Here is a 461373-nt window from a genome sequence, read left to right as displayed (position 1 = left end):
ATAGAAGGCGAAACTCCCTTAATTAAGGTAGTAGAAAAAGGACATCTTGAAGTATTAAAATTTTTAATCGAAAAAGGGGTTAATCTTAATGATCAAACTGCCGATCAAGAAACACCTTTAATGATAGCTTCAGCCGAAGGAAATGAGGAAATAGTTAAATGTTTATTAGAAGCAGGAGTGGAAATTAATTTAACAAATAATATTGAAGAAAGTGCCTTATTTTTGGCTACAGTAGAAGGTTATACAGAGATTGTTAAATTATTATTAGAAAATGGTGCTGATCCCAATCTGATTAACGAATCTGGAGATAGTTGTTTAATCATTGCTTGTTTACAAGGGTATCAAGAAATCGTCAAATTATTGTTAGAATATGGAGCAAATATTAATTATCAAAATGAAGAAGATACAGCCTTAAGTTTAGCTATTATCCACAATTTTGCAGAAATTACTCAAATCTTATTAGATGGGGGAGCGGATCCTAACACCCGTTTTAATGATGGCAAAACAGTATTAATGAAAGCGGCGGATCTAGGTAATTTAATTATTGTGGAAAAATTAATTCAAGCTCAAGCAGATCTTAATCTCAAAGATAATGCGGGGGCGACTGCTTTAATGTGGGCTTCCCATCGAGGTTATTTACAAGTAACACAGGCTTTATTAAATACTAATCAAGTTAACTTAAATGACAAAAATAATGCAGGTTATACCGCCTTAATGTTAGCCCAATATAATCATTATCCTGAAATGGTTGACTTATTAAAAAATGCAGGAGCAGAATAATAATTGATAATCAATAATTGATAGTTTATAAATGATTAATGACCAATTTAGCAATGCTATCATTATTACTTATTATTGATTACTTAACAATCGAGGGAACAAAATTAAATCATAAAACGTCAATTCCTATCAAAATACAACGGTACTTTTTGAAATTGTTAGATAAATTTAAACTTTAATTGAAAATGATTAAATCTATTCTTTTTAATAAAATAAATCTTAGTTTTTGGTCAAAACGGAAATTTTATTTTCTCTTGACGATCATGGCGGTTTTAACCCCCTCGATCGCCCTTGCCCAAAATGCACAAGCTATCTTTGGCAGACAAACTTTAAATCAAAACTTTGCTCCTAATCCTCTGATTTTAGAAGGAGTGAGCGGAGGAAATTCACCAGTTAATTCAATTACCAATATTGAATCAACCCCCACAGGCTCATGTAAAGGTTATATGCAACGTCAACCAGACTATCAAGTAATTCTAAATGCCCCCTTTAGCTCTTTAACCATGCAAGTGACAAGCGAAGTAGACACAACCTTAGTCATTACCGGAGTGGGAGGCACATGGTGTAATGACGACTATAACGGCCAACCTAATCCTCAGATTAACGGCTCATGGGCGCAGGGTGATTATCAAGTTTGGGTTGGCTCATATCAACAAAACAGTTACCACCCCTATCAATTGAGAATTTCTCGTTAATTATTACCCTGATTATTTAACCTCAAGATTCATTTTTTCTCTGGCTAAAGAAGCACAGGGAAAAACTTTTTGAATGGCAAATTCTAATTTTTCTAAGCGCTGATCATCATGATCAGGATGATGAGTTGATAAGACAATTTGTTTAACTTGGGCAAGGTTAACCGCTTCTAAATAAGTTAACCAAAAATCACTTTCTTCTTCTAAAGATTCAAATTCTTGATTATCAGGAGTATCTATAATTAATAAATCAGCACTTTTAACTAAATCAATTAAACTTTTTGTTAAAAGTTCAGGATTCTTTTTTGTATCTGTAGCATAAACTACTGAGAGATGCTCATAATTAACTCGATAACCTATCGAGCGATGCTCATAATTTAAAAATTGTGTATCAATGGTAATATTATCTAAAATTTCCCGTTGGCCGATCATTAAATCATGAAAATCTAATTCTGACTGCATAACTTGGATTGGCACAGGAAAATTAGGACCCAACATTTGATGACAAAGACGTTGCTCAAAACTAGCCCCATTAGACGCTTGCGCCCCATAAATATGAAATTTATTTCCCGGAATAAAAGCCGGAACAAAAAAAGGAAAACCTTGAATGCGATCCCAATGACAGTGGGTAAAGAAAATATAAGCTTCCACTGGCATTTGAGATAATAAATGATTTCCCAACTCACGGATGCCAGTGCCACCGTCAAAAATCAGATGTTTTCCTCCCACCTTCATTTCTAAACAAGAGGTATTACCTCCGTAACGGACAGTTTCCTTCCCCGGAGTTGCGATCTGACCTCTAACTCCCCAAAATTGAATGGAAAAATCAGAGTTGGTTTGGTTGGTTACTTGATTCACTGTTGGTGACAAATTGACTTTTGCTTTAACCTTAGACTATAACAGACTATTTTAGATTATAACAATTTATCAGTTGACAGTTGACAGGTGACAATTGACAATTGATTATTTAATGACTATCTAAAAATTAGTTCTTTATTTTATTTTATTTTATTCTTTTTTTGGATCAGTGGGATTATTTTCTTTTCAATGTCAAAAAGCTTGTTGTCACACTCAGGCTAGGGTGGGGATTTTTCATACTCCCCATGGAGTGATCGAAACGCCTCGTTTTATGCCTGTGGGAACTTTAGCCACCGTCAAGGGTTTAACTCCTGATCAACTGCGATCGGCTCAGGCTCAAATGATTTTAGCTAATACCTATCACCTCCATCTTCAACCAGGTGAACAGATCATTGCTAAGGCGGGAGGCTTACATCATTTTATGGGCTGGAATCAACCGATTTTAACCGATTCGGGGGGGTTTCAGGTTTTTAGTCTTAGTGATCTTAATAAAATTAGTGAGGAGGGGGTTATTTTTCGATCGCCCCGTGATGGTCGTTTAATTAAGATTACACCGGAAAAATCGATCGAGATTCAAAATAATTTAGGGGCAGATGTGATCATGGCTTTTGATGAATGCCCTCCGGCCAACGCCGGAAAGGAAGCCATTGAAGCGGCCACCGATCGCACCTATCGCTGGTTAAAGCGTTGTATAAATGCCCATGCAAGGGAAGATCAGGCTTTATTTGGCATCGTGCAGGGGGGTATTTATCAAGATTTAAGGGAAAAGGCGGCTAAAAGTTTAATTGATTTAGATCTGCCCGGCTATGCGATCGGGGGTGTGAGTGTGGGGGAAAAACCGGAATTAATCCATGAAATAGTTAGGTTTACCACTCCTTTACTTCCTGAAACTAAACCCCGTTATTTAATGGGGGTGGGAACATATCAAGAAATGGCCATTGCGATCGCATCGGGGATAGATTTATTTGACTGTGTGATCCCGACTCGATTGGGCAGACATGGAGCGGCCTTAATCAGAGGCAATAGAATTAACTTAAAAAATGCCCAATATAAAGAGGATTTTACCCCCCTTGATCCCACTTGTCAGTGTATCTGTTGTACCCAATTTACGAAAGCCTATCTTAATCATTTAATTCGCTCACGGGAAATGTTAGGATATATTTTAATTTCTCTACATAATGTAACGGAATTAATTAGATTTACAAGGGAAATTAGGGAGGCAATTTTACAAGATCAATTTCTGGAAAAATATGGGCATTTTTTAACTTAATTGATTCAACAAATTTTCAACTCTCAATTGATATAATACTGATTAGATCGTAATCGTGATTCCTTGAGATTGCGAAAAGAGCATTAAGACTGCTCTTTAAAATTAAACTTAAAAAGTTGTACAGTATAAATAAAGATCATTAAATTTAATGAGGAAAAAATTATGGCTGATCAAACTCAACGTATGCCTGCGCCACCACCGCCTCCAAGAAGAACGGCCGCTCCACCACCACCACCGAGAACTGGCACGGATAAAACTGTGCAAATGCCCTCAAACCAGAAAGCTTCCCCTTCTGTGCCGAATATTATGGCCGCTAGTAGTCATCAAAGACCCCAACGTAGCCCCGGCCAACCGACTTTAAATGAAATTGTTTTAAAAGCCCATGAACAGGGGTGTTCTGATATTCACCTTGGGGTAGGAGAAAAACCCCGTTTGCGCGATCGGGGTGAAATCATTATGACTGAGTATCCTGTGACGGATACGGATACTTTTTTTAGTTGGCTATATGAAGTGTTAAAAGAGGAAGAAATACAACGCTTTAAAGATACTCTGGATCTTGATAGTGCAACTCAATATGATTTTGCGAGGATCCGGATCAATGTTTTCGACTCTTTATTAGGCCCGGCCTTAGTTTTACGGATTATTCCTTTAAAAATTCTCACGATGGAACAACTGCGTCTACCTCCCGTGTTTAGGGATATTTCCGATTCCCATAAGGGTTTAGTCTTAGTAACAGGCCCAACGGGTTCTGGAAAATCAACTACGATGGCGGCTATGGTTGATTATATTAACAAAGAACACGCTAAACATATTATTACGATTGAAGACCCGATCGAGTTTGTGCATCAAAGTCGTAAGTCTTTGATTAAACACAGGGAAGTAGGGCAACATACTTTAAAATTTGATAATGCGCTTAAGGCCGCTTTACGGGAAGATCCTGACCTCATTCTAGTGGGGGAAATGCGGGATAAGGAAACGGTTAACACCGCCCTCAAAGCCGCCCAAACTGGTCACTTAGTCATGGGAACATTACACACCAATAGTGCGATTAAAACCATTGAGCGGGTTTTAAATTTATATACGGCTGAAGAACAAACGGCGATGCGCATCGCTTTGGCTGAGTCGTTAGTGGCTATCATTGCTCAGGGTTTATGTCGTACTACGGACGGTAAACGGGCGGCTTACCATGATATTCTGGTGAATACGGAAACCATGAAAGAATATATTAAAGATGGTAAGTATGAGGATATGGCTCAACTGATGGATCAGGGTGAGTTTGATGGCATGATTAGCATGAATAAGGCTTTATTTAATCTTTATCAGGAAGGGCGCATTACTGAAGAAGTGGCTTTAGGCCAGTCTCCCACCCCTAACGAAATGGCCATGATGTTGCGTGGCAGGGTGTAATTTTTTGATTGAAGCCTAAGCCTTGTGCTATAAAAACAAAGTCTGCTTATGCAGACTTCAATCAAGCCTGCGCAGGCAGGCTTTGTCTATCTAGCCCTACCCTTCAGGGTTTGGGTAATCATTAACTGATTATTATTTACTGTTAATAGGTAATTGATCACTAATCACTGAAACTACATCGGGTAAAGGTTTTTTGACTCGATAAAGCCAAAATAAGCCAAAAATTCCCAGTGCGATCGCTGTTAAACTAACAATTTGGGCAATTTTTAAACCCCCTAACATTAAACTATCCATTCTTAAGCCTTCAATCCAAACTCTACCGCTACTATATAAAATTAAATAAAGTAGGGAAATAGTGCCTATTTTTAATTGATTTTGATGTTTTAAACCCCAAAAAAAGATGGATAATAAGATGATAAAAACCCCTAGATTCCAGATTGATTCATATAAAAATGTGGGATGAAAATAGTCGAAATTTTGATAGTTAACTGGACGATTATAAAAAGGAATATATAATTTCCAAGGTAGATCTGTTGGTTTACCAAAAGCTTCAGAATTAAAGAAGTTCCCCCACCGCCCGATCGCCTGTCCTAAAATAAGAGAGGGGGTGATTAAATCAATTAATAACCAAACCGAAATTTTATTAATTTTTGCAAAAATTGTCGTGGCTAAAATGCCTCCTAAAATTGCTCCATGAATGGCAATTCCTCCTTTCCAAACTGCAATAATATCTTGCGGATTTTGGATATAATCTTGTAGATTAAATAAGACGTAATAAGCTCTTGCACAAGGAATACCAGCTAAGACAATCCAAATTATAACGTCACCAATTACTTCGGGATTAACTTGCCTACGGGGGGCTAAATATTGAGATAAGGTAACACCAATTAAGACGGCAGATGCAATTAATAAACCATACCATCTAATCTGAAAAAAACCTAAATCAAATAAAATCGGGCCAGGTGATTGAAATTGAAAAGCTAACAACATAAAATAAATTTAAGTTTTATTTAATAAGGATTAAATATTAATTTTTCTAACCATTTTAAAGCATTTTCTACATTAAAAACTCGATCGCAGGGGGGTAAAAGTGGACGTTTGATCATCACCACCGGAATATTTAATTCTCTGGCGGCCATAATTTTTTGATAGGTAGCCTCACCCCCACTATTTTTACTCACTATTACCTCAATTTGATATTGTTTTAATAGGGCTTTTTCCTGATCTAAACTAAAAGGCCCCCTTGCTAAAATTATTTCTCCTGTGGGAAGGGGGGGCGAAGGGGGATCGATCATACGCATTAAAAACCATAGTTGTTTGAGGTGGGAATATTGGGCTAATTCTTGACGGCCGATGGTTAAAAAAATTCTTTGACCTAATTGGGGTAAAATCTCACTAGCACTTTTATGACTGTCAACCTCTAACCATTGATCTTGAGGGTGTTTTTCCCAAGGCGATCGCACCAATTGTAAATGGGGTATTTTAACTGCTACACTAGCATGATAGCCATTCCATGACATTTGATTGGCGAAGGGGTGGGTGGCATCAATAATTAAATCAATTTTTTGCTGTTGTAAATAGTCAATTAAACCGCAAACACCCCCAAACCCACCAATACGGGTACTTTTGCTCACTGGTTGATTTGTTCTACCTGCTAGGGATGTGATCATCTCGATCACACTGATCTTTTCTATTAAAGATTGTAATTTTACTGCCTCTGTTGTGCCTCCTAAAAGTAATAATTTTCTTTTTTTCATAGTTTATTTTTTTGAATTAATTAAAGATCTTCTTATTCCCAAACCCTAAAGGGTTGGGTTAGACAAACAAAGCCTACCTGTGCAGACAGGCTTCGTTTTTGTAGCATAAGGGTTTAGCCTTAATGAAATCATCAATTATCTATTATTAATTATTATCAATTATCAACTGATAAATAACTTGAGTTTCTAACTGATGAAAAATTTGAGCAAATTGAGCTTTTTGATCTAAATTTTTTCTAATTAAATTAACTTGTAAACTTGACATTGGATCATCACCTTCCCCAATTAAAAATTTAATCTTTTTAATTTTTGGGAAAGTAATTAGTTGATCTAATATTTGGGTGATCGCCTGTGAATAGGGATGATTTTGATTTTGATACCATTGGGAAAAAGCTAATTTTGGCTGATCAAAACCTAAATGAAAAACTAACAAAGGTTGACCAAATACCGCAATACTAACCGGTCTAGCTTCTTCTTGTAATAACAAATCATTAGCTTTTGCCAAACTTCTAATCTGCTCAATTTTCTCATAACGAGTAACAGAATCTACATTTTCTGAAAAATCAATAGCGATCGTAATTAAATAAGTTTGTAATAATAAATGACCTAATTTTTGAGCCTTTGTTGTTAAATAAGTGGTATTATAATCATTAGCTTCTATTAATAAAGGTACTCGATCAACTATTTCTAAACCATAGCCTTTTAAACCTGCAATTTTACGGGGATTATTGGTAATTAAACAGATTTTTTTCACCCCTAAATCATTTAACATTTGCGCCCCCATCCCATAATCGCGCAAATCGGCGGGAAATCCGAGCCTCTCATTAGCCTCTACAGTATCAAAACCTAAATCCTGTAAAGAATAAGCCTTTAATTTATTGACCAAGCCAATCCCACGCCCCTCTTGACGCAGGTAAACTACTACCCCACGCCCCGCATTTTCAATCATCTTCAAGGCCGCTTGTAACTGCATTTGACAGTCACAACGCAACGAGCCAAGGGCATCCCCCGTTAAACATTCTGAGTGCATCCGTACCATCACAGGCTCATCCCCAAAAGTGGCTGGATCACCTTTGACGATCGCAACGTGTTCCGTATTATCCAGACTATTTTTATATCCATAAATCTGAAAATTTCCGAATTGACTCGGTAAATTAGCAATAGTTTCTCGATAAACAAAACGGTTATTTTTTAAGCAATAGCTAATTAAATCAGCTATAGTAATAATTTTTAAATTAAATTTTTGGGCATATTTGATTAATTCAGGTAATCGAGCCATTGAGCCGTCAGAATTTTGGATCTCACAGATCACCGCCGAAGGATCAAGCCCTGCTAGTTTAGCCAGATCCACACCAGCTTCCGTATGGCCAGCCCTTTTTAAAACCCCTCCCTTTCTAGCTCTAATGGGGAAAATATGCCCCGGCCGATTGAGATCTTCGGGCTTAGTTTGGGGATCGATGGCCACTTGAATGGTTTTAGCCCGATCCTCAGCACTAATGCCCGTTGTTACGCCTAAATGTCGCCCCGCATCTATACTAATGGTAAAGGCGGTTTGATTGGTGTCAGTATTTTTACTCACCATCAAAGGTAAATCTAATTGATCCAAGCGATCGCCTGTCAGAGCAAGACAGATCAAGCCCCTAGCTTCCACCGCCATAAAATTAATTAGATCGGGAGTAATAGACTCAGCCGCACCGATCAGATCACCTTCATTTTCTCGGTTTTCGTCATCTACCACCACGACAAGTTTACCCGCTTTAATATCGGTAAGGGCTTCTTCAATGGAGTTAAAATTAAAATCTTTGTTATCTATATTGGTCACGTTTGAGGTTTTATGATTCAACAATGTAAATGTTTTTTGACTACTTCTATAAATCATTGTAGCTTGTTTTGATCACATTGATCGAATAGACTTGTGACCCAAGTTAGATAATAGGGAATAATCAGAATAATTAATGTAAAATGTTAAACAATTGATGTTGTTGGTCAATTATTATTAGTTTTTAAGTCTTGAACAATTATTGTTATAAATAAAAAATAACGATTCAATAATTGACAATTGACAGGGTTGAGTTGACCATAAGCTCTACTAAAAAGTAGAACATTGAAAATTGTCAATTGTCAACTGTCAATTGATAATAGATGATTGAGCGTTCAAAATTGACCAATTTCTTGTTACAATTAACCTAATATATCTAAAAAAAATTTATTATAAAAAAACTGTTACAATTATGGATCGTCTTGGGGTATTATTACTCAATTTAGGGGGGCCGGATAAAATAGAGGATGTTCGTCCCTTTTTGTTTAATTTATTTGCTGATCCCGAAATCATCCGTTTACCCTTTCCTTGGCTACAAAAGCCCTTAGCATGGTTGATTTCTACTTTAAGAGCTAAAAAATCTCAAGATAATTATTTAGAGATCGGCGGTGGCTCTCCTTTACGGCGGATCACGGAAGAACAAGGTACTGCCCTACAAGCCCAATTAGAACAAATGGGTAAAAACGCTAAAATTTATATTGGAATGCGTTATTGGTATCCTTTTACCGAAGAAGCGATCGCCCAGATCAAACAGGATCAAATTAGAAAATTAGTAATTTTACCTCTTTATCCTCATTTTTCCATTAGTACCAGTGGCTCTAGTTTTCGAGTCTTAGAAGAAATGTGGAAAACCGATCCGGCCTTAAGGTTAATAGATTATACCCTCATCCCTTCATGGTTTGATTATCCGGGTTATATTAAAGCTATGGTTAAATTAATTAATCAAGAATTAAAAAAATGTGAGCATCCTGATGAGGTTCAAATCTTTTTTAGCGCTCATGGTGTGCCTAAAAGTTATGTTGAAGAAGCCGGAGACCCCTATCAAGAGGAAATAGAGGCTTGTACCCGTGCCATTATGCAGGAATTAGATCGTCCCAATCCTCACATTTTAGCCTATCAAAGTAGAGTCGGGCCGGTGGAATGGTTACAACCCTATACAGAAGATGCTTTAAATGAATTGGGAGCCAAGGGAGTTAAGGAAATTTTAGTAGTGCCAATTAGCTTTGTTTCTGAGCATATTGAGACATTACAAGAAATTGATATTGAATATAAAGAGATTGCCGAACAAGCTGGAATTGAAAAATTTTATCGAGTTGCGGCCTTAAATACTGAGCCAATGTTTATTGAGGCTTTAGCTAACTTAGTGGTTGACTCTTTAGATCAAACTCCCTGTAGTTTTGGGGAAGTAACCCACCCGAAGAAAAACATGAAGATGTACCCCCAAGAGCGTTGGCAGTGGGGGTTGACTACGGCGGCGGAAGTTTGGAATGGCCGTTTGGCTATGTTAGGGTTTTTGGCTTTATTATTGGAGTTAGTCAGCGGCCATGGGCCTTTACATTTTGTGGGTTTATTGTAAGAAAGGGCAAAGGGTTTTAACCCTTTGCTAGATCAATAAAACCCACCTTAATTTACCAAAAACCGCCCCGTTTCCCATCAGGTTTAATCGTAGCCCAATTAGTTTTAGTCAGGGCTAATTGTTCGGGAGTAATTTTAGCATTGGCTAGATTAGCCCCACAAAAGTTAACCCCTTTTAAATTAGCCTTACTAAAATAGGCAAAACTTAAATCCGCACCCCGAAAATCAGCCCCTTCTAAGTTACTGGCACTAAAATAAGCCCTTCCTAAATTGGCATTTTGCAGATTGGCTTGAACTAAACTAGCCCGGCCAAAATCCGCACTGGATAAGTTAGCCCCCTGAAAATTGGTTTTATTTAACTTAGATTGATGAAAAATCGCCCCCGATAAGTCCACATCGGGTAATTTTAAATAACTTAAATTTTGATCGGTAAAATCTCGCCGGCCATTACGATAAGCGGTGACAATTTCCTGTTCGGTTAAGCGTTGGGGAACTTTTTTCTGCCCTTGAGGAGTGGCTTTTGGCGCACCCCCAGCCCTTTGATATGTCCCAGCCGTACTTTTGGGGGGGTTAGAGGGGGGTCTACTGCCTAAATTACTGTCAAAAGAACGATTGCGGTTGACCGGACTAAAAGCCCCCCCTTCCAAACTAGGACGACGGGCGCGGCGGTTACGGATGGCATCGGCTAACTGGGAATGGCCGATGGTGTGGGACTCACCGGATGAAATGTTGGTTTGACCAGTGTTAAAGGATTTAATAATGCCAGTTTTGGGGTCATCTGAGGAGCTTTGAGTTGGTTTGGCAACTAAACCTTGGGCTAAACTATCCATATAAGGCTCCATTTCCAAGGCATCTAGGACTTCTTGAGCGCTTTGATAACGATGTCTGACGGAGACTTCTAACATTTTTTGTAAAACTTTAGCGAGGTGATCGCTAATATTGACATATTTTTGCCAATCCATTTCACCTGTGGCGGGATTATAACCCATTTCTTTAGGGGATTTTCCGGTGAGTAAATAAAGACAAGTTGCTCCTAAAGCATAAACATCACTGGCATAAACGGGACGCATGGCCATTTGTTCGGGGGGGGCAAAGCCCGGAGTTCCTACGGCAAAAGAGGTTAAGGCGGTTTGTTCTGAGCTATTTTCGGCTAATTCTACATTAACTTGATTTTTAACTGCTCCAAAATCAATTAAAACTAATTTACGATCCTGTTCTCTGCGAATTAAATTAGCAGGTTTTATATCACGGTGAATGACTTGATGGGAGTGGATATATTGAAGCATGGGTAAAATTTCGCTTAAAAATTGTTTTAATCCTGCTTCACTAAAAACGCCATTTTTCTTGACTTCTTCCTGCAAATTTTTCCCTTTAACATATTCTTGAATCAGGTAAAATTGTTGATTATGTTCAAAATAATCTAACAGTCGGGGGACTTGGGGATGATTACCGATGCGGCCTAAGGTTTGGGCTTCACGTTCAAATAATTCCCTTGCCATTTGGAAAACTTGGGGAACATTGCTCGAAGGGCGTAACTGTTTAATCACACAAGGGGGTGTTCCGGGCAGGGAAATATCAGCCGCCAAGAAGGTTGCACCAAACCCTCCCTGACCTAAACTTCTAACGACTAGATAGCGATCTTTGAGGATTAAACTAGAACCACAAGCTTGACAGATTCTGGTTTTGGGGGGGTTTTTGGGATTAGGACATTGAGGATTTATGCAATAGCTCATTGGTGCATTACCGTTATAATCTTATTTCACACAGGATAAAGGAATATTAGACTTTTGGGATTTGTGATCTATGATAACCTGAACCTATACAATTTGACTGTGATTGATCTGTATTTTCAGGGAAATTTTTATAATTTTTCTTGGGCAGTGGTGGATCTGTTGTCATTTTTGTTTCATGTTTTATTTTGATTATACCCTTTTGTCAGTTGACAGTGGACAATTGATAATTAACAATTGTTAAATAAATTTTGTCTGATGAAAATACAAGTGAAGGTTAAACCTAATTCTAAAGAGCAAAAAATTGAACGTGAAAGTGATGGTAGTTTGACGATCAAATTAAAATCACCTCCGGTAGATGGTAAGGCCAATCGAGAGTTAATTGAAATTTTAGCCAAAAATTTTCAAGTTTCTAAATCTCAAATTACGATTAAATCTGGTTTATCTTCTCGAACTAAATTAGTTATTATTGAATAGTTATTGGTTTTTCGTTATTAATTATCAATTATCAACTATCAATTATTAAGATGGATTTATTAAGATCATTACCGATCGGATTATATTTAGAAAAACCTGTAACATGGTTACATAAATTGGATGCCAGAGTTAAATTAGCATGGTTAATGAGTTTTTTAATTACTCCTTTATTAGCTAATCCTTTTTGGCGCATTAGTTTAGTAATTGTCTTAATAATTTTAACGATTTGTGCTTCAATTCCTTGGCGAGTTTGGAAACAACAAATGGGTTGGTTAATGTTTTTATGTGTTTTAATTTTTCTGATTACAATTGTAGCACCTGATGGATTAGGTGTTAGTTATCAACCTCGATTACCTGATGGTGAAATTATCTCAAAAACTACTGATTATCAATATATTTTATTTGAACAAGGTAGTATTTTAATTACTCGTAGATCTTTGGATATAGCGGTGAGAATTAGTAGCCTTTTATTTACTCTTGTTTATAGTAGTAATTTGTATTTATTAACTACTGCTCCTGAAGAAATAACTGCTGGTTTAGAAAGATTAATTCAACCTTTAGAAAAATTTAAAATACCTGTTACGGAAATTTTATTAACTTTAACTCTTTCTTTACGTTTTATTCCTTTAGTGTTAGAAGAAATCCAAAATTTAACCCGTTCAGTGCGCACTAGGGCAATTAATTGGCAAAAATTAGGTATTAAAAGAAGTTTAAATTTATGGTTATTGGTGGCGGAAAAATTATTAGATAATTTATTACGCCGTGCGGAGCAAATTGCTTTAGCTATGCAAGTTAGAGGCTTTACCAGTCCTAATGAACATCGGGTAAAATGGCATCAATTTAATTTAGGTTGGGGTGATGGTTTGGCCATCGGAATTTTAATTTTTTTCTGGTATTTTAGAATTATGTTTGGTGGTTTTATTTCAGAAATTTAATTAAAATTGACTGGGGAATATTAACTATTTTTTATTCTCAAAAGGGTAAAATTTTACAAGCAAAGTAATATTTTATCATCTGAAAATAAGTCTATTCTTGGATAATTGAAGGGGAACTGCTTTCCCTACTTGGTGTTGGTGCGGGTGCAGGGGCGATCGATTGATCAATCTCCTTCAATTTTAAACTATTAATAACTGCTCTAACGGGAGTTCCATCAGGTAAAAACATCGTTAAATCATAACTAACTTCATCAATAAAACAGCGAATATACTCTTGACTTCCCCAAGTAAAAAGAAAAGTCGGCGGACGTTTAAGGGATCCCACAAAGTCAAGTGCTTTTTCAAAAGGTTGAATATAACTTAAAACATTGCCCCCCGTTTCATAAGTATCAAATAAAATATTACTAATAGTTATTTCTTTCGGATTAGGATGGGCAAAAGTCATTTTTGGTAGCCCCTTAGCCGTTCTCGCACCTTTATCTTCATTGAGAGTAATTGATTTTTTAATCGTCAATTTATCGGGGTTAAACATAAAATTAATTGTACCCCCTCCGTCTTGTGATTCTAACTTGGCTTTCACTAATGTTGAACTCATTAATTTTCCTCCTTAATCAATATTTAAAAATAATTATATAACATTTTTATTAATTATAATTACCAAGATAAACGATCAGAAGTATAACTTCCTTTGCGTTCCCTTTCAATCATTAAACGATTGCGCAATAAAATATAAATTTCCCTTGCTAAAAGTTCAAAATTTTCTTGTTGATGATCTGATGAAGAACTTTGATCAGCCTTAGAAATATTAGTAGTTTCAGCAGATGTATTACCTAAAATTTTATCATCTAATTTTTGAATAATATCACCATAATTTTCCGTAACAGATAAATTTTCAGTTTCCCTCGAATTAGAATTATAGGCTCTTTGAATCACATTTTCTACCGTATTTTGAGTAGAATTATGATAACTTGAACGACTAGAACTTTCCCCTATTAAATCACTAATATTAGCCCAATAATTAACAGAAGTTTGAGGAATATTAGAGCTATTTCTTTGAACTATCGGTGAAGAATTGCCTAAACTTGACGGTGTATTAGGTGTTATAATCGGTTCTACTGTACTTGATAAATCCTCATTTTGGGGAAAGAACTGATTGAGAGCATTAAGAGGATTGTCTTCTGGTTGATTAGAAGCTCGTTGAATCAATGTTGATGGTGAATTGCTTTGACTAGAGGAATTTTGGGAAATTAAAGAATTATCATTACTTAATCTTTGCAAAGTATTTAAAGGTTGTAAATCATAAATAGGCTCGATCGAACTAGGTAAAGCAGGAATTTCTGTATTATTTGAAGACAAATTTTGACTATTAACTTGTGAGTTATTGTCTAAATAAGCATTATTAGAATCAATATTTTGAGCATAATTATCAAAACTTCTTTGAATAGGGCGATCGGAGGAGAAAGAAGGATTAATATTTTGATTTTCGACTCTACCTAAAGGCTGATTATTATTAAGAGAAGAAATAGAAGAAATAGAATTTAAACTAATAGGAATTTGAGGAATATTATTAATAGTAGAAAAAGGAATTTCGCCCCGTCTTTGAATTGACTGAATGGGATTATTTTCTAATACTTGATCCGCTAAATTAAGATTAGGTAAATTTGTATTTATTTGTCTTTGAAGGGGTGTAACAGGGCTAGTTTCTACTGCCTCAATGTTAGTAGTGGGGGTGTCTAGTTGTCTTTGAAGTTGTGTAACAGAGCTAGTTTCTGTTGACTCAATGTTAGTGGGAGTGGGTATAACAGGGCTAGTTTCTGTTGACTCAATGTTAGTAGTGGGGGTGTCTAGTTGTCTTTGAAGTTGTGTAACAGAGCTAGTTTGTGTTGACTCAATATTAGTGGGTATGGGTGTAACAGGGCTAGTTTCCACTGACTCAATGTTAGTGGGAGTGGGTATAACAGGGCTAGTTTCCACTGACTCAATATTAGTGGCTGTGGGTATAACAGGGCTAGTTTCCACTGACTCAATGTTAGTGGGAGTGGGTGTAACAGGGCTAGTTTCTGTTGACTCAATGTTAGTAGTGGGGGTGTGTAGTTGTCTTTGAAGTTGTGTAACAGAGCTAGTTTGTGTTGACTCAATATTAGTGGGTATGGGTGTAACAGGGCTAGTTTCTATTAACTCAATGTTAGTGGGAGTGGGTGTAACAGAGCTAGTTTCTGTTAACTCAATGTTAGTGGGAGTGGGTGTAACAGAGCTAGTTTCTGTTAACTCAATGTTAGTGGGAGTGGGTATAACAGGGCTAGTTTCTACTGCCTCAATGTTAGTGGGAGTGGGTGTAACAGGGCTAGTTTCTATTGACTCAATGTTAGTGGGAGTGGGTATAACAGGGCTAGTTTCTACTGACTCAATGTTAGTGGGAGTGGGTGTAACAGGGCTAGTTTCTGTTGACTCAATGTTAGTAGTGGGGGTGTGTAGTTGTCTTTGAAGTTGTGTAACAGAGCTAGTTTGTGTTGACTCAATATTAGTGGGTATGGGTGTAACAGGGCTAGTTTCCACTGACTCAATATTAGTGGGAGTGGGTATAACAGGGCTAGTTTCTATTAACTCAATGTTAGTGGGAGTGGGTGTAACAGAGCTAGTTTCTGTTAACTCAATGTTAGTGGGAGTGGGTATAACAGGGCTAGTTTCTACTGCCTCAATGTTAGTGGGAGTGGGTGTAACAGGGCTAGTTTCTATTGACTCAATATTAGTGGGAGTGGGTATAACAGGGCTATTTTCTATTGACTCAATGTTAGTGGGTATGGGTGTAACAGGGCTAGTTTGTGTTGACTCAATGTTAGTAGTGCTTGTGTCTAGTTGTCTTTGAAGGGGTGTCAAAGAGCTAGTTTCTGTTAACTCAATATTAGTGGTAGTGGGTGTAACAGAGCTAGTTTCTGTTGCCTCAATATTAGTGGGAGTGGGTATAACAGGGCTAGTTTCTATTGACTCAATGTTAGTAGTGCTTGTGTCTAGTTGTCTTTGAAGGGGTGTCACAGAGCTAGTTTCTGTTGACTCAATATTAGTGGGTATGGGTATAACAGGGCTAGTTTCCACTGACTCAATATTAGTAGTGCTTGTGTCTAGTTGTCTTTGAAGTTGTGTAACAGAGCTAGTTTCTCTTGACTCAATGTTAGTAGTGGGGGTGTCTAGTTGTCTTTGAAGTTGTGTAACAGAGCTAGTTTGTGTTGACTCAATATTAGTGGGTATGGGTGTAACAGGGCTAGTTTCCACTGACTCAATGTTAGTGGGAGTGGGTATAACAGGGCTAGTTTCCACTGCCTCAATGTTAGTGGGAGTGGGTGTAACAGGGCTAGTTTCTATTGACTCAATATTAGTGGGAGTGGGTATAACAGGGCTATTTTCTATTGACTCAATGTTAGTGGGTATGGGTGTAACAGGGCTAGTTTGTGTTGACTCAATGTTAGTAGTGCTTGTGTCTAGTTGTCTTTGAAGGGGTGTCAAAGAGCTAGTTTCTGTTAACTCAATATTAGTGGTAGTGGGTGTAACAGAGCTAGTTTCTGTTGCCTCAATATTAGTGGGAGTGGGTATAACAGGGCTAGTTTCTGTTAACTCAATGTTAGTGGGAGTGGGTATAACAGGGCTAGTTTCTACTGCCTCAATGTTAGTGGGAGTGGGTGTAACAGGGCTAGTTTCTATTGACTCAATGTTAGTGGGAGTGGGTATAACAGGGCTAGTTTCTACTGACTCAATGTTAGTGGGAGTGGGTGTAACAGGGCTAGTTTCTGTTGACTCAATGTTAGTAGTGGGGGTGTGTAGTTGTCTTTGAAGTTGTGTAACAGAGCTAGTTTGTGTTGACTCAATATTAGTGGGTATGGGTGTAACAGGGCTAGTTTCCACTGACTCAATATTAGTGGGAGTGGGTATAACAGGGCTAGTTTCTATTAACTCAATGTTAGTGGGAGTGGGTGTAACAGAGCTAGTTTCTGTTAACTCAATGTTAGTGGGAGTGGGTATAACAGGGCTAGTTTCTACTGCCTCAATGTTAGTGGGAGTGGGTGTAACAGGGCTAGTTTCTATTGACTCAATATTAGTGGGAGTGGGTATAACAGGGCTATTTTCTATTGACTCAATGTTAGTGGGTATGGGTGTAACAGGGCTAGTTTGTGTTGACTCAATGTTAGTAGTGCTTGTGTCTAGTTGTCTTTGAAGGGGTGTCAAAGAGCTAGTTTCTGTTAACTCAATATTAGTGGTAGTGGGTGTAACAGAGCTAGTTTCTGTTGCCTCAATATTAGTGGGAGTGGGTATAACAGGGCTAGTTTCTATTGACTCAATGTTAGTAGTGCTTGTGTCTAGTTGTCTTTGAAGGGGTGTCACAGAGCTAGTTTCTGTTGACTCAATATTAGTGGGTATGGGTATAACAGGGCTAGTTTCCACTGACTCAATATTAGTAGTGCTTGTGTCTAGTTGTCTTTGAAGTTGTGTAACAGAGCTAGTTTCTCTTGACTCAATGTTAGTAGTGGGGGTGTCTAGTTGTCTTTGAAGTTGTGTAACAGAGCTAGTTTGTGTTGACTCAATATTAGTGGGTATGGGTGTAACAGGGCTAGTTTCCACTGACTCAATGTTAGTGGGAGTGGGTATAACAGGGCTAGTTTCCACTGCCTCAATGTTAGTGGGAGTGGGTGTAACAGGGCTAGTTTCTATTGACTCAATATTAGTGGGAGTGGGTATAACAGGGCTATTTTCTATTGACTCAATGTTAGTGGGTATGGGTGTAACAGGGCTAGTTTGTGTTGACTCAATGTTAGTAGTGCTTGTGTCTAGTTGTCTTTGAAGGGGTGTCAAAGAGCTAGTTTCTGTTAACTCAATATTAGTGGTAGTGGGTGTAACAGAGCTAGTTTCTGTTGCCTCAATATTAGTGGGAGTGGGTATAACAGGGCTAGTTTCTATTGACTCAATGTTAGTAGTGCTTGTGTCTAGTTGTCTTTGAAGTTGTGTAACAGAGCTAGTTTCTCTTGACTCAATGTTAGTAGTGGGGGTGTCTAGTTGTCTTTGAAGTTGTGTAACAGAGCTAGTTTGTGTTGACTCAATATTAGTGGGTATGGGTGTAACAGGGCTAGTTTCCACTGACTCAATGTTAGTGGGAGTGGGTATAACAGGGCTAGTTTCCACTGACTCAATATTAGTGGCTGTGGGTATAACAGGGCTAGTTTCCACTGACTCAATATTAGTGGCTGTGGGTATAACAGGGCTAGTTTCTGTTGACTCAATGTTAGTGGGAGTGGGTATAACAGGGCTAGTTTCTATTGACTCAATGTTAGTAGTGCTTGTGTCTAGTTGTCTTTGAAGGGGTGTCACAGAGCTAGTTTCTGTTGACTCAATATTAGTGGGTATGGGTATAACAGGGCTAGTTTCCACTGACTCAATATTAGTAGTGCTTGTGTCTAGTTGTCTTTGAAGTTGTGTAACAGAGCTAGTTTCTCTTGACTCAATGTTAGTAGTGGGGGTGTGTAGTTGTCTTTGAAGTTGTGTAACAGAGCTAGTTTGTGTTGACTCAATATTAGTGGGTATGGGTGTAACAGGGCTAGTTTGTGTTGACTCAATATTAGTGGGTATGGGTGTAACAGGGCTAGTTTCCACTGACTCAATATTAGTGGGAGTGGGTATAACAGGGCTAGTTTCTATTAACTCAATGTTAGTGGGAGTGGGTGTAACAGAGCTAGTTTCTGTTAACTCAATGTTAGTGGGAGTGGGTATAACAGGGCTAGTTTCTACTGCCTCAATGTTAGTGGGAGTGGGTGTAACAGGGCTAGTTTCTATTGACTCAATATTAGTGGGAGTGGGTATAACAGGGCTAGTTTGTGTTGACTCAATGTTAGTAGTGCTTGTGTCTAGTTGTCTTTGAAGGGGTGTCAAAGAGCTAGTTTCTGTTAACTCAATATTAGTGGTAGTGGGTGTAACAGAGCTAGTTTCTGTTGCCTCAATATTAGTGGGAGTGGGTATAACAGGGCTAGTTTCTATTGACTCAATGTTAGTAGTGCTTGTGTCTAGTTGTCTTTGAAGGGGTGTCACAGAGCTAGTTTCTCTTGACTCAATGTTAGTAGTGGGGGTGTCTAGTTGTCTTTGAAGTTGTGTAACAGAGCTAGTTTGTGTTGACTCAATATTAGTGGGTATGGGTGTAACAGGGCTAGTTTCCACTGACTCAATGTTAGTGGGAGTGGGTATAACAGGGCTAGTTTCCACTGCCTCAATGTTAGTGGGAGTGGGTGTAACAGGGCTAGTTTCTCTTGACTCAATATTAGTGGGAGTGGGTATAACAGAGCTAGTTTGTGTTGACTCAATGTTAGTGGGTGTGGGTGTAACAGGGCTAGTTTCTACTGCCTCAATGTTAGTGGGAGTGGGTGTAACAGGGCTAGTTTCTCTTGACTCAATGTTAGTAGTGGGGGTGTCTAGTTGTCTTTGAAGTTGCGTAACAGAGCTAGTTTCTGTTGACTCAATGTTAGTGGCTATGGGTATAACAGGGCTAGTTTCCACAGCCTCAATGTTAGTTGGTGTGTCTAGTTGTCTTTGAAGTTGCGTAACAGAGCTAGTTTCCACTGACTCAATGTTAGTTGGTGTGTCTAGTTGTCTTTGAAGGGGTGTAACAGAGCTAGTTTGTGTTGACTCAATATTAGTGGGTATGGGTGTAACAGGGCTAGTTTCTGTTGCCTCAATATTAGTGGGTATGGGTGTAACAGGGCTAGTTTCTACTGACTCAATATTAGTGGGTATGGGTGTAACAGGGCTAGTTTCTGTTGCCTCAATATTAGTGGGTATGGGTGTAACAGGGCTAGTTTCTGTTGCCTCAATATTAGTGGGTATGGGTGTAACAGGGCTAGTTTCTGTTGCCTCAATGTTAGTGGGAGTGGGTGTAACAGGGCTAGTTTCTGTTGCCTCAATGTTAGTGGGAGTGGGTATAACAGGGCTAGTTTCTATTGACTCAATGTTAGTGGGAGTGGGTGTAACAGGGCTAGTTTCCACTGACTCAATATTAGTGGGAGTGGGTATAACAGGGCTAGTTTCTATTAACTCAATATTAGTGGGTATGGGTGTAACAGGGCTAGTTTCTGTTGACTCAATGTTAGTGGGAGTGGGTGTAACAGAGCTAGTTTCTATTGACTCAATATTAGTGGGAGTGGGTATAACAGGGCTAGTTTCTATTGACTCAATATTAGTGGGAGTGGGTATAACAGGGCTAGTTTCTATTGACTCAATGTTAGTAGTGCTTGTGTCTAGTTGTCTTTGAAGGGGTGTCACAGAGCTAGTTTCTGTTGACTCAATATTAGTGGGTATGGGTATAACAGGGCTAGTTTCCACTGACTCAATATTAGTAGTGCTTGTGTCTAGTTGTCTTTGAAGTTGTGTAACAGAGCTAGTTTCTCTTGACTCAATGTTAGTAGTGGGGGTGTCTAGTTGTCTTTGAAGGGGTGTAACAGAGCTAGTTTCCACTGACTCAATGTTAGTGGGAGTGGGTGTAACAGAGCTAGTTTGTGTTGACTCAATATTAGTGGGAGTGGGTATAACAGAGCTAGTTTGTGTTGACTCAATGTTAGTGGGTGTGGGTGTAACAGGGCTAGTTTCTACTGCCTCAATGTTAGTGGGAGTGGGTGTAACAGGGCTAGTTTCTCTTGACTCAATGTTAGTAGTGGGGGTGTCTAGTTGTCTTTGAAGTTGCGTAACAGAGCTAGTTTCTGTTGACTCAATGTTAGTGGCTATGGGTATAACAGGGCTAGTTTCCACAGCCTCAATGTTAGTTGGTGTGTCTAGTTGTCTTTGAAGTTGCGTAACAGAGCTAGTTTCCACTGACTCAATGTTAGTTGGTGTGTCTAGTTGTCTTTGAAGGGGTGTAACAGAGCTAGTTTGTGTTGACTCAATATTAGTGGGTATGGGTGTAACAGGGCTAGTTTCTGTTGCCTCAATATTAGTGGGTATGGGTGTAACAGGGCTAGTTTCTGTTGCCTCAATATTAGTGGGTATGGGTGTAACAGGGCTAGTTTCTACTGACTCAATATTAGTGGGTATGGGTGTAACAGGGCTAGTTTCTGTTGCCTCAATATTAGTGGGTATGGGTGTAACAGGGCTAGTTTCTGTTGCCTCAATGTTAGTGGGAGTGGGTGTAACAGGGCTAGTTTCTACTGCCTCAATATTAGTGGGTATGGGTGTAACAGGGCTAGTTTCTATTGACTCAATGTTAGTGGGAGTGGGTGTAACAGGGCTAGTTTCTATTGACTCAATATTAGTGGGTATGGGTATAACAGGGCTATTTTCTATTGACTCAATGTTAGTGGGTATGGGTGTAACAGGGCTAGTTTCTATTGACTCAATGTTAGTGGGTATGGGTATAACAGGGCTATTTTCTATTGACTCAATGTTAGTGGGTATGGGTGTAACAGGGCTAGTTTGTGTTGACTCAATGTTAGTAGTGCTTGTGTCTAGTTGTCTTTGAAGGGGTGTCAAAGAGCTAGTTTCTGTTAACTCAATATTAGTGGTAGTGGGTGTAACAGAGCTAGTTTCTGTTGCCTCAATATTAGTGGGAGTGGGTATAACAGGGCTAGTTTCTATTGACTCAATGTTAGTAGTGCTTGTGTCTAGTTGTCTTTGAAGGGGTGTCACAGAGCTAGTTTCTGTTGACTCAATATTAGTGGGTATGGGTATAACAGGGCTAGTTTCCACTGACTCAATATTAGTAGTGCTTGTGTCTAGTTGTCTTTGAAGTTGTGTAACAGAGCTAGTTTCTCTTGACTCAATGTTAGTAGTGGGGGTGTCTAGTTGTCTTTGAAGGGGTGTAACAGAGCTAGTTTCCACTGACTCAATGTTAGTGGGAGTGGGTGTAACAGAGCTAGTTTGTGTTGACTCAATATTAGTGGGAGTGGGTATAACAGGGCTAGTTTCTACTGCCTCAATGTTAGTGGGAGTGGGTGTAACAGGGCTAGTTTCTATTGACTCAATATTAGTGGGAGTGGGTATAACAGGGCTATTTTCTATTGACTCAATGTTAGTGGGTATGGGTGTAACAGGGCTAGTTTGTGTTGACTCAATGTTAGTAGTGCTTGTGTCTAGTTGTCTTTGAAGGGGTGTCAAAGAGCTAGTTTCTGTTAACTCAATGTTAGTGGGAGTGGGTGTAACAGGGCTAGTTTCTCTTGACTCAATGTTAGTAGTGGGGGTGTCTAGTTGTCTTTGAAGGGGTGTAACAGAGCTAGTTTCCACTGACTCAATATTAGTGGGTATGGGTATAACAGGGCTAGTTTCCACTGACTCAATATTAGTAGTGCTTGTGTCTAGTTGTCTTTGAAGTTGTGTAACAGAGCTAGTTTGTGTTGCCTCAATATTAGTGGGAGTGGGTATAACAGGGCTAGTTTCTGTTGACTCAATGTTAGTAGTGCTTGTGTCTAGTTGTCTTTGAAGTTGTGTAACAGAGCTAGTTTGTGTTGCCTCAATATTAGTGGGAGTGGGTATAACAGGGCTAGTTTCTGTTGACTCAATGTTAGTAGTGCTTGTGTCTAGTTGTCTTTGAAGTTGTGTAACAGAGCTAGTTTGTGTTGCCTCAATATTAGTGGGAGTGGGTATAACAGGGCTAGTTTCTGTTGACTCAATGTTAGTAGTGCTTGTGTCTAGTTGTCTTTGAAGAGGTGTCAAAGAGCTAGTTTGTGTTGCCTCAATGTTAGTGGCTGTGGGTATAACAGGGCTAGTTTCTATTGACTCAATATTAGTGGGAGTGGGTGTAACAGGGCTAGTTTCTAAGGTACGATTAAAGTTAAAGCTAAAGTTTTCGCTAATGTTGGCCGTTGATGGTAAACTTGTATTACTTTGTCTCTGAATTGATTGAACCGGAGAAACAGTAGTATCCTCTGAATCCGACCAATCCTCTGTTATTTCCAGTGGCTCTATATTATTACCAAAGTCCTCTGTATCAATTAAATTTGAGTGAACAAAGGGAAATTCTGAGATCGAACTGATTGATTTTCGTGCGATCGCAGTTGAAAATTTAGGCGAGATATGATTGTTTGCGAGTTTTTTGATAACTAATATAGATTTATTATTCCCTAAATTATCATTGAAAGACTCTTTATTTTGATTATTACTCATAATTTAATTTTGATTTGACTAACTGGGTGATGGAAAATAACCTAAACTGCCTCGTCCTTGTCCACGAATAGTTTTCGCCGCCGCTTTTCCTTTTATAATTAAACCTTCGTAAGCTAAAGTTAATTCCTCCACCGCCACGCTACTTCCCTTTGCGTCAAGGGATGCACCCTTCCACGCCACAGGTACAGCCCCTACTAATGTCCATGTCTGCATGGTTTCTCCCGACTGGTTAAAAAGCAAGATGTCAATATATTTACGCTGTTTGACTACCCCATTTAAAACCTGATTGATCCATGTCCAAAAGGCGTAGTCATCAGTGATCCCCCGTTTTAAGGTGACTTCACTAAAAGTAGATTTTCCTAGAAAAAATCTTTGTTGGTTGTTGACTCCCCCCTCTTGAAAAGATTGATGCTCGATCGTTACCCCAATACCGGAACATTCACTAAACGAAGCCTTAATTGTACTCCCTATTTGCACATAAAAACGATTGGCCGTAACATAATTAACCTGATAAGGATCTGTACTTTGTGCCATTAAATTCTTCCTCCATAACTTCTTGCTCTTTCTTTATAATAGGTTAAATCTTCACTCATTAAATCATAAATCCTCTGACTTAATAAAATTTGTAAGAGGGGTTCTCTTAAAATTTGTCCAGCTAACTGATTTAATTCTCTTAATTTATCTTTATTTTGATTTTCAAGTTCTAATTTTAAGGGAATTGAATATCCTGCTGTCGGATTATTATTCTGAATTGGTGCTACAGTTGGACTTAATTCAACGGTTCTTTGATATTGATGAAAGTTTGATTTCATAATCTTAAGCAATCTTTATTAATCAGTTAACTGAACTATTTTTCAGTTTAATCTATCTTTTGATTTTTAGTCTAATTTTAAGACAAATTTAATTGATTTTGTTACAATTCTTATAATTTTGATGGAGGATACCAAATTGTTTCAATTCTTTCAATTATTTCCTCTGTATTATTAATCGTTTTTTCGTTTAATAATACTGTAACATGACCTAATTTTCGGCCTTGGCGTGATTCTTTTTTATCATACCAATGAACGTAAGCTTGATCTATTTCTTCTAGTTGTTTTCTTTGATCAATATAATCACTATGGGATGTTTCATAGCCTAACAAATTAACCATTAATGCTCCTTGTGTGATTAAATTACTATCACCTAGTGGTAAATTTGTTACGGTTTGTAACTGCATTTTAAATTGGGAAGTAGCACAAGCATCAAGGGTATAATGCCCAGAATTATGGGTTCTTGGTGCAATTTCATTAACTAAAATTTGCCCTGTTTCTGTTAAAAAAAATTCAATTCCTAACACCCCAATATATTCTAATTCTGTTAATAATTTAACTGTGATTTGATTGACTTTTTCTATAATTTCTTGTCCGATTTTAGCAGGGGCGATCACCCTACGGCAAACTTGATTTATTTGCTGAGTTTCTACCACTGGATAAAGTTTAATTTCTCCTTGAATATTGCGCGCCCCAATAATAGCTAATTCTTTTATAAAAGGCACAAATTCTTCTAAAATCATTGAGTCTAATGGATATTTTTGACAAGTTTGATCTAAGCTTTCTTGATTCTTTATAATAAAAGTGCCTTGCCCATCATAACCGTGTCTTTTGGCTTTCAAAACCACAGGAAAACCATAATCAGATTGATTATTTCTTAATAGTTCAACGGAAATAAATTGAGGTACGGGTAAACCTATTTTTTTTAAATATTGACGTTGTTCATATTTATCTAATAAGGGTTTTAAATTATTAATTGTTGGATAAAAATTTGCTTTTTCTGTTAAGGTTAATTGTTCTAAAAAAATCAAATCAACAAATTCATTTTCAAAGGTAACAAAATCACATTCTTGGGCTAGTTTAGCGGTGGTGATGCCATCGTCAATTTTTGCTAAGAAAACATCGGAAGCTAAACTGACGGCGGGATCGTTTTTTGATGGTGTTTGAATAATTAGATCAATCCCTAAATGATGGGCTTCTTTTGCCATCATCCAAGCTAGTTGACCTCCGCCGATAACACCTACTTTAATTTTTGACATTTTGATTAGTTATTTGTGATTAGTTATTCGTTATTTGTCAATTATTACTTATTACTTATTATTCATTTGTTAGCATCCTAAAGAGTCTCTAGTGTCTGCGCCTGTTTTAGAATTAATACCAGAAGCGCTTTGACAAAGTAATTTTATTTGTTCTTTATCTAAGACGGCAAAAGTAAAATCTGCACCTGTAATATTGGCATTTTTAAAAGTAGATAAAGATAAAATGGCATCGGTAAAAATAGCATCGGTTAGATCGGCATCGTCAAAATTACTTAAATAGGCTAATCCTTGGCCAAAATTAACTCCATGCCAGTTAGTTTTAGTTAAGTTAGAATTATTAAAAACTGCCCCTCTTAAGTCAGCATTGGTAAAATTAGTAGAGGCTAAATTAACTTTTGTAAATTCTAAAGTTTTAAGGTTTTCTCCTGTGAAATCACGCCCCGATAAATCGGCATTATTATAGAGAGAATTTGAGCCTGTTACGGCTGATGAACTACCTGCTAAAGCGGGAAAAGGAGAGATTAAAAAAACAATAAAAATTAGAGAAATGGCAATTTTGAAAATAGATTTTAAAGACATAATTTTCTTAATTTGATGACAATAATGATTGATAATTGATAATTTTTAAAGATTGTTAATCCTGAGTTTTCATAAAACTCCTTTTGAACTCGGAATTTCTGAGGCTCTACGGGGATCAACTTCTAAAGCCATTCTTAAGGCTCTGGCGAAGGCTTTAAAGGTAGCCTCAATAATATGATGGGAGTTTATTCCGTCTAATTGTCGAATATGTAAGGTAATTTGGCCATGATTAACAATAGCTACAAAAAATTCCCTCACTAACTGGGTATCATATTTTCCGACTTTTTCAGTGGGAATATTTAAACCGTAACTTAAATGGGGACGACCGGAAAAATCAAGGGCTACTTGGATCAGGGCTTCATCTAAGGGGGCGATGAAATGTCCAAACCTCACAATTCCTTTGCGATCGCCGATGGCCTTGGCCAAGGCTTGGCCAAGGGTGATCCCCACATCCTCATTGGTGTGATGGTCGTCAATATGGGTGTCTCCAGTGGCTTGAATATTCAAGTCAACCAAGCCATGAGAGGAAATTTGATGGATCATGTGATCCAAAAATGGTACACCAGTATTAACTTGACATTGACCCGTGCCATCTAAATTAATCGAAACTTGAACATCGGTTTCTTTGGTAGTACGTTTAATGGTGGCGGTGCGTGGGGGAAATTGATTTTCCATGTTCAAAAATAATCGCAATAGAATAACATTATATCATTATATAATAAGAGGGCAATTTAATTAAATATTTTGTTTAAATTTTATCAATAAAAGCTTTTTAATTTGTTTACTTTATAAGTTTTTTCTATCTCCTTCACATTATAAATTTAACTTTTGAAAATGTCAATTAATTAATAAAGTGGATCGATTTTAATTATAAATAAATTGTTACAAAATATCAATAACTACTGACAAATAACCAATCACAAAATATAATTTTAATTAAATTAAAAGATGAGGAAGGTTTTATGGATCTACAACGTATTCTCCCCACTCAGCCTCCTGCCCCCATTTCTGAGGCGATCGAAGTTCATTTATTGACCCGTGAATTTTATCAGGAGGTTAAACATAGAGATGAATTTGAGGCTTATTGTCAATGGTATCAAGAAACAGCCCAAAAACATCAAAGAGAATTAAGAAAAATGCAAAATGATTTTAATATTTTTGGGTGGTTTTTGGGCAAAAGATAATTTAAAACTTTACGATTATTTAATTATTAATTAAGATTATTAATTAACCAATTATTTAACTGTTCTTGATCAGAAAAATCTAACAATTCTTCTGTTAATAATTCTAGTTTTTCAAGGGATAATTGATTAATTTTATGATCAATTTCTTTTGCTATTTCTCCAAATCTTTTTTTGATTAAACGCTCAAGAATTTGTTTTGTTTTTTGATAGCTTCCCCGTTCAATGCCCTGTTCAATGCCCTGTTCAATACCCTGTTGAATACCTTGTTGAAGCCCCTGTTCAATGCCCTGTTGAAGGCCTTTTTGCATACCTTGATCTATGGCATACATGGTGATAGTTTCTTGATCTGTTAACCACATTTGTCTTCTTTGAATTTCCTCTAATTCATCCAAATTTAATGCCGCTAAATTAGATATTTCTAAAGCATGATTTAACACATTAATTGAGGTTAAAGAAGACGGTTTTTTTGTTAAAGTTGATGCGTTTCTCAAGAAAAATAACCACTTTTCACAAAGGGTATTTAATTCTTCTAAAGCTTTATTAAATTTCGGTAATTCAATAAATACTAATTTAATTTCATTGTTATAAGGAATATTTAATTTTTCCTCTTTAAAAATAAAACTATTAATAACTTGTGGACTATCTTTAAATAAGATAAAATCCATAATTGTTAAAGCAATTACGGGCTGTAATAATAAATATCTTTCCCCCGCATCAAGTTGATTGGCGTAGGTTTTGGCCGCATTATACATCACCCTTTTATCAAAAGCAAAACGATTTAATAATTGCATTTCAATTAAAACAGTGGTATTATTATCTAACTTAGCTTTAACATCTAAATAAGTATCTTTTAAATCATAAGTTGCACCCAAAACATGAGGATTAATTATTACTAAATCTTTAATAATTTCTTGTTCTTCATATAAAACGGCATTGAGAAAACTAATTAAAATATCTTTACTTTCCTCAGAGCCAAATATTCTTTTAAAAGCATAATCATTTTTGGGATCAAGAAATCTCATAATTATTACTTCCTTTAACTACTAAATTTAACTTTGCTTTTACTTATTTTTATTATACCATAGATTTTATTATTTTCAATCTAATCTTTATATGAATTTAGTCACCCAATTTTTAATTAATTCTGATGTAGAAAATTTAAAAAAAGCTGATCAATTATGGTCTGCTTTACGTCACAATAATCAAACATTTAATCAAGTTATTGAAACTACTCAAGAAAGTTTAAATAATGTGGATTTTGATGTGGTTATTTGTGGAGGTACTTTAGGCTTATTTTTAGCTATTTCTTTACAAAAATTAGGCTTTAAAGTTGCCATTATTGAAAGGGGAATTTTAAGAGGAAGAACTCAAGAATGGAACATTTCAAGAACAGAATTAGAAACTTTTTTAGATTTAGAATTATTAACAGAAATTGAGTTAGAAACAAGCATTGTTACTGAATATAATCCGGCTAGAGTTGGTTTTCATCAAGGTTATGAATTATGGGTTAAAGATGTTTTAAATATAGGTGTTGATCCGGTTTATTTATTAGAAGTTTTAAAACAAAAATTTTTAAATTATGGGGGAGTTTTACTAGAAAATACTGCTTTTCAAAAAGCGATTATTGTTGATGATGGTATCATCATTCAAACTAATCAACAACAGTTAAAAAGTAAATTATTAATTGATGCAATGGGTCATTTTTCACCTATTACCAAACAAGTTAGACAAAATCAACAGCCTGATGGTGTTTGTTTAGTAGTAGGAAGTTGTGCTAAAAATTACGAAAAAAATGATACTGGAGATTTAATTTATACCTTTACTCCTATTAAAAATCAATGTCAATATTTTTGGGAAGCTTTCCCAGCTAAAGATGGCCGCACTACTTATTTATTCACCTATTTAGATGCCGATCCTCAGCGTTTTAGTTTAGAATTTTTGATGAATGAATATTTAAAATTATTACCAGAATATCAACAGATTGAATTAGAAAAATTAGATTTTCAAAGGTTTTTATTTGGCTTTTTTCCGGCTTATCAAGATAGCCCTTTAAAGTTAAAATATCATCGCATTATGTCTATTGGTGATAGTAGTGGAAGTCAATCTCCCGTTAGTTTTGGCGGTTTTGGTTCAATGATTAGACATTTAAAAAGATTAACTTTTGGTATTAAAGAAGCTTTAGAAAATGATTGTTTAAATTATCAAGATTTAACTTTATTACAACCTTATCAACCGAATATTTCTGTAACTTGGTTATTTCAAAAAACCATGAGTGTAGCTATTAATCAAAAAGTCAATCCTCAACAAATTAATAATTTAATGAGTGGAGTTTTTGAAGTTATGGATCGTTTGGGAGATGATGTTTTAAAACCTTTTTTACAAGATGTAATTCAATTTAATGGATTAACTAAAACTTTACCTTTAGTTAATCCAAAATTAGTGATTCCTTTATTCCCAAAAATTGGCATTTTATCTTTATTAGATTGGAGTTTTCATTATGTTAATTTGGGTTTATATACGGGTTTATCTCAAGTAGAAAAAGTTAATTTTTTAACTAATATTTTAACTCAAAATTTAAGCAAGAAACAGTTATATTATTATCATCGTTTAATTGATCAATGGAAATATGGCGCTGGGAAAGAATAGTTAGTTATTGGTTATTGGTTATTTGTTAGTAGTTAACAGGCAAGATGCCTGTACTACTATTAATGATTAATTATCCATTATCAATTAAAATTATAATCTTCTTTCCTTTTGTAACATTAATTGATAAGAAAACCATCCTCCGATAAGCATTATAATCGCAAAAATTACTAAAAATATGAGATGATTTTGAATAGAAATTAAACTTTTTCCCCTTGTCCAAACCCCAATTAAAGCTTCATTCATGTGATAAATAGGGTTAAATTGTGCTATTTTTAATAAGGCTTTAGGGAATAGAAAAGAAGGCAAAAAAGAACCTCCTAAAATTAATAAAGGTACACCAAAAGTAGCCACTAAAGTATTAACATCTTCCGTTCTTCTGGCTAACTGTGTTCCTAAGATAAAACCTAAACCCACATAACCCATTATACTCAATAAAATAATGCTAATTCCTAACACTATTGATCCGCTTATTTTGGCACCATAAAAAACACTAATTGTATAAACTATTAAAGTTTGCCCGATCGCAATTAAACTATAGGCTAAAAAGATACCTAAAAAATAAGAAATACCATTTAAAGGAGATAAAAATAATCTTTTTAAAGTTTTATTTTCCCTCTCGGAAACAATAGTGGCTACCGTACCCCCTAAACAACTAAAAAATATCGCTACTCCCACTAAAGTTGAAGGTGCAACAAACTCGATCGCTTTGGTGAGGGAAAATTTCGCTCTTTCTGCTACAATATAAGCATTTAATAATAAAACAAAAATCGGAAAAATTACCCAAAAAATTAAATTTCTTTTCCGATACCATAACTCTTTTAATATTCTTTGGGCAATGGCAATTGTTTCAAACCAATATTTCAACATTTGTAATAATATTTGTTGTTAATAATAAAAAAAATTGTTTCAAAAATCTAATTTTTATTATATAATAGTTAACACTAATCAAGAAAATTATTATCATTAAAGGAGTTTTAATAATTATTATGAGAATGTTACACACCATGATCCGAGTGGGAAATTTAGAAGAATCCCTCAAATTTTATTGTGATATTTTAGGGATGAAATTATTACGACAAAAAGATTATCCCGACGGAAAATTTACCCTTGCTTTTGTAGGTTATGGAGAAGAATCTGAGCATACTGTGATTGAATTAACCTATAATTGGGGTGTGGACAGCTACGATCTAGGCTCAGGTTATGGTCATATCGCTTTAGGTGTGGATGATATTTATAAAACTTGTGAGGAAATTAAAGCTAAAGGTGGTAAAGTGGTGAGAGAACCCGGCCCCATGAAACACGGTACAACCGTTATTGCTTTTGTGGAAGACCCCACAGGTTATAAAATTGAGTTAATTCAATTTAAAAATAAAGTTGATTAATATATTCTTATCGTAAATATTTAGTTAAATAATTTGTCTAATACTGCTTATTTATTGGTAACTCATGGAAGCCGTGACCCTCGCCCCCAAAAGGCTTTAATTGAGTTAGCTTCTTTGATCCGTCAAGTGATGGCTGATCAAAATGATACTTATTGTCTGTTAGATGTTGCTAGTTTAGAATTTGCTGAGGTTTCTCTGTCTGACAAAATTGTTAATTTTGCTCAAACTGCCCACCATCAAGGCTATCAAGAACTAGCAATTATTCCTTTATTTTTAAGTGCTGGTGTTCATTTAACTGAGGATATTCCTCAAGCTATAGCTCAAGCAAAACATAATATTAACTTTGAAATTGATATAAGATTAAAGTTATATTTAGGAAGTTATAATGAGCTAATTTTACTTTTAAAAGATAAATTTGAAAGTTTTAAGACTGATGGCAGAATTTTATTAGCTCATGGTAGTAAAAAAATTGGCGGTAATAAGACTATAGAAGATCTAGCTAAAAATCTAAATGCTCTTAATGCTTATTGGTCAATTAACCCCAGTTTGGAAGAACAAGTAAACAATTTATACTCACAAAATATCACTAATATTACGATTGTTCCTTATTTTCTGTTTGTGGGTGGGATCACAGATCGCATCGGTGAACAGGTAAAACAACTAGAACAAAAGTATCCAGAGTTAAAACTCTTGTTAGATCAGCCTTTGGGGGCTACTCCCGCCTTAGCCCAACTTATTGTAAAATCTCTTAAATCTGATTAAATCATGACTCAAAACGCTCAAAATCAAGGGAAAGTATATTTAGTTGGTGCAGGGCCGGGGGATCCGGGGCTAATGACTCTCAAGGGTAAGGAAATCTTAGAAAAGGCGCAAGTGGTGATCTATGATGCTCTAGTTAGCCCTGCCATCATCGCCATGATCAACCCCCAAGCCGAACAGATCAACGGGGGAAAACGGCGAGGCAACCATTCTAAACTACAGGAAGAAACCACCGCCTTATTAATTGAAAAAGCCCAACAAAATCAGATCGTGGTGCGTTTAAAAGGGGGTGATCCCTTTGTTTTTGGGCGTGGGGGTGAAGAAATGGAAGATTTAATCGAAGCGGGTATTCCCGTTGAAGTGATACCAGGGATCACCTCTGGTATTGCGGCACCTGCTTACGCCGGAATACCCATTACCCACCGTGATTATAGCTCATCGGTTACTTTTGTGACGGGTCATGAAATGGCGGGTAAATATCGCCCTCAAGTTAACTGGACAGCGATCGCCCAAGGCTCAGAAACCCTCATAATTTATATGGGAGTCCATAACTTAAGTAAAATTATTCCCCAATTATTGGCCGGAGGTTTAACTCAGAATACTCCTATTGCTCTGATTCGTTGGGGAACAAGAGATGAACAGGAAGAATTGATCGGTATTTTAGGCAATATCATAGAACAAATTGAGAAAACCAATTTTTGCGCCCCGGCCATCGCTGTGATTGGCAATGTAGTTAATTTGTATTATAAATTAACTAATTATTCTACAGTGACAGATTTAGCCAGATTACGGGGTTGATCCACGTCTAAACCACGCCGAGCGGCGATATAATAAGCTAATAATTGCAAAGGAATAACCGTTAAAATTGGTGATAATAATTCATCCACTTCCGGCACGATTAAAACATCATTAAACATCGTTTTAGCTTCTTCTTCATTCATTGATGTAACGCCGATCATCCTTGCATCTCTGGCTTTGGCTTCTTGGGCATTAGAAAGCGCTTTTTCATAGACATTGCCGGGCATGGCAATGGTGACAACGGGAACTTTGGCATCTAACAGGGCGATCGGCCCGTGTTTCATTTCTCCGGCCGGATAGCCCTCAGCATGAATATAACTGATTTCCTTTAATTTTAAAGCACCTTCTAGCGCGATCGGAAAATTAATCCCCCTCCCTAAAAAGATAAAATCTTTGGTTTCCCCAAAATCATGCGCCAACTGTTCGATTTTTTTCTCTTGTTGTTGGATTAAAGTCTCGATCGCCGAGGGTAGTTGATATAATTGCTCTATAATTGCCTGTAATCTCTCTAAAGAAATACTTTTACGGTGATAAGCCAAATCTAAAGTTAAACAATAAAAAGCCATCACTTGTGCCAAAAAAGTCTTAGTGGCCGCCACGCCGATCTCAATATCCGCATGGAGATTGATCACATGATCCACCACCTGAACAATACTACTTTCAGGACGGTTAGTAATTCCTAATAATCTCGGTTTAAACTCTTTTTCTAAATGATTTCGGCGATCCTTTTCCATCTCGATGGCCGCTAAAGTGTCCGCCGTTTCCCCCGACTGGGTAACACCAATGGTTAAAGTATGGGGAGTAATGGGAGCGGGGGCATAACGATATTCAGAGGCATAATGCACATTAGTGGGAATGCCCGTAATTTGTTCTAGTAAATATTTACCAATTAAACCTGCGTGCCAACTTGTGCCACAGGCTAAAATATCAATTTTTTGTAAATTTTCGTAAAAATGAGGAGGAATATTAAGAGTAATGGGACTAAAATCAGAGTGTCTTTCCCCATTCCAAGAATGGTTAACATAAGCCTCTAAACAGGTGCGCACCACATTAGGCTGTTCATGGATTTCCTTAAGCATATAATGGCGAAAACCCTGTTTTTCCACTAACATGGGACTCCAGTTTAACGTGCGGGGTTGTTTTTTGAGGCGATCGCCCTGAAAATTATAAATTTCTAGGCCTAAAGGGGTTAAACGTGCCATTTCCCCATTATCTAAACTAACTACCGCATGGGTATGGGGGATCAAGGCGGTAATATCAGAAGCACAGAAAAATTCACCCTGCCCTAAACCCAAAATTAAAGGGGCTTGTTGACGTGCTACGATTAACTCATCAGGATAATCAGCCCCGATCACGGCGATGGCAAAAGCCCCCTTTAAATGGGGAATAGCCTTTTGTACTGCTTCTAATAAAGAAGAAGAATCATTCAGATATTCGGAGATTAAATGGGGTATAACTTCCGTATCCGTATCAGAAACAAATTGATAACCTTTAGTAATTAATTCTTCTTTTAATTCCCGATAATTTTCAATAATTCCATTTTGTACAACGGCCAGTTTACCGGACATATCTAAATGGGGGTGGGCGTTGCGTTCTTCCGGTTTGCCATGAGTTGCCCAACGGGTATGGCCGATCCCGATTTGAGAGGGATTAACTTGATGCTCTAATTTTTCTCGTAAATTAAATAATTTGCCCTTGGCGCGGGTACAATTGAGTTGACCTTCTAAAACTGTAGCAATGCCGGCCGAATCATAGCCACGATATTCCAAGCGTTCTAAGCCTGAGATTAAAATATCAGTCGCCATTTTTGTCCCAATATAGCCAACGATTCCACACATAAATTTAATTTACTCCTGAAAAATAACGTAAAAGATGGTTAATCAAGAAAAATCCCTCCCTCTAGGATGGCTTTTGTTTTAATTTAACACAACTATAGCAAAAGTCAGACTTAAGAAATTACTCGCTGTGATCTTTTTTTAATGACCTCTTGCGAAAGTGGGATCATGAAAGTACAATAAAGAAAAAATTGGAGAACAGAATATGAATTATGAAGAAGTCAAAAAATTAAACTCAACTGAGTTTAAACGCTATTGTGGAGTTCAGCTCGAAACATTTAATGATATGGTAAAAATTGTCAGAGCCGAAAAAATACTCCAAAAAAACAGGGAAGGAAAAGCAAATTATCTATAGAAGATCAAATATTAATGACTCTTGCCTATTTAAGAGAATATCGTTCTTTTTTTCATTTAGCAATTGATTGGGGAATTCATGAGTCAAATGTTTGTCGAATTGTGAATAAAATTGAGAAAATTTTAATTAGTTCAGGAGAAAACGTTTTGGATTAAGATTTAATTTAATTGCAGGTATTTATAATTATGAGCTTTCTTTGAAGACAAAATTGGCGATCTCCTGATACTTTCGCAAGAGATACTCAATTAACTAATCTTTCACCAAAAATAATTGTACCTATTCTGATCATGGTGCTTCCCCCTTTGATCGCTAATAAATAATCACTTGACATTCCCATAGATAATTCTTTTAAATTAAAATTATAGTCTGAATTTTGATTAATTTCTGTGGCTAATTGGGCTAAATTTTGAAAAGTATTTAATTGTTCTGTTTCGTTTAATCCTAATGGTAAAATCGTCATTAATCCCTTAATTTTTAAAAATTGACATTGATTTAATAAGGGTAAATCTTCTTTCAATTCGCCAATTTCCCAGCCAAACTTATTGGGATCGGGTAATAATTTAACCTGTAAACAAGCATTAAGATTCTTATTATTTTCTTGGGCAATTCTTTCTAATTTTTGGGCAAGTTTAAGGCTATCTACAGAGTGGATCCAATGGAAATTTTCAACTAATTTATGGGCTTTATTTGATTGTAAATGACCGATAAAATGCCAACAAAGATCAGGTAAATCTTTTAACTGTTCAATTTTAGTTAAAGCCTCTTGTAAATGATTTTCCCCAAAATCTCTGATCCCTGCCTCATAAGCTTCTTTTATTTTTTCAATAGACATCTTTTTCGTCACTGCAATTAGACGAACATGAGGAGGTATTTTTGAACGAATAAAATCGAGATTTTCCCTAATTAAATTACTCATTAAAAACTTTTTTTATACATTGTAAAAATTTCTTGATATTCTTTAGTTAAACCTTCCCGTCTCAAGGTGCGTAAACGGTTATCTATTGCCATTCTAGCTTGAGCGCGGGTAATGGTTTCAAAATCAATCTGTTCGGGCGTGGTTGTCACCAGAAAAAACAAGCGTTGGGCATAAAGAGTAGTAAAAATTTCTTGGTTGCCATCAAGGGGACATAAACGATAAAGCAAACCAAATGTAGGATGATTAAGATAACTTTCTGTATTCATTAAGATTATTAGTATAATAAAAGCTAATCATGAGCTTTGTTAATTAGTTAATCTATTTTACTCTAAGTTGGTAATTATCAATTATCAATTATTTGTTGTCTGCTGTTCACTAATCAATAGCATTTTTTTGAGCAAACTATTATAATTATTAAAGTATTTTAATAATTCTTAATATTTATGACAGCTATCTTAACACAAACTACTTTGGAAGGACAATATTGCACTTGGAATAATCATAAAGTCTACTATGTGAAGGCTGGGGAAAAACAACCTAACAAGCCTCCTTTGCTCTTAATACACGGTTTTGGGGCTTCAACTGATCACTGGCGCAAAAATATTGCTCAACTACAACAATATTATGAGGTTTGGGCGGTTGATCTTTTAGGTTTTGGCCGATCTGCTAAACCAAAATTACAATATACAGGGAATTTATGGCGGGATCAATTAAATTATTTTATTCAAGAAATCATCGGTGAACCTGTCATTTTAGCGGGTAATTCTTTAGGAGGCTATGCTTCTTTATGTTTAGCCGCTCAACGTCCTAATTCAGCCAAAGGAGTCATTTTAATTAATAGTGCTGGCCCTTTTTCAGAAAGTCAACCTCAAGCAGAAATTAATCCTACTCAAAAAATTATTAGTAATCTAACTAGAAAACTATTTTTTAATAATATTACTACTTTTTTCCTATTTCAATATTTAAGACAAAAATCCGTTATTCGTAAAACCTTAAAAAAGGTTTATTTAGATCATAATGCCGTCACTGATCAATTAGTAGAAGATATTTACCGCCCCTCTTGTGATCAGGGAGCTTTAGAGGTTTTTCAATCAGTTTTTAGCTCTCCCCAAGGGGAAAAAGTTGATATTTTACTTCAACAATTACCCCATCCTTTATTAATGTTATGGGGAGAAGGCGATCCTTGGATGAATGCCAAAGTTAGGGGTGAAAAATATCGCAAATATTTTCCTAATTTAACTGAATATTATCTGAATGCAGGTCATTGTCCTCATGATGAAATACCCGAACAAGTTAATCAAATTATTGATCAATGGGTGCAAGAAAAAGTGATTTAACTTCAAGCTTAAACCCTCTCCCCACTAAGGAGAGGGCTATTTTTTTCTAATTTTGATCCTTCAAGATCACTAATAACAAATTGTTTAAAAAGATTTAATTTTTTCTAATAAATTTTTAATTGCGATCGCAGCTTTAATATTAGACTCATTGAAAAAGTAATAAAAAAACAAAATACAATCAATTATTTAATAGTTTTGATCTTCCCTCTACAGGTTAAGATAATTAAAATGGATGATTAAATCAAATTTTTAGTTTACTTAAATTTTTATGGACTTTTCGGCTCAAATAGCTTCTCAGTTAAACACGGGAACGATTTTACCTGAAGGAATTGTCATTGTTACTTTAATGATACTTCTAGTCGCTGATCTGATCACGGGTAGAAAAGCCTCCCAATGGTTGCCCTATTTGGCGATCGCAGGGTTATTGGCCGCTATCTATGCTTTAGCAATGCAATGGAATAGTAGCACCCCAGAAGGCTTTTTAGGTTCTTTTACGGCGGATAATTTAAGTATAGTTTTTCGAGGAATTATCGCTTTATCCACCATTAGCACTATTTTAATGTCGATCACCTACGTTGAGCAGTCGGGAACGGCTTTAGCGGAATTTATTGGCATTCTATTGACCGCCACCTTGGGGGGGATGTTTCTCTCCGGCGCCAATGAGTTGGTAATGATCTTCATTTCCTTAGAAATGCTCAGTATTTCCTCTTATTTGATGACGGGATATATGAAACGGGATCCCCGTTCCAATGAAGCGGCCTTAAAATATCTGTTGATCGGTGCGGCCAGTTCGGCCATCTTCCTTTACGGTGTTTCTCTCCTCTACGGTTTATCAGGTGGCGAAACCCAGTTAGATGCCATCGCCAAAGCTTTAGAAACCGGAAGTTCCGAACCCTCTTTAGGTTTAGCTATTGCCCTTGTCTTTATCATTGCAGGGATCGCCTTTAAAATTTCGGCCGTACCCTTTCACCAATGGACACCTGACGTTTATGAGGGTTCACCCACTCCCGTAGTCGCCTTTTTATCAGTAGGATCAAAAGCGGCCGGTTTTGCCCTAGCGATCCGTTTATTAGTGACGGTTTTCGGTTCTATTACCCCCGAATGGCACTTAATTTTTACCGCCCTCGCTATTTTAAGTATGATCCTCGGCAACGTGGTGGCTTTGGCTCAAAGTAGCATGAAACGGATGTTAGCTTACTCCTCGATCGCCCAAGCAGGTTTTGTCATGATCGGCTTTATTGCAGGTACAGATGCGGGTTATTCTAGCATGATCTTTTATCTGTTAGTATATCTGTTCATGAACTTAGGAGCGTTTACCTGTGTGATTCTCTTTTCCCTCAGAACCGGAACAGATCAAATCAGCGAATATTCAGGATTATATCAAAAAGACCCTCTGTTAACACTCTGTTTAAGTATATGTTTATTATCCCTTGGCGGGATTCCCCCCCTAGCTGGATTTTTTGGCAAAATTTACTTATTTTGGGCAGGTTGGCAAAGTGGTTTATACGGCTTAGTTTTATTAGGTTTAGTTACTAGCGTTATTTCCATTTATTATTACATTCGAGTAGTAAAAATGATGGTAGTAAAAGAACCCCATGAAATGTCTGAAGTTGTTAAAAATTATCCAAAAATTCGTTGGGATATTACCGGAATGCAACCCTTAAAAGTGGGTTTAATTTTAGCAGTTTTGGCCACATCTTTAGCAGGAATTTTATCAAATCCCTTATTTAATTTAGCCAATGATTCTATTGTTAATACTTCTATTTTTCAAAAACCAGTATTAACAGAAAACATAGATCAATCTTCTTTTCAAGTATCACAAATTCCTAGCATAATTGAAAAATAAAAAATCAATTTATTTTTTATTTTAAAAAGGTAGAGATTAATTTCTTTACCTTTTTTTGTCAGCCTAAATTTACTAAATTTTTCCCTAATAATGAAAGTTATATTAATTCCCATAGCGATTACTATTGGAGCAGTACCAGGGGCTTTAACCCGTTTTTATCTAACAGAATGGACAAAAAAAGCTTTTGGAACTAAATTTCCCTACGGAACATTTTTAATTAATATTACAGGATGTTTATTAATGGGTTTTTTTTCTACTTTATCTAATGCCATCGAAGGTTATCCTCAAGAATTAGATCTACTAATTAGAACAGGTTTTATGGGTTCTTATACCACATTTTCTACCTATAGTTGGGACAGTCTAGGATTATGGCGCAATCAAGATAAAATAGCAACGGCATTTTATTGGTTATTTACGGCTATTTTTGGCGTAGTAGCTATTAATCTTGGTGTTTTTTTAGCTCAATTATTTGTCGAATAAAAAAAGCTTATGTTTAATCAAATTTGTCCAACAATTGCCGTAGCTTTAGGCTCGATCGTAGGTGCATTAACTCGTTATTATATAACAGAATTAGTAACAAATATTTGGGGTAAAAATTTTGGTTTTTACGGTACATTTATTATTAATATAACAGGCTGTATTCTTATCGCTTATGTCTTAACTTTAACAACTGAAAAAATTAAGAATTTTTCTGATGAATTAAAATTACTTTTAACTACGGGTTTTTGCGGTTCTTATACCACTTTTTCTACCTTTAGTTTAGAAACTAACCTATTTTTAAATAAACCAGATTTAAGATTAGCTTTTAACTATGGTTTTGGGAGTATGGCCTTAGGAATGTTAGGAATCTATATAGGAATTAAACTCGCTAGATTATCATTAAAAAATTGACATTAAAATTTAAGATTGTTGTAAAATTATAATCAGGGCTATATGTGAGCAAAAAATATCAATTCCAAATAAAAACTTTTACATCTACTAATAAAGAAATTTCAAAATTAAATATAAATAAATTAAATTCAATGATAGTTCTCTAAAATAAAATTCTGTAAAAAAATAATAAGTTTTGTTACAATATCTGTATCTTTTTTGCTTAAAATAACGTCTTTGATTATAACAACTATATTAAAAAACACATAAAAATATGTCAAGAATCACAGAAACTCTTAAAATTGTCGGTTTATTTGGCTTATGTTTTGCCATAAGCAATTATCTTCCTCAATCTTTGTCTGTATCTTCTCAATTTAAAGAAGCAAAAAATAATGAAATAAAATCATCACCTTCTGTCATTTCCACGAAAGATCGTTTTAAACAACAAGCTAACACAAAACTGATAGAAATAGCTAATTCCTTTAATTTAGGTAGTAATAAATTAACTCAAGAAGCTCATGTAGAAAGCCTTTGGAATAATGAGAAAGATAAATTTACTTTGAATTTAGAAAGTGGAAAAAGTTATGCTATTTTAGGAATTTGTGATCAAGATTGTCAAGATATTGATCTAACAATTTATGATCAAAACCTGAAAATTATTGATTATGATACCGCCGATGATCATACTCCTTTAGTTAATATTAAACCCGATCATTCTTCTTCTTATCAAGTAGAAATAGAAATGTCCCAATGTTCGGTGTCACCTTGTGCTTATGGAGTTGGTATTTTTGAGAGAGAAAATTAAGATTTTTGTTAAGATTAAATCTTTCTTTTTAACCATTTGAATATATTAATTAAAAAGTCTTCTAATAACAGCATTAGATGATCTAACCAGCCTAAAAGATGCTCTAAAAAATGTTTTTCATAACCCAAATTAGTTGCTTTTGTTTCTACATAAAATTCTTTTATTTCGTCTTTATTTTCACTTTGAATAATAGCATAGTTAGAGTTAGAATTAGTTACTGTTTCTACTTTTAAAATTGTTTGATTAGACATCAAATTTTGATTAATAACTGTTAAATTATTAGTAGTTTGATTATCAATTTGAGGCGGAATTAATGCTTGAGATTTTAAGCTTTTTTGTTCAAAATTTAATAATTGTTTAATTTTTTCTAAAGCGGAAATTTTTGGTTTTTCTGGTATTACATGAAAGCCAGTTAATTGATAAATTGTAGATTGATCATTTTGCTGATTATTCCCTTCATAATTAGGGGCAATTGTTGGTTGCAAAAAATCAGCAGAGCTTAACCAATGATCATCAATTTTTTGCTTAAAATAATTTTGATCTTGCTGATAATTAAGGGCTTTTTGTTCATCATTGTGATTAATTTTTATACCCCAAAATTGATTTTGATCTAAAATATTAGGATTGGATAAATCTTGAGAGTCTAATTTAATTTTTGTTAAATGATTTCCCTGTCCAAAAAAGTAATTAAGAGCGGCTATAATGATAGCTCTAATGGTAAAAGGATCATCAGAATTATTAATTAAATTTAATTTAAACAATCTTTGTTTAATCGTTTGAGTTAATTTTTCAGTTAATTGTTCAGTCGAATTAATAATAGTTGTAATTTTTTGATTATTTTCTATAACAGCAATTTGTTGATCAATTGTAGTTAATAAGTTAATTTGTTGTTGATTGTGTGGAGATTCCGCTTGAATAATTTGTAATTCACCAAATAAATTAAGGCTAATTGCTAAAGGACTTTTTTCTACCCATGCCATCATTTTCCAAAATAAATTGATTGGAAACATTACCTGAGAATTATTAATTTTAATTGGTGTTAAATAAGGGGATTTTTGTTGATGTTTAACTAATGATTTTTGTTGATAATAATAATTAGCCAATTCCCATTTAATCCATTTTTCTAATTGTTGTTCTTGAATTTTATTTTTTAAATACAAAATTTGATTATTATTGGTAATTAAGACTATTTTTTTATCATCTAATTCCGTTGCGATCGCTTTAATTTCTGTTGTTAATTGGGGTTGAATTTGACTTAAAATATATTCAATCGGTTCTTCAATTTGGGGAGGAAGGGCTGAATTTTGATGAGTAGAATTAAGCAGTTTATCAATGGCAACTCTTGCAGTTTGAATGCCTAAATAAATTGGATAAAGTAAGATTTGAAGCCCCCATGTTGCAAAAATTTTTACTTTATTTAAGTTAATTTTACTTTGATCATTTAATGTTAAAAATGTACGATTAATCGCATTAAAAATTCTACTTTTATAAGGGCTAGATGGGGGTAAAGACATAATTATTTATTAGTAAATATCTATTGATCAAAATTAGTTAAAATATATTTATGATCCATTATAGCAAAGATTTGTTAATAATTGATAATTAATTTTTTCAGGTAGGCATGGTTTAATTATTTGATAAAATGTTTGATAAATATTTAACTTATTGATGCTTTGCCCACCTTAGAATTAATTAACTTTTTCTGATGGAAAAGTAACATTTAAACCTAATTTTTGTTCGATGATATTTGCTAATTTTTTAATAATCTCAAAATCTACACATTTTAAAAGGGTAATTGGGTAGTCTCTTTGTGTTGATTTAGAGTGATTTCCTCTGCCTTCTAATTGTCTTTTTAATGGTTTGGGGCGCGTGGGTAAATTTAACTGAATTTCTAATGTTTTGGAGGGGGGACGAAATTTACTTATTTTTTCTAAAACTGTTAAATATTTACTTAAAGTTTGCTCATCCCACTGGCTTAAAATCATGGTTTGAATTGACATTTTACCCTGATATTCTTGAGCAAATTTTTCTATTCCTTGTTCAATCTTTTCTACATTAAGATGAGCAATAGGGCGATTAATTCTTCTGAGTTGATCTTGACTTAAACCATCAAGTTTAACTGATACTTGATCGGCATGATTTAAGTCTAATCTAACTTGATAATCTGTCAATAATGTACCATTAGTTAAAACAAGTGTTGGTAGGTGGGTAATCGTTTTTATTTCTTGTAAAATTTCCCCTAAATTTAAGGATAAAGTTGGCTCTCCACTGCCACTTAAAGTAATAATATCAACCGCCCAAGGAGCAAAAGTTTTTAAATCTTTAATGATGGTTTTTGTGGGTATAAAAATCTGACGATCGCTGGTAACTATTTCAATTTCACCTAATTGACAATAGACACAATTAAAAGAACAAACTGAGGTTTTTCCAATGGGATCAATCCCTAGAGAATTACCATAACGCCATGATTTTAAAGGCCCATAAACACTTTTAAATTCTGTGGTTGTGTTCATAAATTTTACGGTTTTTCTTAGTATCAAACTTGCGGATAAAATTGATAGTAAAAAATTAATAATTAACAATACAAAAAGCAATTGTCAATTATTAATTAGCCACTATTAACTGTTAATTGATCATCGCAATACATTCAATTTCAACTAACACATCTCTGGGCAAACGTGCCACTTCTACACAAGCTCTAGCGGGGGCAGTTGCTTCATTAAAATATTGAGCATAAACTTGATTCATTGGCACAAAATTAGTTAAATCACTTAAAAAAACACTGGTTTTAACTATATTTTCCCAACTAGCTCCAGCTTCTGTTAAAATAGCCTCAATGTTCTTCATTACTTGAGTTGTTTGTTGAGTAATATCTCCCACTCCAACTATTTCTCCTGTTTGGGGATCAAGAGGTATTTGGCCGGCCACAAATAACATTTCCCCTTTGGCGGCGATCGCCTGACTATAAGGGCCTAAAGGAGCAGGAGCATTAGATGAACAAATAACACGTTTCATAGTTAATATTTTGATTAAAAACTTACTAATTTTTGTTATATTTGATCATATCATTTAATGATTAATAATTCAATCTTTTTTAACTTTTTTTCATTGTGAAAAAATCATCACATTTTAACTCAAATTACTAGGACTTAATTATTATGAATAAATTGTTATTAATTATCATTACTTTATTTTTCACTCAAATTAATTTAAAAATTGCTGTTTCTTTGCCACAACCTGATGATATTCCAGAGGAAATATTAAGAACACAAATAATTTTGGAAGGGCGATCTAGCCTTAATGGAGATCCTTTAACCCCCCAAGAATATGCAGAATTAGAAAGAGAATTAGCCCAAGCTAAATACCCCCCAGAAATAGCCGCCAAATTAAAACATTTAATCTTTTTAGTAAGAATTAGACAAATGATGATGCTCCTTGCTCCCTTTTAAAGTTTTGCTTTTCTAATATTAGTTAATATTTAATCTAAAAAGCTCATCCTCAAGGGCGAGGGCGATTATTTTGTAATTTTTAATATATTAATCTCAAAAATGTTGAAAGCCTTTGTCTAAACTTAAAATTTGCTCTGTAAATTTACCAGTATTATCTATTAATTTAACTTCTTTCGCCTCTGTAATCTTTCCAATTATTTTAGCATTTTTCCCTAGATTATTAACTAAAAGTTTTGCATTAGTAGCAGGTAAACATAAAACTAATTCATAATCTTCTCCCCCATATAAAGCATATTCTAAAGCTTTATTTTCCCCTACTAATTTTTTTAAACTAGCAGAAATGGGAATTAAATTCGCATCAATTTGCGCACCTACTTTACTACATCTACAAATCTGAATTACTGCATCAGCTAAACCATCACTACTATCCATTCCTGACACTGTTATCTTATTATTATTTTCCCATAACAAAGGAATAACATCTAAGCGAGGTTGTGGTTGTTGATGAGCTTTAATCAACTCCTGTTTTTCCTCCAAGTTTAACCCTTGACTTAAACAATTATTTAATAATAATTCTAAACCTCCTTTTGAGCTACCATGATTACCTGTTACAACAATTAAATCATCTCTTTGAGCGGTAAAACGACTAATAATGTTATCAGGAATAACCTGCCCTAAAGCCGTAATACAAACAGTAATAATAGATGATTTACATAAATCTCCACCGATAATAGGACAATTATATTTTTGACAACAATCTGCTAAACCTTGATATAATTTTTCCACAAAACTAATATTAGTATCTGGAGGTAAAGATAGAGCCACCATTAAACCTAAAGGCTTTGCACCCATAGCCGCTAAATCTGATAAATTAACCGCCGCCGAGCGCCATCCAATATCATAGTTAGAAGTAGTTAAATCACTAAAATGAACATTTTGAACTAACATATCAGAAGTAGTTACTAATCTTTGCTTTGGATCAGTCGCTATTACTGCCCCATCATCACCTATAATATTACTAGGACAAAATTTTTGGACAAATTTTAATAGTCCTTGTTCCCCAATTACTTTGATTGTTTGATCTTGTGATTTCATTATATTTTTTCCTTTTTAATTAATTATTGCGTTATCCTCATAGATTAATCTAAAAATGTTCAATCTTAGAAAAAAAAGATAACAAAAGTTAAATAGTATGATAGAATTATCAAAAACTTTTTTGATTAAAATTTAATTTAATTGTACTTAAACACTCCATTAATATCTTGTATTATTTTTAATTAAAATTATTATGATTGTGATAGGTTTAATTAGTGGGACTTCCGTAGACGGAATTGATGCGGCCTTAATGGAAATTACCGGAGAAAATATGAATTTAAAGGTTAATTTATTGGCCGGCCAAACCTATCCTTATTCTGAAGAACTCCGAAGGGAAATTTTAGCGGTTTGTGCCGGAAAACCCCTCACGATGATGGAATTAACCCAACTTGATGATGCGATCGCCTCTGAATTTGCCCAGGCCGCTTTAAAAATTCAAGAAAATCAACCCCCAGCCGAATTAATCGGCTCTCATGGACAAACGGTTTTTCATCGCCCCCCCCAAGGCCATCACCTTGGCTATAGCTTACAATTAGGAAGGGGTGATTTAATTGCCCATTTAACCAAAATTACAACCGTTAGTAATTTTCGACAAGCCGACATCGCTGTGGGGGGACAAGGTGCGCCCCTTGTGCCTAAAATAGACGCTTGTTTATTGGCTCATCCCCACTTAACTAGATGTATTCAAAATTTAGGCGGCATCGGCAATGTCACCTATTTACCCCCCCGTCACCTTGAACATTGGGAAGATCAGGTTATGGGTTGGGATACAGGGCCGGGGAATGTGTTAATAGACTTGGCTGTATCTCAATTAACTCAAGGACAACAAACTTTTGATCAAGATGGCAAATGGGCTTCTCTGGGAACACCTTGTCAAGATATAATAGGACAGTGGCTAAAATTAGATTTTTTCCGACAACCCCCCCCAAAATCAACCGGACGAGAATTATTTAGTCCGTCCTATTTAGCACAATGTTGGGAAAGTGTCAAGGCTTATCAACTCAGTGAGGCCGATTGGTTGGCTACTTTAACGGAGTTTACCGTTAGATCTATGATAGACAGTTATCAGCGTTTTTTACCCCAGATGCCCGATCAAATTTTACTGTGTGGAGGGGGAAGTCGAAATAGTTATTTAAAAAGCCGTCTTCAAGTTTATTTACCGGATACGGTGCTTTTAACTACGGATCAAGTGGGTGTAAGTGCGGATGATAAAGAAGCGATCGCTTTTGGGATCCTCGCCTATTGGCGTTATGTTTGTCAGTTTGGGGGAAATTTACCCTCAGTTACCGGAGCGTCAAAAAATCAGCTTTTAGGATATCTATATTTAATTTAGTTGACAATGATCAGTTAATAGTTGATATTTACAAATTAGTAATTAATTAATAACTAAAATGACGAAATGATCTAGCTAGTAAGGAGTAAAATTGTGACACATCGTTTTTTAATGGAGGCAGGAAAATGGAATCTTGAAGGAACTTGGATTGAGAAAGATGAATCTCCAATCTTTGTTAAAGGTCGAACTTTGATTGCTTGGAGTGCAGATAATTGGTTTACAATGGTAACAAAGTTGGTTTTTCCTGATCATGATAAAGTTGATATAACCTTTCAATATAAAGGCAAATTAGAGGCAGGTGAACGCCGTTATACCTATTTTCTTAATCAAACTTTACTCGGACAAGTGGAAGGGGAGGGCTGGATCGGCAATAATTCCATTATTCAAAGATATTGGGTACTGTCTGATCGTCAACGGCGTAACGGTTTTGAGACTTTTTATCGTCTCAATGATCAAACTTATTTTTATTCAGGTGGTATTCAAACTGGTCTAGCATTGAGTAGTATGATGGAAGCTGTTTTAACTCAACAATCTTAATTAAATATTACTTAAATTTTTTATTTTATTTGTCATTATTTAAAAGGAATTAATTGATCCTACCATCTATTATGACTAAAGACTCTAAACCCGGACGTTTATTAGGCAATCGTTACCGACTAATTGAATTAGTGGGTAAGGGTGCGATGGGGAGAGTTTATAAGGCCGAAGATATTTTGTTAGGTGGGGTGATCGTGGCGGTTAAATTCCTGTCTCAAACTCTGCTTAATAATAATATGAAAGAGCGTTTTGAGAGGGAAGCTACGATCTGTGCTTTACTTGGGGAAAAATGTATTCATATTGTGCGAGTGCGTGACTATGGCGTAGATGTGGAGGAAATTCCCTATTATGTGATGGAGTTTTTAGAGGGGGAAAGTTTAAGTGATCGCATCAAATATCAACCTTTAACGGTGGCGGAATTTTTGCCCATTATCCGGCAAATTTGCATTGCGATGGAGGCCGCCCATAAGGGGATTATTTTTAAGGGTGAGTTATGTTCCATTGTCCACAGGGATATTAAACCCAGTAATATTGTAATTTTAAATGATCCCAGTTTAGGGGAATTAATTAAGGTTTTAGATTTTGGGATCGCTAAATTAGTTCAAGCTAGTCAAGCCCAAACTCAAACTTTTATGGGGACTTTAGCCTATTGTTCCCCCGAACAAATGGAAGGGAAAGAATTAGATAATCGTTCAGATATTTATAGTTTAGGGGTGATGATGTATGAAATGCTCACCTCTCAAATGCCTCTGTTTCCTGACAATCCCAATTTTGGCGGTTGGTATAAAGCTCATCATTTTACTGAGCCTGAGGCTTTCCCCCCTCAAATTAAGATTCCTGACAAATTAAAACAGATTGTGATGGGTTGTATGGCCAAAAAACCCAGCGATCGCCCTCAAAATATTTCTGAGCTTTTATTAGAATTAAATGAATTAGATTCAACTCATCAGATTTTTTATCCCCATCCCCTCACCCCTAAACCCCATTCCGTTCAAGTTCTCCCCCAGCCCTTGAGAGAGGAAGATGAGGAACAAGACGATCAAGATACCATTATCGTTGATCCCAAACTGATCACGAAAACCAGTGAACAGATCAAAGTTACGTCACCGCCGGAACTTTCCATTAATGAGTTATTAATGAGTTCTACTTGGCCTCAAGATAAACCTCAGAAAAAGATTGTTTTTCCTCGTTTAGTGCAGATCCATGATCAAACCTTGGCCACCCTTTGGGTGATGTTAGAACAAACCGATATTATTAAAAGGGTTTCTAGTACCCGTTATAATCAATTTTTATTTTTGAGTAATCCTCACCCCATGATTTTGTGGATTACGGTGTTATATAATCGCAATGAAGGCCCAAGATGGTTGCCCTGTTATTTGGATCTCAAAACTCCGGCCGGACAAAAAGTAACTCAATATTTAGGTCAATCGGGATTATATCGCATTTTATTTTTTGCGTTAAAATACCCCCAAACTTGTCAAAATATTATGAGTTCAACGATCGCACCAAATCAATGTCAAATGTTAAAAGATTGGTTACAGTCTAGTCAAGCTTTAAAAAGTGGAGATCCTCAAATGAGTAAACTGATTTTACAACAGGAATTTCAAAAATTAAAGCCGAAAATTTTATTAAAATTAGAAAATCTTTATACTACCGATGCCCCCACCGATATTTCTGGATAAGTAATAATTAATAATTGATAATTGATAATGGATAGTTGACAAATGACCAATGATAAATGATAAATAATCAATAACTAATCACAAATTAATTAATGTTTAATAATTTTACCATTCCAATCCCTCCTGACAATTTTAAATCCGGTTTTGTGGCGATCGTAGGCCGTCCTAATGTGGGAAAATCCACTTTAATGAATCAATTAATCGGTCAAAAAGTTGCCATTACTTCCCCCGTTGCCCAAACAACTAGAAATAAATTAAAAGGCATTTTAACCACCGATCAAGCCCAGATAATTTTTGTTGATACTCCTGGGATCCATAAACCCCATCATGAGTTAGGAAAAGTGTTAGTTAATAATGCTAAAACTTCAATTAATAGTGTAGATTTAGTCGTTTTGTTAGTAGATTGTTCCGTTAAATTTGGTAAAGGAGATCAATTTATTGTAGACTTATTAACTAATAATAAAACTCCTGTTATCTTAGGTTTAAATAAAGCAGATCAACAATCAGAAAATTATCAAGAAATAGATCAAACTTATCTCAATATTGCTCAAACTAATGGCTGGAATTATGTTAAATTTTCCGCTTTAAATCAAAACGGTTTAGATCAATTACAATCTATTTTAATTGATCAATTACCATCAGGCCCTTATTATTATCCGCCCGATCTCGTCACAGATCAACCGGAAAGATTTATTATTAGTGAATTAATCAGAGAACAAATTTTATTATTAACAAAAGAGGAAATTCCTCACTCCGTAGCCATTGCGATCGAGAAATTTGAAGAAAGTAAAAATATTACTCGTATTTATGCGGCCATTAATGTGGAAAGAGACTCTCAAAAAGGAATTTTAATCGGCAAAAAAGGCAGTATGTTAAAAAATATTGGCACACAAGCCCGTCAACAAATTCAAAAATTAATAGATGGGCAAGTGTATTTAGAATTATTTGTCAAAGTTACCCCAAAATGGAGACAATCTCGTTTACAATTAGCTGAATTTGGTTATAAAAATGAAGAATAAATAAATAATTGACAATTGACAATTGATAATTGATAATTAATAATTAATAAGCTGTTTAATAGATTGGCTATTGTCTTATTAATTATTTATTACTTAAGTAGATGTGTGTAATTAATTACCCAATTGTGGCACAGGCTTCTAGCCTGTGACGGGCAGGATGCCCATTCCACATTATATAATTAAATTTGCTTAGGTACTTATTAATTATTACTTTTAGAGCCTTTCTCTTTGAAAAGGTTGCCATTTTTGAGCATAATAATTTAAAATATTATTTAAACATTGTAGATCATAACTGTTTAAATTATCAGGATAGGATAATTCAAAACCGCTATATTGACTATATTTATAATCAAAATTAGGGGCAGTTTGATCAATAAAATTAATTTCTACTCCTTCAATTTGTCTTAAATGAGCGGCAATTTCTCGATAAATTGCTAAAGGAATATAATTAGCGGTAATCTTTTCTTTTTGATAGTTAATATTGTTCATAAATTAATTAATTAAAGGCTAAAAAATAGGGAATAGAAAATAATTTGTAGAGACATAATATAGGTAGAGAATTAATATATTACGTCTCTACAGATATTATTTATTTTTAATTCTCCATGCAATATCACGGCGGAAATACATATCTTCAAAATTAACACAGTTAACCGCCTGATATACATTACTTAAAGCCTGATCAAAGTTATCTCCGATCGCCGTGATACCTAAGACCCGGCCACCATTAGTTATAATATCATTATTGCTCAAACTTGTACCCGCATGAAAGACGATCGCCCCTGACTCCTGAGCCTTGTCTAAACCTGATATTACCTTTCCTTTGGCATAACTTCCGGGATAACCTCCGGCCGCTACCACCACACACACCGAGCCTCCTTTTTTCCATTCTAAAGCCGGAAAATCACTTAATCTCTGTTGCGCACAGGCTAACAATAACTGATCTAAAGGCGTTTCCAATAAAGGCAATATCGCTTGAGTTTCAGGATCACCAAAACGACAATTATATTCTAAAATTTTTGGCTCACCTTCAGGCGAGATCATTAAACCCGCATATAATACGCCCCGATAGTCAATACCACGCTTTCTTAAAGTGGCCACCGTTGGCTCTAAAATTTGGGTTTTAATTTTTTCTAAAATCTCTGGAGTGGCTACGGGAGCAGGGCAATAAGCCCCCATACCCCCCGTATTATTACCCGTATCACCTTCACCGATGCGTTTATGATCCTGTGCAGGTAACAATAATCTAAGATCAATACCATCAGTTAAAGCCAATACGGAGACTTCCTCCCCTAATAAAAATTCCTCGATCACTAACTTGGTATAACCTTCGCCGAAAAGCTCATCAATACCTGCTTTTGCTTCTTCTAAAGTTTGAGCAACGATCACCCCTTTTCCGGCCGCTAAACCATCGGCTTTAATAACGATGGGCGCTCCCTTTTCATCTACATATTTTTTAGCAGAAATAATATCGGTAAACGTCTCACCATAAGCCGTTGGCACACCGGCCTCGATCATTAATTCTTTTGCCCAAGATTTACTAGATTCAATTTTTGCCCCTTCTTGAGTAGGCCCAAAAACCGTAATATTTTTTGTTACTAAATAATCTTTAATCCCTTTACTTAAAGGTAATTCAGGGCCTACTACCACAAAATTAATCTCATTTTTAGTGATAATATCTGCTATTTTCTCAAAATCTTCTACTCCAACGGCGATATTTTCACAGTTTTTCATTACGGCCGTGCCACCATTTCCGGGGGTACAAAAAACCTTTTCAACAGTAGGTGACTGTAAGAGTTTCCATGCAAGGGCGTGTTCTCTACCACCGTTACCAACTACTAAAATTTTCATTAATTATTTCTCCTATAGTTTGATACAAATTATTGATTTTAGCATTTTTTGTAAAGATAAATTAATAATTAATAATTAATAAATTTAAAAATATTATTATCATCTAACGAATAACAAATAACTAATAACAAATAACAAATAACAAATAAATTTTAATCTTGTATTAATAAAACAACAGAATAAACAGCGATCGCTTTTTCTTGCCCGATCGCATCTAATTCTTCATTAGTAGTTGCTTTAATACTAATCTGATCGGGATCAATTTGTAAAACTTGATTTAAACGCTCATTCATCGCTTTTAAATGGGGTTTTAATTTCGGTTTTTGAGCGATGATCACCGAGTCAAAATTACCAATTTTCCAGCCTTTTTCTAAGATTAATTGATTAACTTTTTCTAATAATAATAAACTATCAGCACCTTTCCACTGAGGATCGCTAGGGGGAAAATAATGACCAATATCACCTAAATTTAAAGCCCCTAACATAGCATCCATCATCGCATGGGTTAGGACATCAGCATCACTATGCCCTAATAATCCTAACTCATGGGGAATATTAACACCACCTAAAATTAAAGGTCTACCTTTTACCAGTTGATGAATGTCGTAACCATTACCAATCCGAATTTTCATAGATTTTTAATAATAAAAAATAATATTTAATAATTAACAGTTAATAATTATCACAATTCTAAATTTGTCGCAAATCAATGATTAGAAAAAAAATGATTAAAGTCTTGTTAAGAATGACAAATAATAAAAAAATTAATCTTTTTTGCTATGATCAATTTGGGACTGTTATATTAATTGTCAATTGTCCCTTGTCAATTGTCAATTATTTAGACTTGCAATTTGCACAAAAACTGGTATAATAAATATAAATGTATTACTACAGCGTTGGTGACTGCCAATAAAGTTTTTTGATCTTGACTTTAATGATAAGGGAATTTGTTAGATCCCGTGACAGTAAACTGAGCTTGTACTCAGAAACTTTAATCGGTTGAGCGACAGATGCCCACCTGGTTTAACCAGGTCATAAACTGCGGTAAAACGGCGTTGCGGTAAACAGCAAGTTTGAATCCCCCTTGTTTGAAGAAACAAGGGGGATTCCCATTTTTAACGGTTTAATTAAGTCAGATTAGGACAAATTTTTAAAAACCATAAGTCCATCTGGCACGATAGCCTCTGGCATCAATATGGGTAAAACAGGAAGCACTGGCAATACCGCCTCGGTTGCCCCACCAAGGTTCAATTTTTTTATGTACTTCTGAAGGGTGCATCCCTGCCGCCGTAAAATCGATCGCATCCCCTACCATGTGACGAGATTGACTAGCTCCACCAACTTTGCGATTAGTAACGGGATCCCGATACCAAGAGTTAACGGTGATCGCTCGGCCGCCTAAATATTCCCGCACTTCTTCCATACATTTAGCAATTTTGATGATATTTTCCACTATATCTTTGCTAACGGGGATGCGTGTACCGTTGTGGGTTGCTTCAGCCCAACTAAAATGTCCCCCTTCAATAATCGGATCCGAGAGATAAAAAGTAGAACTGTGGCCGGGTAACTTAATCGGGCCGCTTTTGAGGGTGGAAATCTTGGTTGTTTGAGCTTCGGGTTGATCTTGAGGTTGATTTTCTTCCTCTGTACCTTCAATCTCCACATGATCACTGAAAATATACCAAATATTTAGACTTTGTGGGCTTAACTTCGCAGTGGTTAGGGTAACTTTAACGTGACCATTTTCCGCTGGTTCTTCCGAATCTACTTCATATTCAGTGCCTTTGGGAATCAAGATCTTTTCATTATCACTCAAACTTGATGATTGGGCTGTACTTAACTTGAAATAAGTATCTTGTAAGACTTTTAAGGTAACACTCATAAGTTAAAACTTTGATAGATATTATTTTCAACCATATCAATTAGTTTTCACTTGTGGCTTTATTTTTAAATATCTTTAACATTTCAACAATTATCAATTATTAACTATTGACTCACAGCCAAGGGATTTGAAGCAGATTTCTTAGAAAATTGATAAAAGTTTATTAAGTTATGTTAAGGTAAAAATAGGGCTTAAAACAAAAATATTGTTTCTTTAAGCTCCCACTCTATCAAGAATCTAAGGAAAATCTTAAAAAAAAATTAATTTTTGACTTGATTCTGACTACTGTTTTAGGGTAAAATAGAAAATTTGACTTTTTTGGCAAATTTTGGTTATACTTAACAAAAGTACAAACACCTAAAGCCAGAGTTCAAACTGCAATTATAAAAATCATTTTTCTTACATTTTTTGATTGATTCATTGATTTTGATTCTTTATCTAAATAAATTCTCGTCATGAAAACTGCTAAACTGTCTACCGATTTAGTTCGGACTTATCTTAAGGAAATTGGTAAAGTACCTCTTTTAACCCATGAGGAGGAAATTCTCTATGCAAAAGAAATTCAACAATGTGTCGCCTTAGAAGAAATTAAGGAAAATTTGCAACAACATTCAAACAAAGAAGTAACTGATGCTCAATGGGCAAAAGCGGCTGGTTTAACAGTTCATGAGTTACATCGTCAAATGATGAGCGGTAAGGCTTCTAAACGCAAAATGATTGAGGCTAATTTGCGTTTAGTGGTGTCTGTTGCTAAAAAATATATTAAGCGTGATCTTGATCTTTTAGACTTGATTCAAGAGGGGACGATCGGGATGCAAAGGGGGGTAGAAAAGTTTGATCCCACTAAAGGTTATCGTTTCTCTACTTATGCTTATTGGTGGATCCGTCAGGCTATTACCCGCGCGATCGCTGAGAAAAGTCGGGCGATCCGTCTGCCTATCCATATTACGGAAAAACTCAATAAAATTAAAAGATTGCAAAGGGATTTAGCCCAAAGATATGGTAGACCTGCTACTGTGGCGGAATTAGCCCAAGAATTAGAATTAACTCCCCAACAAGTCAGGGAATATTTAGAAAGATCTCGTCAACCTTTATCCCTTGATTTAAAAGTAGGAGATAATCAAGATACGGAGTTAGGTGATTTATTAGAAGATACGGGTCAATCTCCTGAAGATTATGCCACTCATTCTTCTTTAAAATTAGATTTAGAAAGATTAATGACTAATTTAACACCTCAACAAAAAGAAGTTATTTCTTTACGTTTTGGCTTAAAAGATGGAAGACCTTTAACTCTTTCTAAAATTGGGGATCAATTAAAAATTAGTCGGGAAAGAGTCCGTCAAATTGAACGAGAAGCCTTAACAAAATTACGCAAACAAAAAGATTCTATTGAGGAATATCTCGCTAGTTAATTTAATTCAAAAAACCAAGTTTTTGACTGAAAAACTTGGTTTTTTAAAACTGTAATATTCCTTGATCCCCATCTAAGAAGACGGGTTGCCCCACTGGTAAACAGGCGTTGACTCCATCATGGCCAAAGGGTAAATTAGATACAATGGGAATACCTAAGTCTGATAGGCGATCGCTTAAAACTTCTTCCACTGTCCAGCTATCACTATCCCCTTCACAACGACTAAAACGCCCTAGAGCAATGCCTTTAACCTGATCTAACAAGCCACTTAAGCGCCACTGGGTTAACATTCGATCGATCCGATAGGGGCTTTCTGTCACATCTTCTAAGGCTAAGATCACTCCTTCTAAATTTGGTAGTAAATTTGTTCTTAATAAATGGGTAGCAACGGTTAAGTTAGCGGGGAAAAGTAAGCCCTCTACTTGACCTGATCCCCAACCTTTGCCCGTTAAGGGTGGTAAGGGGTTTCCCTCTAAATAATTAAATAAACGCTCGATCGCCCATGTTGGCTCTTGATCAAGGGTAGTTAAGACGGGGGCATGAAGTCCTGAAATACCTGTTTTTGCTAAATTCCATAATAAGGCCGTCACATCGGAAAAGCCGATCAGCCATTTTGGAGTATTATGAGGGTGTTCGGGATGATGCCAAAGCCAATTTTCTAGTAATCTCATACTACCATAACCGCCCCTTGTGGAAATGATGGCTTTACATTGGGGGTTAAACCAAGCTTCAGCAAGGGCGGCTCGTCTTTGTTCATCACTTCCGGCTAGATAACCTAAACTACTTTGATAATCTGAATTTAACTCAATTTTATAACCTTGATTTCTCCAAATTTCTAAACTTTTTTCTATTTTTTCAATATTTTTTAAAGCCCCACTAGGGGAGATCACTTTAACGAGATCCCCTTGTTTAAGAAATGGAGGAAGTTGTAGGGGTGTAAGATGATTAAACATGATCAAAAATAGTTAATTATTGGTCATTGGTTATTGGTCATTAGTTATTTGCTAACAGTCAAGACTTGTAGTGAGCATATCCGAAGTATGCCTGTACTACAATTGTCAATTGTCCATTGTCAATTGTGAATTATTATTGTATTTCTTCAAACTCAATATGATTTAATAGAGTTGTGACGAAAGCAAATAACAAGAAAGGCAAAGAGAGAACTAAAACGATCCCAACGGTAGCAAAAGCATATATTTGGCCGGTACTACTCCATAAGGCTAAAGTGGAGGCTAAAGTAAGAAAAATAACAATTAACCAAATAATAATTTGACCGTAAATATCTCCAAAAGAGAGAGTACAGATCATGCGGTATCTTTGAAGTTCGTTATTCATTGTAATTTAATTAAGATCAATCTAAATTTTATAATTTAAGTCTTCTCTTTCTGTTTTAGATCAGATCTTAATCTTTGGAAAAAATTTGCAACATCACTTTACATTTCTTGATTTTTTAATCTGAATTTCCCCCTAAGAAAAATAATAAAACTCTTGATATAAGGTAGTTTCAGTGCTTTTTAACTACCTATTACTGTGTCCATTTTGGGAGAGGGCTTGTAGTGACTGGTTGAAGCGATTACCCTCTCAATCATTATATCCTAATCAACACTCAATTAATGTTAAGAAATCGTTACAATTACATGGACACAGAAAATTGGGGTTCTGATACTCAAAAATTCTGTTACACAAGAGTTATAACTATTTTCAGTACAAATGAATGGGGGGGAGTTCAGATATAATAGATTAAATTTTTTTAATAATTGATTAATTAATTATGTCTAATTTAACTTTATCTGATCAAGAAAATTTAGCTTTTTGCGCACTCGCTAACCAAGATTATATTAATGCTATTAACCTTTATACAGAATTAATAGAAACTGATCCAGAAAATAAAACTTATTATTGGTATTTAGGCTTGAGCTTATTATTAAAAGGTGATGAAGTAGAAGCTCAAACTACTTGGATGTTACCTTTTTTTGAAGCAACTGAAACTGAAATTATTGAGGGGACAAAAGAATTAATTGAGGTTTTGCAAATAGAGGCTATAAAACAAGCACAGAGCCAAAATTATTTATTAGCTTGGACTATTCGCCAACATCTTAAAGAATTTAATCCTGATGATCTCAATAATTTTTTAATTTTAATAGATTTAAGTTTAAAATTAGAAAAAAATATTGAGGAAGAATTAACTAATTTAGATTTAATTGAGTTATTAAATAATTCAGATTATCAAGTCAATGAAGAATTATTATTAACTGTTTTAAATAATATTTGTATTGAAAATCCACTAATTTCTAATTTAGATGATTTAATTTTAGCTAGTGTAAAATATATCACTAAAACAGATCAATTTTATTTAATTATTGTTCCCACAGCTATTAAAATTAATTATAGTTATAGAAGAAATAAGTTAGCAATAGAACTATTAAAAATATGTTTAAAATTAAACCCAAAAAACGTACAAATTTTAAGACATTTAACTTCTTTTTATGAAGATGGAAAAAATTATCAAAAAGCAATAGAAACTGCTAAATATTGTTATGAAGTATCTGTTAAATTAGCTGATAGAATTATTGCTAGTCATATTTTAATTAGGGCGTTATTACGCACGGGGGGTTATTGGAATGAAGCGTTAGAAGTGGTAACAAGACATCAACAATTATTACAAGAAATTTTAATAACAGAAGATGCTGGTTTTGATTTAGATAATTTGATTTGTTTATTTACAACTACTTTTTATTTACCTTATTTTCAAGATAATCCTAAATTCAATCATTTTTTGCAAAATCAAATTTTAAAATTAGCTAGTAGTCAATTAAAATTATATAATAAAAAACAGATTGAAAAATATCAAAATTGTCAAGAAAGAGCCTTCCAAAAAGATAAAAATAAGCCTTTAAGAATTGGTTATATTTGTCATTGTTTTACTCGTCATTCTGTAGGTTGGTTAGCTAGAGGTTTATTAGGGCATCATAACCGAGAACAATTTGAAATTTATGGTTATTTTATTAATGGTAAAAATTTTTATGATCCCATTCAAGAATGGTATAAACAACAAATGAAAAAATATTATCAATGTGAATTTAATGGGTTTGAAATTGCGGAACAAATTTATCAAGATGAAATAGATATTTTAGTAGATTTAGATAGTTTAACTTTAGATATTACGACTCAAGTTATGGCGTTAAAACCTGCACCAATTCAAGTGACATGGTTAGGCTGGGATGCCTCTGGATTGCCTGAAATTGATTATTATATAGCTGATAATTACGTTTTACCACTTCAAGCTCAAGATTATTATACTGAAAAAATTTGGCGTTTACCTAATAGTTATATTGCTGTAGATGGTTTTGAAGTGCATTTACCTTCTTTAAGACGAGATAGTTTAAATATTCCTAATAATGGGATTATTTATTATTCTGGTCAAAGTGGTTTTAAACGTCATCCTGATACCTTAAATTTACAGTTAAAAATTATTAGTGAAGTACCTAATAGTTACTTTTTAATTAAGGGGGTATATCAAGATGATTCTATTCAAGAATATTTTATTAATTTAGCTAAACAATATGGTATAGAAAAAGAGCGTTTACGTTTTTTACCTAATGCTTTAACTGAGGAAATTCATCGGGCTGATTTAGCAATTGCTGATATAATTTTAGATACTTACCCTTATAATGGTGCAACCACAACTTTAGAAACTTTATGGATGGAAATACCATTAGTAACAAAAGTTGGGGAACAATTTGCTGCTAGAAATAGTTATACTATGATGATAAATGCGGGAATTAATGAGGGAATTGCTTTTAATGATCAAGAATATATTAATTGGGGTGTTAGTTTTGGCAAAAATGAAAAATTACGTCAAGAAGTTAAATGGAAATTACATCAAGCTAAACAAAGATCACCTTTATGGAATGCCAAACAATTTACTCAAGAAATGGAAAAAGCTTATCAACAAATGTGGCAAAATTTATTACTAATTAATAAAGATTAAGTAATAAATTGATAGATACATCATAATAATTAATTATTAGTTTGATATTCTTAATATTTATATAGATTGACAATTAATAATTAATATTTAATAATAAAATTTGTAGAGACTTAACATGATACTTTTCTACAAAATGACAGTTATCACATAATTTACAATCAAAAGAGGTTTTGACAAATGAAAATGATGTTAACTTTAAAAAATAAATTGTCTTTTAATTTTACTTTTAATATTTTAATTATTTTAGCCAGTGCGATCACCCTAATTTATTTACAAAATGATTATCTCAAAAAAATTAAACATCTTGATCAAGAATTATCAAAAACAGAAGTAGAAAAAGCGGTTAAACTAGAAGAAACCAAATTAAAAATCTTAAATAATTTCCCTACTTTTGGTTTTAATAATTTATATGCTGATTGGATTTTTCTAAATTTTGCTCAATATTTTGGGGATGATCCTGCTAGAAAATTAAGTAATTATGATCTAGCACCGGAATATTTTGAAATTATTTTAGATCGAGATCCAAAATTTTTAGAAGCCTATTTTTATCTATCAGCTAGTAGCTCAATTTATGCAGGAAAGCCTGAAAGATCTGTGGCTATTATGAATGATAAATTAAAATTATTAAATCCAAAAGTTCCTCTGGGTGCTTATTATATTTGGCGTTATAAAGCAGTGGATGAATTATTATTTTTAGGTGATAGTAAAAATGGGAAAGAATCTTTTAAAAAAGCATCTGAATGGGCAGGTTTATATACAGATCAAGAAAGTCAATCTTTATCGAAAATTTTTGCTAAAACTGCTGAATTTTTAGAGAACAATCCTGATAGTAAAATGGCTCAATTTAGTGCTTGGCTCATGGTTTTAAATGGAGCTTATGATGAGCAAACTCGTCAAAAAGCGATTACTGCGATCGAAAATATTGGTGGAAAAGTTATGCTAACCCCTGAAGGGGAGATCGAAAGTATTATTCCTCCTGAAAAAGATTAAAATTTAGGTGAAAAATAATTCAATTTGATCCCCAATTTTTAAGTTTAAAATTTTTTGTGCATTACCTTGGTTAACTGCTATTTCTAAGAAATTATGACTACCTATTAAGGAAATAATTTGATTAATTTCTCCATCATTATAAGTATTATAGTTCATAATTTCTTGATTATTGATCACTATTTTCCAAGATTTATATTTAAGTAAATTAGCCGGAATATTAGTAATTAAATTGCCAAAATGATCTATATATTGAAGATAACCAATGATACCTTGATCCGTTAATTGATAAGGGAAAAATTGATCTTTGATTAAACTAGCACGATCGATTTTTTCCCCAAAATAATCTAAGGGTATTCCTTTAGCTAAATAGGCCGCCACAGGTGCAAAAATGTCTCGCCCATGAAAGGTAAAACTAGGATCTGATCTTAACCAATATTGGCAATTTTTAATTTCTATAATTTCGATTATTTCTTCTTCTTCAAAAATCCCATTAATTAAACCATTATCAGGTACAATAATATAACCTTTTTGATATTTAATAATTATGCCCCTTCTGTTACTTCCTACCCCCGGATCTATCACAACTAAATGAATAGTTTGATCGGGAAAATATGCCAGACTATTAATTAAACAAAATCTTCCCGCAATAATATTTTGAGGTGGAATATCATGACTAATATCTATTAATGAAACATCAGAATTAATTTTTTTAATCACCCCTTTCATTACTCCTACATAATAATCTGCTAACCCAAAATCAGTTAATAAGGTAATAATAGACATATTTATTATTTTTTATTGGTTATTTATGATTCTTCAGAATATTTTAGCACGATTTTATGTTAGGATCTTGGTAGCCATATTAACAACCACAATCCTCCCCATTTGTTAAATTATTTTTAATCCACTTTTGCTAAATTTTGATGCTTAAAATTTATGAATAGTTCAACTCTTAATTATCACACGAGCGATTCTAATCAAGACAAAAAACGCCAAAAAACTTCTACTTTAAAGTTAGTTGTTTTTCCCATTGGCCAATTAAATGTGGCTTTTTCTATTAATTTTGTGCAAAAAGTTATTAAATATACCCATATTTATAGTAGTGGTTTAACTGAAATGGGTATTACCCATTTAGATAATCAAGAAATAACAGTTATTGATCTTTATCAACGTCTCTATAAAAAGCCTTTTATTTCTCAAGATGATCAAGAAGGTTATTTAGTAATAGCTAAAAATTCCGCAGGAGAAACTTTTGCAATTGTTTCCCTTGAAACTCCTACTTTAATTGATGTTTTAGTTTCTGAAATTAGACTTTTACCTGAGTCTTATCGTAAAGTTGATACATTAGAAATTGCTTCTCATGTAACGGTTATTTCCAATGAAAATCAATCTTTAACCGTGTTTTTATTAGATGTTGATCGCCTAGTTGCACCTCATCAATAATTTTGTAATTGGTAATTTTAAAATAGTTACTTATTACTTATTACTGATTATTTATTACACTTCTAAAAGTCTTCTATTTCTAATTTAGCGCTGGTAATCGCATCAAAAGCAAACCCTAAAACTAGAGGCATGGGAGAATGAATCAAAATACTCAAAATAACACTAATAATTGTGACAATTACTGCTAGTAATAACCATATTTTTTCATCAGGAGAAAGGCCATTTTCAGCCTTAATCATGCGTAAAGTTTTAGGGGGTATGGGTTCTGGCATGACCGCCCCCGGAGGAAAAGCCCAATAATTATTACATCTTTCCAGAAAAAGGTCTGTCCAACCGTTTTCTTGACACCATTTTTCAATCCATTGTTCACAAAAATGTTCGATTTTGAATTTGATCATTTTTTTACCTTCAAAACAAGACTAATTCAATGTCAATTATTAATTGATAAAAAGTTATTATTTCAAAAAACTATAATTCTTTTTTGCATTATAATTGATTTATACTTTTTTATCTAAAAAGTAAAAAAACTTAAAATTTACCCATTGGTTAACTATCAACTTTTTACCTTGTATTTTTTACTTATTACTTATTCTTGATTATTTATTACTTTTAAAAAACCTGATTCTGTAGAAACTCCCTGTAATTTTTGATCCCAAGGATCCCTTGGTAATTGAGGTAAATAGGCATAATCAAATATAATTCCAATTTTCGGGATCGATCGCCATTGATCTTGACAAAATAAACGATCATAATAGCCCCCGCCATAACCCAAACGATAACCACAATAATCACAAGCGATCGCCGGAACTAAAATTAAGTCAATTTCTTCAACTTTAATTAGGGGGGCGGTTTTTAAGGGTTGTTGAATGCCATATTGACCAACTTCTAAGCTTTCTCCCCACTGCCATGAGTGCCATTGTAATTGATTGGCGACACAATAGGGAAAACCCCAGTTTTTATTAAGAAAAAATAAAGAATTGAGGTCTGGCTCTTGATTAATGGAAAAATAGGCCAAAATAGTTTTGGCGTTGTGGAAAATTTCTGTCGACCTCAAGTGTTGACACAGGAGATCGCTTTTTTCTCTCCAAACATCAATAGTTAGAGATTTTCTTTTCTTTAGGTATTTTTTCCTTAACTCTAGTTTATTCAAGGCTTTTCCTTCCTCTGTATCTAAGTGGTTAATAAAGATTTAATCAAATTTCCGTGCAAATACGGATGCAAAACACAAAAATTTTAAGTAAGTGAATTTTGATCAATGTATAGAAGTTTTGCTTAAATTTGGGTAATAATACGGATGTAAAAGATAATAATTTGTATTAAATTAATTAATTAACAAAAGTTAACAAATTAAGATCATCAATCTTTACTTTTGATTAATTTATGTTAAAACTAGAAGTTGAGTTAACTTAACTCATCCCTTCTACGGGTGCAAAGATTGTTACAAAATTTAACATTATTATTATGTCAAATTTTGTTAAACAATCTATCTATATTTCGGGTTTGTCTTTTGCATACCCCAATCATCAAAAAACATCTACTTAACATCTGCTATTATGAATAAAAAATCATTTGGACTGTGCTTAACAGCCTCACTTTTTAGCGTATTCAATTCTTGTCCAGTTGATGCGTCTGAAAGGGCATCTGTGACTAATGATTTTAATAAAAATCAGATTTCCCAAGTTTCACAAGTTGATTTATTGGCTCAATCTACATCGGCCTTCATCTTAAAAGATAATTTAATCCCTCAAACAAAGGCCAGAGTCACCAGCAATAACAGTTTTTCCTCTAATTCCCCCAATATTTCTAATCCTAGCAATACGGTTACGGGCATGGCTTCTTGGTATGGGCCGGGTTTTGAAGGGCGTCTTTGTGCAAATGGGGAGATTTTTGATCCTAATGCTTTGACGGCGGCTCATCCTTCTTTACCGTTTAATACCAGAGTGCGGGTGACAAATTTGACTAACGGGCTTTCAGTGATCGTACGCATTAATGATCGAGGCCCCTACGTCAACAACCGCCTGATTGACTTATCGGCTCAGGCCGCAAGGGAAATCGGAATGTTTAATCACGGAGTGGCACAAGTTCGTTTAGACATTTTATAATTTGGCCTTGAGCTTACCCCCAGCCCCTTCACGGGGTTTTTAAAATCGGGGGTAAAAAATAATTCTTAGTTCAATTGATTGAACTATTTATATTAGTAAAAAAAATTATGATCCTGTTAGCTAATTCTTTAAACTTTGATCATTTGTTAATTAGCCAATGGGATCATATTTTTTTTGTTAATCTTGAAAATTTTTTAATTTTTAATGATCACTTTTCAAATATTAACTGATTTAAAAACCTTGATTTTATCTATGGTTAATTATTAAGAAAATGAGCCAAAATTAGACCAATCACAATTCCTAAACCGAGAAAACGAACAATTAACCAAAAAGGTTCAGCTAGTTGATTCCATTGAAAAAGACGACTTTCTAAAGTTAATTCTATTTGATCTATTTGTTGTTGAATTTGATGTAATTGTGTTTTTAAAGGATGTTCTTTTGGATTTTTTTCCTGTGTTAATTTAACTTGAAGTTGTTGTAATTCTTCCTTTGTTTCTAAAGCTTCTTTAACTTGAAAATACCGCTCTTTAAGGGCATTTAAAGACTGTTGTGTTTCTTCTAAAGTTTCTTCAAATTCAACAAAATTAATTAAAGATTCAGTTTCAGACATTGTTAATAATTCAAAAATAAGATTAAATAATTGTTAATTGTCAATTGTCAATTGTCGACTGATAATCAAATTTTACCATTTGACGAAGGCAGATCAATGGTAAAACTGAAAATAATTGACCTTGTGGGGTGATCGCAGTGCGATCACCCCCTATTTTGATCAATTTGTGTTCAATGACCAAAAATCTGATTATAATTTGATTGTAAAGAGCAAAATTAGACATCTTGCCAAAAAAGTATAAAAAAAAACAAAATTAAATCAATTCTTTAATAGTTTTGATCAATTGTTATCACTTTTTATTGACTTGTGCAAGAAGTTGATTAATTCAGTTATCAAATTTTTCCGTTGGCCGAATAATTAAAAGTTCATTATGCTTAAATTTTTTAAAATAATTGCTCTGATTATTTTTTTTATAATTATTATTTGTTTCGATTTTTTAATTATTAAAAATAATAATAATAATTATAATTATAATCAAGACAATCAACTAACTAATTTAAGAGAAATTACCACCAATGTTCCTCGGTATTTTCCAGCAAAATATAGTGTTTTTCCTTCAATTGATCACGTCAATTTTCAGGAAAACCCCATTGGTTTTGTAGTGGAGAGAATGAACAAAATTGTTCAGCGATCGGGCTTAAACGAAAATTATCAAATTAAAAATAATTGGACACAAAGATATATTATATACTTAATATTAATCATAATTTTGTTAACAATTATTATGTTTAGATCGTATTTTAATCATCTTAAGTCTATCAATTTTTTAAAAACATTACAGACTAAATTAAAAAAAAGTGAAAGTCTCTATGATGCAATAGTTGAAGATCAAACTGAATTAATTTGTCGCTTTTTACCCGATGGCAAATTAACTTTTGTTAATGAAGCCTATTGTCGTTATTTTAATAAAACTAAACAAGAATTAATTGGTTATAATTTCTTCCCATTAATACCCCAAGAAGATCATATTATAATACATCAAAATATAGCTATTCTTAATAAAAAAAAACCTGTTGTTACCCATGAACATCGTGTAATTAATGCCCTTGGCCATCTCCGTTGGCATCAATGGACAAATAGGGCTTTTTTTAATGAAAAAGGGGAAATTATTGAGTTTCAAGCTGTAGGGAGAGACATTACTTTATTAAAACAAATTGAAACGGAATTAATCAAATTAAACAATGAATTAGAAGATCGAGTTGACCAAAGAACACAACAATTAGAAATAGAAATTGAAGAAAGAAAACTAATGGAAAAAGCCCTCAGAAATAGCAAGGATCAATATCAAAAATTAGTGGAAGGTTTACCCGCTATTATTTATAGTTTTTCAAGCAAAAGGGGAGGAATTTATTATTCACCATTTGTGACATTTATTTTAGGATATTCCCCTGAAAAATTATATGAAGATCCTTTTTTGTGGCAAAATTCAATTCATCCTGAAGATTTACCAATTGTGTTTCAAGTGATAGAAAAATTTAAAGAAAATAGTCATTTTGAAATAGAATATCGCATTAAAGATGCCCAAGGAAATTGGCATTGGTTTTATGATCGATCTATTAGTAAAAAATTAGATAATGATGAAATTATTATTGAGGGGTTAGCCATAGATATTACGGAAAGAAAAAGATTAGAACAGGAAGTAATTGAGAGTAAAGATCGTTTTCAAAAAGCAATTATTAATGCTCCTTTTCCGATTATTATTTATGCTGAAGATGGGGAAGTTATCCAAATTAATGAAGTTTGGACGCAAATAACAGGTTATACTCAACAAGATATTCCGATGATTAATGATTGGGTAGAAAAAGCCTATCAAGAACATAAAGAAGAAGTAAAATTTATTATTAATAAACTGTATGATTTAACAGATAAAATTGATAATGGGGAATATAATATTTATACTAAAACGGGAGAAATTAGAATTTGGAATTTTTATTCAGCCCCTTTGGGAAAATTACCTGATCAAAGAAAGTTAGTAATATCAACTGCAATGGATATTACGGAAAGAAAACAAGCAGAAGAACAGTTACTTTATGATGCTTTTCATGATAGTTTAACTGGACTTTATAACCGTAATTTATTTAAAGAAAGGGTGGAACAATGTCTTAAATTAAGCAAAAGAGATCCCGATTATTTATTTGCGGTTTTATTTATTGATATTGATCGATTTAAAATTATTAATGATAGTTTAGGCCATGAAATAGGCGATTATTTATTAATAGAAATTGGCCAAAGATTAGAAAAGTCTGTGCGTTCTTCTGATACCTTAGCACGGTTGGGAGGAGATGAATTTACCATTCTATTAGACCCGATTAATAATATCACAGAAGCCACCGTAATTGCCGAAAGAATTAATTATGAATTAAGCTTACCATTCTATTTAGAACAACAAAAAATAACTACCAGTGCGAGTATTGGCATTGCCTTTAGTTCTACGGGTTATGAGCAATGGTCAGACTTATTAAGGGATGCGGATCTGGCCATGTATGGAGCAAAAGAAAAGGGTAAAGATCGTTATGAAATTTTCGATCCTTTAATGCACATTCAAATTAGTCATTTTTTAGAATTAGAGACTGATTTAAGATTAGGATTAGAACGCAAAGAATTTGTTTTATACTATCAACCAATTATTAATTTAAGCACTCAAAAATTAGCAGGTTTTGAGGCGTTAATTCGTTGGCAACATCCGAAAAAGGGATTACTTCCTCCCTACGAATTTATCCAAATTGCCGAAGAAAATGGCTTAATTGTGCCATTAGGTGAATGGATTATTTTAGAAGCTTGTTTACAAATGAAATCATGGCAATTACAATTTCCTAAAACTGAACATTTAAAAGTTAGTGTTAATCTTTCCGGCAAACAATTACAACAAACAAATTTAGTGGAAACTATTGATCAAATTTTAACAAAAACTCAATTATCTTCCCATAATTTAAAAGTAGAAATTACGGAAAGTATTTTAATCGAAAATCAAGGTAAAGCTAACCATATTTTAAAAGAAATTAAACAAAGAAATATCGCCATTAGTTTAGATGATTTTGGCACAGGTTATTCATCTTTAAGTTATTTACATCGTTTTCCCATTGATACTTTAAAAGTTGATAAATCTTTTGTTAATCGTATTAGTGAAACCGGCCAAAATTTAGCAATTGTTGAAGCAATTATTAATCTAGCCCATACTTTAGAAATGGATGTAATTGCTGAGGGAATCGAAACTAATTTTCACTTAGAAAAATTAAAATTAATTAACTGTGAATACGGCCAAGGATATTTATTTTCCCCACCATTACCACCTTCAGAAATTGAAAAATTTTTTAATTCTGATTTATAATTTAATATAAATAAAAAAATCAATTTTAATAACAATTAAAAACTTCATGCAACGTCGCCACTTTTTAAAATATACCAGTTTAAGCACTGCCAGTTTACTCTTTTCTGGCTGTCAAGGCTTTAACTTTAGCCGATCTTCCTCCGAAAATACACCCCCTAAAGATCCCTTTCCTGATGGGGCGGTCAATTTTGGTCAATTAGAAAAAACTAATTTAATCATAGGATATTATCCTGTAATGGGAGCAATGCCTCTGATTATAGCAAAAGAAAAAGGTTTTTTTCAGAAATATGGCTTAAATGTTACCCTAAAAAAAATCATTAATTGGTCAGAAATAGAAACAGGTTTAAAAAAATATCGTTTAGATGTGGCTCAAACTCCTTACGCTGTACCCATTAGCGCCCAATTTTCCCAAAATTATACCCCCATGAGTATTTTAATGGTCTTACACCGTCATGGCAGTTCAATTGTACTCGATCGCCAAACATGGGATCGCTCAATTCGTCCCGTGAGAGACTATTTCAACTTTTTAGAATTTGCTAAAGATTTTCGTCAAGATCTGCGTCAAAGAGAGCAAACTTTAACTTATGGCATAGATAGCCTCAATTCTAATAATTATTATTTATTCCGCTATTGGCTCTCAACTATTGGCATCCGCACCAAACAGGAAATTAACTGGCTAGAAATTAACAACTCACAAATCCTGCAAAACCTCATAAATAAATCAATTAATGGTTATTGTGGCGAAGCGCCTTGGGATCGAGAAACAATCACCAATCAACAGGCTTTTTGTGCCTCCGTGAGTAAAAATATTTGGAAAGGCCACCCCGGAAGCGTTTTAGCCACGATGATCCCTTGGCTTGATCAATATCCAGCCACGGCGAGGGCTTTAGTTGCATCGGTGTTAGAAGCCTGTCAATACTGTGATCAAAGCCAAACAAAAACTTATTTAGGAGAAATTTTAGCTAATCAAAATTATTTAAACTTAGATGTTAATTTAATTCAAAAATCATTATCAGAAAACTATCTATATGGAGGTTTTGATGAGCAAATTCGCCAAGATTTAATGACGGATTTTTATGTATTTCATCATCAAAATACGGATTATTTTCAAGACAAAGATCACGCTAATTTTCCTTGGTTATCTCATGGAATTTGGTTTTTAACTCAATTAATTCGTTGGCAAAATATTAACCTTTCAGAATATCCAAAAAATGCAGATTATAAATTAAAAAAAGTTTACGCTTGGAAAATATATGAAGAAGTCGCCCAAGCTTTAAAAATAAAAATCCCCACTGAAAGGATCAAAATTGAACCTTCGGAATTTTTCGTTGATCAAAGAACATTTGATCCTAGTGATCCAGTTAAATATTTAAAACAATTCCCCAGAGAATTATAATTTATTTAACTTTTCTTTATTTTCAAGTAAATATTGAGTGATCACATTCATTAATTCCTCACATTCATTAAAAAGCAGATTTAATTGTTCCGATAAAATGGTTTTTCTGGGTTTAACTTGACACATAACTTTAATACTCATCTTCGTTACCTCAGTCAAAAAAATAAATAAATAACTAAAATAAATTTAACAGAAAATTACAAGTTAAAATCATTCATAAGGAGAAATTATAGTTGGGTCTTAAATTTTTATTGCTATATTTACTTATATTATTTCTTTGTGCATTTTTTGCGCAGATCAAAAATTTTCTTAATTTTTGTTTACATAATTATTACCCCTGATCTCTGCTTTCCTAATCTTAAATAATTTGAAATAATTTACTTTTAAATAATCCCATCTTGCCTTTGTGATAAGCCTTGAGGGAGTCAGGGTAAAATAAACAAATTAAAATAGTGTATAATTTTTAGATTTTAAATTTTATTATTAATAAAAAAAATGCGTACTATTGCCGAAATTAATGACAAAATTAACACAGGTAAAATAACAGTTTGGACTGTGGCACAGTTGAAAGAAAAATTAAAAGAAATCACCGTTAAAGAAGCATTTAAACAGGTGGATGTGATTTGTACCGGAACATTTGAACCGATGGAATCTTCCGGTTTAATGATTAATTTAGGCCATACAGATCCACCGATCAAAATACGTCAATGTTGGTTAGATGGCGTTCCGGCTTATGCTGGTTTTGGGGCGGTTGATCTCTATTTGGGAGCAACAATGATGGTAGATAGTGGGGATGTTCCAGAAATAGAAAATCGTCAAAATTTTAGTTATTTAGAAAGGGGGGGAGGTCATGTGATTGAGGATTTAATAAGGGGCAAAAATCTTCAATTAAAAGCGTTAGGACAAGTAACAGATTGTTACCCCCGTTCATCATTTGAAACCACCATTAATAAAGAAACAATTAATCAATGTTATCTCTATAATCCCCGTAATTTATATCAGAATTTTATCGTAGGTGTTAATGGTGGCGATCGCCTTTTATATACCTATTTAGGCCCTTTACAACCCCGTTTAGGTAATGCAGTTTATTCTAATACGGGGGCAATTTCGCCTTTATTTAATGACCCTGATCTTGACTTAATTGGCATTGGAACTAAAATATTTTTAGGGGGTACAATTGGTTATATTGCGTTTGAAGGTACACAACATTTTCCCTTACAAAAAAGATTACCTAACCGCACTCCCATCGGCCCTGCGGCCACTTTAGCTTTAATTGGGGATGCGAAAAAAATGGATCCCTATTGGGTGAGGGGTTGTTATTTTAAAAATTATGGATCCTCTTTAATGTTAGGGGTAGGAATACCTTTACCAGTGATCAATCAAGAAGTAATTATTAAATGTTCAATTCAAGATAAAGATATTGTCGCTCCAGTGATGGATTTTTCCATTCCCAGACGTATTCGGCCGACTTTTGGTTTAGTTAGCTATGCCCAATTAAAAACAGGTAAAATGACCCTTGAGGGAAAAACAGTTAGAGTTGCACCTTTAGCTAGTTTTAAAAGGTCGTTAGAAGTGGCGGAATTATTAAAACAATGGATTGAAAATAAACAGTTTACTTTAAGTGAATATGTGGCCAAAATTCCCAACGATCGTTCTTTTTTGCCCCAAGATAGTTGGGGCGCTCAAATTAATTTATAGTTATTGGTTATTTGTTATAAATTAATTATCAATTATTTCCTATTTTTTTAAAGAGGAATTAGCCACAGCTTCCACTAAAGCAAACAAAATAAATTGACTCAATAAAGAAGAACCACCATAACTTAATAAAGGTAAAGTAATCCCCGTTACGGGTACAATCCCGATGGTCATACCAATATTAATAAAAACCTGAAAAGCAAAACCCGCCAAAACTCCCACCGCTAATAATGAACCAAAATTTTCTTTCGCATTATTAGCAATCATCATTAAACGCAGACAAATCACCCAATAAACACAGATTAAAATGATACTGCCCACAAAACCCCATTCTTCACCAACGGAAGAAAAGATAAAATCCGTATGTTGTTCAGGGATAAAATTAAGTTGAGTTTGCATACCCTTATTTAAACCTTGTCCCCAAACTTCTCCACCACCGATCGCAATTAAAGATTGAATTAAATGATAACCCCCCCCTAAAGGATCTTGATAGGGATCTAAAAAGATTGTTACCCGTTGTTTTTGATAATCATGTAAAAGATTCCACAGATAATGGGCTAATTCACCAGATAAAACATTAATTAATAAAGCAATAGCGGCCGCTATTTTACGCCAAGGGAAGGTAAACCACGCAATAACCGTCATGGCTACGGCCCAAAGAATCCAAACATGAAAGACTAAACTAAATAAAATCGCCGAAAAAATAGGGGAAATCATTAAAATAATCCAACCAAGGTTAGCCCCGCCCCAATATAACATGGCCAGATTAATCACCCCAAAAACTAAAGCCGTATCTAAATCGGGCTGTAAAAAGATTAAAGCCCAAGGTACGGCCGTAATTGCTAAAGTTTTAAAAATAGAAGATAAACTCGAGGCCGGGCGATTATGGAGTAAGGCCGCTAGGGTAATAATTACGCCGATTTTAGCAAATTCTGAAGGTTGAAACGTAAAACCGCCAATATTAATCCAACGCTGCGCCCCTTTAGCGGAAGTTCCCGCTAACATTACAATTATTAAAGAAAAATTAGTAATTCCATAAATAATCCAATGCCATTGGATCAAACCTTCATATCGAATGCGAGACAGAAAAAGGATAATGATTAAACCGATCACCCCGATGATCCAATGTTGTCGCCACACATTTAAACCGAGATTTAATTCCGTACTGTGAATCATAATTCCAGCAAAAATGGTAACACCGATCACTAAAAGTAATAATGTCCAATCAAGATTTTTCCAGCCTTCAAAAAAAGATAACCACTGGTATTTTTTTCTAGTTTGATAATACATTTAATTTTGTGATTCGTGATTCGTGATTTGTTATTTTTTATTTATTATTTAATATTTGTTATTTATAATTGTCAACTGTCCATTGTCAATTGTCAATTGTTTTCATCACAACGGCTTGATAGGGAATAACACCATCTTTGATCGAATCTATACACCATGCTACCCCTAAAGATAAATCTAAAGTGCGAGGGGGAATATAAGGGCCTCGATCGTTAATTCTTAAAATCATGGATTTTTCATTGTTTAAATTAGTAATTTTAATATATGTTCCTAATTTTAAAGAAGGATGGGCGGCCGTCCAATCATATTGATTGTAAATTTCCCCATTAGCAGTTAAACGCCCATGAAAATCAGGCCCATACCATGAAGCAGTACCTTCAAAATCTTGATCAGTTTCCTCTAAATTATACATTTCTAACTGTGCCGAAAGTAAATCTAAAGGTTGAGTATTTAAAGCTAAACGCAAATTATTAACCCATTGTAAAGCCAATAAATGTTTATTAATTACATCATCATGGGCTACTTTATCATCTATTAAAAATAAGATGCGATCTCCAATTTTAGCCCCTGCTTTATTATTAATTAAAATAGGATAAATTTTATTAGGATCAAGATCAGATTTGGAAAGAAAATAATCTAAGCGTTGAGAAATAACTTTAGCAACTTCCGGCTGTTCAATTTGCAGAATTTGTTTTTTATTAACCAAAATTTGATAATCTTGTAGAGGGGAATTGATGTTAGGGGGATCAAATTTTGGATCGCCTTGATGATAGGATAAGTAGGCAAGAGGTTCAATTTTTGCAGTTAATTGATTGTGATCTCTTTGGGAAATAGCAGAGGGTTTAATCGAACTCACAATTAAATCAACTTCAGGTGGAGATTGTTTAGCAATAGAAACGGCATATAGTTCAGTCTTAAATAAATTTTGAAAAATTAATAACCAATTAAAATTATGGCTGTAAAAATAATTTTGAACAAGGGTTGAATCATCATTTTTTTGATCATTTGACCTAGACGAAGACTGACTAAAGATAGGTTTTAAACCAGAATTATGATATTGAGAAGTTAATTGACAAAAAGGGTTTTGTTGATTATTTTTTTGTTGATGAAATAAATCATCAATTGAAGATGCCGCTTTGACTAAATCTTGGGGGATCACCAGTATCAAACTGAACCAAGAAAAAAGCCAAGCTATTTTGAAAAAAGACATATTTTTAAATTATACGATTTGCTCGAAACATTAAAAAACAGCTTAAACTAATTGATCCCCATTATATACCCATCGGGGATCAATGAACAATAAATTTATTAAATAACTCAAATAATCAGTAATAATTAATAAGTATCGCTCTTTTCTTACTCTTGATTTGTTTAGAGGTGAGTTATTATGATATTATTGATCAATAGTTAATAATAATTAAAATAATTAATTAAATTATGAAAATTGGTATTTTAGGTACGGGCTTAATGGGCGCTCCCCTTGCCCTGAGACTCTTGACAAATAATTATTCTGTGATTGCTTATAATCGTACTTTTGAAAAATTATTACCTCTAAAAGAAGCGGGAATAGAGGTATTTTCATCCCCTGAAATTGTTATTAATCAAGGGAATATTTTAATTTTAATGTTAACTGATGAATCAGCCATTAATGAAGTTTTAGCATTAGATAAAAACGAGCAAAATTTAATAGAAAAAACAGTTATCCAAATGGGAACAATTGCCCCAGATCAAAGTAGAAATATTGCTCAAAAAGTAATAAAAAAAGGTGGAGAATATTTAGAAGCACCAGTTTTAGGAAGTATTCCTGAAGCTAAAAATGGGACTTTATTATTAATGGTAGGAGCAACAGAAATCCAGTTTAAAAAACATTTAAACTTATTCAAAAGTTTTTCTCAAGAACCAGAATTAATAGGTGAAGTTGGTCAAGCTTCTGCTTTAAAATTAGCTCTTAATCAATTAATTTCTGGCCTTACTTCTGCCTTTGGTTTAAGTTTAGCTTTAATTGAAAAAGAAGGGGTTAAAGTTGAACAATTTATGAATATTTTAAGACAGAGTGCTTTATATGCCCCTACTTTTGATAAAAAATTAAATCGAATGTTAGAAGGTAATTTTAGTAATCCTAATTTTCCAACTAAACATTTATTAAAAGATACGGAACTTTTCTTAAATCAAGCTCAATCTTTGGGGTTAAATATTGATAGTTTAACAGGAATCAAAAGTTTAATTATTAAGGCAATGGCCTTAGGTTTACAAGATGATGATTATTGCTCTATTTATAAAGCGATTAAGAATTAATTATCTGTTTTAAGCTCACCCGTTGCATTGTAGGAGATCATTTTTTTTGATTATTAAATAAAAAATTCTAAAAAATAGATCAGTTCAATTTATTGAACAATTTATGTTAGCAATTCAACAATTGTCCATTGTCAACCCCCAATTGATAATGTAATTAATTGTAACAATTTAAAATTAACGATCGCTTTGCTTATAAGATCAGACAATGTAAAATATATTAAACATCCCCAATGTTAACGATCGAAAAACTCAACAATTCCGCCGTTTATCAAGATTTACACCCCATGATCCGCCAATTAGCCGATCTGATTATTTCAGCTTGGCAAGAATATTTAGACTTAGCCCCCTACCATCTACCCGAAGGTTTAGGATATGTGGAAGGCAAGTTAGAAGGAGAAAGATTGAAAATTGAAAACCGTTGTTATCAAAGTCAAAATTTCCGCAAAATGCACCTAGAATTGGCAAAAGTGGGGCAAAGTTTAGATATTTTACATTGTGTGATGTTTCCTCACCCTCAATACGGTTTACCCATGTTTGGCTGTGATATTGTGGCCGGTAAGGCCGGTGTCAGCGCGGCGATCGTTGATCTTTCCCCCACTAATGCTCAAAAAATTTTAGCCCACAATTATCAAAATGCCCTCGCTTCTCTAACTAAAACAGAATTTTCCCAAATTCGAGAGCTACCCGAATGGGCTGATATTTTCTCCCCTTTTTGTCTATTTATTCGCCCCGCCAATGACACCGAAGAAACTCAATTTTTAAAATATGTGGAAACAATCTTAAAAGTTCATTGTCAAGAAGCAGTCAAAAGCCCGGCCTTATCAGAAGATCAAACATTAGAATATATAGCCGGACAACGCTATTATTGTACCCAACAACAACAAAATGATAAAACTCGCCGTGTTTTAGAAAAAGCTTTTGGCACACAATGGACAGAAATTTATATGAATAAAGTCTTATTCGATTTGCCCCCAGAATTAGAAAATCAATAAAAACAACAGCAAAGGTCAATAAAATTAAATTAATCGCTAAAATGAAATTAATCTTTTCTCGATTAAGCCCCCTCTTATGGTAAATTAACCTCAGTAGGGCAAAATTATAGAATTGATTAACTTAATCTTTTATTATTTCCCAACCCTCAAGCTTAAGAGGAGTCGTTATTGTGATCCAAACCGATAGCCAAAAATTACAAACTTTGCAAATGGAAACTTCTCGTTTGCGTGAGGAGTTACAATTGCGCGATCAACTGGTACAACAGTTATCCCAAGAGTTATTTCGACTGGTCAAAGGCAATGCTAATTTTATGCCCATGCCTGAAGTTTCCCAACGTAATCAAGAAGAAACTCGTTTACTACGGGAACAATTACAGCAAGTGGAACAACAGGTAAAATTCTATCAGGAACAAATTTCCCAACGGGATACTGATATTTACCAATTACGTCAATCAGTACAAGAATTAACCGATCGCAGCCGGATGTTAGAACAGGTAGTACAAGAATTACCCAGTATTTATCGCCGGAAATTTGCCGAAAGAATGGCACCAGTCAAAGAGAAGGTGGAACAATTACAACGTGAAAACCGCCAACTCCATGCGGAATTACAAAGTGTAAGTTATCGTCTGGCGGTGAAAAATCGTCGTAGTAATTCAAAAATTGAATTACCTAGTTTTGCCCATCTACCCACCCCTATTCCGACATTCGGAAATGCCTAAAGTCCTTTTAATTGTTAATGCCAAAATTAATGAATATGGTGAGATCATCCCTGCTTCGGTTGCTACAGCAAGGATGATCGACTCATTACGCAAAGCCATCGCCCTTCATTCTGTCCAAGATTTAGAATTGGAGGTAGTTTCTAATGCAGTATTATGGTCAAATCACGGTAAATTGCCTCTTAAACTTCGCAAAAGTGAGTTGATTTATTGTCCTTTAACGATCGATTTACCGGAAAAATTTGAATTTCCCGCTAAAAGTATTTTTCAAACCTGTCAAAATGTGGACAATCTTCGACAATGGGTTGAAGAAAATTTAGGTTTATGGATTAGTAGTCGAAAAACAAAATCAGGCGATCTATGGCTACCGATTATTTTAACGAAAAAAGGGCCTATTTATGGTGAGGTGATAGGGGAAGATGTGATGCCCAATAGTTATACTCAGCCTGTTGATTTATCCGACAAAAAACGCCAATCTTTATATCAATTAGGGTTTCAATTATTGGATCATTTTAATGCTCCCCCATCGGTCTATTTATTACAATTTGCTTTTTTCAAAGATCAAATCGTTTTCGATCGCCTGTGGCCTTTCCCTGCCGCCCCTGCGATCGCCAGTTTAGGAGTACAAAAACCCGATTTATTTATCTGTCATTGGCATTGTTTAACCGATCAACCGATCTTAGATCTGATTATTGAAGATTTAAAATAAACCGCAATCATTGTTTGGGTTATTCAACAATTATCAACTGATAAGGGTAATTTTCTATAATTTTAATAAGTTAATCTTATTATATATAAACCAAAAATAAGAAATAATCATTGAAAATTCGCAAAAGTAATTTGCTTAACAAAACTTCATTAAGTTGAGAGTCTGGAAAGCCTTATGTAATGGCAAAAAATGTTAAGCAATTTTTCAACCCCCTTGACGAAATTACGCCTTTTCAGGTACAATTAGGCCAATTATCCAAAGGCTGTCTACCGTTTAAAATCAAAAAATTTACATAAGTTAATCAATTACTTTACAAAAGTTTACACAGTCTCACTGAATTAAATTGTTGTTATAATCGGAACGTATTTCAGCGACTTAAAGTTAAACAATTTATTCGGTTATTTTGATTTTATTAAAATTTATTAAAAGTTAATTTAAAGAAATAATTATAATTAACAATCATAAACCTATACTTACAATAAATATATAATTATAAAATTATTAAATATTTAACCAAAATATATGATAAAAAGATTGTTAACGGCTTTTACTCTGGGTTTAGCCTTAGCCGTTGCCCCCATTTCCGTAGGGTTTACCCAAACCAATCAACCAGTTTTAGAAAAAATTGATTTTAGTGAGGCTCTTAATCTGGGTTTGGATGAACAAATTTGGGGGTTAAATGGGTTTAACTCAGATCGACAGGCTTTATTAAACGCAATTAATCATAGTTTAACTTACCTTAATAGTAATAAAGCTCAACAAGATTACCAAAATTATCCCATTGAAGGCATAACTTTAGATAGAGTTAAACGGTCTTTACTCAGATTTCAAGAATTATTACTCAATAATAATAATCCTCAAACTTTTCAAGAAACTGTGACAAGGGAATTTGAACTATATCAATCCGTTGGCCGTGATCAACAAGGGACAGTGGCATTTACAGGTTATTTTGAGCCTGAATATCATGGTAGTTTAGTGAGAACAGACGAATTTCGTTATCCTCTCTATCGCCGCCCTTGGGCTTTAGATCGGTGGCCTAATCATCCCACAAGGGCGGAAATTGAAGGGGAAGACGGTTTATTGGGAGCTTTAAGTCCATTAAGAGGCTATGAATTAATTTGGTTAAATGACCGTCTGTCAGCTTATTTAGTTCAAGTACAGGGATCAGCTAGAATTATCTTACCAGATGGGCGCATCATGACGGTGGGTTTTGCCGGAAATACTGATTATCCCTATACCAGTTTAGGTAAAGAATTAATTAATGATGGTATAATTCCGGCTGATGAAATGTCTTTACCTCGTTTAATTCAATATTTTCAAGAAAATCCAGACGCTTTAAATACTTATATCCCTCGGAATAATCGTTTTATCTTTTTTGAGGAAACTTTTGGTAGTCCTGCCAGAGGTAGTTTAGGAGTACCAGTTACCCCAGAAAGAAGTATCGCTACGGATAAATCAATCATGCCCCCCGGCGCGATCGCCGTGATCCATACCCAAATACCCTACCAAACTGTAACGGGAGAATTAGAAAATCGGTTAGTCAGTCGTTACGTTTTAGATCAAGATACAGGCAGTGCGATCACAGGTGCGGGAAGGGTGGATATTTTCTTAGGAAGTGGAGACTTAGCCGGAGAAAGGGCTGGTTTGATTGATTGGACTGGCCAGTTGTATTATTTATTATTAAAAGAATAGGCACTCCCCAACTTGGGAATACCTATTTTTTTCAAAAAGATTCAAAATAAATTTTTATATTTAATTTTTAGTTTGTTCTCTTATGATTAAAAGGGATTTCATAAAAGTAAAAGAAAACTCTAGCTTAAGGAAGCATGACTACGATCGTATGAGTCGGCCGCATTCGCATAAGGTTTTCCTTGAATATTGCCCCAATATTCAGCGTCAACTTCCAAACCAATAGATTTAGCCGTACGGCCTAACATTGATTGTTGACGATTTTTGATCAACTGATGATGACGCATCATTAAGGCGCGGGCTTGTTGTTGAGTATTCATAATTTTGTCCCTCCGAATTGCTTATTTTCAATTTATTTTTTCCGTTTGCTTATTTATATATATAACAAATTTTTGTATCAATTGCTACAATTATCTAAAATTGTTACAAAACTTCATATCTCCCTAAGTAAAAGATGTACAATCAGAAAAATCAAAGTTAATTATATCTATTTCCCTTATCTATGAATCTTCTAGCGATCGCATCTTTTACCATTAGTGTTATCTTAGGATTATTAACCTTATTATTTATTTTTCGCATTGTTTTAACTTGGTATCCTCAAATCGAATTAACTCGTTTTCCTTGGAATGTGGTTTATCTTCCCACTGAGCCGTTTTTAGTACCTACTCGTAAAATTATTACGCCCCTTGGTGGTGTGGATATTACTCCCATTGTGTGGGTAGGGCTTGTAACTTTAATCAGAGAAATTCTGTTAGGGCAACAAGGTTTATTAACAATGGCAATGTATAAGTAATAAATAATAAGTAATAAATAATAAGTAGTAAGTAGAATTAGTCCTCCTCTCGTCAACTATTTATAATATGAAAGATCAAAATCCTTTTCCTTTTTCTTCAGCAACGATCGCCACTACCATCATTGCTTTAGTAGTGGTAGGAGGATTATTTTCCCTAAATCGAGTTTCCGTCAAAAATCAAAAATTAATTGAAGAAAAACAAACAGAAATTAGTAAAATAGAAAGTTCTAATCAAACTCAACCCCCCCAAATTCAACCCTTGAATAATCAAGATCTGGTTGATATGAAACCGCAAAGAACTGATAATAATTCTAATAATATAGCACCCACTACTGAGCCTTTACCCTATTATCCAGATCAAGTTAATCAATCTAATCCAAAAACACAGTCAAAACCTCCGGCCATCAACCCTTCTGCTAATTATATAGATATTGGCTGGTCAACTGCTCAAAATTGGGTAGCCAAAATGCCTGAAAATTCCATCGCTTTAACCTTTGATGATGGGCCTAATCCCGAATATACGCCTCAAATTTTAGATATTTTAAAGAAACATCAGATCAAAGCCACTTTTTTTCTAGTGGGAAAAAGAGTACAAGCCCGTTGCGATCTGGTACGGAGAATTGTGGCAGAAGGTCATGAAATCGCTAATCATAGCTATACCCATCCCTTTTTAACCAAACTTTCCCCGGCCGCCCAAAAAGAAGAAATGGAAAAAACTCAACAAGTGATTAATAATTGTGTTGGTTTTCGCCCCCTGTGGCTACGCACACCCTACGGCGATCAAAGTGAGGCCATCCTTAAAATTGCCCATGAAGTAGGCTTAAATACCGTTCTTTGGAGTATTGATACGCAAGATTGGAATAAAGAAAGTAGTGCCGAAAAAATTACCAATAGTGCGTTACAATCTAATGGTCAAGATATAATTTTAATGCACGATTCAACGGAAAGTACAGTGGACTATAGCCATCAATTTCAACATTCTCAAGCCGCTAAAACTCGTGAGGCAACCATTAAAGCCCTTGACCCGATGATTGAAGAAATGGAAAGAAGAAATTTAAAATTTGTGACGATTAGTGAGGCTTTTTTGTCTTCTAACTAATTAAAATCTGATATAAAATAGTAAAAAAATAAGGAGTAAAATTAATACTCCTTACTTTTTCATTTTATGACTAATCAGATTTTTAAAACCTATGTGGGTTCGGTTATTGAAGTATCTCACAAGTGAGAGGACAAGCCGCATATACTGAGGTATAAAGAGGACTAGCAGAGCCATTTAACCATCTTAACCAACTGACATCTTGAGGATTGATTCCTTTAATGGTTAAAATAGCCGCACCTACAAAGATTGACAATAAACTACCACCAATGAGCATTCCTGCCACAATTAACACTCCACTCATGGATAACACCGATTGCAAAACTAAGGCCGATAAACAACCAATGGTTGTTAAAATTACCACAATCGGAAATCCTACGACTAAAAAGCAAACTGTTAAGGTAAAACTCCAAATTAAAAAACTTTTAAATGTCCCAAAATTATACCCTTGTTCCCAAACGGGTTGTTGAGCTACTTGCATATACGTTTCCTCCAAAAATTTTTGTTAAAGACAACAACAATTAAAGAAAATTAATCTTTCTTTTTGACTTAATTTTTAACAATCTTTTGTTTAGTATTAACAGGATATTTGTACATAAGTTTAAATACCTAAACTAATTCATAATTTTATTAAAAATGAGTCAAGGAAAGATTGATTAAACAACAATTAAAGATGAAATAGCAAGTGATTTATTAAGCCCAGAAAAAGCTGATTTGATTAAATCTGACCCAATCTCTAATTGTCTGATTGGAAGCATCAGATCTATTTTTTCAGATTTGCTTCTTCTGAATTAACTACACCTGAATTAACTACACATTTATTAAAGTAATGTAATTTTTGTTTAAGGCTGAATCAAATTTTTGCCTTTTGCTATTGAACTCAATTATAAATAAAAAAGTTGTTAAATGATCGTTGCTTAATAAAATGTTACATTCTCCCTAAAAAACTTGTGTTATTTTCGTCACAAAATCATTGATTTTGACTCGGTTTTTAAGGTTTTTGTCTGAAAACTGACCTTGAAAACCCTTATTTGATAAGCAATTGTGATCTAGATCATCGTCAAGATTAATTTGTTAAGTTTTCTTGATTAATCATATTTACATTTCTTTACAAAAAATTAGTTTTTTCTCATTTATCTCATTTAAGACAGGATGAGGTTAAGCAAAATAGAGAACCATCAGGCAAAATTTGTAATTGATCCCTGACTAAGTTATAATCTGGGTTGATTAAGCCTATTTTATGTATTGCGTTGATGGCGGCAACATTCTGAACAATTGATGGAAAAAGATGGAAAAAACCTTAACCCCTAATCCCCAAATAGACCTAGATCTCAAACATCTAGCTAGAGGTACGATTTTTGCTCTATTTTTGCAAATTTGTGGAGTTCTTCTGACTTATTTAGTTCAAGTATGTTTAGCCCGTTGGATGGGAAAAGTAGAATATGGCATTTATACTTATGTAGTTGCTTGGTGTTTAGTTTTTGCCATTCCTGTAGGTTTAGGATTACCTCGTGCTGTGTTACGTTTTATTACGGAATACCGAGTCAAACAAGAATGGGGAAAGATGCGCGGTTTATTAGTGAGTAGTTGGCAACTCACTCTAGGGATGGGGCTATTCGTGGCGATCGCAGGGACTATCATCATCTCACTATTTGACTATTATTATGAGTTTACCTACGCCCAAGCCTTAATCTTCGGGATCTGGACAATTCCTTTACAATCATTACTACAACTCCAAGAAGACATGGGAAGGGGAGCAAAAAGCCTTTTGATCGCCTATGGACCTTCAAAAGTGCTTTGGCCTATTCTCTTATTGGGAGGGGGTTTTTGTCTGTTTCAATGGCAAGACAAAACTTTAACCAGTATTCCCATGATTGATATGACGATCGCCACCTTAGTAGCAGTTGTCTTATTACAATTAACCTTTATTTGGCACAGTTTTGCCCAAGAAGTTGCATCAGCCTCTACCATTTATGCCCGTCGTCAATGGTTAGGAGTTGCATTACCTTTGTTATTTCATCTCGCCTTTCGAGAGATACTGCGACAAATTGATGTGATCATGGTAGGGTCTATGATTGGGGTAGCTACAGCCGGAATTTACAATGCGGCCGCTAATACGGCTTTGTGGGTAATTTTTATCTTACAAAGCGTTAATTTAGTGGTTGCACCGACATTTACTCACCTTTATACCCAAAAAGATCAGACTGGATTACAAAAAGTGGTTTCAGCGGCTTCTAACTGGATTTTTTGGCCGTCTTTAATCATTGCGGGAGTTTTAATCATTTTCGCCCAACCTATTTTAGCCTTATTTGGAGAGGAATTTGTTAGCGCCCATTGGAGTTTAAAAATTCTGGTGATTGGACAATTAACTAATGCTTTATGTGGTTCGGTGGGTAACTTAATGGTGATGACAGGATATCAAAATCAAGTGTTAATTGTTTCAGGTAGTTGTGCTTTAATTAATGTGGTCTTAAATGCCATCGCTATTCCGATTTTAGGCATGGATGGGGCGGCATTAGCCACTGCTTTCACGCTCATTGTCTATAATATCTGGTGTAGTTTTTTAGTGGTCAAAAATATTAAGATCTATCCTTCCATTGTGGCTAGTTTTTTTCATCGGGAGAGAATAATACTAGATCAATGAGTAAAACAGCCAAAATATGAAAAAATATTTACATCAAATCATCTAACATATAAATAATTTCAAAAAAGAGGAGACAAAACTAATCAATGGTAGTACACAACTATAGCATTTTTGAGGATTCATATAGTACACCAGAAATGCGTGAAATTTGGACAGAAAAAAATATGGTTCAGAAATGGTTAGATTGTGAAAAAGCCATTGTTTTAGAAATGGCTAATCTTAATCTTTTATCTCCAGAGATAGCTAATGAAATTGCCAGTAAATCTTCTACAGAATACTTAACTCCGGCCATGATTGCTGAAGTTTTACAAGAAACAAAACATCTTGGCGTTTCTTTCGTTAAAGCATTTGCCAAAATGTGTGGGGATGCGGGGGAATATTATCATTTAGGGTTAACAACTCAAGACATTTTATTAACAGGTTTAACCCTACAAATGCGAGAAGCTTATGACTTGATTCTGAAACAAGCTTTAGACTTAGAAGAAGTATTAATTAACCAAGCTTATGACCATCGAAATACCATCATGATGGGACGTACCCATGCCCAACACGCTGTCCCCTTAACTTTTGGTTTTACCCTTGCAAGTTGGGCTTATGAAATTCGAGATCATATTGATCGGCTTCAAGAATTAGCCAAAAGACTTTTCAGGGCGAAATTTACGGCGGCTGTTGGCACACGCAATACTTGGGTTTATCTATTTGGGTTAGAAACGACACAAAAACTGATTGCTCAAGCCAGTGAGCATCTTGGTTTAGACAATCCTCCGATCGACATTCAAACTAGAACGGATCGACTGGCTGAAATTGGTTTTGTTCTTGCTAATTTAACCACATCTTTAGCTAAAATTGGCCTTAATATTCGTTATCTCAATGCGGAAGAAATTAGGGAACTAGAAGAACCTTGGGATTATCAAAATCAATATTCTTCTAGCACCATGCCTAATAAACGTAATCCAGAAACTAGCGAATGGTTAGATGGTTTGGCTAAAATTGCCCAAGGAAATGCTACGGCACTTATTAGTATAACTATTCTGGGTGAGCGTGATGCCACTAGAATGGGACCGACTTTTAAATGTATTAGTGATAATTTTTTACTCACATCGGCGGCTCTATCTAAAGCTACTTATATCCTCAAAGATTTGCGTGTTAATAAGGATAAAATGATTGAAAATCTTTATTTAACTAATGGTTTGGCAATGGCGGAAAATGTGATGTTAAAATTGTGGCAAAAAACAGGACACAAAGTTACCGCTCATACTTTAATTAGGGAGCTTTCTGTTAAAGCGATAGAAGAAGGAATCCCTTTTAAGCAAGTGCTTTTAAAAAGTCCTCAAATTATGGAATATTTGAGTGAACAAGAAATAGAAGAAGTTATGAATCCAGAAAATTACTGTGGTGATTCTGTAGAACAAGTACAAACTGCTATTGCATATATTCAAAAACGTAGACAGATCGCCAATGGTTTCTATCAAGAATTGACAATGGACAATTGACAATGGACAATTAATTAATTTTCAAATTTAGATTAAAAAAAACAAATTTTATGGGTGAATCAAAAAGACGCAAAGAAGTTTTAGGGGAAAAATATGGACAAGAAAAACAAATAGTTTCTTGGCTACCTCTGACTAAATCACAAGCTGATCAATTTTATCAAATTACCACTAAAGGTGCATGGATTGGGATTGGTTTAATGGTAGCCATTTGGTTAACTATTCGTTTTATTGGGCCTGCTTTTGGTTGGTGGCAAGTCAATTAATTTAGTGTAACCTCACCCCAAAACCGTCTCCCTAGTAGAAAGACGGTTTTTTTCTTCGGTCAATTATTCACTATCAATTAATTTTCAACTGATAAATAATTTTGTAAAGCTTCAGCCATTATTTCGGTCATGGTTTTACCACTTTGATCGGCTTGAGTTTTTAAACGCTCATAAAGTTCGTCATGAATGCCGATCCGATGGCGGATCTTACGTCCTTGACCACTTTGTGCGGGTTGATAACTGCCCAACTCATAATTTTCAGTAAATTCTCGAATTGCCTCAAATCCCACACGAGAACAGTATTCTCCGAGGCTTTCTCGTTTTTGACGATTTTGTTTAAAAAAGACTAAAATCGGCTCTAAAAATGCCTCTAACTGGTTAATGGGTAAACTTTCAAGGTAGGGTTGTGCTAATTTGGTTTGATTAGGTGTACCTCCTAACCACATTTGATAAGCTTCGGGGGAAATGCCCACAAAGCCTAATTCTGCCATATAGGGGCGGGCGCAACCGTTAGGGCATCCGGTCATTCTGATGACAAAATGTTCATTTTTTAAGCCTAATTGATTTAATAATGAGCGTATTCTGTCATTAATATCAGGTAAAGCCCTTTCAGACTCGGTAACGGCTAAACCACAAGTGGGTAAAGCAGGACAAGCCATGGAATAACGGGTTAATTTTTCGATCGCATTTGGGTTAGTAATAACGCCATTTGTTTGGAAAATTTCTTCAATTTTAGCTTGATCTTCTGGGTTAATTTCATACAGAATTACATTTTGATTTCCTGTTACCCGCATAGGTAAATTAAAGGTTTTAACCACTTCTTTTAAAGCAGTTTTTAAGCGGAAATCACCTTCATCTTTGACCCGTCCGTTAACAATATTTAAGCCGAAAAATAACTTTCCGTCCCCTTGTTCATGCCATCCTAAAAAGTCTTGATATTTCCATTTAGGTAATTTTTTAAAGGGGGCAATTTTTTTACCAAAATATTCTTCTACTTTAGCTTTAAATTTTGCCACTCCCCAGTCATTAATTAAATATTTCATTCTGGCATGGGGGCGTTTAACTCGATCGCCGTAGTCTCTTTGGGTAGCCACGATCGCCTTAACCAGATCATAAACATCATCTTTAGCCACATAGCCGATCTCGTCTGCCACACGGGGAAAAGTCTCCTCTTTGCGGTGGGTGCGCCCCATGCCCCCTCCAGCCAACACATTAAAACCCTGTAACTCGCCCTCTTTATTGGTGATCACCACTAAACTTAAGTCATGGGTATAAACATCGATCGAGTTATCACCGGGTACGGTGACGCTACATTTAAACTTACGGGGCATATAATGATCACCGTAGATCGGTTCGACAGGATGATCTAAATTTACCCCATTTTGATTACGTTGACGGGCTTCCTTCACTGAGGGATCTTCCTCACCACTGATCACCTTTTCGCCGTCTAACCAGATCTCATAATATGCGCCTGTTTGGGGGGCTAACAGATCGGCGATATTATCCGCATATTGCCAAGCATACTGGTATTCAGGGCGGTTTTTAAAGGGAGCAGGAGAGGCCATCACATTCCGGTTAAGATCACCACAAGCGCCTAAAGTGCTTCCCATACTTCTGACAATAGCGGCGATCGTAGTTTTAAGATTTTTCTTTAAAATACCGTGTAACTGGAAAGCTTGACGGGTGGTAGCGCGTAAAGTTTGATTGCCATATTGATCGCAAAGTTGATCTAAAGTTAAATATAATTCAGGAGGGATAAAACCACCGGGGCTACGACTACGCAACATCATGGAATAGTCTTTTTCTTGCCCTTTAACACGGTTATCTCGGTTATCCTGTTGATAAGAACCATGAAACTTTAAAATTTGGATCCCTTCTTCGCTAAAATAGTTGAGATCGTTGAGAAGTTCTGTAGCGACAGGTTCTCTTAAGTTATTACTTCTGTCTTTAATCCCTTCTAATTTAGATTTTTTCTCAGTTTGAGTAATAGCTGTTGTTACCATATTTGTTCCTATAGTTGAATAATCCGTTTAACAATGGATAATCAAAAGTTGTTAATTGTCCATTATCAAAACTAATATTTCATTTTAGTATATTTAGGAGCGATCGCACAATTGAATTTAATTTTTAGTATTTGATCATACAAAAAATTAAATTTAATGACAAATGATCGAAAAATAAGACTTGTAACCAAATCATGACCTATTTCGCAACAAGTCTAATTATTAATAATAATATTTTTATATTATTTTGCTCATTGCCAACCTTACATTTAATTACAACTACGGATTTATGATATAATTGTAGGTTAATTGATTGAATAATTTTGTCATTGGTTATTGGTTAAATAAAATTTAAGTCTATCAATATCTTCAACAATTATCAATTAATAACTAACTATTAAATTTATTCTGATATTTTATTATGTTTAATTGGTTTCGTCGTAATTTCGGAAATGAACAAACTCAAGATAATCAACAACAAACTCCTCCCCCCCAAGAGGAACAAGTTGTAGAAACAAAAATTGAGGAAACTACTACAGAAGAAAAAACCGAAGATAATTATCTTCAATGGGCAAAAACCGCTTATCAAAATATTCAACAACGTAAAACTCAAGACATTGACTCTGATGTTGAAATTTTAGAGCAAGATGTTACTAAAAAATCCGAAAGTATCGAGAATCAAGAAATAGTAGAAACTACCGAAGAAGTAACAGAAATTACTAAAATAATTGAAGATCAAGAAATAGCAATAACTTCTGAAGTTATAACAGAAAAAGAAGATATTATTGCTGAAAAAGAAGAAAAAGAAAAACCTGAACCCCTTGAAACGAAAACCGAAAATACTAATATTCCTGCTTGGTTAAAAAAATCAGACACCCTAGAAAAATTAAAAGAAACCGCCGTAGAATTAGCCCCCGAAGAAGCCAGACAAGCAGAAATAGAAGCGGCAAAATTAGCCTTTGACGAAGACTTTTTATGGTCAGCCAAAGTCTTAGCCGATCAAGGTAGAACACCCGATCAAATTTCCGAAGAAGAAATTAATTGGCTCAAAAAATTACGTCAAGGTTTAGGTAAAACTCGCCGTAGTTTAATTAATCAATTAAAAGCGATCGTGGGGCAAGGCCCCCTCAATGATGATGCGGTGATGTCCATTGAAGCCCTATTATTACAAGCCGATGTGGGAGTAGAAGCAACAGATCATATTATCGAGTCTTTACAGAATAAATTAAGAGAAGAATCTCTCCCCCCCGATGAAGCTATTGCTTATTTAAAGAATATTTTAAGAGATATTTTAGATGAACCTTTAGGCGAAATTGAAAATCATGAGTTTTTCCCAGAAAAAGATCAGTTAAATATTTGGTTAATGACCGGAGTTAATGGTGCGGGTAAAACAACCACTATTGGTAAATTAGCTCACATGGCTAATAATTCCGGTTATCGCTGTTTAATAGCGGCCGCCGATACATTTAGAGCGGCGGCGGTGCAACAGGTTCAAGTTTGGGGTGAGCGCACCAATACCACCGTGATCGCTAACCCCGGCCAAAATACGGATCCGGCGGCCGTGGTTTATGATGGGATCGAGGCGGCCAAAGCCCGTAATACCGAGTTATTGTTAGTTGATACAGCAGGAAGACTGCAAAATAAAAAGAATTTAATGGATGAATTAGCGAAAATACGCCGAATAATTGATAAAAAAGCTCCCCAAGCCAGAGTTCAATCATTATTAGTCTTAGATGCCACTTTAGGGCAAAATGGCTTACGTCAGGCACAAGTATTTTCAGAGGCGGCCAAGTTAAGCGGTGTTGTCTTAACCAAGTTAGATGGCACAGCTAAAGGAGGGGTGGCCTTAGCCGTATCCCAACAGTTAAAACTCCCAATCCGGTTTATCGGTGCAGGGGAAGGAATAGAGGATCTACGACCTTTTTCCAGTTATGAGTTTGTTGAGGCTCTTTTAAGCGGAGAATAAATATAATATCAAATCGGTATGACATTTTTTAAGTTAATAGCATCTTGCGAAAATCATTAGTGAGAACTTAAGAAAAAAAGAAAAAGTCAAGAGAACGAAAATTGATTATTGCTCCTTTTCCAGAATAACAAAAACATGAACCTCATTTTTTTTTGAAAACTCTTTAATATCTTGCATTTTTTCTTAAGTTCTCACTAAAACTTATTAGAACAAGTGTAGAATATGACAGCCAAAAAATCTGAAAATATATCTCAAAAATGCTTTAATGAGGGTTAGATTCTGGATTTAATAGATTTTGTTGATCGCTTTGTGGCTTAAGTATTTTGTAAAAAAAAGGATTATTTATTTGATGAAGATGAGAGAACTTTTCCCTAGTTATTATTCTTTAACCAAAGATGATTTTAATAAACTTTGGTTAAATTGTATTTTTATTTTTGATACTAATATTCTTCTGAATTTTTATCGCTATAGTGAAGAAACTTGTAAGGATATATTTAATAATATTCTAGTAAAAATACAAGATCGCTTATGGATACCCCATCAAGTTGCCCTTGAATTTCAAGAAAATCGAAATAAACTAATTGAAGATCAAAAAAATCAAATTGATGAAATTAAAAATCAATGGAGTAATCGAATTAATGATTTTAAAGGAGCTATTCGTAATTTTTATGGCATTAATCCAGAGGATCTTATTAAAGAGTTAGATCAATGTTTATTAGATTACTTAGAAAAACACAATCAATTAATCAAAAAGAAAACGAATAATTTAGAAGAAAATGATTATGTTAGAGATATAATAGAAAAATTATTCGATGGAAAAATTGGAAATGCTCCCAACCAAGATCAGCTTAATCAAATATATAAAGAAGGAGAAGACAGGTACAAAATAAAATATCCACCAGGTTATAAAGACAAAGATAAAAAAAAGGGAAAAACCTATTTATGGAATCATTTGTCATTTGATAGAATTTATGGGGATTTGATTTTGTGGAAAGAAATTATTGAAAAAGTGACATTGGAAATAGAACAAAATAATAATCAATGGAAATATATTATTTTTGTGACGGATGATAATAAAGAAGATTGGTGGTTACAAGAATCAGGAAAAACAATAAGTCCTCGTAGAGAACTTATTGACGAAATATATCAAGCGGGGGCAGAATTATTTTGGATGTATAATTCAGAAAATTTTGTTGAAGATGCTAAAGAATATTTACAGGCAAAAATTTTAGAAGAATCTGAAAGGGATGTAAATAATATTGCAGAATTAATAAGTGAAAAAAATAGTTCAATGGTTAGTGAAAGGGAAATTTTACAAGCATTTTTTAACTGGCTATCATCTCAATATCCTAATGATAAAATTTTCTTAGAATATAAAATTCAAGATAAAGATATTTTACCAAACAGAACATATTGGATTGATTGTATAAGATTAACACAAAAAAATAATTTAAAAATTGGATATGAAGTTAAATCTATAACAAAAGGAATGAGTGTTTCTTCTGGCATTAATCAAATATGCTTTTATAACAAAAAATTTAATTTAGATAAATGGTATTTACTATGTGCCTCTCATGATAAATATGATTTAGAGGAAACAAAAACTGTTTTTAATAATTTAATAAAATCAGAAAAAAAATTTAAACACATTGGCTTAATTCTTGGTTTTTTAGAAAATAAAGATGACGAATATCATTTTATATTATTTGATGTTGTTGAACCTGATAGATGAGGAGATTTATCATGACTCAACATATACAAAAGGGCTTTTTTCTCTAACTTTTGATTTAAGCAAAGCCTGAAAAGCTTAATTTATTTAATGGACGTAACTTGACTCGAACAAGCGACCCCACCCATGTCAAGGGTGTACTCTAACCAACTGAGCTATACGTCCTTAATTTTTTACAGTGTTGTTAATTATAATCTAAAAAAGGAATTTTGTCAACTAAAGATTGGGTCTTTATTGAAAAATTTTTGATCATAAAAATTAACTTAACACAAAAACCAAAAAAGCTCAAAATAAACTTTTAGGATGATCTAGTTTTTGTTATAATGGTAAGGGTCATTCAGACAAAATAAAGATTAAGAATATTTGAGCCAAGTAATAGATACCAATAAACTTGATACATTGGCGCAAGAATTGGCCGCTATTCAGCAAACCAGTTCTAAACGGATCGCTCTGTTAGGATCGCGCCATGTTCCCCTAACTCATCAACATTTAATCGAAATGATGAGTTATGCCCTTGTATTGTCAGGAAATAAAATTGTAACGTCAGGTGCCACAGGTACAAATTCTGCGGCTATCAAAGGTGCAATGAGGGCTGATCCGGCTTTATTGACGGTAATTTTACCCCAAAGTCTTTCCCGACAACCTAGAGAGTCTCAAGAGCAGTTACAACAAGTTATTAATTTGGTGGAAAATCATGAAAATGATCATCTCTCCCTCGGAGAGGCTAGTATGATGTGCAATCGGGAAATAATTTCCCGTTGTCAGCAGTTAGTTTGTTTTGCTTTTCATGATAGTCACACTCTTTTGCAAACTTGCTCTGAGGCTGAAGAACAAAGAAAATTAGTAACTTTGTTTTATTTTGATTAATACACATCTCCAACTATGCCCGTAGAGACGTAAAATATTACGTCTCTATCTTGATTGGAGCTTTAGCTTTGGATTTGATTTAACCATAATTCTGTTTGTTGTAGGGCATTGTGCCAAGCGTTATAACCTTGAAGACTTAAATGTAATCCATCGGTGGTATATTCGGGATTTAACTGGCCGGTTGTGTCGGTAAATAAGTTAGATAGATCGAGATAATGAGCGCCTTGTTGTTGGGCGATGTTTTGTAGATGATAATTTAATTGATTAATGCGATTAGGGGAAATATTTAATAATCGAGTGGGTAAAATTGATTGAACTATTACTTCGGTTTGGGGATGATTTTGTCTTAATTTTTTGACGATTTGACGCAGATTAGATAGGATTTCATAGTCACTTTTGCCATTACGCAGATCATTAATTCCGGCCATTAGATAAATGCGATCGGGTCTAGTTTTTGCAAAAGCATCTATTCGATGTAAAATATGGCTTGTCTGTTCGCCAGAAATTCCTTGATTGAGCCAAAATTTATCTTTAGTGAGGGCTTGTGTGGGAAACCATAAAGTTAAGGAGTCTCCTACCATAATATTAAGATGATTTCGCCCTTGACTTTGGGACATGACTTTTGCTTCTTGTGCTAGTAATGTTTGCCATTGTTGATGGGAGGGTTGCACAGAAGCATTGAGCCATTGGGATTGAAAACTGCTAGAATCTAAACGGGTAAATAGTTTTCCGGCTCTAAGTGCGGCCTGACGTTGTTGATAAAGTTGCGCACCGGATTGGGGTTTGATTTGCAGTTGGTATGAATTAAGGTCAAAATGGGGTTGAGTTTGTGGGATGATAGTTGGTTGTGGAACTGCGGGTAAATATAGATCGGGGTTTAATTGAGTTAAGGATGAGACAGCAATACTAAATTCAGGGGTTAAATTTTCAGCCCTTGAAACAATGGGGGCTGGTTTAAGAATTAGATCTAATTGATTATTTTCAAAATTTTCGATTCCTGCACTATCTAAGCCAAAACTATCTTTCAAAGCGGTTTGTGAAGTTGCTGTCTGAGCGGAGCTACTTCCGGCGGCAAGGGGAATCAGTGTTAATAATCCTGCTACTAAACGACTTTGATCACTCATGTTGTTACTTTAATAAAGATTTCTTTTCTTTTTCCCAGTTGTGAATGATTATTTTCAGGATATTTTTTAGATTAGACTTATGATTAGTTTTATCAATTGACAATTGACCATTAACAATTAACAATTGACAATTAATTAATTTGATTTAAAATCTGTCTTTTAACAATGGACAGTATAAAATCAAGATTGATTTCTCAATTAACCTTTATTGGTAAGTTTTTACTGTTTACTGCTCACTGTTAAAATATGACTCATTTGCACAATCCAGATGCGATCGCAGATCTAAATCAATTTACCTTAAGAAAACTGGCTAGAACCTTAGTTTCAACACAAGGTCAGTTTTCATGGTTATGGTTACAATGTAATAATATTTCTTTAAGGGAACAAATTATTCAAGAATTAAAGCAATTATGTCCGGTTAAATGGCGAGATTTAAAATTAATTTCTTCTGTTACTAATTTATCTCAAACTATTAATAATTTAATCGGTCATCAAACTCCATCAGCTTTAATGATTACGGGGGTAGAATTATTACAAGATCCTGATACTTTTTTTAGTAATCTTCATTTTACCCAAAAAGAATTTGCTCAAAATTTTCCTTTTCCGATCTTGATTTGGCTGACTGATGAAATGAATTCTTTTTTAAAACATTATGCTCCCGATCTACGTCATAATAACACTGATCCTTTTCGTTTTGAGGGGATTCCCACTCCTACGAAAGTAGAAATTAATCAGCAAAATTCCGGTTATGCAAACGGTTCTAAAATTAAATTACCTAATCCTCATTTTGAGGAGAAAATACAACGCTTGAGTCATCCAAAAAAATTCCAAGATAATCAAATTAATTCTAATTATTTTACTGAAAATCAACAGTCAAACTCTCCACAAAAAACTACTTCTGGGGTGTCGCCTCATCTTTCCCATAGCCCCACTTTACCCAAGGTAATTGATCTGCAATCTCCAAAAATTAATAATCCTAATTCCTCATCTTTTAGTAATTTTAATAATCTTGGAGTTAGTAATAAGATGAGTCGGGGAAATTTACCAGTCAATTCATTAAATCAAATTAGTAAAATTATAATTCTTGAACCTGATAATTATGATGATATAGCTAATATTATTGATTTTTTAAGAGCGGATTTTTCTGTGTTAATTAATTTTGTTAATCTATCTCCACAAAGGAATCAACGCTGTTTAGATTTTATTTCTGGTGGCACTTTTGCCCTTGATGGTGAGCAAATTAGAATTGGAGAAAGTTTATTTTTATTTACTCCGGCTTCCGTTAAATTAAGCGTTGGTTTTTAATTGTTAGGTAGTTAATTGATTAAATATTAACATTTTTAGTTAAGAAGTTTGTACAGGTAAAACGCAGGATAAAGATGGTTGTGAGTATTGGGAGTTTAATGAGGAATGTTCTTGAAGATTACTTAATAATTCAATAAAATCATTAAAACCTTGAAATTTACCATAAACAGAAGCAAAGCGGATATAAGCGACTTCATTTTCTTGGCGTAAATAGTCTAACACATATTCGCCAATTTCATAACTGGTAACTTGACGTTGGGGACGTTGTTGCAGTTGGGTTTCTAATTCCTCAACAAAAATTTCCAAACTTTCTTGAGAAATACTGGTTTTTTCACAAGCACGAATAATTCCCCGTAGTAGTTTAGATGGATCAAAGCATTCTTTTGTGCCGTCTTGTTTGACGACAATGATTGGTAAAGATTCTATTCTTTCATAAGTTGTAAAACGATGTTGACAATCTAAACATTGTCTTCTTCTACGAATGGTTTTTCCACCTTCTGTTGAGCGAGATTCTAAGACTCGACTTTCAGGATGATCACAATAAGGACATTGCATATTTAATTTTGATTTTGCTCTTACTAAAGGATTTACTAAAAATTATAAAGTTCTTATTTAATAATTAATCAAAAATTGATAATTTTGTCTATGATTTTTGATCTGATCAAATTTTCTTTAATAATTAATCATTATAGGACAGCAATGTGGCTAACTTATTTATGATCTTCCCATAGATTTAATTGACTAAATTTAACACATTATCAAATAAAAATGGCAAAAGATTGAAGGTTAATAATATTTATGAAACTAAATAAGGTAAATTTTTAATAAGATCTCAGTTTTTAGATGAAAATCGCTAAATATGAACATTTCGATGGTTTGATCTCCTTTAAACTGGACTAAATTTACTTTATTAATCCTAAAAATCTAAATCTCTATGAAAAACGAAAGCGAATATTTCCTCAAAGAAGAAGCAACTCGTGTCAGAATTTTGAGTGAGGCTTTACCTTATATTCAAAAGTTTGCTAACCGTACTGTTGTGATTAAATATGGTGGGGCGGCGATGAAAAATAGTGATCTCAAGGATAAAGTAATTCGAGATATTATTTTTCTGTCCTGTGTGGGTATGCGTCCGGTGGTGGTACATGGTGGCGGGCCTGAAATTAATACATGGCTAGGAAAATTAAATATTGAACCTCAGTTTAAAGATGGTTTGCGTGTGACTGATGCCCCTACTATGGATGTGGTGGAAATGGTGTTAGTTGGGCGTGTTAATAAGGAGTTAGTGGCGTTAATCAATCAATCTGGGGGATCGGCCGTTGGTTTATGTGGTAAAGATGGTAATTTAATTACGGCTCGTCCGATGGACAATTGTGATGTGGGTTTTGTAGGGGAAGTAGCTAATGTTAATATTAATGTGGTGGAATCCCTTGTTAACAGTGGTTATGTTCCGGTGATCTCCAGTGTGGCGGCCGATGACAATGGACAGGCTTATAATATCAATGCCGATACGGTGGCCGGGGAAATAGCGGCCGCCCTTGGTGCAGAAAAATTAATTTTATTAACGGATACCCCCGGAATTTTAAAAGATTATCATGATCCTTCTACTCTTTATAATCGTTTAACCATTCAAAATGCCAGACAATTAATTGAGGAAGGGATCGTCAGTGGTGGTATGATTCCCAAAGTTAGTTGTTGTGTTCGTTCTTTGGCGCAAGGTGTTCAAGCGGCGCATATTATTGATGGTCGTATTCCCCATTCGATTTTATTAGAAATTTTTACAGATGAAGGGATCGGTTCAATGATTGTTGCTTCTGAACATAATATTTAATCATTATCAAAAATCCTGTGGAGACTTACTCTGATAAGTCTCTACAAAAATATCAACAAGATAAAATAATAGGATCAATTGATAATTGATCATGGATAATTGTCAATTGTTGAAAAGTACAATTAATGTTATAAGATCAGAACAAACTTAATTTTTGATTTTAATTAATATGACTTCTGAACAACAAAATTTAACTTCTAATTCCCAATCTTTTTCCTTTTGGCAATCAATTAAAGAAAATAGTAAAGTAATGGCGATCGCCTTAATTTTGGCTTTTTTAATTAGAATTTTTATCGCTGAACCCCGTTATATTCCTTCTGATTCAATGTATCCCACTTTAACACAGGGCGATCGTCTGGTTATCGAGAAAGTATCTTATTATTTTAAAACTCCCCAAAAAGGCGATATAATTGTATTTGAGCCACCTTTACAATTACAAATGTTAGGTTACAATAAGGATCAAGCTTTTATTAAAAGGGTGATTGGTACATCAGGTCAAAAAGTAGAAATTAAAGAGGGCAAAGTCTATATTAATGATCAACCTTTAAGGGAAAATTATATTGCAGAAAAACCAAATTATGAGCTTGAACCTATTATTATTCCTGAACATTTTTTATTTGTGATGGGAGATAATCGTAATAATAGTAATGATTCCCATATTTGGGGATTTTTACCTGAAAAAAATGTGATTGGTAAAGCGACTATTCGCTTTTTTCCCTTTAATCGTTTAGGTAAATTTTAAAGTAATTAATCTTAATTAAAATAGGTCTAAACGCCCATCATCTCTTAAATAAATGGCATGATGATCGTCATAAAAACCATCCCCTAAATACACTTCAATTCTTAACTTTTTTGGCTGGGGTTGAGATAGTTTAAACTTTAAAGATAAACCTTGAATATCCCAAATAATCACGGAAAAATTTGGCGTGATCGTTCCCCCCCTAAAAAAAGATACGGTTTTGCCCGGATCCAAGGTAAAAGCATCAGTTCCTTGGATCTGTTCGATCGCAATTAAACTAGAACTACGATTGATTACCTCTACGGTGATAACTTCTCCTGGGATAAACTGGATCGGCTGAGGAGGGCAACTACTATCAGCGACACAACTTTGAGCGATCGCTATTTGAGGATAGAACCATAATTCTCCTCCCCCTACTAATAAAAAGACTGGTAAAATTAAAGATAACGGTTGATTTTTCTTCATTTTTTCTTTACCTTATAACCTTAAAGATTTAATTAATATTAATAATTATTTTCCCATCTCAAAATTATAAAAAATTGATATTTTTGAAAATAAGATGTCTCATTCTTTTGAAACAAATCATCATAATTCAGATTCTAACCAGCAAAGGGAAAATTGTCATTTCCATCCCCATTCCCATGTTCATAGTCAAGAATCTTTGCGTAAAATAGTTAATCGTTTATCTCGCATTGAAGGGCATATTAGGGGTGTTAAAACTATGGTAACAGAAAGTCGCCCCTGTCCTGAAGTTTTAGTGCAGATCGCCGCCGTTAGAGCGGCCTTAGATCGGGTGGCAAGAATTATTTTAGATCAACATTTAAGCGAATGTATTGCAAGGGCGGCTCAAGAGGGTAATATTGAATCAGAAATTGAAGAATTAAGGGAAGCTTTAGATCGGTTTTTATTATAAAAAAACAGGCTTGATTGAGGTAAGAAATGACATTAGACTTCTGGCAAAATCACAGAAGTCTAATGAAAAACCTATGTTTTTTGACGATACCAACGAATAAATAATTTTTCTAATTCTACCCAAATAAACATTAAACTACTAACACCTAAACAGATTAATAATTGTTGTGGGGTTAAATAATTTGTATTAAAAAAGTTTTGTAATGGTGGAATATAAATTAAGGACAATTGTAAAATAGTAGTAATAATTACCGCACCTAATAAATAGGGATTAGAAAAAGGATTAATTTCAAAGCTTAAACGATAATCGGATCTACAGGCGATCGCATGACCCATTTGAGAGATACATAAAGAGGTAAAAACCATCGTTTTCCAACTATCCGCATCTCCATTGGTAGCCTGATGAGACCAAACCATTAAAATAATCGTAATAATAGCGAATATAATCCCTATTCTAATAATATATGAGCCTAAACCCCTCGCAAAAATATTTTCCCTTGGGCTAAAGGGCGGAAAGCTCATCACATTTGGCTCGGCCGGCTCTAAGGCTAAGGCTAAGGCGGGTATCCCATCGGTAACTAAATTCATCCAGAGAATTTGTAAGGGTATCAACGGCACATCATAACCTAAAAGGGGAGCGGCGGCGATCGTTAAGACTTCACCCACATTACTACCTAAAATATATTTAATAAAGCGTCTTATATTCATATAAACTACCCTTCCCTCCTCTGTAGCCGCTACAATAGTCGCAAAATTATCATCTAATAACACCATATCACTCGCTTCTTTACTCACATCTGTGCCTGTAATGCCCATGGCAATACCTATATCAGCTTGTTTTAAGGCCGGGGCATCATTAACTCCATCTCCCGTCATGGCTACAAAATTACCTTGTTTTTGTAGGGCTTTGACAATTCTTAATTTATGTTCAGGAGCAACTCTAGCATAAATACTCACTTTATCTACTTCTTGTTCTAATTCTTCTTGGGAGATTTTCTCTAAATCTTGTCCAGTTAAAATCAGTTCATTTTCTGTTGCAATTCCTAATTTTAAGGCGATAGTTCGGGCGGTTAATTGATGATCTCCCGTGATCATAATTGGTCTTATACCCGCTTCTCGACATCGTTTGACGGCTTTTTTAACTTCGGGACGGGGGGCATCTAACATTCCCACTAAGCCTAGCCAAATTAAGTTATTTTCTTCAAGTTCGTCTTGGGGGGGGATCTGCTCGATCGGTTTATAGGCAAATCCTAAAACTCTTAAACCGGAGACGGCCATTTCATTATTTTGGGCAATAATTTGACGGCGTTGTTCATTGGTCAAAAAAGAGGTTTCTGAGCCTTCTAAAACCGATTCACAAAGTTCTAAAATTAATTCTGGTGAGCCTTTAGTAAACATTAATAATTGTTCATTTTCACCTTCCCAAATTCCTTTGCAAATAACGCTCATTCTTTTTCTTTCTGAAGAAAAAGGGATTTCTCCTACTCTTTTATATTGATTTTGACAATTTTCCTGATTAAATCCTCCTTTTCCTCCTAATGATAATAATGCTCCTTCGGTTGGATCCCCTAAAATACTCCAATCATTTTCCATCATTAAAATGCCATCATTACATAAAACTCCATTCATCAGCAGTAAATTTAATTCTTGATGGGTAGCGGGTTCAATTTTTTCCTGATCTCGGTTGAAAAATTCTCCTTCGGGGGCGTATCCTTCCCCTGTTACCTGAAAATGATGGTGTAAGGTGTATATTTCCTGTACTACCATTTTATTCTGAGTTAATGTACCTGTTTTATCGGAACAAATTGTATTAACTGAGCCTAAAGTCTCAACGGCCGGAAGCTTACGGATCAGCGCTTTTCGCTTAACCATTCTTTGCGTTCCGATCGCCAGAGTCACGGTGATCACGGCGGGAAGTCCTTCTGGCACAACCGCTACAGCCATACTAAGGGAGACTTCTATTAAATCTTTGAGTTTACTCCAATTACCTTCTTTTAAACTCCCAAAAATTACTACTACTGCTACTAAAATTAAAGAACCTGTGACTAAGGTATTACCTAACTGAGTCATTCTTTGCTGGAGGGGAGTGGGTTCAGTTTCTACTTCCTGTAACATTTGAGCAATTTTACCTAATTCCGTATCCATCCCTGTGGCGGTAACAACGACTTTTCCCCGCCCTTGTATTACTTCTGTACCAGTAAAAACCATATTAGTGCGATCGCCGAGGGAAGTATCTTGCGCTAAACCATTAAGAGAGACTTTTTTATTAATACTGTTAGCTTCTCCAGTTAAAGCAGACTCCCTGATCTGTAAACCATTGGCTTCAAGAATTTGTCCATCGGCGCAAAGTTGTGTGCCAGATTCGATTAAAATAATATCACCAGGTACTAAATTAATGGCATCAACTTCAAAGGTTTTTCCTTCTCGGATCACCCGCACTTTGGGAGAAGACATTTGCTTTAAAGAAGAAAGTGCTTTTTCCGCCCGACTTTCTTGTAAAAAACCCAATATTCCGTTTAAAATAACGATCGCTAGGATCGCAATACTATCTTTAAAAGGAATAGCCCCTTCTTCTATTTTCCCCCCTAATAGATCAGTTAAATCAATAATACCGGAAATGATTGCTACAATAATGAGCATCACTAACATAGTATTTTTAAACTGATCTAAAAGAATTTGCCAATTATTACGGCCTTTAATTTCCGTAATTTCATTGTTACCATAGTAAATTAGACGTTGTTTGACAACTTCCTCAGTTAAGCCAGTCTCCCCATTACTTGCTAAAAGATGGAGAGTTTTGTCTATCGGTTGAGTATACCAAGGTTGTCTAATATTTGGAAAAAAGTCACAAGAGTGTGGTTGAGATACGGCCATTTTGTTATTCGTTATTGGTGATTCGTTATTTGTTATAATAGTTTACCACTTTGCTTAACAATATTTGCTCTGTTTCAACTATAACATTTAAAAACTCTCTTTTTGTCTAAAGAGCCATAAATGTTATTAGCTAAGAATGACCAAAAATTAATATTTTGTTCTAATTGAATAGTTGTCATATCATATTTTACGGGTAATAATGTGCATTTTTTTTATTAATTAATATTTCTTAAAATCTCCTAAAATTCAAGGATCATTAAATTGATTAAATTTAAGTTATTAATAGCTAAACTATAATTAAGATTAATCAATATTGCTTGATTAAATGCTTCTTTAGCTTCTTTTAATCTTCCTAATTTTTCTAAAGTAACACCTCTATTATTCCATGCTTGGTAAAATGTTGGCTGAAAAGTTATAGCTTGAGAAAAACAAAACATTGCTTTTCGATCTTCACCTAACTTTTCGAGGATACATCCTTGATTGTACCATGCTTGATAAAATTGAGGATATAATTTAATTGCTTGATCATAGGCTTCTATTGCTTTTTGAACAAGATTTAATCGTCTAAAAGTTAAAGCTTTATTGTACCAAACTTCGGGAAAATTGGGTTTAATTTTAATTGCCTGATCGTAGGCTTTTATTGCTTCATCATATTGACAATGATCAAATAAATTGATTCCTTTTTTAAACCAAAAATCAGCATTTTTTTCTATTTCATTTTTTGCTTGATTTTGAGTTAAGTTAGATTGAAAATTATGTAAAAGACATCTCCAATAAATGATAAAGCTTATATGGTAACAGTTTCATCTTTAATCAGCACTCAGCAATCAATCCCTGTAAAGTTAATTTCACGTCAAAATTTCGTCTAAATCTAATTTCGTCCCAAAAGTATGACTAATTAAAACATCAATTACTTCATTTGATGACGATGATTTTACTATTTCTAAAACTAAACTCTTAATTCTTAATCTCACTAACCCACAAACTGTTAAAAATACTGACTGATATTTGTCTTTTCTTAATCTAAATCTTTCTCTTGCTACTCGCCATATTTTTATGATTCTAATTAAATGTTCTATAAATATTCTGACCGATGAAATCTTTTTATTTTCTTCTTTTTCTTCCTGAGTTAATACTCCTTTTTTCGGTTTTTTCTTCGGGGTAATAATTTGTGGCTCTCCCACATAAGCTTTATCCCCTTTAAACCTTTGATCTATCCCAAACTTCTTGAGATTTTGACGACAAATGTTAATATCACTTGAAGCGCCCTGGTTTTCCCGCCACTACATCCACAATATCTCGGCCTTTTGGAAGACTAATTAATTGATTTTTAAAAGTATGTTCACATTTTTTTCCACTATAATATTTTTTCTGTTCTTGATAGTCTAAAGGTCTTTCTCTTGGCTGTTCTTCACTATCTACTAATAATTCATTTTCCTTCAATTTTTCCAACATTTCTTCTATTTTTTCTGGGGACTTTTTTACTTGTTCTAGTAAAGAGCATGGCAAAGCTTCTCTCATAATTTTTTGCCAATAATCAAACAAATTATTCGCCGTTGATTCACTTACTTGAAAGATGATACCTAATAGTTGAAAACTCAGGTGATGTCTTAAATAAATTAAAGTCAAAATAATCTGGTTTTCTTTTGAAAGCTTACTCTCTCTACCACCACCGGAATTGATAATTCTAGTTTTTTGTTTTTCGGATTCTTCTTTTGCTTGTTTCTCCAAGATCAAAAGATGTGCGATTAGCTGTTGTAATTGTTCATAATTAATTCCTAATAATCTTTTAGTTGCTTGTTTGTGATCTTGAATATATTGCCAAGTATAATTACTCATTTTTGTTATTTCTCCTTAAAATCTTTGTTGATGATAGCTTAATTTTTTTATTTCTATTATATTATAGAGATGTCTAAAGTAGAATTTTGATTAGATGTGCTAACATTTTCTTGTATAGAGTTAGTTTTGTTACCTTGATTTTGAGTTAAGTTAGATTGAGAATTATGTAAAGTAGAATTGTGATTAGATGGGATAACATTTTCTTCTATAGGGTTAGTTTTGTTACCTTGATTTTGAGTTAAGTTAGATTGAGGATTATGTAAAGTAGAATTGTGATTAGATGGGATAACATTTTCTTGTATAGAGTTAGTTTTGTTACCTTGATTTTGAGTTAAGTTAGATTGAGGATTATGTAAAGTATAATTTTGATTAGATGGGATAATATTCCCTTGTATAGGGTTATTTTTGTTACCTTGATTTTGAGTTAAGTTAGATTGAGAATTATGTAAAGTATAATTTTGATTAGATGTGCTAACATTTTCTTGTATAGGGTTAGTTTTGTTACCTTGATTTTGAGTTAAGTTAGATTGAGAATTATGTAAAGTATAATTTTGATTAGATGTGCTAACATTTTCTTGTATAGAGTCAGTTTTGCTACCTTGATTTTGAGTTAAGTTAGATTGAGGATTATTTAAAGTATAATTTTGATTAGATGGGATAATATTCCCTTGTATAGAGTTAGTTTTGTTACCTTTATTTTGAGGTAAGTTAGATTGAGGATTATTTAAAGTATAATTTTGATTAGATGGGATAATATTCCCTTGTATAGAGTCAGTTTTGTTACCTTGATTTTGAGTTAAGTTAGATTGAGGATTATTTAAAGTATAATTTTGATTAGATGGGATAATATTCCCTTGTATAGAGTTAGTTTTGTTACCTTTATTTTGAGGTAAGTTAGATTGAGGATTATTTAAAGTAGAATTTTGATTAGATGGGATAATATTCCCTTGTATCGAGTCAGTTTTGTTACCTTGATTTTGAGTTAAGTTAGATTGAGGATTATGTAAAGTATAATTTTGATTAAATGAGCTAATATTTTCTTGTATAGAGTCAGTTTTGTTACCTTGATTTTGAGGTAAGTTAGATTGATTCTGACTTTTCAATAACTGTTTTTTCAAAATAAAAAATACACCTAAGCCTAATATCAAAATACCACTAATCGCCAAAATAATCACACTCAATAACTGTTCATTATTAAGCTTATTATTAACATTTATCTGATCAGAATTAGGATTAATTTCTGTGATAGAATTAACTTGATTTTTTGTGATTAAATCAAAACTGATTTTCTTCATATACCTTACCAATAATCATCTAAAAAAATTCTAACATAAATCATCAACAATTAATAATTATTAAACTTTTTCCCCATACTTTTCATTCTGTTTCTTTGCTTCTTTGTCTCTTTACATGATATTATGATCAAAATATAGCAATATTAAAATTATAGATAATCCTCCATTATGAAAGAAATTCTTTATCTGGAAATACCTACACCTGATACCAACGCAGTTAAAACCTATTTACAACAAGAGTGGCGATCGCCGAAAGGAGTAAAATTAACTACTTGTGATGGTCTTCGTATTCAGTTTTTTACTAAGGAAAAATCAGAGCTTAAACAACCAGATTATGAATTATCTATTTTTGTTTGGTCTTTACAACGCACTACTTACCTTAAAGTTTTTCAATGGCAAGAAAAAATTACTACCTATTGGTCAGAAATTAAACAAAATTTAATTCAATCTCTTAATCATAAATTCCCCCAACAATATCCTTCTCCTCCTCAAATTGATTTATCTAAACAAACTATTTTTGAGGCTTTAGATCCTTATTATCCTAAAACAGTTCAATATTTTCAGAAATTTCCCCAAGGTGAATATGATCTAACTAGGGCTTACTGGTGGGAACAAAAATGGCGTGATAGTGTCAATAATCCCCAAACCCCCAAACAGGTTATCTTCCAACAAAATCAAGATCTAACCTCAGAAAAGCCTACTTATGATCTAATTTATATCGGTGGGGCTTTAGGCGTAATTCATGCCGCCGTAATGGCTCAAAAAGGTTATAAAGTTTTATTGATCGAAAGGCTACCTTTTGCTAGAATGAATCGAGAATGGAATATTTCTCGTCAAGAATTTCAGAGCTTAATTGAGCTAGGATTATTTAATTCTCAGGAATTTGAGGATTTAATCGCTAAAGAATATGTAGACGGCTTTAATAAGTTTTTTGATAGCAATAATCCTCCTAATCTGAAAGCTCAGATTTTACATACTCCCACCGTGTTAAATATCGCCCTTGACTCTGAAAAACTGTTAAAAGTTTGTGGGGAAAAACTCTTAAAAGCGGGTGGTGAAATTTGGGATGAAACTGAGTTTATCAGAGGTGATATTACCCCTAGTCAAGCCATTATTGACACGGTTAATTTAAAAACAAAGGAGAGCAAAAAAGCCACCGCTAGAATGATTATAGATGCGATGGGTACGGCTTCACCCATCGCATGGCAATTAAACGGAGGCCGCACTTTTAATAGTGTTTGCCCTACGGTGGGGGCGGTAATCGAAAAAAGTTGTTTCCCTACGCAAGTCTGGGATCCCCAGTATGGAGATGTTTTAAACTCTCATGGCGATATTTCCAGAGGACGACAATTAATTTGGGAGTTATTTCCGGGGGAAAATGATGATTTAACCTTTTATTTATTCCATTATCATGAGGTACACCCTGATAATCCGGGTTCTTTATTGGAAATGTATGAAGATTTTTTCACCATTATTCCTGAATATCGCCGTTGTAATATGGATGATTTAATCTGGAAAAAAGCTACTTTTGGTTATATTCCCGGACATTTTAGCGTTAATAGTAGCGATCGCCGTGTAGGGTTCGATCGCATCCTAGCGATCGGAGATGCGGCCTCATTGCAGTCACCCCTAGTGTTTACGGGCTTTGGCTCATTAGTGAGAAATTTAGCCCGATTAACCGATCTATTAGATACGGCCTTAAAATATGATTTATTAAAAGGAGAAAATCTCAATCAAATCAGAGCTTATCAGAGTAATATCTCTGTTACTTGGTTATTTTCTAAAGGAATGATGGTTAAAACAGGAGCAAAATTACCCCCTGAAAGGATTAATTCAATGTTAAATACCTTTTTTGGCCTGTTGGCACAAGAACCGCCGGAAGTTGCCAATACATTTATCAAAGATCGCACTAATTGGTTATTATTTAATCAGTTAGCCTTAAAAGCGGCCTTTCAAAATCCCATGATGTTAATTTGGATTGTGGAAATGGCGGGATTAAAAGACATTTTCCGATGGTTAATTTCCTATTTAGCCTTTACTTTTGATGCCTTTTTAAGATTTATTTTAATGGGCTGGTTTCCTGATTTATTAACTAAAATTAAGCCTTGGTTGCGACAAAATAATCCGGCTTTGTGGCTACAATATTTAAGTTTTTATTATCGGATGAAAGCCTTAGATCAAATTAAAAATTAAAGCTTTTTGTTATTAGTTATTGGTTATTGGTTATTTGTTGTTTGTTGTTAAACAAGCAAGTATAATTGAAAGTAAAATAGTAATTACTAAAAACAAAGAAATCTTAATCAAATTAGTCTAGTTACATTTTATAATTAGTTAGACTTAAACAAATAATTAATAACTAATAACGAATAACGAATAACTTATGGGAAGAATCTTTATTTCAGCCGGCCATGGTGGCATTGAACAAGGTAGACCCGATACCGGGATCATCGCCGGAGGCACAACTGAAGCACAACAAATGATGTTATTACGGGATCAAATAGTCTCCGAGTTGCGATCGCTTGGTCAAGAAGTCCTCTCCGTACCCGATGATCTTAGCGAAATAGGAACGATCCAATGGATCAACAGTCGAACCAAACAGGGTGATATTGCGCTAGAAATACATAGTGATTCAGCCACAAATCCCAGTGTGAGAGGGGTTACAGTCTTTTATATACTCAATAATGATGAGCGCAAAAAACACGCCGATATTTTACTATTAAGATTATTAAGACGAGTTCCCCAACTGCCCAACCGAGGCACAAAAGCCGATACAGCCACAGGTTTAGGTCAACTGCGTTTTTGTCGTCAAGTGATACCAGCCTCTTTGTTAATGACCGTTGGTTTCCTTACCAGTCCAGACGATCGGGCTTTATTGACCAATAAACGCCGTGATATTGCCCAAGGTATTGCGGAAGGTTTAGCCGAATGGAGTCGAGAAATATCAGGTATTACACCCCCTACACCCCCTTCAAATGAAGCCACAGAAACCACAACAAGTTATCCGGCCATCAATATTACGATTAATAATCAAACCTACCATGAACAGGGCATTTTGATTAATGGAAATGCCTTTATTCCGATGGATCTAGTCGATCGCTTAGGAGTTGATTTAACTAGATCTCCCAATACTCGTTTAGTTCAATATAAAGGGGTGGTCTATGTCAAAGCGATCGAATTAAGGGATTATAATATTACGGTTAAATGGGAAAGCTCTACTCGCACCATTGTTTTAACTTCTATTTTAAAAATTTGCCCAGGTTTAATGGATAAAATTATGGGACATGGTAATACCTCAGAAGTGCAAATGATTATGTTCCTCAAAAATAACAATGACAAGGCTTTAGAGAATTTTCCCGACTTAGCGAAAATCTATCGAGAAGAAGCAGGTATTGAAGGCATTAGTTATGATATTGCCTTTAGTCAAATGTGCGTAGAAACCTCATTTTTGCGTTTTGGGGGAGAGTTAAAAGCCTCTCAAAATAATTTTGGAGCTTTAGGTTCAGTGGGGGGAGCTTCCCAACTGGCCACTTTTCCCAGTGCGAGGATCGGCGTGAGGGCGCATATTCAACATTTAAAAGCATACGCCAGTCTTGAGCCGATCGTCCAAGAAATTGTAGCACCACGTTTTCGCTTTGTCACTAGAGGGATCGCTCCCCTTGTACCTCAACTATCTGGACGTTGGAAAGCGGATCTCAGTTATGGAGATAAAATTATGGCCATGTTACGCCGACTTTATGAAGCTTCAAATTTATTATAGGCAGTCTGTTTTGCCCTTAAAGCCATCTCCCCAAGGGCAAAAAGGCTGTCTTGAAAAATATTTAGTATAACTTATTACTTATTCTTGAACTTGTGCCAGAAGTTGACTTTTTATGTTATATTTGTAAACAATTGTAAATTTTTGTTAATCATTATCAAAATTTAGGAGATCTCTGAATTATGACAGGATGCTTAAGAGTTGGACAACAAGCTCCCGACTTTACTGCCACAGCCGTTGTCGATCAAGAATTTAAAACCATCAAACTTTCTGATTACAAAGGGAAATATGTTGTTCTCTTTTTCTATCCCTTAGACTTTACTTTCGTTTGTCCTACTGAAATCATTGCTTTCAGTGATCGCTATAGTGAGTTTAGTGCTATTAATACAGAAATCTTAGGAGTTTCTGTGGACAGCGAATTTTCTCATTTAGCTTGGATTCAGACCGATCGCAAAAATGGAGGTCTTGGAGATATTACCTATCCTTTAGTAGCGGATCTCAAAAAAGAAATTAGTACGGCTTATAATGTACTTGATCCCGATGCAGGAATCGCCTTAAGAGGCTTATTTATCATTGATCAAGATGGAGTTATTCAACATTCAACTATCAATAATCTTTCTTTCGGCCGTAGTGTTGACGAAACTTTAAGAACATTAAAAGCCATTCAATATGTTCAAACTCACCCCGATGAAGTTTGTCCAGCAGGATGGAAAGAAGGCGATAAAACCATGATCCCTGATCCTGTTAAATCTAAAGTTTATTTCTCTGCTGTGTAAATCAATTTTTTCACTGATTTAAAAAAGTCTAGGATTGAACAAATCCTCGACTTTTTTAATTTAAAATTATTATTTTAAAACTGAAGGAATTTGTTTTAAAATATGAGCAGTAATTTCTTCAGGTGTTTGATGAGCTTCTATTTTAATCATTAAATCAGCCTGTTGATATAAATTAATTCTTTGCTCTAAAATATGGGTTAATTTTGTTGTTAAATCCGTTTCTTTTAATAAAGGTCTAGTTTCATCTTCAGCTAATCTTGTTACTAAAATATTAACATCAACATCTAACCAAATAGTTAAACCATAACGTAAATAACTCCAATTTTTTTGCTTAAGAATAATACCCCCCCCCGTTGAAATTACACTTCTGGTATAGGATGAAAGTTGCTCTAAAATTTCCGTTTCTAAAGTGCGAAAATACGTCTCTCCTTCCTTTTCAAAAATTTGATTAATACTTTGATTGGCTACTTTTTCAATGACAAGATCCGTATCAAAAAAACGATAATCTAACTCATGTGCTAATAAATGGCCAACCGTACTTTTCCCCGATCCCATCATTCCAATTAAATATATATTTAAGCCTTTTAATAAATTATTCATAACTTTTGAAATTGAAAAAAATGTAATTTTAAAAACTATTGTTTTAGATTATCCAGTATCATGATTAATTCAATTATCTAATATGTTAAAGAAAAGTTAAACTAGATTTTATTGAAAATACACAATAATCAATTTGGTTATTATATAATAAGAAAATTAAAACATCAAATTTAACAAACTATTAATCATTGTGATATGGAAAAATTTATTGAAGTTGTACCCGATCAATCCAGTTTAATCGAGCGATCGCTTAAAATTGTTTTAGAAAAAATTTTAAATACGATTGAACAAAAAGGAAAATGTACATTAGTTTTATCCGGTGGTAGTACGCCCAAACCCTTATATCAAGCTCTTTCCCGTCAAAATATTTCTTGGGAAAAACTCTATATTTTCTGGGGAGATGAGCGTTATGTACCTTCTAGCCATCCCGACAGTAATCAAAATATGGCGCGTCAAGCGTGGTTAAATCAAGGCAAAATTCCCCCTGAAAATATTTTTGCAATGCCAACTTCAGCAGAAAATCCTGACTATGACGCTCAATTTTATCAGATTCAATTAGAAAACTTTTTTGAGTTAAATCAAGGGGAATTACCTAGTTTTGATATTATTTTATTAGGAATGGGTGATGATGGTCATACAGCCTCTTTATTTCCTCACACCAATGCTCTTAAAGTGAGCGATCACCTTGTCACAGTGGGCAATAAAAATGGTGAACCCCGTTTAACCTTAACCATTCCAGTGATCAATAATGCTCAGAATGTAATTTTTATTGTCTCAGGGCAAAATAAACAAATGGCCTTAGAACAAATTTTTTCATCTGAGCCTGATTATGAGGCTTATCCCTCTAGTTTGATCAAACCTCAAGGCGAACTTTGGTGGTTATTGGATCAAGCGGCCGGAGCGCATTTAAAATCAGCCGTTTAATGAGCCTGTGCAGACAGGCTTTGTCTATGTAGCCAAAACCCTTTCAGGGTTTTGGGTAATAATTTGCCGACTAAAATACAGCCTGTGCAGACAGGCTTTGTCCATGTAGCCAAAACTCTTTCAGGGTTTGGGGTAATAATTTATCATAGTTTTACCGATCACTGATCACACTCACTTCTAAACCTTCCCTTGCCACAAAAGCATTTTCACATTGGGCTTTAACTTCCTCCGTAATACGATCCATCATCTCATCACTATGGTTAGGCTCATGGTGAAAAACCGCCAAACGCTTGACTCCGGCCGCCCTAGCCACCTTTAAGCCTTCTTGCCATGTGGAATGACCCCAACCCACTTTCGGCGATTTGGGATTATGATATTCTTCATCGGTGTACATCGCATCATAAATCATAATATCCGCATTTTGAGCGATCTTGATAATATTTTCATCAAGGTGATCGGGAAAATGCTCAGTATCAGTACAATAGGCGATCGCATGGCCATTCCATGCCACCCGATAACCCATCGCCCCATTAGGATGATTTAATTCAATTGTATCAATTTCAATATCATCCAAATAAAAAGTTTCCCCACAGATGAGATCATGAAACTTCAGATCCGCCTTAATCGCCTTAACTGGTACAGGTGAATTAGTATGTAAAACTCGTTGATAAAAATGCTCCTCAAGGTTCATTTTTTCGCCCTCATCTGGGACTTGCCCATGAATATAAATGCGGTTTCCTTCCGTAAACAGAGGACTAAAAAAAGGGATACCTTGAATATGATCCCAATGGTAATGGGTAAAAAACATATAAGTTTCAAGGGGCATTTCGTCTTCTAAACTTTTAGACATTTGCCGTAGACCTGTACCCCCATCAAAAATAAGATGTTTGCCACCGATACGCATTTCAATACAGGAGGTATTTCCACCATAACGCACAGTGGAAGGGCCTGGACAAGGAACACTACCCCGAACTCCCCAAAATTTTACTACAAATTCACTCTTAGAAAGATTTTTCATAAGGCCCCTTTAAGGCTTGAATACAGAACATTGACCATGATGGCGTAAAAGATGATCACATAAAACTAATGCTACCATTGATTCTACCATTGGCACGGCTCTGGGTAAAACACAAGGATCATGTCTTCCTTTAGCGGCTAAGGTGGTAGCTTCCCCTGTTTTAGTGACGGTGCGTTGCTCTTTTCCAATGGTAGCAGTGGGTTTAAAAACGGTGCGTAAAATGATATTTTCACCGTTGCTGATGCCCCCTTGGATGCCCCCTGAATAGTTGGTATAGGTACGCAGTTTGCCAGTTTCATCATAATAAAATTCATCATTATGTTCACTACCCGTTAACATTACTCCGGCAAAACCTGAGCCTATTTCAAAACCTTTAGAGGCTGGGAGAGACATCACGGCCTTAGCCAGATCCGCTTCTAGTTTATCAAAAACTGGTGATCCCAACCCTAACGGAACATTCCGAGCCACACATTCTACAATACCGCCGATCGAGTCTTTATTCCGTCTAATTTGATCAATATGATCAATCATTTTGAGGGCGGTTTCCTGATCGGGACAGCGTACAATATTACTTTCTACTTGTTCAAGGGTAACGGTATTGGGGTCAACCTCGGCCATAATATTTTGAATTTGTTTAACATAGGCTATTATTTCAACTCCGGCCACGGTTTTTAAAATTTTCTTGGCGATCGCTCCGGCCGCTACCCTTCCAATGGTTTCACGAGCCGAAGATCTACCGCCACCTTGCCAGCTACGAATGCCATATTTAAGATCGTAGGTAGCATCGGCGTGGGAAGGACGGTATTTAATGGCCATTTCATCATAATCTTGGGATCTAGCGTCCTTATTACGCACTAAGATGCAAATAGGAGTACCTGTAGTTTTACCATCAGCAACACCTGAGATAATTTCACAAAGATCACTTTCTCGGCGTGGCGTAGTAATTTTACTTTGTCCGGGTTTGCGCCGATCTAACTCAAATTGTATTTCAGTTTCAGTAATTTCTAAGAGGGGAGGACAACCATCAATAACCACTCCTACCCCACCGCCGTGAGACTCGCCAAAAGTTGTAATGCGAAAAAGATGACCAAATGTGTTACCCATTTTTCATAATCAGTGAACAACTATCAATTAACAGTAAACATTCTTGAGTCAATAGTCAAGACTAAAAACGAATCTACTTTATATATTAATATTATTAATTGACATAAAACTTACTTTTTGATGTTTCCTTTTTTAATAGCGGTATATAATGAACAGTTGATCATTACTTTTATCTATAACAGATGTCAGCAACTTCTACATTAATCAAAAATGAAACTGTCACCTTTGATGTACAAGGGATGAAATGTGCCGGATGTGTGAGTGCGGTAGAAAGACAACTAAAACAACATCAGGGCGTGATCTCCGCCTGTGTTAACCTTATTACCGAGGTGGCGGTGGTAGAATATGACAAAAATCTGATTAATCCCGATCAATTAGCAGAAAAATTAACTAAAACGGGTTTTCCTTCTCAAGCTAGAATTAATTTAAAATCTAATTTTAAAGATATATTAACTCCTTTTGAACGCAGAAAAAAAGAAGAAAAAATACAAATTAATCGTTTAATAACAGCTATTATTTTATTAATATTTTCCGGTTTAGGTCATTTACAACATTTTGGAATTAACCCTGTTGCCATCGTTAGCAATATCTGGTTTCATTGGGGTTTAGCCACTTTAGCCCTACTTATTCCGGGTTTTCCCATTTTAAAAGAAGGTTGGCAAGGTTTAATTCATGGAATGCCAAATATGAATACTTTAGTGGGTTTAGGCACTATTAGCGCCTATTTAGCGAGTTTTATTGCTTTATTATTCCCCCAACTAGGATGGGAATGTTTTTTTGATGAGCCTGTGATGTTATTAGGATTTATTTTACTAGGTAGGATTTTAGAGGGAAAAGCGAGGGCGAAAGCTTCTTTAGCCTTAGAAAAATTATTTTCCCTACAGCCTTTGGTGGCTTGTTTAGTGGGTAAAGATGTGACTCAAACGGGTATTAATATTCCCGTTGAACAGATCAGGGTGGGGGAATGGGTGAAAATTTTACCTGGGGAAAAAATCCCCGTAGATGGTTTAATTATTAAAGGGGAATCTACGGTTAATGAGGCGATGTTAACGGGAGAGCCTACCCCTATTTATAAAAAAGTGAGTGATCCGGTGAAAACGGGTACAATTAATTTATCTGGTTTATTGATCGTTGAAACTACCCACACCACCGAAGAAACGGTTTTAGCTCAAATTATTAAATTAGTGGAGGCCGCTCAAACTCGCAAAGCTCCGATTCAAAAATTAGTGGATACGGTGGCAGGTTATTTTGGTTATGGTGTGATGGCGATCGCACTGTTAACCTTTTTATTTTGGGACTTATTTGGCACAAAAATCTGGCCTGAAGTGTTGATGGTGAGGGCTTCCTATGGCGATCACCTTGATCACATTCTGACCACTTCCCCCCTATTATTGAGTTTAAAATTAGCCATCGCTGTGTTAGTGGTGGCTTGTCCCTGTGCGTTAGGCTTGGCCACACCTACCGCCATTTTAGTGGGAACGGGGATCGGGGCTGAAAAAGGAATTTTGATCAAAGGTGGAGACATTTTAGAGCAAGTTCACCGCTTAGATACCATTGTTTTTGATAAAACTGGCACGATCACCCAAGGACAGCCCACCGTGGCGGCCATTCTCCCTTTAGGGCAACTTTCACCCCAAACTATTTTACAATATGCGGCCACGGCCGAAAGTGGCACTAATCACCCTTTAGGCCTAGCATTATTAGAGGCCTTAAATCAAGCAAAATTAGCACTTTTACCCGTTCAAAATGTTCAAACCTCGGCCGGATTGGGCATTAGTGCTACCATTGAGGGAAAATCGGTTATTTTAGGTAATCAACAATGGATCATTGACAATTTATGCTTGAACCTTGAAACACAACAATTAACACAAGCAAAATCAGTCAGTCAAGACCAAACCCTCGTTTATTTGGGCATTAATGGCACATTAGAAGGGATTATTGCCTTTGAAGATCAAATTAGACCTGATGCGGTTCAAACCGTCCAAAAACTGCAAGAAATGGGGTTAAATGTCATCTTAATGACGGGCGATCGCCCCGAAGTAGCCACAGCGATCGCGCAAAAATTAGGCATCAAAGAAGTATTCGCGCAGATGTTACCCTCAGCCAAAGCCACCAAAATTAAAAACTTACAACAAGATTTAAAAAATCAAAGTAAAATAGTAGCAATGATAGGAGATGGAATCAATGATGCTCCTGCCCTTGCCCAAGCAGATCTAGGAATAACCCTCAAAAGCGGTACAGAAATAGCAATGGAAACTGCTCAAATTGTTTTAATGAAAAATAATCTTTGGGAGGTGGTTGAGTCAATAAAATTAAGTTTGGCAACCTTTGACAAAATAAGACAAAATCTCTTTTGGGCTTTAGGTTATAATACCTTTGCTATCCCTGTAGCGGCGGGTTTTCTGTTACCAAAATTTGGACTTTTTCTATCTCCCGTCTTAGCGGCGGCTTTAATGGCAATTTCATCTGTGATCGTTGTTACCAATTCTTTATTATTGCGTCGCTTAATCAGTAATAGTTAGCTATTAGTTAAAAACGATTTAAAATCTAATATTTATCAATTAATTAATTACTGAAATTATGACTGTAATACCCCAAAAAGAACATATTTTAATGATTGATGATAATAAAGGAACACAAGAATTTACACTAGAGGAAGAATTTTATACTCTAGGGCGTGATCGCTCTTGTGAATTAAGGATCCGTTCTCAATTTGTTTCTCGTCATCATGCGGTTTTAAGACGTTATTTTGATGGAAATAAACAATCTTATTATGAAATTGAAGACGGTGATGGAAAAGGCAATAAAAGTTCTAATGGGTTATTAATTAATGATGTAAAAAAACCAAAACATTATTTACAAGATGGGGATAAAATTGTGTTTGGGCCTCAAGTTTTTGCGATTTATCGTTATCGTCAAAAAGATCAATTTGGCACTGAAAATTATGATGATCCCTATGATATTACTTTGATTGATCCCTCTATGGCTGAAGATGGAGAAACACCGGAATAATTGGTTATTTGTTATTTGGAACAGATTACTTATTACTTATTACTTATTACCGATTATTCGGTGATAACATTGATAAATTTCCAAGCGTTATTTTCAGAAACGGCATTTTTTACCTTTTGGGATAATTGATGACAATGATTATCAAGTTGTAAAGGAAGTTCATCATTTTTAACCACAAAATTAACTTTAATTCCTTTATCTGAATTCATGGTTGTATCAATTAAAATTTCCGCAGTAACTAACTTACTAAAAGGAACATTGCCGGGTGTTTCTCTTGCCATTAAATAATCATTAGTGCTGTAAATCATATCAAAATGACAAGTAGGCATCACTTGATTAACAAAGGAGTGAATTTCGTTAACGGTTGATTTGACAAAAAAGGAGTATGTATAACGAGCCATATCAATAAAATAAAATTCAAAATTTAAAATAAAAAATTGTCAATGGTTAATTGTCAATTTTGATGTTGTGATCTTCTTTAGGTTAGAATAACATTGTTTATTATCTTATCTTATCTTTGACAAATGAAAGGTCAATTAATTGTTTTTGAAGGTGGGGAAGGTGCGGGGAAAACTACTCAGATTCAAAAAATTATCCCTTGGTTGCAATCTAATTTTAAAGAGGAATTTCCCATTTTTGTCACCAGAGAGCCGGGTGGAACTCTTTTAGGGAATAGGATCCGAGATTTATTATTAAATTGTGAAGATCTTGATCTTCACAATTTAACGGAATTATTACTTTATGCGGCCGATCGCGCTCAACACGTTGAAGAATTTTTAAAACCCCATTTAGCTCAAGGTAGTATTATTCTATGCGATCGCTATTGTGATTCTACCATTGCCTATCAAGGTTATGGCCGTGGCCTTAACCTTAATTTAATTCAAAAATTAAATCAGATCGCTACAAGTGGTTTACAAAGTGATTTAACTTTATGGTTAGATGTGGATGTGGAAATAGGTTTAAAAAGGGTTCAAACAAGGGGTGAATGCGATCGGCTTGAACAGGAGGAAATCGCTTTTCATCAGAGGATAAGAGAGGGTTTTGCTACTTTAGCTAAAAATAATCCTGAGCGAATTATCAGAATAAATGGCAATCAATCAGAAGATCAAGTGCATGAAGAAATTAAATCTATTTTAGATCAAAGATTAAGTTTATAAAATTGATGATTGACAATTGATTAATTAGGTTTAAAAATACCAAAATGAGCAAAAAATAAAAAATTTTTCTGCCCTTTTTTTCCTCTATTATTAAATAGAATTACTTGTCAATTTTTGAAAGACAATTAGAAAATTTTACCTTTATTTATAATTATAATTTATGTTAGAATCAGTTAAAACAATTGATTTTTATAAAAAACATAGTTATCCTTTAGCTTTACTTCTAATTTGGTTATTTAGTTTATTGATTAGATTTTGGAAAATAGATCAATTTAATCAATTAGTTTTTGATGAAGTATATTATGCTAAATTTGCTAATAATTATTTGATTGGAAAACCTGTTTTTGATGCCCACCCCCCCCTAAGTCAATATATTATTGCTTTTGGCATTTGGTTTAGTCAATTATTACCTATTTCCCATGATGTAACAAATGATTTAACAGGCTCAATTTTATCGCCCTTTAGCTATCGTTGGATCAATGGTTTATTCGGCTCATTTATTCCAATTTTATTAGGAGGAATAGCCTATCAAATTACTCGCCGTCAATCCTATAGTATCATGGTAGCTGGATTAATGGCCTTAGATGGATTTTTCTTAGTAGAATCTCGTTATGCGTTAAAAAATATTTATTTAGTATTCTTTGGTTTATTAGGTCATTTCTTTTTTTTATGGGCGTTATCACCAAGGAAAAAATATTTTAAAAATCCAATTTTTAATAAATTTCCTTTTTGGTTAAATCCCTTAGATAAATTAGCTTTAGCAGGGTTCTTTTTAGGCTCATGTATTTCGATTAAATGGAATGGTTTATGCTTATTATTCAGTCTTTATTTAATCATTATTTCCGTTTATATTTATGATAGAATTAAACGAAAATATAACTTAGATATGGAAGGGCAAAAACCTTCATTTTTTTATGAAAATTTAATCAAAATAAAACCCTTATATTTAATCATCTTTTTAGTTATTATTCCCATCATAACCTATATACTTTGGTGGATTCCCCATTTAATTTTAAATCCCGAATATGGCTTAATCGAAGTCCATCAACAAATTTTTAATTTTCATAAAAATTTGGGTAATAAAACTAATATTCATCCCTACTGTTCCCAATGGAATACATGGTTTTGGATGGAACGACCCATCGCTTATTATTATAAAGAAATCTTTGAAAATGGCAAAAAATTTATTTATGACGTTCATGCCATCGGAAACCCTATTTTATGGTGGTTATCTTCCCTTTCCATAATACCAGTTTTTGGCTTTTTTATTTATAATACAATTCAATTTTGTCAGAATAAATTAAAAATAAATCATCATTTTTGGTTTTTCTTTTATCTGATTATTAATTATGCCATTAATTATTTACCTTGGGCAATGATTAAACGGTGTTTATTTTTATATCATTATATGGTGGCTTTTGTCTTTTCAATTATGGCCTTAGCTTGGATTTTAGAACGTAGTTTAAACAGTAAATTTAAACTTGTAAAAAACACAGCCAAAGCCTTGATTATTTTAATCATTATTGCCTTTCTGTTTTGGTTGCCTCTTTATCTCGGTTTACCTCTGCTTCCCCTTGAATATAAAATTAGAATTTGGTCAACTAATTGGATTTAATCATTAACAATTTAAACAAAAAAAGCAACCATTTCGAGGATTTTTCAAAATTAAATTAACTGATTAATTGTCAAATCTTGTAAACTATCAGCTAATTTATCCCCTATTCCTTCAATCCACTTTTCATCTTGTTTAGTATAACTACGGGGGGTATTAGCCCCTAAGATCATAACACCTTGAGCGCCCAAAGGTTGACAAATAATTCCTTGAGTATTTTGCGGTAAATAATCAAATTCGATCCGCCCAGGATATAATTTTAAATCAACTAAATAAATCGCTTTATTTTGTTCTAAAACTTTTTTGATAATATTACCTTGATTAACTTGATTATTTTTACCTAAAATACCCCTTCTTAATAACACTTGATCTTGATAATAAATCACCATAGATCTTGTGACCGTATTAGTTAAAATTAAATGACTAGCCCATGCTAATTCTTTTTTAATTTGATCGGGTAAAACTGGCAATAATTCAAAACCTTGTTCCCCAATTAATTCTACCGAATCGGGGGCAACAGGTTGAATATTTTGCCAAATTAAACCAATTAAAATTAAAAAACCGCATAAAATTACCCCCACCACATCCGATCGAGCTTGAGAGTCTAATAAAACAGGAGTAGTAAAACGATTAATTAATAAGAAAAAACCGCCTATTGTTCCCACAATAAAAGGTAATAGACGTACATAATTTTGCTCTTTAACTTTACTCATTTTTCGATTAGTTATTAGTTATTAGTTATTGGTTATTAGTTGTTTAAGATAGTGTTTTTATGTGAAATTTAATAATTTGTGGTACAGCCATCTTGCTTGTTATGCTATAAGCATTTGGCCGGTGACGGGCTAGAAGCCCATCCCACATTTTAGATCTCATTTTTAAATGCTATAATCATAAATTGAGGGCATAATTTAATGATAATTAATTAATCACGAACAACAAATAACGAATAACAAATAACAAATTAATTTAATCATCTATTAAGTCCAATATTCTTTGAAATAAATAACCCGTACCCCTAGCGGTTAAAATTAATTCAGGATTAGATGGATCTTCTTCTAATTTCGCCCTTAAGCGGGAAATATGAACATCTACGACCCTAGTGTCCACATGACGTTCGGGGGTGTAGCCCCACACTTCCTGTAAAATTTCAGAACGGGAAAAAGCCTCTCCAGAGCGACTTACTAACAACTCAAGTAAACTAAACTCCATCCCCGTTAAACGGATCCGCTCATCACCTTTATAAACTTGACGTTTATTTGTATCTATCTTAATGGAAGCCACATGGATCACCCCTGAACTGGGGATCCCGGGCGCTCCTTCCTTATCCACTCGTCTTAAAACCGAGCGGATCCTAGCTTCTAACTCCTTGGGGGAAAAAGGTTTAACCACATAGTCATCAGCCCCTAACTCAAGCCCCGTAATGCGATCAGCCACATCCCCTAAAGCCGTTAACATAATGATGGGAACATCAGACTCTTTGCGCAATTCTTGACAAACACCATAACCATCAAGTTTAGGCATCATCACATCTAAGACTACCAGATCAGGTTCAGCCATGCGAAAAGTATCAAGAGCTTCTTCTCCATCGGCCGCCGTGACTACATCATAACCGATCATAGATAAACGGGTTTCTAAGATGCGTCTAATACTTGCTTCATCATCTACGACGAGGATTTTTTCTTTACGAATTTCCAAGGGACTTAACACTCCTTTTTTAAGTTAAATTACTAATCATTAAGTTTGATTATAAGTTGTTTGCTTCAAAAATCTTATTTTAAAAGTATTTGTTAATCTAAAACTATTTAGTGATTTTGGTTTTAGCATAATTTGATCACTACTTAATCATGATCTTTGATTAAGATTGTACAATAGATTTTTAAAGTGTCGTAACACAAGTTTAAGAAATATTACTAAATTTCAACATTTTTTTGGTTTTTTGAGCAAAATGGCAAAATCTCGCATTGTTTATATTTGTAGTGAATGTGGCACTGAATCGGTACAATGGTACGGAAAATGCCCTAATTGTCTCGTTTTTGGTACTTTAGAGGAGCAGATACAGGAGACAAATAATAATGGTAATGGTAGTTTTAGCCGAGGGGGATGGCAGTCTCAACTGCGATCGGGGGGGCAGTCAACGGGAGAAGGTAAACCTAGAGCCTCTTTAAAATTTAGTGAGATCACCACCGATGTGCAAGAGCGTTTTCCCTCTGGCTATGGGGAGTTAGATCGGGTGCTAGGGGGGGGAGTTGTCCCCGGCTCACTGGTTTTGATCGGTGGGGATCCCGGCATTGGAAAATCTACTTTATTATTACAGACGGCTAACCAACTTTCCCAAAATTTACCCCGTATTCTTTATGTTTCGGCGGAGGAGTCTGGCCAACAAATTAAACTAAGGGCTAGTCGTTTAGGGGCTACCCGTAAGGAAGTGGAAAATATTACCCAAATTAATCACAATGGTCACAAAAAGAAAAAGCAGGTTTCTGAGGGTAGTGATAATTTAACAGATGTAACGAACGACTGGAATATTTATGTGATGCCAGAAACAGATTTAGAGGAAATTATTAGGGAATTAGAATCTTTAAAGCCTCAAGTAGCGGTAATTGATAGTATTCAAACCCTTTATTTTGCTTCTTTAAATTCAGCCCCCGGCTCGGTGGCACAGGTGCGGGAATGTACTTCCGCTTTGATGCAGGTGGCCAAGCGGGAAAATATAACCCTTTTAATTGTCGGCCATGTCACCAAAGAAGGTGCGATCGCCGGACCAAGGGTGTTAGAACATTTAGTGGATACGGTGTTATATTTTGAGGGAGATCGCTATGCTTCCCATCGCCTCTTACGTTCAGTCAAAAACCGTTTTGGGGCAACCCATGAAATCGGTATTTTTGAAATGGTTGAACATGGTTTAGCAGAGGTTTCTAACCCTTCTGAGTTATTTTTAGGCAATCGGGAAGACCCCTCCCCTGGGACGGCTACGGTGGTATCTTGTGAGGGTACACGCTCCATCGTGGTAGAGTTACAGGCTTTAGTCAGCCCCACCAGTTACACTTCGCCCCGCCGTTCCACTACGGGAGTAGATTATAACCGTTTACAGCAAATTTTAGCAGTTTTAGAGAAAAGAGTAGGGATTCCCCTCTCAAAATTAGATGCTTATGTAGCCTCGGCCGGTGGCTTAAATGTGGCCGAACCTGCGGCCGACTTAGGCATGGCAATCGCCATTGTAGCCAGTTTTCGGGATCGGGTGGTAGACTCTCGTACCGTTTTAATCGGGGAGGTAGGCTTGGGAGGTCAAGTAAGATTAGTTTCCCAAATGGAATTAAGATTAAAAGAAGCGGCTAAATTAGGATTTAAAAGAGCAATTGTCCCGAAAGGACAAGCCTATCCCGATGATTTAGGATTAGAAATAATCTGTGTTAGTAAGGTAATTGATGCGATTATTTCCGCTATTCCCCCCCAATCTCGTTTTGCTGGAACTGAAGAAAAAGAGGAAGACCCTCTTAATGTAGAATAAATTTAGTTTAATTTTTCAGATTATTACTAGCAATAAAAGCAGTTGTCCATGCACTTTGAAAATTAAATCCTCCGGTAATTCCATCAATATCTAAAATTTCCCCTGCAAAATATAAACCTTGACATTTTTTACTTTCCATTGTTTGAAAATTAACCTCTTTTAAACTAAGACCTCCACAGGTAACAAATTCATCTTTAAAAATGCCTTTCCCCCTTATTTTATAAACTCCCTGAGTTAATTCTAAAACTAATTTAGTTAATTCCTTTTTAGAAATTTCCGCCCAAATTTTGCCCTCTTTAATCTCACTAAATTTAACGAAACTTTGCCATAATCTTTTAGGAATAGTGGCAAAAGGTGAGAAAGTTTCGATTTTTTGGCGTGAATTTTTGGCTTTAATTTCTAATAAAAATTGAGTTAAACTTTCTTGATTAAATTCAGATAGCCAATTAATTTGTAAATCAATTTGATAATGATGATCATGTAAAATTCTTGCCCCCCATGCCGATAATTTTAACACACCCGGCCCACTTAAACCCCAATGGGTAATTAAAATAATTCCCTTTTGTTCGATTTTAATTTTACCCGTATTTAATAACTTTAAATGACAATTTTCTACGGCTATTCCTGCTAAATTTTCTAAGCGTTGATCCCTAATATTAAAAGTAAATAAAGAAGGTACAGGGGTTTCAATTTTATGGCCTAATTTTTTGGCTAATTCATAACCAGAAATATTCCCTCCTGTAGCCATTAGAATGCGATCAGCCTCTAAAATTTCACCGTTTTTTAAAACAATTTTAAAATTATTTTCATGTTTAAAAATATCTTTAACAATCGTTTTAATTCTTAACTGAATATGATACTTTTTAAGCTCATATAAAAAACAATCAATAATCGTTTCAGAATGATCAGTAATAGGAAACATTCTACCATCTTCTTCTGTTTTTAATTGTACTCCCCTTTGCTGTAACCATGCAATCATATTTTGGGGCTGAAAGCGGGTAAATGCCCCTCTGAGAGCTTTTCCACCTCTAGGATAATGATTAATTAATTCAGCCGGATCGAAACAATGATGAGTTACATTACATCTACCACCCCCAGAAATTTGAACTTTTGCTAAAGGTTTTATTCCGGCTTCTAAGATGATAATTTCACAATTTGGGTTATTAATTTTACAATTAATTGCACCAAAAACACCGGCCGCACCGCCACCAATCACAACAATTTTTAATTGATTTTTCATGTTAATTATTATTAATAGAAAATAAATAATAACCTAAGCCCATTAAAGCAAAAGCAATGATTAATTGTAACAAATTAGCAAAAGCAATAATCTGACTGGTTAATAACATCATTATTAAACTAATTCCGATTAATAAAAAGCCCCATTGTTTATTAATTTTATTTTGAAAAATTAAATAACCTCCGGCGATCCATAACAGGATAATATAGGCATTAAAAACTACTCCTATTCGAGTAGAAGCGGCCAAATAAATAAATCCTGCCACCATTAAAATTATACCTAAAAAACGACTCGTTTTTTTATTAAAATGTTTGAATTTTTCTATATTAATAAATTGTATTTTTGGTTTGTTTGTTTGATGTTTTTGTAGTTGAATATGGGTAGGTGGAATAATTTGAGGAATAAGCGCTTTTTCTGTTGTTTCGATTAATTCTGCTTCTATTTCTGCAATATTTAAAGGTATATTTTGACTAAAATTATCATCATCATTATTAAAAATAAAGGTCATTTTTCCATCTTTTCCTAAGTTTAAACAATCTTTATTTTTTAAAGTAATTTTTTGAAAAGGAATTAACTGATTTCCGTTTAAAAATGTGCCATTAGAACTATTATTATCTTCAATGATACAATTATTATTATTAAGATAAATATATAAATGTAATCTTGAAATAATATCAGCATTAGGAAAATCAATTACATTAATTTGATCTCCTTGAAAATCTGTAAATTTACCAATTTTTAAAACTGAATATTGATAATTTAATTGAATTTTTTGATTAGTTTGAACATGAAATAAATACATGATTTTTGATTGTTTATTGAATCGGTGGTAAAATTCCTAATTTATTCAAATTTTCATTAATATTATTTAATAATTGCAAATCTTCCTCTGGGAAAAATTCTTTTTCAAAGAAGGTAAAAGCTAATCTAAATTGATAGGAATTAGCCTTAATTGGTGCGGAAAAATGACAGGGAATAATCTGTTCAAAATTCCATTTTGCTACTTCATAAACCCAGTTTAAAGTTTCCGTTGAATTACGATTTAAGATTAATTTTTGTAAAATTGGTGCTACTAATAAATCCCCATTTTTTCTTAATTTATAAAAAGATTCTCGCCAATTTTCTTCCCATTGAAAAGGATATAGGCCAAAAAAGGCTTTTTTACTGCGATCGGGCGCATTTAAAGCCTCTAAAAAGACTTTACCCCAATCAGGAATTTTTAATACTTTGGGCTGAAAATAAAGACTAAATAAGACAATTCTTTGCCATCCTTTTCTACGATTTTCCCATGTATCTTCTACTTGATCAAAAGTGTTTTCTTTAGCATGAAATAACAAAGCAAAACGATCTAATTCAATAATTTTAGGGGGATCTTCAGGAATAGAAATAATTGAATCTGTAACTAATAAAGTGCGTGATTTTTTATGAAAAAAAGCCACTTCTGAAAATTTACCTAAATTCAAATTAATTGCCCCTAAAATTTGATAATCAAATTCATCTTTAAAGGGTGTTTCTTGACTATTTTTAGGTAAAATAAATGTTCTTTTCTTAGGAAAACCAACCCAACTTAAAGGCAAATTAAAAGGAAAACTCCATTGATCAGGCGCTACAAATACCTGAGCTTTAGGAAATTTTCGGGCAAAAGGAGCGACAAAAACTTTATGCTCTAAGCCCGATGAAGTGGGCAAAATAATATATTTTATTTCTCCGTATTTATCTATTAATTCTGATATTAATTTTAAACATTCATTGGTAGGTGCAACGGGAGCATAAACCAATAAACCGCCATTTTCCAAGCGTATTACCGTCATCCGAATGGGTACAATCACATAAAAAATGCCCTGTAATTGATCAAAAGTCCAAATTGTATCCTCTAAAACCTCTGTTCGGACGGTGCGGCGTTGACTATAGGGATAGATCGGCACAAGTTGCCAAAATTTCCATTGCCAATCTTTTGATTTTTGCTTGTGATTAGTTGTTGCTTGATTCATTGATAAAACCTCACCCCAAACCCCTCTCCTTTGTGGGCAGAGGGGCTTTTTTTGTAATACTTAAGTTCTTAATTCTTAATTGTACATTGTCCATTGTTCTTTGTTCAATCAATTGACTTAAAACTGATCAAAATAATTAATTTTATTACTTATTACTTATTCCCTATTTTTAACGCAAAGCCCCCGCCATGGCCGGATTTTTCTGGGTAATCATATCTTTAATTGCTGTCAAAAATTCCTGTTCAACGTAGGGCTTACTAAAATAAGCACTTGCGCCTAGTTGCATCGCTAAACGGCGATGTTTGTCGTTACTGCGAGAGGTTAGCATGGCCACAGGAATATCTTTGATCGAGGCTTCCCGTCTTCGTTGCCCTAAAAACTCAAAACCGTTCATATTAGGCATTTCCACGTCACAGATCACCAGATCAACCATTGTTCCCTGTTGCAATTGTTGTAAGGCTTCTTTGCCGTCTTTCGCTTGAAATACACGGTATCCAGCCTTTTGCAAACTAAAGGCTAAGGTGCGCCGTAAGGCGGCCGAGTCGTCCACTACCAAAATACGAGGGATCGTAATTTGTGCAGTAGATACTGAGGGTTCTTCCGGTTTGCTGACTTCTATTTGTGAGGATTCTTCCGTTTCGGTAGTCAGATTTAAAACTACGCTAGAACTGAGATTGGAATTGCGTACTGATGTACTACCACCCTCTAAAGTCATTTCAATTAAGCTATTACCCTCGATCACTGGGACTAAACTACCATCCCCTAAAATGGTACAACCATAAATATACGGAGGGGGCTTAATGGCTGTACCAAAGGGTTTGACCACTAATTCCTGTTCAGTTACAAGGCGATCGACTTCTAAAGCCCAATATTGATTTTCTTGACGGATGATCAAGAGGGGTAAAGCCCAGTCAGAGGGGGTGTTAACCGCCCCTAAAGCCTTACTAGGCAATAGATCGGGCAAGGGGCAACCATATTCTAATAAGTCTTTTAAATTGTAAGTGGGAACGGCCTGTTCACGCCAATATAAAAAGCGTTGTGTGCCTGATTTATGGATTTGATTGGCTTTGGGTACGATAATTTCTTCAATACTATCGGAGGGGAAAGCGATCGCGCTTGATCCCACAATACAAACTAATAATTTAGCAATAGTCAGAGTTAAAGGTAAAGAAAGGATGAAAGAAGTACCCTTTCCGGGTTTAGAATTAACACTAACATTGCCCTTTAAAGATCGTAATTGTGAGCGTACAACATCAAGACCAACCCCACGACCTGACAATTCACTCACTTTTTCAGCCGTAGAAAATCCGGGTTCAAAGATAAAATCAAGCAATTGATTCGGTTCAATTACCTCTAATTGTGCCATCGAAAGTAAGCCTCTCTCCACCGCCCGTTTAGCAATTTTATCCAGTTGTAAGCCTTCCCCATCATCACTCATTTCGATAATCGTTTGACTACCTTGATGGTAAGCCCGAACAGTAATTATACCTTCTTCCGGTTTGCCTCGTTTTCTTCTTTCTTCAGGATTTTCAATCCCATGATCAAAGGCATTTCTTAATAGATGAAGTAGGGGATCATAGAGTTTTTCTAACACAGCTTTATCCACTAAAACACCCGTGCCTGTTAACTTCAAATTAACTGGTTTTTTATGCTTATTAGAAAGGTCTCTTAACACACGGGGAAAACGTCTTAAAACTTCCCCTAAAGGTAACATTCTCGCCCACATTAATTCATCTCTTAGACGAGTTAACATTTGTCTTTGTTCTTCAATAGTTTGATTAGATTGGCGCGCATATAAAACAATATCATCAACCGCTTCTTCAAGGATCATTATTTCTTCTAAAAATGATTGAATCATCGAATGTAAAACGCTATAACGATCCATTTCTAAGGAGTCAAATTCTTCAGTTGAAGTGATCAAATCTTGCATTTCACTTAAAGAATTAGGACGGGTACTTTTCAATTCATAAATGGGTTGTTTTTCCGGTGAAATTAACATTTTATCTGATAATTTTTGTAATTCCTGTGTTAAATTTTGGAATTTAGAAAAACGGTTAAATAATTCTTGAACTTGTCCTTGTAATTGTTCATTTTGGAGAGATAAACCATTACGATTAATTGCTAATTCTCCCACTAGATCATTCATTCTTTCTAAACGATTTAAGTCAACTCTAACTGATAAATTGGAAGTTTGAGTTGCTTGAGTATTTTCTTTTTCTGTTTGTGGTTTTTTGTGACTTTGAATTTGTTTTAATTTTTGTTCAGCTTGTTCAACTAATTGATCAATATTTTGAGCAGAAGGTAAATTAACAAATGCTTGTTCAACTGAATTAATTAATGATTCAATACTATATTTTTCTTCAATTTTTTCAGGTAATTTTTCAACAATAGGCTTAATTTCTGCCACTGGTTTTTCTTCAATAATTGGTTTTTCAATAACTGATTCATTAATTAATTCTTCCCCTGCAAATTTACCAAAAACATCATCTAAACTTGGGGTTTTTTCTGTAATAACTTCTTTAAATACCTCATCTAAATTTGGTATTTCTTCTAAGAAAACATCATTAAAAGCTTCATCTAAACTGATTGATTTTTCGCTTATAATTTCTATTTTTTGAGGAATTTCTGTAACAGTTTCATCTAAAATTACATCATCAAAAATGCTTTCAACAGGTAAGATTTCCCCTTGATTTTCTATAACAGTTTCATCTAAAATTACATCATCAAAAATAGTTTCAACAGGTAAGATTTCCCCTTGATTTTCTATAACAGTTTCATCTAAAATTACATCATCAAAAATGCTTTCAACAGGTAAGATTTCCCCTTGATTTTCTATAACAGTTTCATCTAAAATTACATCATCAAAAATAGTTTCAACAGGTAAGATTTCCCCTTGATTTTCAATAATAGTTTCATCTAAAATCACATCATCAAAAATAGTTTCAACAGGGAAGATTTCCCCTTGATTTTCTATAACAGTTTCATCTAAAATTACATCATCAAAAATAGTTTCAACAGGTAAGATTTCCCCTTGATTTTCAATAACAGTTTCATCTAAAATCACATCATCAAAAACGCTTTCAACAGGTAAGATTTCAGGTGTTGTTTCTGTTATAGATTCATCCTCAATAATATCATCAAAAATTGAATTTATATTCAATAATTCTTCACTAATTTCTATTGAATTTTCTTCCAATACCACTTCTTCAAAAACATTATCTTCTAATTGTAATATTTGGGGATCAATTTCAATCAAAGAATCATCTAAAATTACATCTTCAAAAACATCAGAAAATTCAGTTTCATAGTGATCAGATATTGTCAATAACAGATGATCGTCAAAATTTTGCTCTATTAAATTATTCAAGTCAAAATCACTTTCTTCTAATATTAATTCATCTGTGACGGGCTGATCAGCCTCTAATGCCTCCCCTCCCGCTAAACTGATTAACTCATCACAGGCTGATCCCCCCCGATCTCGATCACCGTTGCTTACGTCTTGATGCGCTTTTTGGTAATCTTGTAAAGCTAATTTAGCAATTCTTAACAATTCATCGGGATGGCGATCTAAAGCTGTGATGGCCGTTTGGCCGATCTGGGCAAAGCCGGGCAGATTCAATAATTCGGCAAAACCATCAAAAATTTCAATCTGCGATCGCAAATCAGTTTCAATCGTCTGAAGTTCGCCCGTAGCAATGCTTTGGCCTAATTTTTCAATCCCTTCACTCACATCCACCTCAAAGAGGGACGATACCACATCAATACCCAAATCCGCCGAACTTGGGATATAATCCTCTGCTTCTTGCAGTGCATCCCCTAACTGAGCCTCGATTTCTTCCATGATGGGTAAAGCCTCTGCTAAAGCTCTTTCTGGCTCATATTTACCTGTCTTAATCTGCACAACTAAAGGATTACGCAAACAATCATAGCCTTTTAAGAGTAAATTTTCTAAATATTCATCAATTATCACAGATTCACTATATAAAGCTTTGAAAATATCTTCTAAACGATGTGCAATAGTTTTGATCCCATCTAAGCCCACACTAGCCGAGCCACCTTTCAAAGAATGTGCCGCCCTCATAATTTCGTGAACAAGGGCAGGAGTCTTCTGCTGTCTAAGTTTCAATACTCCATCTTCTATTAATTGTAATAATTCAGGGGCTTCCTCAATGAAAAATTGATAGGCGTGATCGTGTAATTCATCTTTTGGCGGAGTCGGGGGTTGAGCTAATTTTAACAAGGCGGGTGAGGGTTTTCCCCCTTCTTTGCGATCGCCCTGTAATACCTGCTCTCTAGCCTGTGTAAAATCGGCTAAAGCCAGTTGGGTAATTTCTAAAGCGCGATCGTGATGATATTCCAAAGCCTGTTCGGCCACCGTTGCAATTTGCCCAAACCCCGGTAAACTCAATAACTCAGCAAAACCAGCAAAAACTTCCCCTGTCGCTCGTAACTCTCCTGCCACTTCATAATTGTGAGGATTATTCACGACCTGTGTTAAACGCTCTAACTCCTGAGCCACATCCACTTCAAAGATTGACGATACCACATCAATTCCCAGATCAGTAGAACTAGGAATATAATCATCCGCTTGTGTTAAAGCTTCTCCTAATTCACTCTCAATTTTCTGAAAAATCGGTTCAGCCTGTTCTAAAGCCTTTTGCTCATCATAACTGCCCGTCTCAATTTGCTCCATTAAAGAGTCTTTTAAACAATCATAGCCCTGTAGGAGCAAATTTTCCAAATAGGCATCAATCACCACCTCATCGCTATATAAAGCCTTGAAAATGTCCTCTAAACGGTGAGCAATATGTTTGATCCCCTCTAACTCCACACTGGCCGCCCCGCCCTTGATGGAATGAGCCGCCCTCATGATCCCGTGTACCTTTGCTTTATCCTTTTCTTGACGAATCGTTAATAATCCTTCTTCAATTGATTGTAATAACTCTGGGGCTTCCTCAATAAAAAATTGATAGGCGTGATCCCGAATATCAGAATTGATCATGAGTCCTCTTAATAAACATTCAAAATCTACGATCAGCTAATAGCTATAAGACTAATTAATTTTAACACAAGTATTTTAATTTGTCCGGTAGATTTTGATTCTTTTTTGATAGATTAATCCCTGATAGTTAATTGATAACTTGCAATTGTTAAAACTCAAAAGATAAAGGAGATCATCCATGTTCAAAATAAATAACTTTTATTTTTATTAAGAGATTTTTTCCTAATTTTCAATAACTACCGCCGTTGTATCAAAAGTATTTAATGTACCATGATCTTTAGGTAATACTTCGGTTTTAAATTCAGGAATTTCATTGACTTTTTCCTCAATTTTTGGCTCAATTTTTGATTCAATTTGTATCTCTTGACCTTGGGAAAAATCCACATCATTTTTATTTTTAAATACCAATTGATTATTAAGACAATCAATATAAATTGTATCCCCTTCCACAAATTGTAATTCTAAAATTTTGGTAGCAATGGGATTTTCTAATTCCCTTTGAATTGCTCTTTTTAAAGGTCTAGCACCATAAACGGGATCATAGCCCACATTAACGATATATTGCAGGGCTTTGGCTGTTAATTCTAACTTTAATTTCTGATCTTCTAGTAATTTTTCAATACGTTTCATTTGTAAAGTAACGATTTTACTTAACTGATCTTTCTTCAAACTATGGAAAATAATTAATTCATCCACACGGTTTAAAAATTCTGGACGAAAATGTTTTCTTAAAGCCTCTGTTACTCTCTCATTCATTTCTCCATAATTTTCATCATTTCCTGCCAAATTCAGAATGTACTCACTTCCAATATTGCTAGTCATCACAATAATTGTATTGCGAAAATCTACTGTTCTCCCTTGAGAATCGGTAATTCTTCCATCATCTAACACTTGTAATAAAATATTAAACACATCACGGTGTGCTTTTTCCACTTCATCCAATAACACCACCGAATAGGGACGGCGGCGCACAGCCTCCGATAGTTGCCCCCCCTCCTCATAGCCCACATACCCTGGGGGCGCACCGATCAACCGTGAAACGGCGTGTTTTTCCATATATTCAGACATATCAAGGCGCACCATCGCCTCCTCACTATCAAAGAGGAATTTGGCTAAAGCCTTGGCTAACTCGGTTTTACCCACACCTGTAGGCCCCATAAACAAAAATGACCCGATCGGGCGGTTGGGATCCTTCATCCCTGCCCTTGCCCTACGAATAGCGGCCGCAACCGCCGCCACGCCTTCATCTTGGCCGATCACTTTTTCGTGAAGATGTCCCTCTAATTGTAATAATTTCTGGCGCTCAGATTCGAGCAAATTATTGACGGGAACGCCTGTCCAACGTGCTACGATCTCGGCAATATCGGCTTCTGTCACCTGTTCGCGCAATAAAGCGTTATCCTGTGATTGTAATTCGATTAACTGAGCTTCTTTTGTTTCTAATTCTCTTTGTATTACCTCTAGCCTTCCATATTTTAACTGAGCGGCTTTGTTTAAATCATAAGCTCTTTCGGCTTGTTCTACCTGTAACCTCAATTCCTGTTCTTCTTCTTTGAGAGCTTTTAAATCGTCTAATAGTTCTTTTTCTCCTAACCATTGGGCAGATAATTGTTGTTGTTTTGTTTCTAATTCTTTAATTTCTGTTTCAATTTTCTCTAATCTTTCCTGTGATAAACGGTAAGAGGGAGAATTAACTCCTAATTGTTCCTCACTTTGTAAGGATAATTTTTCCATTTGTAACTGCATTAAACGGCGATCAATGGCCTCTAATTCCACAGGTTTAGAGGTAATTTCCATTTTTAATTTAGCGGCCGCCTCATCTACCAGATCGATGGCCTTGTCAGGTAAAAAGCGATCGGTAATATAGCGTTGGGATAAAGTAGCGGCCGCCACTAAAGCCGAATCAGTAATTTTAACACCATGATGAGCCTCATAACGCTCTTTTAAACCTCTTAAAATTGAGATAGTATCCTCCACATTAGGCTGTTTAACGTAGACCTGTTGGAAACGTCTTTCAAGGGCGGGATCCTTCTCGATATATTTGCGGTATTCGTCAAGGGTAGAAGCCCCAATACAGCGTAATTCACCCCTTGCCAACATGGGTTTGAGGAGATTTCCCGCATCCATTGAGCCTTCCCTACCACCAGCCCCCACCACCGTGTGAACTTCATCAATAAATAAGATAATTCCACCCTCAGAATTAGTCACTTCTTTCAATACTGAGCGTAATCTTTCCTCAAATTCCCCTCTGTATTTTGCCCCTGCGATTAAACTGCCCATGTCAAGGGATATTAACTGACGATTTTTGAGGGATTCGGGTACATCACCGTTAACTATTCTCTGTGCCAAGCCTTCAGCGATCGCCGTTTTACCTACCCCCGGCTCACCAATTAAAACGGGATTATTTTTGGATCTACGGGATAATACTTGGATAATACGTCTGATTTCTTCATCCCGGCCGATCACGGGGTCTAATTTGCCGGCCTTAGCCTGTTCGGTCAAGTCTCGGCCGTATTTTTCTAAAGATTGATATTTTTCCTCTTGATCAGGCTCAGTAACTTTTTGTGAGCCTCTAACCTCTTTGATAACCCGTTCTAAGTCTTGGGGATCGAGGTTAAAACTGCGTAATAGTCGGCGGCCGAAGCGTTCATCTTCAGCAAAAGCGATTAAAATATGTTCAACAGAGATAAATTTATCCTGCCAACTTTCCCGACAAACTTCACAGCGATCTAGTAAAAGATCTAACCCTCGACCTAAATATAATTGATCAATTGGAATAGATTGGGGTTGACGTTTAGCAAAAAGCTCTAATTGTTGCTCAAATTTAAGAATATCAATGTTAACTTTTAGTAAAATAGTCTGAGTTAACCCTTTAGCGGCCACTAAAGCTAAAATTAAATGTTCAACTTCCAAATATTGATTTTTAAAACGACGGGCTACTTCTTGAGACTTCACGATCGCATCCCAAGCTTGTTCGGTGAATTTAGTTGCGTCTGTTGGTTGCATTGGAGAGAAAAAATAGGCTATAAGGTTAATCTTTTGATAGTATATCCGATTAGGTGCTAAAAATCATAATTGTTTTATTATTCGTTATTATTTCTTGGTTATTAGTTATTTGTAACAAGATTTCTAAGTTTGTTAAAACGACTTAATTTTTAAATTTTAATTTAATTTACCAGTAAAAAATAACCCATAACAAATAGTCAATAACTAATCAGAAATAACAAAATGTTTAATCTTTTAATCGGACAAAATCAAGCAATTGAATTATTACAACAAGCCATTGCCAAAGATCGCATTGCTCCAGCTTATTTATTTGTGGGGGCATCTGGAATTGGTAAAAGTTTTGCGGCCAAAAGTTTTGCCCAATTATTAATGTGTCATCACATTAATTCAGAAAAACATTCTTTAATTAGAAAGAAATTAACAATGGGAAATCATCCTGATTTATTATGGGTTGAACCTACCTATCTTCATCAAGGTAAAATGTTAACATCAAAAGAAGCGGAAGAAATAGGAATTAAAAGAAAAACCTCCCCCCAAATTCGCATCGAACAAGTGAGAGATTTAACTAAATTTTTAGCACGTCCCCCCCTAGAAGCATCAAGATCAATTGTCATTATTGAAGACGCTCACACTATGGCAGAAGGGGCGGCCAATGCTTTATTAAAAACCTTAGAAGAACCGGGAAAAGCTACTTTAATTTTATTAGCCCCTAGCCCCGATTCATTATTAACAACTTTAGTATCACGGTGTCAAAAAATACCTTTTTATCGCTTAGGAGAAGAAGATTTAAAAGAAGTTTTAAAGACTAATGCCTATGGTGAAATTGCTAATTTTCCGGCCTTATTATCCATCGCCCAAGGTAGTGCGGGAGATGCTATTTCTGCTTTTAAACAATTGCAAGAATTACCCCAAAATTTACTTAATAAATTAATGTCACCCCCTCAAATTCCCATAGAATGTTTATTATTAGCAAAAGAACTTAGTCAGAATTATAGTGTTAATACCCAATTATGGTTAATTGAATATTTAACTTATTCCTATTGGGAAAAATGGCATAATTCTCACTTATTAAAAAGTTTAGAAAAAACTCGCAAATTATTATTAAGATATGTTCAGCCCCGTTTAGTTTGGGAATGTTTCTTTTTAGAAATAAGAGAATTTAATCAATTAAAAATTGATAATTAATTTAATTAAATTAAGTTTAAAACTTCAAAAAAGGCAAAAAATCAAAAATTGATGACAATTAAAAGATTTTTCTGATAATTATAATACATATAACCAAAAAAAAGAATGCTAGAATCAAAATTAATCTGCCAAATTCAAAAACTTTTATCCTTTGTTTAATCTGAATAAGTTAATTATGAGTGAGATCGCCTTTAATAATCAATTAACAGATCATGAAATTCTAAAGATTAATTATCAACGTAGTCAATTAGAAAATGAAGAACTTAAACAAAAATTATTGACAAAAAATGAAGAACTTGAAGAAATTAAATTTCAATATCTTAATTTAGTTAATAGTTTACAAGAAGTAATTTTTAAGAGGGATATTGAGGGTAATTGGATTTTTGTGAATAGCACTTGGACAGATTTAACTGGCTTTACCATTGAAGAAACAATTGGCCGTCATTTTAGTGAGTTTATTCACCCTGAAGATCGTTCAACTTGTTTAGATTGTATCCATCCTATCTTAGAAAATCAGGCTTGTCGTCAAACACAGGTGCGTTATCTGACAAAACAGGGTAATTATCGTTGGATGGACGAACAAAAACAAATTATTTTTAATAAATTTGGTGAAATTATTGGTTTATCAGGTACTTTAAGGGATATTAATAAAGAAAAAGAAGCTCAAGAAGCTCTTAAACAAGAACAAAATAAACTTTATTATTTAATCAATAATGCGCCTGTTGCCATTGCCATGTTTGATCAAAATATGAATTATTTAGCCTATAGTCAACAATGGTTAAAAGAATTTCAGTTAGAAGAAAATAATTTAATAAATAAATCCCATTATGAGATTTTCCCCTATCTTCCTGCTGAAAAAATTGAACTATATCAAAGAGTTTTGGCAGGTGAATATTTAGCAAGTGAAGAAGATTGTTTAACCTTTAATAATCAAAGTCCAATATATTATAAATGGGCGATGAATCCTTGTTTTTCAGGGGATAACCAAATTAGTGGCATGATTATGGTAGTACAAAATATTAATGATTTAGTTGAGGCCAGAAACTCGGCGATCGAAAATGCAAAAATTAAATCTAATTTTTTAGCAACCATGAGTCATGAGATCCGAACTCCCATGAATGGAGTGTTAGGAATGTCAGAATTATTATTAAATACTAATTTAGATCCACTACAAAAAGATTTTGTCAAAACCCTTTATCAAAGTGGCAAAAATTTATTAACAATTATTAATGAAATTTTAGATTTTTCTAAATTAGAAGCAGGAGAAATGCACCTAGAAAAAGTTGATTTTAATATTGATACCTGTTTAGATGAAGTAGTGGATTTATTCGCCCTTAAAACCGAAGAAAAACAACTAGAATTATTAACATTTATTGACGATCAAATTGACAATTTTAATGTACAAGGTGATCCCACCCGTCTTAGACAAATTTTAGTTAATTTAGTCGCTAATGCTCTGAAATTTACAGAACAAGGCTCTATTATAATTCAACTATCATTAGAAGAAAAACAGGAAAACTCACTTAAAATTCGCTTTGAAGTGAAGGATACAGGGATCGGAATTGCCCCAGAATATCAAGAAAAAATCTTTGAATCTTTTTGTCAAATGGATGCTTCAACTACCCGTAAGTATGGAGGCACAGGCTTAGGCCTATCCATTTGTCAGCAAATTGTCACCATGATGGGCGGAAAAATCGGAGTTGAAAGTGAGGTAAATAGAGGATCGACCTTTTGGTTTACCGTCACTTTAGCTCAACAAACTTCTCCCTTAATCGTGACAATTCCCACAAAACAATATTTAAAAGGTTTAAAATTATTAATTATAACTCATCATTTAGCCACCAAAAAAATATTAGAAAATTATGCTTTAGCATGGCAAATGGAAGTAAAAACAGCAACCACAATTCAAGAAGGTGTCAGCCATTTTTATGAAGCAAAATTAACATCTCAACCTTTTAATTTAGCAATTATTGAGATGCAATATCCCGATTTAGATCAGGCAATTTTGAGCCATTTAAGCAGTTTTCATCCTGAATTGGCTACCTTACAATGTCTATGGTTAATCAGTTTAGATCAACAAAATCAAATTAAAAATAATCACCCCTATTATCATTATTTAGTTAAACCAATTAAACCTTCAAAATTAGCAGATTCATTAATTAATTTAGCTCAAGGTTTAAGTGGAACAATTAACTCTAATTGGAAGGAAAATCAATTAATAGAAAAATCAGCCAATCTATTAGAAAATCAATTATTAGAAAGTTGTAATAGGCAAACTTTAAAACTTTTAGTAGTAGAAGATACCCCCATCAATCAAAAAGTTATCCTCAATCAATTAACAATTTTAGGTTATACGGCCGATGCAGTTAATAATGGACAAGAAGCTTTAAATTTATTAAATCAACAAAACTATGATTTAATTTTAATGGATTGTTTAATGCCCGAATTAGATGGTTATGAAACGACTAAATTATTACGTTTAAAAGAAGATGATCAACATCATTCAATTATTATTGCAATGACGGCCAATGCGATGAAAGGAGAAAGGGAAAAATGTATCAAAGCGGGGATGGATGACTATATTAGTAAACCCGTAGAATTAGATCATTTAAAAATAATTTTACAAAAATGGCAGGAATATTTATCAGAATCAAAAATTTCTAGTCTTGAGGCTTCACCTAATATTTATGATCGACATCAAGTGCCAATTAATTTTGCTAAAATTAACGAATTTGTTAAAAATGATTGGCAATTTAGACAAGAATTATTTATCACTTTTTTAGAAGATGCCGCTGTTTATCTTAAAAAAATTAAACAAGCAATTCTTCAACAAAATTTTGATCAAATTATTTATCATGCCCATCAATTAAAAGGTATTTCTAGTATGATTGCCCTTTATGATTTGCCAGAATTAGCACACCTACTTGAAACACAAGCCCAAGCAAATCAATTAGAAAATGAAACAGAATTAATCTTAAAAATGGAAAAAATTTTAGAAAAATTTAGGGATTTTGTGAGCCAAGAATCAAGCAATTCAATTAATAATTAAAGAAAATAAAAACTTAAAAAAGTGAACAAAAATGTTACAAAAATTAACAAAAAAAAACTTGACAAGTGGCCAGATAAAAACAATAATAGTGCTGAATTAAGGGGATCAACACTTAGGAAAAAAACCTAAACATTAACTAATTATAACTAGAAGTAATTGTTAATTAAAAAGCAAACATTAACCTTCTCTCCTTCGATTGATCCCTATCCTTAAACAATTATTAAATTAATAAGTGTAGAAATATGACAATAATTGAAGTTAAATCCCTTATGTTATTAGGAGAAATTAGTAATTTTCTTACAGATTATCCTTATGTTTTTGCCTTATTAGGGTTAGGCTTAATCGTTGTGTTAGTCAATATTTTCAATAAAAATGAAGTAAAATCTGTACAGGATTTATCACAAAAAGCCCTCCAAATTAAGGGACAAGTTTTTGATGAAATGCAAGAACAAACCACTAATTTAACCACAATAGCAAAGGAAAAAATTAATCAAGTCATTGAAGAATATAAGCGATTTCTTCCCTATGCAGAACAACTAGGATTGAAAGTACAAAGTTTTAATATTGAGGCAGGAGTTTTGCCAAAAATTGAAATGAGTTTACGAGGAAGTATTGATAGTATTGAAGTAGAAGCTATTGAAAAAATTAAATCAGAAAATCAAAATAATCAACTTATCTGTGCCGTTTTCAATGGAATTTTACTCGCTAAACAATGGAATGATTTGCTCTCATCTGTTTATATTGATATATTTAAAGATATTATCGTTGATATTAAGCTTGGTATTCCTCCTACGGTTGGGATTAGATTTCAATAAAATTTTGAAAGTGATTTGAAGGAATTATCAATCCTTTGAGGGTTAACTTTGAATAATTAATTCACTTTAAAATTGAGGTCAAAGTTAACAGTAAATCTTCAATCAATTGAACTAAAAATTGCATTTTTACCCCCATATAAAAAACAATCTGCCCTCCCTACGAAAATAGGGGCATTTTTTTTGTAAATTTTGATTAAATCATCAAAAAAAGGAAAACCGTATTCAAGGTACGGAAATTTACACTATGTAAGATTGATTAACATACTTCAAGATAGAGTTAAGTTAAATTAAGACAAACATTTTAACTAACAATCTTAACTTTAAATTTATTAATCTTATTTATATTTAGGAGATTCTTTTATGGGTAAAGTTGTGGGAATAGACTTAGGAACTACTAACTCCTGTGTCGCTGTGATGGAAGGGGGAAAACCCGTTGTTATTGCTAATGCCGAAGGTTTTAGAACTACTCCCTCCGTTGTAGCTTATGCGAAAAATGGAGATCGCCTTGTGGGTCAGATCGCCAAACGTCAAGCAGTAATGAACCCCGGTAACACTTTCTATTCAGTTAAACGCTTTATCGGACGTAAACATACAGAAATAACCAACGAAGCGACCGAAGTTTCCTATCAAGTGTTACAGGATGGTAACGGCAATGTAAAATTAGATTGCCCTTCAATGGAGAAAAAATTTGCACCTGAAGAAATTTCTGCTCAAGTTTTACGCAAATTAGTTGATGATGCGAGTAAATATTTAGGTGAACCTGTTACCGAGGCAGTTATTACCGTTCCGGCTTATTTCAACGACTCCCAACGCCAAGCTACTAAAGACGCTGGTAAAATTGCAGGTATTGAAGTAAAACGTATTATTAATGAACCTACGGCCGCTTCTTTAGCTTATGGTTTAGATAAGAAAAGTAATGAAACGATTTTAGTATTTGACCTTGGTGGTGGTACTTTTGACGTATCTATTTTAGAAGTGGGTGACGGTGTATTTGAAGTATTAGCCACTTCTGGAGATACTCACCTCGGTGGTGATGACTTTGATAAAAAAATTGTGGACTTTTTAGCCGATACCTTTAAGCAAACTGAAGGGATCGAGTTACGTCAAGATAAACAGGCTTTACAACGCTTAACTGAAGCGGCCGAAAAAGCGAAAATTGAACTTTCTAGCGTTACCCAAGCGGAAATTAATTTACCCTTTATTACCGCAACTCAAGACGGGCCGAAACATCTTGATACTACCTTAACCCGTGCTAAATTTGAAGAACTTTGCTCAGACTTGATTGATCGCTGTCGGATCCCCGTGGAAAATGCGATCCGTGATGCCAAAATTGATAAGTCTGCCATTGATGAAGTAGTCTTAGTGGGCGGATCAACCCGTATTCCTTCCGTAGTTGATGTAGTTGAAAAAATCTTAGGGAAAAAACCGAACCAAACCGTTAACCCTGATGAAGTGGTAGCTGTGGGCGCGGCCATTCAAGGTGGTGTGTTAGCAGGGGAAGTTAAAGATATTCTCTTACTTGACGTTACACCTTTATCCCTTGGTGTGGAAACCCTTGGCGGTGTCATGACCAAAATTATTCCCCGTAATACCACCATTCCTACCAAAAAATCAGAAACTTTTTCTACTGCGGTAGATGGTCAAACTAACGTAGAGATCCACGTTTTACAAGGTGAGCGGGAATTTTCTAAAGATAATAAGAGTTTAGGAACATTCCGTTTAGACGGTATTCCCCCTGCTCCTCGTGGTGTACCTCAGATCGAAGTTACCTTTGATATTGATGCTAACGGTATTTTACAAGTTACTGCTAAGGATAAAGGAACTGGTAAAGAGCAGTCCATCAGTATTACAGGTGCTTCTACTTTACCGGATCTGGAAGTCGATCGCATGGTGAAAGAAGCCGAAGCCAATGCGGCCGCCGATAAAGAGCGCCGTGAGAAAATCGATCGCAAAAACCAAGCTGATTCTTTAGTATATCAAGCAGAAAAACAACTGAAAGAATTAGGAGATAAAGTACCTAGTGCAGATAAAACTAAGGCTGAAAGTTTGATCAGTGACTTAAAAGACGCTGTCGCTAAAGAAGACGATGCCAAAATTCAAACTGTAATGCCTGAGTTACAACAAACTTTATACACGATCGGTAGCAATCTCTATCAACAAGCCGGAGGCGCTGAAGGTGGTTTTGATCCCAATGCGGCCGCAGGTGGTACAACTGGCGGTTCTTCCGATGGTGGCGATGATGTAATTGATGCTGAGTTTTCTGAGACTAAGTAGGCTCGATAAACTCTTTTATTTAACCCTCAAACCCTCTCTTTAATGAAAGAGAGGGCTTTTTTTTGATCATTGATCCCATTTTTTTTAGGTTAATACCATTTACAAAAAGTAAGTTCAGGGTTAGTATAGGAATAAATTAACAGGAGCAATAGTATGTCAGGAATATCAAAAATAGAAGTAATTGAATCAGCAGATACACTAAAAAATCTCATGAAACAACAAAAAACAGCTTTGAATTTTGCCAAAGTTCAAGCTTTATATCTTTGGAAAATTCAAGTGGCTGAAACGATCAGATACTTAGCGGTAATGATGGGGCGTAGTGAGAGAACAATTTACGAATGGTTTCACTTATATAAGACGGAAGGATTAGACGCATTATTACAAGAACATAATAAAACAGGAAGACCAAAAAAACTAGAGCTAGAAACAGTTGCTCTGGTCAAAAAAGAATTAAGTGAGCCTCAAGGATTTAACAGTTACCAAGAAATAAAAATATGGTTATTTACTTGTCAAGATATTGAGATAAGTTATACCACAATACATCAATTAGTGAGATACGAATTAGGGGCAAAATTAAAAGTACCACGTCCTTATCATGAGTATCAAAATGAAGGGGTAATATCCGTATTTAAAGAGTATTTACCCATAAGATTAAAAGGCATAATAGCTCAAATAAAAGAGAAATGGGGTGATACTAAAAATATTTGTTACTGGTGTCAAGATGAAACTAGATTAGGTTTTAGAACAGAATTAGGAAGGAAAATAACTTTAAAAGGAGTCAAACCAGAACAAGAATTACAATGGCATTATGACTATTATTATCTTTATGGATTAATCGAAGTAGAAAATGGCAAAAGTTTTTTCTATGAACTATCTCATTTTAATAGTGAATGCTTTGGTAAATATTTAACAGAATTTAGTAAAGAATATCCCGATGAGGTTCATATAATACAGTTAGATAATGCACCCTGTCATACTGCCAAAAAGTTAGAAGTACCTGAGAATATAATTTTGTTATTTCAACCACCTTATTGTCCAGAAGTAAATCCGATTGAAAGACTGTGGTTATATATCAAACAACAGTTAAAAAATATCTGGTTTAAGAACTTAGATGATGTCAAAAATAAAGTAGCTAATATCTTAAATAATTTACAAGAAGATTTTATCCTGTCTTTAGCAGGTTGGGATTATATTGTTAATGCTTTATCTGTGTAGCTACTTTTTGTAAATGGTATCAGTCTGAATTTACTTTATGTAAATGGTATAAGATAAAATAATAATGCCCATCTTATTAGTTGACAGTTAACAGTGGATAATTGACAATTGTTGACAAATCAACTAATTAAAAATTAAAAAATAAATGGATATTAAATCATTAATTAGAGATATTCCAGACTTTCCTAAAGCGGGGATTATTTTTCGTGATATTACCCCCTTATTAAGTCATGCCCAAGGCTTACGTTATACCATTGATCACCTAGCACATCAATGTAAAATTAATAATTTAAACCCCGATCTTATTGTAGGAATGGAGTCAAGAGGATTTATTTTTGCTCCTGCCTTAGCCTATCATTTAGATGCGGGTTTTGTACCTGTTAGAAAACCCGGAAAATTACCGGCCGCCGTGCATACGGTAGAATATGAATTAGAATATGGTACGGATCAATTAGAAATTCATCAAGATGCGGTAGAAACTGAAAAAAAAGTGTTAATTGTTGATGACTTAATTGCCACTGGAGGCACGGCTAAAGCCACGGCCGAATTATTACAAAAATTAGGTTGTGAAGTGTTAGGTTTTGCTTTTATTATTGAATTAAAAGATTTAAAAGGTAGGGAAAAATTACCTGATTTACCTATCATTTCTTTAGTCCAATATTAACTTTAATCTTAGTGTTATTAGTTATTAGTTATTTATCAACTATCCATTATCAATTATCAATTAATAATTATGGCCAATCCATTTTTAAATTCAATAAAAAAAAAGCCAATCAATTTATCAATTTTAACTAATGATACCACTCTTTATATAATTAAAAGATTATTAGAAGCAATTTTAACCCTATTATTAGCTTCAGCTTTATGTTTTTTTATCGTACAATTAGCCCCCGGAGATGTGCTATCTCAACTTAAACTTGATCCCAAAATTTCTGAAGCAACTTTAAACGCCTATCGTCAAGATTTTGGCTTAGATCAACCTTTAATTACCCAATATTTTCTCTGGTTAAAAAAAGTTATTTTTGAGTTTGATTTTGGTCAAAGTTTTGCTAATTCCCGTTCCGTTTCTGATCTAATTCAAGAACGGGTTTTAAATACCCTTTTATTAGCAATTTCTTCTATTATTGTCACATGGGCGATCGCCATTCCATTAGGTATTATTAGTGCGGTTAAACAAAATACTTTAATTGATAAAAGTTTGAGGGTAATTAGTTATATTGGTCAAGGTTTTCCTAGTTTTATTACCGCCTTAATTTTATTGTTTTTTGCCCAAGTCACTAGCCCTTTATTTCCCGTTGGAAATATGACCAGTATTAACTTTGATAATTTCTCATTGTTAGGGAAAATTTTAGATTTAATTTGGCATAGTATTTTACCAATTATTGCTTTAAGTATTACCAGTTTTGCCGGATTACAAAGATTAACGAGAGGTCAATTATTAGACGTATTAAGACAAGACTATATTCAAACAGCAAGAGCCAAAGGATTACCTGAAAATAAAGTAATTTATGTTCATGCTTTACGCAATGCAATTAATCCTTTAATTACCCTTTTAGGCTTTGAATTTGCTAGTTTATTAAGTGGTTCTTTTATTGCTGAATATTTCTTTAATTTTCCGGGTTTAGGACGTTTAATTTTACAATCAGTACAGGCACAAGATTTATATTTAGTGATGGCTAGTTTAATGATGGGGGCGGCCATGTTAATTTTAGGTAATTTATTAGCTGATTTACTCTTAAAAATCGTAGACCCACGCATCAAACTGGAAAATTTAGACTAAAATAAATTAAGTAATAACTAATAAGTAGTAAGTAATAATTCATTAGAAAAAAAACTTGATTAGAATTAAATATGTTAAAATTTATTTAATTTAATGATCATTAAACAGGTTAAATGATTTGATGTAAAATAGTAATATCAAAAAAGAAAAAACATTATTGATAAGGAACTAAAAAAATGATTAGTTGTCCTAATTGTCAACATCAAAATCCCGATGGTGCTACTCAGTGTGAAGCCTGTTATACCCCTTTACCTGTTGGGAATGTACAATCAAATCTAGGTAGTAATTGCCCTAATTGTGGGGCAGAGATCGAAACTAATGCTACTTTTTGCGGTCAATGTGGATTTAATTTAATTCCCACGGCCGTTAGTGAAATTGAACAGGAAAGTTCAATTCCCGCCACTGTGAGTCTTTCTTCTGCGGCGCAAGCTGAGTTAGAAGCCCAACATCAACCTCCTACCCCTGTCACATCTTCATCTATTCCGGATCCCGATCCCATCACTTTAGTAGAAAATCCAGTCAGTCAAACTCCTGTAGCTACGGGTAGTGCCACTCGATTACAGATCCAAACTGCCAGTTTATTTCATGTGCAAACAAGCACAAAAATTGAAATTCAACAAAATTTATCTGTAATTCATATTGGTAAGCCCAATGAACAAATCCCCCCTGACATAGACGTTTCCGGTTTTCCTAACTCGGAAATTGTCTCTCGGATCCATGCGGATATTAGAGTAGAAGGAGATTCTTTCTATATTGAAGATGTGGGCAGTTCTAATGGCACATATATCAATCATACGCCTTTATTAGCCGGAAATCGTCATCGTTTACGGCCAGGCGATCGCATCGGATTAGGCAAAGGTGATAAAATGACTTTTATTTTTCAAATGTCCTAAAGCCCTCACCCCCTTCTCCCAAGGGAGAGGGGGAATAATTGGTAATAAATTAATTGAAAAAAAGTAAAATAAAAAAATAATTTTTATTAATTAACAATTATGCGCAAAAATTGGCAAATTGGTTCATTATTTGGGATTCCTTTTTTTGTTGACTCTAGTTGGTTTATTATTTTAGCTCTTGTTACTATTGTCAATGCAAATGATATTAATACCAGTAGTTTAAATCTGTCTGGATTTTTTGGATGGCTAACAGGTTTAGTCATGGCTTTATTATTATTTATTTCCGTTTTATTACATGAATTAGGTCATAGTTTAGTTGCCCAATCCCAAGGAATTAAAGTTAATTCAATTACTTTATTTTTATTTGGTGGAGTGGCCTCTTTAGAAAAGGAATCTAATACCCCAAAACAAGCTATTCAAGTGGCCATCGCCGGCCCGATTGTTAGTTTTATTTTATTCGGAATTTTTTGGATTTGTACCCAATTTTTATCCCTTAATAATGTTTTTGGTAATATTACTTTAGAAGTAGCAAGAATTAATTTAGTTTTGGGAATATTTAATTTAATTCCGGGCTTACCTTTAGATGGTGGCCAAGTTTTAAAAGCTATGATCTGGAAAGTTACAGGCGATCGTTTTAAGGGGATGGAATATGCAGGAGTTAGTGGTAAAATATTAGGCTGGATAGGGGTATCACTAGGCTTTATTATTATCTTTTTAAGTAGTGATTTAAGTGGTATTTGGTTAACATTAATTGGTTGGTTTATTTTACGCAATGCAACAGTTTATGAACAAGTGGCAATTTTACAAAAAATGATTGTAAATTTAACGGCTCAAGATGTAATGATGCGTAAATTTAAAGTATTAAATGGCCAGTTAACTATTAGAAATTTTACGGAAGAATATATCTTAAATAATTTAGGTTATCCCGCACCCTACTTCGTAGCTTCTCAAGGGCGTTATCGTGGTTTATTAAAAATAAATGATTTACAAAATATTGAAAGGAGTCAATGGGAAAGTTTAACTTTAAATGAAATTATCCACCCTTTAAATACTATTCCTTCAGTAACAGAAAATACCCCTTTATATCAAGTTATTTTAAAGTTAGAAGACATTAAAACAAAAGATTTTTATCTTACCGTTTTATCACCGGCCGGGGCTGTTTCAGGTGTGATCGATCGCTGTGATATTGTCAAAGCAATTGCCCAAAAAAGGGATTTATTAATACCTGAATTTGAGATGGAAAAAGTTAAACAAGATCATGTTTATCCCCTTGGTTTACAATTAGATTTAATTGCAAAAACCCTTAAATCAATTAATAATTGATAATTAATATTTAATAATAAATAACCAATAACAAATAACAATGACATTACAAAGAGAAACTATTGTAGCGATCGCATCAGCCGTTGTGCCTCAACAGGGTAGTATCGGGATTGTGAGATTATCAGGGGAAAAAGCCCTTGCGATCGCACAAACATTATTTCACCCCTGTGGCTCACAAAAGTGGGAATCCCATCGGATTTTATACGGCCATATCAAAGACTCTAAAACCTCTCAAATTGTAGATGAAGCCCTCTTATTAATAATGAAAGCCCCTCGATCGTTCACCCGTGAAGATGTGATCGAGTTTCATTGTCATGGGGGGATCATCCCTGTGCAACAAGTATTACAGTTATGTTTGGAAAATGGGGCAAGATTGGCACAGGCAGGAGAATTTACTTTAAGAGCTTTCCTCAATGGTAGGATTGATCTAACTCAGGCCGAAAGCGTGGCCGAACTTGTCAACGCCCAATCACCCCAATCTGCTCAAATCGCTTTAGCCGGATTACAAGGGCGATTAGCCCAACCTATCCGCACCTTGAGAAACACTTGTTTAGATATTTTAGCCGAAGTTGAGGCCAGAATTGATTTTGAAGAAGATTTACCTCCTTTAAATGAAAATAAAATAAAACAGAGCTTAAACTCAGTATTAGATGAAGTTAATCAGATTTTAGCTACGGCTGATCGGGGGGAATTGTTACGATCAGGCTTAAAAGTGGCGATTTTAGGTCGTCCCAACGTGGGAAAATCCAGTTTATTAAATGCTTGGAGTCAGAGCGATCGAGCGATCGTCACTGATTTGCCCGGCACGACAAGGGATGTGGTAGAATCTCAATTAGTGGTTAAAGGCATACCCATTCAAGTGTTAGATACGGCAGGGATTAGAGCCACTAGCGACACCGTAGAAAAAATAGGGGTTGAGCGATCGCTCAATCTGGTGCAAAAAGCAGATTTAATTTTATTTACTATTAATTATGAAGAAGGTTGGACAAAAGAAGATACAGAAATTTACGAAAAAATAAAAGATCGGCCTTTAATTTTGGTGATTAATAAATGTGATTTACAGCCATCTAAATTATTAGAAAATATCCCAAAAATTAAGCATCAAGTTAATACAGCAGTGGCCTTAAATCAGGGAATAGAAGAATTAGAAAATGCAATTTTAAAGGCAATAAAAGCTCAAGAAATTACGGCTTTAGACGTAGATTTTGCCATTAATCAAAGACAGAAAGGGGCTTTAATTAGAGCAAAAACGGCTTTAATGCAAGTACAAGAAACAATCAATAATCAATTACCTTTAGATTTTTGGACAATTGATCTAAGAAGTGCTATTTCAATTTTTGGGGAAATAACTGGAGAAGAAATCACAGAATCAGTTTTAGATCGAATTTTTAGCCATTTTTGCATTGGGAAATAAGGCTTTATATTTAAAGTAATGATTAACATTTTTGGTAATCATTAAAACCTCAAAAATAGCTTAAAAATTTTTTAATAAGTGAATACTAAGTAAAGAGAAATAGAATTAATTTCTATCATTATTTCCTTTGAAAAAATACTCTTTTAATGATAAATTAAGATTGTCACATTCAAAAAATACTGATGTCTTTTACCGAAAAAACAATTAAAGTTAATCAAGATCAATGGTTTTACCGAGAAAGTGAGTCAACGGAAGTCACCTCAAACATTGTCTTTTTGCATGGTATTCCTGCCCATAGTTATTGTTGGGGTGAAATGTTAACCGCCGTTGGTGAGCAAGGTTTTCGCGCGATCGCTCCAGACTGGCTTGGAGCAGGTTGTTCTACTCATCCTGACAAACGAGATTTTAAATATACCCCAGATGCTTATATAGATAAACTTTCAGACTTTTTAAATCAATTAGAAATCAAAGAATGTTTTTTAGTGGTACAAGGATTTTTAGGCTCAGTAGGTATTCAGTATGCCCTGCGAAATCCTCAGCAAATTAAAGGTTTAATTATTTTAAATACCCCCCTTTCAACCGAGGCAAAATTGCCTTGGATGATGAAACAGTGGACAATTCCCCTTGCTGGAGATATGTTAACTCAGGATCCTCTGTTAGTAGATCGTACCCTTGAAGGTGGAAGCGGTTTTATTATTTCCGATGAGCATTTAGACCTTTATCGTAAACCGTTTTTAAAAAGTTCTAGTGCGGGGCGATCACTATTAGCAATTAGTAAAAATTTACAACTATCTCAATCAATGTTAGAAATTGAAAAAGGCTTATCAAATTGGGAAAAACCCACTTTAATAATTTGGGGAAAAGATGATCCTTGGTTATCAATTGAACCCGTAGAAAAATTAGCTAAAAAAGATAATTTTCAATTAATAATTTTACCCGAAGCGAAACATTATCCCCAAGAACATTGGGCGAAAGAAATTAATGAAGAATTAGTCAAATTTTTATTAAGAAAAAAATAATTAATTAATTGGTCATTGGTCATTTATTAAATTAATATAATAGTAGATCAAGCTTCTATAGCTTGATTATTTTAATATTTTTATTAATATAATTAAACCAAAAAATATGAAGAAAATTTTAAATTTTACCCTAAGTACCACTTTCATGATAGCATCAGGTATGATGGGGCGAATTATGACCGTAAACGCTCAAATTAGCCAAAAATTAAACCTATCCTATCCCCCTCAAAACCATCAAACTACCGCCAATCACATCTTTTTCATTGGCACAGCCTCCCCCGAAGGTGACGTTTTAATTAATAATCAAAAAATACCCCGTAGTAATGCCGGCCATTTTGCGCCTAGTTTTCCCTTACAACTAGGAGAAAATCATTTTACCATTCGCCATCAAAATGAAGAAATAAATATTACAATTACCCGTTTAAATAATCAAATTGAAGTGCCACAGGGGGTAACATTTGCTAATAATAGTTTAATGCCTAATCTTGACATTAGTAAACTGCCCAATGAGTTAATTTGTTTTAGTGCCGTAGCCCCTCAAAACGGAGAAGTTTTTGTTAATTTAGCCAATCAGAAAATACCCCTATTTCCTCAACAACAAAATATCCAACTTCCTGAAAATTCAGCAGTTTTAACAGGTAATAATCAACCAATTTCATCTAATATTGAAACCTATCAAGGTTGTACAACTTTTTATCAAATTGGGGAATTAGGTTATCCTATTTTTAATCTTAACTTAAATGGACAAGAAAATCAACAACAAGGTACAGGAAAAATTAGTATAATTTCTCCCTATCATACCGTGATTGAAGTAATAGCTGAAAATGCCATTACTCGCACAGGTTCAAATAGTAATTATTCCCGTTTAACTCCCTTACCACAAGGCACAAGAGCATCTGTTATAGGCTCAGAAGGTGACTGGTTAAGATTAGATTATGGTGGATGGATTAAAAAAGAAGATACCAGAATTATTCCTAATGCCATTCCACCACAAACCATAATTAGAAGTATTAAAGCAGAAGAAAAAGAAGGACAAACTGATATAATTTTCCCTTTACAAACACCCGTACCAATTAATATTAATCAGGGTAGTAACACTTTAACTTTAACCCTTTATAATACCATTGCCCAAACTGATACAATTTATATAGATGATGATCCCTTAATTGAAAGATTAGACTGGCAACAAATTACCCCTAATTCTGTACAATATACCTTTCATTTTAAAACAGATCAACAATGGGGTTATAATGTCAAATATGATCAAACAAGTTTAGTGCTTTCTTTGCGTCATCAGCCCCAAATTAATAGTCAATCTTTATCTGATGTTACTATCTTATTAGATCCTGGCCATGGTGGCTCAGAAAGTGGAGCGATTAGCCCAACAGGTTACGCCGAAAAAGATGCAAATTTAGTTATTTCTCAATTATTAAAACAGGAATTAATTAAGAGAGGAATTAAAGTTATAATGACAAGAGAAAGTGATCAAACTTTATCATTAAATGAGAGAATTAATATTATTAATCAAACTCAACCAACTATTGCTATTTCTTTACATTATAATGCTTTACCCGATCAGGGAGATGCGTTAAATACAAGGGGAATAAGTACATTTTGGTATCATCCCCAAGCCCATTCTTTAGCGGTTTTTTTAGAGAATTATTTAGTGGAAAATTTACAGCGTAATTCCTATGGAGTATATTGGAATAATTTAGCTTTAACTCGTCCCACAATTGCGCCCTCGGTGCTGTTAGAATTAGGTTTTATTATTAATCCTGAAGAATTTGAATGGATTTCTAATCCTAATAAACAACAAAAGTTAGCTGAAGTTTTAGCTGATGGGATCGTTCAATGGCTTGTCAATCAAGGTTAAAATACAATTATTAGTTTAATTTAGATTGGAAAGGGTAGGGGCTTTTAAAGTTTTTAAAAATATTTATATATTATGTTAAATTTATTAGAAAAATTAGTTAATCAAAATCATCTTAATTTAGCAGAATTAGAGTTATTATTATCTGATGAATTGACCATTAAAAATAATCCCTTTAATCTTAATCAAAATAATGCTTTAGAACAAATTAAAATTAGGGCTAATTTATTAATTAATTTATATCCTGAAATAGTTAATCTTTGTGATCAATTTAATTTGAAAAATCAAGAGTTAATTCTTAAATTATTATGGAATTTATGGCTACCTTTAGCTTTACAAATTGCCCAGAAAAAAGCAAAATCAAATCAAGTTTTGATTCAAGGAATTTTAGGCAGTCAAGGTACAGGAAAAACAACTTTAACTAAAATTTTAATCTTAATTCTTGAATTTTTAGGTTATCAAACTATTAGTATTTCCCTTGATGATTTTTATAAAACCTATCAAGAAAGACAAGAATTATTAACATTTGATCCCCGTTTAATTTATCGAGGCGCTCCTTTAACCCATGATCTTAAATTAGCTTTAAATTTATTTAATAGTTTAGAAGACAAAAATATCACTCAAATTTTAATCCCTCGCTTTGATAAATCGGCTTATCATGGCATAGGAGAAAGAAGTCATTTTGAAAGTATTAATAAACCTGATATTATTTTATTTGAAGGTTGGTTTGTTGGTGTAAGATCAATAGATGAAAGTAATTTTGATCAGCCCCTTGATCCTATTTTAACAGCAGAAGATCGCCAATTTGCTAAAGATAATAATGAGCGTTTAGGGGAATATTTGCCCCTCTGGGAAAAATTAGCTAGTTTAATTATTTTATGGCCTCAAAATTACCGTTTTAGTTTACAATGGCGTAAGGATGCTGAACAAAAAATGATCGCTGAGGGTAAAACGGGAATGGGCGATCGAGAAATAGAAAATTTTGTTAATTATTTCTGGCGATCGCTCCATCCTGAATTATTGATTAAACCTTTAACTAAAAATCCTAATTTAGTTGATTTAGTCATTGAAATTAATCAAGATCATTTACCTGAAAAAATTTATCAACCGTAGAGACTTAACATGGTATGTCTCGATAATAAATATTTAAAATTATTGATCAAAAATTATTATTAATGTTTACAGGTTTAATTCAAAGTTTAGGTAAAATTGAAGCTTCTAATGAAGATCAATTTATTATTAAAATTGACAAAGATCAACCCCAAATTATACTTAAAGATTTAGAAATAGGTGATAGTGTGGCGGTTGATGGGGTTTGTTTAACAGTAGAATCAATTTTAAACAATGGTTTTATTGCCACTGTTTCTCCTGAAACTTTAAAACGTACTACTTTAGGTCAAAAAAATCAAGTTTCACCTGTTGTTAATTTAGAAACTTCTTTAAGAATGGGAAGTAAATTAGGGGGGCATTTTGTAACAGGCCATGTGGATGGAATAGGCTGTTTAAAATCATCAATTAAAACCGATCAAGCATGGGAATTAATTTTTACCTTTCCCCCTCTTTTACAACAACAATGGCAAGATTTTATAGCCCCCTATCTTGTTATTAAAGGCAGTATTTCTGTTAATGGTATTAGTTTAACTATAGCCGACTGTGATCCGTTAGGAAATTGGTTTAAAGTGGCGGTAATTCCTCACACTTATCATCACACAAATTTGGCTTATTTAAAAGTAGGAAATCTGGTTAATTTGGAGGGTGATATATTAGGTAAATATGTGGAAAAATTGTTAAAACATCATCAAATTACTAAACAACAAACTGAAAATATCTCATTAGAATTTTTAACAGAAAATGGCTACATCTAACCCCTATTCATGGCTAGAAAAATCCCTTGATACTATCAAAAAAGCTAACTGGTATCGTCAAGTTAAAACTATTGATAGTTTACCCGCTTCAACTATTACAATTAATGGCAAAAATTTGATTAATTTTGCTAGTAATGACTATTTGGGCTTGGCTGGTGATCCCAGACTGCAACAGGCGGCGATCGCAGCTATTGAAAAATATGGCACGGGTAGCACGGGATCACGTCTTTTAACGGGCGATCGCCCCTTACATCAAGAGTTAGAAAGCTCGATCGCCGCCTTCAAACAGACGGAAGATGCGATCGTTTTTAGTTCCGGTTATTTGGCGAACATCGGTACTATTACCGCCTTAGTGGGGGCAAAAGATTTAATTTTAGGGGATGAATATAATCACTCTAGCCTGAAAAATGGAGCAAAATTGAGCAAAGCCACGATAATTGACTATTTACACTGTAATATGGCTGATTTACGTCAAAAATTAGAGGAAAATCGCTCAAAATACCGCCGTTGTTTGCTTACCACCGACACGGTTTTTAGCATGGATGGTGATATTTGTCCTCTTTCTGAGCTTTTTGAGTTATCACAATCCTATGATTGTATGTTATTAGTGGATGAGGCTCATGGTACTGGTGTAATGGGAGCAACAGGGGCAGGAGTGGTAGAACAGTTTAATTGTACGGGGAAACCTCTGATTCAAATGGGAACATTAAGTAAAGCTTTAGGAAGTTTAGGAGGTTATGTAGCCGGAAGTAAAATTTTAATTGATTATTTGCGAAACCGTGCGGCCACATGGATTTATACTACAGGGTTATCCCCCGCCGACACCGCCTCGGCCTTAGAAGCTATTAAAATTATCGAAAAAGAACCGCAAAGACGGGCTAAATTATGGAAAAATGTAAACTCTTTAAAAGAAATATTTAAAGATATAAAATTATTACCCTCCCAATCTCCTATTATTTGTTTACCCTTAAAAACACCTGAAGAAGCCTTAAACATAGCAGAAATTTTAAAAAATAAAGGTATATTAGCTCCGGCTATTCGCCCTCCCACCGTACCCACAAGCCGGATCCGCTTTTCAGTGATGGCCACCCACAATCAAGAACAAATAAAAATGTTAGAAATATTAAAAAATAGACTTATTTTTTAACTTTAAATTTAACTTTAAAAAAGCCAGATTGAAAAAATTAAGCTTTTTTAATTAATCAACTACTCAATTTTTAAAAACCGCTAAATTTTCAACTTTTCTTAAGATTAATTACCTTAATTAATCTTATAATTAATAATCATAATTGTATTAAAATATTCAGCCAAAAATGACAGAATTAACCAATAATCAACAGGCGATCGCTCAACTATTAAACGAATTATTAAACAAAGAAGATCAAATTTTTGTACAAAAAACAATCATGGGCAAAACAGAAGCTTATTTAGGCTCAGTTACATTAGAATGGTTAGCAAATAAAGTGAAATTTGCCACGGAATTGCCTCTTTTTCAACAGAAATTTAATCAATTAAATAATAATATTATTCGAGATGCTCAAACCGTTGAAGAATTACAGCAACGCCCCTTAGACTGGTCACGTCAAGCGGATCTGGCTCAATATTTAATCGCTAGAAAAAATCATAAATTTCCCGCCATTTTAGTTGTGATGACTAGCCCTTGGGTTGATGATCCCCATAGCCCCCACTGGGATCAACAAGGTAGGGCGAAAACCTCTGTTACCTCTTTTCAAGCCTTAGACTCTCAAGGTGATCTGGGTTTATTAGATACCTCACAATCCTACTCTATTTTTGCCCTTGATGGTCAACATCGTTTAATGGGGATTCAAGGTTTAATTCAATTAATTAGTACAGAACAACTACCAAAATACAATAAAGAGAAAAAACCTACGGGTTTAATTATTAAATTAGAGGATATAATCAAAATTTATCAAATTAAGAAAGAAGATATTAAAAAATTAGTGAAAGAAAAAATCGGAATTGAGTTAATTCCGGCGGTAATTAAGGGAGAAACTAGAGAAGAAGCCAGAAGAAGGATTCGCTCCATTTTTGTTCACGTTAACTTAATGGCGGTGAATCTGAGTAAAGGGCAGTTAGCCTTATTAAATGAGGATGATGGCTTTGCGATCGCCGCTCGAAAAATAGCGGTTGCTCATCCTCTTTTACGAGATCAACAGGAGCGAAAACCCCGTGTTAACTGGGATAGTGCAACGGTAGCCAGTAAATCTACGGTTTTAACCACACTTCAGGCTTTACAGGAAATGGCAACTAAATATTTAAGTTATCCCTTTCCCCACTGGAAACCCTCAGCAATCGGCTTAATTCCTCTGCGTCCAGAATCAGAGGAATTAGAGGCAGGGTATCAACTATTAAATCAACTTTTTGATCATTTAGCCAAACTGCCCAGTTATCAAAGGTTAGAAGATAGTGATACCCCTGAGTTAAGGCGTTTTAGTCAGGAAAAAGGAGGAGGAGAGGGGAATATTTTATTTCGCCCCGTTGGTCAAATTGCGGTTGTTCAGGCGATCGCTATGTTAAAATTTGTACATCAATTAAGTTTAGAAATAATTTTTAAAAAACTATCACAATATGATCGAAATGGAGGCTTTAGTGGGATGGAATATCCCCAATCTTTATGGTATGGAGTCTTATATAATGGCAATAAAAGGAGGATTCAAGTATCAGGAAAAGATTTAGCCAGTAAATTATTAGTTTATTTAATAAATGGCTCAGAAGACCAATTAGAAAAGGCAAAATTGAGACAAAATTTAGCATTCGGTAGAAGTATTAATGACCATCAATCTATTGATTTTAATGGCAAAATTATTAATTCAAAAAATATTCAATTACCCGATTGTTTATAATATTTTGTTCTAATATAGCAGTTCTAAATTAGTCGTGACAAAATTTGGAGCAGAGTCTTTTCAAAGTCGGGGTAAAAAACAATTATTAGTTCAATAAATTGAACGATTTATGTTAGCAATAAAATTAATTTCATTGCGAGTTAATTCTTAAAAGTTGACCCTGAAAGTATTAATCTCCCCTTGAAATCAATTTCAAGGCTAATAGTGATCGTTCAATAAATTGAACTCATTTATAAAAATGGCATAAGGTAACAAATCAAATTTTATTTTTGACTAATACTTAATTGATAAGTTTTAGGTTGATTTTCCATTAACATAACTTCAATAATATAATCACCTTTTTCTAAAACAATCTCTTTTAATTCACCATTAGTAGAATTAGATAAACTTTTTTGATTACTTTTATTAATAATTGAAAGTGAAATTTCCCGATCTTTAGTAACAGGATTTAATTTAAAATTAAAAATAGTCTTTTCATTAACTTGAGCCTGATATTTTTTAGTTTTAATCTCAGGAGATAAAGCAATATTTTGATCTATAACTTTTGAAGAACCAGCCTTAATTATTATTACTTGATTATCCGGTAAACCTGTTACAATCATAGGAGGTTTAATAACTTCTTGAGGTGTTTTAGTGGGTGTTGGTGTCGTAGTGGGTGCGGGAGTTATCGTAACTTGATTTGTAACTTGATCAGAAGATTTTAAAAATTGATTAGTTAAAATTTCTAATTGATTTGTAATCGTTTCACTATTTAAACCTAAAGCCGAAGCAACTAAAGCAATTAAGCCATATTTATAACGATTAAATTGACCAATAAAATGTTGTTTAAGTAAAGATTTTTCTTCAGAAATAATAGTTTCAACCTTAACTTTTTTCTTTTGAGAATTAACAGGTAAAAATTCATTGCGATGACGGTTACAAAATTGACATTGATCCTGATAATTAATTACTTCAGGATGAAAACCCCCATATTCCAAGCCCCCCGTACATTTCCAAGGGCTATTATTTATTTCATTTGTCTCCTCAACCATAATTTTAATGTCTCCTTTGCTCCTACTTTTAAATAGTTTATCATCATTAGTTTAACTTAATTTAACAAATTTAATAAAAAAATAAGATATTTTTGCACAAAAATCTGTTAACCTCAAAAGTAGAATTAATTAAAAAAAACATAGATTATTAATTACAATGATGGAAAAATTATACGAAGGTAAAGCCAAAATTATTTATCCTACGGAAAATCCTCATATTTTCTTAAGTTATTTTAAGGATGATGCAACCGCTTTTAATGCCCTCAAAAAAGGTCAAATTAAAGGTAAAGGTGTAGTTAACTGTGTCGTATCTTCCGCTTTATTTCAATGGTTAGAATCCCAAGGTATTTTAACACATTTTATTGAACAAATTAGTGACAATGAAATGAAAGTTCATGCCGTTAAAATTATTCCTTTAGAAGTAGTAATTAGAAATATTGCCGCCGGAAGTTTATGTAAACAAACGGGTTTATCCCAAGGTAAAATATTACCGTTTCCTTTAGTTGAATTTTATTTAAAAGATGACGCTTTAGGAGATCCTTTATTAACTAAAGACCGGATTTTAATATTAGAAATAGTTACGGAGGAACAATTAGAAAACTTAAAACAAACAGCATTAAAAATTAATCAATATTTACAACAATTTTTCAATTCCTGTCAGATTACCCTAGTAGATTTTAAATTAGAATTTGGTTTAGATCAACAAGGAAATTTACGATTAGCCGATGAAATAAGCCCCGATACTTGTCGTTTATGGGATCAAACTCAAAGCGATCCTACAGGTAAAATAATGGATAAAGATCGTTTTCGCCAAGATTTAGGAGACGTGGAATCAGCTTATCAAAGAGTACAAGAAAGGGTATTAAATCAGCTTTCAACTATTAATAATTAATTATTGATTATTGGTACAGGCACAATACCTGTACCACTTCTGACTTTTTCTTGACATCGTGTAAAAATAACACTATAATAAAAGTGTAAAAAATACACAATCAAGAGGTAATGGCTATGTCTGAGTCAATCAATATTAACAGTCTGTTTCAGTCGGCACATCAAGACGGTTTGCTCTCCACCGCCTCTTTACAAGCATTAGATGTGAATGATATTGGGCTACAAATACAGGCAGGGCTAGGCATCAGCGTAGATGATGTGATGTCTTCGGAGGTGGTACTTGTTACCATTATGCCCGATGACTCCGGCTCGATCGTCTACAGTAAAAATACTCAAGCCGTGCGTGGAGGTCATAATGCGGTTTTAGATTCTTTAAGTCAATCAAAACAGAAAGATAACATTTTAATTCACAATCGTTATCTCAATGGCTTTGTTTTATATCCCTATTGTCCCATTGATCAGGCCATTCGGATGGATACGAAAAATTATAACCCTAACGAGGGTACGCCCCTTTATGATCAAACTTTAGTCTTACTGGGTACAGTTTTAGCGAAAACTCAGGAATTTTCTGATAACGGTGTACCAGTGCGATCGGTAACATTAATTATTACTGATGGGGCGGATGCCCATTCCGTTAAAGCTACGGCTAAAACTGTAGCATCAGTAATCTCTGATATGCTACGCTCAGAAAATCATATTATTGCCGCAATGGGTATTGATGACGGTTACACCGATTTTCGTCAAGTCTTTAAAGACATGGGCATTAGAGAAGAATGGATCCTAACCCCTGCCAATAGTGAAAGTGAGATTCGTAAAGCCTTTCAAATCTTCTCTCAGTCAGCCGTAAGGGTATCCCAAGCGGCCGGCAATCTTAATTCTTTAGGAGGTTTTGGGAGTTGAAACAATTTCTAAATAGCTTAAAAGCCAATTAACAGCAGTAGCACGGCGAGTATGTCTAGGAGTAAAAGTACCAATTTTATATCCTTTAAACCCTAATTTTTCCTTTAATAATTGTTTATTAGGTTTAGGAATGGAACGAGTTAATTTAACCGTTGGGGGACGATTAGCGATAAAATCAGGAGGCAGTGGATATTCTTCAAACCAACTAGGATCACAGCCAATAAAATCATATTTTTGCGTATGATCATTAAAGCGATAACCTAAGTAATACCACAATAATTGATTAACGGTTTGATCGTCTATTTCTTCATTCAAAATAGCCCAGAATGTTTGATCATTTAAAGGAGGTAAATTTGACATTGTTTATTATCGGTTAGAATTAACTATTAATGATTTATTATTAATGATTAATTGTCAATTGTAAAGTCGTGATAAACTTGTTATAATACTCACATAGCAGACCTAAAAAGAGTTAACTTGATTGGCCAAGATTAATTTAGAACTGCTATATTTCAATTTTTAAGCTATTAATTTAACTGATCTAAACCGTGTTCAAAAAAAGTTTTTCTCCTCTCACCTTATCTCTAGCCAGTAGTTTACTACTCACTGGTTTTGTTTTTCCCTCTTTAAGTTATGCTCAAACTAATCAACCTTTATTAATTGCCCAACGTAATAATAACACTCAACAATTAAGAGAACTCCTTAGACAAGCAAAAGAATATGTGGACGCAGGAAGATATAATGAAGCCATCTCATTATATCAACAGGCTTCCGTTTTAGACCCTCAAGACCCGAAAATTTTTTCAGGGATCGGTTATTTACAAGCCCAACTAGGTAATTTTCGAGAAGCGGCCAATGCCTATCAAGAAGCGGTTAATTTAGACCCTAATAATGCTAATTTTTATTATGCACTCGGTTATAGTTTGGCTAATGGTGGCGATAATAATGGGGCAATAAACGCTTATAATCGATCCTCTCAACTTGCTCCTAATAATTTACAAAATTATATCGCTTTAGGTGCAATATATTTAAGCCAAAGTAATTATAATGGAGCAATTAATGCTTATCAAAGAGTGATTGATTTAGAACCTAATAACATAGACGCTCATGTATTAATCGCAAAAGCTCTGATTCAAGAACAGGATTATTCAGAAGCAGTTAATTTTATTCAAGACGCAATTCGTCAATTTTCTAATAATAGTGATCTTTATTTACAATTAGGAATTGCTTATATTAAGCAAGGGAATATAGATCAAGGGATGAATGCCTTAGATCAAGCTACCCGTCTTAATCCTAACAATGCACAAGTATTATTAACGATCGCTCAGATGTTAAAAGCTCAGAATAATTATGAGGATGCTTTAGAGGCTTATCAGAGGGCTTTTCGCCTAAATCCTCAATCTATTGATGCACAAGCAGGAATCGGTGAAATTTATTTAGCACAGCAAAATTATATTTATGCCATTGTCAGTTATTTAACTTTAGCCGATTTAGCCCCTAATGATCCGGGAGTTTATTATAATTTAGCTTTAGCTTTAAGGGGGCGTAACCGCAATCAAGAGGCGATCGAGGCCTTATCTAAATCCTTACAATTATATCAAAATGAAGGCAATACTCAAGGAGCAAGACGCGCCCAAGAATTATTAAATCAGTTAAGAAATTAATTATTATTGATCACTCACTGGTCACTGTGTTAGCCCGTGTTTGAGAGCAAAACGCACCAACTCGGTGCGACTATTAGTATTAGTTTTGCTGAATAAACGGCTAACATATTTTTCCACATTGCGCACACTGGTATTTAATTCCTTTGCAATTTCTTTATTCATTAAACCCTGTGCCACTAAGTCTAAAACACTTTGTTCCCTTGGAGTTAATTCCACAGCGATCGGACTAGGAGTAGTAGTTAAAACCGACTGAGAGCCTAATAATCTTTTAATATCCTTAACTTCCTGAAATAACTGCCCTAACTGATCCTGATTAACATTTGACTCCGTTTGAATTTTGCGCCGTTGTAAAATATTTTTAACCATAGCCACCAACTCATCAGGATCAAAAGGTTTTGGTAAATAACCATCACATCCCGCCTCATAACCTTGAATGCGATCGCTGGTCATGCCCCTTGCCGTCAGAAAAATAACCGGAAGATTTTTAAAATAAGGATCATCGCGTAACTGTTGCAGAAACTCATAACCATCCACTTGAGGCATCATAATATCAGAAATAATTAAATCAGGACTTTCCATTTGTAAACATTGCCAAGCCTCTTGAGCATTACTAGCTAAAGTTACCTCAAATTCTTCATCTTCTTCTAAATAAGCCTTAACAGAAGTACGCACCCCCGGCTCATCATCTACTAATAAAATTTTATCTTTGTCTGTTTCTGAATCAAGATTGGACATAAAAGTTAAAAATTAATTACTAAAATTGCCAACTTTTATTATATCATTTTAATTGTAAAATTAGTCAACTCAAAGAATTTTCTACATTAAAGAATTTTCTCAAAGCTAAAATTATTTTTAATAAAAGAAACCCATGAATCAAAATAAATTACCCCTTAATCAAGAAATTTGGCAAAACACATTAAATTGGTTTCCCAATCAAGAACAACAACAAAAATTAGAGCAATTATATCAACAAATTATTCAAGGAAATCAACAACTTAACTTAACTAGAATTACCGATGATCAAGAATTTTGGGAAAAACATTTATGGGATTCTTTAGCCGGAGTAATTAATCAAGATCAACTAATTAAGATTAACCATAATTTAAACGTAATTGATATTGGGACAGGAGGAGGTTTCCCCGGATTGCCCTTAGCCATTATTTTCCCCCATTGGCAACTAAAATTATTAGATTCTACCCAAAAGAAAATCATCTTTATTGAGTCAATTTTACCAATTTTAAAATTAACAAATGTACAAACATTAATCGCTAGAGTAGAAGAAATAGGCCAAAATAAACAACATCGTCAACAATATGATTTAGCTTGTATTCGAGCCGTAGCAGATGTTAATGTTTGTGCAGAATATGTTTTACCCTTATTAAAAATTGGTGGGAAAGGAATTTTATATCGAGGCCAATTAACAGAAATTGAGCGGGAAAAATTAACTAAAGCTTGTCAAATTTTAGGGGGTAAAATCACCAAAATTAATAATTTTAAAACGCCGTTAAGTCAAGGGATCAGACATTGTATTTATTTAGAAAAAATTAGTAATACTAAACCCCAATATCCCAGAAAAATAGGTATTCCCAAACAACAACCCTTAGCATAATTCAGTCATTGATTAAAAGCCTTAATTGTTAAAATTAACTTGTTATTGTATCATGACAATAAAGAATTATTAGCAAAAATTCAAGCCCAATTAAATCGGGTTGATCCCATTAATCAACAAAGATCAATCAACAATCAACAGTAGTAAATAGGCTATAATCAATCAGAAAAATAGGTTTTAATTTTCAATGAGTCAAATTTATCATTTACATCAACTTAAAAATTTAATTGATCTTTTTCCCGAACAATGGCGGCCATTAGTATTAACTAATGGGTGTTTTGATTTAATTCATGTAGGCCATTTACGTTATTTAAAAGAAGCCAAAAATTTTGGTAAAACTTTAATCATCGGTTTAAACAGCGATCGCTCCGTTAAAAGTATTAAACCTTATGATAATATGGGGGTAGCCCGTCCCATCATTCCAGAAGAACAAAGGGCAGAAATTTTAACCCAACTTAAGCCCGTAGACGGTGTAGTTTTATTTGAAGAAAATACTGCTTCTAATTTAATCGAAATTTTACAGCCAGATATTTATGTTAAAGGGGGAGACTATACCCTCGAAACTTTACCCGAAACTCCCTTTGTACAGGCCTACGGAGGCGAAATTAAATTAATTGACATTGAAATAGGCACTTCCACCAGTAAAATTATCCAAAAAATTTTAAATCAACAACCCCCTAACCCTGAAGGGTAGGGCTATCGAAACAAACCCTGCCTACACAGGCTTCAGCCTTAATGAAATCAGTATTACAGACTTTTTTCATCACTCATCTTTCATCACTCATCGTTTCTTCTAAATAATTTACAATAGATCACAAAATAAGATAAAATACAGGATCTGTTTAGGACAAAAAAAGTCTATATCAGATAAATTATAAAATCCGTGAGACTATGTGATCATAGTCGCACCTAAAACTGTCTAAAAATCAACTCTATAGTGAACCATGATTGGTTCTCCAAGTAAAACTAGATTAAAGTATGAAAAAAGATCTCACTAAATACCGTAATATAGGCATCTTCGCCCACGTTGATGCTGGTAAAACCACGACAACTGAACGTATTTTAAAACTCACTGGTAAAATTCACAAAATTGGTGAAGTGCATGAAGGTGCGGCCACTACCGACTTTATGGAACAAGAACAAGAGCGTGGAATTACAATTCAATCTGCGGCCACTACTTGTTTTTGGAAAGATCACCAATTTAATATCATTGATACCCCCGGCCACGTTGATTTCACCATTGAAGTTTATCGTTCTTTAAAAGTTCTCGATGGCGGTATTGGTGTTTTCTGTGGCTCTGGTGGCGTTGAGCCTCAGTCCGAAACTAACTGGCGTTATGCTAATGATTCTAAAGTAGCTCGGTTGATCTATGTCAATAAATTAGACCGTACCGGAGCGGATTTTTATCGAGTAGTTAAGCAGGTTAAAGAGGTTTTAGCCGCTAAACCTTTAGTGATGGTATTACCCATCGGTATTGAAACTGATTTTAAAGGTGTGGTAGATCTTTTAACTCGTAAAGCATGGCTTTGGGATGAATCTGGAGACCCCAATGCCTATACTATTCAAGATGTTCCGGCTGATATGGTGGATGATGTGGAAGCCTACCGTGAAGAATTAATCGAAACCGCCGTTGAGCAAGATGATGATTTAATGGAAAAATATCTTGAGGGTGAGGAAATTTCCATCGAAGATATTAAGAAATGTATCCGTAAAGGTACTCGTGATATGTCTTTCTTCCCTACCTATTGCGGTTCTTCCTTTAAAAATAAAGGGGTTCAATTAGTTTTAGATGGTGTAGTTGATTATTTACCTAATCCCACCGAAGTTAACCCCCAACCGGAAACTGATATTGATGGTAATGAAACCGGAAATTATGCGATCGTTACTCCTGATAGACCTTTAAGAGCTTTAGCTTTCAAAATTATGGACGATCGCTATGGTGCTTTAACCTTTACCCGTATTTATTCTGGTATTTTGAAAAAAGGCGACACTATTCTCAATACTGCCACAGGAAAAACTGATCGTGTGGGCAGATTGGTGGAAATGCACGCTGACTCCAGAGAGGAAATCGAATCGGCTCAAGCGGGTGATATTGTGGCGATCGTGGGGATGAAAAACGTCCAAACTGGTCATACCCTTTGTGATCCTAAGGATCCCGCCACCCTAGAGCCAATGGTATTCCCTGATCCGGTGATCTCCATCGCCGTTAAAACCAAGCAAAAAGGTGATTCTGAGAAATTAGGTTTAGCTTTAGGTAAAATGGTACAGGAAGATCCCTCTTTCTATGTGGAAACGGATCAAGAAAGCGGTGAAACCATTATTAAAGGGATGGGTGAGTTACACCTTGATATTAAAGTAGATATTCTCAAGCGTACCTACGGCGTAGAAGTGGAAGTAGGTAAACCCCAAGTAGCTTATCGTGAGTCCATCACCAAGGTTATTAACGATAGTTACACCCATAAGAAACAGTCCGGCGGTTCTGGTCAATTCGGTAAAATTGATTATACCATTGCACCGGGCGAAGCTGGAACGGGCTTTGTCTTTGAATCTAAAGTAACTGGTGGGAATGTTCCCCGTGAATATTGGCCAGCGGTGCAAAAAGGTTTTGAAAAGAGCATTGTTAAAGGTGTGTTAGCTGGTTATCCCTGTGTGGACTTAAAAGTTACCTTAACCGATGGTGGTTATCACCCCGTTGACTCTAGCGCGATCGCCTTTGAAATTGCGGCTCAATCCGCTTACCGTCAATCTATTCCCAAGGCTTCACCTCAGTTATTAGAGCCGATCATGAATGTGGATGTATTCACTCCCGATGATCATATTGGGGATGTAATCGGTGATCTTAACCGTCGTCGTGGTATGATTCAATCCCAAAGTAGTAATCCCATGGGAACAAGAATTAAAGCCCAAGCACCTTTAAGTGAAATGTTCGGTTATATTGGCGATTTAAGAACCATGACTTCGGGACGTGGACAGTTTTCCATGGAATTTTCCCACTATGCACCCTGTCCCAAAAATATTGCCGATGAGGTGATTAAAGAAGTTAAAGAAAGAGAGTTAGCGGCGGCTAAATAAGAAGTCTATTTTTCTTTCAAAATTAAATTAGTTTCACCCTACTCTAAACCCCCCTCCCCTGCAAGGAGAGGGGTTTTACATTAAGAAAAGGCGAATTATAAAATAAATTAGATGATTTTCTCTTTTTTTCAACAATCAGATTTATAATCAAACAGGGAATTATACTCATTTTAATTTTTCTGAATTTCTTTAAAATGGGGGTGCAATACCCATGTTTGAGTTTATTGTCAATATTTTTAAAACACAACCATCAACTAATCCCCAAGCACCCGTTGACTTAAATTATCGGCACTTAGATCAAAAAGCCACTGTCACAACCAAAATCGCACCCAATCAACCCGGCCGGGTTTATTATCATGCTACCTATTGGTTTGCGATTTGTGAACAGGATGTTATCCTCGAAAAAGATACTCCAGTTTTTGTTAAGCAACGCAAAGCTAATCTTTTAATTGTTGAACCTTTTGCCTGTGAAATAATAAGAAAAACCAATGATTAAATCAGGTTATGATTGTTTTTTTAAATATAATTAACTAATCAAAAGTTCTCCGTATTTTTACGGAGAGTATATAATGGGATCAGGTGCGAAACCATTGATCTATATTGATCTTTCAAATGCCAACTATGAACAACCTAATTTCCTTAACTACTCTTTCGGTTTGCTTGATAACAGGACAATTATTTTGCCCTCAATTCGCTCAAGCAACCACTAAAATTGATCCGCAAAATCCCATTCCTCTCAATGAAGTTGTTGTTTCTACTTCTGAGCAAATGTCTCACAATGGGAAAAGAGTTTTATCACAAAATAAAGATGAGGATCTTCCCGATTGCACAGAAGACTGTTCTAATGCAGGGGTAGAAGGTGGCGGTGGCGGTTAATTTAACTTAACCTTACCTCTCCCTAAAAGACGATTAACTCATCAAAATTTAACGAAACATTTATAATTTGTACTTAGAATTTAACAGTTAATTGATTCAAGTTTAGATGGTGAACGATCAATCCGGTCATCAGATATGAGGGTGTGACATTGCCAAGACTGTTTACTTTGGGGATAATCTGAACGATAATGACCGCCACGACTTTCACAACGAAAATCAGCACTTTTGAGAATTAAGAAAGCAATATCTAATAAATTTAAAGTTTCGGTATAAAGTTTTAAGTTTTCAGTTGTAATATTTTCTAAAATAATTAGACGATCACCACAAGGACTAGACTGTTTTAAAGATTGAACTAAAGGATATTTTTCTAACTCCAAATACCATGATTTTATAATAGCAATCGCACTATTTAAACCTTGATGTTCTCTACAAATTCCAGCATTTTCCCACATCAAAATAGGCAATTGTTGACGAATTTTTTTAATTAATTTTAAATCTTGATCTATGTTAATTTTAAGCTTAGTTTCCGTAATCGGAGTAACATGATCAGTTTGATTATCCAATTGTAAATTAGCCAATTCTGAGGCATATACTAAACATTCTAACAGGGAATTACTAGCTAAACGGTTGGCACCGTGAACCCCTGTACTAGCGGTTTCTCCAATGGCATATAACCCTTTGATGGAAGTCTGGGTAGATAGATCCGTCACTATTCCCCCCATCCAATAATGGGCGGCCGGAGTGACTGGGATGGGTTGGCAAAAGGGATCTATGCCGAAATTTTGACAAACTTTGATAATGTTGGGGAAACGATAGGCGATTTTTTCTTTGGGGATCGGTTGTAAATCAAGATAAACGATCGCCTTACTCGGATCAACGGCGGTTTGATGTAAATGGGAAAAGATCGCACGACTGACCACGTCACGGGGAGCTAACTCTCCGGCCGGATGGTAATGAAAGGCGAAACGCTCTCCCTTCTCGTCTATTAAATGCGCTCCTTCCCCTCTAACCGCTTCACTGATTAAAAAATGGGGGGCATTAGGCACGGTTAAAGCGGTGGGATGAAATTGAAAAAACTCTAGATCCCTTAAAACTGCCCCTGCTCTCCATGCGATCGCCACGCCATCACCCGTACTGACGGGGGGGTTCGTGGTTTGAGCAAAAACTTGACCTCCGCCTCCTGTGGCTAAAATCACCGCCGAGGCTGACAACCAATGAATTTTACCTTGATAAAATAAACTTAAACCTTGACAATGACCCGATTGGGGGTTAATCCATAATTGTAAGACTAAACCTTGCTCAAAAACTCTAATATTTTTTCTGGTTAGGACTTTTTCCGTTAAAGTGCTGACAATGGCTTTCCCTGTGGTATCGGCTGCATGGAGGACACGGGGGAAAGAGTGTGCGGCCTCTAATGTCATGGCCAGATCACCATTGTGGCGATCGAAACCCACACCTAAATTAACTAAAGACTCGATCGCTTGGGGGGCGTGATCAACCAAAAATTGAACCGCCAAGGGATCACAAAGCCCTGCACCCGCCTTAAGGGTATCCTCAAAATGAAGTTGGGTGGAGTCATTAGGAGCGATCGCCGCCGCAATACCACCTTGCGCCCAGTCAGAAGCGCCAATTTTTAAAGAATCTTTGGTAATTAAACCGACTTGATAGCTTTGGGGAAGACACAAAGCACCATATAAACCGGCCGCACCCGCCCCGACTACTAATACGTCAAAGTGGGAGGGAAAGTCAAAAGATGATAATGACAATTTAGATTAATGTCCTAACGCTATTTGCTTAATTGTAATATACTTGATGCGATTGATCTTCAATGTCTAGTTCAAAATTTAATTCTATTAAATTTGATTGTATTGAAGTCTCAAAAAATCTGATGTTTAAAAAATTTGTTGGGAAAAGATTTTGATTGATTAGTATTAATTACTTTACATAATTTAAGTTGAGTGCCATCTTGATTCCATAAAACTTGATCAAAAATCTGAGATAAAATACATAATCCTCTACCATTTTCTGACTCGTCTGGAGGTAATTCTTCTGTAGGTGGTAAGGTGTGACAATTACAATGTTTTGGTTTAAAACCAGAGCCTTGATCGGTGATCACCCAAGAATATAAATTTTCTGTTACTGAAAATTGAACCATTACTTGTTTACTAGGATCAAGTTTATTACCATGTTTAGCGGCATTGACAAGGGCTTCTTGTAAGCCTAATCTGACTTCTAATTGATGTGATGGAGGCACATGGGCTAATAACAAGTCAAGTATGGGGCATAGATACAGGGTAGAAGCAAAGCTCATGGTACTCCAATGTTTATGACTTACGGGGATGGAAAGTGCTATCACAGGCTATACCTCTATTTTTTTTATTTTTAAAGGGTTTAACTCGAAACTTAACATTAGAAAATTCCTTAATTTAGCTAGTTTTTAGTTGTTTTTTAGAATTATCAAAAAACTGTTTTTAACTATTAATAATTTAACGATAAAACTTGAGGATAAATTATCAATTGATAGTTAACAGTTGATTAATAATATGTCTAAATAAAGTCTCTAAATGCCTAGACTGTATTTAATACTTAGACTATTTTAATTATGATCATTAAGAAGTTAATTGATCTTAATCTTGTTTTGTATTTTTATTATAATCTATTCTTTTTATTTTCGGCAAGGGGGGCTTAATATTTTTTTAAATAAACTCATCTATCCTTTTTAGATTAAGCTTTTTCGCCCTATTTTCTTTTCAATAAAAAGTAAAAAAATAATGATTTGATTAAACAACTTTTTTGTTGTTTAACTAGGTTTTAAAAGTTGAAGGAAAGCAACAGTTTCAACATGGGGTGTTTGGGGAAACATATCGGCGGTTTGAATGTAATCTATTTTATATTCTTGATTTTCACATAGATATTTAAGATCACGGGCTAAGGTGGCGGGGTTACAGCTAATATAGACGATGCGAGGGGGTTTAATTTGTAAGAGGGTTTCTATTACTTGGCGATCGCAACCTTTGCGTGGGGGATCTAATAAAATAATATCGGGAGTAAGATTTAATTGGGGTAAAATTGTTTCTACTTTGCCTATTTCAAAAGTAATATTATCAAGATCATTGAGTTTAGCGTTAATATTTGCCATCTCAATGGAAGGGGCATAAACTTCAATTCCGATGGCTTGTTGTACATTTTTAGCAAGGGGTAAGGTAAAAGTTCCAATACCACAATAGGCATCTAATAAAATTTCCCTTCCGGTTAAATTTAATCTTTGAATAATGATGTTTAATAATGCTTCTGCTACTTCCGTATTAACTTGAAAAAATGTATCCGATTTAAGTTGAAAATCCAAGTCACTAAATACTTCTACTAAATAATTCTTCCCTTTAATACAGATCGTTTCTTCCCCAAATATTACATTATTAGGTTGAGGTTGATAATTAACACAAACTCCCACTAAATTAGGATAACGATCGAGCCATTTTTGGGCTTGATCTTCAATGCCTTTTAAGTTATGATCAGAACTAATTAAAGTTAATAACATTTCCTGAGTACGGCGGCCAATTCTTAAAGATAAATGTCTTAAACTACCTTGACGTTTTTTTTCATTATAAATTGTCCATTGCTGTTGGGAAATATCCGCTTTTATTTCCTTTAAAATAGCATTAAAATATTGATCCTGTACGGGACACTGATTCAAATTTACTAATTGATGACTATTTTTGCGATAATATCCCGCCTGGATCTGCCCTGTTTTTGAAATACCGAAGGGATAACTAACTTTATTACGATAGCCTAAAGGGGTGCGCGAGGGGATAATTTTACCCATGTCAAAATTCTCAAAACCGCCAATTCTTTTTAAAGTCTGTGCAACATGGGCTTGTTTAGCTTCAAGTTGAAATTGGGGGTTAATATGTAGCCATTGACAACCGCCACACTTATCCGCCACAATACACTGAGGGCGAATGCGATCGCCAGAGGGTGTCATAATTTCTTCCAGTTTACCTTGGGCATATTTGGCTTTAAGATGGACGATGCGCGCTGTAATTATATCACCCGTAACCGTGTCAGGGATAAAAATTACTTGACCGTCATAACGTCCGATCCCATCTCCATTATTATTTAAACCAGTAATTTCTAATTTGATTAAGTCGCCTTGTTTTAATGCCATTTTTGTTTTTTAGGGAAAGAAAAAATTAATTTCAATTTAAAATAAAAAGTAAATAATTGTCAATTAATTAATTTTATTCTTAAAAATATCTAATAAAGTAATAAAATTGTGATTTAATTCTACTTAATTATAAAGTAGTACATCAAGTATATTTGTATTACTTTAAAAAAATTAATCAAAACACTTGACATTTCCAAAAATTCTGCTACTATATATAAATGTGTTAAACAAAAGTTTAAACACAAATGGGTCGATGCCCGAGTGGTTAATGGGGGCGGACTGTAAATCCGCTGGCTATGCCTACGCTGGTTCAAATCCAGCTCGGCCCACCTTTTTTATAATTCGCCCGTGTGGCTCAGTGGTAGAGCACACCCTTGGTAAGGGTGAGGTCACGAGTTCAATCCTCGTCACGGGCTTTTTCTTGTCTTACGAAATAAAGCCTTGTTAGTATCTATTTTCTGCGGATCTACTTTTGCGGATCTACAAGGTTAAAGAGTTTTAAAATTAGCGATTATGAGCTTCTCAGAGTTCCAAAATAGAAATAGAAATCACCGAATTTTTTGTACAAGTAGTTTATAATTAAAGAGTTTCTGTTATTAAAAGAAAAACGAATTATCAAGTTAATTTTTCTCAAGATTGTGTTTACAGTTTAGCATAATTATTAAATGTAAATTATTGATAATAGGGTTAAAAAACCATGTCTATTAATCGCATTAGAGTGGCAAAAGATAAGGCTGAATTTGTGCAAAGTTTAGTGGAAGGTGGAGATTATACTGCACCTTTTCAAACTTTTGCGGATGTGTTAGCTTTTGCCGCTAGTTTGGGATCAAAATATCAAAAAAAAGTGCCTTTAAAAGAAATTGCACAAAAAGATCCAGCCCCGATCGCCCTAGAAATTTTTATTTCCAGAGGGTATGATTCTTTAATCAAATTAATAGCGATCGCTACTACAAAAAACCCGAATATTTTATCTCCTTATGATTTGACAGTGCAGGAAGAAAGAATTAAAATTTTTGAAGAATATGCGAATGGAGGTTTAGAAATTTTACAAGATGAATTGAGGGGGGCGGTAGACTACACAGAAAGATTATTATTAGTCTTAAGTAATGAGCGTTTTGTTGAAGATAAATCAAAAGAAGAATTTGATTTAAGTCGTTTTTTATAATGATAGATTACAGTAAAGATGTCTATATTAAAAATAACAAATAACTAAAATGAAAAACTTTACTAATTTTTTAATGTCTTTAATTTTTGCTAGTTGGATCGGTGTAATTGCTATTATTTCAATGCAAAATATTGAGCCAATAACTTTAAAATTTTTATGGTTTCAATCAATCGAATTAACTACAGGTTTATTATTAGCTTTTAGTTTAGGAATCGGTTTGTTATTGGGTTCAATTTTTTTTAGTTCTAATAGTAATAATAGAAAAAATTTTAATCAAAAAAAAGCTAAATTTAACCGTCCCCGCCGAGAAGATTTTGAGAGAAAAAATAAACGCAATGATAAAGAAGATTGGAGTCAAAAACCTTCTCAAGATTGGTAATAATTTAAAAAAAATAATCTTAATTTAAAACATAAATAGGGTAGAAAATTAATCTTAATTTGAGTTTTAATTATTAAATTAATGATTATTACTACCCTATCCTATCAGAAGTAAATTTTAACTTCCTCTTAATTTATCTAAAACGCCCCGATCCTCTAAGGTTGAGGTATCTCCGGCGATTTCTTGTCCTGATGCAAGATTGCGTAATAAACGGCGCATGATTTTCCCTGAGCGGGTTTTAGGCATGGCATCGGTAAAACGAATTTCACTAGGCCGAGCGATCGCGCCGATTTCTTTGACCACATGGGCTTTTAACTCTTTCATTAATTCCTCTGTAGGCTCATAATCTCCTTCTAAAGTGACAAAGGCACAAATATCTTCCCCTTTGACTTCATCGGGACGACCCACTACGGCCGCCTCAGCTACGGACGGATGGGAAACTAAGGCCGATTCTACTTCCATTGTACCAAGGCGATGACCGGAAATATTGATTACATCGTCCACACGCCCCATCACCCAAAAATAACCGTTTTCGTCCCGTCTGGCCCCATCTCCTGCAAAATAAAGATATTTGCCGTCTTGGGGGGGTAAATGTTCCCAGTAGGTACGGCGGAAGCGATCGGGATCCTTGTAAACGGTGCGCATCATGCCAGGCCAAGGATGTTTGACCACTAAATAACCCCCCTCGTTATCGCCTACGGGCTGACCATCTAAGTCTGCAATATCCGCAATAATCCCCGGAAAGGGAAAAGTGGCGGAGCCGGGCTTGGTAGTAGTAGCACCCGGAAGGGGAGTGATCAGAATACCTCCTGTTTCCGTTTGCCACCATGTATCTACGATCGGGCATTTACCCCCACCGATTACTTCATGATACCAGATCCAAGCTTTAGGATTAATGGGTTCTCCCACCGTACCCAATAGTCTTAAGGAGCTTAAATCGTGGGCTTTAGGCAGTTCTTCACCCATTTTAATGAAAGCCCTGATCGCTGTGGGGGCGGTATAAAATATGGTCACTTTATATTTTGCGATTACTTCCCAAAAACAGTCAGGCTTAGAGGCACGGGGCGCACCCTCATAAATTAAAATGGTTGCACCATTGGAAAGAGGCCCATAAACAATATAACTATGGCCGGTGATCCAACCTACATCGGCACTACACCAATAAATATCATCATCTTTAAGGTCAAAAATCCATTTTGTGGTTACATGGGTATAAAGGTTATAACCCCCTGTGGTATGGACTACACCCTTGGGTTTACCCGTTGTACCACTGGTATAGAGGATAAATAGTAAATCCTCACTATCCATCGCCTCGGCGGGGCATTCGTCTGAAACTTTCCCTTGAAGTTCGTGCCACCAATGATCTCGCCCTGCTTCCATGTGGATGTTTTGTTGTGTACGTTGTATGACTAACACATTTTTAACAGAGGGGACATTATCACCGGCCAAGGCTTGATCTACTTCGTCTTTAAGATGGACAATTTTATCTTTACGGTAGCTACCATCGGCTGTAATAACTAATTTTGCTTCTGCATCTATTAAACGGGTTTTTAAGGCTTCCGCACTAAAACCGCCAAAAACCACGCTATGGGGTGCGCCTATTCTGGCACAGGCTAACATGGCGATCACGGCTTCAGGGATCATGGGCATATAGATGCCCACTAGATCACCTTTGTTAATACCTAACTGTTTTAAAGCGTTGGCCATTTGACAAACTTCTCGATGAAGTTCGGTATAAGTTAAAGTTCGACTATCACCATTTTCCCCCTCCCAGATCAAGGCGACTTTATCTTTTTTATCGGTGGTGAGATGGCGATCTAAACAGTTATAGGAAATATTAATTTTGCCATTAACAAACCATTTGGCAAAGGGGGGTTGCCAGTCTAAGACTTGATCCCATTTTTCAAACCAATGTAATTCACTCTCGGCCAGTTGCCCCCAAAAAGCTTCAGGATCGGCTTTGGCTTGAGCGTAGAGTGTCTGATATTGCTCAAAACTTTTTATCTGGGCATTTTGAGCAAAATCAGGTGCGGGGGGAAATAAGCGATCTTCTTGTAAAACCGATTCGATATTCGATGACATAGTAAATTGAGAGATAATTAAATTTGTTTACTTTTATTATTTTATAGTTATTGGTTGTTTCGGAGATTTTCCTTAAAAAACACACCGCCGGATCCATCTTCACTCCCTCAAAGGCCGATAACTTTCCAAGTGGGGGTTTTAAACCGTGAGGTTTTGAGAATTGTGACAAGCCCGAAATGATTAACTTAACGTCAAATTTGTACAAAAAAGTTAAAATTAAATTTTCTTAATATTTTCTTTATAATTGCTCGAAACTTTTACATAGTAAGCTTTTAACTAATCAAAGTGATTGAGATCACCAAAATATTTTTGTCAAGTCACTGTTACAAATCTTAAAATTATGTTACATTACTTAACATAGATAAATAAACAGGAATCATAAATTATGCAAACATTAATCAAACCCGAACAAAAATTTAATAACAAAGGTTTCTATATTGATGAAACTGGTCAAGGTAATAACTTTGCGATCGAGCCTAAAGTTTATGTAGATAACTCAGTTTCCGCAGGATGGACTGAATATGCAGAAAAACTAAATGGTCGTTTAGCAATGGTTGGTTTTATTGCTTTATTAGCTACAGAAATTTTAAGCGGACATACCTTAGTAGGCTTATTTACCAGTCTTTAATCATCTTTTTAATAATTTTTACTTGCCAAACAATATGACAAAAAACTAGATTAATTGTTCACAAAAATTCTCTCTCTAAAAAATGAGCTTATTAAACTTTGATCGTTAAAGATCAAAGTTTTTTTTATAAGATTTTAAGGTTAATTATTAATCAGTATTAAATTTAATTAATTCTGTAATTACTTCTTTTTCTTTCGTTTCAATTGATGAACTAATTTTACGACTATCGGTAATTAACCAGTCTAAAGCCGCCGCTTGAAGATCGATCGTTGCTCCGGTTTTATCCACACAATAACGGCCAAAAACCAGTTTATCCACAAGGCGAATACCCGGCCCTAAACGGGAATATTCAAAAATGACACTATTATCAACGGTGGCATCTTTACAGATCCAACAGTTAGGCCCGATCATGGCTGGCCCGATAATGGTTGCACCGTCTTCAATCTGAGTCATTCCGCCAATATAAACAGGGCCTGTAATATTAACTTGATCCCAGTTAACGGCCACATTTAGGCCTGTATAAATGCCCGGAAATACCTCTGTCCCTGGGATCTGAACATTTTTAATCGTTCCTGTCAATACTCCCCTAATTGCATCCCAATAATCAGGAACTTTACCTATATCCACCCATTCAAATTCCATTGGCACGGAGTAAAAAGGCGCTCCTTTTTCGACTAATAAGGGGAATAATTGACTACCAATATCAAATTCCTGATGGGGAGGAATATAGTCAATAATTTCGGGTTCAAAGATATAAATTCCGGTATTAATCTGATTACTTAGGGCTTCTTCTACCGATGGTTTTTCCTGAAAACTCAGAATCCTATTATTTTTATCGGTAACTACTACCCCATAACTCGAAACTAATTCTTTTGGAATGGTTTTAGTAATAACAGTTGCGATCGCACCTTTTTGGCGATGTAATTCAACGGCTTTAGTCAGATCAAGATCAATCAAAGCATCCCCACATAAAACGACAAAAGTATCATCAAAAAAGGGATTGAAGTCTTGAATTTTGCGAAGACCTCCGGCGGAGCCGAGGGCTTCACCGATCAAAACCCCATCCTCGATCCTACCTTCAAAAGAATAGGCAATATTAACGCCGAAACGCTGACCATCTCGAAAATAACTTTCGATTTCTTCAGCTAAATGGCTGACATTGACCATAATTTGGTCAAAACCGTGTTTTCGTAAGAGTTCGAGTAAAAATTCCATTACTGGTTTTTGTAAAATCGGAATCAGAGGCTTAGGGATCGTATGGGTAATAGGCCGCACACGAGTTCCTTTTCCCGCCGCCAAAATCATGGCTTTCATTTGTGTTTTTTCCTCAACCTTGCACACCACATAATTATTTTAATTTAACTTAATTTGTGTCTAATTTCACCCAAATGGAAAATTTTTAATAATTAAGTTATGATCAATTTTAGATAATTAATAACTTTATTTCAAGGGAAAATTATGGTAGTTAAAACTAATTTAAAACAACTTTATGAAATTGACGATCATCAATGGTTATTAGAAACTATTGATCTGTTAAAAAATAAAAAATTAGATGAATTAGATTTAGAAAATTTAATTGAGGAATTGGAAGCAATGGGTAGAAGTGATAAAATTACAGTAGCTAGTTTTTTAGAACAGATTATTAGACATTTGTTATTATTACAATATTGGACAGTTGAATATGATCGAAATTCTGGACATTGGGAAGCAGAAATTTTTAGTTTTAGGAAACAATTAAATCGAAAATTAACCACTAATTTAAAAAATTATCTATTAGATCAATTAGATTCAATTTATCAAGATGCTTTAGAATATGTAATTAAGAAGACTAAAAATCAAGTTGATTTTCCTGAAGAATGTATTTATACTTTAGATCAGTTATTAGATCAGGATTATTTTTAATAATTAGGAATTTTAAACATGACTAATCAACAAAGCAATAAATCTAAATTTAATCGCATTATTGATACTTTAACCTATTTTGATATTATTCCTTTTCTTGGCTGTTTAAAACGCATTTTAAGCGGCGAAAAATCTCAATTCAATCAAACTAATTTAAGCAATAAAATGAAAACAATTTTAGTCGTTGGTGCTACGGGTGGTGTGGGTAAAAGAGTAGTAAAAGAACTCTTAACTAATCACTATCAAGTTAAACTTTTAGTACAAAATAAAGCTAAAACTCAGGAATTATTTGGTAATAATTTACCAATTTATGAGGGAGATATTACCGATCCTACCACTTTAAAACCGGAAATGATGGAAAATGTGGCGGCGGTGATCTGTTGTACAGGGGTTAAAGTTCAGCCCGTTGAAGGTGATACACCCGATCGAGCTAAATATTATCAGGGGGTTAAATTCTATATGCCTCAAGTGGTGGGCAGTCCAGAAAAAGTCGAATATGAGGGAATTAAAAATTTAGTCAATTTAGCCTCTCCTTATTTAAGAAAATTACCATCAGAAAGAATCATTTTTGATTTTAAAAACCCCACTCCTGAAACTGCCCAAATGTGGGGGGCTTTAGATGATATTGTCATGGGTGGGGTGAGTGAAAGTCGGATCGCCCTTGCCCCTCAAAAAGCCATTTTTACAGGCAATGTATCAACGGAAAATTCCGGCGGTTTTGCTTCAGTTAGAACTCGTAATTTTACCCCACCTTTAAATTTAGAAGATTATGAGGGTATTGAGTTAAGAATACAGGGAGACGGAAAAAGATATAAATTTATTATGCGTTGTGAGGGAAAATGGGACGGCTTGGCCTATTGTTATTCTTTTGATACCCTTTCTAATTGTTGGCAAACTATTAGAATACCCTTTAAAGATTTAATTCCAGTTTTTCGTGCTAAAACCGTTCCAAGTGAAGGAAAATTTGATCCAAGTTGTGCATATTCGATTCAATTAATGTTAAGTAAATTTGAATATGATGGTCAATTAAATCCTCGTTTCAGTCCGGGTATTTTTGCGTTAGAAATTGAGAGTATTAAAGCCTATGGAGGCTCACCAAAACCGCAATTTATTATGATTAGTTCAGCGGGTGTTACTCGCCCCGGACGACCTAATTTAGACTTAGAAAAAGAGCCTCCGGCGGTGAGAATGAATGATCAGTTGGGGGGAATTTTAACATGGAAATTAAAAGGAGAAAATGCCCTTAAAGATAGTGGTTTAAATTATACCATTATTCGTCCCTGTGCCTTAACGGAAAATCCCGCAGATAAGCCTTTAATTTTAGAGCAAGGTGATAATATTAAAGGTCAAGTTAGTCGTGATAGTATTGCCCAACTTTGTGTTAAAATTTTGGACAATTCTCAAGCTACCAATAAAATTTTTGAAGTTAAAGAAGGGGAAAATAAAGGTCAAACTAATTGGCAAAATTTATTTAATAATCTTAATTAAAATTAAGGTTTTTTGTTGTATTTTATGTTAATAAAAATTAACCACTCCCCTCTGGTTTTCAAAGTCGGTGATAAAATACAATTTTTAGTTCAATTTATTGAACGATTTATGTTAGCAATGAAATAAATTTCATTGTGAGTTAATTCTTAAAAGTTGACAGTGAAACTATTAATCTCGCCTTGAAATTAATTTCAAGGCTAGTAGTGATCGTTCAATAAATTGAACTTAATTTATCTTATAGTTATCAATTATTAATTAATATTTTTTGCTGACACAATTTACACTTTTTTTGAGTGATATTTTGGTGATATTTTAGTTATAATTTACGTTGGTTTTCATGACTTAACATTGGCAAAGGTTGAGAAGACGAACTAGGCGGTAAATAACGTCTAGGGGGTTTTTCTGTTAATGTTTGATCGGGCGTTTGTAAATGCCACCAACGAACACCAATACCTATTAATAAAATAACGGCACTTAAGGAAAATAAACCCCATTTTCCGCCCATACTACCAATGATCGCATCTACCAAACCAACAGTTAAAAGAAAGCTAGAAAGAGGCTCTTTGCGATAAAGACGAGTTAAAAAACGAGGCATAATATTATACATAAGATTTCAAGCGGTTTTGTTGTAAAATTTAAAATAAGTTCTTTCTAATTATAGTTTATCTTAGAAATTAATCAATTAGGGTAATTTCGCCAAACCACAAAAAAATTATTATCAAATGATTAAAATATTTTTAAAATAACCAATTATGAATAATTTAAAACGATTACATTTAAAAATTACTGGTGTGGTGCAAGGGGTTGGTTTTCGGCCTTTTATCTATCGTTTAGCTACGGAATTAAATTTAAAAGGTTGGGTTAATAATACCTCACAAGGTGTTTTTATCGAAATAGAAGGAACAGAAAATCAATTAACAGTATTTCAAGAAAAGTTACTCACTGAAAAGCCAAATTTATCTCAAATTTTCACGATTGAAAAAATAGAATTAAGGCCAATTAATGATAACGAATTTAAAATTATTCATAGTATAAATGGAGAAAAAACAACTTTAATTTTACCGGAAATTGCCACTTGTAAAGACTGTTTAGAAGAAATTTTTAACCCTTTAAATCGCCGTTTTCGCTATCCTTTTACTAATTGTACCAATTGCGGGCCTCGTTATACCATTATTGAGAGTTTACCCTACGATCGAGAAAATACCACAATGAGAGGTTTTATCCTGTGTCCACAATGTCAAAGTGAGTATAATAACCCTCTTAATCGGCGCTTTCATGCTCAACCGAATGCTTGTTCAGTTTGTGGCCCACATTTAGAGCTATGGGATAGACAGGGCAATGTTTTAAGTACCCATGATCAAGCTTTATTAGACACAGCCGCCGCCATTAAAGAGGGTAAAATTTTAGCAATCAAAGGATTAGGAGGCTATCATTTAGTGGTAGATGCTAGAAATCGGGAAGCGGTAAAATTATTACGGGAAAGGAAAAAACGACCTGATAAACCTTTAGCTTTAATGTATCCTAACCTCGATTTAATTAAAAATAATTGTGATGTTTCTGAATTAGAAGAAAAATTATTAACCTCTGTAGAAGCACCAATTGTTTTATTAAAAAAGAAAAATAATCTTAATCTTGCTGATAATATAGCGCTTAATAATAATTATTTAGGAATAATGTTACCCTATACACCTCTACATCATTTATTAATGAAAGAATTAAATTTTCCGATTATTGCCACAAGCGGTAATCTTTCAGATGAGCCTATTTGTAAGGATGAACAGGAAGCTTTAGACAGATTACAAAATATTGCTGATTTATTTTTAACTCATAATCGTCCGATTGTTCGCCCGATTGATGACTCGATCGCAAGGGAGATTAACGGTAGAAAAATGATTTTACGCCGAGCTAGGGGTTATGCTCCCTTACCAATTAGAATTAATTTAGATACAAATAACATAAATAAACATAAACATTTAGCATTAGGCGGTCATTTAAAAAATACAATTGCCCTGTCAATTCAAGATAAAATTTTTATTAGTCAACATTTAGGGGATCTATCTAATCCAGAAACATTTAATTATTTTCAACAAACTATCACATCTTTAACTAATCTTTATGATTTAAAACCTGATAAAATTAGCTGTGACTTACATCCTAATTATATTTCTAATCAATATGCTAAAGAATTAAATCAAAATATTTCTCAAATTCAACACCATTATGCTCATATTTTAGCTTGTTTAGCAGATAATAATATTTTAAATCAAGAAGTGTTAGGAGTAGCTTGGGATGGCACAGGGTACGGTTTAGATGGCACGATCTGGGGAGGAGAATTTTTACAACTTACCCCATCAGAATCATCACAATTTACTAGAATAGCTTATTATGAGCTTTTTCCCCTAGTGGGAGGAGATCAAGCAGTAAAAGAGCCAAGAAGAAGTGCTTTAGGTTTATTATATAAGCTATTTGGTAATAATATTTTTCAGGAAAATCACCCTTATTTTTATTTATTAAAAAATTTATTTAGTCAACAGGAATTATTAATTTTTTCTCAAATGTTAACTAAAAAATTAAATACTCCTTTAACTTCAAGTGTGGGGAGATTATTTGACGGAGTTTCAGCTTTATTAAATCTCTACCCAAAAGTAACTTTTGAAGGTCAAGGTGCGATGGCTTTAGAATATAAAATTAATCCAAAGATTCAAGATTTTTATGATTTTGAGATTGTTAATTTAGCAAATACAACTAATTTTAATCAATTTGTGATCAAATGGCAAAAAATTATTAAAGAAATATTAGAAGATTTAAGTAAAAATCAATCTTTAAGCATAATTTCCAGTAAATTTCATAACACTTTAACGGAAATTATTGTTAAAATTGCTCAAGAAATTAAGATTAAAAATATTGTTTTAACGGGAGGTTGTTTTCAAAATAAATATTTATTAGAACAGGCAATAATTAAATTAGAAAAAGCTAATTTTATTCCCTATTGGCATCACAAAATACCCCCTAATGATGGGGGTATTTCTGTTGGGCAAATTATCTCTCAATTAATAATTAATAACTAAATTAATGTTACAAATTATTAATTTTTTATTATTTTGCTTAATCTATAGATTATATTAATAATATCAATTATTGATTATCAATTATTATTATGTGTTTAGCAGTACCCGGACAAATTATAAGTATTACAGGAGAAGATTTAAACCGCATGGGAAAAGTCTCTTTTGGGGGGGTGATCAAACAAGTTAATTTAGCTTATGTACCCCAAGCAAAAGTGGATGATTATGTGATCGTTCATGTCGGTTTTGCTTTAAGTATTTTAGATCAAGAAGAAGCAAATAAAACCTTAAATTATTTACAAGAAATGGAAATAATTTAAGATTATTTGAACTAATATTATTGATATTTTATCATCTAAATTAAGCCAATGTTTAATTATTTATTAAAAATCTTAAAAAGATTGGGGAAAGTATTAATTAGCCCCTTTATTTATCTTTGGCGAAAAATAGTCAAACTTTACGAAAAAATTTATCCTGTTTTAGAAAAAATTTATGGAATTAGTAAATATGTTTATCTAAAAGTCAATAAATTTTATCGTGAACATTTTTGGACTTCTCAACAATGGTGTAGAGAGGGAAATTATCGGTTAAAAATTAAACAATTAGAAATAGCAATAAATTGTTATGACAAAGCTATTAAAAAGCAAAATGATAATTATTTAGCATGGAGAAATAAAGCCTATATTTTATATATTTTACACGATTTAACAGGGGCTTTAGAATGTTATAATATAGCTTTAGGTTTTAAAAATGATGATCCTCAAGTTTGGTTAGAAAAAGCTATTATTTTAGAAAATCAATTCAATCTAATTTCTAAAAATAAATCGGAAAAATACGAAGAAATGATGTTAACTTATCGTCAAGTTTTAACACTTGATGAAAATAATTTAACTGCTTTAATTAATCATGGTAACTTTTTATGGCAAAAAGAAGATTATGATCAAGTTAAAATTGATTATCAAAAAGTTTTACAACAACAACCAGATCATGAAGAAATTAAAGAAAGATTGAATTATATTTTAGAACAGGAAAGACTAGAAAAATTATTATTTAAAATTTTTCCACCTGAAAAAAGTGAACTTTATCGCAATATCGTTAATCGGTATAAACAAGCTCTTAAAACAGGGGAAAATCTTAAAGAAATTTTGATTGAAAAAGGTCAAATTTTAGCAGATTTAGTTAATTATAATGAATTAGTTGCCCAGATAGAAAATCAGTTAAAAAGTCCAGATATTAAACAAAAAAATAAACAAGATTTAAGAGCCGTAACTAAAATTTTAGCTAAGGATTTATTAAATACTGGGGTATCAATTTATGAGTTGATTTTAGCTAATATTAAAGTTTATGATAATCCCAATATTATCATTGCTAAAAAAATCATTGATGATAGTTTAATTTTTCAACCAAAATCACCTAAAGCATGGTGGTATAAAGGCAGAATTTTAAAATATAATCTGAAATTATCTCATTTAGAAATGTGTAAAAAAAGATTATTTTGTTATTTTAAAGCATTACATTTTATTAACAAGGGAGACATTGATTATAATCAAATTTATAATGAACATTTAATTTTAAGAAATCATATTGTTGCTGATTTAAAAGAATTGGCACAAGCACATATTGAACATCACGAATTTAAGGCGGCGATCCACGATTTTCAAGAGTCTATTAATTTATTAAAACAAACTGATAATTCTGAAGAAGAATTAATTAATACTTATCGAATGCGTGGGCATTTATATCAACAATTAAAACTTTATGAAAGGGCTTTAAATGATTATACTGAAGCATTAAATATTCCTTGGGAAAATAAGCATATTATTTATGTAGAAAGGGGCTTTATTTATCATTGTTTAAAAAATTTTGAAAAAGCAATTGAAGATTTTAGTTTAGCGATCGAAATTAAACCTAGTTTTGATGCTTATGATCATCGAGGAATGGTATACTTAAGTGAAGCAAATTATCAACAAGCAATTGATGATTTTAATTTAGCTTTAGAATTATCTCCCTGTGATGGTAATTGTGTTTATAGAAGGGGTTTTGCACAGGTACATTTAGGTAATATTCAAGAGGCAATTGATGATTTTTTAGAAGCAACAGAATTATTCCGTTATGATGGCAAAATAGAATGTTATCGCATTGCATTTCAAGCAATGTCTTCCCTTAAAAAATCCCATCCTGAAGATATTATTTCCCCCGATCAATTACCTGAAGAAATAACCGTTAGACCTGAATCTCATTATCAAGAAACTGAAGAAAATCCAGAAGAAAATTTAACAAAAAATGAGCAAGAAATTCCCTTAGAACATGAGTCAAATTAATTTTTGATTACTATAAATATCCATAAAAAAATAAAATTAATGATGATTGAAGCCCTATTAACTGTTTCCTTTTAATAACAAATATTCTCAATTTTCCAATTAATTTTGGTAAATAAATTAAACAAAGACTGTTCAAATTGCTCATTTTATGTAAACTTAATTGATTAGTCATTATTTATTGGATTTTTCGTAAAATGCCTCAAACATATACAGTCGAAATTTTACATCAAGGGCAAACTTACACTATTGAAGTGCCTGAAGATAAAACCATTTTAAAAGCCGCTTCTGATCAGGGTTTAGAGTTGCCTTCCTCTTGTAATGCGGGTGTTTGTACCACCTGTGCGGCCAAACTTTCTGTTGGGACGGTGGAACAAAGTGACGGCATGGGCATTTCCCATGAGTTACAGGCGGAAGGCTATGCTTTATTATGTGTGTCCTATCCCCGTTCTGATATTAAGTTAGAAACGGGTCAAGAGGATGCGGTGTATGATCGTCAGTTTGGTCTGCCTCAATAATTGACATAAAATATCTTTAGGGGGGGAACAATTGTTCACCCCTACCTAATATTTTCCGATTAGCAAATTTTTAATCTTTTCGCTTATAGTATGGATAAAAAAAGATCAATTAGTCTCAATCCCTCATCTTTTGAAATTTCTGCTGAAGTTTTTAATTATAATTATAAACTTTATTTTTTCTTGAAAAAACTTAATAGTGGCAATGGCGTTACAGATTCAATTTCTCAAGAAATGCAGAGAATAATTATTAAATATTTAATCAATGATTCAGTGTTAAATGATTCATTAATACCAGACAAAATTAAAATGATAAAATCTCTGCTCAATTCAACCTATGAGAATATTAAAAGTTATACAAGAAAAAATACTCTTAATGAAGTTTTGCGTCAAATTGATAATTATGATGATTTAATAATTTTTTATTTTTCTTTGCAGTTAATCTTTGTTAAAGATTTATTTTTAATAGAATCTAAAATTGTTGAATTTGATAAATTCATTAGAAATGATATTCATCCCTTATCTATTAAATATGATGATCTAGGGATTGAAAGACCTTATAAAAGAAGAACAAAATCTGCTTTACTTTGTTATTTATTTTTTGAAAAGTTACATAACAAAAATAATAATTTTTTACTGAATGACAGTCAAAATTATGTTTTAAATCTCATTAATAGTTATCACTATATCAACTCTTTAGGTGTAAGTATTAATCAAATATTTATGCTGATGTTTTCAGAATCTGTTAATCAAGCTATAACCTCTAATTCCGGTTCTGATTATGAATCTCGTGTACTTGAAGTTCTCATCTCCCAAGGTATTGAGAAAGATGCTATTTCTGAACAAGTCCATGATGATCAACACTTATCTACAGAGTATGATTTTATCTTTTCTCTTAATAATAAAAAGTATGGTATTAGTGCTAAAAAAACCTTAAGAGAAAGATATAAACAATTTTTAGATACTCTAAATACTAATATTGATGTGATGATACAAGTCACATTAGGATTTGATTTAACTGAAAGTATTGCTAACAATATTATTAATCATAATGTTTATCTTTTTGTTTCTGAAGAAATATATTCAGAACGTCTATATTGTCAAACATCAGATAAAATATTTTCTGCTAAAGATTTAACCAAAGAGACTCTTTTAAGTTTAGTTTAATTGTAAATTTTTTATGTTTAATTTTGATTTTATTGATTTATTTTGTGGTATCGGGGGAATGCGTATCCCATTTGAAGAATTAGGTGGTAAATGCGTTTTTAGTTCAGAAATAAATAAATTTTCAATTCAAACTTATCAAGCTAATTTTGGGGATACACCTTTAGGAGATATAACTAAAATACCGCTCGAATCAATTCCAAAACATGATTTACTATTGGCAGGATTTCCTTGTCAGCCTTTTTCTCAGGCCGGTAAAAAACAGGGTTTTAATGATCAAAGAGGTCAAATGTTTTTTTATATTGCTCAAATTCTTAATTATCATAGACCTCAAGCTTTTCTATTAGAAAATGTTAAGGGTTTTAGGAATCACGATCAAGGTAGAACTTTAAAAATGGTATTATATATCTTAAATAAACTTGGTTATTTTGTTTATCATAATATTTTATCAGCAAAAGATTTTAACTTGCCTCAAAATAGACAAAGAATTTATCTAGTTGGTTTTCAAAAACAAGATAAGCATTTTTGTTTTCCAAAACCAATTGGACTTGATCAAAAAGTTGGTGATATTCTTGAACAAAATGTTGATCAAAAATATACTGTTTCCGATAAAATGTGGGAAGGTCATCAGAAAAGAAAACAAAAACATCTCAATAAAGGCAATGGTTTTGGATATTCTTTAGTCAATGCGGATACCTTATATACTAATACAATTTCTGCTAGATATTGGAAAGATGGCTCTGAAATATTGTTAGAACAAAAAGATAAAAATCCTCGTGTTTTAACGCCTAGAGAATGTGCAAGACTTCAAGGTTTTCCTGAAGATTTTAAAATAGTTGTTAGTGATCGTCAAGCTTGGCAACAATTTGGTAATAGTGTTCCCGTTTCAGTGATCAGAGCTATTGCTGGTGAAATGATTGATCATCTTAATATCAATAATAGAATCTCAAATTATAAAATTATTAATTTAGAATCTTTAATTGCAGAAAAAATAAAAATTCTTTATCCAGAAACGATTGAGGATCAATTATGTATATCTGGAATAATTTAGATATTGAATCAATATTGATCCTCTTTATAAAATTAATATGTCATAATGACAGAACTTGAGGTTTATTACTTATTACTTAATAATGATCCCCAGACTTGCGATGATGTATAGCAGTTACGCCTTGATCCTGCAAGATTTTTCCCTTATTAGTGACGGCATAAATAAGCCAATGATCCCCACATTCCATGCGATCTCCCACTTCACATTCTAAATAAGCTAAAGCATCGGTTAAAATAGGACAACCATTATCCGCACTTTCCCAGTTAACCCCCATAAAGCGATCTTCCCCAGGGGCAAAGGGTTTTAAAAAGTGTTTCATTAAGCCTAAATGATTCCCTTCTTGTAAAATATTTAGTACAAATTTATTACCTTTATATAATAAAGATTCGATCGCTCGATCCTTGGCTACGGCTACGGTAAAGCCGGGGGGGTTAAAAGTGGCTTGTGATACCCATGAGGCTAACATTGCCCCTTTTAAGTCTTCCTGTAAGGTCGTCACAACGCATAATGATCCCACGATCCGCCCTAAAGCTTGACTTAATCGATCGGATTGGGAGCTTTTCACCGTTTCTTTTGGTTTACGAATTTTATGAGCTTTCTTCACTTTCTGAGCAAAATCTGTCCCCGCTTCCTCACACATTTTTAAAATAGGGTCTGTGGGTTTAAATTTAACTCGGATCGGCTCAAAACCAAAGGTATAACCCCCATCTTTAAATTTACTTTCTAACAGATCGATCGCCTCTCCACTCCAACCAAAAGAGCCGAAAACCCCCGCCAATTTAGTTTTATCCCCATTAGCGAGGGTAATACCCAAAGCGGTTTGGATGGGGGTGGGCGCATGACCGCCCAAAGTAGGAGAACCGAAAATAAAACCATTACATTTTAAAATTGCCTCTTTAATTTCCTCTGGATCAGCAATTTCCGCATTAATTGACTCCACCCCAACCCCTGTTTTAATTATTCCTCTGGCGATCGCCTGTGCTAAGACAGTGGTATTACCGTAAGCCGAGGCATAGATCAAAGCAATAGATAATTCTTTTTCCGTTTGTTGACTTAACCATTCTTGATAAGAAACAGTCAACTCTTTTAAACTATATTTAACTAAAGCACCATGACCAGTAGCATAAATTAAAGCAGATTTAGTAGATAATTTTTCTAAAGCATTGGTAATTTGTTTACTATAAGGAGCAAAAATACAATCAAAATAATAACGGCGATCCTCATTATAAATTGTCCAGCCCTCATCAAAAACTTGATCAGTGCAGACATGACACCCAAAAAGCTTATCCGTATAAAGCACTTGAGTTTTTGTGTCGTAGGTGCAAAGTTGGCCGGGGAAACGGGGGTTAGGGGTAGGAATAAACTCTAATAGGTGGCCATTGCCCAGATCCAGAGTTTCTTCTCCTTTAATAATTTTCAAATTAACAGGCTGATCCCCTAAAATATTTTGTAGTGCGATCGCCGCCGGATTAGAACAAACAATAGTAAGATGGGGGGCAAGATCCAATAATTTTTTTAAAGTAAAACCCCGATTAGCATTAATATGTCCTAAAATAATATAATTAATCTGATGAAGATTAATTCTTTCTGTTAAAGACTTTAAAAAAGTTTCGTGAAAAGACTCACCTGGAGGATCAATTAAAGCAATTTTATCCCCTTCGATTAAATAAGTATTGGCCGTTGTACCTCGTTGTAAAGCATATTCGATCTCAAATTTTAAACGAGTCCAAGTGCGAGAGCGAAAAACTCTAGTGTGATCGGCAATGGGAAACACTTGTACATCTTTAGCTTTAGGCATTAATTTTGCTCCTGCGATGATTAAATTGAGATTTATTTTTTTATTTTGACATAGACAATCAACTTTAGTTTATTATACTTGTTATTTATTACTTATTACTTAATTAAGCCCCCATTCCAGAATATTTTTTTAGTCCTTTTTTCCATAACCAACGATTAAAAATCAAGAAAATAATTAACCAAACTAACATCATTAAAATTCCCTGAGTTACATTAACAGGTAAACCAATTAAAATCGCCGTTGGAAAATATAAAAGATAGGGAAAAGGTGTCCAAAATAATATGTTTTGTAACTGGCTAGGAAATAAATCTAAAGGGGCTATTACTCCACCAAAAAAAAGATAGATTAAAAACCATAATTCTTCAATGGCCGCTACCCTTTCTGTCCAAAAAGAAAAGATTGCAAAAGTATATTGAATGGTGAAACGTAAACAAAAAGCTAATATTATTACGATTAAAAATAACAAAAATGTTGTTATTTTTGGTAGCCAAAAAGCTTCAGGATAAAGAAAGAAAAATAAAGAGACTAAGCCTATCGTAAAAGGGATTCTGGCTATTCTTTCTGATAGGTGCATCCCTATATAATGCCAGACTGGATCGATCGGTTGTAAAAGACGAAAAGATAAAATTCCCTCTAAAACATCCTTTTCAAATTCCCAAATCATCCAAACAATTGTAAATTCTTTAACTAGAAAAACCGTTAAAAAATATTGGGCAAATTGGATCGAATTTAAACTAAAATTACCCTGTTTTGAAGCCTCGATCCAAATACCCATTAAAATTAATGGTAATAAACCAGATAAAGCCCATAAAAATATTTCTGCCCGATATTCAACCATATAGGCATAATAAACGGAAAAGAAAGCTAAGACTTTTTTAAAAAACCATTTCATTCTGGAAACATTAAAATTTAAAAGCAAAATTTAAAAAGAAAATTTAAAATTAATCATGGTATTTATTTAACAACTATATCTTGAATAAACCATTGATTATCTTGACGCATTAAATCATATTGAACCTCTAATTGATCCGTACTTGTTCCCTTTTGATTTCCTGATTCATAAATTTGAGAAATTTCGCTAATTTTAGCAGTAACAATTACTTTTAAAGGATCTTGCTCATCTTCTTTAATCGAGGTTATTTCAATTTGATGTTCATATTCATAATAGGTGTTACTTTGTTGATTAGAAGCAACTCGATTTTTTTGTTTTGTCAATAACGGTTCAATTAAAATTTCCTCTAATTTTTCAACTTGATAATCTTTTCCAAAGGCTAATTTTTTGGCTTCTAACCATTTTTCAATGACTTTTTGAGCTTTAGCATTATCTAATTTACTATCATCCTCTACAGGTGGGGCATTAGGATCAGGAATGGGAATAACTGACTGATTTAATGTTACCATTAAAGGCTCTTTGTAATAAGCAGGAAAAGCAATTGATTGAATAATTTTATAAACTAATCCTAATAAAATAAAAGCTAATAAAGCCCCTATTCCTAACTTAATTAGATTAGTTGGTTTCTTTTTTTTGCCAGAAATAATACGAGAATGTAAAGGCGCAATTTTGCCTTTTTTCTTGCGAGGTGGATGACTGGCACTAGGAGTTGATAGTTGGGCAGATTGACTAGCCGTGTCTTGTCCCGACATTGACCCTTGATCAATAGCCATCGGAGGAGGCTCAATGGTGGAGGATTTAGATTTAATTAGCGAATCGGTCACATTTTCAGGTCGTATCACCACCGGAGTTAGGGTTTTTTCCCTAATTTTTGCCCGTTGTTTCTCAATCATATTTTGAGATTGAGTTGTTAAATTAAATTTTTGCTCCTCAGCCATATCCTTGAGTTCCCATTCATTTTCCGCCATAGACTCAGAAGCAATATTTTCTAAATATTTTTGTACCTGTTGATCGGCAAAATATTCCGTTAAAGATAATTTTAACCCAGCCAAATCCCGAAAATGGGAAAAAACCTCCGTTTGTAACCATCTTTCCCCATACAAACACAGACCGGGCAACAGATCCGGAGCATCATCAGAATGTTCTTTAATAAAAGCAATGGTTTCTTCCTCCTCGGAACGTGCCAAGGCTTTTGAGGCTTCATCAGTTAAACCCAAAAGTAAATAACAAACTGCCTGTTCTAAATGAACATCTTGACGCTGAAGTAAGCGTTTTAAGAAATCTTTGGCACGATTAATTAAAGCAGGTTGTTTTTTCGCAAAACCACCCGCTAACAGGGCATAAACCGCCAAATAGGTAGCAACGGCCGAAGGTCTACGGGCTTCAGCCTCAAATAACTCCTGTTGTTCAGCCGAGGTTAAATAATTGCGTAATTGTTGAATAAAACGCAGAAAATCATCAATACTCAAACCGGAATGATCATCCCCCATCCCGTCAATGCCATTGCGTTCTTGCAACATTTCTTTAAGTAATTGCATTCCCTTTTGGCGTTGAGCAATTTGATTTTCATTTAAAGATAATAATTCTAAAATGCGATAGGGACGTAATTTATAAAGATCCGCTTGTAATTCTCCCCCCACACTAGGGAAAAGCCCTTCTTTTAATAATAATTCTTTCCCTTGGTGACCCGAACTTGCGGCCAGTTCATATTGGCCTTGTTGCCATTGTTCGCGCCCTAATTCTAAATAGCACACAGCGATCGTCAAGACAATATCAGCCCTAACCATTTGGGGATCCCCAAAACGCCCTTTATCCACATTAATAATGCTACGGTTATCTAAATAGGGCTGTGCCAATTTGATCACCTGTTCATATTCTCCCAACTCTTGGAGAATCAGTAAAGAACCCACAAATTCTTCCGGTTCAATTTCGATCCAAGGGGTATGGGCATCAAGATTAAATTCATCTGAGACTCCTCCTTGTTGTAGAGGTAGATCTAACCTTGGTTTTTTACCCTGATCATAACTTTTTGCCAAAAATTCCTCATCATAAGCATTTCGTTCCTTCTGATTAGAAAGAATCTGATAAGCTTGATCGAGTAATTTTTTCCGTGCGGTGATGGCCACATTACTATATTCACGGCGGGGCAGTTGTAAGGCCCGATCGTGATAAGCCTGAGATAATTGGCTCTCAGTGGCTTGAATTGGTACACCTAAGATTCGATAATAGTCAAGTGGTATGCGCACTATCTTGTCCCTACCTACAGTTCCACTAATCATTATAATTTACAGTTAATCAAATATTAGAATAGCTGATTGACAATTGACAACAGTGGACATTTGACAATTACTTTTTCTTAACTATTGATTGTCAACTGATAAGAAATGTATCTAATTTTCGGGAATTGAAACTAAAAGTTTGGTAGATATGTAATAGTGGTTGTATTAACAAATGTTTGATTTTTTGTCAAATTTGGGAAAAATTAATTTTAATAATCCACTTTAAGCCCTCACCTTGATATTGGAGTGATAATTATGTCAGTTTCCCCTATCTTACCCTCGACTGAACCTATGGAAAATGATTCTTTTGTGTTTGATCCCCAAACAGAAAATATGGAGTTTGAGGATACTTCCCTTTTTGATGACGATGAAAATTCTTTAGCTAGTCCCCCTAAAAGTCATCGTTTATCTACGGATCTGGTTAGAGTTTATCTGCAAGAAATTGGGAGAGTTCCTTTACTCCAAAAAGATGAAGAAGTAGCAGTGGCTCAAAAAGTTCAAGCTTATATGCAGCTTTTGGAAAAACGTAGTCAAGCGGCTCAACAAGGGGATCCAATTTTGGCTCATTATCTCAATTTAATTGAAATTCACGATCGCTTGGTTTCTCAGTTAAGTCATCGTCCATCTTTAGAAAAATGGGCGGCTAAGGTGAATTTAAGCGTCACAGAATTAAAACAGGCTTTAAGAAATGGCAAAAAACGCTGGGCGCAGGTGGCCCAAATTGAGGTTAAGGAGTTAGAAAAAATCCAGAAAGTGGGCATTCGTGCCAAAGAACAGATGATCAAGGCTAATTTACGGTTAGTCGTTTCTGTGGCCAAAAAATATCAAAATCGAGGTTTAGAGTTATTAGACCTCATTCAAGAGGGAACTTTGGGGTTAGAAAGGGCTGTTGATAAGTTTGATCCCACTAAGGGTTATCGTTTTAGCACTTATGCTTATTGGTGGATCCGTCAAGGCATGACCCGCGCGATCGCTACCCAAAGTCGCACTATTCGCATTCCGGTGCATATTACCGAAAAATTAAATAAAATTAAAAAGGCTCAACGTCAATTATCTCAAGCTAATGGCCAGACTCCTAGTTTAGATCAAATTGCTAAAGAGTTAGACATTACCACCGATCAGATCAGGGAAGTTTTAGCGAAAGTGCCTCGTTCTGTGTCTTTAGATATTAAAGTAGGGAAGGAAAAAGATACAGAATTAGGTGATCTGTTAGAAACCGATAGCGCCTCCCCTGAAGAATTGTTAATTAGGGAAGGTTTACAACAGGAATTGGATGATCTGTTGGCTTATTTAACCGATCGAGAACAGGAAGTAATTGAGTTACGTTTTGGCTTAAAAACGGGTAAACCTTGCTCTTTGGCGGAAATTGGACGCATTTTAGACCTTTCACGGGAAAGGGTACGTCAAATTGAAACTAAAGCTATGCAAAAATTACGTCAACCAAAAAATCGTAATCGAGTCAGAGATTATCTTGATTCTCTTGATTAATGATGAAATATTTTTAATTTTACCCTATCTTTTTAATTAAAGTTAGGGTTTTTTTATTAAAAATTTAGTTTAAATTTAATTTATGATAAATCAATATCAAGGTGAATTTATTACTATTAAAATTAATCCAGATCAGCTGATTATTCAAGCAAATCAACGGAAAAATTATTATATGTTCATCATAGTAAGTATAATTCTTTCTTTTAGTAATGCTTGGAAAAGTGCTTCTCAATTTGAGATAATTAATTTCTTAAAAACTTTTTTACTTTCATTGTTACTTTATAATTTGGTTTTTTATTTAATGATAGCATGGGTATGGTTAAGTCATAGTGAAATTATGATAGATGCAGAAACATTTATTTTTACCCGTCAATTAGGATGGTTAAAACGTCAAATTAAATATTTTAGAGTAGAAATTATCTCGGCCGAAGTTTGTCATTGTAAAGATTTAGCTATAAAATATTTACAAATTAATACCAATCAAAAACCCTTTAAAATATTTTATCAATATCCAGAATCAGATTTAAAAATGATAGCTAAAAGTATCAATGAATTAATGGGAGCAGTTAACAATTGACAGTTGACAATTGACAATTAACCCTGAATAATTAACAATTAATAAAGCAATAACAAACAAGATCAATTATAATACTTTTGCTGTGATCAAAATTTATTCTAATTATGAGTCAATCTATTATTTCCCCCAAAATTAATTTAGCCCCTGATTCTTTTGAGAATCAAAATATTACCGAAAATGACAACTTTTTAGGTGATTTTATCCAAGAAACATTAGCTTTAACTAAGCGTTTATTTATTCAATTACAACGTAGACCTTCAACTATTATTGCCGGAATTATTCAACCCTTAATGTGGTTAATTTTATTTGGGGCTTTATTTTATAATGCCCCCACAAATTTATTTGGAGAAAATCTTAATTATGGTAAATTTTTAGCCCCCGGAATTATCGTTTTTACCGCTTTTTCTGGGGCTTTAAATGCGGGTTTACCTGTGATGTTTGATCGGGAATTTGGCTTTTTAAATCGTTTATTAGTTGCACCTTTAGCCTCTCGTTTTTCCATTGTTTCTGCCTCAACAATTTATATAATTACCATGAGTTTTTTACAAACAGCAGTAATTATCATAGCCGCTAGTTTATTAGGGGCAGGTTTTCCTAGTTTACTAGGTTTAAGTGCTATTGCTTTAATTGTTTTTTTAATTGTATTGGGAGTCACTGCTTTAAGTTTAGGGTTAGCATTTGCCCTCCCCGGCCATATTGAATTAATCGCCGTAATTTTTGTTACTAATTTACCCCTTTTATTTGCGAGTACAGCCCTTGCTCCTTTATCATTTATGGCAGGATGGTTACAAATTGTGGCTAGTTTAAACCCTTTAACCTATGCGATCGATCCGATCCGTTATTTATATTTAACTGGTAATTTTGGCTTAAATACTGTTGTCATGGAAACCCCTTGGGGCGGCCTTAATTTTTTAACAATTACTGGTATTTTATTAACATTTGATCTCTTAATTTTCTTAACAATTAAACCTTTATTAAGTCGGCGTTTTTCTTAATAATTTATGCCAAGGCATAACATTAACAAATTAAGTTAAAATTGTTATGCCTTTAACTAACTTTTTAATGAGATTATCCTAGTTTTTGGCATAAAGATCAGTCTTTTCTTGAGGTAATGGAATAATTTTATGAGCCAGTTCATACTAAAAATAAATTTTTATAATGGGGAGTGACTGATTTTAAAATTATTACTTGACAATAAACGGCTAACAATAGACAATAAAAAATAATTGTTAACTGCCTAAAGTAGTAATAAATCTACTTTTAACAAAAAACAAATAGGTTAAAATTAACCAAAAATTTAATAATTTGTTGATGAAGATTATTTCATGGTGATTAAAATTAATTCTCGCTATTCTCACAAAATAAAACAACGACCATTAAGCAACAAAAGAAACATTAGAAACACTAGCAACAATGGAAAAAAGACTAATAAAAGCAAACCTTACTTCAAATTTATGTTAGTAATTGGCCTTTTTTTATTAACAATTACTTCATGGTTTATTTATCAAATTATCAGAGGTTATTTACTTCAACCTCAAGCTATTTTAGTATTAGGAGGTCATGAAGAAAGGGAAATTTTTGCGGCCAAATTTGCTCAAAATTATCCTAATTTGCCGATTTGGGTTTCTGGTGGTAGCCCTTCGGCTTATGCCCATAAAATTTTCGCTAAACAGGGTATTAACGGCGATCGCCTCAAACTCGATTACCACGCAGTGGACACCCTCACTAATTTTACGACTTTGATCGATCAACTCAAGGCCGCAGGAATCAAAAATGTTTTTTTAATTACCTCCGCCAATCATTTGTATCGAGCCGAAATCATCGGTTTAATTGTGTTTGGCACTCAAGGGATCACAATTCATCCGATCGCCGTTCCCTCCCAAGGAGAACCTGAATCTTTGAACAAATGTTTAAGAGACGCTTTAAGGGCTGTAATTTGGGTATTTACAGGGGAAACAGGAGCAAATTTAAAATTAGAAGAAGTTAATCATCAATCAATTAACTGATGACAGATCTTGAAGTAATAACTAATAATGATAAAAATTGATGGCAAATTATAAAAAACTATTGATATTTTTTGAGGGTTTGTTGATAATCAACAATAACATAAATGGCAAAAATAGGGGAGCCGATCGCCGAGGCAATTAAAAAAGTTTCTAAAGAATTAAAGATAGTAACTAGGGGAAATAAATATAAAATATCTTCAGCTTCTAGCCCTGCAAAATTAGGTTGTCTGGCCGCTTCTTTCCCTAATTTTAACTCTAAATCATTCATTAAATAAAAGATACCTGAAACGGCAATACTAGCGATTAAACTAAGGGGTAAAGCCCACATTCCTAAATTAGTTTTTAAGGTGGCAATACCAATACTTAAAAATAAAAAAATTAAAACAATTGCATCACTAATTAAATCATAATTATGACCAAATTTACTAAATTTTCCGGTTAAACGTGCCAACTCTCCATCCGTATGATCAAAAAAGGCAGAAAAGACAAAGAAAAATGCTCCCAAATTACTTAAGAAAAAGCTATTTTGACTATAGGCACTATAGGCAATTAAGACAGTGGCAAAAACCCCTGTAATTAAGCGAATAGTTGTTAAATGATTGGGGGTAATAGGGGTATTTTTTAAAGGTAAAATTAAATAATAAGCTAATTTTGCATCCCAAGGTTTAGACATTTTTTTATTAATTATTATTGTTTTATTTATTGTAAGTAAAATATTATAATATCTATTCACTGATTAGTCAATACATTAAATAGTTAAGAGTTAATTTTACCAATCAAAAATAACTCTTAAAAAATAAAGAATAACTAATTAAAATAATTGCCATTCATGGGAAACTAAAAATTTTAATTTTTGCAATCTTTGGGTAAAATAATGATGATCTAAACGACTATAATCATAAGTTTTAGTTGTTTCAACATGGATCGCCCATGACCAAATATGGGCAACTTTAACAAAAAATTGTAAATTATTTAACTCAATTTCTGTTAATTGATTTAAGCTTTGATAACCCTCTAAAAATGCTTCTCTGGTTTTACGAGTCATGCCTGTGCGAATACAAACTTGCCAAAATTTTGCAATTTCAAAAATTCGATAACCATAGCCACATTGATCAAAATCAAATAAAGTTACCTTATTTTCAGGGGTAAAATGGACGTTTCCACTATGGGGATCACCCCAACAAACTGTCCAAAAAGGAGCATTTTTAGGAAAATTAGCTAACTTTAAATAAATATTATCAATGGTTTTCATTAAATAATTAAAATCTTCTAAACGATTTTTTAAAAATGGTTCAATAATTTTAACAGAATCATCTAATAAATATTCTAAAGTTAAAGTTTTTCTCTCAAGTTGAGAAGAAAAATTAAGAGCTAATTGATGAATATTAGCAACAGTTAAACCCAATTCATAACTTTGTTTGGGGTTTAAATCTCCTAAAGGAATTTCCCCTTGAGCGTAGGGAAATAAACTAGCATATCTTTGCCCTTCAGGGGCGTTAATTTCGATTAATAATTGATCATTTTTCGTGCGGATCCCATAGGCAACTGATACATTATTTTGAGCCAAAAAATCTAAAAATTCTAATTCAAATTCTATTTCTGATTTTGTGCGCCAATGATGATGGGAAATTCTTAAAATATAAGGGTTGCCTTCAGTTTCAATTAAATAAATATCACTTAACCCTCGATGCCAAAATTGACAAGATTTTATTTTTTCTATGTCATATTCTGGTACAATCTTAGTGATAATTCCCTCAATATTTAAACTAGAATAAATAATTGGAAACATAAATTAACAGGGAAGAATAATGAATAAAAAACGAATAAGCAAGAACCAATAATTAATTATTAATAACAGATTTTGAATTGTGCCATAGTCGAATACAATACAAATTGAAAGTTTTTTTTGAGAAATAATAAAATTTATGTCTATTAATCAATTAAATTTATGTCAACAGATACCCCTTGATGCTATTCGTTATAATGAACAAGGTTTAATTCCGGCGATCGCACAGGATTATTTAGATGGTACAGTGTTAATGATGGCATGGATGAATCGTGAATCGTTACAAAAAACCTTAGAAACGGGTGAAGTTTGGTATTGGAGTCGCTCACGTCAAGAGTTATGGCATAAAGGGGCTACTTCGGGTCATTTGCAAAAGGTTAAGGCGATGCGTTATGATTGCGATAGTGATGCTCTTTTGATTACGATTGAACAGATTGGTGATATTGCTTGTCATACGGGGGAAAGAAGTTGTTTTCATCAAGTAAATAATCAAAAAATAGCCCCTTCTAAAGATACCCTTTCTAGTTTATTTGATATTATTTGCGATCGCCGAGATCACCCCAACGAAAAGTCTTATACTTGTAAATTATTGGCGGGGGGAGATAATAAAATTCTCAAAAAAATAGGGGAAGAAAGTGCAGAAGTAGTGATGGCTTTTAAGGATGATCAAAAAGAAGAAATAGCGGGAGAAGTGGCGGATCTTTTTTATCATACCCTTGTAGCTTTAGCCCATCATAATGTTAGTTTAAGGGATGTTTATAAAAAGTTAGAAGAAAGGAAAAAATAATTAATAATTAATTATTGATAATTAATTATTAACAAATTGATAATGGATAATTGATAATTTACAATTGTCCATTGTCAAGTTAATTAATATTAGGTAGAATTTTTTTAACTAAAAAAGGTGGTGTTAAAAAATCAATATAAATTCTTTCCACTGGGTAGGGTAAAATTTGATTAAAATTAGCTTGAGAGATTAAGAAAATTCTCAAAATTATCATAACTATCTGTGCAAAAAAGATAGTTATGCCTAAGAAAAAAGAAGCTAAAATGATCGCAAAAATTCTATTTTGAGGAAAATTACTTGTTAGAAAAGAAGCAACAGGAGCAAAATAATATAAAATAAAAAGCACTATTAAAGATAGTAAACAAGTAATAATTTGAATAATTTTTTGACTTTTATCTTTAATTAAAGAGAGAATTTTTCTTTGTTTTTCTTCTAATAAGTTGGGATAAATTCCTAATAATAAAAAACTAAAAATATTCAAAGGTTTTTTCAATTGTAAAAAGAAAATAGGCATAATTCCTAATATCGCCACAATCAAAAAATCAAGCCACCAAAGCCCGAAAGGAGAACTAATAGACAGGCTTAACCATAAACCTATTAAACTAAAAGGTATTACGGCCAAACCTGCAAAATGTAACCATAAATAGGGTTCTAATTTAAAATTAGTCATTATTAGTTATTAGTTATTTGTTACTGACTGGTCACTGGTCACTGGTTACTGGTCACTGGTTACTGCGCAAGAGTACGACGTTTCATGATCATTTGATAAACCTCAATAATGTCACCCTCTTGCCATAAATTAAACTTAGATGAACCCATCCCACATTCATAACCTGCCGCCACTTCCTTGGCATCTTCATTAAAGCGTTTGAGCGACTCTAAAGTACCTTGATAAATAACCTCATTTTTGCGCATAACTCGCATCTGTCGGTTACGGATCACCTTGCCAGAAAGGATATAACAACCTGCTACCGCACCCTTACCAACGGAGAAGACAGCCCGAACTTCCGCGCGGCCTAAATGTTCTTCCACTTCTTCAGGATCAAGTAAGCCTTCCATCGCCCCTTGAATATCATCTAATAACTTGTAAATGATATTATATTCACGAATGTCAACCCCTTCCACATCGGCGGCCGCCCTTGCTCCACTAGCCAAAGTGGTATTAAAACCAATCACCACCGCACCACTAGCGGCCGCAAGATCTACGTCCGTTTCCGTGATCTCTCCGGGAGCGGCCAATAAGACTCGGATCTGGACTTCCTCTTGGGGTAACTGTTTTAATGAGCCAAGGATCGCTTCCACAGAGCCTTGAACATCGGCTTTGAGAATTAAATTAAGTTGTTTGAGTTCCCCTTCTTGAGCTTTAGCAGATAAACTGCTTAAAGTGACACGGGGAGCGGCCATAGATTGTTGTAACTGGGAAATGCGCTTATTGTCTTGACGGGTTTCCACCACTGCTCGGGCTTCTTTTTCATTGAGGAAGACTTCAAACTCCTCTCCCGCTTCAGGTACACTACTTAAACCTAATACTTCCACCGCAAAAGAAGGGGTAGCATCATCAACTTTATTGCCTCGATCGTCAATCATAGCCCTGATTTTACCTAAAACAGACCCTACTACGATAATATCCCCTACCCTTAATGTTCCATTTTGGACTAAGAGGGTAGCCACAGGCCCACGAGTACGGTCTAAATGGGCTTCGATTACCGTTCCCCTTGCCTCTCGATCGGGGTTAGCGCTAAGTTCTTCCACTTCCGCCACTAACAGGATCATTTCTAATAAAGTATCGAGATTTTCCCCTTTTAAGGCACTTACAGGCACCATAATGGTATCACCACCCCATTCTTCCGCAATTAAACCAAGTTCGGTTAATTCTTGTTTGATGCGATCGGGTTCAGAGTCGGGTTTATCAACTTTGTTAATCGCTACTAATAAAGGCACATCCGCCGCCTTAGCATGGCTGATCGCCTCTCTGGTTTGAGGTTGTACCCCATCATCGGCCGCCACCACTAAGATGGCAATATCCGTTACCCTTGCCCCCCTTGCCCTCATCGCTGTGAAAGCTTCGTGACCGGGAGTATCTAAAAAGACGATCTGCTCCATCTTGTCATTGTGTTCAATATCCACATGATAAGCCCCGATATGTTGGGTAATACCTCCGGCCTCACCCTGTGCCACCTTGGTTTTACGGATCGAATCAAGTAAAGTAGTTTTACCGTGATCAACGTGACCCATGATCGTAACTACGGGCGGACGGCGTTGGAGATTTTCTAAATCTTCCACATCTAACATCTCCGTCACTTTAGTAGCGGCGGCCACTTCTTCACCCGTTACCACTTTAACACCCATTTCTTCGGCCACCATTTTACAGGTATCATAATCCAAAGTCTGGGTAATATTAACGGCCATCCCTTTGAAAAAGAGATTTTTAATAATTTCCGTTTCCGCAATACAAAGGAGTTGAGCCAGATCTCGAATAGTTGAAGTATCAGGTAAAACAACGGTTTCGGGGGTTTTTTGTGCAGTTGATTGTTCTCGGCGCTTCTCACCCCGGCCAGTGCCTTCTGATTTACCAGAGGGCTTTTTAATCTTACTGGTTGGTTGTGTCGTTGGGGGTTTAGCTTGAGTTGATTTTGGTTTAGGAGGTCTGGCCGTGGAAATACTAAAGGCCGTATTACTCACAATGGAATCATTTAAGTCCTCAAAATCTTCATCCTCATCCAATAAAGGTTTAGGCCGGCGTTTACCCTTGGCCACAGCTTTAGATTTATTTTTGAGAACATCCTCCTCCTCCTCATCCCAATCTTTCTTTTTCTGAGGAGCATTAGGACGTTTTAATTTTAATTGAGGGCGTTTAGGAGGCTCTAATAAAGTTTCCTCAATAATAACTTCTTCATCTAAATCATCTGCAATGATTAAATCTTCATCTACTTCTAAATCTTCAATCGGTAAAAGTTCCTCTTTAGAAGGTTTAATTTTTTTCGGTTCAGGGGGGTGTTTTAGTTCGGTGGTTTTACCTTCTAAAACTGGACGTTTAATTTTCAACTGAGGTTTAACCGCCCCATTGTCACTAGATTTTTGTCCCGTCCCAGCTTTAGGAACTGGTTTAACCAAGGGTTTTTCAGAAATATTACTACTGCTGTCTTGAGGTTTTTTGGGCGAACCTTTTTTCTCCGGTAATTTTTTCTCAGCTTGAATGGGAGCTTTTTGACTAGGTTTTTTCTTTAAAGCTTTAGCGTTAGAAGACTTAACTTCTGCAGGTTTAGGGGTTTGACGGGGAGGCGGAGTTAAAAGTTGAGGGGCATTACTTTCCAGTTGATCCGCTTGTTTTGGTGACAAAGATGGCAAAGTCGAGGCCTCTGGTTTTTGAGCGGCTTCATCTTTTGCATGAACAGTGGGCTGTTGAGGACGGTTGAGGGAGGGAGTTGCACTTGTGGTTTGATTGGACATTTTCGCTGGACGGGGTGGGGGTACAAGAGTTTGAGTTTGAGTTTGAGTTTGATCTTGGATTTGATCTGGGGTTTCGGTTTGAGGTTGTTTATGATGAATAGCTAAAATTTCTTGTTTTTTTGAATCTTGAGGTTTTTTAAAAAAATTGTCTGTACTGCGGTCTTTTCCAGTTGGGGTATATTTTTTGGCCGCCGCTCGGATCCTTTCCGCCTCAGACTCTGAGATAGTGCTACTATGACTTTTCACTGAAATATTCAATCTATCACAGATATCTAAAATATCTTTATTTTCTAAATGTAAATCTTTTGATAAGTCGTAAATTCGTACTTTTCCGTTGTTCATGCAGTTTCTAGTTAATTGGTTGATATGAATATAAAAGGGGATTAATGGATTGTTTGATTGTTTGGCCTGGTTCTCAATTGACAATTGACAGTGGACAATTGATTGATTAGGTTAAATTTTTCCAAACAATTAACTGATCTTGATGATCAATTTTGGCAATCAATTCCCATCCCGATTAAATTTTAGTTTGATAAAATAAATGATCAATGAAGATACTCACCTCAAACGAATAATAGTATTAACAGTAATAATTTAACTTAAATTAAATATTTTATTTTTTTTGATCTAATAATTTTATTGTAAAGGATCATAGCAGATGTGATCATCAATTATGATTCTTTTCAATTTGTAAACGCTCCCATAATTGTTGATAAATGTCAGGTTTTACTTCTGTTTTGAGCGATCGCCCGATCCGATTTTTTTTCTGAGCGATTTGTAAACAGTTAGAATTAGGGCAGATATAAGCAGATCTACCCATCCCTTGATCTAATTGAATTAAATTTGAGGGAAAAACCCTAACAATACGCCAAAAATCTTTTTTTGGTGCAACTTTACGGCAACTAAGACAAGTTCTAAAGTTTTTGGTCATTGGTTATTGTTGACTGTTGAGTATTTTATTCTTCTTCAGAAGAAAATTCATCAGTAAAATTAAGGGAGTCTGTTTTAGGGGTAAAAGACTCTAAAGTTAAATCTTGATCTTCATCTTGATCATCCTCTAAAGCTGATTGTTTAGCCTTTTCTTCCTGTTCTTTTTTATAGGCATTAGTTTCTTTAATATCAATTTTCCAACCCGTTAAACGAGCGGCTAAACGCACATTTTGGCCATCTTTTCCAATGGCTAAACTTAATTGATTTTCCCCCACTAAAACTAAGGCTTGACGATCTTCGGCATTGGTTAAAATGACTTGATCAGCTTTGGCCGGACTTAAAGAATTTGCAATATAAGTAGATGGATCGGGCGACCAACGGATCACGTCTATTTTTTCGCCCCTTAACTCATTAACCACTGCTTGGATCCTGGCACCACGCGCCCCAATACAAGCTCCAACGGGATCCACATCTTTTTCAAAAGTATCCACCGCAATTTTAGTACGAGGGCCGACATGGCGCACTGGCGGATTGGCTTCTCTGGAAATAGCCACTATTCTGACCACTTCTTCTTCAATTTCTGGGACTTCATTGGCGAATAAATAAACCACTAGGCCGGCTGAGGCACGGGAAACGATTAATTGGGGGCCACGGTTAAAGCCTTCTTTCACTTTTTTGAGATAAACTTTAAATGTGGCATTTGCCCGATAATTGTCATTGGGTAATTGTTCTTTGAGGGGTAATTCGGCCTCAACTTCCGGTTCTCCAAAGCCACTACTAACGGCCATGACAATGGATTTTCTTTCAAAGCGCAAAACTTTGGCTTGTAAAACTGTTCCTTCTAATTCTTGAAATTCCTCTTGAATTAATTTTCTTTGTTGATCTCGTAATTTTTGCAGTAAAACTTGTTTAGTTTGGATAGCGGCCATGCGGCCGAAATCTCTTTGACTAGGGGTAACATCTAAAACAACTTCATCCCCTAATTGGGCTTCTCCTGCTACTTCTTGAACTTCTTGTAAGGAAATATCATGATCGGTATTGGTGACATTTTCCACAATTTTTTTAGTAGAAAGAATGCGGAAACCTTCTTCTTCAAGGTCTAATTCTACTTCAAAATTTTGGAAATATTCATCACTAAAGGGGGGTTGATTAATAGTTTGACTACGGCGAAAACGCTCATATCCTTTTAATAATGCTTCTCTTAAAGCATCTTTAACTGCGGAATGGGGTAAGTTATGATTAACAGAAATTTCTTCAATTAAATCGGGTAATCCGGGTAAAGGTACTAATGACATTTAATAATATTCTCCTTTTAATTTTAAATAATAATAATTAACGATCTTTAACTAATAACCAATAACCAATAATTAAATTAATTGAACTTTCTCTACTAAACTACGGGGAATAGCCAGAGAACGCCCTTTTTGATTAAGATAAATAGCCTGTGTATCTCTCCCGACTAATTTGCCCTGCCATTCTTGGTGATCTTGATAAGGTGTGGAGGTTTTGACTAAAACATCAAAACCTTTAAAAGTTACAAACTCACGATCGCTGTCTAATTGTCGAGAGATACCCGGGCTAGAAATTTCTAAAATATAAGTTCCGGGGATAACTTCCTGTGTATCTAAAATAGTTTCTAAAGAGCGACTCATCTTTTCACAGTCACTTAAACTGGTATGATCATCTCGGTTGCGTACATCTAAACGCAAAACTGGAGGACGTTTATTAGTTTGAAAGACAGCCCCTACCAGATCTAAACCTAATTCTTCGGCGATCGGTGTGGCTAATTCTATAATTTTTGGGATCAAGGGATGGGTCATTTGAGAGAACAGTTATCAATAAACAGTTATTAATTAAGGAAATTAATTAATCTAAGCAATAAAAAAAGCGGGGCTAACCCACTTTCAACAAACACCTGATTGATTTCTCTTAAGTCTGATTTGTTTATGTCTCAGGGATCTGACTTTCTTTGTTAGGTGTTAACGTCTTTGACTTGCTTTATCATCTTAACATAATTTTGTGATCTTGATCAATCTTTCCCAAAAATACCATCATCGGGCTAAAGAGGTTTTAATCTTAGAATAAGGTAATTATTACTGATTAATTAGGTTATTTCATGTCCTTTTATAAAACCAATTAATAAATTTTTACCAAATAATTTAGTTTTACGTCCATATAATCTAATTGTAATTAATTTTGAATCTTTACCTATTCCTTGAAATTTAACGGAAAGTTGAGGATTTTTCCCCTTAAAACAATGGTAAATTCTCTCTTTTAATAAGTCTCGATTTTCGTTAATGACAAGGGAAAAAAAGGAGTCTAAACTTACTAATTCACTCAAAGTATAACCAAAAATATCCCCAAATCGTGGATCCGCATAGACAAAAATTCCGTCTTGAGTCATTATATAAACCCCTAACTCTAATAATCTATCTGTTTGGGGGATTGGCTCACTGGGCAAGGTTGGCAAAGGTGGAGGGGGTGAATATTCCCCAGAATTTGATCCTGTGGTTTGTAATAGTTTTTTATCTAAATAAAAGCGCATTTGATCAAAAACTAAGGCCATCTGAGTGGCTGTAATTTCCATTAATTCGGTAATTTCTGGGGTAAAATGAGCGGCCTGTGAATGGCTTAAAGTTATAATTCCCAACAGTAAACGCCCTCTGATTAAGGGGACACACAAAGCGGATAAAGTGGTGTAAGGTTGTCCGGGTAAATTGATCCACCTTGAATCAATCCTTGTATCAACGATTACGCCCATTTTTCGATGTTGATAAACCCATCCTGCTAAACCTTCTTTTAAAACTTGACCGATTAAATTATTTTTTTCGTCCCTCATGACGATCCCCCTTGCCAATAAACTTTCTTGTACCACTCCATCGGGGGATAATAAAAATATACTACTTTCTTCGGCTTGGGTGAGATCAATGGCGATCTGTAAAGTTTGTTGTAACATGGCTCTAGTGAGAAGTCGTCCCGAAGCACTTTGAATCATGGTAATAAAATTACTCATTAATTCTCGATTAGCGTCTAAAGCTTTTTTATATAGCTGAAGTTCGGCAACTTGTTGACGTAAGGTGTTTAATTCTTTTCCTACGTCCATTAGAGGATTGTTTGGGTTGGGCATGGGGTCTATTTATCTACTCTAACTATTTAATTTTTAATGATATTGTATGACAATTTGTTGAATTTGTATATTATAAAAGAATTGATTGAATTTTGTTTTTTTAATACTTTTCCAAGGGGTCTATTTGTCATTAGTCATTGGAAAAAAAGTTAACTTTTATTGATTTTAATTGATCATTTTTGAATTAAAATTGTGCCGTCATTATCTATTTTTTCTTGACAACTAAATTGTTGAAAATAACTGCGCACATGATAGGGAAAATGGGGAAAATCAAAATTTTGATCTCCTTGGGCAATATCTGACCAAAAATAACGCAAATGGGGGGCTAATTTTTCTGCTTCTAAATGGGGTAAATTTAAGGGAAAACTGGTTAATAAATTGATCATAAAGGGATAGGATCGATCTCCCATCCATTGTTTAGAAAATTGTCCTAAATTTTCCCAACCATTGATAGAATCAACTTGATAAGATTTAAAGTTTAATTCTTGATTTCCCTGTTGATCAATTTTCATTTCTAAAATGCGATAGGGATGGGGATAACTTACTAAAGAGCCAGTGGTAATTTCATAAATTCCATCTTCTTTGGCTACGTCTTGAACGTGCAAATGTCCTGTAAAAATGTATTTTACTCCGTATTTTTTAAATAAATTAATTAAACTTTTGGCATTACCAACCATATATTTTTTACCCATTTCATGGTCGGCTTGGGAGGGAAAATGCTCAATTATATTATGATGAATCATAATTAAAACTATTTTATCTTTAATCAATTCTAACGTCTGTTCTAACCACAATAATTGATCACTATCTACATAACCGATTTGTTTACCTTCTTGATCAAAATAATTAGAATTAAGACCAATTAAATAAATTTCTGGTAAAATTTCTTGACAGTAATATAATCTTTCTGGATTAAGATAACCAAATTTTCGATAATAATAAGGAAAGGCTTTAACTCCGATGGAAGTTTGATTGGGGAAAAGGGTGGGAATATCATGATTACCAGGAATAACGTAGGTAGGAATCTGTAAATCATTAAGTTTTTTTTGTAGCCAACGGTGATTATCTGGTTCTCCATGCTGAGTTAAATCTCCCGGTATTAAGAGGAAATCTAAAGCACATTGTTCTAAATGACTCAGGGCTTTTTCTAGTACAGGAATACTAACTTCCCCTAAATGAAAGCGATTAGGGTGATTCCAGAGGGTATGGGGGAGGGTGATATGGGGATCACTGATGATAGCAAAGCGAAAATTTACGGTCATATCATCTGGTTAAACGTCTTTGATTTTGGCCTATTATACCAAATCCGGTTTCCATTTTCATTTTCAAAACGGCCTTGATCCTTTGCCCCTTTTGTGATTAGACTTTTTGCACAAGTCAATTAATAAGTAATAAGTGGGAGAATGGAGGAAAAACTTATTAAAATCAATGATTATTTCAACTTTTCTAAGTATTTGATCAAGGGGCAGGGGGTGAGTTTAATCATTTTGGCCTAAAATTTGACAATTTACAATGAGTAATTAATAATTGATAAGCAGTCATTAATTATTATTAATTTAAAAATTATGGAAAGAGGTTTATTGTGGCTACCGTTATTATTGTTCTTTTTTTGGTTAACTTCATTGGGAACAAAAGAATATCAAAAACTTCAAATTTATCAACAATGGGCGCAACAATTTGATCTGGCTAAATATGATATTTATGCAGTGTTAGGGATCAAGGAAAATTTAATTAGTTGGGGTCAAGCTTCCCCCAAACAAATTATTAATTTAGAAACTTTTTGTTTAGATCAAATTAAACAAATTTATTTGGTGGTGGATGACAAAGTTATCACTGAAAAACAACTCCCAAAAAAGGGAAAACCCTTTATTTATTTTCAATTAAAAAACACAGAAAATATGATCAAAATTCCTTTTACTGAAATTAATTTGGCCGCTCAATGGACACAATATTTAATTGAAAAATTATTAAATATAAAATCTTAATAATTTTATCATATATTCTCAAATTACAAATTCAAAATATTATTCTATAATAAATAGAAAAAATTTAATATTTTAATCTTTGCTCATCTCAATGAAATTGCCTTTTTCCTTGGTGCTGAAACGATTAAGTTTCACTTTTGCTTTAGCATTAGTCTACTATCAAACGGCAGAAATTTGTAGAAATTTAGCCTCTACACCTCAAAATGTTACTCCCGTTTGGGCCCCTGATGGTTTTGCTTCGGCGGCAGTTTTAACTTTTGGTTATTGGACATTACCCGGAATTTTAATTGGCTCATTTTTAGCTAATATTTGGGCATTTATTAATAGTAGTAATAATTGGACTTTATTTGTTTCTATTTTACAGGTGGTAGCTATTGCTATTGGTAATAGTTTAGCTCCCTTTTGTGGGGTTTATTTATTAAGAAAAAAAATTAACAAGCGTTATCCTTTTAAAAGGGTTAAAGATACCTGTAATTTTTTAGTTTATACGGGATTAATTGCGCCTCTTGTTAGTGCTACTATTGGGGTTACGGCTTTAACTTTAGGGGGCAAAGTTCCCCTTTTTGAATATGGCAAAACTTGGTTAACTTGGTGGATTTCTAATATCTCAGGAATTTTTATTTTTACACCTGCTTTAGTTAGTTGGTATCAATTTTTAAGTAAGTTTAATAAACCCATTAAATTCAAGAAAAATTTAGGTCTTCAAACTCATATTTTTGTTGAAAAAACTAAACAAATTGACTATAATAAAATCATTGAATTACTTTTTTTAATTACTTTAATTTTATTAATTTGTCTTTTTTCTTTCTGGGGTCAATATGAATTAGAATATATTTTAATCCCTTGTTTAATTTGGGCTAATTGTCGTTTTGGAGAGTTAGAAATTACTAATTTAATCGTTTTAATTGCAATTTTAGCAGTTACGGGAACAGTCAGAGGTTTGGGAGTTTTTTCTAAAGAAACATTAATTGAATCTTTGATTTTTTTACAGACTTTTATCGGTGTAATTGTCTTTTCTATGTTAATTTTTAATGCAGTTTTTATCGAAAAGGAACAAGCTTTAATTAAGACTCAAATCTCTCAAAATGAATTATATAATAGGGCGTTAAAAATAAGACAATATGCTCATTATTTAAGTCAACAAAATATTAAATTAGAAGAAGCAAAAAAAGAAGCAATTTTGGCCAATCAAGCTAAAAGTGAATTTTTAACTAATATTAGTCATGAGTTAAGAACCCCTTTAAATGGTATTTTAGGGATGGCACAATTATTTCAAAATCAAGATAGTTTAAGTAACAAGCAAAAAGAAGAAATTAATATTATTTATGAATCGGGTAATCATCTTTTAATGTTAATTAATGATTTGTTAGATTTTGGCAAAATTGAAGCGGGTAAAATGGATGTTGAATTAAGTAAATTTAATTTAATTAATTTTCTTAAATTAATTTGTGATCTCATTGAAAAATCAGCACAAAATAAAAATATTTATTTCGATTATTTAATTGATCAAAAGTTACCTTTTATCGTAGAAACTGATGAGAAAAAGTTAAGACAAATTTTATTAAATTTATTAGGAAATGCCGTTAAGTTTACCCAAACAGGGGGAGTAAAATTTACCGTGACATCAATGAATAAACTTAGCAAAAATGAGGTTATTTTTTGTGAAATAGAATTTAAAATTGAGGATACGGGGATCGGTATTCCTACCGATAAATTAGATAAAATATTTTTAGCTTTTGAACAGGTAGGGCATAATAATTTTAAGGCTCAAGGCACGGGTTTAGGCCTAGCTATTAGTCAAAAAATGGCTCATTTAATTGGGGGTAATATTGGGGTTGCTAGTGAATTAAATCAAGGTAGTATTTTTACTTTAAATTTAACTGTACCTTGCGATTTTAACTTAAATTCTAGTTATCTAAATTTAGGGGAGCAAAATAACAAATTTGATCCCGAACTGGGGAAAAAACTACCTTTTAAAATATTGATAGCAGAAGATAATATTGTCAATCAAAAAATTGCCATTCAAATGTTTCAAAGATTAGGATATAAAGTTGATCTTGCGGTTAATGGCCTTGAAGTTTTAAGGGCTTTAGAAAAGAATTTTTATGATTTAATTTTTATGGATGTTTCAATGCCAGAGTTAGATGGGATCGAGGCTACTCGTTTAATTATTAAGCGTTATTCTCAAGATATTTGCCCTTATATTATTGCGATGACGGCTAATGTAATTGATGGGGATAAGGAAAAATGTTTAGAGGCGGGAATGAAAGATTATATTAGTAAACCAATTAAAATTAATGCTATTATTGAGGCTTTATATCGTGTTAAAATAAAAAATAACCAATAACTAAAAAACAATAATTATATGTTAACTAATGTTCGTTTAACTATCAAAGCTTGTGAACAATTAAATTTAAAATATGAGATTTTACACCATCATCAAAATATTTTAAGAGTAAAAATTAAGGATCAATATCATTTTTTTGTTAATTATACTACTCCTTTACTATCTCAAGCTACTTCCCAAATTTTAAGAGATAAAGATTTTACCTATCACATCTTAAAAAATGTGATCAATATGCCTAGACATCAGGATTTTTTATCTCCTTTTTGTGATCAAAAATATCAACAGTATTTAAAATATCAAAGTATTGAAGAAATCAAAGATAAAATATTAGAATTGTTTACCTTTCCTCTCATTATTAAAAGAAATCGGGGATCGGGGGGTAATAATGTTTTTTTATGTCAAGATCAAGAGCAAATTAATTTAGCTTTAGGGCAAATTTTTAATATTAATCATAAAAATTATGATTATGTTGCTCTGGCTCAAGATTATATTAAGATTAAAAAAGAATATCGAGTAGTTTGTTTAAATAGAAATGTAATTTTAGCTTATGAAAAAAGTAAGGAAAATGCACAATTTACGGGAAATTTAAGTCCTCTCCATTGGGAAGGCTCTCAAGCAATTTTAATTACAGATCAAAATTTATTAAAGAAAATTAGTGATTTTATTGCCCCTGTTTTTGATGAATTAAGTTTAAAATATGGCGGTTTTGATGTGGTAATAGATGAGGGGGATCAATGGTGGTTAATTGAGATTAATTCCCATCCTAATTTTGATATTTTTATCAGAGATAATGATGAAAATATTATTGTTGATCTGTTTAAAAAATTGCTTTTATCTTTATAATTTCACTTTGGCCATAGCAAAGGGGAAAAAACCCTTGCTATATCTATATAATTATAATGTCAATTTTTGTTTAGATTTTTTTAACATTTCTACTAAAAAAATATCAAGAAATATTAAAAAATAGTTCTTAATCTTCATAAATTGAGTAAGCTAGAAATAAACTTGTTGTAAGACAAGACGATTTATCACAATCCTAAATTAGTGGGGAGAAATAAAGTTAACGCTTTTGTTATTCTTAACAAGACTTTAACAGTCTTTTTTCTAATAATTAATCTGCTACAAGCTATTTAGGATTGCTCTAGTTAATTTTCAGTTGATAATCAAACTCAAAATTATGAACAATGAATCAAGAGAAAATGTTACAAAAGTAGAAGAATTTGCTACTTTAAATCAATCTACAATTATTGCTCAATCTAATAGTTCAAATTCTTCTAATGTCATAGGTGGAGTAGGTTTTTCCATTGCTTTATTAATCTTTTTTTCGGCTTTGGCCATCTGGTTTCTTAACACTTTTATGTGTATTTGTAAACCCAATGAAGTGTTAGTTTTATCAGGTACAAAACATAAAACAAAAGCAGGGCGAGAATTAGGTTATCGTATTATTTTTGGTGGCCGGGCGATTCGCAATCCTTTATTAGAAACTGTTAAAAGTATGGACTTAACAGTAATGCCCGTACCTGTAGAGGTCAAAAATGCTTATTCTAAGGGGGGGATTCCCTTGGATATTCAGGCGATCGCCAATGTTAAAATATCAGGAAATTCGTCAATTATTGGCAATGCAATTGAGCGTTTTTTAGATAGAAATCGCTCGGAAATTGCAAGGGTGGCAAAGGAAACTTTAGAGGGGAATTTAAGGGGCGTGGTGGCTACTTTAACCCCTGAAGAATTGAACGAAGATCGCTTAAGATTTGCCGAACAAATTGCCGAAGATGTGTCAAGGGATTTAACTCGGTTAGGGTTACAATTAGATACCTTGAAAATTCAGAGTGTTTCCGATGAAGTTGATTATTTAAACTCAATTGGCCGCCGTCAAATTGCGTTAATTATCAGAGATGCAGAAATTGCTGAGTCTGATGCTTTGGGGGAAGCCGAAAGAATTGAGGCCGATTGTCAAAGGGCGGCGGAAGTGGCTAAAACTCAAGCTAGAACAGTTATTCAGGAAAAAGAAAACCAATTACGCAAAATTAAAGCCCAATTAGAACAAACGGCGCGATCGGAAGAAGAACGCACGGAGGCCGCCGCTAAGGAAGCAAGGGCTAAGGCGGAGCAAATTTTACAGAAAGTGCGGGCAGAGTTAGAAAGATTACGCTTAGAGGCTGATGAAGTTTTACCTGCTCAGGCTCAGAAAGAGGCGAAAGAGTTGGCCGCAAGGGGTGAAGCGGCGGCTTTAGCGGAAAATGCGAGGGCTTCGGCTTTAGTGAGTAATATGCTTTCTGAGGTTTGGCAGTCTATGGGTGCGGATGCCTCTGATTTATTCTTAATTCAACAGATTGAAACTTTGTTACAGGAGGCCACCAAAGTTCCCAGCCGTTTGCATTTGGAGAATATTAATGTGATTGATAACGGTGATGGCAAGGCGATCGCCAGTTTAATCAATGCTTATCCTGAAATTGTGCGTCAATTCTTGACACAGGTGGATCAAACTTTAGGAATTGACGTGGCGGGAACATTAAACCAAAGCAAAAAGTAATTTTTACCATTCAAAATTGATTATTTATTAATACTAAAAAGGGCAATTATGGATCCAATTTCAGTCATTATAACTGTTTTATTTATGTTAGGATTAGGTACAAGTGCGGGGGTCATGGTATTACGCAACCTCTATTATATTTGTCAGCCTAGTGAAATCCTAATTTTTGCAGGAAGTAGTAGCACTACTGGAGATAAAAAAAGAATTGGTTATCGCTTAATTAAAGGGGGTAGTGCTATCCGTACTCCCTTATTAGAAAAAGCCTTCAAAATGGATCTTACTAATATGATCATTGAATTGAAGGTAACAAATGCTTATTCAAAAGGCGGTATTCCTTTAAGAGTGGAAGGTGTAGCCAATATTAAAATAGCAGGAGAAGAACCAACAATTCACAACGCAATTGAGCGTTTATTGGGGAAAAATCGCAAAGAAATTGAGCGATTTGCTAAAGAAACATTAGAGGGAAATTTGCGCGGAGTTTTAGCAAGTTTAACCCCTGAACAAGTTAATGAAGATAAAATTGCTTTCGCCAAAAGTTTATTAGAAGAAGCGGAAGATGACCTTGAAAAATTAGGTTTAGTGTTGGATAATTTGCAAATTCAAAACATTTCTGATGAGGTATCTTATTTAGATTCAATTGGCCGAAAACAACAAGCAGATTTAATGAGAGATGCGCGAATTGCTGAAGCTCAAGCCCATGCTGAGTCAGTGATCAAAGCGGCCGAAAATGAAAAAATTACGGCCTTAAGACGGATCGATCGAGATATTGAAATAGCCAAAGCTCAAGCAGAATTAAGGTTAAAAAATGCTTTAACCAAAAGAGAAGCAATTGTGGCAGAAGTAGAAGCAGAAATTGCGGCCGAAGTTGTTAAAAGACAGGCTGAAGTATCAGTTCAAACTGAAAGAATTAAACAGGTTGAACAACAATTACAAGCCGATGTTGTAGCACCTGCTGAAGCAAATTGTAAAAAGGCAATTGCCCAAGCTCAAGGGGATGCGTCCACTATTATTGAAGCAGGAAAAGCTCAAGTTGAAGGGATTAAAAGTTTAGCTGAATCTTGGAAAAATGCAGGATCATCAGCCAGAGAAATTTTCCTATTTCAAAAGTTAGATATTCTCTTAAAAACTTTAGTTCAATCCGTGCCGGAAGTTGATGTTCAAAATGTCACAGTTATTAATAGTAAAGATGGAAATACTGTTACTAAAATGGCCTCTTTTCTGGAACAATTACGTCAAGCCACCGGAATGGATCTAGTTAAAATTGTTAATCAGATGGGTTCTTTACCCTCTCAAAACTCTGAACATAGTGAAAAACCAGTTCATCATTTAAACTCAGAATCTAGTCAGAAAAAAACACCTGTGATCAATCAACCTGTGATTAATCAATCTCCACCTTCTGTAGTAAAACAAAATGTGAATAATGAGGCAAAAAAAGAGCCGAAATCACATACTGAAATTAAGGCAGAAAAGAAAGAACAATTATCATTTTCTTCAGTGGATCAAACATTAAAAGCAGAGGTGAAACAACAATTAGATAAATTAGCATTTAATAACGCTAATCAGGAAATTATAGAGCGCTATATTTATCAAATGGTTAAAAATTCTCCCCAATTAAAATACCGTTTACAAAAAGCTTTAGAAAACGGTGGAAAACAAGCTTTAGAGGAGATTTTTGACCATCCTTTGATTCAGGTTTCTGTTAATTTGTTGGAAAATTGGTTAGAAGTTAATTCTGCTCAAAATCCATTGCTTTAAGGTCTTTGCCCTTTCTAGCAAGGGGAAAGGGCAAAATTTGAACTTAATTTCTATTAAAATTAAAGCTTAATTTATATTTATGGTTTCCGAAAAATTCCGATTTCAATTAATGAAAGAAGCTCAAAAATGGCAAGAAGAAAATATTATTAATTCAACCATTTTTGACCAACTTTCCGCACGTTATCAATTTGATCAATTAGCAACAGCAACCAGAAACCGTTTTATTATTATTTTACTTTCTATTGGTAGTTTTTTATTGGGATTAGCTGTTATTACCTTTGTAGCGGCTAATTGGCAAGAATGGACAAGAGAAATTAAAGTGATAATATTAGTAGGATTTTTCTTAATAGCTAATATTGGTGCTTTTTATCTGTGGAAAAATTCTGTTTCAGGGTGGCAACATCGTTTAGGCTTAGGTTTATTTTTGTTAGGGGCTTTAATTTTCGGAGCAAATTTAGGCTTAATGTCTCAACTTTTCCATCAAAGCGGCGCAATTTATCAATTATATTTAATTTGGGGAATCGGGGTAATTGCGATGGCTTTTGGCTTAAGAATTACCTCTTTATCTATTTTTGGAATTATTCTTTTAACTATTAGTTATTTATGGGGTTATTCTGATATTTTTTATAGCATTAATCAGCCCCTAATTTTTCAAATTTTAATCAAACATTTTCCCTTAATTATTGGCACAAGTTTAATCTGTTTAGCCTATTGGTGTCAATCACCTTGGACGTTTGGTTTAACGGTGTTTTTAATTAATTATACTTTTGTGGCTAATTTAATCACAAATGCTAGTCAAATTGTTGAATTTTCACCATTTTTAAGCAGTTTAATTGCCGTTAGTGCTTCTTGTTTAATACCTGCTTTCTTCTATGCTTATCAAGAAAATTTATGGACAATTAAGCCCCTTAAATCTCAAAGTTTTGCCACAATTTCTCGTTATTTAGCACTGTTTTTTTTAGGGGGATTATTTTATATTTTTTCCTTTAAAATATTATGGGAAAATAGTTTTTCTCCTAATGAAATAGATTTTAATTGGTATCAATTATTGAGTTTAATAGATCCCCTTATTTTATTCGGTTTAACTTTACTGGCATGGTGGAGATTAGGCTTAAATAATGAACAAAAAATCTGGAAAATAGACATTAATTCCACAGCGATCGCCGCCCTATTATTCCTAACATCAATTTGTTTAATTATTCATATTACTTTTACACCGATTGGTTGGCTTGGAATTTTTATTTTTAATGTATTTTTAGGCTTATTTGCCATTGGTTTAATTAGGGAATCATTAAGTAATGGAAAAAGGGGCGGTTTTTGGTATGGAATTATTTTATTAGTCTTACAAATTTTCAGCCGTACCGTAGAATATGATACCAGTTTATTATTAAAAGCTTTTGTCTTTTTCCTCTGTGGAATTGGAATTATTATAGCCGGATTATGGTTTGAAAAATATGTTAAAAATCTCAATCAATCTTAGGAGTAATTATCAAAAATGACTACAGATCAACCCAAACAAAAAAAGATTAAACTTTGGCAATTTTTGTTCCCTTTATTATTACAATTAGCCTTAATTCTCTCCGTTCCTGCCCATAGTTTTTACACCTATACAACAGGAAAAACCGTGATTTTACAAACCCAACCTGTGGATCCTTATGAATTATTAAGGGGCTATTCTCAAACTTTAAGTTATACCATTTCCCAAACTAATAATTTAAAAGAATTAAAAGGTTGGCAAGAGGTTTATAATCAAGTTAATCAACCGCAATATTATTATGATTTACCTGATAATACTACCATTTATTTAACATTAGAAGAACCTAAAAAATTAAACCAAAAACCCCCTTTACCTTGGCAACCTATTGCTATTAGTTTAACCTATCCTAAAGAGATTAAATCTAATCAAATTATCTTAAAAGGAGTTACCCAATATAACATGATACAATATGGTTTAGAAAGATATTATTTTCCCGAAAGTCGAAGGGAAGAAATTAATAATAAAATTAATGAAATTCAACTTCAAAATAATCAAAAATTTGTAGTAGAAATTAAAGTAGATACCCAAGGAAATGCCATCCCCATTAGTTTATGGGTAGGGGATCAAAATTATCATTTTTAATAAAAAAAATAACCAAAAATGACAAAAATTATTATTATTGGTGCGGGAATAATTGGGGCGACTATTGCTTATGAATTAAGTTTAAACCCTCAATATGAAATCACTTTATTAGAACAAGAAACTGCTCCAGCTTTACATTCTAGCGGTGCGGCCTTAGGTGTTTTAATGGGATTTATTAGCCATAAAATTAAAGGAAGGGGCTGGAAATTACGTCAACAAAGTTTAGAAAGATATAATAGTTTAATTCCTGAATTGGAAAAATTAACCGAACAAACTATTAATTTTAATCAACAAGGAATCCTTAAATTATTATTTCCAGAAGACTCTTTAGAACAATGGCAAAAGTTAATTTCACTTAGAAAAAATCAAGGTTATCATTTAGAAATTTGGGACAAAAATCAAGTTTTTAAAAACTGTCCTCACGTTGAAATTAATGATATTATTGGAGCTATTTATTCCCCCCAAGATCGTCAAGTTAACCCCACAGAATTAACTCAAACACTGATCAAAGGAGCGAAAATTAACGGGGTTGAATGTAAATTTGGGGTCAAAGTTCAAAAACTTTTAAATACAAGCTTTCTCAAAGAAAATAACATTAATTGTGAGGAAGTTTTAACCTCAGAGGGTAATTTTAAAGCTGATTTTATCATTATTACCGCCGGATTAGGCACAAAAGAATTGACTCAAAATTTTCCTCAACCGCTCGATCTTCGCCCTGTTTTAGGTCAAGCTTTACAAGTGAAAATTAATCAAATTAATCCCCAATTTAACCCTGATTTTCAACCAGTTATTACAGGTAATGATGTGCATATTGTTCCCTTAAAAAATAATGAATTTTGGATCGGTGCAACCGTTGAATTTCCCAACGAACAAGGAGAAATTATTATGAATCAAAACTTATTAGAAGAAGTGAAAAAAGCCGCTTTTTCCTATTGTCCATTTTTAGAAAATCATACTATTATAAAACAATGGTTTGGTCAACGGCCACGCCCTGAAAATAGACCTGCTCCTATTATTGAAAAATTAACCGGAACTAATAATATTTTCTTAGCAACTGGTCATTATCGTAATGGGATTTTATTAGCACCTGCCACCGCTATTTTAATTAAAAATTATTTAGAAAATCAATTAAATTGATCAACAAAGCTGTTAAAATTATCAATTGACAATTATTAAACTCAAGACAAAAAACAATTTTACTTTGAGATCATAAAAAACAATGGCATATTTTTGGTTTAAAGCTTTTCATATTATTGGTGTGGTGGTTTGGTTTGCAGGTTTATTTTATTTAGTGCGTCTGTTTGTTTATCATGCAGAAGCAAATCAAGAATCTGAACCCGCTCAAACTATTCTTAAAAATCAATATATAATTATGGAGAAACGTCTCTATAATATTATTACTACTCCTGGGATGATTTTAACCGTAGCAATGGCGATTGGGCTTTTAACAACTGAGCCTGATGTGTTAAAAGATTGGTGGCTTCACCTTAAATTGGGGATGGTTTTATTGCTACTAATTTATCATTTTTTCTGTGCTAGAATTATGAAAAAATTAGAACAAAATCAATGCAATTTAACGGGTCAACAATTTCGCGCCTTGAATGAAGCTCCCACTATTCTATTAGTAGTAATTGTGTTATTAGCTATTTTTAAAAATCAATTACCTTTAGATGCAACTACATGGTTAATAGCGGCCTTAATTTTATTAATGGCTGTCACTATTCAACTATATGCGAAAAAACGCAGAAAGGACAAAGAAAAACAACTTTTAGAGGAACAATTAATTGCTAAATAAACAATAACTTCTACTTAAAAGTAGAGGATTAAAAATATAATACCATTTACAGAACGTAACTTCAGACGTAGTTTAATGGAATAGTTTATTTACAAAAATTTCAGGTATTTTACAATGTAGCTACTGTTTGTAAATGGTATAAGGTGGGTTCTCCCCACCTTTATATAATACTAACTTATGTTAAAGTTCATATGATTACCCACATAACATAAGAAAATATAATGCTAAAAATTAAGAGATAAGATAAAGGTATTGCTTTCTTAATATTTTGCTCTATTTGAGTTTCAATTAAAGCTTAACTTAAAGCTTTAATTAACTGATCTTTGGCAGTTTCTAAAGCTTCTTTTAACTTATTAGGATCACGACCTCCCGCTTGGGCTAAGTTGGGGCGACCTCCGCCACCTCCGCCACAAATTTTGGCAATTTCACCGATAAATTTACCCGCTTGTAAGCCTTTTTCTTTAATCACTTTTTGACTAAAAGCCGCTACTAAAGACACTTTTTCACTATCAGGAATTGATGCTAAAATTACGGCCGATTCTCCTAATTTTTGTTGTAATCTTTCTCCAGCTGTTTGTAATGCTTTAGGATCAATTTCTCCTAAATTGGCCACTAAAAGTTTAAACTCTCCAATACTTTCAGCTTGGTTAATTAAACCTTCAGATTTTACTAAAGCTAGTTCATTTTTTACCGCTTCTAATTCTTTTTGAGTTAACTTTAATTCTGCTTGTAAATTGTTCACTCGATCGGTAATTTCTTCAGGTTGAACTTTAAATTTACTACCCAATTCTTTTACTACTTGATCCCTGATATTTAAGTATTCTAAAACAGAAGCCCCAGCGACTGCTTCAATACGTCTTACCCCTGAAGAAATACCCGTTTCAGATATTATTTTAAATAGTCCGATCTCGGCGGTATTTTTAACATGAGTACCTCCACATAATTCCATTGATACCCCCGGAATGTCCACTACACGCACCTCTGAGCCGTATTTCTCCCCAAACATGGCGATCGCGCCTTTAGCTTTAGCTTCTACTATGGGCATCACATTAATATCAGTATCATGAGCCTCAGCAATCCACTGATTAATTAAGCTCTCAATTTGCTCTAATTCCTCTGATTTTAAGGCACGGGGGCAATTAAAGTCAAAACGAAGGTGATCGAAGTCAACAAGGGATCCCGCTTGTGAAATAGAAGGATCAACGATTTTCTTTAAAGCTGACTGTAAGAGGTGGGTGGCCGTGTGGTTAGCTTGGGCGCGACGACGACAACCCCGATCAATGGTTGCGTTGACGGTATCCTTAACCTTAATTGTACCTCTTTCAACTTTCCCATAATGAACAAAAAAGCCAGATTCTTTCTGAACATCTGTGATATTAATTAGTAAATTATCTCCTGTTAAATAACCTTTATCTCCAATTTGACCGCCAGACTCAGCATAAAAGGGAGTTTCATTTAAAATTAATTGAATTTTATCACCTGCTTGAGCAATATCTACAGTTTTACCTTCTAATAATACGGCTTCAACTATGGCTTGATATTGTAAATTATCATAACCAAAAAATTGAGTAGGGTGGATCTGTTCTGCTAATTTATCAATACTACCTTGTACAGTTAAATCAATAGTTTCATGGGCGGCCTTTGAGCGTTCCTGTTGAATTTTCATCTCTTGATTAAACCCTTCCACATCAACTTTTAAACTACTTTCTTCTGCTATTTCTTGGGTTAATTCTAAGGGGAAACCGTAGGTATCATAGAGGGTAAAAGCATCAACTCCTGAAATAAATTGCGGTTGTTTAGATATTACTTCAGCTAATAGTTTTTCACCCCTTTCTAAGGTTTTTAAGAAATTATCTTCTTCCCTTAATAATTCCTGTTTAATAAAACTTTCTCTTTCTCTGGTATTAGGATAAACTTTTTGTGATAAACTAATAGCAGTTTCCGCAACTTTATTAATAAAATTACCTTCAATCCCAATTAAACGCCCATGACGCACAACTCTACGAATTAAACGCCGTAAAACATAACCTCGATCAGTATTAGAAGCCGTCACCCCATCAGCAATTAAATGCACAACGGCGCGCACATGATCACCAATAACTTTAAGGGAAACTTTCGTTTTTTCATCACTATTTTTGTAATCAATTCCTGCTAGTTTAGCCGCCGTTTCTATAATGGGAAAAATTAAATCTGTTTCATAATTATTGGGTACTTTTTGTAAAATTTGAGCCATTCTTTCCAAGCCTAAACCTGTATCAATATTCTTGTTTTGTAAAGGAGTTAAATTACCCTCTGCATCCCGATTATATTGCATAAATACCAGATTATAAAACTCAATAAAACGGCTATCATCTTCTAAATCAATGTGAGCATCACCTAATTCTGGTTTAAAATCATAATATAACTCAGAACAAGGGCCACAAGGACCAGTATTACCCGACTTCCAGAAATTATCATCTTCTCCCATCCTCTTAATCCGATGTTCAGGAATACCGATTTGATCTCGCCAAATCGCAAAAGCCTCATCATCATCTTCAAAGACACTCACAATAATATGTTGAGGATCAAGCTGATAAACTTGAGTTGACAACTCCCAAGCCATTGCGATCGCCTTTTCCTTGAAATAATCCCCAAAACTGAAGTTTCCGAGCATCTCAAAAAAAGTATGATGTCTGGCGGTGCGCCCCACATTTTCAATATCATTAGTACGGATGCACTTTTGAGAGGTGGTAGCGCGGGGCTGATCGGGCTTTTGTTGCCCTAAAAAGATCGGTTTAAAGGGCAACATTCCCGCTATAGTCAGCAATACGGTGGGATCTTCCGGCACAAGGGAAGCACTGGGTAAAATGGGATGTTGTTGAGAGTTAAAGTAGTTGAGAAATTTATCTCTAATTTCGTTTCCTGTTAATTTTGGAGGTTGTTTTGTCATAGTTTTTAATGATAGATTTACTTTTACTATTGTTACATTTTTTGTGTATTTAATTGTATTAAAGTTATAATAGATTAAACTATATTTTTGGCTAAAAAATTTTTTCTATGAGTAGTCAATCAGCCGATAAACTAAAGCAAAAGCCTTAATTGATCCTCGCAAGGAATTTAATAAATAGCTTAGATCATCAGAAAGAAAATCTAATATAGTTGAAGTTGATTTTTTAGCAACTACCTAAAAATTAATTAATCTCTTTATTATTTAAGTGTATTATGATTGAAATAATACACTTTTTTATTGAAACAAAAAATAGCTTTAATTTAAAACTTTTTCTTTTTTCTCTAAAGTCCAAATATTAAAAATTCCTAGAAAATTTATCATCTAATTAACATAATTATCAAGATCAATAAAGATTAATGTAAACAAATATTAATATTTTGCTCAAATTTATCCGAAATCAAAAAGTCTTGTTAGAATAATAAAAATTTAACTTACCTATAATTGTATCATTATTAATTAAAGTTAACTAATTTATTTTGAAAGTTAATAGAAATCGTCAACTCGTTAATTATTTAATCAAGGAGAAATTATGACTTTTATTACTGAATATAAAGAAGCTGAACATAACACTATTCAATCTGCACATCTACCAACTTCTACTGGAATTTATATTACAATTCATGGTCATTTCTATCAACCGCCTCGTGAAAATCCTTACTTAAATATTATTGAAAAACAACCTAGTGCCGCTCCTTTTCATAACTGGAATGAACGTATTTATTATGAATGTTATCGCCCCAATGCCTTTGCTAGAATTGTTAATGATCAACAACAAATTGTCGGTATTATTAATAATTATGAATATATGAGTTTTAATATCGGCCCTACTTTAATGTCATGGTTAGAAAACTATGATTTAGAAGTTTATCAAAAAATATTAGAGGCTGATCGCCTCAGTGCTAGAAGATTAAACGGCCACGGCAATGCGATCGCCCAAGCTTACAACCATATTATCCTACCATTAGCTAATAAACAAGATAAATATACTCAGATTCGTTGGGGAAAAGAGGATTTTCATCATCGTTTTCAGCGTGATCCCGAAGGAATGTGGTTAGCAGAAACCGCCGTTGATTATGAAACTTTAGAAGGATTAATTGAGGAAAATATTAAATTTATCATCCTTGCACCCTCACAAGCCCAAAGATGTAAACCTTTTCCAACAGAGGAAAATTCTGAGCCTGAATGGTTAGAAGTGGGAGGCTCACAAATTGATCCCACTCGCCCCTACCGTTGTTATTTGTCACAAAACTCAGAAAAATATCTTGATATTTTTTTCTATGATGGGCCGATCTCCCGTGACATGGGTTTTAACGATGTTTTACAAAGTGCCTCTATCTTTGCTAGTCGTTTAGGGCAGGCCGTCAGAGGAGATCACCGCCCCAGTCAACTCATCAGTGTAGCCACCGATGGAGAAACTTTCGGCCATCATAAGTATGGCACGGAAAAATGTATCGCCTACGCCGTAACGCAGGTATTTCCCCAAAGGGGTTGGATTGTGAGTAATTATGCTCATTATCTGAGTCTTCATCCCCCCACATGGGAAGTCGAGTTAAAACCTGTTACCGCTTGGAGTTGTTCTCATGGAGTCGATCGATGGCAAGATGACTGTGGCTGTGGGGGGGGCGGTGAATGGCATCAAAAATGGCGTAAACCTTTACGCAATGCCTTAGACTGGCTACGGGATCAATTAATAGAAATTTATGACCAATTAGCTCCTAAATTTTTCCTTGATCCTTGGGGGGCAAGGGATAAATATATTGATATTATTTTAGATCGAAATGCCGAAAATATAGAGCGTTTTTTTATTTATCATCAGGATCATTTACTTAGTAAAGAAGAAAAAATAGATGCTTTACGTTTATTAGAGATGCAACGTCATGCCCTTTTAATGTATACCAGTTGTGGTTGGTTTTTTGAGGAAATTTCTCGCCCCGAAGGGGTGCAAATTTTACGCTATGCTTCAAGAGCCTTAGAAATAGCGGGAGAATTAACGGAAATTCAATTAGAAAGACAATTTTTAGAGTTTTTAGCTTTAGCTCCTAGTAATTTGGCAAAATATCAAGACGGGGCTAATATTTATCAAAAAATGGTAATTCCCTCTCAAATCGGTTTTAAACAGGTGGCCGCCCATTATGCTATTAGCTCTTTATTTACTAATTATACTGAGTATGAACAAATTTATTGTTATAATGCCCATCAATTAGACTATCAAAAAAGACAAATCGGTTCGTTAAAATTAGCGGTAGGGCAATTACAATTAACCTCACAAATGACACAGGAGAATGCTCATTATATTTTTGCAGTTTTACATTTAGGGGGATGGGAATTTCACTGTTGTATTCAGCCATTTGTGGGGCGTGGCGAGTACGGAAAATTAAAAGAAAAGTTATTTGACACTTTAAATAAAGGAAGTATTGTTGAAATAATTTTAGCTATGAATGAGTTATTTGGTGATGAATTTTTTAATTTAGAAAATTTATTTACTGAGGAACGCCATATTATTATGGAAAAATTAGCTCAGAATACTAAAAAGCGTTTAGATCAGCTTTATACGCAGGTTTACCGTGATAATTTTAGTATGATTATGGCTTTTAATCGCAATGAGTTGCCTGTGCCACAGGAATTACAGGTAGCGGCTGAGGTGGCTTTATCTCATCGTTGGCTCAATTCTCTTACTGCTTTAATCGAGTCTCAAGATTTAGAGGCTCATAAAACTCACCTTGGTAATTTAATGGTGATCGCCTCGGAAGTGAATAGTTTACAATGTAAATTAACAATTGCGGACGGGAAAAAAACATTAGAAAAATTCATTTTAGACAAATTAAATAATATTTTGAATCAAGAAAAAAACGATCATTTAGAAATAAAAATTGAGCAATTATTACAAGTAATTAATATTGGCAATAAACTCAAACTTAATCTTAGTTTGGAACAGGCACAGGAAACTTATTTTTATTATTTACATCAACGGATAATTCCTCACTGTTTAGAAAAAAATTATAATGGTTCTTGTCCCTGGCCAACTGTAAAATTAAAAAGTATTTTCCAATTAGGAAAAATACTAGGGGTGTATAGTTTATATTGATATATTTAATATATATGTAGAGACTTGCCATCGCACGTCTCTACTATTGCTGAAGATATTTGTTAAAATTAAAATTGGTTATTTTTAACATTAAATTGTTAATTTTGGTTGATTAATGGGATCAGTTTCAATTAAAGAAATATAATGACTCCAATGATAATAGTCTGTTAATAATTGGGTTAATAATTTTTGTTTTATTTTCAATAAAACACTTTTTAAAAGACTATTTCCAGCCATTTCTAATAAAGATTTTGGGGTGATCCATAAAGCCGGAGGAAGTTGAAATTTCACCTCTAGATCCGCTTTTCCTTTTAGATAAGTTTTTTTATTAATTAAACAGGGTGCTAATTGTCCTTTTAATTTTAAATAAAAACAATGTTTGTGAGCATCTAATCCTTTAATATCATACTCTTGTGAGTCTAAATGAATAATTCCGTGATCAGCCGACCAAACTTTTAAGACAACGGTAGGTTGAAACTCATAAAGATCCATAAAATTTAAAGGGCGCATTTTCAATAAATAACGATCGCCCGATAAATGTTCCATTGGGGTATTTTCGGCGATCGCCTTGACAACGCGCTCAGGTTGACTTAAATAATGTTGAATGGGTACAATTCTTTCTTCCACAAGAATTTTCACAGTTTCAGAAGCTTTAAATTCTGTATTCATAAAAAATTAAATTTAAAAAGGCAGATGAATCAAAAAATAAATATTATTATATTTTACAATTTTTTTAGACAAAATTGTAAAGATACCCGATAATTTTAAAAATTTCCGTTGTCAATTGTCAGTTGATTGATACAATAAAGTAAAATCAAAAAATCCTTATCTGAAAGAAAAATTAAGAATGAAAGCAATTATTTTAGCGGCCGGAGTAGGCAAAAGACTGGGCAAAGAAGCAGAAAACTTACCCAAATCATTACTAAAATTTGGGGGAATTTCTTTATTAGAACGTCATTTTCAACTATTAAGATGTTTAGCCATTCAAGAAATAATTTTAGTGGTGGGTTATCAATCAGAAATGATTAAAAATGAGATTGATCGTTTAAATCTTAATGATTGGGTAAAAACGATTGATAATCCTAATTTTACCCAAGGAAGTGTGATTAGTTTATGGTGTACAAAAGAGATTTTAGAACAGGGAGAAGACTTGTTATTAATGGATGCGGATGTGTTATATCATCCTCATATTTTAGAGAGATTAGTTAATACAAATATTAGTAATTGTTTCCTCTTAGATCGTAATTTTGAACAGGGAGTAGAGCCTGTTAAATTATGTGTTAAAGATGGGTTATTGGTGGAATTTAGAAAACAAATTGATCCCGAATTAAATTTTGATTTTTGGGGGGAATCTGTGGGTTTTTTCCGATTTTCTGGGAGTGGAGCGCAAAAATTAGCACAAAGAGCGGATTTTTATGCTAAAAATAATCTGGAAAATGAACCCTATGAAGATGTAATTAGGGATTTATTGTTAGAAAATCCTCAAGATTTTGGCTTTGAAGATATTACGGGTTATTCATGGATTGAAATTGATTTTCCAGAAGATATTATTAAAGCAAAAGAGCAAATTTTACCTAATATTTAGATTAGTTATTTATTAGCTATCAGCTATCAGTTAATTATCCATTATCTATTATTATTTATTAATTATCAATTATCCCTTATTACTTATTACTTATGAAAAATTTACCTGAGCAAAGATGGGAAATTAATAATCCCGATCTCGAAATTATTAATCAGTTAATTCAAACATTGGGAGTATCTTCTATTATCGCTCAAATTTTATGTAATCGTAATTTAAGAACTACTGAAGATGCCCGTAGTTATATTGATCCTGAATGGGAAAAATTGCCCCCACCATTAAAGGAATTTCCCGACTTAGAAATGAGTATTGAACTGTTAAAAGAAGCGATTGAAAATCAAGAAAAAATTGCAATTTGCGGAGACTATGATGCTGATGGAATGACAAGTACAGCCCTTTTATTAAGAGCATTAAAACATTTAGGGGTTGATGTAACTTATGCTATTCCAAGTCGCCAGAAAGACGGCTATGGAATTAATCAAAGAATTGTTAATGAATTGGCCGAGGAAAATATTGGTTTAATTTTAACAGTTGATAATGGTATTTCTGCCTTTGAAGCAATAGAAATGGCTAGGGATTTAGGGCTAGATGTTATTATTACCGATCATCATGATTTACCAGATAATTTACCTCCAGCTAATGCTATTTTAAACCCCAAATTATTACCTGAAAATTCACCTTATCGCAGTTTGGCAGGGGTGGGAGTTGCCTATATTTTAGCCATAACTTTAGCCCAAGAATTAGACTCATTAAAAGGTTTGACTGCTCAACTTTTAGAATTATTTACATTAGGAACTATTGCGGATCTTGCTTCTTTAAATGGTGTCAATCGCCGTTGGTTAAAAAGAGGTTTAAAATTAATTCCTAAATCACAAATTAAAGGGGTACAAGCCTTAATGCAAATGTCAGGAATTAAGGAAGAACAAAAACAATTAAAACCCGATGATATTGGTTTTAAATTAGGCCCTAGAATTAATGCAGTTGGAAGAATTGCTGATCCACAAATAGCAATTGAACTATTAACAACTGAGGATGAAGGTATTGCTTTAGAAAAGGCAATGCAATGTGAACAAATTAATAATGAACGTCAAAAATTATGTGAAGAAATTGCCAAGGAAGCAATAGAATTAATTGAAACTCAATTGATTAATTGGCAAGAAAAAAGAGTAATTATAGTTATTAAAATGGGATGGCATCATGGGGTGATCGGCATTGTGGCTTCTCGCCTAAAAGATCGCTATGGTGCGCCCGTTTTTATTGGAACTTATGAGGAAGAAAATCCTGAAATGATCAGAGGATCAGCAAGGGGAATTGATGAATTTAATGTTTTTTCGGCCTTGAATTACTGTCAAGATCTATTGGGAAAATATGGAGGACATAAAGCGGCCGGAGGGTTTTCTTTTCCGGCTGAAAATTTAGCAAAATTTGAAGAAAGATTAAGTGAATTTGCACATCAATCGGTTGAACCCCATCATTTAAAACCTTTAGTTAAAATTGATACTCAACTTAATTTTAATCAGATTAATAGGGAACTTTATCAACAATTAGATCAACTTCAACCTTGGGGAATTAATAATAATGAACCGATTTTTTGGACACCCCAAGTTAGAATTATTGAGCAGGAAAATCGTAATGGTCATTTAAAATCTATTGTAGCTCAAAATATACAGGGAAATACTTGTCAAATAAAGGCTATGGGCTGGGGACTTGGTGATTTTGTGCCGTTACCTTCAGTGGTAGATCTTGCCTATAAAATTAAAGAAAATCTTTGGCAAAATGAAGTAACTATTCAAATTGAAATTGTGGGAATTCGGCCGGCTACTGAGAATATAGATCAGAATAATTATCAAAATTTTGCTAATATTAAAAAAGCCAGATTTGAATATAAAGGTAAAAAATATGATTGTAGTTTATGGGAGTCTTTAAATGAGTTAAGAATCCGCAATGAACAGGGTAAAGTTTTAGCGGTTAAAAAGGGACAAAAAACAGGTTTATTAGGCACAAATCGAGAAAATGCACAAGTCGTTGATGTAACTCAATTACATTTTTTTGCCTTAATAAAAACCGCTTTAGCTCATTTGGAAAAATAGGTAACTAAATTTAGCTTAAATTTATATTAAATTAGTATTAAGAAAAAGCTTTTATTTTCTTAATTGTGAGAAGAAAAAAAGTAAATTAAAGACTTTTGTCATTGATTATTTATCGCAAATAATTAATGACAAACAAAAAAATTTACTGTATATTATTTAAGTCTAGTTATTAATACTTGATGAGGTAATAAAACAATCGGGGAAAATGAGCAAATATCAATATCAAATCGGTGGCAGTTTACCCTTTGATGCACCTACCTATATCACTCGCAAAGCAGATGAAGAATTATATCAAAGCTTAAAAAATAATGAGTTTTGTTATATTTTTAATGCTCGTCACACCGGAAAATCATCCCTCTTAATCCGTACAATGTATCGTTTACAGGTGCAAGGTGTGAGATGTGTGGCCATTGATCTTCAGGAGATCGGCACTTCCGATATTACTGCTGAAGAATGGTATGCAGGGATTATTGATCAAATTGTTAATAGTTTAAATTTAGATGATTATTTTAATTTTCAAAATTGGTGGTTAGAATTTCAACAACTATCTAATATTCACCGTTTTACTAAATTTATAGATGATATTTTATTACATTTAATTAAGGAAAATATTGTTATTTTTATTGATGAAATTGAAACTATTTTCAACTTAGATTTTAAAGTTGAAGATTTTTTTATTCTTATCAAAGAATGTTTTAGTAAACGTAATTATAATGTTAATTATCAACGCTTAACCTTTGTCATAGGAGGATTAGCGTCTTCCTCTGATTTAATTAAAAATAAAAAAAAGACTCCCTTTCCTTTAGGAAAATCTATCAAATTAACGGGTTTTACCTTTGAGGAATCATCCCCTTTATTAGAAGGCTTAAAATATCAAGTGATTCAACCGGAAAAAGTCTTAAAAACCATTCTTTTTTGGACAAATGGCCAACCGTTTTTAACTCAAAAATTATGTGATTTAGTCGCAAAATCTCCCCTCAATTTTACCGTAGAAAATACCAATAATATTTTAGAAAAAATTGTTAGATTAGAAATTATTAATCATTGGCAAACTCAAGATCACCCCGAACATTTAAAAATTATTTGTGATCGCTTATTATTTAGCGAAAAAACATTAGGAAAATTATTAGAATTATATCAAGAAATTTTAGAAAAAGGCTCGATCAAATCAGATCATAGTTTTGAACAAAATGAGTTAATTTTATCCGGTTTAGTTAGGGCAGAAAACCAAGAATTAATCGTAGATAATCCCATTTATTTAGCGGTGTTTAATCCCCAATGGGTTAAACAGGAATTAGAACATTTACGCCCCTATTCTCAAGCTATTATTGCTTGGTTAGGATCTAATCGCATTGATACCTCAAGATTATTGCGTGGCCAAGCTTTACAAGATGCTTTACAATGGTCAAAAGATAAAAATTTAAGCTATCAAGATTATCAATTTTTAAGTGCATCTCAAGAATATGATTTAGAAGAAGTAAGACAAATTTTAGAATTAAAACAACAAGCATTTTTAGCCGAACAATTAAAAATTGAAACACAACAAAATCAAAGAAATATAGCTTTATTAGAAAAAGAAACCAGCCTTTTAAAACAACAACAAAACCGCTCACAAAATAAACTAAAATTAACAAACATTGCCCTAGCTATTTCCGTAATTACTGCCATCCCAATGGGGGGATTTTTAATTAATAATAAACAAGAAAAATTCCTCTTGAAAATAGATCAAAATGTCAATCAAGCTTATCACAAATTTGAGTTTGCCCAAATCAATGCTTTAATTGATGCAATGAGTGTAGGCCAAGACTTTCGAGCAAAATATCACAACAATCTCACATTTGGGAAAAATCCCATTCATACCCCCATGTATGTCTTGCGCCCCATTTTAGACAATATTCAAGAAAAAAATCAGTTAAACTCTCATCAGAAAAGCATTACAGCCATTAATTTTAGCCCCAATGGACGATATTTAGTCAGTGGATCACAGGATCATCTGGTTAAACTTTGGGATTTACAAAATAGTCAATATCTTAATTTAAGCGATCATCAAGATCAAGTCACGGCGGTAGAATTCAGCCCCAACGGCCAATATATTGCCTCCGCTTCCCTCGATAAAACCGTTAAAATTTGGAATATTCAAGGCAACTTAGTCAAAAATATCACCCAGTATCAGGCCGCAGTGATCGCTTTAAACTATAGTCAGGATGGGCAATACCTTGCCACCGCTTCAGCCGATAATCTCATTAAAATTTGGGATAGCCAAGGGAATCTTTATCAATCTTTTCCTGCCCGTGAAGGGGGCATCAATGCCCTTACTTTTAGCCCCAATAGCCAACTTTTGGCCACAACCTCTAATGATGCCACTGTCAGAATGTGGGATCTGCAAGGAAATTTAAAACAAACATTCAAACAGGATCAGCCAATTTTATCCCTTAAATTTAGTCCTGATGGGAGTAAAATAATCACTTCTAATCAGGATCATTATATTTATATTTTTGATCTCAAAGGACAAATAATCAGTAAATTTAACGCCCATGATAATTTAATTAGAAATATTACGATTAGTCCAAATGGTCAAGAATTAGCTACTGTTTCCGATGATTTAACTATTAAAATTTGGGATTTACAAGGTAATTTACTACATAATTTAAAAGGCCATCAAGAAACAATTTTAACCGTTGCTTTTAGCCCCAATGGAGAAACTTTAGCCACCGGATCAAAAGATCAAACGATTCGACTTTGGCTTTTAAAAAAGCCAGATCAATCTTTAATTTTTAAAGGCCATGAAAATAATTTAACTAGGGTTGCTTTTAGCCCTGACAATCAGATAATCGCCTCTACAGCCTCTGATAATACTCTGAGATTATGGGATTTAAAAGGTCAACAAATGCAAAAAATAACCCATCCTAAGACTGTTACCAGTGTGATTTTTAGTCCAGATGGTCAATACTTTTTATCAGGTTGTGAGGATAAAATTATTAGATTATGGAATAAAGAAGGACAACTTTTAAAGGAATTAAAGGGACATAATGGGGGAATATTAGATATTAATATTAGTCCCGATGGTCAAAAATTCTTGTCAACTTCTAAAGATCAAACGGCCATTTTATGGAATAATCAAGGTACAGTTTTACAGATTTTAACGGGTCATCAAGGAGCAGTTAATCAGGGGGTTTTTAGTCCAGATGGGAAATATATTGTCACCGTCTCCGATGATGGTACAACTAGATTATGGGATCAAAATGGCAAGTTTTTAAAAATCCTAACTCAAGATCATACCGCTATTAAAACCCTTCAATATAGCCCTGATCAAAAGTTTATTATCATCGGCGGAGCTGATGGAATGATTCGTTTAATCAACTTAAAGGGTAAAATTTTAAAAAAAATACAAGCTCACTATACTCCGATTAATCATATTAGCCTTAGTCCCGATGGTCAAATCTTCGCCAGTGCTTCTTTTGATGGTTTAGTTAGACTCTGGAATTTAAACGGCGATATTTTAGGAGAATTAAGAGGCCATCAAGGGGAGGTTTTAGATGTGGCTTTCAGTCCTCTTTATTCAGCCCAAAATCCTTATCTATTGACGGCCAGTGCAGATCAAACGGCGAGACTGTGGCGAGTTGAAAATTTAACTGAATTATTAAATCGGGGGTGTAACTGGCTAAAAGGCTATTTTGTTAATCATCCCGAAAGTTTAGAAAAATTAAAAGCCTGTCATAACATTGAACAGTAAACAGTGTAAACCCCTCTCCCAAAGGGCGAGGGGCAAGGCTTGAGGACAAAAGCCTGTATTTGAGATCAAAAAAATCAATTAATGATCGAGTCTGTTATGAAGACCAAATACGACTAGCAACATCAACTAAGGGTGCTAAATAAGGTGTTCCACAGAGGAAATAAGCGAAAAATGCGCCACCAGTGCCACCTAATAAAAATGCACTAGCAAATTCACTCCAACCTTCTTTTGTTCCTAAATCTTCAGGAGGATTAGGATTGGTTAAAGTTGCAGTGGCAGTGCTAACACCAGCAGTGCCATAAATGGATAAACCAATTGTTAAAATGGAAATTAAACCGATAGTAGCTAATAAACCAGCAGTAGCGGCTAAATCAGAATCCCGTAAGGGACCTAATAAAGCAAAAGGCCCGTATAACCAATAGCCATGAGCCATGCCAATTTCTAAACCACGACGATTCGCAGAAAGACCTTGACGATAAGCGGGTAAGCTATTTAAAAAAGCCTTAACAAAGGGTGAAGAATTAACGGGTGTTGCTAAATTCCCAACTAAGGGATCGCCACCGTGGGAAACTACATCTAAACTCATGTAAATTGATCTCCTCTTAAAGTAAAACAACTCATGGTTGAGTCGTTAGTGTATATGAACTAGGAATGTTAAACCTATTTATCCGTTATTTTAAGATAACATTGCACTTTGAGTATTTTTGTTAAGAATCTTTATAAATTTAACAATAAGTAATAAAATTTCGTTGTAATATCGGTACTTAGTAAACTTTGTACTTTTTTCAATTTATAGCAAAGGACAGTTAAAAACATGATGGCTTCTTATACAGCTTCTTTTTTACCTTTAATTTTCGTTCCCTTGACTGGTTTAGTTATGCCCGCAGTAGTTTTAGGATTACTGTTTAACTATATCGAAGGTGAAGCGTAATTCGTTGATTTCAGTTTAGTTAGGATTTTAGACAAGTTTTAAGTTTTAATCTTATTTTGGGTCAGACTTGTCCTAAAATTAATAACATAACCTCAATTTAAGAAACAAGTGATCTGATCTAACTTTCAGATCACTTGTTTCTTTTGTTAAGTCTAGTGCTATATAATTGACTAAAATTAATTTAGATTTTAAGGATTTTTGATTATGACCACTCATTTTATTACGGCCGAAGTTGATCTTCAATCAACTCCCATTAAACTTAAAAAGGAAATTGAAAAACAGTTACAAAAAGAGGGTGAACCTTTACGTTGGGCTATTACCAATGTTGATACTCAAACCCAAAAAGCTCAAGTTGAAGCAATCGTTACTAATTGATATTCTTGAGCCTAATTTATCATCACCCTCACCCCTAAACCCTCTCCCTAGTTAGGAGAGGGTCATTTTTAATAATATTTAAACCCCCATCAATAATTAAATTAATTTAAAACCGTACCGCCGATCATCCTTTGATAACGTATTTCTAATTCCTGTTTTAAAGAAGGCAAATTATTTAAACTTTGATCAGCTAAAATGATTTTTTCCGCCGCATCTCTTGCCAACATTAAAACATCTTGATCCTCCACTAAACTAGCTAAAGCAAAATCAGCTAAACCTGATTGTTTTCTGCCTAAAACTTCTCCCGGCCCCCTCAATCTTAAATCCATTTCTGAGATAAAAAACCCATCTTGAGATTGTTCTAAAACCGCCAATCTTTGTTTAGAATCAGGTGTATTACTCCCACTCATTAATAAACAATAAGACTGATGATTTCCTCTCCCTACTCTACCCCTTAATTGATGCAATTGTGAAAGGCCAAAACGCTCCGCATTTTCAATTAACATCACAGTGGCATTTGGCACATCTACCCCAACTTCGATTACAGTTGTTGATACAATAATCTGATATTTATTATCACGAAATCCCGTTAAAACTTCGTCTTTTTCTTCTGATTTCATGCGCCCATGTAATAGCCCAATTTCAAACTCTGGAAAAACCTTTTCTTTGAGTCTTTCATGTTCTTTTGTGGCCGCTTTAACATCAAGTTTTTCTGATTCTTCAATCAGGGGAAATATGATATAAGCTTGTCTTCCCTGAGCCACTTCTCGGCGGATTAAATCAAATACTTGAGTGCGTTGATGTCCCGTTACTGCCGTTGTTTGGATCGGCTGTCGGCCGGGGGGTAATTCGTCAATTTGACTCACATCTAAATCCCCATGTAATGTTAATGCTAAAGTGCGAGGAATGGGGGTAGCAGTCATCGTTAAAACATGGGGAGCTTCCCCTTTTGAAAGGAGTCTAGCCCTTTGCTGTACACCGAAGCGATGTTGTTCATCTATTACCACTAAACCTAGTTTTTGAAAGTTAACCGGATCCTGTATTAATGAGTGAGTTCCTACTAATAAAGGTAGCTCTCCTGACTCCAATTGACGATGAATTTCTCTGCGTTTTTTTGTCTTAGTTGATCCCGTTAATAATTCTACTGGTAAATGTAATAAATTAAACCATGTTACCAACTTTCGATAATGTTGTTCAGCTAATACTTCAGTGGGCGCCATTAAGGCCGCTTGATACCCCGATTGAATAGCCGCTAAAATGGCAAAAACCGCCACCACAGTTTTACCCGCTCCCACGTCACCTTGTACTAATCTATTCATGGGAGTGGGTAAACTTAAATCAGCTAAAATCTCATTAATTACCCGTTGTTGGGCATTAGTTAAACTGAAAGGCAAAAGTTTATTAAATCGAGTAATTAATTCCCCTTCAGGATGAAAAATTGCACTCTTTTCTGTGCTTTTTTCCTGTTTTCTTCTTTGTAAAAATCCTAATTGTAAATAGAAAAATTCATCGAAAATTAAACGTCTTCTCGCATGAATTAAACCTTCAGAATTTTCAGGAAAATGAATATTTTTAACTGCTTCTTTTAAATTAATAAAAGCATATTGATTTTTAATCACTGAAGGTAAGGGATCCCTTAATTTTTCCGTATAGGGTAAAACTGCTAACATGGCATTTCTTACTAAATCCGCATTAACACCCTCAGTTAAGGGATAAACAGGCAGAACCCTCCCAATTTTTAATGATTCAATGGTAGCACTGTGAGACTCTAAAACCTCTAATTCTGGATTGTCTAAAGTCACACCATATTTATTCTTTTTAACGAGGCCAGAAGCCGCTAAAGTAGCTCCGGTGCAGTAATCTCGCTTTAATTTTTCTTGCCATCCTCGGTTATTAAATCTTGATCCCGCAAAAAAGCGATTGATCTTTAATTGGCCTGTATAATCCCTAATTACGATTTCTAAAATAGTTAATTGTTTATTTTTTGGACTGGTAAAACAATTACAACGGCTAATTGTTCCCACAATTGTGACGGTTTCTCCCTCGGTTAAGTTAGCAATAGTTACTTGACGAGCATAATCAATATGTTCTCTAGGATAATAAAAGAGTAAATCCCTCACAGTTTGTAACCCTAACCTCTTTAAATAGGGACTTTTTCCTCTACCAATTTGAGGCACATCCCCTAATAAAGTTTCAAGGGTAATAGGCGCAGAATAGGGGGTTTGAGGGGGTTTCTCGATTAAAGGTTTAGTTTGAGGTATTTTAGGTTTTGGAGGGTGATCAATGGCTTTTAAGCTTTGTTGAATCTCATTTAAAAACTGTCTGGTAAAAGTGGCTAAACTTTGACGTTCAGCAATTGATAGGTTAGGATATTGATCATATTTTGCAACTAAATTTGACCATTTATCTAAAGTAATTGAATCATTGAGGGGGCAAGGTTGTTGAAAGTTTAAACATAAAAATTCATGAAAAAGATATTGATTTCCTTGTAAATTAATACAACCTTTTTCTATTTCTACGGATAGGGCTTTTTGTAATCTAATTAAATCAACTGTTAAACTCATTTTGATTAAGAATATTTCACAATTAAACGAATTACTGTCATTTATTATTTAATCATAAATAGAGCGATTTTAGGTAATTACTTAACTCACGATGATCATTATATCATAAAATAATTTTAAACCCATAACTATACAAAAAATAAATCAATTTTTAAGATTTATAATGGTAGCCATTACCTTAATTTGATCTTATTCAAACTAATAAATCAGTAACAAAACTTTTTTTATCTCTGACAACAATCTTATTATTAATCAAAAACATAGGTTATAATAGGATAGATAATTAATTCTTATTAATTCATGGTGTCACTACTTAATTTCACTTTAAACTAAATTTTAAAAACTTTTTTATTATGTTTAATTCAGATAATAAAAACCAATATAACCTTAATTTAGCAGAGTTAAAATCATTAACAAACTCTCTCCAAACTAAATTAAATCAAAAATTACAACGAAATAAAGAACTTAAATCAGAGTTAAATGAACAAAATCAGGAGCAAGATGGCAAAATTGATGCTACTTTGATTCAAAATTCATCTGGTACTATTCAAGAATTTCATAGTTTAATCGAGGAATATCAAGAAGAAAATCAGAGATTAAAAGAGCAATTACAGACAATTAAAGAAAGTGAACAAAGATTTCGTCAAATTGCCGAAAATGTGAGGGAAGTCTTTTTTTTAATGGACTCCGATAGCGATACAATGCTCTATATTAGCCCTGCTTACGAGAAAGTCTGGGGCAGAACAATTCAAAGTGCTTATGAGGATCCCCAATCTTGGTTGATGGCCATTCATCCAGAAGATTCTTGTCGGGCAATGGCCACGTTAGAAACTCAGTTTCGCACGGGAGATGAATTTGAAGAAGAATATCGAATTATTCGCCCAGATCAAACGATTCGCTGGGTGTGGGTGAGGGCTTTCCCCGTCAGGAATGATCATGGCAAAGTCGTGCGTTTTGTGGGCATAGCTGAAGATATTACTGAGCGTAAAGAAGCTGAGGAATTAATCCTTAAAAGTGAGGAAAAATTTAGATTAACTTTTGAAAAAGCTCCTATTGGCATGGCTATTACTGATTTGAAAGGAAATTTTTTGAAGGTTAATCAATCTCTTTGTGATGCTTTAGGCTATTCTCAAGAGGAGTTATTAAATTTAACTTTTGCCCATATTACCCATCCCGATGATCTGCCGATCCATCAAGCAAAAGAGCAGGAATTATTAAAGGGAAATATGAGTGATTTTCAAATGGAAAATCGTTATTTTGCTAAAGATGGGAGAATTGTAGATATAATTTTAAAAGTTGTTATTGTCAGAGATTCTGAAGAAATACCTTTACATTTTAATAATCAAATTATTGATATTACCGAAAGAAAGCAGATGGAAAAACAATTATTACAAGATGCTTTCTATGATTCTCTGACTAAATTACCCAACAGAGCTTTATTTATTGATCGTTTAGGTCAGGCAATTAAGAGAAGAAAAAGAGAACCTAATTATTTATTTGCGGTTTTATTTTTAGATATTGACCGTTTTAAAGTAGTTAATGATAGTATGGGGCATTTATTAGGGGATAAATTATTAATTGCGATCGCTCGGCGTTTGGAAACTTGTCTGCGGCCGATTGATACGGTGGCAAGGTTGGGGGGAGATGAATTTACTTTGTTAGTGGAAAATATTAATCATGTGGAGGATGCAACGGATATTGCAGAGCGGATTTATATGGCTTTGCAGACTTCTTTTAAAATTGATGGCCATGAAATTTTTACTACGGCTAGTATTGGCATCGCTTTATCCTCTGATAATTATCAGAATGCGGAAGAAGTATTAAGAGATGCGGATATTAGTATGTATCAGGCCAAAGAGCAGGGGAAAGCTCAGTATCAGGTGTTTGATCATTCGATGTATACTCAAGCCCTCAAACGCTTACAGTTAGAGAATGATCTAAGACGGGGTATAGAAAGAGAGGAATTTGAGCTTTTCTACCAACCAATTATTAATCTAAAAAATGGAGAATTGGCAGGATTTGAGGCTCTGATTCGTTGGAATCACCCTGAGCAAAAATATATTTCCCCCGCCGAGTTTATCCCGATCGCCGAAGAAACGGGTTTAATTGTTCCCCTTGGTACATGGATACTAAAACAAGCCTGTAGTCAGTTGAGAAAATGGAAGGATCAATTTCATCAAGATTATGCTTTTGTGATGATGAGTATTAATTTATCGGGGAAACAATTTTCAGATCCTCATTTAATTGAAAGTATTGACTCAGTTTTAAATCAGTATCAATTGCCCGGACATCATATAAAACTTGAAATAACTGAAAGTATTTTGATGGATAATACTGAAGCTGCTACCTATACCCTCAAAAAAATTCGTGATCTAAATATTCAATTGAGTATTGATGATTTTGGCACAGGCTATTCTTCTTTAAGCTATCTGCACCGTTTTCCGGTTAATACGGTTAAGATTGATCGCTCTTTTATCAGTCGGATTAATCCCCATGATGAAAATGGGGAAATTGTCAAAGCGATTATTTCTCTAGCTCATATTTTGAAAATGGATGTAATCGCTGAAGGGATTGAAAATACTATTCAATTAGCTCATTTACGCTCATTAAACTGTGAATACGGTCAAGGCTACTTTTTCGCAAAGCCTCTTAATGTCCATGATGCGGAAGCTTTAATGATGCGATCGCCACAATGGAAGTAATAATAAGGAATAAATAATAAATAATAAGTAATAAATAATAAATAATAAGTAATAAGTAATAAGCAAGAAATAATCAATAATAAATAACAAATAACCAAGAAAAGTTACCCTATGAAAGAATTAAAAGAAACCTTAAAAAAAATTTGGGGTTATGATGATTTTCGCTCTCCTCAAGCAGAAATTATTAATTGTTTATTAGAAGGCAAAGATAGTTTAATTATCTTACCTACAGGGATCGGAAAATCTCTTTGTTTTCAACTTCCTGCTATCTTAAAAGAAGGCTTAACTTTAGTGGTTTCTCCCCTAGTTGCTTTGATGGAAAATCAAGTACAAGAATTACAACAAAAACAGTTACCAGCTAACTTATTACATAGTCAATTATCACCCATTGAAAGACGAAAAATTTTAAAACAAATTGAAGATCAAACTTTAAGATTACTCTATTTATCTCCTGAAACTTTATTCAGTATTCCTGTGTGGGAAAAATTAATTAATCCTTCCCTTAAAATCAATGGATTAATTATAGATGAAGCCCATTGTTTAGTTCAATGGGGTGACACTTTTCGCCCTGAATATAGACGCTTAGGAATGGTGAGAGAATCTCTTTTAAAACATAAATCCCAAGGCTCAAAAATGGCGATCGCCGCCTTTACTGCTACCGCTAATTTACAAGCCCAATCTAATATTAAATCTACCTTAAAATTAACTCAAATTCAAGAATTTTTAGCCAGTCCCTATCGTCCTAATTTAAGCTTAAAAGTTAAAACAATTTGGACACCAAAAGGCAGAAAAAATGAAACTTTAAAATTTTTAGAAAAACATCAAAATAGTAGCGGTTTAATTTATGTGAGAACCCGTCAAGATAGCGAAATAATCAGTCAATTTTTACAGGAAAAAGGTTATCATAACTTACCCTATCATGCAGGGTTAAGTCCTGAAATAAAAAGAAAAGTTGAACAGGAATGGTTAACGGGAAAAATTAAATTTGTAGTTTGTACTAATGCTTTTGGTATGGGAATTAATAAAGATAATTTACGTTGGATTTTGCACTATCAACCCCCACAATTATTATCAGAATATATCCAAGAAATAGGCCGAGGGGGCAGAGATGGAAAACCAACACAAACTTTAATTTTAATGAGTGAACCAACGGGTTTATTAAATGGAGAAGATCAAAAAATTAATCAATTTTTTTTAGATCAACTAATTAAACAATATTATAGTGCTGAAAAAATTGCTCAACAATTACCAAAACAGGGTAAAATTGAAGATATAAATAAAGAATTTAAACAGGGTAAAATTGCTTTATCATTATTACATTATGCCGGAATAATTCAATGGTTATCGCCCTTTGAATATCAAAAAGTTTCTCAAGCTAAACTTGATGTTAAAAATTTAATTAATAATCATCAAAAAACTTATCAAGAAATGACAAAATATTTAACACTTAAAACTTGTCGTTGGCAATATTTATTAAATCAATTTGGCTTTAAAAAAGAAGCTTTTAATTTTAAATGTGGCCATTGTGATAATTGTCTAAATAATGGATAATTGATAATAAATAATTGATAATTTTTTTCCTTACTTTTTACTTTTTATGATGATTAATCTTGACGGAAGTACGGGGGAAGGTGGCGGACAAATTTTGCGCAGTAGTCTAACCCTCTCAGCCCTTACAGGACAAGCTTTTTGCCTTTATAATATTCGTGCCAACCGCCCTAAGCCCGGCCTTAGCGCCCAACATTTAACCGCCGTCAATGCGATCGCCCAGATCTGTAATGCGCACGTTATGGGAAATCAAATTAAATCTATGACTTTGGAGTTTAGCCCCCAAAGCCCACCACAGGGCGGAAAATACCTCTTTGATGTAGCCCAGACTCAGCAGGGGGGATCGGCAGGAGCGATCAGTTTAGTTTTACAAACAATTTTATTACCCTTAGCTTGTGCCGATCAAGACTCAGAAATTATCTTAAAAGGTGGCACTCATGTTCCTTTTTCTCCCTCTATTTATTATTTAGAAAATATTTATTTACCCACCCTTAACTTAATAGGAATTGAGGCAAAAATAGACTTAAAAAGTTGTGGGTGGTATCCCAAAGGAGGAGGAGAAATTAAGTTAAAAATTACAGGCAAAGGTCAAAATTTATTAGATAATTTAGGCAATTTAAACTTAATTAATCGAGGTTCATTAAAACAAATTAAAGGAGTTGCTATTGCCACAAATTTACCCGATCATATTCCTGAAAGAATGGCTTTAACTGCTACAAAATTATTAAGAGGTTATCATCCTTTAGTTAAGATTAAAACTCAAATTTTAGAAGGAATAGGAGAGGGGACGGGTATATTTTTCACAGCAGAATATCAAAAGATTAAAGCAGGTTTTTCAGCTTTAGGAAAAAGGGGTTTATCATCAGAAAAAGTAGCCGAAATAGCCGTCAAAGATTTTATTAAATTTCATCAAACTAAAAAACCAATTGATCAACATTTAGCCGATCAATTATTATTACCTTTAGTTTTTAGTCAAGAAAATAGTTATTATCAAGTTGAAGCAATCACTCAACATTTAATTACAAATGCTTGGGTAATTGAACAATTTGGCCTAGCAAAAATTGACATTGATCACCAATTCAATCAGATTGAAATTAAAATTTAATCTTCACAAATTAACTAGAATATTCTATACTGTTAAATTAATCAACATTTTTTAAATTATCATTATTAAATTAAATATTAATTAATAATATGAAATCTCTATCGGAATATTCTGAATATTTACAAGAATTAATAACAAAAGTTGGGATTACTAATTTAACAGAATTAAGTAATTTATCGGGAATATCTGAATGGCAATTATGGCGATTAGAAGCTGGATTATTGCCGAAAATTGAAGTAGAAAATTTATTAAAATTAGCTCAAATTTTAGAAGTTTCTTTATTAGAAATAATCGAAAAATTTTATCCTCAATCTTCTGAAAAAGAAGCAATTTTTAAAGAAGATCTTAATTCGATGACAAGTGATCATCAAAATTTAGCAATTGAACAAGAATATTTAAGAATTAAACAAGAATTAGCTAATCAAAAAGACATTTTAGAACAGGAATTTCAACAACAAACATTGGCAATTTTAGAATCATATTTAATTCAATTTCCCACTGTCATAGCAACAATTGAAAATAATCCAGAATTGTCCGCACAAAAAGTAATTCCCTTTATCAAATTTATCGAAAAATTGTTAGAAAAATGGAATATTCAAGCCATCGGGAAAGTCGGAGAAATAACTAATTATAATCCCCAATTTCATCAATTAATGGAGGGAAATACTGAAATAAATGAACAAGTAAAAATTAGATATGTGGGCTATCTTCAAGGAGAAAAAATACTTTATCGTGCTAAAGTTAGCCCAGTTACTACTTAATCAATTTATCAACTTTTATGATTAATAATTAATCTTATATATGTCAATTAATATGTCAAAAACAAAAGATATTTTAATATTATCAAATGGGCCAGGAGAAATTACCACTTGGGTGCATCCCGTTGTCAAGGCTTTAAGAGAACAATTAAAAAATAACAATGAAAATGTTAGAATTTCGGTTATTTTATCACCTTGCCCCCATCGTATGGGTACGGAAAAAGCAATTTTAGAAAGTTTTAAAGAGATCGATCGAGTACAAAATTCTGATCACTTTTTTGATTTTTTATTATGGGGAAAAACTCAAGAAAATTGGGATTGGGCTGAACAAGGTGTGGTGGTTTTCTTAGGAGGTGATCAATTTTTTCCTTTGATTATTGGTCAAAGATTAGGCTATCAAACGGTTATTTATGGCGAATGGGACGCTAGATGGTATCAATGGATTAATTTTTTTGGGGTGATGAAACCGGAAATTATTAATAAGATTCCCGAAAAATATCACCATAAATTTAAAGTTGTGGGTGATCTAATGGCGGATATTTCTATTAATAATTATGAGCAAAATTTAGGAGATCAAGAAAGAGAAATTATTGGTATTTTACCCGGCTCAAAACCTGCTAAATTAGCCCAAGGTGTACCTTTAATGTTAAGTATTGCCCAAAAAATCAAAGAAAGCCGTCCTCAAACTGATTTTATTTTACCAGTTGCCCCCACTTTAAACTTAGAAGAATTGGCACAATGGGCTGATCCAAACTATAATAAACTTACGAAAATATTTGATCAAATTTCGGCCAAATTAATCAAGATTGACCAGAAATATTATTTAGAAACTAACAATCATTTAAAAATAGAATTAATCAGGGAATTTCCCGCTTATCATTATTTAAAAAAATGTCAAATTTGTATAACCACAGTAGGAGCAAATACCGCCCAATTAGGGGCTTTAGCTATTCCGATGATCGTTGTACTTCCCACTCAACAATTAGAGGCGATGAGAGCTTGGGACGGGCTTCCGGGACTTTTAGTTAATTTACCTTTAGTGGGGACAATTTTTGCTAAAATTATTAATTGGATTGTGGTACAATATATTATTAAAAATAAACGCCTTTATGCTTGGCCTAATATCTGGGCTAAACGGGAAATTGTACCAGAATTAATTGGTAAATTACAAGCTTCTGAGGTGGCTCAACAAGTTTTAAATTATTTAGAAAATCCTGAAAACTTAATAGAAATTAGGGTAAATTTAAGTAAGGTAAGAGGAGAAAAAGGAGCGGCGACAAAATTTGCTCAATTAATTATTCAAGCCTTAACTATTTAATCCCATAAATTAATTAAAAATTAATTTCCCAATCTTCAAAGTTAATGTTAAGATAGATTTAATATTTTAAAATTTATGATGATCTAACTTATTTTAATTATGTTTAAAAGTTGCCTAATTTGTACCGATTTAACTGATGGTTTAACCAGACTTAAAGATTTTATTTCCGATTTAAGTCAAAGTGGCTTTAAACAAATAGTTTTTGTTCACAACGTGCCTTTATGGGAGGAGGGAACTATTCCTAGAATTGATCATGATAAAATTAAACAAGCACAGGATTTTTTTGCTCCTATTTTGTTAGAAAATCATGGAGAAATAGAGGTAAAAATTGAGGTTGTTTCTGGCCATGCCGTTGATAATATTCGCAACTTAATTAAACAATATCAATCAGAAGTTGTTTTAATGGGAACACCTCAAAGAAGTTTACTACAGGAAAAATTATTTGGTAGTATTAGTATGGCGGTAGAAAAAGCGGCCAAAATACCTTTAATGGTGTTACGCCGTCAATTCATTTCTGCTTTGACAGGGGAAGAATTAGCCTTACGTTGTCAACATCTTTGGCGATATTTATTAATTCCTTATAACGGGCAACAAAGCGCTAATCATTTATTAGAAAGTATCGAAAAAATAGTCAAAAATAATCATAATAATACCTTACAAAAATGTTTATTATGTTGGGTAATTGATGAAGGTGGAAGCAAAGAAATATCAAATTTTCATCAACAGGAAGCTACGGAAAAATTAGCACAAGTTAAACAAGAATTAGAAAGTTATGGCTTAGAAGTTTTAACTTTAATTAGAAAGGGAAATGCTAATTATGAAATTTTACAAGTGGCAATGGAATATGATATTAGTGCGATCGCAATTTCGTTAAATTATAAAAGAAATTTATTACAATTAACTGTATCTAATTTGGCAAAAGATCTACTTCTTAATAGTTGGTTTCCTATCTTATGTTTTCCTTTAGAAAAATAAAATTTTAGCCCTCACTTTGGGGGTGAGGGGATAAATTTTAAACTAAAGACTGTAAAGTTGAAACAAAATTAGGGTAGGAAATAGAGGCCGCTTCTGCACCGTGAATAGTGGTTTTTCCTTTGGCTTTTAAGGCGGCGATCGCTAAACTCATGGTGATCCGATGATCGGTATAACTTTCAACCTCTCCACCTATTAACTCACTATTTCCGGTGATTTCTAAACCATCGGAAAACTCAGTAATTTTTGCCCCCATTTTCGTTAATTCTGAAGCCATCACCGCCAAGCGATCGCTTTCTTTAACTCTCAATTCGGCCGCATCTTTAATTAGGGTTGTACCTTGGGCGAACACCCCCGCTACCGCTAAAATAGGAATTTCGTCAATTAAACGAGGAATAATCTCTCCTTCAATCGTACATCCTCTTAATTGACTCCCTTTAACTCTAATATCTGCAACGGGTTCTCCTGCAACTTCTCGTTGATTTTCGAGGGTAATATCTGCATTCATCATCTGTAATGCTTCTAATATACCAATACGAGTAGGATTAATTCCCACATTTTCTACTAATAAGTTAGAATTAGGCACAATTGCCCCTGCAACTAGCCAGAAAGCGGCCGAGCTTATATCCCCCGGCACAACTACTTTTTGACCAATTAGGGTAGGATAGCCCGTAACGGTGACGCTATTGGTATCAGGATCAATATCTAAGTTAGCTCCGAAAGCTCTTAACATCCTTTCACTGTGATCCCGTGATAGGGCGGGTTCAGTCACGGTGGTTTTACCCTCAGTCATTAAACCAGCCAGTAAAATGCACGACTTGACTTGTGCTGAGGCGATGGGAGAATGATAATGGATCGGCTTTAAATTTTGTCCTTGAATGGCTAATGGTGCTAATGTATTATTTTTTCTGCCCCAAATTTGCGCACCCATTTGGGTTAAAGGCTTGATCACCCTTGACATAGGGCGACTTCTGAGGGAATGATCCCCCGTGACGCTGAAAAAGCGATCGGGCTGAGAAGCTAATAAACCGAGCATTAAGCGGATCGTAGTGCCTGAATTACCTGCATTGAGTACATCTTGAGGTTCTTGTAATTTTCCTAAACCTATGCCTTTTACTATGACTTTTTCTTCATTTAACTCAGAAATTTCAGCCCCCATTTGTCTAAAACATTCGGCTGTACTCCGTGGATCCTCTCCTAATAATAATCCTTCAATGATCGTTTCACCCTCAGCGATCGCCCCTAACATCAGCGATCGATGGGAAATAGACTTATCCCCCGGAATTTTAACTTGACCTTGTAAACAAAGATCATGGCCAGGGGTGGTAATAATTAAATCTTGATGTTCTAAATTTTGTTGTAGAATAATTTGAGAGGATGACATAATTTAAAAAATAACAATAATAATTAACTAAACAATTATATCAAACAATGGATAATTAATAATGGATAATCAATAATTGATAATGGATAATTGACAATTGACAATAAATAATTAATAATAGTTAATTGATAAATACCAAAATAACTATTATTAAATAACTATTAACCAATAAAAAAATGAATCTTGATCAACAATTAAAAATATTAATAAAAAATGCTCCTCAAGATGGTGTTACTCCCCTTGTCATTGAAAAAGCGGTAGCCCCTGTCTTAAAAAGTTTTGCACAACAATTAGAACATTTAGAATATTATATATTACAAAATTTTCAAAAAAATTGGGTAGTTACAACTTTACAAAATCGAGCCACTCCCCAACTAGAAAAAAAGGTAATTTATGCCTTTACAACTTTACAGGATGGAAACAATTTTCAAGGTAAAAATGATCCTAATATTATTGCCACCCCTTTCCCTGTTACCCATATTATTTTTCAATTATTTGCCATGAAAGAAGTAGATAGTTTAGTCTTTTTTGAACAAGTGGGAAACTTAACAACAGGTACAGAAATTCATCAAAAAGATTTGCAAAATCATATTCAAACACAATTACAAAAATTTAGTCAAGAACAAAGAACTAAATCCAATTATATTCCTCCTAATTATGCTTAATTTGAAGGAGGGCATTTTAATTTTAATCATCATTTAACATTGTGTTTATATGTCTAAAATGAGCTTTAATCAGCTTTTTTTTAGCATACAAGAAGATCACATTTTGCTTTTCTTCTTCAGTTCCCCCCAATGCACGGGAATACAGTAGTATCTTTAGTCTTTTGTCAATTGTTCAAAAAATTGTACCCCGATCACTTATAATTAAACTTTCATTGCATTGAACAAAACAAAACTATAGTTAAATCTTATTGTCTCCGGTTAATATGAATCCCCGAAAATCACAACGTCGAACTAAAATTGTTGCTACTGTTGGGCCAGCTACCTTAAAACCTGATGTTTTACGTCGTTTGATTGAAGCAGGTGCTACCACTTTACGTCTTAATTTTTCTCATGGTACTCATGAAGATCATCGCAAAGCGATTTCTCTGATCCGTCAAACTGCTTTTGAATTAAATCAACCTGTCGGTATTTTACAAGATTTACAAGGGCCAAAAATTCGTTTAGGTAAATTTGAAAATGGTGATATTTATTTAAACAATGGTGATCCTTTTATTTTAACTAGCCGGAAAGTGGCTTGTACTCAAAAAATTAGCTATGTTAGTTATGATAAATTAGCCCAAGAAGTCCCCGAAGGTGCAACCATTTTACTTGATGATGGTAAGGTGGAAATGATAGTAGAAAAAATTGATCTCGCCCAACAAAATCTTCATTGTCGAGTCATTGTGGGAGGAGTTTTATCTAATAATAAAGGGGTTAATTTTCCGGGGGTTTATTTATCAATTAAAGCTTTAACGGAAAAAGATCGAGAAGATTTAATGTTTGGTTTAGATCAAGGTGTAGACTGGATCGCCTTAAGTTTTGTCAGAAACCCTCAAGATGTTTTAGAAATTAAAGAATTAATTAGAAATGCCGGAAAATCTGTCCCCGTGATTGTGAAAATTGAAAAACATGAAGCGATCGAACAAATGGAGGAAATTCTTGGTTTATCTGATGGTGTCATGGTGGCAAGGGGCGATCTTGGGGTAGAATTACCTGCCCAAGATGTACCTTTATTACAAAAACGGTTAATTGCAACGGCCAACGAGTTAGGTATCCCTATCATTACCGCCACCCAAATGTTAGACAGTATGGCCAATAATCCCCGCCCTACTCGCGCGGAAGTTTCGGACGTGGCCAATGCCATTTTAGACGGTACAGATGCGGTGATGTTATCCAATGAGACAGCCGTAGGTAAATACCCCGTTGAGGCGGTTCAAACAATGGCTAAAATTGCGGAAAGAATAGAAGGAGAAGAAGAGGATTTCCGCCCTATTTTTAAAATAACTAAGTTTAAAAATACTCCTTTAGGCATTTCTAGCAATAAACAATCCTTTAAATCTTCTATTCCCAATGCCATCTCAGAAGCGGTGAGTCAAATCGCTGAACAACTGGGTGCGGGTGCCATTATGACTTTAACCAAAACCGGAGCAACGGCCAGAAATGTGTCTAAATATCGTCCGAAAACTCCGATTTTAGCCATTACCCCCCATGTGGATGTGGCTAGACAATTACAGTTAGTTTGGGGGGCAAAACCTTTATTAGTGTTAGAATTAGCCTCAGCCAGTCAAACTTTCCAAGCCGCCATCACCATGGCACAGGAGCAGGAATTATTAAAAGATAGTGATCTGGTGGTAATGACGGCGGGAACTTTGCAAGGTGTTCCGGGATCAACTGATTTGATTAAGGTTGAGTTGGTAACGGCGATTTTAGGCAAAGGTGTTGGCATTGGCCAAGAATCCGTTAGTGGTCGGGCAAGGGTAGCTCATAATCCTCTACAATTGGGAGATTTCGCCCAAGGTGATATTTTAGTCACTTCGGGAACGAATGCCAGTTTTGTTGACATCATCCGTCAAGCTGGAGGTATTATCACGGAAGAATCTAGTTTAACCAGTCATGCGGCTACTTTAGGTTTAAGATTAGGAATACCCGTAATTGTGGGCTTTAAAAATGCGACTCAAAGCATTAGAGAGGGAACGATCTTAACCTTAGATGCGAGTCGTGGAATGGTTTTTTCCGGTACGAAGACTAATTAAATTCGTTATGCCCTAACCCACCTTGAACTTACACTGCTTTCAAGGCGGGGTATTGTCTAACTGCTAACTACAGTATTGCACAAACAGCAGTTAGTATGGTTTTTTGAATACGTAGGGTTATTAACTCAAGCCAAAAATTTGGACAATCTTGGACATTAGCGACCTAAATATTAAGAATATTTAAGATCTATTATAGTCAATAAGTGTTTGTGGGTATAATCACAGACAAACCTTGAACCAAGGTTCAAACATTTTATATCTAAAACTAGGGAAAAAATAGAATGCCTAAGATTGTATTAACCAGACTAAAATGTATACAAACATCGTCAGACGGTGCCGATGATGTATATGCAAAATTCTTTGTAGATGGCCAGCAAACCCAAAGATGGCCAATGCGTGGTGATATTGATATGGGCAGGGGGGATGAACAATTCATCAACCAGACATTTAGTTTTCAAAAAGATTTGAAGATCGAGTTGTGGGAATACGATTCGACTTCATCTGATGACTACATGGGCGCTTATATATTTTCTGCCACGGGTTCAGGTTCAGGAAAGATACTGATATCCGATCCCAAAGAAGGGAATATCTATGAATTGCGTTATGAATACCAGCTGGGGTAAAGGTCGCCAGACTTCATTCTGCCAAGTGTGTAGCGATGTCAGAGAGTGTCAATTCCGATCTCGTTAACAAGGCTTTCAATTTGTCAGGTGACGTTGCAGACGCCGCAGGTAAAGTCTTGGGTAAAACTTCCAACCCTAAAGCTCAATTGGTTGGAGAAGCTCTGGAGGCAGGTGCAACAGTGTTGAAACAAATTCCCGGCTTGGTAGATGCAATTGCTAAGGCAGGAAATTACCCAGATCAACTGTACATGACTTTTAGTAATCAACCGGGAATTGACAAGCGGTTTTGGCCAATGCCTGGTAAATACTATGAAATTTTAGCAGGTCAAATTGTACGGTTTGATGAATTGCGTTATCCTCTCATTCAGCCACTAGATATCACCCTTTGGGAATACGATTATGGTTCTGGAGACGATCACCTCGGAAGTTTTTCAATTGAAACGCATACAGACCCAGGAACTTATGTAAAAACAGTCACAAGTGCTAGTGAAGCGTCTATCTATTTAGTCGCATACACTGTGGCCGAAGAAGATTCGTAACTACATAGGACTTATGTAAGTGTCACATTGAGGAATGAAGAAATAGCCATAAAATCTTATGAATAAAGATTGTGGCTATTTTGTGCTGTTAATAAATATAAAAAATATTTATTTTGAATAAATTTAAAGAAGGTAATACTAATTAACCATAATTTGAGATTAAATTTTTTAATTGTTTTCAAAAAATAGCGATCTAAAAAAAATCTGAGTTCAATTTATTGAACGATCACTCTTAGCAATAAAATTGATTTCATTGCGAGTGAATTACTCACCGTGATCTCTTAAAGTGTTGATACTGCCTTGAAATGAATTTCAAGGCTAATATAAATCGTTCAATGAATTGAACTTAATTTATATTAGAAAGTATCACTTTTTTAATAATTTTTGATTTAATATTAGGAAATAGGGCAATTTCTAACAATAATTCAATCAACAATTATGACTGATGATTTAATTAATTATTTTAATCAAAGAAGTAAGACTTATGATCAAAGTGAATTTCATCAAAAATTTGCTCAAATTTTTGTTGAATATTCTCAAATTAAATTAGGTCAAAAAGTATTAGATCTTGCTACTGGTACGGGTTTAGTAGCCTTAAAAGTTGCTCAAATAATTGGCCAAAATGGGGAAGTTATGGGCGTTGATCTTTCTAAGGGAATGTTAGATCAGGCTCAAATAAAAATTAATCAATTAGGTTTACAAAATATCCAATTAATTTTAAGTAATGCTGAAAATATTGACCTACCTCAAAATTATTTCGATCGAGTTTTATGTTGTTCTTCTTTACATTATTTTTCCCATCTTGATCGAGCTTTAAAAAATTGGTATCAATTCTTAAAAAAAGATGGTTTAATCGTTGTGTCTGGATTTTCAACAAAGGCTTTTAATTTAGGGATTATCATTCGCAATATTTTAGCAGAATATGGTATCTATTTAGCGGATTTTAATGAGATGACAGCTAATGGAGAAAAATGTTATCAACTTTTAAAAAATGCAGGTTTTAATGATGTTACAATCAAAACAGAGCAGTTAGGGAGTTATTTAAGTTTAACCGAAGGGGAGAAAATGTGGGATAATATGGTAAAAAATCCTTTGTTTTCAGGTATAGAAAAGTTAACTTTCAAGCAACAAGAAAACGCCCGACAAAAATATCATCAACTAATCAAAAAATTGTTAACTCCCCAAGGTATTTGGAATGATACAACCACTTTTTTTATCCTTGGTAAAAAATAAAAGTAGAGTTCTATAATGATAAATTTCCACAAATCAAATAATATCTTTTTTCATTGATTTGAACTTTTTTTCCCTTTTTTACGTCTTAATATAAACAAGAACTAATTAAAGATCTATTTTTAACTATTTTTTAAGATTCTGTCAGATTAGGAGTAACAATGACAAAAACTAATACTAAAATTAATAAAACCGAGAAAAAACCGACTTTTTCTGTTGATCTAGTGCGTACCTATCTTAAAGAAATAGGTCGTGTCCCTCTCTTAACTCAGGAACAAGAAATAATTTATGGCAAACAAGTTTATAAAATGATGCAATTTATCGCTAAAAAAGAAGAATTAACGATGAGTTTAAAACGTGAACCTAGTTTAAGGGAATGGTCTCAATCCCTCAATTTAGAGGAAACTGAGTTACAAAAAACTCTTAATCAGGGTGATTATGCTAAACGTAAAATGATTGAAGCAAATCTGCGTCTAGTGGTAGCGATCGCCAAAAAATATCAGAAAAGAAATATGGATTTTCTGGATCTAATTCAAGAAGGGAGTTTGGGGCTGGAAAGGGGTGTAGAAAAATTTGATCCCACTAAAGGCTTTAAATTTTCAACCTATGCTTATTGGTGGATTCGTCAGGCGATCACAAGGGCGATCGCTCAACAATCTAGGGCGATTCGTTTACCCATTCATATTACGGAAAAACTCAATAAAATTAAACATATTCAAATGGAATTATCTCAGAAATTAGGGAGAAATCCCAATCATGCTGAAATTGCCCAATCTTTAGGCATCGAACCTTCCCAAATTCGGGAATACTTGTCGGCCGCTCGTCGTCCCATGTCTTTAGATTTAAAAGTAGGAGATAATCAGGATACAGAGTTAATTGAGTTATTAGAGGATAGCAATGAATCGCCGGAAAAATATATTACTCAAGAGTTAATGCGTCAAGATTTACAAATTTTAATGTCAGAATTAACTCCTCAACAAAGGGAAATTTTACATTTAAGATTCGGTTTAGGAGATGGAAAAGAGCTATCTTTAGCAAAAATCGGTCAAAGAATGAATTTAAGTAGGGAAAGGGTACGGCAGTTAGAAAGTCAGGCCTTGAAACAACTGCGCAAACGACACACTATTATTCAAGGTTATCTTGAAGCCAGTTAATAATGGACTTATAGGCGTTGCTCAATCAAGGTATGATAGGGGGGAGAGGCGATCGTTTATTAAAGCAAAATGTCCTAAATTGTCTGCCACAGTTAACACAGGTATGGTTTTGTTTGCCCGTTTGATGAGGAGTTTTTGTAAATTTCACTTCTATAATCACATCATACCTTTATTCAGCACCTCCCAATTAGTTTAAAAAAATCTATTGTAATTAATAATTTAATAATTAAAATGTTAATCTTTGTTGATTCATTTGTAACAAATATTTACAACATTTATCAATTTTTTAAAGTGGGGAAAGCAAAAAAATTAGACAATAGATCAATTTTTGATTAAAATAGAAGAATAGATTTTTTAATATTATTAATAATTTATTATTTATTATGATTAATAATCCAATTGACGATCTTTTAACGGAAATTAAGGCTGAATTTCAATCTAATCAATCACAACAAAATCAAGTTAATCCTTTAACTTCTGGCCATAATTCTTTATCAGAAAACTCTCAAATTTGCGATCATTCTAACTCAAAATTATCAGGAATTGATCAATTATTATCAGAAGTTAAAACAGAATTAAATCAAACTAATACATCTGAATTTAATTATGTTTCTGTTTCAAATACTGTCAAAAGTTCTCCCCTCAATCATCATTTATTAGATGATTTAAAAAGTGAATTGATAACAGAACAACAACAAAAATTAGAAGCTGAAAAAAGAGAAGAACAATTAAAATTAGAGGAGCAAAAACAACAAGCAGAATTAAGAGAAAAAAGAAGAAAAGAAGCCTTAACTCAAAAAGCTAAACAATGGTTAAAAAATTTAGATCCAAAATCGGAGGAAGGTATCTGGTTTGAGGATTTTTCCTATAATTATGAAAATAAATTACAAGCGGCTATTGATTATTTAGAAGCATTAAAAGAGGTTAATTTTCAGTGATCAAATAATTAAAGTGGCCACATCATTGCTTTAGTTTGACGTTTAGGAATTTTAATAATAAATTCCGTTCCCTTGCCTATTTCTGATAAACATTTTATACTGCCTTTATGATGTTCTACTATTATTTGATAACTAATAGATAACCCTAAACCCGTTCCTTTGCCAATAGGTTTAGTCGTAAAAAAAGGATTAAAAAGATGTTTTTGTGATTCTTCTGTCATGCCCTGACCATTATCAATAATTTTAATTAAAACATAGTTAGGATCCTGTGCTTGTTCTGTTTTAATTAAAATCATGGGAAAATTAAAAGTTTGTGCTTCAATGGTTAAAGGAGAAATTTTATTTTGAATAAATGACTCTTGTAAACTATCTATGGCATTAGAAATAATATTCATAAAAACTTGATTTAATTGCCCCGGATAACATTCAATTTCAGGAAGATTAGTATATTCTTTCATTACTTGAATACCTTGATGAGTGCCTTTTAACATTAGTTGATTTTGTAAGATTAGTAAAGTATTATCTAAGCCTTCATGAATATTAACTATTTTCATTTGAGATTCATTTAAACGGGAAAAATTACGCAAAGAAATTACTAAATCTCTAATTCTTTCTGCCCCTATTTTCATAGATTTAAGAATTTTATCTAAGTCTTCTTTCAAAAAATCTAGTTCAATTTCTTCCAATTTATTTTCAATATCTAAACTAGGTTTAGGATAATCTTGATGATATAATTCTAATAATTCTAATATTTGCGTAACATATTCTTGGACATAAGTAATATTGCCATAAATAAAGTTAACAGGATTATTAATTTCATGGGCTATTCCTGCTACTAATTGCCCCACACTTGACATTTTTTCTGTTTGAATTAATTTAAGTTGAGTATTTTGCAAAGTATTAAGGGTTTCTTGCATTTTTTCCGCTTGTTTTTTCAGATATTGTTCTGATTTTCTTAGGGCTATTTCTGCTTTTTCTCTCTCAGCAATATCCGCCTGTAATTTTTGATTAAGAGCCATTAATTCTTGAGTTCTTTGATTAACTTCTTCCTGTAATTTTTTATGATTCATTAATAACTGACTTTCCGATCTTTTGCGTTGAGAAAGTTCTTCAAGGAGACTTTGATTAGCTTTTTCTAATTTATCTGTTTTAGCTTCAATCATGCTTTCTAATATCTCAATTACACCATACATATCCGTAGGATTTAATATTTTTAATAAGTTAGATTGGGTAACAATTCCTTTTAATTCTCCGTGATGATCGGTAATAGCTAAACGTCTAATTTTTCGCTCATTCATCATTTGATTAGCTTCCCATAATGAGGCATTAGGCAATAAACAACAAAGGGGAGAACTCATAAATTCACAAGCTTTACTCTGTGCTAAATTCAATTTTAAAGCATGAAACTTAACAATATCTTTTTCTGAAATAATACCAATAGGAACTTTTTTGTGATCTTTTTCTTCAACAATAATAACCGAACTAATTTTATGAAAACTCATTAATTCCACAATAGTTAAAAGTGAATCATTAGCCTTTGCACAAATTACATTTTTTTCCATCACATCAGTAACAGAATGAACCCTAGTTAAAAGATTAACAGGTTTTAGTGATTTTCTAATAGTTTCATAAGTAATCATGCCAATGGGTTTACGATCAAAATTAACAATGGGTAAATGGCGGATTTTATGTTGATATAAAATAGAAAGAGCATTAAAAATATTTAAGCCCTCACTATATTGAAGACTGATCGGTTGTTTAGTAATAACATCTTTCATTATTAGATTATCTAACTCAATCTGATTGGCAGTTAAATTAACAAGATCTCTTTCCGTAAAAATGCCAATTAAAATATGATCTTGCGTTACTAAAACACAACTATTTAAAGCTTTCTCTCTCAAAAATAAAGGTGGTAATCTCCTATTTTTATCCCCTTCAAAACTCTCAGTTTGATTTATTTTTTGTTTATTTTCCGATAGATCATAACTAGACAAATGACTCATTATGGTTAAAACTTCCCGCACAGAAGTATTAACTTCCACTGTTAAAAAATTAGTATCAATGGCCGGATTCAACGATAATGATTGAGATAATAACCCATTTACAGACATATTAAAAATTCAATATTTAAAAACAAAGATTCAAAATTTAATTAGTCATTAGTTGTTTTTTGTCATTGTTAATGTTAAATTTATGATAAATTTAACAAATAATAAATTGCTGGTTATTACGAATAACGAATAACTAATGACTTTTTTCTATTGTAAACTGTTAATCTACATCAAGGATCAAAAAATCAAGCTAAAAAAGGTGTCTCCTGCTTTTGGACTTTGGACAAAAAGAAATTGGTAGAGGTTAAAATAGAAGATAAAAAAATAGACAAAGTAAAACTAACCTAAAATAATTTTAGGGGAAAAAAGATTAATTAACAGTCGTTTCTAACAGCAATTTAGCTATTTTGTTGACATTTTTGATTCTTTTTTATAACCTGATAACGTGGTCTTTTCACTTGTATTTCACCTTTTTTCCGTCCAGAAGAATAACCACGGGGTTTGGGAAAATTAGAATTGATCTCAATGGTGCTAATAATTCTATAAAAGTCTCTCTGAACAGCACTGGGGGTAATCTTACTCTCACGAAAATTAGGCAAATATTTCTCCCAAGGGCGGGGTAAGCAAACAGCTAAATTCCTTGCATTCCACAATTGAATATAAGCAATTAAAATTAGGTTCATCCAGTTTTCTTCATAACTTGTATGAGAGGTTAAATAGTCGTTCATTAATAATCTTTGTTTGCCAAATCGAAAAAAGTGTTCCAAGTCAAAACGTTGACGATAAGATTGATAAATTTCAAGCAAAGTTAATTCGTTACGGCGTTTACCAATGGCAATTAACCACATTGGTTTCCAAATAGAATTACCTTCTTGATCAGTAACAGTAATTTCCAATAATGTAAAGGGATAATCATGCAATTTATGTTCCTTTGTTCCCTTCATTAACATATTATTCCAACCCTTAATTTTGACATTTAATAATTTACCACGTTTCGTAGTAAAATTAGTTTGAATTAAATCATCAGGGGGATGCCAAGAAGTTGAATCTTTTAAATCAAATTTATCACCATACCAACGTGGATGTCCACTTTTTAACTCAGAAGAATCTTTGACAAAAGGACGAAAAAAAACACGATTACTTTTAACTCTGGTGACAACAAGTCGATCTTGATTAAGAACTTGTTTGCCAATAAAATCTTTTTGACTATAAAGACAATCTACGACAATAACTGATAGAATTATCTTAAATAATAATGAATCTGTCAAAACTTTATTAATCTGTTTATGAGCAACAGAAACATCTTTTTCATCGCTTTTTACTCGTTGAACTGATAAAGGAATTGTCCAAGAAGCATCACAATTAGATATTTTTTCAGGTAAGTAAAAAAGCCAAGAATAAGCATGACCAATATTGATGGGTTTATTGCCTTTAATACTGTTAGGTTGATGAATAAACGTTTTATCAGATACAGTAGGAGAAAACTGGCGTGAATTAGGGGTTACATCAATGCCAAATAGATGAAACTTTCGCTGATTATTTTGAGGAATACTCTCTAAAATAATCTTAGATATTTCGGCTTTATTTGTGATTTGTGATTTCTTTTTTCCCGCTTTATTAAAATCAGCAATTGCTCGATAAATACTTTGGTATTTATGTTTAAATAGAGGATTTAAACTTAATTCCACGACTGTTTTAGCATCTTGATTACTACTAAGAGCATCGAGTAAATTCATCAAGGCATCTTTTCTTAAACCAAGACTTTGATATAATCGTTGACGACCTTGAATAAATTGTTCAACTTCTTGGTAATTTTTATTTTTGATTTTCATATTATTTTGAATAATAAACTATCTATTTATTCTAATCTATAGAACAAACTTGTTGAGAAAGAAAGTTTATTATTTGACATTATGCTATTAGACAATATTCAATTTCTCTTAATATAAATATCTTATTTTAATTTTTTCGGTCTGATGTGAGCTTCATTAAATCTAATTTTTTGTCCAAAGTCCAACTGCTTGTTAACATGAGATTATTGTAAATTTATTTATTATTTATCGCAAAATTTGCTTTATGGTTTTTAAAATCGGTTTATTAGGTTTAGGTACAGTTGGCACAGGTGTAGCCAATATTTTATTAGCACCTCAAGGTAGACATCCCCTTGTCAATGACATTAAAATTCACAAAGTGGGAGTGCGATCACTTGATAAGCCTCGAAAGGTTAACTTATCTGCTGAAATGATCACAACGGATCTAGAGGCCATTGTTACGGATCCCCAAATAGATATTGTAGTAGAATTGATGGGCGGTTTAGAACCCGCTAGAAGTTTAATGCTTAAGGCGATCGAACATGGTAAACATATCGTCACCGCCAATAAAGCCGTTATCGCTAGATATGGGGATGAAATTTTTAGCGCCTCCCATCAAAAAGGGGTTTATGTGTTATTTGAGGCCGCTGTCGGTGGTGGCATTCCCGTGATCAAACCCCTAAAACAATCTTTAGGAGTCAATCGCATTCGTAATGTGATGGGCATTGTTAACGGTACAACCAATTACATTTTAACCCAGATGAGTTCTCACGGTGCGGATTTTAATGAGGTTTTAGCCCAAGCTCAACAGTTAGGTTATGCCGAGGCAGATCCCACAGCCGATGTGGATGGTTTAGATGCGGCCGATAAAATCGCCATTTTAAGCTCGATCGCCTACAATGGCCGAGTCAAACGGGAAGAAATTTATTGTGAGGGAATCCGTAATCTTAGCGCCGTTGATCTGACCTATGCCAATAATTTAGGTTTTGTGATTAAATTATTGGCCATCGCCCAAAAAATCAACCCTGATACCGATGAATTGCAAGTAAGGGTACATCCCACCCTCTTACCAAAAGAACATCCTTTAGCCAGTATTAACGGGGTTTATAACGCTGTTTTAGTGGAAGGGGATCCCCTTGGCCAAGTTATGTTTTTTGGGCCGGGTGCGGGGGAAGGAGCGACTGCGAGCGCGGTAGTTTCGGATCTAACTAATATAGCCGGAATTTTAATTAGCAGTGGAAACAGTAAAATTTTAGATCCACTTTTAAGCAGTGATCATCAACATTATTGTAATGTAATCCCCATTGAAAAATTAGAAACCCGTTTTTATGCGCGCTTTTTATGCAATGATATACCAGGAGTAATTGGACATTTAGGCACAAGTTTTGGTAAACATCATGTTAGTTTAGAATCAGTAGTTCAAATCGGAATGAGAGATCATTTAGCAGAAATTGTCGTAGTTACCCATGATGTTAATGAAGGGGATTTTCGTCAAGCTTTAGAAGAAATTAAAAACTTAGAAGCAGTTAATAGTATTCCCAGTATTTTAAGGGTTTTACACAGTGAACAGTAAGTTAAATTAACCAAAAAAATTGTAGGGGTTAACAAGTGTTAACCCCTACAATTATTGTGTTAATTAATTAACTAATTAAAGCTAAATTCTAACAAAAGAAAACTATTTAACAGTAACTTTTGCACCTGCTTCTTCAAGTTTTTTCTTGATAGTCTCAGCATCATCTTTACTAGCACCTTCTTTAACGGTTTTAGGAGTAGCATCAACCACATCTTTAGCTTCTTTTAAGCCTAAGCCAGTTACTTCACGAACTACTTTTAAAATTGCAATTTTCTTGTCTTTAGGAGCATCTTCTAAAATAACATCAAAAGCAGTTTTTTCTTCTTTTTCTTCAGCCGCCGCCGCAGGAGCCGCCGCCACAGCCACGCCCACAGGAGCGGCCGCACTTACACCAAAAGTTTCTTCGATTTGTTTAACTAACTCAGCCGCTTCTAATAAAGTAAGGGTTTTAAGTTGTTCTAAAATTGCATCAGTTGTAGCAGACATTAAACTAAGCCTCCTCAGTTAATAAAATTAAATTGATAAGTTTGTAACCTGATTTTTGGTAATTTCTAACAGAAATTAAGCCGCATCTTCTTGATTTCCTTGTTCGGAAACCGCTTTGATACTTCTGGCCAAAGAGTTGGGAACTTCTTTGACACCGATCGCAATCTTGGCCGTAATGGCATTGAGCGCACCTGCGATCTGAGCGTAAAGTTGTTCTTTGGAAGGTAGATCACCTAAAGCTTCTACTTGATCTTTAGTTAAAGCCTTACCCTCTAAAACACCACCTCTAAGTTCACTTTTTTTGCTATCTTTACGGAATGCTTTATAAGCCTTAACTGCACCGCTAATATCTTCTTTAACTAATAAAAAAGCGCTGTTATGGCTTAAAAATTCTTCCATCGGTTGCCATTGTTCATAATCTTTAATGGCAATGCCCATCAAAGTGTTCTTTGTAACCTTACAAGTCCCACCCACAGGGCGAAGTCGGTTGCGTAAATCGGTAATCTCCGCAACAGATAAACCTGCGTAATCAATCACAAAAGCGAACTGAGTTTCACTCAATAAACCTTTTAGATCGTTGATTACCTCTTGTTTGTTTTCTCGGGTTCTCCCCACTGTGAGATCACCTCCTAAAAATTAAGGTTTAATTTAGCTATTCGTCAAAAAAACTCTTAGCTTTAAAATAAATTTGAGGTTAATAATAATAACTTTTAATATTAATTAAAAGACATAACAAAACCCCTAACATCTTTGCCGGGGTTCATCTGAACTAACTAAATTTTTGACTCTTTTTTTGACTCTTTTTTAGTTGTTCAATTGATTTAATCATCTGTTATGACGTTAAAACATTCTAATCATTAGACTGTTTAAATAATCATTTTTTAAATAATCATTTTTTTAATAATCGTTTAAATAGTCTCAAAATTAATTAATGATTCTGTCATCAGGGATTAACCTCGGCAGGTAATTAAGCTTAAAGCTCCTGCTGTCTTTGGTAGTTGCCTATTTTAATTACGGTCTATAATGCTATCACAAGATCTATTTTATGTCAAGGGCTTAATTTTATTTATTAAGTTATGTAACTAATAAACTCCTTGGCTAAATAGATCAACAGATCAACCTCAGATTTTGAGCCTCAAAAGTGATCCCTAAGAACCTTGACTAGAGGCTCTTTCCTTTACTTTAACTAGTCATTTGACAACAAGTCTATTGTTAATTGTCAGTGGATCTTAACACAATTGGAAAAATTGAGTGATCAAAGTCATTGACAAAACTTCACAATATATATAAATTGTTGATTAAGTAAAAATTAATTAATAATTGTTTTTACTTAAGTAACAATTTTTTTAAAAACGTATCTACCTTTCACAAGTTGACAACCTTTCACAAGTTGACAACCTTTCACAAGTTGACAACCTTTCACAAGTTGACAATTGACAAAGGAAAAATATTTATATTTTTGCCATCTAAAAGGCTTAATTAGTTGGTGAGCAAAGTCTAACCATTAAGCTAATTAATCTATTGTCAAATGTCAACTCATACAAACGTATCTACCGATTCAACTTAATTAACATGAATAAAAAACTTCTTTCCATCCTAATTGGCTGTGTATCTGTTTCCACCTTCGCTAACTCTGCCTTAGCAGTAGAAGAAGGGACAAGTTTCATTGGCAATGTACCCTCGGCCTGTGCAATTAGTAATGCCTTTGAATCCTCTCTTATCCCTTATAACCCTACCTCAACAACATCTATAACAGGAGAGGAGCGGGTTACAAGTCTGATCATTTATGCGGATGTTAGTTTTGATTGTAATACCGCGGCAGTTACCGTTGGCGTTAGTGGCACTGTCACTGCTCCCACATTTACTGGCGGCGGGTCAGATTTTACCTTAGGAGAGGGAATTGATAATACCCTAACAATTAACAATTCTGACAGCGGTGATTTAATTCTTTCAACAAGTGGAAATAGTGGTGCGCTAAGTGGCACTGCGACACCATACACCGATAGGGACGGTGATATTGCGATGGACGTAATATCAGAATTTAACTTAGTTGACGGAGTGGCTGAAGAGTTAGGGGCAGGTGACTACACAACAGCCATCACCTTGACTGTAAGTCCTAACTAATGGATCTATGGGTAAGATAGTTAGGGGATTAATGTTCCTGATGGCTGTCGGTGGTGGGGTTATGTTGCCAGAGGTAGCCTCGGCTAGTAACTGTACTATCTATAACTCCGAGGGGACTCCCCTATCCTATTCCTCAACTTCAGCTTTAGGCGGTGCCGGAGGGATTCAAAATTTCGGCACCTATCACAGTAGAATTATTAAACTAGAGAGAACATATCGAGTTATCTTTCAATGTTTAGATAATAATTCCGTTGATTTATCCCTCCGTTTAAATTCTCTGAATGCGCCTAATTTTCCCTCCAATAGTGCGGATAATCTTGATTTAATTGGCACTGACTCCGTTGGCGTTACCCATCAAGTCACGGTGGTTAATGTGACTAATAATAATACCCCCTTAGTGACATCAATCAACGCCAATTCAAATCAATTAATAATTAATCCCCTAACCAATGGGATTAATTTGGCTCTTGATGAGAATGATCGCCTTACCCTTGAGATCACTTCCGCCTTTATCTTAACCGGAGGTGCTGAAGAATTGGCCGCAGGTGACTATAACACGGAATTTGTATTACAAGTAACTCCCGATCTCAATAGTGGAATTAGTAATTCTACTGATATTAATGGATCAGTTAGTCAACAATGCAGTGTTCAAACCCCTTCCCTGTACTATCAAAGGGGTAATATTCCCGTTGCTTATCAACCACAAACAAGGCTAATTGCAGGAGAACAAAGAGTCTATCAAATGTCAGCTAGTGACGCTGTGCTTTTTGATTGTAATAGTGGTGCTTTTCAATATTCCATTAATTTAGATCAATTAAGCGTCCCCAGCGATTTTCGTACCAATCAAAATCTTGATTTAATCACTAATTCTACCGATATAGGGATAGATCATCAAGTGCAAGTTAACTTGATTTTTCCCTCGGGAAATGTGAGTAATACTTCTGCTAATTATTCTCAAGTAACTACTGGCAATGTGGTGATCAATAGCTCCCCCAATATTGATCTCAATGGGGATATAAAAATCGAGCTTAGTTCTACCTTTGTGACTGTTCAGGGAGCAGAGGAGTTAGGGGCGGGGGAGTACACTACCCGTTTCACGATCACGGTAACAGCACAATAAAATTCCCTTAAAAAAGGGGAATTGCTAGGTTAATATCCATATCAAAACTTTAGAAAAATAATATTAATTATGTTTTTAAAAACTCGTCAACTGATTGTTTCATTATTTAGTGGAATTGCTTTATCTAGCTTTATTTTAGCCCCTCAGTTAGTCAAAGCACAGGTGCAAGTTTCTCCGATGGTCATAACCTTAGAAACGGAACAGGGTCAAGCTTCAGGAGTCATTACCCTCACTAATAGCAGTAATCAAGAAGCGAGTTTGACATTACATACAGAGCCTTTTATTTATGGGGAAAATGGCTTTCAAACGGTGGAGACTTCGGAAAATGACTTATCACCCTACTTAATGTTTTCCCCCACCGAGGTAGTGTTACAACCCGGCCAAGTACGCCGAGTGCGTCTTTTAGTGAGACTGTTACCCAGTAGCGCCCAACAGGAATACCGAGCGGCCATGTTTGCCGAACCTCCCGAAAATGTACCGGCCGAGGGCGGTTTTTCCATTCGCACAAGGGTTGCTATTGCCATTTATGTGCGTCATGGGGAGGTCAGTTTTGGATTAGAACCGCAGAATGTTAGTTATGATCAAGAGAATAAAGTGATTAATTTAAGAGTTAATAATAGTGGGACAGCTACGATCCGCCCTCAGATTAGATGGAGTTTAACTCACAATGGACAGGAAATAAGTTCGGGAGATATTCAGGAATTTACGATTATGGCGCAAAGCGATCGCCTTGTTGAGATTGAACTTCAATCGGATCAAGAACTTGCCTCTGGAGAATATGTTTTAAAGGGAGAAATTATCTCAGCAGAGCCTGATTTTAGTCAAACTATTCCTTTTAATTTTAATGTTAATATTCCTTAAGTTACAGCAAAATTGATCAAGAATTTATTTTAATTTAATGACTAAAAATGATTGATCCAAGTGTTTATTTTGCTTTAATGTTATCAGGAAATAATTTGGATAATCAGAATTTTAATCTTTATGAAAATGCCCCTATTCAAGTTAATTTTAAGGATGTTTCCATTGCCCAGAATATAGAAAATATTACTCCTGAAACTGAAGCAAAACCCGAATTAATGATAATGCCCATCGGGATTAATTTAGGCGATCGTAATGTTAATCCTAGTTCATCGGTTAAGGGTTTAGAAGATGGAGAAAAGGCCATTAATTTTGAACAATGGTTGATTCCTTTTGATGATGTAATGTCAGCTTTAGGCTATAATGTTAATACCTTAGATGATGGAGTATTAGAGTTAAAATCTTTTGCTTCTGTTATTAGAATTAATCAAGATCAATTATTAACTGATCCAGATTTAGGCTTAGTTTTTACCGTTGAACAAATCCGCACATTATTAAATGTTCCGGTGGAATTTAATCTTGATGAATATGCAGTTATTTTTACCCCATCTTGGTTAAATAATAACCTAGATCAAAAGTCTTATTTAGAGGAATCAAAACCTATTAATTTAGAAGGTTTACCTATTATTAATGCACCTCAATTTTCATTAACTGCCATTAGTCAAAATGCAGTTGTTTCCGGTTCATTTAATAGTAATATTAACTATCAAGGAGAATTGATTGCTGTAGGCAATTTATTTAATGGTAGTTGGTTTGCACAAATTGATCAAAATGAATTAGATGATTTTACCACTTGGCAATTAAAAGAATTACAATATTTAAAACAAACATCTGACTCCGATTGGGTATTAGGAAATCATAATCCATTTTGGGGGAGTAACTTTTTCGGAGTTTCTAATGTGCAAAGATTTGGTTTTTCGGCCTCTAATTCTTCCAATAGTTTAGGTGATGGTTTTAATGTCTCTCAACGTCTGCGAAGCGATCGCCTTCAACGGGATCTAATCGGCCAGGCCGAACCCGGAACATTGGCACAGTTAGTAACCAATAGCGGTAATTTGATTGTAGCTGAAGTATTAGTAGATTCATCTGGCCTTTATCGTTTTGAAAATGTGATCACAGCCGATAGATCTTCCTCCGGCTCAGGAAACGGGAATTATCGAATCTTTTTATATCCTAATGGCGACTTGACGGCCACGCCTGAAATTATAAAGATTGATTATTCTAATAGTCCGGCGCAACTTTCCCTTGGCACTTGTGCTTTAGTATTATCCGCAGGAGTTACTCAACTTTATGGGAATAATCAGTTTTTTCCTCAATTTGGTGACTTTACAGGGGGAATTTTATATCGTCTAGGGCTAACAAATACCCTAACCTTGGGGATGGGTTTGGCTTATCATGACGGGTTGAAAGTGATCGGTGATTTTGTTTGGCAACCAGACGCTTTACCTTTAAAGATGAAGGGTTTAACTTTTTTAGATCTGGAAAAATCCGAACTTAAATATAAAGGGGATCTAGCCTTTAATCCTTTTGCTGATTTTAGCTTAAATTTCAATAGTGACGAATCATCTCAACGCATTAACTCTAGTTTGAAAATTTTACCCGGAGTAAATTTAACTTCAAGTTGGAACTCCCAAGATCAGGCGATCGCATCGGGTCTGACAGTGGGGGGGAGTTTGTTTGATTTGCGTTATAGTAGCAGTATTAGTCTGGATAGTAAAAACTTGCGTTGGGATATTCGCTCTAGTTGGCAGAATTTAGAATTAACTTATCGCAACAATGATTCAAAAACTAATACCACTTTAACTTATAAATTTTCCGATGATCCCAAATCAAGTTCCAGTGGAAATACTTTAAGATTAAATTACGATACCAACGAAAAAGAGGGTAATTTTACCTCAATTACTTGGCAATATCGCTCACCTAATAATAATGATGATAATCTAGCCGGATTAAGTTTTGAATTAGGCTATGGTTTTAATGATCAAAGTAGTGGTTTTTTTGCTTCTGCTTCTACCAGTTTCCTCTCAGGATTAAATTTAACCGCCAGTTATCAAGGTATTTCCAGTAATTCTAATGATTCTAGTTTTACTCTTTTATTCTCCACAGATGTATTTGTACAACCTAGCTTAAGTTTTGGCAGTAGTAGATCGGAAAATTTGCGTACTGAAGGAGGCTTATTTTTGCAATCTTTTTATGATCAAAATAATAATAACACTTTAGATGCAGGAGAAAAAATTTACGAAGAATCAAATTTATTATTTTTAATTAATAATAAAGCAGTTAATACGTTTGGAAATACTAATTTAACCAGTTCTAATAAAGGGTTATTTTTACGTTTAGCACCCGGTTATTATCGTTTAGATATAGATACCGGAGGTGCGCCCCTTGGTTGGCAAACTTCACAATTATCTTCAGTCGTGGAAGTCAATCCGGGGGGTTTTACCTCAATTTTAGTTCCCCTCAGCCCTTCTTATAGTGCGGCCGGTCAAGTTTTTGATCAACAAGGAAATCCATTAGGGGGAGTCAAAGTTGAACTAATTCCTGTTAATGAAGGAGGCAAAAGAGCTTTATCTGTTACTAATAGGATGGGTATTTATTATTTAGAAGGTTTGCAACTTGGACAATTTAATTTATTAGTTGATGGTCAATCTCCCCAACCTAATTTAATTGAAATTAAACCCGATCAAAATTCTGAAGATGTAATCGAATTAAATTTAATAATTGATAATTGACAAGTCTCTATTGTACATTGTCAATTGTTGAAATTTATAAATTGAATTTAATTAATGTATAATTAAATCTAAGGTTGGCCATGGCAAACTGACAATTATTTTAAATTTTTTCTAACTGCTGTATAATAATCTATTAATATTTAAAAAGTATCATCATGATTACTCAAGACATAGAAAACCTTATTAATTCTGAACTAAATACTAAAGTTCAAGATACTATCTTTAGTGTTAATAATATCAGTTGGTCGCAATATGAAACATTATTAAATCAATTAAATAATAGTTCCGCTTTTAGAATTAAATATTTAGATGGAGTTTTAACCATAATGTCACCCAGTCGTAACCATGAAATGATCAAAAAAAGAATTGCTAATTTATTAGAAATTTATTTTATTGAACATGATATTAATTATTATCCTACAGGTTCAACCACTTTTCGGAAACAAGAAAAACGAGGCGGTTTAGAACCCGATGAAAGTTATTGTCTTGATACTTTAAAAGATTACCCTGATCTGGCGATCGAGATTATATTTACCAGTGGCAATATTGATTCTTTAAAAATTTATCAAAGATTAGGGGTTAAAGAAGTTTGGTTTTGGGAAAATGAACAGTTATCTATATATTATTTAGCCCAAGAAAATCAACAAGAATTTAATCAAACATTTGGTTATCAATTAATTAAATCTAGTCAATTATTACCGCAATTAAATATAGAAATTTTCACAGAATATGTGAAACATTCCCATCCTTTAACTGCCATTAAACAATTTCGTCAATCTTTAAAATTGTAAGATTTAGTTGTGTAATTCTCAAGTATAATTAAATTATTATAAATTTTAAATTAGTTTGAGGTTTAAGAAAATTGCGTTTATTAAAAAAACTTTTATTAGGAGATGAAACTCCCGTAAAAAAACAAAATATTAACCAAAATAAAACAGATAAACAAGAAAAATACGCCGCCCCCCGTGCGAAAAAAGGTATTACGATCAAAACACCTCAAGAAATTGAAATAATGAGGGTTTCAGGTAAAATTGTGGCTACGGTTTTAAAGGAGGTGGCTGATTTTATTGAACCCGGCATGACTACGGCCGATGTGGATGCTTATGTGGAAAAACGGATTTTAGAAATGGGTGCAAAGCCTAGTTTTAAAGGTTATCACGGTTTTCCGGCTTCCATCTGCATTTGCGTTAATAATGAGGTGGTGCATGGTATCCCCCACCGTAAAAAGGTGATCAGGGCGGGTGATATTGTGAAAGTGGATACGGGGGCTTATCAAAACGGTTTTCACGGTGATTCTTGTATTACCCTTGGGGTGGGTCTAATTGCTCAGAAAGCTCAGAATTTAATCAGGGTGGCTGAAGAAGCTTTATATAAGGGCATTGAACAGGTTAAACCCGGAAATTATTTAACGGATATTGCAGGGGCGATCGAGGATTATGTTAAGCCGTACAAATATACTATAGTAGAAAATTATACGGGTCATGGTGTGGGGAGAAATTTACATGAAGAACCTCCAGTTTTTAATTATCGAACTAAAGAAATACCTAATATAAAGTTAAAACAGGGCATGACTTTAGCGATTGAACCTATCATTAATATGGGGTCAAAACATACGAAAGTTCTGCGTGATCGCTGGACGGTAGTAACAATGGATAAATCTTTATCCGCACAGTTTGAACATACGGTATTAGTAACAAAAACTGGCTATGAAATATTAACGGATCGCCATCAAATTTAAGTAATAAGTTATATTCAACAATTGACAAGATTAATTAATTATCAATTATCAACTGATAAAATATGGATTTTGTAGGGGGTAACGGGCTTTTACCCCAGGGTGTTTTCAAAGTCAATTTTTATGATCTTTGTAATCTTTTTATGTTAGGCTTTTTCGCTTATTTTTAAGATTAATAAATCAAAAATTATTAAAAAAGTGATAATTTCTAATATAAATTAAGTTCAATTCATTGAACGATTTATATTAGCCTTGAAATTCATTTCAAGGCGGTATCAATACTTTAAGAGATCACTGGGAGTAATTCACTCGCAATGAAATCAATTTCATTGCTAAGAGTGATCGTTCAATAAATTGAACTCAGAATTGCATTTTTACCTTGACTTTGAAAATACCCCCAGTTTATAGAATGCTCTAATCAATCATTTCTAAAGATAATTGTTGATTCATATTGATTAATTCATCTCGATGAGCAGTCACCGTTATAATAGTAGAAAGTTCTGGATTATTACTATTAGTTTCAAACTTTAATTTTACTGTTTCAATTTTACCCGCTTTTGACCAATAAAAAACTCCCGCTAAAGGTGATAAAATAGCTAATAAATAGGGAAAATAATTAAGATTAGGATAAACATAGGTAATAACTAAACCTAAACAAAATAAACCTAAAAATGATAAAAAACTTAAGAAAATAGCCATAAATAAACTTGGTTTAATTTGACCTTCAAATATTACTTGATTTTCTTGAGCATCTAAAGCTTTAACTCGATAGGCTCTACTATCAAAATATTCCTGTAATTTTGGTAATAAGGCAGATTCAGGTAAATTAATTTGATATTTTACCTGTTGTGTGCGATCTTTAACCGATGCTTTAATAAAGAAAAATAAACCGATCATCATTAAGATGCTTAAAATTAAAGGGGAAGAAATTGCACTAGATTGATTCATAATTTTGTTTTTTTTGAGTTACAATTAATTAATCTGATCAGCTATTGATCATTTAAAATATTTTAATAATCAAAATTGCTAGTTAATAAACTTAAGACTTTTTGATCCCCCTAAATCCCCCTTAAAAAGGGGGACTTTTGAACCATTTTTGCACCCCTAAATTCATCTAAAAAAGGGGAACTTTTGAACAGTTTTTGCACCCCTAAATTCATCTAAAAAAGGGGAACTTTTGAGCCGTTTTCCCCCCTTATTAAGCAGGGCTAGGGGGGATCAAAACCTAGAATATTTATAACTAGCAACTTAAGTTAATAGCTTAATTATATATTTTTAATGATAATCAAACCTTAAAATGTTTTGAGTTTTTACTAGATTTAGCATCAGAAATATCAATTTTAAGAGAAGATTTTTTAATAACAATGTTTGATGATTCTCATTTTATTTTAACGGCTACTGGTTTGCTTAAAGAAACAAGTTTAGTGGTTTAATGCTCCCAAAATAACAAAATTATCCAATTAATTTAAGAAAAAATTTTATTTTGTTCACATTTCATTTTAAGATTACTATAGTTTAAATTTTATTGATTAATTTTATTTTTAACAATTATGCTAAAAGCAGGTATCGTGGGCTTACCCAATGTCGGAAAATCAACTTTATTTAATGCCCTTGTGGAAAATGCCAAAGCCGATGCGGCCAATTTTCCTTTCTGCACGATCGAGCCTAATGTGGGCGTGGTAGCCGTGCCGGATGAGCGTTTGAATGTTTTATCGAAAATTTCCGGCTCTAAACAAATTGTACCCACTCAGATCGAATTTGTGGACATTGCAGGTTTAATTAAGGGCGCTTCTCAGGGTGAGGGCTTAGGCAATAAATTTTTATCCCATATTCGTCAAGTTGATGCGATCGTGCAGGTGGTAAGATGTTTTGAAAATGACGATATTATCCATGTTTCCGGCTCAGTTGATCCCGCGCGTGATATTGAGGTAATTAACTTAGAGTTGGCTTTAGCGGATCTAGCTCAAGTGGAAAAACGCATAGAAAGAGTTAGAAAACAAGCTAAAAATAATAAAGAAGCGGCCGAAGAATTGGTAGTTTTAGAGAAAATAAGTCTAGCTTTAAACGAAAATAAATTAATTAGACAGTTAGATTTAACAGAGGATGAATTAAAATTAATTGCTAATTTAGAATTATTAACCCAAAAACCCGTTATTTATGCCACTAACGTCTCAGAAGAAGATTTAGCAACGGGTAATCAATGGGTAGAAACCGTTAGAACAATTGCCGAAGCCGAAAATTCTCAAGTTGTGGTAGTTTCCGCTCAAGTAGAATCAGAGTTAATCGAGCTTTCAGAGGAAGAAAGAAAAGACTTTTTAGAATCGTTAGGAGTGGAAGAAGGAGGCTTAAAATCCTTGATTAAAGCCACTTATAAGCTTTTAGGTTTGCGTACCTATTTAACCACAGGGGAACAGGAAACCCGTGCCTGGACAATTCATGAGGGGATGAAAGCACCCCAAGCGGCCGGCGTAATTCATACGGATTTTGAGCGTGGCTTTATCAGAGCGGAAACAGTGGCTTATGAGGATTTAGTAACTTGTGGTAGTATGACTGCGGCCAAAGAAAAAGGTTTAGTCAGAAGTGAAGGTAAAGAATATATAGTACAAGAGGGCGATGTGATGTTATTTAGATTTAATGTGTAAATAAATTAGTCATTGGTCATTAGTCATTAGTCATTAACAAGTAGGTAACTATAATAAAATGAATAAATTACAATTAAATTGTAATTTGTGATGAAACTTTGATTTTTCTGGTTAGATTTTTTTCTGAAAAAATAATTGAAAATTTTTGTTAAAAATGTTGTATGATCTGCTACAATTTTTCATTGAGAGGTCTGACAGGTTTGCCAAGACATTGGAACGCCACAATCAGATTACCTTCAAAGATTAACAACAACAACAATTAAAGATTTTTTCCCCAGCGACTGCGATCGCTGGTTTTTATTTAATAGTTATTCCTTACTGATTTTATCAAAGATCTATTTAAGTTTGATTAAATTTTAGAAAAATTAATTTTAGAAAAAAACTACCCTGCTCCCAAAACGGGCTAACAGGGCAGTTAGATTAAACTTTAAATATCATTAATAATTAAAGCTTGATCCCCTAAAATTTGATTTTCTTGGGTTAATTTTTCCCGTGAAGACATGACACAAATAGCGTAATTATTTTGCGCATTTTCTAACACTTCTAAGAACGATTCTTTAACATTTTTGACTGTACCTGTAAGCATTTTAGCGTAATATTCCTCCCTTAAAACAGTGGTTTTTCCTGTTAAATAGCGATCTAAGGCTAAATTGGTAGCTTTAGCAGGGCGTAAAACGGGTGATTCTTTCTGAGTAGTGGTAATAATTGCCCTCTCAATATCCTCTTGTAACCAGTTTACATTTTTGACATAATTACTCACATTATTAAAAACTTCTAATGTGCGGCTAATGTGAGGGTCACGGTAAGAATAGAAAGTTAAAGTTTGACCTAAGCCATCATAACGACAACCTCCGCCGTAAGCATTGCCCTTAAAGCGAATTTCATCAAACATATAACCTAAACCGATTAAATGGGCGGCTAGGCTTAAATAGGGGGCGTTAGGGTGGCTATAATGGGGGGCAGGATAGCTTTTCACACAATAGGCCACCTGTACCGCTCCGGCCAATCCTTCCCGTAAATTAAAGTTAGGATTAAAGTCTAATTGTAAAGGATTTGACTCTTTAACTTCTCTTTTCTTAGACCAATTATTAAGAGTATTAATTACTTTATTGTAACTATCATCTGAACCTGTAAAGCTAATGGTTAAGGGTTGATTGATGATAAAATCTCTTAATTGATTGATATTACTGGTTAATTGATCCACATAATCGCTAAAATTATGGGATAATTTCTGAGTTAAAGCTAATTGGGGTAAACCGTGTAATATTTCCGCCAGATGGCCTTGGGGTGTTAAAGCCGACTCAGCCTTGAGCCATGCGGTATTCATGCCGTTATAAATTAAGTCGGAATGTAAATGGGCATGGGTTTGGATCATCACATCTTTCAGGCGATCGCTGTCGGATGGATCAAGGGCAAAAAGTAAGTCTTCTAAGACTTTTAAGGCTTGATCCAGTTGATGATCTAGGGTTTTTAAACTAATTTGTAAATTGGTGATGGTTTGCTGAGGATTGTGAGCCGAGGTGCTGAATTTAGTTTCAAGGTGCAGGCCGCCCGTATTTCCGGCGATGCGATGGGCTATTTCTTCATAATTCATTCCGGCCGCGCCTAATTTTTCCATTCCTTCCATATAGGCAGGTAAATATTCCCATAAATGGAAGGGTAAATTTTGAATATTAAAGTTAAATATTAAATAATTAACCCCATTACTAAAAATTTGATTCTTAAGAATAGTAGTATTATTATTTAATTCCTCTATTTCAGTCTTAATAGATTCTGGTTTTTGGGGTAAATCTACAAGTTTTAACTGAGGTAATAAGGCTACTGCTTCGGGAGAATTAACCTTTCCTGCTTCTTCCTCTAGTTGGATCGCCGTTTGAGCAATTTTGATTACTTCTTCATCAGTTAATTGGGAACAAATGCCCTTAATTTTATCATTTAAAGCCTTTTCTGTACGGTTATTCCAATCATAATCAGGCTTTAAAATTAAGGTTAAACGGTGATTATTGTTGAGTAATTTTTCCTCAATTAACTGATTAAATAACAGGGGATTTTTTTGATATTCTTGATAGCAATTTTTCAGGCGATCGCTCATGGTTAAATAAGCTAAAGGATCACCATTATAGATCCAAGTTTGTAACGATCTCATCATCAAATGTAAAGGATACATTGAGGCTATTTCTTGATAATAATAGGTTACTTGGGCAAAGGCGGCTTCAACTAAATTAGGATCAATTTTAGTCTTAGCTAAATCGCCTAAAGTTGTTAAAACTAAATTAGAAAATTCCTCAACTTTTTGAGCCTCACTTCCTTTAATTCCCACCTCAAAAGTTGATTCCCAACCTACTTCATTAACCCCAGATTGATCTAAAATATCTTGACCTAATTGGGAGTCAATTAAGGCTTTTTTCAAGGGTGCGGCCTCATTGCCTAATAAAATTTTACTTAAAACAACCAGACTAATATATTCATCCGCATCGGTGCTATCACCTACTAACCAATTCATCACTAAAAAGGTTTTTTCACTGTTAGAATCATTCCCCCCAATAGGATAGGTTTCCTCTTTAATTTGGGGCTGATTCCAACGGGGTTGACGTACTAAATTAATCTTAACTTCTTGTTTTTGAAAACGAGTTAATTTAGGTGCTAAAAACTTTAAATATTCTTCAGTTTCAATATTACCATAAAAGACAAAATAAGCATTACTTGGATGGTAATAAGTTTGATGAAAATTCTTAAATTGTTGATAGGTTAAATCGGGTATGAATTGAGGATCACCGCCCGATTCTTTACCATAAATAGTATCAGGTAATAATGATTGGGTAGCGGTACGACTTAAGACGGCTTCAGGATCGGAAAAAGCGCCTTTCATCTCATTATAAACAATACCCGTTACTTTTAAACCTTTAGCCGGATTTTCTGGCTCAATTGGCGCTAAATGATGCCCCTCTCTTTTGAAAGTATTTTCTTCTAATAAAGGATGAAAAACCGCATCAAAATAGACTTCAGCGAGGTTAAATAAATCTTGTTTAACCTTACTACAAACGGGATAATAAGTACAATCTGAGCCTGTCATTGCATTAATAAAACTAGCAGGACTCATTTTTAACATTTCAAAAAAGGGGTCTCTAACGGGGTATTTTTCTGAGCCACTTAACACACAATGCTCTAAAATGTGGGGAATACCCGTGTCATCGGGGGGATGAGTGGGAAAACTTACGGAAAAGAGATTTTCCACGTCATCGTTATGGAGGTGTAAAATTTTCGCTCCCGTTGGGGTATGCTCAAGCTGATAAGCATTAACTTGTAAGCCTTTCAGGGGGGTGACGGCTTTAACTTCAAAGTCGTTTAAGATTTTTTGCCCTATTGTGAGGATGTTTGTTGTCGCTATGACCATAAATTTTATTAATTCTAAATTATGAATAATTATTAATCTTATTGTAAAGAAATTTGCTCAAATTGCACACCGTAATATCAACACTTGTCATTTTAATTCATCATGTATAATCAAATTTTTCTAAGATTAAATAATCTAAAAAAAAGATTTTAAGGTATTTAAACTAATATATTGATCGGCAATTTTTTCCCCTCCTAAAACAGTTAAAGGTTGCTTTTCTTCTCCTAAATGATTTAAGACTGTAAAAGCTTTCTTAAAGTCTTGATTTTTGGTATAATTATTAACAGTAATAACGGTTTTAATTCCCGCTTGAGTTGAGGCAATTAAACCTTGATGGGAGTCTTCAAATACTAGACATTCTTGGGGGGATAAATTCATTTTTTCTAACACATATAAATAAATATCGGGGGCTGGTTTTTTCTTGGCTACAATGTCTCCGGCCGCTATCACTTCAAACCATGAAATAGCATCGGGATCAATCGAATTTTTTAACAGGGCGATCGCATTGGGATAGGCTGCCGTAGTGGCGATCGCTAATCTAATTTTGTGACTTCTAGCCTGATCAATTAATCTTTTAATTCCGGGGCGTAAAGTCATGGGTTGATCGGTTAAAAGTTGGGTATAAAATTTAGTTTTTGTTTGATGAAGATAGACAATAAATTGATCTAAAGTTTGATAATTTTCCGGTTGAATAAAATTAGGTTGATAATGGTTAAGATAATATTTAATTCTTTCTTTTCCTCCAGCAATTTCTAATAATTCACCGTATAAATTAACATCCCAAAACCAACTTAAACCTGCCTGAGAAAAAGCCTGATTAAAAGCAATTCTATGGCCGTCTCTTTCGGTTTCTGCTAATGTACCATCTACATCAAAAATTAAAGCTTTTAACATATTATTAGTTATTTGTTATTTGTTATTAGAAAACGCTCAAACCCTAAAGGGTTAGGCTAGATCAACAAAGTCTGCCTTCGCCGACAGGGTGTTTTCAAAGTCGGGGTAAAATTACATTTGTTTAGTTAACTTTAGTTAACGTTCGCTGTTAGCTTTGAAATTTATTTCAAAGTGGGTTAAATGCTAAAAGCCTTAACTCGCATTGAACTTAAGTTCAATGCTAACAAAAATCGTTCAATAAATTGAACTAATTTTTGTTAGAAATTATCTCTTTTTTAAAAATTTTTGATTTATTAAGATCAAAAACAAGCTAAAAACTTGATCAGAAAAAGATTACAGAGATCATAAAATTTGACTTTAAAAAGATCCTGCTTCGCAGACAGGCTTTGTTTTTGTAGCATAAGGCTTTAACCTTAATGAAATCATTTAATGATTAATTAAACATTCTAAACTAAATTGTAAATCTTTTGTCAAATTTTCCACTGCTTGACGGCGACTTTTTTGATAATCTTCCCATCTTTGGGAAACTGACAAAGGCTCACCAATCGTCATTTTTACCTGTTTTTTCCCTAAATTTAATTGATCATTTTTAGTTATTCCTTTAATTAAATCAATTAAACGAGCAACTAATAAAACCGTTTCTGCAAAGCGATCGAAACTAGGATTTTCCCTGATATATTTACCCGTTACTGCTGAGAATTTTTCCACAATTCTCATGTGTTGCATATATAAACTAGCTTCTGATGCTAACCAATTTCCTAAACCCGTTTCAACGGGAGATAAATTATCATAATCCTCTCGATAAATCCGATTCCATCCTGCCTGTTCTAAACGTCTGCATCTATCAATTAATGAGCCTTTAGACTGTACTTTAAAATGTTTTTCTGATACCAGTAAAGCCAATTCTAATAAAGCATTCATCCTGAAAGAAATTTTCTCATTTGGATCAGTAATTGCCCCTATTTCTGGTAAAGCTTGATTATAAAATTCTGTATAAAATTTCTCCATTAAAGTTAATAACCTTTCACCAATTCTTAATAATTTAAAATATAAATCTTGATGTTTAACTAATTGATCAGGTAAATTATTAATATTTAAACCTTGAATTTCTTGATCTTTAATACCTAAATCCTGTTCTAATTGGCTTAAAATTAAAGCTAAATTTTCCCATGATTCTTCTACATATTGATATTGTATTCCCACCGGAACAATTAACACTTGTTCAGAGCGATTTTCTTTGTTTAAATCTTCCACTGCCCAGAAACAAATTTGAGCTAATCCCGGCTCAAGAGGGCTAATAATTTGACTATGGCCATTTGTACCTCCTTCGGGTGAAGCGGCTAAAGGAAATTGACCATTAATCATTAAATTACGGGCAGATTTTAAGCCTTCTCGATCTAATTTTCCCCTTTGAATTGAGGTAGCTCCTAACTTTGGAAATAGCCATTGTGTCAAACTTCCTGCCCAAATTGGAATCCCTCGATCATAGATACAGTGAGCATGGGGCGTATTTTTAAGATTTATTTTTTGTTGTTTAATTTCTTTAGGTAAAAGATGCCAAATTAGATAAAATAAACATAAAGGATCGCTAGTCGAAGGATGACGAAATGCTAACAAAAAACGAGTTTTTCCTGTATTAAATTCTTGATAAAGTTGGGCTAATTTTGCAATATTTTCCGTTTCAATTTTACTAATAGCTTCATTTTGTTTTATATACCAAGGTAAAATTAATTTAGAGGCATTAAAAACCGTTGGATTAAAAGCGGGAGGAATAAATTTTAAGGCAGGTTGGATCTGTTCGATTAATGTTACCATTGTTTGATAAATTTAAAATTAGATCTTTTGTTAATATTAATTTTAGGGTAACTTAATTTATTAACTTTTGTCAATCCCAAAAACTCTGTAGAGACGTAAGATCTTACGTCTCTACAAAAAGGATTATTTACTTTAATTTTAATTAAAATCTTCATTCAAAAATGATCAATTATTGAAGTTTTAACGGAAAATATTAGGATTAAGTTGTCTCCCACCACCTGAAGAATTATGATTGAGATAAGCACCTGTACCGCCATCATTGGCATCTAAGAAAGGTTTTAAATAAATACCTTGCCCTGAATAGGAAGTATTTCCGCCTAAAGTTTGATTTAAAATAGATAAATTTCCGTTTAAAACTCCGCCAAGGGCGTCATTAAGAGGATTATTACCCTCAGTAAACGTATAAACCCCGCCAGTTTCCTGACCTTGATCAGCCACCGTTAAACTCTCAAAAATATCATCTCTGGTGATTTCCGGATCTTGACCCACTGGCACGGTTAACACAATACGACAAGAGGGATTAGCCTCCGTGGTCACGCATAGAATATCATAACCATTAAGTTGACCTGTGGAAAGCTCAACTAAACCATCAGGGCGATATAATTCTAAACGACTGCTAATGACGTTACAACGTCTTTCGGGACTCCAACCATCGCCCATTTGAGAGGGAATCGCCCAAGGATAAGCTTCTGTGGGTTGACTTTCGGGGTGATACATCACCGTATATTTTCCATCATGGATCTCACAGGTGAAACGGGGATCACTTTCATTACCAACGATCACATCACCATTATCATCACTTTCTTGACCTTGATCTCCTGACTCGATAATCACTTCCGGCTCTTGAGAGGTGGTCTCTTGGTCATTTCCATTGAGATCGGGAAGTTGATTATTTAAGAGGTCTACAATGTCGTCAAAACCGTTGACGTTGGGAACTTGAGCCAAAGCGATCCCCCCTTGAGTTAACATTAGTAAAATCCCTAAAGGTAAACTAATTTTTGTGAGGAAAGAAGTAATTTTTTGAGTTTTATTGGCAAATTTATGGGAAGACATAAGTATTTCATTAATTAAGATGTGGATTAAAAGATTAATTTTTAATGATAAAAGATTTTTTTGATTAATCAATAATATTTAGATTGATTTAACTTTTATCTCCGTAATTTTACGGATGTTTTGACTTTAGTTTGCTTTAATTTAATTCTACGGCCTATAGACGAATCAGGGAGTTTTTATGTTTCCAAAATTTTAAAATTAATTTGTTTTTTCTTAATAGGCCTATGCACGAAAATAATATGTCATAATGACAACATTTTTTGGTAATCTTACAATTAGACTTATGCTGAAATTATTAAATTTAAACATATAACTTATGACCTCTATTAAAGAATTACATCAACAATTAAAAAATAAAGAGCGTAGTGCGGTTGAAATTACGACACAAGCCTTAGAGCATATCAAAAAAATTGAACCAAAAGTTCGTAGTTTTCTCTTGGTGACACAAGAAGAAGCTTTAGCCCAAGCCCAAAAAGTAGATCAAAAAATTGCTAGGGGTGAAGACATTGGGTTACTAGAAGGGATCCCCATCGGTATTAAAGATAATATGTGTACAAAGGGGATCCGCACCACTTGCGCTTCCCGTATTTTGGAAAATTTTGTGCCTACCTATGAGTCTACCGTTACCCAAAAATTAAAAGAGGCCGGCGCCATCATGGTGGGTAAAACCAATATGGATGAGTTTGCAATGGGTAGTTCTACGGAAAATTCCGGTTATCATTTAACTAACAACCCTTGGGATCTCACGAGAGTGCCAGGAGGATCTTCGGGGGGATCGGCGGCCGCTGTGGCTTCGGGTGAATGTGTGGTGGCTTTAGGCTCTGATACGGGAGGATCCATCCGTCAACCGGCCTCTTTATGTGGGGTAGTGGGCTTAAAACCTACCTATGGTTTGGTTTCCCGTTTTGGTTTGGTGGCCTATGCTTCTTCTTTGGATCAAATAGGGCCTTTTGGGCGTACGGTGGAAGATGCGGCCATTTTATTACAGGAGATCGCAGGTTATGATCCCAAGGATTCTACCAGTTTAAATATTAAAATTCCTAATTATTTGCAATCTTTACAACCTAATTTTAATTCTCAACTAAAAATTGGAATTATTCAAGAGACTTTTGGTGAGGGTTTAGCCCCTGAAGTTAAGGAGGCCGTAGAAAAAGCGATCGAGATTTTAGAAAATTTAGGCGCACAAGTACAAGTTATTTCCTGCCCTCGTTTTGGCTATGGTTTACCCGTTTATTACATTATCGCTCCCTCAGAAGCCTCTGCTAATTTAGCCCGTTATGATGGGGTAAAATACGGTATTCGCAATGAATCCGCCGATAACCTCTTAAATATGTACACTAAAACCCGCGCTCAGGGTTTTGGCACAGAGGTTAAACGTAGAATTATGTTAGGAACTTATGCTTTAAGTGCAGGATATTATGATGCTTATTATTTAAAAGCTCAGAAAGTAAGAACCTTAATTAAACAAGATTTTGAATCAGCCTTTGAAAAAGTTGATTTATTAATATGTCCAACTTCTCCCACCACCGCTTTTAAAGCGGGGGAAAAAACCGCCGATCCCTTGAGTATGTATTTATCAGACTTAACCACTATTCCCGTTAATTTAGCGGGTTTACCTGCCATCAGTGTGCCTTGTGGCTTTGATAGTCAAGGTTTACCCATTGGAATGCAATTAATTGGAAATGTGTTAAAAGAAGATTTACTTTTAAACGTAGCTTATGCCTATGAACAGGCTACGCAGTGGCATTCTCGGCGGCCGACTTTATCAATTGAAAATTAGTTAATTAGGTTTAAAATCTCCTCTTTTAAATCGTTAACTTTATTTGCACGACTTATTTAAGACTGCTATAGATATAATTAAATCAATTAAAATTGAGAATTTTCGAGGAGTGACCATGAATCAATTAAAATTGTCCAGTTTATCTATTCTCTTAAGCTTAAGTGCCTTGGGCGGCCTTTCCTTTTCAGCCACCGCCCAAGAAATACCCGTAGAATTAGAAGTTAATCTTAATCAGGAGATTAACACACAAACCTTAGAAATTAATACTATTCAACAACAAGCTACCGGACAACCCACCCCCGGCACAACTTCAACCACTGCGAACTCTTTGATCTCACCGCAAAATCAAGTTGTGGCGCAATCAATGGTAAACTCTTTACCTACACAAATTGCTCAAAATACCACCGATCCAGAAATTATTTTCCGCCACGATTATAGTTATATCGGTTTAGGGGGTAACGTGGGAGTTAAATTAGAGCAAACATCCTTAGGAGAAGCGGCCTTCGTCATTAACAGCAAAATTGCCCTAGCTCAAGAATTATCCCTACGCCCAGCCGTACTTTTCGGCGAAAATGATACGATTTTCGTTGTGCCTATTACCTACGATATTACCCTCAAAGATAAAGACCCTTTTAAAGAAGTTCCCTATGTGCCTTTTATTGGCGGCGGAGCGGTTTTTACCACCAATGACAATGATAATGCAGGTTTTCTGATTACAGGAGGTTTAGATTATCGTTTATCCCGTGATTTTGTGGCTAATATTAGTCTCCATACAGGTTTTATTGAAGATTCTACCGACATGGGGCTAGTCATCGGTGTGGGTTATATTATCCCTCAAAAAGATAGATAATTTTGATCCTCAAGATTAGCTTTTTTTAGAAATGACAAATGACCCGTTATGATCTATAATGGAAAATTGTCAATTTTGGATAGCTCTAGCCATGAATGCAGAAGCAATTATTCGTTCTATTGAACAAGAATACCTGAAAAATGATTTACCTACAATTCATGTAGGAGATACCGTTAAAATCGGCGTCAAAATCAAAGAGGGTGATAAAGAAAGAGTACAGCCCTACGAAGGCACGGTTATCGCTATGCGTAACGGTGGCATCGGTGAAACTATTACCGTGCGTAAAGTTTTCCAAGGGGTAGGTGTGGAAAGAGTTTTCCTTCTTCACTCTCCCCTCGTTGCTAGTATTACCATTGTTCGCCGTGGTAAAGTTCGCCGTGCTAAACTTTATTATCTGCGCGATCGAGTCGGTAAAGCAACACGGATTAAACAGCGTTTTGATCGTTCTTTAAAATAATTATTTGTGCTTGAACATCCGGCGTTGTAAACCCTTTCTTGTCTGAGTTTTAAGTGTGATTCACCTACACCCGACTAAAAAAAAATTAAAAAAGTCTACCCAATTGAAAAAAACTGTGCTATAATGGCAAATGTGTTAAAAAACAGACACAAGCGCTCTTAGTTCAGTTGGTAGAACGTCGGTCTCCAAAACCGGATGTCGGGGGTTCAAGTCCTCCAGGGCGTGTTGGAAAAGTTCTAATTAAATGCCTAAGTCTCAATTCTTATGTTTTAATTTCTTATGTTTTAAGAGTTAAATTTTAAGTTTAAAATTTTAAGTTTAAAATAATAATAATTAAAATAATAATAATTGGCAAAAAGTCTAAATTAGACTCAATCAAGCCCTAAGATGGAACTGGGGATTATTCCCAAAAACCATTGATTTAATCTTAATTAATTACTATTCAATCAGGAGGCAAACTCACTGTGGCAAAAAATACAGTTACCCCCAATCAAAATGTCAAAGAAGATAGCCAAAATGTCAAGGCTATGAACTTTGTTAATGAAACTAAAGAAGAATTAGGTAAGGTAGTTTGGCCTACTAGACAACAGTTGTTTAGTGAGTCGGCGGCCGTTATTTTAATGGTAATTTTAGTTGCTACTATTATTTCTTTAGTGGACAAATTATTTATTTGGGGAGCAGGAAAGGTGTTTTAAACAAAGCGTTTTAATTTATTTATTTTTGAGTAAAAAAATTGGATATTTAAGACGTATTTGAATTTAAACATTAAGGATGTTTAACTAACCATGAGTGATTATTCAGACGATTATAACCAAAGTGAAACTAATGAAACTGGCGAACAAAAAGCTGGTTGGTATGCTGTACAGGTGGCTTCCGGTTGTGAAAAACGGGTTAAAACTAATTTAGAACAGCGGATCCATACCCTTGATGTTGCCGATCGCATCCTTCAAGTCCAAATTCCTCAAATGCCAACTTTAAAAATTCGTAAAGATGGCTCCCATTTAAAAGGCTCGGAAAAAGTCTTTCCGGGATATGTTTTGGTACAGATGCTCATGGATGATGAAGCATGGCAGGTGGTGAAAAATACCCCCCATGTGATTAATTTTGTGGGTGCGGAACAAAAACGTAGCTATGGCAGAGGGAGAGGTCATGTTAAACCTGTGCCTTTGTCCCCTGGAGAAGTAGACCGGATCTTTAGAAAAGCTCAAGAACAGGAGCCGATCGTTAAAATTGATATGGCGGTTGGTGATCAAATTTTAGTGTTAGCTGGGCCTTTTAAAGATTTTGAAGGGGAAGTGATCGAAGTTAGTCCTGAAAGAAGTAAACTTAAGGCTTTACTTTCTATTTTTGGGCGTGATACTCCAGTGGAATTGGAATTTAACCAAGTGGAAAAACAAAATTAAAGGATGAAGTTAGAACGATTAATTAATTGTTTTGGTTCAAAATTTAATTAAAAATCAAAGCTAGAAATAGCACATTAGATTTAGTGTAAATAACAATGAAAAAAGTCGCAGCATTAATTAAATTAGCTCTCCCTGCGGGGAAAGCAAACCCCGCTCCTCCGGTTGGGCCTGCTTTGGGTCAACATGGGGTTAACATTATGCAGTTTTGTAAAGAATATAACGCCAAAACTGCCGATCAAGCTGGAATGATTATTCCGGTGGAAATTTCCGTTTATGAAGACCGTAGTTTTACCTTTATTCTCAAAACTCCTCCGGCTTCTGTTTTAATTCGTAAGGCCGCAGGTATTGAAAGAGGCTCGAATGAACCTAACCGTAAAAATGTTGGTTCGATCTCTGTTAAACAGTTAAGAGAAATTGCTGAAATTAAAATGCCCGATCTCAATGCTAATGATATTGAGGCGGCGATGTTAATTATTGCGGGTACGGCTAAAAATATGGGCGTTGCAATTAATAATTAATTATTAATTATTAATATTAATAAATTAATTTGTTAATTTATCAATGTTCAAATTTTTTTAAGTTTAGCTAATAGCTAAAATTTAATCAATTAATCATAATTATTAGGGGAGAAGTTAAAACTTCGTTAAATACCCAAGGAGATACAAACAAAAATGGCTAAAAAAGTTTCGCGCCGGATGACACAAGCTCTGGCAAAGGTAGAAGAAAGGGCTTATCAGCCTTTAGAAGCTCTTACATTAATGAAAGAAACAGCGACTGCTAAATTTGATGAATCAGCAGAAGCTCATATTCGTTTAGGGATTGATCCTAAGTATACGGATCAACAATTGCGTACCACTGTATCCTTACCTAAAGGCACTGGTTTAACCGTTAGAGTGGCGGTTATTGCCAAAGGGGAGAAAGTCCAAGAAGCTAATAATGCGGGGGCGGATCTAGTTGGCTCTGAAGAAATGATTGATGATATTCAAAAGGGCATGATGGATTTTGATGTGTTGATTGCAACTCCTGATATGATGCCTAAAGTGGCTAAACTGGGGCGTGTTTTAGGGCCTAAAGGTTTAATGCCTTCTCCGAAAGGTGGCACTGTTACCGATGATTTAGTAGGAGCGATCGCCGCCTTTAAAGCAGGTAAACAGGAATTTAGAGCCGATCGTACGGGGATCGTTCACGTTATGTTTGGTAAATGTTCCTTTAGTGCGCAAGACTTATTAGAAAACTTAAAAGCTTTACAGGATACCGTTGAAAGAAATCGTCCGAGTGGAGCTAAAGGGCGTTATTGGCGTTCGATTTTCATTTCTTCTTCGATGGGGCCTTCCATTGAGGTTGATATTAATGCTTTAAGAGATTTGAAAATTAATGAAGGCTAAAACTATTGACAGTTGATAGTTTTCAATGTCAATTTTTGCCCTCATCTTTTGCCCTTCTCCTATCAGAGAAGGGAACATTTTTTCTTAATAACTATTTTTCATAACCTTGTAACATTTCAGGCTTAAATCTTTGTAAAATATAAGTGGCCTGATTTCTGGTGTTAATATCGGAAGTTTTTACTGCAACTAAATATTTTCCTTGATTTAAACTATTTCGGTAAGGTAAAGCTCCCTCACTGCCCACCGATAGGCCGACTCCGCCACCGACAAAAACACTGCCCATTGCACCGCCGATCGCACCACATAAACCGCCAATAATATGATTGCCCGGATCTCCTGCCCAAATAAAAGTATCTAAGCCTGTAATTAAATCAAAAACATAGCCACCGATAAAACCAAAGGGTATTAACCAAATAGCCATGCGGGTCGCCCCTTTTTTCGCTTGTTGAGAGGGATCTAAAAAACCAAATTCATCGGCAGTTTGAAAACCTTTACCAATAATACTTAGTTGAGAGGTAGAAATTCCTGATTTTTCTAGGGCTGTGTAAGCTTCTTCGGCTTCAATTCGATCTTTGACAACGGCAATTAAATAATTCATAAATAATCTTTTTTTGTTTAATCTTGATTAAGTGTTAGTTGTACTATATCAGAAGATTAGCTTGATCGAAAAAGATTTTAGCTATTAGCTATCAGGAATTATTGGTTATTAATTAGTAGAAATAACCTGATCTAATTCGGCGGATCTTAATAATTGTTCCCATGCTTGTTCTACTTCTTGATTATGAGGTTCTAAGCGGCGTAATGTAAGTAAAGAATTTAAGGTATCACTCCATAAGGGATAGGGATCGGCGTTAGCATAAATCACAATTTGTTCTTCTAAATTAGCAGTTTGTAAACGATTTTCTAAGCTAAAAGATAGGGGGACTCTTTCAATGATACTTTCTGCTTTAACGTCATCTAAACGATAAATTTGATCGCAAATTAAAGAAATTTCCCAAGGATATTCTTGATTAATTGTTAAGGGTGCAAGGGCGATCCCTTCGGGTAAAGAAAGACTCATAATTTGCCCTTGTTGAGACTGTTGTTCTGATTGTTGTAAACTAGATTCAACGGTATAAAGTTCTCGATAATTTTGATCATAAAGAGTAAATTTAATGCGAGAAGCTTTGTTAGGAGGAACATACCAAGCAAATGAAGGATAGGCATTAGTTGTATAATTAATATTATTAGGAGGAACTAATAAGATTAAAGGTTGATCAGAAGTTAAACAACTGGAAGTTCCTCTTGTGCCTCCGGCTTCCGTGTTATCAGGTGTCCCGATCCCCTCTGGGGCGCGAAAATTCCAATTTGAAGGTAATTGTTCAGCTAAAGATTGATTCTGAATTTGATTGTCTGAATTATTAGTTTCTTGTGCTAAAGTAAGATTAGCAAAATTTAAACTGATTAAATTAAAACCACAAGTTAAGAAACTAATTAAAGCCAAAGATTTGAAATTTAATTTAGAAGATTGAATTAACATAAAATTAATTAGTTATCAATAAATGAGTTAATAAATTATAAAAATTAAAGGTCAACAGGGAAACAAATTTTTGATTCCCTAGTCTTAAGATCAAATCCGTTTAACAATAGTTCCTCTGATTAATGATCTTCTAAAAATTCAACGGAAATTTTAATTTTTCCTGTTTTCCAGCCCTGTTGACTAAATTGTAAAACTTCGCAACTAATACCTTCTAAAATTTCCTGTGACTTTTCGGGTTCTTCACAAGTTTTCTGGGCGATCGCATTTTTTACATCTTTAACTAAACAGGTAGGAGGTAAAGAAAGATATTTTCTGATCCCATCGTTATTAAAAGTAATAACTTCATTATCTTGTAAGATTTCAAAATTGGCAGTCATAATTTAAGATTTTCTCCTATTAAATAATTAGTATTTGTTATTAGTTATTGGTTATTGGTTATGGTATTTTCAGTTAAAATTTGACGATCTGTGACACAGCTATCTTGCCTGTGAAAAGTCGAATAACCAACAACCAATAACAATTAATATTTTCTTTCTTTAGGTTCAAAACGATTAATGACAACGGGCATATATTCAATTTTAATCCCATCTTCATTATAATAAGCTAAGGTATGATTTAAAAATTTTTGATCATCCCTTTGGGGATAGTCTTCCCTTGAATGTGCGCCCCTGCTTTCTTTTCTGTTTAAAGCAGAAGTTAGGATCATTTCTCCCACCATGATTAAACTTTCTAATTCCAGAGCCTCTATAAGCTCAGTATTAAAACAGCTATCTTTATCATCTACATAAATATTCTGAGCCTGTTGTTTTAACTGTTCTATTTTCTCTAAACCTTCTAACATTATATTTTCAAGCCTAAATACCCCACAATGTTCGCTCATACAGTCTTGAAAATCTTGTCTAACTGGATTAATTCTTAAATTGCCTTCTTTTTTTAATAAATTATTAATTCTAGTTTGTGCTTTATTTTGATAATATTCTGGATTAAACTGGGGAAATGGACGACCTAACACATAATCAGCGATCGCCTTACCCGTCACCCTTCCATATACCACACATTCTAGTAAAGAATTACTACCCAGACGATTCGCCCCATGTACGGAGACACAGGCACATTCACCAGCCGCAAAAAACCCTTCCACTACTTCTTGAGCATTTTTGCGGACTTGCCCCTTAGTTGTAACGGGTATCCCCCCCATGGAATAATGGGCTGTCGGGCGTACAGGCATGGGCTGAGTTACCGCATCAACACCCACTAAACGATGTGCCTCCTCCCAACAAAACGGCACACGGCTCATAATTTTTTCCTTGCCCATGTGGGTTAAGTCAAGATGGACATAAACCCCACCGGCCGAGCCGTCTAGGTTAATACCACGGCCAGCCCTTATTTCTAAGGTGATGGCACGGGAAGTAATATCACGGGGGGCTAACTCCATCTGGTTGGGGGCATATCTAGCCATAAAGCGTTCCCCCTCACTATTACGCAAATAAGCCCCTTCACCCCGCACTGCCTCAGAGATCAACACGCCAACGGGATATAAGCCCGTGGGATGAAACTGCACAAACTCCATATCTTCAAGGGGTAAACCTGCCCTTGCACACATGGCCAAACCGTCACCAGTGGAAGCATAGTCGTTAGAAGTGGTGTTAAAAACCCGTCCATAACCGCCCGTAGCGAACATTACAGCCTTAGCCTGTACCACTGTTAAACTTAAATCTCGAATATTGTACATAACAACGCCTTTAGCCTCATTATTTTCGAGAATTAAATCCATTACATACCATTCATCATAAATTTTAACTCCGTTTCGGCGTAAATTATTAACTAATTCATGTAAAATTGCATGGCCAGTTTTATCGGCGGCGTAACAAGTGCGTTTGTGGGAATGACCACCAAAAGCCCTTTGAGCGATTCTTCCATCTTCTAACCGTGAAAATAACACTCCTAAATGCTCTAATTCGATAATCACGTCTGGGGCTTCTTTTGTGAGGATTTCCACCGCATCCTGATCCGCTAAATAATCTGAGCCTTTCACCGTATCAAAGGCGTGTGCTTCCCAACTATCGTCTGGATCAACATTATTTAAACTAGCGGCGATGCCACCTTGGGCGGCCACGGAGTGCGATCGAATGGGGTGAGTTTTGGCCACTAGCCCCACATCAATATAGGGATTTTTCTTTTTAATGGCTAGGGCGGCCTGACATCCGGCTAAACCTCCGCCCACAATGATGACATCATGTTGTAGCATTTTGGTTATTGGTTATTAAACTTTATTAATTAAATATAAAATAATTGCCCCAAACCCTAAAGGGTAGGGCTATATAAACAAAGCCTGTCTGCACAGGCTGAAATGAAGTCTGCGCCGGCAGACTTTGTTTTTGTAGCATAAGGCTTTAGCCTTAATGATACCTTTTTTAAAAGATATAAATAAAATAATCAAAAAATCTTAACTTAAAATTGCTAAAAGTTTTTCTTCATTAGCACGAAAACCTGTTAAAACTGCCTGACCATTTTTAACAAATAAAGGCCGTTTTAATAGCATAGCATCTTTAGTAAAAGCTGTAATCCAATCTTGATCAGTCCAATTATTTTTGATTTCTCCTAACTCTCGATAGGATTTTCCTGAAGTATTCCGCAACGGCTTATTACCTAAATTTTCTACCCATTTACTAATCATTTCAACGCTAGGTTGATCTATTTTTGTATTAATAAATTCATATTTAATTTGATGATCTTCTAACCATTGTAAAGCTTTTTTACAAGTGCTACAATTAGGGATTCCATATACTTGAATCGTCATAAATTTAATTTAATTGATTAATAGTTTTTTCAGTTTTAAATTATAACTTAATTTTCCCCCCACAGAAACAACAAAACCCTATCTTCTCACAGCGATCGCGCCATTTTGTCCCCCAAAGCCAAAACTCAAACATAAAGCCTGTTTTACCTTTTTTGATTCTGGTTTGAACGCAAAATTAAGAGGATAATCAGGATTAGTCAATCCCACACAAGGAGGTACAATTTGAGTATTTAGAGTTTTCAGTGTTAGGGCTAATCCTAAAGCACCTGAAGCCCCTAAAGTGTGACCTGTTGCACCTTTTGTTGAGCTAATTGTCACCCCATCAGGAAATAAAGATTGAATTAAATTGGCTTCCATTTGATCGTTAAGCAGGGTACTTGTGCCATGAGGATGAATAAATTGAATTTGATTCTTTGATAATTTACTCATGTTTAAGCAATTTAAAATTGCTTTTTTAGCACTATTTCCAGAAATTGAAGGAGAGCTAATATGAGTTGCATCACAAGATAAACCGAAACCGAGGATTTCACCGTATATTTTGACTCCCCTTTTCTGAGCTAATTGTTTTGTTTCTAATAAAAAAACCGCTCCTCCTTCCCCTAACACTAAGCCTTCTCGCTTTTGATCAAAGGGATAACAACCCGTTTGAGCCAATGCTCCTATCTTTTTAAAGGCCGCCACTGTTAAGGGTGTGATGGGGCTTTCTACCGCACCAACTAACACTTGTTCACATTCTCCCATTTTAATCAATTCAAAGCCCCGCGCGATCGCAACTATTCCCGTAGCACAGGCGGCCATGGGAGCTAAAACTATGTTTTGAGAGCCTACAATTTGATTCGCAATAATAGCACATTGATTAGGTAAATTGTTGAGATAAGGGGTAGAAATTTGGCTGGTAAAATTGGTAATTTGATGGGTAATTAAATCTTCTAAAATATATTGAAACCCACGACTAGAGCCAATTATAACCCCACAATTAACTAAAGGGGGAGTCAGTTGGGCATCTTTTAAAGTAGATTTCACTATTTTTATAATTAATTGTTCTAAATTAGTAGGAATTAAATCAAGATTAGCTACGGGAAAAGGGTCTAATTCTGGAAAAGGTTGTTTAATTTTAATAGCTGTTTTTCCCTTTAATATACTTTCCCATGTTTCATTTAAGTTACCTAAAGCAGAAATTAAACTAATTCCTGTTACTACTACCTCTGTATTAACTGACATTAATTTTGAAAATTTAAGTTTGATGTAATTAAGTATTTTTCCTGTGTCATTCACATTTGTTCTGTGTCAAAAATTTATTTTTTAACAATTGAAATGGGATATTAGCTATTATTATTTGTTGCATTTTCTAATCTTTTTTGACGTAAAAAATTGATCATTTTTCTATCATCACCTTTGATATGTTCGATCAACCAATTAGTTAGAAATCGAGATAATTTGATGGTTAGTTGAGTAGGATTTGTATTATCTCTTTGTTCGCTAAATTCAGCAACTTTTTTCCTTAACATTTGATGTTTTTCGTGATGTTCTAAATATGCAGGATAATTATATTTTAACATATATTGTTCTTCAGTTTCAAAGTGAATAGTTGTATAATTACCCAAAATTCTAAGGGTTTTTTCTAATAAATCAGCCCCTTTTCCTGTTAACATCGCACTATTGAGAGCATTAATGGCATAAAATAAAGTTTTGTGTTGATCATCAACTAAAGTAAAACCCGTTTCATATTCAGGTTGCCAATGGGCAATTTTAATACCTTTATTTTTAACTTTTGAAGTAGAATGATTTGGGGAACTGGGGCTTATAACTTGATTATGGCAACAATAATCAATCATTTTCTTATCTTCATTTTTAATATGATTAATTAACCAATCCATTAAAAAGTGAGACAATTTAATTGTTTTTTGGGATAGTTCCATGCCATCATTATCATAATCAAAATTCCAAACTTTTTCTCTTAAAATTTCATGTTTTTTGTGATGTTCTTCCCAATGGGGATAATTATGATTAATCATAAATTCTTCTTCAGTTTGGAAATGAATATCAGTATAATCCTTGAGAGTTTCGAGCGTTTTTTCTAATAAACTTTCCCCTTGACCTTCTAACATCACACCATAGAGAGAATTAATAATACTAAATAAACTTTTATGTTGTTCATCTATTAATACATCTCCAGTTTCATATTCTTTCCTCCATTGAGCAATCATAATATTCATATCAAAATACACTCCTAATTTTATTATTTTATCTCTATGATAACTTATATCGTTTACAAAAAGTTTACAATAAAGTTGACACGCCATCGGTTTTTGTTATGGTCAAAGGGGAAAGTTCAGCTAGATAAAAAAACGCCCCTCCCTTAATAGGGAGAGGGTTGAGGGGTCAGATTAAAGTAAATTACCCCTAAAATTAATTAAACTTCATAAGGGGCTTTACCAGAAAATTTAAGTTTTGCTGGTTCAGGGTTCTGTCCAATACGTCTGTCAACTTTACCGTTAAAAGCACGGCCTTCATTAACTTTTTCAGGGAACACACCATCAGCAGGATGAAGATATTGAATTTCTCCATTGGGGAAAACCCGATAGATCTTGTAATCTTGAATTTTGGGTTTGAAAACAGTGCGTAACTGAGTTCCTAACGCCAAACATTGCTCTTTACGAGCGAAATAAAGGAGGTTTTCTCCTTCGTTCATGATCGCCGCGCCACCTGTAGGCATTTCAAAAACTTGCTCTTTAGAGCTAGTCCAAGTGATGGCATATTTTTCTTCCCGTTCAGCCGCAGATAGTAAACCACCTGTGCTACCGCCGAATTTAGGGGTTTTTCCAGTAAGCTCCGTCATAAATTTTAAGTCACTAAAAATTTTTCAAAAGGTATTTAACGAATGTTATCACTTTGTTTCGATGGATCTACATATTTTGTCAAGAAATGTAACATTTTGTTATTGGTCACTTCCCACTGTTTCAAGTGCTTTTTTGAGAACATCGGAATTAGCCCCGATCTGATGGGCATTTTCACTAATATATCTTTTCCATGCTTTCGTTCCGGGTTGCCCTGCAAATATTTGTAACAAATGACGACTGATGGAATGTAATTTAACTCCTTTACTCACCCATTGATCAATATAGGGGTACATTTGTTGGATAATTTCTCTACGGCTTAAGGGTTCAACATCTTGGCGATAAATGTCTCGATCGACCGTAGCAAATAAATAGGGGTTATCGTAGGCCGCCCGGCCGATCATTACCCCATCCACATGGGTTAAATGCTCTTTAATTTGTTCTAATTTAGTAATTCCTCCATTTATTTCAATGAATAAGTGAGGGAAATCCTGTTTTAATTTATAAACATCTTCATAACGTAAAGGGGGAATTTCTCGATTTTCCTTCGGGCTTAAGCCTTTTAACCATGCCTTTCGAGCATGAACGGTAAAACGCTCACATCCTGACTCTGAAATTATTTTAACAAAATTTACTAAATCCTCATAACTATCTAAATCATCAATGCCGATGCGATGTTTCACGGAGACGGGGATCTTAACGGCTTTGATCATGGCTTCAACGCCTTGGGCGACTTTGTGGGGGGTAGCCATTAAACAAGCCCCAAAATTGCCGTTTTGCACTTGATCGCTGGGGCATCCCACATTTAGATTAATTTCATCATAACCCCAATCTTCGGCGATTTTGGCACAAAAAGCTAAATCTTGAGGGTTATCTCCCCCCAGTTGTAAAGAAAGGGGTTTTTCTTCTATCGAAAAATCCAATAGTTTATGGCGATCGCCGTGAATAATGGCCGGCGTGGTAATCATTTCCGTATAAAGTAGAGTATATTTAGTAATTTTACGAATAAAATAACGAAAATGGCGATCTGTGTGATCCATCATCGGGGCGACACTTAAAGGATTAAAAATCATCGGCTCAAAACAAAAATTCAGCTAAAAAATAGGGCTAATTATCAATTGATAATTGCTTAATTAGGTTTAAAATCGCCAAAAATGGCAAAAATAGAAACTTAAAAAAAGTTTAGATTGATCTTAATAAAAATTAAACCAAAATATAAGAAGGTTTATTTATTAAGATTTCCTGAAGTTTTGGTGAAATTAAACTTGACGGTAACAAAATATTATATGATATAATCAGGATAACGGAAAGGCGAAAAAATCAACTATTAAGTTAAAATATTAAGTTAAAAATTTAACTTGATTAGTTGATGATTAGTCAGATCAGTTTTTCAAGTTAAACAACTTTAAAGTTTTTGAAGTAAAATTCTAAAATTTGATTAAACAATTACTAGCTATCAGGAATTAACTTTATTACTTAATGTAAATTCATAAACTTATTGAGAGGTAAAAAACTATGACAACTCAATTATTGGATGCCAAGATTTTTGACGAATATCAAAAACAATTAAATGAGTGGCAATCTCAATTTACCCAATGGCAAAAACGCTTTTTTGATACATGGTTAGAATCTTTATCTGTTGATGCTAAAGATCAAAAATTTGCTGAAACTTTCAAACAAACGGTAGATCTTCAACAAGAATTTATTAGTAATTATATTGAAGCTCAACAAAAAGCTTCCCAATTTGCGTTAGAATCTCAACAAAAATTCTGGAATAATTATTTTGATTTAGTGCGTAAAACTCCTACTCCTGAAGCTTCTTAAGCTTTGAAATTTTATCTTTTAATTTTTGATGCAAGTTTAAGTTTAACCTTCTAAGCTTAACCCCCACCCCTCTCCCAACTAGGCTGAGGGGGTTTTATTGTGATTTTTGATTAACCCCATTAAAATTTTAATTTGGATGGGATTTTTGTTGAAATTTTCTATATTATATGATTAAAATAGAGAAGATTAAGTATCAACCATCAACTAACTATGAATAATTTAGTAACAATTAATCAGGGAGAAATTGTTAACACTAATCCATTAATTGAGTTAAAAGGTGTTTCTAAAGCCTTTGGAAATTCAGTAATTTTAGATCAAATTGATCTTAAGATTTATCGTGGTGAAGCTTTAGTTATTATCGGGCCTTCTGGCACAGGAAAATCTACAATTTTAAGAATTATTGCTGGTTTATTAGCACCAGATGAAGGGGAAGTTTATATTGATGGAAAAAAAAGAAATGGTTTAGTTGAAGATGGGGAAGATCCGATTGGTATTAGTATGGTTTTTCAACAATCGGCTTTATTTGACTCTTTAAATGTGCAAGAAAATGTTGGTTTTTTGTTATATCAACATTCTAATTTATCGGAAGAAGAAATTAAAAATTTAGTTGAAGAAAGTTTGGAAAAAGTAGGTTTAAAAGGTATCGGCGATCGCTTTCCAGCGGAGTTATCAGGAGGGATGAGAAAAAGAGTTAGTTTTGCAAGGGCGATCATGGCGCACCCCTATAATATACACTTAAATCCAGAAGTAATATTATATGATGAACCCACCGCAGGATTAGATCCAATTGCTTCTACGGTGATTGAAAATTTAGTCTGTCAATTAAAAAATTCCGAGGGGGTTTGTAGCACTTATGTGATGGTGACACATCAAGAAAGTACAATTAAAAATACAGCCCAAAGAATTATTTTTCTTTATGGTGGTAAAATTTTATGGGAGGGAAAAGTTGATGATTTAACTAATATTAATTTAATTAAGAATGAATATGTTAAACAATTTTTTCAAGCAAAAATTGAAGGGCCTATTCGTGTTATTGATTAATTATTAATTATCTAAAAATAGGAGGTATTAATTCCCCAAAAATAATCATAATTTTGATCAAGAATATTTAATTTAGAAGATTAATAATAATTAAGCTAATATTAGAGATCTAAATAAAGGTATAGCCAGAGCATTATTTTGGGATACTGAACAATTTTTACAAAAAATCGCTTTAATTTTTAATTTGCCAATTTTTCATTATGAATATTTCAAAAGAAACTTTATTTGCTATTTCTTTATTTCCCTATTTGGGGTTTTTATATTTTATGACTCGCTCAAAAGTAACACCCCGTCTAGCTTTAATTGGTTTTTATTTCTTATTAATTTTTGTAGGTGTGACAATTCCGGCAGGAATTTATGCTAAAGTACATTATCATCAGGATTTAGCTAATGTAGATTGGTTACATGGTGGGGCTGAATTTTTCTTAACTTTATCTAATATTTTCGTAGTATTAGGTTTTCGTCAAGCTATTATTGATCTTAAAAAAATTGATAATTAATAATTGATAATTAATTTATGACAAATGACAAATGAGCAATAATAAATAATCAATAACCAATAACAAATAATCAAATGAAACAATTTCCTTTATTAACAGTTGGGGCTTTAGTTGAAAGCCATCAAAAAAATATTTTAATCGTACAAACTACCAAATGGAATGGCACTTGGGGAGTGCCGGGGGGGAAGGTAGAATGGGGGGAAACGATGGAAAAAGCAGTCATCAGGGAATTTCAAGAAGAAGTGGGTTTATTATTAATAAATATTCGCTTTGCCCTATTACAAGAAGCAGTTTTAGATCACCAATTTTATCAACCTGCTCATTTTGCTTTAGTTAACTTTTTTGCTAATACTAATAGTGAAGAAATTACCCCCAATGAAGAAATAGTAAAATGGGCATGGGTGACACCTCAAAAAGCTTTTGATTATCCTTTAAATACCTATACTAAAATATTAGTTGAAGAATTTATTAAACACAGATAAATTATGTTAAAATGGGGTTAACTGATCCAATAGGATTTAATGTTGAAACTTTCTTTAATTAAATACGTCAATGCTATAATAGAACAATCCTAAATAAATTGTCGTAAATTTTAGAGTAAGAAACCCCTGCTCGTACTATTTTTTATTAATTAATAGTTAAGATGTCAAAAAAGATTTAGGATTGTTATAAACAACAATTTATCTCATTTTTAATAGTGATTAAATCTAATTCTGCTATGAAATTAAATTATGTTTCCGTGATGATTTTAGCGGGTAGTTTTTTATTAACTAATCTACCAATTATTCACGCTCAATCTAATCAAAATAATCCGGCAAATCCCCCTGTGAGTGCGGTTATTCGCCCTGATTTAAACATCGGAAGTCAAGGGGAATTTGTCAGAGAATTACAAGCGGCCTTAAAATTATTAGGTTATTATAATTCAGAGATAGATGGAATGTATGGGCAAAATACAGCCCGTGCCGTCTCTCTTTTTCAAGAAAATGCGCAGTTAAATGCAACAGGTGTTGTCAATCAACAAACATGGAATCGTTTATTTCCTCTGACTTCTCCTAATACAAATAATCCCACTGTTACCGTTGCAACTAACCCTACGTCAACTAATTCACCGAATACAACTAATAATAATCAATCAACTACAACTAATAATAATCGTTCAACTACAACTAATAATAATTCATCAACTACAACTAACACCAATCCCCCCTCATCAAATAATAGAAGACGAGCCGAAGATCTCCCTATTTTAAAAGAAGGAATGGAAGGTGATGAAGTCAAATTATTACAGGAAAGATTGAAAAGTTTGGGTTTTTATAACGGTGTAATAGATGGGGTTTTTGGCCCTAATACCCTACAAGCAGTGATGGCGGCTCAAACTTATTTTCGCTTAGAAGGGGATGGAATTGTTGGTCTACAAACTTGGAAAAAATTACTGGGGCAATAACCACAATTCGAGATCGAAAATAAGCTATTTAGTAATACAGCAAATTGTATGACGTTATGATACAATAGTTGAGGTTATAGCCATAATTGCTACTTCAAACAGCGATCGCAAATTCAAACATTAATCAATCATTGCACCAAATGAAACCTTATTCTTTAGATTTACGCCAAAAAATAGTCAGTGCATACGAGGAAATATGTCCATTCGTCAGAATTAGTACCAAAATTATGGGCAGAGGCAGTGGTGGTAATGGATAATCTCAAAGCACATAAAGTAGCGCGAGTCAAAGAAATGATCGAGGCAGTAGGAGCAAGGGTGGTGTATCTATCGCCCTATTCGTCAGAATTTAATCCCATCGAACATTTATGGTGGCAACTCAAAGCATTTATCCGTAAATTTGCACCAAAAAACAAGGAAGCAGTGACTAAACTGCTCGACTGAGGAGTAAAGCTATGTTCAGATGAACAACTGGCTCATTATTTTACCCACTGTTGTTACTGTACTTAATCGTTATGCAAAATGCTGTATTCAACATTAAGATGAGCAATCTTAAAATTAAGATCGCTCATCCCAACATTAATTAAACAGAAGTTAAGGCTTTTTCTTCTGATTTAATTTCGTCTGTAACTTCAGGTGAATTTGCTTCAGATGGAGGTACAACTTGCCAGAATTTAGGTAAATATTCACTCCAATTTTCTAAGATTAATTTACCTTTTTTACTGCCTGTTTTTTCTACATGGGCAGTTATTAATTCTTTTAATTGTTGTTCCCCAATTTTACTGCTAATTCGTTGAATTTTCACGATTTCAGGGTTGACTTTTTCGGCAAAGTTCCCTTCTTCATCTAAGAAGTAGCCTAAGCCTCCTGTCATACCTGCACCCACGTTACGCCCTACTTTCCCAAGCACGACTATAACTCCCCCTGTCATATATTCACAGCAGTGATCCCCTGTGCCTTCTACTACGGCTTGGGCGTTGGAGTTACGCACGGCGAAACGCTCTCCCGCACGTCCATTCACAAATAATTTACCGCCTGTCGCACCGTATAAGCAGGTATTACCAACGATCGAGCTTTCTGAGTGTTCGTAGGGTACGGCGGGAGGTGGTACAATCACAATTTCTCCTCCGTTCATTCCTTTGCCTACATAATCATTTGACTCCCCTTCAAGGTATAAATTAACTCCTGAAATGTTAAAGACTCCGAAACTTTGTCCGGCTGATCCTTTAAATTTCAGATTTAATTGTCCGGTAAAGCCATGATTGCCATATTTTTTGGCAATTTCGCCGGAAATTCGTCCCCCAACGGAGCGATCGGTGTTAATAATTTTGATCTCTTTGGTGAGGGTGATTTGATTTTCAATGGTATCTAGTACGGCCATATCAGTTAAGATGGTATCATCTAAGACTTGACCATTACTGTGGGCAGTGGCCTCATGATGTAGCCATGTACGATCGCTCTTAACGTCAGGAAGGTTAATTAAACAGTCAAGGTTTAAGCCCTTGGTTTTGCTCAATTCTACGTCTGTACGGGGTTTTAAGAGGTCAGAACGTCCGATCAGTTCATTTAAGCTACGGTAGCCTAAACGTGCCAAGATCGTGCGGGTTTCTTCCGCTACGAAATAACAGAAGTTGACCACGTTGGCAGGTACGCCTTTAAAACGCTCTCTGAGCCGTTCCTGTTGGGTTGCAACCCCCACAGGGCAGTTATTGGTATGGCATACCCGCGCCATGATACAGCCTTCCGCTACCATGGCGATGGAGCCGAAACCGTATTCTTCAGCACCCATGAGCGCCGCCATCACAATATCCCAACCTGTTTTTAAGCCTCCGTCTGCGCGTAATATCACTCGATCGCGCAGTTTATTGTCCATCAAAGTGCGGTGAACTTCGGTTAAACCTAATTCCCAAGGGCATCCGGCGTGTTTGATCGAGCTTAGGGGTGATGCTCCTGTACCACCGTCATGTCCTGATATTTGGATAATATCGGCGTTAGCTTTGGCAACTCCGGCGGCGATCGTACCGATACCAATTTCTGCAACTAATTTGACGGAAACCTTGGCCACGGGGTTAATTTGATGGAGATCAAAGATTAATTGTGCCAAGTCTTCGATCGAGTAAATATCGTGGTGAGGGGGTGGTGATATTAAGGTAACTCCGGGTTTAGAAAGACGCAAAGAGGCGATATAGGGGCTAACTTTTTTGCCCGGAAGTTGACCCCCTTCACCGGGCTTCGCTCCTTGTGCTAACTTAATTTCAAGCTGTTTGGCATTCATTAAATATTCGGGGGTAACACCAAAGCGCCCCGAAGCGATCTGTTTAATGGCTGAGTTGGCGGTATCACCATTACGCAACCCTTTTAAATGGGGAAAGGTAGGCGAATTGCCGTTTTCGTCCACATCGGCAAGGGTAATAAAGCGAGTGGGATCTTCCCCTCCTTCCCCTGAGTTAGACTTTGCACCCATCCGGTTCATGGCAATGGCTAAAGTCTCATGTGCCTCTCGTGACAATGCTCCTAGAGACATCCCCCCTGTACAGAAGCGTTTAACAATATCTTCCACTGGCTCAACTTCATCAAGTGAGATGGAAGCGCGATCGCTGTGAAATTCTAATAAATCTCGTAATGCTGTGGGAGGGCGATCGTGTAAGCTCTGTTTATAAACCTCATAAAAGTCATAATTTTTATCAGCTACGGCTTTATGGAGATTTTTGGCTAGTTCGGGGCTAGTCATGTGATATTCACCCCCCGGTTTATAGTTAACAAAACCGTAATTTTCTAATTTTTTCTGAGTTAATTTAGGAAAAGCACGATAATGTACCGCTATTAATTCCCGTGCCACATCTTCTAAACTCATACCACCTACACGGCTGACAGTGCCTTTAAAAGCGGTATTGATCACGTCTGCACCAAGCCCGATCGCCTCGAAAATTTGCGCTCCGTGATAGGAGGTTAATAAGGAAATACCCATTTTTGAGAGGATTTTGAGTAATCCTGCTTCAACGGCATTAACGTAGTTTTTCAGAGCCTGATCTAAGGTTATATTTTCAATTTTACCATTTTTGATTAAGTTCTGAGTTTTTTCTGACTTAAGCCAACTTTTCACCGTCTCTAAGGTTAAGTAGGGGCAAATGGCAGAAGCTCCATAACCTACCAAACAGGCATAATGATGGGTACTCCAACATTGGGCGGTATCAACTATTAAGGAAGTTTCTAAACGTAAGCCTTTTTTAATTAAATGATGATGCACTGCACCCACTGCTAACAGAGGGGGAATATAACTACTTTCTGCTTCAATTTTGGCACTGGCACGATCACTTAAAATTAAAATTTCTTGCCCTTCTTCTACTGCTTTTTCTGCTTGTAAACAAAGGTTATTAATGGCTTTTTCTAAGCCTTTTGTGCCTTCTTTAATGGGAAAGAGTGTACATAATTGTGCTACCTTAAAACCAGAATTTTTAATCTGATCTAATTCGGTGTCATTAATAACAGGAGTTTCTAATTTTATTTGACGGGCATATTCAGGTTTAATGTCTAAAATATTACCCCGTTTTCCTAAGTACATTCTTAACGACATGACTAAACTTTCCCGTAACGGATCGATCGCAGGGTTGGTTACTTGGGCGAAACGCTGTTTAAAGTAGTCATAGAGTAAACGAGGCTTATTCGATAACACCGCTAAGGGAATATCATCACCCATGCAAAAAGTAGGCTCTTTTCCTTCCTGTGCCATCGTTTGAATGATCATGTCTACATCTTCGGCTGTATAACCGAAAGCAGTTTGTAACTGTAATAAATGCTCATTATTAATCTGATTCTCTTGATTAAATTCCTCAGATTCTAATGTAATTTGATGTTGTTTTATCCAATCACCGTAGGGATTTTTTTGTGCAATTCTGGCTTTAATATCCCAATTTTTTAAGACTTCTTTGGTAGTAAAATCTACGGCGATCATCTGGCCAGGGCCTAAACGTCCTTTTTCGATGATATTTTCGTCTGGAATATTGACTACACCTGCCTCAGAAGCCACGATAATATAACCATCTTTGGTAATACTATAACGGGCAGGGCGTAAACCATTACGATCTAAACAAGCCCCAACGGTTTTACCATCACTGAAAACTAAGAGGGCAGGGCCATCCCATGCCTCCTGTAAGCCTCGGTGAAACTCATAAAAATCTACAATTTCCGAGTGATCTTTTAATTCGGGTTGGAATAAATAGGCTTCTGGCACAAGGATCATGGCCGCTTCTAGGGGGCTTCTGCCTGTGCGCACCAATAATTCCATTACACTGTCTAAATTGTAGGAATCACTGTTATTATTGTTAACAATAGGGGTTAAACTCTCTAATTCATCGTTTGTCCAGCCGTTAACACTCAGATGTAATTCTCTTGTACTCATCCAATTATTGTTACCGATCAGAGTATTAATTTCTCCATTATGCCCTAATAAACGCATGGGTTGAGCAAAAGCCCATTTAGGCATAGTATTTGTACTAAAACGGCGGTGATAAACGGCGAAATTACTCTCAAAATCAGGATTTTTTAAATCTTCATAAAATTCTCCCAAAATGATCGATCGCACCATACCCTTATACACAATAGTGCGACAAGAGAAAGAGCAAATATAAAAATGATCGCTCAACTTTTTCCCTACCTGCGATCGAGCGATATATAAACGGCGATCTAATTCATCTCCAGAAATAGGGCTTTGTGATGTTACAATAATTTGAGCAATATGGGGTTGATTTTCTCTGGCCTGAATACCTAAAACCTGCGGTTTAACTGGCACTTCACGCCATCCAACTACTTTTAAATTAACTTCATTAACTGCATCTTCAATATCTTTTTTTCCTAATTCTGCTTCCTCATCATTTTGGGGTAAAAATACCATTCCCACCCCATAATTTTCAGGTTTAAGGGGAGTAATATTATGATCAGTAAACCATTTTGTCAAAATTTTATGGGGTAAAGCTGTCATAATTCCCGCACCATCACCAGAATCATTATCAGCACTACACCCTCCACGATGCTCCATACAACCCAAAGCATCTAAAGCTTGTAAAACCAACTGATGAGAGGGATGTCCGTCTTGATAAGCAATAAAACCAACGCCACAAGCATCCCTTTCTTCTGTTAGCCAATATTGCCCTTGACTGGCATTTTCAGAATTAGAAGAAACAGAAATATTACTATTAGATGATTGGTTCAAATTGAGAGATTTTTCCATAATAAAAATTAGAGATTAAATAATATAAAATAAATTGCGTAGGGTAGCCATGCCACCTTCCATTTTAAGCTTGAAAATTACAGGATCATACATTATAACTTATTTTTGGTATCCATTCTCAACAATCACCATTTTAAAAATCAGATTTAATGGCGTAAGATCATTACTTTGTTAGGTTGAGATTGAATTTAATTTTAATTTTCTGGCCATTTAATTTGAAAAGTAATTTGTCATAGTATAAGCTTCTAGGCCTTCACTGACAAGATTTTTGTGCTAAAGTATATTGGAGAATAAATCAAGTTCAATGATGTTAATTAAAAATGTTAAAAATTAATAATTTACAAAAACTTTATCAACAAAATCTCGTTTTAGATAGATTAAATTTAACGATTGAAAAAGGTCAAATTTATGGTTTATTAGGTGCTAATGGTACGGGGAAAACTACTACCATTAATTGTATTTGTGGTTTATTGGATTGGGATCGGGGTGAAATTATTTTTAATGATCAACCTTTAACAAAAAAAAATCAACTTTTAATTGGTATTTGTCCTCAAGAAAATTTACTTTATCAATCTTTAACTTGTCAAGATAATTTAGCTTTTTTTGCTAGATTATATGGTATTAATAAACAACATTTACAAAGTAGAATTGATTGGTGTTTAAAGGCTGTAAATTTATTAGATCAACGTAATATGATCGTGGAAAAATTAAGCGGAGGTATGCAAAGAAGATTAAATATTGCTGTTAGTTTGATCCATCAACCTCAACTATTAATTTTAGATGAACCCACCACTGGTTTAGATATTGAATCTCGTTTTCAAATGTGGCAATTAATTGAATTTTTAAAAACTGAAGGTATGACGATTTTATTAACATCCCATTTATTAGATGAAGTGGAAAAACTTTGTCAAAAAATTGGTATTTTAAAGAGCGGTAAAATAATGATTGAAGATAGTTTAGAAAATTTAAAAAAATTAATTCCGGCTCAAGAAATTATTACCATTAAAACTCCTCAAGAAAATGAGGCGATCGCACGGGGAAAAGAGTTAGATTTTCAATATAGATATTATGGGAAAAATTTGGCTTTTTGGTTGCCAAAAATGATAGAATTAAAAGAAGTTTTAGAATTATTTGAAAATATAAAAATTGATTCTATTACCAAAGAACCGATAAAATTAGAACATATTTATTTAGAAGTTACCAAATAAACTAAATTATGACTATGTATTTAACGAGAATTTTACTTCCTCTTTGTCTTTTAGTGATCGGTTGGATCACACAAAATCAAATTAATAATGCTAATTCAACAGAGAATATTCAGAATAATCAAGTTACTAATCAGAATATCACACAGCAAAATAAACAACCCACGATCACCGAAAATGATCTGGTGATAGCGGCGGCGGGTGATATAGCCTGTGATCCAGCCAATGGCAATTTTAATAATGGTAATGGCACGGAGCAAAGTTGTCGTCAAAAAGCCACTTCTGATCTATTAATTAATGCCAATTTAACCGCCGTGCTTCCTTTAGGGGATAATCAATATGAATATGGCATTTTATCAACTTTTGAGCAGTCTTATGATCCTAGTTGGGGGCGAGTTAAGGATATTTCCTATCCCGTTGCAGGTAATCATGAATATTACAGGGATAATGCAAAAGGTTATTATGATTATTTTGGAGAAAGGGCCGGTGATCGGGCAAAAGGTTATTATAGTTATAATTTAGGTAATTGGCATCTGATCGCCCTCAATTCTAACTGCTCCAATATTGGGGGTTGTGATGAAAATTCTCCTCAAATGCAGTGGTTAAAAGAGGATTTAGAGGCTCACAAAAATCAATGTACCCTCGCTTATTTTCATCATCCTCGTTTTTCTTCGGGCAAACATGGCAATCATGCTCAGTTAGATCAAATCTGGAAAACACTTAATCAGGCGGGGGTAGAGGTAGTCTTAAGCGGCCATGATCATCATTATGAGAGGTTTGCGCCTCAAGATAGTGAGGGTAATTTAGATTATGGTCAAGGAATGCGTCAATTTGTGTTAGGTATGGGGGGCAGAAGTCATTATCCCGTTGTCAAAATTCAGCCTAATAGTGAGGTACAAAATAGTAATACTTATGGGGTTTTAAAATTAACTTTACATTCCGAGAGTTACAGTTGGGAATTTGTACCAGAAATTGGCGAAACTTTCAGCGATCGAGGTAGTGATCTTTGTCATTAAAAATGATATTAATTAGTTAAAACTTGACAATTGACAATTGATAAATTAGAGGTAATTTTTAACAATCAATTGTCAATTTTTGAAACTTTAAATTTCAAGCCAAGCATTAACTTTTTCAGAAAAATTAAACATTTGATTAAAATTTTCACTGGGGCTAATTCTAATTCCATCTTGACTAATATAAGCGATTTCCGGTTCATAATGTTCTAAAATTGTTTCGGGAGGCCGAGCGATGGCCTCAGCTATTCTTAACTGAGTAGGTTGCATTTTTAAAGCCATAATACGGCATTTACGATTTCCTTTAGCCCCAGCATGGGCAAGGCCTCTTAAACGCCCCCAAATTAAAATATCTCCTTCTGCGGTAATAATACCACCCGGATTCACGTCCCCCATAATAATAATTGTCCCCGGATGACGTACTTCCACCCCCGATCGCACCGTATTTTGATAATATAAAGGTTCAATGACATTATTAATCGAAATATCCTCAGTTTCGGGAGTTAAAAGATCGGGAAGTTCCTGCTCAACGGAATATCCCGCCATCACAGAAGCTACGGCGGTTTGACGGCGACTGGTGATCACTTTTTTTAACTGCAGATCAACCTGTGTTAAAGTTTCCTCGATCATTTGTAATTGGCGGGTATCCAGTAATCGATCTTTAACTATTAAATGAACGTCCGTGCGATCGCTCCATGACTTTTCCTGACTATTGATCCGACTTTGTAAAGATTCCCAAATTTCAGACCAATTAGTTACAGTATTGTTAGACTCGGCCGGAGGTAAAATAATTAAAACTTTGTCACCTTCACTTTTGAGACGTACTTGCAGATCGCAGTCAACTAAAGAGACAACAGGAGTAGAATTGGAATTAGTGAGATCGTCAGTCATGGAATTAACTTAAAAATACAAATTAATCATAACTTAAAATAGATCACAGGTAAATATTTATCAATTAGTCAATATATTTTTTAATGTCAATAATTCTTGTTCTAAACTAAATTCTGTTACAATTGTTTCCCTAGCTGATTGAGTAATTTTGAGTTTAGTTGTGTGATCTAATTCGATTAATTCTAATACTGCTTGTGCTAAAAAATTAAGTTTTTGACGTGGTAAAATAAAACCATTAACACCGTGTTTAATTACTTCGGGAATACCTCCGGCATCACTGGCCAAACAACAACATTGACAAGCCATTGCTTCTAATAAACTATTAGGTAAACCTTCCCAAATTGAAGGTAATAAAAATAGATCACAAAGTTGTAAATATTGGGCAATTTTATTAGTGTCTTCGATATGACCTGTGATCATAATTTGTTGATAGTCTTCGGGAAATTCAACGCTATAATTTTGTAAAATTGCTTCTTGAGTATTCCTTACTTCTCCAATAATTAACAGATAAATATTCTGATATTTTTCTCTTATTTCTCTTAACATTTGTAATAAATATTTTTGTCCTTTTTTCTCTCTTAATTCCCCTGAAAATCCTAAAATCAAACTATCTTTTTCAATCCCTAATTCTGCTTTTAAAGTTAATTTTTCTTGAGGTGATAAAGTTGCTTTAAATAGATCGGTATTAACTGAATTTTTAATTACAATTGTATCCGTTCTTTGACTAACTAAATTAATTTTTTTAGCTAAGTTTTGACTAACGGCTGTAATAAAATCAGCTTGTTGTAAAGTCCATTGTAAACGAGCAAAATCTCCGGGGGGAAAAACGCCACGATCAACATCATTTCCTCTGGCACTAATTAGGGTTTTAATATTATTTAATTTACCAAACCAAACTGATAAAAAACCGGAGGGAAATAAATAATGTCCCCAAATAAAATTATAATGATTTTGTTGATGTAAAATATCTAATAAATTTAAGGTATTAATCATGGTTAAATCCCAATTTTTATACAGTCCTACTCGATAAATATTAAGATTTTGGGGACAATTTTGGGCTAGATCTTTGATAATTTCTCCGGCGGGAAGAAAGCGACTCCAAACGACAACATCAACTTGAATATTTAATTTTAAAAAACTATGGGTTAGACGGGTAGCACTACGGGAAACTCCTCCTAAATCTGGGAAAAATCTTTCAGCAATTAATAATAATTTCATTATTTGTTATTGGTAACAAGGCTTGATCTTTTAAAAGGTAATTAATTTCTGACAAACTATTTAAGATTGCAATAACTAATAACTAATAACTAATAGTTTTTAATTAAATTTTAACAAAAATTGATCCATTTTGGTTGATAGCTGAATAGATTTTTAAATCAGAAGTGGCTGGTTTTTTTAAAACTTTGCCGTCAATGGCAAATTGTGCTTCATGACAAGGACATTCAAAGATTTTTTGATCGGGTTTCCAGTTAACTAAACAACCTTTATGATCACATTTTGCACTCAAGGCAATTAATTGATCATTGTCGGGATTTTTGATTACAATAATTTCTTGATCTTTATTTAATAATTGTCCTTCTTGTTCTAATTTACTAATTAATCCAAGATTGATCAAATTATTGTTATTGTTATTATTATCGGGGTTAGAATTAGTTTGATTGTTTTTATTTTTGGATGAACAAGCGGCGATCGCAACGGGTAAAGAACTTGCGATCAAACCAAGACCCACAAAACTTAAAAATTGACGACGATCCATATTTTTTGCCTAAGATTTAAGCTAATAGTTATTGTTAAAAAAGTAATAGTTAAACCTAATTAATTATTATCAATTATTTATGGTCAATTGTCAACTGATAAAGGTTCTCCTAATAATTTTAAATTAAGTGCGTGACCACCTGTAACTAAATAAACAGGATCGGCGATCGCCCCGATCAAACGAATTAAATGACTGAGACGATCCCGAAAAATTCGGCCACTTTCATAAGGGGGAATAACGCCCCAGCCAGTTTCTTCTCCTACTAAAATAATGGGATTAACACACTGTTTTAAACTATCAAGTAATTGGGTTTGATTTTGTTGCCAAATTTGCTCATTTTCCCCCAAACAATTAGCCACATAAGTACCCAAAGAATCTATTAATAAACAATAATTATTATTTAATTCTATAATTTTTTGGGCTAAATTGTGGGAAATTTCTAGGGTTTGCCATGTTGACGGCCGCCTTTGCCGATGTTTTTGAATGCGATCTTGCCACTGTTGATCATCAGGATCGATCGTGGCCGTAGCCACATAGATCACAGGTAAATTAGTTTGAGTGGCTAACTTTTCAGCCCATTCACTTTTACCTGATCGAGTCGCTCCCGTTACCAAAATTAAAGAATGATGAGAAAATGATGTCATCTTAATTGAATTTTTGATGTCCATGATTAAAATTGTTAATTATCAATGGTAAATTGTCAAATATCTATTAAAATTATCTAAACTGATCAAATTAAAATCAAGATTATGAGTTCTCAATTAAAAAAAATCGAAGCAACTTTAAAAAGATTAAATCAAAAATATCAAAATAACAATGATCAGAAAACTAAACTAACTTTTGAATCACAAAAAGTAGAAAAAGTAAATGATCATTGTCATACTAAAGATATTAATTTAGAAACAGAATTATCTCCAACAGTTAAAAATCAAACTGCTTTATCCTTACCTAACTTTCAAATTAAAAATCAATCTAATTCTTCCCATCTTTATATTAGTAATTCTGCTTTACCCATGAATTTATTAGCAGATTTACAAAAAAAAGTGATTCAATGGCAAAATTCACTAATAGATATTCATCAAAAAATACAAGCAATTTATCAAGAAGGGCCTTTATTAGATTGTTGGTTAGAATCTCATCAAAATATCTCTTTTTGTGTTAGTAATCAAACCCGCAAAGCTAATCAAGATCATCTTATGGGTTATATTGAAGAATTAACAGAAAATAATATTAGTTATCAATCTCCCCGTTTTGGTTATCATCTTTGTGGTAGGGATAAAACAGGAAAAATTTGGTCACAGTCTTGCCCTGCGGATCAAGTAGGGGAAGTTACTATAGCGATCGCCCGTTATCAAAAATTACAACAACTTTTAGCAGAAAAAAAGAAAATTGAAACCCGTTTAACCCAATTAGCAGAAAGTTTAGTCATTTTACATAGTAGCATTTGTGATCATTAAAAATTATGACTTTGTGATTTTTATGATCACAAATTACTAAGAAAAATGCCAGTGCAATCAAATTTTTCTTCTCAAATTGCTTGAAAGTTTTAAAACGGCTTTATTTAAGATCTTTAAGTGATAAACTAACCCTTTTTAATTGTTGATTGATTTCTAAAACCTTAACTTTAACAACTTGTCCCACTTTAACAATTTGATTGGGATCGCTCACAAATTGATCGGATAATTGGGATATGTGTATTAAACCATCTTGATGCACTCCAATATCAATAAAAGCACCAAAATTAACCACATTAGTTATAATTCCTTCTAGGATCATACCCTCTTTTAAATCACTAATTTCGGTAATATTTTCTTGAAAGGTTGCATACTTAAATTCAGCCCTTGGATCCCGGCCGGGTTTTTCTAATTCTGCTATTACATCTTGCAAAGTTGGTAAACCAATGCTATCAGTCACAAAACTTTTTAAATTTAAGGTTTTTAATCGGGTGCTGACTTTATTGATTTCCTGTAAATTGACATTTAAACTATTAGCAATTTTTTCTACTACCGTATAACTTTCTGGATGTACGGCTGTATTATCTAAAGGATTATCACCTCCACGAATGCGCAAAAATCCTGCTGATAATTCAAAGGCTTTTTCTCCTAATTTAGAGACTTTCAGGAGTTGTTGACGATTTTTAAATGCCCCATTTTGGTTGCGATAAGTAATAATATTATTGGCAATAGTTGAGTTAATTCCTGATACAAAAGTTAATAATTCTTTTGAGGCGGTGTTTAAATCTACCCCCACATAATTAACACAACTTTCAACAGTTTCATCTAATTTTTTCTTAAGCAATTTTTGATCAACATCGTGTTGATATTGCCCAACTCCGATTGATTTGGGATCAATTTTAACTAATTCTGCTAAGGGATCTTGTAAACGTCTGCCGATACTAATTGCACCCCTGACAGTAAGATCTAAATCGGGAAATTCAGATCGGGCAACTTCACTGGCTGAATAAATAGATGCCCCCGACTCATTAACGATAACTTTAATCGGTTTAGGATCAATATTTTTGATAGTTTCTGTGATAAATTGTTCCGTTTCTCTTGAGGCTGTACCGTTACCAATTCCTATTAGTTGAATTTGATATTTGTTGATTAAACTTTGCACAATTTGAGTGGCTTCTTTTCGTTTATAATCTCCATTATGGGGGAAAATGGCTTGATATTCTAAAAATTGTCCGGTTTGTGAAAGAATCGCTATTTTACAACCCGTGCGAAAACCCGGATCTATTGCCATCGTGGGCTTCATGCCGGCCGGAGGTGATAATAATAATTGTCTTAAATTAGCTTCAAAGGTTTGTATTGACTCTAAATCCGCCCATTCTTTGCGATCACTCCTAATTTCTCTGATTAAAGAGGGTTTAATTAACCGATTAAAACTATCTTTTAACATTTTTTCATAAAATACTCTGACCAAGGGATTTTTACTGCGAATTTCCGTAGAATTAAGGTAATTAATAACGATATTTTCATCAAATTCTAAGTCTAAAGTTAAGATTTTTTCTGCTTCTCCCCTAAATAAAGCTAATAAATTATGAGAATTAATATTTTTAACACTCGCTTTATAATCTCTGTACATTTCAAATTTAGTTGTACCTTCAGGAAAATCTTTTTTAATTTTAGAAGTGAAAAACCCATTATTAAATAAATAATTTCTCAAATAAGCTCTTAATTCTGCTTGATCGGCGATTTCTTCTGCTAATATATGACTTGCCCCATTTAAAGCATCTTCAACGGATAAAACCTCTTTTTCTTGATTGACATATTTCTGAGCTTCAGCCTCTAAAGACTCGGTTTTGGATAGTGGTAGATTAAGAGTTTTAATCCAGTTAGCCAAAGGTTCTAAACCTTTTTCTTTGGCCATGGTTGCCCTTGTCCGTCTTTTCGGTTTATAGGGTAAATATAAATCTTCTAACTCATTTTTATCCAAACAATTTTCAATTTTTAGTTTTAATTGTTCAGTTAATTTATCTTGTTCTTCAATACTTTTAATAATTGTTTCTTTTCTTTTTTCTAATTCTGTTAAATAATTAAAACGATCGCAGATATTATGTAATTGAACTTCATCTAATGAGCCTGTTTTTTCTTTACGATAACGAGCAATAAAAGGAATAGTTGCACCTTCATTTAATAACTCTAAAGCATTATTAATATTGTTAAGATTAAGGGCAAGTTGGTTAGCAATAATTTGGGAAATATTAATCATTATTTAACGGTCAGATAATTTAATAACTGCCTTTGATTATAACATAAAATTGAGTTGATTTCAATAATTTTTAAATAATTAATTTTTTAGTATTAATGTGTTATTAGTTATCGGTTATTTGTTATTCAGAACAACTGTAATTAATTATAAAATTGATAATATATTATGACCGAAATGTTTGAACAAGAACAAATAAACCTATATATCATTTCTTAATAAAAGAGTAATTAAAATTCCGGGGCGATTAACATTTTGAAAACGATATAACCAACCACCAAAAGGAAAATGACCTAAAGGGGCTTGATCTGTGAAATTTAATTCACTATAATTAAGCCATTTCCCATCAGTAAACCAGCCTACTTTTTCCGTGAATAAATGCCAAATTTTTTCGTCATAATTAGCCGTTCCCCTTAAAATTTGATATATTTTCTTTTGGGTAGTAAAGCAAAATCTTTTTTGACTATACTCGCACCAAAGTTGATTAATTGTTTGTAGATCTATCGAAGATAATGTAATAACATCATTAGGTCGTAACCAGCCTTCTGCTTGTCTCCCACTAATTTTTAATAATAATTTATAGGTTTGAATATCCGCTTCTTTCCAATGTTTTTGAGCGAGAATTTTTGCTAAGTTTTGATAGTCTATTCCTAAAGAACTTTTTAGGGGAAAAGATGGATTAATTAATGATGGTAATTCTGTTGTTTTTTGGACATTGCTAGGGGGAGAACTGACTATGGGTTGAGGTTTAGGAGTGTCAGGAGTAACTGTGGGGGGAATTTCTACGGGTTCGGGGGCTGAATGGGGATGTAATTTTTCTTTGACTAAATTAACTGTTTTTTGCCAATAATCGCCGATCATTTCACCTAAATTAGATGATATTTTTTGCTCTATTTTAACAGTTTGAGGTAAAATTATTTTATTTTCAATTTGATTTAATCGATCTAAAATTTCTTGGGCTGTTTGAAAGCGATCGCTGATTTTTTCTTGTAACATTTGATCTAAAATTAAGGCTAATTCTGAACTAATTTTGATTTGATTTTGCTTAAGCCATTCTTGCCATTGCCATTTCATTTCTTGCATATTAAAAAGGGGATCTCTCATTAAACCATCTTCTTCAATGGGTAAACATCCCGTTAATAAACGAATGGCTGTAATAGCTAAACTGTAAAGATCACTGGAGGGATGAACTAGCCCCCTCAACTGTTCTGGAGCGCTATAACCATGAGTTCCTGTAATTGTTCCCATTTGATTACTTACCCCATTAATTAAATATTTTGATACTCCAAAATCTATTAAAAATAAATTATTTTTAGTTTTATTTTCCCCACTATTTAATTCTTGATTAACTAAATTTTTTCTAATAATATTTTCTGGTTTTATATCTCGATGAATAACATTTTTTTGATGAATAAATTGTAAAACTGGTAATAGTTGTAATAAAAAATCTTTCACTTTTTCTTCACTAAAATGCCCCTCTTTTTGTAATTCTTTCAGTAAATCTTCTCCCTCAATTAATTCTTGTACTAAATATAATCTACCTTCTTGCTCAAAAAAGGCCAATAAATCAGGAATCTGAGGATGTTTCCCTAATTCACATAATTGAATCGCCTCTTGCTCAAATAATTCTTGTGATTTTTTCAGAGCTTTTGTGCCTTGATGGAGAGGTAAAAATTGTTTAATTACACAGGGAGTTTGTAAACGGTATTGATCCACCGCTTGAAAGGTGCGCCCAAAGCCACCTTGCCCTAAAAACTTAATCGCCCGATAGCGATCGGCAAGGAGCAGGGATGAGCCACATTGACTGCAAAATTTTTGCTCAAGAGAATTTAATTTTTCACAGGCGGGATTGAGACATTGACTCATGGCTTAAATCTGAATAAGATAGATTAAATATTTTTATCTAAATTTTCTAACATTTATTTTAGACAAAAATACATTCTTATAATATTATATAAAATAAAATAACTTAATTTCATTTGTTACAAATTAATTAACGATAATTTATGTCTTTAGCAGAAAATACTTTGATTCGTAGTCCTTTACCTGAAAAATTAGAGCGCATTGTTCAAAAATTTAAACGCAGAGAAGATCCTAAACAAAAATATCAACAATTGCTCTGGTATGCTCAAAAATTACCTGCTATGTCTGAGGCGGATAAACTACCAGAAAATAAGGTTTCTGGATGTGTTTCTCAAGTATATATTACCGCCACTCTTAAGGATGGAAATGTGTTTTATCAGGGTGATGCTGATGCCCAATTAGTTAAAGGTTTGGTAGCATTTTTATTTGAAGGTTTAAATGGTTTAACTGCCGATGAAATTTTAAAAATTACTCCTAATTTTATTGAAGATACTGGTTTACAAGTCAGTTTAACTCCTTCCCGTGCTAATGGTTTTTTAAATATTTTTAAATTAATGCAAACTAAAGCTAAAGCTTTAATTTAAAGTATTTATTTTAAATTTTTCCCTCACCTAATACCATTTACAAAAAGTAGCTACACAGATAAAGCATTAACAATATAATCCCAACCTGCTAAAGACAGGATAAAATCTTCTTGTAAATTATTTAAGATATTAGCTACTTTATTTTTGACATCATCTAAGTTCTTAAACCAGATATTTTTTAACTGTTGTTTGATATATAACCACAGTCTTTCAATCGGATTTACTTCTGGACAATAAGGTGGTTGAAATAACAAAATTATATTCTCAGGTACTTCTAACTTTTTGGCAGTATGACAGGGTGCATTATCTAACTGTATTATATGAACCTCATCGGGATATTCTTTACTAAATTCTGTTAAATATTTACCAAAGCATTCACTATTAAAATGAGATAGTTCATAGAAAAAACTTTTGCCATTTTCTACTTCGATTAATCCATAAAGATAATAATAGTCATAATGCCATTGTAATTCTTGTTCTGGTTTGACTCCTTTTAAAGTTATTTTCCTTCCTAATTCTGTTCTAAAACCTAATCTAGTTTCATCTTGACACCAGTAACAAATATTTTTAGTATCACCCCATTTCTCTTTTATTTGAGCTATTATGCCTTTTAATCTTATGGGTAAATACTCTTTAAATACGGATATTACCCCTTCATTTTGATACTCATGATAAGGACGTGGTACTTTTAATTTTGCCCCTAATTCGTATCTCACTAATTGATGTATTGTGGTATAACTTATCTCAATATCTTGACAAGTAAATAACCATATTTTTATTTCTTGGTAACTGTTAAATCCTTGAGGCTCACTTAATTCTTTTTTGACCAGAGCCACTGTTTCTAGCTCTAGTTTTTTTGGTCTTCCTGTTTTATTATGTTCTTGTAATAATGCGTCTAATCCTTCCGTCTTATATAAGTGAAACCATTCGTAAATTGTTCTCTCACTACGTCCCATCATTACCGCTAAGTATCTGATAGTTTCAGCCACTTGAATTTTCCAAAGATATAAAGCTTGAACTTTGGCAAAATTCAAAGCTGTTTTTTGTTGTTTCATGAGATTTTTGAGGCTATGTGCTGATTCAATTACTTCTATTTTTGATATTCCTGACATACTATTGCTCCTGTTAATCTATTCCTATACTAACCCTGAACTTACTTTTTGTAAATGGTATTAGTACCAAAATTATGGGCAGGGGCAGTGGTGGTAATGGATAATCTCAAAGCACATAAAGTAGCGCGAGTCAAAGAAATGATCGAGGCAGTAGGAGCAAGGGTGGTGTATCTATCGCCCTATTCGCCAGAATTTAATCCCATCGAACATTATTTTACCCACTGTTGTTACTGTACTTAATCGTTATGCAAAGTGCTGTAATAATAAAACATCTCCTAAAAAATAAAACATCTCCTAAAAAAATTGAATTTATGTTTAACCTTATTAATGGGAATTTGTACAGCGATCACTTTTAATTTTTATTCTAAAACATAAGTCCTAAAATATTATTATCCTTTAATCCCACTTCCAGTATCGGTGGGAATAATATATCTTTGTACAAAGAGAAAAAAGATTAACACTGGTATCATTGAAATAACAGATCCTGCGGCAATATAACGCCAATTTAAAGTAAATGTTCCCGCTAAACTTGCAACTCCAATGGGTAATGTATAATAGTTTGGATCATTTAAAATAATCAACGGCCACAGAAAATCACTCCAAGATCCGATGAAAACAAAAATTGCTAATGTTACTAAAGAAGGGCGTATTGCAGGTAACATGATAAACCACCATAAACCCAGTTCTGAACAGCCATCTATGCGGCCAGATTCTTCTAATTCTTTGGGGACTCCTTGAAATGCTTGTCTTAATAAATAAATGCCAAAGGCTGATGCTATGCTAGGAAAAATTATTCCTAAAAAACTATTTACCAGTTGTAGTTTTACTGCTAATATATACAGAGGAATCATTACTATTTGAAAAGGGATCATGATGGTGGCAATAATTAAGGAAAAAAGTAGGTTTCTTCCTTTAAAATTTAGTCGGGCTAAGGGATAGGCCGCTAATGAACAAAATGTTAAGTTTAAGATAACTGTTAATAGGGAAACGATGGTACTATTTAATAAGTATTTGCCAAAGGGATAGCTTTGCCAAACTGTTGTAAAATTTTCTAAAGTAGGTTTTTCTGGTAATAGTTTGATTGGAAAACTAAATATGTTTTCTGTTGCTGATTTTAAGGCGGTACTAATTAACCAAAATAGGGGAAATAACATGGCGATGGCTATTAAGATTAATAGTAAATAAGTTAGGGTTTTTTTGATAGTTTGATTGAGCATATTAATAATTCCTATTTTAAATTTTAAAGGGCTATTTCTTCTATTTGATCTAACATATTTTGCCAATTATTGTTAAGGGTTGATTGTTTTGTCAAAATTGTTTGAAAATTACGGTAATATTCACATTTTGTTTCGCAATTTTTAATATGAGGAAAGTCTATCTTATTTTCTAAATAATCTGTTAATTTTTGAGTTAATTTATCTAAAATTAGCTTTAAATCTTTTTTAGTAGCCTCATGTAATTCTTGATTATAATTAATAATATATTTTTTTGGCTCTGTTGGTAATTTAACAAACCAATAGGTCATACTCAATTGCTCTGGTAAATAATCTGATGTTTCTGCTAAAATATATAAATATAAACGAGTTTGCCAATTTTTTCTGACTTGATCGGGGTTAGCAGGTTGTAAATAGGTTTTCCAGTCGAAAATCTGAGCTTGATCTTTGTGAGTTATAATCAAGTCATAAACCGCCGTTAATAAGTAGTTATCTATTTGTAAAGTTCTTTTATGTTCGGCTTCTCGCCAAGTATCTTTTTTTGGATTAATTATTTGAGGTTCTGCTTTGATTAAGGCTTCTATTGATTTAAGTAACTGTTCATCCTCAGTAATAAAGTTATTTAAAGATAAATTAAGCTCTTTTTGTTGCATTAATTGGTGAAAACGACTCCCCCAGTCACTGCGATCGGCTTGATCGGGATCAATGGGGGGGCGCAGTTCATCTAAAAATAATTGTTGAAAAAGGGGAGGACAAGTTTCTAAAAGATTAAGTTGTGTTTGGGATAAATGGACTAACATAGTTTAAGATTAAATATTGAAAAATCTGTCAAAGATTAGCTTTCAAGAGGTAATAACCAATAATTAATAACTTGGTTAATAACAAATCACAATAATAAATGACCAAAAAGCTTTAAACTTATAAATTGCTGTTAATTTTTAAAGAAAAGATCAATTATGCCAAAAACTATTATTGCTGGTAACTGGAAAATGAACAAAACTCAGGCTGAGTCTAAGGAGTTTTTGAAAAGTTTTTTAGGGGCGATCGCTGATCGTGATCCCGCCACCGAAGTGGTATTATGTGTGCCTTTTACCTCTTTAGAAACCGTTGCTATCAATCTGGAAGGCACAGATGTGGCTTTAGGGGCGCAAAATATTCACTGGGCTGATACTGGTGCTTATACGGGTGAAATTGCTGGTTCTATGTTAACAGAAATTGGCGTTAAATATGTGATTATTGGTCACAGTGAACGCCGTCAATATTTCGGGGAGACGGATGAAACGGTTAATTTACGTTTAAAAGCGGCTCAAAAACACGGTTTAACCCCGATTTTATGTGTAGGGGAAACTAAAGCCCAACGGGATGCAGGAGAAACGGAAAATGTGATTTTTCAGCAATTAAAAGAGGATTTAGTAGGCATTGATCAAAATAATTTAGTGATTGCTTATGAGCCGATCTGGGCGATCGGTACCGGAGATACCTGCGAATCCTCAGAAGCGAATCGGGTGATTGGACTAATCAGAGGGCAATTAGAAAATAAAGAGGTGACAATCCAATATGGAGGGTCAGTAAATGCTAATAACATTGATGAAATTATGGCACAACCGGAAATTAACGGAGGTTTAGTAGGCGGTGCTAGTTTAGAGGCGCAAAGTTTTGCCAGAATTGTTCAATTTCAATAAATAGTTAGCTTATCATTTTTCTTCCTAATTACATCTTATTTGAAATTAAAAAAAACTACCCTCTCCCAAAGGAGAGGGCAATCTTCAAAATTAGAAAATCAAAAAATTAACGTACAGTTCCCGTTAAATTTTCTACTGAAATAGGGGGAATAAAATACATTTTTAATAATTCTACACCATTAGAAATGTATAAAGGTAATTTTTGCAGTAATTTTACAAATTTAGGAGCTTTAGACTCATTAATTTTTTGAATCTTCTCGTTATTATTCACACAATTTTCTAAACAGTTATAGAAATCAGGGTGATTAATATCAAGAATTAAAGGAAATACTCTACCCGCATTATCATTAGTTTTTTCGATTACTTCCTTATCATAAGTACGAGCATCTAACCCGATCGTTGCGTAAAAATCCGCACGTTGGGTATCATTTAAGTACATTGTCGCAAACACAGATAATAAGAAGAAACGACACCATAAACGGGCTTTCCAGTCATTTAAAATACTGGGGGTAGCCTTCATAATCGCATCAAAGAAATCACCATGACGGTTTTCATCTTGACACCAGTTTTCAAAGAATTTGAAAATAGGATAAATGCGATCTTCAGGATGCTTCTCTAAATGACGGAAAATAGTAATATAACGCCAATAACCGATTTTTTCAGAAAGATAGGTAGCGTAAAAAATAAATTTAGGTTGGAAAAAAGTATATTTTTTGCTTTTAGTTAAGAAACCTAAATCTAAAGATAAATTAAAATCAGATAAAGCTTTATTTAAAAAACCAGCGTGACGTGCCTCATCTCTGGACATTAAAGTGAAACATTCCGCTAACACAGGGCTTTTATCTTTTAAACGGCGACCTAACTCCTTATAAAGAAGAAAACCGGAAAATTCCGCCGTACAAGAGCGCTCCAAAAATTCAACAAACAAACGGCGTTTGTCTCCATCAATCTGATCCCAAGATTGATTAAATTCCTCATCTCTGACAAAATGATTACGGTTATAGTCGACACGAAATTCCTCTAAAATAGCCTTTAATTCATCCTCATTAGGAGAAATATCCATTTTAGCCATCGCATCAAAATCGGTGGTATAAAAACGAGGAGTTAAAATTGTATCTTGTGCCGGAACTTTAATGCCCGGGCGTAGTTCATCAAATTGAGGTTTTTCTAAGGTATTTACCATATTTTTTTGTTTGCTTGTTTTATCTTCGTTTTTCTTTTATTTTTGGTTTGAACTTGAGAAATATTTATAACTATATAGTTATAAATAAGAAAGTTTCTCAATAACCAATTATTAAATAAGTTTAGCTTAGATCTAAGCTAGTAAGAAAGGTAAATTATGTAAAGATTTGTAACAAAAGTTTATTGCTCACGGTTAAGTCGGAACGGGTTCGCCCGGCCGAAGCCTGATCCATTTACCAGTTTCTTCAACAAAACTATCACAGCCCACAACGTCCCATTCCATCTCAATAAAATCAGGCTTACTGCGAATATTAACATTAATAGTCGGATTAATTGGCTCAAAATTCGGAGATTGCGTTAAATGGGGCTGTTGATGTTGAGTTTCCACCGCATAATAAGTATTACATTGATCAACATAAGTACAATTAATACAAATACACATAATTTTTACCTCAATCTTTTATGATTTAGTTGTAAGAACATAATATTATTATGTCCGTACTTATATTATATTGCAATAATATTAAAAATTCGGGAATTTTAGAATAGATCATAATTAATTCTTTACTTAAAATTTATTGAAATCAAAGGGCTTTTTTCGAGTATTTTCTATTGTTTAGGGTTAAAAATTAAGCACCTTAATTATCATAATTTCAATTGATAATTATTAAGAATTTTCGTTAATATTAAAATAGGCTCTATTCCAGACATAGTAAGAAGTTTAGTTGACTAAAAATAGAAAATAAATGTCTATTTATCAAGATTTTTAATCAATGATTTATTGGTAAAGTTTCATCACCTCAGTTAAATTAAAACGAGACTGCACTCCTAAAGTTAAGGGTGATCTATGACCACGTTCAAAATGTTCCGCCGCCGCACAGCCGATCATAGCCGCATTATCGGTACAAAATTTAAAGGGAGGAAAATAAACTTTCAAATTTTCTTCCTCTCCCTTTTGCTTTAAATATGCCCTTAAACCTTGGTTGGCCGCTACTCCTCCCCCCACAATAATGGTTTTTAAATTATGATCGATCGCGCATTTAATGGTTCTTTTGGTGAGGGCTTTAACCACCGTATGTTGAAAACTGGCACAAAGATCCTCGATCGGTAAACCCTCTTTTTCCTCTGTTAATTTTTGGGTTAAACGTAAAACGGCGGTTTTTAAGCCACTAAAACTAAAGTCATAGGGGTGAAAACCCCCTTGGGGTAAGGAAATTCGCCCCTCGGGTAAGGGAAAAGCCTTGGGATTTCCTTTTTTCGCCAATTGATCAATAATCGGGCCTCCGGGGTATCCGAGTTTTAAGAGTCTGGCCACTTTATCATAGGCCTCCCCCACCGCATCATCACGGGTACTGCCTAACATTTCATATTCTGTGCAGTCTTTGACATGGATCAGGTTAGTATGACCCCCTGAGACTAAAAGACATAAAAAAGGCGGTTTTAACTCCGGTTGTGCCAAATAACTGGCATAGATATGTCCTTCAAGGTGATGGACTCCAAGGAAGGGTTTATGGTGTAACATGGCTAAGGTTTTGGCCGTACTTACCCCCACTAATAACGCCCCCACAAGGCCAGGGCAAACCGTAGCGGCGATCGCATTTATGTCTGACCAACTGAGGTCTGCTTGACTCAGGGCTTGATCCAGACAAGGGTTAATCATGTCTAAATGTTGACGGGAAGCCACTTCCGGCACAACCCCACCATAAAGACGATGGGTGTCAATTTGAGAGGCCACAATATTACTACAAACTTGACGATCTTTGACGATCGCCACGGCCGTCTCATCACAACTGGTTTCAATGGATAAAATGATTGCCATAAGGGGGGAATGAATAATCAACAATAATTTTTTTAATTTAACATTAATCAGTAGGGGGAAGTTCAGATCAATCTGCTACCAAAATAAAGCCAAACCCTTAAGGGTTTGGGGCGATAATTTCAGATAAAATAAATTAATTAAATGGCGTTGTTACTCGTTGCGATTATTTTGCTTCTTGAGCCACAATTTCAATTTCATCATTAGCTAATTTTTGTAAAGCTTCTTTAATTTCTGGGGTGTCAAAATGCTTCAAAGCCTGTGCTAAACGATGTCTAATCTGCCAATCTTCATGGCTGACAAAAGATAATAAAATAGGAATAGCCCTGTGATCGGCTAATTCCCCTAAAGAGGCGATCGCCGTAGCTTGAAGTAAAAGATTATCAGATTGAACAGCCTCTTGTAATAAATCAAAAGCTTTAGGTTCACCCAATTCCCCTAAAATAGCCACAATACTAAATTTGAGCAACCATTGATCACTATTTTGATAAACCTGTTTTAAATCATTAAAAGCAACGGTTAATTTTAAAGCCCCGATCGCATCGGCGGCGGCCGCTTGAACATCAATTTCCGAGTCATTAAATAAACGATCCCGTAATAATTCTAACGACAAATCTAAATTTTGTTGCCCTAAACTGCTCAGTTGACTAACGGCCGCATAACGAATACGGGAATTGGGATCATTAATTAAAGGTTGAATGATCTTAAAGGCATCAGGGGCGGGAATTTGACGCAAAGCGTTTAGCGCCTTGAGGCGATCGGCAAAATCAGTAGAATTAATTAAATTTTGGACAATTTCAAGATTCATTTTAAAAATTGATAGTTAATAATTGATTTTGACAAATGACCAATAACAAATGACCAAAAATTAAGATTTATTCCATCGCCATAGTCCGAATAATATCCCCTCTAGTGATAATTCCAATCACCTTGTGATCATCAACCACAGGAAGACGACGGATATTTTTATCGTGCATTAAATGAGCCGCATCTTTTAAAGACTTATCAGGAGTAATACTAATAGGTTGATCCGTCATCACATCCTGCACCGTTTCCCCTAAAGCCTTATGAATCTCCTTATTATGACGAGTGGGATTTTGTAAATAAATAACGCTATCGAGAAACATAATATAAGGCGGTGGATCAACCCCCGTTTCCTTCCACATTAAATCAGTTTCAGAAATCACACCAATGAGGTGATCTTGATCATCAACTACGGGTAAACCACTAATTCGCTTTTGTGCCATTAATTTAATCGCATCTTGCAAAGATGTTGTTTTTCTCACCGTAATTGGTTCTGGAGTCATTACATCAGCAACAGTTTTGATCATAATTTTATTTTATTTTTGCTGTGGTGATTATATTTTCACCTTATCATATTCTTTGATCAGTTAGATTATGATTAATTATTATTAAGCTTGAACTACAATGAACTTATATTTAATTCGTCATGGAATCGCCGTAGAAAGGGGTATTTATACCAATGATTATGAGCGCCCCCTAACGGAAAAAGGCAAACAAAAAACCACTCAAGTGGCTCAAAAATTGGCTCAAATGGGTTTAAAATTTGACCTGATTTTGACTAGCCCCCTGATCCGTGCCTTACAAACAGCCCAAATTTTACAAAAAGCCGGATTGAGTGATCTACTTGAAACTGATATGTCATTAACTCCTGATGGAAATTTAGAAACATGGCTCAATTGGTGGCAACAATCAAAGTATAATCAGGGAGTGAGTCAAATCGCTCTAGTAGGTCATCAACCAAATTTAGGATTATGGACACAAAAATTAGTTTTTGGAGAGAGCAAAGAACAAATCATCGTCAAAAAAGCAGGAATTATTGGCCTAAAAATACCCACAAAAATTAACCCAATTGGTCATAGTGAATTATTTTTATTGACTTGTCCTAAATGGTTAATTCCGTAAATTACACTAGGTCATAATATATTAAATTTATTCTTATTTAAGTTGTTTAAGTTTTAAGGCAAAATTATATGACAGTATCAGGTTGTGAATTTAAACCAGGCTTAGAAGGCATTCCAGCCGCTCAGTCAGCTATTAGCTATGTTGATGGGAAAAAAGGCCTTTTAGAATATCGTGGCATTAGAATTGAAGAATTAGCTCTTAAAGGTAGTTTTCTCGAAACTGCTTATTTATTAATTTGGGGAAAATTACCCAGTCAAGACGAGCTAGAAGATTTTGAAACGGATATTCTCTATCATCGCCGTATTAAATATCATATTCGAGATATGATGAAATGTTTCCCCGAAACGGGTCATCCGATGGACGCTTTACAAACTTCAGCGGCGGCTTTAGGTTTATTTTATGCCCGTAGAGCTTTAGATGATCCTGAATATATCCATCAGGCCGTTGTTCGATTATTGGCAAAAATTCCCACCATGGTGGCGGCTTTTAATCAAATCCGCAAAGGTAATGATCCGGTTCAACCTAATGATAAATTAGATTATGCGGCCAATTTTCTCTATATGATGACGGAGCGTGAGCCTGATCCCCTTTCCGCTCACATTTTTGATATTTGTTTAACTCTCCATGCTGAACATACCATCAATGCTTCTACTTTTTCGGCCATGGTAACGGCTTCAACTTTAACGGATCCCTATGCGGTGGTAGCTTCGGCCGTTGGAACTTTAGCCGGGCCTTTACATGGTGGGGCGAATGAGGAAGTTTTAACCATGTTAGAGGGGATCGGCTCGGTGGAAAATGTGCGCCCCTTTGTGGAAAAAGCCGTAGCTAATAAGGAAAAAATTATGGGCTTTGGCCATCGAGTTTATAAAGTTAAGGATCCCCGTGCCACTATTTTACAAAATTTAGCTGAACAATTATTTGAAAAAACTGGTCACGATCACTATTATGATGTGGCTTTAGAATTGGAAAAAGTGGTTGAGGAAAATTTAGGTCATAAGGGCATCTATCCCAATGTTGATTTTTATTCTGGTTTAGTCTATCGCAAATTGGGCATTCCTGATGATTTATTTACCCCGATTTTTGCCATCGCAAGGGTAGCGGGATGGTTAGCACATTGGAAAGAACAGTTAGCCGTTAACCGTATTTTCCGCCCCACTCAGGTTTATACTGGCCTTCATGAAGCCCCCTATATTCCCCTTAAAGATAGACAGTAATCAGTAATTGATTATAGATAATGAATAACAAATGACAAATGACAAACAACTACTAAAAAGGAATATTAATTAAACCTTGACTAACTAAAACACAATTACCCCCTACTTTCATCTCAATAATTTGATGATCTTTTTTAATGGTTTCTAACTGTAAAATACTAGGTCTACCCATTTCAAAACCTTGTTCAATCATCCAATTAAATCGGCCTGATCCTAACTCAATACGAGAGGCTAAATAAGCCCCAAAAGCGGAAGCCGCCGAGCCCGTAGCCGGATCTTCTTCGATTCCCAAAGCGGGAGCAAACATTCTCGCTCTCCATAAATGAGTTTTTTGTGAAGATAAAATATCTTCGGTTAATTGGGGTGAATGGGTAAAAAGATAAATATTTTTAGCGCAAAAATCCTTTAATAATTCCTGCCAAATCTTGAGATCTAATCGTGCTTTTTGTAAGGCATTAACACAAGTTAAAGGAATAAAAAGAAAGGGTAAACCACAAGAAACACTTTGACAATTTTTTCCCGTTACCAGATCAGACTTTTTTAAAGATAACATTTGTGCTAAATCTTCAGTAGCAACAAAAGCTTGATCAAGGGTGGGAGGTTGAGTTACCTTCATTTCACAATAATTAGATTGGCCTAATTGGGATTTTACTGTAACACAAATTGTTCCCACTCCTTCTTCAAAATTGAGATTAGTTATGTCTTGATCTAAAGAAATATCATCAATTGTTGTTAATAAATAAGCCGTGCCAAGGGTAGGATGGCCAGCAAAAGGAATTTCAGTTTTCGGAGTAAAAATTCTTAGTTGACGATCATTTTTGCTCTCAGTTGGAGGAAAAACAAAAACCGTTTCAGAAATATTAAATTCTCTGGCGATCTGTTGCATTTGTTTACTACTTAAGCCTTCAGCATTAGGAAAAACAACTAAAGGATTACCACCAAAAATCTTTTCTGTAAACACATCAACGGTATAAAAAGAATATCGTCTAATTTGCATAATTAAATAATGGGAAAATAACTAATTATTATATTATAATACAAACTATAGTATCAATCATACTGATAATTTGTAATTGTCCATTGTCAATTCTGATATGACTAACTTTCAAGATTGCTCCCTCAGAGCTAAAATTAATTTTTATTTAGATGATATTGAAACTAATTTAGGTAAAACGATTAATTTAAGTTTATTAGGATTAATTTTGTTATCATCTTTAATTTTTGTGATAGAAACCTATCCAATTAATTCTCATTTTAAAACAATTTTAACCATTATTGATCATTTAATTTTAATTATTTTTACCCTTGAATATTTATTGAGAATTACTTGCAATCAAAAGCCACTTAAATTTTTATTTAGTATTTTCTCTTTGATTGATTTATTTGCAATTTTACCTATTATTTTAATTGGAATTGATGTTCGTTTTTTGAGGTTATTTCGTTGGTTGAGAATTTTAAGAATAATTCGTTTTCTTGATTTAGAAATTTCTATTTTTAAGATTACAACAGAAGACGGGCGAATTATTACGAGAATTTTATTAATTATTTTTACAATTATTTTTATTTATTCAGGATTAATTTATCAGATAGAACACAATGTTAACCCGAATAATTTTGTCACTTTTCTCGATGCTTTATATTTTTGTGTTGTCACCATGACAACAGTTGGTTTTGGGGATGTTACGCCTTTATCTCAAACTGGGCGTTTTATTACCCTATTAATGATTTTAACGGGAATAGTGGTTTTACCTTGGCAAATAGGGGAATTATTAAAACAAATTCTCAAAACGGTTAATCAACGAAACATTACCTGTTCTCAATGTCAATTGTCAAGCCATGATCAAGATGCCAAATATTGTAAAATGTGCGGTACACCCTTAATGGAAAAATCTTCTTGAGATCTATAGCCAAAATTAATTTTTTATGGTATATTAGTGAACGTGAATTTTTGGATGCGTAGCTCAGTTGGATAGAGCAACCGCCTTCTAAGCGGTCGGTCACAGGTTCGAGTCCTGTCGCATCCGTTACAAATTTTAAGTTACAAATTTTAAGTTAAAAATTTTGAGCTAGGGATTTTGTAAAATACTTTTTTTTGCAAAAATAAACCTAAATATGGGATATTTTATTGTTAATTATTGATAATTTTTTGATTATTGTGTAAATACCAATGTCTCCATTCTGTTGAACTGCGAATGGCAATCCATAATAATAACATTGCAATTAAACCCCCTTCTTCTGGTGCATTGAAGGCAAAAAATACTAAAAATACGCACAGGGCATCTTCTAAACAGACGATCAAGATTGGAATGCCTCTCAATCTGAAAAACCAACCTATTTGTACTAATTTAATGACTAAGGCCAACCCTGCGCCTATTAAGCCGATCATCCATAAATATTGAAATTCAAAGTCTAATAATTTTGCCATTGTAATTGCTAAAATACTTCCGGCGATCGGGCAAAAAAGTAGTTGAAACTGTTGTAAAATCCTTTGCCCTAATAAATTTTTTGAGCCAAAAATCTCAAATAATGACCAACTGGTTAAAATTGCAATTAAAACTTGAGGATGAAAATGAGATAAGATCGGAGTTTGTGACCATAAATGATCTATATTTAATAACCCAATCACCAATAAAGGTAAGCCAATTCTCATTCCGGCGGAGGCAGAAACTGAAAGAATGGCTAATAGTTGGACGATTAGAGTTAAACTTATTTCCAATGGATACATTTCAGAAGGATACATAATAAAAATAAGGGGGGTAATCGGTTGAATAATAAGTCTACTTTATTTTAAAGTGTGTATTTTTTTGTGAAAAGTGATCATGGTAGATCTACTTAGTTTAAATTTTGTTTTGTTTTACCAAAAATAACCTTTTTTAATAGTGGTTTGTCTTTTTTCTTGATTATATTCTAACAAATATTCTAAAGCAATTGCCTCATTATTTCTGAGTATTTCTATCTGTTTTTGATCAATTTCTGTATCAGTGGATAATAAAATAACTTGATGGGAAGCATTGGGAAAATAACGCTCAACTAAATTATGACGGTGGGATGAGTCTAAACGCCCTAAAGGGGTGTCAATTGCTACGGGTAAATGTCGCCCTGAGACTCTGGCTAATCCCCATAGTAAAGAGATAGCTAATAGTTGTTTTTCTCCGGCGGATAAACGATGTTTAGGAAGTAATTTTCCTTGATGATCATAAAGAGCTAAAGTAAAATTATGATTATCAATTGTTACTCGATAAACTAAACTTGATTTGTGTAATAAATAACGAAAACAATCTGTTACTTCTTTTTCTAATTTATTTAATTTATTTAAAGTTAATCTTTCCCTAAATATTTTCAAAGTTTCTTTAACTTTATTAATTGATTGCAAAATATGTTCATCATTTTGAGTTTTTAAAACTTCCTCGGTACAGCTACTTAATTTTTTAGTTAAATCTTTAATTTTTTGAGTTAATTCCTGTTGATCTTGATGCACTCTTTCATAATCAAGTTTAATTTTTGTATGGTGTTCTTTGGCATCAATTAAAGCTTGATGTAATTCGTTATAAATTTCCGGTGCGGCCGCCCTTGCCAATTGTTTTTCATTAGCGGTAATTTCCCTTTCTAATTCTTCGATTTTTTGTTGATGAATTTGGGCTTGATTAATTTGTAAAGGTAATTGATGATCTAAAATAGTTTCTAACTGTTTAATTTCAGTTAAACTAATATTTAACCAAGGTTGAGATACTTCTTCAATATCATGATTTAAGGCCTCATTTTCTTGATCTAAAAATTGTTGAATTTTCGTAAAATCTTGGGTATTTAAAGCTAATTGATTAAGATAACATAATAATCTTTGATCTCGATCTTGTAACACTTGTTGAGCTAATTTGGCTTGGGCTGATTTAATTTCTTTTTCACCTTGAATTTTCGCTTCTTTTAATAAAGGGGTAATTAAAACTAAAGGTAAAGATCTAGAAGCTAATTTAACCAATTCATCCCTTTGTTGTTCCACCGCCTGTTCCAAGCGTTGATTATGTATTTCTAAACTACTTTTTTCTCCCGCAATTTTACCCCCTTCTAATTGAAATTTTTGCCACATTTGTTCCTCTTTTAATTGAGCATTTTCTAGGGCTTTTTTTAAGATTTCAAATTTTTGATCAACTTCAGTTTTTTCTAAAGTTAATTTCCTTAATTTTTCTTCAATTTCTTGTAAATATTTTAAGCCTTTGGCCTTACCTAAATCCTTCCGTTTACGACTAGCTAATACATCAATATCTTCATCTAATCTTTCCGCTAATTCTAAGCCTAATAAAGATTTAATTGCATTAACAACCTCCACATTTGGAACATCTTGATCGGCCAATTCTTTAACCTGTTCACCATCAAATAAAAATAAATTAGAAATCCCCAAAGGTAAGATCGTTTCAATATATTCATCCCATGTATTAACTAAATTTTTATCAGGCCAATCTTGATTTAAAACCCCTAAATTATCCTTACCTTCTTTAGTTTGATGATCCCAAAAACGAACAATTCTAAAAATATGTAATTCTTCATTAACAATTTGCTCAAATTCTAACTCAATTCTGGTTTTTTCACCTAAAGGAGTTTGATGATTAATACATTGTAATAAAAATTCATTATAACTTAAATTTCCCCTTGTAGAACATTGCGCCCTTTGTCCATATAAAGTTAAACGAATGGCATCCATTAAAGTTGTTTTGCCACCGCCATTCATCCCCCCAAATAAAATAATTGGTGGGGGATTATCCCTTGTATCTGGTGCTAATTTAATCACATTTTTGCCAAAATAAGGCCCAAAATTTTGTAAGATTAATTCACGAAAAATCATTATAAATAAGTAATAAATAAGATAATAAATAAAATGATAATAATTTTAATTTGATTTTGATTTTAACTTTTTAATTGTATTTGTTAAAATTTTGCTAAATTCCGTTATTTTTTCAATAAGTCAAGTCATAATTCTCACTCATTACTTAATACTTATCCATTAGTCAACTGTATAAAGAACAATTCGATCGCGCCCATTTTGTTTAGCTAAATAAAGAGCTTGATCAGCGAATTTAATTAAATTGTGAGGGCTATCCTCAGAAGAAGGAATGACAGAAGCCACCCCTAAACTAAGAGTTACATATTGATTGATCGGCGAAGCACAATGTTCAATCTCAAAACTTTTTATCCTTTCCCTAATTTGTTGTGCCACAAAAAAAGCCCCTTCCCCATTAGTATCAGGTAAAATAATGGCCATTTCTTCCCCCCCATAACGGGCGACTAGATCCGTAACCCTTTTCACTTCATCCTTTAAAGCCTTGGCCACCAACTTTAAACAGGTATCCCCATCCTGATGGCCGTAAGTATCATTATAAAGCTTAAAAAAATCTATATCACAAAGAATTAATGCTAAGGATAATTGTTTATTGCCCATCTGTGACCATTGTTGATCAAGGTATTCATCAAAATAACGCCGATTTGCCAGTTGAGTTAAAGCATCTAAAATAGCCATTGTTTTTAATTCTGCATTTGCGATTTCTAGTTGTTGATAAAGGTTAGATTGTTGGATTAAGCGGCGTACCCTTTGACGCAAAACAGCCCAATGAATTGGTTTACGAATAAAATCCGTAGCCCCCATTTCAAAAGCATAATCCACCGATTCCGTATCATCTAAGCCTGTGACCATTAAAATGGGAGTGCGCTCAATCGAGGCTAAAATTTGATCGGTTTGACTTAAAAGACTATGATTTTGAAAATTTTGAACTAAATCGGATTTACGGCGACTATGTTCGCTACGAATCATTTTACTGAGAATTTGACAACAAGTAAAACCATCCATGACTGGCATCATGGCATCTAATAAAATCAAATCGGGTGATTCCATTTGATAAGCTTCGATACATTCTTTCCCATTCGTAGCTTCGATCACACGATATCCTTCTTGTTTCATGCGATGAGAGATGGTCTTTCTCATGATTGGATCATCATCAGCAACAAGAATTAAAGGACGTTTTGGTTCGATAAAATTTGATTTCATTGTGAATATTGTTGTTGTTTTTTTCTGAGGATTTGATCCACGATTTGATACTCGCTTTGTAATTGTAATAATAAATCAGTAATCCCTTCTAAAATATTTTTTCTGGCTTTAGCTTCAATGGAAGCGCATAATTCAGATAATTTTAACGCTCCAAGGATAGCACTGCTAGATTTTAAAGTGTGGGCAGCATGGTATATTTTTTGTGAATCTTGATATTCTAATCCCTCTAAGAGTCCCTGAATTAAAATTACTGCATCTTCTAAATAACTATTAATAATATCAACTAATAAGTCATAGGAATCATCTCCAATCATTTCTATTAATTTTAAAAAGGCTTTTTCATCAATGCCTTTATTATAATTGATCGGGGGATCTTTAAGGCGATCATTTTTGTTATCAATTTTGGGTGGATTTTTGATTAAAGGACAATTTTTTAACACTTCAATTAATTGAGTTTCTTTAACGGGTTTACTTAAATAATCATTCATTCCAGATTCTAAACATTTTTGGCGATCGCTTGAGGTAGCGTTGGCCGTCATGGCTACAATCCAAGGATGATTAGGGTTTTTCCATTGTGATCTAATCATTAAAGTGGTGGTAATTCCGTCCATTTCTGGCATGGAAAGATCCATTAAAATTAAATCATAATTTTGACGATGTAAAGAAGCGATCGCTTCAACTCCATTACTAGCTATATCAGCTAAATAACCTAGTTTTTCTAACATTAATAAAGCGACTTTTTGATTAGTCGTATTATCTTCTACCACTAAAATTTTTAAAGGATAATTATTACTTATTGTTTGAGGAGTAGAGGGTATTAATAATGGATTATTTGGGTAATTTTGATCGGGTGCTTGAGTTTTTTGAGGATTAAATACATAATCCAACAGTTGAAAAAGGACAGTTTTTTTCAACGGTTTATGGATAAAAGCGGAAATAAATAAAGATTTTGGTTGTTCACAGATTTTATTAAAATAAATTTCGAGATCTTTTTGTTTTCGGTTTTGGGGTATTATTAAAAATAAGGGGATTGGTTGATTTAAAAATAAAGAATTTAACCGTTGAAAAAGATCTACTAATTCTGGTTCTAATTTTTCTAAATCAATCATTAATAAATCTATGTTTAAAGATGATTGATTTGCTAAGGATAAAATAAGCTCCTCTCTGGAAATAGTTTGGGTTTGAAAACCCCACTCATGAAGATTTTGAGTTAAAATTTCACGGGTGATAGAATTGTTAATTAATAAATAAATTTTTCTATTTGTAATGTTAGCAAAAAAATGATTAGTTTGTTCAAAAGAATTTTGATTTGTAACTATTTTACTAATCATGGTAAAGTAAAATTTAGTTACAATTTGATCTTGATGAAATAGTTGAGGTAGTTGTAATTGATATTCTTGCCAGTTTGGTGGGGCTTCTCCTGCTAAACAACCGTTACTTTCTACCCACATTTGCCCATCCATCACTTGGGTTAAACGCTCACAAATGGCTAATCCTAGCCCCGTGCCTCCGTATTGTCTCGTGGTGGAGGAGTCTACTTGAGAAAAGGCTTTAAATAAACGATTCATTTTGTGGGGGGGGATGCCGATCCCTGTATCACTGACACAAAAATGAATTTGAGCGATCGAGGGGGAAAGTAAAGTGTGAGTTACCCCGATTATTACTTTCCCCACGTCCGTGAATTTAACCGCATTACTCAATAAATTTAATAAAATTTGTCTTAATCTAGTTTCATCACCCAGTAAATAATTCGGAGTTTTGGGATTAATATAATAAGCTAATTCAAGATGTTTTTCGGCGGCGGGTAAGGCGACTAAATCTAAAGTGCTTTCAATGGCATGATTTAAGTCTAAAGGGTGTTTTTCTAATTCTAATTTTCCTGATTCAATTTTAGAAAAATCTAAAATATCATTAATAATATGAAGTAGGGTGTCGCCGCTATCCCGAATGGTGTTAGCGAGTTGTTCTTGTTCGGAAGATAGGGCGGTATCAAGTAATAAGCCCGTCATGCCAATAATAGCGTTCATGGGGGTGCGGATCTCATGGCTCATCGTGGCGAGAAAATCGCTTTTGGCTTGATTGGCACTATCGGCTGACTCTCGCGCCTCATTTAATTCTTGATTTTTTTGTTTTAAAGTTTGGGCTAAAAGAGTTTGTTTTTCTAAGAGTTCGGCTTGTTCGATGGCAATACCAACTTGATCGGCAATATCTTCTAATAAATTAATTTCATCTTCACTCCAATAATGGTATTTTTGACAATGATGTAAACAAATTAAACCTGTACTTTTACCTTGGGCTGAAGTACGAATCATAATCAAAGATTTAATATTATATTCTTCACAAATGGGCATTAAATCATTTACTAAACAATCATGATTAATATTATTAATAACAATGGGTTGATCTTGAATTAAAACGGTTTTAATGAGCAATTCATCACTTAAACAAAGTTCAAAATTTTTGATGGATTTTTCCCCTTCAATTAAATATTCAGCGACACAGGGTAAGGAGCAAACTTGATTATTTTGATCATAACGATAGATTAAACAACGACTAACATTAAAAACTAAACCTATTTGATCGGTAGTGGTTTTAAAAATTTCTTCAGGAACTAAAGTTGAACGAATTTTTTGAGTAATATTTTTGACTAATTTTGCCCTTATTAACTGTTTTTCTAAGGCATTTTGAGTTTCTTGACGTTCAATTTCTGAGCCAATCCACTGTGCCATTAATTTTAATAATTCTTTATCAACTGTCTTAAATTTTCGAGGGCGAGGCCGAAAACTAGAGAAGTTTAATGTGCCATAAATTTGACCATTAACTATTACTTTGATCCCTAAATAAGACTGTAATTTTAACTTTTCATAGTTAATATGTTTATGGTATTGACTATCACTAACTGATTCAAAACAAACCACATCAAAGGACTTAATTGTTTCTTGACAATAGGTATCTTTAAGATTAAAAAAATCCCCCGCTTTAACTTCAAAATTATTAATAGTTAAATAACTATTTTGAACGGTATATAAACTGTCTTTAATTTTGCTCAAAATGCCAATTTCTAATTGAAATCTTTTACAGCCCATTCTTAACATTTGATTAACTCTTTGTTCAAAACTCAAATTAGAGGAAGCTATCACTTTATATAAAGCCCGAATGGCCGCTTCATTATTGCGTAATTCCTGTTCAAATTTAATTCTTTCTGTAATATCAATTGCCACTCCTAATAAAGCATTTTCTTCAGAATTAATCGGTTTAAAAGGAATTTTTGTTGTTTGTAAAATACGAGTATTTCCATTAAGATCAGTGATACTTTCTCTATCAATTTTTTTAATTTTACCCTGCTCAATGACTTCGGGATCTACTTGATCAAATTTATAATTAGCTATCAAAGTTTTAATTTTTTCGGTTTGTTGATTAGTTAAAAGTTCTTCAACTTGAGTTTGATAAAATTGCGCTACGGCCTGATTAACTAAGATAAAATTACCCTCTTTATCTTTGGCAAAAATTAAATGGGGAACTAGATCAATTACTTGACGTAAGACTCTTTCTCTTTCTAAAATATCTAATTGAGATTTTTTTTGTTGACCAATATCTTGTACTACCATAATACCGCCACAAATTAATCCTTGATGATCGGTTAATGGTAAAGTGTGACTTAAATAAATATGGGATTTATAAATTAATTCACCAATGGTATTTTCCCCTTGCAAAGTACGCAAATATAAAGGTTGAATTTGTTGACAAACTGAGGGCGGAAAAATCAAATTAATAGATTTTCCTTCCATATCTTTTTTTAATAAACCAATTTTTTCTAAGGCACTTCCATCGGCTAAAATAATTTTTAATTGGGGATCGAAAACTAAAATTGCTCCATTGGGAAAGTTTTTAATTAAGCCTTGATAAAGTTGTTCTCGATTATAAAGTTGTTGATTAATTTGAGCTAAAGCTTGTTTTTTTCTGCTTAAAGAATCTTTTAAATTATTAATAACTTCTGTAATTTCTACGGGATCAAATACTTTTAAAAGATTACTTTGGGTTAAAATTCCTGCTAAACTTTGATCGGGATTTACTACTACTAATTTTCTAATACCTAAAGTTTCCATTTTGAGTTGAGCATTCCATAAATTTTCATCAGGATTGATCGTTTGTAGGGGAAAACTCATCACTTCTTGAGCTTGAATTTTAGCTAAATCTAATTCTAAATTATGAAATTGAACAATATCTCTTTCTGTAATAATACCTAAAGGTTGATAACAGGATTTTAAGGAACAATTATCATTACAAATAATTAAAGAACTAACTTTATGTTTAACCATTTCTTGCCCAATTTTTAACAGTGATTCTGTGGGTAAGGCGGTTAAAACATTACTAATCATTACTTCATTTACTTGTCTTAATTTTAATAAATTAACAGGTTTTAAACATTGACGGATACTTTCTCCTGTTAAAACTCCTAAAAGATTACCTTGTAGATCCACCGTTGGTAGATGACGAATTGAATTTTGTTGTAAAATTTTTAAAGCTGTTAATAAACCCGTATCTTCTGTTATACTCAGGGTAATCATTGATGTGGTCATCACATCTTTAATCAATAAATCATCTATTTTCTGTTTTTTGATCGCTAATTTTACCCTATCTCTTTCTGTAAAAATACCCTGAATAAATTTGCTTTTTTGATCGCGCACTAAGACATAACTTTTCGGTTTTTCTTGTCTCATTTGTAAAATCACATCTTTTAAAAGACAATCAGGACTTACGATCAAAGGTTCTTTGTCCAGTGCATTAAAGATTTTAGGATAAATTAGAGTATGGGTAATGTGATCTTCAACATACATAATTTTAATCTCAACAAAAAACAGAGTTAATGATTATTTTTATTCTATCATTGAAAATTAATAATGAACAATCAACAATTGATTAAAGCAACAAAATATCAAAACTTTATGTTATTTTTAATCTTTGATTGTGAACTAAAAAAATTTTTCCCTAATCTATTATCTATTGTTATTTATTAAAAGATTTTGTCTTATTTGTTGAATTAAATTATTAGATTGATTCGCCCATTGACTATTACCTTGTTGTGTATATAATTTTTTTGCTTCTTCTAACACAGATAAAGCCGCTTCTAAACGCCCTATTTTGATAAAAATTATACCTGCACCATAATAGGCATTGGCATAATTTGGGTTAGCATCTACGGCGGCACGAAAGGCATTTAAAGCATCATCAAATCTATTTTCTTGTAATAAAATTAAACCGTAACTATATTGAGCTTCTGGATAACGTGGGCTGATGGTGATAGCATTTAAAAAAGCTTCTTTGGCTTGATTAATTAACTCTTGTTCTAAATAAATTAAACCTAAATGATAGGATGATTCTGGGGCATTTGGACTTAATTGCCTTGCTAGTTGTAAATGGGTAATTGCTTGATCTAAAAGTTCTTGATCTTCATAAACTAAACCTAAATTATAATGGGCTAATCCTGATTGGGGGTCTAAACGGAGGGCATACTCTAAATACTCCATAGCCTGAGTAAAGTTAGAACCCTCATATAAAACAGCCCCTAAATTGGCATAGGCAAGGGCAAATTGGGGATCTATTTGAATGGCTTGATAAAAAGCATCGGCGGCCGGTTGCAGTTGGCCTTGTTGTCTGAGGGCTAAACCTAAATTATATTGGGCTTCCATCAGTCTGGGGTTAAGCTCGATCGCCCTTCTAAAACGTGCGATCGCCTCGGTCAAATTACCCTGCTCAATCAAATTTAAACCTTGATTAACTTGATCAAGGGCTTCATTGACGGTGGGGCGGATCACGGGTAAAGATTGAGTTATGATCAAATTAGTTTTAATTTCTCGATTTTCGGAGGATAAAATTTGATAATTGAAAGCGAGGGCTTTATTTATCTCTAATTTATGATTATAATTAGTAAATAACCAAGAAAAAATTAAAAATAAAGAAAAATTAATAAAATTAAACTTAAATAATAGTTTTTGAGGGAAAAAAGAAGGCATAAAGTTAAATTTAAAAGCAAATATTTATTAATAATTATTTTAAAAACTTTCTGACCATACCTAAAATTTCATCAGCTTTAGGAGGTTTATTTAAAAAATCATTAGCCCCCACTGTCATGGCCATTTCTCGATCTTTAGGGGTATCTCTGGCTGATAAAATGACAATTGGTGTTTGTTTAAAAACTGCCATTTTTCTTAAAGATTGACAAATATTATAACCATTCGCATTGGGCATTACCACATCTAAAAAAATAAAATCTGGTTTATCTTTTAAAAGTTGAGTCATTCCTTTTAAAGGATCTAAAATATTAATTACGTTATAACCTTGAGGTTTTAAAATTCTTTCCATCGTATTACCTACGGCTGGGCTATCATCAATACAAGCAATTTTATAGGTTTTTTGTGCTATTTGTAAAATAGTTTGTTCCCCCGTTACTGGTTGAATTTTAGCTTGGGGTAAAGTAATAGATATATCGGGTAATTTTTTAAATTGTAAGAGTTTTTTTTGCACTAAAGGAATTAAACTTTTAGTTAAAACTACAACGGATTTTTGAGTTTTTAAACTTAGATCCCATAATGTAAATTGGCCATTTAAAAATTGACCTAAACCACCCATGGCCGTGGGGGGAATTTGTTGTTGCACAAAAGGAGCTAAATTGGGGTTAAGTTTGGCTAAACCAGCCATTTGCCACTGTTGATATAATTGTAATCCTTTGACTAAACTTGGCTTGATTTCTTCAGAAGAAAGAGCCATTTGTAAAGTAATTTTAGAAGTGGGGGGATCTCCGGCTTTCCACTGCATTTTTAAATCAGAATATTGAGCTAGATCAAAGAAAAATTCTTGAGCTATATTAAAAAGAGTTAACTTTGCTTCTTTGAGGGTAATTTCTTTTTTAATTAAACCTTGTACTAATAATTGAGTTGGCCAAAGATGATCACTTTTGAAAATAGAAGTATCTTTATTTAATTTTGGACAAAATTGTTTAAAAGCTCTTTCCCAACGTCTATTTTGATGTTCGCCTCCCGTGACGTAGAGCAGTCTTCCGCCGATTATATGAATTTGTGCAATTTCCGTACTATTATTACTTAAAACCAATGTACCTGTCATTTGTTTTTGGCTTAAGGCGTTAAGTTGTTGTGCTAACTTGGTCAGAAAATTAGATGAGGGGGCGGTCATAATGGTTTTCTTTAATTAATAATCATCTATCTGTTTTTTATTTTACTCTCAATTGTCAATTTTGTGATAAGAGATTATTTTATTTTTATTTTTTGGGTTGAACATACCAAGTTAATTTAATTTCTGTCATAGTATAATTAAATTTTTAATATTTTTTGTGATTAAACCAATGGATTCTACAACTTTCTTTATTATCGGTATTTCTGTAGTTGTGATTGCTTTTACTGGCTATGCTATTTATATCGCTTTTGGGCCTCCCTCCGCTGAGTTAGAAGACCCCTTTGAGGAACACGAAGACTAAAACAGTGACCAGTTATCAGTCAACAGTAAGTATAAAGTTAAAAGTTAACCAGTGACCAATAACAAATGAACAAAAAGCAGAAATTTTACAAAATTATTCTGATCGTTTAACTAAAATTTAAAAAAAAAGCATTAATGTAGGAGAATTTTAAATGAATAAAATACAAGTTATTGGAGGCGGTTTAGCCGGAACTGAAGCCGCTTGGCAGATCGCCCAAGCAGGTATTCCCGTTGTTTTACACGAAATGCGGCCGGTGAAAACTAGCCCCGCCCATCATAGTGAGTATTTAGCCGAATTAGTTTGTAGTAATTCTTTCGGAGCAATGGCTACTGATCGAGCTTCGGGCTTACTCCATGAAGAACTAAGACGACTTGACTCAATTATTATCAAAACCGCCGATCAATATGCCGTTCCAGCCGGAGGAGCATTAGCGGTCGATCGGGGAATATTCAGTCAAAAATTAACAGAAATATTAGAAAATCATCCCTTAATTGAATTAAAAAGAAATGAAATTAAATCTATTCCAACTGAGGGAATCGTAGTTTTAACCACTGGCCCCCTCACCAGTGAAGCCCTAACCCAAGATTTACAAAGGTTTACAGGCTTAGAATATATGAGCTTTTTTGATGCGGCCAGCCCCATTATTGTGGGCGACTCCATTAATAAAGAGATCGCTTTCCTTGCTTCCCGTTATGACAAGGGGGAGGCCGCTTATTTGAATTGCCCCATGAATAAGGAGCAATATCTACATTTTTGGCAAGAACTGTGTCAGGCTCAACAGGCTGAATTGAAGGATTTTGATCGGGAAACGGCCAAATTTTTTGAGGGTTGTTTACCCATTGAAGAATTAGCCCAAAGGGGTGAAGATACCATGCGTTACGGGCCTTTAAAGCCTGTGGGCTTATTTGATAGCCGTTTAGGGGATTTTCGTGAGCCTGAAAATAAAGCTAAACGCCCCTATGCCGTAGTACAGTTAAGACAAGAGGATAAGGCCGGTCAACTCTGGAATATGGTGGGTTTTCAAACTAATTTGCGTTGGGGTGAACAAAAAAGAGTTTTCCGACTAATCCTAGGGTTAGAAAACGCTGAATTTGTCAGAATGGGGGTAATGCACCGCAATACTTTTATTAATTCACCTGAGCTTTTAGAGCCTACCTTACAGTTTAAAAACAGAGGAAGTTTACTGGCGGCCGGGCAGTTGATCGGTACGGAAGGTTATACAGCGGCCACGGCAGGGGGTTGGTTAGCGGGAACAAATGCGGCCAGAGTGGCTTTAGGATTAAAACCTTTAATCTTACCAGAAACTACCATGATGGGCGCTTTATTTAACTTTATTAGTTCGGCCGATGCTAAACATTTTCAACCTATGCCTCCTAATTTTGGCATAATTCCTCAGTTAGAAAAGAAAATTAGAAATAAACAAGAGCGTTATGGTATTTATCGAGATCGCTCTTTTGCTGATTTAGAAAAATTAGTAATTAAGTAATTATGATTTTTACCTAATTACTAATCATTAAAATTAGTCTTTTTTCTTTTGTTTTTTTTGCTCTTTTTTTGCCTTGTCAGCCTCTTTCTTTTTGCGCTCTTTTTCGGCTTTTTTCTTATTTTTTTCAGCCTCTAAAACTTGCTGTTTTTCCTTCTGTTGTTCTTCGGCAATTTTAGCTAAATAATAATGATAATCACCTTGATATTCAATTAATTCTCCATCTCTAATTTCCACTATTTTATTGGCAACTTGAGAAATAAAATAACGATCATGACCTACTAAAATGACACTGCCTTCATATTCTTGTAAAGCATTTTCTAACATTTCTTTAGCCGGAATATCTAAATGATTAGTCGGTTCATCTAATATTAAAACATTAGCAGGAGTTAATAACATTTTTGCTAAAGCCAGTCTAGCTTTTTCCCCACCACTTAAAGACTCTACCTGTTTAAAAACCGTTTCACCACTGAATAAAAATTTACCTAATAACGCTCTAATTTCCTCATTTTTCCATTCTGGAACTTGCTCTTGGATAGTCTCAAAGACTGTTTTAGTTAAGTCTAAAGCCTCGGCCTGATTTTGTTCAAAATAACCCGGAACAATGTTATGTTGCCCTAAATTAACAATTCCTTCCTCCGGTTTTTCTGCCCCCATAATCATTTTTAATAAAGTAGATTTTCCTGCCCCATTATGACCTAAAATTGCAATCTTTTCGCCCCTTTCAATTACTAAATTAGCATCTAAAAATAAAATTTTATCTTCATAAGTATGGGATAAATTCTTAATAACTACTACCTCACGCCCACTACGAGGAGCAGGAGGAAAATGAAATTTTAAAGTTCTCACATCAGAGATCGGAGCGTCAATTTTTTCAATTTTTTCGATCATTTTTTCCCTACTTTTCGCTTGAGTGCTACGGGTAGCACTGGCACGGAAACGATCGATAAATTGTTGTTGTTTTTCTAATTCTTTTTGTTGCCTTTCAAAAGCACTCAATTGAGAAAGTTTATTTTCTTCTTTTTGTTCAAGATAACTAGAATAATTGCCTAAATAAGTAGTAGAAATTCCCCTTTCCGTTTCTACAATTTTAGTACATAAACGGTCTAAAAATTCCCGATCATGGGAAATAATTACCATCGGAGTTGTTAAAGATTTTAAATAATTTTCTAACCATTCGATCGTATCTAAATCTAAATGATTGGTAGGCTCATCTAATAATAGTAAATCGGGAGTTTGTAATAAAATTTTACCCAAACTCATGCGCATTTGCCAACCACCACTAAAACTACTTACCAGTTGATCTCCATTCTCAGAAGAAAACCCCATTTCTGGCAAAATTTTCTCAATTTGTGTTTCTAAATTATAGCCATCTAAAGCTTCAAATTGTCGTTGTAATTTATCTAATTTATGAATTAATTTATCTAATTCTTCAGGATGACTTGCATATTTTTCCATTAAATGATGGACTTTTTCTGTTTTTAAATGAATCTCATTTGCTTCTTCAAAAACAGTCCAAAATTCCTCTCTAACGGTACGATTAGGATCAACTTCAAATTCTTGAGTTAAATAGGCAATTTTTAAACTAGAAGGGCGTATAACTGAGCCACTGGTGGGTTCTACCTCTCCCATAATTATTTTTAATTGGGTAGATTTTCCCGCACCATTTACCCCAACCAAACCAACTCTTTCCCCTGCTTTTACTTCCCATGTAACATCTTTTAAAACTTCATCAGTATTATAGATTTTACAAATATTTTCTAAACGTAGCATTTGTTTAATTAATCCTCAATTTTTAACATAATTATTATATCATTAACTGGTTACTTTTCCTCTCAATGATCAACTGTCAATTATTAACTGTCAATTGATAAAGCTTCTTTAATTTTTAATTCTAAGCGTTGAGCTAAATTAATAATATCATCTAAACGAGCGATTTGTTTAATCCATTTTTGAGGGATATTTTCTTGCCCATAATAAATTCCTGCTAAACCCCCTGTTAGCGCCCCAACTGTATCAGTATCTTCTCCTAAATTAACAGCACTTAACACGGTTTTTTCATAATTATTATGCTTTAAAAAGCACCATAAAGAAGCTTCTAATGTATTAATAACATAGCCACTAGATTTAATTGAATCTATTGATAATTGATCAATATTTCCTGACATAATTCTATCAAATTTATTAAGATAACTAATAAATGGATCAGCCTGATAAATTTTACTTATTTTTTCAATTCCTTGATGATAGGCCTTTAAAGGATTATTTCCCTCTAATAAACTAATAGCTATACTAATATAAATTCCGCAGGACATTTGAGAAATAATATGACCATGAGTGACGGAAGAAACATCATGAGTAATAGCAATTAATTCATTAAAATCTGTTAATTGATAACAAAAAGCAAGGGGTAAAATTCGCATTAAAGATCCATTGCCATTATCTCTTTCCCCATGACCTCCCGCCTCTAATGGTGAGACTTTATTAATTAAATTACGAATAGCTTTACCCGTAGCATAACCAATATCAAAAACCCTGTTATGGGGTGTCCAGAAATTAAATTGATACCACTGACAAAAATAATCAGCTAAAGTTTGAAAAAGGGATTCACTTAATAATTTTTCACTTAAAGCTTGGGCTAAACAAAATGTTAAAGAACTATCATCAGACCATGTGCCGGCCGGTTGATTATGACTGCCATAACCTCTCATTGTTTTGACTGGATTTAATTGTAATTCATTACGGGTGAAAAATTCAACAGGAACACCTAAAGCATCCCCTACTGCTACCCCAAGCAACCCTGATAAAATAGGCGAATTATTATTAATTAAAATCATACTTACTCAACAGAAAATAGTTCTTGTAATCAAAAAAAATAATCTTAAATTTAATTTTAATCTATTTTTTGACTTGTAAATTGTTAATGATTTCAACTAATACGCCGATACTAACGACCCTTAGCCCTTGAAGAAAAAGGGTTTAGGGGGTGAGGACAAAATTTTAACCCATCAGGATTATAAATAAATTATCATTAGTTTAGCTAATACTTATCAGAATATACCTGACAATTCGACCAATACCTGTTAATGTAAAGAAATATAAAGTTATGTTTTATTTTATTAATTAAAGGGTAACGCAGAAACCATGACAAGCTCAATCGTGTTTCCTTGTAATGTTTTTAATGATCAAGACCAACCTCATAATGTTAATACCTTAGAGAAAGTGATTATTTATTGTGATTTTGACGGGCCTATTGTAGATGTATCTGATCGTTATTATGACACCTATCGTCATGCCCTCAGCCAAACCCAAACTTTTTATCAAAGTCATGGTCAGGCCTTATATATTACCCCTTTATCAAAAAATCAATTTTGGCAGTTGAAAAAAGATCGAGTATCTGATATTGAAATTGCTATGAGATCGGGCTTAGAAGAAGAAGAAATTACCTTCTTTTTAGATTTTGTGCGTAACATTGTTAACCATCCTTTACTATTAAAAAAAGATAAGCTTCAGCCTTGTGTTAACTGGGCTTTAGCCTTACTTCATTCTAAAGGTGCTAAATTAGTTTTAGTAACTTTAAGATGTAATGATCAAGTAGAAGAAATCCTCAATAATTACGGTTTAAAACGCCTTTTTAGTGGCATTTATGGCAGTAAAGATCATAATGCGGCCTATCAAAATAATTCTACGATTAAATCTCAATTATTAAAAGAGGCCATCGCTAATTTTGGCCGAGACAATGCCTATATGATCGGAGATACAGAAGCCGATATTTTAGCCGCTCAAGATCGGGGTATTCCAGTCATAGCTTTAACTTGTGGCATTCGCAGTCAAGGTTATTTACAACAATTTAAACCCGATCAAATTCATCCCGATTTATTATACACAGCACGTCATTTATCGGTTAAAATTTAGACAGTTTATGCTATCTAAAAAATAACCGATTATTCATAATTAGGTCGTAAAATTATGTTTGACAAAATTCTGGCTAGTGTGGGCATTGGTTCGGCTAAAGTAGATACTCGTTTACGTCATCATTCTTTCTATCATGGACAAATTATCGAGGGAGAAATTCACATTCAGGGCGGAAAAATTCAACAACAAATTGAAGATATTTATTTATCTTTAATTACTACTTATAAACAAGAAAGTAATGATTCTACTCTTACCCTAGAATGTGAATTAATCAAACAACATTTATCCGATTGTTTTTCCCTACAACCTCATCAACAAAAAGTCCTTCCTTTTAGTTTAAAAATACCAGATCAAACCCCTTTAACAATTAATCGTCAACCCGTTTATTTAAGAACAGGTTTAGGTATTAGTTTCGCCATTGATCCCACTGATAAAGATTACTTAGAAATTAAACCCCATCCCCTAATGCAATTATTTTTTAATGGGTTAGATCAATTGGGTTTTAAATTAAAATCTTGCGAATGTGAATATAATCGTTATAATTATCAAAAACGTCAATTTATTCAAGAATTTGAATTTTATCCATTAGGTAAATATCGAAGTCATTTAGACGAATTAGAAGTTATTTTTGATTTAACAGGAAATAATTTGAATGTATTATTAGAAATCGATCGTAAAGCTAAAGGTTTTAAAAGTTTAATGGCCGAAGCCTTTGATTTAGATGAATCTCATGTTAAATTTTCCATGACAAGTTATGATTTAGAAATGCCTTTTGAATCCTTTAAACATAAGTTAGAAAATTTTATAGATCAATATATATAATTATCAAAAAAAGACAGGTTTAAAACCTGTCTTTAGATCATTTTAAAAATCAATTTTGATCTTAAAATTCGCCACCTGCGGCCTGTACTTTTTCTACTTGTTTTTTCTTCAAGACAAGTAAAAGTTGAGTTAACATAATACCGCCCACAAAAGCCATTAAGCCTTTAATGCGATCGGGGTTTTGTAAAACTACTTCAACGTCTTTTTGACCAAAACCACCCACATTGGGATTATTGGTTAAAGCGTCTCCCGCAGTTACTTCTTGACCTTCTGAGACGATTAACTCAGGGCCGGCCGCAATGGTGTCGGTAACTGTGCCATTCTCAGTATTTAAAGTTACGGTATAACCGCCACCATCAACAGGAGCGATCGCTGTGATCGTGCCACTAGCAGAAGCTTTAAACACATTATTATTACTTAAATCACCAGTGGGATAAACTTGACCACGGCCACGGTTAGCGCCTAAATGGACAGAATATTTACCATAGTGAATATTTTTATCCGTAGCCGGATCGGGAGCTAACACAGGGAAAACGATCTCTTGATGTTCATCCCCAGGGAGCGGCCCAATAATGACTACATTTTCTTGATCTTCACGATAGGATTGGAAATAAAGACCCTCTGTTTTTTCCTTCATTTCTTCAGGAATACGGTCAGCCGGAGCGATTTTAAAACCTTCAGGTAACATTAAAACTGCACCCACGTTTAAACCGCCTTTTGAACCATCGGCTAACACCTGTTGACTATCTAAGTCATAGGGGATTTTGACCACTGCTTCAAAAACGCTATTGGGTAAAACTGACTGAGGTATTTCCACTTCAGCAGGTTTTTGGGCAAGGTGACAGTTAGCACAAACGATTCTACCAGTGGCTTCTCTGGGGGTTTCGGGAGCGGTTGCTTGCGCCCAAAAAGGATAAGCACTAGCAGACTGGGGAAGGGTTAGATCTGTCAGGAAAAAAAGGGTAAAAGTAGCAACGGTTAAGAGTAAAACTTGAGTTGTCCAACGCTTTACTGCTTGGCCGATCGTACTTAAAGTGTTTGTTCTCATCTCTAAGTTAAAAAATTACAATTCAAAATTCAAATTAATGACCAATTTTTAAATGACCACTGGTAACTGATCACTGGTCACTGTTTAAGCCCACCAAGGGTCTTCATTAGTACGGAAATCGGTTTCAGTCCAAGGGGTGAAGACAACTTTATCATCTTCAGTTGTATCAGCATGAACTAGGGCTAAAGAAAGGGGCGCAGGGCCTCTAACTACTTTACCTGTGTCATCGTACTGAGAACCGTGACAAGGACACATAAATTTGTTTTCACTGGCGTTCCAAGGTACAACACAACCAAGGTGAGTACAAACGGCATTGATGCCATAGTTAGCAATGGTTTGATCTCCCTGTACTACAAGGTAGGTGGGATCACCTTTTAAACCTTGAGCTAAGGTGCGATCGCCCGCTTTATGAGAAGCAAGAAACTCACTAACAATCACATCATTACCAAGGGCATCTTTAGCGGTTAAACCGCCACCTGCACCACCACTAGAGGGGGGAATAAAATATTTAACTACAGGGTATAAAGCCCCTAAAGCTACACCACTAGCAGCGCCAAAGGTCAATAAATTTAAAAATTGACGACGACCGAGATCGGGAACATCGGCAGATCCAGAAAATTGAGTCATAATGAGATATTTAATTACGATTCTTTTTTTAAACTGTTCAGGGAACAAGTTTATTTAGGTTACTAAGAAAATAAGTATAAAGTAAAAGCAAGTACCTTTGATCACGACTTTTTTCTGAAGTGGCTTAAACCCGACCAAAATCAACAAGTTTGCTGATTTTCTGATTAACTTACGCTTTCACCATCATTCTTCTAGTTAATCATCTGTCACAATTAAAGATAATCCTTCTTTCGCAATAATTCCATTCGGAAAGGCTTGGGCTACCTCAACGGCAACATGATCAAGAAAATCATCATTATGTAAGGGATCGTGATGAAAAATTACCAATTTTTTAACGTCTGCTTTTTGTGCAATTTTGACTGCTTCTTGCCAAGTGGAATGCCCCCAGCCTACTTTACTAGAGGTTTTTGAGTAATATTCTTCATCCGTATAGGTGGCATCAATGATCATCACATCGGCCTGATGTGCTAATTTTAAAACATTTTGATCAAAGCGATCGGCAAAATGTTCCGTATCCGTCACATAAGCCACTGATAAGTTTTGCCAATCAATTTTATAGCCTACTGCTTCTCCGGGATGATTTAAAAGATAATTTTGAATAGTAATGTCCCCAATTTTAACGGTTTCTTCAATTTTTAAATTACGGAAATTAAGTTGAGATTGCATAATTTGTAGCGGTACGGGAAAATTAGGGTGTAACATTTGATCATGTAAACGCTGTTCAATGGTTGCACCGTCTGGGCTAGGAACTCCATAAATATGAAAGGTATTTCCCTGAATAAAGGCAGGGACGAAAAAAGGAAAACCCTGAATATGATCCCAATGGGAATGGGTAAAAAATAGATGCGCCGTCACGGGTAACTGGGATAATAATGATTGTCCTAAAACTCTAATGCCTGTTCCTCCATCAAATATTAAACGCTCATTGCCTACTTTCATCTCTACACAGGGCGTATTACCGCCATAACGCACGGTTTCTGAACCCGGACAGGGGATGCTTCCCCGTACTCCCCAAAAAGTAATTTGCAGTTGGTTAGACATATTTATTTTAATTATTAATTATTATTTATTAATTATTATTTATTAATTATTATTCGTTATTCTTAACAAGGCTTTGAGTCTCTTTTAACAACTAATTAATCTGTTTTAGAATTCTTATATTTATCAATTATAAAACTTATTTCACCAAGCAGATGTGATTTTCGTCACAACTAAATCAAAAAAATGGTCACTGGTTACTGGTTACTGGTTAGTGATCACCGTTTAAGGTGCTTTATAGGTTATTTCTTGAATTTGTCCGGGTTGGCCTAATTTTTGAGCTTGTTGATCATTTAAGGCGACTAACACCCCCCCTGCATTACCTGTGCGTAAGGTTAATTCTTGTTTGGCGCTCCAAGTGCGGTTAGTGCCTTTAGGTAATTCTCCTTTAAATGTAGTTTTGCCATCTACTACGACTTCTAACCATGATTGATCTTCAAGTTCAATTTTAACACTCAAATTTTCTGGATGATTGGCAATATTTTGAGCTAAAGATTGATTATGATCGTTAGAAGCAATGGAAATACCTTTATTTTCAATTAATGATCTTTCTAAGGCGGTGGATAAACCTTTAACGGAAAGGGCTACCACTAGGATATAAAATACATATAAATGAATAGTTTTAAGTTGAAAAACTGGTAATTGCCATTTATTTTGAGTGTCTAAAATGGTGCTACTAGACTCCATCGGAAACCTTTGTGATAGTTCGATCGCATCTAAGTCTAATATTTCCGCAAAACGCCGAATAAAACCTTGGGTATAAATGCCAGGGGGTAAACTGTCTAAATGTCCTTTTTCGATGGCTTTTAAAAGGCGTTGTGAGATGCAAGTTTGTTCAGCAATGACACTGAGGGAGAGTTTTTTTTCGGTACGAGTTTGCTGGAGAATTAAACCAATTTCTCGCAGTGCCGTTTGTTGTTGTTGTTTAAAACTAGGTTTTTTGTTTTTTTGGGTTTTAAATAGGTTAAGCATAATCTTTTGAGTAGTTTTCAATAGTAAAAAATCAAAGTTTTAAAAGTAATAATCAACAATAAAAGTTAAATTTAAAAAAAAAATAATAATAAATATAATTAAGATGTCTTGACTTTAAGTTGCTGTAATTCACGAAATGTTAACTTACGATATTTTCCTTTGGGAAGGGATGAACCATTTTCTAATTTTAATTTTATATCTCCAATTGCTTGGCGATGGAGTTGTAAAACTTCAAAGCCAAATTGTTCTGCTATTCTTCTAATTTGACGGTTTTTTCCTTCCGTGAGGATAATTTCTAAGTCTGTTTGAGTTTGAGAGCGTTTTATTAGACTGATCTGGGCGGGTAAAGTTTTTTCTCCATCTAAGATCACCCCTTCACTCCATTGTTTGATCATGGCATTGGGAAAATGCCCCTTTAAACGTACATCATAGACTTTTGGTAGATGATAACGGGGATGGGTTAAACTTAGGGTTAACTCCCCATCATTAGTTAAGATTAATGCACCTGTTGATTTGGCATCAAGTCGGCCAATGGGGTGTATTCCCGTACCTTTTTTAAGGTGGGGGGGTAATAAGTCAAGCACAGTGGTACGATCTTGGGGATCATAACAAGTGGATAAAACTCCTTTTGGTTTATTCAATAGCAAATAGAGATGATCAGGGCGATCTTTTGGTTGAATGACTTGGCCATCTACTTCTAAACGATCGAGTCTAATGTCTACGGTTTGACCTAATTTTACTAAATTACCATTGAGTCGCACCCGTCCGTCCAGAATCATTTTTTCTGCTTGACGACGAGAGGCGATCCCCCATTGTGATAGAATTTTCTGAACCCTTTGTGCCATAAGGCTTTATTTGAGATTTGAGTTTAGATAAGGTTAAGGTTGATTGGAATTGATTACATAAATTGTGATCAACTATGTACAAATATTACAAGAAGTAACGAACAAATGGTAAATTTTCTTATAAGAATAAGTAATATGATAAGTAATCTTACCTAGCTATTTTTGATTATAACATTCCTCTGAATTATCGGTAATATGACGAAAACTAAAGTTCAAAGTAAAATTATTGCTTCGGTGTTGTCTCCGGCCATTAAATTATATTTGCGATCGCAAGTTGACCAAGTGGAAGGCTTAGAAATTAAAATTAAGGGGGGAGATAGCCAAATATTAAGGGGGCATATTCCCGAAGTTTCTTTAATGGCACAGCGTGCTATTTATCAGGGTTTATTTTTATCCCAAGTTCAAGTAACGGGGGAAAATATTAAAATTAATTTAGGTCAAGTCTTAAAGGGTAAGGCTTTGAGACTATTAGAACCGATTTTTATTGCGGGGAAAATCACTTTAGAAAAAAATGATTTACAAGCATCTTTAGCTTCTTCTTTGTTAAGTAGTGGTTTAAAAGACCTTCTTACTTTATTATTAAAACAAAAAGAAATTGATAATCCAGAGGAAATATTAAGAAATTATGACATTACATGGGAAGAAGTAAATTTTCAATCAGATCTAGTTAGTTTAAAAGGAATTTTAAAAGATGATCAACAGGAAATTTTCCCGATCCATTTATCCACAGGTTTGAGTTTAATAGATAAACAAATTTTATCATTAAATAGTTTAAAAGTTGAGGCTCAACCTGAACATTTTAGGGTTAATTTAAGTGATTTTCAAGTTGATTTAGGAGAGGAAGTAGAGATTAATCATTTAAAATTAGATCACAGTCAACTTTCTTGTCATGGTAAATTAACTGTTAAACCTGATTAAGTTATTTGTTATTTATTAATTATCCATTATTTATTATTCATTAATTAAACATGAGTGCAGAAATTATTTGTGTGGGAACGGAATTATTATTAGGTGATATTCTTAATAGTAATCTTCAATATTTAGGTCAACAATTGGCAATTTTAGGTATTCCCCATTATTATCAAACCGTAGTAGGTGATAATCTTGAAAGGGTCAAAAATGCCATTGACATAGCCCTTGGCCGTTCTTCGATTTTGATTTTTACCGGAGGGCTAGGCCCTACCCCAGACGATCTCACCACTGAGGCGATCGCCGCCTATTTTGAGAGTCCTTTAATTGAAAAAAGCGAAATTATAGAGGATATGAAGGCTAAATTTGCGAAAAGAGGCAGAGAATTAGCCTCAAATAATTATAAACAAGCCTTAATTCCTGAAGGTGCAACCATTTTACCCAATCCCACTGGAACAGCCCCTGGGATCATTTGGCAACCGAGGGAAAATGTGAGTATTCTAACTTTTCCAGGTGTTCCGAGTGAAATGTATCGAATGTGGCAAGAAACGGCCATCCCCTACCTGAAAAGTCAAGGCTGGGGTCAAGAAATGATTTACTCTCAAATGTTGAGATTTTGGGGCATTGGTGAATCTAATTTAGCTCTGAAAGTTAATCATTTATTTAACTTAAATAATCCGATGGTTGCACCTTATGCCTCTAAAGGTGAAGTGCGTTTAAGAGTTTCTAGTAAAGCAAAATCAGAGGATGAAGCCTTTAATTTAATAAATCCCGTAGTCAAAGAAATTAAAGATATAGCCGGAGAAGATTATTTCGGTTGTGATAATGATACTTTAGCCTCAGTAGTTGGGGGATTATTAAAAGCAAAAAATCAAACTTTAAGTGTGGCGGAATCCTGTACAGGGGGCGGCTTAGGCTCGATGATTACCTCTGTTTCCGGCAGTTCAGCTTATTTTAAAGGGGGGATAATTGCCTACGATAATCAGGTTAAAATGTCAGTTTTAGGAGTCTCTGAAAACTCATTAAATCAATTTGGGGCGGTGAGTCATCAAGTGGCACAGGAAATGGCTCAAGGGGTGCAAAAATGCTTAAATACGGATTGGAGTATTAGTATTACAGGGATAGCTGGGCCGGAAGGTGGAACGCCGGAAAAGCCCATTGGCCTAGTTTATATTGCCATCGCCCATCGGGATCATCCTGTTTCGAGTGTGGAATACCGTCTGGGAGATGAAAGGGGAAGGGATTTAATTCGCCATTTTAGCACTTGTTACGGGTTAGATCAATTAAGACGAAAATTGTTAAACATTTGATGTAACTGTAAGCTGTAACCCTCTCAGATAGGGAGAGGGTCTTTTTTTTTCTAATATTAAATTAAGGCTTCAAATTCGTTTCTTAAACATTCCACATTCGCAATTCTAGCAACAATAATATTTTCACTGCTATTTTCCATTGATTCTAATTGATGTTTGACCTCTTGAATATTACTCGAATGTTTTAACCAAAAATTAATCATAGTATTCACCACATCATCCCAATTCCAGTTAGGCTTATGGGGGATTAATTCTGTTGATTGAATAAACCCATCTAAAGTACAATAATAACTTCCTAAATAAGCTTTACTGCGATTAGGATTTTGCTCAAACATTTGTTGATAATTAAAAAAAGTTAAAATAGGAGCAATTCCTAATATTTCAAAATTATAGGACATAGTAACATCTCTCCAATAATTAATCACACAACAATTAAAGTATTGATATAAATATAACAATATTTTTGACAAAAGATGTAAAATTTTACACAATTTGTTAGATCTTTTTTTAGCACTCAATCTTGAGGAGTGCTAATTTTAACTATGATAAAAAACGCTCAGTTATTTGGGATAATTGTTCAATTGCTTCAGCTGAATTATCGGCTAATTGTGCAAATTCAATGAAACGATTTAACTCTTTTTTTAATAAGTTTTTTTCTACTTCCCACGTTAAGCGATCTAAGTCGGGGGGCATGACAATCATATCAAATAATTTGGCTTTTTCTTTATCAGGATGAGGTCTTAAAATGCGGCCTCTACGTTGAATAAATTGACGTGGATTACCCGTACTTGCTAAAATAACTGCATTTTTAATAATGGGAATATCTACCCCTTCATCTAAACATTTAATCGCTACTAAACCCTGTAATTCTCCTTTTTCAAATTGTTGTCTTAATTTTTCCCTTTGCTCTAGGGGGGTTTCGGCGGTATAAGTATTAACTCGATAGCCTAATTCTGCTCCTAAAATACGGGTTACAGCCTCAACTTGTTTTGAATAGTCTTGATTATAATTATCTACATTTCCATCACCACAGTAGAATAAAGTATGACTTTTTAATTGATATTTTAGCATTAATTCTTTCAGGGCGATCAGTTTATTTTTAGCTACACTAATTAAACGACTTCTTCTCATTAATAAGGCCGTTAAACTTTCATTATTATTAAGATTATTATTTTGAGCTAATGCCCATCCAATTCTTTTAGTCAGTTTAGCATATAAAAATGATTCATCTTCTGTTAAATTAACAAAAATGGGATAGTATAAATATTGGGCTAATGCTCCTTTTTCAATGGCATCTTTTAAGGTAAATTCAGGTTGTAAAACTTGGCCAAAATAGTTAAAAATTAAATCCGTTCCTTCTTCATCAAAATAGCGATCAGGGGTGGCAGAAAGGGCTAATCTTAATCCGATTTGACGGGGAAGACAACTTTCTAAACGGGGAGAGCCTAAATGATGAACTTCATCGCCAACTATTAAAGATTTTTCAGGAAAAAATTTAAGTTGAGATTGAAAACCATCCGTAATAAATGTTGAATTAGTGGTTATAATAGTAATAAATGCTTGATTTTTGGCTCGAATATTATATAATTGATTAGAAAGAATATTTTGCCAACTTTGCACATTCTCAAAGGCTAAAATTGGCATTAAATTAAACTTTTGACATTCTTTTTCCCATTGAGTAACTAAATGACGATAGGGACAAATTACTAATAATAATTCTAAACCTATTTGTTGATAAAGTTCGGTCATAATAGCTAAAGCGGTGATAGTTTTACCGCTACCCGTAGCCATTTTTAATGTGCCTCTGCCTTTATTTTTAAACCAATTTAAAACCGCCTGATGTTGATAGTCTCTTAGTTTAAGATTATTAGGTAAATTAGGAATATTTGAGGAGAAAATAGCATAAGAATTACTTATTTCTTTAACGGAAAAATGTAATTTTTTCTCTGGGAATAAATAGTTATGTTTTTGACAATAAACATCAATAATTTTTGACCAATTAAGATTATTTAGATTTAAGATTTGTGGCTGGTTATTCATCTTATTGTTAAAAATTTTCTTAAAATAATACAGAGCAGGTTTTGACCTTAATTAATCAATTATCAATTGTCCATTGTCCGTTGTCAATTGATAAAAATAATTATCTTAACTGAAAATTACCGCTTTTATGTACTAAAGTTACCAAAACTGTTATAATGACTAAATAATCAGATAAAATCTACTGCTACAATCATTAATCTTAATATAGAGTTTTTTATCTATTGATTACAAAAATATTCAATTATATTTATTGTTAAATCTAAATTAATTATGAACTGGAATCCTTCTCTTATTGAAAATAAAATCGGTCTTCAATTTAAAAATAATAAACTTTTAAGACTAGCTTTAATTCATCCTTCATACGCTATCCAAATTAATGAACCTGAAGAAGACAATGAGCGTTTAGCTTTTTTAGGAAAAGCAGTTTTAAATTTAACAACTGTCAATTATTTATATCAAAATTGTCCCTATTTAAGTATTACAAAATGGTCTCAATTACAAGAAAAAATTGCTGATGAAGAAAGGTTAACTAAAATCTGGTTTAATTTAGGTTTAGGGGAAAGTTATCCCTTTTTAGGATTAAAAGAAGATCGTTATACTTTAAAACAAAAAAAGAAAATTATTTTTACTGATGCCTTGTTTGCTTTAATCGGTTCAATTTATATAGATCGGGGTTTTAATCAAGTTCAAACATGGGTTAATAAAAAGTTAATTGAACCTTTATTACAAGCTCATTTGAAAAAAGATCAGGAAAGAATTACCCCAGATAAACAGTTAGAATATTTGGGTTCAATGTTATTAAAAGCGATTTGTGCCGAGGTTGTGTATAGGAATTTGCCTTATGTTAGTGTTAAATATTTAACTAATTTAACCAAAAATATTCAATCTAAATCTCAACAGGATTATTATTTTCAAGAATTAAATGAAAAAGATTGGAATTTAGTTAATCCTGATTTAAAAGATACGATCAAAAAATCTTTTAAAAGTTTTTTAGGGGCGATTTATTTACATTTTAATGTTAAGAGTAATTATAAAAAATATAATGTGAAAAAAGAACAACAAATTAAATATACCGTCACGGAAACAAAAGAATGGTTTGAGGAAAAATTTATCGATCGAGAAGAACTTTTAAAAGAAGGAATTACTTTACTTTTAAAAGATGAAAAACCGCAAAAATGGATTATTCGTTATGTGATGGGTTATGAAAGTAATAAATATCAAGAGGGTAGAGAAAAATTCCACGAATTGATCAATCAAAATTAATATTTGATGTTAATTTTCTCTTGTCAATTGTCAATTGTCAACTGATTAATGGTATCTTAAACTAATAAAGATAAAATAATTTTAAAAGGAGCTATTCAATAAATATGGCACAGGATAACAAAAATACTGTGATTATTACAGGCACGACTTCAGGTGTGGGTTTATATGCGGCCAAAGCCTTTGCCAATCGGGGCAACTGGCACATTATTATGGCTTGTCGAGATGTGGAAAAAATGAAAAAAACCGCTAAAGAAGTCGGTATTCCCGAAGATACTTACACTATTATTCACCTTGATTTAGGAAGTTTACTGAGTGTGAGAACTTTTGTGGCTGATTTTCGCGCCACAGGCAGAACCTTAGAGGCTGTAGTCTGTAACGCCGCCATTTATATGCCTTTATTGAAAGAACCTTTATTCAGTCCAGAGGGTTATGAGTTAAGTATGGCTACTAATCACCTTGGTCATTTTTTACTCTGTAACCTCTTATTACCTGATCTGCAAAGATCTACCTACAGCGATCGCCGCATGGTAATTTTAGGAACGGTAACTCACAATCCGAAGGAATTAGGCGGTAAAATACCTCCCCGTCCCGATCTGGGTAATTTACAAGGTTTTGAAGAAGGTTTCAGAGAACCAATTACGATGGTAGACGGTAAAAAATTCGAGCCTGTCAAAGCTTATAAAGATAGTAAAGTGTGTAATGTGTTAACCATGAAAGAATTACACAAACGCTATCATGAGTCCACTGGTATTACTTTCACCTCACTTTATCCGGGTTGTGTAGCGGATACTCCTTTATTCCGTAATCATTATCCCTTATTCCAAAAAATCTTTCCCCTTTTCCAACGCTATATTACCGGAGGTTATGTGACTCAGGAATTAGCAGGAGAGCGGGTAGCTCAAGTGGTAATCGATCCTGAATTTAAACGGTCTGGGGCTTATTGGAGTTGGGGGAATCGTCAGAAAAAAGGCCGACAATCCTTTGTTCAAGAAGTCTCAAAAGATGCCAGTGACAGCGATAAAGGCGAAAAAATGTGGGATTTAAGCTTAAAATTAGTGGGTTTAGCTTAAAATTATTGCCCCTCACCAAATTATTGCCCCTCACCCCCCTTGGACTTCCCTCAGTGACCAGTGAGGGGGGAACTATTTAATAATTTTTGATTTAATATTAGCAAAAATTCACCCCTCTCCCACAGGGAGAAGGGCTGGGGGTGACGGCTTTTCTGAAAAATCACCGAATTTTTGTCTTAACATTTGAAACTTAACATTTGGAACAAAGCTCAATCCTGAGCGTCTGATCGGCCATCAGAATTTATGAAAAAGAGGATTATTCAGATGTTTAACCAACAAAATCAACTAAAAAAATCAGCCCTGATCGCTTTGATGATTAGTGCTACGGGCTTAAGTTCAGCTTTACCAATTACCGCCGCTCAAGCCCAACTATTTAGGGGAAGTAGAATTCCCAGACAGACTTATTCCCTCAATCAAACTCGTCAAGTTAATATTCCTAAAAATACGGTTTTACCAGTACAATATGAGGGTGAAGAAACAAAAATTTTATTAAAAGAAGATGAATCTTTAGATATAACTCTGAGTATTTCTGCTAATATTCAAGATAGTAGTCGTAGATTATTAATTCCGTTAGGAACTAAAGTAGAGGGAACTCTCCAACCAGCAGAAAAAGATGGAAAAAAAGGCTCACAATTTTTGGCGAAAAATTTAGTATTTGCCGATGGCAGAACTCAACCGATTAATGGACTTTCTCAAGTGGTAACACGCACGGAAACGGTGCAAGAAGGTGCTACAGGGGGAGAAATTTTAGACGGTGCTTTGATCGGTGCGGCCGCCGCCACTGTCTTAAGTATTTTCACGGGAGATAATGCGATCGCAACGGAAGAAGTATTAGGAGGAGGAGCTTTAGGAGCTTTAGGAGCTTTAATCTTTGGGGCTGGATCCGTTGATTTAATCTCCATAGACCCCGATCGAGATCTAAATATTACCCTCCAACAAGATTTAATTATTGCCCTTAATAATTAATAATTAGGAATAATTAGTAATTTTTATTTTATAATTTTTAAGGTTTTATTCAGAGTAAATAAAACCTAACTAGATTAATTAATCAGTTTTTTGGTGATCGCTTTTTGAGTTTCTGTTAGAAAGTTAAGAAGCGATCGCTTTGTGTTGCAATAGTTTTAAACTTCAGAAATAATCATGATTGGCTGATAGTGGGAAAAGGGAGCTATTATCTTGTATAATTGTGATTAAACTTAAGAACGATCAACTAATAATTAAAAATATATTTAACAATTAATATTAAATCAATTTATCTTAATTTAAAAACCGTTAATATTTTATGACAATTAACTTAGAAATTCAACAAAAAGTTGCTCAATTAAAAGAACAATTACAGAAGGCTTCTTATGCTTATTATGTATTAGATGATCCTATCATGGAAGATAGTGTTTATGATCAATTATATCGTCAATTACAGGAATTAGAAATAGAGTTTCCTAAGTTAATTACTCCCGATAGTCCGACCCAAAGAGTAGGAGATACCCCCGCCTCAAAATTTATTAATGTTAAACATAATATTCCCCTTTATAGTTTAGAAAATGCTTTTAATCTTGGAGAATTACATAAATGGGATCAGCGTTGGAAAAGACTAACAAATAATAATAATAATCAAAATTATGTGTGTGAATTAAAAATAGATGGATGTTCTTTAGCATTAACTTATGAAAAGGGAATTTTAACAAGGGGAGTAACAAGAGGAGATGGGATCACGGGCGAAGAAATTACCCAAAATGTTAAAACAATTCGCTCAATTCCCCTTAAATTAAATTTAGAAAATCCACCTGATCTAATAGAAGTAAGAGGTGAAGTTTTTTTACCAATAAAAACATTTGATCAGATTAATTTAAAAAGGCAAAAAAATGGGGAATCCTTATTTGCAAATCCCCGTAATGCGACTGCTGGAACTTTAAGACAATTAGACTCTAAAAAAGTAGCCGATCGCCGCTTAGATTTCTTTGCTTATACTTTACATTTACCCGAAGATTTTAAGAGTAATATTAATACCCAATGGGATTCATTAGAATTTTTACAAAAATTAGGTTTTCGAGTTAATCCATATCGTAAACTTTGTTTGACAATAGAAGCAGTAGATCAATATTTTCAAGAATGGGATGAAAAACGCAAAACCTTGGCATATATGACTGATGGAGTGGTCGTTAAATTAAATTTGATCTCATTACAACAGGAATTAGGCTTTACTCAAAAATTCCCCCGTTGGGCGATCGCTTTAAAATATCCTGCGGAAGAAGTACCAACTAAAGTAATAGAAATTAGCCTAAATATAGGGCGTACAGGTGCAGTTACACCGATGGCAATTATGCAACCTGTGGAAGTAGCAGGAACAACTGTACAAAAGGCAACATTACACAATGAAGATCGAATTAAAGAGTTAGATATTAGGGTAGGAGATACGGTAGTAATTCGTAAAGCAGGTGAGATAATTCCTGAAGTTGTGAGAGTCTTAAAAGAGTTACGCCCCGATCATACTATACCCTACGAAATGCCAGAAAACTGTCCCGAATGTGGCTCAAAATTAGTACGCCCTAAAGGAGAGGCTGTTACCCGTTGTGTTAATAATTCATGCCCCGCTATTTTAAGGGGAAGTTTAATCCATTGGGGAAGTCGTGATGCGTTAGACATTAGGGGTTTAGGGGAAAAAAATGTGATTTTATTAATTGAAAATAACTTAGTAAAATCGATCGCCGATCTTTATAATTTAACAGCAGAAATGATTGAAAATTTAGATCGCATGGGTAAAAAATCTGCTCAAAATTTAATTAATGCAATTAACAATTCTAAAAATCAATCATACTCAAGGGTTTTATATGGTTTAGGGATTCGTTTTGTGGGGAAAGTTAATGCAGAAATCTTAACAGAAAATTTCCCTAAAATTGATTTATTAGCACAGGCAAAAATTACCGATTTAGAATCAGTTTATGGCATAGGTTTAGAAATAGCTCAATCTGTGTTTGAATGGTTTAAAATAGAAGAAAACTTACGGTTAATTCAACAGTTAAAATCAGCAGGTTTAAGTTTTGAAAAACAAGTTTCAACCGTTAGTAATTCTTTAAATAACTTATTATTAAAAGATAAAACTTTTGTTTTAACAGGAACATTACCAACTTTAAAACGCAAAGAAGCAGAGGATATTATTAAAAAATTAGGGGGTAAAATTTCCAGTTCAATTAGTAAGAAAACCGATTATTTATTATTAGGAGAAGATGCGGGATCAAAATTAGAAAAAGCTCGTAGTTTAGGGATAAAAGAAATGAGTGAGCAGGAATTATTAACTATTTTAAAAAACTCATGAAGTAATTTATAATTTGTTTAACTTAATAATTAGACATTAAGCTACACAATAATCACAGATAATTTCATCTAAGGATTTATTTAAAGTTGCGTACATTTTCGCTCTTTTTAAAGCAAGGCATTTTAAAGCAAAATAGTACACTTGCATTAACTATAAATTGTAAAAAAAGAGCAGTTTTTAAGTTGAAGTGTTAAGATCAACAAAAATGCTTCAAAAAACCTAATTTCAAAATTTTTTCGTTAAAATTTTAATATTAAAACCATTAACCTTTAATAAAAATTACAAAATACTATGACCAAAGCATTACTAATTTATCCCATTTTTCCTAAAACTTTCTGGTCTTATGACAAAATTTTAGAATTAGTTAATCGTAAAGTCTTATTACCACCTTTAGGTTTAATTACTGTGGCGGGAATTTTACCCCAAGAATGGCAATTTAAGCTTGTAGATCGCAATATTCGCCCCGTTACAGAAGATGAATGGGCATGGGCTGATCTGGTGATCATTTCTGGTATGATTGTCCAAAAATATGACATGATTGATCAAATTCAAGAGGCAAAAAAACGTCATAAATTAGTAGCTGTGGGGGGGCCTTATGTTTCATCTGTTCCCCATGAAGTAGAAAATGCTGGGGCAGATTTTTTAATTTTAGATGAGGGTGAAATTACTTTACCCATGTTTGTGGAAGCCCTTGCAAATGGCGAAAAAAGCGGTGTTTTTCGTGCTAGTCAAAAGCCTGATGTTACCACTACCCCCATCCCTCGTTATGATTTATTGGAGTTAGATGCTTATGATTCCATGTCGGTGCAGTTTTCGAGGGGTTGTCCTTTTCAATGTGAATTTTGTGATATTATTGTCCTTTATGGCAGGAAACCTCGCACTAAAACTCCTGAACAATTATTGAAAGAATTAGATTTTCTTTATGATTTGGGTTGGCGAAGGGGTGTGTTTATGGTTGATGATAATTTTATTGGCAATAAACGCAATGTTAAACTGTTATTAAATGAGTTAAAAGTATGGCAAGAAAAACATCAATTTCCCTTTAAATTTAACACGGAAGCTTCTATTGATTTAGCCGCCGATCAAGAGTTAATGGATTTGATGGTAGAATGTAATTTTGATGCGGTATTTTTAGGGATTGAAACTCCTGATGAAGATAGTTTACAATTGACTAAAAAATTCCAAAATACTCGCACTTCTTTGGCGGATTCAATTGATATAATTATTAAAGCAGGTTTACGCCCCATGGCGGGTTTTATTATCGGTTTTGATGGTGAGAAAAAAGGGGCTGGCGATCGCATTATCCGTTTTGCCGAGTTAACCGCCATACCCACAACGACTTTCGCCATGTTACAAGCTTTACCAAATACGGCACTTTGGCATCGTTTGCAAAAAGAAGGGCGTTTGCGAGAAAATAAAGACGGGAATATTAATCAAACTACTTTAATGAATTTTATTCCCACTCGTCCTTTAGAAGATATTGCACACGAATATGTAGAAGCATTTTGGGCATTATATGAGCCTAAACAGTATTTAGATCGGGTTTATCGGTGTTTTTTAAAATTAGGTGAACCTAAGTGCAAACCTCCTGCTAAATTACCAAGTTTTATTGATTTAAAAGCATTAGCAATTGTAATTTGGCGACAAGGAATTAAACGTAATACCCGTTGGAAATTTTGGCATCATTTATTTAGTATTATTAAAAATAATCCGGGGGTTTGGGAACATTATTTAACAGTTTGTGCGCATAACGAACACTTTTTAGAATATCGTCAAATTGTTAAACAACAAATTGAAGATCAATTGGCAGAATATTTAAAACAAGAAGCTTTAATTAAAGAAATTAAACCTTCCGAAAATATTAATCCAGAAATTGAAGTGATCGCTAGTTAATTTGTGATCTAAAATGTGGAAAAGGCGGAAAATTTTTAATATTTACCCCTTTTTTGCATTTTTTAAGCAAATTGATTGCCAATTTTTCAATTATCAACTAATAATATATTAATTTAAAATTTATTGAATTAACAATGATTAAACTCTATCACGTTCCCCTATCTTTCAATTCTCGTCGAGTGTGGATCGCCTTATTAGAAAAAGGCTTAAATTTTGAACTAATTGAAATGAAGCTTGATGGGGATCAATTTACACCAGAATTTCTTAAACTTAATCCCTTTCATCATATTCCGATGTTAGTTGATGGGGATTTTCGAGTAATTGAATCTTTTGCAATTTTAGACTATTTAGAGGCTAAATATCCCGATCCGCCTTTATTACCAAGCAATCCTGAATCTTTAGCTATTATTAAAATGGTACAAATGGTAATAGTAAACGAGTTTGTTGGCTTAGGAATGCAACCGTTAATGCGTAAGTCTATGCAGTTAGGAGAAATTAGTGATGAACAGTTAGCAAAAGCCAATAAACAAACGCAAACCGTTTTAACTTTCTTAGAAGAATTATTAGGGGAAAATCCCTTTTTTGGCGGTGATAGTTTAACCTTAGCTGATATTGTGGCAGGTACTACTATTCCTTGGTTAAATATGTTAGGTTTTGATTTAAGTTCCTATCACAAAATTAATGATTGGATCCCTCGATTAAATCAGCGTGAAAGTTGGCAAAAAACTCAACCTACTCAATCACAAATTGATGATTTTGTCGGGAGAATGAAAGCCAGAATGGCCAAATAATAGGTAATAAATATTAGATAAAAAAACTCCCTGATCTAATCTTAGGAAACAGGGAGTTAAAACCTAACAAAAATTAACCAAGCCCTGCTACCACAGGATGGAAGAAAAAGGCTAAACCCAAAACACCATAAGTAGCTAATAATAAACTGCCTTCTAACCAATTTGATTTACCATCAGCATTGATTGAATTAACAATTAAAACCGCTACCACTACCGCCACTAATTCAAAAGGGTTAAAATCTAGATCCATGGGCTGGCCGATCAGCCATCCGGCGATCACTAAGACGGGGGCTACAAATAAGGCGATCTGCATACTTGATCCCACGGCCACCGATAGGGATAGATCCATTTTATTTTTCATGGCTACAGTTACGGCCGTGGCGTGTTCGGCCGCATTGCCAATAATGGGTAATAAAATAACCCCCGTAAAGAGGGCGGTTAAACCTAGTTCAGAAGTGGCTTCTTCTAAGGATTCTACCAATAATTCAGATTCTACGGCCACGGCTAAAGTTACGGCCAAAAGCACACCAATCCATAATTTTAAATTAACTTGATGTGGTTGTTTGTCGTCTTCTTCTTCTAAGTCCACTACTCCCACATCATAGAGATAGGAGTGAGTTTTCATGGAAAATAATAAAGTTAAACCATAAACAATCACTAAAATTACTGCTACTGCTACACTTAAATTCTGTAAAGTTGACTTTTCAATTCCTGTAGAAGTATATTGCACCGCAGTGGGTACAAGTAAGGCGATCACCGCCAAATTCATTAAACTAGCATTAGTGGAGGCCACCGTTGTTTGAAATTCTTGCTCTTTATATCTTAAACCCCCTAATAACATGGCAAAACCCATAACTAAGAGCAAATTACTAATAATTGAGCCTGTGATCGTGGCTTTGACTACCTCCACTAAACCAGATTTTAAGGCAATAAAAGCTAAAATTAATTCTGTGGCATTGCCAAAAGTGGCATTAAGTAAACCGCCTAAGTTGGGGCCTACCACTACCGCTATTTCCTCTGTTGCTTCACCCATAAAGGCCGCTAACGGCACGATCGCCAAACAAGCCGTTACAAAGACGATAACCGGAGACCAATCTAAAAAATGTGCGGTGATCGAAAATGGTACAAATAACAAAAGAATCAAAAAAAATGTTTTTTGGTTAAATTTCATAAGGCAATTTTTACTTACTAAGATGTTGTCGTTTCAATTGTAAACTCAATTTTACTTAATCAATTTATTTTTAAGTATAACTATAGATTGTAGGAAATTAATTATAAAAAAAAAGCTTAAAGCCTTGTTAAGAATAACAAATAATGAATAACAAAACCATTAACTTTTATTGCCAAGCTTCAATTAGGTACTTAATATATTGCAAAAATTAAAGTTATAAAAAGAAAAGTAAACAAAAATTCTGATTTTAACCTAGATATGCTGAAATAGAAATTAGATTAAGGTAAGATCATGGCTCAAACCTTAATAAAAAATTAACAATTATTGATTTTTCACAACATTAAAATATCATAATTATTCAATTAAAACTATTCAATGGCAAGGAAATAACCTAATATGAGAAAGATTTTAGTTGTAGACGACTCGGCCACTATGCGCAAAATGGTGATGGCCACCTTAAGAAATATACCCGATGTAACTTTTGGTGAGGCAGGTAACGGTTTAGAAGCGATCGAACAAATGAAACTCGCTCCATTTGATCTGATGGTATTAGACTTAAATATGCCCGATATGCACGGTTTAGACGTTTTGAGATTCGTTTTATCCCATCCTGATTATCATACCACCCCCATAGTCATTTTAACCACCAAAGGGGATGATCAAAGTCGTCATGAAGCTTTTGAGGCGGGAGCGGCCTGTTATTTAACTAAGCCTTTTCAGCCCCAATCATTTGCGGGACAGATCAGAGATTTTTTAAATGCTAATGGCAAAAAGTAACTGAATTATTGCTAATAAATCACAGCTAATTTTATTTTTCAATTATTAATTTTAAATTATTAAAATTGTGTCTAATGTGTCAGAAGAAAACAATATTTTTACCGAATTTTTAGAAGATTACTTCGCCGAAAGTGAAGAACATTTGACTAATGTTCAGAAACAATTGTTAGCTTTAGAAAATTATATTGGGCAGTCAGAGATTCAAGCAACAATTATTAATCAACTTTTCCGAAGTTTTCATACAATTAAAGGGCTGTCTGGAATGGTGGGTTTTCAAGATGTAGAAAATCTATCTCACCACATGGAAAGTTATTTGAAATTATTGCGGGATGAAAAAGTTATTTTAACTTCAGAAGGGTTTGATTTATTATTACAAAGTACGAAATTATTAGAAGAATTAATTATGGCTAGACAACGCCAACAAGATCGCCCTGATATTAGAAAATTAATTGAACATTTAACTAAATTTATTGAAAATTTAACCCCACCAAAAACAAGTCAATCTAGTATTACTCCCCAACAGTTAAAATTAACAGATCAACAAACAGAAAATATTAAAAATTTAAGACAAAATTATCAGTTTGCTTGGCTGTTTTCCTTTAGTCCTAATGCTAAATTAGCAGAAAAAGGAATCAATGTAAATGTGATTCGTAGTCGCTTAGAATCCTTGGGAAAATTGGCACATACTGCCCCTAGAATGACTCCTCAAAATGATATTGTTTTTGATTTTATTGTCTTAACAAATAGCAGTGATGAGCATTTTCTCGATTGGCAAAATGATGGCTTAATCTGGAATCTTTATCAAAATTTTAACCAACAATCATCAGAAATACTAACAGAAATTAACCCTGTTATTGATGATCAAAATCTAGGAACTGAGCCTAAAATATCTGATAAAATTGATCATAATAATATGATCAATAGGATCAATCGTGATGAGATTGAATCTGAAGTAAGCGAAACAAATTTTAGTCAATCTTCCCCCAGTTCTTCTCAAAATGCCAACTTTGTGAGGGTAGAATTAACGAAATTAGATGATTTAATGAGAATGTTAGGAGAATTAGTAATTAGTAGAGCTAAATTAGATGAAAATTTAAAAAAAGTGCAATCTAATTTATTACCACTTCAAAAAAGAGCTTTACAAGAAATAAATTCAACTTTAGAAAGACAGATGAGAGATATTAGGGAGGGAATTATGAGGGTAAGACTTGTTCCCATTGGGGAAGTATTTACCCGAATGCAGTTTGTGGTGAGGGATTTAGTCAGAAGTAGCCAAAAAGATATTAATTTAGAAATTTCCGGTCAAAATACAGAAATAGATAAATTGGTAGTGGAAAAAATGATGGATCCCCTGCTCCATTTGGTGAGAAATGCCGTCAGTCATGGCATTGAAACGCCCCAAGAAAGAAGAAAGTTAAATAAGCCTTCGGTGGCTACTGTTTCTTTAAGTGCGAAAACGGCGGGGGAAATGGTAATTATTGAAATTGAAGATGATGGGAAAGGAATTGATCGCCAAAAAGTATTAAATAAAGCAAAAAAACAAGGTCTTTTAAGTCAATTTGATCAGGAAAATATTGATAATTTTACTATTCTTGAATTGTTATGTTATCCGGGTTTTTCTACTCAAGAAAAAGCTGATCGAGTTAGTGGCCGTGGGGTGGGAATGACAGTTGTAAAAAATACGGTGACGGAGTTAGGGGGTATTGTTGAGTTAACAACTCAAGAAAATAAAGGTACTCGTTTTACTGTTCAATTGCCCTTAACTTTAGCGATTGCTGATGCGTTAATTATTATTGTTAAAAATCAAAGATTTGCTATTCCTCAGTCAGCCATTAGGGAAATAATTACGATTACAGAAAGGGAAATTACAGCATTAGAAAATAATGAAATTATGACCTATCGAGGGCAAGTTTTACCGATTAAAAGATTGGCCAAAATTTTTAATTTAGATCACGAAAATTTACAAGATCAACAACAATTAAAAGTTGTGGTGATAGGAACACAAACTAATGCGATCGCCCTCATCATTGATCAAGTGATTGGAATGCGTGAAATTGTAGTTAGACCATTAACAGATCCCCTTGTCAAAGTAATAGGAATTGCTGGAGCAACGGAATTAGGAGATGGGAAAGTAGTTTTAATTTTAGATGCCAGTGCTTTAATCCGTACTCCTAATAAAATTATAATGGATAATGGGTAATTGATAAGGGGTAATTTAACCTTAATTTTTACCAACAATAACTATTAATTAATAATCAAATAAGGAGAGAAAAAAATGCTTCAAAATCAAGACTCAGACAATGCTTTTATTGTGTTTGAATTAGCCAAAACAATGTATGGGATTCATTCAAATTTTGTTCAACAAATGGAGATGATTGAACAAATTACACCAGTTCCTAATGCCCCTCCCTTCGTGGAAGGAGTGGTATTTTCAAGGGGACAAGTTATCCCTGCAATTAATCTTAGAGTTCGCTTTGGTTTTGATAAAATTCCTTATGATTTACGCACTCGTTTAATCGTAATTCAATGTCAAAATAGAACCATTGGTTTAATTGTAGATACGGCCAGAGAATTTTTGAGGATTCCTGAAAATTCCATTCAAGAACCTCCAGAAGAAATGGCTTTAATGAGTGGAAAATATCTCTCAGGGATTACTACTTTTAATGACAGAATTATTTTAATTCTTAATGTGGAAGAATTAATTTCTATCTCTGATCATTAACAATTCAAAATTCAAAATTACCAATAATTTAATCAATAACTAATCATTAATAATTAATAAAATCATGGCAAAAAATAAATTTAGATCTCAACCCAATTTTTCCTCATCAAAATCACAGGAAAATCAACACAATCAAAATAATCTGCAAAAAGAAATTATTAAAGTTCGACAAGAAGCTAATTTAATTTCTGACGGTGCCAATGAAGTAACACGCATTTCCCAAAATGTGGCGCAAGGTGCGATCGAGCAGATCAAATTTCTTGATCAAAACCTTGGCGAAATCAATCAAATGGCCGAATCATTGAAAAGCACTACCAATCAAGCCAAATCCGTCACCGACTCTAGCGAAGAATTAGTCTCCACCGTTAACGAGTTCGCCGCCTCGATTGAACAGGTAACGGTTAGTAGTAATGAACTAGCCACTGCCATCCGACAAACAGCCACCTCCATTCAACAAAGTAATATTTCCACTCAAAAAGTCAGTTTAACTGCCGAAGAAATGTCCACTTCTGCCACTCAGGTAACGGCCTCCATGACTCAAATGGCCAGTTCCGTTACCAGAGTTACTCAAGATACAGAAACTCTGAATGTTTCCGTCAATGAGACGGCCGCATCTCTTGAGGAAATGACATCTTCCATCCAAGGGGTAGCCCAAAATGCCGAAGACTTAAACTCCGCCGCCGAAGAAACTAGCGCCTCGATCAATGAAATGGCCGCCTCGATCGAGGAAGTTTGCGCCACTACGGAAAATTTAGCGGTAACGGTGGAAGAAGTAGCCTCATCTATTGAAGAAATGGCTCAATCCGTGCAGGGCGTTGCTTTAAACGGCGAAAAAATTAGTGAGGTGGCCACCGATGCGGCCAATAGTGCGGAGGAGCTAGAGCGATCGATTCGTTCCGTTAGTCTCTTGACTCAACAGGCCGATGAGTCTACCCGCCGAGTAGCCAAAGATGCGGAAACTGGGGGTGCTACGATTGAAAAAGCCATTCAAGGCCTCTCAAGGGTTAAAAATTCAATGGTACAATCCTCCGATGTGATCCGAGATATGAGCCAACAAACCGCCGAAATTAGCTCGATCGTTGATACCATTAACTTAATTGCGGAAAGAACTAATTTACTATCTTTAAATGCTTCGATCGAGGCCGCGCGTGCGGGGGATGCGGGGCGTGGTTTTGCGGTGGTGGCGGAGGAAATTCGCAATTTAGCCGATCGAGCCGCCCAAGCCACTTCCGATATTGCCAGTATTATCAAAAAATTGCAAGGGGTAGCACTCGAAGCGGTGCGCACTTCTGATGAGGGCTTAAGGGTAGCCGATGACAGTAATCGTTTAGCCGAAGACGGTTTATCAGGCTTGAAAAAAATCTTGGGGGGGATCGAAGAAACGGCCAAGTTAGTTAGTCAAATTTCCAAAGCCTCTGAAGAACAATTAATTTCCGGTCAAACCGTAGTTAATGCCATTAATACCACCGTTAACCAAGCGAAACAAGTGGCCAAGGCTACTAATGAACAGGCTAGTACCGCCCAAGGGATCGTTCAATCTACTCAACACATGAGGGGTATTACTCAACAGGTAACAAAAGCCATGAATGAACAGGCGAAAGCCGCGCGTAATGTGATTAAGGCCGCTCAAAATACCAATAATTTAGCAGGTCAGATCAGTAAGGCTACGGGAGAACAAACTCACGGCACAAAACAAATTATGAAAGCGGTAGAATCCATGCGTAAAGGCATGAATACCACCAATCAAGCCCTCAAAGAACAATCAATCGGCGGTGAACAGATCGCTAAAGAAGCTCAACGTCTAGCCCATTTAATCTCTCAAGTTTCTCAAGAAATGAGGGAACAATCAGTTAGTGGGGATCAGATCGTTAAAGCAGTTGGTAGTATGAGTAATCAATCGGAACAGTTAGCCAAAGCCATGACAGAACAATCCCGTGCCATTCGAGAAATGACAGGTGCTGTCCAAAATATAGCTAAACAGATTAAGATGATTACAGATTCTAATAATGAACATACTCAAATAGCTGATAATTTCTTAGATTCTATGGCCAAAATTCGCAAAATTACTCAAAATAATGCAGATGGTGTTTTAGAAACCAAAAAAGCTACAGAAAATCTGTTAATACAGGCCAAAAATTTAGCGGAAATTATGGATCGACTTACCCAATAGTGGGAAGTAATAAGTAATAAGTAATAAGTTAAAAGTAATAATTATTAATTATCAATTGTCCATTATCAATTATCTATGAGCTTATATATATTAACGACTGATACTAATTTAATTATTCGTTCTTGGGATGCCAATTTGGAAAAGATAACTGGAATCAAAGAAGAAAATGTTTATGGAAATTCTCTTTTAGAAATTGTCCCAGAATTGCAGGAGCAAACAGATTTTTTTCGCTGTATTGAGTCCATTTTAACTAATGGGATCAATCAAAATTTTTCGCCTAATTTTTCGCCTTATTTAATTTCTTGTCCCCCTACTTCTAGTTCTATTTATTTTGACAAAATGCAACAAAAAGTTATTTTTTCTCCCTTAAAAGAAGGGGAAAAAATTAAGGGAATTATTATGACGATTAAGGATATTACCCCAGAAAAAGAAGAAGAAAAAAGATTTAATTTAGAATTAGAATTGGCTCAAAAAGAACAAAATAACAATCATAATGTGTTAAATTTACAAGATTTAGATAATCAAAATTGGTTTATTCGTCAACAAATTGTTAAAAAGTTAATCCATAAAGAACAACCGGAAATTACGGCCGAATTAATTGATTTATTTCGCCAAGAACATCGCAACCCTAATATTTTAAATAGTGTTATTCAAGCCTTAACTTTAAGTAAAATTGATCCCATTCCTGCTTTAATTCAATGTCTTCAAGAACCCGATCATGATTTAAGAATTTATAGTGCTTTAACTTTAGGAGAAAGACAAGATCAACGGGCAATTCCCTATTTAATTCAATCTTTAGATGATCCCGATCAAAATGTTAAATTTCACGCCATTGAAGCTTTAGGAAAACTTCACGCTAAACAAGCAGTTGAATATTTAATTAAAATAGCTAAATCAGAAGATTTTTTCTTAGCTTTTTCCGCTTTAGATAGTTTAATGAAAATTGGAGATCAAAATATAACTGATCAGTTAATTGCTTTATTAAAAAATACTTTAAATTGGGAAATTAGAAAAGAAACAGTTGACGTTTTAACTCTGCGCAATACCCCAGAATTAACTCAAGAATTATTACATTTATTAAGAGAACAACATCAAAATCCTAACATTTTAAATAGTGTACTTCAAGTATTAGCTTTAAGTAATATTGATCCGGTTCCCGCCTTAATTCAATCTCTCCAAGATTCTAATGCTGATGTAAGATTATATACGGCTTTAGCATTAGGAGAAAGGGGGGATCCCCGTGCCATTCAACCTTTAATTTGCGCCTTAAATGATGAGAATATTAATGTTCGTTATCATGCCATTGATGCTTTAGGCCATTTACGCGCCACTGAGGCCGTGGGAGCATTATTAGAAATAGCTTTAGAAACTAATAATTTCTTTTTGGCTTTCCCCGCTATTGACGCTTTATTACGCATTGAAGATAATTCCGTAGCCCCTCAATTAATTCCTTTATTAAATCATGAATTATTGGGTACTCAAGTAGCCGAAACTTTAGGACAATTAGGAGATAGTTTAGTTATACCTTCCCTAGTTAAAGCCTTAAATAATTATTCTTTTATTAAAGCAATTGCCCTTGCTATTAGAAAAATTTATGAGCGCTATCATCAAATTGATCAAGAAGGGGCTTATATTTTAGAATTAATAGCTCAAAATATTGAGCCGATAGGGCAAGAAAATCTACTCAAGGCCATGGAAGGAGCATCGGAAACTGAGTTAAAAGCGATCGCCCTGATTTTGAGTAGTTTAGAAGGAGAAAAAGTAGAATTAGCATTAGTCAAACTCTTGCCCTTTGCTAATCTTAGATCAATGATTATTGAACCTTTAGTTAAATTTGGTGCAAAAATTATTCCTTTAATTATCCCTTACTTATATAATCAAGATTTAGAAACTCGTCAAATTATTGTCAGTATTTTAGGAAGAATTGGTAATTCTACGGCTGTACCTGAATTAACTAATCTTTTAAATACTGAGCCTGAATTAATTTTATATATTACCACCGCTTTAGCTCAAATTGGCGATCATCAGGCTTTTGACACCTTAATTAGTTTACTCGGTTATCCCGATGTCACCGTGCGTTTAGGAGCGATCTCCGCTTTAAATTCGTTAGGGCATCCCCAAATGCCTCAAAAATTATTAAGTTTATTAGTCAACCCCGATCACCTTGTGCGAGAGTCGGCAGTCAAAATAGCAGGTTATTTTGCTTTTACGGAATGTGTAGATGCTCTGTTGGCTTGTGTTGAAGATGAAAATGAAAATGTCCGACTAGCGGCCGTTAAACATTTACCCTATTTAGATCAAGAAGATCAAGTTATTGACATTTTAATTAAAGTCTTAAAAACTGATACCCCCAAAGTGCGATCGGCCGCCATTCAAGCTTTAGGGGAATTAAATCCTAAACAGAGTATTCCCTATATTTTAGAGGGCTTGGAGGATCAAAATTTTTGGGTAAGATACCACTGTATTAAAGCCCTAGGCCAATCTTATCAACTATTAGAAACACAAACCATAGATCACACTTTAATTCAATTAAAATTATTATCCCAACATGATCCCACTGAACCCGTTAAGGCCATCGCCACAGAAGTTATGGGTAAACTTGGCCAAGAACAAGTGATCCCCTTATTAACCACCTTAGTTAAAAGTGATGATGAAGAAGTCGCAAGGGCGGCCATTCGGGCTTTAGGACAAATTGAAAGTGTTGAGGCCGTCCCTCCCCTGCTCACCGCCCTCAATTCTGAAAATTCTAGTCGTAGGATGGATGCTTTACAAGCCTTTCGGGAAAGGGGTGGTACGGAGGCTGAAGTTTCTTTACAATGGATGATTAGTGAAGATCCTGATCAAAAATTAGTTTTAGCGGCGATCGAATCTTTATCCCAAATGGCTACTCCAGAAGCGATCCAAGCTTTATTAGATTTAACGGTTGATCCTTCTAACCGTGAAATTTGTATTAATACTTTAGCCCGTCGTCATAAAGAACAAAACTTTAATCTCAATCATTATATTGATCAAATTGCCAAAGGACTCAATCACAATCATTCAACCGTACGTTGTGCCACCATCGAAATTTTAAAACGCTTGAAACATCCCTACGCCTCAGAATATTTAATTAAAGCCTTAGAGGATCCTGATTCTAATGTGAGATTAAGCGCACTCAATGCTCTTATTTATTTAGGAAATCGTGCTTGTTTAAATCAATTATCTCAACTAGCCAAAAATGACCCCTCCACCCTAGTCAGAAGGGCGGCTCAAAAAGGTTTATTGATTTAGCGATCGATTAATTATAAATTTTTAATTATAAATTTTGAATGATTATGACTTTTTCTTATCCTAAAAAATATTCTTTTACTGAAAGTGTTTTTGTAATTTTAAGAGACCTAATTCATCAAAAAACAGGGTTATATTATGATGAGAATAAACGTCAACTCTTGGGTGATAAACTTTATCCTCGTTTGATCGCCAGAAATATAGATTCATTTTTAGATTATTATTATTTATTAAAATATGATGATCAAACTTCTCAAGAAGAATGGTTAGAATTAATGAATGCCCTCTCCGTGCCAGAAACATTTTTTTGGCGAGAATTTGATCAAATTGAAACTTTAGTTAAAATTATTATTCCTGATTATTTACAAAATTGTTATCTATCAAAAGAAGGTTATGATTTACCTACATTTTCTAATCCTTTAAAAATATGGAGTGCGGCTTGTTCTACGGGAGAAGAACCTTTAACTTTAGCAATTGCTTTAAAAGAAATGGGTTTATTAAATAAAATTCCCCTCAAAATATATGCGTCTGATGCTTCAAGTCGTTGCCTTAATTTAGCTAAACAAGGCCTATATCGAGAACATTCTTTTCGTAATTTATCTATCTCTTTAAAAGACAAATATTTCACCCCACAAGATCATGTTTGGAAAATTTCTCAAGAGCTTCAATATCTGATTAATTGGCAAAGAGCAAACTTATTAGTAGAATCGGAATTAGAGAATTTAAAAGATGCAAGATTTATTTTTTGTCGTAATGTTTTTATTTATTTTTCACCAGAATCAATCCAAAAAACCATCTCAATGTTTTATGAAGCAATGCCTTCCCCTGGATATTTATTTATTGGGGCTTCAGAGTCTTTATTAAAGCTTGATTCTCAATTTGATTTTCAAAAAATTGGTAATGCTTTTGTTTATGTCAAAAATTAATTCTTTATTTGTAATTTTTCATCGAATCATTGATAATTTATACCTGAGCTTTACCCCCTTTTTTATTATACTAAAAATGATCAAGAAGCTTGTTTAGAGGACTTTTGACTAACATAAATCTGAGTTTTTATGATAATTTGATTGTAACAATCTCTTATACCATTTACAAAAAGTAGCTACACAGATAAAGCATTAACAATATAATCCCAACCTGCTAAAGACAGGATAAAATCTTCTTGTAAATTATTTAAGATATTAGCTACTTTATTTTTGACATCATCTAAGTTCTTAAACCAGATATTTTTTAACTGTTGTTTGATATATAACCACAGTCTTTCAATCGGATTTACTTCTGGACAATAAGGTGGTTGAAATAACAAAATTATATTCTCAGGTACTTCTAACTTTTTGGCAGTATGACAGGGTGCATTATCTAACTGTATTATATGAACCTCATCGGGATATTCTTTACTAAATTCTGTTAAATATTTACCAAAGCATTCACTATTAAAATGAGATAGTTCATAGAAAAAACTTTTGCCATTTTCTACTTCGATTAATCCATAAAGATAATAATAGTCATAATGCCATTGTAATTCTTGTTCTGGTTTGACTCCTTTTAAAGTTATTTTCCTTCCTAATTCTGTTCTAAAACCTAATCTAGTTTCATCTTGACACCAGTAACAAATATTTTTAGTATCACCCCATTTCTCTTTTATTTGAGCTATTATGCCTTTTAATCTTATGGGTAAATACTCTTTAAATACGGATATTACCCCTTCATTTTGATACTCATGATAAGGACGTGGTACTTTTAATTTTGCCCCTAATTCGTATCTCACTAATTGATGTATTGTGGTATAACTTATCTCAATATCTTGACAAGTAAATAACCATATTTTTATTTCTTGGTAACTGTTAAATCCTTGAGGCTCACTTAATTCTTTTTTGACCAGAGCCACTGTTTCTAGCTCTAGTTTTTTTGGTCTTCCTGTTTTATTATGTTCTTGTAATAATGCGTCTAATCCTTCCGTCTTATATAAGTGAAACCATTCGTAAATTGTTCTCTCACTACGCCCCATCATTACCGCTAAGTATCTGATCGTTTCAGCCACTTGAATTTTCCAAAGATATAAAGCTTGAACTTTGGCAAAATTCAAAGCTGTTTTTTGTTGTTTCATGAGATTTTTTAGTGTATCTGCTGATTCAATTACTTCTATTTTTGATATTCCTGACATACTATTGCTCCTGTTAATTTATTCCTATACTAACCCTGAACTTACTTTTTGTAAATGGTATTAATATTACTTGACTTTATTTTTGATTACCATACAATATTCAAGAGTTAAACCAATCAATGGAGCAATCTATGACTCGTATCAGAGTTGAATTAATTGATGTGTATTGTAAAGATACCGAAGATCTTACGGGAGCCGATGATTTTTATCTTGTCGGGGCCCTAGTCGGTGGTGGTGTAACCAAAGCAATCTTGACCCGTCCTATCAAAATCTATGACAGGGAAAGAAAGTCATTTTATCCCGAAGATTGCCTTTTATTTGAAGGTGATGTTGAGGAGGGACAAGTCATCAAAGGTGGAATGAATGCCTATGATGAAGATGCTGGAAAAGACTGGGCTAATAAGTACCATGGTACGGTGCAAAAAATTGGCGCTGCTGTTTCTACTATGAACAACCCCAATGCTGCGAACATTGTTTCAGCTGCCACAAGTGCTATAAATAGTATCGTAAGCCTTGACGCAGATGACTTGCTCGGTACTTGTGAATTGGAAATTTCTGCCGTAGGCCCTGCTCATGAAGTACGGGAATGGAAAATGTCGAAGAAAAACAGTTTTATGGGCTGGTCTACTTGGGATTACACGGTTCGATTTCAAATTAGTCGTTCCTAAAAAATCGCTATACTTGTAAGCGATATTGTCAGGTGGGTAAAGAATCCCTACCTGACAACTTCTTATTTGAGAAATTTTCTCCCTCATTAAAGGAATGATGGGCGTGTGTGCAATGGGTTTAAATTTCTATTAAATCTGGTTACTTTGCCTAATTTATTGGCACCAAGTTTTAAGAAAAACTGACCAGATCCACTGGTAACAATGGAAAAAAGTAAAAGTAAAATTTCTGAATAAGTCACTTTTTAGAGCTAATTTGACGAAATGGATACAAGATACATTAATATGAGATCATAAATAAAAATTAACAGTCGTGGAAAGAACACAGAAAATTTTGCAAACTTTCGTAAAAGTCAGAGCATAAGAGGAATTTTCCGCTACACTGTTAATAACAGAAGTATTCAATTTGTTTATTTTCTTTAAATAACAAGTAATCAAATCTAATACTTCTAATTATCAATTATAAGATTTTTGGAGAATTTTCATCATGAATAAAGAAGATTTAGTTCGCGCGATCGCCGCTCGTACTGCCCTAACCAAAAAAGATGCTGATAAAATTTTATCCGCTACCATCGAAACTATTATTGAAACCGTTGCTGAAGGCGATCGAGTTACCTTAGTAGGTTTTGGTACATTTGAACCTAGAGAAAGAAAAGAAAGATCCGGTAGAAATCCCCAGACTGGTGATATTATGACGATTCCAGCCACACGGATTCCCTATTTTTCCCCCGGAAAACTCTTTAAGGAAAAAGTAGCACCTGCTGAGTAATTTTATTTAGTTATTAGTTACTGGTTATTAGTTATTAGCTATTAGTTAATTATTCAATTCTTTAATTATCAATTAATTATCAAAAATTATGGTTAAAATAATTAGTCGTCAATCATTGGGAACAGAAAAGGTTTATGATCTAGGAGTAGTAAAAGATCACAATTTTCTGTTAGGAAATGGTTTAATTGCTTCTAATTGTTTTAATAAATCCCACTCTACAGCTTATGCTTATGTCACCTATCAAACCGCTTATTTAAAAGCTAATTATCCCGTTGAATATATGACCGCTTTGTTAAGTGCTAGTAGCGGAAATAAGGATAAAATTGCTAAATATCAGGAAAATTGTCAAAAGATGGAGATTACCATTAAAGCCCCTGATCTTAACCTTTCTCAAACAGATTTTACTCCCCATCATAAAAGTATTTTATATGGACTTTCTGCTATTCAAAATTTAGGCGAAGGTGCGATCGAAAATATTTTACAGGCAAGGGAAGAAGTAGGCGGAAAATTCATTAGTTTAGCTCATCTTTGCTCCCATGTTGACTTAAGAGTAGTCAACCGCAGAGCCTTAGAAACTTTAATTTTATGCGGCGCATTAGATCAACTTCATTCTAATCGCCATCAAATGATTAAAAACTTAGATTTAATTATTGGCTGGGCGCATAATAAAGCCAAAGATAAGGAATCTGGGCAAACAAATTTATTTGATTTAATGTCTCAAAATTCGCCAGAAAATAGCCCGACAAATCAAACAAATAAAATCAATTTTGATGAAATACCAAGCGCTCCGGCCGTAGAAGATTTTACCTTAGAAGAAAAATTAAAATATGAAAAAGAATTATTAGGTTTTTATGTGTCAGAACATCCTTTATTAGCTATTAAAAAAGCCGCTCGATTTCTCTCCCCAATTAGTTTAAATGAAGTAGAAGAACAAAAATTAAGGAGTCATATTACCGCAGTGGTGATGATTAATGATGTGAGGAAAATTACCACTAAAAATGGTGATCCAATGGCTTTTTTAAAATTAGAAGATTTAAGTGGCTCGATGGAAGGAGTGGTTTTTCCTAGTGTTTATCCTCCTTTAGAATCATTATTAAATATAGATAGTCGAGTGATTTTATGGGCTAAAGTAGATAAAAATAAAAAAGATGAAAAATTACAATTAATAGTTGAAGATCTAGAATTAGTAGAAAATTTAAAAATGTTAATGATTGAATTATATTATCAAGAAATAAAGAATCCTGCTACAATTGAAAAATTAAAACAATTGTTAAAACAACAGGGCGATCCCCAATTTCAGAAAGTGCCTGTAATTTTAATTTTTAGAAATGGAAATATGTCTAAATTGATTCGTTTTGGGAAAGAATTTTGGGTAAACAATGCCGATCAAGCGGTTAATTCTTTACAAGAAATAGGCTTTAGAGTTTATACTCGTTCTTTAATTAAAGATCAATAATTATTTAATAAATTTTGAATAATCCCCAATTGTCAATTGATCAAAATTTAAGTTATAATGGATTATAATTAATAATCAGGGTTGCTCTGCTATTCCAACTTTAATTTGATGTTAGTTATTAAATTATAACTAAATTAGCATAATCTGATTAATTGATAATACTTATCAAAAAAAATAATGAATTGGTCTCAAATAGCACTAAAAAAAGTTGAGCGCAATCAAGACTCTTTTCCTAAAGACTTAATTGAATTTAGTGAAAAGGTTGAGCGAGAAAAGCTCAAACGTCTTCCTCAAGAATCAGATAATAAAAATCGTTTTTTTGGGGATGGCTTTTATGCGTCACCGATCATTGCGTTAAATCGTAGAGATTTAGAGGCTTTAGCAGATTTTTTTAATCGAGATGATATTGAAATGATTGAAGTTGACCTCAACAAAATGCTACAATTGTTATTACCTGATGTTCATTTAGATGCTCCCAAATTAGATCATTCTTTTCATGGCGATCCAATTTTTGATTTTTTAGAAGAATATTTAGAATAACTCAAGCCATCTCAAAGTTTAATCTTAGTTTTTAATTTGTTCAATTTTCTTTTAATTTAATTACTTGATAATAGTCACAGAAAATAAATTAAAATGTTATTGTTGATTTTGATCATTATTTAATTAAAGAAATATGAATTTTTTTAGAATTTGGGCAATTGCTAAAAACGGATTTCAAGAAGTAATCCGAGATCGAATTTTATATTTTATTCTTTTTTTCCTAATTTTATTAGGTTTGGCTTTACGTTTATTACCGGAAATTTCCGCTAATACCCATCAAAAAATATTTATTGATTTTGGCATTTCTGCTATTGAAATATTTGGTGTAATTGTAGCAATTTTTGTCGGCACAGTATTAATTAATAAAGAAATAGAAAAACGCACTGTTTTAGTCTTAATTCCTAAGCCGATCAGTCGAGCAGAATTTATTATTGGTAAACATTTTGGCTTATCGGCAGTTGTGGCTGTAATTTTAATTGCCATGAGTGCCATTTATTTTGGCCTCTTAACTTTTGCTCAATATAGTTATCCTTTAATCCCCTTATTAGTTGCTATTTTCTATCTTTTTCTTGAATTATTATTAATGATTGCTGTGGCAATTGTTTTTGGTGTTTTTACCAGTTCAGTCTTAGCAACTTTGTTTAGTTTAGGTGTTTATTTAATGGGAAATATTAGCCAAGATTTATTAAAATTAGGTAATATTAGTAAAAATTCAAATATTCAAGCTTTGACGGAAAAACTTTATTTGATTTTACCTGATTTATCCCGTTTAAATCTTAAAAATGAAGCCGTTTATGGTGTTTTACCAACTAATTTTGAGTTATTAACCCATAGTTTATATGGTATTTTATATACTGTTATTTTATTAGGAATTGCTATTTTTATTTTTTCCCGCCGTCAATTTTAATCATAAAAAAAGCCCCCTTTGCCCTTTCCATAAGCTTTCAGGGGGTTAAGTTAAATCAATTTCTTGAGCATAACTAGATTTTTAATAATCCTTCGGGATTCACTGTTAAAACTGTTCGTTTTTTTAATCCTTCTTGTTTTAAAATTTCATTGGCCGCTAAAATTCCACTACTAACTGCCCTTTCCATTAAGCCACAAGGAAAAGGCATTTTAACCCAATCTCCAGCAAAATATAGGTTTTCTATTTCACTTTTTGTTACAGGGCGATCGTTATAACTATGAGGAGGAAATCCGGCAAAATTTTTCTGATTAACTAACTCTTGATGTAAAATATTTGCTCCTTTTAATTGCGGCACAATTTGATATAATTCCTGCTCAAATTGATTTAATAAATCCTGTTGAGTCGGAAACTGTTTTTCTTTATAACAATAGGCGTGTAATTCAACTACACTTCCTCCTGTTTTTTCCGCCCAATCAATAAATTGACGTTGTATTTTATGATATAAAGTAATACTATCAGTTAAAGCATATCCTGATAATGAAGTAAACCAACTTTGCTCCCAATTAAAGTCACGATCTAACCAATATCTAGCCACTGCAAAGGGATCGGAAACTTGTAATTTTTCTACTTTTCTTGAGGTTTCTGGATTAGTTTCTCCCGTCATTAAATTAAATAAATTTTTCACCCCCGGAATATCAGTTGCTATTATATAATAATCCGTTTCTAAGGTTTCTTCTTTAATAGTTTTTTCTTGATTTAAAGCAATTAATTCTACTTGATTTTCCTGTTTTTTATTAATTTTAAATTTGGTTAAATCTCTTTGGGCTGGTGCTTTTAAAACTTTGCCATTTTTGTCATATTTTGCACCATGACAAGGGCATAAAAATGTGCCGTCTTTTTGTTTATTAACCGTACAACCTTGATGGGTACAAGTTAAACTAATGGCTTCTTCTTCATTATTTTGGGCTAAAAATACTCGATCGCCCGCACCAAAATATTGATCATTTTCATCACTTAATAATTGATTTTTTTCCACTAAAAAAGGCACATTATTAAAGTCATTTCCCTGTTGATAAGTTAGGGATTTAATTTGATTATTTTCACAATTAATCTTACTAACTGTAACATCAGTGATAATTTCTCCCCCTTTGAGAATAGAATTAGCAATAGGATTAACTAAACTTGTTCCCATATCATCCCTTGTACCATTAAAGGCCAAACCTTCAGGATTACCGAAAAAATAGAAGTGAAAAAATTGTAATAATTCCCCTGCACTTAAGGTATCAGGAGCATTTAAACTTGATTTAGCAAAGGGTAAAAAATATAAATCATATAATCCTTTGGGAAAGTCATTTTTAACCCATTCACTAACAGTTAAATGATCAAATTTTTCGTAAGTTTTAGGAATTTGAAAACCAGTTATGGCTTGAAAAACTTGTAAATGTTTTAATTTTGTTAAATTAATTCCCCATTTAAAACGGTTAGGAGAAGATATGGCCAAGTCTACAATATTCCAAGGAAAAGCAGTATTACTAGGTTTAAAAATTTCCGGTTGATAGTTAAGTTGATCTGGATTAAATAATACGGAATAAAATTCTAAAGATAAAAAATTATCTTTAATTTCTAATTCACTAACTAAACTTTTTAAGTTATAATATTGAGGGAAAAACCCATGAAAACCATGCTCCATCATAAACTGATCTTCATTAACTTTAATCTGCCAACTCGCAATTTTTCCGCCTAATTGGGGGGATTTTTCTAATAAAATAACTTTAAATCCTCTTTGACTTAATTCGTAAGCACAGGCTAAACCTGCTAAACCTCCACCGATAACGGTGACAGTTTTAGGGCTACTTAAATAGCGAGGTAACTCTAATTGATCTGATTCATAAATACTAGGTTGAGGCTTAACCAAACGAGAATAGGCAAGGGGAAAGGCGATCGCACTTGCACCAAGTATTTTTAAGGCAGTACGTCTGGAAATGGGGGCTTGAGGTGGAGTTAAATTAGTGTTTTGATCGGACATCGGACATTACAATAATAAAATTAAAACTTTAATCACAAACAAATTGGGATTAATTGAATTGAAAGTAAAGATAGGGTGTTATAAAAAATTGACAATTGACCTGTGAGTGTTGACCATGAATTTTTATGATCAATTGTTCACTGGTAACTTTTAATCTCAAATCAACATTTGATCTATGTTCCCTGTTCACTTTTCTTCAATAATCTTTACAAATATTAACAGATTTTACTCAAAAAAGAAGATTGAGGGCGAGAAGAAATAAAATAAAATTTTATTTTTCACAACTAATTTGAGATAATACAAATTTAAGACTAGATTTTCTATTTTGTTAACTAACTATGGATGGTCAAGAATTACTACGACAATATCAAGAAGGAAGACGAGATTTTAGTAAACTCAATTTAAGTGGCATTTTGCTACATGATATTGAGTTGCAAAAAATCAATTTACAAGAATCTGATCTCAGTCGTGCCAGATTGATTGGTATTAATTTAACTCGCGCTAATTTAAGGGGGGCCAATTTTAGTCATGCTAATCTTAATATTGCTAAAATTTGTGGTGCTGATTTAAGTTATGCTAATTTGAATCATGCGGAATTAGGAGATGGTAATTTAAGTAATACCAATCTTCACCAAACTACTCTTAATTATCTCAATTTAAGCCGAGGTATTTTAGTTTATGCTGATCTTACCTGTGCTAATTTGGCTCATAGTAATTTGACTTATGCGGATTTTAGTCATGCTATTATGAATCAGACTAATTTAACTCATGCTAATTTGGCCTATTCTAGTTTGGATTATGCGGATCTACGTCATGCTAATTTTAGTTATGCTAATTTAAACAAAGCCGTTTTTAATTCTGTTAAGTTAAGTTCAACTTTATTCAAGGGTACAATTTTAGCAGATGCTAATTAATTTTCAACTTCAACTATTATAAATAGATTAAGAAATTTAACATTTCTAATTTTTGGTTATATGATCGAATTAGATCATTTCAAAAAATAATAAGGAGTGAATTAAATATGCCAGAAGATACCTCAAAAGTTAGACAAGCGATCGAAAGAGCTTTACAAGATGGTTATTTATCCCGTGAGGAAAGTGATAATATTAAAAGAACAATTTACCAAGATAAACAGGTAACTCAAGAAGAATGTAAACTTTTTCGAGAATTACAGCAAAAAATTTGGCAAGGTGAAATCATTTTAGATTAGTTATTTGTTAAAATTATTTATGTTCCTGTTTGATTGGTAATGTAATTAAAATTAATCTGATCGCCACTGGAAATAAAATCTAGCTTTTCCCTTCAAGGGAGAAGTTATTTTTAATTAATTAATTGTCGAATAGGGGCATTAGAATTAGTGTTAGGATTAAAAATTTGATCTAAAGCTTTTTCCATTGTTTCTGCCATAATAATTTGATTTTCATATACCACAATTACCCTAACTAAAGTCGGCAAACTGTTATTTTCTGCTTCTAAATATAAGGGTTCAACATATAATAAAGATTGTTCAATTGGTATTACTAAAAGATTACCTTGGATCACATTAGATCCTTTAGTAGACCATAAAGAAATTTGTTGAGAAATAATCGGATCTTGATTAATTAATGCTTCAATTTGATTAGGCCCATAAACTAACTTTTGTTTAGGGAATTGATACAATAATAATTTACCATAATTATCCCCATCAGATCTTCCGGCTAACCATGCAATTAAATTCGGTCTACTGGTTGGTGTATAAGGGTTTAATAAAATAAATTCTTCTTTTTGCTCATTGGGAAATTTCATTATTAAATAATAAGGAGCGATGGCTTGAGTTTCATCTCCATATATTTCCTGTGGAATTTGCCATTGATCTTCTTTATTATAAAATACTTGGGGATCGCTCATGTGATAAGTTAAAAGTCTTTCGGCTTGAATACTAAAAATATCTTCGGGATAACGAATATGGGAGCGCAAATGTTTTGGCATTTGTGTTAATGGTAAAAATAAATTAGGGAAAATTTTTGTCCAACTTTTTAAAATTGGATCTTGATCATCGGCTATATAAAATTGCACATCTCCGTTATAAGCATCAATCACAACTTTAACGGAATTACGAATATAATTAAAGTTATTTTCCCCCGGATCCGAATAGGGAAAATGATCGCTGGTGGTATAAGCATCTACGATCCAATAAAGATTATTTTTAGAATTTTTTTCCACATTTTCTACTACTAAATAAGGATTTTTGTCATATCTTAAAAATGGGGCGATCGCCCTAATTCTCCGATTAATATTACGGCGAAATAATAACTTAGTTTGCTGAGTTAAATTTTCTGCAAATAACATTCTAATATCTTTAAAATATTGAGCAAAAATTAATCTTTTTTGCAGTGATCCAATGGGAATACCACCTAAACCATCGTAAGTATTTTTCACATTTTCTTCACCCCTTGGAAAATCAAATTCCTGTACTTTTGAGGGGGTTAAAATATAGGTATTAGTTATCTCTCCGTAGTAAATTCGAGGATTTTCTAAGGGGATTGTTTCTTGTACTAAAATGTTAGTATTAGTTAATTTAGTGGGATTATTAAATTCAAGATCACCGCCAATATTTTTAATAAAATAAAAGGGTAAACCTCCCTCATCAACATAATGCACAGGTGATAAAGTAAAACCATAACCATGACTATAAACTAAGTGTTCATTAACCCAAGTTTTAGCCTGTTCAGGTACGGCGGAATAATCTAATTCTCTAGGGGAAATAATGACCTGTTTTTGTAAATTTTCTACTTTGATATTTTGATTATTTTCAATAGTTTCAGTTTTAAAATAATAACGATCAATATCCGCATCAACAAATTTATAATAAAGTCTTAATTGTTGTAATTGACGATTGGTTTTTAAAATTGGTCTACTATCCCAGAGTCGAATATTATCTATGGTTAAATAATTATTTTTTAAGTCTTGTAAAGTTAATTTACCTTCAGGGTTAAAAGTTTGTACATCTATTTGATCTAAAGCAAAGCCCGATCGAGTAAAATTAATACTGCGTTCAATATAAGGGGTTTCTTTTGCTAATTCATTTGGTTGTACATTTAACTTTTGAATAATCGCACTTAAAGTAATAGTTAATAAAATAAATAATAGATAAAAAATAATTAAAATGATTTCTTTTGGCTGTTTATAATTAGGTTTATTAATGTTAATAATTTGACAAAAATATCTTAATCTAAACACACTTTGATAAAATAACCAAATGCCAATTAAAAAAGACATAATACTTAAACAAGTTTCCATTGGTAACTGCACATTAACATCGGTATAACTTGCGCCATAAGTAACACCTCTTTGGGAAAATAAAAGTTCATAACGACTCAACCAATGGCGAAAAGAAAAGGCAAACATTAAAATACTGGTTAATAAATAAACATGACGTAATTGGGAACAACTAAAGCCGGGGAATTTTCCTTCTGAGAGACTATTTCCTGATAATAAATAAATCAAAGTTGCAACAATTAAACCATAAAATAATAACCCTTCTAACCAAAAACTAAAAACCTGTAAATTAGGTAAAGTAAAAACATAGAAATCAAGATTAATATTAAATAAGGGATCTGTTTTTTCAAAAATACTAGGATTAAAATATTGTAAAACTCTTGTCCAATTTCCTGATAAAATAAAGCCAAATAAAAAACTAATAAATATGGCAATGATTTGTAAAATAAATTTAGGTTTAATGATTACAATTAAGATGGTTAAAACCATGACTAAAATTAGCCAAAAATGATTAAATAATTGACTAAAAATAATGGAAAAAGAAGTTAATTTAAAAGGAGAGGGTAGGGGGGGAATAACGGTAGGAGAATTAAGATCATAATGCCACATTTCTAGGGCAATTTGGCTATAATGAATAATTCTACTTCCCATAATTAAACTAAATAAAATTACTAAAGGTAAGAGAAATTTAAGGGAAAAAGCAGGAGTTTGAGGTGCTTCAACTGCTAAAGTTAAATCTTGTCGAAAATAGTATTTTTTTTGAATATCAGAATGGGCATTACCCCGCCATTTTAATTTTTGACAAATAGATAAATTAATAAATAAAAAAGCACAGGAAACTCCCCCTCCAATTATCCATAAAATTGCTTGAGTTGTTAATCTTGTTAATAAAACATCTAAATAATTAACTTCTTGAAACCAAAAAATTTCGCCAATTAAATGGGATAATAAATCAAAAAATATCCAGCCACCTAAGAGAATTACAATAATTTTAAATAGTAAATTTTTCATTTTAATACTTAATAATACTAACTTAATAAGACTCTCTCAATGCTTGTTCTAAATCTTCTGAAAGTTCTAATATTTTAGCCCATTTTTGAAGATAATTAAAATCTAATTTTGATGGTTGAAGTTTGAACATTCTTAACAGTTCTGGCCATTGTTAACTTGATTGTTTTTGGGTTCAATGATAAATTAGTTTTTGCTAGATCCCAAGCGGTTAAACGGGCGCTATTAATATTATAATTAAATAGTTATGAGATGGGCTGATCAAATTAGTCATAAATTTTATTGCAAAAAAGCTCAAAGCTAATTGCTAATAGCTAATAGCTATATGATATACTGTTACCCGTTATTGTTAACAAAAATTTACATTTAGATAAAATATTATGAGTATTCATCCTTATATTGGGATCACTCCTCACGGTGGCCAACTGATTAACCGTGTCGCTACGGAAGCAGAAAAAGCAGAATTTTTGGCTCAGAAAGATCACCTACCCAGAGTTCAACTAGATGAACGTGCTACCTCCGATTTAATTATGATCGCTATTGGCGGTTTTAGCCCCCTCAAAGGCTTTATGGGGCAGGAAGACTACGAAAAAGTAGTTGATGATATGCGCTTAGTTAATGGCACGGTTTGGGCAGTTCCCGTGACTTTATCCGTGACCGAAGAAGTGGCTAACCCTTTAAAAGAAGGCAATTGGGTGAGATTAGATGATCCCAACGGTAAATTTATTGGAGTTTTAGAATTAACTCAGAAATATCATTATAATAAATCCCATGAAGCTCAGAATGTTTATTTGACAACTGAGGATAAACACCCCGGTGTAAAAGTAGTTTATGAGCAAGGATCAGTTAATTTAGCAGGGCCAGTGTGGTTATTAGAAAGAGAAGATCATCCTTTATTCCCTAAATATCAAATTGATCCCACACAATCTCGCCAAATGTTTGCAGAAAAAGGTTGGAAAACAATTGTAGGTTTTCAGACTCGCAACCCCATCCACCGCGCCCATGAATATATCCAAAAATGTGCTTTAGAAGTAGTTGACGGCTTATTTTTACATCCCTTAGTCGGTGCAACGAAAAGTGACGATGTTCCCGCCGATGTGCGCATGAGATGTTATGAAATCATGATTGATAAATATTTCCCTCAAGATCGGGTAATTTTAGGGATCAACCCTTCAGCCATGCGTTATGCCGGCCCGAGAGAAGCAATTTTTCATGCTTTAATTCGCAAAAATTACGGTTGTACTCACTTTATAGTTGGGCGTGATCATGCCGGAGTGGGTGATTATTACGGGACTTATGACGCTCAGTACATTTTCGATGAATTTGAGCCTTCTGAGTTAGGCATTGTGCCGATGAAATTTGAACACGCTTTTTATTGTAAACGCACGGATCAAATGGCGACCACAAAAACCAGCCCTAGCACTCCAGAGGAACGGGTCCACTTATCAGGCACAAAAGTGCGGGAAATGTTGAGACGTGGGGAATTACCCCCTCCGCAATTTTCTCGCCCCGAAGTAGCGGCAGAATTAATAAAAGCCATGCAATAGCCATCTAAAAAGCTTGTAGGGGTCAACAGTCGTTGACCCCTACAACATTATCAGTAAATAAATTAAAGATTATTGCAGATTTTCTTTAGTTTTTTGTTCTTGATTAACCGTCCCAATACTACGAGTTAACATAGATTGTTGACGATTGTGAGTTCTTTGACGATCTTTAGCGATTAAAGTTCTAGCTTGTTTTTGAATATTCATAATCATTTTCCTCCAAAATTAATAATTATTTTAATTAATAAAAAACTAAGTATTGTGCCAAAATTATTGTAAATTTTCTTTGGTTTTTTGCTCTTGATTAACCGTCTCAATACTACGAGTTAACATAGATTGTTGACGATTGTGAGTTCTTTGACGATCTTTAGCGATTAAAGTTCTAGCTTGTTTTTGAATATTCATAATCATTTTCCTCCAAAATTAATAATTATTTTAATTAATAAAAAACTAAGTATTGTGCCAAAATTATTGTAAATTTTCTTTGGTTTTTTGCTCTTGATTAACCGTCTCAATACTACGAGTTAACATAGATTGTTGACGATTGTGAGTTCTTTGACGATCTTTAGCGATTAAGGTTCTAGCTTGTTTTTGAATATTCATGGTTGTTTCTCCTGAATTAATAAAAAGTTTTTTAAATCTGTATCATTTGCTACACTTTTTATAATAAACCATAAATGCACTTTGTGGGTAAAGAAATGGTTAAATTTGTAACAAAACTTAATTAAAAACCCTAAAAGCCTTATGAATTCGGGAAAAAAATTAGCGCACGTTGTCGACTCGGTGGCAAAAATGATCATTTCTGAAGTTTAAAGCTATTGCACAGATAGCGATCGCCCCTAAATAAAAACTTTTCCATCCACTGTTAATAAACGATCGCCTCAACCCCCTATCATACCTTGATTGAGCAACGCCTTTTTTGAAGAACAGTCAAAATCAAATTGAAAAATTTAGATCAATACGTTAAATTTAATTAAGAGAACTATTAATTTTTTGATCTCTCTTGAAATATATCTTGACAAAAATACGATTTTAAGTTAAGCAAATTAACTTTTTTCTCTAAACTTAATTTTTTATAAAACTCACAGTAAAAATAGCATGAAATCTTCTCCTTGGAAAACAATTTTATTATGGGCTTTACCCTTGTTGGTGGTGGGCTTTTTCTTCTGGCAGGGGGCTTTTACCCCCGCCGCCGGAACAATGGGCAGTAATACCGCCAATAGTCGCATGACTTACGGCCGCTTTTTAGAGTATTTAGACGCTGGAAAAGTAGTTAGTGTTGACTTATTCGATGGTGGTAGAACGGCGATTGTACAAGCTTTAGACCCTCAAGTAGATAATCAATTACAAAAATTACGGGTTGATTTACCCTATAATGCACCAGAATTAATCTCCCGTTTAAGAGATTCTAATATTGTATTTGACTCCCATCCTGCCCGTAATGACGGTGCTTTATGGGGATTTTTAGGTAATTTAATCTTCCCTTTATTATTAATTGGTTCTTTATTTTTCCTATTTCGCCGCTCTGGGAATATGCCCGGCGGCCCAGGTCAAGCCATGAATTTTGCCAAGTCTCGCGCTAAGTTTCAAATGGAAGCCCAAACAGGCGTTATGTTTGACGATGTGGCGGGTATTGATGAAGCCAAGGAAGAATTACAGGAAGTTGTTACTTTCTTAAAACAACCGGAAAAATTTACCGCAGTAGGCGCTCGTATTCCTAAAGGGGTTTTATTAGTAGGCCCTCCCGGAACAGGTAAAACCTTATTAGCTAAAGCGATCGCAGGGGAGGCCGGTGTACCTTTCTTCAGTATTTCCGGTTCTGAGTTTGTGGAAATGTTCGTGGGCGTGGGTGCTTCCCGTGTGCGCGACTTATTCAAAAAAGCCAAAGAAAACGCTCCCTGTTTAATCTTTATAGATGAAATTGACGCAGTTGGTCGTCAACGGGGCGCAGGTATTGGTGGCGGTAACGATGAACGGGAACAGACCTTAAACCAGTTATTAACGGAAATGGACGGTTTTGAGGGCAATACAGGCATTATTATTATTGCCGCTACCAACCGCCCCGATGTCTTAGACTCGGCCTTAATGCGTCCCGGTCGTTTCGATCGCCAAGTAATTGTGGATACCCCCGATATTAAAGGCCGTTTAGGCATTTTAGAAGTTCATGCGCGTAATAAAAAATTAGCTGATACCGTGTCTTTAGATGCGATCGCACGGCGTACCCCCGGTTTTTCCGGTGCAGACTTAGCCAACTTACTCAACGAAGCGGCCATTTTAACCGCCCGTCGCCGTAAGGAAGCCATCACCCTCCATGAAATAGATGATGCGGTTGATCGGGTTATTGCAGGGATGGAAGGCACTCCCCTTGTGGATAGCAAGAGTAAAAGGCTGATCGCTTACCATGAAGTCGGCCATGCGATCGTTGGTACATTATTAAAAGACCATGATCCCGTACAAAAAGTAACCCTGATCCCCCGTGGTCAGGCACAGGGCTTAACATGGTTTACCCCCAATGAAGAACAGGGTTTAACCACCAAAGCCCAGTTAATGGCGCGGATCGCTGGAGCAATGGGCGGCCGGGCGGCCGAAGAAGAAATTTTTGGTTATGATGAAGTGACAACGGGCGCAGGGGGCGACTTACAACAAGTTAGCGGTATGGCTCGTCAAATGGTAACACGCTTTGGCATGAGCGATCTAGGCCCTGTGTCTTTAGAAGGTCAAGAAGGGGAAGTTTTCCTTGGTGCGGGTTTGATGTCTCGCGCGGAATATTCCGAAACCATTGCATCTCGCATTGATGAAGCGGTAAGAGCGATCGCTGAGTCTGGGCATCAAATGGCCAAAAAGATTATTCGTGAAAACAGAATTGTGATCGATCGCTTAGTTGATCTTTTAATTGAAAAAGAAACCATTGATGGCGAGGAGTTTCGTCAGATCGTGGCTGAGTATACAGAAGTTCCTGAAAAAGAACAATTTGTGGCTCAACTTTCTTAAGTTTAAATAACTAATAGTTTAAAAATCGGGGATTTTGTTAATCTCCGATTTTTTTTTCTAAAATTTAGTTCAAGATGTGCGCAGACTTCGTTTTTGTAGCATAAGGCTTTAGCCTTAATGAAACTTAGGATATAATTAATATAAAATATCTGTAGGGGTCAACGGCTGTTCATCTCTACAAAGTCTATTTATATCAAAACCGGAATTTTTTTATCAACATAATCTTAAATATTACCATGAAAAATTTAATCAAAAAAAGTAAATTCATAGTTAGTATTTTGACGGTTATTTTAATCGCAAGTTGTGGTCAAAATAATAATTCTAATAATAGCCAAAATACATCTAATCCTAATCTTAATAATTCAAGTTCATCTGCTAATAATAATAATAATCCTGAAAAAAATGAGACTAAAGTTAGTAGTAAAAAAACTAATAATTCTCAATCATCAATGACAATGGGAACGTATTGTTATAGTGTGAATGATCAAAATTTAACGGCTTGGAGTCAATTAGAAATTAGTGAAAATCAAGAAGTTACAGGAGAAATACACGGTAGCATTCATAATGAGGAATCTAGTTACTATTCTAGTTATATTAGAACATTTGAGGGTACAATTAATAATAATCAATTAGATGTTGATATTACCACTGAAATTGAAAATGATGTTCAAACAAAACAAGATACATGGTCTATTAATCAAAATGAATTAATTACCGATGCTGAAACTTTATCTAGTCTTAATTGTGATGAATATAAGAATGCTGATGAATTTTTTGAAAAAAATCTGCTTAGTGAAAATCATTTAGATGATAATACAAATGATGATTCTACTGATGAGAATACTTCTAATATTAATCAATATAATCCTAGTCCTAATTCCCCCATCACAGTGAGATTTGCTCAGGGTACTAATTCAACAGTAATTGAAAATTCAGTGGTTAGAGGTGAGCAAGATATTTATTTATTAGGAGCATTAAAAAATCAAAAGATGACTGTTAATATTACTTCCTTAGAAGATAATGCAGTGTTTGATATTTTAACCCCTACTGGTAAATTAACTGATTCAGAAGTTACTGATACAGAAATTATTTTACCTGAATCTGGTAATTATCAAATTGTAGTGGGTGGAACTCGTGGCAATGCTACTTATACTTTAAAAGTTAAAATTGAATAATTATCTAAAGAAAATTATTTTAATTATGTTGTAATATATTTTAATTTTTCTTAAAAATAGAGAGCCTTTCTTCTGTTGATTTTAAATTTTACTATCTTATCTTTAAGACTTTTCTAAAGTTATTAAAAAACATTCAACCATTGTTAATTATCAACTGCTAATTGTTAACTAATAACCAAGACATGATAAAATCAAACAGTCTCAACAATTAAGGGCTTGTCTATTTATATGAAAATTTTATTTGTTGCCGCCGAAGCCGCCCCGATCGCCAAAGCCGGAGGAATGGGTGATGTTGTGGGTGCTTTACCCAAAGTTCTCCGCCAATTAGGCCATGATGTGAGGATTTTATTACCCTATTATGGGTTTTTACCTGATAAAATGGAAATTCCTTCTGAGCCTGTGTGGAAAGGTTCAGCTATGTTTCAAGAATTTAATATTTATGAAACCGTACTCCCTGAAACTGATGTACCATTATATTTATTTGGACATCCGGTTTTTTTACCCCGTAAAATTTACGGCGGAGAGGATGAAGGTTGGCGTTTTACCTTCTTTGCCAACGGTGCGGCCGAGTTTGCATGGAATTATTGGAAGCCGGAAATTATCCATTGCCATGACTGGCACACGGGTATGATCCCTGTTTGGATGCACCAGTCGCCTGATATAACAACGGTTTTCACTATTCATAATTTAGCTTATCAAGGGCCTTGGCGTGGCTATTTAGAGACGATCACATGGTGTCCTTGGTATATGCAAGGGGATAATGCGTTGGCGGCGGCGCTTCAGTTTGCGGGGAAAGTAACAACGGTTTCTCCCACCTACGCGCAACAAATAAAAACTGCTGAATACGGGGAAAAATTGCATGGACTTTTATCTTATATTCAGAATAATTTGCTAGGAATTGTTAATGGTATTGATACGGAAAAATATAACCCTGCAACGGATAAATTTATTGCAAAAACTTTTACTCCTGAAACTTTAGATCAAAGGGTTGCCAATAAAATTGCGTTACAAGAAGAAACGGGTTTAACTGTTAATAAAAACGCCTTTTTAATGGGGATGGTAACAAGATTAGTTGAGCAAAAAGGGATTGATTTATTAATACAAATACTAGATAGATTTTTTGCTTATACTGATGCTCAATTGGTGTTATTAGGTACGGGCGATCGCTATTATGAAACTCAATTTTGGGAGATGTCTTACCGTTATCGGGGGCGGATTTCGGTACAATTATTATATAATGATGCTCTTTCGCGCCGTATTTATGCGGGAACTGATGCCTTCTTAATGCCTTCACGCTTTGAGCCGTGCGGTATTTCCCAATTAATGGCCATGCGTTACGGTTCGATCCCTATTGTGAGGCAAACCGGAGGCTTAGTTGATACGGTTTCTTTCCATGATCCGGTTAATAATGCGGGGACGGGTTATCTATTCGATCGCTATGAACCTTTAGACCTATTTACTTGTATGGTGAGGGCTTGGGAAGGTTTCCGCTATAAAGAAAAATGGCATGAATTACAAACAAGAGGCATGAAACAGGATTTTAGTTGGTATAATTCAGCCGCTAAATATCTGAAAGTTTACAAAGAAATTTTAGGTCAAACACCGGAATTAACTGATGAAGAAGCCCAAAAAATTGAAGAATTAAAGCTGTTAAATCAGTTATAGTGCTATGCAGTAAAGAATAGGGCGTTTTCAAAGTCGGGTATAAAATATAATTCTTAGTTCAATTTATTGAACGATCACTGTTAGCTTTGAAATAAATTTCAAAGCGAGATTAATACTCAAAGCATTTCACCCGCCTTGAACTTAAGTTCAAGGCTAACAAAAATCGTTCAATAAATTGAACTAATTTTTATTAGAAATTATCCCTTTTTTAATAATTTTTGATTTATTAACATCAAAAACAAACTAAAAAATTGATTATCAAATTTAACTTTGAAAACGCCCTGCTAGGCAATAGGGAATAGTAACTAATGACCAATGACCAATGACCAATTATTTAATTGTTTGAGAAATTTTAGAGATTAACCAACTTAAAATTGCTCCTAACATTAAAATTCCGATCGCCGTTTGAAACACTGGTTGCCAAAGTTTATACCATAATTCTAAACCTAAATTAAGATTAAAAGAATGACCCACAAGGGCGATCGCAAACCAAAAAAAAGCAAATAAAACTAAGAAAACATCAAAAACTAAAATGCGATTTAACCAACTTAAAAATGTATCTTTCATAGTAATTATTAATTAAATTTTTCAATCAAAATTAGTAAGTAAAAATTAGAAAAAAATAGATCATTGTTCACTGTGAATTGTCAATTGTCAATTGTTGAAAAATTCAACTAATTTTATATCATAATTAGGCCTAAAAACATAAAAATTGATCAGGAAAATAAAGCCTTTAACTGTGCCTGTGCCTTATGCAAAGACTCGATCCACTCTTTTTCAGGATCACTATCGGCCACGATCCCTGCCCCCACTTGCCCCACTACCTGAGTTTTATGGGTTTTATCTTGATTATGAGGAATAAGTAGGGTGCGAATTAAAATATTTAAGTCTAAATTGCCTCGATGATCCAAATAACCACAAGAGCCATAAAATAAATTACGTTTCACAGGCTCTAATTCCTCAATAATCTCCATACACCTGACTTTTGGACATCCCGTAATTGTCCCCCCCGGAAAAACGGCTTTAATTAAATCAATCGGAGTGTAATCAGAGTTTAATCTGCCTTTAACATTACTAACAAGGTGCATCACATGACTATATCTTTCAATGGTTAGAAATTCGTCAACTTCAACTGTTCCCCATTGACAAACTTTTCCTAAGTCATTTCTTTCTAAATCAACTAACATAATATGTTCAGCTTTTTCCTTGAGATTAGTTAATAATTCTTGCTCTAAAGATAAGTCTATGTCTTGATTTTCTCCCCTTTTTCTTGTTCCGGCAATGGGTCTAGTTTGAACATTATTTTTGTGTTTTTCGATTAATCTTTCAGGGGAACAACTAATCATTGATCCCCAAGGACTTTGCCAATAACTAGCAAAAGGTGAGGGATTAATTTGATGTAAATTTTGATAAATTTGCCAACTATTTAAGGTGGTTTCTGTGGTAAATCTTAAAGATAAATTAGCTTGAAAAATGTCCCCTGCTTTGATATATTCTTTTGTTTTTTTGACATTATTTTGATAGGTTTCTTGATCAGTAATAAAGGTAATTGTTTGATTACTCTTTGTTTGATTAGATGGTAAATTTTGAACACATAAATTAACTTTTTTAAGTTTTTCTTCTAATATATTTAATTCTATTTCTTCGGTAGAGGCTAACCATAAAATTTGCTCTTGATGATCTAAAATTGCAAAAGATTGGGGTTGATACCAATAGGCAATGGGAAAGGGTAAAGTTTCAGGTTTAAGATTAGGTAAAGTTTCAATTTCCCACGCTAGATCATAACCTAACCAACCTAAATAACCCCCCGTAAAAGGTAAATTTTCAGGTAAAAATTGAGGATTTTGATAACTTTTAACTTGGTTTAATAGTTGATTTAAACAGGGTAAAATCTCGCCAATTTTGGGGGTAAAAACTTGTAATTTATCATCAATTATTCTCGGTTTTCCTGCACAAATAGAATAACGGCAAAGTTGCGGATGATCAGCTATTGTAGGGAAAGGACTTTCTAATAAGGTTGCTATTTTTTCCTCTAAAAATAAAGCTTGAAAAATATTTGAGCCAGTAAGTTTTTTTAAGGGAAGTGATCGCCAATACCAAGGAGATAATTGCATAAATTAAGTAATAATTAAGGAATCGGGAATAGTGATAGGAATTGAGGTAAAATATTAAACAATTGATTTTAATTATAAATAACAATTTAATTATTTTTTCCCTTGTTTCCAACGGGCGATCGCCCTTTGAGCATCTCGATAAGAATTACTATCGGGGGGTATTAATAAAGCCGTTTTAATTGCCAATTCAAATTTACCACGATAAGCCCTTGAATTAGCGATTAAATATACTTGTCGACTCCATTGTTGTCTTAATTTTCTTGCTTCTTGATAGCCCGTTTGATTGACTTTAATTATTTCGAGCATCTGCATGGCTTTAATATAAGAAGATGCTTGACGGGGATTAATTAAAGATTTTGCTTTTCTTAACAGTTCACTATTATTTTTAGCTTTAAGGCTTTGATTAGTCCATTCTTTGATTTTATTCTGAGCCTCTGTATATAATTGTTTTTGATCAGAGGGAATTAATTTAGCGGCGGCGATCGCACCTGTCAAATTCCCCTGAATAGCTCTACTTTGGGCAATATCCCAAATATTCTTACTCCATCGGGAAATATCAGCCTGAGCCTGAGAATAAGAGGCATCATTAGTAGGAACTTTCCGAGCTTGATTAATGGCATTATTAAAATGAGAGGCCTGATCATTGCGAAAATAATCCTTAGCTTGTTGTAAATATGTTTTCCCAATATCGTCTAGTTTCTGAGGTTGATTAGTATTATTTTGTGAATTATTGGAGTTTTGGTTAGTAGTAGGTTCAGGAGTTGGGGTATTATTAATAGAAGGCTGAATAATAGGCGTATTATTTTCATTAGAAGCTTGAGGAATAGGAGTATTATTTTTATTAGAAGGCTCATTAATTTCACTATTAATAAAATCTAATTGGGGAATTAATTTATTTAATCCAAATATTCCTAAAATAATAACTACAATACTCACAGTTCCCTTGATCAAAATATTTTTAGACCCGATCAAAAATCTCAGCCATGAGCTAGAAGTCTTTTTGATCAAAGTTTGACGTTTAGCTCTAGGCAGTTCGGGAGGTTCTTGGCTTAAAAGTGGTGGATTGGGGATAGAATTATTACCGATGAAAAGAGGAGAAGAATCAACTGAAACCTCACTTTTTGGATAAAGAGCGTTAGCAGTGCCATTAGTCGCCACTCCCACGGGAGTTAAGTCTTCAATTATGATTTGATTAAGATTTTTAAAAGAATTTTGTAACAATAATTGAGGATTATTATGCCAAATAATTCCAGAGGAGACTAAAGCAGGTAAAACGGGAGTTTGAGCCGCTTCTAAAATGGGTAAAACCATGATGGGGTTTTGCACAGGCCGCCAATGGTGTTCACTCAACTCAGGTAATCTTTCATTGAGATAATGATCTAAATATTCTAAAGTTAAATCCCTACGATAATATTTTAAAGCCTCTAATAAAGCAGTGGTAAATAGACCATGACCAAGGGAAGCCGCCTCATGGGAAACTTGGTGAGGACGGGCGGATAAAATACAAGCGATGCCCATTTTTCCCGCTAAATTAATCAGTTGCTCTCCCACGCCCTTTTCCCCTAGCATTCCGGGGGTTCTATTCATATCAAAAATTGCAATAATTTTCCCTGCCCCCTGTTGCTGTAATAAAGTAAAGATCGATCGCACGGGAAGGGCTGTATTAGGTAAATCTTGAGGATCTCCGTCAATGGGCATTAAATAATCTTCACCTTGATAATGTAAACCATAGCCGCTAAAAAAGAACCACAAAACAGAAGACGCATTAAGAGTGGGTTGGCTAGACTCACTGGGGGGAGAAGCTAACCAATGTAAAATATTTTCTCGATCGGGATAGGTTGAAAATTGACCGATGCGAGGGGAAACTTCCGTTAATAATAAAGATTGTTGATCCCCTAAATTAACCTGATCCTGCAAACATTGAACTAACCCTTCCGCATCTGCGATCGCATAACTGAGGGGTTGAAAATGATCATAATTGTTAATTCCAATCGAAATACAAGTATATTGTGCCATTCTGTCTTGATTGTTTCTTGAGTGCAATTCAAACTCACTTTATCATTAGTTTATTCTAATCCTAGATAAGCTGATCGGAAAATTTAAAATTAATTTAGTAACAAAAATTTGTGATTGCGATCGTACTTCTGCTTAAAAGTAGAGCCTTAAAATAAGCAAAAATTTTTTCCATTAAAATTAAATGTAAAGTTTTGTAGCCACTTCTAACTCTTGTGAAATCTATGATATATTGAGCTAAAATTAATTAACATAAAAGCAAACTCAGTCAAATGGAATTTAATAGCCTAGTTCTTAATTCTATCATAGAGAATGAACGTATCATACAGAATCAAAGTTCATTTAGGGATCTTGTTGCATCAATCCAGCAGATATCTATGGTTGTGGGAATGGATCCCACAACGGTAGAATCAATTTTGTCAATAGTTGGTAAACAGATTTGCTTATCTTTACAAGAAAAACAAACTGATGAGGTATCTGAAAAAGTACATTCCTTAGTGAATCAATATGGGGGGAATCGCCCCAACAGTGAAGCTGTTGGTTCCCTGTTTTCACCACAGATCGAACAAGACGTATGTCAAAATGCAGCTGATCGGACTGGTTTAGACGCAAACATAATTAAACAAATATTACCTAGTTTAGTACCTTTAGGTCTTCTTTTTTTCCAATTAGTCGACAATTCATTATTGGATCAAATCATTGCTGATGGTGGCGGAGATCTAAGTATGGGAGATGTCATTAGACTACTTAAGAGATTTTTTGCTTAGTAAAAGATATTGTTAAAAAAAAGGAAGTCAAACAACAAATGTAAAGGAGAGTTAATATTTCTGCACAGATTTTAATTAATGGTCTTATAATGGCAAGTACACCAAAAATCATTTTTAATTTATTATCCACTTATTATTTACTTAATTTTCATTCAATTTCAATCATACGCCTGTGAGAGATAAAAAAAGACCTCCTAGAGATTTACCCCAAATTAACGAAAGAATCCGTTTTCCTAAAATCCGTGTCATTGACTCTGATAATGGGCAGTTAGGAATTATGACTCCCCCTGAAGCTTTAAAAATGGCTCAAGAGCAAGAATTAGACTTGGTTTTAGTCAGTGATAAAGCCACTCCTCCTGTGTGCCGTATCATGGATTACGGTAAATATAAGTTTGAACAAGAGAAAAAAGCTAGAGAAGCTAGAAAAAAACAGCATACGGCTGATGTTAAAGAAGTGAAAATGCGTTATAAAATTGAAGAACATGATTATAATGTTCGCATTAAAAACGCTATTCGTTTTCTGAAAGCTGGAGATAAAGTTAAGGCAACTGTTAACTTTCGGGGGCGAGAAATTCAACATTCTCATTTAGCAAAAGAATTATTAACTCGGATGGCTAAGGATCTAGAAGAAGTAGCAGAAGTTCAACAATTTCCCAAACAAGAAGGTCGTAATATGATTATGTTACTCTCTCCGAAAAAATAAAGTTTTCCAGTTAGTTATAGCACTTGTTGAGTTGATCTTTGACAGTTGATAATTGATGATTGACAATTGACAATATTTCTAATCTTCTACTTTTAAGTAAAGATAATTAATTGTCAATTGTTAATTGTTGATTATTTGTTAATGAATATTTCCTTGTACAATTTGTTTAAGGGTCATAAAACTTTCTAGGCCAATTAAACCCCGATGATAACCTTTTTGATTGGACATTCCTAGAAAAATAGATTCTCCTTCTACTTGATTACGACAAAAACGTGGCGAAGCATTAATATATACTAAAGCACTATCTAAACCCATCGCAAATTGACGACTTTCTTGATATGATTCGGTAATAATACAATCAGCATGGCCGCTACTATTACGATTAATAAAATTAATGGCTTCGTGAAGATTATCCATTGTTTTAAAGGCAATAATTTTTCTTAAATAGGGATTATTCCATTCAGAAATATCGGCTAAACTTAAATATTCAGGAAATTGTTTAACTAAGATTTCATCTCCTTTTAATTTAAAATTTTGTTCTTTCAAACTACTAAATAAACGGCTCAAATTTGATGATTTTTGATTACTGTCAATTAATACTTTTTCGATCGCATTGACGGGATCCGGTTGACTTTTATGACTATCTAAAATAATAGATCTAGTTAACTCTATTTCACCACTTGCTGACCAATATAAATAACAATTTCCCATCGTTGTTTTTAAAACTGGAGCGCTTGAAAGTTGGGTTACTTGTTGTATTAAATTAGGTCTACCGTAGGGTATAACTAAATTAAGATATTGATCTTGTTTGACTAATTCTTCAATAGAGGTATGATCTTCACAGGATAACATCTCAATACTACCAGAGGGTAAATCCGCTTCTTCAAGGGCATTTTTGAGGGTTTTAACAATAATTTCATTAGAGTGACTGGCCTCATTACAACCCCTTAAAACTAGACTATTCCCCGTTTTTAAACAAAATCCAGCGGCGATCGCGCTTAACTCTGGAAAAGCCTCATAAATAAAAGCGATCACACCTAAAGGCATCAACTGACAATAGGTTTGGGAAGGTTGAAGTTGATAGGGGGCATTCATTAAACGCTGGATCGGATCCGATAATTCTTTAAGATGATAAAGCAACTCGATCACACTTTCTAACCTTTCGGGAGTGAGTTTTAACCAACTCAAAATTAAATCAGGCACAGCCATTTCCCGACTCATTTCTAAATCTAAAGTATTGGCTTCTAAAATATCATCAAAGGCGTTTTCTAAACCTTTAGCCATCAAACAAATGCCATGACTTCTTTGTGATCCCTTGATTTTTTCTAATTCAATAGAAGCCTGATAAGCCCGTTTTAAGGCTTGATCCATCGGTTCTATAATTGTAAGCTGTTCCTCGCTTGTCATATTTACGGCGGATTGAGGTTAAACAAAAAAATTATTCTTTTTATTATGATTGAGATTAATTAATTTGTCTAGCTTTTGATCAGTTGACAATGGATAATGGACAATTGACAAGGTTCTTTATTTTCAGTTGAGGTTATAATCTAATAACATTAAATAGTTAAGATTTTGGATTTACAATATTATTTACAATAACTTAGGCTAAATTTAGATTTAGGTAGAGAAAGAAGTGATTATTATGCTTTAAAAAGTTTGATTGATAGTTCTTTAATGGGGCTTAATTTCATTATTAAATAATTAATTAATTTTGTTGTTAATTTTCAAGAAAAAACTATTAATAATTATTTAGTTTTGGCTCATCAGATGGACAGTGGACAATGGACAATTGATTTTTTTATTGTCCATTGTCCACTGTCCATTATGGTTGATTATTTCCTCATTTTGAGTCCGGGAGCATAAGCTTCTAAAACTTTAGCACTATAAGGACAACGAATGATTAAATAATCACAACTAGGACAATCGATCGAAATTAAATTTTGATGTGGAATCTCACTTTTGTGAGCAGAATTGCCACAATTAGGACAATGAATTATTTGTCTATGGTTCATTTGTAAATTTTCTATCATTATGAATAAAATTTGATCAAAATTTGATTAATTTTTGCTTAAAACTTGAAAAAAAAGTTGAGAAAATCAAGAAAGTTAAGAAACATTTAAAAATGTTAACAAAGATTAAGAAAAAATTAATTTTTTGCCAAAATTATGATCTAATTTGAAGTTAAAAAACACTTTTTCTTTGTATCTTCAAGTTTGAACATTAAAAATAAAGTTTTTTTCTTGATCCCTATTGATTTAATCCTATTTAGACATCTGATCTCATCATTTTTTGATGTCTTAATAAAATAAAAAAATACTTAATTAAGTTTAACATTATAAACTTAATCCATAGCTTAACATACTGTTACAAATCATTTAAGTATTTCTTAAGAATTACTTAAGATTTTGCGGTAAATTATTCAATTGTGATCTTTTTATTAGATTGAGGAATATCTATGGAAATTAATTGGCAAGTGGTGAAAAATTATGAGGACATTCTCTATCATAAATGGGATGGGATCGCCAAAATTACGATCAATCGTCCCCATAAGAGAAATGCTTTTCGTCCCAAAACCGTATTTGAACTCTATGATGCTTTTTGTGATGCGAGGGAAGATCAAGCGATCGCAGTGGTCTTATTTACAGGGGCAGGCCCCCACAGCGATGGGAAATATGCTTTTTGCTCAGGTGGGGATCAAAGTATTCGAGGGGAGGCCGGATATATTGATGATCAGGGAGTCCCCCGTTTAAATGTGTTAGACTTACAGCGTTTAATTAGATCCATGCCTAAAGTGGTCATTGCCTTGGTGGCGGGATATGCTATCGGCGGTGGTCATGTATTACATTTAATCTGTGATCTGACTATTGCGGCGGATAATGCTATTTTTGGTCAAACTGGCCCTAAAGTGGGCAGTTTTGACGGTGGCTTTGGCTCTAGTTATTTAGCGCGCATCGTAGGGCAGAAAAAGGCTAGGGAAATCTGGTTTTTATGCCGTCAATATAACGCTCAACAGGCCTTAGAGATGGGCTTAGTTAATACGGTTGTACCCATTGAACAATTAGAAACAGAAGGGATCCAATGGGCAAGGGAAATTTTACAAAAAAGTCCTTTGGCGATCCGTTGTTTAAAAGCGGCTTTTAATGCTGACTGTGACGGTCAAGCCGGATTACAGGAATTGGCGGGAAATGCTACTTTATTATATTACATGACCCAAGAGGGAGCGGAAGGAAAACAAGCTTTTTTAGAAAAAAGAGAGCCTGATTTTCGTCAATATCCTTGGCTTCCGTAATTGTTTTTAAATTTGTAGAGACTTTGAGCAAACGTCTCTACAGCCATTTATTTTTAAAATAATTGATGGGAAATTGGGGTTATCCTCTATTTTTCCTAAAATGAGCATTGCAGGTTCAGGTATAATAAAAATCTTAAGTTTAAAAATTTAAAAAATTATGTTAGCTAAAAGAATTTTACCTTGTTTAGATGTTAACGCCGGACGGGTTGTAAAAGGTGTTAATTTTGTGGATTTGAAAGATGCAGGTGATCCCGTAGAATTAGCGAAAGCTTATAATGATGCAGGGGCTGATGAATTGGTGTTTTTAGATATTACGGCTACCCATGAAGACCGTAAAATTATGATAGATGTGGTTTATCGTACGGCTGAACAGGTTTTTATCCCTTTGACGGTGGGCGGTGGTATTAATAATTTGGATCAAATTAAGGAATTATTACGCGCCGGGGCTGATAAAGTTAGTATTAATTCTACTGCTGTGAAAAATCCTGATTTTATTAACCGCGCAAGCGATCGCTTTGGTCAACAATGTATTGTGGTGGCGATTGACGCAAGACGCAGACAGGGGGATCATTTGGCTTGGGATGTGTATGTGCGCGGTGGGCGTGAAAATACGGGTATTGATGCTGTTCAATGGGCGATCGCAATGGAAAAAAGGGGGGCGGGAGAATTATTAATTACCAGTATGGATGCGGATGGTACGCAGGCCGGTTATGATTTAGAGTTAACTCGCACTATTGCGCAACAAGTGGAAATTCCCGTTATTGCTTCAGGTGGCGCAGGAAATACCCATCATATTTATGAAGCTTTGACTCAAGGTAAGGCAGAGGCGGCTTTACTTGCTTCTTTATTACATTATGGCCAGTTGACTGTGGCGGAAATTAAAGATTATTTACAGCAAAATAAAGTTCCCGTGAGATTTTAAAAGCTTTACACAGTTTTTACTGATTAACGCAATGGCCACCATGAGACTTTATCCCTTGTTGTACTATAAACCTCTTTTAATCCCTCTGTATCTTTAATTTGGATTAAATCACTACTACTATTATGCTCTAATAATTTATTTTGTTGCATTCCTTTTAAAACCTGTTCAACCGTGCGTTGATTGAGTTGACAAGCTCTAGCAATAATATCTACAGGTAAATCAAACTCATAGGCTTGCTGTGCTTGGGGTTGATTTCCTAATTCCCTTTCTTGATAGATTAAAGCTCTTAATAATGAGGCTACCGCTTGGGGTGGATAGGTACTACAATTTAATAAATGATATTCAAATTTTAATCTTAATTCAAATAATAAACGATAACGCTCACGAAATAAATCACTATCATTATATAATTTTTCAATTATTGTGACTGGAATTTTGACTACATGAGTCGTTTTATAGGCTTCGACTGAAGTGGGAAAGGCACGGAAAGCTAAACCATAACTAAAAGCTAAATTCCTCATGCCAAAACAACTTCCGGGGTAAGTAATACTCATAATTCGATCTAAAGGGGTACTTCGAGCAATTACTAAACCCTCTGTTAAAACTACATAAAGACTATCTAAATATTCATCTGGTAAAAAAGCCGTATAGATGGGACGATTAGAAAATAATTTCTCAATTTTTAGATTATGAGGCTCTAAATACTCTTTAAGCCAAGCCTCCTCTAAACCTCGAAAAAGATAGTTTTTTTGTATTAGTTCTTGAATGAGATTATTTTTATTTTTTGTTTCTGCTTTAGCCATCTGTCCAAAATTCCCGTATCTGCCGTAATATCTATTCTTTATCATTACACAGATAGGGAAAAATCAAAGTTAATTTAAAAATGTATTGTAGATGTCTTGCAATTCATTTCCACTTTAGATTAAAATAGCATGACAATTTATATTTAAAACAAATAAAAGTTATGTTACAAGCTAAACTCGGTTGGAAATTATCTTTATTGGGTCTTGGATTATCTGTGGCGATCGCAGGTTGTTCACCTTCAAACAGTAATCAAACACCAACATCGGAAACACCCGGACAACAAACAACCACATCTGAAACTACAGCACCCAAGGAAGTAAAATTAACCTTAGTTTCCTACGCTGTAACTCAGAGTGCCTACGAAAAAATTATCCCTTTATTCGCCGAAAAATGGAAGTCAGAAACCGGACAAACAGTTACATTTGAACAAAGTTACGGGGGATCAGGCTCACAAACTCGTGCTGTGATTGACGGTTTAGAGGCTGATGTAGTAGCCCTTGCCCTCGCTTTAGACACTAAAGAAATCGAAAAAGCGGGTTTAATTGATGCGGGTTGGGAGCAAGAATTTCCCAATGAGTCCATTATTGTAAAGTCTGTGGTTGCCCTTGTGCCAAGAGATAATAGCATTAAGCTTACTAGCTGGAAAGATTTGGCCAATGATAATATTCAGGTTGTCACAGCCAACCCTAAAACATCAGGGGGCGCAAGGTGGAATTTTCTAGGGCTGTGGGGATCCGTCACCCAGGCCGGAGGCAATGAACAAGATGCCACTGCCTATTTAGAAAAAGTTTTTAAAAATGTCCCTGTTTTACCGAAAAATGCCAGAGAATCTAGTGATGCTTTCTATAAACAAGGTCAGGGTAATGTATTAATGAATTATGAAAATGAGGTGTTATTGGCACAGGAAAAAGGAGATAAATCTCCTTTCTTTGTACCAACTGATTATAATATCTCCATTGATAACCCGATCGCCATTGTGGATAAAAACGTAGATAAACACGGCACAAGGGAAGTAGCTGAGGCTTTTGCCGAGTTTTTATATACCCCAGAAGCTCAAAGAATCTTTGCTGAAACTGGTTTCAGACCAACTGATTCTAATGTTGCTAAAGAATTTAGTAGTAAATATCCTGAAATTAAAACCTTATTTACTGTTAAAGATTTAGGAGGATGGGACAGTATTCAAAAGAAATTCTTTGATGATGGAGCAGTGTTTGATCAAATATTACAAAAAGCAGGTAAATAATTAATAATTTCTTATTAGTTATCGGTTATTAGTTATCGGTTATTTAATATTAAGTATTAGTAAAGATTAGCTATCAATTATTAAGTAAAACTATGAGTAATTTAAACACTTTAGCACCCAAAAATTACCTTCAAGAAGCGAGATTAAAAATTAGAATACCTCGCCAATATCGTCAAGATTCAATCTTGTTTAAATTAGTATCACAATTTCAATTAGAAGTTAATATTTTAGCCGCACTTTTACCCCAAAAAGGGAATAGTGATGGTTGGTTTGAAATTTTACTCAAAGGCGACAAAAAAAATATTGATGATGGTTTATTTTATTTATCAGAATTTGGCATAGAAATTTTAAATTTAGAACGATTACAAGCCGATGGAATGTAAAAAAATTCTGTAGGCAGTGTAACGCTGATTTAATTTTTATTAGTTGCACCACCTACAATTTAGTTATTTATGATTGATCATTAATCAAAAATAACTAAATAATTGACAATTGACCATAAGCAACTTAGAATTAATTGAGCAAACTTAGCTCAACTTTGAGATTAATTTCAAACTTAAAATCCCATTTATGGTTACACCAAATAATAAGATTAATTCAAAGCAAAAAGGAAATTTTTTAAAAAATATTTCCCTGCCTTGGACTGTTACTTTAAGTTATTTATTCCTCATTTTACTATTACCAATTGCCGCATTAATTACTAAATCTGCTACTTTAGGATTTAGTGAATTTTGGCGTATTGCTACGGATAAAATGGCATTATCTGCCTATCAAGTTAGTTTTTTTACCGCTTTATTTGCCGCCGGAATTAATGGTATTTTTGGTACATTAATTGCGTGGGTATTAGTAAGATATGAATTTCCGGGTAAAAAAATTATTGATGCAACAATAGATATTTCCTTTGCTTTACCCACTTCCGTAGCAGGTTTAGTTTTAGCTACATCCTATAGTGAAAAAGGTTGGATCGGACAATTTTTTACTCCCTTTGGAATTAAAATATCTTTTACTTCTTTAGGGGTATTTGTAGCGATGCTTTTTATTTCTTTACCCTTCATTATTCGCACCTTACAACCAGTATTACAAGAAATGGAAATAGAAGCAGAAGAAGCCTCTTATTTACTAGGTGCATCTCAATTTCAGACTTTCTGGAGAGTAATTTTTCCGCCATTAATTCCCCCTATTTTAACAGGAGTTGCTCTAGGTTTTTCGAGGGCAGTAGGGGAATATGGCTCCGTGGTAATTATTGCTTCTAATATTCCTTTTAAAGACTTAATTGCCCCAGTTTTAGTATTCCAAAGATTAGAACAATATGATTATACAGGAGCTACCGTTATTGGGGCGGTATTACTGTTAGTTTCCTTAATCATGTTATTAATTATTAATTGGTTACAACAATGGGGCAGACGTTATGCAAACTAAAATATTTCAATTAAAACCAATTCAACTACTTTTATTATTTATTGCTATTGGTTATTTATCTTTAATCTTATTTATTCCTTTAGTTGCTTTATTTTATAAAGCATTTAATAACGGTTTTGAACCTTTTTTAGAAGTAATTAAAAGTAATTCCTTTCTTGAAGCCGTCAAATTAACAGTAATTATTGCTTTTATTACTGTTCCTTTAAATACAATTTTTGGTTTATGTGCCGCTTGGATCATTGGGCGAAATCAATTTAAAGGAAAAACATTATTAATGAGTATTATTGACTTGCCTTTTTCCGTTTCTCCGGTTGTTGCAGGTTTAATGATCGTACTTTTATACGGGCGTTTAGGTTGGTTTGGGCCTATTTTAGAAAACCTAAATATTAAGGTAATTTTTGCACTTCCGGGGATGATTTTGGCGACAATTTTTGTTACTTTTCCTTTCGTAGCAAGAGAAGTAATTCCCATCTTAGAAGAAGCCGGAAAAGAAGAAGAAGAAGCGGCTTTAACTTTAGGCGCAAATGACTGGCAAATTTTCTGGAAAGTTACTTTACCTAATATTCGTTGGGGCTTACTTTATGGTGTATTATTAACCAATGCAAGGGCGATGGGTGAATTTGGGGCTGTCGCAGTAGTTTCTGGAAGCATTATTGGTAAAACTTCAACCTTACCAATTTTTGTTGAACAAACTTACCAAAATTATCAAACAGAGGCCGCTTTTAGTTCGGCAGTTTTGCTCGTTTCTTTAGGTTTTCTTAGTTTAATTTGTAAGGAAATTTTAGAAAGAAAAATTAATCTAAGTAAACGGGATGAAAATTAGTTATTTGTTATTAGTTATCAGTAGATTAAACTTATTAATTTGATTCACAAATTATAATTTTCTTCAAAATATTTAAACTTATTATTGATTACTTATTACTTGACGAATATGAGTATTATTGTTAAAAATGTATCCAAAAAATTTGGTAATTTTCAAGCATTAAAAAACATCAATTTAGATGTTAATGAAGGGAAATTAGTCGCTTTATTAGGGCCTTCTGGCTCTGGAAAATCAACTTTATTAAGGGCGATCGCAGGGTTAGAAGAACCGGACGAAGGTACAATTATTGTTAATGGCAAAGATACCACCCATTTAGATATTAGAAAACGTAATATCGGCTTTGTTTTTCAACATTATGCCCTGTTTAAACATCTCACCGTACGTCAAAATATTGCTTTTGGCTTAGAAATTCGCAAAGTTGACTCTAAACAAATTAAAGAGCGAGTTTCTGAGTTATTAGAGTTAATCCAATTAGAAGGATTAGGAAATCGTTATCCCTCACAATTATCAGGGGGGCAACGTCAAAGGGTAGCCTTAGCGCGTGCTTTAGCGGTACAACCCCAAGTATTATTACTTGATGAGCCTTTCGGAGCTTTAGATGCCAAAGTGCGAAAAGAATTGCGGACATGGTTGCGTAGTTTACATGAACAAGTACATTTAACAAGCGTTTTCGTTACCCATGATCAAGAAGAAGCGATGGAGGTATCAGACGAAATTGTGGTCATGAATAAGGGTAAAATTGAACAAATTGGCACTCCTGCGGAAATTTACGATCGCCCAGCCACTCCCTTTGTAATGAGTTTTATTGGTGAAGTGAATATTTTACCCCATCATCATCAATTATCTCGTAATTATCTGGAAACAACACCAAATAATTCAGAGGGAACTCCGATAGAAACACAGGTTTTTGTGCGTCCCCATGATTTAGAAATTGAATTAAATGGGAATGGAGCAACAACCCCCGCCACAATTAAAAGATTAGTTAATGTAGGGCGAGAAGTTCAAGCAGAATTAAAATTACCTGATGAATATTTAGTATTAGTTAATATTAGTCGAGAGCGTTTTGATGAGCTTAATTTAAAAACAGATCAACAGGTATTTGTTAAGCCCAAAAATGCCGTTCTTTTCTATGATATTTAATAATTAATAACCCTCTTTTTTGACTCTTGATTTTCAACTCTAAATATAATATCAAGAGTCCGAAAAGATTGTTAACTTTAAGGGCAGTTTGTCACTTAAAAAGTCAGGGTTTAATCTGTTTTTAAATCTCAACAATTTCCGTATATTCAAACTGATTATTACTTTGTTTAACTAAAGGATAATTTATCCTATTTAAAGTAATAAAATCTTCTTCACAATCTTCTTTTGGGGAATGATAAACTAACACATATTGTTTCCCAATATAATCTGTAATTTCCGTTTCTACTTCCCCTCGCCATTGAGTTTTCGTAACTAAAATTACTAACTGATTTGCTAATTTTGGCATAGATTTTGCTACCTGTCTGCGATAAATTTCATCTAAACTGCCAAAAGGGGAATCCATTATTACTGGAAAAGTGCTACTATCAATACCAATTAAGGTATTTTTTTGACTCCATTCTCTGACTCGATCAATAATTGCACCGATAAAAGATAGGCTTAAAATTTGATTTTCTCCAGTGGATGCGGCCACCATATTGGCAATACCAGAGGTATTTTCAATTAATTTTAATTGATAGTTTTCATTTAAGCGCGGAATATAGGGAGTAAAGGAAATTGAAGCAAAGATTTCTTGTACCTTTTTTTCTAAGGAAAAACGAAATTGTTTTTCTAATCTTTTCCTTACTTCAATCATTCGATCGATTGCTTCTTGAGTAAGATTAATTCTTTTTTGAGTTAATAATTGTTTTTCCTCTTTTAATTGATGTTTACTAATAGTTTGATTTAACTTTTCTAACTGTTGTCTATAACTTTCGATCATTTGTTGATTAGCACCTTGATCTAAAGTTAAATGTTTAATTTTATGTTCAAGTTGATCCAAATTTTTTTGTAAAGATTGTAACTCCTCATTATCAGAATTTCTAAACTTACTTTTAAGATCATCAAGTTGAGTTTCAATCACAGAAAGTTCCCTCCTCCATTGACTAATATTTCCCTGTTCTTTATCCACTTCTAACCAAAAATTAACCCCTTGTTTTTCCAATTCTACTACTTTTGTTTCCATGCGAATAGTTGCTTCTTCAACATTAGCAATTCCTGCCTTATTTAACCAATTTTGTACCTGTAAAAAAGGCTCATTTCCCATTAATAAAGGAGTGCCACAAATACAAATTTGACTTTCTAATAAATCCTGTACAAATTGTTGTTTAATACCGCTCGGTAATTGACCTTTTTCCCTTAATTGATCAATAATTTCTCTAAATTGTTCAATTAAATGATCGGTAAAAATAGCATAACCTTGACCAGAAATTAAATGTTTTAAATGACGATTACTTTGGAATAAATTTTGACGTAAAGTAGCTTCTTGACGTTCCAATTGTTGTTTTAATTGTTGTAATTCTTCAATGCCACTTAAGTCTAATAATCGTTGAGAAATTAATTTTTTTTCCTGTTCAAAATTCGTTAAGTTTTCAACAATTTCCTGTTGTTTATGGACTAAATTATCAATTTGATTTTCTAAATTACTAAACTCTTTTAATAACTTTTTAGTTTGGGTATCGCCAATTTCTTTTAATTCATCTTGTAAATTTTTTTTCGCTTTTTTTAAATGTTCAATGCCCCGATCTAAGACTTTAACACCTAATAATTCTTTCGTATCTTCCCCAATATTATTCCTTTCCCCATCACGAAAAATATGATCAATTCTTTCACCATCAAAAAAGAAATATTGATGTAAACTACTAGGTAAAATTTGCTCAATAATATCATTAGCTTGTTGTAAAGGATGATTCCATCGGCCATCATCTCCAGCTATTAGCATAAACAGTTTACTATCCCCACGTTGAACTTGATTATTTTGATCAAGATAGGCATAACATTGACGTTTTAAATGGTAATTTTTATTCTCATGTTCAAAATAAATTTCTACCCAACATTCTACTGATGTGCCTATTTTAACCTCATAAATTGCTCTTTTATTAATTAAATTTTCGCAAGTAGAAAAAGCAGGGGTAAATTCTTCATATAATACCCATGTAAAAGCATTTAATAAAGTCGTTTTTCCCGCCCCATTATTGCCATGAATAACCGTAATATTTTGCTCTTGATAAGCCAATTCAATCACGGGAGTTTGACCGTAAAATTGTCTAAAATTACAAAGTTGAATCGTTTTTAATTTCATCTGACAACATCTTTAATAATTTTCAAAATATCATCATTAATATGACGTAAATTTTTTTGATAAAGTTTATCTTTTTCTAATTTTAAAACTTTTTGAATAATTGCCCTTACTTCTGGTGAAGCTTGAATAATTGGCTCTTGTACTTGATTAATTTTATCTATTTCTTGATTCATATTTTATCATAATTTTTAATAATTGATCTGATTATATCATAACTTTTTATTTTTACCCTTTAAATTGTCAATTGTCAATTATCAATTGATAAGTAAATATTCTAAAAAATAGAGTAAAGTAATAAATATAACTTTAACACTATTAAATCTAACATTTATGAAAGAAATCTTAATTCTTGTGGCGATCGCCGTGGGAACAATTTTTTGGGTAGAATTGATCAGAGACTCTTATCATACCCTTGCCCATTATTGGAAGCCATTAATGAAACTTCATAACTGGCATCACCGAGTATTCCGCCCCGATTATACGCCTCTTAATAATACCATTTATAGTCAGGCTCATTGGTATAATGATGTACCAGAAGCCTTAGTAATGTTGGCTTTTAGCTTTCTACCTGTTATTTTATTATTTTTCTATCATTTTCCCCATTATTATTTTGCATTTACCGGAAGTATTTATACATTATTCTTTTTACTTTCGGCAATGGGGAGGGGAATGGGCTTAAAATTTGTTGAGGAATTAACAGATATTACCCATCGTCAAGGGCAATTTAACGAAATTCCCTCTCATTTTTTAGTTAATCGTACCTATCATTGGCGACATCATTTTGATGATCAAAACGCTTATTATTGTGGCACATTTACCATTTTAGATCAAATTATGGGGACAGCATTATCATTAAAAGGCAAAAAAATTGCCGTTACAGGAGCATCGGGAAGTTTAGGAAAAGCCTTACTTAAATATTTACATCTTAACGGTGCAAAAGTAATCGCTTTAACTTCATCTCAAGGAGAAATTTCTGTCAAAATTAAAGAAGAAATGGTTAAATTTCCCACTATTTACTGGGAAATTAATCAAGAACAAAAATTAATTTCTGAACTAGAAAAAATTGATATTTTAATTCTCAATCATGGTGTTAATGTACATCAAGAAAGAGATCAGGAATCAATAATTAATTCCTATCAAATTAATACTTTTTCCCAATTAAAATTGATAGATTTATTCTTTGAAACAGTCAAAACTAATCAACAAAAAGCAACAAAAGAAATTTGGGTCAACACATCAGAAGCCGAGGTTAATCCATCTTTTAGCCCTTTATATGAATTAAGTAAAAGGGCATTAGGACAATTAATTACGATGCGGCGTTTAGATGCACCATGTATTATGAGAAAATTAATTTTAGGCCCTTTTAAAAGTAACTTAAATCCCATCGGAATTATGTCAGCGGATTGGGTGGGCAAACAAATAGTTAATTTAGCGAAAAGAGATGTTAGAAATATAATTGTAACTATTAATCCAATTACTTTTATTTTATTTCCCTTTAAAGAATTATTTGTTTCCACTTACTTTAAATTATTTACCCATAAAAAACAAGAACAATTAACAATAATTGAAAACTTAAAATCTTAAAGTTAATTATCAATTGATCACAGATCAAAAGTAGGGAATTTCAAAAATTCTCTACTTTTGAAAATGTACTGAGAAGCAATAATTATTTGGTATAATAGGCATAATTATAAATAGATCAAGGGGTGGTGCTTAATGGGACTCAATCGGCGTAAATTTTTAGAACAATCTGGTTTAGGGTTATTAACATTCTCTCTAGGAATGGATCATTTCTCATTAAAAACTTTACCCTATCTCAAGGCTTTAGCTCAATCTAATTCTCGAAAATTGGCTTTATTAGTGGGGATTAATCAATATCAAAATAATCCACTCAAGGGCTGTTTAACTGATGTAGAGATGCAAAGAGAATTATTAATTAATCGCTTTGGTTTTCTATCAAGTAATATTTTAACTTTAACAAATCAAGCCGCCACAAAAGAAAATATTGAAATAGCATTAAAAGAATATTTATCAAAACAAATTCAAGAAAATGATGTTGTAATATTTCATTTTAGCGGTTTAGGCTCTCAAGTTTTATTACCTGATTCTTCCGTTTTATTAAATAGTTTAGTGCCAATAGATGGGGGAGTTTCTACTAAAAATAATTCCATTGTTAATGATATTTTAGAAGATACTTTAATTTTATGGTCTCGATCTTTATCAACTAATTCTGCTTATTTAATTTTAGATACGGGTTATCAATTAGGAAGTAATTTATTCAATGGAAATTTTCGTTTAAGGGTTTTTCCTCAAGGGGAAATAGCTAAATTTCCTAATCTTGAAGAATTAGCTTTTCAAGAACAATTAAAATTAAAAATTAAAGAATTAACAAATGGCAAAATTTTAAATTATTCAGGTAATTATTCAGGGACAATTTTAAAGGCTTCAGATCATAATAATTGTGCCATTGAAGCAATGTTTAAAGGATTTTCGGCCGGTTTATTTACCTATTGTTTAACCCAATTTTTATGGGAAATAACTCCTCCGAGTACCATTTATTTTGGGTTAAAAAAAATTACGGAAAAAATGTCTTATAATCTTGATTTTCCCCAACAACCAATTTTAGTAAAATCAACTCAAAAACCCCAATGGTTTTATTCTCTTTTACCGAATAAAGATCAAGAGGGAATTGGTTTTATTTCCTCTCTTGAAGATGGGGGAGAAACGGTTATTTTAAAGTTAGTTGGTTTACCTCAAACTGTCATTAATAATTGGGGAATTAATAGTATTGTTATCATCAATTTAAAGGAAGTTTCCCCTATTTTCTTGCAAATTAAATCAAAAGATGGCTTAACGGCAAAAGCTAAAATTATTAATCCCGAATTAATAGATCAAAATAGTTTAAAAACCGGTCAAGTTGTGAGAGAATTATTAAGGATAATTCCGATTAATCTTAGTTTAATTGTTGGTTTAGATCCTAGTTTATCACGGATTGAAAAAGTTGATGCCACTAGCTCTTTTACTAATATAGATTGTGTTTCAACTGTCGTTAATCTTGGGGAAACAGCCATTGATTGTATTTTAAAAAAATCTAATATTTCAGAAGAAATAATACCCAATCTTTCTACTTATAATTTAGCTTTTGCTAATGGTTTAAATTTAAAAACAATGGCTCATGAAACCGTTAAGTCAACCGTTAATCAATTAAATAGTTATTTTGAATTATTATTAGCTCAAAAATTTAGCAGATTATTGGAAAATGAGGGAAGTTCTCAATTAAAAATTTCGGCAGTTTTAGAAATAATTAAACCACAAACAAAATTATTATTAAGTAAAGAGACGGGAAAAAGTTTATCTCCTAATATTATCACGCCTCAGTTAACAGAAACTAACCCTAAAGATACGGCTATTCCTAATTTAATAAAAGATACAGAAATTCAATTAAGTTTTGAAAATAATAATGATTTTTCTTTGTATTTTTTGTTAATAGCTTTTGATCATCAACAAATATTTATTTTCTCAAATCTTGATCCTAAAAATAGTAATTCTGAAGAATTTTTGCAGATCTATGAGTTAGCTAAAGGCACTAAAATTAGTCTTCCTTCTTTCAAAAGTCAAAATAACTTTAATCTTAATAAACTTAACGATCAAACTAAAAATTTAATTACCATCCAAGGGATTTTTTCTGCTGATCCTTTCCTTAATACTTTATCAGTATTACCTAACTTTAATCAAAGTGGTTTTATTGCTTTAACAGAGCCTTTAACAGTTATTAAAGCAATTTTTCAAGATTTAGATCAAGCTAGTAAAAATGAAAAAGAACAATTTAAGTTAGGCAATGATTGTTATGTTTTAAATGTTAATCATTGGGCTAGTTTTCATTTTATGTATCAAGTTTAAAATTAAATTATTAATTGTTGAACATAATTTAAAGCATCTTTTTTTGTTTTAATTTTACCTTCAATTTGGCCAATAGCCGCCTCCGTTAATAAATGTTTAATTAAGGGGCTAGGCTGAAGATTTAACTCTTTAATTAAATCATTTCCCGTAATTAAATTAACAGGATGAGCAACGGGATCTTGAACATTAAAATAACGCTCTATTAAAGGAGAAATAATTATTTTTGAAATGCCTAAAGCTTGAGCCAAAACTGCTAAAATAGGAAAACTTGTTTGAGTTTCTAAAAATAAAAAATATTGCTCTCTTAAGGTTAGTTGTCTATCATATTGTTGTAAAATATTTAAAGATTTTAAAGTATTTAAAATAATTTTTATTTCAGCACGGGAATATTTTAAACTCATTAATTCTTGTTCGGCAGTTATTAAATTATCCGATACTAAATAAGCTAATTTAGCTAAACGATACCAGTTAGATTGATCCTCATTTAATAGGGGTAATAAATCTAAATATTGATTGCTTAAATCTAAAGTAGATTGATCAATGTTTATCAAAGTTTCTAATTGATTAAAATTAATATTTTTTAACCAAGTTACTAATAATTGATCCTTAATTATTTCCCTTAAAAAAGATGTACCGTTGGGGGATTTTAGTAAATAATTTAATTCGGTTTGTACCCTTTCAGGTGCAATATTTTTGATTAAATGAGCTAAATTTTTGATAGTTGATTTTGTGTCAGGATCAATAGTAAAATTTAACTGGGAAGCTTGACGATAACCCCTTAATAATCGTAAAGGATCATCTTCTAAATTATTAGAAGAAATCATTTTAATTATTTTTTTGTTTAAATCTTTTAAGCCCCCAAGGGGATCAATAATTGTTTCAGAATGGAGATGATAAGCGATGGCATTAATGGTAAAATCTCGGCGTTTTAAATCAGTTTCTAAAGTCTCACCTTCCTGTTGCGCAAAATCTAAAGTTGCATTTTTAAAAACTACCCTAGCAATGGCTCTTTCTTGATCTAAAACTACAAAACCAGCCCGATATATTTTGGCGATATTTCTAGCAGTTTCAATGGCATTTGTAGCGACTACAAAATCAAAATCTATATAGTCTCTTTTTCTGTTTAAAAGAGCATCCCTAACCGCACCTCCCACTAAATAACTATCAATGGGAATTAAACTTAAATCACAAGGCAAACTAGGTAATAAAATCATATTAAACAATTGACAATTGACAATTAACAGTGGACAATTAAAAATTAACTTTTACGATAAAATAAGAACCACTCAAATTACTTTTATTGAGATTAATCAAAAACTATGAAAATTCCTGTTTTTAACACTTTTGTTAATTTACTTCCTAATTATAGCCAATGGTTGTGGCAACGCCTAGAGACTCATCAAGGCACTCATATTGTTACTCTGAATGCTGAAATGGCTATGTTAACTCGAAATAACTCACAATTAGCCAAAATTTTAGAAAAAGCCGATTTAATAGTCCCTGATGGGGCAGGAATCGTTTTTTATTTACGTTTATTTGGCTATCAACACCCACGCTGTCCGGGAATTGAACTAGCTGAATCTCTTTTAAGACAAGCAGGAGAGTCCCAGAAACCTTATTTAATTTATTTTTATGGTGCAAAACAAGAAATTATTGATCAAGCATCTCAATATTGGCTTAAAAAATTTAAAAGTTTGGATATTAAAACATATAATGGATATTTAAACTCAGAAGAAAAAACTCAATTATTAAAAGATTTAGAACGAGAAAAACCCCAAATTATTTTAGTGGGTTTGGGAGTTCCACGTCAAGAATTTTGGATTGAGCAAAATCGTCATCTTTGCCCAGAAGCCTTATGGATGGGAGTTGGTGGCAGTTTTGATATTTGGTCAGGGGCAAAAATCAGAGCGCCGGAATTTTTCAGAAATAATAATTTAGAATGGCTCTATCGCTTATATAAAGAGCCTTATCGTTGGTATAGAATGTTAGCATTACCTCAATTTTTCCTAACATCTATTTTTTATCGTATTAATAAATATTTTAATACGCATTAAATAAAGGAGATAGTTTATTAATAAAAATGTAATTCTCCCAGTTCTTTTAATTCCCAACCTTGATTAGTTTTGATAACTTCAGCAGGTTTAATTACCTTAAATTTAGTGAATTTTAATTGATCATTATTACAGGAAAAAACAACAGTTAAAACTTTATAAGAAAATTCATTAAGTTGAAAGTCATTTCTGGGTAAAAGATAATATTTATTTTGAATATTAATTAACCAGAAATCACCACTTTTATTAATTTCAAAAATAGGAATTACATCTTTACCTTCTCTCCTTTTCTTCATCGTATTAAGGGTTTCTGCTAACAAAACTACTTGGGGAATTAATAGATTAAATTGATTACTATTATAATTTTCTAATAACTGTTCTTCTGAAGTAATTTCTAACTTTGAAAGATTAATTGTTGGCACAGGATTTAATAAATTATAACCTTTAGATAAATTAGGATTAACATTAGAAGAAATTAGATTAGCATGAGTTAAATTAATTTTTTGACTATTTTCTAAATTAACTAATCGTTGATTCATTTGTTTAATTAAAATCTGTTCAATTTGATTAATATATTGACTAACTTGTTTAAATTGTCCCTCAAATTGATTCAAATATTGATTAATTTGATTAATTTGTTGATCTTGTTTTTGAAATTTACTTTGATATTCGGAAAATATTTGTTTAAAATTATATTTTTTTTGATTAGTTTCTTGTTCATAATTACTTGACATTGGCTTATAAATAACCAAAATTAAAACGATAGAAGTTAATAAAATAAAAATAAAGAAAATAACAATTAAAGCAAATAAACTTGTTTTAATATCATCGGTAAAATTATTAAAATCCTGCTGTAATTTTTTCTGTTTTTGTTCTAAATTAATAATTTTTTCGCCCTCGGTTATAGTTTCTAAATTATTGTTATTTGCTGAGGTGGAGGGTACTTCAATAACTGAAGTATTTTTAGCTAAAATATTCGAGTCTAAACTTGTTAAATTTTGACTGATATTTTGATTTTTTTGATTTAAAAATTTGGCTATTTCTATTTGAGTTATTTGGCCAAAATTACCGTATAATGAAGAAGAAAGTCCCCTTTTTGGAAAAAAATTAAGATATTTTTGAACCTGAGTAACTTGGGACTTTCCTAAACCATTATTTAAAGGTTTTATCACTTTATTAATAGAAGCCAAAAAAGTTTCTATTTCTACTAAATTTTGTTTTAAAATTAGTTGATTCTTAACAGGATTATTTTCTATAATAATTTGTAAATCATTAATTGCACGATTTAATTTTTCGGAAGATTGATTAACTTTAACAAAATTAACAGATTCCTGTTTAATTTGTTTTTTGGCAATTTTAGCTAAATTTTCATTCAAACGATCAACTTCCGTGCGAAAATTAGTAAAATTTAGTTGTAGATTTTCCAGTTTATTAGTAAGTTCACTTTGTATATTAATTTGACTATTCTTTTTTTCAGTATTAGTAATTTGATTATTATTAGATTGAGACTTTGACGGGAAAATTTGATTATTACAACTACTCAATAATAAAGTAGACATTAATCCTAAACCAATCAATTTTTTAGTGACATTTTGTAAATTCATAAGTTAAACATTCTATCAAAATAATTCATTAGTTATTAATCATTGGTCATTAGTCATTGCTTATTTATGGCAAAGATTTATGTTAAGACTACCATAGATTGTTAACAAAAGTAACTCTATTTTTGTTATTAATCATCAAACTTTTAAAATTTTAAACATAAATAATGAAAAATTTAGTCTCTTTTAAGGTATTTTATTAATTATTAACATCAATCAGGAAAACTAACATGAGTGATCAAACTTTAAAAAGTAAAGCCGTACAACAATTATATAATACCTATCCTTTCCCGCCGGATCCCCTTATAGATGAGCCACCCCCCGGATATAATTGGCGTTGGAATTGGATCGGTGCTCATCATTTTTGTACAGGAAAAAAACCAATTTCTAATAATATTAGAATTTTAGATGCCGGATGTGGTACAGGATCGGGAACTGATTATTTAATTCATCTTAATCCAGAGGCTGAAATTGTGGCAATAGACTTAAGTGAAAAAGCCTTAGAAGTGGCTCAGGAAAGATGTAGAAGGTCTGGAGTAAAAGCAAAATCATTAGAATTTCATCACCTTAATTTAGAGCAAGTTGATCAACTTTCAGGTGAATTTAATTTAATCAATTGTGTAGGAGTTTTACATCATTTACCCGATCCAATTAAAGGTATTCAAGCATTAGCAAAAAAACTAGCTCACGGAGGTTTATTTCATATTTTTGTTTATGCCGAATTAGGGCGATGGGCGATCCAATTAATGCAGGAAGCAATTGGTTTATTACAAGGAGAAAAAAAAGGCGATTATGTTGATGGAGTTAGGGTTGGCCGACAAATTTTTGCAACTTTGCCTAACGATAATCCCTTAGTCAAATATGAACAAAAAAAATGGTTTTTAGAAAATCAAAGAGATGAATGTTTTGCAGATATGTATGTTCATCCCCAAGAATTTGATTATAATATTAAAACTTTGAAAGAATTAATTGATGCTTCAGGCTTAGAATTTGTGGGTTTTTCCAATCCCCAATATTGGAATTTAGAAAGATTAATTGGTAATAATAAAGAACTATTAGAACGCTCAAAAAATCTTGATCAATGGGAAAAATATCGTTTAATTGAATTACTTGATCCCCAACTAACTCACTTTGAATTTTTCCTAACAAAACCACCTTTAATTAAAGAAAATTGGTGTGATGATCAAGTTTTTTTAAATGCAATTCCTGAGCGTCATCCCTGTATGGATGGGTTTCCCTATGACACCTTATTTAATTATGATTATCAAATTATTAAATTATCTGAAGATGAATTAAATTTATTAAAAGCTTGTGATGAAAATAATCTTAAACAAAAAACTTTTAAAACAATTTTAGAAGAATTAAATTTAAGTATAGAAATAGCTCGATCATTACAAGAAAAACAGTTAATTATTTTAGCTTAAAAATTTGCCCTCATCCCCAGCCTTGGGGGAGGGCATCGGTAGAAAATTCAATCAATTTAATATTCAATACCCGCTTGAGCCTTAACATTTTGCTCCTTAAAAGGATGTTTAATTAAAGTCATTTCCGTGACAAGATCAGCCTTTTCAATTAACTCTAAAGGAGCGCCCCTTCCCGTTAAAATAACATGATTAAATTCCGGTTTTTCCCTTAAACCTTCTAACACTTTTTCCACCGATAAATAACCCAACTTTAAAGCCACATTAATCTCATCTAATAATACTAATTGATAATCAGGATTACGGATTAATTCTAAAGCCTGTAACCATGCTTCCTCAGCTTTTTTTATATCCCTTTCCCGATCTTGAGTTTCCCATGTAAAACCCTCACCCATCGCATAAAACTTTAATTGATTTTCCCATTGACTCAACACCGCCTTTTCGGCCGGCTCCCATGCCCCCTTAATAAACTGAACGATCGCCACTTGATAACCATGGCCTAACGAGCGTAAAACCATGCCCAAAGCCGCAGTTGTCTTGCCCTTACCATTACCAGTATGAACAATAATTAAGCCTTTTTGAGCCTTAGCCTGTGCTAAACGTGCCTCTTGCACTTCCTTACGCCGTTGCATTTTCTTTTGATATTGTTCGGCCGATAAATTAGTCATATTTCAGTATTAGATGTTACAACAGGATCATTAAGAAAAGATTTTCGCTTTAGTTGCTTACCCTCAGTAAAAACTAAAGCAAATATCAAAAATAAGGATTTAAAAAAATGAATTTATTAACCACAATTTTTTTCTCAGTCTTAGCTTTAGAAGCCTTAATTATCCTATTTTTGTCAATTATCCCCCATCTGGGGACAATAGGCAAAAACATTAGTGAAATCTGCACTAAAGCCCCTAATTTAGATTTAATTGTCTCTTTAATTATTTGGCTTCCTTGGGTGGGAGGTATTTATTTTGGCTCTTGGCGAGGTTTGATCGTCACTTTAGGCGCTCAAATTATTGCCATGCAAACATGGATTTTTATTCATGAATTAACCCATCAAGAAGCGGTAAAAGGCCCCAGAATAATTAAATTTGTTAATCAAAAATTTGGTTGGTGGCGTAATTATATCGCTTTATGGGCTACATTGATCGCACTTCCGGCATTTGTGGTAATTCGTTTGGCCGAATTTGTGGCCTATCCCATTTTAGTATGGGTGTTAGATTTTCCCGATTATAAACATAGTGAATGGGTTAACGTCAGCCGTCAAAAATTTGAAGGTTTAGTCGGTCATGATTTAATCTGGTGTTTATATTGTGATTGGATGACCGGAGTTTATGCTTTAGGGGCGGAAATGTTGCGCAATGTGGAATCATTTTGGTGTCCGATCCGTTTTTATGACGGGAAAAAATGCGAAAATTGTAAAATTGATTTCCCTGATCTTGACGGGGGTTGGGTTGACCCTCATGGTACAATGGCCGATGTGGAAGGGGTTTTAAAACAACATTATCAAAACCCTCCCTATACTTGGTTTGGCTATGGGAAAACACAAAAAGATCCTCAATAGTCTTCAACAAGTGACAATTAGCCCTACTTCAATCTGAAATCAAGGAAATTGGTCAAAATTAACCAATTTCCTTAATAACAATTAACAATTAACAAAATTTAAAGATTTTTTTGGAAAAAACAAACTTATTGCATATAATTTGTGAAGTATACTTTATATTTCTTAAATAAAGTCCTTTTCATAACCTTATAAAAAAAATTATTTTAAATGATGCCCAGAATACTTGTTATAGATGACGATCCAGCGATCGCTGAGTTAGTCTCTATTAATCTGGAAATGGCTGGTTATGCCGTCACTCAAGCGGAAGACGGCATTAAAGGTCAAGCTTTAGCTTTGCAAATTCAGCCCGACCTGATTATGTTAGATTTAATGTTACCTAAAGTGGATGGTTTTACCGTCTGTCAAAGGATCCGCCGTGATGAAAGAACATCTGATATTCCCATTTTAATGTTAACTGCTTTAGGTCAAACTCAAGATAAAGTGGAAGGTTTTAATGCGGGGGCTGATGACTATTTAACTAAACCTTTTGAAGTGGAAGAAATGTTAGCTAGGGTGAGGGCGTTATTGCGCCGTAGCGATCGAATGCCCCAAGCGGCTAAACATTCAGAAATTTTAAATTATGGTCATTTAACCTTAATTCCTGAGCGTTTTGAAGCGATCTGGTTTGAGGAAACGATCAAATTAACTCATTTAGAGTTTGAGTTGTTACATTGTTTATTACAACGTCATGGTCAAACTGTTTCCCCTAGTGATATTTTAAGGGAAGTTTGGGGTTATGATCCCAATGATGATATAGAAACCATTAGGGTACATATTCGCCATTTAAGAACTAAATTAGAACCTGATCCTCGTCATCCCCGTTATATTAAAACAGTTTACGGGGCGGGATATTGTTTAGAATTACCTGCTTTGGAGGAAGAAAATACAGACTAAAATTCAACATTTTAAACTTTAAAGTTGAGCCTCAAAAATAAGTAATAATTATTAATTATTACTTATTATTTATAACTTATTAAAATATATCGGCTGGGTCAGCATCACTTAATTTTTTAACGGCGATCGAGCCGGAAATAATACACATAATTAAGGTTAAAATTAAAACAGAACTGGCACGATATAAGGTCATAGCTAAAGGTAAACCAGTAGATTGAGCCGTAAAAATATATAATAAACGTGAAACAAACATTCCGGGGAAAAATCCTACAAATGCCAGAATTATTGACTGTTGAAAAACCACCACTAAGAAATAAAATTCACCATAACCCATTGCTTTCATTGTTGCATATTCTGGTAAATGATCCGCTACGTTACTATATAAAATTTGATAAACAATGACTGTCCCAACAATAAAACCCATCACCGTGCCAAGGGTAAAAACAAAGCCGATCGCCGTGCGAGTCATCCAATAATGTTTTTCATAAGCAATAAATTCCGCCCTAGAAAAAATATGCACATCTTTGGGTAATTTTTCCCTTAAAACTGTTACAATTTGTTGTAAATTAGCATCTTTTTCTAATTCTAAAATACCAATATCTATTAATCCTTGATTTCGATTAGGAAATAATAGAAAAAAGTTAACATCACTGGTAATAATATTACCATCAGCCCCAAAAGATGATCCCATTTCAAATAAACCTTTGATCGTAATTTCTTTACGACTTAATTCAGTTTTGACCTGTGTTTCTTGCTCAATATATTTAGGAATATCCCCAAAATCTTTACGAGATTTTCGATCAAATAAATAGGTATCTTCTAATAATAAAAAATGTGTATTTTCTTTAATTCCGGGAAAATTAACTATGTCATGATTGGGATTAAATGCAAAAATAAAAATAGTGCGATTAGTGCCTTTATCTGGGTTTTTAAACTGTCCTAAACTAATATAAAAAGGATTCGCTGATTTTACTCCTTTAACTCCCATCGCTTCATATAACCTTCTTTGGGAAAAAGTTTGAGTTGCGACAACGGAATTTGTTTGACTACTAATTAAAAAAACATCCCCTGCTAAAGCATTATGTAAACGGATCGAACTTTGCAATAAAGCATCCCTAAAACCTAATTGCATAAACATTAATAAATCGGCAAAAGATATACCAGCGATCGCAATTAATAATCGCATTTTTTCGTAGGAAATTTGTAACCAAGCTAAAGGTAATTTCATTTTACAATTAAAATTTATTGATAAATAGTTATTTGTTATTTGTTATTCGTTATTCGTCAAAAAACTTTAACAGTTTTGACGATGTAAAAAGTCTATCAAAGTAAAATTTGCACAATAACTTTAGAATAAGTTAAATCAGCAACAATTTTACTAAATTCAGGTTTTAATAATATTTTAACCTCCACAACTCTCACATCCACATCGGCGGCCGGATCCGTATTTAAAACTTCTTTTTTACCAATTTGTTGACCAATTTCAATCACTTCTCCCGCTAATTTTTCAGAAAAAGCACCACTTTCACTGGTAACAATTGCTTTTTGTCCTATTTTAACTTTACTAATTTCACTTTCATAAACCTCAGCGATCGCTAACATTTGATCAGTCTGTCCTAACTCAATAATACCTGAATTTTGATCCACATTTTCCCCCGGATAACTATTAATTTTTAAGACCTTTCCCGCTACTGATGAGCGGACATAAGCCAATTCTAAATCCTCTTGAGCTTGATTTAATTCTGCTAACGATTGATCTAATTCTGATTGAGATTTTTGTAAATCTACAGGGCGAATTTCTTTAATTTTAGCTAAAATAGCCTGAGCTTCTAAAATTTCTTTTTCTAAAGTTAACTCCTCCTCCCGTGCCTGAGCCTCAGCCTGAATAATTTGTTGTTCAAGAGTGCTTAAAGTCCGATCATAATTAGCTTGAGCCTCTTTTAACTTTTCCCTCGCCGTCTCTAAAGTTAATACACGCCGATCTAACTCTGACTCAGAAATAACTCGATCTTGCGCTAACTTTTCATACCGATTAAACTCACTTTGTGCATTATTTAATTCGGCTTGTAACCGATCTGTATTAGCTAATTTTTCTTCTTTTTGTCCTTCTAATTCTGCTTTTAATCGTTTTATTTCTGCTTGATTAGTAATTATCTTACCATCTAACTCGGCTTTTAAACGCTCGATCGTGGCCTCTTGAGCCTTAATTTCCCCAATTTTAGCCCCCGCCTTAACAATTTCTAAATTAGCCTGAGCAACTTTAACTTTTTGCTGTGCCAAGTCAACATCCGCCTTTTGACGGGGATAACTGTCCAACATCCCGATCAATTGATCTTGTTTAACCCATTGCCCCTCCTTAACAAATAATTCCATTAATTTTGAACCCCCTTGGTTGGGAGGAGCGGCCAATTTGATCACTTCCCCTTGAGGCTCAAGTCGCCCTAAAGCACTCACCGACTGGATCATTTTCTCAGTGGAAATAACCTTTTGACTATTCTTTTTAATTTTACTAACTCTGACTCGATAGAGACTGATCCCCCCTAACACAACTAACAAGATTAAAGTTAAGGCCACAAGCCATTTTTTGTCTACATTAGAAAATTGAGGCATTAACGGTTTACTTTTTTCATCCATCATGAATTATATAGATTAATAAATTTTATTATTAACAAAAACCCTTCAATAAATTGAAGTGGTCAATGGTCACTGGTTACTGTTCACTGTTCACTGTTTAAACTGTCACAAAAATTCTTTAATTTTTGGTCTCAAAATATTACTCTAGGTCATGGGTAAATAATTAACTAAAATTTGACTTTGTTAACTTTTTTTACATTTTTTACTTTTTTACCATAATTCCGATCCAAATCATAGCCAAGAACTAAAAAATCTGGTTATGATAGAAGACAAGAATTTAATCAAAACTTTCTGATTTAAGTTTGCTCTCCATCACAGTCAAACAAACTTAAATTTTGTTAATAGTTTATTTGTAGTTGTTAAAATTAACTTATTTAGTTAAAAAAATTGCTCAAAATAAATCAATGAATTAAGTATTTTTTACTAAAAAAAATCATTTTCATTAAGATTTAACTCAACAATCAACTCAAATAAATAACATCAAGCAAAACACAAAAAACCTTAACTACCTCCCATGATGATATGATGAATCATTCCTCTCCCAAGCTCTCTTTATTCCAAGGTTTTCTGTTTGGCGGTGCGATCGCCGCCCTAGCTACAGGTGCATTACTTTCTCCCAGTTTGAGCCATCGAGTCAATGCCCAGTTAGAAGATAGCCCTAAAGCACTGGTTGACGAAGTATGGCAACTGGTCAACAAAGAATTTGTCGATCGCAATTTTAATCAAGTAGAATGGCTCAAAGTGCGTCAAGAATTATTAAATAAGGATTATCATTCTTATGACGAAGCCTATCGAGAAATTAAGAAATCCTTAAGATTATTAGGCGACCCTTACACTCGCTTTTTAACCCCCGATGAATTTGAAGTTTTAACCAGTCAAACATCAGGAGAGCTTTCTGGGGTGGGGATCAAGATTGATTTTGATGAGCAAAAACATTATTTAATGGTAGTTGAACCCATTGAAAATTCCCCTGCGTGGGAGGCAGGTATTAAACAGGGCGATCGGATCCTACAAATTAATGGCAAAAATACCTCTTTAATGACCTTAGAACAGGCATCAGATGAAATCAAAGGAGAAATTGGCACTGAGGTGGAATTACAAATTGCCCGTCCCAATGGACAAATATTGAATTTTACTTTAAAACGCGCTCAAATTGAACTTCCGTCTGTCTCCTATAACCTCAAAAGGGAAAACCAAATGAAAATTGGTTATATTAAATTAGATGAATTTAGCTCCCATGCGGCCGAACAAATGAAAGAAGCGATTAACAATCTTTCTTTAGAAGAGCCTTCGGCCTTTGTGTTAGATTTAAGAGGGAATCCGGGGGGCTTATTATTTGCCAGTGTGGACATAGCACGGATGTGGATGGATTCAGGTCTCATTGTTAGTACGGATGATTCAGAAAGAGGACACCGTGAATTTACGGCTAACCGTAGTGCTTTAACGGATTTACCCTTAGTGGTTTTAGTGGATGGTAACTCGGCTAGTGCCAGTGAGATCTTAGCAGGGGCTTTAAAAGATAATAAAAGAGCCACTATTGTAGGCTCACAAACCTATGGTAAAGGGACAGTTCAATCCCTTCATACTTTGTCAAATGGATCGGGATTAGCTGTGACAATTTCCCGTTATTTCTTGCCCAGTGGGGTTAATATTAATCATCATGGGATCACTCCTGATATTTCCCTTGATTTAAGTCAAGATGAAGCACAAAATTTACAAGTTAATCCCTCTTTAATCGCTACCCAGTCTGATCCCCAATATAGTCGGGCGGTTTCCTTCTTATATAATAGTCAAATTGGACAAACGAATAATACAAGTGAACCTGTTAGTATTCGTTCAATTGCTGAATAAGTAAACACTCAGGATGTTTTTATTTTCGATCAAATTAAAAGTAATGAACAATTATCTTTTTTCACAGATAATTGTTCATTATTTTTTTATGGTTAAATTACAGATTTAGGTAATATAATTATAGTTAGTTTTTAATCAAACCAATTTAGGATCAATATTACAATGGAAGAAACACAACAACTATTATTGAAACGTCCAATTAACGTCAAAGTCATTGTTACACCTCGTTGGAAAGAGGAAGTACAGGATCAATTACAAAAACAAATTAGTCAAATTGATACTCAATTACAACAATTAGACTTACAAGGACAAAGGGCAATTACAGAACTTAAACAACAAAGTTTACAGCCTCTTTCTGCTCAAATTCAACAACAAATTGAGGGGATTCAATCTCAAGTTAACCAGAAAAAAAGTCAACTTTTAGAACAAAAAAATCGTTCACTCCAACAACTTCAACAGTCTCAAACTTTAGAGTTAGAACAGGAGATTTTACAAGGACAAATGGAAAGCTTTTTCCGTTTAGAAAAGGGTGATAATTTGGTTCAAAAATTACAAGTGGAAATTGTGGTTAGAGATGGGGTAGTAGAAGAAATTAGAGGTGATATTTAATTTTTTTTGGTTTAAAAAACCTCTTTTTATAGTTCTACTAACCAATATTAGAGCAACAAAAGTCGGGGATTTAAAATCCCCAACTTTTAAAACATTTTACTAATAAAAAAACTGATGGCTACATTTAAAAGTCAATAATTTTCCCTGCTTCAACGGATAAAATTTGCGATTCTTTCAACCAATGGGCATCAAAAGAATTAAGGTGAGTGGTAGTAATTAAAGTTTGAAAATTACCTTGAATTGTCTCTAATAAAAAGTTTTGACGTTGGGGATCTAATTCTGCTAAAACATCATCTAATAATAATAATGGAGACTCACCAATTACTGTTTCAATTAAATTTAATTCAGCTAATTTTAAAGCTAAAACTAAAGTTCTTTGTTGCCCTTGGGAGCCATAGGATCTAGCAGGAGTATTATTAATTATTAATTCTATTTCATCTCGGTGGATACCAACTAAAGTTTTACCTTGATATTGTTCAGCCATTTTTCTTTCTTCAATCTTATTTAAAAAGGCTTGTTTTACGGAATTAGCATCATCTTCAGTCCAAATAATATGGGGTTGATAAATAATTTTTAATTCTTCTTTTTTGCCACTAATATTACTATGCCAATGTTGAGCAAAAGGAGCAATTCTAGTTAAAACTCTTGCCCTTCTTCTCGTTATTCTTGAGCCATATTCTGCTAATTGTTCATTCCACAAAGAAAGTTCAGTTAAATAATTAGAAATAATTAGATCTTTTTCCCCTTGAGTTAAAGCAGTTCTAATCTTTTTTAAAAGTGCATTTCTTTGACGTAAAATATTATTATATTGGGTTAAAATATAGGAGTAAATTGGCTCAATTTGAATCAATAAACTATCTAACCAATTACGTCTACATTCAGGGGATCCCCTCACTAAATCTAAATCTAAACTCGAAAATTGAACGGTATTTAATATACCTAAAAATTCCACTTGTTTGCGTAAATTTTCCTTATTTAAAATTAAAGTTTTTCGCCCTTGACTTCTTAAGATTAAACCTAATTCTGATTTTCCATATTTTCGCTCTAACATAGCCTCAATTTTACTTTCCGTTTGACCTTCTAAAATTAAATCTTTATCTTTACTGGTGCGGTGACTTTTTAAAGTAGAAAGTAAAGCAACGGCTTCTAATAAATTAGATTTTCCTTGCGCATTATTGCCTAAAATAATTGTCTTTTTCTCTGAAAATTTAACAATTTGATCATGATAATTACGAAAATTTTTTAATAATAAATAATTAAGATACATGAATCTAATTTTACCAAATAAGTTAAATTAATGATTTCATTAAGGCTGAAGCCTTATGCTACAAAAACAAAGTCTGCCTGTGCAGACTAGAATGAAGTCTGCGCAGGCAGACTTTGTTTAGATAGCCCTACCCTTTAGGGTTTGGGGCTTAAAAATTAAAAACTAATTTGATTGATTTTTCTTATTTTTAGCTTTTTTTCTAGCATCTTTCCAAGCAGAAATAGTACGCCCAAAATTAACGCTAAATTCTTCAAAACCTAAGAGAGAGCCTAAACGGTTTTCATCCCATGAAGTAGAAAAAATACCATAACTTAAACCTAAAAATCCCGATCCAAACAAGATAATACTAACAATTAAAACCGCCACATTTGGAATTTCTAAATTACCTTTTGTTACCACAAAATAAAAAGCAATAAAAGATAAAAACCCTAGAAAAGTTGGTACTCCTGAAAAAATGGCCATTCTTTTAATCATTCTTTTACTCACAACTTCAGGAATAGCTGAAAGGGTAACTTCTGATCGATCAATTTCTTTTTTTTCCTTTTTATTTTTTTGTTTATTTTTATTGTCAGAAATAGCCTTTTTTTCCTCAACAATAGTCTGATCAGAATTAATATTTTCCGTAGTAACTTTAACAGGTTCTACTTTTTTAGATTGATTATTAGTTTGATTAGTTTGACTTTCCGCTCCAGAAGTTTGAGGTTTATTCTTTTTCTTTTTTGGACGGGGTTCAAACGGGATTTTTTCTTGTGAACTTCCAGAAGACATAAGGTTTTTTAATATTAATTATTTATTTAATTTAAAAATTTAAAATTGATAATTAACAGTGGACAATTGACAATTATCTTTATAAAAAAATTATCAATTGTCAACTATTAACTAATAATAAATTAACCAAGAATAAGCTTATAACTTCAGTCTAAAACCACAGCTATAAGCTTTGATTAAGTAATAACTTAAGCTTAACCTCTAATACCTAAACGGGAAATTAACGCTTTATAACGCTCAGGGCTTTCGTTATGAACAAAAGTTAATAAGCGCTTACGATGACCAATCATTTTTAACAAACCACGTCTGGAGGAGTGATCTTTTTTGTTGGTTTTCAGATGAGTAGATAACTGATTAATCCGATTAGTTAACATCGCAATTTGTAAATCAGCAGAACCTGTATCTGTTTCATGAGTTTGATATTGTGCAATAATTTCTTGCTTACGCTCTTGAGTAAGTGCCATAATGAGATTTTCTGTTTCTATAAAATTTAAACTGCAATCTCCCATTGTACCATTATCATTTCATTATTGATCAAGTTTTTTCGGGGGGAATAAAACACTTCTTGCACAAGTCACAGAAAAGGCGACAGAAAAAAGGTAAACTAAATAATAATCTATCAAAACTGTTAAAGAATTGATTTAAGTTGTTTTTTTTATTACTTTTGAAAAAGGTATATTAATTTTTGATTGTTAACCATCGCTGTGTTTTTTCTCAGGATCACTGATGATCATGACCTAAATTTTGCAACAAGTCTAATCATGATTGCTAAATGACCAGTGACTAATCACAAATCTCATTTTTGTTACAAAAACTTTACATAAATCTAAATAAATCACCTTAATTAAGATTAAAGTTAATATAACTTAATCAAAAAATGAAAAAAAGGGCTTTATTTTGAAGTTTTGTAAAAGTATAAGAATAAATATTGAGAAGATGTCAGAAAAGGAGCAGATATATATATTATAGAAAATAGATAGATGAAGTAAGTTTAATTACTTAATAACAATCAAAATTTAATTTCAGCCTATCATCGAATCAATCAAAAAATAATCTTGAGCAAATTCAATCCTCAAAGATTTTATTAAATGCTCAGTTTATAATTACAAGATCATAACAACATAAGCAAGGTAGCCAAGGAGGAAATGGTTATGAATAATAATCAACAAATGTGGATCGCTAAAACGTGGAATAATCTCAGTCTATCTCTGTCCGATGCGATCGCTAGAATTTTCAGCCCTAATCGCTTAGAATACCCCTCAGTAGGAGTTCAACCCTTTGAAGGTGAACCCTATCAACCCTCTCAAATAGAATGGTAATTTAATCATTAAAAAATCACAAAATTATAATAAACAGTCACAAAGCAGATCTTTTCAAAGGTCTGCTTTTTTGATCAAGCCGAAAAATGATCTAATTAATGATAAAATTTTATTTTGACTTAATCATTTGAAGAATTGATCTTCTTGCAATTAAGTCTAAGAATGGTTAAACTTTTTTAAAAAAGTAATTAATATATCCTAAAATAGTCTAACTTAGACAAAGCGTAAAACAATATCCAAATAGGAGGATCGTAGTCAATGGGACTACCTTGGTATCGTGTACATACAGTCGTCCTGAATGATCCGGGTCGTCTGATCGCAGTTCACCTGATGCACACCGCACTGGTGGCTGGTTGGGCAGGTTCAATGGCTCTTTATGAGTTAGCAATTTTTGATCCCAGTGATGCAGTTTTAAACCCCATGTGGAGACAAGGGATGTTTGTTCTTCCTTTCATGGCTCGTTTAGGTATTACAGGTTCTTGGAACGGTTGGGATATTACCGGAGCAACCGGAACTGATCCTGGTTACTGGTCTTTTGAAGGTGTGGCGATCGCGCACATCGTGCTGTCTGGGATGTTATTCTTAGCGGCCATTTGGCACTGGGTTTATTGGGATCTTGATCTATTCGTAGATGATCGTACCGGACAACCCGCTCTTGACCTTCCTAAAATGTTTGGTATTCACTTATTCTTATCTGGTTTACTTTGCTTTGGTTTTGGTGCATTCCACCTAACCGGAGTTTGGGGGCCTGGAATGTGGGTATCGGATCCTTACGGTTTAACGGGTCATGTTCAAGCGGTATCTCCTGAATGGGGGCCGGCCGGTTTTGATCCCTATAACCCAGGTGGTATTGTGGCTCACCACATCGCCGCAGGGATTGTGGGTATTATTGCTGGTTTATTCCACTTAAGTGTACGTCCTCCCGAAAGACTTTATCGAGCTTTACGGATGGGTAACATTGAAACCGTATTATCTAGCAGTATTGCCGCCGTTTTCTTTGCCGCTTTCGTGGTAGCCGGAACAATGTGGTATGGTAATGCCGCCACTCCTGTGGAATTATTTGGCCCTACCCGTTATCAATGGGATCGTGGCTTCTATCAACAAGAGATCCAAAGCCGTGTTGAAGCTAAATTAGCACAGGGTGCTTCTTTAAGTGAAGCATGGGATAGCATTCCCGAAAAACTAGCTTTCTATGACTACATCGGTAATAGCCCCGCTAAAGGTGGTTTATTCCGTACTGGTGCAATGGATAGCGGTGACGGTATTGCGAAACAATGGTTAGGACACCCTGTATTTCAAGATGCAGAGGGTAATGTTTTAACCGCTCGCCGGATGTCTAACTTCTTTGAAACCTTCCCAGTGGTTTTAACGGATGAAAATGGTGATGTTAAAGCGGATATTCCTTTCCGCCGTGCTGAGTCTAAGTTCAGTTTTGAACAAGCTCGTGTAAGCGTTTCCTTCTATGGTGGTGCTTTAGATGGTCAAACCTTTAAAGACCCCGCAACGGTTAAAGCTTATGCGCGTAAAGCGATCTTAGGTGAACCCTTTGACTTTGACATCGAAACCCTCAATTCTGACGGGGTATTCCGCACATCGCCCAGAGGTTGGTTTACCTTTGGTCATGCGGTATTTGCATTACTTTTCTTCTTTGGCCATATTTGGCATGGCGCTCGTACTCTGTACCGAGATGTATTTGCCGGAGTTGACCCAGAATTATCTGAAGAACAAGTGGAATGGGGCTTCTTCCAAAAACTTGGAGACAAAACTACTCGTCGTCAAGAGCAGATCTAATTTTACTTGTTAAATTTAATTTAAGAGGGAAGATTTTTAAAAATCTTCTCTTTTTTTTGTTTGCGCTCACCCCCTAACACCCTATTGCTTTGTGCGATATAATAATAAAAAGATTTCTATTGAGATTGCGAAATGACTGACTTTTCTAACTCGATCGCTTATCATTATCATGAGCGTACAAAATACGATCCCCAGACTATTAATGCTAAAGGCCGACAAATTGATTGGAGTCAACAACCGATCCCTTTTAAAGAATATAAAATCGGCACAACTTTTGATTTAAAATCTTATTTAACTGATGAATTTAAAGACAATGATAATTTAGAAATTCAAGGGTGGATCCGCCTATCTAAATTATTATTATGTAGCTATGGTTTAACGGCAAAATTACCAACAATGTTTGGTTCTTTTATTTATTTAAGATCCTCTCCCTCCGCAGGGGGACTTTATCCGGCCGAAGTGTATTTAATCTCAAGAGGAACAACCTTATTACCCGCCGGAATTTATAGTTATCAACCCCAAACTCACAGTTTAATTTTATTTTGGCAAGATCAAGTTTGGCAAAAATTACAGTTAGCTTGTTTTAATAATCCAATCTTAGAAAAAACTGATTTAACTTTAATCACAACGGCCATTTTTTATCGGTCTGCTTGGCGTTATGAAGATCGGGCTTATCGTAGGGTTTTACTTGATACTGGCCATTTATTAGGTAACATTGAATTGGCTAGTTCGATTAATAATTATCGTGCTTATTTAATTGGTGGTTTTCAAGATAAAATGTTAAATGATCTATTATATTTAGATCAAAATCAAGAAGGCACAATTACGGTTGTTCCCTTAGAAGATAAGAGTAAAAATGAAAATAAATTCACTCCGACTTTAAGCGCTTTACCTTCTAAAATTACTACTAACTTTCCTAAATTAAAAGATGGAGAATTATTAAATTTTTTCCATGAACAAACCTGTATTTCTCATACAGATATAGGTACGGATCAAACCAAAGAAGAAAATTATTTAGAAGATAAATATAATTTTCCTTTTTGCTTAAAAGTATCAACAAAAAGTAATCCAATTGACTGGAAAAATCAATTATCAGGCTTAGAAAACACCATTTTAAATCGCCGTTCTACCCGTGCTTATACGGGTGCTAATTTAAACAAAAATGAGTTAAATGCTTTATTAGATTTTACTTATCATCCCGAACATTATCTTAATCAAAATTTAGAAGAAAATCCCGATTATTTTACCTATAATTTAATTGAAACTTTTATCGCTGTGTCTGGAGTAGATGGTTTAGAAGAAGGCTGTTATTATTATGCACCAAAAGCACAGGAATTAAGACAAATTCGCTTTAAAAATTTTCGCAGAGAATTGCATTATTTATGTCTGGGACAAGAGTTAGGCAGGGATGCGGCGGCAGTTATTTTTCATACCGCAGATTTAAACAAAGCTATTACTAAATATGGCGATCGAGCCTATCGTTATTTACATTTAGATGCGGGAAATTTAGGAGAAAGATTAAATTTAGGGGCGATTCATTTAGACTTAGGAGTAAGTGGCATTGGCGGTTTTTTTGATAATCAAGTCAACGAAGTTTTGGGTATTCCTGTAGATGAAGCTGTCTTATATATCACTACTTTAGGTCGTCCTAGAGGTTTTTCGTAATAACTAAAAAAGTAAAAATTGAACTGTGATCTTGGCAATATTTTTCTAATTTTCGATCAGATCAGTTTACATAAAAGTTAATATTTGAAATTTGAAATCATTTTTATCATTAATTAAAGATTAATTAAACATGAATTATAACACGGACACAAAACAATTTTTATATTTATTTCTCGGCGTTTTAGGCATCACTTTATTTTTCTATTTCTTAAGGGGTTTTGGCGTATTAACTTTTATTCCGGGAGGTTTAATTCATCTTTTATTTTTATTAACATTAATTACCGGAATTGTTTATGGGATCATTTTTACAAAAAGATATTAAATTACTTAAATTTAAAGTATTGACACTTTCATTTTTTTCTTTTATACTTTGATAATTTAAACCATTAAATCATTTAAAATTAAAAATTTAAAATTATGCCTTTTATTCATGTAAAAACGTCCGTAACCCCCCCAGAAAAAACCGTAGGAGATCAACTTTTAACTACCCTATCTGCTAATTTAGCTAAACAGTTAGGAAAGCCTGAAGCCTATGTTATGACAGCTTTTGAGCCTAACTTAGCTATGACTTTCGGCGGAACTTTTGAGCCAGTTTGTTTTATTGAAATCAAAAATATTGGTAAAATGACAGCTAATCAAACTAAAGCCATGAGTCAAGATTTTTGTCAAAAAATCAATCAATTTTTGGGCGTTCCAACTAATCGAATTTATATAGAATTTGCCGATGCCCAAGGTTATTTATGGGGCTGGAATAGTTCAACTTTTTAAATCAAATAATTTAATCTTTGACTATCATTTTCAACCCCTTCTTCTTCCTTTGGAGAGGGGCTTTTTCTAAATTTGATTTGATTTATGAAAATACTAATTAGCAAAAGTGTATCCTCAATTACTGTACATTTATCTTTAAATTAGTTAAACTAAAAATAATTGACAAAAACTTTTATACTTTACCTTAAACAATTATTAATTATCCTGGCTCAACAAAATTTGATGATACAAAGAGTTATTAATTTAATAATTAAACTGACGGAATCAATCGAAAATTTAGATTGTCTCCGTCAAAACTTTGTCAATTTAATTATTAAAGAATTAAATGTTAATTATTGTTTAATTCAATCTTTTAATGATAAAAAGTATATTTCTAATTTGTCTGAAGTTAGTGAAGTTTATCATCTTTTTTTTAGAATAGCAGATTTGATTATTGAGCAAGAAAAAAATTATTTAACTCAAGAAGATTATTTAATTGTATCTTCTGCTTCTTATAATTCCAAATTTAACTTAGATTTCCCAATTTTCACAATCTTAATTTTTCCCTTAAAATATAAAAATTGTTATTTAGGCAACTTATTTTTATATCAAGAAAGTAATAGTTATCAATGGGAAAAATCAGAGATTGAAACAATTAAATTAATCGCAATTCATTTAGCGATCGCCCTATATCAAGATCAATTAGAAATCGAAAATTTTTATTTAAAACAAGAAGAAAATTTAAGCTTAAAAACTTCTTATATTAGTCATGAATTACGAACCCCAATCAGTGCGATCGTGGGGTTTTCTCAAATGTTATTAAAAGAAATTTATGGCTCATTAAATTCAAAACAAAAAGATTATGTCACCAGAATTTTTAACTCAGGAGAATATTTATTATCATTAGTCAATGATTTGTTAGAATTGTTTAAAGTTAATCAGCAAAAAGAAGAATTAATCTTAACAAATATTAACATCAAATACCTATGTGAACAAGTAATAATGATGATTGAAGAACAGGCAAAAATTAAAAATTTAGATTTATTATTATTGATTAATACGGAAATTCAAACCATTATAGCTGATGAAATTCGTTTAAAACAAATTTTGATTAATTTACTTTCTAACAGTGTAAAATTTACGGAAAAAGGCTCAATTACCCTTAAAGTTATGACGGAAAATAGTCAAATTATTTTTTCAGTAATTGATACGGGTATTGGCATCAAAAAAGAAGAAGAAAGTCAACTTTTTAAACCTTTTCAAAGATTATCTAATAATGTTAATCAGTGTCTTAAATTTAATCAAAAAGGAACAGGTTTAGGGTTAGCTTTATCCCAACAATTAGCCTATCTTCATCATGGGAAAATTACTTATAATTGTGAAGTTAATGGGGGTAGTTGTTTTTCCCTTTATTTACCAATTAATCGAGATTAAGAAAAAAGCTAAATAACTTTTTTCAATTGATAATTGACAATTGATAATTGATAATTGGTTAATAAAGATCTAAAAAAATTAAAATTTATTATTCAAAAAATATAAAATAATTGTTAAGTTATTTTCTCAAAGATTAACTTTATAAAACTTTACAAAAATGATCGCAAATTCCTGAAAAATTGATTATTTTTTTATAATAGTAATGTCAGATTAGAAATGAAAAGGTCTAAAATTTATGACTACTAAAACTCAAAATCGGCCTTTAGGTGGCTTAACTGCCACTTCCCCCACCGGAGAAAAGTTATCTTTTCCTTTAAAACATACCGATGTTTTCAGTAAAATTACGGGTAATCTTTCCCGTGTGGAAGTAAGACAAAGCTTTGAAAATCCCTTTACACAACCCTTAGAGGCGATTTATGTTTTTCCTCTGCCCGATGAGGCCGCCGTTGATCAAATGGAAATACACATCGGCGATCGCATTATTAAAGGTAATATCAAAAAACGTCAAGAAGCTAAGGAAATTTACGAACAAGCCAAGCAAAGAGGGCAAACGGCGGGACTTTTAGAACAGGAAAGGGATAATATTTTTACCCAGTCTCTGGCTAATATTAAACCCGGTGAAGCCATTGATGTGGTGATACGATATTCCGATAGTTTGAAGTTTGAAGGGGGAAAATATGAGTTTGTGTTTCCGATGGTAGTAGGGCCTCGCTTTATTCCGGGAGAAGCGATCGGTGAAGGTGATACGGATCAAGTCCCAGATGCGTCTCGTATTACTCCTCCCGTATTACCACCCGAACTCAGATCCGGTCATGATATTTCGGTAAAAGTGGAAATCAATGCAGGGGTGGCTTTACAGGAAATTAACTCCCCTTCCCATCGTCTCAAAATTGTCTTTAATGGTGATATTGCCACCGTTGAATTAGATCATAGTGATACCATCCCAAATAAAGATTTAATTTTAAAATATCAGGTATCAGGGGCGAATACCCAAAGCACCCTTTTAAGCCAAAATGATGACAGGGGTGAACATTTCGCTTTATATTGTATTCCCGCCGTGCAATATCAAACTAATCAGATTGTACCGAAAGATGTGATATTTTTAATGGATACGTCAGGCTCTCAAGAGGGCAACCCCTTAAAACAGTGTAAAGCCTTGATGGAGCAGTTTATTAACGGTTTAAACCCTGATGATACCTTTACCATTATTGACTTTGCCAGTATTACTACCCAATTATCCCCAAAACCGCTAGAAAATAACGCTAATAACCGTAAAAAAGCCTTTAAATATATCAAAAGATTAGAGGCCAATGGTGGTACATATTTAATGCCGGGTATTCAAACGGCGATTAACTATCCTCCCGCTTCTGATGGGCGTTTACGCAGTATCGTGTTATTAACCGATGGTTATATCGGCAATGATGAGGAAATATTAGCGCAAGTTCAACAGAAATTAAAACGGGGAAATCGTCTCTATAGCTTCGGTGTGGGCAGTTCGGTTAATCGTTATTTACTCAATCGCATCGCTGAGTTAGGGCGTGGCACTTCTCAAATTGTGCGCTATGATGAAGACCCGAAAACCATAGCTGATCAGTTTTTCAAGCAAATTAATAATCCTGTTTTAACTAATATCGAATTACAATGGCTTGGTAATACGGAAAAACCGATCATTTATCCTTCCATCTTACCCGATCTTTTTGCTGAACAACCTTTAGTAATATTTGGGCGTTTACCTAGTAATACCACCGGAAGCTTACTGATTAAAGGCATAGCCGCCGGAAATCAACCTTTTGAGCAGATTTTTAATTTAAGTGATATTACCTCAGACAATAATCCGGCGATCGCGCAACTTTGGGCAAGAATGAAAATAAAAGATCTTAGTAAAGAGATGTTAAAATTTGAAACATCGGAAGGGGTAGAAGAAATAACTCAAACGGCTTTGAGCTATCAATTACTATCAAAATATACGGCATTTGTAGCGGTTTGCGATGATATTCGGGTCGATCCCCATGAACAACAAATGACAATGAATGTACCCGTAGAAATGCCGGAGGGCGTGAGTTATGAGAGTGTAGTTGCGGCTAGTGCTATCTCCTCCCCTGCCCCGATGATGATGGCGAGTATGCCAAGAATGCGCAAGTCTTTCTCCTCTGAAATGGTTTGTGTATCCCTTGACATTGACGTTGATGATCTTAATACCTTGAGTGAAGAATTAATGGGATTTGAAGATGATTTAGAATGGATTATAGAAGATATTTTTGCCGAGGAAAATGTGATTGAAAATCCTAAAATTGAGATTATTTCGATTAGTGGATTGGCAGAAAATGAAATTAAATCTTTAACCCAATATTTGGAAAAATTAAAACTACCTAGTAACATTGAGGGTGAATTAACTTTAGAATTTCAGATAGAAAAAGGACGAGTTAAAAATATTTTTGTCAAAGAAAAAGAGTCAACAATTACTGATTATGACATCATTAATTGGCTGAAAAAATCTCTTTTAACTTGGACTTTATCCAATTCTATTAATACTAATGCCACCTTAAAATTGTGCTTCAACAATTAAGCAAAAAGTACCAAATTATTACAAAAAAAGTCGGGAATTTAACAAATACCCGACTTTTAAAAACCAATATTTAGATGTGTGTAATTAATTACTCAATGGTGGCACAGGCTTCTAGCCTGTGACGGGCAGGATGCCCATTCCACATTATGTAATTAATTTTGCTTGGGTACTTATTTAGTTTAAAATTGCTCAAAAAAACTGTCATCAATATCATAACCTAACATTTGAGCAAAAGATTTTAAACGGGAAATTCCGGTAATATTTTGTTGTTTTAACCAATCATTTAAGATGAATATTTTTGACATCACAAAAATTTCTAAAGCTTCTGCATTATATTGTATTCCCTCACTTCTTTTAAATTCATGGGGTACTAACATCGCCGTATAACGTGCCAATTCTCCATTTTTCCAATCTAACAGAAAAGGTAGCCAAGGATAAAGCGCATCGGCACGAATAAACCATAAACGAATTTCGGGAATTTCTGATAATTCTCTGGGATCATTTGCTTCTAAAGCATAATTAATTTCAAATTTTAATTGTTGTTCTTTTGGGATAATTTCATCATTAGTAATTAAGTTTTTAATTACTAATGAAAGGGGGGTTAAATCTAATTGATTAATTTGTTCAGAATTAAGTTTAATTGTAACAGGCATGGTTTATTTTTTAGTTAGTTTAATTACTCTATTACAACCTATTATAGATCATTAGAAAAAATTAGCAATATATTCTTTTAAATTAGCTAAATTTTCTAAATCTTGATCGGTTAAATTATGAAAACTAAAATTTTCTTGAAAAATAATTGTCCCATCTTCTAAAATATCTCTAATTAAATTATTTCTTAATTCATAACCTAAAATTTCTTCAGCTTTTTGCCAAAATAAATTTTGAGGTGATTGAAAATAATTTTGATATTTTATAATAAATTGTTCTTGAAAATCAAAGGGTTGCCAATGTTCTTGTAAGGCTTTTAATAAAGTTTGTTTTAATATTTCTGGATCTAATTTTTCTCCTCGATTTTTTAACCAAAAAGCCCATGCACAAAAAGCTTTTAAACTATCTTCTAAATTATGGCAACAATAAACAATTGTTTCTAAAATTTCGTGATCAAAATTAATTCCTAAACGGATCAAAGCCCATTTATATTGATTAAATATTTCTACGGTAAGATCGTCTATTTCTTCATAAAAAATAATTTCTTTTAAATTAATCATAATTACTTTATTTTAATTTAATTACTCGCCGTGATTTCTTAAAGTATTGATACCGCAGTGAAATGAATTTCACGGCTAATATAAACCGTTCAATAAATTGAACTAAATTTTTGTTAGAAACTATCCAGTTTTTAATAATTTTTAAACCTCAAATTCTAATCTCATTTGATCTGATTTAATTTGTTGTTGTTTTTCGGCCGATTTTAACACCTCAAAACTTAATTTTATATCTAATCTTTGTTTATTTTCGATTATATCTTTAACCGTAATAATTTGAATTTTATCTACTGGTTGATTCATAAATTTACTTTGATAAATACCCGCACTTTTAGCGGTTTTAATCATGTCTTTAGTAGGCTCTTGTAAGGTGATAAAAATACCAATTTCTGCATTTTGTAAGGTTAATGTACCTTGTAAATCCCTAATATCTCCTGATTTTACTTTACCTGATTTAACTTGTAAAATAATCTTTTCGGGTTCATCTCGATCTCCCTGAAAATAGGCAATTCCATCAATACCTTGATCCTTACCTTTTTTATTATTAATAACTGCTCGGTTATTAGTATAGGTTAAAACCGCCCATTTTTCAAATTCTTTTCTAGTTCGATCGTCTTTTTTATTCGCTAAAGCAATAGCTGATTCTACATCTTTTGGAATACCATTTAATTCGATTAAGTCTAATATTTCTTTTCCGAAACTATCTTCTAATCTCTTTAAAATTAAACTAATACTTTGATAAGTTATATCAATCCCGATCCATTTTCGGTTTAATCTTTGTGCCACTGCAATGGTAGTACCACAACCACAAAAAGCATCTAAAATTAGATCATTTTCGTTACTACTTGCTTTAATAATTCTTTCTAATAAAGCCTCTGGTTTTTGTGTTGGATAACCTAATCTTTCTTTCTTTTTCGTAATACCCGGAAATTCACTCCACAGATCATCAGGAGTAACCCCTAACATTTCATCAAGATATTGTTTTAAATAAGGCTTACCTGTGCGAGAATAATAAATTCTATTTTCTTGTTCAAATTTTTCCATATTTTCATAAGAATAAGCCCAATATCGCCCTTCAGGAGGACTCATTTCTTTCCATAAATAAGATGTATTTCCACCCGGTTTTGCACAGGATAGATCGGAAGCTTTAAAACGTCTACCTGTTTGATCTATTTTATTATAAGTTTTATCAGTATAACTATCAGAATAACTGTCATAAATAACATTAAATTTATTTTTATTTTTATTTTTAACGTAAAAGAAAATTACATCATGGATTCTTCCAAATTGTTTTGCTCCTTGTTTGCTATCATTATGAGTAGTAGTTCTTTTCCAAATTATTTCATTTAAAAAATCCCCACCTTGAGCGCAAAAAATCCCATCTAAAATTATTTTTAAATAATGGGAAGCAGAGGGATCACAATGTAAATAAAAACTACCTGTAGGCTTTAAAACTCGATGAATTTCTGCTATTCTTAAGGTCATATTTACCAAATAAGCCAGTAAACTTCCCTTACCCAAAACTTTAGTTAAACCATTAATTAAATCAATAGATTGAGTAGTAAAATGACCTAAATAATTCTCTTGAATTTCCCTTAAACCAATGTTAGCATAATCATCCCATGTCCAAGTATCAATAAAAGCCTGAGTTTGTGCCGTATCTTCCTTACCAATATTATTATAAATTTGATTATAATTTCTCTTAGAATTGAAGGGGGGATCAATATAACAAAGATCAATAGATTCATCCTTGATATACTTTCTTAAAACTTCTAAATTATCACCATAAAATAACTTATTCATACAAATTAAAATACTCCTTTTACGATAAAAAATTATTAAAAATCAAATAATTGTAAAAAAAATTTAGTTCAATTTATTGAACGGTTTATGTTAGCCTTGAACTTAAGTTCAAGGCGAGGTTTGACTTTAGAGTTTTCATCTCCCAATGAAATAAATTTCATTGCTAGTAAATTGACGTTCAATAAATTGAACTAATTTTTATTAGAAATTATTTTTTTTTTATAATTTTTGATTTATGATCCTTAAAATGTAGGGGTGAACGGCCGTTCAACCCTACACAGCAAACATTAAGGAATCACTAACACAGGGCAGGGAGAAAGATTAATAACCCTATTCGTGACACTTTCCGTAGCACCTTCAGAGGTTAAACCTAAGCCACGACAACCCATAATAATTAAATCAGCTTCAATCTCGTCGGCCACATCACAGATCGTAAAAGAGGGCATACCTTCTTTTTCCACTATTTCGGCCTGAATATCTTTTTGGGCAAAAAGAGACTGATAGCCCGATAATAATTTAGCTACATTTTCCTCCACCGCCATGATACTTGAATCTTGAGCCTCGCTAGTGGGATTTTTTTCCACCACAGACAACAAGACTAGACGACTTTGAAAAGTTTTAATCAGATCCGCCACAGTATCAACGGCTTCACGGACTTCTCGACTTTGATCAACGGGAAATAATACAGTTTTGAACATTTATCTGGATCTCCGGTACACTAACTCAGGTACAATTTTAATAGGACTTTATTTGATCTATAGAGTATACCCCTTGTTAGATCACCTATTTTATTAAACGGCAATATGCCAATTTAAAAACTTGTAACAAAAAACTATTAAAGGAGGGATTTTTTTATTATGGCAAAGAAAACAATAGCTAATTTATCCGCATCCGATTTAGAAGGAAAACGGGTTTTAGTCAGAGTAGATTTTAACGTACCTTTAAATAAGGATCTTTCTATTGCTGATGATACTCGTATTCGTGCGGCCTTACCCACCATTCAAGATTTAATCGCCAAAGGTGCAAAAGTAATCCTTTGTTCTCACATGGGTCGCCCCAAAGGTAAAGTTAATGACACTATGCGTTTAACTCCTACAGCGAAACGCTTATCAGAGTTACTTGGCCAAGATGTGATCATGTGTGATGATTGTATTGGTGACTCGGTAAAATCGGCTATTGACGGCATGAGTAACGGTCAAGTAGCTTTACTTGAAAATCTCCGTTTCTATGCTCAGGAAGAAAAAAATGATCCTGAGTTTGCCAAAAAATTGGCCGCTAATGCGGATCTTTATGTTAATGATGCTTTCGGTGCGGCCCACCGTGCGCACGCCTCTACTCAAGGTGTAACCAAATATTTAAGTCCTAATGTGGCCGGTTATTTAATCGAAAAAGAATTACAATTCTTACAAGGCACCATTGACAATCCTAACCGTCCTTTAGCGGCTATTGTAGGCGGTTCTAAAGTTTCTAGTAAAATTACCGTAATTGAAACTTTACTAGAAAAATGTGACAAACTGCTGATCGGTGGTGGTATGATCTTCACCTTTTATAAAGCGCGTGGTTTAAGTGTGGGTAAATCTTTAGTTGAAGAAGATCAACTAGACTTAGCTCAAAAGCTTGAAAAGATAGCGAAAGAAAAAGGTGTGGATTTATTATTGCCCTCTGATGTGGTTTTAGCTAATAAATTTGATCCAGACGCTGAATCTAAAATTGTACTTATTGATAATATTCCTGACGGTTGGATGGGCTTAGATATTGGGCCTGATTCCATTAAGGTATTCCAAAACGCTTTAGCAGACTGTAAAACAGTGATCTGGAATGGCCCCATGGGTGTATTTGAATTTGACAAATTTGCGGCGGGTACGGAGGCGATCGCGCATACTTTAGCAGGTTTAACTGGTAAAGGTGCAACTACCATTATTGGTGGTGGCGACTCTGTAGCGGCTGTTGAAAAAGTCGGCGTAGCAGAGAAAATGAGCCATATTTCCACAGGTGGCGGTGCTTCCTTAGAATTACTCGAAGGTAAACCCTTACCTGGGATCGTGGCTTTAGATGAAGCTTAATTCTGATTAATTTTATTAAGCTTAAACTAATAGAAAATCCCCGACTTTAAAAGATTAAAAAAGTCGGGGATTTATTGTTTCTACCAACTAAAAAATTGATTCTTCTTGATTTGCCTTTTCCTGAATTTCTAAAGTAATGTTATAATGGCTGAGATAATATTATAAGTCAATAAAATCAAAATTTATTAACATGAACAATTCTCAACTTTTACTCTTAAAACATTACTTAAATGATGTTAATTCAGGCCATACATCTGTTTCAATGGCACAGGAATCAATCACTACGCAAAATTTAATTTTAGCACAAAATGTCAGAGATCCAAAAGTATTAGAGCAAATGCAAAAAGCTTGGAATAATTTTGTTGATAGTGGACAAATTTGGGCGATGATTATTGGTATTATTGTAGGTTATATGTTCAAATCTTTAACTACTTATTAATTTTAATTAATTATTAACACCAATGACAGAAAAGAAAACTTGGAGCGATCGCTTTGAAAGTGCATTAAATCCGGCGATCGCCTTATTTAATGCCAGTATTGGCTTTGATATTGAATTAATTGAATATGATATTACAGGCTCGATCGCCCATGCTAAAATGTTAGCCCATACGGGCATTATCTCGGCTGAAGAAGGCAAAATTTTAATTGAGGGCTTGGAAAAAGTCCGTCAAGAATACCGCAACGGCGAGTTACAGCCCACCGTGGCCGATGAAGATGTCCATTTTGCCGTAGAAAAAAGATTAACCGAATTGGTGGGAGATGTGGGCAAAAAGCTTCATACCGCTAGATCCCGTAATGATCAAGTGGGAACTGACATAAGACTCTATTTAAGAGATAAAATTACTCAGATACGCTCACTTTTAAAAGATTTTCAAAAAAGTTTAATTAACCATAGCCAACAACATATTGAGACTTTAATTCCGGGTTATACCCATTTACAAAGGGCGCAACCCCTCAGTTTAGCTCACCATCTTCTCGCTTATTTTGAAATGGCTCAAAGGGATTGGGAAAGATTAGGAGAAATTTATGAGCGTACTAATATTTCCCCTTTAGGTTGTGGAGCTTTAGCGGGTACAACTTTTCCAATTGATCGGTATTTTAGTGCGAAAGAATTAAATTTTAAAGATATTTATGGGAATAGTTTAGATGGAGTCAGCGATCGAGATTTTGCGATCGAGTTTAGTTGTGCCGCTAGTTTAATCATGGTGCATCTGAGCCGTTTGAGTGAGGAGTTGATCCTCTGGTCTTCTCAAGAATTTGGCTTTATTAGCCTCAAAGATAGTTGTGCTACGGGTTCTAGCATTATGCCCCAAAAGAAAAATCCCGATGTACCTGAATTAATCAGAGGGAAAACAGGACGGGTTTTTGGTCATTTACAGGCTCTGTTAACTCTGATGAAGGGCTTACCATTAGCCTACAATAAAGATTTACAAGAGGATAAAGAGGCTATTTTCGACACGGTGAAAACGGTGAAAAGTTGTTTAGAGGCGATGACGATTTTATTAAATGAGGGTTTAGAATTTAAGTGCGATCGCCTTCAAAATGCCGTAGAGGAAGACTTTTCCAATGCCACCGATGTGGCTGATTATTTAGCTAGTAAAGGTGTACCATTTAGAGAGGCTTATAATTTAGTGGGGAAAGTGGTAAAAACCAGTTTAGCGGGGGGAAAACTCTTAAAAGATTTAAGTCTTGAAGAATGGAAAAATTTGCATCCGGCCTTTGAAAATGATATTTATGAGGCTATTACTCCGAAAAGGGTAGTATCAGCCCGAAATAGTGCGGGGGGTACGGGTTTTGAACAGGTGCGTCAGGCGTTAAGCAAAGCGCAAGAGTTATTATTAGTTGATAGTTGACAATTAATAATTAATTAAACGGAAAAATTTTTAAAAATTAGATCAGTTAAAAACCTGACTTTGTAGAGACGTAAAATGATACGTCTCTACTTATTTGATCAATTTTGCATCTTTAAAAATTGGTTCAACTGTTATATTTAATTCGGGTAAAAGTTCATCATTTAAACTAACATTTCCTCTATTATAAAGTTAGTTTTTTTCGGTTTTGTTGTTACCATCAATTTAAAAATTAATTTAATTATTATCAGTAATCGTGAGAATATTAGACATAGCAGGAATCACATTATTCTCTAAAAATAAATCAATTTGACCCACTTTATCAAATCTTTCTTGTTGAATAAATAAATTTTTGGCCTCCTGAATAAAGGCGATCGCCTCTTGAGATCGATCGGATAAATATAAGACAATTCCTAAATTCAAAAAGCCATCAGCTAAAGTGCGATCGAGACGAATAGACTCTAAATAAGCTCCGATTGCCTCAGTATAACGATTTTCCAAATGATAGGCCACTCCTAAATTGTAATGAGAAAGGGCATCATCAGGATTTAATAAAATTGCCTGTTCAAAAGCTGAGATGGCCTCCTCCGGTTTGTTTTGTTGTATTAAACTAATTCCCAACTCCCGATAAGCGCTCATATTGCGAGGCTCTAAATTAGTAGATTCTTCAAAACGCTCAGAAGCCGCTCCATAATTTTCTAATTGATTAAAAATTAAACCTAAATAATATTGACCTTGGGCATTATTGGGATCATAATTTAAAGATAGGCCTAAAGCCTCTCTTGCCTGTTCTAAACGATTTTGTCTGGCATAAATTAAACCTAATTGATAATAAGCGGGGGCGAATTTTTCATTAGTGGCGATCGCCCTTTCAAATAAACTGATAGCCTCATCAAGTGTGCCTTGTTTTGAGACAATTAAACCCAAATTATAATAGGCTAAAGTATAACTAGAATCTTCTTGAATTACCCTTGAATAAACACTGATCGCTTCTTGAGTTCTACCCATCAGATCTAAAGTTAAAGCTAAATTATATAAAGCCGGAACAAAGTCAGGATTAAGAGTTATTACCTCTTGAAAAGCCGTCATTGCACCTTGAATATTACCCTGACGATATAAGGCTAAACCATAATTATAATGAGCTTCAGGAAAATTCGGAGCTAAATTAATTGCTTGTTCATAATTATCGATCGCCTTATCCACTTCCCCCAACTCAATTAAACTATTAGCCAAAAGATAATAAGCCATCGGGATAAAAGGGTCAAATCTGAGGGCATCTTGAAAAGCCTGTTGAGCTTGGGCAAAATTATGAGTATTATAGAGCCTTACCCCCCGTTGAAAGAACTGAGCGGCTTGGAAATTTTCGGTATAAAGTCCATCAATTATTTGTTTATTGGTGGGCTGACCTTGATTTTTTTGTGCTAAAACAGGATTCCCTGCGATCAATCCTAAACTTAAAATTAAGGTACAAATCCCACTGATTTTGAGATTAGACTGGGACATAAATTAAGCCTCATCTTTGTTTGATACATTAAACAATTATTTTTTTAGTATAATTTTTAATTTTGAATTTGATTAATTGAATAATTTTTAGCTAGTGGTAACTCTTAACTTTTCATCGTTTACTGCGCACCACTTCCACAAATTGAGATACTCGGATCGGATCGATCGGTTCAGTCATCAGGCCTCTACGTTTTAAAGAACTAGCCACGATCACCCCATTGGCCGAGAGCATTAATTCCCCAATATTATCCCAATTCGCACCACTACCAATCAAGACAGGGGTATCACCCGCAACAGAGGAAGCAATTTCTAAATCTTCAAGGCTGGGGGGGTGGCCAGTGGAGCTACCCGATAAAATGACAGCATCCGCCAAACCTCTTTCAATGGTATCCTGCACAGCGACCCTGAGATTAGGAGAGCCAAGGGGACGGGCGTGTTTTACTAAAACATCGGCAAAAATAGCCACATTTGAGCCTAATTCTCTACGATAGCGTAATAATTGATGGGCTTGTCCTTCAATTAAACCTTGATCCGTTGCCATGATCCCCGTTAAAACATTGACTCTGATAAATTGGGCATTGACCACCGAGGCGATCGCCATTGAACTTTTTGCATCATTGCGTAACACATTAATGCCCACTGGAAGCACCACTAAATTCATGATGCGATCGATAATTAAAGTCATGGCACTAACTACGGCCGGATCCACCTGATCTTTTGCAAAAGGGGCATCAAAAAAATTTTCCACGATAATGCCATCTACGCCACCTGCGGCCAGTGCAGTTGCTTCTTGTTCTGCTCGTTCAATGACTTTTTTGAGATCGCCGCCCCATCTTGCTGAAGTTAGCAAGGGTAAAAGATGAACAACGCCAATAATAGGATTTTTGTTTGTAAAAAGTTGATTTAAGTCCACGCTCGTTTACCTAACGCACCGTCAAAGTTAAGAAATAAAGATACTTTAAGCGATTAGTTTTTAGCTTTTAAGCTAAAAATCTGCTAATTTTAAGGGCATAAGAATGAGATAGTCTCACACAATGACCTTATTAAGTATTAAATAAAAAATAAGTGCAATTTTAGATTCTATCAGAAGTTCGCCCAATCTTTAGGAATTTTTTTTGTTGCTAAAATAATTCAATTATTTAATTTTTAAAATTTATGTCTAATCTTGATCAAGATCACAAGGATCACAAAAAACCACCTTTAGTTGCTTTTGGCCTGGCTCCGATCGGTATTATTTCCATTGGGGTTGTGCCAATGGGGGTGGTTTGTATTGGGGTTGTGCCAATGGGGGTTATTTCTTTTGGCGCGGTGGCGATGGGGGTTATTTCGGCCGGTTTGGTGGCTATGGGTGCGATCGCTACAGGTGTTCAGTCAATGGGGCTGATTAGTATTGGGAAAATGGGAATGGGCAATATTAGAATACCAATTGAATTTGCTAATCAAAATTCTAATCTTTATTCCCCTTCTCAACCAGGATCTGAACCAATGGAAGATCAAAATATTCATCATCATCATTAATTAAAATCACAAATCTTTGATCAGTTGAAAATTAGTTAATTAGGCTTAAAATTGCTAACAATGATCTTAGAAAAAAAACCCTTCTCTCTACTAAAAAGAAGGGTTTTTTTTAAGCTTCAAGTATTTTAGCCAATACCTAAACGCCCCGCTAAACTAGGAGTTAAAGGGATTAGAGTTGCTAACATTAAAAATAAAGCCAATAAAGCATAGGCCGCCCTTGCATCATCGGGTTCAGTTAATTCATTTAAACTTGGTCTTTCTAAACCTCTTTGTAAAAATAAAATCACGATCGCCCAATATAAAGGTAAGGGATTAGCCGGATTAAATAAAGCAATAATTCCTAAAATAATTAAGGTGGCAATGGTTGATCTTCTAGCGGTTTTTCTACCATAAATTGCTTGAACAATTCTACCTCCATCTAACTGGCCGGCCGGTAATAAATTTAAAGCTGTAATGACTAAACCTAACCAACCAATAATCATTAAAGGATGTACTCCCACGATGGGATTACTAACCGCTTCTCCAAGGAAAATTTTAGCTAAACTACCCACTAAAATTGACCCTTGTAAAATTTCACTGGGTAATTGAAATTGACTGGTATTATTTGATAATAAAAAGCCCGTACATAACATTAATAAAGAGGTGATTCCTCCCACGGCTGGCCCTGCAAAAGCAATGTCAAATAAGGCTGTGCGATGGGGTAATAAGGATTCAAAACGATTTAAAGCACCGAAAGAAGCAATCTGCCAATTAGGAATAAAAAAGGGTAAACTTAACTTAACATTGTATTGTTTGGCAAAGTAAAAATGACCTATTTCATGTAATGCTAAAACAACAAAAATACCAACCGATAAAGGCAAAGTTTGGAGCGCATTTGACCATGATTGAGTTAAGTCAAATCCTAATAATAATCCCGAAGCTTCTAGGGTTGTAAAAATCGTTACTATCAGTAAAACTAAGGCTAAGACTTTCTCAAGTGTTCCACTAACTTTTGGATCATTACTACTAGGTAAAATCACAATGACTGGTTTTTCTTCTGGGCTTTCCACCAGAAAAAGACGATATTTTTGAGCTAATTTACTTTCTAATTTTTTAGTTAATTCTTGATGAACTTTCTCCGGATCTCCTCGTAAATTTCCTTTAAAAATAGCCCCAGCCTGATAGGAAATTGTCTCAGTGGCAAAAAAAGTATCAATCCCAAAAATGGTCTTAATTGTGGTTAAATCTTCAGCAGGAATAGGAATAAAAACATCTTCAGGACGAATTAAATTAGGTTCAGTTTGATTAATTTTATCATCTGTTTGAGTTTTATTTTCTTCATTCATTTTGAGTCTTTGGGCGGCTTTTTCTCTTAATAAAATATCCTGCCCCTGCGCTCTTAATTTTTTGCCAATGGCAATATAAGCCCCTACGGAGACAACTAATAATAAAATAATGCCGATCAAATTAAGATAAATACCAAGGGCAAATAAAGTAAAAAATAATAGCCAAGGTGTCATTAAAACAAGGGATTGTAACCATGCTAAAATTCCTAATTTACCGAACTTTTTAGCCCGATTAAACCCCCAAAACATCACCCCAAGAGCCACTACTAAAATTAAAGAAATTGTAAGTGTTTCTGAATTATTAAACATAATTATTAAATTGATTATTAGTTCTTAGTTATTTGTCATTTGTTAATAAGGAATAATTAATTATTAATTATCAATTATTCCTTATCAATTATCTATTATCCATTATTTATTATTAATTATCAACTATCAATTATTTTTGACATGAATTATCATTTTAGTGTATAATAGAAAATTTGTTATTTTCTAAAATCTGAAATTATTGATTATGAAATTAATTTGTTCTCAAAGCGATCTTAATAGCCATCTATCCCTTGTCAGTAGGGCAGTTCCCTCCCGTCCCACCCATCCCATTCTTGGCAATGTCTTATTGGTAGCCGATCAGGAAACTCAGCGCGTCAGTGTCACCGCCTTTGATCTGAGTTTAGGTATCCGCACCAGTTTCCCCGCCCAAATTATGACTGGGGGCGCAGTTACCCTTCCGGCCAAATTATTAACCGATATTGTAGGCAAATTAGAGGAACAGGAAATAACCCTCAGTTATGAGGATGACTCGGAAGACTCAGAAGCTACGGTTTATATTACTTCAGCCTCTGGACGCTATCAAGTCAGAGGCATGGGAGCGGATGAGTTTCCAGAATTGCCTACCATTGAAGAAGGAAAAAGCTTAATGTTACCTGTTTTTGCCATTAATGAAGGTTTAAAAGGCTCACTTTTTGCCGCTAGTACAGACGAAACAAAACAAGTATTAACCGGAGTACATTTAAAGCATTTGCAGGATAATTTAGAATTTGCGGCCACTGACGGCCATCGTTTGGCGGTGGTGGAAACCGGAGATCTGCCAACGGATGAAGATGAGGAAAGCGAACGCCCCTCCCTGTCTGAAATTGAAGATTTTGAAGTCACAATTCCGGCTAGGGCTTTAAAAGAATTAGAAAAAATGATTAGTTCGGCTGAAGAAAGTGACTTAATTTCTTTATGTTTTGATGAGGGTCAAGTCATTTTTGAATTGGGAGATCAAAGACTAACTTCTCGTAAATTAGACGGGGCTTATCCGGCTTATAATCAATTAATTCCTAAACAATTTACCCGTCAAATGTCGTTAGAAAGAAAGCGCCTAATTAATAGTATTGAAAGGGTTGCAGTTTTAGCTGATCAAAAAAATAATATTGTTCGTTTTAGTATTAATAATGAAGAACAAACTTTAAATTTATCAGTAGAAACAAGGGAAGTAGGAAGCGGAAAAGAACAATTAAGCGCTCAAATTTCTGGGGATAATTTGGAGATTGCTTTTAATATTAAATATTTATTAGATGGTTTAAAAGCTTTACCAACTAATGAAATTCAAATGCAATTAAATGACGCTAATCAACCTGTAATTATTAATCCTTTAGGCGGTCTTAAAATGACCTATTTAATTATGCCTGTTCAAATTAGAGATTAATATTTAATCACTAATAAATAACAAGTAATAAGTAATAAGTAGTAAAATTGATCAAAAAATGTTCAAAAATATGATAATTTAAAATTATTAAATTCTAGCTTTTCTCACATTCAAGAGGTACATTTAAGATTGTTCCACATCACAATTAACTAATAACAAAACCCTTTAATTAATGTACCTAACCAGTATAATAATTGCTAGATTAAAGTTGGTATTTTATCTGATAAAAATTGTACTAACCAATTTTTTAAATGAAATGTAGCCCAACAATCATCTTCATTATATCTTAAAATACATTTTAATAATTCTCGATCGCCAGTTTTTAACCATTGATCATACCACCATACACATTGATCCCCACCTATGCCTTGATGATACCATTGAAAACCTAACCAATTCCCCAAAGATTTTAAAGAATAATTTTCTACGGGTACGGTGATATAATTGGTTACAAAATAATGTAAATCAACACAACGATCTAAAATTTGTTGACGTTGTGAAGTGGGAATTTGATAAAGACTTGCTAAACGATTAATTGTATCTATTTCATATTCGGAAAAATGAAAAATAGGTGCATCAGGAAATTGTTTTAAAAGTGCAATAAATTCTTGCCAAATATTAATTTCATCTTCCGGTTTTTCCGCTAATAAAGGATAAAATCTATGGGATTTTTCTTGACGATTAATTAATAATACCCCTAATAAATAATCTAAATTTAAGTCTGGCTCGGCTTCAATATCAAAATAAATTTCAATATTATTAGTGGGAATTATTAAATTATTATAATTAGATTTAGGTTTAAGTAAGGCTTGATTTGTAATAATAGATCTGGCCTGTTGTTGTAATTGAATCGCAATTTGATCCCCCATATATTCACTCAAATTTTCGGGAGAAGCTTGGGCTAAACTTTCCACATTATTAATTTTTAATTCCTGTAATTGTTCATATCTTTTTGGGGTAATTCCTGGAATTAAACATAAATGTTTTTGGGCTTGAGCTATTTGATAACAATGATTATACCAAGGGCATAAACTACATCTTTGACGGGAAATAAAGACTTCAGGCTCAATTTTTTTTGCACTCATTTCTAAAAAATTAGTAATAATTTCCTGTAAAGGAGTTAACCAATTTTGGATCTGAATTTTATACTCTTTTTCACTGCGTAAAATTAAACTAGCATAAGGAGGTAAAACCCCTTGAATTTCTGCTAATAAATAAGCATTAAAAGCACCGATTAATTTATATTCCCCTTTAGGCCTACTGCCAAATTTAATATTAATTGGTAAATATAACCAATCACCAAATTTAGATTTTCCTGCTATTTTAATTAATAAACTAGGAGAACTAATGAAGGTGATTCCTTCAGGAAAATAACTTAAAATATCTTCAATAATTGCTGTTTTTGTTAAAAATTTTGCTAAATTTTGACTACTTAAAATGCCTTGATAAATTACCTCAACACCTTGAGCCATTAAAGTTTCTGTTTCGGCAATTTTTTCAGATTGGGAAGGGTAATATTTTTGCTCATAGCTATCTATTTTTACCCCCTCAATATTAACATATTGATAACGGGATAAAACCTGTTCTAAATGTTTTTGACTCTCTTGATGTAACTTTTTGACAAAATCTTTTTCTTTCTCTTGTTCTTGGCGATCGCCATATAAATCGAGAAAAGCTCGGCGTTGACAACGCTTATAAATGTGCAATAAATCATCAGTTAATAACATACATTTTCCCAATTAACAATAAACAATTGACAGTAAACAGTTGACAATGGGCAATTAATCTTAAAATCTGTTTGATCACAACAGAGTAATCCTAATAAGATCAAAACTAAGCTTATAATGATCTTAAAAATTTAAACTTGATTAATTGTCAATTGTCCATTGTCAACTGTCAACTGATAACAATTGTTTTATAATTTATTATAATAATTAATCATCAAGATAGGTAAATTTATGCTCACAGAAACAAGCTCAATTACGATCGAACAACATAGACAGGAATTCCCCGCATTAGCAAATAAAGTTTATTTTAACTTTGGGGGGCAGGGCCCCATGCCCAAAGCGGCCTTAGAAGCGATTATTGATGCTCATAAATATATTCAACGTCACGGGCCTTTTTCCTTAAAAATCAATAGTTGGCTTAATCAACGCAATCAAAAAACCAGAGAAGTGATCGCCCAAACTTTAGGCACAACCATTGAAACTATTACTTTAACAGAAAATGTGACTACTGGTTGTAATATTGTGATCTGGGGAATGAATTGGCAACCTCATGATGAAATTGTCATGACTGACTGCGAACATGATGGAGTTATTGCGATCGTTCAAGAAATTGCTCGGCGTTTTCAGGTTAAAGTGGTGACTGTACCTATTTTTGAAACTCTCAACCAAGGTGATCCCGTTCAAGTGATTGAAGCCCATCTTACCCCCAAAACTCGCCTAGTGGTGTTAAGTCACATCCTATGGAATACGGGTCAAGTTTTACCCTTAACTGAGATTGTTTCCCTTTGTCATAATTATCCTTCAGGATTGATTCCCGTTTTAGTGGATGGCGCTCAATCCGTTGGCTGTATCCCTTTAAATTTAAGCCAGTTAGACGTTGATTATTACGCTTTTACAGGCCATAAATGGCTCTGTGGGCCTTTTGGAGTGGGGGGTTTATATGTACGCCCCCAAATGTTAGAAAGTATCAATCCCACATACGTTGGTTGGCGTAGTGTGATCTGTGATCATGAAGATCGTCCCATTGGTTGGAAAGCTACGGGAGAGCGTTTTGAAGTGGCTACTTCCTCCTACGCTCAATATGAAGGGTTTAAAGGTGCGATCGCCACCTTAGAAGAATGGGGAGATCAAGATCAGCGTTATGAGAGAATTTATCAATTAAGTGGTTATTTATGGGAACAACTATCTCAAATAAAAGGAGTTAATTGTCTTAAAAAATCTCGTCCTTTATCCGGTTTAGTTTCCTTTCAAATTGAGAATCAAAATCATCATCAATTTGTTAAATCTTTAGAAGAAAAAGGCTTTTTCTTGCGCACATTACTCTATCCCGATTGTATTAGAGCTTGTGTTCATTATTTAACCCTTGAAAGTGAAATCGATCAATTAATTGAAGCAATTAAAAATTTAATTAATCAATAGTTTTTATTATTTGTTATTTGTTCATAATTAATCATTTATTAAATGAATAAACAATCATTATTTTATAATTGGAAAAATTATCGTTGTGCCTATGAATTTCATGAAGAAAGTTCAGAAGAAAAACTGGCTTTATTATTAATTCATCCCATCGGAGTGGGCTTATCTTGCCAATTTTGGCATCCCTTTATTAAAACATGGTTAAAAATAGAAAAAAACTATCCTATTTATAACCCTGATTTATTAGGTTGTGGTGAATCAGATCAACCCCCTGTTGCCTATTTTCCGCAGGATTGGGCGGATCAATTAAATCATTTTTTAACTCAAATTATTCAAGCTCCTGTTGTCATTATTTGTCAAGGAGGTTTATTTCCCATTGCAATGGATTTAATTAATACTTGCCCCCAACCAGAATTAATTAAAGGTTTAATTTTAAGCAGTCCTCCTACTATTAAATATATCACAGAAAATAAACCCTATTGGCAACAAAAATTAAGTTGGAATATCTTTTTTAATGCCCCATTAATCGGCACTAATTTTTATAAATATGCCCGTAGCCGTCAGTTTTTAGAAAAATTTTCCACCCGTCAACTATTTGCTAATAGTCAATCTATAGATCAAAACTGGTTAAATACTTTAGAAAAAGGAGCAGAAAATTTAAGTAGTCGTTATGCGGTTTATTCATTTTTAGCCGGATTTTGGCGACAGGATTATCGAGCAAAAATGAAAAATATTAAACAAAAAACTTTAATAGTTATGGGTGATCAAACTTCATCAGTGGGAAGGGATCAAGTATCAGAAACACCTCAAACCAGACTTAATTTTTATCTTAATCAATTTAGTAATAGTCAAGGAATAATTATTCCCGGCCGTAATGTTTTACCCTATGAATCTCCCGCAGAATTAGTATCAGTGAGCCTTAATTTTGTCAGGGATTTATCAGTGAATAATTAACTTTAAAAATTGACAATTACCCCTACTTAAAATCTACTTAAAAGTAGAGGCTTTAAAATAAGTAAAAACAATTTTATTTACTTATTAATTGTCAATTTTTAATTGTTAACTGATAAAAATATCCTCTATGGTAGAGCAATAATTTTCTAAACCAAAACTAGAAGGACAATAATATTTTTGATAGGTAAAATGACGATAATTTAAACAAAAATAATCCCATTCAGCCATTTGAATCTTAAATATTTTAATAAAAAAGTTGGCTAAATTAATAGATAATGGTATTTGAAAATAAATTTTTTTGCCAAAATAATGACATAATTGTTTAATTGCTTGTTCGGCGGTTAAAGGGTCATTTCCTAAGACAAATAAACGATTTTCAGCTAAAGGTTTTTCAGGATTTTCTGGGGGGGGATTATTAATTAAATGCACTACCACTTTAGCAATATCTTGACCATGAATAAAATGAAAACTACCATCAGCTTTAAACCATCTTATTAAATTAATCCATTTAACCACATCTTTTAAGCCTCCTGTAAGGTGAGAATAGGGTTTTTTCTGATCACCACCAAAGACAAGAGTAGGGAAAACTGTGGTAATTTTGGAGGCAATTTTTAAGCTAGAAAGACGGGTAAAACATTCATATTTTGTCTTAATATAATCCGTTCCGATTGTTTCTGCTTCCTTTAATAATTGATTATCATTGCCTAAAATACTCGCTGTGGAAAAATAAATAATTTGTTGACAAATTTCAGGATTTAATAATTCCATTAATGCTAAATTTTTAGTGACATTAATATTATAAGTTACCGTAGGATCACCCCATGCAGTTGCAACTAAAACCGCCACATTAATAGTTTTTAAAAGTTCGGAATGTTCTTCAATATTAGCTAAATTTCCTTTAATAATATGAATGTTAGAACGGGCAGTTAAATCTACTGTTAATTTATCAGGATTTCTCACTAATAAAAATAATTCATCTTCAGTTTCATTGATTAAAGTTTCAGTTAAATAGTGGCCAATACAGCCACTTGCACCTGTAATAAAAATACGTTTCATGGGTTTTAATTTAATTATTTCTGCTTGTTTAAGACCTAAAATTTAAGATTGATTGAGTCATTTTACCATATCATATCCCCATGGCCTCAAGGGGTAAAAAATATGCTTAAATGCTTTTGTGATTCGTCATTTGTTATTGATTATTGGTCATTCTTATTAATTGTTAAAAAACTCAATCAAAGGGGATTCATTCCCTGTTCTTTATCAATAAAAGATTGAACTTTTTCACGATATTGTTTTAAATTTTGAATAACCCATTCTCGATCGTCACTATTAGCATAAATATGAACTAACGGTTCACCCGCATCAGGTAAAATTAAAACCCAATTATCATTTTGACGATTGATAATTTTGACCCCATCAATTAATTCTAAATTTTCAGCTTTGTGAGTTTCCACTAAATGACGCATTAATGAGCCTTTCACTTTCCAAGGGCAACGCACAGAATAGGATTTATGGGACACCGTTGGTAAATCCATTCTAATTTGAGCTAAGGATCTTTTTTGTAAAGTTAACATTTCTAATAATTTGGCGATGGAAAACATCGCATCAAAACCCGGATGGAGTTGGGGGAAAATAAAGCCCATATCACCACTTCCCCCTAATACCACATTGGGATTTTCTTGGGATGCCTCCATTAAGGCGCTAGGATTGGCTTTAGTGCGTATCACCTTGCCATCATGACGGCGGGCGATCTGTTCTACGGCCGAGGAAGCATGAACAGGTACTACCACCGTACTACCCCGTTTAGCGGTTAAACAAATATTGACCATTAAGGCGGTTAAGGCTTCTCCCCGAATGGCTAAACCGTTTTCATCTACGAGGATTAATTGTTCCCCATTAGCGGAAACTTGCACTCCTAAGTTAGCTCTTAAGGCTTCCACTACCTGTCCTAACTGGTGTAACATGATTTCTCTTTCTTCGGCCGAAATTGCATTTTGATTGAGACTAGCATTTAAAACCACCGCATCACATTCAAATTTAGCTAAAAGTTGGGGTAAAACCGCACCTGATACGGCAAAAACATAATCTATGACGATTTTAGCCCCACTATAGCGGATTGCCTCCACATCAAGTAATTTTTCAAAACTGGTCATATAGGTTTCATTAATTTGAGAGGGATAAGCAATATCGCCAATCTTGGACACAGGCACTCGCCGTAGTTCTTCTTTAAAATAAGCCCCTTCAATTTTTTTCTCTTTGGCTTTAGAAACATTAATGCCCTGTTGATCCAAAAATTCAATTAAGATGGAATCGGCTCGATCGGGGTGTAAACGCACATGAATACCACCTTCCACATCTAATTTTCTGGTCATAGTGCGGGAAATGGGGATGGCCGCGCTCCCTAAATTTTGAATATCAACCCCCGTAGACATTAACCCAGAAATTAAAGAACGAGTCACCATCCGAGACACATTACGCTGATCCCTTGATATAACCACAGAGGAGCCGGGTTTTAAGGTTGAACCGTAGGAAGTGCCTAATTTTACCGCAAATTCGGGGGTAATATCAATATTAGCCAAACCGGAAACCCCCCTTTGACCAAATAAATTTTTATAGGCAATATTCCCCCAAATTAGGTTAATATTGAGAATTGTACCTGATTCAATTCTTTTATTCGGCCAAACTCTCACATCATTACTAACTTGGGCTTCCTCTCCAACCGTACTTAAAGCACCGATCACCGCACCTTCTAGCACTTGCGCACGGCGATCAACCCTACTACCTCTGGAAATGACACAGGCGCTTAAACTGGCTTCATCACCGATCATCGCACCATTCCAAATAATCGGCCGTTTTAAGTCCGCATCCGCCCCGATGGTAACATTATCACCGATGATTGTACCTGCTTCAATTTTGGTTCTAGCCCCGATGCGACAGTCACTACCAATAATCACAGGGGAATCAATTTTGACGGTGGGATCAATATAAGTATCTTTACCCACCCAGAGGCCGGGTGATTTTTCCTGATAATCAAAATCTAGTTTAACTTTCCTTTCCAAAGCGTCATATTGAGCCTCTCGGTAGGCATCTAAATGCCCCACATCACACCAATAACCTTCCGCTACATAACCATAGATGGGATCACCATTGGCCAATAAGAGGGGAAATAGATCATTAGAAAAATCTTTTTCTTCATGGGGGGGTAAATAATTTAACACTTCCGGCTCTAAAATATAAGTGCCAGTATTCACGGTATCAGAAAAAATCTCACTGGTGGAGGGTTTTTCCAAAAAACGCACAATGCGATTATTTTGATCGGTAATAACTACCCCAAATTCTACCGGATTAGGCACACGGGTTAAAATTAAAGTAGCTTTAGCTTTTTTCTCTTTATGAAATTTAATGGCTGAACTTAAATCAAAATCAGTGATACTATCCCCACTAATCACTAAAAAAGTATTATCCAATAATTCCGAGATATTTTTGACACACCCAGCCGTGCCAAGGGGCTGATCTTCTTCGATCGAGTAGGTCATTTGTACTCCAAACTGCTGGCCATTGTGGAAATATTCCTGCATGACATCGGGTAAATAGTGAAGGGTAGCAATAATTTCGGTAATATTATGACGTTTTAATAAATTAATGATATGTTCAGCGATCGGGCGATTTAAAATAGGCACCATCGGCTTAGGCAGATCACAAGTTAAAGGCCGTAATCGAGTGCCGGATCCCCCTGCCATTAATACTGCGCGCATAATTCATTACTCCTGTTATGTTTAAATTAATCAAGTTTATAAAAAAATTGCTGATGACGACTTTAAGTTAATATTCTTATTGTCTCATTGTTTATCTTTAAGATTAAAATTAAGTTATAAATCGTTAATTTTGGAGTATTAAGTAAAATGGGTAAAATTTTAATAATTGTGCTGATCATTGGCTATTTTTGGGGAGGTTGGAAATTCTGGAAAGGTTTTAGACAAACTAATTTTCAACCTAATATCATTAATCGTTTCTTTTTATCTGTTCTTTGGCTTCCCTTATTAATTGTTAATAAATCTTATCGCAAAAATTATCAAAAAGCCTTAAGAGGGAAGTAAAATTTATTTAACAATTCAATGAAAATCACTAAATACAACTTTTGTAGAGACTTTCTATGAAAGTCTCTACAGGGTTTTAGGAAATAATGAAAGGTATTTTTTATAAAGATTTAGTATTACTTTCTTCCCTTTTATAATATTACTTATTACCTATTATTTATTACTTATTTTAATGTCCATTATTACTATTAGCTAAAACAGTTTGAGCTACTTTTTCTGGTACTTCTTGTAAATGGTCATATTGCCATTCAAAAAAGCCCACGCCCATTGTCAGCGATCGCAACTCAATAATAAAGTCGTGCATTTCAGCTTGGGGTAAATAACAGGTGATCTGATCCCATGCTTTCCAGTCAGCTAAACCCTCATAACCTAAAATTTGTCCCCGTTTTCCCGTGATTAACTGTAATACTTTTGAAGTATAATCCGTTGGGGCGCTCACTTGTACCTGTAAAATGGGTTCTAAAAGTTGGGGATCACATTTGGGTATGCCCTCAGTCATGCCTAAACGGGCGGCCTGTCTGAAAGCCTGTTCAGAACTATCTACATTATGATAGGAGCCATCGGTTAAAGTCACATCCAGATCCACCACCGGAAAGCCTAAAACCCCTTTACTAAGGTATTCGATCACACCTTTTTCCACCCCCGGAATATATTGTTTGGGTACAACACCCCCTACGATGGTTTCATGAAACTTAAAGCCTTCTCCCCTTGGTAATGGTTTAATTTCTAAGTAAACATCCCCAAATGCTCCATGACCTCCGCTTTGATGTTTATAGCGGCCATGTACTTTGGTAGTGGTGCGGATGGTTTCTTTATAGGGCGTTAAAGGAAGGCGAGTCGTCATGGGTAAGTTATACTTGCGTTCAAGGCGATCGAGGGATACCTGTAAATGAATATCACCTTGCCCCCAGAGGATCACTTCATGGGTATCATTATTTTGCTCCCATGTCAAGGCGGGATCCTCGATCAATAATTTAGTTAACGCATCACTGATTTTAACCTCATCTTGACGGTTTTTAGCGGCGATCGCCAGTGCATAGACGGGTTTTAAAAGATCGGCTTTCGGTAAGTCCTTAACGCCTTTTTCACTATTGCTTAAAGTTGTTCCGGTGGTGATACCTTCTAAACGGGCTACACCCACAATTTTACCCACTCTAGCGGTATTAATTGATTTTTGTTGACTTCCCATCAAATTATATAAACCGCCCAGTCTAACTCCATTTAAGACCATTCCATCGGTTAATTCTCCCTGCCACACCCGTACTAGGGACATTTGACCACCTTGGGGCGAAAAATAGGTTTTTAAAACCTGAGCGATCGTTTCCCCCTTGCCATCACTTTTTAAACCCCGTCTTTGCGCTGTAACATGGGGTTCAGGGGCTTCTTTCACCAACGCATCTAATAAAGGGCGCACTCCAAAATCTTGTTCTGCAATACCAAAGAAGATTGGTACAATTAAATCTGCGCCCAATTCCATTTTTAAATCTTTAACAATTTCCTCTTTTGATGGTTCAATTTCTTCTAATAATTCCTCCAATAAATGATCATCAAAATCCGCTAGAGTTTCCAACATTTCAGTGCGGGTAATATGTTCTTCCTCTTGTAGATCTTCTGGTAAAGGAATGGGATCCGCTGGACTTCCCGCATGATATTGATAGGCCTGTTCTGTGACTAAATCAATATAACCGATTAATTCTTGCTCTTTAACAATAGGATATTGTTGGGGAACTAAGGGACGAGAAGAAATATTTTTTAAAGCATTTAAAACTTCTGCAAAACTATCTTTTGCCCGATCCATTTTATTAATAAATACTAGATGGGGTATTTGCCAATCATCTAAAAATTTGAATAGGGGGGCAAGGGTTAAAATCCGCTCCCTTTGTGCTTCACAGACGATAATGGCCGCTCCTGCACCCACTAAGGCATTATTAGTTTCTTGGACAAATTCGATCGAACCCGGACAATCAAGAAAAGTAAAATTAATATTATCATAATCCGTACTAGCCACCGAAACTTCCACACTCATTTGACGTTTTTTGGCTTCTGGACTAGAATCACTGACGGTATTTCCATCTTTAATATTACCTTTCCTAGTGATCGCTCCCGTCACCGATAAAATACTTTCTAAAAGGGTTGTTTTGCCACTAGAATAGGGGCCAACGATCGCAATATTACGCACATTTTCCATATTATTTTGACTCATTGTAGTTAGATTCACCAATTTTTATAACAATAAAATAGGATTAATTCCCACTTAAATGTTTTTATACCTTAAATCATAAAGATTTTAACTATTTGTTTATAAGTCTATAAAAAATATGACAAATCTTAATGTTTAGTTAATAAGATTAAACTTAATCAATTTATGTTAAGAACTATGAATTTAGGAAATTTTTACTAATTTTATAATCCATAGTTTGCCAGATTAAATATTAAATTAAAGTGTTAATTAATTTTATAGCAATGCAATTTAGTGATATAAATTAGAGTAATTATTGATCAAAGCCTAATCATTGTCCTGTCTAAAACTGATTTTTTAATGTTATTTTAAATAAATACCTCATCATTTAAAATCTAACAATAATATTAGTATCCCCAATCTAATAATCTTTTATGGCTAAATGTTTTAACTCTGACTGTTTACATCAAAATCCTAATCATAATAATTTCTGTCAAAAATGCGGACAAAAATTATTATTAAAAGATCATTTTCGAGGCCTTAAATATCTCGGTGAAGGTGGTTTTGGTATGACTTTTGTAGGGATTGATGAACATAGAAGAAATAGCCCCTGTGTGATTAAACAATTTTTACCTTTATCACAGGGTAGCAGTGCTTTACAAAAATGTATTCAATTATTTGAACAGGAAGCACAATTATTAGAAAAGTTAGGTAAACATCCCCAAATTCCTGATTTATTGGCTTTCTTTGAACAGGATAATAACCTATATTTAATTCAAGAATATATTGAAGGGCAAGATTTACTTAAAGAATTACAAAATCAGGGAAGATTTAGCGAAAGTAAGATAAAATCTTTTTTACTGGAAATGTTACCCGTCTTAGATTTTATTCATAATAAAAATATAATTCATCGTGACATTAAACCAGAAAATATTATCAGAAGAAAAAACAAATTAGATCCCGCTATCTATGGACACATAAGTGATTTAGTGTTAATAGATTTTGGAGTTTCTAAACAGGTTACTTCTACTATTTTAACTCGTATGGGTACTATTACAGGCACTCCCGGATATGCTCCTCCTGAACAATTACGGGGTTTAACTAATAATTCTAGTGATTTATATAGTTTAGGTGTTACTGCGGTTAGATTATTAACGGGTGTGTTTCCTGAAGAAAGAAATGGTAGTCTTGTGGATGAGATTTTTGATCTCTATAATTTAAGTTGGGTATGGCAAGAATGGTTAAGTAAAAAAGGGATTTCTATTAATAAAAATTTAGCTAATATTTTAGATACAATGTTAGCAGAAAAAATCAGCGATCGCTTTCAATCTGCGAGGGAAGTTTTAGAGATTTTACAAAGTAATAAAACTCAATCAATTAATATCAAAAATGTGGTACAGGCTTCTAGCCTGTCACCTCAAGTTAACACAGGCAAAATGCCTGTGCCACAAACTCCCCTCTCCAGTGCGGGAGGGGCAGGGGGTGAGGGCATTAAATTAATAACAAATAAGGCTAATTTTACTCAATTAGATCAACTTTTAAAACAAGGAAAATGGAAAGAAGCTGATCAAGAAACTAATAAAGTAATGTGTAAAATTAAGAGACGAGAAAAGGAAGGTTACTTAACAAGTGAAGACTGTCTAAATTTCCCCCGTGAGGAGTTAAAAATTATTGATCAACTTTGGGTAAAATACAGTAACGGAAAATTCGGCTTCTCGGTGCAGAAAGAAATCTGGATCGCTTGTGGTGGTATTGCAGGGGAGTTTAATTATGATGAGTATTTAAAATTTGCCAATACAGTAGGCTGGAGAAAATTCGGAAAGTGGTTGTCTTACTCAGATATCACCTTTAATATAAATGTACCCTATAACGGACATCTGCCCACTCGTTGGATATTGACAAAGAGGGGGTTAAAAGAGTTTTGGTTTTTGGGAGGTATAGGAAAGGAGTGGATTTTTCTTATCGTCTAATGCAAATTATTAAACATTTATTATTATTACAATATTGGACGGCCGAATTGGAAAATAATTGTTATCGTTGGCGATCGAAAGTGGTAACTTTTCGGGATCAAATTGAAGGGAGATTAAACAAAAATTTATATAATTATCTTCAACAGGAACTGACTAATATTTATCAAAAAGCTTTAAAACAAGTCAAAATTAAAACAAATTTTCAAGTTAATTTTCCCGAAGAATGCCCCTATACTCTTGATCAATTATTAGATGAAAATTATCTTTAAAAATTTAAAAATTTGTCAATAAACATTAAATTATATATAGAAAAATCCCCCTGTTTAGGGGGATTTTCCTTTAATTACTTAAACCTTGTTAAATTAGGGTTTAGCCGAACTTACCAGCAGTAGAAGCAATTAAGAAGGCCGCATAGGTTAGGATATAACCCACAGTAAAGTGAGCTAAACCAACTAAACGAGCTTGAACAATAGAAAGAGCAACGGGCTTATCTTTCCAGCGAACTAAGTTAGCTAGAGGAGTACGCTCATGCGCCCAAACGATTGTTTCGATTAACTCTTGCCAATAACCACGCCAAGAGATTAAGAACATGAAACCAGTCGCCCAAACAAGGTGTCCAAATAAGAACATCCAAGCCCAAACAGAAAGATTATTAGTTCCAAAAGGATTATATCCATTGATTAACTGAGCAGAGTTAGCCCATAAGTAATCTCTGAACCATCCCATTAAGTAAGTGGAGTTTTCGTTGAACTGAGCAACGTTACCTTGCCAAATACCTAAATGTTTCCAATGCCAGTAGAAAGTTAACCAACCCAAGGTGTTTAACATCCAGAACATCGCTAAGTAGAAGGCATCCCATGCAGAGATGTCACAAGTACCGCCACGACCCGGGCCATCACAAGGGAAGGAGAAACCGAAATCTTTTTTATCCGGCATTAATTTAGAACCACGAGCATCCAACGCACCTTTAACTAAGATTAAGGTGGTGGTGTGTAATCCTAAAGCGATCGCATGGTGAACTAAAAAGTCCCCAGGACCAACAGTTAAGAATAAAGAGTTAGTGCCACTGTTAAGAGCTTCTAACCAACCGGGTAACCATGCCGCACCTGTTTGGGTGATGCTATCAGGGTTAGACAGTAAAGTATCAAAGCCATAAAGAGCTTTACCAGAAGCGGCTTGAATCCATTGAGCAAACACAGGTTCAATTAAGATTTGCTTTTCAGGAGTGCCAAAAGCAACTACCACATCATTATGTACATATAAACCTAAAGTGTGGAAACCTAAGAATAAAGAAACCCAACTTAAGTGAGAAATTAAAGCTTCTTTATGTTCTAACATTCTTGCTAAAACATTATTCTTATTAGCTTCAGGATCATAGTCACGAACAAAGAAAATTGCACCGTGAGCAAAAGCCCCTACCATTAAGAATCCGGCAATATACTGGTGATGAGTGTAAAGAGCCGCTTGGGTGGTGTAGTCTTTCGCAATAAAGGCATAAGAAGGCATTGAATACATATGTTGAGCAACTAAAGAAGTTACCACACCTAAACAAGCCAACGCTAAACCTAATTGGAAATGTAAGGAATTATTAACAGTGTCATACATTCCTTTGTGACCGTCACCTAATTTACCACTGGGAGCTTTATGAGCCTCTAAAATATCTTTAATGCTGTGACCAATACCAAAATTAGTACGGTACATATGACCAGCAATAATGAAGATAACAGCGATCGCTAAATGGTGATGAGCAATATCTGTTAACCAAAGAGACTCAGTTTGAGGATGGAAGCCACCTAAGAAGGTTAAAATCGCTGTACCTGCACCATCAGAGGTATTAAACACATGATTAGCAGTATCAGGATTTTGCGCATATACGCCCCAGTTTCCGGTAAAGAAGGGAGTAAGTCCAGCCGGATGAGGTTTCACCGACAAGAAATTATCCCAACCCACATGAACACCACGAGATTCAGGAATGGCAACGTGGATCAAGTGACCTGCCCAAGCCAAGGAGCTAACACCGAATAAACCAGCTAAGTGGTGGTTTAAACGAGACTCAGCATTTTTAAACCAAGATAAGCTCGGACGGAACTTCGGCTGTAAGTGTAACCAACCTGCAAACAAGAATAACGCCGAGAGAATCAGGAGGAACATAGCCCCACCATGTAACTCATTGTTACTTCTCATCCCAATGGTGTAAAACCAATGGTAAACACCAGAATAAGCGATGTTAACAGGGCTAGAAGCACCTGCTTGAGTGAAAGCATTAATTGCACCTTCACCGAAGTGAGGATCCCAGATCGCATGGGCGATGGGACGAACGTTCAGGGGATCTTTGATCCATTGTTCAAAGTTACCTTGCCAGGCTACATGGAACAGAGTGCCGGAAGTCCAGAGGAAAATGATTGCCAGATGACCAAAGTGAGAAGCAAAAATCTTTTGGTAAAGATTCTCCTCAGTCATGCCATCATGGGTTTCAAAATCATGAGCAGTGGCAATCCCGTACCAAATCCGACGAGTAGTAGGATCTTGAGCTAGGTCCTGGCTAAATTTGGGAAATTTAGTTGCCATAAGTGTTTGTGGAAATTCTCCTTCCTAAAAAATGAGGCTTAATTAGATTATAAAAAGCGACTCATCTAGCGTCTTTTTTTTTACATCCTGTCAATCTTGAGCCAAACTTGAACCAAGACTGACAAAGTTTTTTTTAACTTAAAAGCGGTCTCCTGTTTTGGTTGTCCAAAAATTCGTCCGTTTTCTTTACATAAAAGATTTTACTTCCTTCAGAAGCAACGTGCCAATTTTTGTTAAGAAAATATGTATTTTGTAACATTTCCCTTTAACAAAAACTGGCACGGTTGGCCATTGACTAAACTAGCCAATGGATAAGCTTCTTGCCAAGAAGAATGCCCAAGTGGTAACAATACCGCCTAAGAGGTAGTGAGCAACACCCACAGCACGTCCTTGGATAATGCTTAACGCACGAGGTTGAATAGCCGGAGCTAATCTTAATTTGTTATGAGCCCAAACAATAGACTCAATTAATTCTTGCCAGTAACCACGTCCACTGAATAAGAACATTAAGCTAAAGGCAAAAACAAAGTGACCAGCTAAGAACATAATTCCATAAGCAGATAAAGCAGAACCGTAAGAGTTAATTACGTTAGCCGCTTGCGCCCATAAGAAGTCTCTTAACCAACCGTTGATGGTGATCGCACTTTCAGCAAAGTTGCCTCCAGTAACGTGAGAAACAGTACCATCAGCCGATACAGTTCCCCATACATCTGACTGCATTTTCCAACTAAAGTGGAAAATAACCACAGAAATAGAGTTGTACATCCAGAAAAGTCCGAGGAACACATGATCCCAACCGGAAACTTGACAAGTACCGCCACGACCAGGACCATCGCAAGGGAAGCGGAAACCTAAGTTAGCTTTATCTGGAATTAAGCGAGAACTACGAGCGTAGAGTAAACCTTTGAGTAGGATTAATACAGTAACGTGGATGGTGAAAGCATGAATATGATGCACCATAAAGTCCGCAGTACCTAAAGCAATAGGCATCACTGCAACTTTTCCTGCTACTGCTACGGTAGCACCACCGAACGCATAACTTGCGGGTTCGGTTGCATAGGGAGCAGTGTTACCTGCCGCCGCCGCATGGATACCTTGAATCCACTGAGCAAAAATAGGCTGAAGTTGGATCGCTTTATCAGAGAACATATCTTGAGGACGACCTAAAGCTCTCATGGTGTCATTGTGAATGTATAACCCGAAGCTATGGAAGCCTAACCAGATACATACCCAGTTGAGATGAGAAATGATAGCGTCTCTGTGACGAATTACTCGATCAAGAAGATTATTAACATTCTTCGCAGGATCATAGTCTCTCACCATGAAGATCGCACCATGCGCACCAGCACCCACGATTAAGAAACCGCCAATCCAAGTGTGATGGGTAAACAGAGATAACTGAGTACCATAATCAATCGCTTGGTAAGGGTAAGGAGGCATAGAGTACATATGGTGAGCCACAATGATGGTTAAAGAACCCAATAAAGCTAAGTTAATCGCTAATTGAGCGTGCCAAGAGGTGGTTAAAATTTCATAAAGACCTTTGTGACCTTCTCCGGTGAAAGGACCTTTATGAGCCTCTAAAATCTCTTTCATGCTGTGACCAATACCAAAATTGGTACGGTACATATGACCAGCAATGATAAAGAGAACAGCGATCGCCACATGGTGATGAGCAATATCGGTAAGCCATAAGCTACCAGTAACAGGGTTTAATCCACCTTTGAAGGTTAAAATGTCAGAGTAAACGCCCCAGTTTAAAGTGAAGAAAGGTTTGATTCCTTCAGCAAAAGAGGGGAATAACTCAGCCATTTTTCCAGCGTCAAGAAACTCATGAGGTAAGGGGATGTCTTGTGCTTTAACACCACTATCTAAAAGTTTATTAACGGGTAAGGAAACGTGGATTAAGTGACCTGCCCAGCCTAAAGAGCCACAACCGAGTAACACTGATAAGTGATGGTTCATCATAGACTCCACATTTTGGAACCATTCCAATTTGGGAGCTTTTTTATGATAGTGGAACCAACCAGCAAACAGCATTAAAGCCGCCATGACTAGGCCACCGATGGCTGTAACATAAAGCTGATCGCCATTAACGAAACCAGCCGCTCTCCACATATAAAACAGACCAGAGGTGATCTGAATACCATGGAAGCCACCGCCCACATCTCCATTTAAAATGCCTTGACCAACGATGGGCCACACCACTTGCGCACTAGGCTTAATGTGGGTGGGATCGTTTAACCATGCTTCATAGTTGGAAAAACGAGCGCCGTGAAAATACATTCCACTTAACCATACGAACACAACAGCTAAGTGACCAAAGTGAGCGCTGAAGATTTTACGAGAAATATCTTCTAGGTCACTGGTATGACTATCGAAATCGTGTGCGTTAGCATGGAGATTCCAAATCCAAGTTGTGGTTTTAGGACCTCTAGCCAACGTACGGTCAAAATGCCCAGGTTTTCCCCACTTTTCTGTTGAAGTAGGTACTGGATCATTGTCAACCCCAAACGCCATGAGGATTCTCCTCTCTAATAAATGAACTTAGTTTTAACTGAAAATAGTTTTCTTATTTTCCGCAGGGAATTAAAAACTCACTGCTGTTTTTGATAATACAAGCAAAGGCCTGTTTTTTTAATTTATGGAAAACCATTGTATAAGATGATATATGTTTCGTTTCTTTTGTGTAGGGATCGTTAACAATATTTAAAATTTCTCTAATCCCTTGTCAAATGGGCTTTCTTGCCTATTTACCCTCAAAAAATCTTAAATTTTGCTTAAATTTTTGTAATAAAACGCAACATTATTAAAATTTTTGGGGGGATTGGGTTAACAAATTCTCAGGTTTTGGTTTAAAATCTAAACAGATGAATAGACAAAGATCTATCTCTATCGAGTGATGCCTCTTTTGCCAGTTTAGAAAAAAGAGAAAGAAAAATTAAATGGAAAGATTGTTTCTAAAATCAAGTTTATGAGTTGATTTATTT

381 protein-coding genes, 5 tRNA genes, 1 other RNA gene, 6 pseudogenes and 1 other annotated feature (1 of these 394 running past the window's edge) are annotated in these 461373 nt (G+C 34.0%); of the genes and pseudogenes, 224 read left to right on the top strand and 169 right to left on the bottom strand.

Annotated features, from left to right (window positions below):
* A protein-coding gene (locus Anndu_RS06005; RefSeq protein WP_464103505.1) for an ankyrin repeat domain-containing protein crosses the window boundary here: on the top strand, positions 1–780 show its 3' portion. It extends 630 nt beyond the left edge of the window; the window shows 780 of its 1410 coding nt (coding positions 631–1410); its start codon lies off the left edge, out of view; it ends in the stop codon at positions 778–780.
* 185 nt (positions 781–965) lie between these two features.
* Positions 966–1475: a hypothetical protein gene (locus Anndu_RS06000; protein WP_464103504.1), complete on the top strand. Its 510-nt coding sequence runs from the start codon at positions 966–968 to the stop codon at positions 1473–1475.
* Between the two features lie 12 nt (positions 1476–1487).
* On the opposite strand, the gene Anndu_RS05995 is transcribed toward Anndu_RS06000, so the two are convergent.
* Positions 1488–2330, bottom strand: coding sequence for an MBL fold metallo-hydrolase (locus Anndu_RS05995; protein WP_464103503.1), 843 nt, complete (start codon positions 2328–2330; stop codon positions 1488–1490).
* A 169-nt stretch (positions 2331–2499) separates the two neighbouring features.
* On the opposite strand from Anndu_RS05995, the gene tgt reads away from it, so the two are divergent.
* Both tgt and Anndu_RS05985 read left to right on the top strand, forming a co-directional pair.
* Complete coding sequence (gene tgt, locus Anndu_RS05990) at positions 2500–3600, top strand: tRNA guanosine(34) transglycosylase Tgt (protein ID WP_464103502.1); 1101 nt, start codon at positions 2500–2502, stop codon at positions 3598–3600.
* Between the two features lie 162 nt (positions 3601–3762).
* A complete protein-coding gene (locus tag Anndu_RS05985; RefSeq protein WP_464103501.1) occupies positions 3763–5007 on the top strand; it encodes a type IV pilus twitching motility protein PilT in 1245 nt (414 codons plus the stop codon).
* A 132-nt stretch (positions 5008–5139) separates the two neighbouring features.
* On the opposite strand, the gene lgt is transcribed toward Anndu_RS05985, so the two are convergent.
* From lgt to ribBA, 3 genes are all read right to left on the bottom strand, one after another.
* Positions 5140–5997 carry a prolipoprotein diacylglyceryl transferase gene (gene lgt, locus Anndu_RS05980; protein WP_464103500.1) on the bottom strand — a complete coding sequence of 286 codons (858 nt, stop codon included), beginning with the start codon at positions 5995–5997 and terminating at the stop codon, positions 5140–5142.
* A gap of 20 nt (positions 5998–6017) precedes the next feature.
* On the bottom strand, positions 6018–6764 hold the full coding sequence (locus Anndu_RS05975) for a cobalt-precorrin-6A reductase (protein ID WP_464103499.1): 747 nt from the start codon (positions 6762–6764) through the stop codon (positions 6018–6020).
* 145 nt (positions 6765–6909) lie between these two features.
* Entirely contained in the window at positions 6910–8586 is a 1677-nt protein-coding gene (gene ribBA / locus Anndu_RS05970) for a bifunctional 3,4-dihydroxy-2-butanone-4-phosphate synthase/GTP cyclohydrolase II (RefSeq protein ID WP_464103498.1), read from the bottom strand.
* 409 nt (positions 8587–8995) lie between these two features.
* Here ribBA and hemH point away from each other — a divergent pair, with 409 nt between their 5' ends.
* Positions 8996–10159, top strand: a complete 1164-nt coding sequence (gene hemH, locus Anndu_RS05965) for a ferrochelatase (protein ID WP_464103497.1) — start codon at positions 8996–8998, stop codon at positions 10157–10159.
* A gap of 52 nt (positions 10160–10211) precedes the next feature.
* On the opposite strand, the gene Anndu_RS05960 is transcribed toward hemH, so the two are convergent.
* A complete protein-coding gene (locus Anndu_RS05960; RefSeq protein ID WP_464103496.1) occupies positions 10212–11891 on the bottom strand; it encodes a protein kinase domain-containing protein in 1680 nt (559 codons plus the stop codon).
* A 255-nt stretch (positions 11892–12146) separates the two neighbouring features.
* Between Anndu_RS05960 and Anndu_RS05955 the strand changes: the two genes are divergently transcribed.
* Together Anndu_RS05955 and Anndu_RS05950 are read left to right on the top strand one after the other, a co-directional pair.
* The gene (locus tag Anndu_RS05955) at positions 12147–12365 is read left to right on the top strand and encodes a DUF167 domain-containing protein (protein WP_464103495.1); all 219 of its coding nucleotides are present in this window, start codon (positions 12147–12149) and stop codon (positions 12363–12365) included.
* 50 nt (positions 12366–12415) lie between these two features.
* Positions 12416–13300 (top strand): energy-coupling factor transporter transmembrane component T family protein, encoded by an 885-nt coding sequence (locus Anndu_RS05950; protein WP_464103494.1) that lies wholly within the window; start codon positions 12416–12418, stop codon positions 13298–13300.
* A 91-nt stretch (positions 13301–13391) separates the two neighbouring features.
* Here Anndu_RS05950 and Anndu_RS05945 read toward each other — a convergent pair whose 3' ends face one another.
* From Anndu_RS05945 to hisB, 7 genes are all read right to left on the bottom strand, one after another.
* The gene (locus Anndu_RS05945) at positions 13392–13895 is read right to left on the bottom strand and encodes a CIS tube protein (protein WP_464103493.1); all 504 of its coding nucleotides are present in this window, start codon (positions 13893–13895) and stop codon (positions 13392–13394) included.
* 59 nt (positions 13896–13954) lie between these two features.
* Positions 13955–23422: a hypothetical protein gene (locus Anndu_RS05940; RefSeq protein WP_464103492.1), complete on the bottom strand. Its 9468-nt coding sequence runs from the start codon at positions 23420–23422 to the stop codon at positions 13955–13957.
* An 18-nt stretch (positions 23423–23440) separates the two neighbouring features.
* Positions 23441–23956 (bottom strand): phage tail protein, encoded by a 516-nt coding sequence (locus tag Anndu_RS05935; RefSeq protein ID WP_464103491.1) that lies wholly within the window; start codon positions 23954–23956, stop codon positions 23441–23443.
* Positions 23956–24234, bottom strand: a complete 279-nt coding sequence (locus Anndu_RS05930) for a hypothetical protein (RefSeq protein ID WP_464103490.1) — start codon at positions 24232–24234, stop codon at positions 23956–23958. Before Anndu_RS05930 ends, Anndu_RS05935 begins: the two co-directional genes overlap by 1 nt.
* Positions 24235–24344: 110 nt before the next feature.
* Complete coding sequence (locus Anndu_RS05925) at positions 24345–25490, bottom strand: 5-(carboxyamino)imidazole ribonucleotide synthase (RefSeq protein ID WP_464103489.1); 1146 nt, start codon at positions 25488–25490, stop codon at positions 24345–24347.
* Positions 25491–25559: 69 nt separating this feature from the next.
* The gene (locus Anndu_RS05920) at positions 25560–26069 is read right to left on the bottom strand and encodes a pentapeptide repeat-containing protein (RefSeq protein ID WP_464103488.1); all 510 of its coding nucleotides are present in this window, start codon (positions 26067–26069) and stop codon (positions 25560–25562) included.
* A 69-nt stretch (positions 26070–26138) separates the two neighbouring features.
* Positions 26139–26744, bottom strand: a complete 606-nt coding sequence (hisB, locus tag Anndu_RS05915) for an imidazoleglycerol-phosphate dehydratase HisB (RefSeq protein ID WP_464103487.1) — start codon at positions 26742–26744, stop codon at positions 26139–26141.
* A gap of 287 nt (positions 26745–27031) precedes the next feature.
* Between hisB and Anndu_RS05910 the strand changes: the two genes are divergently transcribed.
* Positions 27032–27253: a hypothetical protein gene (locus Anndu_RS05910; protein WP_464103486.1), complete on the top strand. Its 222-nt coding sequence runs from the start codon at positions 27032–27034 to the stop codon at positions 27251–27253.
* 26 nt (positions 27254–27279) lie between these two features.
* On the opposite strand, the gene Anndu_RS05905 is transcribed toward Anndu_RS05910, so the two are convergent.
* Positions 27280–28275, bottom strand: a complete 996-nt coding sequence (locus Anndu_RS05905; RefSeq protein WP_464103485.1) for an Rpn family recombination-promoting nuclease/putative transposase — start codon at positions 28273–28275, stop codon at positions 27280–27282.
* A gap of 91 nt (positions 28276–28366) precedes the next feature.
* Between Anndu_RS05905 and Anndu_RS05900 the strand changes: the two genes are divergently transcribed.
* Positions 28367–29899 carry an FAD-dependent monooxygenase family protein gene (locus tag Anndu_RS05900; RefSeq protein ID WP_464103484.1) on the top strand — a complete coding sequence of 511 codons (1533 nt, stop codon included), beginning with the start codon at positions 28367–28369 and terminating at the stop codon, positions 29897–29899.
* Between the two features lie 90 nt (positions 29900–29989).
* Here the strand turns inward: Anndu_RS05900 and Anndu_RS05895 are convergent, their stop codons facing one another.
* Positions 29990–30763, bottom strand: a complete 774-nt coding sequence (locus Anndu_RS05895) for an ABC transporter permease (RefSeq protein WP_464104040.1) — start codon at positions 30761–30763, stop codon at positions 29990–29992.
* 122 nt (positions 30764–30885) lie between these two features.
* On the opposite strand from Anndu_RS05895, the gene gloA reads away from it, so the two are divergent.
* The 3 genes from gloA to cobA are packed head-to-tail and all read left to right on the top strand — an operon-like array spanning position 30886 to position 32838.
* Positions 30886–31281, top strand: coding sequence for a lactoylglutathione lyase (gene gloA, locus Anndu_RS05890; protein ID WP_464103483.1), 396 nt, complete (start codon positions 30886–30888; stop codon positions 31279–31281).
* 33 nt (positions 31282–31314) lie between these two features.
* Entirely contained in the window at positions 31315–32043 is a 729-nt protein-coding gene (locus Anndu_RS05885) for a sirohydrochlorin chelatase (protein ID WP_464103482.1), read from the top strand.
* A 3-nt stretch (positions 32044–32046) separates the two neighbouring features.
* Positions 32047–32838 carry a uroporphyrinogen-III C-methyltransferase gene (cobA, locus tag Anndu_RS05880; RefSeq protein ID WP_464103481.1) on the top strand — a complete coding sequence of 264 codons (792 nt, stop codon included), beginning with the start codon at positions 32047–32049 and terminating at the stop codon, positions 32836–32838.
* On the opposite strand, the gene glmS is transcribed toward cobA, so the two are convergent.
* Complete coding sequence (gene glmS, locus Anndu_RS05875; RefSeq protein WP_464103480.1) at positions 32799–34676, bottom strand: glutamine--fructose-6-phosphate transaminase (isomerizing); 1878 nt, start codon at positions 34674–34676, stop codon at positions 32799–32801. The two genes, cobA and glmS, sit on opposite strands and share 40 nt — an antisense overlap.
* Before the next feature lie 202 nt (positions 34677–34878).
* Between glmS and Anndu_RS05870 the strand changes: the two genes are divergently transcribed.
* Together Anndu_RS05870 and Anndu_RS05865 are read left to right on the top strand one after the other, a co-directional pair.
* Positions 34879–35028 (top strand): hypothetical protein, encoded by a 150-nt coding sequence (locus Anndu_RS05870; RefSeq protein WP_464103479.1) that lies wholly within the window; start codon positions 34879–34881, stop codon positions 35026–35028.
* A gap of 14 nt (positions 35029–35042) precedes the next feature.
* Positions 35043–35183: a helix-turn-helix domain-containing protein gene (locus tag Anndu_RS05865; protein ID WP_464103478.1), complete on the top strand. Its 141-nt coding sequence runs from the start codon at positions 35043–35045 to the stop codon at positions 35181–35183.
* A gap of 86 nt (positions 35184–35269) precedes the next feature.
* Here Anndu_RS05865 and Anndu_RS05860 read toward each other — a convergent pair whose 3' ends face one another.
* Positions 35270–35944, bottom strand: a complete 675-nt coding sequence (locus Anndu_RS05860) for a YggS family pyridoxal phosphate-dependent enzyme (RefSeq protein WP_464103477.1) — start codon at positions 35942–35944, stop codon at positions 35270–35272.
* On the bottom strand, positions 35944–36210 hold the full coding sequence (pipX, locus tag Anndu_RS05855; protein ID WP_464103476.1) for a transcriptional coactivator PipX: 267 nt from the start codon (positions 36208–36210) through the stop codon (positions 35944–35946). The genes Anndu_RS05860 and pipX overlap by 1 nt, the downstream gene beginning before the upstream one ends.
* 177 nt (positions 36211–36387) lie before the next feature.
* Here pipX and Anndu_RS05850 point away from each other — a divergent pair, with 177 nt between their 5' ends.
* From Anndu_RS05850 to Anndu_RS05830, 5 genes are all read left to right on the top strand, one after another.
* Entirely contained in the window at positions 36388–37281 is an 894-nt protein-coding gene (locus tag Anndu_RS05850; RefSeq protein ID WP_464103475.1) for an alpha/beta fold hydrolase, read from the top strand.
* Between the two features lie 268 nt (positions 37282–37549).
* Complete coding sequence (locus tag Anndu_RS05845; RefSeq protein ID WP_464103474.1) at positions 37550–39127, top strand: NAD(P)H-quinone oxidoreductase subunit N; 1578 nt, start codon at positions 37550–37552, stop codon at positions 39125–39127.
* A gap of 90 nt (positions 39128–39217) precedes the next feature.
* The gene (crcB, locus tag Anndu_RS05840; protein WP_464103473.1) at positions 39218–39607 is read left to right on the top strand and encodes a fluoride efflux transporter CrcB; all 390 of its coding nucleotides are present in this window, start codon (positions 39218–39220) and stop codon (positions 39605–39607) included.
* Positions 39608–39616: 9 nt separating this feature from the next.
* A complete protein-coding gene (gene crcB / locus Anndu_RS05835; RefSeq protein ID WP_464103472.1) occupies positions 39617–40018 on the top strand; it encodes a fluoride efflux transporter CrcB in 402 nt (133 codons plus the stop codon).
* 253 nt (positions 40019–40271) lie between these two features.
* The gene (locus Anndu_RS05830; RefSeq protein ID WP_464103471.1) at positions 40272–40802 is read left to right on the top strand and encodes a hypothetical protein; all 531 of its coding nucleotides are present in this window, start codon (positions 40272–40274) and stop codon (positions 40800–40802) included.
* A gap of 14 nt (positions 40803–40816) precedes the next feature.
* Here Anndu_RS05830 and Anndu_RS05825 read toward each other — a convergent pair whose 3' ends face one another.
* The 3 genes from Anndu_RS05825 to Anndu_RS05815 form a co-directional block, all read right to left on the bottom strand.
* Complete coding sequence (locus Anndu_RS05825) at positions 40817–42316, bottom strand: hypothetical protein (protein WP_464103470.1); 1500 nt, start codon at positions 42314–42316, stop codon at positions 40817–40819.
* 174 nt (positions 42317–42490) lie between these two features.
* On the bottom strand, positions 42491–43315 hold the full coding sequence (locus Anndu_RS05820; RefSeq protein WP_464103469.1) for a radical SAM protein: 825 nt from the start codon (positions 43313–43315) through the stop codon (positions 42491–42493).
* Between the two features lie 112 nt (positions 43316–43427).
* Positions 43428–43817 (bottom strand): RidA family protein, encoded by a 390-nt coding sequence (locus Anndu_RS05815; protein ID WP_464103468.1) that lies wholly within the window; start codon positions 43815–43817, stop codon positions 43428–43430.
* Positions 43818–43960: 143 nt separating this feature from the next.
* Here Anndu_RS05815 and Anndu_RS05810 point away from each other — a divergent pair, with 143 nt between their 5' ends.
* On the top strand, positions 43961–44251 hold the full coding sequence (locus tag Anndu_RS05810; protein ID WP_464103467.1) for a hypothetical protein: 291 nt from the start codon (positions 43961–43963) through the stop codon (positions 44249–44251).
* A gap of 93 nt (positions 44252–44344) precedes the next feature.
* Here the strand turns inward: Anndu_RS05810 and thiL are convergent, their stop codons facing one another.
* The gene (gene thiL / locus Anndu_RS05805; protein WP_464103466.1) at positions 44345–45346 is read right to left on the bottom strand and encodes a thiamine-phosphate kinase; all 1002 of its coding nucleotides are present in this window, start codon (positions 45344–45346) and stop codon (positions 44345–44347) included.
* 193 nt (positions 45347–45539) lie between these two features.
* Between thiL and Anndu_RS05800 the strand changes: the two genes are divergently transcribed.
* The 4 genes from Anndu_RS05800 to era all read left to right on the top strand — a co-directional run bounded on the left by Anndu_RS05800 (position 45540) and on the right by era (position 49917).
* Positions 45540–46679 carry an anhydro-N-acetylmuramic acid kinase gene (locus tag Anndu_RS05800; protein WP_464103465.1) on the top strand — a complete coding sequence of 380 codons (1140 nt, stop codon included), beginning with the start codon at positions 45540–45542 and terminating at the stop codon, positions 46677–46679.
* A 93-nt stretch (positions 46680–46772) separates the two neighbouring features.
* Positions 46773–47216 (top strand): hypothetical protein, encoded by a 444-nt coding sequence (locus Anndu_RS05795; protein WP_464103464.1) that lies wholly within the window; start codon positions 46773–46775, stop codon positions 47214–47216.
* Between the two features lie 71 nt (positions 47217–47287).
* The gene (locus Anndu_RS05790; RefSeq protein WP_464103463.1) at positions 47288–48898 is read left to right on the top strand and encodes a serine/threonine-protein kinase; all 1611 of its coding nucleotides are present in this window, start codon (positions 47288–47290) and stop codon (positions 48896–48898) included.
* A 92-nt stretch (positions 48899–48990) separates the two neighbouring features.
* Positions 48991–49917, top strand: coding sequence for a GTPase Era (era, locus tag Anndu_RS05785; protein ID WP_464103462.1), 927 nt, complete (start codon positions 48991–48993; stop codon positions 49915–49917).
* A 213-nt stretch (positions 49918–50130) separates the two neighbouring features.
* Here era and Anndu_RS05780 read toward each other — a convergent pair whose 3' ends face one another.
* The 3 genes from Anndu_RS05780 to ispF form a co-directional block, all read right to left on the bottom strand.
* Complete coding sequence (locus Anndu_RS05780) at positions 50131–50406, bottom strand: hypothetical protein (protein WP_464103461.1); 276 nt, start codon at positions 50404–50406, stop codon at positions 50131–50133.
* A gap of 96 nt (positions 50407–50502) precedes the next feature.
* Positions 50503–51768: a phosphoribosylamine--glycine ligase gene (purD, locus tag Anndu_RS05775; protein WP_464103460.1), complete on the bottom strand. Its 1266-nt coding sequence runs from the start codon at positions 51766–51768 to the stop codon at positions 50503–50505.
* A gap of 152 nt (positions 51769–51920) precedes the next feature.
* Positions 51921–52400 (bottom strand): 2-C-methyl-D-erythritol 2,4-cyclodiphosphate synthase, encoded by a 480-nt coding sequence (gene ispF / locus Anndu_RS05770; protein ID WP_464103459.1) that lies wholly within the window; start codon positions 52398–52400, stop codon positions 51921–51923.
* Positions 52401–52650: 250 nt separating this feature from the next.
* Here ispF and ssrS point away from each other — a divergent pair.
* A non-coding RNA gene (gene ssrS / locus Anndu_RS05765) (6S RNA) lies at positions 52651–52836 on the top strand.
* Between the two features lie 82 nt (positions 52837–52918).
* Here the strand turns inward: ssrS and Anndu_RS05760 are convergent.
* Entirely contained in the window at positions 52919–53650 is a 732-nt protein-coding gene (locus tag Anndu_RS05760) for a D-Ala-D-Ala carboxypeptidase family metallohydrolase (protein ID WP_464103458.1), read from the bottom strand.
* Positions 53651–54105: 455 nt separating this feature from the next.
* Between Anndu_RS05760 and Anndu_RS05755 the strand changes: the two genes are divergently transcribed.
* Positions 54106–55062, top strand: a complete 957-nt coding sequence (locus tag Anndu_RS05755) for an RNA polymerase sigma factor, RpoD/SigA family (protein ID WP_464103457.1) — start codon at positions 54106–54108, stop codon at positions 55060–55062.
* 43 nt (positions 55063–55105) lie between these two features.
* Here the strand turns inward: Anndu_RS05755 and Anndu_RS05750 are convergent, their stop codons facing one another.
* Positions 55106–56014 carry a S66 peptidase family protein gene (locus Anndu_RS05750; protein WP_464103456.1) on the bottom strand — a complete coding sequence of 303 codons (909 nt, stop codon included), beginning with the start codon at positions 56012–56014 and terminating at the stop codon, positions 55106–55108.
* A gap of 136 nt (positions 56015–56150) precedes the next feature.
* Positions 56151–56396 (bottom strand): annotated as a pseudogene (locus tag Anndu_RS05745) (hypothetical protein); the annotation flags it as partial.
* Positions 56397–56832: 436 nt separating this feature from the next.
* On the opposite strand from Anndu_RS05745, the gene Anndu_RS05740 reads away from it, so the two are divergent.
* Together Anndu_RS05740 and Anndu_RS05735 are read left to right on the top strand one after the other, a co-directional pair.
* Complete coding sequence (locus Anndu_RS05740; RefSeq protein WP_464103455.1) at positions 56833–59052, top strand: O-linked N-acetylglucosamine transferase, SPINDLY family protein; 2220 nt, start codon at positions 56833–56835, stop codon at positions 59050–59052.
* Between the two features lie 183 nt (positions 59053–59235).
* Positions 59236–60042: a hypothetical protein gene (locus tag Anndu_RS05735; protein WP_464103454.1), complete on the top strand. Its 807-nt coding sequence runs from the start codon at positions 59236–59238 to the stop codon at positions 60040–60042.
* Positions 60043–60045: 3 nt separating this feature from the next.
* On the opposite strand, the gene Anndu_RS05730 is transcribed toward Anndu_RS05735, so the two are convergent.
* Positions 60046–60825 carry an SAM hydrolase/SAM-dependent halogenase family protein gene (locus Anndu_RS05730; protein WP_464103453.1) on the bottom strand — a complete coding sequence of 260 codons (780 nt, stop codon included), beginning with the start codon at positions 60823–60825 and terminating at the stop codon, positions 60046–60048.
* Positions 60826–60978: 153 nt separating this feature from the next.
* Here Anndu_RS05730 and Anndu_RS05725 point away from each other — a divergent pair, with 153 nt between their 5' ends.
* Complete coding sequence (locus Anndu_RS05725; RefSeq protein WP_464103452.1) at positions 60979–61485, top strand: chemotaxis protein CheW; 507 nt, start codon at positions 60979–60981, stop codon at positions 61483–61485.
* A gap of 62 nt (positions 61486–61547) precedes the next feature.
* Here the strand turns inward: Anndu_RS05725 and Anndu_RS05720 are convergent, their stop codons facing one another.
* Both Anndu_RS05720 and Anndu_RS05715 read right to left on the bottom strand, forming a co-directional pair.
* Complete coding sequence (locus Anndu_RS05720; RefSeq protein WP_464104039.1) at positions 61548–61868, bottom strand: slr1957 family protein; 321 nt, start codon at positions 61866–61868, stop codon at positions 61548–61550.
* Positions 61869–62071: 203 nt separating this feature from the next.
* Positions 62072–62635, bottom strand: coding sequence for a 5-formyltetrahydrofolate cyclo-ligase (locus tag Anndu_RS05715; protein ID WP_464103451.1), 564 nt, complete (start codon positions 62633–62635; stop codon positions 62072–62074).
* Positions 62636–63311: 676 nt separating this feature from the next.
* On the opposite strand from Anndu_RS05715, the pseudogene Anndu_RS05710 reads away from it, so the two are divergent.
* Positions 63312–63587, top strand: a pseudogene (locus Anndu_RS05710) (septal ring lytic transglycosylase RlpA family protein); the annotation flags it as partial.
* Positions 63588–63843: 256 nt separating this feature from the next.
* On the opposite strand, the gene Anndu_RS05705 reads toward Anndu_RS05710, so the two are convergent.
* Positions 63844–64197: a sll0565 family protein gene (locus tag Anndu_RS05705; RefSeq protein ID WP_464103450.1), complete on the bottom strand. Its 354-nt coding sequence runs from the start codon at positions 64195–64197 to the stop codon at positions 63844–63846.
* A 370-nt stretch (positions 64198–64567) separates the two neighbouring features.
* Between Anndu_RS05705 and Anndu_RS05700 the strand changes: the two genes are divergently transcribed.
* On the top strand, positions 64568–67525 hold the full coding sequence (locus Anndu_RS05700) for a sensor domain-containing protein (protein WP_464103449.1): 2958 nt from the start codon (positions 64568–64570) through the stop codon (positions 67523–67525).
* A 46-nt stretch (positions 67526–67571) separates the two neighbouring features.
* Entirely contained in the window at positions 67572–68921 is a 1350-nt protein-coding gene (locus Anndu_RS05695) for a CmpA/NrtA family ABC transporter substrate-binding protein (RefSeq protein WP_464103448.1), read from the top strand.
* On the opposite strand, the gene Anndu_RS05690 is transcribed toward Anndu_RS05695, so the two are convergent.
* Positions 68916–69062 carry a hypothetical protein gene (locus tag Anndu_RS05690; protein WP_464103447.1) on the bottom strand — a complete coding sequence of 49 codons (147 nt, stop codon included), beginning with the start codon at positions 69060–69062 and terminating at the stop codon, positions 68916–68918. The genes Anndu_RS05695 and Anndu_RS05690 overlap by 6 nt on opposite strands.
* A 354-nt stretch (positions 69063–69416) precedes the next feature.
* Between Anndu_RS05690 and Anndu_RS05685 the strand changes: the two genes are divergently transcribed.
* The gene (locus Anndu_RS05685) at positions 69417–70619 is read left to right on the top strand and encodes a homocysteine biosynthesis protein (RefSeq protein ID WP_464103446.1); all 1203 of its coding nucleotides are present in this window, start codon (positions 69417–69419) and stop codon (positions 70617–70619) included.
* Between the two features lie 39 nt (positions 70620–70658).
* Here the strand turns inward: Anndu_RS05685 and rodA are convergent, their stop codons facing one another.
* The gene (gene rodA / locus Anndu_RS05680; protein WP_464103445.1) at positions 70659–71906 is read right to left on the bottom strand and encodes a rod shape-determining protein RodA; all 1248 of its coding nucleotides are present in this window, start codon (positions 71904–71906) and stop codon (positions 70659–70661) included.
* Positions 71907–71991: 85 nt separating this feature from the next.
* Entirely contained in the window at positions 71992–73116 is a 1125-nt protein-coding gene (locus Anndu_RS05675; RefSeq protein WP_464103444.1) for a septal ring lytic transglycosylase RlpA family protein, read from the bottom strand.
* A gap of 227 nt (positions 73117–73343) precedes the next feature.
* Here Anndu_RS05675 and Anndu_RS05670 point away from each other — a divergent pair, with 227 nt between their 5' ends.
* The 5 genes from Anndu_RS05670 to mltA all read left to right on the top strand — a co-directional run bounded on the left by Anndu_RS05670 (position 73344) and on the right by mltA (position 78310).
* Complete coding sequence (locus tag Anndu_RS05670; protein WP_464103443.1) at positions 73344–74201, top strand: NAD(P)-dependent oxidoreductase; 858 nt, start codon at positions 73344–73346, stop codon at positions 74199–74201.
* Between the two features lie 230 nt (positions 74202–74431).
* A complete protein-coding gene (locus Anndu_RS05665; protein ID WP_464103442.1) occupies positions 74432–75193 on the top strand; it encodes a phycocyanobilin:ferredoxin oxidoreductase in 762 nt (253 codons plus the stop codon).
* A 170-nt stretch (positions 75194–75363) separates the two neighbouring features.
* Complete coding sequence (locus Anndu_RS05660; protein ID WP_464103441.1) at positions 75364–75912, top strand: Npun_F5560 family protein; 549 nt, start codon at positions 75364–75366, stop codon at positions 75910–75912.
* Entirely contained in the window at positions 75905–76618 is a 714-nt protein-coding gene (locus Anndu_RS05655) for a hypothetical protein (RefSeq protein ID WP_464103440.1), read from the top strand. Before Anndu_RS05660 ends, Anndu_RS05655 begins: the two co-directional genes overlap by 8 nt.
* A gap of 522 nt (positions 76619–77140) precedes the next feature.
* Positions 77141–78310 (top strand): murein transglycosylase A, encoded by a 1170-nt coding sequence (gene mltA, locus Anndu_RS05650; protein WP_464103439.1) that lies wholly within the window; start codon positions 77141–77143, stop codon positions 78308–78310.
* Positions 78311–78429: 119 nt separating this feature from the next.
* On the opposite strand, the gene gifA is transcribed toward mltA, so the two are convergent.
* Positions 78430–78627 carry a glutamine synthetase inactivation factor IF7A gene (gene gifA / locus Anndu_RS05645; protein ID WP_464103438.1) on the bottom strand — a complete coding sequence of 66 codons (198 nt, stop codon included), beginning with the start codon at positions 78625–78627 and terminating at the stop codon, positions 78430–78432.
* A 182-nt stretch (positions 78628–78809) separates the two neighbouring features.
* On the opposite strand from gifA, the gene Anndu_RS05640 reads away from it, so the two are divergent.
* Positions 78810–79100, top strand: coding sequence for a YggT family protein (locus Anndu_RS05640; protein WP_464103437.1), 291 nt, complete (start codon positions 78810–78812; stop codon positions 79098–79100).
* Between the two features lie 67 nt (positions 79101–79167).
* A complete protein-coding gene (locus Anndu_RS05635; protein ID WP_464103436.1) occupies positions 79168–80199 on the top strand; it encodes a polysaccharide deacetylase family protein in 1032 nt (343 codons plus the stop codon).
* 103 nt (positions 80200–80302) lie between these two features.
* Here the strand turns inward: Anndu_RS05635 and Anndu_RS05630 are convergent, their stop codons facing one another.
* Positions 80303–80677, bottom strand: a complete 375-nt coding sequence (locus Anndu_RS05630; RefSeq protein WP_464103435.1) for a hypothetical protein — start codon at positions 80675–80677, stop codon at positions 80303–80305.
* Between the two features lie 807 nt (positions 80678–81484).
* On the opposite strand from Anndu_RS05630, the gene Anndu_RS05625 reads away from it, so the two are divergent.
* From Anndu_RS05625 to Anndu_RS05615, 3 genes are all read left to right on the top strand, one after another.
* Complete coding sequence (locus Anndu_RS05625) at positions 81485–82840, top strand: flippase (protein ID WP_464103434.1); 1356 nt, start codon at positions 81485–81487, stop codon at positions 82838–82840.
* Between the two features lie 86 nt (positions 82841–82926).
* Positions 82927–84333, top strand: a complete 1407-nt coding sequence (locus Anndu_RS05620) for a lyase family protein (RefSeq protein ID WP_464103433.1) — start codon at positions 82927–82929, stop codon at positions 84331–84333.
* 50 nt (positions 84334–84383) lie between these two features.
* Positions 84384–84596, top strand: coding sequence for a DUF2839 domain-containing protein (locus Anndu_RS05615; protein ID WP_464103432.1), 213 nt, complete (start codon positions 84384–84386; stop codon positions 84594–84596).
* A 77-nt stretch (positions 84597–84673) separates the two neighbouring features.
* Here the strand turns inward: Anndu_RS05615 and sir are convergent, their stop codons facing one another.
* Positions 84674–86599: a sulfite reductase, ferredoxin dependent gene (gene sir, locus Anndu_RS05610; protein ID WP_464103431.1), complete on the bottom strand. Its 1926-nt coding sequence runs from the start codon at positions 86597–86599 to the stop codon at positions 84674–84676.
* Between the two features lie 421 nt (positions 86600–87020).
* Here sir and ftsY point away from each other — a divergent pair, with 421 nt between their 5' ends.
* Both ftsY and Anndu_RS05600 read left to right on the top strand, forming a co-directional pair.
* Positions 87021–88565: a signal recognition particle-docking protein FtsY gene (ftsY, locus tag Anndu_RS05605; RefSeq protein ID WP_464103430.1), complete on the top strand. Its 1545-nt coding sequence runs from the start codon at positions 87021–87023 to the stop codon at positions 88563–88565.
* Positions 88566–88920: 355 nt separating this feature from the next.
* A complete protein-coding gene (locus tag Anndu_RS05600; RefSeq protein ID WP_464103429.1) occupies positions 88921–90297 on the top strand; it encodes a PIN-like domain-containing protein in 1377 nt (458 codons plus the stop codon).
* 88 nt (positions 90298–90385) lie between these two features.
* Here the strand turns inward: Anndu_RS05600 and Anndu_RS05595 are convergent.
* Positions 90386–90459: transfer RNA gene (locus Anndu_RS05595), tRNA-Val, on the bottom strand.
* A gap of 198 nt (positions 90460–90657) precedes the next feature.
* Between Anndu_RS05595 and Anndu_RS05590 the strand changes: the two genes are divergently transcribed.
* Positions 90658–91161 (top strand): DNA-processing protein DprA, encoded by a 504-nt coding sequence (locus Anndu_RS05590; protein ID WP_464103428.1) that lies wholly within the window; start codon positions 90658–90660, stop codon positions 91159–91161.
* A 62-nt stretch (positions 91162–91223) separates the two neighbouring features.
* Here the strand turns inward: Anndu_RS05590 and Anndu_RS05585 are convergent, their stop codons facing one another.
* Positions 91224–92285 (bottom strand): GDSL-type esterase/lipase family protein, encoded by a 1062-nt coding sequence (locus Anndu_RS05585; RefSeq protein WP_464103427.1) that lies wholly within the window; start codon positions 92283–92285, stop codon positions 91224–91226.
* A 246-nt stretch (positions 92286–92531) separates the two neighbouring features.
* Between Anndu_RS05585 and Anndu_RS05580 the strand changes: the two genes are divergently transcribed.
* On the top strand, positions 92532–93590 hold the full coding sequence (locus Anndu_RS05580) for a cell division protein SepF (RefSeq protein WP_464103426.1): 1059 nt from the start codon (positions 92532–92534) through the stop codon (positions 93588–93590).
* 39 nt (positions 93591–93629) lie between these two features.
* Here the strand turns inward: Anndu_RS05580 and nrdR are convergent, their stop codons facing one another.
* Positions 93630–94145, bottom strand: coding sequence for a transcriptional regulator NrdR (nrdR, locus tag Anndu_RS05575; RefSeq protein WP_464103425.1), 516 nt, complete (start codon positions 94143–94145; stop codon positions 93630–93632).
* A 379-nt stretch (positions 94146–94524) separates the two neighbouring features.
* Here nrdR and argB point away from each other — a divergent pair, with 379 nt between their 5' ends.
* Together argB and lepB are read left to right on the top strand one after the other, a co-directional pair.
* A complete protein-coding gene (gene argB, locus Anndu_RS05570; RefSeq protein WP_464103424.1) occupies positions 94525–95418 on the top strand; it encodes an acetylglutamate kinase in 894 nt (297 codons plus the stop codon).
* A gap of 169 nt (positions 95419–95587) precedes the next feature.
* Positions 95588–96160, top strand: coding sequence for a signal peptidase I (gene lepB, locus Anndu_RS05565; RefSeq protein ID WP_464103423.1), 573 nt, complete (start codon positions 95588–95590; stop codon positions 96158–96160).
* A gap of 15 nt (positions 96161–96175) precedes the next feature.
* Here the strand turns inward: lepB and Anndu_RS05560 are convergent, their stop codons facing one another.
* Complete coding sequence (locus Anndu_RS05560) at positions 96176–96622, bottom strand: hypothetical protein (RefSeq protein WP_464103422.1); 447 nt, start codon at positions 96620–96622, stop codon at positions 96176–96178.
* Positions 96623–96716: 94 nt separating this feature from the next.
* Here Anndu_RS05560 and Anndu_RS05555 point away from each other — a divergent pair, with 94 nt between their 5' ends.
* On the top strand, positions 96717–97070 hold the full coding sequence (locus Anndu_RS05555) for a metal-sensing transcriptional repressor (RefSeq protein ID WP_464103421.1): 354 nt from the start codon (positions 96717–96719) through the stop codon (positions 97068–97070).
* A 71-nt stretch (positions 97071–97141) separates the two neighbouring features.
* Here the strand turns inward: Anndu_RS05555 and Anndu_RS05550 are convergent, their stop codons facing one another.
* The 6 genes and pseudogenes from Anndu_RS05550 to Anndu_RS05525 all read right to left on the bottom strand — a co-directional run bounded on the left by Anndu_RS05550 (position 97142) and on the right by Anndu_RS05525 (position 103077).
* The gene (locus tag Anndu_RS05550; RefSeq protein ID WP_464103420.1) at positions 97142–99943 is read right to left on the bottom strand and encodes a cation-translocating P-type ATPase; all 2802 of its coding nucleotides are present in this window, start codon (positions 99941–99943) and stop codon (positions 97142–97144) included.
* 239 nt (positions 99944–100182) lie between these two features.
* On the bottom strand, positions 100183–100380 hold the full coding sequence (locus tag Anndu_RS05545) for a tetratricopeptide repeat protein (RefSeq protein ID WP_464103419.1): 198 nt from the start codon (positions 100378–100380) through the stop codon (positions 100183–100185).
* A 3-nt stretch (positions 100381–100383) separates the two neighbouring features.
* Positions 100384–100620 (bottom strand): annotated as a pseudogene (locus Anndu_RS05540) (tetratricopeptide repeat protein); the annotation flags it as partial.
* A gap of 171 nt (positions 100621–100791) precedes the next feature.
* Complete coding sequence (locus Anndu_RS05535; protein ID WP_464103418.1) at positions 100792–101127, bottom strand: transposase family protein; 336 nt, start codon at positions 101125–101127, stop codon at positions 100792–100794.
* 70 nt (positions 101128–101197) lie between these two features.
* Positions 101198–101782, bottom strand: a complete 585-nt coding sequence (locus Anndu_RS05530) for a helix-turn-helix domain-containing protein (RefSeq protein ID WP_464103417.1) — start codon at positions 101780–101782, stop codon at positions 101198–101200.
* Positions 101783–101838: 56 nt separating this feature from the next.
* Positions 101839–103077 (bottom strand): hypothetical protein, encoded by a 1239-nt coding sequence (locus Anndu_RS05525; protein WP_464103416.1) that lies wholly within the window; start codon positions 103075–103077, stop codon positions 101839–101841.
* A gap of 168 nt (positions 103078–103245) precedes the next feature.
* Between Anndu_RS05525 and Anndu_RS05520 the strand changes: the two genes are divergently transcribed.
* From Anndu_RS05520 to Anndu_RS05510, 3 genes are all read left to right on the top strand, one after another.
* Positions 103246–105270, top strand: a complete 2025-nt coding sequence (locus Anndu_RS05520) for an NAD(P)/FAD-dependent oxidoreductase (RefSeq protein ID WP_464103415.1) — start codon at positions 103246–103248, stop codon at positions 105268–105270.
* Between the two features lie 187 nt (positions 105271–105457).
* A complete protein-coding gene (gene tftA, locus Anndu_RS05515; protein ID WP_464103414.1) occupies positions 105458–106834 on the top strand; it encodes a hormogonium tapered terminus morphoprotein TftA in 1377 nt (458 codons plus the stop codon).
* 179 nt (positions 106835–107013) lie between these two features.
* Positions 107014–107607, top strand: coding sequence for a peroxiredoxin (locus Anndu_RS05510; protein WP_464103413.1), 594 nt, complete (start codon positions 107014–107016; stop codon positions 107605–107607).
* Between the two features lie 69 nt (positions 107608–107676).
* Here Anndu_RS05510 and Anndu_RS05505 read toward each other — a convergent pair whose 3' ends face one another.
* On the bottom strand, positions 107677–108207 hold the full coding sequence (locus tag Anndu_RS05505; RefSeq protein WP_464103412.1) for a shikimate kinase: 531 nt from the start codon (positions 108205–108207) through the stop codon (positions 107677–107679).
* Between the two features lie 195 nt (positions 108208–108402).
* On the opposite strand from Anndu_RS05505, the gene pgl reads away from it, so the two are divergent.
* Complete coding sequence (gene pgl / locus Anndu_RS05500; RefSeq protein ID WP_464103411.1) at positions 108403–109131, top strand: 6-phosphogluconolactonase; 729 nt, start codon at positions 108403–108405, stop codon at positions 109129–109131.
* 151 nt (positions 109132–109282) lie between these two features.
* Here the strand turns inward: pgl and Anndu_RS05495 are convergent, their stop codons facing one another.
* Positions 109283–110149 carry an MBL fold metallo-hydrolase gene (locus Anndu_RS05495; RefSeq protein ID WP_464103410.1) on the bottom strand — a complete coding sequence of 289 codons (867 nt, stop codon included), beginning with the start codon at positions 110147–110149 and terminating at the stop codon, positions 109283–109285.
* A gap of 9 nt (positions 110150–110158) precedes the next feature.
* Entirely contained in the window at positions 110159–111253 is a 1095-nt protein-coding gene (gene aroC, locus Anndu_RS05490) for a chorismate synthase (RefSeq protein WP_464103409.1), read from the bottom strand.
* A gap of 182 nt (positions 111254–111435) precedes the next feature.
* Here aroC and Anndu_RS05485 point away from each other — a divergent pair, with 182 nt between their 5' ends.
* Positions 111436–113775 carry a heavy metal translocating P-type ATPase gene (locus Anndu_RS05485; protein WP_464103408.1) on the top strand — a complete coding sequence of 780 codons (2340 nt, stop codon included), beginning with the start codon at positions 111436–111438 and terminating at the stop codon, positions 113773–113775.
* A gap of 58 nt (positions 113776–113833) precedes the next feature.
* Positions 113834–114265: an FHA domain-containing protein gene (locus Anndu_RS05480; RefSeq protein ID WP_464103407.1), complete on the top strand. Its 432-nt coding sequence runs from the start codon at positions 113834–113836 to the stop codon at positions 114263–114265.
* 53 nt (positions 114266–114318) lie between these two features.
* On the opposite strand, the gene Anndu_RS05475 is transcribed toward Anndu_RS05480, so the two are convergent.
* Positions 114319–114666, bottom strand: coding sequence for a hypothetical protein (locus tag Anndu_RS05475; protein ID WP_464103406.1), 348 nt, complete (start codon positions 114664–114666; stop codon positions 114319–114321).
* A 123-nt stretch (positions 114667–114789) separates the two neighbouring features.
* Between Anndu_RS05475 and tmk the strand changes: the two genes are divergently transcribed.
* Positions 114790–115422 carry a dTMP kinase gene (gene tmk / locus Anndu_RS05470; protein ID WP_464103405.1) on the top strand — a complete coding sequence of 211 codons (633 nt, stop codon included), beginning with the start codon at positions 114790–114792 and terminating at the stop codon, positions 115420–115422.
* A gap of 160 nt (positions 115423–115582) precedes the next feature.
* Positions 115583–117037, top strand: a complete 1455-nt coding sequence (locus tag Anndu_RS05465; protein ID WP_464103404.1) for a phospholipid carrier-dependent glycosyltransferase — start codon at positions 115583–115585, stop codon at positions 117035–117037.
* A gap of 50 nt (positions 117038–117087) precedes the next feature.
* Here Anndu_RS05465 and Anndu_RS05460 read toward each other — a convergent pair whose 3' ends face one another.
* Both Anndu_RS05460 and rpaB read right to left on the bottom strand, forming a co-directional pair.
* Positions 117088–117747, bottom strand: a complete 660-nt coding sequence (locus Anndu_RS05460) for a cofactor assembly of complex C subunit B (protein WP_464103403.1) — start codon at positions 117745–117747, stop codon at positions 117088–117090.
* Positions 117748–118000: 253 nt separating this feature from the next.
* Positions 118001–118729 (bottom strand): response regulator transcription factor RpaB, encoded by a 729-nt coding sequence (gene rpaB, locus Anndu_RS05455; protein ID WP_464103402.1) that lies wholly within the window; start codon positions 118727–118729, stop codon positions 118001–118003.
* A 250-nt stretch (positions 118730–118979) separates the two neighbouring features.
* On the opposite strand from rpaB, the gene radA reads away from it, so the two are divergent.
* Positions 118980–120542 (top strand): DNA repair protein RadA, encoded by a 1563-nt coding sequence (gene radA, locus Anndu_RS05450; protein ID WP_464103401.1) that lies wholly within the window; start codon positions 118980–118982, stop codon positions 120540–120542.
* Positions 120543–120549: 7 nt separating this feature from the next.
* On the opposite strand, the gene Anndu_RS05445 is transcribed toward radA, so the two are convergent.
* From Anndu_RS05445 to clpB, 5 genes are all read right to left on the bottom strand, one after another.
* Positions 120550–121782: a BaiN/RdsA family NAD(P)/FAD-dependent oxidoreductase gene (locus Anndu_RS05445; protein WP_464103400.1), complete on the bottom strand. Its 1233-nt coding sequence runs from the start codon at positions 121780–121782 to the stop codon at positions 120550–120552.
* Between the two features lies 1 nt (position 121783).
* Complete coding sequence (locus tag Anndu_RS05440; protein WP_464103399.1) at positions 121784–122584, bottom strand: FHA domain-containing protein; 801 nt, start codon at positions 122582–122584, stop codon at positions 121784–121786.
* Positions 122585–122597: 13 nt separating this feature from the next.
* Positions 122598–123773, bottom strand: coding sequence for a DUF4336 domain-containing protein (locus tag Anndu_RS05435; RefSeq protein WP_464103398.1), 1176 nt, complete (start codon positions 123771–123773; stop codon positions 122598–122600).
* A gap of 169 nt (positions 123774–123942) precedes the next feature.
* Entirely contained in the window at positions 123943–128775 is a 4833-nt protein-coding gene (locus tag Anndu_RS05430) for a hybrid sensor histidine kinase/response regulator (RefSeq protein ID WP_464103397.1), read from the bottom strand.
* Positions 128776–128997: 222 nt separating this feature from the next.
* Entirely contained in the window at positions 128998–131781 is a 2784-nt protein-coding gene (clpB, locus tag Anndu_RS05425) for an ATP-dependent chaperone ClpB (protein ID WP_464103396.1), read from the bottom strand.
* A 222-nt stretch (positions 131782–132003) separates the two neighbouring features.
* Here clpB and holB point away from each other — a divergent pair, with 222 nt between their 5' ends.
* The 16 genes from holB to Anndu_RS05345 all read left to right on the top strand — a co-directional run bounded on the left by holB (position 132004) and on the right by Anndu_RS05345 (position 153347).
* Positions 132004–132966, top strand: coding sequence for a DNA polymerase III subunit delta' (gene holB / locus Anndu_RS05420; protein ID WP_464103395.1), 963 nt, complete (start codon positions 132004–132006; stop codon positions 132964–132966).
* Between the two features lie 175 nt (positions 132967–133141).
* Positions 133142–136015, top strand: coding sequence for a PAS domain-containing hybrid sensor histidine kinase/response regulator (locus tag Anndu_RS05415; protein WP_464103394.1), 2874 nt, complete (start codon positions 133142–133144; stop codon positions 136013–136015).
* Between the two features lie 242 nt (positions 136016–136257).
* On the top strand, positions 136258–136830 hold the full coding sequence (locus Anndu_RS05410) for a hypothetical protein (RefSeq protein WP_464103393.1): 573 nt from the start codon (positions 136258–136260) through the stop codon (positions 136828–136830).
* Positions 136831–137190: 360 nt separating this feature from the next.
* Complete coding sequence (gene dnaK / locus Anndu_RS05405) at positions 137191–139104, top strand: molecular chaperone DnaK (protein ID WP_464103392.1); 1914 nt, start codon at positions 137191–137193, stop codon at positions 139102–139104.
* A 153-nt stretch (positions 139105–139257) separates the two neighbouring features.
* Positions 139258–140319 (top strand): IS630 family transposase, encoded by a 1062-nt coding sequence (locus Anndu_RS05400; protein WP_464102232.1) that lies wholly within the window; start codon positions 139258–139260, stop codon positions 140317–140319.
* A gap of 145 nt (positions 140320–140464) precedes the next feature.
* Positions 140465–140983: an adenine phosphoribosyltransferase gene (locus tag Anndu_RS05395; RefSeq protein ID WP_464103391.1), complete on the top strand. Its 519-nt coding sequence runs from the start codon at positions 140465–140467 to the stop codon at positions 140981–140983.
* Positions 140984–141052: 69 nt separating this feature from the next.
* Positions 141053–142099 carry an ABC transporter permease gene (locus tag Anndu_RS05390; protein ID WP_464103390.1) on the top strand — a complete coding sequence of 349 codons (1047 nt, stop codon included), beginning with the start codon at positions 141053–141055 and terminating at the stop codon, positions 142097–142099.
* 176 nt (positions 142100–142275) lie between these two features.
* A complete protein-coding gene (locus Anndu_RS05385) occupies positions 142276–142992 on the top strand; it encodes an FHA domain-containing protein (RefSeq protein ID WP_464103389.1) in 717 nt (238 codons plus the stop codon).
* 99 nt (positions 142993–143091) lie between these two features.
* Positions 143092–144315, top strand: a complete 1224-nt coding sequence (locus Anndu_RS05380) for a site-2 protease family protein (protein WP_464103388.1) — start codon at positions 143092–143094, stop codon at positions 144313–144315.
* A gap of 40 nt (positions 144316–144355) precedes the next feature.
* Positions 144356–145729, top strand: coding sequence for a tRNA uridine-5-carboxymethylaminomethyl(34) synthesis GTPase MnmE (mnmE, locus tag Anndu_RS05375; RefSeq protein ID WP_464103387.1), 1374 nt, complete (start codon positions 144356–144358; stop codon positions 145727–145729).
* 182 nt (positions 145730–145911) lie between these two features.
* Positions 145912–146748, top strand: a complete 837-nt coding sequence (locus tag Anndu_RS05370; RefSeq protein WP_464103386.1) for an alpha/beta fold hydrolase — start codon at positions 145912–145914, stop codon at positions 146746–146748.
* Between the two features lie 106 nt (positions 146749–146854).
* Positions 146855–148621 (top strand): N-acetylmuramoyl-L-alanine amidase, encoded by a 1767-nt coding sequence (locus Anndu_RS05365; protein WP_464103385.1) that lies wholly within the window; start codon positions 146855–146857, stop codon positions 148619–148621.
* 72 nt (positions 148622–148693) lie between these two features.
* Positions 148694–149731: a glycerate kinase gene (locus Anndu_RS05360; protein WP_464103384.1), complete on the top strand. Its 1038-nt coding sequence runs from the start codon at positions 148694–148696 to the stop codon at positions 149729–149731.
* A gap of 62 nt (positions 149732–149793) precedes the next feature.
* A complete protein-coding gene (ribE, locus tag Anndu_RS05355; protein WP_464103383.1) occupies positions 149794–150483 on the top strand; it encodes a riboflavin synthase in 690 nt (229 codons plus the stop codon).
* Positions 150470–151630: an 8-amino-7-oxononanoate synthase gene (gene bioF / locus Anndu_RS05350; RefSeq protein WP_464103382.1), complete on the top strand. Its 1161-nt coding sequence runs from the start codon at positions 150470–150472 to the stop codon at positions 151628–151630. The genes ribE and bioF overlap by 14 nt, the downstream gene beginning before the upstream one ends.
* A gap of 166 nt (positions 151631–151796) precedes the next feature.
* A complete protein-coding gene (locus Anndu_RS05345; protein ID WP_464103381.1) occupies positions 151797–153347 on the top strand; it encodes a DGQHR domain-containing protein in 1551 nt (516 codons plus the stop codon).
* Positions 153348–153610: 263 nt separating this feature from the next.
* Here Anndu_RS05345 and Anndu_RS05340 read toward each other — a convergent pair whose 3' ends face one another.
* On the bottom strand, positions 153611–154378 hold the full coding sequence (locus Anndu_RS05340) for a hypothetical protein (RefSeq protein ID WP_464103380.1): 768 nt from the start codon (positions 154376–154378) through the stop codon (positions 153611–153613).
* 160 nt (positions 154379–154538) lie between these two features.
* Between Anndu_RS05340 and purC the strand changes: the two genes are divergently transcribed.
* On the top strand, positions 154539–155270 hold the full coding sequence (purC, locus tag Anndu_RS05335; protein ID WP_464104038.1) for a phosphoribosylaminoimidazolesuccinocarboxamide synthase: 732 nt from the start codon (positions 154539–154541) through the stop codon (positions 155268–155270).
* Positions 155271–155386: 116 nt separating this feature from the next.
* Complete coding sequence (locus Anndu_RS05330) at positions 155387–156169, top strand: hypothetical protein (protein WP_464103379.1); 783 nt, start codon at positions 155387–155389, stop codon at positions 156167–156169.
* Here the strand turns inward: Anndu_RS05330 and Anndu_RS05325 are convergent.
* Positions 156149–156529 carry a DUF1823 family protein gene (locus tag Anndu_RS05325; protein ID WP_464103378.1) on the bottom strand — a complete coding sequence of 127 codons (381 nt, stop codon included), beginning with the start codon at positions 156527–156529 and terminating at the stop codon, positions 156149–156151. The genes Anndu_RS05330 and Anndu_RS05325 overlap by 21 nt on opposite strands.
* 188 nt (positions 156530–156717) lie before the next feature.
* Here Anndu_RS05325 and Anndu_RS05320 point away from each other — a divergent pair, with 188 nt between their 5' ends.
* Positions 156718–157833 carry a tetratricopeptide repeat protein gene (locus Anndu_RS05320; protein ID WP_464103377.1) on the top strand — a complete coding sequence of 372 codons (1116 nt, stop codon included), beginning with the start codon at positions 156718–156720 and terminating at the stop codon, positions 157831–157833.
* Between the two features lie 21 nt (positions 157834–157854).
* Here the strand turns inward: Anndu_RS05320 and Anndu_RS05315 are convergent, their stop codons facing one another.
* Entirely contained in the window at positions 157855–158568 is a 714-nt protein-coding gene (locus tag Anndu_RS05315) for a response regulator (RefSeq protein WP_464103376.1), read from the bottom strand.
* Between the two features lie 133 nt (positions 158569–158701).
* Here Anndu_RS05315 and rsmG point away from each other — a divergent pair, with 133 nt between their 5' ends.
* The 5 genes from rsmG to Anndu_RS05290 all read left to right on the top strand — a co-directional run bounded on the left by rsmG (position 158702) and on the right by Anndu_RS05290 (position 163390).
* Complete coding sequence (gene rsmG, locus Anndu_RS05310) at positions 158702–159442, top strand: 16S rRNA (guanine(527)-N(7))-methyltransferase RsmG (protein ID WP_464103375.1); 741 nt, start codon at positions 158702–158704, stop codon at positions 159440–159442.
* Positions 159443–159629: 187 nt separating this feature from the next.
* Positions 159630–160136: an adenylyltransferase/cytidyltransferase family protein gene (locus Anndu_RS05305; protein ID WP_464103374.1), complete on the top strand. Its 507-nt coding sequence runs from the start codon at positions 159630–159632 to the stop codon at positions 160134–160136.
* A gap of 284 nt (positions 160137–160420) precedes the next feature.
* Positions 160421–162514: an elongation factor G gene (gene fusA / locus Anndu_RS05300; protein ID WP_464103373.1), complete on the top strand. Its 2094-nt coding sequence runs from the start codon at positions 160421–160423 to the stop codon at positions 162512–162514.
* Positions 162515–162725: 211 nt separating this feature from the next.
* On the top strand, positions 162726–163010 hold the full coding sequence (locus Anndu_RS05295) for an NfeD family protein (protein ID WP_464103372.1): 285 nt from the start codon (positions 162726–162728) through the stop codon (positions 163008–163010).
* Between the two features lie 125 nt (positions 163011–163135).
* A complete protein-coding gene (locus tag Anndu_RS05290) occupies positions 163136–163390 on the top strand; it encodes a hypothetical protein (RefSeq protein WP_464103371.1) in 255 nt (84 codons plus the stop codon).
* An 80-nt stretch (positions 163391–163470) separates the two neighbouring features.
* On the opposite strand, the gene nadB is transcribed toward Anndu_RS05290, so the two are convergent.
* From nadB to rlmD, 3 genes are all read right to left on the bottom strand, one after another.
* Positions 163471–165156, bottom strand: coding sequence for an L-aspartate oxidase (gene nadB, locus Anndu_RS05285; RefSeq protein ID WP_464103370.1), 1686 nt, complete (start codon positions 165154–165156; stop codon positions 163471–163473).
* A 110-nt stretch (positions 165157–165266) separates the two neighbouring features.
* Complete coding sequence (locus Anndu_RS05280; RefSeq protein WP_464103369.1) at positions 165267–165746, bottom strand: ATP-binding protein; 480 nt, start codon at positions 165744–165746, stop codon at positions 165267–165269.
* A gap of 444 nt (positions 165747–166190) precedes the next feature.
* Positions 166191–167555, bottom strand: a complete 1365-nt coding sequence (gene rlmD / locus Anndu_RS05275) for a 23S rRNA (uracil(1939)-C(5))-methyltransferase RlmD (protein WP_464103368.1) — start codon at positions 167553–167555, stop codon at positions 166191–166193.
* 247 nt (positions 167556–167802) lie between these two features.
* On the opposite strand from rlmD, the gene Anndu_RS05270 reads away from it, so the two are divergent.
* The 4 genes from Anndu_RS05270 to Anndu_RS05255 all read left to right on the top strand — a co-directional run bounded on the left by Anndu_RS05270 (position 167803) and on the right by Anndu_RS05255 (position 169099).
* Positions 167803–167884 (top strand) — tRNA-Tyr (locus tag Anndu_RS05270).
* Between the two features lie 15 nt (positions 167885–167899).
* Positions 167900–167971: transfer RNA gene (locus tag Anndu_RS05265), tRNA-Thr, on the top strand.
* Positions 167972–168252: 281 nt separating this feature from the next.
* Positions 168253–168720, top strand: coding sequence for a DNA phosphorothioation-associated protein 4 (locus tag Anndu_RS05260; protein ID WP_464103367.1), 468 nt, complete (start codon positions 168253–168255; stop codon positions 168718–168720).
* A gap of 49 nt (positions 168721–168769) precedes the next feature.
* Positions 168770–169099, top strand: a complete 330-nt coding sequence (locus Anndu_RS05255) for a LapA family protein (protein ID WP_464103366.1) — start codon at positions 168770–168772, stop codon at positions 169097–169099.
* A gap of 117 nt (positions 169100–169216) precedes the next feature.
* Here the strand turns inward: Anndu_RS05255 and acs are convergent, their stop codons facing one another.
* Entirely contained in the window at positions 169217–171181 is a 1965-nt protein-coding gene (acs, locus tag Anndu_RS05250; protein WP_464103365.1) for an acetate--CoA ligase, read from the bottom strand.
* 385 nt (positions 171182–171566) lie between these two features.
* Between acs and Anndu_RS05245 the strand changes: the two genes are divergently transcribed.
* A complete protein-coding gene (locus tag Anndu_RS05245) occupies positions 171567–171809 on the top strand; it encodes a hypothetical protein (RefSeq protein WP_464103364.1) in 243 nt (80 codons plus the stop codon).
* A gap of 147 nt (positions 171810–171956) precedes the next feature.
* Here Anndu_RS05245 and Anndu_RS05240 read toward each other — a convergent pair whose 3' ends face one another.
* Positions 171957–173123, bottom strand: coding sequence for a sugar phosphate nucleotidyltransferase (locus Anndu_RS05240; RefSeq protein ID WP_464104037.1), 1167 nt, complete (start codon positions 173121–173123; stop codon positions 171957–171959).
* Between the two features lie 144 nt (positions 173124–173267).
* On the opposite strand from Anndu_RS05240, the gene Anndu_RS05235 reads away from it, so the two are divergent.
* Together Anndu_RS05235 and Anndu_RS05230 are read left to right on the top strand one after the other, a co-directional pair.
* Positions 173268–173711 carry a DUF29 domain-containing protein gene (locus tag Anndu_RS05235; protein WP_464103363.1) on the top strand — a complete coding sequence of 148 codons (444 nt, stop codon included), beginning with the start codon at positions 173268–173270 and terminating at the stop codon, positions 173709–173711.
* A gap of 18 nt (positions 173712–173729) precedes the next feature.
* Positions 173730–175199 (top strand): CIA30 family protein, encoded by a 1470-nt coding sequence (locus Anndu_RS05230; protein ID WP_464103362.1) that lies wholly within the window; start codon positions 173730–173732, stop codon positions 175197–175199.
* Between the two features lie 316 nt (positions 175200–175515).
* Here Anndu_RS05230 and Anndu_RS05225 read toward each other — a convergent pair whose 3' ends face one another.
* On the bottom strand, positions 175516–175806 hold the full coding sequence (locus Anndu_RS05225) for a hypothetical protein (RefSeq protein WP_464103361.1): 291 nt from the start codon (positions 175804–175806) through the stop codon (positions 175516–175518).
* A gap of 145 nt (positions 175807–175951) precedes the next feature.
* On the opposite strand from Anndu_RS05225, the gene hypF reads away from it, so the two are divergent.
* The 6 genes from hypF (at position 175952) to Anndu_RS05195 (ending at position 183312) form a co-directional block, all read left to right on the top strand.
* Positions 175952–178267 (top strand): carbamoyltransferase HypF, encoded by a 2316-nt coding sequence (gene hypF, locus Anndu_RS05220; protein WP_464103360.1) that lies wholly within the window; start codon positions 175952–175954, stop codon positions 178265–178267.
* An 89-nt stretch (positions 178268–178356) separates the two neighbouring features.
* A complete protein-coding gene (locus Anndu_RS05215; RefSeq protein WP_464103359.1) occupies positions 178357–178584 on the top strand; it encodes a HypC/HybG/HupF family hydrogenase formation chaperone in 228 nt (75 codons plus the stop codon).
* 48 nt (positions 178585–178632) lie between these two features.
* Complete coding sequence (locus Anndu_RS05210) at positions 178633–180585, top strand: tetratricopeptide repeat protein (RefSeq protein ID WP_464103358.1); 1953 nt, start codon at positions 178633–178635, stop codon at positions 180583–180585.
* Between the two features lie 194 nt (positions 180586–180779).
* Positions 180780–181100 (top strand): 2Fe-2S iron-sulfur cluster-binding protein, encoded by a 321-nt coding sequence (locus Anndu_RS05205; RefSeq protein ID WP_464103357.1) that lies wholly within the window; start codon positions 180780–180782, stop codon positions 181098–181100.
* Between the two features lie 90 nt (positions 181101–181190).
* Positions 181191–182264 (top strand): PDDEXK family nuclease, encoded by a 1074-nt coding sequence (locus tag Anndu_RS05200; protein ID WP_464103356.1) that lies wholly within the window; start codon positions 181191–181193, stop codon positions 182262–182264.
* A 13-nt stretch (positions 182265–182277) separates the two neighbouring features.
* Entirely contained in the window at positions 182278–183312 is a 1035-nt protein-coding gene (locus tag Anndu_RS05195; protein WP_464103355.1) for a DNA cytosine methyltransferase, read from the top strand.
* 76 nt (positions 183313–183388) lie between these two features.
* Here Anndu_RS05195 and Anndu_RS05190 read toward each other — a convergent pair whose 3' ends face one another.
* The 3 genes from Anndu_RS05190 to Anndu_RS05180 form a co-directional block, all read right to left on the bottom strand.
* A complete protein-coding gene (locus tag Anndu_RS05190) occupies positions 183389–185110 on the bottom strand; it encodes a diflavin flavoprotein (RefSeq protein WP_464103354.1) in 1722 nt (573 codons plus the stop codon).
* A 103-nt stretch (positions 185111–185213) separates the two neighbouring features.
* A complete protein-coding gene (locus Anndu_RS05185) occupies positions 185214–186002 on the bottom strand; it encodes an ABC transporter permease (RefSeq protein ID WP_464103353.1) in 789 nt (262 codons plus the stop codon).
* A gap of 62 nt (positions 186003–186064) precedes the next feature.
* On the bottom strand, positions 186065–188248 hold the full coding sequence (locus Anndu_RS05180) for an IMS domain-containing protein (protein ID WP_464103352.1): 2184 nt from the start codon (positions 188246–188248) through the stop codon (positions 186065–186067).
* A gap of 288 nt (positions 188249–188536) precedes the next feature.
* Between Anndu_RS05180 and sigC the strand changes: the two genes are divergently transcribed.
* From sigC to Anndu_RS05160, 4 genes are all read left to right on the top strand, one after another.
* Positions 188537–189769: an RNA polymerase sigma factor SigC gene (gene sigC / locus Anndu_RS05175; protein WP_464103351.1), complete on the top strand. Its 1233-nt coding sequence runs from the start codon at positions 188537–188539 to the stop codon at positions 189767–189769.
* A gap of 82 nt (positions 189770–189851) precedes the next feature.
* Positions 189852–190346, top strand: coding sequence for a hypothetical protein (locus Anndu_RS05170; RefSeq protein ID WP_464103350.1), 495 nt, complete (start codon positions 189852–189854; stop codon positions 190344–190346).
* Between the two features lie 104 nt (positions 190347–190450).
* Positions 190451–191341 carry an ABC transporter permease gene (locus Anndu_RS05165; RefSeq protein ID WP_464103349.1) on the top strand — a complete coding sequence of 297 codons (891 nt, stop codon included), beginning with the start codon at positions 190451–190453 and terminating at the stop codon, positions 191339–191341.
* A gap of 459 nt (positions 191342–191800) precedes the next feature.
* Positions 191801–192352, top strand: coding sequence for a YdcF family protein (locus Anndu_RS05160; protein WP_464103348.1), 552 nt, complete (start codon positions 191801–191803; stop codon positions 192350–192352).
* A 58-nt stretch (positions 192353–192410) separates the two neighbouring features.
* On the opposite strand, the gene Anndu_RS05155 is transcribed toward Anndu_RS05160, so the two are convergent.
* Positions 192411–193025 (bottom strand): CDP-alcohol phosphatidyltransferase family protein, encoded by a 615-nt coding sequence (locus tag Anndu_RS05155; protein WP_464103347.1) that lies wholly within the window; start codon positions 193023–193025, stop codon positions 192411–192413.
* Positions 193026–193163: 138 nt separating this feature from the next.
* The gene (locus Anndu_RS05150) at positions 193164–194141 is read right to left on the bottom strand and encodes a phosphotransferase (RefSeq protein ID WP_464103346.1); all 978 of its coding nucleotides are present in this window, start codon (positions 194139–194141) and stop codon (positions 193164–193166) included.
* A gap of 136 nt (positions 194142–194277) precedes the next feature.
* Between Anndu_RS05150 and hisIE the strand changes: the two genes are divergently transcribed.
* Positions 194278–194925 carry a bifunctional phosphoribosyl-AMP cyclohydrolase/phosphoribosyl-ATP diphosphatase HisIE gene (hisIE, locus tag Anndu_RS05145; protein ID WP_464103345.1) on the top strand — a complete coding sequence of 216 codons (648 nt, stop codon included), beginning with the start codon at positions 194278–194280 and terminating at the stop codon, positions 194923–194925.
* A 79-nt stretch (positions 194926–195004) separates the two neighbouring features.
* On the opposite strand, the gene Anndu_RS05140 is transcribed toward hisIE, so the two are convergent.
* The 7 genes from Anndu_RS05140 to Anndu_RS05110 all read right to left on the bottom strand — a co-directional run bounded on the left by Anndu_RS05140 (position 195005) and on the right by Anndu_RS05110 (position 203694).
* The gene (locus Anndu_RS05140) at positions 195005–195595 is read right to left on the bottom strand and encodes a low-complexity tail membrane protein (protein ID WP_464103344.1); all 591 of its coding nucleotides are present in this window, start codon (positions 195593–195595) and stop codon (positions 195005–195007) included.
* Positions 195596–195654: 59 nt separating this feature from the next.
* Positions 195655–198717 (bottom strand): translation initiation factor IF-2, encoded by a 3063-nt coding sequence (gene infB / locus Anndu_RS05135; protein WP_464103343.1) that lies wholly within the window; start codon positions 198715–198717, stop codon positions 195655–195657.
* Positions 198718–199042: 325 nt separating this feature from the next.
* A complete protein-coding gene (locus Anndu_RS05130) occupies positions 199043–199306 on the bottom strand; it encodes a YlxR family protein (protein WP_464103342.1) in 264 nt (87 codons plus the stop codon).
* 25 nt (positions 199307–199331) lie between these two features.
* The gene (gene nusA / locus Anndu_RS05125; RefSeq protein ID WP_464103341.1) at positions 199332–200600 is read right to left on the bottom strand and encodes a transcription termination factor NusA; all 1269 of its coding nucleotides are present in this window, start codon (positions 200598–200600) and stop codon (positions 199332–199334) included.
* Positions 200601–200672: 72 nt separating this feature from the next.
* Entirely contained in the window at positions 200673–201125 is a 453-nt protein-coding gene (gene rimP / locus Anndu_RS05120) for a ribosome maturation factor RimP (RefSeq protein ID WP_464103340.1), read from the bottom strand.
* Between the two features lie 284 nt (positions 201126–201409).
* Positions 201410–202432: a GAF domain-containing protein gene (locus Anndu_RS05115; RefSeq protein WP_464103339.1), complete on the bottom strand. Its 1023-nt coding sequence runs from the start codon at positions 202430–202432 to the stop codon at positions 201410–201412.
* Positions 202433–202605: 173 nt separating this feature from the next.
* Complete coding sequence (locus tag Anndu_RS05110; protein WP_464103338.1) at positions 202606–203694, bottom strand: metallophosphoesterase family protein; 1089 nt, start codon at positions 203692–203694, stop codon at positions 202606–202608.
* Positions 203695–203997: 303 nt separating this feature from the next.
* Here Anndu_RS05110 and Anndu_RS05105 point away from each other — a divergent pair, with 303 nt between their 5' ends.
* From Anndu_RS05105 to hemJ, 9 genes and pseudogenes are all read left to right on the top strand, one after another.
* Positions 203998–204417, top strand: a complete 420-nt coding sequence (locus tag Anndu_RS05105; RefSeq protein ID WP_464103337.1) for a hypothetical protein — start codon at positions 203998–204000, stop codon at positions 204415–204417.
* Between the two features lie 91 nt (positions 204418–204508).
* Complete coding sequence (locus Anndu_RS05100) at positions 204509–206764, top strand: MASE1 domain-containing protein (RefSeq protein ID WP_464103336.1); 2256 nt, start codon at positions 204509–204511, stop codon at positions 206762–206764.
* 18 nt (positions 206765–206782) lie between these two features.
* A complete protein-coding gene (locus Anndu_RS05095; protein ID WP_464103335.1) occupies positions 206783–207607 on the top strand; it encodes an ATP-grasp domain-containing protein in 825 nt (274 codons plus the stop codon).
* 334 nt (positions 207608–207941) lie between these two features.
* Complete coding sequence (locus Anndu_RS05090; protein WP_464103334.1) at positions 207942–209297, top strand: flotillin family protein; 1356 nt, start codon at positions 207942–207944, stop codon at positions 209295–209297.
* 48 nt (positions 209298–209345) lie between these two features.
* A pseudogene (locus Anndu_RS05085) lies at positions 209346–210572 on the top strand (flotillin family protein); the annotation flags it as partial.
* A gap of 559 nt (positions 210573–211131) precedes the next feature.
* Positions 211132–212532: a DUF2157 domain-containing protein gene (locus Anndu_RS05080; protein WP_464103333.1), complete on the top strand. Its 1401-nt coding sequence runs from the start codon at positions 211132–211134 to the stop codon at positions 212530–212532.
* A 15-nt stretch (positions 212533–212547) separates the two neighbouring features.
* Positions 212548–213171 (top strand): GDYXXLXY domain-containing protein, encoded by a 624-nt coding sequence (locus tag Anndu_RS05075; protein WP_464103332.1) that lies wholly within the window; start codon positions 212548–212550, stop codon positions 213169–213171.
* An 18-nt stretch (positions 213172–213189) separates the two neighbouring features.
* A complete protein-coding gene (locus tag Anndu_RS05070; RefSeq protein WP_464103331.1) occupies positions 213190–214308 on the top strand; it encodes an NAD(P)/FAD-dependent oxidoreductase in 1119 nt (372 codons plus the stop codon).
* 82 nt (positions 214309–214390) lie between these two features.
* Complete coding sequence (gene hemJ, locus Anndu_RS05065; protein WP_464103330.1) at positions 214391–214966, top strand: protoporphyrinogen oxidase HemJ; 576 nt, start codon at positions 214391–214393, stop codon at positions 214964–214966.
* Positions 214967–215261: 295 nt separating this feature from the next.
* Here hemJ and alaS read toward each other — a convergent pair whose 3' ends face one another.
* Complete coding sequence (alaS, locus tag Anndu_RS05060; protein ID WP_464103329.1) at positions 215262–217895, bottom strand: alanine--tRNA ligase; 2634 nt, start codon at positions 217893–217895, stop codon at positions 215262–215264.
* Between the two features lie 589 nt (positions 217896–218484).
* Between alaS and Anndu_RS05055 the strand changes: the two genes are divergently transcribed.
* Complete coding sequence (locus tag Anndu_RS05055; protein ID WP_464103328.1) at positions 218485–221040, top strand: DUF3536 domain-containing protein; 2556 nt, start codon at positions 218485–218487, stop codon at positions 221038–221040.
* Between the two features lie 90 nt (positions 221041–221130).
* Here Anndu_RS05055 and Anndu_RS05050 read toward each other — a convergent pair whose 3' ends face one another.
* The gene (locus Anndu_RS05050) at positions 221131–221709 is read right to left on the bottom strand and encodes a DUF1997 domain-containing protein (protein ID WP_464103327.1); all 579 of its coding nucleotides are present in this window, start codon (positions 221707–221709) and stop codon (positions 221131–221133) included.
* A gap of 178 nt (positions 221710–221887) precedes the next feature.
* On the opposite strand from Anndu_RS05050, the gene Anndu_RS05045 reads away from it, so the two are divergent.
* From Anndu_RS05045 to Anndu_RS05035, 3 genes are all read left to right on the top strand, one after another.
* A complete protein-coding gene (locus Anndu_RS05045; protein ID WP_464103326.1) occupies positions 221888–222625 on the top strand; it encodes a phosphocholine cytidylyltransferase family protein in 738 nt (245 codons plus the stop codon).
* Positions 222626–222717: 92 nt separating this feature from the next.
* A complete protein-coding gene (gene recJ, locus Anndu_RS05040) occupies positions 222718–224712 on the top strand; it encodes a single-stranded-DNA-specific exonuclease RecJ (RefSeq protein WP_464103325.1) in 1995 nt (664 codons plus the stop codon).
* Positions 224713–224917: 205 nt separating this feature from the next.
* A complete protein-coding gene (locus Anndu_RS05035) occupies positions 224918–228445 on the top strand; it encodes a WD40 domain-containing protein (RefSeq protein WP_464103324.1) in 3528 nt (1175 codons plus the stop codon).
* Between the two features lie 94 nt (positions 228446–228539).
* Here the strand turns inward: Anndu_RS05035 and Anndu_RS05030 are convergent, their stop codons facing one another.
* Positions 228540–229031: a photosystem I reaction center subunit XI gene (locus Anndu_RS05030; RefSeq protein WP_464103323.1), complete on the bottom strand. Its 492-nt coding sequence runs from the start codon at positions 229029–229031 to the stop codon at positions 228540–228542.
* 228 nt (positions 229032–229259) lie between these two features.
* On the opposite strand from Anndu_RS05030, the gene Anndu_RS05025 reads away from it, so the two are divergent.
* Positions 229260–229376 carry a photosystem I reaction center subunit VIII gene (locus Anndu_RS05025; protein ID WP_464103322.1) on the top strand — a complete coding sequence of 39 codons (117 nt, stop codon included), beginning with the start codon at positions 229260–229262 and terminating at the stop codon, positions 229374–229376.
* Between the two features lie 204 nt (positions 229377–229580).
* Positions 229581–229751, top strand: coding sequence for a hypothetical protein (locus Anndu_RS05020; protein ID WP_464103321.1), 171 nt, complete (start codon positions 229581–229583; stop codon positions 229749–229751).
* A gap of 101 nt (positions 229752–229852) precedes the next feature.
* Here Anndu_RS05020 and recG read toward each other — a convergent pair whose 3' ends face one another.
* Positions 229853–232315 carry an ATP-dependent DNA helicase RecG gene (recG, locus tag Anndu_RS05015; protein WP_464103320.1) on the bottom strand — a complete coding sequence of 821 codons (2463 nt, stop codon included), beginning with the start codon at positions 232313–232315 and terminating at the stop codon, positions 229853–229855.
* Between the two features lie 353 nt (positions 232316–232668).
* On the opposite strand from recG, the gene Anndu_RS05010 reads away from it, so the two are divergent.
* The 6 genes from Anndu_RS05010 to Anndu_RS04985 all read left to right on the top strand — a co-directional run bounded on the left by Anndu_RS05010 (position 232669) and on the right by Anndu_RS04985 (position 240721).
* The gene (locus tag Anndu_RS05010; protein WP_464103319.1) at positions 232669–235017 is read left to right on the top strand and encodes a putative bifunctional diguanylate cyclase/phosphodiesterase; all 2349 of its coding nucleotides are present in this window, start codon (positions 232669–232671) and stop codon (positions 235015–235017) included.
* Between the two features lie 111 nt (positions 235018–235128).
* Positions 235129–236568 (top strand): RecQ family ATP-dependent DNA helicase, encoded by a 1440-nt coding sequence (locus Anndu_RS05005; protein WP_464103318.1) that lies wholly within the window; start codon positions 235129–235131, stop codon positions 236566–236568.
* Between the two features lie 46 nt (positions 236569–236614).
* Positions 236615–237670, top strand: a complete 1056-nt coding sequence (gene rtcA, locus Anndu_RS05000; protein WP_464103317.1) for an RNA 3'-terminal phosphate cyclase — start codon at positions 236615–236617, stop codon at positions 237668–237670.
* Positions 237671–237759: 89 nt separating this feature from the next.
* On the top strand, positions 237760–238431 hold the full coding sequence (locus Anndu_RS04995) for a hypothetical protein (RefSeq protein ID WP_464103316.1): 672 nt from the start codon (positions 237760–237762) through the stop codon (positions 238429–238431).
* Between the two features lie 52 nt (positions 238432–238483).
* On the top strand, positions 238484–239746 hold the full coding sequence (locus Anndu_RS04990; RefSeq protein ID WP_464103315.1) for a glycosyltransferase family protein: 1263 nt from the start codon (positions 238484–238486) through the stop codon (positions 239744–239746).
* A 99-nt stretch (positions 239747–239845) separates the two neighbouring features.
* Positions 239846–240721 carry a universal stress protein gene (locus Anndu_RS04985; protein ID WP_464103314.1) on the top strand — a complete coding sequence of 292 codons (876 nt, stop codon included), beginning with the start codon at positions 239846–239848 and terminating at the stop codon, positions 240719–240721.
* Positions 240722–240758: 37 nt separating this feature from the next.
* Here Anndu_RS04985 and aroA read toward each other — a convergent pair whose 3' ends face one another.
* Positions 240759–242102 (bottom strand): 3-phosphoshikimate 1-carboxyvinyltransferase, encoded by a 1344-nt coding sequence (gene aroA / locus Anndu_RS04980; RefSeq protein ID WP_464103313.1) that lies wholly within the window; start codon positions 242100–242102, stop codon positions 240759–240761.
* Positions 242103–242278: 176 nt separating this feature from the next.
* Between aroA and Anndu_RS04975 the strand changes: the two genes are divergently transcribed.
* From Anndu_RS04975 to Anndu_RS04945, 7 genes are all read left to right on the top strand, one after another.
* Positions 242279–242767 carry a hypothetical protein gene (locus Anndu_RS04975; protein WP_464103312.1) on the top strand — a complete coding sequence of 163 codons (489 nt, stop codon included), beginning with the start codon at positions 242279–242281 and terminating at the stop codon, positions 242765–242767.
* A gap of 263 nt (positions 242768–243030) precedes the next feature.
* Positions 243031–244839, top strand: coding sequence for a pyruvate kinase (gene pyk / locus Anndu_RS04970; protein ID WP_464103311.1), 1809 nt, complete (start codon positions 243031–243033; stop codon positions 244837–244839).
* Positions 244840–245120: 281 nt separating this feature from the next.
* Positions 245121–245462 (top strand): hypothetical protein, encoded by a 342-nt coding sequence (locus Anndu_RS04965; RefSeq protein ID WP_464103310.1) that lies wholly within the window; start codon positions 245121–245123, stop codon positions 245460–245462.
* Positions 245463–245497: 35 nt separating this feature from the next.
* Positions 245498–246001, top strand: a complete 504-nt coding sequence (locus Anndu_RS04960) for a hypothetical protein (RefSeq protein WP_464103309.1) — start codon at positions 245498–245500, stop codon at positions 245999–246001.
* 438 nt (positions 246002–246439) lie between these two features.
* Positions 246440–247234 carry a class I SAM-dependent methyltransferase gene (locus Anndu_RS04955; RefSeq protein WP_464103308.1) on the top strand — a complete coding sequence of 265 codons (795 nt, stop codon included), beginning with the start codon at positions 246440–246442 and terminating at the stop codon, positions 247232–247234.
* A 158-nt stretch (positions 247235–247392) separates the two neighbouring features.
* The gene (locus tag Anndu_RS04950; protein ID WP_464103307.1) at positions 247393–248385 is read left to right on the top strand and encodes an RNA polymerase sigma factor, RpoD/SigA family; all 993 of its coding nucleotides are present in this window, start codon (positions 247393–247395) and stop codon (positions 248383–248385) included.
* Positions 248386–248768: 383 nt separating this feature from the next.
* Complete coding sequence (locus tag Anndu_RS04945) at positions 248769–249323, top strand: salt stress protein, Slr1339 family (RefSeq protein WP_464103306.1); 555 nt, start codon at positions 248769–248771, stop codon at positions 249321–249323.
* A gap of 8 nt (positions 249324–249331) precedes the next feature.
* Here Anndu_RS04945 and Anndu_RS04940 read toward each other — a convergent pair whose 3' ends face one another.
* A complete protein-coding gene (locus tag Anndu_RS04940; RefSeq protein WP_464103305.1) occupies positions 249332–251434 on the bottom strand; it encodes a CBS domain-containing protein in 2103 nt (700 codons plus the stop codon).
* 338 nt (positions 251435–251772) lie between these two features.
* Positions 251773–253206, bottom strand: a complete 1434-nt coding sequence (locus Anndu_RS04935) for an NF041680 family putative transposase (RefSeq protein ID WP_464103304.1) — start codon at positions 253204–253206, stop codon at positions 251773–251775.
* 244 nt (positions 253207–253450) lie between these two features.
* On the opposite strand from Anndu_RS04935, the gene Anndu_RS04930 reads away from it, so the two are divergent.
* Positions 253451–254758, top strand: a complete 1308-nt coding sequence (locus tag Anndu_RS04930; protein ID WP_464103303.1) for a homoserine dehydrogenase — start codon at positions 253451–253453, stop codon at positions 254756–254758.
* Between the two features lie 102 nt (positions 254759–254860).
* On the opposite strand, the gene rplL is transcribed toward Anndu_RS04930, so the two are convergent.
* Both rplL and rplJ read right to left on the bottom strand, forming a co-directional pair.
* Positions 254861–255244 (bottom strand): 50S ribosomal protein L7/L12, encoded by a 384-nt coding sequence (gene rplL, locus Anndu_RS04925; protein WP_464103302.1) that lies wholly within the window; start codon positions 255242–255244, stop codon positions 254861–254863.
* A 75-nt stretch (positions 255245–255319) separates the two neighbouring features.
* A complete protein-coding gene (gene rplJ, locus Anndu_RS04920) occupies positions 255320–255859 on the bottom strand; it encodes a 50S ribosomal protein L10 (protein WP_464103301.1) in 540 nt (179 codons plus the stop codon).
* Between the two features lie 285 nt (positions 255860–256144).
* Positions 256145–256257, bottom strand: a sequence feature (ribosomal protein L10 leader region).
* Positions 256258–256816: 559 nt separating this feature from the next.
* On the opposite strand from rplJ, the gene Anndu_RS04915 reads away from it, so the two are divergent.
* From Anndu_RS04915 to map, 6 genes are all read left to right on the top strand, one after another.
* Complete coding sequence (locus Anndu_RS04915; RefSeq protein ID WP_464103300.1) at positions 256817–257368, top strand: hypothetical protein; 552 nt, start codon at positions 256817–256819, stop codon at positions 257366–257368.
* 7 nt (positions 257369–257375) lie between these two features.
* Entirely contained in the window at positions 257376–258488 is a 1113-nt protein-coding gene (locus Anndu_RS04910) for a hypothetical protein (RefSeq protein WP_464103299.1), read from the top strand.
* A gap of 69 nt (positions 258489–258557) precedes the next feature.
* Entirely contained in the window at positions 258558–259349 is a 792-nt protein-coding gene (locus Anndu_RS04905; protein WP_464103298.1) for a fimbrial biogenesis chaperone, read from the top strand.
* A 47-nt stretch (positions 259350–259396) separates the two neighbouring features.
* Positions 259397–262078: a carboxypeptidase-like regulatory domain-containing protein gene (locus Anndu_RS04900; protein ID WP_464103297.1), complete on the top strand. Its 2682-nt coding sequence runs from the start codon at positions 259397–259399 to the stop codon at positions 262076–262078.
* Positions 262079–262230: 152 nt separating this feature from the next.
* The gene (locus Anndu_RS04895) at positions 262231–262869 is read left to right on the top strand and encodes a Uma2 family endonuclease (protein ID WP_464104036.1); all 639 of its coding nucleotides are present in this window, start codon (positions 262231–262233) and stop codon (positions 262867–262869) included.
* Positions 262870–262997: 128 nt separating this feature from the next.
* Positions 262998–263816 (top strand): type I methionyl aminopeptidase, encoded by an 819-nt coding sequence (gene map / locus Anndu_RS04890; RefSeq protein WP_464104035.1) that lies wholly within the window; start codon positions 262998–263000, stop codon positions 263814–263816.
* Positions 263817–264227: 411 nt separating this feature from the next.
* On the opposite strand, the gene Anndu_RS04885 is transcribed toward map, so the two are convergent.
* Positions 264228–264761: a cofactor assembly of complex C subunit B gene (locus Anndu_RS04885; RefSeq protein WP_464103296.1), complete on the bottom strand. Its 534-nt coding sequence runs from the start codon at positions 264759–264761 to the stop codon at positions 264228–264230.
* 602 nt (positions 264762–265363) lie between these two features.
* Between Anndu_RS04885 and ychF the strand changes: the two genes are divergently transcribed.
* Positions 265364–266455: a redox-regulated ATPase YchF gene (gene ychF / locus Anndu_RS04880; RefSeq protein ID WP_464103295.1), complete on the top strand. Its 1092-nt coding sequence runs from the start codon at positions 265364–265366 to the stop codon at positions 266453–266455.
* A gap of 427 nt (positions 266456–266882) precedes the next feature.
* Here the strand turns inward: ychF and Anndu_RS04875 are convergent, their stop codons facing one another.
* The 4 genes from Anndu_RS04875 to Anndu_RS04860 all read right to left on the bottom strand — a co-directional run bounded on the left by Anndu_RS04875 (position 266883) and on the right by Anndu_RS04860 (position 273611).
* Positions 266883–269849: an insulinase family protein gene (locus Anndu_RS04875; protein WP_464103294.1), complete on the bottom strand. Its 2967-nt coding sequence runs from the start codon at positions 269847–269849 to the stop codon at positions 266883–266885.
* Between the two features lie 135 nt (positions 269850–269984).
* Positions 269985–270743: an HAD family hydrolase gene (locus tag Anndu_RS04870; RefSeq protein ID WP_464103293.1), complete on the bottom strand. Its 759-nt coding sequence runs from the start codon at positions 270741–270743 to the stop codon at positions 269985–269987.
* A 426-nt stretch (positions 270744–271169) separates the two neighbouring features.
* The gene (locus Anndu_RS04865; protein WP_464103292.1) at positions 271170–272558 is read right to left on the bottom strand and encodes a lysophospholipid acyltransferase family protein; all 1389 of its coding nucleotides are present in this window, start codon (positions 272556–272558) and stop codon (positions 271170–271172) included.
* Positions 272559–272738: 180 nt separating this feature from the next.
* Positions 272739–273611: a COP23 domain-containing protein gene (locus tag Anndu_RS04860; RefSeq protein WP_464103291.1), complete on the bottom strand. Its 873-nt coding sequence runs from the start codon at positions 273609–273611 to the stop codon at positions 272739–272741.
* Positions 273612–273927: 316 nt separating this feature from the next.
* Here Anndu_RS04860 and gatA point away from each other — a divergent pair, with 316 nt between their 5' ends.
* The 8 genes from gatA (at position 273928) to rplA (ending at position 279486) form a co-directional block, all read left to right on the top strand.
* Positions 273928–275391 carry an Asp-tRNA(Asn)/Glu-tRNA(Gln) amidotransferase subunit GatA gene (gene gatA / locus Anndu_RS04855; protein WP_464103290.1) on the top strand — a complete coding sequence of 488 codons (1464 nt, stop codon included), beginning with the start codon at positions 273928–273930 and terminating at the stop codon, positions 275389–275391.
* Between the two features lie 115 nt (positions 275392–275506).
* On the top strand, positions 275507–276241 hold the full coding sequence (locus Anndu_RS04850) for a hypothetical protein (protein WP_464103289.1): 735 nt from the start codon (positions 275507–275509) through the stop codon (positions 276239–276241).
* Positions 276242–276332: 91 nt separating this feature from the next.
* Entirely contained in the window at positions 276333–276698 is a 366-nt protein-coding gene (rplS, locus tag Anndu_RS04845) for a 50S ribosomal protein L19 (protein ID WP_464104034.1), read from the top strand.
* Between the two features lie 152 nt (positions 276699–276850).
* A tRNA-Trp gene (locus tag Anndu_RS04840) sits at positions 276851–276923 on the top strand.
* Positions 276924–277225: 302 nt separating this feature from the next.
* On the top strand, positions 277226–277393 hold the full coding sequence (gene secE, locus Anndu_RS04835; protein WP_464104033.1) for a preprotein translocase subunit SecE: 168 nt from the start codon (positions 277226–277228) through the stop codon (positions 277391–277393).
* A gap of 90 nt (positions 277394–277483) precedes the next feature.
* Positions 277484–278101 (top strand): transcription termination/antitermination protein NusG, encoded by a 618-nt coding sequence (nusG, locus tag Anndu_RS04830; RefSeq protein ID WP_464103288.1) that lies wholly within the window; start codon positions 277484–277486, stop codon positions 278099–278101.
* A 95-nt stretch (positions 278102–278196) separates the two neighbouring features.
* Positions 278197–278619 (top strand): 50S ribosomal protein L11, encoded by a 423-nt coding sequence (gene rplK, locus Anndu_RS04825; RefSeq protein ID WP_464103287.1) that lies wholly within the window; start codon positions 278197–278199, stop codon positions 278617–278619.
* 153 nt (positions 278620–278772) lie between these two features.
* Positions 278773–279486 (top strand): 50S ribosomal protein L1, encoded by a 714-nt coding sequence (rplA, locus tag Anndu_RS04820; RefSeq protein WP_464103286.1) that lies wholly within the window; start codon positions 278773–278775, stop codon positions 279484–279486.
* A gap of 91 nt (positions 279487–279577) precedes the next feature.
* On the opposite strand, the gene Anndu_RS04815 is transcribed toward rplA, so the two are convergent.
* From Anndu_RS04815 to dusA, 9 genes are all read right to left on the bottom strand, one after another.
* On the bottom strand, positions 279578–280084 hold the full coding sequence (locus Anndu_RS04815; protein ID WP_464103285.1) for a hypothetical protein: 507 nt from the start codon (positions 280082–280084) through the stop codon (positions 279578–279580).
* A gap of 108 nt (positions 280085–280192) precedes the next feature.
* Positions 280193–281005, bottom strand: coding sequence for a DUF928 domain-containing protein (locus Anndu_RS04810; protein WP_464103284.1), 813 nt, complete (start codon positions 281003–281005; stop codon positions 280193–280195).
* A gap of 119 nt (positions 281006–281124) precedes the next feature.
* Positions 281125–281382 (bottom strand): KGK domain-containing protein, encoded by a 258-nt coding sequence (locus Anndu_RS04805; protein WP_464103283.1) that lies wholly within the window; start codon positions 281380–281382, stop codon positions 281125–281127.
* A 143-nt stretch (positions 281383–281525) separates the two neighbouring features.
* Positions 281526–283253 carry a succinate dehydrogenase/fumarate reductase flavoprotein subunit gene (locus tag Anndu_RS04800; RefSeq protein WP_464103282.1) on the bottom strand — a complete coding sequence of 576 codons (1728 nt, stop codon included), beginning with the start codon at positions 283251–283253 and terminating at the stop codon, positions 281526–281528.
* 198 nt (positions 283254–283451) lie between these two features.
* On the bottom strand, positions 283452–283805 hold the full coding sequence (locus tag Anndu_RS04795; protein WP_464103281.1) for an arsenate reductase family protein: 354 nt from the start codon (positions 283803–283805) through the stop codon (positions 283452–283454).
* Positions 283806–283883: 78 nt separating this feature from the next.
* On the bottom strand, positions 283884–285026 hold the full coding sequence (locus Anndu_RS04790; RefSeq protein ID WP_464103280.1) for a beta-ketoacyl-ACP synthase: 1143 nt from the start codon (positions 285024–285026) through the stop codon (positions 283884–283886).
* Between the two features lie 101 nt (positions 285027–285127).
* On the bottom strand, positions 285128–286021 hold the full coding sequence (locus Anndu_RS04785; RefSeq protein ID WP_464103279.1) for a bacteriohemerythrin: 894 nt from the start codon (positions 286019–286021) through the stop codon (positions 285128–285130).
* A 197-nt stretch (positions 286022–286218) separates the two neighbouring features.
* The gene (gene psaD / locus Anndu_RS04780) at positions 286219–286644 is read right to left on the bottom strand and encodes a photosystem I reaction center subunit II (RefSeq protein WP_464103278.1); all 426 of its coding nucleotides are present in this window, start codon (positions 286642–286644) and stop codon (positions 286219–286221) included.
* 99 nt (positions 286645–286743) lie between these two features.
* Positions 286744–287715, bottom strand: a complete 972-nt coding sequence (gene dusA, locus Anndu_RS04775) for a tRNA dihydrouridine(20/20a) synthase DusA (protein WP_464103277.1) — start codon at positions 287713–287715, stop codon at positions 286744–286746.
* Positions 287716–288157: 442 nt separating this feature from the next.
* Between dusA and Anndu_RS04770 the strand changes: the two genes are divergently transcribed.
* The 6 genes and pseudogenes from Anndu_RS04770 to Anndu_RS04745 form a co-directional block, all read left to right on the top strand.
* On the top strand, positions 288158–288466 hold the full coding sequence (locus tag Anndu_RS04770) for a thylakoid-associated protein (RefSeq protein ID WP_464103276.1): 309 nt from the start codon (positions 288158–288160) through the stop codon (positions 288464–288466).
* Positions 288467–288676: 210 nt separating this feature from the next.
* Positions 288677–289507, top strand: a complete 831-nt coding sequence (locus Anndu_RS04765; protein WP_464103275.1) for an ABC transporter ATP-binding protein — start codon at positions 288677–288679, stop codon at positions 289505–289507.
* Positions 289508–289707: 200 nt separating this feature from the next.
* The gene (locus Anndu_RS04760; RefSeq protein WP_464103274.1) at positions 289708–290007 is read left to right on the top strand and encodes a DUF3593 domain-containing protein; all 300 of its coding nucleotides are present in this window, start codon (positions 289708–289710) and stop codon (positions 290005–290007) included.
* Between the two features lie 74 nt (positions 290008–290081).
* Positions 290082–290489, top strand: a complete 408-nt coding sequence (locus Anndu_RS04755; RefSeq protein ID WP_464103273.1) for an NUDIX domain-containing protein — start codon at positions 290082–290084, stop codon at positions 290487–290489.
* Between the two features lie 236 nt (positions 290490–290725).
* Positions 290726–291451, top strand: coding sequence for a peptidoglycan-binding domain-containing protein (locus Anndu_RS04750; RefSeq protein ID WP_464103272.1), 726 nt, complete (start codon positions 290726–290728; stop codon positions 291449–291451).
* Positions 291452–291694: 243 nt separating this feature from the next.
* Positions 291695–291815 (top strand): annotated as a pseudogene (locus Anndu_RS04745) (transposase); the annotation flags it as partial.
* Between the two features lie 216 nt (positions 291816–292031).
* Here the strand turns inward: Anndu_RS04745 and gltB are convergent.
* On the bottom strand, positions 292032–296675 hold the full coding sequence (gene gltB / locus Anndu_RS04740; protein ID WP_464103271.1) for a glutamate synthase large subunit: 4644 nt from the start codon (positions 296673–296675) through the stop codon (positions 292032–292034).
* A 320-nt stretch (positions 296676–296995) separates the two neighbouring features.
* Here gltB and Anndu_RS04735 point away from each other — a divergent pair, with 320 nt between their 5' ends.
* Both Anndu_RS04735 and Anndu_RS04730 read left to right on the top strand, forming a co-directional pair.
* Entirely contained in the window at positions 296996–297883 is an 888-nt protein-coding gene (locus tag Anndu_RS04735; RefSeq protein WP_464103270.1) for an ABC transporter ATP-binding protein, read from the top strand.
* 8 nt (positions 297884–297891) lie between these two features.
* Entirely contained in the window at positions 297892–298896 is a 1005-nt protein-coding gene (locus Anndu_RS04730; protein ID WP_464103269.1) for a metallophosphoesterase family protein, read from the top strand.
* Positions 298897–298983: 87 nt separating this feature from the next.
* Here Anndu_RS04730 and minC read toward each other — a convergent pair whose 3' ends face one another.
* The 4 genes from minC to cobU form a co-directional block, all read right to left on the bottom strand.
* Positions 298984–299784 (bottom strand): septum site-determining protein MinC, encoded by an 801-nt coding sequence (gene minC, locus Anndu_RS04725; protein ID WP_464103268.1) that lies wholly within the window; start codon positions 299782–299784, stop codon positions 298984–298986.
* A 60-nt stretch (positions 299785–299844) separates the two neighbouring features.
* Complete coding sequence (locus Anndu_RS04720; protein ID WP_464103267.1) at positions 299845–301002, bottom strand: glycosyltransferase family 4 protein; 1158 nt, start codon at positions 301000–301002, stop codon at positions 299845–299847.
* A gap of 103 nt (positions 301003–301105) precedes the next feature.
* Positions 301106–301540 carry a QcrA and Rieske domain-containing protein gene (locus Anndu_RS04715; protein ID WP_464103266.1) on the bottom strand — a complete coding sequence of 145 codons (435 nt, stop codon included), beginning with the start codon at positions 301538–301540 and terminating at the stop codon, positions 301106–301108.
* 83 nt (positions 301541–301623) lie between these two features.
* Positions 301624–302184: a bifunctional adenosylcobinamide kinase/adenosylcobinamide-phosphate guanylyltransferase gene (gene cobU / locus Anndu_RS04710; RefSeq protein ID WP_464103265.1), complete on the bottom strand. Its 561-nt coding sequence runs from the start codon at positions 302182–302184 to the stop codon at positions 301624–301626.
* 105 nt (positions 302185–302289) lie between these two features.
* Here cobU and Anndu_RS04705 point away from each other — a divergent pair, with 105 nt between their 5' ends.
* Positions 302290–302997, top strand: a complete 708-nt coding sequence (locus Anndu_RS04705; RefSeq protein WP_464103264.1) for a hypothetical protein — start codon at positions 302290–302292, stop codon at positions 302995–302997.
* Between the two features lie 100 nt (positions 302998–303097).
* Here Anndu_RS04705 and Anndu_RS04700 read toward each other — a convergent pair whose 3' ends face one another.
* Positions 303098–305254 (bottom strand): Tex family protein, encoded by a 2157-nt coding sequence (locus Anndu_RS04700; RefSeq protein WP_464103263.1) that lies wholly within the window; start codon positions 305252–305254, stop codon positions 303098–303100.
* Positions 305255–305452: 198 nt separating this feature from the next.
* Entirely contained in the window at positions 305453–307117 is a 1665-nt protein-coding gene (locus Anndu_RS04695; protein ID WP_464103262.1) for a protein kinase domain-containing protein, read from the bottom strand.
* A gap of 140 nt (positions 307118–307257) precedes the next feature.
* Here Anndu_RS04695 and Anndu_RS04690 point away from each other — a divergent pair, with 140 nt between their 5' ends.
* A complete protein-coding gene (locus tag Anndu_RS04690; protein WP_464103261.1) occupies positions 307258–307698 on the top strand; it encodes a SufE family protein in 441 nt (146 codons plus the stop codon).
* 50 nt (positions 307699–307748) lie between these two features.
* On the opposite strand, the gene Anndu_RS04685 is transcribed toward Anndu_RS04690, so the two are convergent.
* Positions 307749–308810: an IS630 family transposase gene (locus Anndu_RS04685; protein WP_464103260.1), complete on the bottom strand. Its 1062-nt coding sequence runs from the start codon at positions 308808–308810 to the stop codon at positions 307749–307751.
* A gap of 60 nt (positions 308811–308870) precedes the next feature.
* On the opposite strand from Anndu_RS04685, the pseudogene Anndu_RS04680 reads away from it, so the two are divergent.
* Positions 308871–309026, top strand: a pseudogene (locus Anndu_RS04680) (transposase); the annotation flags it as partial.
* Positions 309027–309199: 173 nt separating this feature from the next.
* On the opposite strand, the gene Anndu_RS04675 reads toward Anndu_RS04680, so the two are convergent.
* Positions 309200–310027, bottom strand: coding sequence for a carbohydrate ABC transporter permease (locus tag Anndu_RS04675; protein WP_464103259.1), 828 nt, complete (start codon positions 310025–310027; stop codon positions 309200–309202).
* A gap of 23 nt (positions 310028–310050) precedes the next feature.
* Entirely contained in the window at positions 310051–310824 is a 774-nt protein-coding gene (locus tag Anndu_RS04670) for a PD-(D/E)XK nuclease family protein (RefSeq protein ID WP_464103258.1), read from the bottom strand.
* 156 nt (positions 310825–310980) lie between these two features.
* Between Anndu_RS04670 and tpiA the strand changes: the two genes are divergently transcribed.
* Complete coding sequence (gene tpiA / locus Anndu_RS04665; RefSeq protein ID WP_464103257.1) at positions 310981–311706, top strand: triose-phosphate isomerase; 726 nt, start codon at positions 310981–310983, stop codon at positions 311704–311706.
* A 106-nt stretch (positions 311707–311812) separates the two neighbouring features.
* Here the strand turns inward: tpiA and acsF are convergent, their stop codons facing one another.
* The 5 genes from acsF to Anndu_RS04640 form a co-directional block, all read right to left on the bottom strand.
* The gene (gene acsF / locus Anndu_RS04660) at positions 311813–312889 is read right to left on the bottom strand and encodes a magnesium-protoporphyrin IX monomethyl ester (oxidative) cyclase (RefSeq protein WP_464103256.1); all 1077 of its coding nucleotides are present in this window, start codon (positions 312887–312889) and stop codon (positions 311813–311815) included.
* A 192-nt stretch (positions 312890–313081) separates the two neighbouring features.
* Positions 313082–313330: a Ycf34 family protein gene (locus Anndu_RS04655; RefSeq protein WP_464103255.1), complete on the bottom strand. Its 249-nt coding sequence runs from the start codon at positions 313328–313330 to the stop codon at positions 313082–313084.
* Positions 313331–313666: 336 nt separating this feature from the next.
* Positions 313667–314707 carry a tRNA (adenosine(37)-N6)-threonylcarbamoyltransferase complex transferase subunit TsaD gene (gene tsaD / locus Anndu_RS04650; RefSeq protein ID WP_464103254.1) on the bottom strand — a complete coding sequence of 347 codons (1041 nt, stop codon included), beginning with the start codon at positions 314705–314707 and terminating at the stop codon, positions 313667–313669.
* A gap of 163 nt (positions 314708–314870) precedes the next feature.
* A complete protein-coding gene (nblB, locus tag Anndu_RS04645; RefSeq protein WP_464103253.1) occupies positions 314871–315512 on the bottom strand; it encodes a phycobilisome degradation protein NblB in 642 nt (213 codons plus the stop codon).
* Positions 315513–315579: 67 nt separating this feature from the next.
* Entirely contained in the window at positions 315580–316035 is a 456-nt protein-coding gene (locus Anndu_RS04640; protein ID WP_464103252.1) for a CBS domain-containing protein, read from the bottom strand.
* Between the two features lie 97 nt (positions 316036–316132).
* On the opposite strand from Anndu_RS04640, the gene sixA reads away from it, so the two are divergent.
* Positions 316133–316630, top strand: coding sequence for a phosphohistidine phosphatase SixA (gene sixA, locus Anndu_RS04635; protein WP_464103251.1), 498 nt, complete (start codon positions 316133–316135; stop codon positions 316628–316630).
* Between the two features lie 68 nt (positions 316631–316698).
* Positions 316699–317844, top strand: a complete 1146-nt coding sequence (locus tag Anndu_RS04630) for a citrate synthase (protein WP_464103250.1) — start codon at positions 316699–316701, stop codon at positions 317842–317844.
* A 52-nt stretch (positions 317845–317896) separates the two neighbouring features.
* On the opposite strand, the gene Anndu_RS04625 is transcribed toward Anndu_RS04630, so the two are convergent.
* Positions 317897–318841, bottom strand: coding sequence for a PhzF family phenazine biosynthesis protein (locus Anndu_RS04625; protein WP_464103249.1), 945 nt, complete (start codon positions 318839–318841; stop codon positions 317897–317899).
* Positions 318842–318938: 97 nt separating this feature from the next.
* Between Anndu_RS04625 and Anndu_RS04620 the strand changes: the two genes are divergently transcribed.
* Positions 318939–319742 (top strand): ion transporter, encoded by an 804-nt coding sequence (locus Anndu_RS04620; protein WP_464103248.1) that lies wholly within the window; start codon positions 318939–318941, stop codon positions 319740–319742.
* Between the two features lie 52 nt (positions 319743–319794).
* Positions 319795–319868: transfer RNA gene (locus Anndu_RS04615), tRNA-Arg, on the top strand.
* 104 nt (positions 319869–319972) lie between these two features.
* On the opposite strand, the gene Anndu_RS04610 is transcribed toward Anndu_RS04615, so the two are convergent.
* The 6 genes from Anndu_RS04610 to Anndu_RS04585 form a co-directional block, all read right to left on the bottom strand.
* Complete coding sequence (locus Anndu_RS04610; RefSeq protein ID WP_464103247.1) at positions 319973–320584, bottom strand: DUF4126 domain-containing protein; 612 nt, start codon at positions 320582–320584, stop codon at positions 319973–319975.
* Between the two features lie 114 nt (positions 320585–320698).
* Positions 320699–322681: a DNA sulfur modification protein DndD gene (gene dndD, locus Anndu_RS04605; protein WP_464103246.1), complete on the bottom strand. Its 1983-nt coding sequence runs from the start codon at positions 322679–322681 to the stop codon at positions 320699–320701.
* A gap of 159 nt (positions 322682–322840) precedes the next feature.
* The gene (locus Anndu_RS04600; protein ID WP_464103245.1) at positions 322841–323878 is read right to left on the bottom strand and encodes a diguanylate cyclase domain-containing protein; all 1038 of its coding nucleotides are present in this window, start codon (positions 323876–323878) and stop codon (positions 322841–322843) included.
* A complete protein-coding gene (locus tag Anndu_RS04595; protein WP_464103244.1) occupies positions 323875–328716 on the bottom strand; it encodes a CBS domain-containing protein in 4842 nt (1613 codons plus the stop codon). Before Anndu_RS04595 ends, Anndu_RS04600 begins: the two co-directional genes overlap by 4 nt.
* Positions 328717–328875: 159 nt before the next feature.
* Positions 328876–329892 carry a tetratricopeptide repeat protein gene (locus Anndu_RS04590; RefSeq protein ID WP_464103243.1) on the bottom strand — a complete coding sequence of 339 codons (1017 nt, stop codon included), beginning with the start codon at positions 329890–329892 and terminating at the stop codon, positions 328876–328878.
* A 34-nt stretch (positions 329893–329926) separates the two neighbouring features.
* Positions 329927–331069, bottom strand: a complete 1143-nt coding sequence (locus tag Anndu_RS04585; protein ID WP_464103242.1) for a response regulator — start codon at positions 331067–331069, stop codon at positions 329927–329929.
* A gap of 169 nt (positions 331070–331238) precedes the next feature.
* Between Anndu_RS04585 and psbN the strand changes: the two genes are divergently transcribed.
* Positions 331239–331370, top strand: coding sequence for a photosystem II reaction center protein PsbN (psbN, locus tag Anndu_RS04580; RefSeq protein ID WP_464103241.1), 132 nt, complete (start codon positions 331239–331241; stop codon positions 331368–331370).
* Between the two features lie 151 nt (positions 331371–331521).
* Complete coding sequence (trmFO, locus tag Anndu_RS04575; RefSeq protein ID WP_464103240.1) at positions 331522–332856, top strand: FADH(2)-oxidizing methylenetetrahydrofolate--tRNA-(uracil(54)-C(5))-methyltransferase TrmFO; 1335 nt, start codon at positions 331522–331524, stop codon at positions 332854–332856.
* 33 nt (positions 332857–332889) lie between these two features.
* Here the strand turns inward: trmFO and Anndu_RS04570 are convergent, their stop codons facing one another.
* Together Anndu_RS04570 and Anndu_RS04565 are read right to left on the bottom strand one after the other, a co-directional pair.
* Positions 332890–334626 (bottom strand): ABC-F family ATP-binding cassette domain-containing protein, encoded by a 1737-nt coding sequence (locus Anndu_RS04570; RefSeq protein ID WP_464103239.1) that lies wholly within the window; start codon positions 334624–334626, stop codon positions 332890–332892.
* An 83-nt stretch (positions 334627–334709) separates the two neighbouring features.
* Positions 334710–335690, bottom strand: coding sequence for an ADP-ribosylglycohydrolase family protein (locus tag Anndu_RS04565; protein ID WP_464103238.1), 981 nt, complete (start codon positions 335688–335690; stop codon positions 334710–334712).
* A gap of 307 nt (positions 335691–335997) precedes the next feature.
* On the opposite strand from Anndu_RS04565, the gene Anndu_RS04560 reads away from it, so the two are divergent.
* Positions 335998–336768, top strand: a complete 771-nt coding sequence (locus tag Anndu_RS04560) for an HAD family hydrolase (protein WP_464103237.1) — start codon at positions 335998–336000, stop codon at positions 336766–336768.
* 54 nt (positions 336769–336822) lie between these two features.
* The gene (locus tag Anndu_RS04555) at positions 336823–337590 is read left to right on the top strand and encodes a sporulation protein (protein ID WP_464103236.1); all 768 of its coding nucleotides are present in this window, start codon (positions 336823–336825) and stop codon (positions 337588–337590) included.
* Between the two features lie 61 nt (positions 337591–337651).
* On the opposite strand, the gene petA is transcribed toward Anndu_RS04555, so the two are convergent.
* From petA to Anndu_RS04530, 5 genes are all read right to left on the bottom strand, one after another.
* A complete protein-coding gene (petA, locus tag Anndu_RS04550) occupies positions 337652–338638 on the bottom strand; it encodes a cytochrome f (protein ID WP_464103235.1) in 987 nt (328 codons plus the stop codon).
* An 84-nt stretch (positions 338639–338722) separates the two neighbouring features.
* Positions 338723–339265 (bottom strand): cytochrome b6-f complex iron-sulfur subunit, encoded by a 543-nt coding sequence (gene petC, locus Anndu_RS04545; RefSeq protein WP_464103234.1) that lies wholly within the window; start codon positions 339263–339265, stop codon positions 338723–338725.
* 195 nt (positions 339266–339460) lie between these two features.
* Positions 339461–340306 carry an MBL fold metallo-hydrolase gene (locus tag Anndu_RS04540; protein WP_464103233.1) on the bottom strand — a complete coding sequence of 282 codons (846 nt, stop codon included), beginning with the start codon at positions 340304–340306 and terminating at the stop codon, positions 339461–339463.
* 222 nt (positions 340307–340528) lie between these two features.
* Positions 340529–341275: a helix-turn-helix domain-containing protein gene (locus Anndu_RS04535; RefSeq protein ID WP_464103232.1), complete on the bottom strand. Its 747-nt coding sequence runs from the start codon at positions 341273–341275 to the stop codon at positions 340529–340531.
* A gap of 98 nt (positions 341276–341373) precedes the next feature.
* A complete protein-coding gene (locus tag Anndu_RS04530; protein WP_464103231.1) occupies positions 341374–342120 on the bottom strand; it encodes a pseudouridine synthase in 747 nt (248 codons plus the stop codon).
* Between the two features lie 195 nt (positions 342121–342315).
* Here Anndu_RS04530 and Anndu_RS04525 point away from each other — a divergent pair, with 195 nt between their 5' ends.
* Positions 342316–343038 carry an LmeA family phospholipid-binding protein gene (locus Anndu_RS04525; protein WP_464103230.1) on the top strand — a complete coding sequence of 241 codons (723 nt, stop codon included), beginning with the start codon at positions 342316–342318 and terminating at the stop codon, positions 343036–343038.
* Between the two features lie 50 nt (positions 343039–343088).
* Positions 343089–344339: a competence/damage-inducible protein A gene (locus Anndu_RS04520; RefSeq protein WP_464103229.1), complete on the top strand. Its 1251-nt coding sequence runs from the start codon at positions 343089–343091 to the stop codon at positions 344337–344339.
* 56 nt (positions 344340–344395) lie between these two features.
* Here Anndu_RS04520 and Anndu_RS04515 read toward each other — a convergent pair whose 3' ends face one another.
* A complete protein-coding gene (locus Anndu_RS04515; RefSeq protein WP_464103228.1) occupies positions 344396–344737 on the bottom strand; it encodes a hypothetical protein in 342 nt (113 codons plus the stop codon).
* Positions 344738–344879: 142 nt separating this feature from the next.
* A complete protein-coding gene (locus Anndu_RS04510; RefSeq protein WP_464103227.1) occupies positions 344880–346379 on the bottom strand; it encodes a DNA phosphorothioation system restriction enzyme in 1500 nt (499 codons plus the stop codon).
* 270 nt (positions 346380–346649) lie between these two features.
* On the opposite strand from Anndu_RS04510, the gene Anndu_RS04505 reads away from it, so the two are divergent.
* The 6 genes from Anndu_RS04505 (at position 346650) to Anndu_RS04480 (ending at position 354709) form a co-directional block, all read left to right on the top strand.
* On the top strand, positions 346650–347642 hold the full coding sequence (locus Anndu_RS04505; RefSeq protein WP_464103226.1) for a ribonuclease III domain-containing protein: 993 nt from the start codon (positions 346650–346652) through the stop codon (positions 347640–347642).
* Between the two features lie 104 nt (positions 347643–347746).
* Positions 347747–348712: a protochlorophyllide reductase gene (locus Anndu_RS04500; protein WP_464103225.1), complete on the top strand. Its 966-nt coding sequence runs from the start codon at positions 347747–347749 to the stop codon at positions 348710–348712.
* Positions 348713–348976: 264 nt separating this feature from the next.
* A complete protein-coding gene (locus Anndu_RS04495; protein WP_464103224.1) occupies positions 348977–349678 on the top strand; it encodes a hypothetical protein in 702 nt (233 codons plus the stop codon).
* Positions 349679–349994: 316 nt separating this feature from the next.
* Entirely contained in the window at positions 349995–352025 is a 2031-nt protein-coding gene (ligA, locus tag Anndu_RS04490; RefSeq protein WP_464103223.1) for an NAD-dependent DNA ligase LigA, read from the top strand.
* Between the two features lie 291 nt (positions 352026–352316).
* On the top strand, positions 352317–353918 hold the full coding sequence (locus Anndu_RS04485; RefSeq protein WP_464103222.1) for a B12-binding domain-containing radical SAM protein: 1602 nt from the start codon (positions 352317–352319) through the stop codon (positions 353916–353918).
* Between the two features lie 134 nt (positions 353919–354052).
* Complete coding sequence (locus Anndu_RS04480) at positions 354053–354709, top strand: glutathione S-transferase family protein (RefSeq protein WP_464103221.1); 657 nt, start codon at positions 354053–354055, stop codon at positions 354707–354709.
* A gap of 73 nt (positions 354710–354782) precedes the next feature.
* On the opposite strand, the gene cax is transcribed toward Anndu_RS04480, so the two are convergent.
* On the bottom strand, positions 354783–355880 hold the full coding sequence (gene cax, locus Anndu_RS04475) for a calcium/proton exchanger (RefSeq protein ID WP_464103220.1): 1098 nt from the start codon (positions 355878–355880) through the stop codon (positions 354783–354785).
* Between the two features lie 396 nt (positions 355881–356276).
* Here cax and Anndu_RS04470 point away from each other — a divergent pair, with 396 nt between their 5' ends.
* The 6 genes from Anndu_RS04470 to Anndu_RS04445 all read left to right on the top strand — a co-directional run bounded on the left by Anndu_RS04470 (position 356277) and on the right by Anndu_RS04445 (position 365742).
* Positions 356277–356657, top strand: a complete 381-nt coding sequence (locus tag Anndu_RS04470) for a response regulator (protein ID WP_464103219.1) — start codon at positions 356277–356279, stop codon at positions 356655–356657.
* Positions 356658–356733: 76 nt separating this feature from the next.
* Positions 356734–358857, top strand: a complete 2124-nt coding sequence (locus Anndu_RS04465; RefSeq protein ID WP_464103218.1) for a chemotaxis protein CheA — start codon at positions 356734–356736, stop codon at positions 358855–358857.
* A gap of 75 nt (positions 358858–358932) precedes the next feature.
* Positions 358933–359379, top strand: coding sequence for a chemotaxis protein CheW (locus tag Anndu_RS04460; RefSeq protein WP_464103217.1), 447 nt, complete (start codon positions 358933–358935; stop codon positions 359377–359379).
* 64 nt (positions 359380–359443) lie between these two features.
* A complete protein-coding gene (locus tag Anndu_RS04455; protein ID WP_464103216.1) occupies positions 359444–361549 on the top strand; it encodes a methyl-accepting chemotaxis protein in 2106 nt (701 codons plus the stop codon).
* A gap of 75 nt (positions 361550–361624) precedes the next feature.
* Positions 361625–364819: a HEAT repeat domain-containing protein gene (locus tag Anndu_RS04450; RefSeq protein WP_464103215.1), complete on the top strand. Its 3195-nt coding sequence runs from the start codon at positions 361625–361627 to the stop codon at positions 364817–364819.
* Between the two features lie 44 nt (positions 364820–364863).
* Positions 364864–365742 carry a CheR family methyltransferase gene (locus Anndu_RS04445; protein WP_464103214.1) on the top strand — a complete coding sequence of 293 codons (879 nt, stop codon included), beginning with the start codon at positions 364864–364866 and terminating at the stop codon, positions 365740–365742.
* Positions 365743–365918: 176 nt separating this feature from the next.
* Here Anndu_RS04445 and Anndu_RS04440 read toward each other — a convergent pair whose 3' ends face one another.
* The gene (locus tag Anndu_RS04440; protein WP_464102232.1) at positions 365919–366980 is read right to left on the bottom strand and encodes an IS630 family transposase; all 1062 of its coding nucleotides are present in this window, start codon (positions 366978–366980) and stop codon (positions 365919–365921) included.
* Positions 366981–367111: 131 nt separating this feature from the next.
* Here Anndu_RS04440 and Anndu_RS04435 point away from each other — a divergent pair, with 131 nt between their 5' ends.
* The 5 genes from Anndu_RS04435 (at position 367112) to Anndu_RS04415 (ending at position 371317) form a co-directional block, all read left to right on the top strand.
* Complete coding sequence (locus tag Anndu_RS04435) at positions 367112–367648, top strand: hypothetical protein (RefSeq protein ID WP_464103213.1); 537 nt, start codon at positions 367112–367114, stop codon at positions 367646–367648.
* Between the two features lie 484 nt (positions 367649–368132).
* Positions 368133–368414 carry an HU family DNA-binding protein gene (locus tag Anndu_RS04430; RefSeq protein WP_464103212.1) on the top strand — a complete coding sequence of 94 codons (282 nt, stop codon included), beginning with the start codon at positions 368133–368135 and terminating at the stop codon, positions 368412–368414.
* 88 nt (positions 368415–368502) lie between these two features.
* Complete coding sequence (locus tag Anndu_RS04425) at positions 368503–369870, top strand: helix-hairpin-helix domain-containing protein (protein ID WP_464103211.1); 1368 nt, start codon at positions 368503–368505, stop codon at positions 369868–369870.
* Between the two features lie 177 nt (positions 369871–370047).
* The gene (locus tag Anndu_RS04420; protein ID WP_464103210.1) at positions 370048–370410 is read left to right on the top strand and encodes a hypothetical protein; all 363 of its coding nucleotides are present in this window, start codon (positions 370048–370050) and stop codon (positions 370408–370410) included.
* A gap of 133 nt (positions 370411–370543) precedes the next feature.
* On the top strand, positions 370544–371317 hold the full coding sequence (locus Anndu_RS04415) for an ABC transporter permease (RefSeq protein WP_464103209.1): 774 nt from the start codon (positions 370544–370546) through the stop codon (positions 371315–371317).
* A 73-nt stretch (positions 371318–371390) separates the two neighbouring features.
* Here the strand turns inward: Anndu_RS04415 and Anndu_RS04410 are convergent, their stop codons facing one another.
* A complete protein-coding gene (locus Anndu_RS04410) occupies positions 371391–373343 on the bottom strand; it encodes an FAD-dependent oxidoreductase (protein ID WP_464103208.1) in 1953 nt (650 codons plus the stop codon).
* Between the two features lie 338 nt (positions 373344–373681).
* On the opposite strand from Anndu_RS04410, the gene Anndu_RS04405 reads away from it, so the two are divergent.
* Complete coding sequence (locus Anndu_RS04405) at positions 373682–374257, top strand: pentapeptide repeat-containing protein (protein ID WP_464103207.1); 576 nt, start codon at positions 373682–373684, stop codon at positions 374255–374257.
* 107 nt (positions 374258–374364) lie between these two features.
* Positions 374365–374553 (top strand): hypothetical protein, encoded by a 189-nt coding sequence (locus Anndu_RS04400; protein ID WP_464103206.1) that lies wholly within the window; start codon positions 374365–374367, stop codon positions 374551–374553.
* A gap of 110 nt (positions 374554–374663) precedes the next feature.
* Here the strand turns inward: Anndu_RS04400 and Anndu_RS04395 are convergent, their stop codons facing one another.
* Positions 374664–377612, bottom strand: coding sequence for a UPF0182 family protein (locus tag Anndu_RS04395; protein ID WP_464103205.1), 2949 nt, complete (start codon positions 377610–377612; stop codon positions 374664–374666).
* 377 nt (positions 377613–377989) lie between these two features.
* Between Anndu_RS04395 and sat the strand changes: the two genes are divergently transcribed.
* Positions 377990–379156 carry a sulfate adenylyltransferase gene (gene sat, locus Anndu_RS04390; RefSeq protein WP_464103204.1) on the top strand — a complete coding sequence of 389 codons (1167 nt, stop codon included), beginning with the start codon at positions 377990–377992 and terminating at the stop codon, positions 379154–379156.
* Positions 379157–379225: 69 nt separating this feature from the next.
* Here the strand turns inward: sat and Anndu_RS04385 are convergent, their stop codons facing one another.
* The 3 genes from Anndu_RS04385 to Anndu_RS04375 form a co-directional block, all read right to left on the bottom strand.
* Positions 379226–379360, bottom strand: coding sequence for a hypothetical protein (locus Anndu_RS04385; protein ID WP_464103203.1), 135 nt, complete (start codon positions 379358–379360; stop codon positions 379226–379228).
* Between the two features lie 63 nt (positions 379361–379423).
* Positions 379424–379558: a hypothetical protein gene (locus Anndu_RS04380; protein ID WP_464103202.1), complete on the bottom strand. Its 135-nt coding sequence runs from the start codon at positions 379556–379558 to the stop codon at positions 379424–379426.
* A 63-nt stretch (positions 379559–379621) separates the two neighbouring features.
* Positions 379622–379756 carry a hypothetical protein gene (locus Anndu_RS04375; RefSeq protein ID WP_464103202.1) on the bottom strand — a complete coding sequence of 45 codons (135 nt, stop codon included), beginning with the start codon at positions 379754–379756 and terminating at the stop codon, positions 379622–379624.
* A 495-nt stretch (positions 379757–380251) separates the two neighbouring features.
* On the opposite strand from Anndu_RS04375, the gene ftsH2 reads away from it, so the two are divergent.
* From ftsH2 to glgA, 3 genes are all read left to right on the top strand, one after another.
* On the top strand, positions 380252–382144 hold the full coding sequence (gene ftsH2, locus Anndu_RS04370) for an ATP-dependent zinc metalloprotease FtsH2 (protein ID WP_464103201.1): 1893 nt from the start codon (positions 380252–380254) through the stop codon (positions 382142–382144).
* 236 nt (positions 382145–382380) lie between these two features.
* Positions 382381–383319 (top strand): hypothetical protein, encoded by a 939-nt coding sequence (locus tag Anndu_RS04365; protein WP_464103200.1) that lies wholly within the window; start codon positions 382381–382383, stop codon positions 383317–383319.
* 228 nt (positions 383320–383547) lie between these two features.
* Positions 383548–384984, top strand: a complete 1437-nt coding sequence (gene glgA / locus Anndu_RS04360; RefSeq protein ID WP_464103199.1) for a glycogen synthase GlgA — start codon at positions 383548–383550, stop codon at positions 384982–384984.
* A gap of 330 nt (positions 384985–385314) precedes the next feature.
* Here the strand turns inward: glgA and Anndu_RS04355 are convergent, their stop codons facing one another.
* The 3 genes from Anndu_RS04355 to Anndu_RS04345 form a co-directional block, all read right to left on the bottom strand.
* Complete coding sequence (locus Anndu_RS04355) at positions 385315–385551, bottom strand: hypothetical protein (RefSeq protein WP_464103198.1); 237 nt, start codon at positions 385549–385551, stop codon at positions 385315–385317.
* 149 nt (positions 385552–385700) lie between these two features.
* A complete protein-coding gene (locus Anndu_RS04350; RefSeq protein ID WP_464103197.1) occupies positions 385701–387098 on the bottom strand; it encodes an anthranilate synthase component I in 1398 nt (465 codons plus the stop codon).
* A 90-nt stretch (positions 387099–387188) separates the two neighbouring features.
* Positions 387189–389114 carry a caspase family protein gene (locus Anndu_RS04345; protein WP_464103196.1) on the bottom strand — a complete coding sequence of 642 codons (1926 nt, stop codon included), beginning with the start codon at positions 389112–389114 and terminating at the stop codon, positions 387189–387191.
* A 269-nt stretch (positions 389115–389383) separates the two neighbouring features.
* Between Anndu_RS04345 and Anndu_RS04340 the strand changes: the two genes are divergently transcribed.
* A complete protein-coding gene (locus Anndu_RS04340; protein WP_464103195.1) occupies positions 389384–389878 on the top strand; it encodes a hypothetical protein in 495 nt (164 codons plus the stop codon).
* Between the two features lie 172 nt (positions 389879–390050).
* The gene (gene infC, locus Anndu_RS04335; protein WP_464103194.1) at positions 390051–390581 is read left to right on the top strand and encodes a translation initiation factor IF-3; all 531 of its coding nucleotides are present in this window, start codon (positions 390051–390053) and stop codon (positions 390579–390581) included.
* 138 nt (positions 390582–390719) lie between these two features.
* Here the strand turns inward: infC and Anndu_RS04330 are convergent, their stop codons facing one another.
* Positions 390720–391988 (bottom strand): glutamate-5-semialdehyde dehydrogenase, encoded by a 1269-nt coding sequence (locus Anndu_RS04330; RefSeq protein WP_464103193.1) that lies wholly within the window; start codon positions 391986–391988, stop codon positions 390720–390722.
* 425 nt (positions 391989–392413) lie between these two features.
* Positions 392414–392593, bottom strand: a complete 180-nt coding sequence (locus Anndu_RS04325) for a replication restart DNA helicase PriA (protein ID WP_464103192.1) — start codon at positions 392591–392593, stop codon at positions 392414–392416.
* Between the two features lie 443 nt (positions 392594–393036).
* Between Anndu_RS04325 and menB the strand changes: the two genes are divergently transcribed.
* Together menB and hisF are read left to right on the top strand one after the other, a co-directional pair.
* Entirely contained in the window at positions 393037–393870 is an 834-nt protein-coding gene (gene menB / locus Anndu_RS04320; protein ID WP_464103191.1) for a 1,4-dihydroxy-2-naphthoyl-CoA synthase, read from the top strand.
* A gap of 157 nt (positions 393871–394027) precedes the next feature.
* The gene (hisF, locus tag Anndu_RS04315; RefSeq protein WP_464103190.1) at positions 394028–394792 is read left to right on the top strand and encodes an imidazole glycerol phosphate synthase subunit HisF; all 765 of its coding nucleotides are present in this window, start codon (positions 394028–394030) and stop codon (positions 394790–394792) included.
* Positions 394793–394815: 23 nt separating this feature from the next.
* On the opposite strand, the gene Anndu_RS04310 is transcribed toward hisF, so the two are convergent.
* Complete coding sequence (locus Anndu_RS04310) at positions 394816–395595, bottom strand: Crp/Fnr family transcriptional regulator (RefSeq protein ID WP_464103189.1); 780 nt, start codon at positions 395593–395595, stop codon at positions 394816–394818.
* 161 nt (positions 395596–395756) lie between these two features.
* Between Anndu_RS04310 and Anndu_RS04305 the strand changes: the two genes are divergently transcribed.
* The 5 genes from Anndu_RS04305 (at position 395757) to Anndu_RS04285 (ending at position 400221) form a co-directional block, all read left to right on the top strand.
* Positions 395757–396839, top strand: a complete 1083-nt coding sequence (locus tag Anndu_RS04305; RefSeq protein WP_464103188.1) for a sulfate ABC transporter substrate-binding protein — start codon at positions 395757–395759, stop codon at positions 396837–396839.
* 92 nt (positions 396840–396931) lie between these two features.
* Positions 396932–397222, top strand: a complete 291-nt coding sequence (locus Anndu_RS04300) for an NIL domain-containing protein (protein ID WP_464103187.1) — start codon at positions 396932–396934, stop codon at positions 397220–397222.
* Between the two features lie 187 nt (positions 397223–397409).
* Positions 397410–398258, top strand: coding sequence for a sulfate ABC transporter permease subunit CysT (gene cysT, locus Anndu_RS04295; RefSeq protein ID WP_464103186.1), 849 nt, complete (start codon positions 397410–397412; stop codon positions 398256–398258).
* On the top strand, positions 398248–399081 hold the full coding sequence (gene cysW / locus Anndu_RS04290) for a sulfate ABC transporter permease subunit CysW (RefSeq protein ID WP_464103185.1): 834 nt from the start codon (positions 398248–398250) through the stop codon (positions 399079–399081). The genes cysT and cysW overlap by 11 nt, the downstream gene beginning before the upstream one ends.
* A gap of 108 nt (positions 399082–399189) precedes the next feature.
* Positions 399190–400221 (top strand): sulfate/molybdate ABC transporter ATP-binding protein, encoded by a 1032-nt coding sequence (locus Anndu_RS04285; protein ID WP_464103184.1) that lies wholly within the window; start codon positions 399190–399192, stop codon positions 400219–400221.
* Positions 400222–400342: 121 nt separating this feature from the next.
* Here Anndu_RS04285 and Anndu_RS04280 read toward each other — a convergent pair whose 3' ends face one another.
* Together Anndu_RS04280 and Anndu_RS04275 are read right to left on the bottom strand one after the other, a co-directional pair.
* On the bottom strand, positions 400343–402400 hold the full coding sequence (locus tag Anndu_RS04280) for an AAA family ATPase (protein WP_464103183.1): 2058 nt from the start codon (positions 402398–402400) through the stop codon (positions 400343–400345).
* Positions 402397–402573 carry a hypothetical protein gene (locus Anndu_RS04275; protein ID WP_464103182.1) on the bottom strand — a complete coding sequence of 59 codons (177 nt, stop codon included), beginning with the start codon at positions 402571–402573 and terminating at the stop codon, positions 402397–402399. Before Anndu_RS04275 ends, Anndu_RS04280 begins: the two co-directional genes overlap by 4 nt.
* Before the next feature lie 157 nt (positions 402574–402730).
* Here Anndu_RS04275 and Anndu_RS04270 point away from each other — a divergent pair, with 157 nt between their 5' ends.
* Positions 402731–403984, top strand: coding sequence for a bifunctional sterol desaturase/short chain dehydrogenase (locus Anndu_RS04270; protein ID WP_464103181.1), 1254 nt, complete (start codon positions 402731–402733; stop codon positions 403982–403984).
* Between the two features lie 132 nt (positions 403985–404116).
* Positions 404117–406300, top strand: a complete 2184-nt coding sequence (locus tag Anndu_RS04265; RefSeq protein WP_464103180.1) for a caspase family protein — start codon at positions 404117–404119, stop codon at positions 406298–406300.
* Between the two features lie 2 nt (positions 406301–406302).
* Here the strand turns inward: Anndu_RS04265 and Anndu_RS04260 are convergent, their stop codons facing one another.
* Positions 406303–407514, bottom strand: a complete 1212-nt coding sequence (locus Anndu_RS04260) for a tRNA nucleotidyltransferase/poly(A) polymerase family protein (RefSeq protein ID WP_464103179.1) — start codon at positions 407512–407514, stop codon at positions 406303–406305.
* Positions 407515–407619: 105 nt separating this feature from the next.
* On the opposite strand from Anndu_RS04260, the gene Anndu_RS04255 reads away from it, so the two are divergent.
* On the top strand, positions 407620–408354 hold the full coding sequence (locus Anndu_RS04255) for a WecB/TagA/CpsF family glycosyltransferase (RefSeq protein ID WP_464103178.1): 735 nt from the start codon (positions 407620–407622) through the stop codon (positions 408352–408354).
* A 17-nt stretch (positions 408355–408371) separates the two neighbouring features.
* Here the strand turns inward: Anndu_RS04255 and Anndu_RS04250 are convergent, their stop codons facing one another.
* On the bottom strand, positions 408372–409955 hold the full coding sequence (locus Anndu_RS04250) for a hypothetical protein (protein ID WP_464103177.1): 1584 nt from the start codon (positions 409953–409955) through the stop codon (positions 408372–408374).
* 227 nt (positions 409956–410182) lie between these two features.
* On the opposite strand from Anndu_RS04250, the gene Anndu_RS04245 reads away from it, so the two are divergent.
* Positions 410183–411376: a class I SAM-dependent methyltransferase gene (locus Anndu_RS04245; RefSeq protein ID WP_464103176.1), complete on the top strand. Its 1194-nt coding sequence runs from the start codon at positions 410183–410185 to the stop codon at positions 411374–411376.
* A gap of 56 nt (positions 411377–411432) precedes the next feature.
* On the opposite strand, the gene cobO is transcribed toward Anndu_RS04245, so the two are convergent.
* A complete protein-coding gene (gene cobO, locus Anndu_RS04240; RefSeq protein WP_464103175.1) occupies positions 411433–412041 on the bottom strand; it encodes a cob(I)yrinic acid a,c-diamide adenosyltransferase in 609 nt (202 codons plus the stop codon).
* A 107-nt stretch (positions 412042–412148) separates the two neighbouring features.
* On the opposite strand from cobO, the gene Anndu_RS04235 reads away from it, so the two are divergent.
* A complete protein-coding gene (locus Anndu_RS04235; protein WP_464103174.1) occupies positions 412149–412928 on the top strand; it encodes a hypothetical protein in 780 nt (259 codons plus the stop codon).
* A gap of 210 nt (positions 412929–413138) precedes the next feature.
* Complete coding sequence (locus tag Anndu_RS04230; protein ID WP_464104032.1) at positions 413139–413861, top strand: response regulator transcription factor; 723 nt, start codon at positions 413139–413141, stop codon at positions 413859–413861.
* A 79-nt stretch (positions 413862–413940) separates the two neighbouring features.
* On the opposite strand, the gene devC is transcribed toward Anndu_RS04230, so the two are convergent.
* Together devC and Anndu_RS04220 are read right to left on the bottom strand one after the other, a co-directional pair.
* Positions 413941–415089, bottom strand: coding sequence for an ABC transporter permease DevC (devC, locus tag Anndu_RS04225; protein WP_464103173.1), 1149 nt, complete (start codon positions 415087–415089; stop codon positions 413941–413943).
* A 95-nt stretch (positions 415090–415184) separates the two neighbouring features.
* On the bottom strand, positions 415185–416498 hold the full coding sequence (locus Anndu_RS04220; protein WP_464103172.1) for an HlyD family secretion protein: 1314 nt from the start codon (positions 416496–416498) through the stop codon (positions 415185–415187).
* 522 nt (positions 416499–417020) lie between these two features.
* Here Anndu_RS04220 and ctpB point away from each other — a divergent pair.
* Positions 417021–418346, top strand: a complete 1326-nt coding sequence (gene ctpB, locus Anndu_RS04215; RefSeq protein WP_464104031.1) for a carboxyl-terminal processing protease CtpB — start codon at positions 417021–417023, stop codon at positions 418344–418346.
* Positions 418347–418508: 162 nt separating this feature from the next.
* Positions 418509–418955, top strand: a complete 447-nt coding sequence (locus Anndu_RS04210; protein ID WP_464103171.1) for a YlqD family protein — start codon at positions 418509–418511, stop codon at positions 418953–418955.
* A gap of 124 nt (positions 418956–419079) precedes the next feature.
* Here Anndu_RS04210 and recF read toward each other — a convergent pair whose 3' ends face one another.
* From recF to rpsO, 3 genes are all read right to left on the bottom strand, one after another.
* On the bottom strand, positions 419080–420222 hold the full coding sequence (recF, locus tag Anndu_RS04205; protein WP_464103170.1) for a DNA replication/repair protein RecF: 1143 nt from the start codon (positions 420220–420222) through the stop codon (positions 419080–419082).
* 162 nt (positions 420223–420384) lie between these two features.
* On the bottom strand, positions 420385–420990 hold the full coding sequence (locus Anndu_RS04200; RefSeq protein WP_464103169.1) for a photosystem II biosynthesis protein: 606 nt from the start codon (positions 420988–420990) through the stop codon (positions 420385–420387).
* Between the two features lie 194 nt (positions 420991–421184).
* Entirely contained in the window at positions 421185–421454 is a 270-nt protein-coding gene (gene rpsO, locus Anndu_RS04195) for a 30S ribosomal protein S15 (RefSeq protein WP_464103168.1), read from the bottom strand.
* Positions 421455–422141: 687 nt separating this feature from the next.
* Here rpsO and Anndu_RS04190 point away from each other — a divergent pair.
* The 7 genes from Anndu_RS04190 (at position 422142) to Anndu_RS04160 (ending at position 430512) form a co-directional block, all read left to right on the top strand.
* Complete coding sequence (locus Anndu_RS04190) at positions 422142–422309, top strand: isochorismate synthase (protein ID WP_464103167.1); 168 nt, start codon at positions 422142–422144, stop codon at positions 422307–422309.
* A gap of 258 nt (positions 422310–422567) precedes the next feature.
* The gene (gene psbB, locus Anndu_RS04185; protein ID WP_464103166.1) at positions 422568–424100 is read left to right on the top strand and encodes a photosystem II chlorophyll-binding protein CP47; all 1533 of its coding nucleotides are present in this window, start codon (positions 422568–422570) and stop codon (positions 424098–424100) included.
* 132 nt (positions 424101–424232) lie between these two features.
* Entirely contained in the window at positions 424233–425765 is a 1533-nt protein-coding gene (locus tag Anndu_RS04180) for a SagB/ThcOx family dehydrogenase (protein WP_464103165.1), read from the top strand.
* Positions 425766–425895: 130 nt separating this feature from the next.
* Entirely contained in the window at positions 425896–426087 is a 192-nt protein-coding gene (locus Anndu_RS04175; RefSeq protein ID WP_464103164.1) for a hypothetical protein, read from the top strand.
* A 95-nt stretch (positions 426088–426182) separates the two neighbouring features.
* Complete coding sequence (locus Anndu_RS04170) at positions 426183–426533, top strand: phenylpyruvate tautomerase MIF-related protein (protein ID WP_464103163.1); 351 nt, start codon at positions 426183–426185, stop codon at positions 426531–426533.
* A 222-nt stretch (positions 426534–426755) separates the two neighbouring features.
* The gene (locus Anndu_RS04165) at positions 426756–427946 is read left to right on the top strand and encodes a sensor histidine kinase (RefSeq protein WP_464103162.1); all 1191 of its coding nucleotides are present in this window, start codon (positions 426756–426758) and stop codon (positions 427944–427946) included.
* A 235-nt stretch (positions 427947–428181) separates the two neighbouring features.
* Positions 428182–430512 (top strand): VIT domain-containing protein, encoded by a 2331-nt coding sequence (locus Anndu_RS04160; protein ID WP_464103161.1) that lies wholly within the window; start codon positions 428182–428184, stop codon positions 430510–430512.
* A gap of 179 nt (positions 430513–430691) precedes the next feature.
* Here Anndu_RS04160 and Anndu_RS04155 read toward each other — a convergent pair whose 3' ends face one another.
* The 4 genes from Anndu_RS04155 to Anndu_RS04140 all read right to left on the bottom strand — a co-directional run bounded on the left by Anndu_RS04155 (position 430692) and on the right by Anndu_RS04140 (position 434221).
* Positions 430692–431165, bottom strand: a complete 474-nt coding sequence (locus Anndu_RS04155; protein ID WP_464103160.1) for a CRR6 family NdhI maturation factor — start codon at positions 431163–431165, stop codon at positions 430692–430694.
* Between the two features lie 51 nt (positions 431166–431216).
* Positions 431217–431723 carry a hypothetical protein gene (locus tag Anndu_RS04150; protein WP_464103159.1) on the bottom strand — a complete coding sequence of 169 codons (507 nt, stop codon included), beginning with the start codon at positions 431721–431723 and terminating at the stop codon, positions 431217–431219.
* A 141-nt stretch (positions 431724–431864) separates the two neighbouring features.
* Entirely contained in the window at positions 431865–433523 is a 1659-nt protein-coding gene (locus Anndu_RS04145; protein ID WP_464103158.1) for a DNA methyltransferase, read from the bottom strand.
* Positions 433524–433810: 287 nt separating this feature from the next.
* The gene (locus Anndu_RS04140) at positions 433811–434221 is read right to left on the bottom strand and encodes a universal stress protein (protein ID WP_464103157.1); all 411 of its coding nucleotides are present in this window, start codon (positions 434219–434221) and stop codon (positions 433811–433813) included.
* Positions 434222–434380: 159 nt separating this feature from the next.
* On the opposite strand from Anndu_RS04140, the gene Anndu_RS04135 reads away from it, so the two are divergent.
* From Anndu_RS04135 to argH, 3 genes are all read left to right on the top strand, one after another.
* Positions 434381–435586, top strand: coding sequence for a phosphoglycerate kinase (locus Anndu_RS04135; protein WP_464103156.1), 1206 nt, complete (start codon positions 434381–434383; stop codon positions 435584–435586).
* A 190-nt stretch (positions 435587–435776) separates the two neighbouring features.
* Positions 435777–436025 (top strand): hypothetical protein, encoded by a 249-nt coding sequence (locus Anndu_RS04130; protein WP_464103155.1) that lies wholly within the window; start codon positions 435777–435779, stop codon positions 436023–436025.
* Between the two features lie 22 nt (positions 436026–436047).
* Positions 436048–437439, top strand: a complete 1392-nt coding sequence (gene argH / locus Anndu_RS04125; RefSeq protein WP_464103154.1) for an argininosuccinate lyase — start codon at positions 436048–436050, stop codon at positions 437437–437439.
* Positions 437440–437673: 234 nt separating this feature from the next.
* Here the strand turns inward: argH and Anndu_RS04120 are convergent, their stop codons facing one another.
* Positions 437674–438939, bottom strand: a complete 1266-nt coding sequence (locus tag Anndu_RS04120; RefSeq protein ID WP_464103153.1) for a tetratricopeptide repeat protein — start codon at positions 438937–438939, stop codon at positions 437674–437676.
* A 112-nt stretch (positions 438940–439051) separates the two neighbouring features.
* Complete coding sequence (gene btpA, locus Anndu_RS04115) at positions 439052–439852, bottom strand: photosystem I biogenesis protein BtpA (protein WP_464103152.1); 801 nt, start codon at positions 439850–439852, stop codon at positions 439052–439054.
* 242 nt (positions 439853–440094) lie between these two features.
* Between btpA and Anndu_RS04110 the strand changes: the two genes are divergently transcribed.
* Positions 440095–440457 carry a hypothetical protein gene (locus tag Anndu_RS04110; protein ID WP_464103151.1) on the top strand — a complete coding sequence of 121 codons (363 nt, stop codon included), beginning with the start codon at positions 440095–440097 and terminating at the stop codon, positions 440455–440457.
* Between the two features lie 125 nt (positions 440458–440582).
* On the opposite strand, the gene Anndu_RS04105 is transcribed toward Anndu_RS04110, so the two are convergent.
* Complete coding sequence (locus tag Anndu_RS04105) at positions 440583–442091, bottom strand: site-2 protease family protein (protein ID WP_464103150.1); 1509 nt, start codon at positions 442089–442091, stop codon at positions 440583–440585.
* A gap of 205 nt (positions 442092–442296) precedes the next feature.
* Between Anndu_RS04105 and dnaN the strand changes: the two genes are divergently transcribed.
* Positions 442297–443472, top strand: coding sequence for a DNA polymerase III subunit beta (gene dnaN / locus Anndu_RS04100; protein ID WP_464103149.1), 1176 nt, complete (start codon positions 442297–442299; stop codon positions 443470–443472).
* A 197-nt stretch (positions 443473–443669) separates the two neighbouring features.
* Here dnaN and Anndu_RS04095 read toward each other — a convergent pair whose 3' ends face one another.
* Positions 443670–445199 (bottom strand): TM0106 family RecB-like putative nuclease, encoded by a 1530-nt coding sequence (locus Anndu_RS04095; protein WP_464103148.1) that lies wholly within the window; start codon positions 445197–445199, stop codon positions 443670–443672.
* A gap of 231 nt (positions 445200–445430) precedes the next feature.
* Here Anndu_RS04095 and Anndu_RS04090 point away from each other — a divergent pair, with 231 nt between their 5' ends.
* Both Anndu_RS04090 and Anndu_RS04085 read left to right on the top strand, forming a co-directional pair.
* Complete coding sequence (locus tag Anndu_RS04090) at positions 445431–446618, top strand: aminotransferase class V-fold PLP-dependent enzyme (RefSeq protein WP_464103147.1); 1188 nt, start codon at positions 445431–445433, stop codon at positions 446616–446618.
* Between the two features lie 42 nt (positions 446619–446660).
* Positions 446661–447569, top strand: coding sequence for an alpha/beta fold hydrolase (locus Anndu_RS04085; RefSeq protein WP_464103146.1), 909 nt, complete (start codon positions 446661–446663; stop codon positions 447567–447569).
* A gap of 105 nt (positions 447570–447674) precedes the next feature.
* Here Anndu_RS04085 and Anndu_RS04080 read toward each other — a convergent pair whose 3' ends face one another.
* Both Anndu_RS04080 and Anndu_RS04075 read right to left on the bottom strand, forming a co-directional pair.
* Entirely contained in the window at positions 447675–448625 is a 951-nt protein-coding gene (locus tag Anndu_RS04080; RefSeq protein WP_464103145.1) for an NAD-dependent epimerase/dehydratase family protein, read from the bottom strand.
* A gap of 176 nt (positions 448626–448801) precedes the next feature.
* Positions 448802–451324 (bottom strand): mannose-1-phosphate guanyltransferase, encoded by a 2523-nt coding sequence (locus Anndu_RS04075; protein WP_464103144.1) that lies wholly within the window; start codon positions 451322–451324, stop codon positions 448802–448804.
* A 147-nt stretch (positions 451325–451471) separates the two neighbouring features.
* Here Anndu_RS04075 and Anndu_RS04070 point away from each other — a divergent pair, with 147 nt between their 5' ends.
* Complete coding sequence (locus Anndu_RS04070) at positions 451472–451666, top strand: hypothetical protein (protein WP_464103143.1); 195 nt, start codon at positions 451472–451474, stop codon at positions 451664–451666.
* A 169-nt stretch (positions 451667–451835) separates the two neighbouring features.
* Here Anndu_RS04070 and Anndu_RS04065 read toward each other — a convergent pair whose 3' ends face one another.
* Positions 451836–453869, bottom strand: coding sequence for an elongation factor G (locus tag Anndu_RS04065; RefSeq protein ID WP_464103142.1), 2034 nt, complete (start codon positions 453867–453869; stop codon positions 451836–451838).
* Between the two features lie 410 nt (positions 453870–454279).
* On the opposite strand from Anndu_RS04065, the gene Anndu_RS04060 reads away from it, so the two are divergent.
* Both Anndu_RS04060 and Anndu_RS04055 read left to right on the top strand, forming a co-directional pair.
* Entirely contained in the window at positions 454280–455815 is a 1536-nt protein-coding gene (locus Anndu_RS04060; RefSeq protein WP_464103141.1) for a protein kinase domain-containing protein, read from the top strand.
* Complete coding sequence (locus Anndu_RS04055; RefSeq protein ID WP_464103140.1) at positions 455794–456084, top strand: DUF29 domain-containing protein; 291 nt, start codon at positions 455794–455796, stop codon at positions 456082–456084. Before Anndu_RS04060 ends, Anndu_RS04055 begins: the two co-directional genes overlap by 22 nt.
* A gap of 100 nt (positions 456085–456184) precedes the next feature.
* On the opposite strand, the gene psaB is transcribed toward Anndu_RS04055, so the two are convergent.
* Both psaB and psaA read right to left on the bottom strand, forming a co-directional pair.
* Positions 456185–458383, bottom strand: a complete 2199-nt coding sequence (gene psaB / locus Anndu_RS04050) for a photosystem I core protein PsaB (protein WP_464103139.1) — start codon at positions 458381–458383, stop codon at positions 456185–456187.
* 300 nt (positions 458384–458683) lie between these two features.
* Positions 458684–460903: a photosystem I core protein PsaA gene (psaA, locus tag Anndu_RS04045; RefSeq protein WP_464103138.1), complete on the bottom strand. Its 2220-nt coding sequence runs from the start codon at positions 460901–460903 to the stop codon at positions 458684–458686.
* Between the last annotated feature and the right edge of the window lie 470 nt (positions 460904–461373).

It is taken from the genome of Annamia dubia NIES-4383 (assembly GCF_055394725.1).
The sequence above is the reverse complement of the archived record's forward strand: the minus strand, read 5'-3'. Positions and strand labels throughout refer to the sequence as shown.

Bases quoted from the DNA above. Each gene is read 5' to 3' on its own strand.
- Anndu_RS05925 (WP_464103489.1), bottom strand. From the start codon at position 25,490: ATGTCAAAAATTAAAGTAGGTGTTATCGGCGGAGGTCAACTAGCTTGG.
- Anndu_RS05560 (WP_464103422.1), bottom strand. From the start codon at position 96,622: ATGAAGAAAAATCAACCGTTATCTTTAATTTTACCAGTCTTTTTATTA.
- Anndu_RS05345 (WP_464103381.1), top strand. From the start codon at position 151,797: ATGACAGAATTAACCAATAATCAACAGGCGATCGCTCAACTATTAAAC.
- Anndu_RS05615 (WP_464103432.1), top strand. From the start codon at position 84,384: ATGGGTGAATCAAAAAGACGCAAAGAAGTTTTAGGGGAAAAATATGGA.
- rlmD (WP_464103368.1), bottom strand. From the start codon at position 167,555: ATGGCATTAAAACAAGGCGACTTAATCAAATTAGAAATTACTGGTTTA.
- sixA (WP_464103251.1), top strand. From the start codon at position 316,133: ATGAACTTATATTTAATTCGTCATGGAATCGCCGTAGAAAGGGGTATT.
- Anndu_RS05815 (WP_464103468.1), bottom strand. From the start codon at position 43,817: ATGAAACGTGTTATTTGTTCATCTAATGCTCCTGCTCCTTTAGGCCCT.
- Anndu_RS04625 (WP_464103249.1), bottom strand. From the start codon at position 318,841: ATGCAAATTAGACGATATTCTTTTTATACCGTTGATGTGTTTACAGAA.
- Anndu_RS04180 (WP_464103165.1), top strand. From the start codon at position 424,233: ATGACTGACTTTTCTAACTCGATCGCTTATCATTATCATGAGCGTACA.
- Anndu_RS04140 (WP_464103157.1), bottom strand. From the start codon at position 434,221: ATGTTCAAAACTGTATTATTTCCCGTTGATCAAAGTCGAGAAGTCCGT.
- Anndu_RS05435 (WP_464103398.1), bottom strand. From the start codon at position 123,773: ATGAATCAAGCAACAACTAATCACAAGCAAAAATCAAAAGATTGGCAA.
- Anndu_RS04420 (WP_464103210.1), top strand. From the start codon at position 370,048: ATGAATTGGTCTCAAATAGCACTAAAAAAAGTTGAGCGCAATCAAGAC.
- Anndu_RS05550 (WP_464103420.1), bottom strand. From the start codon at position 99,943: ATGGCCGTATCTCAACCACACTCTTGTGACTTTTTTCCAAATATTAGA.
- Anndu_RS05390 (WP_464103390.1), top strand. From the start codon at position 141,053: ATGGCCAATCCATTTTTAAATTCAATAAAAAAAAAGCCAATCAATTTA.
- Anndu_RS04960 (WP_464103309.1), top strand. From the start codon at position 245,498: ATGTCAGAGAGTGTCAATTCCGATCTCGTTAACAAGGCTTTCAATTTG.
- Anndu_RS05235 (WP_464103363.1), top strand. From the start codon at position 173,268: ATGGTAGTTAAAACTAATTTAAAACAACTTTATGAAATTGACGATCAT.
- nusA (WP_464103341.1), bottom strand. From the start codon at position 200,600: ATGTCATTAGTACCTTTACCCGGATTACCCGATTTAATTGAAGAAATT.
- Anndu_RS05760 (WP_464103458.1), bottom strand. From the start codon at position 53,650: ATGAGTGTTACCTTAAAAGTCTTACAAGATACTTATTTCAAGTTAAGT.
- Anndu_RS04695 (WP_464103262.1), bottom strand. From the start codon at position 307,117: ATGAGTCAATGTCTCAATCCCGCCTGTGAAAAATTAAATTCTCTTGAG.
- Anndu_RS05845 (WP_464103474.1), top strand. From the start codon at position 37,550: ATGGACTTTTCGGCTCAAATAGCTTCTCAGTTAAACACGGGAACGATT.
- Anndu_RS04990 (WP_464103315.1), top strand. From the start codon at position 238,484: ATGTCAAAAACAAAAGATATTTTAATATTATCAAATGGGCCAGGAGAA.
- Anndu_RS04940 (WP_464103305.1), bottom strand. From the start codon at position 251,434: ATGTCTGTAAATGGGTTATTATCTCAATCATTATCGTTGAATCCGGCC.
- psaB (WP_464103139.1), bottom strand. From the start codon at position 458,383: ATGGCAACTAAATTTCCCAAATTTAGCCAGGACCTAGCTCAAGATCCT.
- Anndu_RS04785 (WP_464103279.1), bottom strand. From the start codon at position 286,021: ATGAATATTATGATTGCTCAATGGAGGAAAGAATATGAAACTGGAGAT.
- Anndu_RS04080 (WP_464103145.1), bottom strand. From the start codon at position 448,625: ATGAAACGTATTTTTATTACAGGTGCAAGTGGCTGTATTGGCCACTAT.
- Anndu_RS04200 (WP_464103169.1), bottom strand. From the start codon at position 420,990: ATGTCTTCTGGAAGTTCACAAGAAAAAATCCCGTTTGAACCCCGTCCA.
- Anndu_RS05260 (WP_464103367.1), top strand. From the start codon at position 168,253: ATGTCTATTAATCGCATTAGAGTGGCAAAAGATAAGGCTGAATTTGTG.
- Anndu_RS05315 (WP_464103376.1), bottom strand. From the start codon at position 158,568: ATGTCCAATCTTGATTCAGAAACAGACAAAGATAAAATTTTATTAGTA.
- Anndu_RS05730 (WP_464103453.1), bottom strand. From the start codon at position 60,825: ATGTCTATTATTACCTTATTAACTGATTTTGGGTTAGCAGATTATTAT.
- Anndu_RS05305 (WP_464103374.1), top strand. From the start codon at position 159,630: ATGAGTCAAATTTATCATTTACATCAACTTAAAAATTTAATTGATCTT.
- gloA (WP_464103483.1), top strand. From the start codon at position 30,886: ATGAGAATGTTACACACCATGATCCGAGTGGGAAATTTAGAAGAATCC.
- Anndu_RS05185 (WP_464103353.1), bottom strand. From the start codon at position 186,002: ATGAAATGGTTTTTTAAAAAAGTCTTAGCTTTCTTTTCCGTTTATTAT.
- Anndu_RS04520 (WP_464103229.1), top strand. From the start codon at position 343,089: ATGAGTGCAGAAATTATTTGTGTGGGAACGGAATTATTATTAGGTGAT.
- Anndu_RS05140 (WP_464103344.1), bottom strand. From the start codon at position 195,595: ATGACTAATTTTAAATTAGAACCCTATTTATGGTTACATTTTGCAGGT.
- Anndu_RS04965 (WP_464103310.1), top strand. From the start codon at position 245,121: ATGCCTAAGATTGTATTAACCAGACTAAAATGTATACAAACATCGTCA.
- cobO (WP_464103175.1), bottom strand. From the start codon at position 412,041: ATGACTAATTTATCGGCCGAACAATATCAAAAGAAAATGCAACGGCGT.
- Anndu_RS04700 (WP_464103263.1), bottom strand. From the start codon at position 305,254: ATGATTAATATTTCCCAAATTATTGCTAACCAACTTGCCCTTAATCTT.
- recG (WP_464103320.1), bottom strand. From the start codon at position 232,315: ATGAGTTTAACAGTTGATTTAATTAGATTACAAAAAGCCCTATCCGTA.
- ychF (WP_464103295.1), top strand. From the start codon at position 265,364: ATGCTAAAAGCAGGTATCGTGGGCTTACCCAATGTCGGAAAATCAACT.
- Anndu_RS04885 (WP_464103296.1), bottom strand. From the start codon at position 264,761: ATGAATCAATCTAGTGCAATTTCTTCCCCTTTAATTTTAAGCATCTTA.
- Anndu_RS04145 (WP_464103158.1), bottom strand. From the start codon at position 433,523: ATGAATAAGTTATTTTATGGTGATAATTTAGAAGTTTTAAGAAAGTAT.
- rimP (WP_464103340.1), bottom strand. From the start codon at position 201,125: ATGACCCATCCCTTGATCCCAAAAATTATAGAATTAGCCACACCGATC.
- Anndu_RS04365 (WP_464103200.1), top strand. From the start codon at position 382,381: ATGAAAAATTTAATCAAAAAAAGTAAATTCATAGTTAGTATTTTGACG.
- Anndu_RS04275 (WP_464103182.1), bottom strand. From the start codon at position 402,573: ATGAATCAAGAAATAGATAAAATTAATCAAGTACAAGAGCCAATTATT.
- Anndu_RS04810 (WP_464103284.1), bottom strand. From the start codon at position 281,005: ATGTTAATTCAATCTTCTAAATTAAATTTCAAATCTTTGGCTTTAATT.
- Anndu_RS04245 (WP_464103176.1), top strand. From the start codon at position 410,183: ATGAGTGATCAAACTTTAAAAAGTAAAGCCGTACAACAATTATATAAT.
- Anndu_RS04795 (WP_464103281.1), bottom strand. From the start codon at position 283,805: ATGACGATTCAAGTATATGGAATCCCTAATTGTAGCACTTGTAAAAAA.
- argH (WP_464103154.1), top strand. From the start codon at position 436,048: ATGACAGAAAAGAAAACTTGGAGCGATCGCTTTGAAAGTGCATTAAAT.
- Anndu_RS04515 (WP_464103228.1), bottom strand. From the start codon at position 344,737: ATGTCCTATAATTTTGAAATATTAGGAATTGCTCCTATTTTAACTTTT.
- hisIE (WP_464103345.1), top strand. From the start codon at position 194,278: ATGTCTATTAATCAATTAAATTTATGTCAACAGATACCCCTTGATGCT.
- Anndu_RS05080 (WP_464103333.1), top strand. From the start codon at position 211,132: ATGGTTTCCGAAAAATTCCGATTTCAATTAATGAAAGAAGCTCAAAAA.
- Anndu_RS05930 (WP_464103490.1), bottom strand. From the start codon at position 24,234: ATGAAATCAAACTTTCATCAATATCAAAGAACCGTTGAATTAAGTCCA.
- clpB (WP_464103396.1), bottom strand. From the start codon at position 131,781: ATGCAACCAACAGACGCAACTAAATTCACCGAACAAGCTTGGGATGCG.
- hemJ (WP_464103330.1), top strand. From the start codon at position 214,391: ATGGCATATTTTTGGTTTAAAGCTTTTCATATTATTGGTGTGGTGGTT.
- Anndu_RS04905 (WP_464103298.1), top strand. From the start codon at position 258,558: ATGTTTTTAAAAACTCGTCAACTGATTGTTTCATTATTTAGTGGAATT.
- Anndu_RS04690 (WP_464103261.1), top strand. From the start codon at position 307,258: ATGTCTTTAGCAGAAAATACTTTGATTCGTAGTCCTTTACCTGAAAAA.
- Anndu_RS05090 (WP_464103334.1), top strand. From the start codon at position 207,942: ATGAACAATGAATCAAGAGAAAATGTTACAAAAGTAGAAGAATTTGCT.
- menB (WP_464103191.1), top strand. From the start codon at position 393,037: ATGGAAATTAATTGGCAAGTGGTGAAAAATTATGAGGACATTCTCTAT.
- Anndu_RS04450 (WP_464103215.1), top strand. From the start codon at position 361,625: ATGAGCTTATATATATTAACGACTGATACTAATTTAATTATTCGTTCT.
- Anndu_RS04955 (WP_464103308.1), top strand. From the start codon at position 246,440: ATGACTGATGATTTAATTAATTATTTTAATCAAAGAAGTAAGACTTAT.
- Anndu_RS05685 (WP_464103446.1), top strand. From the start codon at position 69,417: ATGCGTACTATTGCCGAAATTAATGACAAAATTAACACAGGTAAAATA.
- Anndu_RS05460 (WP_464103403.1), bottom strand. From the start codon at position 117,747: ATGAGTAAAGTTAAAGAGCAAAATTATGTACGTCTATTACCTTTTATT.
- Anndu_RS04975 (WP_464103312.1), top strand. From the start codon at position 242,279: ATGAATCTTGATCAACAATTAAAAATATTAATAAAAAATGCTCCTCAA.
- sat (WP_464103204.1), top strand. From the start codon at position 377,990: ATGAGTATTCATCCTTATATTGGGATCACTCCTCACGGTGGCCAACTG.
- Anndu_RS05230 (WP_464103362.1), top strand. From the start codon at position 173,730: ATGACTAATCAACAAAGCAATAAATCTAAATTTAATCGCATTATTGAT.
- Anndu_RS05900 (WP_464103484.1), top strand. From the start codon at position 28,367: ATGAATTTAGTCACCCAATTTTTAATTAATTCTGATGTAGAAAATTTA.
- Anndu_RS05955 (WP_464103495.1), top strand. From the start codon at position 12,147: ATGAAAATACAAGTGAAGGTTAAACCTAATTCTAAAGAGCAAAAAATT.
- Anndu_RS04265 (WP_464103180.1), top strand. From the start codon at position 404,117: ATGGGACTCAATCGGCGTAAATTTTTAGAACAATCTGGTTTAGGGTTA.
- Anndu_RS05380 (WP_464103388.1), top strand. From the start codon at position 143,092: ATGCGCAAAAATTGGCAAATTGGTTCATTATTTGGGATTCCTTTTTTT.
- pipX (WP_464103476.1), bottom strand. From the start codon at position 36,210: ATGAATACAGAAAGTTATCTTAATCATCCTACATTTGGTTTGCTTTAT.
- purC (WP_464104038.1), top strand. From the start codon at position 154,539: ATGGAAAAATTATACGAAGGTAAAGCCAAAATTATTTATCCTACGGAA.
- sigC (WP_464103351.1), top strand. From the start codon at position 188,537: ATGTCAGTTTCCCCTATCTTACCCTCGACTGAACCTATGGAAAATGAT.
- Anndu_RS05395 (WP_464103391.1), top strand. From the start codon at position 140,465: ATGGATATTAAATCATTAATTAGAGATATTCCAGACTTTCCTAAAGCG.
- Anndu_RS05635 (WP_464103436.1), top strand. From the start codon at position 79,168: ATGAAAGATCAAAATCCTTTTCCTTTTTCTTCAGCAACGATCGCCACT.
- minC (WP_464103268.1), bottom strand. From the start codon at position 299,784: ATGACTGACGATCTCACTAATTCCAATTCTACTCCTGTTGTCTCTTTA.
- Anndu_RS04160 (WP_464103161.1), top strand. From the start codon at position 428,182: ATGACTACTAAAACTCAAAATCGGCCTTTAGGTGGCTTAACTGCCACT.
- Anndu_RS04950 (WP_464103307.1), top strand. From the start codon at position 247,393: ATGACAAAAACTAATACTAAAATTAATAAAACCGAGAAAAAACCGACT.
- Anndu_RS05555 (WP_464103421.1), top strand. From the start codon at position 96,717: ATGTCTCATTCTTTTGAAACAAATCATCATAATTCAGATTCTAACCAG.
- Anndu_RS05690 (WP_464103447.1), bottom strand. From the start codon at position 69,062: ATGAGTATTAAAGTTATGTGTCAAGTTAAACCCAGAAAAACCATTTTA.
- ispF (WP_464103459.1), bottom strand. From the start codon at position 52,400: ATGAAAATTCGGATTGGTAATGGTTACGACATTCATCAACTGGTAAAA.
- Anndu_RS04525 (WP_464103230.1), top strand. From the start codon at position 342,316: ATGACGAAAACTAAAGTTCAAAGTAAAATTATTGCTTCGGTGTTGTCT.
- Anndu_RS04815 (WP_464103285.1), bottom strand. From the start codon at position 280,084: ATGAATTATTTAATTGCCGTTGTCAAAGATCGAATTGAAGCCGAAGAA.
- Anndu_RS05340 (WP_464103380.1), bottom strand. From the start codon at position 154,378: ATGGTTGAGGAGACAAATGAAATAAATAATAGCCCTTGGAAATGTACG.
- Anndu_RS05010 (WP_464103319.1), top strand. From the start codon at position 232,669: ATGTTTAATTCAGATAATAAAAACCAATATAACCTTAATTTAGCAGAG.
- Anndu_RS05050 (WP_464103327.1), bottom strand. From the start codon at position 221,709: ATGAATACAGAATTTAAAGCTTCTGAAACTGTGAAAATTCTTGTGGAA.
- tmk (WP_464103405.1), top strand. From the start codon at position 114,790: ATGAAAGGTCAATTAATTGTTTTTGAAGGTGGGGAAGGTGCGGGGAAA.
- rplS (WP_464104034.1), top strand. From the start codon at position 276,333: ATGAATGCAGAAGCAATTATTCGTTCTATTGAACAAGAATACCTGAAA.
- Anndu_RS04235 (WP_464103174.1), top strand. From the start codon at position 412,149: ATGAATTTATTAACCACAATTTTTTTCTCAGTCTTAGCTTTAGAAGCC.
- Anndu_RS04105 (WP_464103150.1), bottom strand. From the start codon at position 442,091: ATGTTTAATAATTCAGAAACACTTACAATTTCTTTAATTTTAGTAGTG.
- Anndu_RS04285 (WP_464103184.1), top strand. From the start codon at position 399,190: ATGAGTATTATTGTTAAAAATGTATCCAAAAAATTTGGTAATTTTCAA.
- Anndu_RS04610 (WP_464103247.1), bottom strand. From the start codon at position 320,584: ATGTATCCTTCTGAAATGTATCCATTGGAAATAAGTTTAACTCTAATC.
- Anndu_RS05630 (WP_464103435.1), bottom strand. From the start codon at position 80,677: ATGCAAGTAGCTCAACAACCCGTTTGGGAACAAGGGTATAATTTTGGG.
- Anndu_RS04175 (WP_464103164.1), top strand. From the start codon at position 425,896: ATGAATTATAACACGGACACAAAACAATTTTTATATTTATTTCTCGGC.
- Anndu_RS04280 (WP_464103183.1), bottom strand. From the start codon at position 402,400: ATGAAATTAAAAACGATTCAACTTTGTAATTTTAGACAATTTTACGGT.
- Anndu_RS05625 (WP_464103434.1), top strand. From the start codon at position 81,485: ATGGAAAAAACCTTAACCCCTAATCCCCAAATAGACCTAGATCTCAAA.
- crcB (WP_464103473.1), top strand. From the start codon at position 39,218: ATGAAAGTTATATTAATTCCCATAGCGATTACTATTGGAGCAGTACCA.
- Anndu_RS04255 (WP_464103178.1), top strand. From the start codon at position 407,620: ATGAAAATTCCTGTTTTTAACACTTTTGTTAATTTACTTCCTAATTAT.
- Anndu_RS04260 (WP_464103179.1), bottom strand. From the start codon at position 407,514: ATGATTTTATTACCTAGTTTGCCTTGTGATTTAAGTTTAATTCCCATT.
- psbN (WP_464103241.1), top strand. From the start codon at position 331,239: ATGGATTCTACAACTTTCTTTATTATCGGTATTTCTGTAGTTGTGATT.
- Anndu_RS04945 (WP_464103306.1), top strand. From the start codon at position 248,769: ATGATTAATAATCCAATTGACGATCTTTTAACGGAAATTAAGGCTGAA.
- Anndu_RS06000 (WP_464103504.1), top strand. From the start codon at position 966: ATGATTAAATCTATTCTTTTTAATAAAATAAATCTTAGTTTTTGGTCA.
- Anndu_RS04770 (WP_464103276.1), top strand. From the start codon at position 288,158: ATGACAACTCAATTATTGGATGCCAAGATTTTTGACGAATATCAAAAA.
- Anndu_RS04445 (WP_464103214.1), top strand. From the start codon at position 364,864: ATGACTTTTTCTTATCCTAAAAAATATTCTTTTACTGAAAGTGTTTTT.
- crcB (WP_464103472.1), top strand. From the start codon at position 39,617: ATGTTTAATCAAATTTGTCCAACAATTGCCGTAGCTTTAGGCTCGATC.
- Anndu_RS05700 (WP_464103449.1), top strand. From the start codon at position 64,568: ATGCTTAAATTTTTTAAAATAATTGCTCTGATTATTTTTTTTATAATT.
- Anndu_RS04535 (WP_464103232.1), bottom strand. From the start codon at position 341,275: ATGCTTAACCTATTTAAAACCCAAAAAAACAAAAAACCTAGTTTTAAA.
- Anndu_RS05480 (WP_464103407.1), top strand. From the start codon at position 113,834: ATGACTGTAATACCCCAAAAAGAACATATTTTAATGATTGATGATAAT.
- Anndu_RS04340 (WP_464103195.1), top strand. From the start codon at position 389,384: ATGGAATTTAATAGCCTAGTTCTTAATTCTATCATAGAGAATGAACGT.
- Anndu_RS05115 (WP_464103339.1), bottom strand. From the start codon at position 202,432: ATGCCCAACCCAAACAATCCTCTAATGGACGTAGGAAAAGAATTAAAC.
- Anndu_RS04345 (WP_464103196.1), bottom strand. From the start codon at position 389,114: ATGGCACAATATACTTGTATTTCGATTGGAATTAACAATTATGATCAT.
- Anndu_RS05600 (WP_464103429.1), top strand. From the start codon at position 88,921: ATGAGAGAACTTTTCCCTAGTTATTATTCTTTAACCAAAGATGATTTT.
- Anndu_RS05975 (WP_464103499.1), bottom strand. From the start codon at position 6,764: ATGAAAAAAAGAAAATTATTACTTTTAGGAGGCACAACAGAGGCAGTA.
- Anndu_RS04250 (WP_464103177.1), bottom strand. From the start codon at position 409,955: ATGAATTTACAAAATGTCACTAAAAAATTGATTGGTTTAGGATTAATG.
- Anndu_RS04060 (WP_464103141.1), top strand. From the start codon at position 454,280: ATGGCTAAATGTTTTAACTCTGACTGTTTACATCAAAATCCTAATCAT.
- Anndu_RS05810 (WP_464103467.1), top strand. From the start codon at position 43,961: ATGAATAAATTGTTATTAATTATCATTACTTTATTTTTCACTCAAATT.
- Anndu_RS04670 (WP_464103258.1), bottom strand. From the start codon at position 310,824: ATGTTAGTCCATTTATCCCAAACACAACTTAATCTTTTAGAAACTTGT.
- Anndu_RS04705 (WP_464103264.1), top strand. From the start codon at position 302,290: ATGAGTTCTCAATTAAAAAAAATCGAAGCAACTTTAAAAAGATTAAAT.
- Anndu_RS05255 (WP_464103366.1), top strand. From the start codon at position 168,770: ATGAAAAACTTTACTAATTTTTTAATGTCTTTAATTTTTGCTAGTTGG.
- Anndu_RS04075 (WP_464103144.1), bottom strand. From the start codon at position 451,324: ATGCGCGCAGTATTAATGGCAGGGGGATCCGGCACTCGATTACGGCCT.
- Anndu_RS05800 (WP_464103465.1), top strand. From the start codon at position 45,540: ATGATTGTGATAGGTTTAATTAGTGGGACTTCCGTAGACGGAATTGAT.
- mnmE (WP_464103387.1), top strand. From the start codon at position 144,356: ATGACATTACAAAGAGAAACTATTGTAGCGATCGCATCAGCCGTTGTG.
- glmS (WP_464103480.1), bottom strand. From the start codon at position 34,676: ATGTGTGGAATCGTTGGCTATATTGGGACAAAAATGGCGACTGATATT.
- Anndu_RS04500 (WP_464103225.1), top strand. From the start codon at position 347,747: ATGGCACAGGATAACAAAAATACTGTGATTATTACAGGCACGACTTCA.
- Anndu_RS05215 (WP_464103359.1), top strand. From the start codon at position 178,357: ATGTGTTTAGCAGTACCCGGACAAATTATAAGTATTACAGGAGAAGAT.
- Anndu_RS04210 (WP_464103171.1), top strand. From the start codon at position 418,509: ATGGAAGAAACACAACAACTATTATTGAAACGTCCAATTAACGTCAAA.
- Anndu_RS05935 (WP_464103491.1), bottom strand. From the start codon at position 23,956: ATGGCACAAAGTACAGATCCTTATCAGGTTAATTATGTTACGGCCAAT.
- Anndu_RS04630 (WP_464103250.1), top strand. From the start codon at position 316,699: ATGACAGTATCAGGTTGTGAATTTAAACCAGGCTTAGAAGGCATTCCA.
- Anndu_RS04755 (WP_464103273.1), top strand. From the start codon at position 290,082: ATGAAACAATTTCCTTTATTAACAGTTGGGGCTTTAGTTGAAAGCCAT.
- Anndu_RS05960 (WP_464103496.1), bottom strand. From the start codon at position 11,891: ATGAGCTATTGCATAAATCCTCAATGTCCTAATCCCAAAAACCCCCCC.
- Anndu_RS04910 (WP_464103299.1), top strand. From the start codon at position 257,376: ATGGGTAAGATAGTTAGGGGATTAATGTTCCTGATGGCTGTCGGTGGT.
- Anndu_RS05830 (WP_464103471.1), top strand. From the start codon at position 40,272: ATGTCAAGAATCACAGAAACTCTTAAAATTGTCGGTTTATTTGGCTTA.
- Anndu_RS04935 (WP_464103304.1), bottom strand. From the start codon at position 253,206: ATGAAAATCAAAAATAAAAATTACCAAGAAGTTGAACAATTTATTCAA.
- radA (WP_464103401.1), top strand. From the start codon at position 118,980: ATGGCAAAATCTCGCATTGTTTATATTTGTAGTGAATGTGGCACTGAA.
- holB (WP_464103395.1), top strand. From the start codon at position 132,004: ATGTTTAATCTTTTAATCGGACAAAATCAAGCAATTGAATTATTACAA.
- Anndu_RS05985 (WP_464103501.1), top strand. From the start codon at position 3,763: ATGGCTGATCAAACTCAACGTATGCCTGCGCCACCACCGCCTCCAAGA.
- infB (WP_464103343.1), bottom strand. From the start codon at position 198,717: ATGAACAACGGAAAAGTACGAATTTACGACTTATCAAAAGATTTACAT.
- Anndu_RS04530 (WP_464103231.1), bottom strand. From the start codon at position 342,120: ATGGCACAAAGGGTTCAGAAAATTCTATCACAATGGGGGATCGCCTCT.
- cysT (WP_464103186.1), top strand. From the start codon at position 397,410: ATGGTTACACCAAATAATAAGATTAATTCAAAGCAAAAAGGAAATTTT.
- trmFO (WP_464103240.1), top strand. From the start codon at position 331,522: ATGAATAAAATACAAGTTATTGGAGGCGGTTTAGCCGGAACTGAAGCC.
- Anndu_RS04485 (WP_464103222.1), top strand. From the start codon at position 352,317: ATGACCAAAGCATTACTAATTTATCCCATTTTTCCTAAAACTTTCTGG.
- Anndu_RS05245 (WP_464103364.1), top strand. From the start codon at position 171,567: ATGCAAACATTAATCAAACCCGAACAAAAATTTAATAACAAAGGTTTC.
- cobA (WP_464103481.1), top strand. From the start codon at position 32,047: ATGACTCAAAACGCTCAAAATCAAGGGAAAGTATATTTAGTTGGTGCA.
- lgt (WP_464103500.1), bottom strand. From the start codon at position 5,997: ATGTTGTTAGCTTTTCAATTTCAATCACCTGGCCCGATTTTATTTGAT.
- Anndu_RS04590 (WP_464103243.1), bottom strand. From the start codon at position 329,892: ATGCCTTCTTTTTTCCCTCAAAAACTATTATTTAAGTTTAATTTTATT.
- Anndu_RS05385 (WP_464103389.1), top strand. From the start codon at position 142,276: ATGATTAGTTGTCCTAATTGTCAACATCAAAATCCCGATGGTGCTACT.
- Anndu_RS05865 (WP_464103478.1), top strand. From the start codon at position 35,043: ATGACTCTTGCCTATTTAAGAGAATATCGTTCTTTTTTTCATTTAGCA.
- purD (WP_464103460.1), bottom strand. From the start codon at position 51,768: ATGAAAATTTTAGTAGTTGGTAACGGTGGTAGAGAACACGCCCTTGCA.
- Anndu_RS04930 (WP_464103303.1), top strand. From the start codon at position 253,451: ATGGTTTTTAAAATCGGTTTATTAGGTTTAGGTACAGTTGGCACAGGT.
- Anndu_RS05755 (WP_464103457.1), top strand. From the start codon at position 54,106: ATGAAAACTGCTAAACTGTCTACCGATTTAGTTCGGACTTATCTTAAG.
- ligA (WP_464103223.1), top strand. From the start codon at position 349,995: ATGACAATTAACTTAGAAATTCAACAAAAAGTTGCTCAATTAAAAGAA.
- fusA (WP_464103373.1), top strand. From the start codon at position 160,421: ATGAAAAAAGATCTCACTAAATACCGTAATATAGGCATCTTCGCCCAC.
- Anndu_RS05290 (WP_464103371.1), top strand. From the start codon at position 163,136: ATGAACAACCTAATTTCCTTAACTACTCTTTCGGTTTGCTTGATAACA.
- rsmG (WP_464103375.1), top strand. From the start codon at position 158,702: ATGAATCAAAATAAATTACCCCTTAATCAAGAAATTTGGCAAAACACA.
- Anndu_RS05105 (WP_464103337.1), top strand. From the start codon at position 203,998: ATGGAAAGAGGTTTATTGTGGCTACCGTTATTATTGTTCTTTTTTTGG.
- sir (WP_464103431.1), bottom strand. From the start codon at position 86,599: ATGGTAACAACAGCTATTACTCAAACTGAGAAAAAATCTAAATTAGAA.
- Anndu_RS04400 (WP_464103206.1), top strand. From the start codon at position 374,365: ATGCCAGAAGATACCTCAAAAGTTAGACAAGCGATCGAAAGAGCTTTA.
- Anndu_RS04090 (WP_464103147.1), top strand. From the start codon at position 445,431: ATGCTCACAGAAACAAGCTCAATTACGATCGAACAACATAGACAGGAA.
- Anndu_RS05210 (WP_464103358.1), top strand. From the start codon at position 178,633: ATGTTTAATTATTTATTAAAAATCTTAAAAAGATTGGGGAAAGTATTA.
- Anndu_RS04120 (WP_464103153.1), bottom strand. From the start codon at position 438,939: ATGTCCCAGTCTAATCTCAAAATCAGTGGGATTTGTACCTTAATTTTA.
- Anndu_RS04640 (WP_464103252.1), bottom strand. From the start codon at position 316,035: ATGATCAAAACTGTTGCTGATGTAATGACTCCAGAACCAATTACGGTG.
- Anndu_RS05705 (WP_464103450.1), bottom strand. From the start codon at position 64,197: ATGTCTGAAACTGAATCTTTAATTAATTTTGTTGAATTTGAAGAAACT.
- pgl (WP_464103411.1), top strand. From the start codon at position 108,403: ATGGAAAAATTTATTGAAGTTGTACCCGATCAATCCAGTTTAATCGAG.
- Anndu_RS04085 (WP_464103146.1), top strand. From the start codon at position 446,661: ATGAATAAACAATCATTATTTTATAATTGGAAAAATTATCGTTGTGCC.
- Anndu_RS04570 (WP_464103239.1), bottom strand. From the start codon at position 334,626: ATGCTACGTTTAGAAAATATTTGTAAAATCTATAATACTGATGAAGTT.
- Anndu_RS05195 (WP_464103355.1), top strand. From the start codon at position 182,278: ATGTTTAATTTTGATTTTATTGATTTATTTTGTGGTATCGGGGGAATG.
- Anndu_RS05205 (WP_464103357.1), top strand. From the start codon at position 180,780: ATGCCTCAAACATATACAGTCGAAATTTTACATCAAGGGCAAACTTAC.
- Anndu_RS04800 (WP_464103282.1), bottom strand. From the start codon at position 283,253: ATGCTACAACATGATGTCATCATTGTGGGCGGAGGTTTAGCCGGATGT.
- Anndu_RS05170 (WP_464103350.1), top strand. From the start codon at position 189,852: ATGATAAATCAATATCAAGGTGAATTTATTACTATTAAAATTAATCCA.
- acsF (WP_464103256.1), bottom strand. From the start codon at position 312,889: ATGGTAAATACCTTAGAAAAACCTCAATTTGATGAACTACGCCCGGGC.
- petC (WP_464103234.1), bottom strand. From the start codon at position 339,265: ATGACTCAATTTTCTGGATCTGCCGATGTTCCCGATCTCGGTCGTCGT.
- Anndu_RS05030 (WP_464103323.1), bottom strand. From the start codon at position 229,031: ATGAGTTTAGATGTAGTTTCCCACGGTGGCGATCCCTTAGTTGGGAAT.
- petA (WP_464103235.1), bottom strand. From the start codon at position 338,638: ATGAGAACAAACACTTTAAGTACGATCGGCCAAGCAGTAAAGCGTTGG.
- Anndu_RS05675 (WP_464103444.1), bottom strand. From the start codon at position 73,116: ATGTCTTTTTTCAAAATAGCTTGGCTTTTTTCTTGGTTCAGTTTGATA.
- bioF (WP_464103382.1), top strand. From the start codon at position 150,470: ATGGCTACATCTAACCCCTATTCATGGCTAGAAAAATCCCTTGATACT.
- rplA (WP_464103286.1), top strand. From the start codon at position 278,773: ATGGCTAAAAAAGTTTCGCGCCGGATGACACAAGCTCTGGCAAAGGTA.
- Anndu_RS04995 (WP_464103316.1), top strand. From the start codon at position 237,760: ATGAAATCTCTATCGGAATATTCTGAATATTTACAAGAATTAATAACA.
- Anndu_RS04760 (WP_464103274.1), top strand. From the start codon at position 289,708: ATGAATATTTCAAAAGAAACTTTATTTGCTATTTCTTTATTTCCCTAT.
- Anndu_RS05005 (WP_464103318.1), top strand. From the start codon at position 235,129: ATGAAAGAATTAAAAGAAACCTTAAAAAAAATTTGGGGTTATGATGAT.
- psaA (WP_464103138.1), bottom strand. From the start codon at position 460,903: ATGGCGTTTGGGGTTGACAATGATCCAGTACCTACTTCAACAGAAAAG.
- Anndu_RS04685 (WP_464103260.1), bottom strand. From the start codon at position 308,810: ATGTCAGGAATATCAAAAATAGAAGTAATTGAATCAGCACATAGCCTC.
- Anndu_RS04150 (WP_464103159.1), bottom strand. From the start codon at position 431,723: ATGATTAATTTAAAAGAAATTATTTTTTATGAAGAAATAGACGATCTT.
- Anndu_RS05070 (WP_464103331.1), top strand. From the start codon at position 213,190: ATGACAAAAATTATTATTATTGGTGCGGGAATAATTGGGGCGACTATT.
- nusG (WP_464103288.1), top strand. From the start codon at position 277,484: ATGAGTGATTATTCAGACGATTATAACCAAAGTGAAACTAATGAAACT.
- Anndu_RS05850 (WP_464103475.1), top strand. From the start codon at position 36,388: ATGACAGCTATCTTAACACAAACTACTTTGGAAGGACAATATTGCACT.
- Anndu_RS05580 (WP_464103426.1), top strand. From the start codon at position 92,532: ATGACTCATTTGCACAATCCAGATGCGATCGCAGATCTAAATCAATTT.
- Anndu_RS05240 (WP_464104037.1), bottom strand. From the start codon at position 173,123: ATGAAAGCCATGATTTTGGCGGCGGGAAAAGGAACTCGTGTGCGGCCT.
- Anndu_RS04480 (WP_464103221.1), top strand. From the start codon at position 354,053: ATGATTAAACTCTATCACGTTCCCCTATCTTTCAATTCTCGTCGAGTG.
- Anndu_RS04805 (WP_464103283.1), bottom strand. From the start codon at position 281,382: ATGACTGCCAATTTTGAAATCTTACAAGATAATGAAGTTATTACTTTT.
- Anndu_RS04715 (WP_464103266.1), bottom strand. From the start codon at position 301,540: ATGGATCGTCGTCAATTTTTAAGTTTTGTGGGTCTTGGTTTGATCGCA.
- Anndu_RS05510 (WP_464103413.1), top strand. From the start codon at position 107,014: ATGACAGGATGCTTAAGAGTTGGACAACAAGCTCCCGACTTTACTGCC.
- Anndu_RS04135 (WP_464103156.1), top strand. From the start codon at position 434,381: ATGGCAAAGAAAACAATAGCTAATTTATCCGCATCCGATTTAGAAGGA.
- Anndu_RS05525 (WP_464103416.1), bottom strand. From the start codon at position 103,077: ATGAAGAAAATCAGTTTTGATTTAATCACAAAAAATCAAGTTAATTCT.
- Anndu_RS05165 (WP_464103349.1), top strand. From the start codon at position 190,451: ATGAGTCAATCTATTATTTCCCCCAAAATTAATTTAGCCCCTGATTCT.
- Anndu_RS04110 (WP_464103151.1), top strand. From the start codon at position 440,095: ATGTCTAATCTTGATCAAGATCACAAGGATCACAAAAAACCACCTTTA.
- Anndu_RS04425 (WP_464103211.1), top strand. From the start codon at position 368,503: ATGGTTAAAATAATTAGTCGTCAATCATTGGGAACAGAAAAGGTTTAT.
- Anndu_RS04385 (WP_464103203.1), bottom strand. From the start codon at position 379,360: ATGAATATTCAAAAACAAGCTAGAACTTTAATCGCTAAAGATCGTCAA.
- era (WP_464103462.1), top strand. From the start codon at position 48,991: ATGTTTAATAATTTTACCATTCCAATCCCTCCTGACAATTTTAAATCC.
- Anndu_RS05945 (WP_464103493.1), bottom strand. From the start codon at position 13,895: ATGAGTTCAACATTAGTGAAAGCCAAGTTAGAATCACAAGACGGAGGG.
- Anndu_RS04620 (WP_464103248.1), top strand. From the start codon at position 318,939: ATGACTAACTTTCAAGATTGCTCCCTCAGAGCTAAAATTAATTTTTAT.
- Anndu_RS04900 (WP_464103297.1), top strand. From the start codon at position 259,397: ATGATTGATCCAAGTGTTTATTTTGCTTTAATGTTATCAGGAAATAAT.
- Anndu_RS05655 (WP_464103440.1), top strand. From the start codon at position 75,905: ATGCCTAAAGTCCTTTTAATTGTTAATGCCAAAATTAATGAATATGGT.
- aroC (WP_464103409.1), bottom strand. From the start codon at position 111,253: ATGGGTAACACATTTGGTCATCTTTTTCGCATTACAACTTTTGGCGAG.
- hemH (WP_464103497.1), top strand. From the start codon at position 8,996: ATGGATCGTCTTGGGGTATTATTACTCAATTTAGGGGGGCCGGATAAA.
- Anndu_RS04440 (WP_464102232.1), bottom strand. From the start codon at position 366,980: ATGTCAGGAATATCAAAAATAGAAGTAATTGAATCAGCAGATACACTA.
- Anndu_RS05365 (WP_464103385.1), top strand. From the start codon at position 146,855: ATGAAGAAAATTTTAAATTTTACCCTAAGTACCACTTTCATGATAGCA.
- rodA (WP_464103445.1), bottom strand. From the start codon at position 71,906: ATGTATTATCAAACTAGAAAAAAATACCAGTGGTTATCTTTTTTTGAA.
- Anndu_RS04505 (WP_464103226.1), top strand. From the start codon at position 346,650: ATGAACTGGAATCCTTCTCTTATTGAAAATAAAATCGGTCTTCAATTT.
- hisF (WP_464103190.1), top strand. From the start codon at position 394,028: ATGTTAGCTAAAAGAATTTTACCTTGTTTAGATGTTAACGCCGGACGG.
- Anndu_RS05665 (WP_464103442.1), top strand. From the start codon at position 74,432: ATGTTAACGATCGAAAAACTCAACAATTCCGCCGTTTATCAAGATTTA.
- Anndu_RS05325 (WP_464103378.1), bottom strand. From the start codon at position 156,529: ATGTCAAATTTACCTCCTTTAAATGATCAAACATTCTGGGCTATTTTG.
- Anndu_RS04310 (WP_464103189.1), bottom strand. From the start codon at position 395,595: ATGGCTAAAGCAGAAACAAAAAATAAAAATAATCTCATTCAAGAACTA.
- Anndu_RS05790 (WP_464103463.1), top strand. From the start codon at position 47,288: ATGACTAAAGACTCTAAACCCGGACGTTTATTAGGCAATCGTTACCGA.
- Anndu_RS04155 (WP_464103160.1), bottom strand. From the start codon at position 431,165: ATGCCTGTTACAATTAAACTTAATTCTGAACAAATTAATCAATTAGAT.
- Anndu_RS05860 (WP_464103477.1), bottom strand. From the start codon at position 35,944: ATGAGTAATTTAATTAGGGAAAATCTCGATTTTATTCGTTCAAAAATA.
- Anndu_RS04915 (WP_464103300.1), top strand. From the start codon at position 256,817: ATGAATAAAAAACTTCTTTCCATCCTAATTGGCTGTGTATCTGTTTCC.
- Anndu_RS05585 (WP_464103427.1), bottom strand. From the start codon at position 92,285: ATGAGTGATCAAAGTCGTTTAGTAGCAGGATTATTAACACTGATTCCC.
- Anndu_RS04455 (WP_464103216.1), top strand. From the start codon at position 359,444: ATGGCAAAAAATAAATTTAGATCTCAACCCAATTTTTCCTCATCAAAA.
- Anndu_RS04865 (WP_464103292.1), bottom strand. From the start codon at position 272,558: ATGGTAACATTAATCGAACAGATCCAACCTGCCTTAAAATTTATTCCT.
- Anndu_RS05920 (WP_464103488.1), bottom strand. From the start codon at position 26,069: ATGTCTTTAAAATCTATTTTCAAAATTGCCATTTCTCTAATTTTTATT.
- cysW (WP_464103185.1), top strand. From the start codon at position 398,248: ATGCAAACTAAAATATTTCAATTAAAACCAATTCAACTACTTTTATTA.
- Anndu_RS04675 (WP_464103259.1), bottom strand. From the start codon at position 310,027: ATGCTCAATCAAACTATCAAAAAAACCCTAACTTATTTACTATTAATC.
- gifA (WP_464103438.1), bottom strand. From the start codon at position 78,627: ATGAATACTCAACAACAAGCCCGCGCCTTAATGATGCGTCATCATCAG.
- Anndu_RS05225 (WP_464103361.1), bottom strand. From the start codon at position 175,806: ATGTATAATATTATGCCTCGTTTTTTAACTCGTCTTTATCGCAAAGAG.
- Anndu_RS05045 (WP_464103326.1), top strand. From the start codon at position 221,888: ATGAAAGCAATTATTTTAGCGGCCGGAGTAGGCAAAAGACTGGGCAAA.
- Anndu_RS04220 (WP_464103172.1), bottom strand. From the start codon at position 416,498: ATGATGGATGAAAAAAGTAAACCGTTAATGCCTCAATTTTCTAATGTA.
- Anndu_RS05110 (WP_464103338.1), bottom strand. From the start codon at position 203,694: ATGACCGTAAATTTTCGCTTTGCTATCATCAGTGATCCCCATATCACC.
- Anndu_RS04355 (WP_464103198.1), bottom strand. From the start codon at position 385,551: ATGAAAGATACATTTTTAAGTTGGTTAAATCGCATTTTAGTTTTTGAT.
- tftA (WP_464103414.1), top strand. From the start codon at position 105,458: ATGGGAAGAATCTTTATTTCAGCCGGCCATGGTGGCATTGAACAAGGT.
- Anndu_RS04750 (WP_464103272.1), top strand. From the start codon at position 290,726: ATGAAATTAAATTATGTTTCCGTGATGATTTTAGCGGGTAGTTTTTTA.
- Anndu_RS04270 (WP_464103181.1), top strand. From the start codon at position 402,731: ATGAAAGAAATCTTAATTCTTGTGGCGATCGCCGTGGGAACAATTTTT.
- Anndu_RS04230 (WP_464104032.1), top strand. From the start codon at position 413,139: ATGCCCAGAATACTTGTTATAGATGACGATCCAGCGATCGCTGAGTTA.
- Anndu_RS05950 (WP_464103494.1), top strand. From the start codon at position 12,416: ATGGATTTATTAAGATCATTACCGATCGGATTATATTTAGAAAAACCT.
- rpsO (WP_464103168.1), bottom strand. From the start codon at position 421,454: ATGGCACTTACTCAAGAGCGTAAGCAAGAAATTATTGCACAATATCAA.
- recF (WP_464103170.1), bottom strand. From the start codon at position 420,222: ATGTATCTTAATTATTTATTATTAAAAAATTTTCGTAATTATCATGAT.
- Anndu_RS04565 (WP_464103238.1), bottom strand. From the start codon at position 335,690: ATGATTTTAATTAATAATAATTCGCCTATTTTATCAGGGTTGCTTGGG.
- Anndu_RS05475 (WP_464103406.1), bottom strand. From the start codon at position 114,666: ATGGCTCGTTATACATACTCCTTTTTTGTCAAATCAACCGTTAACGAA.
- hisB (WP_464103487.1), bottom strand. From the start codon at position 26,744: ATGGAAAATCAATTTCCCCCACGCACCGCCACCATTAAACGTACTACC.
- Anndu_RS05750 (WP_464103456.1), bottom strand. From the start codon at position 56,014: ATGTTTAATCATCTTACACCCCTACAACTTCCTCCATTTCTTAAACAA.
- Anndu_RS04190 (WP_464103167.1), top strand. From the start codon at position 422,142: ATGAATAATAATCAACAAATGTGGATCGCTAAAACGTGGAATAATCTC.
- dusA (WP_464103277.1), bottom strand. From the start codon at position 287,715: ATGATTTTTAATCCTTTAAGTGTCGCCCCGATGATGGATCACACAGAT.
- psaD (WP_464103278.1), bottom strand. From the start codon at position 286,644: ATGACGGAGCTTACTGGAAAAACCCCTAAATTCGGCGGTAGCACAGGT.
- Anndu_RS04560 (WP_464103237.1), top strand. From the start codon at position 335,998: ATGACAAGCTCAATCGTGTTTCCTTGTAATGTTTTTAATGATCAAGAC.
- mltA (WP_464103439.1), top strand. From the start codon at position 77,141: ATGATAAAAAGATTGTTAACGGCTTTTACTCTGGGTTTAGCCTTAGCC.
- Anndu_RS05330 (WP_464103379.1), top strand. From the start codon at position 155,387: ATGTCTGAGTCAATCAATATTAACAGTCTGTTTCAGTCGGCACATCAA.
- Anndu_RS05670 (WP_464103443.1), top strand. From the start codon at position 73,344: ATGAAAATTGGTATTTTAGGTACGGGCTTAATGGGCGCTCCCCTTGCC.
- Anndu_RS04300 (WP_464103187.1), top strand. From the start codon at position 396,932: ATGAGTAATTTAAACACTTTAGCACCCAAAAATTACCTTCAAGAAGCG.
- Anndu_RS04790 (WP_464103280.1), bottom strand. From the start codon at position 285,026: ATGTCAGTTAATACAGAGGTAGTAGTAACAGGAATTAGTTTAATTTCT.
- Anndu_RS05735 (WP_464103454.1), top strand. From the start codon at position 59,236: ATGATGTTAACTTTAAAAAATAAATTGTCTTTTAATTTTACTTTTAAT.
- Anndu_RS04435 (WP_464103213.1), top strand. From the start codon at position 367,112: ATGACTCGTATCAGAGTTGAATTAATTGATGTGTATTGTAAAGATACC.
- dnaN (WP_464103149.1), top strand. From the start codon at position 442,297: ATGAAATTAATTTGTTCTCAAAGCGATCTTAATAGCCATCTATCCCTT.
- Anndu_RS04765 (WP_464103275.1), top strand. From the start codon at position 288,677: ATGAATAATTTAGTAACAATTAATCAGGGAGAAATTGTTAACACTAAT.
- Anndu_RS05440 (WP_464103399.1), bottom strand. From the start codon at position 122,584: ATGTATTTATTTCATGTTCAAACTAATCAAAAAATTCAATTAAATTAT.
- acs (WP_464103365.1), bottom strand. From the start codon at position 171,181: ATGTCATCGAATATCGAATCGGTTTTACAAGAAGATCGCTTATTTCCC.
- Anndu_RS05545 (WP_464103419.1), bottom strand. From the start codon at position 100,380: ATGTTTTGTTTTTCTCAAGCTATAACTTTTCAGCCAACATTTTACCAA.
- ctpB (WP_464104031.1), top strand. From the start codon at position 417,021: ATGAATCATTCCTCTCCCAAGCTCTCTTTATTCCAAGGTTTTCTGTTT.
- Anndu_RS05055 (WP_464103328.1), top strand. From the start codon at position 218,485: ATGACTTTTATTACTGAATATAAAGAAGCTGAACATAACACTATTCAA.
- Anndu_RS04600 (WP_464103245.1), bottom strand. From the start codon at position 323,878: ATGAAATCAAATTTTATCGAACCAAAACGTCCTTTAATTCTTGTTGCT.
- Anndu_RS05495 (WP_464103410.1), bottom strand. From the start codon at position 110,149: ATGAAAAATCTTTCTAAGAGTGAATTTGTAGTAAAATTTTGGGGAGTT.
- Anndu_RS04860 (WP_464103291.1), bottom strand. From the start codon at position 273,611: ATGTCTTCCCATAAATTTGCCAATAAAACTCAAAAAATTACTTCTTTC.
- Anndu_RS05035 (WP_464103324.1), top strand. From the start codon at position 224,918: ATGAGCAAATATCAATATCAAATCGGTGGCAGTTTACCCTTTGATGCA.
- Anndu_RS05505 (WP_464103412.1), bottom strand. From the start codon at position 108,207: ATGAATAATTTATTAAAAGGCTTAAATATATATTTAATTGGAATGATG.
- Anndu_RS04170 (WP_464103163.1), top strand. From the start codon at position 426,183: ATGCCTTTTATTCATGTAAAAACGTCCGTAACCCCCCCAGAAAAAACC.
- Anndu_RS04985 (WP_464103314.1), top strand. From the start codon at position 239,846: ATGTTTAAAAGTTGCCTAATTTGTACCGATTTAACTGATGGTTTAACC.
- Anndu_RS04540 (WP_464103233.1), bottom strand. From the start codon at position 340,306: ATGTCTAACCAACTGCAAATTACTTTTTGGGGAGTACGGGGAAGCATC.
- hypF (WP_464103360.1), top strand. From the start codon at position 175,952: ATGAATAATTTAAAACGATTACATTTAAAAATTACTGGTGTGGTGCAA.
- Anndu_RS04495 (WP_464103224.1), top strand. From the start codon at position 348,977: ATGTTTAACCAACAAAATCAACTAAAAAAATCAGCCCTGATCGCTTTG.
- ftsY (WP_464103430.1), top strand. From the start codon at position 87,021: ATGTTTAATTGGTTTCGTCGTAATTTCGGAAATGAACAAACTCAAGAT.
- Anndu_RS04405 (WP_464103207.1), top strand. From the start codon at position 373,682: ATGGATGGTCAAGAATTACTACGACAATATCAAGAAGGAAGACGAGAT.
- Anndu_RS05295 (WP_464103372.1), top strand. From the start codon at position 162,726: ATGTTTGAGTTTATTGTCAATATTTTTAAAACACAACCATCAACTAAT.
- Anndu_RS04875 (WP_464103294.1), bottom strand. From the start codon at position 269,849: ATGGTCATAGCGACAACAAACATCCTCACAATAGGGCAAAAAATCTTA.
- Anndu_RS05020 (WP_464103321.1), top strand. From the start codon at position 229,581: ATGACCACTCATTTTATTACGGCCGAAGTTGATCTTCAATCAACTCCC.
- Anndu_RS05640 (WP_464103437.1), top strand. From the start codon at position 78,810: ATGAATCTTCTAGCGATCGCATCTTTTACCATTAGTGTTATCTTAGGA.
- Anndu_RS04470 (WP_464103219.1), top strand. From the start codon at position 356,277: ATGAGAAAGATTTTAGTTGTAGACGACTCGGCCACTATGCGCAAAATG.
- psbB (WP_464103166.1), top strand. From the start codon at position 422,568: ATGGGACTACCTTGGTATCGTGTACATACAGTCGTCCTGAATGATCCG.
- Anndu_RS04415 (WP_464103209.1), top strand. From the start codon at position 370,544: ATGAATTTTTTTAGAATTTGGGCAATTGCTAAAAACGGATTTCAAGAA.
- dndD (WP_464103246.1), bottom strand. From the start codon at position 322,681: ATGATTTTTCGTGAATTAATCTTACAAAATTTTGGGCCTTATTTTGGC.
- Anndu_RS04395 (WP_464103205.1), bottom strand. From the start codon at position 377,612: ATGAAAAATTTACTATTTAAAATTATTGTAATTCTCTTAGGTGGCTGG.
- Anndu_RS05825 (WP_464103470.1), bottom strand. From the start codon at position 42,316: ATGTCTTTACCCCCATCTAGCCCTTATAAAAGTAGAATTTTTAATGCG.
- Anndu_RS04720 (WP_464103267.1), bottom strand. From the start codon at position 301,002: ATGAAATTATTATTAATTGCTGAAAGATTTTTCCCAGATTTAGGAGGA.
- pyk (WP_464103311.1), top strand. From the start codon at position 243,031: ATGAATCCCCGAAAATCACAACGTCGAACTAAAATTGTTGCTACTGTT.
- Anndu_RS05870 (WP_464103479.1), top strand. From the start codon at position 34,879: ATGAATTATGAAGAAGTCAAAAAATTAAACTCAACTGAGTTTAAACGC.
- Anndu_RS05150 (WP_464103346.1), bottom strand. From the start codon at position 194,141: ATGTTTCCAATTATTTATTCTAGTTTAAATATTGAGGGAATTATCACT.
- Anndu_RS04555 (WP_464103236.1), top strand. From the start codon at position 336,823: ATGTTTGACAAAATTCTGGCTAGTGTGGGCATTGGTTCGGCTAAAGTA.
- ftsH2 (WP_464103201.1), top strand. From the start codon at position 380,252: ATGAAATCTTCTCCTTGGAAAACAATTTTATTATGGGCTTTACCCTTG.
- Anndu_RS05100 (WP_464103336.1), top strand. From the start codon at position 204,509: ATGAAATTGCCTTTTTCCTTGGTGCTGAAACGATTAAGTTTCACTTTT.
- Anndu_RS05620 (WP_464103433.1), top strand. From the start codon at position 82,927: ATGGTAGTACACAACTATAGCATTTTTGAGGATTCATATAGTACACCA.
- Anndu_RS05820 (WP_464103469.1), bottom strand. From the start codon at position 43,315: ATGAACACAACCACAGAATTTAAAAGTGTTTATGGGCCTTTAAAATCA.
- Anndu_RS04330 (WP_464103193.1), bottom strand. From the start codon at position 391,988: ATGACAAGCGAGGAACAGCTTACAATTATAGAACCGATGGATCAAGCC.
- devC (WP_464103173.1), bottom strand. From the start codon at position 415,089: ATGAAATTACCTTTAGCTTGGTTACAAATTTCCTACGAAAAAATGCGA.
- Anndu_RS05905 (WP_464103485.1), bottom strand. From the start codon at position 28,275: ATGAGATTTCTTGATCCCAAAAATGATTATGCTTTTAAAAGAATATTT.
- Anndu_RS04430 (WP_464103212.1), top strand. From the start codon at position 368,133: ATGAATAAAGAAGATTTAGTTCGCGCGATCGCCGCTCGTACTGCCCTA.
- recJ (WP_464103325.1), top strand. From the start codon at position 222,718: ATGAAAAATTTACCTGAGCAAAGATGGGAAATTAATAATCCCGATCTC.
- aroA (WP_464103313.1), bottom strand. From the start codon at position 242,102: ATGTCATCCTCTCAAATTATTCTACAACAAAATTTAGAACATCAAGAT.
- Anndu_RS04460 (WP_464103217.1), top strand. From the start codon at position 358,933: ATGCTTCAAAATCAAGACTCAGACAATGCTTTTATTGTGTTTGAATTA.
- Anndu_RS05430 (WP_464103397.1), bottom strand. From the start codon at position 128,775: ATGATCAATTCTGATATTCGGGATCACGCCTATCAATTTTTTATTGAG.
- tsaD (WP_464103254.1), bottom strand. From the start codon at position 314,707: ATGGCAATCATTTTATCCATTGAAACCAGTTGTGATGAGACGGCCGTG.
- Anndu_RS05740 (WP_464103455.1), top strand. From the start codon at position 56,833: ATGTCTAATTTAACTTTATCTGATCAAGAAAATTTAGCTTTTTGCGCA.
- Anndu_RS05940 (WP_464103492.1), bottom strand. From the start codon at position 23,422: ATGAGTAATAATCAAAATAAAGAGTCTTTCAATGATAATTTAGGGAAT.
- secE (WP_464104033.1), top strand. From the start codon at position 277,226: ATGAACTTTGTTAATGAAACTAAAGAAGAATTAGGTAAGGTAGTTTGG.
- Anndu_RS04130 (WP_464103155.1), top strand. From the start codon at position 435,777: ATGAACAATTCTCAACTTTTACTCTTAAAACATTACTTAAATGATGTT.
- Anndu_RS04410 (WP_464103208.1), bottom strand. From the start codon at position 373,343: ATGTCCGATCAAAACACTAATTTAACTCCACCTCAAGCCCCCATTTCC.
- gatA (WP_464103290.1), top strand. From the start codon at position 273,928: ATGACCTCTATTAAAGAATTACATCAACAATTAAAAAATAAAGAGCGT.
- Anndu_RS05075 (WP_464103332.1), top strand. From the start codon at position 212,548: ATGACTACAGATCAACCCAAACAAAAAAAGATTAAACTTTGGCAATTT.
- Anndu_RS04350 (WP_464103197.1), bottom strand. From the start codon at position 387,098: ATGCAATTATCTCCTTGGTATTGGCGATCACTTCCCTTAAAAAAACTT.
- Anndu_RS05910 (WP_464103486.1), top strand. From the start codon at position 27,032: ATGGATCTACAACGTATTCTCCCCACTCAGCCTCCTGCCCCCATTTCT.
- Anndu_RS05160 (WP_464103348.1), top strand. From the start codon at position 191,801: ATGTTAGTAATTGGCCTTTTTTTATTAACAATTACTTCATGGTTTATT.
- gltB (WP_464103271.1), bottom strand. From the start codon at position 296,675: ATGGAAAAATCTCTCAATTTGAACCAATCATCTAATAGTAATATTTCT.
- tpiA (WP_464103257.1), top strand. From the start codon at position 310,981: ATGCCAAAAACTATTATTGCTGGTAACTGGAAAATGAACAAAACTCAG.
- Anndu_RS05360 (WP_464103384.1), top strand. From the start codon at position 148,694: ATGTTAAATTTATTAGAAAAATTAGTTAATCAAAATCATCTTAATTTA.
- Anndu_RS04380 (WP_464103202.1), bottom strand. From the start codon at position 379,558: ATGAATATTCAAAAACAAGCTAGAACTTTAATCGCTAAAGATCGTCAA.
- Anndu_RS04065 (WP_464103142.1), bottom strand. From the start codon at position 453,869: ATGAGTCAAAATAATATGGAAAATGTGCGTAATATTGCGATCGTTGGC.
- Anndu_RS05695 (WP_464103448.1), top strand. From the start codon at position 67,572: ATGCAACGTCGCCACTTTTTAAAATATACCAGTTTAAGCACTGCCAGT.
- Anndu_RS05465 (WP_464103404.1), top strand. From the start codon at position 115,583: ATGTTAGAATCAGTTAAAACAATTGATTTTTATAAAAAACATAGTTAT.
- cobU (WP_464103265.1), bottom strand. From the start codon at position 302,184: ATGACATCATTTTCTCATCATTCTTTAATTTTGGTAACGGGAGCGACT.
- Anndu_RS04070 (WP_464103143.1), top strand. From the start codon at position 451,472: ATGGGTAAAATTTTAATAATTGTGCTGATCATTGGCTATTTTTGGGGA.
- Anndu_RS04375 (WP_464103202.1), bottom strand. From the start codon at position 379,756: ATGAATATTCAAAAACAAGCTAGAACCTTAATCGCTAAAGATCGTCAA.
- Anndu_RS05200 (WP_464103356.1), top strand. From the start codon at position 181,191: ATGGATAAAAAAAGATCAATTAGTCTCAATCCCTCATCTTTTGAAATT.
- Anndu_RS05415 (WP_464103394.1), top strand. From the start codon at position 133,142: ATGAGTGAGATCGCCTTTAATAATCAATTAACAGATCATGAAATTCTA.
- nblB (WP_464103253.1), bottom strand. From the start codon at position 315,512: ATGAATCTTGAAATTGTCCAAAATTTAATTAATTCTACTGATTTTGCC.
- Anndu_RS05780 (WP_464103461.1), bottom strand. From the start codon at position 50,406: ATGAACAATATTAACTATCAAAAAGAAAAGATTACCGCTAATTATATT.
- Anndu_RS05445 (WP_464103400.1), bottom strand. From the start codon at position 121,782: ATGAAAAATCAATTAAAAATTGTTGTGATTGGTGGCGGTGCGGCCGGT.
- Anndu_RS04735 (WP_464103270.1), top strand. From the start codon at position 296,996: ATGTTAAAAATTAATAATTTACAAAAACTTTATCAACAAAATCTCGTT.
- rtcA (WP_464103317.1), top strand. From the start codon at position 236,615: ATGATGATTAATCTTGACGGAAGTACGGGGGAAGGTGGCGGACAAATT.
- thiL (WP_464103466.1), bottom strand. From the start codon at position 45,346: ATGAAATCACAAGATCAAACAATCAAAGTAATTGGGGAACAAGGACTA.
- ribE (WP_464103383.1), top strand. From the start codon at position 149,794: ATGTTTACAGGTTTAATTCAAAGTTTAGGTAAAATTGAAGCTTCTAAT.
- Anndu_RS04585 (WP_464103242.1), bottom strand. From the start codon at position 331,069: ATGACCGCCCCCTCATCTAATTTTCTGACCAAGTTAGCACAACAACTT.
- Anndu_RS05410 (WP_464103393.1), top strand. From the start codon at position 136,258: ATGACAATAATTGAAGTTAAATCCCTTATGTTATTAGGAGAAATTAGT.
- Anndu_RS04165 (WP_464103162.1), top strand. From the start codon at position 426,756: ATGATACAAAGAGTTATTAATTTAATAATTAAACTGACGGAATCAATC.
- Anndu_RS05520 (WP_464103415.1), top strand. From the start codon at position 103,246: ATGAAAGAAATTCTTTATCTGGAAATACCTACACCTGATACCAACGCA.
- rplK (WP_464103287.1), top strand. From the start codon at position 278,197: ATGAAAAAAGTCGCAGCATTAATTAAATTAGCTCTCCCTGCGGGGAAA.
- Anndu_RS04730 (WP_464103269.1), top strand. From the start codon at position 297,892: ATGACTATGTATTTAACGAGAATTTTACTTCCTCTTTGTCTTTTAGTG.
- Anndu_RS04850 (WP_464103289.1), top strand. From the start codon at position 275,507: ATGAATCAATTAAAATTGTCCAGTTTATCTATTCTCTTAAGCTTAAGT.
- Anndu_RS05095 (WP_464103335.1), top strand. From the start codon at position 206,783: ATGTTAACTAATGTTCGTTTAACTATCAAAGCTTGTGAACAATTAAAT.
- Anndu_RS05530 (WP_464103417.1), bottom strand. From the start codon at position 101,782: ATGAGTAATTATACTTGGCAATATATTCAAGATCACAAACAAGCAACT.
- Anndu_RS04095 (WP_464103148.1), bottom strand. From the start codon at position 445,199: ATGTTATTAACTGATGATTTATTGCACATTTATAAGCGTTGTCAACGC.
- alaS (WP_464103329.1), bottom strand. From the start codon at position 217,895: ATGACAAAACAACCTCCAAAATTAACAGGAAACGAAATTAGAGATAAA.
- Anndu_RS05725 (WP_464103452.1), top strand. From the start codon at position 60,979: ATGAATAGTTCAACTCTTAATTATCACACGAGCGATTCTAATCAAGAC.
- cax (WP_464103220.1), bottom strand. From the start codon at position 355,880: ATGAAATTTAACCAAAAAACATTTTTTTTGATTCTTTTGTTATTTGTA.
- Anndu_RS05130 (WP_464103342.1), bottom strand. From the start codon at position 199,306: ATGACCAAAAACTTTAGAACTTGTCTTAGTTGCCGTAAAGTTGCACCA.
- Anndu_RS04595 (WP_464103244.1), bottom strand. From the start codon at position 328,716: ATGTATGTTGAAGATCACATTACCCATACTCTAATTTATCCTAAAATC.
- Anndu_RS05155 (WP_464103347.1), bottom strand. From the start codon at position 193,025: ATGTCTAAACCTTGGGATGCAAAATTAGCTTATTATTTAATTTTACCT.
- dnaK (WP_464103392.1), top strand. From the start codon at position 137,191: ATGGGTAAAGTTGTGGGAATAGACTTAGGAACTACTAACTCCTGTGTC.
- nrdR (WP_464103425.1), bottom strand. From the start codon at position 94,145: ATGCAATGTCCTTATTGTGATCATCCTGAAAGTCGAGTCTTAGAATCT.
- Anndu_RS04510 (WP_464103227.1), bottom strand. From the start codon at position 346,379: ATGAATAACCAGCCACAAATCTTAAATCTAAATAATCTTAATTGGTCA.
- argB (WP_464103424.1), top strand. From the start codon at position 94,525: ATGAAAAACGAAAGCGAATATTTCCTCAAAGAAGAAGCAACTCGTGTC.
- Anndu_RS05400 (WP_464102232.1), top strand. From the start codon at position 139,258: ATGTCAGGAATATCAAAAATAGAAGTAATTGAATCAGCAGATACACTA.
- Anndu_RS05190 (WP_464103354.1), bottom strand. From the start codon at position 185,110: ATGCCTAAAGCTAAAGATGTACAAGTGTTTCCCATTGCCGATCACACT.
- Anndu_RS04655 (WP_464103255.1), bottom strand. From the start codon at position 313,330: ATGTGTATTTGTATTAATTGTACTTATGTTGATCAATGTAATACTTAT.
- Anndu_RS05485 (WP_464103408.1), top strand. From the start codon at position 111,436: ATGTCAGCAACTTCTACATTAATCAAAAATGAAACTGTCACCTTTGAT.
- rplL (WP_464103302.1), bottom strand. From the start codon at position 255,244: ATGTCTGCTACAACTGATGCAATTTTAGAACAACTTAAAACCCTTACT.
- Anndu_RS04305 (WP_464103188.1), top strand. From the start codon at position 395,757: ATGTTACAAGCTAAACTCGGTTGGAAATTATCTTTATTGGGTCTTGGA.
- Anndu_RS05370 (WP_464103386.1), top strand. From the start codon at position 145,912: ATGTCTTTTACCGAAAAAACAATTAAAGTTAATCAAGATCAATGGTTT.
- Anndu_RS04870 (WP_464103293.1), bottom strand. From the start codon at position 270,743: ATGTTAAAAGCTTTAATTTTTGATGTAGATGGTACATTAGCAGAAACC.
- lepB (WP_464103423.1), top strand. From the start codon at position 95,588: ATGACTTCTGAACAACAAAATTTAACTTCTAATTCCCAATCTTTTTCC.
- Anndu_RS04325 (WP_464103192.1), bottom strand. From the start codon at position 392,593: ATGAACCATAGACAAATAATTCATTGTCCTAATTGTGGCAATTCTGCT.
- Anndu_RS05025 (WP_464103322.1), top strand. From the start codon at position 229,260: ATGATGGCTTCTTATACAGCTTCTTTTTTACCTTTAATTTTCGTTCCC.
- glgA (WP_464103199.1), top strand. From the start codon at position 383,548: ATGAAAATTTTATTTGTTGCCGCCGAAGCCGCCCCGATCGCCAAAGCC.